The organism is Pseudodesulfovibrio profundus, assembly GCF_900217235.1.
Lineage (GTDB): Bacteria > Desulfobacterota > Desulfovibrionia > Desulfovibrionales > Desulfovibrionaceae > Pseudodesulfovibrio > Pseudodesulfovibrio profundus.
Genome location: NZ_LT907975.1, coordinates 1,696,720 through 2,158,092, shown reverse-complemented (window position 1 = coordinate 2,158,092; position 461,373 = coordinate 1,696,720). Strand labels below are relative to the sequence as shown.

Below are 461,373 nucleotides of genomic sequence, written 5' to 3'. Positions count from 1 at the left end.
TTTTCCTGGAAGATATTCTTTGATTTTATCCCACTGATCGTCGCGTAGAGCGTGTCTTTTTTGCACTGCCAACCTCCTGCCAAGAAGTATAGCAAATCTCAGAATGATTGTCGACACGCCCTAGCAATAATCGCGAGATTTTCTAGATTTTCGGGGTTTCGTACAATAGTGCCTGTGGAAATCTCTGTAAAACTTGGGAATAAATGATACAAGTTTAAACGGAAATCGGCCTCAAAATACCCCCAAAAGGGAAATTTTGCCCCTGAAAATCAGATAAAACGACGTCAGAAGGTCGGGAATTCTAATGCACGGGAGGAGTATCCAATCGGGCCAGCACAGCCGTCATGTCGTCCATCTCCACAGGCTTGGCGATGTAGTCGCTCATTCCGCTGGAAAGGAACAAATCACGATCTCCGGCCATGGCGTGAGCAGTCATGGCAATGATGGGGATTGTCGGGTCGATGAAAGAATCGGGCTTGGCTTCACGGATCCTTCTCGTGGTCTCAATCCCGTCCATCCCGGACATCTGAATATCCATGAAAACAGCATCATACCGAGTTGATTCAAGCTTCTCCAGCGCCTCCAGACCATCCTCGGCCACATCCACTTCATGACCAAGCTTGTTCAACATCCGTGCAGCCATCAGTCGATTGACCCGATTATCTTCTACCACCAGTAGTTTCAAGCCCTTAGGCACTGTGAGTGCATCTTCGGCAAGCACATTTTCCGCATGCAGAGCCGGATCGTATTCAAAGGACAGGGTTATGTAGATACTGGTCCCCTCACCTTCGATGGTATCCACTTCCAGCGAACCGTTCATCAACGACACCAATCGTTTGACAATCCCCAGTCCGAGACCTGTTCCCTGGTGTTGTCGAACATACGATCCATCAACCTGAGTAAATGGCTCAAAAATAAGATTTATTTTATCCTGTGGAATACCAATTCCAGTATCTTCAACAATCAACAACAACCGGACCTTCTTCTTCTCTGGATCAATTTGAAGTGGGGATAGAGAAACCCTGACGCTTCCTGATTCCGTAAACTTGACGCTGTTACCCACCAAGTTGAACAGAATCTGCCGAAGCCGTCCTTTTCCGCCAACGACAATTTCGGGAGTATCCGAATCCACCTCGCCGGAGAGACTGACATGCTTACCTTTGGCATCGCCACGAAACGTGGCAAGCACCCCGTTGACAAGCTGTCTGGGCGAAAACGGTTCCACAGCCACTTCCAGCTTGCCAGCCTCGATCTTGGAGAAGTCCAGAATGTCATTAATGATCGAGAGCAGGCTGCGACCCGACATGAGAGCCGTATCCACATAGTCACGCTGTTCTTCGGTCAGGTCTGTTGTCTGTGCCAATTGCAACATGCCAAGCACACCATTGAGGGGCGTGCGCACCTCATGGCTCATGTTCGCAAGAAATTCATTTTTGGAATGGTTGGCGGCCTCTGCCTGCTCCTTGGCTTTCAGCAGGTTCTGATCGGCTTGTTTGCGACCAATGGCGAGCGCAATCTGCTCCGATACCGATACCAGGAGGTCCACGTCGCGCATGGAGTACTGCTCCGGGTTGGTGTACGACTGCACCGCCATGACGCCCATGACGGAACCGCCGACCTTGAGCGGCACACCCAGCCAGACTTTTGACTGGGAACCGGCCATAACCGACTCAGTCAGCCCATGAAGGCGCATGAAGTCTTCGCGCAACATGAATGTCGCGTCTGCCAGATGCTCATTGTTTTTCCCTGAGACCTGTTCGGCACGAATCATCAGGGGTTTGCCCGATCGGATAACCTCCACGGAAAGGCTGGCGACATTCGGATCCTTGGTGTCGAAGGTCACGCCCTTGTTATTATCTTTTTCATCCTCGAAATACGTGAACGTCATGTAACGGCGGGTTTCATCCAGCAAGCCAACAAAGAAATTGGTGGCATTCATGTTCTCACCAAGGACGGCATGAATGCGCTGATACAGTTCATCCAAATCCGAAGTAACACTGACTGCCGTTGAGATCTGATACAACATAGTGGCAACAGTTTCATTGTACTTACGGTCGGTTATGTCAGACAGGGTCCAGATGACCTCACTGAAAGGCAATGCCCTGTTCATTGTCTTTGCAAACAGGCTCACCCAGATCAGTGAACCATCAACACGTTGCAATTGCCACTCCCCTTCATACCCTCCACGTTGTCGCAAATCGCGCTCACACTCCTTGCGGAGTTTCAGGTATTCCTTCTGAGAGCGGAAAAGGGAAGACGGTTTGATGCCCGACATGGCTTCAGAAGTATAGCCGAGCATTTCCGCACCCCGCTTGTTGACACGCGAGATTACTTCTTTCTGCGTCAGCCCGATCCCGAAAATCGTGTTTTCCTGTAGCGCATTGACTTCATTCAGGGTTTTCCGAAGCCGATGTTCCACGCGCTTCTGTTTGGTAATATCCACAAGCGAGACAATGGCCTGATCCGTACCGGGAAGGCGGGTGACCTGAACATAAACATGGCGAATCTTGCCGCCTCCGGTCACAAGGACGAACTCATATGAAACAACGACACCCGGCCGCGCTTCCAGACAAGATTCAAATTTTAGACGGGCATATTCCTGATCCTTTTTCGATACGAAGCTCAACCAGTGCGCCGCTCCTTCGACCTCTTCCCGCTTGGCCTCGACCAAATCCAGGAACCGCTGGTTCGCCTTGGAGATCGTGCCATTTCCGTACACCAGAAGGCTGGCAGCACCTGAAGCCTCGAAAAGAATCCTGTAGCGCCGTTCTGAATCAAGGCGCTCTGCTTCCGCCTTGAGGCGTGGCCCGATATCGCGAACCATGGCCACATACCCGCCCGAATCACCCTCTGCCGTATCTGGCATGGTGGATATGGACATGTCCGTGATTATCCGTTTGCCCATGTAATCCACGAAACGCCACTCTCCAACCCATGCTCCGGCTCCCTGAAGCGTTGGAAGAACCACATCCTTGAACCGCTCGTAAAACACATCCGACTCATGGAATGCACGGAGTTCCTTTCCAACTATCGCCCCTTTGCTGAACCCGAACTTGGCAATGGCAGCCGTGTTCATGTCTGTGAGTCGGAGTTGACTGTCCAAGAGCAGAATCGGATCGATGGAACTTTCAAAAATAGCCCGAAAATGTTCACGACTTTCCAGCAACCTGGCATGGGCCATGGTCTGATCGGTTATGTCGCGCGTGATGGTTGCAACATGAGTAACCCGTCCATCCTTGTTCATATACGGGTACATGGAAACATCGTAGTGTCTCTCTTCCTTGCCGGTAAATGCAAACCAGGACTTGTAGTTGACGGATTCTCCTTTGAAACACCGTTGCACACGCTTGTGTATTTCCCTTTCAAATATCTTTTTGCCCCAGATTTCGGCCATGCTTCGGCCCAGGATATGTTCCTTGCTCACGGCGTGATGTTCCAGATACGCCGTGTTCACCGCTTCATACACACAGTCCCTGTTACACAGACTCATTATCTCGTGTGATGCGTTGGCAATGAATTCGAATTTTCTGAGCGCCTCTAGCAACTGCTTGTTCTCGTCGATATCAGTGACGGTCAGCAGGCAGACCTCCCTGCCATCCCACTCAAAGAGCACCGCCGAAACCTGTGCCCAGAAACTGGTTCCGTCCAGACGCAGCAACTCGACCTCAAGTTTGGAAAGAAACCCTTTCTCCTTGATTCTGTGGGGAATATTTCGATGAACAGCCTGTTCCGTATGAAAATTGGAAACAGACATCCCGATCATATTTTCGCTATCGACACCAAACTGCTCGCCACTGCTTTTGTTCGCATACACACAAAGGCCGTCATCCATGCGAACTATAAGGATAGGCAAAGGGGAAAAATCCAGCAGAGAGCGAAATCGGGCCTCGCTTGCTCGTAATTCCTTTTCCAAACGGCTGGAATCACTGATATCCGTAACAACGCCTACCAGTCCTCGTTTCCCGTTGGGATGATGGTACTGTGCCTTTCGCACGCGTATGGTGCGTTCCCTGTTGTTGAAGTGGGTTGTCCGCTCGTATTCCTGCACGCCTCCCTCGTCCATGAGGGTTGCATCCTTATCTTCGTAATATTCCTGTTCCTCGGACGAAACCAGACTATCAACCCGCTTGTTGATGATCTGCTCCTTTGGGATACCGATGTATTCCTCGAACGCCTTGTTGCATCCCAGGTACACACCGTTTTCGTCCTTGTAGAATATACTGTCGGGGACGGCATCGATAATGGTCTGTAAAAAAAGAACTTGTGTTTGCAGTTCGGATTCGGTTTCCTGGCGTTCACGGATTTCCTTTTCAAGAAAACACCGATGCTCTTTCTGCCCATCATACCGCTTGAGGCATCGCTCAATAGCCTGTCCGACCTCGGACACCACATCACTTCCTTTGACGACATAATCCCAGGCGCCGGAACGCATGGAACGAACCACGTCATCAACATCCCCTTTGCCGGATAAAACAATGACGGGGATTTCGCATGACAATTCACTCAAAGCAGCAATAACGGAATGCCCATCCATTTCCGGCATCCATAAGTCGACCAGGACGACATCCGGCTTTTCAGTCCAGAAAACGGCAACCCCTGCAGAGCCGTTCGCCGCCTGTAAAACCTCGTACCCCTTTTTTACCAACCCGGTGGCTACCAAAGAGCGAAAGTCTTTGTTGTCATCTATAATCAATACGCGCCGCAATGACCGAACCTCTTTTCCCGCTATTACAATTCAGTTCATTTACGCATATATCAAAAAACACGTTAGTAATATTATATCATTACAATACGCTAATACGGGTCTTTGCTTGTTTCCCAAGCAATAACAATATATAATCCGTTGATTACATTCCATTTAAGGAGAATCTCATGCGAATCGTATTTATCCTGACACTTCTCACAGCCATTCTTTGCACCTCCCCGGCCCTGGCTAGGAATGTGCTCATCGTGGCCAATAGCGACTTTGCCCCCTATTCAATGGAACAAAACGGAATTCCTGCAGGAATAGATGTGGATGTGATAAAAAAAGCCGCAGCGCATTCAGGTATAAACATCGACGTGATTTTTCGCCCCTGGGATGAAATGGAAGCCATGGTTGTGAACGGTGAGTGCGATGGCGCCATCTCTTTCTTTCAGACACCGGCTCGGGAGAAGAAGTTCACCTTCATGAAAAAGGCCCCCATCCACTTCAGCGACTATGTCCTTTTCACCAAAGTCGGCGACAAGTTTTCATTCCGCTCCTATGACGACCTGGCCGACCGTATCATCGGCAGGGTGAAGCAGACCGATCTCGGCACTGAATTCAAGTCAGCAATGGAATCCGGGGTTGTCCAGGTGAAGGAATACCCGGATCAGGCAGCAGCCATTAAAGGCCTTGTTCTGGGCGAGATTGATGCCTTTGCAGGCAACATCGATGTGACATATTACCGCCTCAAGGACATGGGTATGACCAGTTCCATCGTGTATCTTCCCAAGAAGATCATCGCCAAGAAGCCCGCCTACCTGGTCATGTCCCGTTCCTCGGCCCTTGAGAACAAAGAGCAGATCTTCCGTCAGTTGGAGACTTCCATCAGCCGCATGTGGAAAGACGGGTCGTACAACACCATTGCAAGAAAGTACCTGCTTCGCTTCTAGCGCTGGTCAGGACACCATACATCTTATTCGCAAAAAAAGCGGGCCGTCATGTGACGGCCCGCTTTTTTCATTCATGCTCAGGCATCCGGCAAATCAAGGATGAACACTGTTCCTCGCGGATCATTGGCCTCGACCCTGACCTGCCCCCGGTGGTCGGATACAATGGATCGGACAATGGTCAATCCCAATCCGGTACCCCCCTTCTTTTCGGTGTAGTAGGGTTCGAAAAGTCGTGATGAATCCTTGGGGAGCCCTGCACCGTTATCAGCCACGGCAATGGTCACCGTGCCAGCCCCCGTGTCATGAACGGCTGTGATATCGACCTGAGCATCATAGACACCCTTGAGTGCCTCTGCCGCGTTGGTCAGCAGGTTAATAAGCACCTTGCGGATGGCTTCCCTGTCAAAGGGAAATGTCTCGATGGTTGAATGAAAAACAAGTCGCCAGTTGATATCGCGATACGTATTCTCAAACATGCCGACGACCTCTTCCAGCACCGGAGCCAGAAGATCGGGCCGGGGCTGCACCTCGGGCAGCTTGGCGTAGGCAGAAAACTCCGTAACCATATTCTGCAACCGCTCGACCTGCTTGACGATGAGTTCGGTACAATCATCAAAAACCGGCTCACCTACCTGCTCGCCATATTTGCGCTGCAGACGTTGGGCCGACAACTTGATGGGGGTCAACGGGTTCTTGATCTCATGGGCGATGCGTCGAGCGACCTCCCGCCACGCAGCCAGTCGCTGGATTTTCTCCAGCTCGGTAATATCCTCGAACACAGCCACATGCCCGGCCTGACGCCCTCCCACGGTCCGGAGCGACACGACGTTGATCAGCACCTTGATGATCTTGTTTCGTACGGGAAGATCCAGTTGTCGCTGCCACAAGGTACCGGGATTGGCCGAAACCTGCGCCAATGCGTCTTCCATCATGACGGAAAACTCACCGGAAAGCAGCTCAAAGGGCTTCTTGCCTATGATCATTGCCCCCGGCACGCCAAGGATATCTTCGGCGGCCGTATTGACCGTACCTATTCGACCCTCACCATCCATGGAGATGACGCCGGAAGTAATATTGTTGAGCACGGCCTCAATGTACTGACCGCGACGCTCCAGCTCCTGATTCTGCTGGGCAAGGCGCTCATTGGCCTGCTGAACGGATTCCTGCGACTGCTCAAGGTCCTCGGCCATGCGGTTGAAGGACTGCACCAGAAAACCGAGCTCATCGTCGGACCGATCCTCCAGTCGAACGGAAAGATCACCCCGACCGATGCGTTCCGTACCCATGGCAAGGGCCTGTACCGGCGCAGAAAGTTCCTTGGCGAGTCGGAAGCCGAACCAGATGGCCCCGAGGATGATCAGCAGAGCCATCACTCCGAGGGTCAGATAAAGGTTCATCTTCCAGGGATATTTGCGATCTTTGAGCTTCTTGTACTCATCCAGCCCGCGAACGATCTGATCCAGACGATGGAGCAGCCCCTGCCCCACGGTCTCCCCCAGTACGAGATACCCGGTTTTCCCCTCGTCAACAGGGGTTACGCCGAGCACCAGATCACTTCCGGGCTTGGGAATGATCGTTGTCCACGGACGGGGGTCCGCCTTGAGCGACTGCCAGTCGATTTTGTCCTTGATCTCGGGCCACGCCTTGCTCCACTGGGGGGAGGCGTGGGTGTTCTGTTCCTTGCCTTCGGTGTTGATGACACCGACGAGACTGAGATCATATTCTCCGAATTTCTTGTTCAGATAATTGTCCATCCCCTTGCCGCCCCAGGCGTATTCGGACTTGACGATCTCATTGAGCATGACCGTTCCACGCCGCTCCAGACGATCCTGTGCCGAACCGTAAAAGGCCCGTCCCAGCTCCAGCGCCTGCTCCATGGATTCCTCAACCTGTCCTTTGAACCAGTAGTCCACCGAGGTCTGCACGAATTTCACGGAAACAAGATAAATGAGGACTGTGGGGATAAGAGAAAGGGAAATAAAGGCGAGGACCAGTCGAGTACGCAGCTTTGATCCGAGCACGCGACGGCGACGCTCAAGCACGAGGCGAACGGCGTTACGAGCCACATAAAAGAGCATGCCCAGCAACAGCACGACATTGAGAATCAGCAGGTTCAAAATGAGATAGTAGTCGCCGCTGAGATACTTGAGCTCAGCCCAGGTCAGTCCGCCAAGCAGCAGGAACATGACAAAGGCCAGGATATATTCCCATTTCCTTCTGCGCTTTTCCCCGTGGGTGGAGGAAGAAATTCGGATGGGATCAGGCGCCATGGGAGCCTCTAGAAAGTGAAGTTGAGATGAAAGGTGTTGTCCGAACCGGCATCCCACGACCAGAAGTAGACGAATCGGTAGAAGCCGTCAGGGGCGTCCGCCTCGTTCATTGTGGTGATAAGACGCAGACTGTACTCCGTTCCCCTTTCCAGGGATTCCCAAGCACCCAGACGGGCCTGAATACGTCCCCACCCTTCTTCAAGCAATGCTTTAAGATCAGCGTTGTGTATGGGCTGTGACCGTCCCGGAACCACCATCAGAAATTCCTTGGTCAATGGATCGTATTTGATGGAAGACTCGAAATTGTCGGAGCCGATATTGGAATCGAGCCAGTAGTGACGGACCTTGACCAGCTCAACGGAACACTTGAGGACCAGCTCGACGCCGTCCTCCAGTTCCCCTTTAAGAATGGGAAGCTCCATGACTTTCACGCCGAACTGGGCCACGATATTGCCATTGCTGTTGGAGATAGCCGGCGCTTTCAGGCTCAGGGTGCGTGCATGCGCGCCGCCTGCCAATAGCAGGACAGCGATCATGGCGCCCAGCACCAGACGCAGGAAGTGGCTTTTTCGCTCGTTATCAGTCATATACAAAGATTATGTATCAGCAGCGGTTCCAAAGAACAAGCAGTGCCGCACAGTTGTCATCAGACCACGATTTGGCGTACCATTCGCCTATTCCAAGGAGTATCCATGCAGAAAGAACTATTGCTTGCCATCAGTGATGACCGCGCCGCCTCATACAACTTGCGCTTCCTCAAGGAAGTGTTCAATGATTTCTGTGATCTCAAATTGACCCTTTTTTATGTGACCCCCAAAAAGGCCAGCTGGGATATCGACAAAGATCAGTTTGTCCCGCGTGGACAGGGTTTTGATGAATTCCAAAAGCATCGCAACACTCAGGGCAAACGCGCGCTCGACGATGCAGCCAAGTGGATCAAGGACGTCATGGGATGCTCCGGCGACAATGTTCGCATCAAGGCCGTCCAGTCCCAACGCGGCACCGTACTCGAGATGGTGAACGAGGCACACAAGGGAATGTACGACGCCCTGCTGCTCGGCAGAAAAGGCTTTTCATGGTTTGAGCACTTCTTCGAAAACTCCGTCAGCCATGAACTGCTCTGGAGTGATATTAATTTTCCGGTATGGATCTGCAAGCGGCCCCCGGAAAACCCACGCCAGGACGTTCTGCTCTGCATGGACGGTTCCAAGGCATCACTGCGGATGATCGACCATGCCGCCTACATGCTTGCCAACGAACCAAGCCATACATTCACCCTCTTTCACGTGGCGCAGAAGGGGTATTCTTCCGGCAGGTCCGGACGCATATTCGATGAAGGACTGGCCATCCTCGATGAGCACAATGTGGACGAGGAGCGCATTGAGTTGAAGATGGCGACCTCCAGGAATGTGGTCAAAACCATCATCAAGGAAGCGCTAGAAGGAAACTACTGTGCGGTGGGTGTCGGTAAGCACGGCGAGAACGAAGGGAGCAACATGCGTGGTCTCTTCCCCAGTTCCGTCGCAATAAACCTCATGCGCCAACTGGAGCACACCGCACTGTGGGTCAGTCGTTAATGCCACGCAAAACAGAATGAACGTTACGTCAACCACGTAACAGCATAGCATACCAGAACAAAAAAACCGCATTTCCGCGGTTTTTTTGTGCCCAATTCAACATTTATTCCTCAAAAACATCCTTTTTTACACAAAAGTTCTGCCAAAATACGCCTGGGTCGACAATTTGTGGGATATTGATTATCCCTTTGCACCTGTCTGGCCGTCGGTCATGCGGCGATCAGACTATCCCCCGCTTGGTTGGAGCTATCTTTATTATCTTTTACAAGGATTTATCATGAAAAAGCATATTGTATTCACTTTAACCTGCCTCATGGCCCTGGCCTTCACGGTCGCACCGGCGCTGGCAGCGGACTCGTCCAAGGGAGCTGGCAACGCTGAAATATTCGGCCTCCTGACCCTGATTCCGCCGCTACTTGCCATCATCCTCGCTTTTATCAGCAAAAACGTTGTTCTCTCACTATTCGCCGGTGTTTTCTCCGGCTGCTTCATGTTGGACCTGAAAGGATTCGACGTTTACTCTGCCGTTATCGACGGCTTTCTGCGCCTTTCCAGCGAAATCCTCTACTCCCTGGCCGATACATGGAACGCCGGTATCGTGCTGCAGGTTCTCGCCATCGGTGGCCTGATCGCCCTTGTCTCCAAAATGGGTGGAGCGCAAGCCATTGCTGAAGCACTGTCAAAATGGGCCAGAACCCCGCGTTCTTCACAGTTTGCCACCTGGGTCATGGGCCTGTTCATCTTCTTCGACGACTATGCCAACTCCCTGACAGTTGGCCCCATCATGCGCCCTGTCACCGACAAAATGCGCATCTCCCGTGAGAAACTCGCATTCATCATTGATGCAACGGCAGCTCCCATCGCCGGTATCGCGCTCATCTCCACATGGGTAGCGTACGAGGTCGGTCTCATCCGCGACGGGTATCAGGCCATCGGCGTGGAAGCCAACGCATACGGCATTTTCGTCGAGACCATCCCCTACCGCTTCTACAATATCTTCATTCTCGCTTTCATCATCTTCACCATCTGGATGATGCGCGAGTTCGGTCCCATGCGCAAAGCCGAACTGCGTGCCCGCAGGGAAGGCAAAGTCCTGGCCGACAACGCAACCCCCATGGCAGCAGAGGAAAGCTCTTCACTCAAGCCCGCGGATCACGTTGTACCCTCTGTCTGGTCGGCCATTCTGCCCATCGGCACGCTCATCGTGACCGCATTTCTCGGCTTCTACTTCAACGGTTACAATGCCATCGACGATCCGGCACTGCTGGCAACCATTGATGCCTCCCCATTGAGCTTCACTGCCATGCGTGAATGCTTCGGTGCGTCGGATGCATCCGTGGTCCTGTTCCAGGCAGCACTCATCGCGGCCCTTGTCGCCATCATCATGGCCGTGGTCAAAAAGGTGATGCCCGTCAAGGACGCCATCGAAACCTTTGTCACCGGCGTCAAATCCATGAACATCACCGCAGTCATCCTGCTGTTGGCATGGTCCCTGTCCGGTGTCATGAAAGAACTCGGCACAGCAATCTATCTGGTCAGCGTGCTCTCTGATGCACTGCCGCCGTTCCTGCTGCCCACGATCATCTTCATACTCGGTTCCATCATCTCCTTTGCGACGGGTACGTCCTACGGCACCATGGGTATCCTGATGCCGCTGGCTATCCCGCTCTCCTTCGCCCTCAACCCGGACCCCAACTTCGTGGTCCTCAACGTGGGCTCCGTCCTGACCGGCGCCATCTTCGGTGATCACTGCTCGCCCATCTCGGATACGACCATCCTGTCGTCCATGGGGTCGGCCTGTGACCACATCGATCACGTTCGGACGCAGCTGTTCTATGCCGTCACCGTGGCACTGGTTGCCATTTTCGCCGGATACATCCCGGCCGGACTCGGCATGCCCATCTACTTGACGCTGCCCGCAGGGTTCATCATCACGGCACTGATCGTCCGCTTCGTCGGCCAGCCTGTTGACGCCTAGACTCAGCACAAACAGAAACATCAGCCCCGGTCAGGTTACCCCTGACCGGGGCTTTTTTATTATCGATCACTAATAGGTAGCTGACCACGGTTACGCGGGGTTACTTGCCGTCCCCCCTACGACAAACGACTTCTCCACGCCGCTACCAAACCCCACAAAAAAACGCCTCCGATCGAAACCGGAGGCGTTGCTTTTCCATAAGTAGAATGAATTAATCATCCGCAGGGCGAACCTTGGCCTGCCCCTTGGAGTAGGTCAATCGATACGGCTCCTCTCGGATAACCGTTTCCAACAAACGATTCATGTGCGTGTAGCTGGTGATGGCGCCACCGTTTGAGGTGATGGTCACAAAGACCTTATGACCGCGTTTGGGTTTGAAATAGACCATGTCCTCGGACCGGGTCTGCCAGCGCTGCTCATACACGGTGCAGCCGCCAACGAATTGTTTCGGCGTGTAGGGTGTGATGGAGTAGATTTTCTTGAATGTCACATGCATGAACGACCCGTTTTTACCGCCGCTCATCCGCCGCACATTCGTCACCTCGGCAATCGCCTTGATCTCCGACTCTTCAGCCATCATTGACAGATAGTCCTGCTCTTGTGCGATCGCCGTTGTCGGCGCATACACAGCCGAAAGCACAAGCAGACAAGTCACATATAGTATTATTCGTAATTTCATATGGTTATATATCCCTAACGGGCTGTTATTCATGAAGCGAAAGCACAGTATACCACCCTCAACCGTTTCGCAACTGACACACTACTCTTGTGCGAAACCGTCCTCAAATATCATCCACTTGCCATGATCGGGAAAAATCCTTACTAGTTTAGTCAGATTTAACAAATCAAGCTCCGTGGAGTTTGGAGGTACCAATGGGAACCGTACAAGCAGTCAATATAAGCGACAAAAAAGGCGAGAAGAAACACGAAGTGGAAGAAATTCTTCTTGTTGAAGATTTTGGTGTGCAGGACGATGCCCATGGCGGCAGTGAACGTCAGGTCAGCCTGCTTGCCTTCGAGCGTATCGAGGACATGAAAAAAGACCTTGCAACGCTCAAGGTGGGCGATTTTGCCGAGAACATCACCACCACCGGCATAGCCGCATCCCAGCTCAAGCCCGGAATGCGAGTGGCCATTGGCAACTCCCTGCTGGAAATCACGCAGATCGGCAAGACCTGCCATCACGGCTGCTCCATCCGCAAGGAAGTCGGGTACTGCATCATGCCCAAGGAAGGCGTCTTCGGAAAAGTCCTGCAGGGCGGCAAAGTCCGCAAGGGCGACCGAATCGCCGTGCTCAATTCGTAGCTCAGGCATCGCTTTTCATACTCAGATTGATACGCCCTCGCTGTAGGTCGAGACCGATAACCGACACTTCGACTTCTCGTCCGGCAGCCACGACTTCAGCGGGGTCGCGTATGTATCTGTCCGCCAACTGGCTGATGTGGACCAAGCCGTCCCGATGAACGCCTATATCAACGAATGCGCCAAATTTGGTGACATTGGTGACAATGCCGGGGAGTCGCATCCCTTCGCGCAGGTCCTTGATATCGTTGATACCCTCGGCAAATGAGAACGGTGAAAATTCCTCACGCGGATCACGCCCGGGCTTTGCCAGTTCAGCCATGATGTCACGCAGGGTCGGCAATCCGACCTCCTCGGTGACATACTCCTCAATGCGAATTCGATCACGGGCCTCGGCGCTATTGACCAGATCGGCCACGGAACAACCGGCGTCCTTGGCCATTTGCCGGACCAGCCCATACCGCTCCGGGTGGACGGCACTGGCGTCCAGCACTTCCTTACCCTGTACGCGCAAGAATCCGGCTGCCTGCTCATACGCTTTGGGACCGAGCCGCTTCACCTTGAGCAGCTCCCGTCTGGAGCCGAATGGACCATTGGCATCCCGGTGCGCGACAATATTTTCTGCCAGCACAGGACCAAGGCCCGATACATGGGAGAGCAGTTCGGAGCTGGCCGTATTCAGATCAACACCAACGCCGTTGACGCAGCTTTCGACCACATCATCCAGGCTCTTCTTGAGTGCGGCCTGATCCACGTCATGCTGATACTGCCCCACGCCAATGGACTTGGGGTCAATCTTGACCAGTTCTGCCAGCGGGTCCATCAAACGACGCCCGATGGAGACTGAGCCGCGCACGGTCAGATCGTGATCGGGAAATTCCTTGCGAGCCACTTCCGAGGCCGAGTAGATGGACGCCCCGGACTCGTTGACGAGCACGGCAGGAATACCGAGTTGCAGCGACCCGACAAACGCTTCGGTCTCGCGCCCAGCAGTACCATTGCCGATGGCTATGGCCTCGATGTCGTAACGCTCGCAAAGGGAGCGAAGCTTCAAGGCCGCCTCAGCCTGCTGTTTATCCGATCCCACCGGAAAGATGGTCGTGTATTCCTTCAGCGCCCCTTGTGCGTCGAGCACTGTCAGTTTGGCGCCAGTCCGAAATCCCGGGTCCAGAGCAAGGACCCGCTTCTGACCAAGCGGTGCGGCAAGCAGCAGTTCACGGAGGTTGGCAGCAAAAACCTTGATAGCCTCGTCATCGGCCCGCTTTTTCACTTCCGCCCGAACTTCGTTTTCCAGCGAAGGCCCCAGCAACCGCTTGTAGCAGTCCTCAAGGGCAATTGAGACCTGCTGCCCATCCTTCTTGTTGTTTCGGACAACAGAACGTGTGAGCAGACCAACAGCCTCGGATTCCGGCGGCCGAAGGGAAAGTTTGAGCACCTTCTCCTTTTCTCCACGGAACATGGCAAGGGCGCGGTGACTGGGGATACGGACCAACGGCTCATCCCACTCGAACCAGTCCCGATAGGTACTCCCTTCCTCTTCCTTGCCTTTGGCTACTTTCGAGGTGAAACGGCCCCGCTTGACGAATAAAGCGCGCATGGCGGAACGAGCCTTGGGATTCTCGCTGATCCTCTCGGCGATGATATCCCGTGCTCCGGCAAGGGCGGCAGCCACATCCGGCACTTCTTTGTCAGGAGCGACAAAAGCTTTGGCTTCAGCTTTCGGATCAACGCCTTTCTGGGCCATCAAAATATTGGCAAGAGGCTCCAGCCCCCGCTCCCGGGCCATGGTGCCGCGTGTCCGACGTTTGGGACGATGTGGCAGATAGATATCTTCCAGTCGGGCCTTGTCCCCGGCCGCTTCCAGCGCCTTCTTCAATTCCGGGGTCAGCAGATCGCGTTCCTGCAGGGAGCCGAGAATGGCCTCGCGGCGCTTGTCCAGCTCGCTCAACTCGGTCAACCGGTCGCGAATGGCGGCAACAGCGACCTCATCCAGTGAGCCAGTCGCCTCTTTGCGGTAGCGGGAAATGAATGGAACCGTGGCACCATCATCAAGCAGTGCGGCAACCGCATCCACCTGACGGGGCTTTACGTTCAGCTCGGACGATATGGTCTGAATATGGAGTGTGTTCGACGTCATTACGGTGTTGTATCCCTCTCCCGAATCCAGTCAAGATGAAGTAACATTTTGCACTCTTCCCATAATGCCAAGCGCCTGCCCCGTGCATTGGCAACACGAAGCAGGCGCAGCAGATATCGAGTGAGTTTATGTATCAGGGATTGGGGTCGGTTTCTTCGGAAGGTTCAAGACGGATCAGCTTGCCATCGGATTCGTCGGTCAGCAGGTAGATGAATCCATCCGGTCCCTGCTGGACGTCGCGAACACGCTGGCCCACCCGGATTATTTCCTCGCCCAGCACACGCCCGGACTGATCCAGAACAACCCGGCGAATACTCTGGTCCTTGAGACCACCGGCAAAGAGATCACCACGCCACTTCGGGAACTTGTCCCCAGTATAGAGCAGCAATCCTGACGGCGCGATGCCAGATAACCACACCAGTTCAGGATCGGTCATTCCCGGCAGGGTCGTATGCTCGGAGATGTCTCGCGCCCCGAGGTATTCCTTGCTGAATGTCGCCTTGGGCCAGCCGTAGTTATTACCGCCCGTGATACGGTTCAATTCATCACCACCCAATGCGCCATGCTCGGAAGCCCACACCGTATTGCGGATCGGGTCCACGGCAAGGCCCTGAATGTTGCGATGGCCCATGGAATAAATCTCGGGAAGGATATCCGATTGTCCACCAAATGAACCGCCAGCCACTGGCATTCCAGCGTCGGTGAGTCGAAGAATCTTGCCGAGGTGACTTTGCCCGTCCTGCGCCAGAGTTCGGCTCAGCACATCGCCTATACGAACCGGCGGATTACCGCCGTCGCCCACCGACATGAGCAGTGTTCTGTCCTCAAGCCAGATCATGCGCGATCCGAAGTGCTGCCCCCCTGACTTTGCCTGAGACACACGAAACAGCTCCTCAAGCTTGGAGAACTTCTTACCATCGAAATACGCTCTCGCCAGGGTGGTACGGTTCGAGTGGCGCGTGCCGGTGGCAAGGGTGAAATAGACCAGTCCGTTCTCGGCAAAATTCGGATGCAGGGATATATCCAACAACCCACCCTGCCCTACTACGACCACTGCAGGGCCGCCCGGGACCTTGTAGGTACGCGTCGTGCCATCCTCATTGAGATGGCGTACCCGACCCGGCCGCTCGGTGACCAGCATGGAGCCGTCAGGCAACCACGCCACCCCCCAGGGATGGGACAACCCATCAGCAATCACCTTCTTGTGAAATCCCCTGGCGGACGGGACTGACTCCGGCGACATGAACGGCTCAGCCCACGCGACCTGACTCAGCAACAAGCAAAGAAACACAGTGGCAACATATCGCATATCAACTCCTTTAGAGCATGGATTATTACCTATAAGGTATGGCTGAAAGAAGTGCGTGTGGCAAGTATTGGTGAAGGTAAAGACAAGGAGGAATGTTGCCCCTCAAAACAAAAAGCCCTATATCATGGTACATTAACCACAACACAAGGCTTATCTGGTTTGGAAATGGTTCTGCTAGTAAGACAACACGAGAGTATCGGCAGTGGTCGCAGCTTCAAGCCCCATTCCTGGCGATGCTGAAACACCTGCCAGAAGATCACCATTGGACATGCCGCCGACATTCTTCATACACATCGGACACCCAATGACCACCCCGCCATCATCCATAAACGCCTGCAGCATTTCAGCGATGGATTGGCCAGTCGGATAGATTGGTGAAGGCTTTGTCTTGTCTATCAGCGCCACACCATACACATTGAAAAACAAGGTGGCCTCAACCCCCTTCTTTTTCATTATGCTATGGGTAAAATTAATAGCCATGGCAGCCTTGTTCACATCAGCGGTCGTCACGTTAGTAAATACCTTGGAATATCCGGCAGGCCCGGCATTCGCCGTAGCAACACCTAAAACAAAAACAAGAAGGGCAAAGCACAACAGTCTTTTCATAATTCCTCCAGTTTTTAGATATTAGGTTTTTGTATGCATGAAAGTATGATCAAAGACAAGCAGGATGGTAGTTCTTATAACTCAGCTCACCGAGGAAGACTCAGAGCCAGCCGACAAGAAGTGAGAAAGGCATTAGCCGATGGCAGACAACTTGAATTTACATTGCTTTTATGGTTTGTACGAAAGTCTGGTCATTTAGTATGAAACCACAAGCCAACCATTCATTGAACCCTTTGCAAGCATGACCAACTACTTGCAAAGGCCAGGGTATCCGAGAGGGCAAACAATGAACAACGAACAAATTGCCGACTACATCGCCAAGGGGATGCAGAGAAATGATGTATTTTCTTTGATTCCTGAACGAGCAAATCGAATTCTCGACATCGGCTATGGTGACGGCACATTGCTCCTTCGTTTAAAGCACCAAAAAAACTGTTCAGAACTCTATGGCATAGAGACAAATCCTGGCTATTTCAAACGCATGGAAGGACTCTTTGACGGCAATTGGAACATGCATTTGGGCGAAGGCGACAACCATCTTCCAGACGAATTTCACAACTACTTCAATCACATAATAATGCACGACGTCCTGGAGCATATATATGATCCATGGATGTTTCTGTCATATATTCGCCGCTATTTGTCAGACGCAGGCCGCCTCGTGCTGGTTTGTCCCAATGCGCAATACTGGCAGACAATATTCTCCCTGCTGCACGGCGACTTCCCCTACGGACTGGATGGGCATTACAATGAAGATCACATTCGGTGGTTCACCCCCAAATCAATGATCGAAATGGCGATGCTGGCAGGGCTGAACGTAAAAGAGTGCCACCTGCTACTGACATCGAAGATCAACCAACAACTGGCCGATTTCATCAACAATAACCATAAAGGGAAAGTACTTCCCATGCCGCCGGAAGGAATAGATCACCATCAATACATCAACTATTTCCCACCATTGGTTGATGACCTGTCCCAAAACGCAAAGGTGGACGTTCTCTTTGGCAACGGCGGCACCAATATGAATTTATCATTCTATGCAGTGAAAATACTATTGGTCTGCTCCGTCGCACACATGGAAGAAGAGCTTACAGAACTGACAGTAGGGGGAATGAAGAAAAGAAGAGCCCTCTTTATGGAAAAACATAAAGACACCTATCAACGACTCCTGCCGGATGAATGGAAATCCTACATCTGGCACCCAGGCTAAGCCCGTCGGCCTGTTACGGGTGATAATGTATGCAGCAAGCACATCTCTTCATTCATCAATGAGCTCGCTGCATCCCACTTTTGTTTTCAATGTCTCGACAAAACCGCTAATCCACTCAAGTAATGTACAGAAGTGGCCTCGGAAAACTGGACCACTCGATAAGGTGGACATAAACTGCCCGAAGGAGGCAATTCATGTCCAAGACGAGAAAACGTTTCAGCGCGGAATTCAAAGCCCGAGTCGCCCTGGATGCCCTGTCCGGGGAACACACCCTGTCGGAACTCGCCAGCAAGTACGGCGTACACCCCAATCAGGTTTCCCAGTGGAAGAAGCAGGCCAAGGAAGGGATCGTGGCGTCCTTTTCAGGCAAGGCCGTCGGCCGTCAGGATAACGGGGCCCAGATCAAGGAGCTTCACGCCAAGATTGGCCAGCTCACGGTGGAGAAGGATTTTTTGCAACAAGCCTTCGCCAAAATTTGAGCTGTGAGCGAAGGCGAGAGGTGGTCGACAAGACTCACCCCGAGCTCAGTATCCGGCGGCAATGCCGAATTCTCAAGCTGTACCGATCGACGTACTACTACGAACCGATCGGCGAATCTCCGGCCAACCTGGCCCTTATGCGCCGAATCGATGAGTTGTTTATGGAGCTGCCGTTTTTCGGTTCCAGACAGATGCGTAATACCCTACGAGACGAAGGGCAAAGGGTCGGTCGTGAACGGGTACGACGTCTGATGCGTAAAATGGGCCTGATGGCGATTTACCAAAAGCCAAAGACAAGCCATCCGCATCCGCAACATAAGACGTATCCGTATTTGCTGCGGCACAAGGCGATTACGAAGCCCAATCAGGTTTGGTGTGCCGACATCACGTATATCCCCATGACACGCGGCTTCTTATACCTTGTGGCGGTCATGGACTGGCACAGTCGGGCCGTCCTGTCGTGGAGGCTCTCAAACACGATGGATGCTGATTTCTGCGTGTCTGCCTTGGAAGAAGCCCTGAATCGTTATGGGGTGCCGGAAATCTTCAACACCGACCAGGGATCACAGTTCACCAGCTACGAGTTCACACGGACGCTCAGAGAGGCTGGAATTCGTATCTCCATGGACGGTCGAGGCCGATGGATGGATAATGTGATGATCGAGCGTCTGTGGCGTTCGTTGAAATATGAATGTGCTTACCTGCGTGAGATGGGAACCGGAAGCGAACTGCGGCAAGCCTTGGCTTGGTGGTTCGATTTCTACAACAATCGACGTCCGCATTTTGCTTTTGACGGCAAGAAGCCGATGGAGATATATCAGAACCGTTCCAGGCCAGAGGGGGTACCCCCTCTGGCCTGGAACGAAAGAGCGGCGTAGCTCGTAAACGTGTCCACCTTAAAATCGTCGCTCAGTGGTCCGAAGAACCGAGGCCACTTCTGTACAGAGTGAGGATAAAAAGCCACAAAAGAAAAAGCTCTTGCGTCGCGATTGACGTAAGGGCTTGATCTTCAATGGAGCAATCGATTTTAGAACGTATCGAAGTCCGACATTTAGCGAATTTTTATTAGCGACTTATGAGTCTTTGGTGTGAAGACGTTCGACATGGGATACGCAAATAACGGTACATTTTTGAGATGCGACAAGTAGTTTATAAAGTTATGCAGAGAATTTAACGAGGCGAAGGACGAACAAAGAAGAATTACTGTCTCAAACCGTGATTCCTTGAACGAGTCTTTCCAAGAATAATCAGCACTTGGTTGAAACCACCCATCAAAGTAGTACACAGTACGGAAAGCCTCGTCCTTCAAGGGAGGAGAATCCGATGTCATTATGCTCATGTTGGCAGGAGAGATATCTATAGCCTCAATAAGGTCTTCCAGTATGAGCATTGGGCCGGATCGAATGACAAGCGTATTTTCGTCTGCCAGCTCTCTTAAGAGCACTCTTTCGGAATAGGGAAACAGCTCTTGAAGAAATCGAACACCGTTATGGTGTGGCTCCAGAATACTCTTTTTTAGTCCCCTCACCTCTTGTAACGGTTTTTCCAAACCAAAAGAATATGTAGCAATGTATTCATTGGCCATAGCTACACTTTTTGTTTTACTTATGATGTCTTCAACCACATCAAGGCACTTCTTACTTTCACCACTTTTCCTGTAGACCAAAGAAAGCAGAGATGTAGACAAGGGTGTGTCAGGGAAAAGGTCATGGTGTTTTTCCGCAAGCTCAATGGCTATTCCCTTTTGCTGCGCATAAGGCGAATTGATCAGGATTGCAGCCAACGTCGTTGCTTCGTATGCAACAAATGAATCTGCCCGACATGAAGGGTAAGAGCACCAGTCCATATAGATACCGTAAACTGCATCAAATCGATATTTACTGTCTAGCGTATTGGGATTCAACCTTACCTGCTCACCAGCCACATAGCACTGGATAGACTCATCAAATATCGCATCACTTATGTTGATGTTCAATTTGGATACAAAGGATATGAGTCTGCTTTTTTCTTTCAAATCCGGCACACTTTTTATGGCAGAGTCAAAATCATAATTTGATAAATCTTTTGGTGTCCCTTGAGTAATAGATTCAAACCAGCCTGCTACCACTTCATTTTGCTTATCCATGATTTTAGCCGACCTTTTTGCAGTCGGTAGGGAAGGCTTTATTTCAACAAAGCGGTTTTTGTAATGATTGAAAAGCTCATAATCACATGACTTTTGGGAAAAGTAAGACTTCAAAGGATCCATGCTCTTACACTTTTCCTTGTGATCCGTTTTGTTGTTATGGGGGATGTCTCGAAACTCTTTCCCTAGAAACAGACCCAATTGGTAAACCGACGAACTCATGGACTCTGTAAAACCTATGAATCCATATCCATCCAGGCGGACCATGGCTAAATCAAGAGTTCCACCGAGGTGATTAGTAAAGTTAGCCAATTGGTTATCGTACAAATAATCAATAAATGAACCACCCAGAACGCTCTTGAGATTCTTATTGTAGGAAAAGAAGGAATAGGCGACCTGGAGAGGGTCTCTTAAGAATGTAAAATACTGACTTTCATACTTAGATCCGACCACTTCGTGTATTCCATATACATGGTGACCTCCACAAATGTGTATATCACCTTCGGCCGATTCCAATTCAATTGCGTAGTTTCTGGTTTCTGTAGCGCTGTTTAGATGTCTGTATTGTGGGAAATGCTCCTTCAGTAAAGCATGCAACGACATCCCGGCACATTTTGGAATATGATCAAAAATGAACAGCTGTTTTGGCTTTGCACTGACACCGTCCATATCTTTCGCTTTCAATTTTGACATAAATACCTTTTTATTCTTGGCACATTGGTAGGCGTTAGGGTTCTATATTAGAGGCAAATTATCTATGCTACTTCAACGTTGATGTTCGTATTTAGACGAGTTTGGCGCCCGGATTGCCTTTATTGAGTCTGTGAAAGGAGAAAGCAATGAAACGATATGATGTTGTTATTTATGGAGCTACTGCGGGAGGTGTCATTGCAAGCATCGCAGCAGCCCGTCATTCCTTACGAGTCTTGTTGATTAGCAATAACAATCACTTGGGGGGCATGACAACATCGGGACTTTCTGCCTCGGACTTAAATTTACCAAATTCTATCGGGGGCATAGCAAGGGAATTTTATCATAACATCTTCATGTACTACAAATCAAAAAAGGCATGGAGAAACGAATCTCGGCAAGATTTTTTTGAACGCCTGGGGAACCGTGCATATGGAGGCAAAGACGACCAGCGGAAAATGCAATGGGTTTTTGAACCGCATGTTGCCTGCAAAGTCTTTTTGGAAATGCTTGAAGCAGAACGCGTCGACGTCGCATTTAATGCCCCAATAACTTCATACACTCAAGTTGAAGTGAAAGAAGGCAAAATCAATGCATTGTCGTTCCCTGATGGTCGGAGGTTCGAAGCTGATGTTTTCATTGATACCGACTACGATGGCGATTTGTCTTTTTATTCAGGGATAGAAAGCGTCGGTGGAAGGGAGGCATCCAAGGAGTATGACGAACTGCTTGCAGGTGTTTTTTATTCCGCCATTTATGGTTCGGGTAAGACGTCAATTTCGCCCTATATAAATACACAGCCCTGCCCTGGCCTAAGCACCCATTGCCCCCCGCCGGGAACAGCCAGCCCGAAGATTCAGGCTTATGGGTTCAGGCTGACTCTCTCCAAAGAAAAGGGGGAGAAAGTACCCTTCACTAAACCAGAAGACTATGAACCCAAGCTATACGAACACCTGTTACGAAAGATTCAAGCTTGTTCACATCATGCTATTGATGATGTTTTGTGCTTCAACTCTTTACCCAACAAAAAAGTCGACTTGAATGGTCTCGACTTTGTCGGAGGCAACCATCTTTGGGTGCATCAGTCCTTTTACGAAAGAGAGGTCTCCAAGGCAGAGCATGAAAGTTACACGAAAGGCCTGTTGTACTTTCTGTCGGAGGACGAAAGACTTCCACTATCCATGCGAAATGGTATGAAGCAATGGGGGTACGCAAAAGACGAGTTCATTGACAACGACAACTTCCCTCCTTGCTTGTACATTCGGGCATCACGAAGGATGTTAGGTGACTATATTCTGACGGAGAAAAATATATTTGGATTAAATAAAGTCAATGACCCTGTAGCCGTCGGGTCATACTCAATTGACTCTCATGTGGTAGATCGCGTCATCAGCAGCCGGGGGGAGGTCATTGATGAGGGAGCAATATACATTAAGGTACCGCCATACGACATATCATACAGGTCAATGTTGCCCCCAGTCGATTCCGTGAGCAACCTTATTGTCGCAGTCGCACTCTCCGCATCATATATCGCTTATTCTTCTCTACGAATGGAGCCAACATTCATGACTATCGGGCATGCAGCAGGTACAGCAGCAGCCCTTTGTGTATCATGTAACAAAAACACTCATGAACTAGACTACACAACATTAAAAAACACCCTTCTGAAGGAAGGACAGGTTATTTCCATTGATGGTATGTCATAGTATGCTTGACTGATTTTGATATATCAAAAATACACTCAGAACATTTTTAGATTAATGCTTTAAGGTAAATGTATGATTTCTACTTTTTTTCTTTCTATCCACGAATTACCCAAAAATGAAAGAATCCTTATCTATGGAGCTAGCGAATCTGGACTATCCGCATTAAATACAATCAAAAGAGAAAGAAAAGATATTGATGTGCTCTTCTTTTTAGACACATACAAAGAAGGTACTTTCTCAGGGCTTGCTGTGCATAAGCCCAATCACATATTCACACATGATATTCACTATGATCGTATCCTTGTTGCGTCTGTCTACTGGTATGAAATAGTCCATGGACTAAAAAAGAACGTGCCCATGAGCATGATTTCGGTGTTGCCATAGAAAGGTTCGGGGAAAACCGGAGTCTGTTTTCAGTAGGAGACAATGTGGGGACAAAACACCACAAAAGAAAAAGCCCTTGCGTCGCGATTGACGTAAGGGCTTGATCTTCAATGGTGCTCAGGGACGGAATTGAACCGCCGACACGGGGATTTTCAGTCGATTATTAATGATTTCCCGATTTATCCCAAGTTGTCCCGAATCGCATTATTTGCTCTTATCCACTTGACTAAAAACAATTTTTTGCTAGTTTTCATTTCACAGGGCGACACGAGTCATCCCGTCCTGCCTTGGCCTATTCTAGTACTAGGCTAGTACAACCTTGGAGGTCGTGTTGATGAGCATGAAATGGAAACCACTCAAAAATGCCGATGGAAAAGGTGGCGTCAGATACCGGGAGCACTCCACGCGCAGGCATGGAGCCGTACCGGACAAATATTACTCGCTGCAATACTGGTGGCAGGGCAAGACCATCAACGAAGGTCTTGGCTGGGCTTCGGATGGCTGGACTCCTGGTAAGTGCTTCGACGAGCTCAAAAGGCTCAAGAAGAACCAAAGTCAAGGTCTTGGACCATGTACAATGAACGAAGTCCGAGAGCTGCACCTGCATGAGAAGGAACAACAACGCATCGCTTTGGAGGCTGAAAACGCCCGTCGGATTTCCATGCCTCAATTCTTTGAAGACTACTTTCTTCCTGAAGCCACTGTTCGCTGGAAATCCACCACCACGGACAAAGCAGTCAGCCACATGAAGTGTTGGATCAAACCCGTGGTTGGAGACACTCCTATTTGCGACCTTGAATTGGCACATGTGCAGCGCATCAAGATGAATATGCTCAACGCCAAGCGCGCTCCTCGCACCGTCCAATATGCCATGCGCAATTTCACCATGATCTGGAACGCGGCCAAGGACCACGGCCTCACGGACAAGGAGTGTCCAACCAAGGCCAGCTCGTTCCGGCTTCCAAAGGTGGACAACGAACGCATGCGCACTCTGACACTAGATGAGGAGAAGGATTTACTGGATGCAGTCCAGAAACGGAGTGAACAGGCGTACCACATGACCCTCGTGGCAATTGATACGGGTATGCGGTTTGGCGAAATAGCGTCTCTCAGGTGGGGAAACGTTGACCTGGCAGGTGGCATCATTCTGGTGGTGAACACCAAGACAGGAAGAGACCGCTCTGTCCCAATGACGCAACGGCTGAAGAGCCTTTTTTTTACCTTTGATGCTGGCAAGCCCAACAAACTCGTCTTCCCAAACGTCAAAGGTGAACGTCATCTACAAATACCGAGCTTATTCAAGCGGGCTGTAGTTGATGCCAAGCTCAATGAGGACGTGGACGATCCCAAGATGAAGTTCAGCTTTCACAGCCTGAGGCATACCGCAGGAACTCGCTACTATCGCGCCAACAAGGATCTGTATTTAACCCAGCGATTCCTAGGCCACTCCACTCCGGTCATGACGACCCGGTACGCCAAGGTTGCCGATGAAGATCTGCGCAGAGGTATTGAGGCCATGGAGTCGGCTCACCAGAGGAAGGAACACGACGAGGCCTATGCTCCAGAAAGCCCGGACAACTCGTCGATTTGTTATCAATAGATTTGCTTGGTAGTAAGCGTTGACAATATACCAACCAATGGTACAAGGTGAAGACATGGACTGGACGGTAAAGTTCACCGGCAAAGCGAAAAAGCAAAAAGAAAAGCTACCGGAACGGTTCCAGGACGCGCTTGATTTTTTGGTCGCTGACATTGAACAAAGCGGCCCTGTTGTCCCGACCTGGCCCAACTATGGAAAACTGAAAGGAAAACCTGACTACTACCACTGTCACCTTAACAAGGGAAAGCCTCGATATGTGGCGGTGTGGAAGTTGACGGACAAATCCATACAACTGGTGGAGATTCGATATGTTGGAACTCACGAAAAAGCAGACTACGGGAAGATACGCTGAGATATGCATCCGCGTCCCGATCAAGCAGGCTGGCAAGATCGCAGAAGCCACCAAGAGCTTCCTGCGCCTCGCTGGACATGAGGTACGCGAGATCAACGACGAAGGTGAAGAGCTCTTTTCAGTAGAAGAAGTGTTTCCTAACAGGCATCCAGGAAAGCTGTTGCGAGGAGCTCGCGTGCGAGAAAATCTGACGCAAGCACAGCTTGCAGACAAAACAGGGCTCAAGCCACACCACATCTCTGAGATGGAAAATCGCAAACGACCAATAGGCAAGGACGTCGCCAAACGGCTAGCGGAAGCCTTAAATATGGACTATCGAATCCTGCTGTAACCATTCAAAAAAGAGCCGCTAACATGTGCCAGCGGCTCTCCTTTTTTATGTCCCTCGGACGATCAACCTCCCATCATTATCGGTATCCTCTTCGGTCTCTTCCTCCATTCCGTCCACCTCGCCCTCATCATATTCAATGGGGATCGTTTTCCCATCCTTTTCCAGCGCGTAAACACCAGTAGCAGCCAGGATACCAACGGCCACACCGCTGATAAATGCCCAAAAATCTCGCATAGGTTTCTCCTTAGGTTATGCTTCAAATACGTAGCCGCACCGATTGCAGCGGTATTCACAGATGATATGCCGATCAACGTGCTCGCCGACCTGGTTGCCAACAGCAGCTCCAGTGAAAAAACCAGTAATGGCACCAAGCACTCCACCACCGATGGCTCCAACAGCTGTGCCGACAATTGGAATGACAGAGCCGATGGCAGCGCCAGCAGCAGCTCCAGAAGATGCTCCAGCGTAGCCAGCAGCTGCACCTACGGTTCCACCGACAGCGGTTCCGACTTTCTTACCAGTATTCGACAACACGACATGAACCGAACTTTCACAGTTCGGACAAATTGGGACCTCTATATCCATGTTTTCCTCGTGATTATGGTTGGTTATTTGATCAACGCACTACGAAGCATTCCAAACATGGCGGGAGCCAATTCGGATAACTCGTTGATAGTACGACTATGATTAGGAAGGATTTTTGTGATGGCTTCAGACATGATGCCCAGGCCGTAGATCTCGACGCCAAAGCGCCTACCTTCCTCAATGGCATCAAGTGCCACTTTCAAGGAATCGGGATCTCCATCCGTTAGGATAAGGACAACCTTTCTGGATTCGGAGAGCGGCACTACCTGCTGTAAAGTCCACCAAAGAGCCTCGCCAAGCGGGGTGCAGCCGGTGGCACTTACGGCGAAGTTGGTGTGTATCCGTTCTCCATGACCCATGACGGGACAAACCGTAGGACAATAATCATTCCGATTGCCTCCGTCTGTTGGTGTACCAGCGGGGAATGCCGTCACTCCCACGTTGATTCCGTCGATAGCATCCAAAGCAGCAGCTACAGCATAGCAGACCTGCGTCGTCAGCTTTATTCGCCGTCGCATGGAGCCAGAGCAATCCAGCAAGATGTGCACGGCGGTATTGATCCCGACACGTTGACCATCCCGTTTGAAGACTCGAGCATCTGCCACCGATAATCGATGCAATTGCCGTGCATCCAATCGGCCATGACGACCAACCTTGCTTCGTGTAAACACCGACGACTGAAGCAGCCCTTGAAGCTGCGTTCGCAAGGCATTTGATGCTCTTTTTATAGCAGCAACATCTTCAGCATCGATAGGTTTCGTCGCCTTCATGCCGACTCGTGCCACCCGCAACGACTCATTCAAATCAGGCGGCGTTTCCCTATTTAAGCTGTCGGCCAATCTGTCGCCAAGATCGAACGGCAGTTCATTTCCATCGACATTCAGCAGGTTTTCCAGCATCCGCCTTGAGACCTCTGAAGGGAATCCATCAGGCTTACCGTTTTTCGTCGATCTTTCTGTCTTCGAGTCCCCATTTTGCGGGGGTTTTGGAGCCGCTTTGTCCTTAAGGATGGAAACGACCTCTCTTGCGTACAAAATGCAATCCTGGGTTGAATCGCAGTACATACGGACCTTTTTCAGAACATGGTTCAATCGTGCGACCAAACCGGGATAATGGGCTTCGACGAATGCGCCTACCTGGTCACGCTGGTCATTCAATGCAGGTACATCCCAAGCACGGACTGACAACAGCAGCCAATTGAGGACGGCCATTGCCGGATCAGTTCTCTGCTCGCTGTCATTGCCGAACAGATGTTGAATAAGCCAGTTGAAGTTCTGCCTACATCCAGGGAACAGCCGAGCTAACCGATGCTCAACGCGCCAATCTTCAAAGGTGTTCCAGACGTGCATCTCCAGCGGAGTCAGATTCGCCAGACGCAACCAATCGAACCGAGTTTCGCGTATATGCGCGGCTTATATGGATAGGTAATCCTTTGAAGTTATCTCCAGATTTTCCCCCCATTCACACCGTGCATGCGGCTTTCACCGCACACGGCGTTCCATCGATTCATGTTTTCTGTGTCACACATGACATGTAATACAAAGATAGTGTTTAGAGGATTTGCGAGAGATTTAGCTTCTCCCGCAATCTGTTCACTTTCGCAATCATAGGCTTTTCCAATGCCAACAAACGAAGGTAATCAGCAAGAGTCTCCGCTGCCGAGGCGTGAATCAGTCTATGCACATCATCGCTTACGATAACGAGATTTGCGTAGTCATCACTCCCGCCAAGACTCAACTCCTGAGAGACAGCCTGTTTTTGCGAATCGAGAGACTGAGAAAGGCGATTTCTGAGAAGTCCATACTGCACATGGTCGCGCAGCTGTAATAGCTATGCACTCCAATGACATAGGAATTGTAATCGTGAACGAAAACAGGCCCGTCATCTTCTTGCGAGTGCTGTAGCCCCTTCACATATTGACGCACTCTGTCGACAATTCGTTGCTTGGCCTTGTCGGCTAATCGCGATTTGGCGACATAACGCGTTTTTTTAACGCCTTTTACGCTCCTACTTCCTTTGGGTCTGACTTTGAACTTGATACCAAGAAAATCAGAATAACTTTTTCTGAGATTCGTTATCCTTGATTTTGCAGGGCTTATCTCTAAACCCAGCCGCTCAGAAAGCCACAACTGCACTGCTGAAAACACCCTGCGGGCGTGGTTATGGTTACGGCAGAAGAGCTTAAAGTCGTCAGCATAGCGAACTATGTTAACCTCTTTTAACTCAGTCTTTTTCAAGGCTTCGTACATATGCCCCATACTTCCGTCCCGCTTATCAGGCTGGTACGGATATCGGGTTTTGTGCCTTTCCCATTGGCTGGCAATCCACCAGTCCAATTCATTCAAGACCACATTGGCAAGGAGGGGAGACAATATCCCGCCCTGCGGTGTTCCCTTGTGAGGAATGCCAATGCCTTCTATTTCTGCCTTGAGCATTTTCGATATCACCTTCAAGAGGGATTTATCTCTGATGCCCAACGTCCATAACTGTTTCAGCAATTTTCCGTGATCGATATTGTCAAAGAATCCCTTGATATCAATGTCGACTACGTAATGCAGGTGAGCTACCTGTGTGAGGAAGTGCGCTCTGGCAACGGCATGGTGTGCCGATCGTAATGGCCGGAATCCATAGCTGTGCTTAAAGAACTTCGCTTCACATATCGGTTCCAGAATTTGTAGAATGCATTGCTGCACCATCCTGTCTCCAATAGTCGGAATACCCAAGGGACGCTTTCGTCCATCAGGCTTTGGTATCTCTACTCGTCTTATACTTTGGGGAAAGTAGTTGCTCAGTTTCTTACGAATACAATGCACGAGTTCCTTGGGGTGCATCGAAGCCAACGATTGAATCGTGCGCCCGTCTGTGCCCTTGGTATGACTCCCCTTGTTGCTCTTGATGTTGCGGTATGCGAGCAGGATGTTTTCTTCTTGCTGAATTGAATCCATCAAGTGACGAAAACACCTGCCGTTACAGCTTTCCGCGTACAAATCATCAAGAGTTCTCTGGAAGTCATAATACTCATGATTCCGCAACCTTTGCCTCTTTAACACTTCTTTCCTTTACTCAGAGTCGGCTTCCTCCTGTGTGGATTTCGCCTCTTTTAGTCATACTCGAACCTCTGAACTGTCATGAGTTTTACATACTTACATTAACCGACTAGAGGCTATTGCTCCTCTGCCATTACAGCAGAATCAACGCTTGTGCCTCCACTCTCACCCGGATAAAATGCCCTTAATACCGAAGTTTTATACGGCATACCGCTTCGCAGTGTGTTATCACTCCACGCCCCGAGCTTTCCTTGTTCCAATAACCTTATCTGTGCATGAGACCTTAGGCGCTTCCTATAAGCCTGTGAGTTGGATGCTGCCTGTAACAGCATATGGATTTTCGTAACCACGATTTCTACTCATCCACGCTCACTCCTCAAATTGAGGCATAGGCATTTCTGCCTATTCCGTCGTATAGACCCGTACATTCGGAAGTTCGTCAGTCTCCATTGAGACATTCTCGCCATAGCCTTTTATAGCCCCCCGGCCTATCAGATACTCGACCACCTCTGGTTCGCAATTCCTCGCCACAACGCGCTAGGGTATCCTCTCAGCCGACTTCACCGGGCTTCACACCGCTGGCATATAACACTGCCAACCGCATGCCGGAGTATCAGGGACGACATTTCAGGGCGTTACTCCTTCATTCTATCGTTTCAGGTTATTAGTTCGTAGCCGTATACAGCTACGGCTGACCTTTTCAGTCAGCAACAAGTCACACCATGATCCAGGAAACCTCTGGCCATGCCGATGAGTGTCTTACTGCATTCCAAAGGAAGTGCAGGTAGATGAATGGTGTTGCCATCAGTATATGCTCCTTTTCCACCTATTATAACCTTCACACCGTACTTGCGGCCCAGGACTGAGGCTACCATCGGGAGCGACTTCATAATGTGTTTATCATTCATAGCGATCACCAGAGCCCATGGCTGTCGATCTGATGCTGATGAATCGGCTCAGGAACGAAGTCAGTTTTTGGTGTAGACTCAGTCTCCGGTAATGCAGGAATCGTATCCGCAACCAAACCCGCTAAGATATCGTTGGCCTCATTGCCATCGAGAATCTTCTGCCCATGAGCTACCAAGGTTGCCGGATCTCGAAGCAACGACACAACTCCCTGAAGCATGACCAATGCGCTGCCATGGATGTATCCACGAGTAGGCACACGGGTGAATGCCGTATCTAACAAATCTACAACCGGCACGACTCGTGGCTCTACGAAGCTCAGGCCTGCCAGCTTGGTGTGGATGGAGCGTAAGGGAGATAAGGCTTTGTGTGTCACCTTGTCTTTTCCTTCAAAGCATCTCTTCCATGTATCCGTAGCGGCTTTAGCCACCTCATTGAAGAGAGTCCCACCAAGGTCTTTGACTTCATCCTGCAACCCCTGGTGTACGGCATCATCCGTTGGAGGTAACAGCTTGAACAACTGCCACTTGAAGCCGATACGACTGCGCACGTAATCCGCACTGACCGTGGAGCTGCCAATCAAACTCTCCCAACCAGGATGTTGCGAGATCCAGTCTCGTACAGCTTCATCATACCGGTAGAGGAACTGCTCTTTTGCAGCCAGGAAGTCGTCACGGATCGCGGTCAATTCCGACACAATGTCATCGGCTTTGTCCTCAGGAATAGCCCATCCACCGAGAAAGCGAATACCTATTCTATCCAGCAAATTCACAGCACGGGCTTTCAGCGTCCCGAAGATACGCAGTTCCTGAGGGTTACATATTTTCTTACTGCCAAGCGAAGCAAGCTCTTCAGGAGGCAGGCTTGCACCACCAAAATCTGCCGGTGTCAGCTTTTTGCGAGCTGTCCAGATGTTTACGTCCAGGTTCAGGGCCATCAAATTGTCGAGCGCAGTAATATCTGTATGGGTATCCATAATTACTCCTTGTTTTCTTGTGGAAAGAAGCGTTGAGCCAGTTCATGCAGCACTGTCCGTGTCTCAGGTGTGGCTCGGTAGCCAAGAGCACGATCAAGCGCGTAGGTCACAGGCTGGATGCCTTGCCTTGCAAGAGGTTGGAAACGGACAGTGAGATCTGCCCAGCGAATGAGGGTACGGGTCGAGAAGGTCACTTCGATAGTGTCGCGGTAATTCCCGTCAGCTTCACCCATGAAAAGCTTGCGAACCTCATTGGCGTATTCCACCATTTTGGTCCGCACTTCCTTCGGCAGTCTAGAAGCCTTTCGATGCAGCAGTTCTCTTTCATCCTTGGGCTTTGGATAGCCAATTTCACAGAGCCAAAAGCGGTCCATGAAAGCCAGGTTTTGCCGAAGTGTCCCTTGATAGAGACCGGTCTCATCACTAGTGCCATTCGTGTTGGCTGTTGCAGCAAACCTAAACAGCGGATGTGGCTTGATTACTTCCCCACCGTTCTCGGGAATACACAACGGATCGCCGTCCAGAATGCCATTCAAACCGGCTGCGGTCGCTGGGTCGAGCAGGTCGATTTCGTTCAGCAGAAAGAGCCCTCCGAACTTCATCGCAAGTGCCAATGGCCCGTACTGGAAGGACATATTCGAGTCTTCAACTGTAAGGTGACCAACCATATCTGGAAACTCCAAACGTCCGTGTCCGGTAATGTCGAATACGGGATAATTGAGCTTCGCCGCGAGCTGTTTGATCAGGCTGGTTTTGCCACTCCCTGCGGGACCGAAGACATAGAGCGGATCAGATGAGTCCATGAACCAGACCACAGCATCACGACTGGAGTCGTGGAACAAGTACTCTGGACTTGGCTCCGGGGTGAACGAAGAAGCGGATGCAAATCCCCGCACTGTGCGCTTGGACTTTTTGCCGCTGAAGACTTCACCGGCATCGTGGTCTGCGGGTTGCAGAGCTTGTAGTTCTTTCAGAATTTCACTCATGTGTTTCTCCTTTGGAAACGAAAAACCCCGGTCCTGCTTTCGCAGAACCGGGGTTTGGTCTTAGTGTTTTTCTTTATAGTTATCGTGATTCTTTCGAGTGCCAGAATCGCAGGATATACACTACCTCTTCTTTCACGTGGTAGCGCACAATATATCGCCCAAAGACGAACTCTCGGACACCTTCAATCTCTTCAAGCGGATGCCCTATGTGGGGCATCTCAGCAAAACGATTAATCGCGGCCTTCAGGTTGAGAACAGTGGTACGGGCGACTTCTGGATCATGTTGAGCCAGAAAATCGTGAAGACGCTTCAAGTCTTGAACAGACTCAGGGGAAAACCTTATTTGCATTCAGGAACGTCCATTTCCGTTTCAGTCCCCCAGCTATCCATCCAGGCAAAGACCTCGTCGCCTTCGACGAACCGGCCAGCCTCTATACTTTCGATCGCCAGCAGTGTTTCGTCATGTCGTTTGACCTGTTCTTCATGCCTGGCGACAAAGTCAGCCATAAACTCCCGCAGGAGATGGCTGGAATTTTTCCCTTCACGCTTGGCTATTGCCTCGAACTTGTTCTTAAGGGCGGTATCAACACGCGCCCGTATGATTTCCTGCATGGGACCTCCATTTACTGTAGCTACAGTATGCCACACACTGTGAAATGTAAACCGTTTTCACTCAAGCCGCTGATTTCAGCATTTTGTTGATCTTGCTGACATAGAGGCGTTCAAACGGTTTCCCGGATTTTTCACACTGTTCCAAAGCCGTTTGGGCCTTGAGTTCATCACCGATCAGCGAGGTCAGCTTGTCCAACATCTGGGAGCGGTCAAGCGTCTTTCTACCCGCTATAGTTGTAACACGGAAACGATGGTCCTTCGTCGAGATCCAATCCTTCGCACCTATCAAACTGTATGTTTGCCGGATGCGTTCTTCGGACTCGGCGATACGTTTCTCTAGGGTCGCCTTTCGTTCCTTAAGCATGGCGAGTTCTTCCAGTTCCAGTCCGCAAGCGGAATCTGAGGGGATGTTCACGGCCTGAAACTTTGGGCAGTCTGCGTTGACATCGCACCAATCGCACAGGGGATGAAAGCCTCGGCAATAGTCAAGGTCGTTCAAATCCAGGCTTCCAGAACGAACATCTTCCGTAGTCCGCCAGATACCCACCGCCGCTTGCAGACAGGCTTCCAGCATACCCATATCCGCCAAGTACGGCCCGAATGATTTCACCTCTGATCTGGAGATGGAAAGCACCCAGCTCTCAATATCCACGCCATCTGGCAACTTGGGCAAAGCCACGTTGAAAATGGACTGTATTGCCTGAGGAAACGTGACCGATTGCACTTCAGTTTGTGGAACTGAAAAGCACGGCTGTGCCCAGCAGGACTTAAGCAGTCCAACCTGGCCATAGAGCTGCGCTTCGTACGACGCATAAAGCGACGCCGGGATACGCTCATTGCTTTTAAGTTCCAGAATTCTCACTGCTGGTCGTTTCCCGCCCCAAACCAGGGTGAAGTCCAGATGTGCTTTGATGGGTACCCCATTGTGCTCAATGGAGATCTCAAGCTGCGGAACCAGCTTCACGCCGGTAGCTGTGAGAGCCTTCTCAATGCCATACTCCTGCCAGTGACCGCGTTGCAGGATGATCTGTCGCCCAAGAACACGGCCCAGCTCCTCATGGGCAAACTCACCCACGGCGGTTGCGGCGGGAATGGCGGACAAACCCAGTTTGCTCGCTACGGCTGCCCTCATACATTCCATGCCTTTGCCGATGTCCGACATGCCGATGTACTGGCTCCGATCCCCAAGCTCATTGGCAGTCTTCTGCTCGCCATGAGCCAGGAGGCCTTGAGTCAGAAGACGAAGCAGCCCTTGTGCTTTGATTGTATCAGGCTGCATCTGCATACCTCCACCAGACCTTGCGCGTGCCATCCCAGCGGAATCCAGCCTTACGCAGGAATTCTTTCTTGGAATGAGTATCTCCGGTTGCGAGTACACATTGCTTGCCGTCATTGGCTGTACCATTTCGATACTGGACGCCATCAAGCCGGGGCAGACTGGCCATGCCAGTACCACTACCCTTGGGAGCCGCTTTTGGCTGTGACGCGGTAAAATTCATCCCGTTATTCCGGGGTGAAAAACCAGAGTTGTGCGGTTCTCTCTGATGCGAGGCCAATTCTCCGTCATCGTCTTTTTCAGTCACGATCCCTATCAAAGCAGACAATCCGTATCGACGTGCATAGGTCATGGCAGAACCATATCCTTGGGGGTCATTCTTCGGCAGCGACATAGTTAAAAGCGACGCCTGCCATTGGCCTGTTTCAGCGTGGACGATCTTGGTTACAAGACCGAGTTGATTAGCCTCGACCGATACCGGATACTGTGTGAGCCAAATACCGTGCTCAATCAACGCATCTCGGCACGCATTCATGACCGAATGAAGTGTTGCGTACCGACTGTTGGTAAAAGTGTTCTCTGCATCCTTCAGTGCTGGTGAAAGAGTCTGCTGCACCTGGATCATGGCCTCTGCCAATTCCGTGATTTCCGGGGAATTCAATTGTGGTTCCATCATTACCTCCTTAGAAAAGAGAAAACCCCAGTGCTGCACGATGCCGCACTGGATTAGTTGGGCAATCCGAAGCTAAAAAGATCTAGCTCTCACAAAGGTAATATATATCTGAATATTACTGAAAAGCGGAACGCTCCTCGATGTAGCGATTTGTCATCGTCTCAAACTGTGATTGATTAGATTAAAGAGGAGAAGTAAAATGAGAAAACTTCAGCTTCAACTGTTCACGACCTCAATCTTCCTTCCTCTGTATGAGCTGAAGTTGCCATGCTCTATTGGGGGATACGCACCTCTCTAGGACCTAAAACATCTTTATCCCAAAATGTTTACTACTATTCTGTTTTTTGAAATGAATCGGAGCTAAACACATTTGCTGCGAATAAGCTCATCGCTTAGCCATATAAGAATACTAGGAGATATGATTATGGATTTCCTAAACATGGGGTTATCTGATATCAAGATTTGTAACTAAAGGCGGTGTCGCTTTTGACTACTCAATCTCACCAGCGGGAGCCCTACGTGCCGTCCAAAAAAAACCAACATGCGAAACCAACTCAGAAGGCTGTGACGCTCTTCTGTCAACTCATGTATACTGGCAAGCGTCACTACCTGATCGATCTTGCCAGAGAACTGGATTGCTCGAAACAGACCATCATTCGGATGATGGAAGACATTGACCGCAGTTATTCGGTAAGGGTGAAGAAGGGCAAAGACGGTAAGCGGTCATGGTATCAAATACAGACTCCCAAAAGTCGACCGAAAGTCGCTTTGTCGGAAGAAGAGATCAACCATCTACTGCTTTGTAAAGAAATGGTGCGCCACCTGCTACCTAAAGAGCTTTCCAAAGAAGTTGATGAGACAATCCACAAGACTGCGGCCATGCTGCCGGATTTAGATAAAAGGGCTGGGGCCTTTGAATCGTTGGCTAGAAGTGGGTTCAGGAAACTGGACCACGAGCTAAGGTGGACGTAAGAAGCCCAAAGGAGGCTTTTGATGTCCAGGAAAAGAAGGAACTTTACCGCCGAATTCAAGACCCGTGTCGCGTTGGATGCCTTGTCCGGCGAACACACCCTGTCCGAGCTCGCCAGCAGGTACGGCGTGCATCCCAACCAGGTTTCCCAGTGGAAGAAGCAGGCCAAGGAGCAGATCGTAGCTGGCTTTGCGGGCAAGGCCCAAAAGACCCAACAAAGCGATGAGGCCCGGATAAAAGAGCTTCACGCCAAGATCGGCCAGCTCACGGTGGAGAAGGATTTTTTGCAACAAGCCTTCGCAAAGATATGAGCTGCGAGCGAAGGCGAGACATCGTCGACAAGGGGCATCCGATGCTCAGTGTTCGACGGCAGTGCGAAATCCTCAAGCTGCACCGCTCAACGTACTATTACCAGCCGATCGGCGAGTCCGCGTCCAACTTGGCGCTCATGAAGCGCATCGACGAGTTGTTCCTGGAGTTGCCGTTCTTCGGCTCCCGGCAGATGCGCAACATCCTGCGCGATGAGGGCCATCAACTCGGGCGCAATCGCGTCCGGCGGCTCATGCGCAAGATGGGGTTGATGGCGGTCTATCAGAAGCCGCGAACCAGCCAGCCTCATCCGCAGCACAAGACGTATCCGTATCTGCTGCGCGGCAAGGCGATCACGAGGCCGAACCAGGTGTGGTGCGCCGACATCACGTACATCCCGATGAAGCGGGGCTTCCTGTACCTCGTGGCGATCATGGACTGGCACAGCCGCGCGGTGCTCTCCTGGCGGCTGTCGAACACCATGGAAGCGGACTTCTGCGTGTCCGCCCTGGAGGAGGCCCTGAACCGCTACGGCGTGCCCGAAATCTTCAACACGGACCAAGGCTCGCAGTTTACGAGCTACGAGTTCACACGGACGCTCCGGGAAGCCGGAGCCCGCATCTCCATGGACGGCCGCGGCCGCTGGATGGACAACGTCATGATCGAACGCCTGTGGCGATCACTGAAATACGAATGCGTGTATCTGCGGGAATTGGAAACGGGAAGCGAGTTGCGGCAGGCCCTGGCCTGGTGGATCGATTTCTACAACAACCGCCGCCCACACAAGGCGTTTGACGGCAGAAAGCCGATGGAGATATATCAGGAAGGCCCCAAGCCAGAGGGGGTACCCCCTCTGGCTTGGCCCCACAAGGCGGCGTAGCCTATGAAACTGTCCACCTTAAATTCGCCGCTGACTGGTCCAAGGAAGTGAACCCACTTCTGCTGACGTCATTCTAAAAGGCAGCATCGACTACACGCCACAGGAGCAAATCCTCACCACTCTGCTTAATGCTATCGCAGCCAAAGACGTGTGCGAGATCAAATACAAGAGGCTGGGGCGAAAAGAAGAAAAGCTCCATTATTTCGCTCCTCTTAAAATCAAATCATACCGTGAAGCATTGTATGCTACTGGCTGGAAAGTGGATATCCGCTCGAAAGAAGCAGAGCCAATTCACGAAATGCATCTCCCCATTCATCGCTTCACTGCCGCTGAGCCAATTAGGAAAAAGCATTCAATCATTGATGATGAGAAGCCACACTACTTCGGCTTCCCGGAATGCGAACCGTTCCGAGTAAAAGTACGTTTTTCCCCTGAAGCCGGAACGTATATCAAGGAGCGGCAGTGGAGTTCAGATCAGGCGATAACAGATTTGGCCGATGGCCAATGTGAGCTTGAAGTTACGGCGCAGAGTGAGACTGAGGTGCTGTCTTGGGTACTGGGATTTGGTGCGAATGCCGAAGTTGTTGAACCGGCTTCGCTTCGGCAGGCTGTGGAGGCCGAATTAATCTCGATGACAAAGACATATAACAGCTAGCTCAGAGAGCATGAGGTTCTCCTGATCGAAGGCAACACAATAGGTTAGTCTACCAACTTACATTTAAGATACCGGCTGTCGCTATAAAGGGAGTCTGTACATTTATCCAACCAAGTAATATCGGCCTCTGAAAGCTCGCCGACTGGGATATCCGACTTAACATAGGACCAACTATCATCCCAGGGGCTTACTCTAATTAGGCTTACAGTTGAATGTCCTGAATCGATAAGTTTTTTCTTTAGATCCTCTAAATCCTCCGCAGTAGTAGAGGAGTACACCTTAAACCCGCTTGACCATGCCATTGAAACACTAATCATTATACAATTTCCCTGTTTATGGTAAATATTTCAAAAAATGTGTCTTGAACAATACTCTTTAGGAACATGATTATTCAATTGGTAGCTTCCACAGCGGGGACTTTTCGGGCCCTGCCATCCTGTAAAGTGCTCTTATAAGTTTCTGGCTCCTCGAACGAGTAAGCTTGTAGTGCAAGCATTTCGTGACCTGAATTGGCACTCTCAATATCATTTCCCGAAAGAATTGCAGGGCTCCTTGCCTTTGTTATTTGCATAGGAACTGGTCAACTAAATTAGTTAATTCAATACTCTTAGTAATTGATTCATTTATTTTTTTGAAATGAATGATGTCATCAAAAGAAAGTGACATCCCTTTTCTTGATTTCAGCCATTTTTGTACAGGGTGATAGCCGCCTAGGCGATATTCCCATACCTGCAAGGGTATACCATCGAAGTATTGATCCTCGTTAATCCACACACGCCCAAGTAAATCGTCCCGGCTAGTAATTTCAAAATCCTTGGCACAAATTTTAGTTCTTATAGTGTTGTCCCCACTAACAGGAAAACCGCATAAAGAGGAATTGTTGTTGGTTTCAAAGTTCAACAAATGCACCTCTCTAAGCATTTTGCCGATGCTTTGTAATTCAGAAAATGCAGTAATAGAACTTGGATATGGCACCCTAGGATAGCCTGACTTGAGGAACTCGTTAAACCTTTTTCTATACGCTGAAGAGTGTAGGTATGCATATACATAATCAAACACATCCGATGGGCCAAATGAATTAACCAAATCCCCACCTTCTTCATCGAACGTCATTTTAACTTTACTTGAAAAAATATCTAAAATATCTAAATTCAGATTTGAAACACGACAGTTCTCGCCATTGGAATTTTTCTTATATATATACAATGGTAAATTCATTGCATTTGATCCTGTTGTGCTCGACAGAAAGATAGCTTCAGAAACACTATCTGTAACAAAAACATGGTTAAATTGAGCGTCTTTGGTTGACTTACTAACAAGTAGGCCTATGTTTTTTTTGTCTATGTAATTAGACATTATCTCATACACGGGCCACCCAACAAACCCACGAGCTCTTCCTGTGTAATAAATATAACGGGAGTCATAAGGTCTATAATTGATTCTCCTAACATTTTTTTTGTTACACCCACTATCCATAATGTCTTTACGAGCCCAATCATACTTCCAATCGCGGACATCTTTTGGAAGACCATATTTAAGATAAAAACCATCCTTATCCATGTTGCAGATATCATATGCAGCATCATAAGCCTTTGATTCTGTGAATTGAACACATAGCTTATCGCGTTTGGTGATGATTCCATTCCCATTAACATGGAACAAATCTGCAACAGAAAAACCTTTGTCATACTTTTTCTTTAGTTCATAATCACGAGGCACAAAATAATATTCTGGCCCAACATTTTTAATTGAAGAGAAAGAGATGTCCTTCAATGAATTTTTCCATAAAAAATCATACTTCTTCTTCCTATCTCCATACACGTCAACATGGTGCACTTGCGCCAGTGTATTTGCTTTTTTGCTCTTCGATCGAACAAAAATATTAATTGAAACACCTTGCTTAATGTCAAAAATATTTTTATCGGGAGATCCATCTGGAGCTTTTTCTTTTTTATTAGAGTTCCCGTGTAAATCAATAATATATATCTTCTCAAAAGATTTGAGTAAACTCCATCGCATACCTCGAAATGTTGGGTTGTCTAAAAAACCGTGAGGATTAATAAATGCAAGAATCCCTTCTCCATTTTTTTGCACAAGGCTTTGACTATAGCGTATGAATTTGACGTGATCATCGTTTATCCATTTAGAATTTTTCTCTTTTAGACGAGACCGGCTCCCTGGTTCTTTTTTATAGTCAAGCATTAACCTCTCGATCCACTCATAGTTGCTACCTTTATTTTCGCTCTCTCCTTTATAGGGTGGATTACCCAAAATGCACATAACAGGGCAGTCCCGCTTAATTCCATCAGCCTCTTGCGACTCATGACTAAGCCATCCAGCAAGAGCAAGTAGTGACCCCGCATATGGTTGATACTCTTCAAGGGTATTCGTCAGGTATACCTTGAATCTTTGTTCATTGATTGGCTTGTAGCCCGTTTCTCGTAACAATAAGTCAAGTTTCAAATGCGCCATTGCATATGAAGCCATCAAAATTTCAAAACCATTGACCCTAGGTATCAAATCCTGTTCAACATACTGACTCCAAGCCCCTTTCATATTTACAAATTGATTGTCAAATATATGCTTTACGACCTGGGCAAGAAAAGTACCAGTTCCAGCTGCGGGATCGAGCACTTGAACTTTGTGAACTTCTTTAGTGACATATTTTTTTTGTCTATTGTCTTTCACCTTTATTTCAGTTTTAGCTGTGTCAGATATCCCACCCTTTAATCCAAAATCTGACTTGAGGATGTCATCGGTAGCTCTTACAATAAAATCCACAACAGCTTCTGGTGTATACCAAACCCCTCTGGCTTTTCTCAAATTTGGACTATATTCAGATAGAAACGTTTCGTAAAAATGAATAATGGGATCTTTTCTATTTCTCTTAGTGCCAAACTTTTTCAAAAGAGCGTCTATATCTGTAGCTCGAAAAACATCTGCAAGGTTATCTAAAGGGCGTTCAATACGACTATCGATGTCGTATGTGGCTATATATTGGAAAAGTTTTCTCAAAAACGGGTTGGTTTTGGGTATTAGATCCGCTGCTTCAAATCGGCTAAAATCATCTAGTGTTTTGTCATTTAACCGTGCTGCAAAAAGGCCGTAAGCCAAAGTTTGAGCATAAATATCGGCAAACTCTTTAGGAGTGAGGCTGTGCAGAAGAACCTCTTTGAATGCAGCATATTGTTGCTTCAGCTCAGTATTATCTTGGCTTTCGTCATCAGACGACAAAGCATTGTCTAAAATATGTTCAAAAAGTCTTGCTTTCCCCGCCATGAGTTTAGCAAGTGTCTTTGGAGAACTAATCGTCTGTCCAACAAATGCACTAAAATCTCGTATTAAAGATTTGAATTCTTCAAAATTATCTTTTTTAGGGACAATCCGGCCTTCGACAATATGGGCGATTTCTATTTCGGACGTTAAGAATCCTTGTCTATAAAACTGAAAGGTAATGTAGTCAGTGATTATTAAATTATCGAGAGCCTTTTTATATCTATCAAACTGCTCTTTATATTGGTTTGAATTTAAATTTTTACCAATGTCTTTAGCTTCAATGTACCCAACAGGGGTTTTATTTTTAATTAAAACATAGTCTGGATTGCCACAATCCGTTACATTTGCAGGCTCATTGATAACTGTAACATCAGCAAGATTTGCGATTAATTTTTCTAAATCGGACCTATAAGCATGCTCTCTAGAAATTCCAGAGTTGTATTTTTTACTTAGTCCCTCAATGTATTCAGAAATCATATTTCCATATCCTTCTTAGAGATGGGATAAACTTGTCCCCCCTAAACATAACTCTTTACATAAATGCTACAGCAAGTTTCGCAATTGTTAAAATAGAATAATCTTTTATGTGCCATTCACGCTTTCTGCGCCTCCCCCCATCCTTTGGACCACTGATCGGTCTTTTTAAGGTGGAGCCCGGCGTCCGAGTTTGTGCCTCCGAGGAGGCGGGTCGCCATAGCCGTTGTGGAGCGTAGCCCGTCCCCGTAGGGGCGGCCCGAAGGGCCGAGGGCGGAGCGGAGCAACGGCTACGAGCCAAGTCAATGAACATTCAAGTTGCCCCTGTATACGTCAGCGGGAGTTCTTTTGTCCAACGACGAATGACCGCGCTCCTCGTTGTAGTACCGAAAATAGCGCGTAAGCCCATGGTATAGCTCGATCCCATCACAGTACGCCCTGGGGTAAATATCCTCATATTTCACCGTCCACCACAGCCGCTCAATGAAGACGTTGTCGATTGCGCGACCTTTGCCGTCCATGCTGATTGCAATTCCCTTGCTCTGCAGAACTCCGGTAAATTCACGACTCGTGAACTGCGCTCCCTGGTCCGTGTTGAACACCTCCGGCGTAGAGATGCGCAAAGCCTTGTTGAGCGCATCCACGCAGAAAGAACTATCCATCGAGTTCGATAGCTCCCAAGCCAGCACGAAGCGGCTCCACCAGTCTATCACTGCCACCAGGTACAGAAAGCCGCGCTGCATGGGGATGTAGGTGATATCAGCGCTCCAGACTTGATTTTTTCGTTCAATGGCAACTCCTTTCAGCAGATAAGGAAACACGGGATGCTCCGGGTTGGGGACACTCGTATGCGGCCCTGGAGTAATGGCCTGCAAGCCCATCATCTGCATCAGTCGCTCAACCCGCTTGTGGTTGACCTGATGCCCTTGTGTCCTCAGCCAATCTGTCATGCGCGGCGAGCCGTAATCAGGCTGACGCAGGTACTGCTCGTCGATCAGACGCATCAGGGCCAAATTTTCATCGGATTCGGCTACAGGCTTGTAGTAAAATCCCGAACGGGAAATGCCTGCCAACTTGCATTGCCGCCGGATGGAATACTCCCGATCTGGTTTGATCCACTGGCGGCGCACCTCAAGCGGCAGGCTTACAACTTTTTTTCAAGCCACTTGATGTCCATCTTGAGCCGACCGATCTCCTCAAATAACGGTGCGGTTATCTCCTCCTGGCTTTTGGCTTTCTTGCCACTGGAAAAGATGTCATCGACATTCTCAAGGAGCTGCCGCTTCCACGTGGAAATCTGATTGGGGTGCACTTTGTACTCCGCAGCCAGTTGCGCAAGCGTCTTCACGCCACGAATCGCCTCAAGTGCGACCTTGGCCTTAAACTTGTCCGAATGTTTCCGTCTTTTGCTGCTCTTTGTCATGCGTCCTTCCTTATCGGTTTAAGGACGCTGACTCCACCTTAACCGGTGGTCCGAATTTCGGGGGAAAGCGCATTCCTACGCGTTAAGATCTGCTCCAGCCAAAAAACTAAATGGAATCGTTTATCTTTAGGGTAATTCAAATTCAATTTATTTTCACCATCAATCCAGCCAACGCAAAATGCAGCCACATTCCCTGGTTTGATTTTCTAGTAGCCGTTTCAAGAGCCTCGCAATAGGTAGCCAGCTGCCCAGCATAGCCCATTGCTTTTTTCTCCAACTGAGCTTTGTCACCCAAGGATGTCTTGTGATCGATAATAACATCACCATCCGGCTGTCGTGAAAGCATGTCTATCCAACCACTTCCTTTTTGGAGCCCTCGCTTGAGATGAATCGGCCACTCCGTGAGGATTTCGCTAGAGCCTGTCGGGTCAATTGTCTTCGTGATGAAGGCTTGCAAGCGATGATGAATTTCAAACAGCATGTCTGCATTCAGGTCTTTAAGGCCCAGGCTACTGACAATCCTTTCTCCTCTTGCTTTGAGAACAGCATCATCTTGATCCGGCGTTGCCACAGCTAGGAAAGCATGAACGGCATCACCCTGAGCTACGCGAGAGTCCGTTGTCTTGGTAAGCAAAGGCGATCCAAGTTCAAAGAACTCAACGGATACCTTTTCTTCATCTATTGTATCGCTACTTGGTACGAATCGTGCCAAAGGATGATGTGTTGTTTTATCGGGAAGCACTGGGGCATAGCTTTGAGTGATTGCCGCTTGTTCCCCTTCCTCGGTTGGTGTGAGGCACACGGTTTCGATAGGAAAGGATTGCTTGCCCACTTCTATCTGACTCACTCCGGGTATCTCAGGCAAAGACATGATTTGGTTGCCGCCCGCATTTTCATAACCATCCAGCCAAGCTGTTGGTGAGCCTTTGCCTTCCTCTCGGGCTGCAAGAATCATGTAGTCTCTGGCTCGTGTCATGCCGACGTAGAGCAGACGCAACCGCTCCCGCCGCTCCTGTTCAAATGCTTCCTTGGCGATATCGCTTTCATCAACTGCATCAGAGAAGTCCGCTATCTTTTTCTGTGCACCAAAAGGCCAGGGCCAGTAACGGAGCCATCGTCCAGCCAATGGATTGTCGAGGTCAAATTGGGCATCAGAGGACTGAATACTCAAACCAAACGGATTCTTACGCCCCTTGGAATCAAGCCTGGTCAAGATGACAACAGGCCATTCAAGCCCTTTGGACTTGTGATAGGTCAAAACCTGCACTGCATCGTCACCAACACCAACAGCCTGGTCGTCTGACTCATTTTTCTCCAATTGGTGGAAGTGGTGAACAAGCCCGGCAGGTGTACAAGCGCATCGACGAGACTTACAGGTCGACTCATATGCCAAAGCGTGACCACGCAGAGCGTCCAGATTTGCCAGCCTGAGAGCCGGATTATCCCAGCCTAATGCCATACGGTTTGCTTCAGAAAGATCAATAGCCAAGTCCAACACCTCAGATGGTGTCAGCGAAGCGAGTTCCTGTCGCGCATCATCCAGCCGAGCGAACATGGGATGCAAATCCTTGACGGCTCCCATTCCTTTTCCCAAAGCAACTGTGAACCAATCCTCCAATCCGAAGATTTTGGCCAACTCAGCCACGGCTAAAGTATCTTCAGCACTAAGAAGGCAACGATAGGCAGCCATGACAAGAACGACCTCAGGGCGTAGCATAAGTCCGATTCGTGGAATGGCCGAACGGATACCATGCTCTTCCAGTACAGAAGCAACATCACGACAATCCGCATTGGTCATGCAGAGGACCGCGATATCACCAGCCTTAAGTGTGCGCTCTTTCCGTGTGATTTTATCGAGAACCACATACTCGGACGCGTTGTCGAGCAAGGATTGAATACCACCGACAAGACAGAGTGTGTCGTTGGTTTTGTTTTTCGACTCAAATCGCCAGCATTTCAGATGCGGATGCTTCGGCTTGGTCGCCGTAACTTTGGAGGTCAAGCGCACCCTCTTTTCTGGAAGCCCGAACTGTCCAAAAGCAGCCGCGAAATATTCACTGGCAAAATCAACCAGAGCAGGCTGTGAACGCCAACTGTTTGGAAGAGTCTCCGGTTCGCCCAAAGCTTCGATGACAGCATCCATCAGAGCCGGGTCCGACCCTCGGAATCCATAAATTGACTGTTTCTGGTCGCCAACCCAAATCGATTGTTTCACGAGCTTGGATAACTTGAGAAACAACGCCAACTGGATAGGGCTGGTATCCTGAAACTCATCGACCATCACCATGTCCAACCGTTCCTGCAATTGGCTGGCTACGGCTTTGTCTTCGACCATTTGCAGGGCCAAAGCTTCCTGGTCGGTGAAGTCAATAAGTCCCAAAACTCGTTTGTATTGTTGATACAGACCTGCCGCTTCGGAGGCACAATCGAAAAGCAATGTGATGAATTGGCGAACTTCCTTATGGAACCGAGGGTGCGCTAAGAATTGGCCTGCCAATTCGTGGAGCGTTTCTACTTCATGCGCACTCTTTTTTGTCGGAGAAATTTTGGAGAGCTTAGACCATGTGGACCAATGAGGCACGCCACCACGATACAATGTACGTCGAATAGCTTGAAGTTCTTTTTTTGCCTTCAGAGTACCTTTGGTCGTATCTCCGTCTGCCGGAAGAGCAGCAATGGCTCGCTCCAATTCCCGCACAATTTCGGAATCAAGCTTTTCGCCTTCGGCTTCAGGAATTGGCTCAGGTAGTAACTTCTGGAGTGATTCCCAGGAACATCTGCCACTTTCCAACATCATTTTACGATCAATGGCATTCGACCTAGCCTTGTCGATAATGTCTTTGACGATGTCTTCCCAGCCTTCAATTTCCAACGAACGGACAAGCGGAACGATCCTTTTAGCTCGCAAACCAATTATTTGGGAGACAGCAACGCGAAAAACGGCTCCATCCTCCCCATCAGGAAGTACCTCGACTGTCGGGGATTGCCCGACTTCAAATGCATAATCTTTGAGCAATGCACCGCAGACAGAGTTGACAGTGCCAATGTAGCCACCAAATACACGCTGGGCTTCTTCCGTCCGATTCAATTCAAAAAGCTTTGAGCGAAAACGGCTGCCGATTTCTTGAGCGGCCTTCTTGGTAAAAGTCGTAGCGACAACACCCTCAGGGCGGACGCCCTTATCAATGTTGTTCACAAATAGTTCTGTCAGAGAATACGTCTTACCGGAACCGGCACTTGCGCTTATCAATTTGATGTTTTTACTCATAGCCCACTCCGCATACCATTGCGTAATCACAGAAGAAGCAGCCTGTGCCGAAATCGAATTCCTTTTCCTCATCATCGCTGGACGCAATGGCCTCCACGTCTCCCGCCATCAGTCGGTCGATGATAGCGTCATACCGCTCACGCACCATTTCCCATGTGGCTTTCAAGTCAGAATCAACAACGTCTTCTGGGGGCAACCATGGAGCCTGTGAAGATATCAGTTCAGTCTGGGCGAGCATGTAGTATGCTCCAAAGGCTGGGAGATCGTCCTTGTCGAGCATCCAGCAATAGGCCGCGAGTTGCAGAGCTATTCCCTTTTCAAGCTCTTCACGGCGATATTTGCTTTTGTTCGTCCACTTCATATCCCACACAACTGGATTGCCCTTGTCGTCTTCGAGACTGATATCGACAAAACCGCGATATGTCTGACCACCTGCGTCAGTCCGTTCAACTTCCTTTTCGCTTTCAACTACTGACAACCCTGCGCCTTCTATACGTTCGAACAAATCGGACACGGCCCGACGGAGTCTAGATCTTAAAAACTCCCGCTCAGTTTCCATACCGGGTAGCAGATACGTTGCGGCCATTTCCTTCAGACGGGAGTCGAATAGGGTTGTGGCTCTAGATACGGCTTCGTCGGGTTTCCAGTTGTGAGACTCGTTGATCAAATCCTCGACTATGGAGTGACAGAATGAACCGACAAGCTGACTTCCTTCGGAAAGCGTAGGGCTACCGGTAGCGTAGATCTTAAGCACGTGGCTTAACACCCAGGCCAACGGACATTTGATGAGTTTCGACATGCCGGACGGAGATTCTTTTTCTCGTCGTTCAATGACACCTTTAGGGGCCTGCCACGTGTCCTGAAATGCCAGAGCTGCATTTTCTGGCACGACCTCAAGCGGTATATCCATGTCCATCAGATTACTTTCACCGCGACGCAATTGTGATGCTGAAACCGTTATAGCAGGGATATCTGTCTCCTCAGAGAGCCCCATTGCGGCAACAATATTTTCCCAGAATGGATGCGGTGCCAAAGGCTCGCCGCCGTCCTGTTCAGGCATGACAAGAATCAGCTTCTTGGTGGCATTACATGCTGTTTGTTGCCAGCCAGAAAGCTCCAAATCTCGTTGCAAGTCGATATCCTCAATTTGAACGTCGGCACGCTTCAAGGCTTCCGCTTCGGCATTTGTCCAAGGCGACCGACCTAAGGGTAATCCCGCCATAATGAAATTCCACCAAACAACTGTATCAACATTACCGCCGAGTTGTCCGGGGTGGAACAGGACCGTCCAAGGCGCAGCTTCGGCTCTATCGGCGATTGAAGCTCCACCGCCTATAACGGAATCAAGCATTCGATCCAGCTGAGGCTTGGGAATAGCATGTCGACCAGTTTCACTTACGGCTTCAGCAAGCTCCTGTGCCATGCCAGACACGGCACTCATCAGCTTTCCTTCATGAGCCAAGGTCCCTTTGGCGGCCCAGTCACTCAGGCGCAAACATATGTCGCGCACGATTTCAGCACCCAACCCAGTCTGGGGAGGGACTCGCTTCACTTCAGTCCAGAACCGCAAATCATCCAAAAGCTCGTCGCTATTCTCCTGCTTTCGCGCCCATCCCTCGCTCTTAGAAATGGCCTTGAGCCACTCTTTTCCACCCAAGCCTGGCGACTTCTCAAGGGCACGCACAAGACGGCTCGCCATAACAGGGTGGAGGGGGCATATTGGAGCAGTCAAAAATTCCAAATAACGCTGAGGATCAAATGGTGCCCAATGAATGCCCAATCCAAGTGGAAGCAACTGCAACGCTGCTCGCCATTGGGATCGACTTCCTCCACCTGGGCGGGGTAAACCGTATCGCCGCATGGAAGCATCTAAAATTTCGGTTTCAGATTCTGCAATTATGGCTACTGAATCTTCATGACACTCTTGAACGGCAAGCCATGCTCCCAAAGCATCTGCCGCTTCCATAGCCGTAGAAGCAGTCAAACAAGTCAGTGAGCCGTCTGGTTGGAAACGATTGTCGCATCCTTTCTGAGCAAAAAGAGACTCGTGTAGCAGGTCGAGGTTCGTAGAATTACTAGTGGAGAAGGCTGGCTGGCTCACACTGATACTGACACCTACCGACTCCAGCGAGGCAAAAAGTTTACGCCAACAGGACGGCCATTTCTCCTGTTCATGCATATGCAGAGAAATTTCTGAAATTCCTGAGATGCTGAATTGAGTAATGGAGTCAAGAATATCCTCAATTCGCTCTGCAAGCCCCGGCAACATGTCTGCCTTCGATTCAAGCATGGCCATATCTGTCAAACGTGCCGAGGCCCCAAGGTCGCTTCCGTCCCACCCTGACAAACGAAGTTGATCTCGTAATGCAAGGAGGCTTCTTGCCGATGACCAACCGTCAGCCTCAAAGGATTCTTTGTAGAAGGGAGCACCTGCCCTACAAAGGGCATCCATTGCCGCAAGATAGCGGGCAATACGAACAGGTTGTCCGCTGTGATTTCCAACTAAACCCAATCGAGTTTCAAGGATGCTGACAAGGCCAAGCGGGCCTGTTATTTTTACGCCTTCCGCTGCTTCTACAGCTCTCAATTCGTCGGGAAAGCTTCCGCCATCAAAATGATATCCAACTTGTATTTTCATTAAGCATGTTTTCCTTTCGCGTTCTGCAATCTTTCAGGCTAGATAAGCGCATTGTTATTCCAGAATGCGGAACAACAGTCACGATATCTTCTTGCCATTGACGTAGTTGATAAACAAAAGGACCGGTACATAACCCTTGTACTGACTGGCATCCATTCCACCACGAAGTTCATCGCAGGATTGCCAGAGGGACGAATAGAGTTCGGATTTCTTGAGAGTCATAAAGTAACAACTTCCTGATTTGTTATCGCAATTTATATCTACCAAGACAGCATAATTGCTGCATGGTTTATGACGCTAAACAGCACGCGAGATCATGCACCTGAAAGTGAGAAATTTCAAAGTGTTTATTGAGGAGTGAGTAAAGGTGTATTGAAGAAGACATCTTTCTGACTTTCCATATTTCTGCCGCCAAACTGTCCACCCGGCCTAAACCACCACTGTACCTACAACCGAGATTTTGAACGTTCACTTATACGTTGAGTTTTCTCCTTAATTTTAAATGCTTATTCTAAATACCCTGAGGTTTAATCTAGGTTATTACAGTTTCTTCCGTGTTTATTACCGGTTTTATTCTGCCTAAAACTCCGTCAGAAAATCATAAAGGCGAGAAGTAGTAATTACCTCTCGCCCTGGTTTGAATATTCTCAACAAATGCAGCCTACGCGACGACATCTCGAAAAGGTGCAGTCTCATAGTACGGAGTTTTTCTAAATAGAACAGGAGTGCCATCAGTCAAAACTAAACCAACATCGTCAGGAAGTTGGCACAGCCCTTCTGGTGAAAGCACATCACGCATCCCTTGATACGGCGCGTCAGCATTCCAAGTATTCGTGCTACCAAGCTTTCCATTTCCCGTAGACAACCCACTCAATTCCTCAAATTGCCTAAGTTTACCAAGCTTCTCAGAAAAGTACTGAGCTGTCTCATTATCCATTACTTTCAGCAAAAGGAGAGTGCCACTGTTGCCAATGAAATTCTGCCAATCTTGCGGATAGTCACGCTTAAGCTGCCCAAGAGTTTGGAAGAATGTCCAAATCCTAAGTCCATAGCTTCGCATCACTCCTACGGCTTGCGAAAGCATAGGTAGCGTTCCTATGGTTCCGGCTTCGTCTATATACAGGTCCGTTGATGTGTTCTTTACCCCGCCAGCCCGTGAAAATTCAGCGATTACCTGCGAAATCAACAGACGCTGGAAGCGATTATGAGATTCTAATTTTTCAGGTGGCAAAGTAATAAACACCGCCAGTTTTGCGTGTGGATTGAGTAACTCCTCAAACCTAAAAGTTCCATAAGACAGGGTCTTGCGGATAGGGTCACTATCCATGAATTGCAACTGGGTAAGAAGAGTTGAAAGGATGCTTTGAGCCTCTCGGTTTTCAGGATTGTACTCCGCATACCGACCAAGCTTTCGCCATGCCAACGACTCAGTATCGCCTATGCTCAATAGTCCCTTTGCAATTTTAGAGACAACACTAATCCCACCTTGGAGAATATCATGGGCTCGGGCGAGGCTACTCACTTCATTCTTGTTCTCAACCACATAGGCTATTACTCCAGCCAACAGATTCCGAGCTGCATTTACCCAATGAGGCTCACCACTGACCGGAGGGACTAGCAAAGCATCTACAATTTGATTAACCTTATCTGCGAACTCTGGGTCACTAGGAATGAGTAACACAATAGGGTCATAGGTAGCGGAAGGAAAACCTCCAACTTGGTACGGGTCAAAAATCACAATTTCAAATCCGCAGCTACGCAGATATGGGCCTACGACTTTTGCAATTTCTCCTTTAGGATCAACAGCAACAAAAGACCCCTGTTTCCATAAAATGTTGGGGATGATGCCCGCTGTTGTTTTATGCGAACCGGTACTGCCAATGACGACAGGATGAGCATTGTTTTCCGCAATCATATGGAGCGAAGGCAACCTGTAATCAGGCAGACTCGCACCGATGAAGATATGACTTCCATTGTTGTCTTGCTCATCGAATGCTGCAAAATCAGTATCTGCGAGTTGACGATCAAGATCATATTTGTTCATTTCATAATAATTCATGGAGTTACCTCCAGTTTATTAATTATCTGCTACGTTCACTAAAAACCCTGCCGCCAGCATTAACTGTTGTTCGCGCTGAAGCTTTTTCAAGCGTGGAGGCAATGTCTATGGCATCAAGATGCCATTCTTTCGTTTTTTTAGGGGTGTACTGTGGCCCTTTATATTTGCTTGCTTCCTTATCAATTCCTCGTTTTTTATAACTTTTCATTTTCACACGAGCCTCAAAGCCTTTTTCTACGAGATAACCATTGGCGACAGCTTCCCAGTTTTCTCGCCATTGTGGAACTAACCTGTTCCAAGCTCTGACTTTCTTGCCAAAGCCATCCGGTTGAATTTCTCGCATGGTCAGCAAAATATGAGCATGAATATTTCTCTGGTCTCCTTTGTCAGTTGGTTTATGTATTACAAGATTTGCGACCATGCCTTGGTCAACAAAAGCGGTCTGAACAAATGCCGTTGCCAATTCTATATTTTGACGACCACTCAGTTCATGAGGAAGGCCAATGGTGACCTCCCGCATGTACTGCGCGTCTTTACGCGTTTCTCCTCCTTCAATGTATGAGAAAAATTCTTCGTAATTGTTGGATAACTCAAGAAGCCACCCAGGGGCCTCTTCAGGTGCAAGCATTACCGAATGAAGAAGCTCCCCTTTGCTCTTGTGGTAATGCTTGCTGCCAGTGTTAAGACTACGAAGATTTGCTCTATTGTTGTATGCTCCCTTAGCAACGATACTTTGGCCGTTGCTTTTTTTGATAACCTTTACACCGAAGTGCGTTAATTCCTTCTTTGCAGACATGAACCAACGCCCCCTTATAGTTCTGCATCCAGGTCGGTGAGTTGGATGGTGTCTTTGTCAAAAAGAAGCTCATATTCTTCTGCCTTAGGTCTACCCCCTTTTTTACTAATGTCTGGCGTGGTTGGCAGCTCTTTCAAAAGACCTTTGCGAACCAACTGTTCAAGAAAATATTTTATTTCCTGAGCCTTCATTTTGTTTTTCAAGGCTCGTGTTAGATCACTCCTACAAAACTCCGCACCATCAAGTTCAATGATTGCACTAAGGACAATTTTCACGTCAGCAGTTAACCCTTTCACTCTCTGCAAAACTTGCATTTGAGGTAAGAGTCCATCACACTCCTTGCCAGCATCAAGACACCAAGCATCTGTTATAGTTGGCAATTTAACAACACCCAGCTTCAACCTCTTATTCTTGCGAATTTTCCAGTCGTCTATTGCCGGTGTTATTTCACCTCCTTGGTTACATTCCGGCACATAGCTATCCGAGCTTGGGCTGTAGTGCATGGCTACAGCCTGCTGACTATCAACAACTTCTACAACCCGATTATTGACTTCTTTCTCCTCCTGATAGCTGCGAGCTAAAGGCCTAGGTGTAAAGTCCCCTTTCATAGGGCCAGTTAACGGTAGAGACTCCCGGCAGTTTTCGGGGGGTTGCCCAGAGGGTAGGGGGTACCCCCTGCCCTTTGGGCAGCAAAATTTATCGGCGACATATTCCCCAGGGATTCATGAGGACGTTCCTCGTTGTACTCACGGATAAAGTCCTCCGTAATGGCCCGAACTTCGCTCAGGCTGTTGAACACGTACAAATCAAGCACTTCTTCTCTGTAGGTTCGGTTGAACCGCTCGATGTATGAGTTCTGGGTGGGTTTGCCAGGCTGAATGAACTCCAGATTCACGCCATGCGATTCGGCCCAGGCCGCCATGACAGTCCCCGAGAACTCTGGACCATTGTCCATTCGCAACCTCTCGGGATAGCCGCCACGCTCTTCGGCTACCCGATCCAGCACCCTTACCACTCGTCCTGCTGGCATATTGGTATCGATCTCCACGGCCAAGGCCTCACGGTTGTAATCATCTACAGCGTTGAAAGTCCTGAAGACGCGACCGCTGTAAAGCGTGTCCCGCATGAAATCTATCGACCAGCAATAGTTTGGCGCAAGCGGTTGGGCCACTGCCGTCCGAGAGGCTTGCGGAAGCCGCTTCTTGGCCTTGCGCTTCAGGTTCATTTTCAAGAGGCAGTAAACCCTCCAGACCTTCTTGTGGTTCCAGGGCTTGTCCTGCTGTCGAAGGACGTTGAAAAGCTTACTGAAGCCCCATGTAGGCTTTTTCTCGGCCAGTTCAGTCAAGGCTGCGATGACATCGCTGTCGTCCCGCGGATGCGGCTTGTAGGCGTAGTAGCTCCTACTGATGCCCATGGCCGCGCATGCCTTGCGCAAGCTCAACTCAAACGCGTTGACCATGTGCATGACAAATTCCTTGCGTTGAACTGGCCTCAGAGTTTTTTTTCGATCACATCCTTGAGCGCCATGTTTTCCAGGCTGAGGTCGGCGAACATCTGCTTGAGCTTACGGTTCTCCGTTTCGAGATCCTTCATCCGTTGGATATCGGATGCCTCCATGCCGCCATACTTTGACTTCCACTTGTAGTACGTGGCGCTGCTCACGCCGTGCTCGCGGCAGACATCGACGACAGTTCGTCCGCCTTCCACTGCCTTCAGGATCTTGACGATCTGGTACTCGCTGAACTTCGATTTACGCATGCAAAACTCCTGTCCCATTTTGGGCCAGAAGTCTCTACTTGGCAATGGACCTACTTTACGGGGACTTTACATAGGGACAATAAACCCTACTACTTCCTTCACATGCTGTGTTCCGGGAGCAGCTTGTTCGGCTGCTTCCCATAGATCCCTAGACATCTCCTCTACCTCAGTGGCAGGCGAGTAGTAACTTTATAGACCACGATAGGCTCAACCGTAACTTCAATTGCCTCGACCAGCTCCCCTGCATTGCTGGGTGCTGTTGCCAATTGCTCAGCCACATTTTCTGCAATGGACTGAGCTAGATCCACGACATCGGGCTGCTTGATGTTGCTTTCCTCAATGTCATTGTCTTCAACAGTAATAATTTCTGGTTCCTTTACTTTACTCATCGAATTTACTCCTTTTGCTATCTCCAAACGAGGTGTAGCGAATTACAACTACTTATAACGACTAGGATGATGAATCTAATTCCGACATCTTGACTTGAGCCACTTCATGAATGGCCGCTTTTGATAGACTGCTTTACCTCCGATGATCCGTTTGCCGTTGTTGCAATTGGGATCTGCCGACTCGACATTTGCCAACGTTTTCGGGGACCAGAGTCCCGGCACAAGCTCACAAAAAAACTGCCTGGTAAAATACTCTGGAAGTCTTCCTTCAAGAGTCTCAAAAAATGTGTCGTCCATATTGGACCTCCTTTCTTTTGACTCATTATTTTTCAGAGAGTCTCAAAAGCGTCAGGGGGAGTTCGGCTTGTGCACGAACTCCCCCTGAAATGGAATATAAATATATTTTCGACTATTTTGCGTTTTCTACTTCACCACTGGAAATACAGCGTGTAGCCCACTTGTAATAGCCTTCAAGGACATCTAGTGACGGGCCGTCCTCAATAATGCCCGATCGATTCTTATATCTTTCTGGGAATTGGGACTGACAGTCATAAGCGGTATCTTCAAGAGTCCCTCCGGTTTTCCTTTTGTTATCCCACATCCAAAGTCCTAAAAAGCGACCGAGTAATCCCTTAAGATCAACCTTTGGCTCTTCTGCTCTCTTCTGAAGCCATTGAAAACACTTCTTCTCAAACGATGTATGGGAAATGTTTGTCCCTTCTTGGTGTTCATATTGAAAGCCAGCAATTTGCACCAACAACTGCTCGGCAAATCTTTCAGCGTCAAAATTATCAGCGCATGGCTGGACTGTGATAGTTAGACCATTTGTATCCTTTTCTATTTGAAAGGGATCTTCTTCCTGTTTAGGGAAAAGAAGGTAGCATTTGGGATAAGTTGCAAGAAGATGAGTTACCCCATCAACATCATCGTCTAGCCAATCCAAGTCTTCCTCACTAAATTCTATCTGAAATGACTCCGGTTCTTTGCGAAACTTCAGATAATTCTTGAGTGCTTCAATGTAACCATCCATAGGCTCTTCTCTAGTAAGGGCAATCGCGTCATAGAAATAATCGCAAGAGAAAGAGTGGATGCCCTCTATTTGCGCCTTAAATTCATTCGAGAAGATTAATTTGCAAATCTTGGCTCTATAGGCTGTATAATCGACATTGTAATCATACATCGCAAGAAACGACTTTTCGCCTTCCCAGCCATAATGAGAAATCTCAACTATGAGTTCCTCAAAAATTTCACGATCAATCTTCACAGCATCTTCTAAAGCACTGATAGCTTCCTTGACTTTGGCAAAGCGTTGAGGTTCATCTTGCTTTGCCTTTCTTTGAAGATAACAGTTATGTACGAAGTACTTCGATTGAATGTCATCGAATATATATTCTGTCTTCATAGGCTGTTTCTTTGCAGTCATCCTAACGGACCTCGATAATTTGATAAAGCGGTTATATCTGAAGGGATCAAGAGGACTTCAAGCATTCAGTTGATCCGGAGACTGTCTTCTTCAAAACTAGTACTATCCTAGTACAAAACGCCAAAAAAGAAAAAGCCCTTTCGTCGCGATTGACGTAAGGGCTTGATCTTCAATGGTGCTCAGGGACGGAATTGAACCGCCGACACGGGGATTTTCAGTCCCCTGCTCTACCGACTGAGCTACCTGAGCGCCGGTGAGGAGTTGTGTTTAGCGAAACCCCGTGGGCTTTGCAAGTGTTTTTTATTATTAATTGCGTTTTTTATTCTTCTTCCTTCTCTGGAGCACCCATTTCGAGGATTCGGGCGGCGTATCCTGTGCGCAGTGCTTCAAGGTATTCCGTATCGATTGGGCCCTTCCATGTGGTGATTTCCGTGAATCGTTTCGGAATCTTCACTGCACGGGGATCGTAGCCCATGCCGATACGCAATCGCCAGCGCAGTCGTTGCACACGATCACCGATTTCGGCCATTTTGCCATTGAGTCCGCCGTAACCGACGGCATCCATGGCCTCGGCCAGTAATTCATCCTTGTAGACGCCACGGGAGAAGAGACAGCCGACCATGCAGTTGAGCACGATTCGTTCACGGGCATCATCCACAAGGAAGTCTAATGCCCTCTTCACATCCTTGTCTTCATGCTTCTGGTCGTAGGCGTAGCCGCCGGAATCCAGATGCGAATGACGGAACCCGAGTCCTTCGGATACGAAGAAGACCTCGCCAGTGGCATATCCGGCCATTTCCTGACCAAGGACACAGGCAAAGTCCTCACCGCCGAACTCGGCAGCGCATTTCAAGGCGCCCTGAGCCAACAGGCGGTAGAATTCATTGGTGGGCCTACCGATCATCTCCACGGCCTGCATGTAGGTTTCTGCATCGCCCCACTGCAGTTTAACCTTGGTCTGCTCTTCGGAGATCACGCCCTTTTCCAGCGCCTCCGTAGCCCAAGCCAAGGCAACACCCGTGGACATGCAGTCCAGCCCTTCCTTCTCGATCACGTCGAGGATGCGCAACACTTCGCTCGCCTCGGTGACCTCCAGCATTCCGCCGCAGGAGAAGATAGGCTCGTAGTCATAGCCCACCTGTCGATACAGATACTGATTATTGGCCTGGAACTGCTCACGCACGAAGCCGACATGAATACATCCTACCGGGCAACCCGCACAGGCGGCATTGCGAAGCAGCGTATCGTCGGCAAAGGTTTCACCGGATATCTTGTCCGCTTCGGGGCTGGATGTCTGCTGGAGGTTCTTCCAGGGCAGACTCTTCAGGCCATTGAGTGGCTTGATATTCACGGCTGTTCCGAGACCATGGTATTTGGCCATCATCTCGGTGGTGGTCAGTTGCTTGAATATATGCTTGTAGAGCTTGGGGTATTCCTTGTTGTCCGGCAGATCAAATCCACGGTCACCAAGAATGCAGATGGCCTTGAGGTTCTTGTCTCCCATGACACCACCGCCGCCCATCCGACCGAAATGGCGGAAGGTATCAACGTTAATGCAGGCGTAAGCGGATCGATTTTCACCGGCAGGCCCGATACGCAGGATAGAACGACGACCAGACCCCGGAAAGACCTTGCGCAGCACGCGACCGGTCTGCAGAGCGTCAAAACCACGCATGTATTCCACATCGCGGGTCTCGACACGGCGCGAACCGACACACAGCGCAGTGAGTCGCTTGGCCTTGCCGATGATGACCAGAGCATCGAGATCGGCAAAGCGGAGGGACAACGCGGACTTACCACCTGCGTAGCTCTCCGAATATTCATTATGGTACGGCGAACGGAACGCGCAGCACGTTTTGGACATCAGCGGATAATAGCCGGTGAGCGGCCCGATGGCGAAAATCAGGGGCTGCTCGGGATCATCCCAATCCTTGTCCATATGGCCGAACTCCTGAAAGAGCCTGGCAGCAAGGCCGGTACCGCCCAAAAACTCGCTTCGTCCGTCCCGCTCAACGATATTTGTCTTGCCCGTGGTCAGATTGACCACCATGACGCGGAAGAAATCTCTAATCATCGCGTTCCTCCTCGTCGGTTGCGGTTTTCGGAAGATCAACCATCTCCAGGCAATCGTGCGGGCAGAACTCCACGCAGCGACCACAGTGAATGCAGATGTACGGATTCACGAGATGATCCAGGAAGATCGCATCCACCGGACACGCCGTGGCACATTCACCACAGCGAATGCACAGCTTCTTTTTCTGTATGATGCCGCCGTCGCGGCGCTGGGAAAGGGCTCCGGTCGGGCAGGCCTTGGCGCATGGGGCCGGACTGCACGCCAGGCACAACCGCGCCTCAAAGCCGGTGGACAGACCTCCGGCCGAAGAAATACGTATCCCTGCCTTATTCCAGGACAACACTTTGTGTACCTGTCTTGAACAGGCCAGTGAGCACGAATGGCAGCCAATGCAGCGCTCCATCCGAGCCGCTCTCAGAGCTTTCATAAATACCTCCGGCAATGGAAAAACAGTGACAACTGCTTCCCCAGGCCTTTTTCCCTTTGCTCCCATCCCCTGAATAAAACAGGTGAGCGAGGCCAAAGCCTCACTCTAGAGATGAAAACAGGAGGGTTCTGGTTTTCGATTACGGTACGCGCTCCAGTATGTCATGTTTGAGCGACCACATTATATGATTTTTAGCTGTGGTCGCATCAACTTCGGGCGCTATGGCGATAAGTTTGCGTATCAGGGAATCGCTGTCAACGGATTTACGAGCCAGAAAAACCAATTTCTTGGCAAGTTCCGGGTCAATGGTCAGCGTCATTCCTGAATACAGGGTCGGATAATCCTGTCCCCTGTAAAAGGCTTCACCGGTTCTTCCGGCCTTCAGACGCATGGCCGGGTCCAGTTGTTTCGTTGTGTAATGACCGAACAGATCGGCGTAGGGCATCGTTTGCGGATGGGCAACATCACGCAACGCATCCCGGTCAACCGGACGTGCGCACAAATCATCCCACAGTTCGTGATACTGCCTGATGACTTCCTGCCATGAATAGTGCTCCACCACCCGCTTTCTGGCGGCTTCACCCATAGCGCGACGCTCATCCGGCGAAGCAATCAGGCGATAAAGCGCCTGGGCAAGGGCCGGTATCTCCACGGCTGTGCGCTGGGCAAGCAGCAGGTGGTACTGGTTGCCATAAGTCAAGGGTGCCAGAATATCGGCATCACTGGTGTCGTCCGGGCCGATGGTCGGCACCAGCAGGCCGGTTTCGCCATGGCGGATGATGTCGCGGTATCCATCATACTCAGAAACCACGGACGGCAATCCGAACGCTCCGGCTTCGGCCACGGTAATGCCGAAGGTCTCCTGCGGGTTGTCCGCAATGGAAATGAAAATGTCAGACGATTGATAGAGCCGACGCTTTTCCGCTTCGGTCGGGCGCAGCGAAACAGAAAGCGGAATCCCCACATTCTTCACGTAGTCCTTGAGGGTCGGCAGGAAATCGTCATTGTCATCGGCCCAACCCGCCAGCACGAGTTCAATGCTCTTTGGGTCAAGCCCTTCCGAAACCAATCGATGCAGAGCGCGGACCAGCGGCAACAGGTCCATCTTTGAATGATGGGATATGCGACCGAAAACCAGCAGACGAACCGGCCCATCGTCAGATCGTTGCCCTTGGGGGTGCAGGTCCGCCACATCAACGCCCAACGGAATGAGCGGCAATTGCGGAGCCGATGCTACGGCCTCCTGCATATCGTAGGAAGAACGCAGCCAGCCGAAAAAGTGTTCCACGGCCTGACGCCCCGGTGCAGAGGTGCAGACAATGGCATCCCGCTCGGTTGTCCCAGCCCACAGGTGTCGGAGAAACGGACCGCAGAACTCGGCATAACTCAAGGAATGAATGGTGCCGGTGATCGGGAATATCGTCCGGCTGTAGCGGTTACGGAGTCGAGCCAGATGCGGCTGGGTCGTGATGCAGTCCGACAGGTGAAAACAGTGGTAACCGGTCTGCGCGACCTGAACAGGAAGCTCCCTTCGATCAAAGGTGCGCAATCGCCCACTGTCCAGAAGGTCGGGCGCAATCTTGGCGATATGCCCCCGCAACGAGTCAGCCACGCCCTGATCGCCGAGGAAAAAGTGGTACTCATCAAATCGGTCTTCTGCCAGCAGCGCACGCAAAAAACCGATATTTGCCACCTTTCGACCAAGAACCGGCCCCGGCTCATAGAAAGGATCAAGTGTTCCCCATATTCGCTTTGATTCCGACATATGGGGATGAAAACCGTATCCAGCCAATTTGTCAAAGGGTTTGACGGATATATGGCGGCACTTTTTTCCTGCATGCGGACAATGCTCCTATACACAGTGTAAATAATAATCCTTGCTGAACAGCGACTTAAGAAAAATAAAAACAAATATTGGACCTTGATTATACCATCCTGCCCCATTTGGCCCCCATTTTGCTCAGTACCCTGTGCAGACGCAGGGAAGCGTCAGTATTTTGACTTTATTGCAGGAGCAATGAATATGCGAAAGAAAACCATACAACGGGGCAAGCGGCCCGAACTCATGTGGGGCCTCGGCTTGAACGAACAACTCAAGCGGCAGGTTGAAATGGGTGTCGGCCCCGGTTTTTACGTCCGAAATTTTCCCCTGGGATCACTTCCGTGGTCCAGGGACATGAGCGGCAGGGAAAAGCCTTCCGCCGCCTGGATTCCCTGGTCCGTATGGTCCGATATGCCGGAGAGCAGAAAAGAGGAATATCGCAGCCAGGAATCCACCCAGCGCATCCTCATCCAAGATAAGGATGACGAGCAGATCGAAATGGATCAGGTACTGTCCGAAGGTTTTCTGACAGTAGTCCGAACTCCCCTGACCCGCCCCAAGGTGCAGGATGCCGTCTTCCGGGCCAAGGAAGTCACATCCATGTACTCGGACATCTACCGGATGACGGAAGAGATCATGCTGGAGAGGGAACTGCTCTCCCGCAAGACCGATCAGCTCATGTTCCTGAACAAGATTCTCGCATCTGCAACCGAGAGCCTCGACCCGGCGTCCATCCTGCTGAACGCCAAGGAAACATTGAGCCTCGTCGTACCCATCAAGATGATTCACGCGGCATTCTGGACGCAACAGCCGGAATCCGAAGTGACTGATGTCGAGATTTTCCTCAATGGAACCATGCCGCCGGAAACCGAATCCCGGTGGGTGGAAGAGATCATGGCTGCTGCCAACAACATGGGCAGCGGCTCGGTCAACGGTTTCCAGATCATCCACGCTGAATCCGCCCGCAGGCAGGAATTTTCACTGACGCCCGACGACGGTCGCCTTGCCATCATGCCGCTGACCGCCGGTCAACAGACCTTCGGTTGCCTCATGCTGCTGTGCGAGCCGGACTACCGGCTGGGCAAGGATCAGGTGGAGACATTCCGCTCGGCTGTCACTCACCTCGGCCTGGCCCTGCGTAACGCATTGATGTTCAAGGAAGTGAAGCTCCGTGCCGACAAGGACGCCCTGACCCGTATCTACAACCGCCACTCCTTCGAGGAGCGGCTTGTTTACGAGATCAAGCGCCGTCGTCGTTACAATCACGACCTTTCCCTGCTCATGTTCGACCTCGACCACTTCAAGCTGGTCAATGACACATACGGCCACAAGGCAGGCGACATGGTACTGCGCAAGGTCGGCGAGATTCTGACCGACACCTTCCGCACCACCGACCTTGCCGCCCGCTATGGTGGCGAAGAGTTCGTTGTTCTGCTGCCGCACACATCGGAAGAAGACGCCTGGAAGCTGGCCGAACGCGTACGCGAAGCAATCCAGTCGTGCGACTTCCATTTCGACGGCCAGGATTTCAAGGTTACAGCCTCCATCGGGGTCGCTTCCATCGAGGCAGGCGCCCTGACCAAGGACGACGACCTCATCCTCAAGGCGGACAAGGCCCTGTATGAGGCCAAGAACAACGGCCGCAACAAGGTTGTTATCTCCAAGCCACCCATCATGCAGGCAGCCATGCTGTAGCAGACGATTCTTTAGAAAACACACAGCCGCCTTCGGGCGGCTTTTTTATTGCCCCCAAACAGACTGTCTCAAAAACAAAAGCCCTGCCCGGCGAACCGGACAGGGCTGATTGTCATGCGTTATGTCTCTACTAACCGAGGATTTCCTTCAGGTCGGCTTCGGGAGTGGAGATGGGAGCAATATTGTAGTTTTCGACCAGGAAGTTCAGCACATTGGGAGTGATGAACGCCGGGAGGGTCGGTCCGAGCTTGATGTTCTTGATACCAAGAGCCAGCAGGGAGAGCAGAATGGCAACAGCCTTCTGTTCGTACCAGGAAAGGACCAGAGACAGAGGCAGATCGTTGACTTCGCAGTCAAAGGCATCTGCCAGAGCCAGGGCAATCTGTACTGCGGAGTAGGCATCGTTGCACTGTCCGACATCCAGAAGACGCGGAATGCCGCCGATGTCGCCCAGTTGCTTGTCAAAGAAGCGGAACTTGCCGCAGGCCAGGGTCAGGACAACGGTGTCCGCAGGGGTCTGCTCGACAAACTCGGTGTAGTAGTTACGACCAGGCTTTGCGCCGTCGCAACCGCCCACGAGGAAGAAGTGCTTGATATTTCCGGCCTTGACCGCATCGATGACGGTACCGGCAACGGACATGACGGCGTTGCGGGCAAAACCGGTCATGACGGAGCCCTTGTCTTCATCGGCAGCGAAACCGTCCATGGACAGTGCTTTTTCGATGACAGGCGTGAAGTCTTCATTGCCGACATGTACGGCGCCGGGCCAGCCAACAAGGCCGGTGGTGAAGATGGCGTCCATGTAATTGGTCGGCTTCTGGATGCAGTTGGTGGTCATCAGGATCGCACCGGGGAACTGGGCGAATTCCTTCTGCTGGTTCTGCCAGGCAGTGCCGTAGTGACCGGCGAGATGCGGGTACTTTTTCAGTTCGGGGTAACCGTGACAGGGAAGCATCTCACCGTGGGTGTAGATGTTGATACCCTTGCCTTCGGTCTGCTTGAGCAGTGTCTCAAGGTCCTTGAGATCGTGACCGGAAACCAGGATGGCCTTGCCTGCGGTGGGTCCGAGCTTGACTTCGGTCGGCTCGGGGTGACCGTAGGTGGAGGTATTGGCGTCATCCAGCAGTTCCATGGCGCGGATATTGATGCGACCGCACTCAAGAGCAGCTTCAACGCACTGCTCAAGGGTCAGATCGGTAGACAGGGTGGCAGCCAGCAGGTCCTGCATTTTGGCATACAGTTCGTTGTCTTCCTTGCCAAGGATGGCAGCGTGGTCAGCGTAAGCGGCCACACCCTTGATGCCGTAGGCCAGCGTATGCTTGAGAGACTTGAGGTCTTCGTTGGGTTCCGGGTCGTTTTCGATACCCACTTCCTTACCCTGCGCGACCATACCGGCCAGATCACCTGCCGGAACCATGGTGGCGGGACCATCAAACTCAACGCCGGAGACCTTGGCTTTCAGTGCGTCACGCTTGGCAACACATTCGTTGATCAGCTTGACAAACCGATCGTCGTCAAAGTTGACATTGGTCAACGTGGAGAAAATTGCTTTGGCTGTGAAGCGGTTGACCTCAACATCCTCGATTCCCTGCTTGCGGGCAGCGGAAGCCACCTGGGAAAGGCCTTTGGTCAGATGCAGAAGCAGATCCTGGAGGGTTGCGGTGCTGTCAGATTTGCCACATACGCCGATCTTGGTGCAGCCGCCTTTTGCAGCCTGTTCACATTGATAACAAAACATACAGATACTCCTTGCTGTTTTGGTGTTTTCCGTTTGGAGAGTACGGTCTACGACACAAAGCCTTTCCATTGTATGACTTGAGTCAAAAAAAGCCAAAACAATATTATTTTTTGCTGATAATGGCAGTATTACTCACTGAAAAACGGCAAAACAGAGGAGAAAATCAGTCTTTTGGCGGCAACCACCCTGGTGCCCATTGATGGTAGATGGCATCGATAGTGCCGTCCTTGCGCATGGAATCAAATGCCGAACGCAATGCGGAAACAGTTTCTTTCGATGTTTCTTTGGATACGGCGAAATACAGTTTGACGGTGTTGAACTTGAAAGCGGTGACCATCTTGGATGAATCATACCCGTGCTCTGCTGGCCAGTTATCTGTCACGCCAGGAGACCCCACCATGAGATCAATCCGTCCTTCATACAGTTTTTTCAAATTGGTGATATTATCCAGCACCGAAACCAGATTATTGAATCCGTGGTTCTTCAGCCACACTTCCTTGCTGTCCTGTGCATAAGTGCCAATGGACTTTACCGCTTTCGCTTCTTCGAGTGAATTGACGCTGATGCCGGAGTCCGCATGAGCGAAGAAGGCCCACTCCACTTCAAGGATGGGACCGATCCAGTGGAAAAGAGGTTCGCGTTCTTTGGTAAAGGTTGTGGGGAACAACGCAACATCGGCCCGTATCAGCGCTTCGGCATATCCCCGTTTCCATGAAACAGTCTCAATTTGCGTATCGAAGCCCGCTCGGCGCAACAACTCCCACACCTGCTCATAAATAAGCCTGCCCCCGTAAAGGTCGCTATCCTTGGGGGCGGGGTATTCACAATATACACTCAGCTCTCTTGCATGAGCAGGAGGAACAATGGCAATGATCATAAAGCAAAGGAATACAACGAGGCTATGGCGCATAATGCAACTATTCCCGCCATTGTCCCTGGAGTCAAGATGATGATAATTGCATTGTCAGCGGATGGTACAAGTCCCGTCTTTATTTACCAGCCATGATTTGCTATGGATGAACACGATTCTAAATCAGCGGAATATGAATGATATCAAACGGACATAGCAACGCGATCCTGCGCATACTGGGCTTTGCCTGCATTGCTGCCGTATGCATTCTCCTATCACCTTCCTCTGGTCGGGCGATGGAGGTGCAGCGCAAGCAGATTCTGCTGCTCAATTCCTATCATCACAACTTCATCTGGACAGAAGAAATTTTTCAGGGACTGACGGATGTTCTGCGCCCCAAGGAGACCGGTATCGACCTCCATGTGGAGAACATGGACACCAAGCGGGTCGAATTCAACGAACACTACATCCAGCAGTTGCGAAGCGTCTACGAACACAAGTTCAAAGACTTGAAGTTTGATCTGGTCATGGTGACCGACAACAACGCCTTTGACTTTGTCAGACGGTATCACGACGAGCTTTTCCCCGGCATTCCCGTGGTTTTTTGCGGGGTAAACGCCTTCCATGATGACTTGATAAAAGATCTCCCCCTCTTCTCCGGAGTGGCTGAAAACGTCGATGCCAAAGGCACTCTCTGGTGGGCACTCAACCAGCACCCTCAGACCGAGACCATCTACATTATCAATGACCATACCCCGACAGGTCAGGCGATAACCGACACCATCAATAGCGAACTGGCTGAATTTCCGCCGGAAATATCCATACGTTATTCGGATAATCTCGACCTGCAGGAGCTGTTGAAAGACGTCCGCAGTCTTCCTGGCAAATCCCTCATCTTGTACGGGTTGTATTTCCGAGATAAAAACGGGCGCTTTTACGATACCTCCGAAGTGCTGAAGGCCGTTCGCAACGAGACTCAGATTCCCATATACGGTGTTCTTGATTTCGATCTTGGCAACGGCATTGTCGGCGGCATGTTGTCCAGTGGGCATTTTCAGGGACAGACCATGGCCCAAATCGCCCTGCACGTGCTCGCCGGGCGCTCACCGGGAGACATCCCCGTAATCACCGAGGGCGTTTCCCTGCCCATGTTTGATTACGAACAGTTGAAAAAGCATCGCATACGGATCGATTCGCTGCCCGACAACAGCAAAATCATCAACCGTCCAAGCTCCATCTATTCTGAAAACGCCGAAATCATCTGGACAGGCGTTGCCTTCACCTTCATCCAGATGATCATCATCCTTGTCCTCGTGTTCAACACCACCCGCAGACGCCAGGCAGAAAAGGAACTGCGCAGCGCCCATCAGATGCTGGAGGAACGAGTACGGGAGCGCACCAGCGAGGTCAAAGAGTCAGAAGAAGCGTTGCGTACCGTCTTTGATGCCTCCCACGACGCCATCTTCATTCATAATGCTTCCGGAGCCATCCTTGACGCCAACGAACGCATGCTGAAGATGTACAATATCTCTCGCGACGACCTGGGAGACCTGTCCATTGCCAGAGACATTTCCAGTCGTAACAATGCAGTGTACCGCCTCTCTTCGTTATGGCGCTCGGTGATCAACGGCGACCCCCAATATTTTGAATGGAAGGCCAGACGCCCCCATGACGGCACGGAATTCGATGTCGAGGTATACCTCAACCGCATCGCCTTTCGCGGTCAGGAGGCGATCCTCGCCAACGTGCGCGATATCACCGTTCGCAAGGAATCGGAAAATCGTATCCGTCAATCCCTGTCCAAATTCGAAGCCATCCTCGAAAACTCGCTCATGGGCATCGCCATGTCCCGTGGCCGTGTGTTCGCCACCATCAACCGTCGTGGCGCTGAAATTTTCGGTTACACTCCGGATGAACTGATAGGCAGCGAGCTTTCCTTCCTGCTGAGCGACCCTGATGCAGTGGAAGACTTTGTGGAGAATTCCAAGATATCCCTGCTGGAGCGAGGTGAGTTCAACACGGAGCAGGCCTTCCGCAACAAACAGGGAGGCACTGTCTGGTGTCGCATGTACGCCAAGGCCATTGATCAGGACAGCCTGGACAAAGGCGTTATCTGGGCATGGGATGACATCACGGACCACCGACGAGACCAGGAAGATCTGGTGCGCACACGTGAAGCCGCCGAAGCCGCCAACCGCGCAAAAAGCGAATTTCTTGCCGCCATGAGCCATGAGATTCGAACCCCCATGAATGCCATCGTCGGCATGACCGACATCCTGCTGCAAACGACGCTGGAAGAAGAGCAGCGCGACTATCTCAAGACAGTCATGGATTCGGCCCGGCACCTCATATCGATCATTAACGACATCCTTGATCTCGCTAAGATCGAAGCCAAGAAGCTGGTCCTCGACCGAATCGACTTCGATCTTCCCTTCCATGTAGAAACAACGGTCAAAGGACTCGAATTACAGGGCAAACAGAAAGGGTTGAATGTCACTCTGGAAATCAGTGAGGATGTTCCCAGGTGCGTGAAGGGCGATCCGTTATCCCTCCGACAGGTCATAATGAATCTGGTCGGCAACGCCATCAAATTCACCCACAAGGGATCTATCGTCATACGACTGCGCAGCGCCTTGCAGGACCCCCATCGCGATCCTTCCGATCCGCGAAACATCGGCATATCCATTGAAGTCGAGGATACCGGCATCGGCATTCCCGAAGAGTTCATCGACACCATATTCCAGTCGTTCTCGCAGAACACTCGCGCGTTCGGCGGCACCGGACTGGGGCTGTCCATCTGCAAAGAACTTCTCGCGCTCATGGATGGTGACATCTGCGTGGAAAGCCAGGTCGGCAAGGGAAGCACATTCCGATTCACCGCATGGCTGGAGCCGGGTCATTCCTGCCCAACCAGAACCGACGACCTCTCAAACCACGTGGAACCCCTCGACCGTCCGCTGCATGTTCTGGTGGCCGAAGATAACGATGTGAATGTCATGGTCACGACTTTGCGTCTTGAAGATATGGGTTACACCTTCTCCGTGGCCGGCAACGGGTTGGAAGTCCTTGATCTGCTCAAACGGGAACCGTTCGACCTCGTCCTCATGGACATTGAGATGCCTGTTCTGGACGGCATCTCCGCTACCCGAGCCATTCGGTCTTCCACACCCGGCGGCGACATCCCTGATCCGGATATCCCCATTATCGGTGTCACAGCCCATGCGCTCAAAGAATTTCGTGAAAAAAGCCTTGATGCAGGCATGAACGATTATGTCTCAAAACCTGTTGATTTCAATGAGCTTTCCATCATCAACCGTCTCATGGCCAATGCACCCGACAAGACATTCAACATTGTCACGGCTGCTCCTTCCATTGAGTCGCCAGAAGAGCAGGCTCAACCAGTGTCAACAACCGCTCAGGAACCGACCATGCGGGATGAGCTGCCTCTATGGTCGCCGGACAAGGCCATGGAAGACCTCGGCATAGACGAAACCATGTTCAAGGACTTTGTTGCCACGGCACGAGATGAGATGGAAAGGCGTCTTGTGACCCTCCAGGGGGCGCTTGATGATAATGACCTTTCCGAGGCTGCAACCCAGGCAAACATCATCAAATCGATCTGCCTGACCATAGGTGCCCACGTAGCTGCCTTAAGTGCCGCGGAGGTGGAAAACCAGTGCCTGCAGGAAACGCCAACAGCTCTCGCCATGAATGATTTGACGAATGAGACTCAACGCTTGCTGAAACTCATCGATGGAAGCTAAGATATTATTTCAACTTATAATTACCCATTGTATCCAACAGTGATAACTAGCAGGATCAGGCACAGTTCAGCACTCTCCTAGGAACAGGAGGAATACATGGCCCAAGTCGATCTCATGAAACTACGGAAGTTCGTAGCGCCCGAATTCATTTTCGGTCCCGGCGCTGCGCAACTGACCGGACAGTATGCAGCCAATCTTTCCATCAAAAAGGCGTTGGTCGTTTCCGGTCCTGTCCTTGAGGAAATCGGAACGCTGGGACAAGTCATCGACAGCCTTCGAGAGGAAGGTGTCCAAGCCGTACCGTACACAGGAGTCACACCCAACCCGCGTGACGGCGAAGTCATGGCCGGTGCAGAGCTCTACCGGCAGACCGGATGCGACGCCATTGTCGCTGTGGGCGGCGGTAGCCCCATGGACTGCGCCAAGGCCATTGGCATTGTTTGCACCAATGACCAGCATGTGCTCGAATTTGAAGGCGTAGATAGAGTCGGGCATCCCGGCCCTCCATTGATCTGCATCCCCACGACAGCAGGCACCGCGGCCGACATCTCCCAGTTTTGCATTATCAACGCCATAGAGCGTAAAGTGAAAATAGCCATTGTCTCCAAGACGATGATTCCTGATGTCGCCCTCATCGACCCGATGTTGACGGCAACCATGAGCAGAGAGTTGACTGCTCACACCGGACTGGACGCCCTGACTCACGCCACGGAAGCCTTCGTATCCAATGCCAGCTCCGCAGTCACCGATCTCCACGCAATCGAGGCCGTGCGGCTGATCAATATCCACCTTCTCCGAGCCATAGAGCAACCAGATAACATCGAAGCCCGCACCGGCATGATGCTGGCCTCCACCTATGCCGGGCTTGCCTTTTCCAATGCGATACTCGGAGCTGTTCACGCCATGGCCCATAGCCTGGGTGGTCTGCTGGATGCCCCCCACGGGTTGTGCAATGCCATCCTTTTGGACCATGTCGTCGATTACAATTTCGAGGCCGAACCGGACAAATACCGTCAACTTGGCAACGCTCTCGGGCAGAATATGCCGGCAGATGCGCCCTTGGACGAGGTACGGGATGCCACCCTTTTGGCTTTCCGTGAGTTGAAGCGAAAATCGGATGTAACAGTACGGCTCAACACATTAGGCGTTACCCCCGAGGCGCTGCCCCAGCTCGCCGAGAATGCATTGGCCGATGCCTGCATGCTCACCAATCCCAAGCAACCAACACAGGAAGAGGTCATCAGCATTTATGAAAAAGCCTGCTGACAACCAACCGATTGACCAGATCGGTGAGCGCGAAAAGCTCATCGGACTTGGCAAGCGGTCTATCAGCAAGAGCTATTACCCGGAGCTCAAATCTCGCCTTGATGAACTTGAGCTTTTCCGTGCATTGCTCGACAGTGTTTCCGATTCGATACTTGTTGTTGATACCGAATCAGGGACCATACTCGACGCCTCCGGCTCCACCGAGGCAATGCTCGGCTGCCCTGCGCAATCATTGACAGGCAAACCGTTCAAAGACCTTCTGCCCGAACACATTGCCCGCTACGCAAACAACCTGCTCCACTCCAGCCAGAGTCTCAGCCTCGAAACCGAATTCCGCTGTCCGACATGCTCAGGCTGCGACTCCAAGCCAGTGGAAATTTCCCTCAGAACAGCTGAACATCAGGGCAAAAACCGAACGGTGATCGTTGCTCGCGACATATCCGAACGCAAGCGGACTGAAGAAGCGCTGCGTCAAAGCCATGATGAATTGGAAATCAGGGTTCGCGAACGGACAAGAGAACTGGACAACGCCAATCAAGTCAAAACCGAATTTCTATCCATGGTTTCACATGAGCTACGGACCCCGCTGACGTCCGTACTCGGTTTTGCCAAGATCATCCGCAAGAAACTACAAGGTTCCATAGAGCCTGCACTGGAAAAGCTCTCCGATCCCAAATCGGATAAAGACCTTGCTGATATTTTCAAGAATATCAACATTATCATATCTGAGGGCGAGCGACTGACAGCCCTCATCAACGATGTCCTTGATCTCGCCAAGATGGAAGCAAACAAGGTGGACTACAACAAAAGCCCTGTATCCCCCAACGACTTCATCCAGCGATCCATTGAGGTATCGAGCGGTCTGTTCATGGACTCCGGGCTGCCCCTGCTGGCGGAGATCGAACCCGATATGCCCATGATAGTGGCAGACGAAAACCGGCTCGTTCAAGTCATGGTCAATCTTTTTTCCAACGCTGTGAAGTTCACGGAATCCGGCACGGTTACTTGCCGAGCCCGCCGTGTGGCCGACCATATCAGAGTCAGTGTAACCGATACCGGCATGGGCATCCCCGAAGACATGCGCTCTTCCATTTTCGACAAGTTCACGCAAGTGGAAACAACGCTCTCGGACCGCCCCAGAGGAACCGGCCTGGGGCTCCCCATCTCCCGCAACATCATTGAAGACCACTTTGGTCATATTTGGGTCGAGGCCCCTCTGGGCAAGGGAAGCAAGTTCATTTTCACCCTGCCCATAAATACTCAGTAAGACCTGGTCGGCAGGGAGGTCTCTTCACCTGTATTGTTTTCAATCCTGATGAACCATAGGATGGAGCCATGAAGAAACTCGTCTGGAGCAGTCAGCTGAATCTCGGTGTCAAACCAATCGACGAACAACACAAGTGGCTTGTGCATTTGACGAACAACCTGCGCTCAGCCATCGCATCAGGTGTCCATAATGATCTGCTTCTGGAAGTATGCCAGGAACTCGTCGATTACACTGATTACCATTTCCGAGATGAAGAACTGCTCATGGAAGAATATGAATATGACGGGTTGGACTCTCAACGCAAATCGCACCAATACATCCGCGATCAAATACATGATTTCCTGAAGCGTCTTGAAAGCGGGGAAACCGTGGCTGCCGAGAGCCTCTTGGAAACACTGAGGAAATGGCTGGTCAATCATGTGGCCCACAGCGACATGAAGTTGGCACAGCACATCCGCTCACAGGACCAAGAGCCCACCTCTTAGCTCGTGTCAGCGCTGAACCGGGCCGACTGCAACCAAGTACAACAACACCTGCCCAGGTGGTAGCGACAAGAGCCCCGCAGCCTCGTCATCAAAGAATGCCCCTATGCCACAGGCTCCCAGCCCTTTCGCTTGTGCTGCCACATAAATCCGCTGTCCGAGCCTGCCAGCCTGAAGCTGGGCATAACGATAGGCCCGCGGTCCGCAGTGCTTGTTCAGGCTTTCAATATCCGCTGTAAAAACAAAGTGTGCGGCGGCATTGCTCAACCACTGCTGATCAAGACACACCCTGGCTGATTCTGCCATATAATTGCCCGATTGAACGAGATGGTAGGAGCTACTCGGTCGATGGATGCGGTATTGCCCAGGCGCAAACTCGCTGTGCTCGGCAGCCAGAAACCCCACACGAACGGCATCCATGCATACCGGCGGGACATCGAGGCACAGAAAGGAAACGATATCCTTGAGAGGAGCCGCGGGAATAGAGCGGGGAACGAAGTTGCGGCTTGATCGACGCTCAAGGATAGCGGTGGTCGCCCGCTTGTCGATTACAGGCGGCTTGAGGCTGATCCCGCCCTCTGGAGCGGGAGCAGGTGGCCTGACCGGACACCGGGCAAAGCTCGATGTCAAACGATGCGCTTCGAGCAATTCGCTGGGAGCTTTGGCAACAGGGGCCGATCGACTGAACTGTCTTATATCATCACCTGTCTGCACGATGGATTCATCTACCTCTGTCGCGGCACTGCACCCCACAAAGTGAACCATGGCCAGGCACGCTTCATATTGCGCATCCAGACAAAGGTAGTCGTTGACCTTTCTGTCGTTGAAATCAAGATCGGCCTTGGATGGCAGACCAAACAGTCGGCCCGCCAGTATGCTGTTCTCCAGCAGATGACCGGCATCAAGCAGGCAGTAGCGATAGGCCCGCTGCCCATACTTCCAACTGCTCCGATGGTATATGGAAGAAATGTAACCGCGGATAATCGGATCGTTCCCACGAAGAATGCTGAAGGCATAACCGCGACGCAACTGGGTCAAAGCATGGACATGCGGTGAATAGTGATACAGGCCATCCTCGATTCCACGTATGTTTTGCAGGGCCAGATACAGCTCGGCAGGATACAGGCCGCCGGCGGAAGCAACGGTCCTGTAATGAAACACGGTGCCGTCTGCGTATGTGCGTGTTCGACTTACCCCGCAGGAAAGACGACAAATGGATGAAACGATGTTGATGTCACATTTCGAGGACTGCACTCCGGGCTGCAACGCCAAGTCCAGATGCTTGCGTGGCATACGTGGCTGCTCAGGCAGAGAGAACACAGGAAGGCCTTGATACTTCTTGAAAGGGACCGGGAATTCGGACCTGTCCAGCTTTCGTCCGAACAGTTTCCCCCGCTGGTGTGAAGTTTCAGCATGGTAGTCGGTTATGCGTCCAAGAACATTTCCCATTCCCGCATCTCCCTGTGAAGATAAAGTTAGCACTGTACGAAATTATCACGACGAACCGGATCGATGGCAGGCGCATATTGATTTTTCCCGTCATTTGGGCAATTACTACTGGTAATAACGGAGAAAGATATGCCCGACGATCGAGAGAGCCCCAAAGACAAAGCCCCGGTTTTGACGATATTACGCAATATCGACGAAATCAATAACCTCAATGATGTTGACAGTATCCTTGACAAAATACTGCTTGATTCCCGGGAATTCGCCAATGCCGATGCAGGCTCGATTTTTCTGGTCGAAGATAATCATCTGACATTCAGCTATGTTCAGAATGACACACTGTTTGATGAACAGACATCACAAACGGCTCTCTATCAGAATTTCACCCTTCCTATCAGCGAACAATCCATCGTGGGCTATGTGGCAAAGACCAAGAAGAGCCTCAGCATTCCAGATGCGTACGACATCTCCCCCACCCTGCCGTACGCCTTCAACAAGGATTTTGACAACAAATCGGGCTACAGAACAACGTCTTTGCTGACCATCCCCCTGCTGGCACAGGAAAGCCGTCTGGTCGGTGTCATGCAGCTCATCAACGCTCGTGACGACTCAGGAAAGACAGTCCCCTTTTCCAATGATGACACGACCTATGTTCCCCTTTTCTGCAACAATGCCGCAGTAGCCATCGAACGAGGCATCATGAACAGGGAGCTGATCCTGCGAATGATGCGCATGGCAGAATTGCGTGATCCGATGGAAACCGGAGCCCATGTACAACGGGTCGGGGCATTCTGTGCCGAGATGTATGGAGCCTGGGCGGCGCGTCGTGGACACAAGCCCAAGGAAATCAAACGCCAACGGGACAATATCCGGCTCGCCGCCATGCTACACGACATCGGCAAGGTTGGCATTCCTGACGCCATTCTCAAAAAACCCGCCAAACTCACACCGGAAGAGTATGCCGTCATGCAGCAGCACACCCTTTTGGGCGCTCGCCTTTTCAATAACGAGAGAAGCAACTTGGACGCCATGAGCAAGGAGATCATCCTCGGACATCACGAACGATGGGACGGGGCAGGATACCCTGGCCGGCCTGCTGCCCCTGCCACACCAGACAACAAGCCCATCATGGGCGAGGAAATCCCCCTCAGCGCCCGAATTTGCGCTGTAGCGGATGTTTTCGACGCACTCGCCAGTGCCAGGTCCTACAAGGAAGCCTACCCGGAAGAGAAGTGCTTGAGAATTCTCGAAGAAAAAGCCGGTTCCCACTTCGACCCTGAAATAGTGGAAATCTTCTTTGAGATTTTTGACGTCATTAAAGCCATTCAGCGCCGCTTTCAGGACACCTAAAAAGCCACAGACAGGATTCACCATGAACGACAAAAAACTCTACGATTTCGTCGACCCCACAGACGCTGAATGCGTTATCCGTGACATAGAGATATCTCTGTCCCTGTTTCTTCCCGATTTTCAGGATCCCCTGTTTCGACTCGTCTTTACTGATGTCAGGAATCTCTTTTGTGGCGAATATCCCGGATACAAGGCAAGCAATACCAAATACCACGACTTCGAACACACGTGCGCCGTGACTCTGGCCACAGGCCGCCTTATTTGCGGTGCAATGGCCGAAGGACATGCATTCGACCGGCTCACGGTACTCAAGGGACTGTTGGCGGCCATCTTTCATGATGTCGGACTCATTCAGACAGCTGACGATGAGGGCGGGACCGGTGCAAAACACATGGTCGGTCACGAGGAACGATCCATACAGTTCATGTTAAGCAACCTTGGCGACAGCCTTCCGGAGGAAGACCTTGAGGACATCGCCCAGTGCATCCATTGCACGTCCCTTGACTGCCAAGTAAACACAGTGCCTTTTCGCTCCCCTGAAATGCGCATGATAGGGCAATGCGTCGGCGCCGGAGACCTGCTGGCACAGCTGGCCGATCGATACTATCTTGAGAAATTGATCCTGCTCTTTCAGGAGTTCGAGGAAGCCGGCATCCCAGGCTACGACACCCCCTATGATTTGCTGCAGAAAACGACGACTTTTTATCGCGACGTCGCACAAAAGCGACTGAAGGAAGCACTGGGACAGGCGGATATGTTCATGATTTCCTATTTCCGCTCCCGGTGGTCGGTCGAAAAGGATTTCTACCGAGAAGCCATAGACAGGAATCTCGAGTTTCTGGAAACCATCCTCAACAGTTGTGGTGATGATATAGACTGTTTCACCAACGCGTTACGGCGTAACAACCTCAGCGCATATACAGAGTAGTATTCGATAGGAACACGACTCCAACCACATGTTATTATCATTTTCATACAGCAGTTTTTATACTACTGTATATTAATGGAAACTCCTTCTCATTATCAGACGCTTTTTGTTGCAAGACAGCCTGTACTTCGCCCAGATGAAATCATTTGGGGATATGAATTGCTTTTCCGGAGCAGCGACAAGAATTTCGCCGACATAATTGATGATTCCGAAGCGACCTCGTCCATAATAGCCGATGGCATGACACTGGCCATGGAAAGCATGCACGGAATAAAGCGTGTCCTTATCAACTTTCCCGAAAAAATGCTTCTGGACGGTACGGCCTATGCCCTACCCAAAAACAACTGCATTATAGAAATTCTCGAGGATGTCCGCCCCAGCCCCGAGATCCTTGAAGCCCTGCGAAACCTCAAGGAATCGGGATATATTCTTGCTGTGGATGATTATTTCGGGCAACCGGAGCTGCAACCATTTCTCGACCTGGCTGATATCGTAAAAGTCGATATCCTCGAATTTGATGGAAATTTGGAGCGAATAGCACAAACCATCGACCCGCTCAGAAAAGCCAAAAAACACCTTTTGGCTGAAAAAGTGGAAAACAAGGCGGTCTTCAACGACCTCAAGGATCTGGGGTTTTCTCTGTATCAGGGGTTTTTCTTTGCCCAGCCGGAAATTATCCCCGGACGGAAGCTGTCCTCCAACGAAACCTCAAAGCTCCGGCTGCTGAGTGAGTTATCCAACAAGGAATTTGAGCCCAAACGCCTTTCGGAAATACTTCAGTCCGACCCGCATCTCAGTTATCGTCTGCTTCGATACATCAACTCTGTCGGAATTGGATTGCAAAACAAAATCACATCCCTGAAGCGCGCCATCGACCTGATGGGCCTGCTGCAAACAAAGCAATGGCTGCGCACAGCACTGATGGCGGACCTCAGCACATCGGGAAACACCAGTGAACTGGCCTTCAGAGCCGTACATCGAGCCAAATTTCTCGAGTCCATCTGCTCCATCAAGACACAGGGAGAGTGCAAGCCCGACATATTGTTCACCACCGGCCTCTTTTCCATGCTGGACGCCATGCTGGGCATTGAAATGACTGATGTGCTCCAACAGCTTCCCCTCGACAAGGATATCATCGAAGCCCTGACCGGCGAAGGCGAGATACGGGACTTCCTTATGCTATCGCTATGCTACGAGAAAGGTACAGACAACGAGAAGGCGCTATTGGCGGAACAGGCGGGGCTTCCGGTCATGCAGCTCGATGAATTGTACGCAAAAGCCATGTACTGGACCCAAAAGATGTTTCACATTCACACATCGACTCCACGGGAAACAACTCAAGAGAATGTCTAAAGCCATGTATTTCAGTTTAGACTTTTTCATGAAAATATGTTGACTTCCGACTCCAGAGGATATCGATCCCCGTAAGGAGTTATAACCATGTCTGAAAACATTTCACTTCCCATCGGAATGTTCGATTCCGGTGTCGGTGGCCTGACCGTTCTGAAAGCACTGAGAGAGCGACTGCCTTGCGAGGATGTCCTCTACCTCGGCGACACGGCGCGCCTTCCTTACGGGACAAAATCCTCTCAAACAGTCTCCAGATATGCAGTGCAGTGTAGTGCGGAACTGGTCAAACGAGGAATCAAGCTTCTGGTGGTGGCGTGCAACACAGCATCGGCCGTAGCAGTGCAGGCTCTCTCCGATGCCTACCCGCACATTCCGGTCATTGGTGTGGTCCAGCCCGGAGCGCAGGCAGCATGCAATGCCACCTCCAACCAGGCTATTGCGGTCATTGCCACGGAATCCACCATTGCAGGCGGCGCCTACCAGCGAGCCATCCATTCCATCAATCCGCAGGCACGCATTATCGGGCACCCCTGCCCTCTTTTCGTATCACTGGCCGAAGAAGGATGGGTGGATGGCCCCATCACCGAAGCAGTGGCCGCACGGTACCTCGATCCCATCTTCAAGCCCGCCTCCGGCGTGGCAGAACCGGTCATCCCCGACACGCTGGTCCTCGGCTGCACCCATTTCCCCCTGCTGGCCCCGGCCATACGCAATGTCGTCAATCATGACACGACCATCGTGGACTCCGCAGCAACCACCGCCGAAACCGTCTACAACAAACTCCAACAACAGAATTTGCAACAAGCTGAAGGTGAATGCGGATCAGCTCATTATCTGACAACAGACGATGCCGCTCGATTCGCCCGAACCGGCACACGTTTTCTCGGCACAGCCATCAGTGAGAGTGAAGTGGAATTGGTGGATCTGTAGCCACCTTCCCACTCAATGCTTCGTGGTTTGAACAAAAAAACGCCCGAACCGGCACAGGCCGATTCGGGCGAACTTGTATCTGTTGCCGCTGGGGGGTTAGTCCCAGGTGCGCTTGTCCTCGATGGGACGGATTTGCGGCGGCAGGGTTCCGGGAGCCAGAACCTTGAGCACGGGGCGCAGCTTGATCTTCTCACGGAAGAGGTGCAGCAGTTCGTCTTCCTGGCTGAACTGACCGGCCTCGATGGAGAGGATCATCTCGTCGATGCCGCCGGGGTTGGTGACTTCGATCTGCCAGCGCTTGATTTCCTCGAAACGGGCCATGACCTGCTCGACCTGATGCGGGTACACGAACATACCCTTGATGCGAGCGGTGGTGTCCACGCGTCCGACGATGCCGCCAAGGCGCGGGGAGGTACGGCCGCAGGAGCAGGGAGAGCGATCCAGGTAGCCCAGATCACCGGTTGCCAGGCGAATGAGCGGGTACGTCTTGTTAAAAGCCGTCACAACGATTTCACCGACTTCGCCGTCCTTGAGGGGGATACCGGTGTCAGGGTGGCAGATTTCGACAAAAGCGCGGTTGGACAGGTGCAGGCCGTCCTTGTGGAAGCACTCGTAACCGATGCAACCGACGTCGGCTGTACCGTAGCCCTGACGCATGATGCAGTCGAACTTCTTTTCCAGCGTGGAGCGCATCTTCTCGGAGAATTTTTCGCCGGTGACGAAGAGCACCTCAAGGAAGAGGTCCTTACGCAGGGACAGGCCCATTTCCTCGGCCTTCTGCGCGAGGTGCATCAGATAGCTGGGGGTACCGACATAGCCGGTGACGCGCAGCTTCTGCATGATCTCGATCTGGGAGTTGGTGTTGCCCGGTCCGGCCGGAACCACGGCACAAGCCAGGTTACGGAGCGGCTCTTCGAACATCAGACCTGCCGGAGCGAGGTGATAGTTGAAGGTGATCTGCGCCAGATCGCCGGAACGGAATCCGGCGGCGTAGAAGCCTTCGGTCCAGCCCCAGTAATCCTCGGTACGATCTTCGGGATCGAAAATCGGTCCGGGAGAAAGGAAGACACGCTGCAGCTCACCAAGGTCCTTGGTCAGCAGCCCGCCAAGACGGGGCCCCATGGACTGCAGGAAGATGAGTTCCTTCTTTTTAATGATAGGGATATGTTTGAGGTCGTTCAACGTGCGGAATTTGTCCACATTGAACTGAGCGCGGTCAAAGCGCTTTTTTACGTCCTCAGAATACCGATACGCATAAGAGAGCAGCTCTTTCAACTGAAGCTGGCAATACTGTCTGCGTTCGGACTCATCAAGAACTTCGCGACGGGAGTAAATCCCCTCTGTGCGATCTTTTCTGGTCATATGTATGCTCCTTGAAGGATTTTTTGCCGTTTTCGACAGGGTCGGGACTATACCATTTCTGTACATTTTTGCAAGAAATATTTTAAATATCATGTTAAATCAAAGGTTTGCGCTAAAAAACTTTTATTACTTTGTTTGTAATTTGTGCTTGACAGCAAAAGCCCAAATAGATAGACATACCTTCCTCAGACGGCGGGTCGTTAACTCAGTTGGTAGAGTATCTGCCTTTTAAGCAGAGAGTCACTGGTTCGAGCCCAGTACGACCCACCACTTCTGTCCCCATCGTCTAGTGGCCTAGGACTCCGGCCTCTCACGCCGGCAACAGGGGTTCAAACCCCCTTGGGGACGCCACGGAATTTCTAAGGGCTACATCGAAAGATGTAGCCCTCTTTTTTTGTGATTCGCCTCACCTCCTGCCTGCATTTAAGAAGCTCATTTACTGCCTGGGCCAGTAAGGAGCCTGCTTAGGCTTTAGAAGGCAGTTCCTTTACACTTCGCTTGTGTATGGAGGGGCTGGATCGTACTGAAGGATTTTCCTGACTAATCGTGCGTGATCTGGAGTGTGAATCTCGCCTACCAGCCATAGGGCCATGTCGATGCCTGCAGATATCCCCTGCGAAGTTACGATATTACCGTCGCGGACATAACGCATGTCGGGCAGTTCCTGAACCTCAGGGTCTTTGGCCAGAGAATCCATAAGCATCCAATGCGTGGTGGCTTTACGTCCTTTAAGCAAGCCCGCCTTTTGTAATATAAGGCCGCCTGTGCACACTCCAGTCATCCAATTAACTTTCTCATACTGCTCACGCACCCAGTCGATAGCCTTGTCATTGCCAAGAGCGTACTCATTAATTTCGGCGGTCCCCGGCAAGAGCAGAACATCGAGTTTGGGAGCATCCTCAAAGCTGTAATCAGGGATCATCTGCAAGCCTCCAACCCCTCTAAGGGGTTTCGTATCCTGCCCGATAGTCACTACCCGACCACCTTTCATCAGTTGGTTTGAGACATCGAAAACCTGGAGCGGCCCAACGAAGTCCAATTCTGCGACCTGATCATAAATGAATATCCCGTATGTAAGACCTGTGGTCATATTATTCTCCTGTTTTAAAATGGGCTCTGTATTGAGCTGGACTGATGCCGAGCCTTCTTTGAAAGGCTCGACGCAACCGCTCCTCACGGCCAAAACCGGATTCGCGTGCAACCAGTTCAAGCCCTTCTGCGCCTGATTCGAGCAGTTCGCGCGCGCGATCAATTCGCAACTGCTCGATGAATCGGCCTGGGCTCATTCCTGTTTCCGACCGAAAAATTCGTGCAAAAGTGCGTGGACTCATGTGTGCCTTTTCAGCCAACTGGTCCACTGTGAGTTTTTGATCCAGGTGGGTTTCAAGCCAATCGATAAGGGGCTTGAAGCGCTTGCTTGCCTTAGCCTGCAAATCAAGCATGGCACTGAACTGGCTCTGATTCCCGGGTCGCTTTCTGTAAAGAAGCAGCAGTCTCGCCACTTCAATAGCTAATGCCGGGCCATAATCGTCCTCCACCATCGCAAGGGCGAGGTCAATCCCAGCTGTGACCCCTGCGCTGGTCGCTACACTGCCGTCCTGTACATAGATGGCATCAGGTTCCAAGTGGATATCTGGGTAGAGTTCTGCCAAACGATCAGTCACCAACCAATGGGTGGTGGCTTTTCGCCCATCCAGAATCCCAGCCGCAGCCAGTAGGAAAGCACCACTGCAAACAGACACTATCCGCTTTGCCCTTCGGGCGGCCCTTCGTATAGCCAAAACATTTGCTGGATCAGTGGATGCTGTTTCGGCGACCATCCCTCCAGGCACCAACAACGTATCGACTTCTTGCATTCCTGGAAGAGCATCAGCATAAAAATTCAACCCAGATAAAGTGGGCACCAGACCAATCTCACTGGCAGAAAATATCAGTTCGTACCCCTCCTGCTCTTTACCATTGCGCGATAGCAATTCGTCAGCAGCGTTAAAGACGTCGAGGGGACCGGTAACATCAAGAGCCACCATGCCTTGATAGAAATAGAATTCCATGCGCTTTTTCATGATGACAAGATAGGAAGGATAACGCCTGGCGGCAATGACAAAAAACACGCATTTTCCGCCAAGGTTGAACTTCAGACCACCGGAGAGACCAGCCAACCGGGATAATGCTGTCTGATAGACTCACCCTCCTTTTGTGCCTTTAGCTCCTAACAGTAAAATCTTACATTCATTGGCAATAGCGGATATAGTCGTTAGAAGGTAATCAATCTTTGGCGAGAATGGGGGCAATGGCAATTAACGCGACCGCCCACATTCTGAAGCTATTTCTCTTTGAAATTTTGTGAAGGACCAACCTCAAAATAAGGGCAAAAAACTAGTCTATTCATGAGTAAAAAAAGTGAGCCAAACAGAAACAAGATCCCACCAATCGGCTGGGTGGAATTAATCGCTGGAGCAATGCTAGTCCTATTTGGAGCAAGCTTGATTAATGACCCTGTAGTGTCATTTAAGGGCGGTGTTGAAGCAGATATCAGTCCATTCAATGTGCCTGCTGCCGCAGTATCCATAGGGATAGGTCTCTACCTGTTGTGGAACTCCATGTCGAAAACTGTTCCCGACGAGACGACTTGTCCGAAGTGCGGAGAAGTTTTTAGTTCGGATGACACATCTGTTGGGAACTGCCCCTCATGCGGTTCGAAACTCAGGAAGTAAATCAAGTCCCATAATGATGTATTAATATGAAATACCCCGAAGACAAACATCATCGGGGTGTTCATATTTGACCGCAAAAGCTGACAGTCTCACCTCAGATCAAGCCGGAAAGCATCCCTGATATAATTGAGGAGCATACTCATTCTTCTTCAATTGGCGGGCGGTTATCCTCAACTTCGTGCAATTTCAACGTGTCGAAATCTTTTGGTCTCAAAAATTGTCTTGAGCTTCTTGGGTTTGTGCGCAGCTTGAAAGAATTTTATCAAGCATCTCAGATTGTTTGATAAAGTGTTTAATCCGGCCGATCACTCTCACGCGGGCAACATGGGTTCAACCCCCTTTGGGGACGCCAGATATTTCAACGGTTACAGTTAGTACTGCAGCCTGTTGTTCTTTTGCGTGTAAAGTTGCGTATAAATTGATGCTAGAAAGCCCCGGAGATTGGTGTTTCCGGGGCTTTTTATCATTTGTCATTGGCTTGGTTTCGGGAGCGAAAGAAGCAAGCGAGTATGGGTATTGCAATTCCCAAAACTAAAATTAGATACGAAACCCATGGATAAACAGGATGTCCCCTGATCTCGTAGTTCTTGGTCCAAATCATGTAGCACCCAATCAGCGTGAACATGATCCCAATTAACCACTCCCAAAACTTTACTCTCATCTACGCTTTCTCCATTCATCATAGGCATAATCGGTCACAGTCCTAGTTGTAAACCCACCGACTCCTGCGCCGGACATTGTTGGTGCGGCTGGAGCGGCAAATGCGGCTCCGGCCGCAGCGGTAGCAGCAGCCCGCCACCCCGGCAAAACTGTTGCTGGAACAGACTTAGTTTATAGTTTTTTTGACCCTGGTCCGCCACCGCAGACCCCTGCTGGAGTGGTTGGAAGCGGAGCCCAAAAAGGCTATGAAGAGCTTGAGGAACAATGGAGGAAACGACGTTGAAAAGAGTTAAATCCTGGGAACTGCTAATGGGTCTTCTCTTCATCTTTATCGGACTGTCTGGAATTGACAGTGACGAGATGTATCGATGGGGAGTGCAAATACTCTATCCGAGACTGTTTGGTGCCGTACTCGTAGCCGTAGGCTTTGGCATTCCCATTGCTGCTTGGTTCCTTAGATCTCCATCTCGCAAGAATAAGGAATAACAGCATGAATAGCCGCTTAGTCACATTGACAAAGCGGCTACCTCATAAGGGCGACAGACCACCCCAGACCCCATGGGCGATGCGGGCGGTGACCCGGATTGGTACGGGTATTGTCTGGATGATCCGGTGAACGGAACTGATCCGTTGGGATTGTTCGGATTTGGGAAGCGGAATGCGTAAAGCATATGGTGGGTATAACGACTGGAGAAAAAGAAGAGAATGCGAATCAAAGTGTCGGAATTGGGCCTAGGTCTAGCGCTCATTGCAGCAGGAATATTTGGTTTGTTAAATGGGACTATGCACCATTACGATGTGCCAATCATATACCCGACATTCTTTGCTTGGGTTCTAATCCTGGCAGGAATAGCCATACCAACTTTAGCTTGGATTCTCCGCTCTCCCTCTCGCAATCGCAAGGAATGACAACCCAATAAATTATCTATAATTTCATGAATATAGACGCCAAGCTATGACCTTTTATGTGATCGAATTTATGGCGACTCTGGTGATGCTGAAGACGGGCAAATGAAGGTGCTGAATGAGTAAGAATGGAATTAAAATAAAATGGATGGCAGTATTGGCCGGGGTTTCCGTAATGCTTTTAAGCATATTCACCCCTCCGGGAACCCCAGCTTATGGAGAACTGCCCGTTTCTGAACATGAAAATTGGGTGTGGGGTGGTTTGGCCTTTTTGCTTATATGGTATGGCATATGGGGACACCGGCTGCGCTATCATGCAAGAAAGGGCCTCAAAATATGCCCGTCATGTCAAAAGCAGTATCCTGAAGCCAGTAATGCCCTCTGCCCATCATGTAATGCCTCTCTTGAGCCCCTGAAGGGGTTTTATGAACGACATCCCGAAATAAAAGATTAGCCTGAAAGAATAATAGCCCCTCCCCTCCGCACGTCCTAAATATGATTTACCTTTTCAGCGCCGGACGGAAATTGTATAAATATCGCCAACATTCTTCATGATCGAACAATGAATCGGTCGTAAACCAGAGCGAGAGCAATGAAATTCATACCTTCCCAGTTGCTGTACTTTTTTCATGACCGTCGTGCGCAACGCAATCTGAATACCCTCATCAGGTTTGTCCTGATTCTGTCATTTTTCATCGCCCTCTACAGCTTCCTGTTCCATGTGATAATGGAAATGGAAGGACAATATTATTCCTGGATTACAGGTTTTTATTGGACGCTGACGGTCATGTCCACGCTCGGCTTCGGCGATATCACCTTCACCTCCGATCTGGGCAAGCTCTTCTCGCTCTGTGTACTCATGTCAGGCATTGTCTTTTTGCTGGTGATGCTGCCGTTCACCTTCATTCAATTTTTCTACGCGCCCTTCCTTGAGGCCCAGAGCAAATCGAGGGCTGCCAGAGAGCTGCCCAAGGATACGACGGGCCACCTGATCATCACCGGCTCCGACAGGATCGCACTCAGCCTTGCGTCGCGAGTCAGGCAGTTCAACTATCAGTATTGCATTCTGGTCGATGAAGTGAACCACGCCCTGGAGCTGGTTGACCAAGGATATAAAGCGGTGGTGGGCGATGCCGACAATCCCGAGACATATTCCCTGCTACGCGCCGATCAGGCGGCCATGGTTGTGCTTTTGAGCGATGACATGAAGAACACCAACGCCGCCTTCACCCTTCGCGAGGTAGCTGCGGATGTGCAGGTCGTGGCCAACGCCGACTCCGAGGAATCCGTCGACATCCTGCAACTGGCAGGGGCAAGCCACGTGCTCCAATTCATGAACATGCTCGGCGAGATGCTTGCACGGCGAACACTGGGAACCGGCACCCGCAGCAACATCATCGGCACCATCAGCCAGCTCAACATAGCCGAAGCGCCTGCTCTGGATACCCCGCTGGTAGGTAAAACAGTCAAGAACTGCGGACTGCGCGACGCCACCGGCATGAATATCGTCGGCCTGTGGGAGCATGGGCATCTGGTCCCTGCCCGCCCCGACACTGTCATCAGCTCAAAAGCCATTATGATTCTGGCTGGAACCGAACAACAGCTGAAGACCTATGACAAGTTTGTTGGCGAGGCACCACCCATGGAAGCCCCTGTGCTCATTCTCGGTGGGGGGCGTGTAGGCCAAGCCGCGGCGGCAGTGCTCGAACAGCGTAATATCGACTACAAGATCGTGGAGAAGAACCCCAAACTCATTTACGACGACATACACTACATTCATGGCAGCGCCTCGGATCTCGACGTGCTGAAGGCCGCCGGCATCGATAGCGCCCCCTCTGTATTCGTCACCACGCACAACGACGATCTGAACATCTACCTGACAATTTACTGCAGGCGGCTTAGGCCGGACATCCAGATCATCAGCCGGGCGACGTTCGACAGAAACATCACCGTCCTGCACAAAGCCGGGGCCGATCTGGTCATGTCGTACGCCACCATGGCCGCCAATACGATCATCAACCTGCTGAGCCCGGGCAAGGTCATGACACTGACCGAGGGGCTGAATATCTTCCGTGTTGAGGTAGGACCTTCCCTTGCAGGCAAAACGCTGCTTGGAAGCAATATTCGCGACGATACAGGCTGCAACGTGATCGCTCTGTCGCGCGGAGAAGAGATGGAGATCAACCCGGACCCAAATGTCAAGCTGACCGAAGGCACCTCGCTGCTTGTCATTGGTGCAGCTGAAGATGAGCGCCGTTTTCTGGATAAATATCAGGCGTAAGGAATACGGTATTCCAGCACTGACTAGGGGGACGAATTGACATATCAACTCATGGCCGCATGACCCCATTCAGTAACCGCTAACAATAAACCGCCTTGCCAATCCGGTAAGGCGGTTCTTTATTTTTCCTTTTCTTGATTGCGTTTGGGTGAACGGAGAAACCAAGCCAGGGGAATTATGGATATGCCCACCCCAGCGCATGTACTAAGTTAGGTATTACAGTAATTTACACAGCTACCCTTTACCTGCCTGCTCCTGGCTTTCTTTAACCGAAACCATCCTTTTACACCTTGAACACCAATAATTGTACCGAGGTTTCGATATTACGAGCAGCACGCCTGGCACGATGAACAAAATAAACCAGAGATACAGAGATCCGGCAAATTTGAAGGACAGCGTCGGGCTTAACTGCAGGCCTGAGAACACTCCAATGATGATGCATAACCATCCGGCGATTCTTTTATCGTGCTTACGCACCTTACTGCTACATTTATCACAGACCATATTATTCCTCATTAGCGCTTCGCATAGCCCGACACGATAGTTTAGACGCGGCACTGCACCTGCACCATCTCTTGGGCAGATGTTTATTGTTTATCTTCTTGATTGCGTTTGGGTGAACGGAGAAACCAGGCCAGAACAGGAATTCCAATTCCCACAAGCAATATCATATATGGAACCCATGGATAAACAGGATGCCCCTTAATTTTGTAATATTCTGTCAGAATCATCGCACTCCCATTGAAAATGAACAGGAGGCTTACCAATAGTTCTCCGATCTTAATCCTCACATTATCTCCCAAATCTATCTTTATGCCGATCGAGTCCAGTCTTAACAGCATATCCTCCTACACCAGCCCAAGACGTAGGCGGTGGCCCAGGATCGAGAGCCCCCGGTAACAAAATCAGCTGTCACCCTTGAACCAACGGCTATTTTCTCAGGATGCTGCATTGCACCCGCCACTGCTCCGGGAGCAGCCTTAACTGCACCGGCTGTACCTGCCGCGCCGACAATACCCGAGTTGATTCCAATCACCTTGCCCATGGCGTCATGAACTCCTTCTGTGGCCGTGGGCTTGTCTTTGCCGTAGTCTTTGTCGGTTTTCTGCCCAACCCAGTCAGCAGCTTTAGCCGCTGTATATGCTCCAGTGCCGCCGATTGCAGTTGCTCCTGCCATGCCTGCAGCAGAGGGGAGAAGAAAAGCAAACAGACCGTTGGGAACATTGGCATTCACCGGCTGCAAAAAAGGGTTCTTAGAAAGCGTCCTTAAGAATCTCTTTGATAAGGATGGGGAATAGCGAAAAGGCAAAAGCTTCGTTTCTCTGATTTCTATCTAATCTGAGACCTCTGCACGGCAAATCCCACACTTTTACTCTTTAACTATTTGATTTATTATGCTATTATTTCTCCATCCAAAGGAGGAAGGCATGGCTATTCGGCAGAAAGGACCTCGGTTGGGTGATTACTTCCTGGGGCACCGCAGAACCAAGACCACATTTCTGGATGAGATCAACGAACTCATCGACTGGCAGCCCATCAACGCCTTTCTGTGCAAGAAGATCAGGCGCAAGGCCAACGCCGTGGGCAATCCCGCCTATCCGCCTCTGGCGATGTTCAAGATTCTGCTCTTGCAGCGTTGGTACAACCTGAGTGATCCGGGCGTGGAGCAGGCGCTGCTCGACCGGCTCTCCTTTGTCAGATTTACCGGTTTTTCCATCGAGGACGACGTGCCGGACGAGACCACCATATGCCGTTTCCGTAACGGTTTGATCCGCCTGAAGGTGCTGGACTCCTTGCTCGACATGCTTAACCGCCAGCTTGAAGGACAAGGGCTTCTTGTCCGTGAGGGAGCCGTGGTGGACGCCTCGGTAGTCGAGTCGCAGCGGCGGCCGCGCAAGGTTATCGACGTGATGCCTGAGGACCGTTCCGAGGACGCCGAAGAACAGGATGGGCCGGTGGACTGCCGGGTCAGCTATTCGGATGACGAGGAGGCGGCCTGGCTCCGCAAGAGAAATCGGGCCTATTACGGCTACAAGCTCCATGCCGCGACGGACAGTCGAGACGGGTTTCTGCTCTGTGGTCACATCACTCCCGCGAACCATTCGGACACGGGCGAATTCGAGCGGCTCGTGAATGGCGTCGGCCTTGATCCCGGCGCACGGGTTTATGCGGACAAGGGCTATTGCAGCGGGAAGAACCGGGACATTCTGTTTGATCGCGATTTGGAGGACGGAACCATGGACAAGACGCCTCGTGGCGGCAGGCTGACAGACTTCGAAAAGACCCGCAACCGTGACATCAGCAGCATTCGGCAAATAGTCGAGCGGGCCTTCGGCACACTCAAACGTGGCTACGCATTCTTTCGGTCCCGATACGTGGGTCGTGAGAAGGTGGAGGGAGAGTTCCACATCCTCGCCATGGCGTTCAATTTGAAAAAAGCTGTTCGACTGGCGCGAGCCTGAAGGGAGAGGTGCGTCCAAAATCCGGCATTTCGGCCAGAAATGGCAGGAAAAGGCCGGGAATGAGCCCAAGCTGGGGTGCGGTCAGAACATCAAATTGGGTGCGGAGCGCAAGGCACGGACGCGAAAAGGGGATGCGCAGAGGTCTCAATCTTTATTGCGTTTTCTTGATCGGATAATGGCGGGTCCCACAAGCCACATAATTCCAACAGTGAAGCAAAGTGTACTGAAAATATCTGGAAATGGAATAGGAACATCATAATGGAATAGTTCCTTTTCTTCCATGCCCATTATTCCTATTCCAATAAAAGTGACTCCCATCACAATTTCTGCCAGTTTGATCTTCATTGATTGTCTTACTTTCGTTGTTTTTGTTTATTATACATCCATTTAAAACTGCGCCTCCCCCCATCCTTTGGACCACTGATCGGCCATTTTAAGGTGGAGTCCTGCGTCCGAGTTTGTGCCTCCGTGGAGGCGGTTCGCCGCAGCCGTTGTGGAGCGTAGCCCGTCCCCGCAGGGGCGGCCCGAAGGGCCGAGGGCGGAGCGGAGCAACGGCTGCGAGCCAAGTCAATGAACATTCAGGTTGCCTCTGTATACGGCAGCGGGAGTTCTTTTGTCCAACGACGAATGTCCGCGCTCTTCGTTGTAATACCGAAAATAGCGCGTAAGCCCATGGTATAGCTCGATTCCATCAGAATACGCCTTGGGGTAAACATCCTCGTATTTCACCGTCCACCACAACCGCTCGATAAATACGTTGTCGATTGCACGGCCTTTGCCGTCCATGCTGATTGCAATGCCCTTGCTCTGCAAAACGCCGGTAAATTCACGGCTCGTGAATTGCGCTCCCTGGTCCGTATTGAACATCTCTGGCGTGGAGATGCGCAATGCCTTGCTCAGTGCGTCCACGCAAAACGAACTGTCCATGGAATTTGACAGTTCCCAAGCCAATACGAATCGGCTCCACCAGTCAATCACTGCCACCAGATACAGAAAGCCGCGCTGCATGGGGATGTAGGTGATGTCAGCACTCCAGACTTGATTCTTTCGCTCAATGGCAACTCCTTTCAGCAGATAAGGAAACACGGGATGCTCCGGGTTGGGGACACTCGTATGCGGCCCTGGAGTAATCGCTTGCAAGCCCATCAGCTGCATCAGTCGCTCAACTCGCTTGTGGTTGATCTGATGGCCTTGTGTCTTCAGCCAATCCGTCATGCGCGGCGAGCCGTAATCCGGCTGACGCAGATACTGCTCGTCGATGAGACGCATCAAGGCCAAGTTCTCATCGGACTCGGCTGCAGGTTTGTAGTAAAACCCCGAGCGGGAAATGCCTGCCAACTTGCATTGCCGCCGGATGGAATACTCCCGATCCGGTTTGATCCACTGGCGGCGTACCTCAAGCGGCAGGCTTACAACTTTTTTTCAAGCCACTTGATATCCATCTTGAGCCGACCGATCTCCTCGAACAAAGGTGCGGTGACCTCCTCCTGGCTCTTGGCTTTCTTGCCACCGGAAAAGATTCCTTCGGCATTTTCAAGGAGCTGCCTTTTCCAGGTGGATATCTGGTTGGGATGCACTTTGTACTCCGCAGCCAACTGCGCCAACGTTTTCACGCCACGGATAGCTTCCAGCGCGACCTTGGCCTTGAACTTATCCGAATGCTTCCGTCTTTTGTTGCTCTTTGTCATACGTCCTTCCTTATCGGTTTAAGGACGCAGATTCCACTTTAACCGGTGGTCCGAATTTCGGGGGAAAGCGCAAACCACTTCCAGCATATCCTGAGAATGAGTTGGAGGGCGGACCTGGATCAAACCAGCCTGAGGCAAAGTCTGCAAACGCCTTCGAGCCTGCCGCAAGCTTTTCAGGATGCTGCATTGCACCCGCCACTGCTCCGGGAGCAGCCTTAGCCGCACCGGCTGTACCTGCCGCGCCGACAATACCCGAATTGACTCCAATCACCTTGCCCATGGCGTCATGAACTCCTTCTGTGGCCGTGGGCTTGTCTTTGCCGTAGTCTTTATCGGCTTTCTGCCCAACCCAGTCAGCAGCTTATTATACTATTCAGGCTCTATTATGCTGCACATGTTATTGGGTAATCCTCATCTTTCCCTCATAGCATCCGCCTCTGTCTGCACTATAGTTGGGTCTAATGCTGCACCTTATTTTGCCTTGGAACTCATTGAGAAAGGTCATGGGGGTGTCCACAGTCAACTCAAGCGACAAGTCTTCTTCAGATCCGGGAAAAGGGAGATCAAAAACCAGGATGGTTATCAAAGACACCCCTCGATAAAGGGTGAAGTTTTTTCGCTCCGCTGGAAACGTCAGCCCCTCCGCGAGAACTTGGCCTTCAGAAATGAATTTATACTTCAGGGCTCCGGGGCCAACAGGTGTATTGTGGTAAAGGTTCTTCTCGGGAACTGCCACATTCAGCTCATAGCAAGTACTAAATTTGTGGTTGAGTGGAATAGAAAGAGTCTCTCCTTTCTTAGTTACATCGAACGGCACATCAACTATGTTTTCGTAAAAACGTTCGTATAAAAAAAAGGATTGAAACCAGTTGGTATTATAAAAATATACGCCTGCGAGGACTATACAAATGAGAATTATTTTGAAATTTTTCATGTATATCTTTTCCAGCCAGGGAAAGGTCTCTCCTGGCTGGGTGTATAGAGTTAATGTTTTTCCGCATTGCGTATAAATCGATAACGTTCACGCAGAGCATCGGCATAATCTTGACAATTATTGGACTCGCCTCCTCCTTTGATCAATTTATACTTTCCCGGATCAAGGCTCTTTTCTGCCTGTCTCATGCGCTTGTCGTCAAAGTGTGTTTCGTCAAGTTTGTATTTTGAGATATCTTGATCTCGTTGAATACCATCCTTAAACAGCCCCACATTATCGTCACTCCCATCTTCGTAGAAGCCATGTTCATGCTTCAATTCGTAATTGCCTTTGTCGGCAGTCGAGCCATCAGTACCTATCCAGTGCCAACTATCAGGCAAGAAATCCAACGGGCGTTTTCCAAACCGGAACAACCCCAACGGGTCAACCCCGTTCACCGGATCATCCAGACAATACCCGTACCAGTCCGGGTCACCGCCTGCGTCGCCCATGGGGTCTGGCGCGGTCCAGCGGCTGGTGAAGGTGTCGTAGTCCCGCCAGCCGAAACGGACAAAACCGAGGTCATGGCTACACAACATGCCCCTTCCTTACATGGTGCTCATGAAGCAGCCACCTTGACTTATTGACAAGGTGGCTGCCTCGTATTGTCATCTTTTTTTATTTCTAGAGGGAGAGCGGAGAATCCAAGCCAATATAGGTATGGCAATTCCCACAAGCAATATCAAAAGAAGTGGCCTCGGAAAACTGGACCACTCGATAAGGTGGACATAAACTGCCCGAAGGAGGCAATTCATGTCCAAGACGAGAAAACGTTTCAGCGCGGAATTCAAAGCCCGAGTCGCCCTGGATGCCCTGTCCGGGGAACACACCCTGTCGGAACTCGCCAGCAAGTACGGCGTACACCCCAATCAGGTTTCCCAGTGGAAGAAGCAGGCCAAGGAAGGGATCGTGGCGTCCTTTTCAGGCAAGGCCGTCGGCCGTCAGGATAACGGGGCCCAGATCAAGGAGCTTCACGCCAAGATTGGCCAGCTCACGGTGGAGAAGGATTTTTTGCAACAAGCCTTCGCCAAAATTTGAGCTGTGAGCGAAGGCGAGAGGTGGTCGACAAGACTCACCCCGAGCTCAGTATCCGGCGGCAATGCCGAATTCTCAAGCTGTACCGATCGACGTACTACTACGAACCGATCGGCGAATCTCCGGCCAACCTGGCCCTTATGCGCCGAATCGATGAGTTGTTTATGGAGCTGCCGTTTTTCGGTTCCAGACAGATGCGTAATACCCTACGAGACGAAGGGCAAAGGGTCGGTCGTGAACGGGTACGACGTCTGATGCGTAAAATGGGCCTGATGGCGATTTACCAAAAGCCAAAGACAAGCCATCCGCATCCGCAACATAAGACGTATCCGTATTTGCTGCGGCACAAGGCGATTACGAAGCCCAATCAGGTTTGGTGTGCCGACATCACGTATATCCCCATGACACGCGGCTTCTTATACCTTGTGGCGGTCATGGACTGGCACAGTCGGGCCGTCCTGTCGTGGAGGCTCTCAAACACGATGGATGCTGATTTCTGCGTGTCTGCCTTGGAAGAAGCCCTGAATCGTTATGGGGTGCCGGAAATCTTCAACACCGACCAGGGATCACAGTTCACCAGCTACGAGTTCACACGGACGCTCAGAGAGGCTGGAATTCGTATCTCCATGGACGGTCGAGGCCGATGGATGGATAATGTGATGATCGAGCGTCTGTGGCGTTCGTTGAAATATGAATGTGCTTACCTGCGTGAGATGGGAACCGGAAGCGAACTGCGGCAAGCCTTGGCTTGGTGGTTCGATTTCTACAACAATCGACGTCCGCATTTTGCTTTTGACGGCAAGAAGCCGATGGAGATATATCAGAACCGTTCCAGGCCAGAGGGGGTACCCCCTCTGGCCTGGAACGAAAGAGCGGCGTAGCTCGTAAACGTGTCCACCTTAAAATCGTCGCTCAGTGGTCCGAAGAACCGAGGCCACTTCTCAAATATGGAACCCATGGATAAACAGGATGCCCCCTAATCTTGTAATATTCTGTCAGAATCATCGCACTCCCATTGAAAATGAACAGGAGGCTTACCAATAGTTCTCCGATCTTAATCCTCACATTATCTCCCAAATCTATCTTTGTGCCAATCGAGTCCAGTCTTAACAGCATATCCTCCTGCACCAGCCCAAGACGTAGGCGGTGGCCCAGGATCGAGAGCCCCGGTAACGAAATCAGCTGTCACCCTTGAACCAACGGCTATTTTCTCAGGATGCTGCATTGCACCCGCCACTGCTCCGGGAGCAGCCTTAGCCGCACCGGCTGTACCTGCCGCGCCGACAATACCCGAGTTGATTCCAATCACCTTGCCCATGGCGTCATGGACTCCTTCTGTGGCCGTGGGCTTGTCTTTGCCGTAGTCTTTGTCGGTTTTCTGCCCAACCCAGTCAGCAGCTTTAGCCGCTGTATATGCTCCAGTGCCTACGATTGCAGTTGCAACCTCGTGTGAAGCGTTACTTGGGCCAATAGGCGGGGGCTACTTCGCATCGAATATTCTGATAGCTAGACAGCTTCAGTATTGGCTCTTCGATGCTCACCTTGTAAAGTCCCCGTAAAGTAGGTCCATTGCCAAGTAGAGACTTCTGGCCCAAAATGGGACAGGAGTTTTGCATGCGTAAATCGAAGTTCAGCGAGTACCAGATCGTCAAGATCCTGAAGGCAGTGGAAGGCGGACGAACTGTCGTCGATGTCTGCCGCGAGCACGGCGTGAGCAGCGCCACGTACTACAAGTGGAAGTCAAAGTATGGCGGCATGGAGGCATCCGATATCCAACGGATGAAGGATCTCGAAACGGAGAACCGTAAGCTCAAGCAGATGTTCGCCGACCTCAGCCTGGAAAACATGGCGCTCAAGGATGTGATCGAAAAAAAACTCTGAGGCCAGTTCAACGCAAGGAATTTGTCATGCACATGGTCAACGCGTTTGAGTTGAGCTTGCGCAAGGCATGCGCGGCCATGGGCATCAGTAGGAGCTACTACGCCTACAAGCCGCATCCGCGGGACGACAGCGATGTCATCGCAGCCTTGACTGAACTGGCCGAGAAAAAGCCTACATGGGGCTTCAGTAAGCTTTTCAACGTCCTTCGACAGCAGGACAAGCCCTGGAACCACAAGAAGGTCTGGAGGGTTTACTGCCTCTTGAAAATGAACCTGAAGCGCAAGGCCAAGAAGCGGCTTCCGCAAGCCTCTCGGACGGCAGTGGCCCAACCGCTTGCGCCAAACTATTGCTGGTCGATAGATTTCATGCGGGACACGCTTTACAGCGGTCGCGTCTTCAGGACTTTCAACGCTGTAGATGATTACAACCGTGAGGCCTTGGCCGTGGAGATCGATACCAATATGCCAGCAGGACGAGTGGTAAGGGTGCTGGATCGGGTAGCCGAAGAGCGTGGCGGCTATCCCGAGAGGTTGCGAATGGACAATGGTCCAGAGTTCTCGGGGACTGTCATGGCGGCCTGGGCCGAATCGCATGGCGTGAATCTGGAGTTCATTCAGCCTGGCAAACCCACCCAGAACTCATACATCGAGCGGTTCAACCGAACCTACAGAGAAGAAGTGCTTGATTTGTACGTGTTCAACAGCCTGAGCGAAGTTCGGGCCATTACGGAGGACTTTATCCGTGAGTACAACGAGGAACGTCCTCATGAATCCCTGGGGAATATGTCGCCGATAAATTTTGCTGCCCAAAGGGCAGGGGGTACCCCCTACCCTCTGGGCAACCCCCCGAAAACTGCCGGGAGTCTCTACCGTTAACTGGCCCTATGAAAGGGGACTTTACAACCTCAAGTGTTACTATTTCGTGTCCTTTGTAAGGAAGTTCAAAAGTAAACAGAACAATCTCGCACCCATTTTTTTCCAAAATACTTATCGGGTGCGAGGGAATTTGTATTGTACGAGACACTAACTTGATACCCTTGGATTCAATTGTGTATCGAATAGAGCCATCCAAATTGGCAAAGTTGTCTAGAGGTATACTTTCACATGGAAAGCTCAGATGAAATCCGTGTTCAACTTCATACGCAGGTGTTAGTTCGGCGCGGACCACAGTCCCCGGTTGAGACACGTCAAAACTACTGGAATAAATTGGCTTATAAAACGAATCACTATTAAACCAAACTGCAAGCTCATTTCTGTGTGAATTAGCCCCAAAAAAAGCAACCAGTATCACGGCTATCAACAAGCCAGCCTTTTTCATTTTTCACCCATGTGGTGGAGCTAAACGCCCCTCTTATCATTTGTACTTGCCCGTTATTGTGGATGGAATATCTATCCAGTCCAAACCAGCGCAAGCCAATCCCATCATATCGAGATTATTTTACAATTCGTTTTCTCTTCAAGATCAGTGGCCAAATCGTTTTCTATGTCGCATACACCTATATAAAAATTCCAGAAATGTGGCCCAAAGAACGCAAAAAGCCGTAGTTTTAGTTTACGATTACTCTTAAATCTTCCACCTGAACTCAAAAACAACAAACGAATCTTGGAAGGATAAACCCGTGACTGTCTCCAAAGATGATGGAAGGTTATCAAGCCACCTTTTCGGGCAACAGGAACAACCACTGCATCGGATAATACCAACACAATAAATGAGAATGATGCCCTTATAAAAAAGAGTTGACCATCCGCATTATATGCATCGTATGCAAAAATAGCCCATATCACTCCTAAAAATAGATACCCAAATTTGTAGAAATAAAAGTCAAAGTAGGAGCTGCCAGTGTTATGAATGTAGTTTTTGTCCATTTATGATCCTGATAAGCCGAAGGACATTAGTCCTTCGGCTGTGTTGTTTTTTTACCAAAGATCTGGGTCATATTCCCGCTGTATTTTAGGCACACGAATTATCTTCGTGTTTTCGTGTTTAATACTCCCGGACCCGACCTTAGTTGGGATATCTGCGCTTTCCCCCGAAATTCGGACCACCGGTTAAGGTGGAGTCAGCGTCCTTAAACCGATAAGGAAGGACGCATGACAAAGAGCAGCAAAAGACGGAAACATTCGGACAAGTTTAAGGCCAAGGTCGCACTTGAGGCGATTCGTGGCGTGAAGACGCTTGCGCAACTGGCTGCGGAGTACAAAGTGCACCCCAATCAGATTTCCACGTGGAAGCGGCAGCTCCTTGAGAATGTCGATGACATCTTTTCCAGTGGCAAGAAAGCCAAAAGCCAGGAGGAGATAACCGCACCGTTATTTGAGGAGATCGGTCGGCTCAAGATGGACATCAAGTGGCTTGAAAAAAAGTTGTAAGCCTGCCGCTTGAGGTGCGCCGCCAGTGGATCAAACCAGATCGGGAGTATTCCATCCGGCGGCAATGCAAGTTGGCAGGCATTTCCCGTTCGGGATTTTACTACAAGCCTGTAGCCGAATCCGATGAAAATTTGGCCCTGATGCGTCTGATCGACGAGCAGTACCTGCGTCAGCCTGATTACGGCTCGCCGCGCATGACAGATTGGCTGAGGACACAAGGGCATCAGGTCAACCACAAGCGGGTTGAGCGACTGATGCAGATGATGGGCTTGCAGGCCATTACTCCAGGGCCGCATACGAGTGTCCCCAACCCGGAGCATCCCGTGTTTCCTTATCTGCTGAAAGGAGTTGCCATTGAACGAAAAAATCAAGTCTGGAGCGCTGATATCACCTACATCCCCATGCAGCGCGGCTTTCTGTACCTGGTGGCAGTGATAGACTGGTGGAGCCGCTTCGTGCTGGCTTGGGAGCTATCGAACTCGATGGATAGTTCTTTCTGCGTGGATGCGCTCAACAAGGCTTTGCGCATCTCTACGCCGGAGGTGTTCAACACGGACCAGGGAGCGCAGTTCACGAGTCGTGAATTTACCGGAGTTCTGCAGAGCAAGGGAATTGCAATCAGCATGGACGGCAAAGGTCGCGCAATCGACAACGTCTTCATTGAGCGGCTGTGGTGGACGGTGAAATATGAGGATATTTACCCCAGGGCGTACTGTGATGGGATCGAGCTATACCATGGGCTTACGCGCTATTTTCGGTACTACAACGAGGAGCGCGGTCATTCGTCGTTGGACAAAAGAACTCCCGCTGACGTATACAGGGGCAACTTGAATGTTCATTGACTTGGCTCGTAGCCGTTGCTCCGCTCCGCCCTCGGCCCTTCGGGCCGCCCCTACGGGGACGGGCTACGCTCCACAACGGCTATGGCGACCCGCCTCCTCGGAGGCACAAACTCGGACGCCGGGCTCCACCTTAAAAAGACCGATCAGTGGTCCAAAGGATGGGGGGAGGCGCAATCTATTTGTTTAAATTTGGGGGAGAATGAAATGTTCATATTTTTCCCCTCATACCCTTTCCCTTTAATATCCTCTAGCCCTCCGCCTACTGAACCAATTGGGGTAGGGATGTTGATGGATCCGCCGATTTTGGTTGATTTGCCGCTCAATTGATCCACGTTCTCAGCGTTGGTTTTTTGATATGTCGCGGTGCCACTCAACCCAAAGTCATTTGTAGTGCCATATTCAGTACTATATTCTATAACACGCTCGCCATTTGCATCTTCCGACAACATAAAGCTACCGCCCCCCGTTAGTCCAAGGCCGGACAGATTAAGCCCCAAGCCTAAACCTCGGGTCTCCAACCCCAACGGGTCAACCCCGTTAACCGGATCATCCAGACAATACCCATACCAGTCCGGGTCACCGCCTGCGTCGCCCATGGGGTCGGGGGCGGTCCAGCGGCTGGTGAAGGTGTCATAGTCCCGCCAGCCGAAACGGACAAAACCGAGGTCCCGGTCGTGCAGCCCACCGGCAAAACCAATGGGGATACGCAAATCCGGATTTGTATCCCTGATAATACCGCCAAACGGGTCGTACAGGATTTCCTTTATCACATTGCCGGACTCGTCTGCAACAGCGCGCAGGGAGCCAATTTGGTCATAATGAAGATACGCTAATGGACCATCTTCACCCTTCAGGGCATATGGTGTGCGTTCGTCACCGTTGTACACAAACGAATACCCTGTTTCACCGTCGTGAAACCCTGCCAGGCGTATCGCATCGAGCCATTGGTATGCCTCTACCGGCGTATTATTGCGGTATTTGGTTTTTCTCTGACCGTTTTCATCATGGTCGAAGGTGAAGATGATTCCGTCATTCTCCTGCTCAGCCTTCAACAGACGGTAGTCCGGTGCATACTGATATGTGGTGTATTGGCCCTTGTGATTCCAGATTGTCCGGAATCCGTTTGCATCGTGCGTATACCCATTGTTGCCAGCCTGCTGGAGTCTGTTGTCCACGGTGTAACCATAGTTTCGCACTTCGCTTCCATGCGTGGCAGGAAAGCTGTCCTGGCTTCGCCTGCCCTGCTTGTCGTACAGGCATCGGCAAACCAGCCGATTATCCAGATGCGCTTCGTGCAACCGCCCTTTCTTGTCGTACCGATACGTCCATTTGACAGCCTTGCCTTTGACTGTTTCGACTTTCTCCACGATTCGACCGGTCCGGTCATGCCTGAGTTGATATGCGTATACCGAGTTCAAAAGAACCTCCCGTTTTTCGTTCCCGGGACAATCCCGGAGAATCCGCACGAGCATAGCTCCGGTTTTCTGCCGAAAATGAATCAGGGCGTTTCAGGGACAAGAACAGGCAAAAAAGGAACAACATATCCTGTTGACATGGTGCCATAAGCACACAGTGAGACTTTGCCTCCCCAACATTGAGCACAAGAAAAGGGCCTGGATGCAAACCCAGGCCCTTCATTACTGTAAAGCGGTTTTATTCTGGCGAAATCCCTATCCACTCACCGGCGAGACAAAGCCGTCCGGCTTGATGGCGAGGATGGAGTTGTCAAGATTGGCCACGATCTTTTCGGCCGTGTTACCAACCAGCAGTCCGGGAATCCCAGTTCGAGCGACACTGCCCATGACCACAACATCCATCTTCTGCTCGGCAGCGTACCGGGGAATAACCTGGGCCGGGCTGCCATGAATGATTTTGGTTTTGGCTGTATCCGGGACGCCTTCGGCTTTGACCAGTGCAGCAAGCTCCTGCTCTGTCTGCTTCTGTTCAAAATCAAGATAGTCGACCTTCTCCTGTTCGCTGAACCGGGGGCTGGACAAAACAGACTCCATATAGCCGGACCAACAGGATATAATGTGCAAATGCCCACGGAGGATGTTGTTAACGTGCATGCCGTGGCGAATGATCTTGGCATTGAGGCGGCGATTCTCGTCCGAGGTGTCCGAAGTATTGACCGCAGCCAGCACCCGCACAGCCCCCTTCCACAGGTCGCCTCGATGAATCCATACCGGACACGGGCTCTTGCGCATGAGATGCATAGCCGTGCTGTCCGGGGGACCGGCGTTTTCCTGTGAAGCGGATATCAGCAGGTCAAATTTTCTTTCATGAACCAGCTTGATGGCTTCGATGAAGTCCTTGCCCCACCGGACCTCTCGGGTGAACGCCTGTGCATCCAACCCGCTGTCACTCAGGGCGTTATCCAGCTGTTCGCCGTAGTTTTCGAGAATGATATTTTGAAGATCCTTGTGATGCGCAGAGAAATAACTGGAAACCGATCTGGACGGTTCTTCAAACACATTCAGAACCGTCAGCTCGGCGTCGGCCTTGCGGCAGAAATCAGCCACATGAGCGACCAGACGCCCATCCACGGTAGACCCAAGATCCAACAATACGTTTTTAAACATCATCACTCCGTTGGGGAAACGTCGTTCCCGCAGTTATGAGTCCTTATCAGGCAAATCACACGGTTCCGCGATGATTCCGACGTCATCACCGCCCTTTGATTCATAGTGTCCCACGAGCCAGTAGCAGATGCCAAGCGCAATGATGACCGCGCCAAGGGCAAAGCCTATCTCATAGTCGTCCACCTTGAAATCCAGCACGATGACCTTTCGTGCCGCAGCCATCAAGGCCGTTGATATGACCAGCTTGAGGTGTATCATCCTGTATTCGAGATATATCACGATGTTCGCAAATATTTCTATGGCAATCAGAACCGCCATGAACGCCCCGAAAGTCGCCAGGATGTCGTTGATATTGAGCAGCATGTAGGGTGCGGTCGTGACGCGCTGGTACAACACCCAGATCACATCAAGAATGCCCCAGACAATGACAAGGGTCATCAACACCGCCAACACGCGGACAGAAAGACGTATCAATGCCCACAGCCGTCTGATCAGGGGGTCGTCCAGAGGCTCTTTGCATAACTTTTTATCAAAGAAAAACATACGCCTTCCAGTTTGGCAGATGGTTGAAAAGATATGACAATACTTACTATAAAGGTATGTCACCCGGACAGATTGTTGTCAATTGAAAGAAGGGACAGCTATTATGACATGTCTTGATCCTTCTTCTGTGGTATGTGTATGATTCCAGTTCACCCAACAAATTTTGTTCGAGAGGATACACACATGGAGACTTTGCTTGATAAGCATTGGCATCAAATAGAAAGTGATGAGGTTTGCAAGCTGCTGAGCGTGCAACCCGATAAAGGCCTTGATGATTTCGAGATAGATCGACGGCAGAAGAACTTCGGTGCGAACGTCATCACCGGCAAAAAAGGAAAGACCGATCTTGAGCGGTTCCTGCTGCAGTTCCACCAACCGCTGGTGTACATTCTCATTGTCGCTGGTATAGTCACCGGCTTCCTGGGCGAATGGGTCGATTCCGGTGTCATCATGGCCGTTGTTCTGGTCAACGCCGTCGTCGGCTATATTCAGGAATCCAAGGCGGTCAAAGCACTTGATTCCCTGTCCGCCAGCATGGGCACCGAAGCCATGGTGCTCCGCTCCGGGCAAAAAATCAGAATCCCGGCGGCAGAGATCGTACCGGGTGATATCGTTCTGCTCCGTTCAGGAGACAAGGTCCCGGCCGACCTCCGTATCGTGTCGGGCAAGGAGCTGCGAATCGACGAATCCACCCTGACCGGCGAATCCCTTCCGGTAGCCAAAAACGAACAGGCCGTGAACCGGGAAACCGTACTTGCGGAGCGTAAAGGCATGGCCTTTGCCGGTACGCTGGTCAGCTACGGGCAGGGCAAGGGCGTTGTTGTCTCCATAGGCAACAAGACGGAGATCGGTCGCATATCGGGCATGATCGATTCAGCCGACGAACTCGACACGCCCCTCACCAAAAAAATTACCCGCTTCAGCCACATGCTCCTGATTGCGATTATGGTGCTGGCCGGTGCCTCCTTTGTTCTCGGCCTGATGCGCTCCGAACCCATCAGCGAGATTTTCATGGCCGCAGTCGCGCTGGCTGTGGGCGCCATCCCCGAAGGCCTCCCGGCAGCCGTGACCATCATTCTGGCGCTGGGTGTTTCCCGCATGGCCGAACGCAAGGCGATCATCCGCAAACTGCCCGCCGTGGAAACCCTTGGCGGCACCACTGTCATTTGTTCGGACAAGACAGGCACCCTCACGGAAAACCAGATGACGGTTCAGGAAATCCGTAGCGGCGGGCATTCGTATATTGTCTCCGGCACCGGTTACAGCAGCGAAGGAAGCGTCACACCGGCTGACGGCAGTCAGGGCGACAACAAGGCGCTCGATGAGTGCCTCCGTGCTGGCCTTCTGTGCAATGACGCAAAGATTTACATGAAAGACGGACGCCCCATGGTGGAAGGCGACCCAACCGAAGGCGCGCTCATTGTCTCGGCTGAAAAGTATGGTTTTAAACATCAGCAGGAGCATGAAGCATTCAAGCGGGTGGATGAACTCCCCTTCGAGTCTGAGTGGCAGTATATGTCCACGCTACATGAGCTGGAAGAAGGCCGGATTGCCTACGTGAAAGGCGCGGTGGAAAAGGTCCTCGGCTGCTGCAAGGAGATGATGCTCCCTTCGGGTGAAGTCGTCGAACTGGACCGTGACACCATCATCGCTGCCCAGCACGAAATGGCCTCCAAGGGATTGAGAGTGCTCGCCTTTGCCAGAAAGAAAGTGCGGGCCAACGAGCAGCTTATCCGTGCCGATGCCTGCATGGGCATGGAATTTGTCGGCTTGCAGGGCATGATCGATCCGCCTCGCGAAGAGGCAAAGGCCGCCATTGCCGCCTGTCAGAATGCCGGAGTCAGGGTCAAGATGATCACCGGCGACCACGCCCTGACAGCAGAAGCCATTGGGCTTCGCCTCGGACTACGGGCCCCCGGCTGTGATATCGGCAAGGACTGCCCGGTAATGACAGGCCGCGAGATAGCGGAACTGAGCGACAAGGAGCTCACCGAAAAAGTATCTGACATTCCCGTCTTCGCTCGCGTATCGCCCGAGCAGAAGCTACGCCTTGTCATGGCCATGCAGAAGAACGGCGATGTCTGCGCCATGACCGGTGACGGCGTCAACGATGCCCCGGCCCTCAAGCAGGCGGATATTGGCGTTGCCATGGGCATCACCGGAACCGAAGTGGCCAAGGAAGCTGCCGACATGGTTCTCACCGACGACAACTTCGCCACCATTCAGGCCGCTGTCGAGGAAGGACGCGGGGTCTTTGCCAACCTCGTGAAGTTCATTGCATGGACGCTACCCACCAACGCGGGTGAAGGACTGGTCATCCTCACGGCCATCCTGTTCGGCGCAACACTGCCCATCCTGCCGGTCCAGATTCTCTGGATCAACATGACAACAGCCGCCTGCCTGGGAATGATGCTCGCCTTTGAACCAAAAGAACCGGGCATCATGGATAGAGATCCACGCGACCCGGACAGGCCCATTCTGGACAAGACCATCCTGCGCCGAATCGGCATCGTCAGTCTCCTGCTGCTGGTCTGCGCATTCGGGTTGTTCAAGTGGGAGCTGATCAACGGTGCGACAGTGGAGAAGGCCCGGACCATGGCCGTGAACGTCTTTGTGGTGCTCGAAGCCTTCTACCTGTTCAACTCACGCTCTTTCAAGCGCTCACCGTTCGAGCTTGGCTTTACCACTAACAAGTGGATACTGGGCGGCTTCACCACCATGATGGTGCTCCAGTTGATATTCACCTATGCCCCGTTCATGAACACCCTCTTTTCCAGCGCGCCCATCAATCTGCTGGACTGGATAAAGATACTGGCGTGCGGACTGGCCGTGTACTTCATCGTCGAATTCGACAAGAAGCGGACATCGTCCGACATATAACAGCAAAACGTCATAGACTTGCCACCATTGTACTCCTGCCCTCGCACCACTAAGTGATGAGGGCGGGAGTACTTCTGACTGAGCGCACGCAGGGGATTTACCCTTACCCCCCTTGCGTAACCGATGGGAGTTTGTCATTACCCGATTATGAGACACGGAAAACGATCATCCATCATCGCATGCCGAACCATTCCTCTCTTCACGTTGAAAGGTATGACATGCTTCCTGATCGCCATGCTCCTCTCTCTTACCATTACCCACTCTGCCCTGTCCCGCTCCCTCCACCTTGTCACCGAACCCTGGGAGCCATTCGTCTATGTCGAGGACGGGCAACCCACCGGAGTGGATTTTGAGGTCGTCCGATCCGTATTCGAGCAAATGGGTATCGATATCCATGTCGAGTTTCTGCCGTGGAAACGCTGCCTCAACATGATCAAGGAAGGTGAAGCTGACGCCCTGCTCGACGTTTCGATAACCACCGACAGGCTGGCCTACATCCTCTTTCCAGAGGAACCCCTTTCAAACAGTAATTCCAACATCTTTTACCTGAATAACAAACCGCTCACCTACCATTCCCTGGCCGACCTTTCCGGCATGACCATAGGGACCCAGTTCGGGTATTCGTATTCAGCCGATTTCGACAAGGCAGACAATTTCACCAAAGAACCGGTCAGCGACATAGCCTTCAACATACGCAAACTGATGGCTGGAAGAATCGATGCGTTCATTGCCAATCGAGTCTTCGGTGAACAGGCCGTTCGCGCAAAAGGACTGCAAAACGTCATTTCCTTCGCCCCAACCCCGATCAGCGGAGGCAACCTATTCATAGGTTTCTCCAGAAAACGCGCCACAGCGGACTTTGTGCGTCAGTTCGACCATGCACTGCAGGAGTTTAAGAAAACGTCGGGATATGCCGCCATACGCGAACGATACAGTCTTCCTGTGGAGTGCCCCTCATCCAAATAGAAAGGCAGCCCCATGTGTTAAGGACTGCCTACGCATTACTCCACCATCACGATGATTGTTACTGTGGAGGTGAGCTGACGGCCACAGCGGCAGCAGTTCCGTGGGCCGCCTGAGCCGACATGCCCTCATTTTCCAGCAATGGCTTTGCACCGCTCCGACAGCGGGGACAAATGGTTTCGTGGATCAATTCGTCCCAAGGGCCTTTCCAGTCGCAATTGACGCACTGATAATGCATTTCTTCCTCCTGGTTGAGCATGTGAAGAGACCCCGCCTGACGGCAGGGTCTCATTTTCATATTGGTAATTGACTACTGGGCAGAAGTGCTTTCTACCGCGATTTTACGGGCATTCCCTTCAACAACTTTGGTTCTCGGCATGGTGATGCACAATACGCCCTTGTCGAGCTTGGCGTTGATGTTGTCCCGATCAGCATCCTTGGGAACATTGAGCACCCTGCGGAAAGAGCCATAGGAACGCTCCACCCGATAGTACCCTTTGTCTTCGGTTTTTTCCTCATGCTGCTTCTGGGCGGAAAGGACGAGCATGTCGTCACGCAGTTCAACGCTGAGGTCTTTTTCGTCCACGCCGGGCAGGTCGACCTCCACCACGTACTCCTTGTCCGTACCGTACACATCCACGCTGGGCTTGATCGCAGCTTTACTCAGGCCGCTGCCAGGCCACTGATGCATGCGTCCCGGCGACGGAAGGCCGAAGCCCGAAAACACGGAATCAACCATACGATCAAATTCTGCATGGAACTGGTCCAGCGGAGAATGGGTCCTCTGTGCCATCTCCCCGGTTTGGGTGACCGGAAGATTTTGCTCTTGTTCGTTTTCTTTTTTGAACCAATTCCAAGGGTTCAACTTTGCAATAGTCATAGCATCCTCCAAGGAAGTTAAAGGTTAACTGAGTACGCATTGAATAAAGCAGACACGTCGCAAGTCAAGATTTTACAAAGCCTATTACTAAAAAATTTTAACCAATTTTTCCTGAATGTTAGAAACACAACTTTCAAAATCCTAGTTGCATTGGATACATCGACCATCCGACCGCAAAAAGACCCCTCCTCTAGATGCATCCTGTACATTTTCCATGACGCATCCGAAACCCGACTGCATTCTTAAAGTTGAAACCAATTTCACTATTCTAGTTGAGATATGGCTGATTTTTGCTACGCTGGTGCGGAAAATCTTTAACGGATTGATTTAACCGTTCAGTAGGCAACCTTTAATTCGATGTATAATCCGAGATAAGGAGTCATTCGATGGTAAAAGGATCAAAAGTTACAACCAATGATGCAGGAATCCCCGTTTCAAGTGATGAGTTTTCATTGAGCGTCGGAGCCGACGGCCCGATTGTTCTCCATGATCACTACCTCATGGAGCAGATGGCCAACTTCAATCGCGAGATGATACCGGACCGTCAGCCACATGCCAAAGGATCCGGGGCATTCGGCCACTTTGAAGTAACCCACGACGTCAGCGCCTACACCCGGGCAGCGCTCTTCCAGCCCGGCACCAAAACCGATGTGCTCACCCGATTCTCCACTGTTGCCGGTGAAAGCGGCAGCCCTGACACATGGCGTGATGTGCGCGGGTTCGCAGTGAAGTTTTACACCAGTGAAGGCAACTACGACATGGTCGGCAACAATACGCCGGTCTTCTTCATCCGTGATCCCATGAAATTCCACCACTTCATCCATTCACAAAAGCGTCGCGCCGACAGTGGACTCCGAGATGCCGACATGCAGTGGGATTTCTGGACACTCTCCCCTGAGTCCGCCCATCAGGTCACCATTCTCATGAGTGATCGCGGTATTCCAAAAAGCTATCGTCACATGAACGGCTACACGAGCCACACCTACATGTGGGTCAACGCCAAAGGAGAAAAGTTCTGGGTCAAATACCACTTCAAGACCGATCAGGGCATTGAAACCCTCACCCAGGAAGAAGGCGACCGTATCGCCGGTGACGATGCCGATTATCACCGCCGTGATCTCTTCGATGCGATCAGCAAGGGTGACTTCCCCAGTTGGACATTAAAAGTCCAGATCATGCCTTTTGAGGACGCCAAGACCTATCGATTCAACCCGTTTGATCTGACAAAGGTCTGGCCCCATGAAGACTATCCGCTGCACGAGGTTGGAAAACTGACTCTCGATCGCAACCCAACCGACTTCCATTCGGAAATCGAACAGGCCGCTTTTGAGCCGAACAGCATGCCCCCCGGGATCGGACCCAGCCCGGACAAAATGCTACTGGCCCGCCTGATCTCCTACGCGGACGCCCACCGCGCACGCCTCGGCGTCAACTACAAGCAGATCCCGGTAAACAAGCCCATTGTACCGGTCAACAACTACAGCAAGGGCGGGACCATGCGTATCGACAAGGTCTCCGACCCTGTCTACGCCCCCAACTCCAAGGGCGGTCCGGTTCCTGACGCTGAGAAGTACCCGGAACAGACCGGCTGGGATGCCAGCGGCGAATTTATTCGGGCAGCGTACACGCTCCGTAAGGATGACGATGATTTCGGCCAGCCCGGAACGCTGGTACGCGAAGTGATGAACGACGCACAACGCGAAGCACTGGTGAACAACGTCATCGGCAGTCTGGGCGGTGTCAGCAAGCCGGTCCTGGAACGAGTCTATGAATACTGGACCAATATTGACGCTGAAATCGGCAAACGCATCAAGGAAGGTAACGAGGCCAAGTAACACCCCTCTGCCACTTAAAGGGTGCCAGTTGCTAGACACTGGCCGAATACCAACAAAAAAGCCCCGGGGGGGACATCCCCCGGGGCATACTTTCGCATTCGCCAAACGGATTGCTTATTGGGCGGCCTTGCGGGCAGCCTCAAGCCATCCATTCCATTTTTCCTGATTGTCGGCAATCCACTCATCCACATGCTTGGCAATGTGCTTGTCGGTCTTCTCGCCTTCATTCATGCGGGTATTCTGCGCGTTGATGTCGATTAACGGCAGCTCAAACACTTCCATGAAGCGCTTGGCAGCCGGATTGGCTTCCATGAACTTCTTGTTGGCGACAAGACGGATATCGGAAACCACAAATCCCAGCTTGATAGGATCGGATACCGCACCATCGATGCCGGAAACAGTCATCCGCTCCTTGGCCGGAGCCTGCGCTTCGGTGGGAACTATTTCCGGGACACCGATCCACATGACATCCTTGCCGGGCTTCAGCTTGAAGATCGTCCAGTTGGGAGCCCAGGTATAGAAGAAGACCGGCTCGCCAGCCTTGAAGGAGCCGAGGGCATCAGCCATGCCCGCTTCATAGGAGGCTTTGACCGGGTTGATGTGGTCATCAAGGTCATACTCCTTCATGTGGTGGGTAATGATATTTTCACATCCCCAACCCGGAGGGCAGGCGGTCAGGTCGGCCTTGCCGTCACCATTTTTATCGAACGCCTTCTTCACTTCATCGCGCTTGAAATCATCAAGGGTCTTGATGTTGTACTTTTCCACATGTTCCTTGCTGACAAGGTATCCCTGAAGACCACCGGCCTTGACCACATAGCCTACCGTGTCAGCCTTTTCGTAGAAGTCTTTGGGCAACTGGCTGTTGTGATTGGGAAACCAGCCATTAGTCCAGTAATCCACATCACCCAGCGCTACGGTCTTGTAGAAAATGGGGTTCTGCAGGTCTTTTGGCTTATCCACTTCATATCCAAGTTCTTCCAGTCCACGACGGAACAGTGCTTCCTGAAAGAAGCCGGTGTTCCAGGTGGCACGAGCGGGCTGAACCGTAACCCCTTTTCCGGGTTTCAGATCCATGGCCATGGCGCTGGAAGCCATGATGGTAATACAAAGTACGGCAAGCAAAAAACGACGCATACACTCTCCTTGGTTATGATTAGTCATATTCCCGCTGCCAATTGGGTATGGCGACGGGCAACGGTCCAACTTTCAAGCGTCAGACCGATAAAAAAGGGAGCGCATTTCTGCGCCCCCCTTGTTCATTTATGTAGTGTGGGAGCTACTTGGCAGCCTTGCGAGCGGCTTCGAGCCAGCCCTGCCAGGTGTCCTGGTTGGCTGCGATCCATTCATCCACATGCTTGGCGATATCCTTCTGGGATTTTTCGCCTTCGTTCATGCGGGTGTTCTGGGCTGCGATATCCACCAACTCGAGCTTGAAGTTCTTGAGGAAGGTGGCTGCTGCGGGATTGTCCGCGAGGAATTTCTTGTTGGCGACGACCATGATGTCGGCAACAACAAAACCCGGGCTCAGGGTTTCGGTGACAGCACCGGTAACACCGGTTGCGACCATGCGATCTTCACTGCCCTTCTGGTCTTCAGTGGGGATGATCTTGGGGACATTGATCCACATGACATCCTTGCCGGGCTGGAACTTGAAGACGGTCCAGTTGGGGGTCCAGGTGTAGAAGAAGACAGGCTTGCCGGCCTTGTACTCACCCAGAGCTGCGGCCATGCCAGCTTCGTAGGAAGCCTTGACCGGATTGATGTGATCACGCAGGTCATACGCGTCGAGGTGATGTTTGATGGTCTTTTCGCAACCCCAACCCGGAGGGCAGGCGGTCAGATCGGCTTTGCCATCACCATTGGAATCAAATGCTTTTTTAACTTCGGGTCGTTTGAAATCATCAAGGGATTTGATGCCGAACTTTTCCACTTCTTTTTTGGAAACCAGGTAACCCTGCAGACCACCGGCCTTGACGACGTAGCCCACTTTCTCGGCCTTTTCGTCAAAATCCTTGGGGGTCTGAGAATCATGCATGGGGAACCAACCGTTCACCCAGTAGTCCACATCACCAAGGGCGACGGACTTGTAAAAAATCGGGTTTTGCAGATCCTTGGGTTTATCAACGGTATATCCCAGTTCCTCCAGACCACGACGGGCCAGAGCTTCCTGGAAGAAGCCGGTGTTCCAGGTGGCGCGACCGGGTTTCAGGGTCACACCTTTTCCAGGTTTCATGTCCATGGCCATGGCGCTGGACGCCATGACAGCGATACAAAGTACGGCAAACAAAAAACGACGCATACACTCTCCTTGGTTACTATTTACCCACATCCTGTGCCTCCTCAACGAAGCACAGAATCAGTCAATAGCCCTTATGGCTACGACAGGCTAAAAAAAGGGAGCGCATAAATGCGCTCCCTTGTCCTTATTTCATCTTGGAAGCTACTTGGCCGCCGCCTTGCGAGCAGCATCAAGCCAAGCATTCCACTTGTCCTGATTCTTGGCGATCCAGTCATCCACATGCTTGGCGATGTCCTTGTCGGACTTTTCACCTTCGTTCATGCGGGTGTTCTGCTCACTGACATCCGACAGCGGCAGGGTGAAGTTCTCCAGGAAGGTGGCAGCAGCCGGGTTCTTGGCAAGGAACTTCTTGTTGGCAACGACGGTGATGTCATACACGACAAAACCGGGACGAAGGGGATCGGAAACAGCACCTTCGATACCGGAAACAGTACCTTCGGTGTCGCCCTCTTCAGGCACGTTGATCCACATGACATCCTTACCGGGCTTCAGCTTGTACACGGTCCAGTTCGGGGTCCAGGTGTAGAAGAAAGCCGGCTTGCCGGACTTGTATGCACCCAGGGCGGAAGCCATGCCGGCTTCGTAGGAAGCCTTGATCGGCTTGACGTAATCCTTGAGGTCATACACTTCCATGTGCTTGGAAATAACCTTTTCACAACCCCAGCCCGGAGGGCACGCGGTCAGATCGGCCTTGCCGTCGCCATTGAGGTCAAACGCCTTGATAACTTCCGGGCGCTTGAAGTCTTCGAGAGACTTGATGCCGAACTTTTCCACTTCCTTCTTGGAAACGAGGTATCCCTGCATGCCACCGGCCTTGATGATCGGGCTCAAAATGGAAGCCTTCTCATGGAAGTTCTTGGGCAGCTGAGGGTTGTGCAGCGGGAAGTTGCCGTTGCACCAGTAGTCGATGTCGCCCAGGGTGATGGTCTTGTAGGCGATGGGGTTTGTCAGGTCTTTGGGCTTCTTGACATCATAGCCAAGCTCTTCAAGACCACGACGGGCAAGGGCTTCCTGGAAGAAACCGGTGTTCCAGGTGGCGCGTGCAGGACGCAGGGTAACGCCGTCGCCGGGCTTCATATCCATGGCCATGGCAGTGGACGCGATCATGATCGCGCACAGAGCCGCCAGGATGATTTTGGTGAATTTCATGTATCCTCCTAGGATTACTGTTTGAGTTATTTTCTCTGCGCCATGGACTGGGTGATGCGGTCAAGCACGATAGCCATGAGAACGATGCCCACGCCACCGACAACAGCACGCCCGATATCAAGGGTATTCAACCCGAGAATAACAGGGGAACCCAACCCACCGGCACCAATGAGCGCGGCGATGACGACCATGGAAAGGGCCATCATGATAGTCTGGTTCAGGCCGGCCAGAATGGTCGGCAGAGCCAAGGGGATTTGTACTTTCATCAGAACCTGCCAACGGGTTGCGCCGAAGGCCTGGGCCGCTTCGACCAGCTCGGGGTGAACCCCGCGGATACCGAGGCTTGTAAGCCTGATGATAGGGGGCAAGGCAAAAATGATCGTGGCAAAAACACCGGCGACGTTACCCACGGAGAAGAGCATGACAATGGGAACGAGGTAGACGAATGCCGGGGTGGTCTGCATGGCGTCCAGAATGGGACGCAGAGTCATTTCAAATCGATCGCTGCGCCCGGCCATGATGCCGAGAGGCACACCGAACAGGGTACAAATGACAACCGAGGAAAGGACCATGGCCAAGGTGATCATGGTGTCTTCCCAAAGGCCGAGAAGGCCGACAAAAAACATGGCGGCTGCCGAGAAGATGGCCAATCGCTTGCCGGAAAACTTCCATGCGGCAAAACAGACAACGGCGATGATGATAAGCGGATGAATGGCGTTCAGCCCATGCTCGAAGCCGTTGAGCAACTGCTCGACAGGCCATTTGAGCATCTGGAAGACATCACGGTAGTTGTCCACCAACCATTCAACAAAAACCGAAACCCATTGGTCTAGGGGGATTACTACGTCTTCAAACATGTTTAGTTATCTCCTTCGGTATGAATGGCTTCTTCGGTCCGGTGCAATGTCCGCAGGAAGCGGTTCTTCGAGACAACGCCCTTGAAGACATTGTCCTCATTCACGACCGGAATGGGCCAGGTTCCATCAGCAAGCTGGGGCAGGATTTCCTGCATGGACTCATCAGCCTTAACTGCGCTTGCTTCGCTCAGGAAGACCTGCTTGAGGGATTTATCCGGCAGATCGGCTTCCAATGCGTTTCTGATACCTTCGGAGGAAACGACACCGAGGAAACGGTGACGGGCATCCAGTACAAAGCCGTGCTCACGTTCGCTACCGCTGAGAATTTCGTGGGCAGCGCGCAGGCTTCCTTCCTTCTTGACAACGATTGTCGGGTGCGTATCACGCACGATGTCGCCAGCGCTGATAACGTTGGTCGGATCGACTCCGCGGAAGAATGCGCGGACATAATCGTTGGCGGGGTTCTGTAAAATCTCGTCCGGTGTACCGACCTGAACGACCTGGCCGCCTTCCATGATGGCGATACGGTCGCCGATGCGCAATGCTTCGTCGAGGTCATGAGAGATGAATACGATGGTACGTTCGTCTTCTTCCTGCAACTTGAGCAGCTCATCCTGCATTTCGGTACGGATGAGTGGATCGAGTGCCGAGAAGGCTTCGTCCATAAGAAGAATTTCCGGGTCGACGGCAAGCCCGCGGGCTAAACCGACACGCTGCTGCATACCGCCACTGAGCTGGCTGGGGTATTGATCTTCCCAACCTTTCAAGCCGACCTGTTCCAAGGCCTGCATGGCGCGTTCATAACGCTTTTCTTTTTCCACTCCAGCCAATTCCAGGCCGAAGGATGCGTTATCAAGTACAGTCTGGTGCGGCATCAGCGCAAAAGACTGAAAGACCATGCTCATGTTGTGCAGGCGGAAACGGACCAGTTCATCCTGATCCATAGCTGTAACGTCTTGCCCGTCAACCAGAACACGCCCCGAGGTCGGTTCGATCAGCCGATTAAGCATTCGTACAATGGTCGACTTGCCCGAACCGGACAGTCCCATGATAACGAATATTTCTCCGGCTTCGATGGTGAAGGACGCATTGTCTACGCCAACAGTCATACCGGTTTTGTCAAGAACGGACTGCTTGTCATGACCATCCTTGAGCATTCCAAGAGCCTTATTCGGCTTGTTGCCGAATATTTTGTATAAATTTTCTACGCGGATTTTACCCATAGTTACTCCGTTTAAAGAAACGACAGACCCATCGCCGTCCGGCGATCGGGCCACCCCTGTAGATGAGATATTATGACAACGCTAAAGGAACCCGGTCACGAAGTCCGCATGGGATCGTGACCAAGGACTTCCCATAGGCAGGTGAGTCCTCAGATTGTGTATTGCACTCTGTATGATTTGGCATGTCACTAACAGTAATAGTAGAGCCGGTTGTTGATTTTCAACTGTCGTAGAGTCAATCTGATGATAATTTGAAATAGTACATTGATATGGATATGCAATAAATCAAACAACAGTGTATGTTGTAGCAGCATCCAAAGGGCGCCTGAAAAACACTGCCAGACCATGATTAAGCAAATGTCCTAGGGTGTGTCGACAATCACTTCAGCCACAGCCACATTGCTCCTACGTACACGAAAGCAAGATAGGACGTCGCCAGCTTGTCGTATCGTGTTGCAATCCTTCGAAACTGTTTTAAATTTCCAAACATACACTCTATAGCACTTCGCTCCTTATAGAGATGTTTGTCATATGTTCGCCTTGTCTTTCTGTGAGAGCGAGGAGGGACAACCGGATTGGCATTCATGGCTTCAATTGCCATTACAATTTCATCTGAATCATAGCCCTTATCAGCAAGGACATGCTCGGCAGCCTGTCCTTCAATAAGCGGAATCGCCATACTGCAATCCGCTGTATTTCCAGGTGTTAATATGAATTTAGTTGGACATCCGAGAGCATCTGTGGCAGCATGGACTTTCGTTGAAAACCCTCCTCTAGATTTCCCCACCGACTGCTGGAGGTGCCCCCTTTCCGCCAGCCGAATGCTGATGAGCTCGCACTATTGTGCTGTCAATCATGAGCCATTCAGTATCAGCGTCTACCGCAAGCGTGTTGAAGATCATTTGCCATACACCTTTCTTGGCCCAGCGGATAAATCTCTTATGGACCGAAGACCACTTGCCATAGCTTTCTGGCAAATCTCGCCAAGGCGCCCCTGTCTTGCCAATCCACATGACTGCATCAATGAATAGCCTGTTATCTTTTGCAGTTACACCGCAGTCACTTTGTTTTCCTGGAAGATATTCTTTGATTTTATCCCACTGATCGTCGCGTAGAGCGTGTCTTTTTTGCACTGCCAACCTCCTGCCAAGAAGTATAGCAAATCTCAGAATGATTGTCGACACGCCCTAAGTTTTACCCTACAAGAATATATCAGATATGTCAAAAATAGACATTTTGTAGTTAGTCAGGGGGTAAAATATAACATTGATCGACGCGCCACTCTTAACGATAAATAAAAGATCAGCCACGTCAACCTTTCGGTCCCGACGCCTCCGATAATCAGCCGTATTTTGTCCAAGAATTTCAAACTCAGACTATTGATTTATATGCATAAACAATTTTTTTGAAAAAAAATTACAATACACGTTTTTCCGGGCGCTCAAACTGCCCCCACCACCATTCCTACGCACACTCCTCCGCCCACTCAGCATGCGCATCTCCTTGCCCACTGGCAGGGCGTTAACCACATGGATGTTTCAGGGAAAGGCAAAATGCTTTTCCCTGAAAATCACAAGGGCGAACAAGCTGGGTTTCATAGCCCAGCCTGCCCGCCCTTTGCCATTGGTACGAACTTTTGAACGGAACGATGTCCCGTCACCCTACAGCAACCCGTCAGTGCTTATGGGATGCACAATGCGAACACATTCCCTCCAAGTGGAGATCAACACGCTGAACCGACATGGGTACTGCATTGACGACTGCATCTTGGTTGAAATGTAGTGTTACATTGTCGACACACTGTACAACACCACATGAAGTACAATGAAAATGACTGTGATCATGACCGACACAATACAAATGCCCCTGCTCTCCAGACGATATCCTGTTGATCAAATCATTCTCGAACAGCAGATCAAGGATGCGGTACACTGTTACCCGATTCATCCTCCGGCGTAGCACAACCGCCTCCAAGACCTCTCGTGCTGAAACAGCATGTCCACTCTCCATTATAACAGCCAGAACGACCACGCGATTGGCTATGGGTCTCAACGAGGCCGACTCAAGCCTTTGTCGGGCCTCGCGCTCCACGGACAGGGAAATACCTGATACCAATTCTTCAGACATCATCACTGTGCACCCGCCACAAAAGCATCGGCAGCCTTACGCAGATTGCTCTCCCAATCCTCTGCCAAAGGATCAAGCGGGACAACATGACCACCAATCTCCGAAGCGATCACCTCGGCACTGCGCTGTGAAAACTGCGGCTGCACAAAGACAACTCGTATCCCCATCTCGCGGCAGCGCCTGATTACCTTGGCCAGATGCGCTGGACTGGGCTCGTTCCCGCCTTCTTCCACAGCGATCTGGGTCAAGCCATATCGATCAGCAAAGTATCCCCACGAAGGATGAAAGACCAAAAAGACTCTGTTGGCAGAAGGGAGGACGGTCAACCGATCCTGCACTGCTGCATGCAGTGCATCAGCTTCCACAACAAACGTATCCAGATTTCTCTTGTAGGTGGCTTCATTGCCCGGATCGACCAATACCAGCCCATTGTAAATGTTCACAGCCATATCCTTGACGCGAAGCGGATCGAGCCAGATATGCGGGTCTGCCATGCCACCCTCTGCACCATGAGAATCGTGACCGTGGGAATCATGATCGTCCTCTCCATGCTTGTGGGTTGCATGATCATTCTCGTGATCGTGAACCGCGTGGTCATGACCAGAGTGATCATGAGTTGCGTGCTCGTGGCCTGCATGCCCTTCATGGGCTTCGTGCCCATGCCCATGCTCGTGCTCGTGCGCCTCTATGGAAAGCTTCTCGATGCCGGCATCGGTATGAATCACAACCAGATCACTATTCGTGCCCTTGATGCGAGGCAGCCAGGAATCCTCCAATGTCACACCCACGGCAAAATACACCTTGGCTCTGGTCAGTGCCGCCATCTGCTTTGGCGTCGGCTCATACATATGAGGATTGGCTCCGGGCTGCACAAGCACGTGCACATCAACCAGATCACCCCCAATCCGCTCGATAAAGTACTTTTGCGGCAGAATGGTGGCATACACCTCCATTGCTGCGGCAACTCCCGGCATCGCCGCGAAGAACAATACCAACACCCCTGAAACAACTATTCTAGTTAACTGCATAATGCGCATCCTCGTTTTAAAAGAGATGGAACATACATAATGCAACAGAGTTGCTTTTTTTTGTCAACCATTGAGAATTCGCTGTTCTCGGACCATCTCAATGAAACAGGTACACAAATTCAAATATATGATATAAACTTGTTGATTTATTTTATTCATAAAACTATAACGTGTTCATGTTACGGAGCATTCACTTCATAGTTAAATCTATTGTGGGGGCGATTAGCGTATACAGCGCGGGTTTTATAATCATCCAGGCCATCAAAGGCGGTTTCGATGCTGCCCATAAGGCAATGGAGATGCCAGTCTTAACACTCTCCCCATATGCCATTGGGGGCTTGCTCATCTCATTGAGCACCCTGCTGTTCTACGGCAGCAACCAATTCAAAAAACGAATGCTCAAGCTCACATCCGGAAGAAGAACCATCCATAACATGCTCGACTTCATCCGGCTGACCGTAGCGGCTGTCATTCTTTGGTTGGGGATCAAGTATGCCGTACTGGCACACAATGTCTCGGAATGGTGGTTTCCGCTGTGCTTCACTCTTTTTTGCCTTTTGTCGTTCTGGTTCGAAGCCGCTGAAAGCGACCTTCCCTGGGAACAGCGCAATCCCGGCTATATCGGCAAACTGTCTGGCGCGTTTCTGATCGGAATCATCGAAATCATCATCTAACCAAAAGCGAGGCACGCAATGAAAGTCTGTATGATCGGCACCGGTGGTTCCGGGAAAACCGCTTATCTCTACCTGATGCTCAAGCGCATTATTATCGGCCCGGAAAACTGCACGATTGATCCAGGTGATTCGTATGTTCATCAGGAAATCGACATGAATCGTTGGCCCCTCAAAACCGACTATTTGCAAGACGACGGTACTTTCAAACCGAGCATTCTGAGAATCAACAGAACAACACGCAAGGGACCTTGCAGCGTCAACATTCCCGACATTTCCGGGGCAGTTTTTGAAGACCTTGATGAGATGCTGAAAGAAATCAACAAGGGTAATCGGAAAATAGGCCCCTCGCTTTTCAATAATGACCCCATGCATAAAGACCAACACAACATCCTGCGGTATATTGAAGGCTGTGGAGGAATCATCCTCCTCATTGATCTTCAACTCGAAAGAGAAAACAAAGACGAAGAATGGCGAAGGCACCTCTTTCAGACAGCCCAGGTCCTCAACCTGATACGTAAGCAAGTATTTCTTCCCGATTCTCCTTCAAAATATCGCCGCCCTCTCATGATCGTTCTTTCAAAGTCCGACCTGCTCAAAGACGACAGGAGTACGCCGGGCATGTTCGACGCCGGGGAAAAAGTACACGATTATCTAGTGAAAATTGGCGGTCAGCCAGTCATCGCTGCAGCAAATAATCTTTATGAAGAGGATTGCATCATCTACGCGATGCACTCAAGTGTGGTTGAAACCAAGCCCGACAGCAATAATGAGAAGCCTATTCCCAATTATCAGGCCTGCTTCAACTACCCTTACGATGAATACACAAAACAGTTCATGCTGTTCCTGGAGCGGCTCAATGATAAGTGAGCTCATCATCGGCACAGACAAAACATTGCGCAGGTGGGACGGGATTCCATTCATGGATATCCGTGGGCAGTTCCACCTGCTCAACTTGAAAGGGGATAGGCCGGCATATGTGTACCGGTCACAACCCATGGATGGCATGAGCGGCAGACCTGGAGAATTGACGGTAAAATGCTCTCTTTCAAAAGACCTTAAAGGTACAGCCCTTCCTGCCCTCTTCTTCATTCACCATGTGTTGAACTACCTTCGAGGGAAGAAGACGTACTTAACGGACCAGGACGTGGCTTCCTTTAATGCATCCGAAGAACTGGAACAGATGGTGACCGCATTCAACAATGGCGAATCATTCACTGCGGCTCCCTGGGGTGTTGGCTCTGAATCACCGGAACTCCCCGGTCTTTTGGATTCCTACGAGTATACCAAGTGCGATTATGGCCGATACACCGCCATACAACCCCGACAATCATGCGGTCACGGAGGACTGCTGGCCCTGATGATCGGCACAGCAGAAGAAGGGAAGGTATCCATAGCTCCTACGGGAATTGATTCCGCTGCCTTCGCACAAGCCCTTGCCAGAACAGGAGACATTCTCACACTCGGCCCCCGCTCAAGAAAGGTTATGGAAAATCATCTAGCCCCAAAGGGTTTCCTTGGACAATTGTTTGCCAGGAGAAGACAGGAAGAAGATCACACACTACGATTGCCCGAAGACCTCGCACTACCGGACTTCATCCGCCCTATCCCCTTTCACATCGCCCACAGGCTCCATGCAATGAACATCACACACAAGGAGTGGGCTCAAACCGCCGAAGACTACTCCATAGAACAACTGAAGGTGGAGGGGCTCAACGAGTTTGCTTCGCGGTCACTGACCGGAGTGGTGATCAGTCTGATCACCGTATTCAACACCATGGCTCAAGTCGGCATTGTCGAGTGGGATTCAAAAAAAAGCAGCCGTCTACTCATCAAATCTTCCGACAATAGCCCGATCCTCTCCCTGGGAGAGAAGTGCTTGACCACAGAGCTGCCGGGGATGACCGGAGGGGATAGAATGCACACCTTTATCGAGGCATCTTCAATGCTTGCCGACCATCTGGTTAAAACCCACGAAACGCATGAGGATAATACGGAATGTATAGTTACCTGTCCCATATAGATTGGATCGTCTTTCGTGAGAATTTAAAAACATCAATGATGACAGTCGCGATGCTCCTTTGTGCCGGAGTTTCCGCTTATGCCACCTATATTGGATTCTCCGTACAGATAGAAAAGCACCTGGCCATCATGTTTGCCATTGCCAGTTGCATCGTCATGTTGTTTGCGGCGTACCTTGCAGGATGGACCGTTCAAAGCAAGTACGTAAAAAAAATAAAGGCACTCATACTTCTTATTGTCATGGGCGCGGTTTTTTCCTTTTCAACATTGTGGTCGATTGTCGGCATGGCAAAAAACGAGGTGTTTCGAATCGACAGCGCGCAAAACATCAACGCGTTCGTGGCCGCGTATTCCAATACAGGCTACCCACAGCAATACGCGTCAGCCGTAACAGCCGTCGACCAAACAGAAAAGAGTATTCGACGCGTCGCCAACAACTCCAGCAAAGGTATGTACACAGGCGCTTCCGGCAAAGGGACATTGTATCACAGCATGGTTCTTGTTGCCGACAAACTGGGACAGGCAAAAGTTATACTCAGAGATTCCCAGAAACTCGTAGCTGAATATAATACGGCCATCAGATCAAACCTCAGTACAATCCAGGACAATCTGGAAGTAATTGATCGCAAGCAGTTTTCCCAGCGCGTCACTTCCATCAACGAAGCACTGGCGTCACTGAAGCAGGTCGAAGGCAGTGCCATCCTGACGGAATCCATTGTGGCACTCGATTCCATAATTTCCACTATGACCTCGATCAAGGAAGAGCAGGCTGCTCGCGGTAGAAAGACAGCTCTCCTTGAGGCGGAGCTTCAATCACTGACATCAAACCGAGATCGCATGGAAAATCTGGCAAATACGGTCAAGGTATCCATTGACGGGTTGAGCTTCTCCCCTGTGACCGAGCCGCCGATCATCCAGTGCTTCCGTCACTTCAAATACACCTTCCACTGGTGGGCGCTGAGCATCGCCTTGGATATCGTACCGGTTTGGCTCATGGTGGCATTGATGCAGGTCGCGAAAAGAAATCAGCGCATCTTCTGAATATGACAGTCACCATGCGAGACATCTTGGCCGGACCTTCCCATACGGATGGTCCGGCCTTTTAGGCTTGAAAAACTTTTTTCATTCACAAAGCGATCAATTTGCACCATATTTGCAAAACCCTGTGCCTAATGTAATTTTTTTGACGACAGGAGCTTTGCAGGATGCCAACATTGAACCCTTCATATACGGGGGAGATGACAGCTGATCAGTGGGAAAATCAATTGGTTATCGCTTTTGGCGACACCAGGATAGACCCTGCCATTCCACCGAATTCCGTGTGGCGCATTCCCGTACCCTCTCAGCTCCAGGCCCAAGAGATGCAGCAATATCTGCAGCCCGAGCGTATGCTGGGCGGACTTTCCTTTGTTTTGCCGGAACACCTTTCCGCTCAGGATGCAGTGGTCGTTAACGAGCTACAGAAGCTGCTGATCTATCTTCACTACAAATTCGTCGTGTTCCCCAAACGGTCACTCTCCACAGTGGACACTATCGGTGTGCGGGAAGAACCGCTGCCAGACGTGATACGGGAGATCAACCAGCTCCGAAATTATCCGTGGCTTCTATCCTCCCCGCTGACCGACAAACTCGCTGCCGAGCGGGTTGGCATGCCTGTATTTCTGGTGCTGCCCGGCCCTTCAAGTCAGGAGATTTACCCCCACCTGAAAGAAATCAGCAAACACAGCCTGGTGGCCTGTCTCGGCCGGACAATCAATGATTGCATGGCCGTAGGGGTGGAGCCGGACATCGTCATTCAACTGGACACCTATCAGGTGCAGCGCCATTTTTACGATGAGCTGCCGCCCATGCCGAATACGCTCCTCGTACCGCTCTCCATCTGCCCGTTCTACCCGTACGCCAACAAATTCCGCGGCGTGGTCATGATGGACAGCTTCAACCTGGATTTGCTGCCCAACCCGTCACGACTCCGTGAATCCTACGTCAGTTCCATCACGGCCTGCCTCGGGTTGGCCGAAGTGCTGCACGCCCCGCACGCATTCATATCCGGGGCCAATCTTTCTTCACCATCCCGCCTCAAAGAGCACCCGTATAAAGGAGACAATCAGGGGCCACCGCCCATTGTCGCTGTCCAGGACAACTACTACCTCAATGCACGAAACGGTGAACTGGTTGAAGCGCTTGAGTATTTCATCGCCACAGCCAAAGAAGTGGACCAAATGGCCGAAGCCATCGCCCAGACCTCGGGCACGAAATTTTACAGCACCACCGACACAACACTCCTTTCGTCCCAGTGGTTTCCGCATATTGACCTGAACGCAATCATGGATCTCCCCCCCGTGAACCGGGAAGCATTTCTTGAAACAGTTGACCGGGTTCTGACGGCAAAAGAGCCGGTTGATCTTATGAAAACCCGTATGGCCGTGCTGAAAATGTTCAAGCAGCTGTCGGTGATCGAACAGATGTACCGTGAGGACAGCTCCACATCCGAATTGAAGGGGAATCACCAGATCACCAAGGCTGTGCGCAAGATGCGTAACCCTGAGGTGCCAGCACCCGTTGACGCTGTTGGTGTGGCAGCCCGTCTTGCCACACGGTGGAGGCGCTCCCTCAATGATTCCCGCCTGCTGTTGCAGGCCATGACCAATGCCGGACGGGGCAAGCAGATCCCCATGCTCTGCTTTGAGGATGAAGTTCAGGATTTGTCGGATATGATGCAGCGACTGATTCCAAAGAAGAGCTGGGAGTACATTTCAATAGTAACGGCTCCCTACCCCCACCTTCCATCCGGGCGATCCCTGCATCCCAACGCTGTTCTGCCGTGGCTTGCTGAACAGCAGGTGGTCTGCGCTTCCCCTAAAATGATGCGCTACTTTGATTACATTCTGGAATACGCACCCGAAGACAATGTGTACGATCTCAGCAACGTGATCGGCAAGTGAGGAACTATAGATGAGTAACCGCAAACGATACTGCATCCTTCTGGCCGCAGGCTCCGGCAATCGGATGAAATTTCCCACCCCCAAGCAGTTTTTGAAACTGGCAGGGAGAACCATCATCGAGCACACCCTCGACATGGTCGATGGACATCCAGAAGTGGATGAAATATTCATTGTCATGGACAAGGATTACCGGTCGTTCATGGAAGAAATCCTCCTGCGTAACAGCTATACCAAGGTCACCAAAGTACTGAACGGGGGGGCGTCCCGCCGGGAAAGCTCGGCGTCAGGCATCTTTGCCGTAGAAGAGGATGATGCACTGGTTCTTCTGCACGATGCGGTACGGCCGTTCCTCAGCCATCGCATTGTTTCCGACTGCTATAAAGCGCTGGAACAGCATGCTTCTGTGGATGTCGCCATCCCGGCGGTCGATACGATCATCAAGGTCGACGAACAGGACTGCATCCAGTCGATACCGGACAGATCCGCTTTGCGACGAGGCCAAACGCCGCAGGGGTTCCGTGCCGATGTGCTAAAAAGGGCACACCATCTCGCCATGGAAGACCCGGAAGTAAAGGTAACCGACGACTGTGGCCTGATCCTGCGGTATGGGCTGGGTGATGTACACGTGGTGCAGGGCGAAGAGCGAAACATCAAGATCACCTACCCTGAAGACCTTTATCTGGCAGACAAAATTTTCCAACTCAACACTGTCGATGTTGAACACCTGCGCTCGGGCGAACCGCTTGAGGGCAAGCACATCGTGGTATTCGGCTCCAGTCGGGGCATCGGTGAGCATGTCATGCGCATGGGAACCGATCAGGGCGCGATCATGCACGGTTTTTCCCGTACAAACGGTGTGGACGTTCGCGATTACAAGGCCGTGAAAGAAGCTCTTGATAGTGTCCAGGCTCAAACGGGACGCATCGACGGCGTGGTCAACACGGCAGCAATTCTTCGCTCCGGCACCTTGCTTTCCCGCGATATCGACGACATCAACCTCGAAATCGATATCAACTATACCGGTTCCATCAATGTGGTGAAAGCAGCTCTGCCTCACCTGAAGGAGTCGCGAGGATCTGTTGCCCTGTTCACCTCCAGCTCATACACCCGTGGTCGCTCACTTTACACGATCTATTCCTCGACCAAGGCTGCGGTGGTCAACCTCACACAGGGGCTGGCCGAAGAGCTGCACGCAGATGGGGTCCGCATCAACGCCATCAACCCCGAACGCACCAACACCCCCATGCGCCGCGAGAACTTCGGCGTGGAACCGGAGAACACCCTGCTCTCTGCCGAGGCCGTGGCCCAGGCCACACTCGACACCCTGCTTGCCCACTTTTCCGGCATGGTGGTAGACGTCCGCAGAAACGATTAGGAGATACACCCCATGTCCAATGAAGCACTGATAGCCAGCTTTGCCGAGCTGGCTGAAACCACGCCCAAAAGGCCTCAACGATACGTGTTCATGGGGGAAAACAACGGCTCGTTCACCGGGAATACCAAGCACCTGTTCCTTTATTTCGCGAAGAACCGCCCGGATGTGGAGAGCTGCTATTTCACCGGCAATCCCGACACGAAAAGAATGCTTAAGGACGCAGGACTGCCTGTCGCCTTCTTTCCGGACGTTGATTCTGTGGACACACTGGTCCAGGCTTCCACGGTAGTCGTAGACTCCTTTGACTACAAATTTCACATCTACCGCCCACTGACCCATGGGGCCCGTATCATTCAGTTATGGCACGGAGTCGGATTCAAGAAGATTGGCCTCATTGAAAAGGAATCGGAAACCACCGCCAAATACAACAAGTTGGACCTTGAATTTCTGTACTCCGGCTACGACACAGTGATTACGACTTCAGACTTCTACAACAAAGAGGTGTTCAAACCTTCCTTCAATGCCAAAGAATACAAAGTCCTCGGATACCCAAGAAATGACGCACTGTTACAGCGTCCGACCAAAGAATCGATGCTCAACTGTGACCACGAGTGTTTTCGCAAGACTACAACGGTCCGCAAAGAAGGCCGCAAGACCATCCTCTACGCCCCGACTTTCCGGGATCAAACAGGGTCACCGGTATCCGGTCTGGACTTTCAGCGGCTCCACGACTTTCTGGACCGAGAAGGGTTACACCTTGTCATGAAAGCCCACCGCCTGACACAGATTCAGGCAGGCTCCAACCTCCCGTACCTTTCGTTCTACACGAACACCTGCGACGTTTATCCGTTCATACCGCTGGTAGATATGATGGTCACCGATTATTCATCCATTTACATGGATTATCTGCTCCTTGATCGACCGGTGATCTTCTACTGCCCCGACTATGAAGAATACGTTACATGCAACCGTGAATTCCAGTTCCCGTACGATGACATGACGCCCGGTCCCAAGTGCCGCAATCAGGACGAATTCCACGCGGCTCTCAAAAAAGCGGCAACAGGAGATGACGGCTACTCTAAACAACGGCAGGAGCTTCGCAACAAGGCATTCAATCACTGCGACGGCCATTCATCCGAGCGGATTGCCGAATATCTCACAGGTTCGCCTGCCCAAAACAGGAAGTAATCACGCCTTTTACACGCCAACCGTAAACCTCTCGTCGAAAACAGCCGAAAGAACAGAGAACTTTCAGCCATTTTCACGAGAGGATCATGAAACAGCCCTTTTTCTTCCTGCATATTCCCAAGACCGCCGGGACAACCATGAACGCGGTTCTGGACGACAACTTTGATCAATCCCGGATATTCGATCTCTACACGGATGATCAGCGGGAAAAGCTGCGTGAAACTACCTACGAAGATCTGGCGCAGTATGACCTGGTGCGCGGGCATGTGTTCATCGTCAACTTCGAAGACATCCTCGACGGCCCCATCCCGTTCAATATGTTCACGTTCCTGCGTGATCCGGTCAAGCGGGTCATTTCCGAGTACCATTTCCTCAAAAGCTGGCCCAAATCACATTTGTACCGGTTCCTCAACGACAACGACATCTCCCTGACCGAGTATGTGACCAGTAACCGGCCCGAACTACGTATGCGGGGTCGCAATTCCATGGTCAACTCCCTGTCCGGCGTCGGTCATGCAACCATCGAAGACGGGCTGGAGGCAGCGTTGCACCACCTCAAGGACCGTTTCTTCTGCTTCGGTATACTTGAGCGCTTTGACGAGTCCCTGCTCATGCTCAACAACTACCTCAAATTTGATCGCTGCTTTTACGAGCGGCAGAATGTGCACGCCAAGCGCGCCCACTACCCGGTATCACCTGCCGAAGTCGCGCTCATTGAGGAACACAATCAGGCGGATATCGCGCTGTATGATCGGGCTTGCATCGAGTTCGACCGACGGGTCAAGCTGCTTGGCAAGGGGTTCCAGTCCGAATTGCGCCTGTTCCAGAAAGTAAACCAGCGATTCCAGAATGTTTCCCGCCTGATCATGGAGCGCGAGGGAATGGAAACCGGGGATTTCCTCAACGCAAAATAACATCCGCGATTTGACATCATGCCGCCCATGCCGCACAACGCTTAGTGAACCTATCAGCAGCATCGGAGGATGGCATGGCAGACGTACGCATCGAATCGGACAGCCTCGGCAAAGTGGAAGTACCCTCGGACAAGCTCTGGGGAGCACAGACCCAACGCGCCTTGAACCTCTTCGCCATCGGGCGCGACCGGATGCCGCCGGAAATGATCGAGGCGTATGCCGTGCTCAAGAAAGCCTGTGCCCTCGCCAACAATGAGGCTGGGAAGCTGCGTGACGGCACCACAAAACTCATTGTCGATGCCTGTAATGAAATCCTTGAAGGACAACATGATGCCATGTTTCCGCTCCCGGTCTGGATTTCCGGCAGCGGTACCCAGTTCAACATGAACGTCAACGAGGTCATTGCCAACCGATGCTCGCAAATGACCGGTCACGATCTTGGTTCCAAACAGCCGGTGCATCCCAATGATCACGTCAATCAGTCCCAGTCCACCAACGACAACTTCCCTTCCGCCATGTACATGGCCGCAGCCATCGGGGTCACACGCAAGCTGATACCGGCCGCCAAGCAGTTTGCGGCCTCTCTCGCCAGCCACGCCAACAACTGGCAGACCATCGTCAAGATAGGAAGGACCCACATGCAGGACGCCACCCCGCTGACACTGGGGCAGGAATTTTCCGGGTATGCCGGTCTGATAGACCAGAATGTGACACGTCTCGAAACCGCCCTTGCTGACGTGTATGCCCTGCCGCTGGGTGGTACAGCAGTCGGAACCGGCATCAACACCCACCCGGATTTTGACAAGGATGCCGTTGGTCACATTGCCCAACTCACCGGCCTCCCCTTCACCACGGCAGACAATAAATTCACGGTGCAGGGGTCCCATGACGCCCTGGTACAACTTTCAGGATGTCTGAAAACACTGGCCGGCTCACTGTACAAGATTGCCTGTGATATCCGGTTGCTTGCCTGCGGTCCCCGTGCCGGTCTGGGAGAACTGATCCTTCCGGCCAACGAGCCGGGGTCATCCATCATGCCAGGGAAGGTCAATCCGACCCAGTGCGAAGCCCTGACCATGGTCGCCATGCAGGCCATGGCCAATGATCAGGCCGTCACCCTAGGCGGGTCAGGCGGCATCCTTGAAATGAACACCTACAAACCGCTGATGATCCACAACATCATGCAGTCCATCCGCACTCTGTCCGACGCCATGAATTCGTTCAGGGAGCACCTGCTGGACGGGTTGAATGCTGATAACGAACGCATCCGCGAACTGCTCAACCGCTCACTCATGCTGGTAACGGCACTGAATCCGGCCATAGGCTATGAGAATGCCGCCAAAATCGCGCTCCATGCGCATCGGAGCGGCTCCACCCTCAAGGAAGCCGCACTGGAGCTTGAACTCGTCACTGAGGAAGAGTTCGACCGGATCGTTGTGCCGGAAAAAATGGTGGAACCCCATCGTTGATACCAAAGGAATTTCTCACATTATGCATGAGGAGTATCCAAAAACAAGGCATACATGGTTGCGCCGACCATAAGCGCCACCAGCACGGAATTGACCATCAATCGCAGCCTATTTGATTTCAGTGAGTGATACAGCACAACACCACCCCAGCCCCACAAGCTGTGAAACGAAATCTGAAAAACAGTAAACGTCAGCACGTAAACGGCGACCTGTAGCGGAAGCGACATCTCCGGTGTGGCAATCTGACTGAACCCGACAACCGCCATGGCCCAGCTTTTGGGATTGGTGGGATGCACGAATACCCCTTCCCAAAAGGAAAGCGGCCCTTTCGTACGGGCTGCATCAGGCCGCATGGACAGGATTTTCCACCCCAGATAGAGAATATACCCCATTCCACCGATCTTCATGGCCCATGCCAGTTCCGGCGTAGCCAGCAGCACGCCGCCCACCCCAAATCCCACGAGGGTATCAAGGAAGATGGCCCCTACCGTTGTTCCGGCGAGAAACGGGAGTGAGGATCGGAAACCGGATGTCTGGCCGATAGCCATCATAGTCAGATTGCCGACTCCGGGCGTCCCCGTCATGACGATGACGAACAACAAAAAGGCCGTATAAGTTTCCCAGGTCATATATTTGCTCCGTGTGAGAGGGATTTTTGATGTTCGTCTTCTACGATTGACTTTGTATGGCGTCAATGAAAGTATTGTATGCATGACAATATACGCTCCGAACATGGCCAAAGACGGCAAGGCGCTCTACAAGGCTCTGGCCGATGCAATTGAACGGGATATCAGCGACGGCAAACTGGTCCCGGGGGAACGGCTACCCACACACCGGGACATGGCTGAAATGATTGGTATCAATGTCTCCACTGTCACCAAGGGGTATCAGGAGGCGGAACGGCGCGGACTGCTGTCCGGGACAGTCGGGCGCGGCACATTCGTGGCTTCGGATGCGTTGACGGCCACGGCCATGGTCGCCTTTGAACCGGCGGCTCCCGGCTCGCTGGAGATGGGGCTGATTTCTCCCTTCTATCATCTGGACCCGGACCTGACTGACGGATTTCGTAAGATTGCCCGAAGAAAGGACCCTTCCGTGTTCATGCGGTACACCGATCCGCGCGGTCTGCCCGAACACCGGGAAGCAGGTGCCAAATGGGCATCCCGGTACGGCATGCCTGCCGAAGCGGAAGACATCATCGTCTGCGCCGGTTCACAGAATGCCCTGACCTGCACCCTCAGCGGCCTGTTCACCCCCGGTGACCGGATCGCAACCGATGCCCTGACCTATCCCGGCCTGAAAACACTGGCTGCCATGCTCGGCATTCGACTGGTGCCCATTGCCATGGATGAACAGGGCATGGTCCCGGAAGCACTGGAGACTGCTTGCAGACGCAATGATATTCGCGGTGTTTATCTCATGCCGAGCGTACACAATCCAACCACCGCAACCATGTCTTCCCCTCGCAGGGACAGCATCGCACGGGTGGCCCAGTCCCATGATCTGATCGTGATCGAAGACGACGCCTATGCCCTGACCGACCCGACCCTCTTGCCACCTGTCGCCAGCCGAATCCCGCATCGCTCCGTATATATCGCCGGAGTATCCAAAAACATGGCCGCCGGTCTTCGAATCGCTTTTCTGGTCACTCCCAAGCCTTACCGCCAGCCCCTGGCGCAGGCCATGCTCAACACGATCTGGATGGCCCCTCCACTCAATGCCGAGCTGACTGCCATGTGGATCAATGACGGAACCGCTGACGCCGTGGTTGAGGCCAAACGACAGGCAACGGCCAAGCGGTACATGCTCGCCTGCGATGTACTGGAGGATTTCAGGTTCCGCGGCAAGCCGACCGGATTCTTCATCTGGCTGGAGCTTCCCGAACCCTGGACCGGCACCATGCTTGAGAAAGCTGCTTCCAAGGAAAACGTGAATGTCTTTGGCGCGGAGAAGTTCACCGTGGGTGACAGCCCTGCACCGGCAGCGGCCCGTATCTCGCTGACCGGTGCCGAGACCATGGAAGAATTCTGTCGCGGGCTGTGGATCATCAGGAATATTCTGACAAACGAGTAACCCCGAAGACAAAAAAAGGGAGCAGCCTTTCAGCTACTCCCTTCGTAATCTTTGTTGCTATGGCCCTATTCCAGGGTCTGGATAAAGGCGTCGGCCTCGGCAATGGACTTTTCCATTTCCTTGATCAGGGCGTCCACATCACTGCGGATGGTACCCAGTTCGCCCTCCAGAGCGGCAATGGCCTTGGCGTTGAGATTGTGCTTCAGGAACAGCACCTGATCCTTGAATGCGGCCAGGACCGGATCCATTTTCGAGCTTGCGCGCTTCATGGCCTTGATCAGCTTGGCATAACGAGCCTTGGTGGCAGAGAGCTTCTGCTGGCTGGAACGGCGCAGTTTGGCGCTGGAGTACTGAGTGATTTCCTCTGCCCACTCATCAAACAGCGCGTCGGCAACGTCTTCCACCGAATCGATACGGTCACGTACCTCCTGTGCCTGCTCTTCACTGGATTCGTACTCAGCGTTCAAAATGTCGTATTTTTCTTCCAGTGCACCGCCGTCAAAATCGACAACGGACTTGTATCGCTCAAGGGCGTTGGCAAACTGTTCCTTGGCGTCCTGCTGGGATTCACGGGCGTTCTCCACGCGATCAGACAATATTTCGCGCTTGTCGTATCCGACCTTTTCCATGGCAGAATAGTACGCTTTAGAGCAGCCGCCAGCAAAGAGCAGCGAGAAGAGGACCAAAGGCAATATGATGCGGTGCATGGGATTCTCCTTGATAGGGATTACTGTTTCATTGATTGCAGAAAGTAAAGCAAAGAGCGTGTACGGGCAACGATTAAGCGTACTTGCCCAACTCTCGACGAGCGCCGGATATCAATGCCTCACTGAATGATCGCAGAACCGCGGACTCCAGATTCCAGCAATGCCAGTGCAGTCGCACCGTATACACATGCCCGGGCAGCATATTCACCAGCTCGCCGCGCTCCACGTATTCGCGAGCCTGCTGAAAGGGGATCATGCCGCAGACACGCCCGCTTGCAACAGTGGGAGCGAACTGTTCGGATGCCGGAAGGTAAAAACCATTGAAATCCTTTGGCAGATCACCAAGCACCGTACGGATATGCTCTTCATGCATCCGGTCTCGACGGTTGAATATCAACATAGGCGCCTTTTGGATTGCCTCCAACGTCACGCCGTCATTGAACCATTTCGCCTTGTACTGCGGTGTACCGTACAGACGGTATGACTGGTCGCCGAGAGACTCCACTCGGCACCCCTGAAACGGCTCGCTCCTGTCGCTGATACAGCCAAGCACCTCCCCGTCCCTGAGCAACTGGTGGGTCTGGGCCTGATCATCCACAGCCAGATCAAGAAGAACATCATGGGTATCGAGGTAATCGCTTACAGCCGGAAAAAACCATGTTGCAAGAGAGTCGGCATTGATGCCGACCGGTAACGTAGCAAACCCTTTCTGCTGCTGGCCGAGTCCGGCCCACAAATCGTCTTCGAGCCTGACCACCTGCTTGAAATGCTTGAGCATCTCGCGACCGGCAGTGGTTGCTTCGGGCGGCGTAGAACGCACCAGCAGAATGCACCCCACCTGCTCCTCCAGCAGTTTGATCCGCTGGGAAACCGCCCCCTGGGTCACATGCAGCACCCGCGCTGCCTTTTCAAAACCCCCTTCCGCAATGACCGAGGCAAACGCCTCGACTAATTTGTAATCGAGCATGAACCATCATTAGCAACACTAATCAGTCATGAAAAGTATTAGTTTTACTCTTGCTGGCACCCGCGATACCCATGGACTCAACGAAACCAAGGGCAAAAAACGGCCTTTCAACACCAATCAAGCGAACGTGTTTACCATGACTTCATTCATACAGGGATTCGGACTCGGCGGGGGGCTCATCGTCGCCATTGGCGCACAGAATGCGTTTGTACTGACGCAGGGGGTGCGCCGCAATCACCATCTGGCGGTGGCGGCGCTGTGCATTCTGTGCGACGGGCTGCTTATCGGGCTGGGAGTAACCGGTGTCGGAGCAATGGTGTCCTCGAACGCGCTGCTCGGGCAGGTCGCCGCCTGGGGCGGTGCCGCTTTTCTACTGTGGTACGGATTCAATGCCTTCCGTTCGGCATTGAAAGGAGGGGCGCTCAATGATGACGAGACCGCGACCAAATCACTGAAACAAACACTGATGCTGACGCTTGGTGTCACGCTGCTCAATCCCCACGTATACCTTGATACGCTGGTCTTGATGGGGTCCATCTCCGGGCAGTATCCCCTGCCCGAGCGGTATGTTTTCGGATTTGGGGCGTTCAGCGCATCCATTGTCTGGTTCATCCTGCTCAGCCTCGGGGGGCAGTTGCTCGCTCCGGCCTTCAAGCGCGACATAACCTGGCGGATGCTGGATGGCGCCGTCTGCCTTACCATGTGGGGCATTGCCGCCTCGCTCATCCACGGCGCAATCACGACCTAGAGTTTTGCAATCAATCATTGGAAATCATTACTGATCGCCATCCTCATCCTGCCCGCTCATGGCAAAGAGTTTTTCCCAGTTGAGCGGGATCAGGCTCCGGGCGTTTTTCCATTGCAGGAATTCCCACCCCTCGGCAGGGATGTTGCGCACCGCAATCTTGTTGACGAACTGCTTGCCGTCGTCACCGCAACACTTGCAGGCCCAGCCGCAAATGTCGCAGGTACACCCGCCTGTCTTCATCATTTCCTTGGCCGTGCCCGAGTTATCGCAGCAGGCATCGCACAGCATAAGGTATCCGGGGTCATTCGTATTGCTCATTCAACAGAGATAGGGACGGAAAGAATGCAGGTCAACACAGGGCGGCTTCAATTTCTGCCCCAAGTGGAGTATGTATAGGCAGGAGGCTTCATGTTCACCCATGCGCACCATACCTGCAACGTCCCCCTATATCTGAAGGAGCACCAACCCCCTGCTCCATCCGATATTGAGGAGACTGATGCGAACTCCACAGCGACAACCGGCGACAAAGGCCCTGCGTTGGTCTGCAAGCTGTGCCGAACGGTGATCACTCGCAAGGATCTGGGAATGACCGTAGACGGCAAGCACCGTCACGTTTTCTTCAATCCGCACGGGCTGGTGTTCGAGATAGGTTGCTTTGCTTCGGCCCGTCATCTGTCCGTGGCCAGTCCGAAGTCCGAGGAATTCTCATGGTTCCCTGACTATGCATGGGAATCCATGGTCTGCAGCGAATGCTTCACCCATATGGGATGGCGATTCACAGGTCAGGACGGCGGTTTTTATGGGCTGATTCTTGCCAATCTGGTGGAAGAGGAAGGGCGCAAGGCGTAAGCCGCCGAACAAGCCTACTGACGGGAGCCTGCCTCCTTCTGCCCCTGCAAAAGATCAAGCCGTTGCTTTCGATCCTTTCCAGGCTCCTTCACACATTCGCCCAGCGCCCAAGAAATGTCTCTCCTGCTTCTTTTACGTCAATCTCGTTGCCCTTGACCGGTTCAGCCGACGCGGGATACTTTGACGCCATGTCAGATCGCTATCTCATTCCGTCCGCCACCCACCGCGTGACGGATACCATCAAGAAAAGCCAGTTCATCACCACCCTTGCCCACACGCCTGATATCGAATCGGCCAGGGAGTTTGTTGCCAGCATAAAAGAAGAATTTCCCGACGCCACCCACAACTGCTGGGCCTTTGCCGCCGGCCCCCCCGGAGACACGGCAGCCGTGGGCATGAGCGATGACGGCGAGCCCCACGGAACAGCGGGCAAGCCCATGCTCACCACCCTGCTCCACAGCTCGGTGGGCGAAGTTTCCGCCGTGGTGACCCGTTATTTTGGCGGAACCAAGCTCGGCACCGGCGGTTTGGTCAGGGCGTATTCCGGCATGGTTAATCTGGGATTGGAAAGCCTGCCCACCAAGGAAAAGGTTGATACCACCACCATCACCGCGACCATCCCCTATCCTGCCGTCACCTTGTTCAAGCGTATGCTCCCGGAATTCGAGGCAGAAGTGGAGGAAGAACGCTTCACCGACGAAGCGGCCTTTGTGCTGGTTATTCCAAACGAACACCTCGCATCGTTCACGGATAAGCTGGCCGAATTGACCGATGGGGTCGGGCGAGTGGAGATTTGATTACCGAATATGTTGCATTGCGTCGTAAAAGTAGGCTAGCCTTTACGCATTAGTATCAATCAGCAAAACGAACACAAGGTCTATGTCTACACACAAGCTCCGCGCCATCTACAAGCAACTCAATGATAAGATAGACGAAGCTCGGGAAGCCGCACTGTTCGAGATCAAAGAGCTCAAAACCGACCTCAACGAACTGCAACGACATTATTCCGGGCGAAAAAAAGTCACAGACATCCAACCCGACGACGTGCTTCGCTCGGCGTACGAAATTGCGCACAGGATGCGTGATATCACCAAACGTCAGGAGATACTGACCGAGTTGGAGGACGTTGCCGAAGAAGCGGAAGCCCTGCAATACCTTGAATCCCGGGGCGCGAAGCTGCTGAACAGACCGTCCGGGTGGCATTTCCAGACCTCAAAGGAGCGCTTCCTGCTCCATGAGGAAGACCCGGTCCAGGCAGCCGCCAAACTGCGCAAGCTGCTGGCTTCGGGAAAGCGGTTGAAGAAACCGAAAAAACGTAAAAACAATGCGTAAAATGACACGGCCCGCCTTGACTTTCTCATGGCGGGCCACATTCTATGCACTATCATGAACCCCCAACCCAACCTTATGGAAACAACAATGATCAAACGTATTTCTCTTGCTTGCATTGCTATCTTGATGACTATGTCTCTGGCCGGTTGCGGCTACAACTCCATGCAACAGCAGGAAGAAGAAGTCTTTGCCGCATGGGGCAACCTCGAAGCCTCCCTGCAGCGCCGTGCTGACCTCATCCCCAATCTCGTGGAGACCGTGAAAGCGGCTGCTTCCCACGAACGGGAAACCCTCGAAGCCGTGGTTGAAGCCCGCGCCAAGGCAACCCAGACCAAGATTTCCCCTGACATGCTCGGTGACAAGGAAGCCCTTGCCCGTTTTCAGGCAGCCCAGGGCGGCCTTTCCTCGGCCCTCTCCCGACTCATGGTCGTGGTTGAGCGCTACCCGGATCTGAAGGCCAACCAGAACTACCTGGCCCTGCAGCATCAGCTCGAAGGAACCGAGAACCGGATCAACGTCGCACGCCAGCGCTACAACGAAGCCGTGAAGATGTTCAACTCCTCCATCCGTTCCTTCCCGAACTCCCTGACCAACTCGGTCCTGCTCAACCTGGAGCGCAAGGAGTTCTTCCAGGCCGACCCCGGCGCCAAGGCTGTCCCGACTGTTGACTTCGGCAACAAGTCCTAGCGGGAGCTATTTGTGCGCACAATCAAGCTAATCGCACTCAGCGTGACCGCCGTCCTCGTGATGGTGGTCAGCGCCTTTGCGCTGGAGGTCCCGGCATACAAGGGATACGTCAACGACTATGCCGACATGCTCTCTCCAGCCGCAGAAAAAGCGCTTGAGGCCCGACTCACCGATCTCGAACGCACCGACTCCACACAGGTGGCCGTTCTGACCATCCCTTCCCTTGAAGGCGATGACATGAACGAATTCTCCATTCGCGTCGTCGATGCATGGAAAGTCGGTCAGGCGGACAAGGATAACGGCGTCCTGCTCCTCGTGAGCCAGGGCGACCGCAAGGTCCGCATTGAAGTCGGATACGGTCTCGAAGGCGTCCTCACCGATGTCCTGGCCGGTCAGATCATCACCAACGTCATTGGTCCACGCTTCCAGAAAGGTGATTTCGATGGTGGATTCATTGACGGAATCGGCGCCATTTCCGGCGCTGTACGTGGTGAATACACGGCTGCTCAGGCCAAAAAGAACCAGGGCAGCAGACGCGGCGTCCTGCCCCTGATCATCATCCCCATGATCGCGTTCATCGCATTCACCGAAATATTCGGTCGGCGCAGACGACGCGGCCATATTACCGGCGACAAGACCGTTACAGACCGTCGACACGGTTCCGGTCTCGGCTCTGCCGCATCAACCCTCTTCTTCCTTTCCATGCTCGGTGGCGGGCGCGGAGGCGGTGGCGGATTCGGTGATGGCGGTGGATTCGGCGGATTTGGTGGCGGTGGATTTGGCGGCGGCGGCGCCGGTGGTGACTGGTAGGCATAAGGACAGACAATGAAAACACTCGCACATACGTTTCTTTCAAAGGAAGAACAGGACCAGCTTGTCAAATGCGTCAAGGACGTGGAACTGAAAACTTCCGGTGAAATCGTCCCCGTTATTGCCTCATCAAGCTATGACTACCCTCGCGCTTCACACCTTGGCGGATTGCTGCTCGGCATCCTGGCCGCCATCTGCATCGCCATGCTGCTGGACCGTGAAGACATGTGGGTATTCCTCGCCCTGTTCCTCGGCTCATACGTTCTCTTTTCCCGCCTGTTGGCGGCTATCCCTGAACTGAAGATGCCGTTCATCACCAAACGGGAAATGCACGAAGAGGTGGAGGAAGCGGCACTGACCAACTTCTTCATCCACGGCCTGCACCGTACCCGTGATCTGACCGGTATCATCATTTATGTCTCGGTCTACGAGCGATCCGTCCAGATACTGGCGGACAAGGGCATCAACGACAAAGTCGACCCCAAGGTGTGGGATGACGTGGTTGCAGAAATCACCAAAGGCATCAAGGCTGGCCGATCCGGTGAGGCCTTGTGTGACGGGGTGAAGCGCTGCGGCCAGATCATCACCGAGCACTTCCCGATCAAGTCCGACGACACCGATGAACTGCCCAACCTGATCATCGACGGCGAAGCACTGTAATATCCAAGACGACCTAGTCAAAAAGGGAATCGGCTTTGTCCGGTTCCCTTTTTTCATGCAATTCGAGCATGGTTTCGACACGCTGTTCCTACCCAAAACCACCACAACCAACCCACGTTCTTCACGATACCCCTTGGCGCAGCATGTAATCCGGTATATAGTCACAAAACTGTGATTCACTATTTACGAGAAAAACGCTGGTTCTTCATCACCCTGATCATACAGGCTGCAATGCTGTTCGGCCCTGTGCCCGACGGTGTTACACCCGAGGGTTGGCGCGTGCTCGTCATGACCGTGGGCGCAACCATTCTCTTCATCACGGAGCCGATTCCCCTCCCGGCCGTGGCATTGCTGATCATTCTCGGACAGGTGTTCCTGCTCAGCATCGACTCCTCTGTGGTGGCAAAATCACTGATGAAGGATTCCGTTCTTTTCATCATGGGTTCGCTGATGCTCGCGGTGGCGCTGGTCAAACAGAAACTCGACAAGCGGCTCGCCCTGCTTATTGTCAGTGTTACGGGATCGAATACATATCGTATTGCGTTTGGTATTTCGGTCTTCTCCGGCATCCTGGCCTCATTCATCGGTGAACACACGGTTGCCGCCATGATGTTGCCGGTGGCGCTATCCCTGTTACAACTTGCTACAGACGACGAGAACAAGCGTAAATCACTGGCCATCCTGTTTCTCTTTTCGATCTCCTATGCCTGCGCCATGGCCGGTATCGGTACCCCCTCAGGCGGGGCGCGAAACGCGATCATGATCGACTATCTTCGAGACTTCTTCTATGCCTCGGATGATCCGGCCACCTATCCCTACAGTGTCAGCTACCTGCAATGGATGATCTATGCCTACCCGGTCTTTCTCGTGCAGTTACCGCTGATGCACTTCATCCTGCGACATACCTTCAAGACCGATATTACGGACATGAGCCTTGCCGTGACCAAGCTCCGCGAGCAGGTCGGCGAGGAAGGGTCTTTGAGCGGACGTCATTATTTAGCCATCCTTCTTTTTTTACTGACTCTTATCGGATGGGTCGGATTCTCTTCCACCTACGGTATGGGAACCATAGCCATTCTCGGTGCCGTTCTTTTCCTTGTCACCGGTCTGGTCCGCTGGAACGACCTCAACTCCGGCGTCAACTGGGGTGTTGTCTGGCTGTACGCGGCTGCCATCTCGCTGGGTGGACAAATGCGGGCCACGGGTGCTGCCGCCTGGGTCGCCGACATGTTCATGTCCACCCTCGCACTCGTCGGACTCGATCACGGACTGGGACTGCTGGCAGCAGTCATGGCCCTGACCACATTCATCACCAATACCATGAGCAACGGCGCTGCTGTTGCCGTGCTCGGCCCCATCGTGCTGACCATTGCCACCGCCACGGAAACCAACCCGTTGGCTGTAGGTATGGTCACGGCCATATCCAGTGCATTCGCCTATTTCACGGTCATCGGAACCCCCGCTTCGACCATTGTCTATTCATCCGGTTACCTGCGTCCGCCCGACTTCATGAAGGTTGGCTGGCGCATGGCTATCATGTCATTTGTGGTGCTCATGCTGGCATCAAAATTCTATTGGCCCCTTATTGGGCTGTAAGGAGTTGTCCATGGACAGGGACGACCAGAACCTGCGCATATTACTCTGTATCGGCGGTGGCCCGGAAGCGTTCACCGGCCTGAAGTTCGTCCACAGGCTCACTGAAACAGGCTGTGCAGACATTGTGCTGCTCTATGTTCGACCCGTAGACAGCGGGCTCAAATCCGGCGGCATGGAAGTCCGTGTTGCAAGGGAAAACCTGCTGGACTGGGGAATAGAGCTTCCCGGCATGGCCTATCTGCGTCAGGCCCGGGACATCCTGTCGGAACTGGGCGGAATACAGGAAGAGGTACACGAGGAGTGGCGCCACAAGGAGCTTTCCGGTGATCCGGCCGGGGAGTTTGTCCGTGATTACATCAATCCATGTGGCGGGATCGTGTCCCTTCGCCTGCGGACAGCATCGGATATCACCACCACTGTTGTGGATGAAGCCAAGCGATTCAAGGCAGATTTTGTCATCGTCGGCGGCTCGCCCGAACCGGTGGAAGGACTTCGGCGGTATCTCACCCCACAGCAGCTTGCACTCAAAATAGCGGCGCATACCCACTGCTCCATCATTGTTGCACGCCATCTGGAGCCGGGACACGGCCTGCTGGTCTGCGTACAGGATTCTGACACCTCACGCGAGATGCTCCCGGAAGCCATCCGGTACAGCCGCGCCTGCGACTGTCCGGTATCCCTTCTCTCTGTTGCAGCCGAGCCTGAAGAAGAACCAAGAGCAAGAAAGGCGGTGGAAGAAGCAGACGCCCTATTCCACGCCAATGGCGTCACTCCGACGGAAATGCTGGTGGAGACCGGTGATCCGGCTGAAGTCATCGCAGAACTCGGGTATGATTTTTCCCTGATCATCATGGCGGAATCCGAAAAGCCATGGTTTGCAAGGGTTTTCAGCGTATCACACGATGTAGTGGCCCGAGCGCGCAATTCGGTCATGATCGTCAAATAGCTCTTGTGATCGGGTTACGGTCCTGAAAAACCCTTTTCACGGACTTTTCTTTCCGTGTCGCATCAGCTATGTCCGCTACGTAAGGCACCAGCCGCACTCGCCAAACGCAACCAAGGAGCGCATTGTGAAACGCACCCTGTCCGCACTCGCCAAGAATCAACCCGGTGTGTTGGCCGAACTGGCCAGCGAATTCGGAAAATCCGGGGCCAACATACTCTCGCTTGCCGCAGGCGAAACCGAAAACCCCGAAGTTTCGCGGATCGTCCTCCGAATCGAAGGGGACGACACTGCCATCGATGCCGCTGAACGGTACCTGGACGGGCTCGATGCCATCATCCAGATCGATGACCTGTCACGAAAGGATTTCGTTGACCGCGAACTGGTCATGGTCAAAGTCGCCATGTCCCCGGGCAACACCAGTCAGCTCATGCAGATTTTCGAAGTATTCCGGGCCAATGTCATTGGCATGGGGCAGGAATCCATCACCGTGGAACTTTCCGGGGACCAGGAACGCATCGACGGACTCATCCAGATGCTCGTTCCCTATGGCATCAAATCCATGTGTCGATCCGGCATGATCGCCCTGAAACGAGGGGATGAGTAGCTCATGACCTCCCATGCTCCCGTTACCAGTCTCGACGGCCTTGTTCGTGCCGTCCTGGAGCACACCGCCGGTGGCCCGCTTCCCAAGGTCGCCATTGCCCGATCTGCGGAAGGACACGTGCTGCAAGCCGGCGTGGAAGCCTTTGAACGCGGTGTAGCGGAACCCATTCTCATTGGTGACATAGATGAAACCAAACGCATAGCAGAGGCAGGGAATCTCGATATTTCGGCTTTTCGCACCATTGAAATGACTGACGATCAGCAGGCGGTCGATGAAGCTGTGCGCCTGTTTCGTGAAGGCGAAGCCCAGTTCATCATGAAAGGGCTGGTCTCCACCGCTCAGTTGCTCAAGGGCGTACTCAACAAAAAGACCGGCGTCCCCAACCCCGGCAGTATTCTGAGTCACGTGGCTGCATTCGAGTCCCCTGTGGATGGCCGCCTGATGCTCATCACCGATCCCGGCGTGAACATCGCCCCGTCCATGCAGCGCAAGGCTGAAATCCTCAAGAACAGCCTGGATGTGGCCCGGAAGCTGGGCATGACCCGTCCCAAGGCCGCCATCCTCGCTGCAACGGAAAAAATCAATTATCCCGCCATGCCAGCAACGCTCGATGGAGACATTCTGACCAAGATGTCCCGTCAGGGTGAGTTCGGTGATGCCGAGGTGCTCGGCCCCCTCTCCCTTGATCTGGCCATGTCTCGTGAAGTCGCGGCCTGCAAGCGCTTCGACAACCCGGTGGCAGGATGTGCCGACATTCTGGTCACACCGAATATTGAAGCAGGCAATATTTTGTACAAGGCCCTGTCCACGCTCTGCGGCCGGACCATGGCTGCCGTTGTGGTCGGCAGTCAGGTACCCGTGGTTGTTCCCTCTCGTGGTGACACGGACGCATCAAAGTTTCACTCCATTGCACTGGCCAGTCTTCTGGCTCAAAGGAGCCAATAATGAGGGTTTTCGTAATCAACCCCGGTTCTACCTCCACCAAACTCGCCCTCTATGAAGGCGAGCACCAGTTGATCTCCCGTGAATACCGGCATGACAAGACCCGCATGGCCCAGTTCTCCTCTGTGATAGATCAACTGGATTTTCGTATGACCGCCATTCGCGAAACACTGAAGGAGGCTGGCATCGATACGGCATCCATAAACGGAGTTGCCGGACGCGGCGGGCTGCTTCACCCCCTCGAGGGCGGGGTCTATGAAGTAAATGAAACCATGCTTTCCGATCTCAGTGAGGCGCGGTACGGTGAGCATCCGTGCAACCTCGGCGCCATCCTCGCCAACGAACTCGCCCTGGAATGGGGGGTATCGGCATTCATCGTCGATCCTGTCGTCACGGATGAAATGATGGATATCGCACGGTTGACCGGGTTACCCGGTGTCCGTAGACGCAGCCTGTTCCATGCCCTGAACCAGCGTGGCGCAGCGCGAACCGTGGCGGCACGGCTGGGAAAACCCTATGACAAGCTCAACTGCATAGTCTGCCATATGGGCGGTGGCACCTCCATCGGCGCCCATTGTCAGGGCAAGGTGGTGGATGTCATCAATGCGCTGGACGGTGAAGGTCCGTTCACCCCTGAGCGCACAGGCGGAATGCCCCTGCTCCCCATGCTCGACATGATCGACCGAGGCGACCTTTCCACTGAACGGCTCCGGGAGATCATTCAGCGCGAAGGCGGGGTATACGCCCACCTCGGCACCAACGACATGATGGACATTGAAAACCGAGTCAAAGCCGGAGAACCAGAAGCGTCTGAAATTTTTGAGGCAATGGCGTACGGCATCGCCCGCTATGCCAGCTCGCTGGTCCCTGCTTTTGCGGCTTCGGGCAAAGCCCGGCGTGTCGATGCGATCGTCCTCACCGGTGGGCTGGCACGGTGCAACCCGCTTGTGGATAGGGTTGCCGACCTCACGCAGACCATCGCTCCGGTGGAAGCGGTAACAGGCGACGAGGAGATGGCGGCGCTGGCCGCTGGGGCACGTCGAGTCCTGCTCAAGGAAGAAGAAGCCAAGACGTATACATCGGCCCCATAAGCCATGGGGAAACCGGATTGTCATGCAATCTATTATTGGAAACCGGATTTGTGGTGAAAATATCATTGAGATTTCAAAGCTTAGTCGCTACAACTCATAATTGATACGCCTTTCCTGTTCCTGCAGAGTACAAATAAATGAAGGACGAAAATAAGGAAAAATGTAGATGGGCTCTCTTTTCTCTAAATCAGTAAGCCTCCGAAAGGGCCTGCAAATCAGCGACGATGAATTTATTCAGCTGCGTGATTTCATCTACGAAAAAACCGGCATTTTCGTTGATATCAAACGAAAATATCTCTTTGAAAGCCGTTTTTCCAAGCGTATTGAGCAATTGGGTCTCACCAGTTTCGCCGATTACGTCACCTACCTCAAGTTCGATACCAATAAGAATCGCGAGTTAAACAAGCTGTTTGAGCTGGTAACCACTAATGAGACCAGCTTTTATCGTGACGTCAAGCAGTTGGAAGCCTTCACCAAAAACGTTCTCAAGCAGAAGCTTGATGAACAGCGCAAGGCCGGCAAGCTCGAACTGAATATCTGGTCCGCCGGTTGTTCTTCGGGAGAAGAGCCCTACACGCTGGCCATGCTCATTCTTGAAACCCTCCGCCTGGAGACCCCCAAATGGCGGATCAAGATCACGGCTGTCGACCTCTCGCAGGCCATGATCGACAAGGCCAAAAACGGTCTCTATCAGGAGTACGCATTCAAAACCACTCCTGACGACATCCGACAAAGGTACTTCTCCAAGGAGGCCGATGGGTGGCGAATCAAACCGGCTGTATCCCGCCTTGTCACGTTCCAGCAGATGAATCTCAATGACCGGATCGCCCTCAAGCGGATACCGCGGTCGCACATCGTATTCTGCCGCAACGTCATCATATATTTCGATCAGGATATGAAGAAGCGGGTTGTCAGCGCATTTTATGACAACCTGCTGCCCAACGGGTTTCTCATGCTCGGACACTCGGAGACACTCCACAAGATCTCCCAGACGTTCAAGCCTATCTACCACCCGGGAACTATCGCATATCAAAAAGAAGGCTAACGAGGATAACGAACTCCACAGACGGAGGAGAGTGTTTTGGCTGTCAAACGATTGGATGAGATTGCGCTGGGCATGGTTCTGGCTTCAGACCTCAAGGCTGAAGACGGAAGACTGTTGTTCGCCGCCGGCACCACGCTGGAGGAACGACATCTCACGCTGCTTGAGCGAATCGGTTGCACCGAAATCGACGTTGAAGAAACAGCGGCTCTCACCCCTGAAGACCAACGCGAGGTCGAGGAGTACGTTCGTGAGTTCTTCCTGTATGCCAACCCGGATTTAGCACCCGTGGTGGCATTGTTTCACCAGACACTCGAAGAGACAGGCATGGCAGTAGCCAAAGGATGGGAACTGCCGGATGCCGACACGCGTCGCGCCACCAATGTCGAGCACATGGAAGACCTGTTCCTGCGCGGCATGGGCTCACCCGAGACCATCGTCAAGCACGAAACCGAACTGAGCAGTTTTCCTGACATTTATTTCCGCATCAAGGAAGTGCTGGATGACGACAGCGCCTCGGCGGACAAGATCGCCAAGGTTGTCTCCACTGACATGAGCCTTGCTGCCAAGCTGCTCAAGCTCGTCAACTCGCCTCTTTACGGATTCTCCCAGACCATCGACTCCGTCAGCAGAGCGGTCACGCTGGTCGGGGCAAAAGAACTTTCCACCCTGGCGCTGGGCATCTCAGCCATCAACTATTTCAAGGATATTCCGCCGGAATTGGTGGATATGAAGTCCTTCTGGCGTCATTCGATCACCTGCGGCATCTTTGCCAAGATCATTGGCGACTCCCAGCCTTCCGTTGCTTCCGAGCGTTGCTTTATCGCCGGACTGCTTCATGACGTGGGACGGCTGATCCTCTTCAAAAAGCTCCCCTACGCGGCCACCGAGGCCATGCTTTTTGCCCGTGAAAACGCCATCCCCCTGGTCGAAGCCGAACGGTCGGTCATGGACTTCTGCCACACCGATATCAGCAGACCGCTACTAACAGCATGGAAGTTCCCGCAGAAGTTATCGGACATGATCAACCACCACCACACCCCAATGGAGGCGGAAGACCAGCTCGAAGCCGCCATTGTGCACGTGGCCGACAATCTGGCCAATGCAGCCGATGTGGCGGAAGGCAACATGTACGTGCTTCCCGGCATTGATAAGGAAGCGTGGGATATTCTCGGACTGGATGCTGAACCGTTTATCGAAGAAGCCTTTACCCAGTACCGGCAGCAAATTGCTATAATCCTCGGCGCTTTCTTCTAACGCCTCTGACAAACATTTATCGCAACCGTCACAAGATCTCTATAGTCATGGCATAAAGCGTTGTCGAAAATTTATCGATACCACCCGGGAAAAAAACCTTACATTGTCACTTACGGATGCCTCAACTGGAGGCAGAAAGATTACCGGGATGCGGTTGGATCAAACATTCGACTGATGTACTTTCATCTTCTTCACCGCCCAGGACGTCCTCCATCAGCGAAGCAAGCGTCGACGCATTGGGACTGGATGGACGAGAAAATCGAAACATGGTTCCCGCAATTAGCAGGAACAACAGAAACAGACTGACGGGTATGGCTGTGCACATAGAGTACTCCTCTCCATACACTCAACCATGATTCTGTCACAAATGCATGATAGCTCTGTGACGCCTTGGTAAAGCTATCGTCGGCCTAATCCTGGCGCCCTTTTTCCGCACGAACACTGGCTTTCAGCGCATCGGCAAGTTCACGGATACACCCGTGTCCACCGGTCGCTTCGGTGACATAGTCCGCCATTGCCAGTATGGAAGGATGTGAATCGGCAGGTGCAGCCCTGAACCCGCAGACTCCCATGGCACCGGCATCGTTGACATCGTTGCCCATGAAAAGAACATCGCTCAGCGCCAGCCCTTTGGAAGCGGCCAGTTGGATAACGAGAGAAGACTTATCAGCTACCCCGTGGGCGGCTTCGATGCCGATCTTCTTGGCCCGGGCCTGTACGACATCATTGCGCTCGGTGGAAACAATACACTGCTCCATCCCCAAGCGGCGGATCATGCCGATTCCCATGCCGTCCCCCCGATGGGCAGCCACGGTCTCAACCCCCTTCTGGTCGACGAACACGCGGTTATCGGTCATCACCCCGTCAAAATCGTAAATGACCAACCGAATTCTGGACGCACCCGGGATGCCACGAGCAGAGAGGCGTATCAACTCCCCATTCAATCCCGTATACATTTCCTGACCTGCGAGCGCCCCTTCACACTTGGTGCCGCCATGGGCCACAATAGCTTCTGCCGCAGTCTGAACATCCGGCACCTGCACGTTGAGCGCTACCCCGCCTCCCTTCACATCCTCAGACATCCCCAGAGACACCTCCAGAAGGCGCAAGGATTGCCCGTAAGGCCCCAGAAGCAGGGAATCCCACACCAGGTCGTAGCCAAGACTTTTCTCGTAGAATTCAGCCGTTTTTTCGACATTTCGGACCAACAGGGTCACTTGTGGGTGGATGCTCATTCAAACTCCTCGCTAGACAGTGTTCTTAATCACTACCGTTCCGAAATGATTTGCGCAATATCGACAGTCGGTTCCCTACAGTCCGGCATCAGCCTGATCCAGGCCGAGCTTTTTGGCCCGCTTCGCCTCTTTGCGCTCCTTGTGTCGCATGAGCAGATCCCACTCGATGGGCATGATGAACAAGGTCAACGTCGTTGCCACACACAAGCCGGTCACAAAGGTCGTAGCCATGGTTCCCCAAACGAGCGAGTAATAGGGAATACCAAGCGCCATGGGAAGAAGGCCGAGGGTCGTGGTCAACGTGGTCAGCAGAATAGGCCGCAACCGGATGCGCACACCTTCCCGTATGGCCTCGGTCCGACTCAAACCGGAAGCGTACAGCCGATTGATAAAGTCCAGCAAGACAAGGGAATCGTTAACAACGACACCGGTCACGCCCACCGTGGCCACAAAGCTGTTAACCGTGAACAGTGAACGGGTCAGGAACGTCCCGAACACAACACCGGTCAGGGCAAAGGCCACTGCCGAAAGAATGATGACCGGCTGTGCATAGGACTGGAACTGACACGCGAGAATCGTATAAATTATCAATATTGCTATTAAAAAAGCGTACATCAACGAGGTAAACGAACGCCCTGTGGACTCGAATTCACCGGCAAAGCTGATGGTTGCACCGGGGTACTTGTCCTGAATGGTTTCATAGTACGCCTGCACATCATGAACCACCGTCGGCGCCGTAATCGGCGACCCCGCCCGGATATTCGCCGTCAGCGTCACGGCACGCTGCCCCTGGAATCGGTTGAGCTGCCCCGGCTCCCGGTAGCTTTCCACTTCCACGAGATCGCCCACACGCACCGGACCTTCGTGGTCCTCCAGCACCGGTATGTCGAGCGCATCTTCCGGCTGGCTCAGGTACGCCTTGTCGATCTTCATGCGCAGATCGATGTCTTCATCGGCAGCCCGGAATTTACCGACAAACCGCCCGTCCAGGATTCCCCCGGCAAGGGCGATAACCTGAGCCGGAGTCAAACCGTATTCCGACACCAGACTCGGAACCGGGCTGAAGCGAAATACACGGTTGTCCGAACCGGTGTCCGGCGCAAAGTCGAGGAGGTACGGGGCAATGCTTTCGTTACCCATCACCCAGTTCTGCACATCCTCCTGCAAGGCGTATACAGAGTCCTGATCCGGTCCAAGCACACGGATGTTCACATCCTTACCGGCGGGCGGTCCACCCTTCTCCGGCCAAATGCGCATGGTCCACCCACCAGTCTCCAATTTTCTGGTCTTTTCACGCACGGTATCAAGCAGCAACTGCGGGTCGTTCGATGGATTATCGATAAACTCCTGATGCTCTTTTGCCGGTAGCTCAACGATGACGATAGCCCTGTTTGCTCCGAAAACCGTTTCATAGTCGTCGTTGATATCCATGCCTGCGAAAGCGGATGCTGTCTTGGTGGTTCCCGGTCCGAATCCGGTCATCATCCGCGACACCTCTTTGGCCTTTTCCGAAGATGTGTAGACATCCGTTCCAACCGGGCCTTCCATGGAGACATAAAAGAGGCTGTACTCGTCGGGGAAGAACTTGATGCGTAGCAGCGGCATGACACCGGAGACTGATACCCCCAGCATGACAACGGCTAGAATAAAGCAGCCGAAAACGACCGTCAGCGACTTCCACTGGTGCCGGAGAAAAACCTGCACCACCCTGTCGGTCGTGTGACGCAACCAGACAAGGAACTTCGGGTCAGCCCCGTGGTGCGCTTTGGCTTCGGCCTTGAGCTTATCGGCCCCGGGCCAGTCAAGGAAGTGCAGCGGCAGGATGAACAGGCACTCGATGATGGAGGCGGCGATGGCAAATGATACTGCCTTGGGCACCAGAGCAAAGAATTCGCCGGTGGAACCGCTCATGATCAACATGGGCAGGAAGGCGGCCACCGTGGTCGACGTGGCGGCAATGACCGGCAGGAACACCTCGGATGTCCCGGCCACAACCGCTTCCTTGAGCGGTTTGCCTTCCTGAACATGCCGGTAGATATTCTCCACAACGACGATGGCGTCGTCCACAATGATACCGGAAACAAGAACAAAGGAAAAAAGCGTGATCTCATTAAGGGAGTTGTTGGTCAGCCACATGATGATCATGGTCACGAGAAACGCGAACGGCACGCCAACCGTTGTCAGCATGGCATTACGAAATCCCATGACGATCCAGATGCAGATGCAGACAAGAACGATACCGACCAGTAGGTTGGAACCCAATGTGTTGATATTCTCGTTGATATATGTGCGCTGATCCTGTGTCAGGACCGGTTCCACTCCCTCTTTTTCGAGGACAGGCCGAAACGCTTCAACGACCTTCTCCACTTCCGCCCCGATATCAAGGGCATTGCCTTCCGGTGTCTTGATGATCTTGATGGCCACGGAGTCCTTGCCGTTGACCGAAGACACAACGAACGGATCACGGTAATCCATGCCCGCGCTGCTCATGACATCACCCACCGTGACAAAGGAACCGTCCAGGTCGCTGCGGATTATGGTCTTTGCAATGGCATCCCTGGCCCGGAATTTCTCATCGACAACAATGACATATTCACCGGAATCACTGACAAAATCACCAGCAGGTACTGAAAAATTCGCCCCCTCCAGCGCCTTGCCCACTTCATCGAAGGTAACTCCCAGGCGCATGAGGCGTTGTGGATCAAGGGAGACATGGAACTCGCGCTCGAACTCACCCTCAATCTCCACTTCCTTGACCCCGGCGATACGCTGCAACGGGATTTTCATCTCCTCGGCCATCAACGTCAGGGAACGATTGGAGCGATCACCGGTTAGATTCACCGAGATGGCAGGCAGCCATTCACTCATGCTGATGACAGTAAAGGCGGGCGGGTCCATATCATCAGGCAGGTCATTCTGAATGGACAACACTCTGAAACGCAATTCGTCATACAGAGCGTCATAATCTGTATCATCAAGGAACTTGACCAGCACCGATGCCCGCTGTCGAAACGACCGGGAACGGATGAACTCGACATTTTCCAGGTCTTCCAGTGATTCCTCTATCTTGCGGGTAACCAGGGTTTCTACTTCATCGGGACTTGCCCCGGGCAGAAAGCCACTGATGATGACCTTGCCCATACGGACATCCGGGTATCGCTCAACAGATAAATCAAAGACGCAGAACGTCCCCACAACCATCATCAAAATGAACAGCAGATTGACGAACACCTTCTGCGCAAGCGTGAACCGCACCAGCTCTCTTACCATCTTCTATGCTCCAAAGGATGATACCCTGTCATGACCATGACTACTGAACAGGATGCAGTTTGAACTCGTCACCAGCGTGTACATTCTCACCAGTCACCCGCCGCATGTGATCCCTTGTTCCGCCGAGATAAACGACACCAACACGGTCCCCTTCAGGGGTGATCAGAAAGTACTCTTCATAGGCTTTCACAAGGGCCGATGCCGGGACCATGACCGCTCCGTTGGGATCGGGAAGATCAAGCACCAGCTCGGTTCGCAAGCCCCCGCGGAAGGCAAAATCACCTTCTACTATCTCCAAATCCACCGGGATTTTACGCGTCTGATTGTCGAACCCGGGCGAAACCCGCGCCACTCGAGCCTGTACGGTAATCCCAAGGTCGGTGAGTCTCAGTTCGATAGGGTCGTTCTTGTCCTTGAGCAGGGAGTATTCCGAACTGGTCAAAGCATACGGAACAAGCAGGACATCATATTGCCCTAGCTCTGCGACCTTTTCGCCTTTGGTCACCCATTCACCGGGTTCAATGTATCGCGTGATAACCTGCCACCCCTGTGGCCCCTGCAGGGTGAATCGCTCCATGCGCTCCATGAGGACCCGCTCTTCAACCTGCTTGGCCCGTAACTGCTGCAAGGCGGCCTGATGCGCCCGGACATTGGAATCCAGTGTGGACTGTGCGGCATTCTTGGTCTTTACCAGCCGACGATACCGCTCCATTTCCTTGCGATAGTAGTCATAGTCACTCTTCAGGCGCTGCTGGTCCGCCCTGTTACCGACAAGGTCCAATTCAATGAATGTCGTATCGAGCACAGCAAACAGCCCGTCTTCACCGAGCGTATCCCCCACATCGGCAACGACTTTTTCCACTCGGCCGGACTCCTCCGAAACCAGCGTCATCGATCGTCGCGCCCTCGTGAACCCGGTGAGGGTCGATCTCCTGAATGCAGGCTGCGCCCTGAAAGTTTCCGGTGCTGTCTGTTCGCCAACAACCACAGCCCCCTGCTCTTTGGATGAAGCCCAACAGACATCCCCTGCAACAATAGCCACCGTTGAAGACAGGATCAGTGCCAACAGCCCTGACAACAATAATCGTCCCATTGATTCCACCTAAATAATTGCCGAATTTGATACTATTGCACGAATAAAAAGACTCTTCTCGTGGAGAAAAACAAAGCAAACAGTACAAAGTACAGCGTTAGTACCAATCTCGTACGATTTTGTACACAGTCGACTGTACTTGATTTGGTGTGTTCATACCCATGCCCTATAAGGCACAACTGACAGAAGAATCTTGATAAATAACGACAAAAAAACCGGATATGTTTCCATATCCGGTTTCAAATCTTTCTTTTCACAGTAAATCAGGTTGTTATGCATTCAAAAAGCATGTCGATTTGTGGCTCGATAAAGTCCCAGACTCCATCAGCGTCAAATTCCTCCGATCGCAAGCCGATCACGACAACACCCGTAAGATAGTGGGAAAGAATCGATCGAGTTATGATGTTCTCATCCATGGACTGCCTGAAAAGCCCGTCCCTGACCCCTTTATGGATCAAAGTCAGCAGCTCGATGGACAGATCCCAGATTACCTTGTCCAGCAACTTGGACCAGGGTTGGTGCCCAGAGAGTCCTTCACGAAAGAAGAGGTACATCCGCTCATGATTGTCCGCCACAAAATTGAGCCTTGTGCGCAATATGTACTTGATGACCTTGTCGGGCGTGGCATCGGGCATACTGGATAAGTAGGCCTGCTTCATCCGTTTCATGTCCCGAGCCTGTATGGTCAGAGCCAACTGATTCTTTGTCTTGAACTCTTTCTTAATTTGTCGAGCATCACAACCCGATATGGCTGCGATATCCGCATACGTAGTCCGGCGTACCGTTTTTTTGCTGAAACACTCAGCCGCAGCATCCATGATGGCTTGACGGGCGTTCTCCGGGCATACATTGTCATTCATAACTCCCCCCTTGGCCGACAAATCGCTCAAATCCCCATCCTGTTCAACTAAAAGCAGATCATGGCCACCAGGGACCAGATCCACTGCGATTCGTTGTTATCTTTAGTAGGAATCTATGCGCAAATGACCTGATAAGCCATTATAACCAGTAAAGGAATTATCGCTTCAACACGTCAAGAATCTCGATATTGGCGGCCTGCCAGGCAGGATACGCCCCCGCTGCAATACCTAACACGCATGAACCGACCATGGTCAGCAGCAGACTGCCCGGATCGATGATAATTGGTAACCCCGCGATCTTACAACCGACAACCACAAGCACCACGGTGACACACACTCCCAACACACCGCCGATGGAGGCCATCAGGCCGGATTCAAAGAGAAATTGGGGCACAATGTCACGCCGCTTCCCGCCAACGGCACGCCGGATTCCGATCTCCACCCTTCGAGATCGAACCACCAGAATCATGATGGAAAGGATACCCATGCCGCCAACACCAAAGGAAATGGTGGAAGTGATGCCCCCCAGTGTCGACATCAGGTCCAGGGCCTGCCGTTGCAGGCGTACGGCATCACGAGGAGACAGGGTGCTGAAATCGTCATCCTGACCCGGTCGGATATTGTGGCGATGACGCATGATGGACTTGGCTGATTCGGATACGATCTCCAGACTGGCCTCCTTTGAGAGCCGAAGGAAAACACCGTTGATCCAGTCCTGGTTGGCAGCACGCCGCATATAGGTCGTGACCGGCATGAACATGTATTCATCCTGGTCTTCACCTGACACATCCCTTCCCTTGCTTTCCATTACGCCGATGACTCGAAAACTCGCACGAAAGAGATAAACAATCTCGCCTACGGCTTTTTGCGGATCACCAAACAATCGCTCGGCAATCTTGCGACCCAGCACGCAGACCTTGGATCGCTCGTCCACCTCCTGCCAATTGAAAAACCGCCCTATATCCGCATTAAAGCTACGTATTTCTTCAAAATTCGGCCAGGTAGCCATGATCTTGGCAGTTACAGCCGTCCCATTGCCGCGCAGTTGCATGGTGGCATTGACGAAGGGGGTTCCATCCAGAACAGAAGGCACGCCTTTCATGATTGCATCGGCATCAGCCAGGGTAAAATTCTGCGAATCCTGCGTTACGCGCACACTGCCACTTCGCCTGAAACGCGTCTTGCCTGCCATGACGACATACAGGTTCGGGCCGAGCTTTTCGGTTTCGATCTCTGCCTGCCGGACCATGATTTCCGAAACATGCTGCACACCTGTGAATGCGAGTGCACCCAGAAAGACACCAAGCATGGCCAGGATAGCGCGCCACTTGTGAGCCTTGAGCGATGAGATCGCTATACGCAGATTTAACGGCATATTCATTTCATGTCCTCGTACGCGTCGTTACGCTTTGATCTGACTGGGATACGCTGATCTGTTCCAAGCTGTATTGCCATTGAAAATGTGCTGCCACAGCCGCTCGAAAGCGTGCCCGGTATTATTGCTGTCTTCGGGATCGGCTTCAAGCAGGCTCAAGGCATATTCATAAAACGCTTTGGGCCTGGTACGAATACGCTCGCCGGTCACAGCAAAGACCCCGGCAGGAGCACGCACCACCAGTTGGTTCGGGAAATCGGCAGGAAAGAGCTGTTCAAACACATCACCCAGCGGGATATCTTTTCCCCAACCAGCCCAACGCCCACGGTTTTTTTCTTCTTTCAAGTCATGCGGACGGCCTAGACGGTCGCATCGCAGCTTGAACCAGGCAAAACCCTTGAACGGTATACGGCGATCCACCACTTCCTCAATGGCTTTCTGCAAATCCACAACAGAGGCACTCCCCTGATCGCTCAAATGATCAAAAGGATTTCCCTGCAAAAAAACATTCACAGGGTTCAGGGAGTCATAATTACGGACTATATGGGTCAAATAGGTGTGACTTTCTCTGCCTATATTCTCCAAATTAATAGCATTCGGTAGAGGATGCGGGCTCTTGTCATACACAGTGTACTCATAGCCCAACTCATCGCACCAACTGATATTCTCAGTGTACTTTGCTATGATCACATGAACCTGATCACGCATCATTTGGGGCCCTCTCAGGCAGCTCTACTTCAATTTCCTGCAATACAAACGCCCTTACATATGTAGGCTGCTCATCAGAGGAACGGCCACCAGATCCGTAACCTACCCCTTTCACCGTTCCCATCGGCATTGAACCGCAACGCTCAACAACGGCTCGCAGCAAAGCCAGACCGGTGGGCGTTGAACGCTCCATGCCACACGGAGATCCAAAGGTAACCAACCCCTTGGCAAGTTCAGCACAAGCAGGCGCAGGAACTGGCATTTTTCCGTGCGCACACTCAATGAAACCGGACCCGAGATCTACCGGTGAAACAACCACCTTCCCAGCAGAAAGACGATCAAGAAGCACAACGGTTCCCACAATATCCACAATGGTATCTACAGCACCTATTTCATGAAAATGCACTCTTTCCAGATCAACGCCATGAACCTTGGCTTCTGCCTCTCCAAGCATTCGCAAGGCGTCATGAGCCCATCCGGCAGCACGTCCTTTCAAACCACAACCATCAATCAGTGTGGCCAAATCCGAATAAGTCCTGAGCGGTTGATCCTTGGTTTGAATGACATCGACATGATTCGTCATGATCCCAGCTATGTTTTTTTGCGACCACTCCAGTTGATACCCTTCTATGTTAAGGGGAGTGAGCGCCTTTTCAAGCACCGCCAGATCACTACTCTGCTCCACCTCACACACAGCATGAGTCAGCGCCGCAAGCAACATATCGCCACTTACTCCAGTAGAACAGTCCAAATATATTGTATACATAGATCCCATTTCGATTCTCGTAATCCTTATATCCACTCTCAATCAGCGTCAGGTTCATTCCAAATTTTGTAGGTGAATGAGCGCAATCCCAATCTGGTGATCAGCGCCATGAAATTATCACGGTTTTTCTCCATAATATCAGCGTACTCTGGCTTAAAAGTCACGGTTGCCATCAGATTGTCATGGTACGCACGTAAGGTGTCGACCCCACGCTCATGAAAGAAATTCTCCATCAAGCGCACCCGCTCCACCCCCTCTGCATCCAATGGTGTGCCCACAGGCAATCTGGTGGCAAGGCAGCTTTCCGATGGTGTATCCCAATTTGGCAGTCCCACAAACCGAGCTAACTGACGCACTTTTTTTTTCGTCAAACCCGCTTTTTCCAGCGGAGAAAAAACACCAAACTCGCGTAGTGCCTTGCGTCCCGGACGCTCCGGATCATCATCCGCATTGGTGCCATCCATAAACAAGCAGTGATCACCATACTCGAATCGCATCATCCTAAAAATGGCACGTTTGCAATGAAAGCATCGTTCACTGTCATTTCGACGGACATTCTCATCTTCCAGCATGCGCATGATCAGCGGATGATGTTCTATCCCTATAAGCTCAGATATCTCAACGGCTCTGGTAAAATCCCGTGGCGTCGTAAATTCACTTTGCATCGTTACAGCCAAACACCTGTCTCCCAGGGCAGCATGAGCGGCGTGAGCCACAAGAGCGCTATCTACTCCACCGGATAGAGCGACAACTCCCAATGTCGTCGTGTCGAAACGATCCTTTATTATCTCGACGAGCGAGTCATACAAGGATTTGTGATTCTGAATCTCTTCACTTTCCGTCATAAGCGATTTGTTCAAGGCTTGCCTTGGTAAATGCACTGCGCCAGTCATCGTTGGAGAGACTGTCGTAATCGGTTCGCCAATTGGCTGATATTTCGAGCGGATTGCAATACTGGGGGATGATCGGATCACCGGCAATAATCAATCCAGGTGTACAACACAATTCAAGAACACTATCCGCAACCAGGTCAGCTTTCTGCAACGCCTCCATAAACATGTCAGGCCCGAGTTTTTCTTCCAGCTCCGGCTGCCAGAAATAATCCGGGATTTGGACAGGCGTGGCCTCTCTATCAAACATGCTGCAAATATTACTGAACTTATTCTTCAAACCCTGTACATGCAGTCTGGAGATTTCCGCGCACTCCTCCGGTTTCCTCAACCATGGAATATCGTATCGTTCCGCAAGCATACCTGCCATGCGAGTCAACGATGGCCACGCATGCACATGCTTATGGCTCGACAAATGCGTGGGCTTGATACCAAGGTCCAGTACCCGCTCGATTTGTGCCGCCCACTCCTGCTCCACATGCATATGGTCGATTTTACCGGCAGCGTATCGTTCAAAGAGTTTCACAGGTTCACACAGGAATGATCCATTTTCATCCACAACCGAAGCGATGTGTTGCCAATGACTTATCGGCCGGCCGCGCAAGATATCCAGATGAACGCCAATACTTACGCCATGTAACTTCGCAGCTTCCTCAACATGTTCACCAGTTGCGACGATCGAGGTAGAAGTAACAATTCCAGCTTCCGCCAGGAGTTCCACAGCCCTGTTAACCGCAGGGTGAATCCCTGCATCATCTGCATTCACTATGATTTTCATATTCACACCGTATCCGCACAACACAAGCTCGTAAAGCCCATTGCACAACTACTACTCGCTGATTTACCAATTTTCTGCCTTTCGACGTTCATCACAGAATGTTGCTTTCTACAATTAACTTTAACCATCTACAGCACATTCCGCTCAACCCTGATTTGTCACCTTCAAAAATACACGGCATATACTATTTAACTCGACTTCCTATCGCATCACAATCCTTGATCTTTTACCAAGTTAGAACATTAAGACACCAAAATAACAGTATTTGTCTGCAAATGTATCATTCCTTCATTCAAGACTTTTCAATGACTTTCTCTAGAAGAATATTGTAAATAGTGATCGATTTTTTTCTACATCCTGATAGTATATTTTTTTAATTTAAACGACATTCCACAAGGGCAACTGCAAACAATTTCAAACTACTGGTTTAGTTGTCGATTCATAAGCGTGTTTGGATTTTATGCACAGACAAGGACTTCTTTGTACTTTGTTGACATTCTTTGACTCATTATGTCAAAGAATGAACATCGCAACTCAGCCTTTGACGTTATGGACATGTACGATACATCCAAGCCCCCCACGCTGCTGACGGTGCGCGAAGTGGCTGAAGTGCTGCGAGTGCACCAGAGGACTGCGTATCGCCTAATTACAGGCGGGAGTATCAAGGCTATTAAAATTGGCAGTCAATGGCGTGTCCCTGAAAGTGCGCTTATGGATTTCATCAATCAGCGTTGGCAGGAGTCTGCTTCCAGCGGCAAAAAGAAGCCTGACTCACAGCAATATAAACTTCCTTTGGACTAGGAGATGAGCATGTCGAAAAAATCGATCGGCGGACACAATTCGGCAGACCCCATTCTGAACGTCAACCTCCCCAATGATCTGGGTCAGGATCAAAGCGTCACTGGCCAGCTTCTTGGTGAGGAAATGTATTTTGACGACAAATCCGGCATGCTGACTATGGAGAAGCTGTATCGTGATGAAGACGGCAAACTTGCCTATGGCATCATTTCCGCCATTGGGCATGCTCGGGAGCGTCGCGCCTACAAGATTGAAGAGAAGGAAGAAAGCTGCATCGTGACCAACGGCACCCTCTCACTTGAATTCTCTTACGATGAACTTTTCGAATTGCTCGCCGTTGCACTCCAGTCCGAACAGGAAAGTGTCAGCCGCCAGGTTAATGAGCAGGTTCGCCGCCGACTTGCCGCCAACGAATAGCCGCCGCATATTTACCAATTAAAAAAGGGCCTCACTTGAGGCCCTTTTTTTGTGCATACTGACGAGTAATGGCTGCTCTCTTTTCTTGAAAGCAGTAAACTAGGGGGTGAAATAACTTTTCTGTCCGGTCGACTCCATGACAGTACACCAGTAGTCGGAGTGAACATTCAATGTACGCCGTTTGCTGGTCACCAATTCCAAAGGCAGATGGACCATAGTCGATTTGAGGTGTGTTACGACCATCCCGGTTTTGCCGCTCATCGCAGCGTGTAGAGCTTGTTGTCCAAGAAAACTACAATACACCCTGTCTGCGGCGTTAGCTGGGACTGATCGAATTATATAACTGGGATCAATGAATTTAATATTACATTCCAGATTCTGCTCACTGAAATGTCGAGTTATCTCTTTCCGCAACAATCCACAAATATCTCCAAGCTTGGGGTTTCCTGACTCATCACGCTTGGTAGGTTGGCCCATAAGGTTCTGCCCTGCCCCTTCAGCACAGACGATCAGAGCATGATTTCTTTGTAAAAGGCGACGCTCAAGGGCTTTCAGCAGTCCATTTTCCCCTTCCAGTGTGAACGGGTCTTCCGGGACCAGCAGAAAGTTCACTTCCTGCATTGCAAGTGTGGCCTGGGATGCAATAAAGCCTGCCTCTCTACCCATCAGCTTTACGAGGCCAATCCCCATATCCACACCAGTTGCTTCGACATGGGCGCACTGAATGGCTTCGGTAGCCTTCTCAACCGCTGTATCAAAACCAAATGATCTGGTTATGAAATTGATATCATTATCGATTGTTTTGGGGATACCAATGACCGAAATTTTCTTTCTACGTTTGGAAATCTCATTGACGATCTCCTGAGCAGCCCGCATGGAGCCGTCACCTCCGATAACGAGCAGCACATTGATGTTCAGCCGCTCCAGCGAGTCAACGATAACGGTTGCATCCTGAATCCCTCGGGATGAGCCGAGTATGGTGCCTCCAAGATGGTGGATGTCTGCGACTCGATCCAGAGTCAAATCAACGAGATCATACCCATACTCCGGGATAAAACCCCTGAATCCATTACGAATCCCAATGACTGATCGAATGCCGTAGTTGTGATGAGCTTCCATGACCAACGCCCTGATCACGTCATTGACCCCAGGGCAAATCCCCCCGCAGGTAACAACAGCGCACTTGGTCTTGGACGGATCAAAGAACAGCTTTTGCCTAGGGCCAGCTTTTTCAAACTGCATGGGAACAACTTCATCTGCGAGTTCGCTCAACTCTTCAGAAGTCATCATCAATCGTTGCGGTACCTTATCATCAACAAAACGGGGATTTCGAAGAGGAGTATCAATCTTGGCGGCCCCAAGATTCATTATCCCCGTATCAATCTCAAATTGTTTCTTTTTTGGCATGGCTCCTCCACAACATTATACTTGGCCCAATCAGCTCCTTGGCAACGTTATCACAATCTGATCATGAGTACATCGTGAAGAACATTTTTACCAACTGGTAACCCTTGGTTCAGGCAATTCATCTACCACTTCGGTCAAATCAGGGATGGATGCCGTAGCTGCGCCCACTTGGGCTACCACTACACCAGCAGCATAATTCGCAAGAGTACAAGCTGTTAACAGCTGCGCACCCGAAGCCAATGCGAGTGCGACGGTAGCAATGACGGTGTCACCAGCTCCGGTTACATCAAAGACCTTTCGTGCAAATGTCGGGATATGGCGGATAGTATCGCGTCCTTCAAAAAGCGCCATTCCGTCACCACCCATAGTGATGAGCAGATTATGACAATCCAATCGGTCGAACAACGCATTACCACCGCGAATGACAGACTCTTTATCAGTTACCGGGAACCCTGCCCCCTCGCCGGCTTCCTTCGTATTTGGTGTAAGAAGGTCAACGCCCTTGTACAGGTCATAATTAACGGTCTTGGGATCAACCAAAACCAAGGGGCGCTTTTCACGTTGATCCAGCATAGCCATGAACCTGTCCATAAACGATCGAGAAATGACCCCTTTCCCGTAGTCAGACAGGATGATCACCGGAAATTCATCAATGATCTCTTCAAGAAAATTGAAAAGAACAAGTGATTCATCCTCACCCAAAGGAACATTCAGCTCTTGATCAACACGAACCACCTGCTGATTACTGGCGATTATCCGGGTCTTTTTAGTTGTAGGACGATTAGGATCACGAATAATTTTAGTCCGAATCCGTGATTCATTACACAGCTCTTCCAACAGATCACCATCAGGGTCTTTACCAGCCGCGGTAACCAGCAAGGCATCGCCACCGAGCGAGGTGATGTTGCGGGCCACATTACCGGCACCGCCAAGTAATGAGGTTTCCCTGTCAACCCGAACAACAGGTACGGGTGCTTCCGGAGAAATACGATCGACACTGCCGATCATATAATGATCAAGCATCAAGTCACCGATGATCATGACCTTATGCCCTTTCAAAGCATCAATGGCCGCATGAATATTTGCTAATGTCATTGTTCAACCGTCATTCAAAACGTTTATTATCCAGCTAGTACTGCTCTACTCTGTATCCAAACAAAATGGGATTATACTCGGCTAACTTCCCAAAGCATCCACAATGTTCCGCAAGCTATCTTCATCATCATAAGCTATCGTAACTTTGCCTTTATTAAGAGAACCACTGACCTTTACTTTAACGTTCAGCAATTCATTCAACTTCGCCTGAATCTCTTCGAGTTCTGGCGAAAGGGGCTTGGAAACAGCCTTGGAGGCTTTGCCTGATGTAGTGCTTTGTCCAACTTCATCAGCGCCGGGAAGGCGCCCATGCTGCTTCCAGAATGACGCCTGAGCTTCTGCCTGACGAACCGTCATGCCGGTATTATTGATACGCTGTTGCAGCTCAGACTGAATATCCGAGTCAGTGACTGCCATAATCGCTCGGCCATGCCCTGCCGACATGCTCCCCTGCTGAATTTCACTTTGAACAGACTCAGGGAGATTCAACAACCGCAAGGCATTGGCTACGGCAGAGCGGCTTTTACCCACCTGTCGTGCAAGCTCATCCTGACTCAAACCAAACTGCTGCTGCAACTGCTGGTACCCAAGAGCCTCTTCAACGGGATTCAAATCTTCGCGCTGCAGGTTTTCGATCAATGCAATTGCCAGGCTTTCCTGATCTGACATTTCCCGAAGTAACGTCGGAATCTCTGTCAGACCGGCCAACTTGGAGGCGCGAAGCCTCCGCTCGCCAGCAACGAGTTCGTATTTTCCCCTTGAAAGAGGACGAATCAATACAGGCTGAAGCACCCCACGCGTCTTGATGGATGCACAAAGATCCTTCAAAGCCTCTTCGGAAAACTCTCTACGTGGCTGATGCGGATTGGGCGTAATCGCTTCGATCGGGATCAAGCGAACTTCAGCGGCATCCGAAGTGATCGTTTCATCCTCTTTAACGCCGCCAAGTAACGCATCCAGTCCACGGCCAAGCCCTTTATTACCCATTGCCATATGTATATCTCCTATTGCTCAGTACATGCTGCTTGCCTGTCCTAACGGAAGTGCCTATAAACCCGTTACAGACAACCTGCATCCACGGAGTATTCATGTCAGAACATATCAACGAACTTTTCGACAAAGACGGCAACCTTATCGGCTGCCTCCTCTCAGCTGAAGCATGGAATCACATCAAAAATGATGTATCCGACAAACTCGGAATCCAGCCAACTGAACCTGAACCAATCATTTCAGAACCCATCCACGAGTGGGAAACCCTCAAAGAGTACTGGGATTTCGACTACCCTGTCGATATGGATGTTCACTGTTCTGAGTGTGGTAGCAATACCGAAGACTGGTCTGCGGATGAACCCCGTCGGTTCTATCTGACCTCAGCCAACCTCGCCGGCCTTGTTTCTTTTAACTGTGTACAGTGCAAATCAAAAATTCTTAAAAAACATTTCAAAGACGAGATAGTCACTGAGTGTACCCCTTACCAGGAAAGCAAAGACAAAAACAAAGAAGCCCGGTACTAACTATCACGCTTTCACCATGTTGATCACCCCTGTTTCGGCAGGGGTTTTTTTATGCCTTGGAGACCTCTTTTGTCTTCGAGGTAGAGTTTTTGACCACTTCCTGGGCCAATGCCATATATGCTTCAGCACCCCGTGATTTTATATCGTAATTGATCACAGGTTTTCCAAAGCTGGGAGCTTCGGAGAGCCGAACATTTCGTGGGATAATGGTTTCGAAGAGATGTTGAGGAAACGCTTTCCGGACTTCATGCTTGACCTGCCAGGACAACCTGTTTCTCGAATCGTACATGGTCAGAACAACTCCAAGTATTTCCAACTCGGTGTTCAACCGCTTACGCACCAACTCGTACGTCATAAGAAGCTGCGCAATACCTTCCAAAGCGTAATACTCGCACTGGAGGGGGACCAACATTTCGTTGGCCGCACACAACGCATTGACGGTTAGCAACCCAAGCGATGGTGGACAGTCGATGATAACAAAATCATAATCCTGATCAATGGTATCCAGGAGTTCACGAAGATAGTATTCCCGGCCAAATTTATCGACCAGTTCAATCTCCGCCCCTACCAGATCCTGTGTACCAGGCAGCAAATCAAGAAACGGGATATCCGTCTCACAGATTGCCTTGGTGATTTTTTTAGGCTCAAAAAGGACAGAATAAATATTTTCTCTCTGATCAACCGGATAGAAACCCAATCCACTGGATGCATTACCCTGCGGGTCACAATCAACCAATAGAACCTTCTTTTCCATCACAGCCAAAGAAGCGGCCAGATTTACTGATGTGGTTGTCTTGCCCACACCGCCCTTCTGATTTGCTACAACGATTTTTCTCGCCACAGAACCCTCTCTTACACGCTGATTTTGTGATCATCACATGTTTCACGTGAAACACAACCGCTTTTTCTTGAATGTTTCACGTGAAACATTTTCTAAAGCGTTCACCTGTTCGTAGGCTGAAATGGATTTGATAGCAAGGAGTGGTGGCAAAAAAAGCGAAAAAAAGGTGAGCTGAAACTCAGCTCACCTTTTGATGGGTCATTACATTATATATAGTCGCCTCCCTAAACCTCGTAATAGGAACGGTACCAATCAATGAAATTCTTGATACCAACTTCAATGCTGGTGTCAGGCTTGAACCCTACATCATTGATAAGATCATCAACATTGGCTTCAGTTGCTGGTACATCACCAGGCTGCATCGGCATATAGTTGCAGATGGCTTTCTTGCCAACCACTTCCTCAATTACCTCAATGTAACGCGACAGTTCAACGATGGCATTATTACCGATGTTGTACACGCGGTACGGCTTCGGGCTGGTGCACGGATCCGGATTGTTTCCGTCCCAGTTCTCATTGGGAGTGGCAGTATTTTTGGTAACACGAACGACACCCTCTACGATGTCGTCAATGTAGGTGAAGTCGCGACGCATTTTACCGTAATTGAATACGTTGATGGGTTTCTCTTCAATGATGTTCTTGGTGAAGAGGAACAGCGCCATATCCGGTCTACCCCATGGGCCATACACAGTGAAGAAGCGCAGCCCGGTTGTGGGAAGGTCATAGAGATTGCTGTAGGAGTGAGCCATCATCTCATTAGACTTCTTGGTCGCAGCATACAAGCTCATGGGATGATCAACACCCTCATGCGGGCTCAACGGCATTTTTGTATTCATACCGTACACGGAACTACTGGAAGCATAGACCAGATGCTCTACCCCGTTGTGGCGACACCCTTCCAAAATGTTGGCGAATCCAACAAGGTTGGTATTCACATAGGCCATGGGATTTTCGATGGAGTAACGCACACCGGCCTGAGCTGCCAGGTTGACTACGTGGGTCGGTTTTTCCTGCTTGAAAAGATCGGCAACCGGACCACTATCCTGCATGTTGATATTCACATGTTTGAACAGGGGGCTTTGTCCGAGTATTGCCAATCGGGCCTTCTTGAGGTTCACATCATAATAGGGATCGAGATTATCCAACCCGACAACTTCGTGCCCTTCCTCTGTCAGACGCTTGGAAAGATGAAAACCAATGAAACCGGCAGCACCGGTAATAAGAACTTTCATATTGCTGAAATCCTTTTATTGAAGATGAAGTTCACTGAAGAGGTTCACACATCCATTTAGATGAATGAAGGTTTCCTCAATGTGAATTAACGTTGTTTTGAAAATTTGGTGTACTCCAGTGATAATGATTACGCAATAATGAGAATTTTCCATTTTAACGGACTAAAAAACGTAAAAAAGAGATAATCACATCATTTCAGCAAGATAACCACGCAACCGAATCACTCAAAATAAGCAAATATTAAATTAAAAATGACCCACAGGTGCCAAACGAACAAAAAATCGCGCATTGGCGAAATATGGGCGTTTTACGCTGGGGTGACTCAATTTAGGCAATTCGAATAGAGGTTAATTGCTCCAGCGCTAACTGCTGCTCGTGAGGAAGAAGACCAACCAGTTCTTTCAACGATGGAACAACATGAATTATCGTGTGTTCCAACATATAGGTCGTTCCGCCAGGTTGAGCATCAGGGAGAATGATCTGCAGCGACTCATTGCCGAAACAGACAATGTATGGAGTCTTCCACAACTCCCACCCTTTCCAGAACATGGAACCATTCGGTTGCAGTGCTCCATTCACAAGACCAGCGGTTGGCCAAAAAGCAGCTGTCCCTGCAGGCCACTTCAAATGATGCGTCAGTGTATTTCGTAAAACTGCTCGACGCTTTGGATCAGCCTGGCCCCCAAGATCTAGACCAAGCTCCATATAGGTACAAACCACTTTGGGATTGGTCACCGAAATTTTCTTCAAATACGAATTCCACGGCTCAGGAAAACGTACTTTGGATGCAGGTGCAGATTGTGTTGGTGGAGACACTTGCTGCTGCGGCTGGCTGGGTTGAGCCGGCTGAGAAGCTTGTGGTCTTGGGGTCGGTTGTTGAGCCTGCTGTGGTTGAGCTGGAACTTGCGGTCGTGAAACCTGCTGCTGGGGAGCCTGCTGGCCCATGGGCGCAGCTTGATCACCCTGCTGCCAACCGCCAGCATGCTGCTGCGAATTAACCGCAGGTTGAGAAACCGCCTGTGCGGCATCTGACGCACCAGGACGGAAAATATACTGTAGCCCGGAATTAACCCACGGACGAAACTGCTCAGCAGTCTTTAATCGAGAAGAAGGTGATCCCATAATCGCCACGCTACTTCGGTTTTTGGCAGTTGAGGCCAGGTCTCTTTGCGGCCATTTTTATCGAGCACAAACATGGCATTGGTGGAAACACCAAAACCACTTCCCTCCTGGGTGATATCATTGGCAGCTATCAAGTCGAGATTCTTTCGTTGCATCTTCCCTTGGGCAGCTTCCTGAATACTGTTTGTCTCGGCAGCAAATCCGATCAACCGTTGATCTGTCCGTTTGGATTGGCCCATGGAATACAGGATATCCTTGTTAGGCTTGAAGGTAATAGTCAGATCATCGGCATCCGCTTTCTTGAATTTCTGGTCTCCATATGGAACAGGATGAAAATCCGCAACAGCAGCAGTGGCACACCCAATATCCATTCCCGGCCACTCTTCCATGCAGGCATCGTACATTTGCGCAGCGGTCGTTACCGGGACTACCGATATACCGGACGGAAAATCGAGGCTGGTCGGCCCGGCTATCACTGTCACATCAGCACCGCGAAGATACGCGGCCATCGCCATGCAGGCGCCCATTGTTCCACTTGATGGATTGGACCAGAAACGAACACCATCCCATGGCTCTCGAGTCGGTCCAAGCGTAACCACTACCTTCTGACCGGCCAAGTCCTGCGGACTGATCGCTTTCAATGTAGCAACAAGTATTTCTTCAAGGGCTGGAAAACGCCCCTGCCCTTTATCGCCGCACGCGACATCACCGCAATCAGGCCAGACACGGATGAACCCAAGTTCACCCAATGTGTTCCAGTTACGCTGGGTAGCCGGATTTGCCCACATACGCGGGTTCATGGCCGGTGCGATGATCTTTGGTCCATCGAATGCCAACGCCTGACAGGAAAGCATATCGTCAGCCATGCCATTGGCGAGCTTGGACATGGTATTGGCAGAAGCCGGAGCTATGACCATGGCATCGGCTACCTGTCCTGGCTCAAGGTGGTCAAAGGCGGTATCACCGGCATGGTTCTCATTGAACATGCTTGTGTATACCGGTGACGCACCAAGGGCTTCAAAGCTTAGAGGCTGTACAAAACGACAGCACGACTCAGTCAATGTAGCCGATACGATACAATCTGCACTGAGATACAAACGCAACAGGTCCAGTGCGCGAAAAGCGGCAATGGACCCGGTGACGCCAAGGTGTACATGTTTGCCCATGTACCCTGCAAAAGCATAATGCGGTTGCATACTACTTATCCTTGAGGGAAGTGCCCCCCTTTACCTCAACGGCAAAGATGGTGGTCTTGGCTGTGGCGAACGAGTCGTCGACCTGAATGACACAACTCTTGTTGTACTTTTCAAAGGTCATGACATGGACAGTGGAAGCCTTGTTGTTGGAAACCAGCGTCCAGTTGTCTTTGGCCATATTATTAAGGAAGTAGTTGATCAGTTCCATGACCTGCACGCGTCCTGTAAAACGCATGATGGCGGCACGGAACTTGGAGTTGTCGAGCTTGTAGGAGTTGTCGGCATCATAGTTGATTTCCTTGGGAATCATGATGTCGTCAAAATCCATGTAATAGTCAGGTTCCTGATAGGTTGCCTGACGGTTTTCCGCAGGTTCCTGCGCGGTGGAAGTAGTGTTTCTGGCAGTACAACCGGCGAAAACAAAGAGGAGTGTCAGTATGATACAAAATTTGGTGAAAGAACGCATGATGCCCTCCTGTACGTTCTTGATGTTGCGTCGATTCCGCTGTCCGTTTATCAAGTGACGGACCGAAAGGAAAGTCTATGATGCAGCGTCTTTAAGACGGTCGATTTTATCCTGTAGAAATTTTTCCATTTCCCGTCTGTCTTTACGCAAACGAACAAGTTCAGATTCAAGGATCTGCAGTTTGGCCTTGATGTCGGACGTATCAAAAGTCAGCTTGAGTGCCATTTCCTCGATTTCCGCATCTTTTTCTTCAAGGGCCTGTGTCTGCGCAAGAATTTCTTCAGGAAGCCCTTCACTGCCGGACGGGAGTTCCTTGAGTCGCTTTTGACTGCGAGCTAAAAGAACAAAGGCGGTTTTGAGCTTCTGAATATCTTCCTGCTGGCGATCAATGACCTGTTTCTGGTTGGCTATGATTTCCATACTGGATGCGACCTTGGAGATCACATCGTTGAACGAGTCAGCCAACTCGGCATATGATTCGGTCGAGTGAGCAGGTAATCTGGTGGTGGTTGTCACATCGATCGTACGGGGAAATTCGGAACGCAAGGCATCCTCGATCTCGGCCGTCACCTTCCCCTCGCCATACAAACGCGAAATGCGCTCGAAGACCGTGAGGGACTCTTCGGGATACTTTGTGACACGCCCCATCTTTCGTCCTCCAAGGAAATCCTTGAACAGCGAAGCGTACCGACGAGCCGTCGGTGCGGGGATGCGAGTAAGTTTGGCTATCTCAGCCACGGAAAGCCAATTCATAAGTTAATGAAATACCACGTATGCCATCAATATCAAGTCTAAAGCATTCAGATACTGCATATAATTATATTTAACTGTAATTATTGAATAAAAAAAACATATCCCCGAAATGGAAGGTATTGTACAACCAATTTCAACACTTTGAACGGATGATTATGATGGACATACCCGCTGATTTTTTACTTGAAAGCTACAATTTTGACCTTCCTGAGGACCAGATTGCGCAGGAACCAGCCCAAAAAAGGGACGGCTCCAGATTGCTTGTGGTCAACCGATCACAGGAATCCATGGAGCCAACGGATTTCAAGAAGCTGATCGATCACCTTCCGAAAAACGCCCTGCTGGTGGCCAACAACTCACGGGTTATTCCGGCACGGATATTCGGCATGAAGCCCACAGGCGGCAAGGTCGAATTTCTTTTACTCACCCCACTCCCGCTCATTGAGCCTACAGTGGAAGACGGCTGGAACATCGCAAGGGCCGAAGGATTGCTGCGCGCTTCCAAAACACCCAAGGAAGGCACGGTCATCACGTTCACGGATACCTTTCGTTTGATCGCACGTGAAGCGGGTCATTTCGGACGCTGGCAGGTGGAGTTACAATGGAAGGACGACCTGACCGAGCACTTTAAGGATAATGGGCACCTTCCGCTTCCTCCCTACATCAAGCGGCCAGATTCTGATTCGGATAAGGAACGGTATCAAACCACCTATTCGGATGCTTCCAAAACAGGGTCGGTTGCTGCACCAACAGCTGGTCTACATTTTACGCCCCAGTATCGTGAGCAGCTCAAGGAGCGTGGATTCGAGTGGGCGGAGGTCACGCTGTACGTGGGCTATGGCACATTCAGTCCGGTGCGCTGCAAGGACATTCGCCAACATCAGATGCACGCCGAATATATCGAAGTGCCAGATAAAACAGCCCGCGCAATCCAAAAGGCGAAATCCGAGGGCAGACCGGTCATAGCTATTGGCACGACCAGCGCCCGAACCTTGGAAGGTATGTACCGTGAATGCGGTAACATATCAGAATTCAAGGGAGAAACAGATATATTCATATCACCCGGCTACGAGTTCAACGTCATCGACGGCATTTTAACCAACTTCCATTTGCCAGAATCGTCGCTCATCATTATGATCTCTGCTCTTGCCGGACGTGAAACCATCCTTTCGGCATATGAATTCGCACTGGCGCACAAGTTTCGCTTCTTCAGTTATGGAGATGCGATGTTAATCATATAGCTATAGTCAACTACAGACATCATCAACAAAACTGGAGTGATACATGTCTCGAATTGAGGTCCAGGAAGATCGCTGCAAAGGATGCCTCCTTTGTACCACGGTCTGTCCTGTGGATATCATCGTCCAGTCGGATCGTTTCAATGTCAGCGGTTATAAAGTCGCCGAGATTCCCGAAGCCGACAAGGACAAATGTATCGGATGCGCTTCCTGCGCATTGATCTGCCCGGATGTGGCAATCAAAGTTTACAAAACCCCCAAAAAGAAAGGGGGCAAATAGTATGAGCAAGCAACCGGAACGTATATTCGTCAAAGGAAATGAAGCCATTTCCCGCGGTGCATTGGCTGCCAAATGCAAATGCTTCTTCGGCTATCCCATTACCCCACAGAACGACATCCCCGAGTTCATGTCCTCCGAGCTGATCAAGGCGGGCGGCGATTTCGTACAGGCTGAATCCGAAGTGGCCGCGGCAAACATGCTGCTGGGCGCCGGAGCTGCCGGTATTCGCGCCATGACCTCCTCCTCTTCTCCGGGCATGTCCCTGAAGCAGGAAGCCATTTCCTATATGGCCGGCTCTGAAGTTCCTGCGGTCATCGTCAATATCAACCGCGGTGGCCCCGGTCTGGGCGACATCGGCCCTGCACAGGGTGACTATTACCAGTCCACCCGCGGCGGCGGACACGGCGACTACCGTCACTTCACCCTCGCTCCTGGCAATGTTCAGGAAGCATATGACCTGACCATCCGCGCTTTTGACATCGCCTTTGCAGAGCGCACCCCGGTCCTTATCCTGGGTGATGCGATCATGGGACAGATGAAAGAACCGATCATCCCCTGGGAACCTGAGAACATCGATGAAGAAGCCGGTCGCGACTGGTGTATCGATGGTCATAAGGACAAGCGTGAAAAGCGCCTCATCAAGTCGCTCTTCCTGCAGGAAGGCGAACTGGCCGGTCAGAACAAGCACCTCCAGGCAAAGTATGATGCATGGCAGGATATGGCCGAAGCCGAGAAATTCGAAGTGGAAGATGCCGATCTGGTCATCTGCGCTTACGGTTCAATCGGCCGCATTGCCAAATCCGCGGTTCGCAAGTTCCGCAAGGAAGGCAAGAAAGTCGGTCTGTTCCGCCCCATCACGCTGTACCCGTTCCCGAACAAGGAACTGCTGGAACTGGCCGAGCAAGGCAAGCGGTTCCTGACTATCGAACATAACCTGGGTCAGATGCTGGACGATGTCCGCCTCGCCATCCGCACGGTTGCCGATTCGGATTTCTACCCCATCTACCCCGGCAACCTGCCCACCCCGGACGAACTGGAGGAGCCAATCCTCAACAGCCTGGAGGGTAAATAGATGTCAGATATGAATGAAAAACTCGTATTCGATCGACCGGAATCCGTCATCGACAGACCCACGCACTACTGCCCGGGCTGTCATCACGGTATAGCTCACCGGCTCATCGGTGAACTCATGGATGAAATGGACCTGGGCGGCAAGACCCTCATGACCACATCCATCGGTTGTTCCGTATTCCTGTATAATTACCTGAATGCCGATGCCGTTGAAGCACCGCACGGCCGTGCTCCTGCTGTCGCCACCGGCGTCAAGCGTGCCCGCCCGGATCACTTTGTCTTCACCTATCAGGGTGACGGCGATCTGGCTTCCATCGGCATGGCCGAGATCATGCACGCCGCCAACCGCGGTGAAAAGATCTCCGTCGTGTTCGTGAACAACACCGTATACGGCATGACCGGCGGCCAGATGGCTCCGACTACCATGGTCGGCCAGAAGACCACTACCACGCCTGCCGGACGTTGCCAGACACACGAAGGCGCGCCCATCCGCATGACCGAAATCATCGCCTCCCTTGGTGGCGTTGCCTACGCGGCACGTGGTTCTCTGGACAATGTGAAGAACATTCGCACTGCCAAGAAATACTTGAAAAAAGCCTTCGAATTCCAGACCAAGGAAATTGGTTTCGGCTTCGTTGAGCTGCTCTCCGGATGCCCGACCAACTGGAAGATGACTGCATTGCAGGCCAACGAACGTATTCAGAACGAAATGATCCCGTACTTCCCTCTGGGCGTGTACAAGGATATTTCCGATGAAGGAGGTATCTGCTAATGCGCTACATCGATTCCATCATCGCCGGTTTCGGCGGTCAGGGCGTCATGCTCATCGGCAACCTGCTGGCCTACGCCGGAATGAAAGACGGCCTGAACGTCACCTACATCCCTGTTTATGGCCCGGAAATGCGTGGCGGTACCGCCAACTGTACCGTGGTTTTGTCTGAAGAGGATATCGGCTCTCCGATCATCCACAAACCCAAATCCCTCATCGCCATGAACCGCCCTTCCCTGGACAAGTTCCAGTCCCGCGTTGAGGATGGGGGTATTCACATCATCAACTCATCACTGGTTGATATGGAACTGGCAGATCAGGACCGCCTGAAATGCTATGCAGTCCCCTGCAACGACATTGCCGACAAGCTGGGTAATACCCGCATGGCCAACATGGTCGCCATCGGCGCCTTTGTCGAAGCATCCAAGATCATCTCCATCGATGCTGTCATCGGTTCGCTCGAAAATGTCATTTCCGAGCGGTACCACAAGCTCATTCCGGCCAACACCGAAGCCATCAAGGCCGGTGCGGAAACCGTCAGCTAAACAGCTTCCCCGTACTATCAAACAGCCCGGTTCAGGATCACCTGAGCCGGGCTGTTTTTGTTTTGTCACCCACCACTGGCCAGATAAAATAGTATTTACACGCCGTAACAAACCACCTACCCCCCTACATCACAATTCATTTTTCAAGACTGTTTTCCACAAAAGTTCATATCCATATCAACTATACTGAGATCAGTTTGAAATTGATTAAGTGAGGATACGACACGCTGTTGCTGATTACTTTTTCATACCTGCAAACAATAGCCACATATAAACCACACAATTTACTCATACAGAGCACACAAAAAAGCCTGCCGCAGTGTGCGACAGGCTTTTATCAATCTATAAATAGTCTATTTTAAATACTTGTAATATCGTCGACTTTTTCTGTGAGCAGGAAATCACCATTTTCGATCCACTTCTTGAGTTCATCTGCGACCTCAAGGGACATGGAATAGCTGGTAAGCGGAACCGTGCTGGTCTCCTTGCCGTTGACGGTGATGGTGCCGGATTTGAGATCTTCAAAGGTAGCACGACCGAGCTCACGAGGAATACCGTTGGGGTAGTCGTAACCGTAATCCTTGACCGGCATGGTGATGTCGGAATCGGAGACACCGGTGAATTCGGCCATATCCTCGTTGAGCATGGGAATGGGAATACCAACACCCAGTGCCAGGGATGGACCGTAGCCAATGATGGATTGTGCGCGGACATAGCGCGCCTTCATCTGCTTGAAGTCACCCTTGAGCATGAGCGTGCCCGAGGGATTCTCGGGGATACCCTTCTCGTTGCGCTGCGGCTTGTGAACATGCTGTGTTCCTTCGCCGATGACATACCCGATGCCACCGCCCAGGAAGATACGTGTTCCCATGCCGATGGTCCGGTAATACGGATCATTGAACAGGGGAGAAAGCTGGCCGGAAGTGGCATAGTTGGCATTGGAGCAGTTGGATTTGAGCGGGCCCATGTACGTGTAGATAGTCCGGCTGGTCAGGTTCACTGCACAGTTGTAGTTCTGGTAGCAGTTGCGCGGATTGAGCATGACGGCGTTGGGCAGGTCAGCCAGAGTGATGTCTTTTTCCAGCTCGGTGCGCGGGTAACAGTCGGTTCCATACCCTTCTGCGCGAAGGTGAACAGCTTTGCCCCGAAGCAAATCTTCCATTACATGCCCGCCTCCGTACGCAAAGCGTCCGGGATGGACCTTGTTAAGGGGATCGTCCTCGGAAGGCTCTGTGCACCCCAAATACGCGTCTACAGCGGCAAGCCCTGAGTAACAGGGAACGTTGTTCAGCCACATGCGTGAAACTTTCATGACCGGAGGCTGCTGCCCGATATTGATCAGCAGGCCAGATGAACACATGGGAGAAAAGGTTCCGGTGGTGACGACATCGACTTCACGAGCCGCGTTGACCTTACCTTCCTTGCGGACGATCTCAACCATTTCCTCGGCGTTGACGACAACGCCCTTGCCTTTGCGGATCCGGTCGTTGATCTCTTTAATCGTCTTGTTCACCTGATGCTGTGCCATGTATCCTCCGTCGCTTGATATTGAGCGTATTGGTCTTGTTTTTTCAAAGAAACGAATCATGTCGCAATTACCCGCCAAAATCAACGGCTTTTGTATGTCTCGACAGGCTGAACACCCTTGGCATTAGGTATATTTTAATGTATATGGACGAGGTGCTTTCGTGATAATTTTTAGACTAATTTGAATTTTTTTTTTAAATAATAAAATCAAACGGATAATAGGAATTATTCCAATACGGTCAAACAACGTGAAACAGTCCCTTCGCAAACATCTTCTCCAGACCAATTCTGAGAGCGACCTCAAACGTTGGTTCGATCCGCTTCACTTCGAATACGAAGAAGAAGAAAAGCGGGTGACCGTCGGATTTCCCCATTCCTTTTTCGCCAAATGGTTCGAAAGCGAAATACAGGATAAGTTCGAGGCGCAACTGAATCTTTTCCTTGGTAACGGCTACCTTGTATCCTACCGTGAAAACGGACAAAACGACACAAACGGTACCCCTTCTGTCACGACGGTCGTCAAACGGATCGATTTCCCCTTCGGTCAGGAATTCACGTTTGACACCTTCCTGATCAACAAGAAAAACTACTTCCCCATCGCTTCTGCCAAGGAAGTGGCCAAGCAATCCGCCTCCCTGTTCAACCCGTTCATCATCTGCGGCCCGGGCGGGTCAGGTAAAACCCACCTGATGAAATCCGTGGCCAATGCGATTTCCAAGAACATCGACTACTCGACGATCTTCATGGGAACCATGGACGATTTGAACACCCTGTATACGATCCAGTTCAAAGGGGACCCGTTCCGAGCCAGAAATCACCTGTTCTATTACGATTTCCTGTTCATCGACGATTTTCATAAAGTGCGTGAATACCCCCATTTCCAATCGGAACTGGTGAATATTTTCAACCACTTTTACGACAATAAGAAGCAGATGGTCATTGCCTGTCGCGACAAGGTGACCAGCTATGATTTTCTTGACGATTCACTCCAGTCCCGCCTCGGTTGGGGATTGATCGTTACGCTCAAGGAACCGGATCTGGAAATCAGGGTGGGCTATATCCAACGTCAGTGCCAGATGAAACGACTCTCCTTGAGCAAGGAACAGATTTTGACCCTGGCACAGCGTTTCACGGACTTTCGGTACCTTCAGGGCATCCTGCTCAAGCTGTTCGCTTTCAAGGAGCTGGTGCGCAAGGAATTGACGGAAAAGGACTTCCAGCACATCCTCTCCAATACCGAAGAGAAAGCGACTGACGATCTGACCCCGCGCAAGATCATGGGTGTCGTCAGTGAACATTTCAATGTTCGGGTGAGTGACCTTACCGGCACGAAACGACACCAACATATAGCACAGGCCCGTCAGGTTGCGATGTTCCTATGTCGTCAGATGCTGAATACATCCTACCCCTCCCTTGGTCGTTCCTTTGGTGGAAAAGACCACTCAACGGTGCTATATTCGGTTAAAAAAATCAAACAAATGCAAGAAGATGACTACGATTTGAAACAACTGTTGAAAACCCTGAAGAATAAATGTCGCATGACATGATCATAAAGTAAAAATGGTGTTTCCGGTTCAAAGAGTTCCAAATCAGCAACAATCAGTGTGCTTACTTTTTCAAGTTATTTCTTGAGCTTAAGTTAATTAGGAACAAAGGAACCGAGACAATAAATCTCAATAAAGGAGAATTTATTTATGTTTCTGAAAGTGAATAGAGATGAGATCATTGAAGGACTCCAGAAGTCGGCCAATATTATCCCGGCCAAAACCGGAGCTGCGTTTCTCCGTACCATCTGGCTCCAGTGCGAGAATGGAAACCTCAATGTGATGTCCACGGATTCCAATCTGGAATTTCGAGGCGCCTATCCTGCCTCCATTGAAGGCGAAGGTCTGGCCGGTGTTCAGGGCCGTGCTTTTTATGATCTGGTCAAGCAGCTCCGTTCCAAGCAGGGTGAATTGACCATCCGCACGGACGACGATTCTGCCAACGTCGTAGTTGAGCAGGGAGCCAGAAAATACAAATTCCCGGTGAATGATCCTGAATGGTTTCAGAAATTTTCCACGTTCCCTGAGAATGGAACCGTTTTCTGGTCAGGTGATTTCCTCCATGAAATCATCGAAAAGATCGCGTTCTGCATTTCCGACGAAGATTCCATGGAAGCTATCGCCTGCATCTACATCGCTCCCCGTGAAGTGGCCGGTGACAAGAAAGTCGAAGTCTGCGGTCTCAACGGCCATCAGTTCGCCATGTTCAATTTCGTCAACGACGATATCTACAACATGCTGCCCGAAGATGGTGTGCTGATTCAGAAGAAGTATCTCTCCGAGCTGAAGAAGTGGCTCACTGCCGATGAGATCGAGCTGGCCATTTCCGACAAGCGTCTGTTCTTCAGAACCGGTGATCAGCGCGAAACATTCACCCTGCCGCTGTCGTACTACCAGTACCCCAACTATCAGAACTTCCTGGCCAAGCTGAACGATCCCGATGTTTCCAAGCTGGAAGTCAATCGTCTGGAAATGGTGGATGCCCTTTCCCGTGTCTCTCTGTTCAACACCGATTCCAACCGCTGCGCATACTTCACTTTCGACGGGAGCGAAGTTTTGGTGTCCGCCCAAGGCCAGGAGACAGGAACCGCGAGAGAATCCCTTGATGCCACCTTCAGCGGCGATATGAAGCGTATTGCGTTCCCTACCCGGAACCTGATCGACATACTGAATCACTTTAATTCCGACACTGTCACTTTCACGCTCACCGGTACCGAAGCGCCATGCGGTGTTTCCGGCCCCGATGACAAGGATTACCAGGTTATCGTCATGCCCATGATGATCCAGGAAGAGACTTACTACACAGAGGAAAATGCGTAGATGAGCGAGAACAACAACTATAGCGCCGAGTCAATTACGGTACTCGAGGGGCTTGAGGCGGTTCGCAAACGGCCTGCCATGTATATCGGTTCCACCGATATCCGCGGTCTGCACCATCTGGTTTACGAAGTCATCGACAACTCGATCGATGAAGCGATGGCCGGTTATTGCGACAGGATCAAGATCACCCTCCACATGGACAACTCCTGCACAGTCACGGATAACGGCCGTGGTATTCCGGTTGAAATCCACCCGAAGGAAGGGGTTCCGGCTGTTCAGCTGGCTATGACTACCCTGCACGCCGGTGGTAAATTCGACTCCGATACCTACAAGGTTTCCGGTGGTCTGCACGGTGTTGGTGTGTCATGCGTCAACGCCTTGTCCGAATTCATGGAAACAACGGTCAAAAGAAACGGTGTCACCTATCGGATGAAATTCGAGCGTGGCAACGTGGTCAACGAACTGGAAGAGATCGGTCCGGCCAACTCTACCGGTACCAGCCAGCGTTTCCGTCCTGATGAAGAAATCTTCGAGGTCAATCAGTTCGATTATGAAGTGCTCAAGAAGCGTTTCAAGGAGCTGGCCTACCTCAACTCCGGTCTTGCCATCGAGTTCAAGGACGAGCGCAACCCGGACACTGAAACCGAAGTGTTCAAATTCGAGGGTGGTATCAGACAGTACGTCAATGATATCAACCAGAACCTGAACACCATCGGCGAGATCGTCTACGGCGAAGGTCAGTCCGAAGACATGATCGTCGAGTTCGCACTGCAGTACACGTCTTCCTACAAGGAAAACACCTACACCTTTGCGAACAACATCCGCACCATCGAAGGTGGTACCCACCTGGCCGGTTACAAGACCGCCCTGACCCGTGCCATCAACAACTACGTCCAGAACGCCGATCTGCCCAAGAAGCTGGTCAAGAAACTGACCGGTGATGATGTCCGTGAAGGCTTGACCTCGGTCATTTCGGTCAAATTGGGCGATCCGCAGTTCGAGGGACAGACCAAAACCAAGCTGGGTAACTCCGAAGCGACGGGGCTCGTTTCCGGTATCATCTACGAAAAACTGAACATGTTTTTCGAGGAGAACCCCAAGGAAGCGCGCTTCATCATTGAGAAGGTCGTTGATGCGGCCCGGGCACGTGAAGCGGCCCGCAAAGCGCGTGACCTGGTTCGTCGTAAAGGCGCACTCTCCGACAACGCCCTGCCCGGCAAGCTCGCCGACTGCCAGTCCAAGAAGCCCGAGGAATCCGAAATATTCATTGTTGAGGGTGACTCTGCAGGCGGCTCTGCCAAACAGGGCAGAGACCCGAAACATCAGGCTATTCTCCCACTGCGCGGTAAGATTCTCAACGTTGAGAAGACCCGCATGGACAAGATGCTCGGCAACAAGGAAATCCGGGCACTCATCACTGCTCTGGGCATCGGTATCGGTCAGGATGAGGAAGAAAAGGATTTCAACAAGCTGCGCTATCACAAGGTTGTGATCATGACAGATGCTGACGTCGACGGCTCGCACATTCGGACCCTGCTGTTGACGTTCTTCTTCCGTCAGTACGAAGAGTTGATCAATCGCGGTCATCTCTACATCGCCCAGCCGCCGCTGTTCCGCGCCCACAAGGGTAAGTTCGAGCGGTTCATCAAGGATGAAATCGAATTGGACAATTTCCTGCTCGATCGTGTGGGTGGCGACGTTGTGGTCAAGACGCCTACCGGTGACCAGTATGCCGAGGGTGACCTCATGTCGATCATGGAGAAAATCCGCTTCCTGCGTACAAAATACAGCGAAGCCGAAACCACCGGTGTTGAATGGGAGCTGTATCAGGCACTCCTGACCTACCCGCAACGGATTTCCTTCACCCACTTTGAAGAGAACGACCCGGAACAGTTCAAAAAGGACTTCGAAGCCCTTGGATTCAAGGTCTACATTGATGTTGAGCGCGACCATGAATTGGACAAGGACCGTACCTACGTCACCTTTGAGAACGGAAATGGACACCGCATGCGTCTGGCCATGGAATTCTTCCATTCCAAGCTCTACAAACAGGGCTACAATGTCTTCAAGGAACTTCAGGAAGCCTGTGGCGGATTTGAGTTCGTGATCGACATCAAGGATGGCGAGAAAGTGGTCAACGGTTTGTTCAATCTGTACGACGGCGTCATTGAGGAAGCCCATAAGGGTTGGCAGATCCAGCGCTATAAGGGTCTGGGTGAAATGAACCCGGATCAGCTGTGGGAAACCACCATGGACCAGGAAAAACGGACCATGCTGCAGGTGACCATTGAAGACGCTGCCGCAGCCAATGACATTTTCATGGACCTGATGGGCGACAATGTCGAGCCCCGTCGCGAGTTCATCGAGAAGAACGCGTTGGCTGTTCAGGATCTGGATATTTAGTGAAAAGAATTCCGGAAATAACAACTCGGAATTGATTGACTATTTATATTAGCCCCGCCGCATTGAAAGCAAGGTGGCATTGCTGCCTGAAAGCGGCGTAACACAACGTTTGGGAGAACATAGGGACCCGTCATGGGTCGCACCGTCAAAGTTCACAATAGAGGCTCTGACGTTCTCCTAGGAGGCAATTTGATGAAAGATACGATTACTATCGAAAGTGAGCTTAAGAAGAGTTACCTTGAGTACTCTCTTTCGGTCATTATCGGGCGTGCAATCCCGGATGTGCGCGACGGGCTGAAACCCGTTCACAGGCGTATTCTGTACGCCATGCATGATCTGGGTAACTATCACAACAGGGCATACAAGAAATCAGCCCGTGTTGTTGGTGACGTTATCGGTAAATACCACCCGCATGGTGACTCCGCCGTTTACGACGCACTTGTTCGTATGGCGCAGGATTTCTCCATGCGGGACATGCTGGTTGATGGTCAGGGTAACTTCGGTTCCATCGATGGCGATGCCGCGGCAGCCATGCGTTATACAGAAGTTCGCATGGCCCGTTTGTGCGGTGAATTCCTCGGTGATATCGAAAAGAAGACCGTCGATTTTCGTGCGAACTACGATAACACCATGCAGGAGCCGTCGGTTCTGCCGACCAAGGTTCCGAACCTGCTGCTCAACGGTACCACCGGTATTGCGGTCGGTATGGCTACCAATATTCCTCCTCATAACCTGGGCGAATTGATCGATGGTACCGTCCACCTGCTGGACAATCCCGATTGTTCCATCGAATCCATGATGGAACATGTCAAAGGTCCGGACTTCCCGACCGGCGGCATGATTTTCGGCGGTCAGGGATTGATCGACGCCTACAAAGGTGGCCGTGGTTCAATCAAAATCCGTGGTAAGGTCGAGGTTGAAGAAGCCAAGAAAGGCAAAAAAGAATGCATCGTAATCAAAGAGATTCCGTATGCGCTCAACAAGTCTTCGCTGGTGGAAAAAATAGCCGGCCTGGTCCATGAAAAGAAGATCGAAGGCGTTTCCGACCTGCGCGACGAATCAGACCGTACCGGTATTCGTATCGTGCTGGATCTCAAGCGCGGCGCCATCGCTGATATCATCATCAACTCCCTCTACAAATTCACACCGCTGGAAACCAGCTTCGGCATCAACATGATGGCTGTTGTTGGTAAGCGGCCCATGTTGCTGAATTTGAAGGAAGTTCTGAGTCACTTCCTGGATCACCGCCGCGAAGTCATTATTCGCCGCACCAAGTTTGATCTCGATAAATGCGAAAAGCGCGTCCACGTTCTGGAAGGACTTCGCATTGCCCTCGACAATATCGACGAAGTGGTCAAATTGATCCGTGCTTCAAAATCGCCTGAAGAGGCGCGCATCGGACTGATGGAACGCTTTGAGCTTTCCGAGATTCAGGCCAAGGCCATCCTTGATATGCGCCTGCAGAAGCTGACCGGTCTCGAACATGACAAGCTGCTCGAAGAACTGGCCGAGTTGATGAAGAAGATCGAGTATTTCAAATCCATCCTCGAGAATGAAGAAGTCCTCAAGGGCGTCATTCGCGACGAACTGGTTGAAATCAAGGAAAATTACGCCACCCCGCGTCGTTCCGATCTGCTCATGGCTGATCCTGACTCCATCGACATCGAAGACCTTATTCCCGATGAAGAGACTGTGGTTACCCTGTCTCAGCGCGGGTATATCAAGCGTACCCCGCTGTCCAACTACACGGCCCAGCGCCGCGGTGGAAAGGGTATTGCCGGTGTGCAGACAGGTGATGGTGACTTCATTCACACCTTCATGCTCACCACCAACCACCAGCATCTGGTGCTGTTTACCAACCAGGGCAAGATGTTCAAGATAAAGGCGCATCAGGTACCGGAAGGTTCCCGCTACGCCAAGGGTGGTCACGTCAACAATCTGTTGCCTTTGGACAAGGATGAGTATATCGCAACCGCACTCTCGCTGCGGGAGTTCGATGATGACCGCTTCTTCCTGTTCGTCACGAAGAAAGGCATGGTCAAGCGCTCCTCCATCGGTCTGTACGGCAACTGCCGCACAACTGGTATCCGTGCGGTTAATCTGCGCGATGGTGACGAGTTGATGATGGTCCGTGAGATCGAGCCGGATGTGGATTGCATCCTCGCCACACGCGATGGATCGGCTATCCGCTTCAATATCAACGATGCCCGTCCGCTGGGACGCGCCACCGCCGGTGTCAAGGGTGTAGCCCTCCGCGGCGACGATGAGGTTGTCTCCTGTGTCGTCACCGGTGATCCGGAACGAAGCCAGCTGCTGACAGTCTCTGAAGGCGGCTACGGCAAGCGTACCTCCATCGACCAGTACAGAGTACAGTCTCGCGGCGGTAAGGGTATCCTGAACATGCGACTGACCAACAAGACCGGCAAGGTCATTGGCGCCTGCATGGTCAACGAGAGTGACGACGTCATTCTGCTCACCTCGCAGAACAAGATCATCCGCATGTCCGTGGGTGAGGTCAGCCTGACCCGTGGCCGAGCCACACAGGGTGTCCGACTTGTCCGCATGGACGAAAAGAACCGTGTTGTCGGTTTCGACTTTGTTCGTGACGATGACGATGAGTTGAAGAAGAACTCGATTCAGAAAGACGAAGAATAATCATCCGGGGCGGATACAATCTGTGTCCGCCCCGTTTATAACACCCTACAATCATCTCCTTGTCATGGCATGGGAAGGATGTCAGATGGGAAATGCATGTATAGAGGGAGTATGCGGCGGTTTTTACTACTCTTGATCCTGGTTGTCGTTATGGGGATGACGGCAGCGTGCAAATCAGGCACTTCCCCAGGTCACGAGGATATAGAAAATGCCCGGGATGCCTATTCCAAAGGTCTCTATCTGGAGGCCGAGAAAGGCTATGAGCGCTATCTGCAGGTAGAACCGCAGGGGACGTTCCGCAAAGAGGCTTGGGATCGCCTCAGCGAGATTGCTATTTCTGTGAAGGGCGATTTTGATCGGGCGGTGGTGCTCCTTGAAGCAATGTATCTGGAGCTGGGAACAGATCCTGATGTGGCATGGTCTATCATGTTCCAGATGGGTGATGTGTATGCACAACTGGGTAACTACAGCAAAGCCATAGAATCATACGAAAAATGCCTTGTACATGCGGTGAATTCGCCGGAGAACACATTCAAGACCCAATTACGTATGGCTCGGTTGTACCGCTCCATGGGCGATTATGAAATGGTTGCAGCGACCCTTGTAAATTGCGCTGATTCCACCAATGACAATGAAGCGAAAGCAGAGTGTATGTACGAGCTGGCCCAGAGTTATTCGTTCATCACTAATTGGAACCAGTCCAGGCGCGTACTCGAATCCCTTTTGGAGCTGGATGGCGTGTCTGAAGAGCGAAGAGCCTTGGCCATATTTCTGCTTGCTGATATTTACGAAAACGAAAGGGATTACGCCAAGACAAAGGAATTGTTGGAATCGATTCTGACCACGTATCCCAATCCGAAAGTCATTGAATCCCGATTGAGTAATCTGCCGTATATTGCACCCAAGGAGATTCCTGCTGTTCCGCCGGCTCAGTAACGCGCTCTGAATAATGGTGATTTAGCGAATATATATAATAGCTTTTGTTTCAAATTCTCTGCATGGTGTATTTCCAATCGGGGAATCTCATGCATTTGCGATAGTCGCAGGGAGCTTGCAGCAGTGAGTCGGCACCATTACCTTGGGTTGATACTACTCGTTTTTGTCGTCAGTCTTTTCGTTCCCGCGAAAAGCGACGGGCAACTTGTGCGCCGGGTTCTCCTTCTCAATTCCTATAATCGTGACATGTTGTGGACGGATAGCATCACCCGTGGTGTTTCCGACGTTCTGAGCAAGGATTCCACATCCTACAAAATGTATGTGGAACACATGGACACGAAGAACTATTTCAGTCCTGAATACCTTGAATTACTCAAGGAACAGTATCGCTTCAAGTACAGTGATGTCGCATTTGATGCGGTTATCGTTTCCGATGATAATGCCGTTAATTTTGCTGTAAACAATCGGTCGCTTTTCAATAATGCGCCGATTGTATTTTGTGGCGTCAACGATCTGGATTTTCATAACACACACGATATGTCCAATATGACGGGTGTGTTGGAATTCACTGATATACGCCTGACCATTGAAGCAGCTTTGCGCCTCCAGCCGGATCTGAAGCGGATGTATGTGGTGGTGGATGATACCACCACGGGCATGATCAGCCGTAAACTGATTCAGGATATACTTCCGGATTACCGTGGCCGTCTGGATTTTGCCTGGATAGACAAGATGAGCATGGCTGAGGTGAAGAAGACCATTTCCAATCTGGCCAAGGGAAGTGCTGTCTTGTTGGCGTCATTCAACAGAGATGGACTGGGTAACTGGTATACCTATACTGAATCTATCACACAGCTTCGCAGCGTAACCAGTGTCCCCATATATGGGATGTGGGATTTCTATCTGGGGAGAGGCATAGTTGGGGGGATGATTACCTCGGGGTACAGACATGGTGTCATGGCGGCTGAAATAGCCCTGGACATTATGAATGGAATGAAACCTTCGGATATCGAGGTTGTCACACAGGACTCCAATCAATACATGTTCGATTACAACGAGCTGGAATCGTTTGATATCAATCCAAGGCTGATCCCGAAAAACAGTGTTGTAATAAACAAGCCGATCAATTTGTATGAACGGTATCGGTCACAGATACTGATTGCTGCATTACTCGTTCTGACGATGATTCTGTTCATATTCAAGCTCCTTGCCAGTAACAGGGCCAAACGCCTCGTTGAAAACGAGCTTGAGGAAATGAACAAGTATCAGGAATCACTCATAGAGCAACGTACGGAAGAACTGGTCCAGCGATCTCGTGAATTGGAAATGGCCAATCACGAATTGAAGAAAGTGGACAATCTCAAAACAGCGGTGGTGAATACCGTTTCTCACGATCTGCGCACTCCGCTCACGTCGGTTCTCGGTTTCTGTAAAATAATAGAAAGAGATTTTATTAAATATTTCGTGCCATTGTGTTCAGAATATGCAGACCTTGGTGAACGAAGTGAACGGATTCGTAAAAATCTCGGTATCATTGAAAGCGAAGGGGAACGCCTGACCAGGTTGATCAACGACTTTCTCGACCTGTCAAAGATCGATGCAGGTGAAATAGCCTGGAACGATGTGTCTATCGACACCAATGAGTTGTTTGTTCAGGCGCTTCCTATTTTAGAAGGGTATTTCACGGGTACTGCCGTAAAATTTCATATGGAAGTCGATGACAATTTACCGGGTGTAGTCGCTGATCCGGACAGGTTGCTTCAGGTGCTCAACAATCTGGTCGGCAATGCCGCAAAATTCACGTTCCATGGTTCGGTCAACCTGCGGGTGACAACCACAGAGGGCGGATGGCTCAAGGCAACTGTCAGCGATACGGGAATGGGAATTCCCAAAGAGGAATTGGCAAATATCTTCGATAAATTCTATCAGGTGACCCAGAGCACCATCAATACCAATATCGCCCGCGGAAGCGGTATGGGGTTGGCTATTTCAAAAAGAATAGTCGAGCATTATGGTGGAATGATATCCGCTGAAAGTGAACATGAGTATGGGTCATCATTCACTTTTACCATACCGACTACAGCTAAATAGGTAGATTTGTGCGGCGGCAGTGCTAGAATTGTCCTGCACAGATCGTATCAACACATCCTGCGTCTAATCACACTTTCCACAAGTTGCGAACGACTTTGATGAGAGCGGCAATGGCCGGATCTTCGGCCTGTGATTTTCGGTAAACGAAATTCAGCTCCACCGGATGCCTTCCAAGAGAGGAACAGACTGCGCCTGTCCCGTCTTCCAGCAACTGCTTGGCTTCATCATCACGCACAATGGCCAGTGCTTTGCCTTCGACAACCAGTGGGCGGATGACTTCTTCTGAATCAGCGCCAATGGTCCTTGCCGGAGCTATGGCGTGTTCCTTGAATATGTTGAGCTGTAATTCTCGAAACGGACAATGGCTTGTGGGCATGACCCATGTGAACTGGGACAGCTCGGCAGCAGAAGCGTTCTCCAACTGTTCTTTCCACTTGGCAGCTCCCATGATCGAGTACTGCGGTTCAGCCAGCTTGATGGCTTTTACGTCGCCGTAAGGGTTACCTGAGAAAACGAATCCGGCATCAATATTCTTGGAGCGCAGTTCGGAGATAACAACTCCCGACGGGGATTGCACCAGCTTGAGATTCAGTTTCGGGAACTGCTCATTCATGCTTTCCAGCAATTCGGTGACGTTGAGATACCGTGGATCGGTACACAGCCCAATGGCCAGATTACCGGTGATTTCTCCATGAAGGGTGACTGCTCTGGCCTGCATTTTTTCTGCGGCCGCCAGTACCTCGATGGCATCACCGATGAGTTCGGTTCCGGCTACGGTCAGCTCAACACCCCGGGGAGTACGATCAAACAGACGTACGCCCAACTCCTCTTCCAACGCTTTTATATGGGCGGAAACTGCTGGTTGCGTTGCGTGTACCCGTTTACCCGCACGGGTAAAGTTGCCTTCTTCTGCTACGGCCAATAACGTTCTAAGCTGATATAATTCCATGTAATTACCTTACTGAAAAAACGATTTTGAGCGATAGCATTTTGTTATGACAGCCCTCACGCTTTGTTATTGGACCAAGGGCGTCCTAATTCGTATTAAACTGCCGTATTGCAGGGCGGGTAACCGAAACGTCCGCAACCACTGTTCGAGGTGATTGTATCGTTTTCGGGCTGAGGACTCAACAACTCCCGTACGGTTCTGCATGATGTGATACAAATCGACGCTATTGTTATGGTAATATGATATTGTTCGATTGATATATTTATTCCGACAGTGATAGAACGTTCGGCCCTCTCCCCAGTTTGTCGGGCGTTCAAAAAAAGCGGCACGTTTCCTCTCCCTTTTGAAACGTGCCGGTTTTTTTTGTCTTTTGCAGTGGAATTGGCGTTGTCTATTGATAATACGTCGTCATAGCCAGCACTGTAGAAGCGGTCCGTTAAAACAGGCTTCCCTTGCCCCGTTACGCGTATTCGCGTATTTGAGTTTGATGGTGGCAGAACAATCCCCCAATGAATACCAGCAGAAGGCATCGAAACGATTCATCCGTGATTTCGTGTGGGTAGCTATTATCTGCGGTTTGATTCTCGCTGGACAGGGTGTCCGTTATTACCACAACTGGGCGCAATTGAAGCAGATAGAGGATGCCACTCGTGACCTGTATGTTTCAGTGCTTGGTGAGGATATCGGCGGTTCCCCGTTTGGTCGTCTGCAATTTGAGCAGGGGAAACTGGCGGCCAATGTCCGTATCGGACTGGATCCGGTCAGCGTGCTGGCCTCATTGAGTCGTCCGGCGGTACCGAGTCTGCGGATAGAGACAGTATCCCTGAAGGGGATGCAGGGGCGTATCAGCGGGTTTTTCGGTCCCAATGTGGGCAAATTCGACCAGTATATGAATCAACTGACAGACGATGACATGTATTATTTCACGTTGGAAAAACGTGAAACCGTGTTTGGCGGTCTGGAATTCACATTGTTGGTGGAGCCGAAATAATGCCTGACACCAAACAATATTTCTGGAGTTCATGGCCGCAGATTTCGCAGGACAAGTTTTTCCGGAATGTGCTGGTCGGGATGATCATCCTGACCCTGGCGGTAACCGTCGGTTTACGGCTTTTTGCCACCAGTATCACTGAGGAAATCGCCTCACAGCGAGAGATGTATGGTAATGTCGCCGTCATTGTGGAGGATATCAAGTCGTTGCGGGCGCAGCAGGGTGGGCTTGCTCATCTCTCCGTCAATGATGCTGTGTGGTTCATTATCGACGATATACAGATTGAGACAAAGCTGATTTCCATTCGCGAGACCACCGTCAACAGGGCGACCGAAGGTCTTCAGGTCACATTTGAGGGACTGTCTCTCACGGAATTGATGGGGTTTTTGACCGCTCTGCGAGATAAGGCCAGTCTGCAGACCCCGAGTTGCATGATGACTCGAAATACGAATGATCCGCGATTGGCCGATGTTCACCTGATAGTGGCGCGTTGAGGATGAATGATGACATCACCCTTTGATAAAACATATTCCTCACTGCCAGGGCGCATTATCGCCAGATTTTTCCTTGTCCTCCTGGGATTTACCATCGGTATTGCCCTGTTTACACCATGGAACAAGATTTGGGCGTCCGCATTGGTCTCCCTTGATGAGCGGCTGCCGACCATTGGTTTGCGCTGGGAAGGGATCGACCGTGACGGACCCATCGGATTTCGCGTCCGCGGCTTGGAGATAACCGTTGCCGACACGCCGGGAAGCCTGAAGTTCAACTGGGCGTATGTCACCATGGGATTCTCGCCCATGGCCTATGTCCGCCTCGATACAGGCGGTTCCGAGTGCGAACTGGAGTTATTCGGCAATGGCACGATGGCCTTTGAAGGGGATGTGGATATCACTGCACTGCTTGGCGGGGCGGATATCAAGGGTCAGATGCGGGTAGCAGGAAGTTTCTTCCTTCCGCCTGGTGCAAAACTGCCGAAAAAAGGGTGGTTGGACATGCGATCCCAGCAGTTGATTCTACCGGGTGAGCGCTTTGTTGAAGATATCGCTTTCATGACCGAGATTAAGGAAAGAGAGCTATCGGTGCGCGACTTCTCCATGGGCAGTCCCCTGAAAATCAAAACATCAGGCACTGGTATTATCGGCGAGGGAAATCTTTTTCTGACGACCTTTGAACTGACGGGCGAAAAAACCGTTGGCAAGGAAATCGTTCCCTACTCGGTTGAAGGGAGCCTGGGCGACGCCATCTGGTAGCCGGGCTACTTCGTATAACCCATGATTTGCTTCTCACGCTCAAGTAGCGCCTGTTTTCGCTCTATTCCCCAGTGGTACCCGCCCAGACCGCCATCCTTGCGCATCACGCGATGACAGGGGATGATTACAGCCAGCCTGTTTCTGCCGCAGGCCGAAGCCACCGCACGGAAAGCCTCCGGCATACCCATATCCTGCGCTACTTCGGAATAAGTCCGAGTCTGACCGACCGGGATTGTACGCAACACTTCCCATACGTGCTGCTGAAAAGCGGTTCCCACGCTATCGATCGACATGCGTAGTTCTTTGGACGGATCATTGATATATTGAACTATCTCACTAAGTTCAGCACGGAGTTCCTTTTCACCGGACCGGATGTCCGCTGCGGGAAACCTGTCTGCAAGTGACTGTATGAGGGCGTCCTTTGATTCACCGAATTCGATGGAGCATACACCGTTGCACGTGAAACTTGCGAGGATGGGACCAAAGTCTGTTTGGGCGTAAATGTGTCGCAGGAGCATGGTTGCGTCTCCCTGGCATGCAAAGACGTGGCTCGTACGGATAGGTCGCACAAGCCACGTTGTTGATTATTTGGTGGCTGCCTCGATGATGGCCCGGCAAAAGGCAGGCAGGTCGTCGGGCTTGCGCGCTGAAATCTGATTGCGATCGACCACGACCTCTTCATCTACCCATGTTGCTCCGGCATTGATGAGATCATCCTTGATGCCGGGGGTGGAAGTACAGGTAAAGCCCTTCATGATACCGGCTGAAATGGGAATCCAGCCGCCATGGCAGATGTGGGCCATTACCTTTCCGGCTTCAAATATTTCGCGTGTCAGGGAGAGCACTTTGGGATCCCTTCTGAGCTTGTCCGGGGCAAAACCACCGGCAATGACGATCAGATCGAAGTCATCAGCCTGCTGATCGGCTATGGCTGCGTTGGACTTGAATGGATACCCGTTTTTTCCGGTATACACGGCTCCTGCCTCGGGACCGGCGACAACCACTTCAGCGCCTTCCTCGATCAATCGATAGTAGGGGTACAACAGCTCCATATCTTCGAAGATATTATCCACAAACATCAACACGCGTTGACCTTTCATTTTCATCGAAACCTCCATTTATTCTGATTCAGACTGGATCGTATCACATAATTGAACACATTGCCGAGGGGAAGTGATGCTCCCTGCAATTCAAAAACAGGCGCAGACTTCCTGTTCGGAAACAAAAACTGGCAGATGCTTAATCAGGCAAATCGTCTTCTCAGTTTGAGTCGCCCATCGATGAGCGCAGCGGCCAGGCAGATGATGACCATGCCGGTGGCCAGTCGCCAGGTGAACGGCTCATTGAGAAAGGTTATACCCAGCCCGGATGCCGAGACAGGGATGAGCAGGGTGACAAGGCTGATATTGGTGGCGCCGGACGAGGTGAGTATCCGAAAAAAGATGAGATAGGCCAAGGTGGAGCAGACAAGGCCGAGCCCTATTACGGCGAAAATGGCATCACTGCCGGGCATGGGCAGGGTCCATGGGCGGCAGATGAAAAACATGACCGGGGTCATGACCAGTGATGATCCGGCCAACTGGCCGCAGGCTATCACCATCGGGGGAATACCGGTCATTCGACGGGCATAGGTTGACCCGAAGGCGTAAGAGCATGCTGCGCCCATGATGGCGAGCTGCCCGAGCACATGATCGCCGAATCCGGTCAGGGCATCGGTACCGATAAGCGTGGCAACACCACCCAACCCGATGATCGCACCGGAAAATTTGCGCATGGAAGCGGATTCGTCATTGGTCACGAAATGGGCGACAAGAATGGTAAAGGCCGGGGTCGTCGCGTTAATGACTGCGGCAAGCCCGCTATCAATATACTGTTGACCCCAGACGATGAGGTTGAAGGGGATGAATGTGTTGAGTATTCCCAGAGTCAGAAACTGCCGCCAGCGATGGAGGTGCGACCGGACATTCTGATTGGTCAGGGCAACAATGGCAGTCAGCCCGAGAAATCCGATGAACACGCGTCCCCACACCACGACCAGCGGTGGAAAGTCGCGCAGGGCCACTGCATTGAAGAAGAATGAGCCACCCCATATGATGGAAAGGGTAGTCAAAAGCAGCCATTCGGTCAGGCCCATTCGTTTGATTGTCGCAGTGGTCATGTTTCCTCCATGTATTTTACGGGCAATTACCCGTGACGCCTTCTAAACCATCCGGTTCCTGCGGGGCAATTGAAAATATCGGTTTCAGCCCTGAGCGGCATGATTCAATCGGAGACAGGTGGCGTCCTCTCTTTACCTGTGAACGGGAACGCGGTATCCCAAGGGTCCTATGAACAGCGTTATGGGTATTTCATCCTCCAGGAATCGTCTTTCAGCCGTTCCCCTTGCCGCAGCGTATGTTGCCGTACCAATGGGCATGGCAATGGTTCGACTGGTGGATGGGCAAGGTGCTTACCTGGAAAACCTCCCATGGCTGCTGTTGGCAGGACTGGGTGTCCTGATAGGCCTGCATCGGCCCTCGCCTGACGCGCCGCGTTCAACCGGTTTTACTTCCAAGACGCTCCTCTTCCTCTGCCTTGTGGCCGGACTCGCTCTGTACACATCGGATATCAGAATCCTTTTGGAAACAGTCTTTCCATATATCAGGGAATTCGCGCCCGTTGCCTACGCCCTGTTTGCCCTGCTGTGGGCGGGAACCTGCGGTATGGCGGATCGATACGATTTTCAACGATTCGGTGCGTTGCTCTCTGTCATCTGCATAGTGAATTTGGTATTTGAAGTATTCATGTACGGCACGGTTCCGACCATTCGCTGGATTGGCAACGCCGATATTCTGGCCGGGCTGCTCCTTATCTCCCTGTGTGCCGGCCTGAAACCCGGCCTCAATGAAGGAGGGCGGGTTGAACCGGATCAGGGCAATACGTGGTGGCGTGTACTGGTCTTAATCGGGCTGCTGACCTGTTTTTCCCGAACCGGATATTTCGCCGCCGGTTGGATAGTTCTCTGTTTCGGTCGCGGCCGACTGCTCATGCGCAGCCTGTATGCCCTGGTATGTGCGCTCCTGCTGGTGGTGACCTTCCTTCTGCCGCCCACGGCATCGGAATCCATTCGGTATGTGGATTACTGGCTCTGGGTGGAAGCTCTGCGATTGTTCTCTGAAACGCCTTCTCTGTTGTTGACGGGCTACCCGCTGAACATCGGATTACCGGTGACGTTTCCTCCGGGAATGACAGCCATTTGGGAAACGGCAACGGGTCAGCCGACCATCATGGGCGTCTATCTGACACAGGTCCCGTCTTTCTGGCTCCGCTTGCTGTACGGGTGGGGCGCGACAGTGCCTGCCGCGCTTCTGGTGTTCGTTTTCACGCTGCTTTTCAAGAATCTGAGTCGCATGGGCGCGGGATTGACTGCGGCCCTGTTTGCCCAGGGAATGACTACGCCTCTGTTGTTTGATCCGGCCATGGCCGTACCTATTGTCATGGGGTATATGGTGGCGCTCTCTTCGCCCGCAGATCAGGCCAACGCAAAGGTGGACGAACCCGATGGAAGCAAGGTACAGCCTCTCGACCCTGCCGCAGAATGGAACATGCGGCCCCTTTAACCACGAGAAATGATCATGTCCGTATTCGAGAAACAATCCGCCATACTTGTCACCTGTCCCAAAGGTTTGCCGGAATACCTGCAATCCGAACTCAAGGAATTGGGATTTGACCAGACACACGTCATGGACGCCGGTGTCATGGTTCGCGGCACACTGCACGACTGTATGCGCTTGAATCTGCATATCCGCACCGGACACCGTGTACTGTTCGAGCTCAAGCGGTTTGAAGCGTTCGGACCGGATGATCTCTATCGCACCATCCGTAATCTCCCGTGGGAAGAATACATGGATACCGATAGCTATTTCCGTGTTGATGCGGTCATACGGGATACGGGTGTGAACGACTCGCGTTTTGCGGGCCTCAAGGTGAAGGATGCCGTGGCAGACAGGTTCATGGACCGTTTCGGGTCCCGCCCCGATTCCGGGCCGGAAACCAAGGGCGTCTGCCTGTTTCTGCATTGGCGTGGCCGTGAAGCGACCATCTATCTCGACACCACCGGCGAACCGCTGCCCAAGCGCGGCTACCGGAAGCGTCCACACAAGGCGCCCATGCAGGAGACACTTGCTGCCGCATGTATTCTTTCCGCTGATTGGCCGAGAATTGCCAAGGAAGGGGGACATTTCATCGCGCCCATGTGCGGAGCCGGAACCCTCGCCATCGAGGCAGCGTTAATGGCCATGAACGGCGCGCCAGGACTGCTTCGCGACAATTTCGCATTCATGCATTTGAAAGGATATGATGAAGAGCGCTGGAACGGCCTGATCGATGCTGCTGAAGATGCGGAGAATCCCGAGATCAAGGGCCGTATCATTGCCACTGATCACGATCCCGATGCTATTGAGGCGGCCAAGGACAACGCCCGAATCGCCGGAGTGGGCGATTTCATCGAGTTTGGGTTGTGTGATTTTCGGGAAACCGAAATTCCGGAGGGACCGGGGCTGGTCTTTCTGAATCCTGAATACGGCGAACGGCTCGGTGAGGTTCGTGAGTTGGAAGATGTGTACAAGGGCATCGGCGACTTCTTCAAACAGTCGTGTGGTGGCAAGACCGGATTTATCTTTACCGGGAACAGTACTCTCGCCAAAAGAGTGGGCCTGCGAACCAAAAGCCGCAAGATTTTCTTCAGCGCAAAGATCGAATGCCGCCTGCTCGAATACGAACTGTATTCAGGCACGCGCAAGCAGAAGTAGACGAACGGGCTCAACTGGTGGTGTGAGTCTGCCTAGGTACGCCACAGTTTGACCACGTGATTGATGACGGCCTGCATGACAGGGTCCTGATCTCGTCGCTGCAGACAAACGAAGTGCAGATCGATGGCGAGCTGATCAAAGGGCATGGCGTGGACCTTGCCGATTCTGTTCGCCAGAGTCAGCTCGTTTTCCCGCATGAAGGACAATCCTCTGCCTGCGGCCACCAGAACGCGAATAACCTCATCGCCATCCACTTCCAGTGTGTTTCGCGGCCGAATGCCCATTGATTCGAAGAACGGCGTTGTCAGCTTCTGCACGGGGTTGTCGCTTGGGTCGAGTATCCACGGCAGATCGGCCAGTGCTTCCATTCCCATTTCCATTCGGTCGCGATAGACATCCGGTACAGCAACAAAAAACCGCGTGGTTTCCAAGTGAACCGCGTGGATATCCTTGTGTCGAGGCGCGCCGAAGATGAATCCGCAATCGAGCTTCCCCTTGCGGATGGCCCCTTGAACCGAGGTACTCCCGCTTTGCTGGATGAGCAGGGTGACTTTGGGGTGCTCTTCACCCAGTGATTTGAGCAACGGAACGATTTGCAGGTATTCGGCATCGGTGTTCAGGCCCATGGAAATGTCGCCCACCAACTCATCACCCATATTTCGCGCTTCAAGCCGCAGTTCCCGTGCTGCATTAAGGACGTTCTGTGCTTTCATCAACAGACGTTCTCCAGCCTCGGTAAGCTGCATGCCTTTTGGAGTTCGGATGAACAGCCTGGTCTCCAACTCTTCTTCCAGGCTCTTGATATGAGCGGAAACCGTGGGCTGGCTGGCATGCAACCGTTCGGCTGCCCGAGTGAGATGCCCCTCTTCGGCGACTATTACAAAAGTGTTAAGTTGATAAAGCTCCATAACTGCCTCGTTTCATATAAAATACGTTTTGTGATTATCATATCTGATGAAGAACTCTATCACCATCAGGAAAACTGAACAAGTGCATCGAATTAAACAATTGGATTGATGATCCGTCCTTCCGTAGATGTTCAGTCATGGAAATGCGTCCAAACACGGACCAAGTACATACAACCCGTTTGGTGACAAGGTAAGGAGATAATCATGAGCATGGAATGCGATACCCGACTTTCGATGATGGCTCTGCGTGACAACAACCGTCCGCAAATCGCCCCGCGCAAGACCCGCAGGCGCCCGTTCCGCGCCATTTCTGCCGCTTCTGCTGCAATGGCTTCTTTCACCTTGCTGCTGTTCACTCGCGGCGTCTAAATTTTTCAGGGAGCACACGCTCCCCGATCAAGCGGGTTAGAGCCGCCCTTACCCGGATACGTCATCCTTTCCGTCCGGGTAGGGGCGACTCTTTTTTTTGTCTCTGATTCAGTGTTTCCCCATTTATGATGGAGGCTCGGGCTCCATGTTATTAATCAATGGCATTCATTTCGATGCAATGCTATTTCCTTATATACATTAACAGGCTTAAATGTTTGTTTGATTAGTTACTGATAATTCAAGTAATTATAGAAAAGTAGTAATTATTATCATTTTTTGCTTGAATCTAACGCCCTGTTTCGATACAAATTATCCCGAACAGACCAACAACCCCTATTTTCAGGAGAAAGAAAATGAGCAAGACATTAGACAATCTGAAAGCAGCCTTTGCCGGTGAATCCCAGGCCAACCGTAAGTACCTCGCATTTGCCGAGAAAGCCGAAAAAGAAGGCAAACCCGGTGTTGCCAAACTGTTCCGCGCCGCTGCCGCTGCCGAGACCATTCATGCCCATGCTCATCTGCGCCTCATGAAAGGTATCGGTTCCACTGAGGAAAACCTCAAAGCCGCCATCTCCGGCGAGACCTACGAATTCGAGAAAATGTACCCCGAGATGATGGACGACGCCAAGGAAGAGGGCGAAAACGCCATCCTCCGTTACTTCGGTTTTGCCAACGAGGCGGAAAAAATCCACGCCCAGCTCTACACTGAAGCTCTGGAAGCTGACGACGACAAATTCGCCGAAGCCGACTTTTACATCTGCTCCGTCTGCGGTCACACCCAGGATGGAGAAGCCACTGAAAAATGTCCTATCTGTGGCGCAGCCCCCAGCGCGTACCACAAGGTCGACTAAGAGTTTACGCTGATCGTACAAAGCGCCCGGTCCATCACGGATCGGGCGCTTTTTTATGTCGTCTGGTCATCAACCGGCGGATAACACCGTCGCAATAGTGCTTTTGGGTGTTGGTGTTCCTCATAAGAAAAGCCGCTCCAGATGGAACGGCTTTGTCGTTGTCGGTCGTTGTAGCGGAGCTAGACGGCCATGCTCGTCAGTTGCGGCTCTACAGGGACATATGCGTCGTTGTAGGCATTGGCTGCGGCCTGCTGGGTCAGCTGCTCGGGGTTGATCTGTGCTTCGATCTTGGATGTCAGGTCCTGCAATTGCGCAGTTTCATCCAATTGCTTTTGCAATTCTTCCAGCAATTGCTGGGTCGGATCGATAATCTCGCCATCCGAGGCTTCCTGAACAGCATGGCTGAAGAATCGGGCGCTCAGGTTCTGCGTTTGAGATGCTTCGCCGGTTTCAGCGGGAGAAACTGCATAGAACAGCTCGCTCTGACCATTCTCGAAATAGCCGTTCAGGGAGTCGTTCAGCGAACCATTGAACTGGGCAATGGCACTATCTCCGGCTGCAAAGCCGAAATTGCGATCAATGAATTGCAGGGTGTTGAGCAGTCCGTCGCTCAGGGAGTCCTCGGTGACGCCCGATGCGGTGGACTGAAGGATCATGCCCGCGGCAGCGGATGCTGTTTCATCGCCGAACCGCTCGCGAATCCAGTCCATGGTCTGACCAAGTGACTGGCGGAGATCATCGGAATTCTTGGGCTGCCCTTCACTATCGAGGGGGGCACCGTCAGCGCCTTCCAGCCGTCGAATCACTTCATTGGCAAAGACGGTTCCAAGGGTGAGCTGTTCCCCGTCAACTATGCCCAGCTTGTCCTGTTGTCCCGGTGCCTTGGCAAGGGCTTCGGCAGCAGGTGTGAGTCCGGCATGGGCGGGGTCCATATCGAAATTCTTGGCTATCTGGCCCAAACGCATTCCAGGCTTTTCCTGCAATAATGCCTCGGCAGACCCGAGGTCCTGCCCCTGGTCCTTGCGCGATTGCAACTTTTGCATGAACGCATGGTTCATATGACTGCCTTGAATAATCATGCTGCTCTTATCGTCTGTCTACCGGGGAACTTTAGGTTGTTTTGAGCAAAAAAAGGAACAAGAGGCATGCATCTTGAAAACCCCGTCATACACGGCAAAGATCGCCACATCATGAATCAGGGGGATTTCAAGTGAAAAGAAATCGTTGCAACGAATGCCAACAGGAAATCGACAGACATGATTTCTTCATGGAAACCAAGAAGGGAAAAATATGCAGTGACTGCCTCGTGGAGTCCGGTCCTGTGGAACCGGATACCGCGCATTTGTTCACAGCGCAGAAAACACGGCATGACAAGCAGGATGGCAGTGGCGTTTTGCTGACACTGCCGCTCAAGGAAGCGTTGTAATAAAAAGGGCAGCCAATGGGCTGCCCTTTTTCATTCTTATTCGACTACTTCAAAGCCGATTCGGTGAATGGCTTCCTTGATGGCGTTGGGACTGATGGGTTGATCTTCTTCGTAGGACACTTCGCCGGAGAGCAGGTCCACGGTCACATTGGTGGCCCCGATCTTTTCCATGGCTTCAGTTACGGATTTGACACAATGCTGGCAGCTCATTCCTTTCACTTTGATGGCAGGCATATGGTTCTCCTTATTTAGTTGGTACGGACCAAGTCCGCACATGACTCTATCCCTTGAAAAAACGCAGTCGCAGGGCGTTGGACACCACGGTCACGGAACTCATGGCCATGGCTGTACCCGCCAGCATCGGATTGAGGGTCGGGCCGCCAAAAGCGAAGAGCAGTCCGGCCGCCACCGGGATGCCGATGGTATTGAAGGCAAAGGCCCAGAAAAGGTTCTGCTTGATATTGGTCATGGTCGCCTGTGACAGCCGCAGTCCGGTGAGCAGGGCGCGCAGATCAGACTTCATCAGTACCATGTCGCCGGATTCCACGGCCACGTCGATTCCCGAGCCCATGGCAATGCCGATATCCGCCTTGGCAAGGGCCGGAGCATCGTTGATACCATCACCGATCATGGCGACCTTGCGTCCTTCTGATTGCAGGCGATCGACCTCTTCGGCCTTCTTGTCAGGCAGAACTCCGGCGATAACGGTCTCGATCCCGGCCTTGTCAGCCACCACTCGGGCGGTGTCCTTGTTGTCGCCGGTGAGCATGATTGGTGTCAGGCCGTTCTTCTTGAGTTCAGCCACGACCTCGGGGGTCTCGTCACGCATTTCATCGCTGATGGCGAACAGTGCGTTCAGCTTATTCTCACTGGCGAAATAGACCACTGTAGCGCCCTGGCTTTCGTAATGAGGTACGGCGGCCTCTGCCAGGCTGTCATCATCAAATCCGAAGCCGTACTCATCCATGAGCGCCTTGTTGCCGATGATCACTTCGCGGTAGCCGATGGTTGCCTTGATCCCCTTGCCGGGAATGGCTTCAAAGGAATCAGGCTGGGGATATTCAAGTCCCAGACGTTCGGCTCGGCGAACCATGGCCTGCGCCAGCGGATGCTCGGATTGGCTTTCCGCAGCAGCAGCAAGATAAATGGCCTCGGTCTGGGCCATGGTACCACGAACCATGGTGATGTCCGCCACTTCGGGTCGACCGTGGGTCAGGGTCCCGGTTTTGTCAAAGATCACGGTATCGAGGTCTCCGGCTTCCTGTAGGGCTCGGCCCGACTTGATGAGCACACCGAGCTGGGCGCCGCGACCGGTTCCGACCATGATCGAGACCGGCGTAGCCAATCCCATGGCGCAGGGACAGGCAATGACCATGACGGCCACGAAGATGCGGAGCGCAAACGGGAAGCCCGCGCCACTCATATACCAGGCGATGCCGGCAATGAGCGCGATGGCCATGACCGCCGGGACAAAATAGAAACTGATCGTGTCGGCGAGGTTGGCGATGGGTGCCTTGGACCCCTGCGCTTCCTGCACCAAGCGGATGATGCGCGCCAGAACCGTGTCCTGCCCCACACGCTCAGCAGTGATGGTCAGGGAGCCGTGGGTGTTGAGCGTACCACCGGCCACGGTGTCGCCGATATCCTTGCTGACAGGCATGGGTTCGCCGGTGAGCATGGATTCATCCACAGAGGATTGCCCCTTGGCGATCTTGCCGTCCACGGGAATCCGTTCGCCCGGCTTGACCAGCAGGGTATCCCCGGCTTCCACTTCATCGATGGAAATAGTCTGCTGGGTGCCATCCTTGATGATGGTGGCGGTTTCGGGTGCCAGCTCCATGAGGGCGCGGATGGCGTCAGATGTCTTGATCTTGGAGCGGGCTTCAAAATATTTACCCAGTGAGATCATGGCGATAAGCACGGCAGCGGACTCGTAATACAGATCCATTGCCAGCATGATCGTTTCGGTCGAATGCGGATCGCCCATACCGATGGCAATGGTGTTCCACAGGGAGTAGATGAATGCCGCACCGGTACCCATGGCAACGAGTGAGTCCATGTTGGGACCACCACGCAGCAGGGCTGGGATGCCCTGTGTGTAGAAATGGCGACCGGTCCAGATGACAGGCAGGGTCAGTGCAAGCTGTGCCAGGGCAAAATTGAGCGGCACAAGTTCCGGGTTCAGGGCATCGGGCAGCGGCATGCCCCACATGTGGCCCATGGAAATGATCAGCAGCGGCAGGGCAAAGACAAAGGCAGGGATGAGTTCCCGTTTCTGGGCAGCCAGTTGGGCTTCTGCTTCCCGGCGTTTTTCCTCGAAGAGGTTGGTTGACCCGGACTGCACCGAAGAGGTGAACCCTGCGTTGCTGATGGCGTCCCGGATGTCGCGTCGGGAGACCAGCGAGGGATCGAAGACGAACGTGCCGGAATTGGCGGCCAGATTGACCGAAGCGGAATCAACGCCCTCCAGACTGCCGGTTACCCGCTCGATGCGAGTTGAACACGCTGCGCAGTGCATGCCTCCAAGCTCCAGATTCAGCTCTTCAAGACCTGAACTCGCCTGAAAGATTGCCTCGAAACCCAAATCCTTGATTCGTTGGGCCACGTCTTCGGTAGTGACCACTTCAGGATCGTGGGTCAATTGCATTGTCTCGGCGGCAAGATTGACGGATACCGTTTCCACACCGTCCATGGCGCCGACGGTTCGTTCAATGCGCCCGGAACAGGCGGCGCAGTGCATGCCTTTGATCTGTGCTTGTATTGTCTGCATAGTTGAAAATCCTTATCAATGAATGAAAATCCATAGTGCGCATAAAAAGGATGTTTGGCAAGGGGTGTGAAAAAAATGACATTATGCACCGCTGCCATAAGAGGGAATGGCCGGAATCGGTGTAATGGGAAGTCGTAAAAAGGTCGGATCAGGCTGCTTTAGCCAGAGCCAGACGAATACCCAGTCCGATGAACAGGGTTCCGGCTACGCGCTTGATCCAGACGGAGAACCGGCCGCTTCCCTTGAGCAGGCGAGCGGCGCGGGCGGCGAACCATGCCCACCCGAGATTGACCATGGTGCCATTGATGGTGAACAGCACACCAAGCAGCAGAAAAGCCAGCGGTTTGGTCGTTGAGTCGGCGGACACGAATTGCGGCAGAAATGCCAGAAAGAACAGGGCAACCTTGGGGTTGAGCGCATTGGTAAGGAAGCCCTGTGTGAATATTCGATGCAGGGAGGGGCGCTGAGCAAGGCATGTTTCCTTGACGTTACCGTTGCTGCCGCGCCACATGGTCAGGCCTATCCAGATCAGATATCCGGCACCGGCCAGCTTGACCACGGTAAAAGCGGTAGCCGAAGTGGCGAGCAGGGCGGACAGCCCCAGCGAAGCGGCAAAGACATGGACGAAACAGCCGGTACCCACGCCCAGCGCGGCAATGGCACCGCCGCGCCAGCCAAGACCGGCACCGCGACTCACGATATACGCCACATCCTGACCCGGCGTGATGTTCAGCAACAGGCCGGATACGATGAACAGCGCGATATCGTGAATCCCGAACATCGTGTTCCCCTAGCTTTCCACAACAGTCGGTGTTTCAGGCACCGGGAAGACGCGGTCGTACGCCCAGTTGAAAACATAGGCATAGACCAGGAAAAACAGCACGAATCCCAGGTCGGTGACAAACGCCTGCCACAACCCCATATCCAGCCACCAGGCGACCATGGGCACGGTGAACAGGAGAAGGGATGCTTCGAACAGCACGGCGTGGATTACCCGGAGCATGGGGGGTCTGTCACGCAGGGAGCGCCCCATGCGGACCAGGGCATGGTCGAAGGCAAGGTTGAATATATAGTTGCAGACCATGGCCGTCAGCGAGATGGCCAGGGACATGCTGCCTATCTTGAGCAGTTCTTTGTCCAGCAGCCACGAGGCAAGAGGCGTGCAGGTCAGCAGGCCGATTATTTCGAACATCATGGTGTGTCGAAGTCTATCTGATTGAGTACGCATGGGCGAAGCTCTACACCTCGTTTCTGATCATGTCCATGATCGTTTCCGGAATAAAAAATAACATGGTTGAGCCAATCAATGCTGTAGTGCTACAATTGTACAATCTATAAAAATAACCGGTCTGGTTTTGCATCCAAGGGGGATCTATGGGCATCATAGGGAAAGGGCTGGACACGCACTTCGCCGCTCCGGAACGAGGTGATTACAAATCCGTCAAGAAGATATCCGAAGAACTGAAGAACGAGTTTCTCCTGCCCTGGTTTGATGCTGTCCCTGCATGCGTCATGGTTCTCAATATGCACCGCCAGATCGTTTACTGTAACGAAGCGTTCAAAAAACTCTCACTGAAACAACACATTGAAGATGTCATCGGCAAACGTCCGGGCGAGGCATTGGACTGTGTCAACGCGGCCCTGATGGAAGCGGGATGCGGTTGTTCCCTCGATTGCCGCTCATGTGGGGCTGCCAGAGCAATTGTCAAGAGCCTGCAAGGAGAAGAAGATTGTCAGAATTGCCGCATGACCCGCGTGGTGGATCACAATGAGGTGCCGCTCGATTTGCAGGTCTTTACCCGGCCGACCACGTTTCGGGGTGAGAATTTCATTTTCCTGTTCGCCCTCGACATCAGCCATGAACTGCGACTTCGCTATCTGAATCGTACTTTTTACCATGGGCTGATCAATACTGTGGGCAGCATCACTTCCCTGGCAGAGCTCATCGAAGCCGAACCGGAAGATGTGACCCTGTTCCCGATGCTCCTGAATACGTCCCGAAGAATCCTCCGCGACGTGATGTATCATCGCGATTTGTACGCCGCGGAGCAGGGCGCCATGGTCTCCGAGAAACAGAATATAACTCCCATGCCGTTCATCAGTGACCTTGTGAACGAAGAATGTCGGATTCGCAACGTGCAGCCCAATATGGTTGACTACGATATCATGTGCGGGACCCTGTATAGCGATCCTAAAATTTTGCGTCATGTGCTCCGCAATATCTTCGTCAATGCACTTGAAGCACGAGAGACTGCTGGTGGTCGTATCTGTATTCAATGTCGCCGATCCGGTGATGGAACTACATCGCTCAGCATAACCAATGACGGGGATGTCCCGGTTGAGATCCAGGGCCAGATTTTTGGCCGCTATGTTTCCACCAAGTCACCTGATCGGGGACTGGGTACTTATGTCGCCAAACTGTTCACCGAAAAGTACCTCGGGGGCAGCATCGCCTGTTCCACGGGTAATGGTGAAACAACCTTCACTCTTTTTCTCAGTTGATACCGTGAGATGAACCAATCCGAGCGGTTCTTGTCGCTCGGGATTGCTGCCCATTGGCTCTTTTTTTCTTGGTAATCGAGAAGAAAAGAGCTTTTTTGTGGTCTTTCGTGTTTCTTAACATGCTGAATTATCGTATATAAAAAACAAACATGGGAAAAAGTAATGAGCATATGCTCATTTTTTCTTGACGAGAAAACGTATGAGCGTATCGTCATATGACGAATCGTTCACATAAGGTGAGGTCCATGGGAAGGAAGAAGATACGACGGATGATTCAACGGGAGCCGGGGGCGACCTTTTACAAGCCCCAAGGCATACCCATGCGTCTGTTGGAGGATATCACGCTGACCCACGAGGGTTTCGAGGCGATACGGCTGGCGGACGGGGAAGGGTTGTCTCAGGAAGAGGCAGCCCGGCAAATGGGAGTTTCCCGCCCCACGTTCGGCAGAATTCTCGCCACTGCACGCAAGGCGGTGGCGCAGGCCCTGACCCGCGGATGGGCCATCCGCATCGATGGCGGCCACTTTAAGTTGGCCAAGGGATGCTGCAAAGCGACCAAAACCGACACGGACGCTTGAACCGGACATTGAGTCCAAAGGAGGCAGTCATGCCAGGAATGAACAGATCAGGATCAGGCGGACCGGGAAGTGGTCGTCGTTGTCAGGGTGGTCAAGGCCGTGGAATGGGCCAGGGCCAGGGAAAAGGGCAAGGTCGTGGAAATGGTCGCGGTTCGGGACAGGGCCGTGGTCAGGGAATGAACAACCGTCGTCGGGCCGCTGGTCCGATGAAAGCGGAGGGCAATGCCATGGAGGCGAAGAAAGTAGCGGTGTCCAGTGAAGGTCCGACTTTGGGAGACCGCGTGGACCCTCGGTTTGGCCGCGCAGGCGGCTTCGCAGTGGTGGATTTGGAAACCATGGAAGTGGAGTACGTGGACAACGGAACATCACAAACCATGGCCCAGGGCGCAGGAATTCAGGCTGCCGAGAACGTGGCCAACGCCGGAGCGCAGGTTCTGCTTTCGGGCTATGTCGGCCCCAAGGCCTTCGCGGCACTCGAAGCAGCAGGGATAGCCGTGGGTCAGGATGTCGACGGCATGACCGTTGGCGAGGCTGTGCAGAAATTCCGCAACGGAGAAATCCCGATGGCGGAAGGGCCTAACAGGCAAGCCGGAGGCAGAGCGTGATTTTCGCCATAGCCAGCGGCAAGGGGGGAACGGGGAAGACTACGGTTTCCGCCTCCCTTGCCTCCCTTTGGGAAGATGTTCTCGCCGTGGATCTGGATGTGGAGGAGCCCAATCTCCACCTGTTTCTGCATCCCGAATTCACCAATACTGAAATCGCCTATCTCGAAGTGCCGGAACTCGTGGAGGACAGGTGCTCCAAGTGCGGCGCCTGCCGGGATATCTGCCAGTTCAAGGCCATCACGCTCATGGCCGGACATGTGCTCGTCTTCAACGAAATGTGCCACGGCTGCGGCGGATGTCTGGCCGTGTGTCCGGAAAAGGCGCTCTTCCCAAGTCGTCGTGAGCTGGGAGAAGTGCTCTCGGGTCAAGCAGGAGACATCCGGTTCCTGATGGGTCGCTCCCGCATAGGCGAAGCCATGAGCCCACCGCTCATGCGTCAGGTCAAGGATCGGCTCGGCATGATGGGGATTGCGGGCGATGTCATCATTGATGCGCCTCCGGGTGTCAGTTGTCCTGCCGTCAGCGCGGTCATGGATGCGGATGTGATCGTTCTGGTCACGGAGCCGACACCGTTCGGCCTGCATGATTTTCGTCTGGCGCACGAGGCGTTCACTCCACTGGGCAAACCCATGGGCGTCGTCATCAACCGTGCCGGTATCGGCGACAAGTCCGTATACGCCTACTGTGAAGAACACGGTCTGCCCATCTGGGCGGAAATCCCCTACGACCGGGCAGTGGCAGAGGCTTACTCCCACGGTCATATCATTGTCGATGCCGTTCCCACGTTGCGCGAGACCTTTGTCTCCCTCAGGCGCAACATGCTCGAAGCCGCAGGCGTACCGGAGGTCTCCCATGCGTGAGATAGTTGTCATCAGCGGCAAGGGCGGTGCAGGTAAAACCACCATCATGGCGGCATTCTCCCATCTCGCAGGAGAGGCTGTTCTCTGTGATCTGGATGTGGACGCACCTGATCTCCATCTTTTGCTCAACCCGAAAATTCAGGAAGAAAACGCTTTTCGTTCGGGCCATGAGGCAGTCATCAATCCCGAAAAATGCGTCATGTGCGGAACATGTCGGAACATGTGCCGTTTCGATGCCATTGAATTGTCTCTGATCGGCTACTCCATCAAGCCCTTTCACTGCGAAGGGTGCAAGGTCTGCGTGGAGTTCTGTCCTTCGGAAGCCATCGATTTTCCCGAAAAGCACTGCGGCAACTGGTATGTTTCCGATACCCGTTTTTCCCCCATGGTCCATGCACAGCTGTTTCCCGGTGAGGAGAATTCCGGGCGACTGGTCACCCTGCTCAAACAACGGGCGCGGGAAATGGCGGAGATCGCCGGTGTTGATCTCGTGCTGTGCGACGGAGCACCGGGCATAGGGTGTCCGGTGATCAGCTCGCTGGCCGGGACCGATGTCGCCATTGTGGTCACCGAACCGACGCCTTCGGGCATTCATGATCTGGAGCGGGTGGCTGATCTGTGTGTCGGATTCCGAACCAAGGTGGCCGTATTGATCAACAAGTGGGATATCAATCCGCCCCTTGCGGAATCAATAGAGTCCTATTGCAGGGAAAAGGGATTTTCGCTGGTCGGTCGACTCGCCCATGACCCGGGCGTGGTCAATGCCATGATTCAGCGACAGGTTTTGACCGAATACGATCCATCTGGACTGGGTAGCGTGCTGCACGGCGCCTGGGAGAAGGTCCTCGGTCTGTTGGAAGATGACAAGGCAACAAGTTGATTGTTCGATAACCAACACAAGGAGTTATGAAATGAATACCGTTATTGCCATTCCTTCTGCCGGTCCCGAGGGACTGGATGCGTCCATTGATGCCCATTTCGGCCATTGCGCCATGTACACCCTCGTCGAGGTCAAGGACGGCAAGGTCGAAAAGGTCGACTCTGTTCCCAGTTGCCCGCATGAGCAGGGCGGCTGCCTGGCGCCGGTGAATTATCTCGCCGAGAAGAACGTCACCAAACTGATTTCCGGTGGCATGGGCTTCCGTCCGCTCATGGGCTTCAATCAGGCCGGAATCGAAGTCTACCATGGCAGCGGCGCACCGACGGTCAGGCAGGCTGTTGATGCATTGCTCAAAGATTCGCTGCCGGTCTTCACCCCGGATCAGACCTGTGGCGGCGGCCAGCACTAACAAGGAAGGGAACGATGTCTACTTCCTGCATTATCGTCACACCGCGGTCAGATGACCTGCAGTCGTTCTCTGAAGGACTGAAGGAACAGGGGGTCTCGGTGACAATGAAACCGGATGCTGAAACCCTTCTGGAATCAATCAGGCAAACTCCGGTGAATCTGGTCGTTGTAGATCAGGAACTGCCGGGGGCGGACCCTGTTCGTCTGGTAATGGATATTCTCACAGTGGATGCCACCATACAGACGGCAGTCATCACTCCCCTTTCGGAAGAGGATTTCCATGAAGCCAGTGAAGGGCTCGGGGTTCTCAAGGGGCTGCCGATACAGCCTCAAGCCCTGGACGGAAAGGCGCTTGGAGAACAAATTAAAACAATGACGGTTGGGTAACTCCTTCCGACATCCTCCCCAATTGGTTGAACGCGGTGCACGTCGCGTTCAACCATACTTTTTTGTCACTTGCATCTAGTCCGGGTTCTCGACTACATTATTCACCAGACCAAATGATCAGGACCTGAAATCAAGTGAATAGTATTACTTTATATAGTCGCCCCTTCTTCATGGTGGGCCTGCTGTTTTTGTTGTTTGCCACCAATGTCCATGCCAAAAATCTCGAATGGTATCGTGAAAACGGAGTCAGCATTGTCAGTGGCATCGGCTCTGCCCCCATGTCTTATGAAGGGGTAAACGGCAACGAGAAAGGGTTCATCATCGATTACTGGCGTCTGTGGTCGCTCAAAACGGGCATCCCCGTGAAATTCACGCTTGGCACCTGGTCTGAAACGTTGCGCTGGGTTGCCACGGGACAGAGTGATATCCACGGTGGTATTTTTCAAAATGCCGAGCGGGAACGGTTGTTCGAGTTTTCCGAACCATTCCATAGCCTTCAGGCGGCACTTGTGGTCAGAGAATCCCGGAATGGCAGTGTTGATACCATTTACAAGCAGTATCGTCTGGGGGTGTTGGCCGGTGGGTATGGTGAAGCGTACATGCTGGAGAACCATCCTGAATCGACCATTGTCGGCTATCCGAGCGTCGCAAAACTGGCCTCGGCGCTGATGGATGATGAAGTGTTGGGCGTTGTGGGCGATCACCCTATCGTTGGGTTCGAGGTCGGCAGACTGGGGAGCACCAAGGATCTGCTGATCAAAGAAGTTCTCTACGAGGAGCAGTTGCGGGCCGCGGTTCGCAAGAGCGACCTGGAGTTGATGGAAATCGTCAAATGGGGAATGGCCCAAATCAGCGAGGAAGAGATCGATGTCATCCGCGGGCGCTGGTTTGTGGAAGACTCCAGCACAACCGTGTGGATATGGGACACGCTGATGATTGTTGGCCCTCTTCTGCTGGCGTTGTTCGTGCTCTTTTTCGTTGATTGGCGTCGGATCGGCCTGGGCGGCGGGTCCGGTTAATCAGCCCTGTCGGTCCATGGAACGGTAGTTGATGGCTTCGGCTAGGTGACCCGTTTCTATGGCGGGTGCCCCTTCCAGGTCTGCGATGGTCCGGGATATGCGCAATATCCGTGTATAGGCGCGGGCCGACAGTCCCAGTGTTTGTACCGCCTGTTTGAGGAATCCGTGTTCCTCCTCGCCGATGGAGCAATATTTTTCAAGGGCTGCGCCTTCCAGTTCGGCATTGGTCAGAATAGGCATGTCAGCGTATCGCTTTTCCTGAATGGCCCGTGCATCAATGATGCGTTGGCGCATGGTTGCCGAATCGATATCTCCCCGCGCCTTTTTTAAATCCTCATACGGGACAGCCGGTACCTCCACCTGCAGATCAATCCGATCCAGCATGGGGCCGGAAATACGGGACCGGTAACGCCCCACAGCCAGCGGCGTGCATTCGCACGGGTGGGTATCATCGCTCAAATAGCCGCAGGGGCAGGGACTTGTTTTCATTTGGACAACAGATTATCATGATGTTCATGTCAAAAGCAAACAACAAAAAAACTAAGGCATATAGCTATATTAGGATGTCTTCAAAGAAACAGCTTCATGGCGACAGCTTACGAAGACAACTTGAGGCGACCCAGAAATACGCTGAGGCAAATGGACTTATCCTCGATGATACCCTGCGAGATTTAGGGGTTTCGGCGTACACGGCGGCGAACGTCACTGAAGGAGCCTTGGGCCAGTTTTTGTCCCTTGTCCGGGAACGGCAAATACCGAGTGGCTCTGTACTGATCGTAGAGTCGCTAGATAGAATTTCACGAGCCAAGGTTTTAGATGCATTTGACATCTTTCGCGAAATCGTTCGCGCTGGAATACAAATCCATACGCTTGAGAATGGGAAAACATACACACATAAGAACATCAATGACAATTTTAGCGACCTATTGATTTGTTTGGGTATCATGGCGAGGGCAAACGAAGAATCCGAAAGAAAATCAGAACGACTCGGAGCTATGTGGGATCAAAAACACCATCTAGCACAGAAGGGTGTCCCGATTGGCGGTCTGAAACCTGCGTGGATTGAGTACTCGGAAAGCGAGGATAAATATTTCCTAATCCCGGAGCGATCCGCACTGATCAAACGGATGTTCGCTGAAACCATTACTGGTTACGGCAGACGTATGATCGCAATGCGTTTTAACGCAGAGAAAATCCCAACCTGGGGCCGGTCCAAAAATGGCTGGTCGGCTTCGTACATTGGTAAAATCCTTGATGGCAGATCGGTTCTTGGTGAATACCAGCCATACACAGGCGGGCAACGCCAGAATGGAAAACGAATCGCATTTGGGGAGCCGGCAAAAGACTACTGGCCAAAGGTGATCGACGAGGAGACTTGGTTGCGGGCAAGGGCTGCTTCGAAACGGCGCAAACTGAAACCGGACACTGGCGGGAAGGGTAGGAAGGGATATGTCACAAACATCTTCCGCAAGATTGCCCGTTGCGGACTGTGCGGGTGTGCCATGCGCCTGCGCACAGCCCGGGCGAGAGACAAATATCTCGTTTGTGACGGCCGGAGTCGCGGGACGAACTGCGAACACACATCATTCCACCAGTACGCCCGAATTGAACAAGCGCTTCTTGATGGCCTCTTGCAAGAAATCGACCTGGACTCAATCGGCGAGGAAAAGACTATCAAAAAACCGGACCTTCAGGAGGAACTGAAAAAGGCGAAAATCGAACTGGCGGAAAGCACGAGGACCTTGGACAAGTTGGTCGAGTCTTTCAGGGCCGACTCCATCCCGCAAGTCGCGCAACGCATCCGGGAAATACACGAGGACGTCAGGGGCTATAAGGAAAAAATCCTGGACCTTGAAGATCGACTTGCGGAAAGCCAGGTAAAGCCGTCCATCAAAAAAAGACAGTCCAACATCACGGCCTTGGCCGAAAAGCTGAAAAATGCAGATGATGAAGAAGCGTCAAGGCTCCGCGGGGAGTTGACCGCCGAGTTGCGCCGGGTTGTCCGCAAAATTACTTTTTTCCCGGATCGGGTAGCTGTTTTTGAAATCGGTGGCGAACATACAGATATGCCTGATAGGACCCTATATTATGCATGCTTCTGTCCACCGCCACGAAGAGTAAATGAAAAGGTCGTCTGGCAAAGATTCCTTTATAAAAAACCCGTACCGCCTGAATCCATTGTAGCAGGTGGTCCATTTGTTAAGCTAGATGGAACTCCCGCTCCACCGGAGCAGACACACTATGACTGGGAGCTTGAGGACTTGCAAAAGTGGATCGCTACTCGATCAAAGCAACTGTAAAAACCGGCTACATTTTCCGCAGAAAGGCCCTTGGGGCGTAATCCTCCTTGCCCTGTGCTGGATGGTTTTTTTGGCCTTCTCTGGGCAATTCAGGAGGTAGCTGCATGGTAACCGCCACTCCTCACTCCAAGCTGCCCTTGCCGAACACGACCTCAACCAGCCTCTCGGCCTCGGCTTCCTTAAAGACATATTCCGTGAACCCGTCGGGCATCTCAAGGAGGAGTGCCTCGAATTCGCGGCGTTTCATCTTGGCCTGCTTCCACGGGGCGCTGGCCAGGTAGCGTGATTTTGAGCAGTTGAGCACATCCCATGGCCGACGTTCGTTGGTCTTGCAAAATTTCTTCTTCATGCTCGTCCCCGCACAATCCTATACCGAGACCTCTGCACGGCAAATCCCACACTTTTACTCTTTAACTATTTGATTTATTATGCTATTATTTCTCCATCCAAAGGAGGAAGGCATGGCTATTCGGCAGAAAGGACCTCGGTTGGGTGATTACTTCCTGGGGCACCGCAGAACCAAGACCACATTTCTGGATGAGATCAACGAACTCATCGACTGGCAGCCCATCAACGCCTTTCTGTGCAAGAAGATCAGGCGCAAGGCCAACGCCGTGGGCAATCCCGCCTATCCGCCTCTGGCGATGTTCAAGATTCTGCTCTTGCAGCGTTGGTACAACCTGAGTGATCCGGGCGTGGAGCAGGCGCTGCTCGACCGGCTCTCCTTTGTCAGATTTACCGGTTTTTCCATCGAGGACGACGTGCCGGACGAGACCACCATATGCCGTTTCCGTAACGGTTTGATCCGCCTGAAGGTGCTGGACTCCTTGCTCGACATGCTTAACCGCCAGCTTGAAGGACAAGGGCTTCTTGTCCGTGAGGGAGCCGTGGTGGACGCCTCGGTAGTCGAGTCGCAGCGGCGGCCGCGCAAGGTTATCGACGTGATGCCTGAGGACCGTTCCGAGGACGCCGAAGAACAGGATGGGCCGGTGGACTGCCGGGTCAGCTATTCGGATGACGAGGAGGCGGCCTGGCTCCGCAAGAGAAATCGGGCCTATTACGGCTACAAGCTCCATGCCGCGACGGACAGTCGAGACGGGTTTCTGCTCTGTGGTCACATCACTCCCGCGAACCATTCGGACACGGGCGAATTCGAGCGGCTCGTGAATGGCGTCGGCCTTGATCCCGGCGCACGGGTTTATGCGGACAAGGGCTATTGCAGCGGGAAGAACCGGGACATTCTGTTTGATCGCGATTTGGAGGACGGAACCATGGACAAGACGCCTCGTGGCGGCAGGCTGACAGACTTCGAAAAGACCCGCAACCGTGACATCAGCAGCATTCGGCAAATAGTCGAGCGGGCCTTCGGCACACTCAAACGTGGCTACGCATTCTTTCGGTCCCGATACGTGGGTCGTGAGAAGGTGGAGGGAGAGTTCCACATCCTCGCCATGGCGTTCAATTTGAAAAAAGCTGTTCGACTGGCGCGAGCCTGAAGGGAGAGGTGCGTCCAAAATCCGGCATTTCGGCCAGAAATGGCAGGAAAAGGCCGGGAATGAGCCCAAGCTGGGGTGCGGTCAGAACATCAAATTGGGTGCGGAGCGCAAGGCACGGACGCGAAAAGGGGATGCGCAGAGGTCTCATCTTGTGGTGACATTGCAGTCCGGTAATTGTCTGAACTATCCGTTCACCAGCGCTCATATCGCCCGTACTCGTTTAGCAGTTTGTTATGACTTGACCCCGAACGAGAGTGAGCCGACGCTCTCTATCTTTTGCGTCCACGATAGCAGAGGCCCCATCAGCCCGATAGCCAAGTCTTCCAGACCAAAGCTGTTGGGTGTACGTTCACCGCCGTCAAATAGGAGGTGGGGCAGATCGGTGCTTCCCGGACGATTAAACCAACCCGAATGCCCCGGTGACGAGTCTGTGCTGATAAATCAGTTCGACGCGCCAGCTTTCGGGCTTTTCCAGAAGATGACCGACGCCTTGCAGTTTTCCTGTACAAGACCGTCCGATGCGCCGGCCATGACGTTCTCCTCGATCATCCGTTCCACGCTGTCGGTGAGTTGTGTATACTTGGTGTAGAAGAGCTTTTGTTGGTGAATTTTACTCTCTACGGATCGTTTCGTGGAGTAGTCGACAATGCGCACTTCCGGATTACGGCCCATGGCATAGAGCAGATTGAACGCGAGGGGGAACTCCGAATACCCGGGCTGGGGGACGTCACCCATGATGGCGTTCCACATCCCGTCACTGTGCCCGCTGGTTTCGCCGCCTGCTCCACCGACGACGCAGCAGAGATCGCGGGAGACCGTCTCAAGACGCTCCAGCTGAATCCGAAGGTCGCGGAACATCCACATGGTAATGGCGGAAAGCGCCAGATCGAAGCGTCCGCTGAGGCTCTCCGTGTCCACATCCTGCCAGATGGACGGCATGACGTCATAGTCTTCTATTCCGGCGGCTTCGGCATTGGCCCGTAGTTGCCGGATCATCTCTTCGGCTGGTTCCACAGCCGTGACGCGACATCCTGCCTGCCCCATGGGTACGAGGATACTGCCGGGGCCGCACCCCACGTCAAGAACTTCGGCTCCGGCCGGAAGAAACGGCGTAAGGACACCGGTGATTTTGCGTCCAAAATCATAATCGCATGCCTTGCGGCCAACAGAGAAATCCTCGGCCCGGGCCTGCCAGTAACCCATGTGCGCGCTGCCGACATACAGGCTTTCTCGGGTGTCCCAGCGCTGTTCCCACAGTCCGTCCCAGTGTGCCACGCTCAGTCTCTCGTCCATCTCATACTCCTTTGCGTTGTCCGTCCGGCGCATTTAGGCCTTCCACCACATCATGGTCATTGTCGCCGGCACTTCGTACACACCGTCCGTGCTCCGGGTTGCAATATGCTCGTCGATCATCTCGGTGTCCTGCTCCGAAACCGTGCGATACTTGGAGACGAGGTTTGTCCACATGGACCGCGCGGAGTCCTCGGAGCGTCGCATCACATAGCTGACGTTGGAGAGGCTGGCAGGTCTGCCGAGCTCATTCAGAACATTATAGAGGTAGAACGGGCGGTCCACCTCGGGGGCGTTGATGCCCAACTTTTTCTGCATTGCGAGGTTTTCCGGGTCGCCTTGCCCCATGGTATCCGCGAGACAGCAATAGCCTGAAGAGAGCCTGCTCATTTCTTCAATCAGCCATGTCGCGTCCGGAAACTGCCAGGCCGCGTGGCAGAGAAAGGCGAGGTCGAAAGCGTTGCCCTGCGTTTGTGCTGCAAAAGATGCAAAATCAGTTACTTCCGGGCTGACGTTGTTGATATTAGCTGCAGAGGCATTCTCTTCCAGCAGGTCAGCCATGGCTTGGGCAGGCTCCACGGCAGTGACGCTGGCTGCCCGGCGGGCCAGCGGAAGCGTGACCGCACCCACGCCGGAAGCGATTTCCAGCACGTTGGAGTCGGCCCCCAGCATCGTGTTCGAATGCAGGATTTCGGCCATCCGTTCCCCGTACTCAAAACTGCTCGATACTATGAAATTGTTGTAATCTTCGGCTCTTCGATTCCAGTATTGCGTATCGCTGCGCGCTGCCATGTCTTCCATCTGAATGCGCCAGCGGTCTTGCCAGGAAACAGTATCTGCTTCGTTCATTTTCACCCCTTTGCTTGTGATTCCAAAATAGGTATGCCGCCCGATATTTCAGTTCTGAATTTAATGCTTGATTCGTGCCACCCAATTAACTAACGTGTCAACAAATTAATCACCGTGGAGGAATCATGTTACTGAAAATTCGTCCGGCTCTTAGAATCCTCATGCTGAGCCTGAGTCTTCTTATTGCAATGGCAGGCTATGCCACTGCTTCGGAAACGGTTTTGAACGTCGCGGGACCGTGGGGGCCGAAGACGCTCGACATCCAGAAAGCAGGCTATGTTTTCAAACGCCTTGGCGTGACCGAATGCCTGATCGAAGTGAATCAGGATCTTGAGCTGAAGCCGGGTCTGGCCGAGTCCTGGTCTTTGTCGGACGACAGGAAAACGTGGACGCTCAATCTGCGTGAAGGCGTTCTCTTTCATGACGGAACACCGCTCGTTGCAGGGACAGTCAAGGCCGTTCTTGAGCGGCTTCAGGAGAAAGGGTCCCTGTTCAAGGCTGTGCCGCTGGAGTCTATAGCCGCTCCTGACGATCAAACCCTTGTGCTGAAAACCTCCGAACCGTTTGCTCCGCTGGCTGCCTATCTGTCCATGGGCGAAACCGCGCCTGTTGCCGAATCCTCCTTTGATGCCAGCGGTGAGATGATCAGACCGGTGGGCACCGGCCCCTTTGTTTTTGAAGATTGGAAGGTGAAAGACAGCGTCACCGTCACTCGCAACGACGCGTACTGGGGCGAAAAGGCCAAGGTTGACAAGGTGTTCTACCGCGGTGTGCCCAACGCCGTGACCCGTCTGGCCATGCTTCGGGCCGGAGAACTGGACATCGCCCAGATTCTGCCGCCCGAGGCGATTCGCTCTCTCGAACAGTCGGGCAAGTTCGAGATTCACCGCACGTCCATAGGCCGCTGCCGCATGATGGGTCTCAACATGGCCGAAGGGCCTTTCACGGATATTCTTGTCCGCAAGGCCGCAAACATGGCCGTGAACCGTGACGACCTTGTTCGCTATGTGCTGGAAGGAGTGGGGGAATCGGCCACGACGCTGTATCCGCCCATGGTCTATTGGGCAAACAAGGAAGTGAAGGGCTACAAATTTGATCAGGCCGGGGCAAAAGAGATGCTGGAAAAGGCCGGGTGGAAGGATTCCGACGGTGATGGGATCAGGGAGAAGAACGGTACGCCGCTGAAGATCAAGCTCGTGACTTACCCCGAGCGCGCAGCACTGCCGCCGACCGCCGAGGTCGTGCAGGCGCAGCTCAAGGATGTCGGGTTTGATGCGGAGCTTGTTGTGACGCAGGTGGACGCCGCTCACTCAATACGAGACAGCGGCGACTTCGACATGTTCTTGGTGGGCCGCGGCCTGCTTTTCGTGCCCGATCCGGACTACAACCTCATGAAGGATTACTACTCCGAAAACACGGTTGCGAGCGGCTGGGGTGCATATCACTACAGCAACCCGAAAGTTGACGAACTGCTGCTGAAGGGCAGGAGTGTTTTCGACCAATCGAAGCGCAAGGCCATCTATGACGAGGTTCAGGCCATCCTCATGAAAGAGGCTCCCATGATGTATCTGAACTATTACGTTAACGTGGACGCCGTGGCCAAAGACATTGACGGGTACACCATGCATCCGACCGAAAGCAGCTATCATCTGGAAACCGTCAGCGTGAACAGGTAGTCGTGCTTCCCTTTATCCTCAAACGAATCGCCGCGCTGGCTCCGGTCCTGTTCGGAGTCAGCGTTGCGGCGTTTCTGTCCCTCTCGTTCAGTCCCGGAAACCCTGCGGAAATCGCCCTTCGAGCGCTCACTGCGGCTGAAACACCGCCGAAGGCCGCGGTCGTGGAGCTGGAGAAGGAGATGGGGCTGGACCGCCCGCTTTACGTCCAATACTGGCGCTGGCTCGGAAGAACCCTCAAGGGCGATCTGGGCCATTCCTACCAGACGGGACAGAGTGTCGTGTCCGCCATCGGGCAGGCGTTGGGACCATCGGCTCTGCTTGCCGGAGCGTCCATCCTGCTCGCGCTTGTCATCATTCTGCCCTTTGGAGCGCTCTCGGCCGCCATGCCGGGATCATGGGTGGACAGAGCGGCCATGACCGGCTCCATGATAGCGGTCTCCACGCCGGATTTCTGTGTCGGGGTGGTGTTGTTTCTGGTCCTGTCGGTGCAGATGGACCTGCTCCCGGTTGCGGGGTACGGCTCCTTTTCCAATCTCGTGCTTCCGGCCGTGACGCTGGCGGTAGCCAGCTCCGGGATAACCACCCGGCTGATGCGTACCTGCATGATCCAGTCGCTGGAGGAAAAATACGTGATTACGGCCCGGTCCAAGGGCATGAGCGAGTGGCGCGTGACCGGACTGCACGCCATGAAGAACGCGCTTCCGCCCGTGCTGACGTACCTCGGCGCACAAATGGGCTACCTGTTCGGTGGGGCTGTTGTGGTTGAATCCATCTTTCTCTGGCCGGGGCTTGGCAGCCTGCTCGTGGACGCGGTCAGGGCTCGGGACATGTACGTGGTGCAGGGGTGCATTCTGGTCATCGCCTGCGTTTACGTGCTGATAAATCTTGCTGTGGATATGCTTCAGGTCTGGCTGGACCCGAGGGTTCGGGAGGGCGCTTATGAAGGATAGATGGAAAAGCCCGGGCATGCTCCTCGGCATGGTCCTCTGTTCGATTCTCGTGTTCTTTGCCGTGTTCGCCCCGCAGATGGCCCCGCACGATCCTGACAGACAGCACCTTGCCCATCGGCTTGAAGGGCCGAGCGCCGAGTTTCCTCTGGGTGCGGACAAGCTGGGACGCTGTGTTGCTAGCCGAATCATGTACGGCCTCAGGCCGTCCCTCGGGTTGGCGGTCACCATCACCGCGCTGGCTGGCTTCATCGGTACGTCGCTCGGGATATTCGCCGCGTATTTCAAAGCGCTCGACGCCCTGCTCATGCGCATAACGGACTGCTTTTTCGCCTTTCCCGGCATTGTCATGGCGCTCATCGCCATCAGCATACTGGGCCCGGGCGAGACCAGCCTCATGATCGCGCTGGCCCTGCCGGGGTGGCCGAAATACGCCCGCGTTGCGCGCTCCAAGGCGCTGTCCATTCGCGAGTGCGGCTACGTGGAGGCCAGCCGCGCCATCGGGGCCGGGCCGTTCTACATTTTGCGACACTGCATCCTGCCCGGCGTTCTTCCTTCTGTCGTGACCATCTCCACGCTGGGCATCGGCGGCAAGATCATTCACATCGCCGGGCTTGGGTTCCTCGGCCTCGGGGTGCAGCCGCCGGTTCCGGAATGGGGGACCATGCTCATCAAGGGACTGCCCGTCATAGAGGTCGCGCCGCACGTATCCCTTTCTGCCATGGCGGCAATTTCTCTTAGCGTGCTCGCTTTCACGATGCTCGGCGAGGGGCTTCGGGACGTGCTCGACCCGCGCAGCAACCTTTCGGACTGGCGAAAACTGCAGTTTGCCTCATGAGGAGGATCGCATGAAAAGTCAGCAGAATTCATCGTTGCTTCAGGTACGAAATATCAAGGTTCAATTCGACTCGCCCGCTGGCATGGTTCGCGCCGTGGACGACGTGAGCTTCGATCTCGGATGCGGCGAGAAGGCCTGTCTTGTGGGCGAGTCCGGGTGCGGCAAGACCATTCTGGCGTTGTCGCTGCTGCGTCTTCTGCCGCCGGGCGCAAAGATTTCCGGGCAGGTGCTTTTTCGCGGCGACGATCTTCTTGCGCTCAGCGAGCGGAAGATGCGCCGCGTTCGCCGCCGCGGCATGGGCATGATTTTCGAGCAGCCTTCGGCCTACCTCAATCCGCTTTTTCCCGTAGGCTGGCAGATCGCCGAAGCGGTCCGGCTCAGCCGGGGATGCGGCAGGCACGAGGCCAATCTGCGAGCCTTGCGGCTTCTGGACATGGCCCGAATCCCGGAAGCGAAGAAGCGGTTCCGCCAGTTCCCGCACCAGCTTTCCGGAGGCATGCGCCAACGGGTGATGGTCGCCATGGCGCTGGCCAAGGACCCCGTGCTGCTCGTGGCCGACGAGCCGACTACCGCGCTCGACCCCACTGTGCGCCGGAGCGTGCTGGGGTTGTTGCTTGACTGTCTTGAGGAGACAGGGGCGGCGCTTTTGTGCATCACCCATGACTGGAACGCGGCCCGCCGCCTCTGCCAGACCGCCGCAGTCATGTATGCCGGGCAGATTCTTGAGCTGGGACCGGCCGCGCAGGTTCTGAACAGACCGCGGCACCCGTATGCCTCGGCCCTGCACAGGTCCATGGACGGTTCCTGTCCGGAGCCGATCCCCGGCAGCCCCCCGGCCCTGACGGATCTGCCTTGTGGCTGCCGGTTCCAGCCCCGGTGCAGCAACTCCTGCGAGACCTGCTGTTCCATTGTGCCCGAGTTCAACGGAGGCGTTCGGTGTCACAACCTGCAGTGATTCATCTGGAAAGGATGAGCAAGACGTTCGAGTCCGGGTTTTTCTTCAAACGGAGGAACGTCGCTGTTCGCGACGTGACGTTTTCCATCGCTCCGGGCAGGACGCTAGCGGTGGTGGGCGAGTCCGGCTGCGGCAAGACGACACTTGCACGGATGGCGGCGGGGCTGCTCAAGCCGGATTCAGGGCTGGTCTCCTTTGCGGGGCGCCCGCTGCCGACATGGGACGACAGGAGCTTGCGGCAGCGTCTACAGATGGTTTTTCAGGATGCCGACGGGTCGCTGAATCCCAATTTCAAGGCCCGCGACCTGCTTCTTGAGCCGCTGCGGCTGCATGGCCTGCTGCATGGCGATGCGGAAGCGCAACTTGAGCGTCTGTTGTCCATGGTGGGCCTCGTGCCGGACCTGCTGGACCGGTATCCGCACGAGATGTCCGGCGGACAGCGCCAGCGTATCGGTATAGCGCGAGCCATGTCCCTCGCGCCCGATCTGGTGATTGCAGACGAGCCGGTATCCTCGCTTGACCGCTCGATTCAGGCGCAGATTCTCAGCCTTTTGCGTTCTTTTCAGGAGCGCGACAACGTGGCGTACATGTATATTTCGCACGATCTCGAATCCGTTCGGGCCATCGCGCACGATGTCGCGGTCATGCTCGGAGGGGTATTCGTTGAAACGGGGCCTGTTGATGAAATATTTACCAACCCGATGCACCCGTACACGCGGCTTCTCTTCGAGGACGCGATAGAATCCTGCGACGCAAGGGCTGCCAGCGACTATGACATGGAGTGGTGTCAGGCCAGTGTGGACGGCTGTGCATTTGCGCCGCTCTGTCCCCATGCCGTGGCTGCATGTTCAAGCAGTCTGCCAGTGCTCATCGAGCCGACTCCCGGGCGATACGTCCGATGTGCCTTGGCTGCTGATACCAATGAAATCGCGGCCTGAGGCTGCAAACGTTTTCTCGTCTGGGCCGGGAGAAAAACTCCCGGCCCATGTTTTTTACATGTGCCGGAAAGGGGCCATGACCCGTTCAAGGACTCCCTGCGTCTTGGAAATCGCGATTCCATAGTTCGTCACCGGGACCCCGCGCCTGCGGCATTCCCGGATGCGGCGGAGAATCTCGCGGCGGTTGGTCATGCATCCCCCGCAGTGAACAGCAAGGGCGTATTGCTCAAGGTCTTCGGGGAAGTCGTGTCCTGCGTAGACGTCGAACTCGAGCGCGCGGCCCGTGTACTGTCGCATCCAGCGGGGAAGCTTGACCCGTCCTATGTCGTCCGCCACTGGATGATGTGAACAGGATTCACAGATGAGCACCCTGTCGCCGTCCTGAAGCGAGTCCATGCGTACCGCTCCTGCGGCCAGCTCGCCGAGGTCGCCCTTGTAGCGGGCAAAGAGCGTGGAGAACGTGGTCAGCGGGATGCCTTCCGGGACATCGCCGGCAACACTCGTGATGGCCTGTGAGTCGGTGATGACAAGGGCTGGGGGCTTTGCGAGGTTTTCCAGAGCGGCCTGTACCTCGCACTCCTTGACCGTCACGGCGATGGCGTCCCGGTCCAGAATGTCACGCAGGACCTGAACCTGCGGAAGAATCAGCCGTCCCTTGGGCGCGGCGAGGTCGATGGGCACGACGCAGACAACCCAGTCGCCTTTCTGAATCAGGTCTCCGGCGAGTACCGGGTCCTCCCGCATCTCGGGCGGGGCCGATTCGATAATCAGCCTTTTGAGTTCATCCACGCCGACGCCGTTGGATGCCGAAACCACAACGTACGGAATGCCTTTTTTCTGGTTCATCCGGCTAAAGCGTACTTCGCTTCGTGAATTCCCATGATCCTGAGCTTGAAGAACTCGGTATCCCGATATCCGTAGGCTTGTCGTTTCAGCGTCTTGATCTTGTTGTTGGTTCCCTCGATTGGGCCTGATGAGATGGGATGGTCGTAATAGGCAAGAATGCCGAAACGATACGAGGCAAGCGTCCTCGCCATGATCTGCAAAGGGCGTATCTCCGAGGCTTCGGCTCTGGCGATCCAGTCGTTGATGACTTTCTCTGCCGTCGCCTTGTTCGGCTGGGACCAGAGTTGCCGCAAATCCTCTTTCAGATAGTAGGCTGTCGCCAGAGGTTTGTTCAGCCGCAACGCTTCATCCAAGCGCTCCTTTTCATCACGGCTTTCATCCAGATTTTCGGGGTTTTTCAGAAGAATCCATCGAGTTCCTTTGACCGCTTTCCTTTCAAGTGGCGAGGTGAGTTCCCGAAAGAGCTGGCGGCGGATCTGCGTGATTTTCTCGTTCATCAGCTTGACCACATGAAACCGGTCAAACACGATAGCCGCATTCGGCAAGTTCTCCATGACAGCGCTGATGTAGCCTGCGTTCATGTCCGTCGCCACAGCCGCAATCTTGGCTTTTGTCTTCTTGAGACGTTCCCAAAACGGGGTAAGCGTTTCTCGACTTCGTCCTTCACCAACAAAGACGACTGCGCCACTTTCGAGGTCCATGACCAGCGTGAGGTACTTTTGCCCTTTACGGACGCTGATTTCGTCGATGGCGATATACTTGATCTTTCCCAGGCTGGGACTTGAGAAACGGCGAAACAGATAGCGCTTGAAGATTGATTTGATGGTGTCCCAACCGACGCCCAGCAGATCGGCAACATCCTGAATCGTCATCTTTTTTGCCAAGGCGAGAGCATATCGCTCAAAGGCTTTCGTATACCAGCGCCTGGACTCGGCGATCTGAATGTCGATCAAACGAATGACGCCGCAATTGCGACATCCTACCCGTTGGACGGGAATGACCAGCCAGACGGGCTTGAAACCGATGGGCACAGTCTGAACCCATCTTTCGGCAAAGCCGTGGCGAATGATGTTTCTGGAATGGCAGCAAGGACAACGAATCAAGTCATCCTTGGGCTGCACTTTCAGGATGATGTTGCCTGCGATGAAATCCTGCCGAACGTAGTCGTAGCCTCGCAGGCCGAACGCGTGGTAGATGAAACTCGTGGACATGGTGATTACTCCTCCCGCTGGTTGGTGATGCTTCCAACGGTTGGACGCCATGTCCTTTCATTTTGTCAAAAGTACGCTTTAGCCGGATGAACCGCTATTGTAGCCAAAGTACCTATGATCGCTGTGGCAATTCCGACCGTCTTGTTATTGTTTAATAAAACAATTGACAGGAAAATGAAAAAGCCACCACACAAATAGTCAAACCTGAATCCTTTGTATGACTTATCAAGGTTTGAGATGAGTTCCTCTCTTGATTTTGATGTCAATTCCTGTGAGCTTGCAGAATTAAACTGAACAGCATCAGGATGAGAAGAATGAACAATTTCTGTTTCCCTTGGGGGCGTGGCGTCATTTGTAGGAGCAGAATCTCCTCCTCCTAGGGTGTGTCGACAATCACTTCAGCCACAGCCACATTGCTCCTACGTACACGAAAGCAAGATAGGACGTCGCCAGCTTGTCGTATCGTGTTGCAATCCTTCGAAACTGTTTTAAATTTCCAAACATACACTCTATAGCACTTCGCTCCTTATAGAGATGTTTGTCATATGTTCGCCTTGTCTTTCTGTGAGAGCGAGGAGGGACAACCGGATTGGCATTCATGGCTTCAATTGCCATTACAATTTCATCTGAATCATAGCCCTTATCAGCAAGGACATGCTCGGCAGCCTGTCCTTCAATAAGCGGAATCGCCATACTGCAATCCGCTGTATTTCCAGGTGTTAATATGAATTTAGTTGGACATCCGAGAGCATCTGTGGCAGCATGGACTTTCGTTGAAAACCCTCCTCTAGATTTCCCCACCGACTGCTGGAGGTGCCCCCTTTCCGCCAGCCGAATGCTGATGAGCTCGCACTATTGTGCTGTCAATCATGAGCCATTCAGTATCAGCGTCTACCGCAAGCGTGTTGAAGATCATTTGCCATACACCTTTCTTGGCCCAGCGGATAAATCTCTTATGGACCGAAGACCACTTGCCATAGCTTTCTGGCAAATCTCGCCAAGGCGCCCCTGTCTTGCCAATCCACATGACTGCATCAATGAATAGCCTGTTATCTTTTGCAGTTACACCGCAGTCACTTTGTTTTCCTGGAAGATATTCTTTGATTTTATCCCACTGATCGTCGCGTAGAGCGTGTCTTTTTTGCACTGCCAACCTCCTGCCAAGAAGTATAGCAAATCTCAGAATGATTGTCGACACGCCCTAATTCCTGACGATAATAAAGCCCATATCTGCCTGCATGTAGATAGCTTTTCCCATTGGGACGGACACCTACTCTAAACCCTTTAACGCCAACCGATGCGCCAATACCACTCTTGGACAAGTTAAATCTTACTGGCCCAAGCCGTACAGATTTTCTTAGATAAAATGCCATTTCATCATCCTAGTTGTGACTAATTTATCTAGCGCATGAAATACGTTGAGAGGCAATTGCCGAGGTACTCATTAACCTTCTGCGAGAGCCGCTTAACCCCCAGGATATCCGCCAAGTCCCGGACTCGGTCTTTGCTCATCACAAGTTCAGGATGGTCAGCTATAAGCCCGAATAGTTCGTGGCGCGAGATGTCTGTGACGGCTCTGCTTTCGATGGGCCTATAAGGGACCTTTTCCTGATAAGTTCCAGGTGACCAGATAAAAGTCGCCTTACCTTCCTTGCGGAGTTCATTTTTTCCGAGACAGGTATCGATTTGCTGCCTGATATTGGCCCCAGTCCTTTTCCAGCCATGGGCTTTGCAAATGGTCCGGGCAAGTCGGTCGGCCTCGATGGGACCCTCTATCTCTACCAGATAGTCGATCAGTTGACAGAGAATCGGTGTGTACCCGGCATCGAAGAAACGATCCGCATCCGGTTGGACGGGCCATTCGATGGATGAGACGTTACTTGATGCCGCCGAGTCATCCACACCGGTTGATTTGGCATATTTTGAGCTTTGATCTGGTGGTTCCGGATCAGAATACGGAAGCTCAAGTTCATTGCTTACATTGGGAAGCTTGACTTGTCTTGAAGTCCGAGGCTGCAAAACATGCTCTTCTTCCGGTTGCGATTTTATTGTTTCCGCAACAAGCTCTTCAGGCACCTCTCTCCATTCTTCATTTTGCTCGGCTTGTTCTTTGGCCTGGGCTTCTATTTCTTTCTCCTTTTGGCGGGAGTTTTCGAGAAGCTCCTCCAGTTCTGTATGAACCCGTTTGAGCGCTTCCGCAGGATTCATGAACCAGTCTGTTGACCATATGCGGATGATGTTCCACCCGAGGTTGCACAGGACCGCCTCACGGATTTTGTCTCGATCCCGTGCGCTTGCGGAACTGTGGTAGGTTGCGCCGTCACACTCAACGCCCGCCAGGTAGGCCCCTGCGTGATCGGGATGGACCACGCCCAGGTCGATTCGGTAATCGGAAACACCAATTTGAGGCCGTATCTCCCAGCCCTTGTCCTGAAGAGCGGACATGACGGCTTCTTCAAACGGACTCTCCGCATCACCAACGGAATCACCCCTACCCGCACCGCACGGGAGCGCTATCGGGCCGCGCTTGGCGTAGTCAAGAAAGGTCTTGAGATGGGCCACGCCAAGGGCCTTGGTCCGCGATGTGTCGATGTCATCGGCCTCAATTGATGAGAAGACATGCATTTCGGATCGGGCGCGCGTCACGGCGACGTTCAGTCGTCGTTCTCCACCATCTCGGTTGAGTGCCCCGAAGAACATGGACATTTTGCCCCCATTGTCCCGCCCGAAGGTAATGGAGAAGCACATGATGTCCCGCTCGTCCCCTTGGATATTTTCCAGGTTTTTGACGATGACCGGTTCTTCCCGATTTTCGCTGAAGAACCATTCAAGCTTCGGATTGGAACGCCGGGCCTCGTCGAAAAGGTTGAGGATCAATTCCTGTTGCTGGATGTTGAACGTGATGACGCCAAGGGTCGGTCTGGATTCCTTGGGGAGTTGCAGCCAGTGTTCCAGTCGTGACCTGGCAAACTGGACGATTTCTCTCGCTTCCGTGATGTTGGTACGGCCCGTGCCTCTCGCATACGCGCCGTCGTTTTTGTGAAAGACAAGGGCGTCCGACTCGGTTTTGGGAGAAGGGAAGGTGATGAGCCTGCCACCATAATAGTGATGGTTCGAGAACGAGATCAACGATTCATCTCGGCTGCGATAATGCCAGTTCAACTGGACTTCCGGTAGGCCCGCCGCACTGGCTTCTTCGAGAATACTGGGCAGGTCTTTTTCATATTCGGCGAGGTCTTCCTCGTCCTCGTCGTCGGTGCGGCCGAAAAAGTTGGTGGGGGGTAACTGTTTCGGGTCGCCCACGATGATGGATTGTTCGGCCCTGGCAATAGCCCCGACCGCATCCCATGTCGTGATTTGAGAGGCTTCGTCGAAAATAACCACATCGAATTGTGTCTGGTTAGCGGGAAGGTATTGAGCCACTGATAGCGGCGACATAAGCATACACGGAGCCAGCTTGGTGAAAACGGTGGGGGTGCTTTCGAGCAATCTGCGGATGGAGAGGCTCGGCCGTTGCAAAGTTAGTTGGTGTCTCAGTGCCCCCAACTCCGAGCGGCGAGGGACGCTATCCCTGGTGGGAAGTCCATGCGCGGTCTTAATCAATACCTAGTCCGTGGCCATTTTTTGGACGGCTTCGTCCCTCTTTCGAAACTCTCGTATCAAATCTTCATGGGACCAGTGGCGGAAGCCGCGAAGCTCAGAACTGGCGTCTATGACGAGAGGCAGCCACCAATGGAAATATGCCACCCGGAAATCCAACTTGGCGTTTTCGATTTGCCCGGTTCGCAGTGCCTTCAGAAATGGATCAAGACCCAGTGCTCGTGCTTCCTCTCTGACCGCCACCCAACGGACCCAATCCGCAAGTTGAGTCTTGTGGGCGATCAAATGTCGCAGGTCCGTTTCAAGGGACTCTATCGACTGGATATGCAGCTTTCCCTTGGAGTGGACGGCGTAGGCTTCACTGGCCGATTTGAATTCCCTGAGCGCTGAGTGAAATGCCGTTGCCATGCGTTCGGCGTCAGGTTGTTGCTGCCCGTGGTTGAGCAGGGAGTCCAATGCGGCTCCAAATCGCTGGGCATCAGAGGCATGACGCCGAACATCGGCAAGCGCTTGTTGCAACTCTTCAGCACCTTTCAGGTATTCCAAAACGTTGGAATGGTCAGTCTCTTCGTTTTGAAATACCGGAAGCCCTGCCAACTCGCTCTGGTCGATGGTTTCAATGTTGTTTTGGATTTCCCGCAGGGGAACTATTTCCGAAGCGACATCCACCTTGCCGTCCGCCGCATAGCTCTGGAGAAGTTTGCCGATTCGTCTGCGCTCGAAGGCCGAAAATGGCCACATTTTGGCATTTGCCTCTCGCCATTGGCGGTCGATGTCGTCCACGGGGATGCGTTTCAGTTCGGCGTTTTCATAGCTGGCCGTAAGGTTCGACCGGGCCTGGCGAATGACGGTGATGGCGGCGTCGAGAGATGCCGCAGCTTCTTCCAGACGGCCCAATTCCGCATCTACGACCTTGCTGTAGTCCTGCCCGGAAGCGATCCGGCAGACTTCATGGAATCGATTGAGTTGCTTTATGCGCTCAAGATTTGTTTCTTCAGCGTCCGGTAGCCCTATCTTATGCACCAAGGCGTCGGCTGTTTCCTTGAGTTGGGGAATAGTGGCCAAAATTGATTCGGCGTGTTCAATCAGGCTGTTTTGCCAAGAAAACGTCCAGTCCTCAGCGTCGATGCTGTCGAATCCCTTGCAGTCGTGGACAATGGTGTGAATCCTGTCCGCACGTATTGCGGTCTCCTCAAGCCTGGCGAACATGCCCGGATCGTGCGCATTGAGATTGTCGAACGTGAGAGTGAACCGTGGGCGATGTCCGGTGACAATGCCGATGGCTTGGAAAACACTGAAGCCATGGCTGCCGGGTGCGTGAAGTTGTTCCACATACCTGTTGAGCTCGTCCCTTGCCTCTTCCAGTCTGCTGGTTGCACGGGTCCATGAATCTGCAGCGTATGTCTCGCTACGTTCCCAAGCGGCTCCCAGTTGGGCCAGAACACGTTTCCTGTCGGATTTATTGGAGTGGAGTTCAAGGCAGACGTCGCCAAGCCCGTATGCCTTTAATCGGCGGTAACCCACGTCCAGCGCCGCTGATTTCTCCGCCACAAAAAGGACGCGTTTCCCTACGGATAGGCACTGGGCGATCATGTTGGCGATTGTCTGGCTTTTTCCTGTGCCGGGAGGGCCGATGACGACGAAGTCGTGCCCGTTCATGGCCGCAACAACGGCAGCCAGTTGGGAGCTGTCGGCGGGAAGCGGAGTGAGCAGGTCATGCAGGGGGATCTTTTTATCGATCTCGTTGGGCAGGGGAAGACAGGGGCCGTCACACGCTTGGACAAAAGGAGTTTCGGGCGAGTCGATGAGATGTTTGACAAGCCGGTTGTTTCTCAGGTCCTCGGTTCGGTCGACCAGATCCTTCCACATGAGATACTTGGCAAAGGAAAACGTGGAAAACGCCGCCTCCTCAACAACCTCGAATCCTGGGATGTCCCGCACGGCCTGGCGCATGAGCGAGAAGACCAAAGGGACGTCGATACCTGATTCGTCTTTTGGGAGCTCTCCTTCCAAGGACGGAACCCTGAGTCCGAAATCCCGTTGCAAGAATTGAAGGAGGGTCGAGTTGATGCGGATGTCGTCCTCATGGTGTGCAAGATAAAAATCCGATTTCGCCGAACGACGTTTCAGGGAAACCGGGAGCAGGAGGATGGGGGCCCGATACAGCGTCGGGTCGTTTTCCGTTTTCTTCCACCTGAGGAAGCCCACCGCCATATACAGGGTATTGGCACCGCCTTCGGCAAGCTCGCTGTTGGCCTTGCGGAAGAGCGTGATCAGCCGGTTGCGCATCTCGGTTCCTGAAAGGTCGATGCAGAGTTGCTTGCGCTCCAGGGCGTCCTTGGCAAACTCTTCATGGATGTCCTTTCCGTATTGCTGTTGATACAGCTCCGGGTCTCTCGCGCCGACAGGGTTCTCATCCTTCAAAGAAATGACTCGAAGGCGTTTCCCGTCAGCCAGCATGTCCTCCAGTCCCGGAAGATCAGGACACAAGACCGGGATGGTCTGCTTGGTGTCCTTGAAGTTGAGGAGGCGATTCCGAAGAGTCAGATCGAGAAGCTTTCGTTGCCAGCGGTCAATTCTGTCCTGAGGTGTCTGGGGAGTTTCGTCGATGACTTCGCCCGGCAGCATGCCGAAATCCGGTTCCGGCGGGAGAGCCGCAGGGGCAACATCCTCTGCGGCTTCTTTTGATGATTCCTCAACATGATGGGCAGCAAGGGGAGTGACACCTGCAAAACGAGCCCTACGGATGTCCACGGCACGCTCGAAGTCGACTTCGTTTTTTTCGTTGAGTTTCACCCTGGCGTTTTGAACCGCTTGGGTGAAGTCCGCTACGGGGCGATTCGTTACCAAGGTTGTTTCGAAGGCCACGAATTCCCGTGCCGCGATGGCTTTGCGGAGTTCGACGACATCCGGTTCTTCAATGGAGGGCAGGGTCTTGTCCGCAAGCCAGACGCCTGTAAAGGCGTGTCCCTTGGTAAAGATAATGACAGGGTTGAGCCCCGCCGCTTCAAGCGCACCAGCAAATAGCAGCGAGCTGTCGAGGCAGGTGACCAACCCCTCGTCGTGTATCCGCCGCGGCCCTCTGACCTTCTGCCCTCTGGATTCAAAAGAGGCGGGAGGCTGTGCATAGCTCAGTGCCTTTTCGGTGATGGCCGACCATATGCCGGCAGCAAGCATGTAAGCCCGTTTGGGGTCTTGATCCTGGTACCCGTTGAGCGCTCCGTTGTGACCACCCTTTTCCAGGAGTATACTTGCCCGTTTGCAAACTTTTGCGACAACGGGATCGTTTGGCGAGACAAACGCGGCGAGAATGCTGGCCATCTCGCCCAAGCCGCCCCATTCGTCTCGCGCCAGAAGCCTGATGGGCAGAATCTGTTCGCCCAAGGGCGCCTCGTTCCGGCGAAGCCGGAAGGTCAGTTGTCCACGCTCAGCTTCGTTGAGCCCATCGAAAAAAGCGAAGTCGTATTCCAACCTCAAGTCGGAGAGGGATATGTCGCTATTGGCATGTATTCTGTCTATGGTCCAAGTCTTGTTCCGGCAAAACGGAGGGTGAGGAGTGAGCTCCAGGGTGATATTCTCAACAGGCACATCCGAGGTGTTGCGGATTTGGATGCTTCGCAGGATGGGAACCGAATTTTGCGCGGAGGCAAAATTGATGCATTCGGCTGCGAATATTACCAAAGTGAGCGTGCTGTCCGTATTCATGTCACTGCCTCGAACTCATCAAGATACGTTTGAATTTTCGTTTTCCGTTGAAGTTAATCAATACACATTATAGAAAGGGTTGAAAAGGTGCTGAAGGTCAAGATTTAATTCGATCTTACCTAGGCAATGGAATTTCTTGAGCGTGACTTGGAGACGTTGTGAATAGGTTAGACCATTGTATCGAAGTGTTGTCCGTAGAGAAACGGAAGTTGAACCTTCGCGAAATTGCCCAAATTCTCGTCGCAAGGTATCCCGCTGTTTATGGTGGCCTGGATTTGGAGGATTTGGGGAAGAAGGTCGGCCAATCCATCAGCAATCATATTCGTAGCGCCAAAAGAAAAGCCAAGATTTCCAAAGTTCCCAATGGCAAAGGCGGGCACCTCTCCGGCGTGTACAAAGCAAAGCAGAAACGGAAAAAGACAGCATCAGAAAAATTTCCACAGGTTTCGAATTTATATACCGGTAAGGCTGGAGAGTATGGGTTGTTAAGCGAACTCCTGTTTCGAGGGTACAACGCTTCAATCATGACGGTTGATGAAGGAATTGACGTCGTTGCATCCAAGGGAAACAAGTATTTTCATATCCAGGTGAAGACGGCAAATTGCAACAAACACGGAAAGTTTCAATTCACAATCCAAGCAAAGAGCTACAAATCGAATAATGCCTCAACAACATTTTATGTATTTATTACTAGGCGACTCATCGTCGGGGCGTGGAGAAGCGACTATATAGTATTTCAAAGTGGAGAGATCGCAAAACTTATTGCAACTGGTGTTGTCGCATCCGGCAAGCAACATTCGTTTTTGGTGCAGTATGATGGCAGCAAGTGTTTATTGAATAACGGAAAGGACATAACATATCATTTGAATAATTTTGACCCCATGAAATAGTTGTGTGGAGAGCCTGTTAGCATAATCCCAATCCGTTTCGAGATATCTTGACTTAACGGTTGGCAGCCTCTAAAAAATGTCTGTAGAAAATGAATTCTCGGGAATGAAAATTTAACCGATTGAGGACCGATATGCAGAAGAAGAATGATGACCACATGGAAAAATTCGGGTTTGCCATCGTTTCCGACGAAGACGGCATGGACAGCGTCGCCTACACGGCCTCCTGTTCCGGCAGCCGCTCCGATTGCTGCACCAGGACCTGCTCTGCGGATGCGAATTTCGTGGAGAACACCGAGGCCTGGGAACAGTATCTGGCGGTCAAGGGCGGTCAGGTTCAATATTAGCAGGCGAAGCCCCAATGACACAGCTGTCGGAAGCCTCCGCCCCGGAACTGCGAGACGGGGTGGAGGTTTTTCTTTATCCTCAAAAGGAAGGGATCTGCCCAGTTCTCTTCCTTTTTTTGTCCAACCGGAGGCGGTTGCGCATTGAGTGTAAACCCGCCTTTGCGGCCCTGCTCAAGGAATTGTCCAAGCCGCAGCCCTTGACGGATTCCCTGAGCCATTCCGGGCTGGTCATGGACGAAGAAACCGAGGCCTTTCTCTCCTTTCTTGATACTGAAGGAATCGTGACCTTGTCCGATCCGCTCGAAACCGACCTGTTGCCGGTCGAGTATGTGGAACAATACAAGCGCCAGTTGTATTTCCTGCTGGATATCCTCAAGTCGCCGCAGAAGGCTCATGAAGTCCAAAAACGGATTTTCGACGCCCGGATAACGGTTTTCGGCCTGGGGGCCATGGGCAGCGGCATCCTGCAGCAACTCAGCATGATGGGGTTCAGGCGTTTCACCCTCATCGACTATGTCGATGTCGAGGAGAGCGACATTGCCCGGACGCCGTATCGGATCGCCACACAGGTCGGCATCCCCAAGACGGAGGCCGCTAAGGCGCTGGTTGAGGATTTTGCCTTTGAACCCCAAGTCGAGTTGCGCAATGCCACCCTCAGGACGCACACCGATCTCGACGAGTTGGTCCGGGGAACCTCGCTCATCGTCAACACCACCGATCAACCCTACGTCGGCTACACCAATATCAAGCTTTCGCGGTATGCCCTGCAGCATGACATACCCGTGTTGGCGGCCGGAGGGTTCGATGCCCATCTCGCCTCCCTGGGCGAGTTGCTGATCCCCCATGTGACGCCGTGCGCGGATTGCTACGCCACGTTTTTTCATGAGAGCCTGAAGGATTGGAAGCCCATTCCCCATCCGGTCAAGGAGCGCGAAGGCTGGTTCGGCGGGTTGGGCGGCCTGTCCACGTTCAGCGCCTCCACGGCAGCGCTGGATATCCTGGGCTACTTCATGAACCCGGAAGACCGAAAGGCGGCTCCCGGCGGGCGGGGCGAATTCCTTTTCCATGACTACAGCCTCGACACCTTCGTCGTCGAAAGGGACAAGGAGTGCCAGTCCTGCGGGGAGGGGCGCAAATGAGCCGCTACAGCGAGGAGCGCTTCCGCCTCCGCCCATCGGTTTCGTTCGTGCCCATGCCGCAGGAGAGGACGTACCAGTTTTTTGTCTCGGACATCCGGCAGAGTTTCAACTTGGCCTTTGCCGATGAGGATTACGTCAGGATTCTTTCCAATCTGGATGGGAGCCTGCCGTATGACAAGCTGGCGGGAACCTACGCCCTCACTGACCGGCAGTGTGTCGGGCTGGAGCGGCTTTTCGACGTCCTGATCGAGCGTTGCGCCCTGGAAGATGTGCAGGTAGTGGCGTCCCGCGAATCCGACCCGTTCCGGAGGGTGAAGACGTTCATCGGTTCCTATGTCCCGTATTACGATGTGGAATCCGCCTGGCAGCGGTTAACGGAAAGCCAGGCGGTGGTGATCGGGGCCGGGGGCGTGGGGAGCTGGGTCGTCTCCCTACTGGCCCAGATGGGGATCAAGCACTTCACGTTGCTCGATGACGACGTGGTGAAGCCGCACAACCTGAACCGCTCCCTGTTCACCAAGGGAGATGTGGGCAGCCTCAAGACCCTGGCTCTCGAAGGGATGCTCAACTCGCGCCGGGAGGAGTATTACACGGTCCGGGCCATTGAAGAGAAGCTGGAGAGTTCGGAACGGCTGATCGCGTTGTTGAAGGACGGCTTGAGGTCGCAGACGGTCCTGATCAACTGCGCGGATTTTCCTTCGGTGGGCCACACCTCGGCGATCATCAATGAGGCGGCCTTTGCGCTCGATCTGCCCTACATCATTGCCGGCGGCTACAACATGCACCTCAGCCTGGTGGGGCCGACGATCATCCCCGGCAAGACGCCGTGCTTCCACTGCATCTCGCACGGCATGGACCAGCTTAAGGTGGCTGAGATCGAAGGTGCGGAGCGCATCGTCAAGGAGCACCGCAACCTCGGCAACCTGGCCCCGCTTGCGGCGATCTCCGCATCTTTTGTGGCCAACGAGTGTCTGAAGCTGTTGCTGGGGCTGCCGAACCTGAAGCCGACCATGATCGGCAAACGCGGCGAATTCAATTTTTTTACGAAGAAGTTGGTGCTGGAAGAGTATTGCGTGTGGGATGAGTGTCCATATTGCAGCGGGAGGAACCTATCGTGAGATTTATATGGAATTGTATCGTTGCGATCGTGAGATTTTTAGGCTGGGTGATAGCCGCCCTCTCTGTATTGGGATTCGTATACCTTCTTATGGTTACTTTGCGCGGACAATCTTGCAGCATTTTGCATGAAATAATTGGGATTGCACCTGTTGCGCCAGTGATGGCTGATACTGCAAAAGACTCTTTTGGGTTATATAGAGATTTTGTGACTACGGTTACAGGGATGCTTGCTTTGGTTGTAGGTGCCATCGGTGTTGGATCATATATTTCGAGACCTCTGCACGGCAAACCCCACACTTTTACTCTTTAACTATTTGATTTATTATGCTATTATTTCTCCATCCAAAGGAGGAAGGCATGGCTATTCGGCAGAAAGGACCTCGGTTGGGTGATTACTTCCTGGGGCACCGCAGAACCAAGACCACATTTCTGGATGAGATCAACGAACTCATCGACTGGCAGCCCATCAACGCCTTTCTGTGCAAGAAGATCAGGCGCAAGGCCAACGCCGTGGGCAATCCCGCCTATCCGCCTCTGGCGATGTTCAAGATTCTGCTCTTGCAGCGTTGGTACAACCTGAGTGATCCGGGCGTGGAGCAGGCGCTGCTCGACCGGCTCTCCTTTGTCAGATTTACCGGTTTTTCCATCGAGGACGACGTGCCGGACGAGACCACCATATGCCGTTTCCGTAACGGTTTGATCCGCCTGAAGGTGCTGGACTCCTTGCTCGACATGCTTAACCGCCAGCTTGAAGGACAAGGGCTTCTTGTCCGTGAGGGAGCCGTGGTGGACGCCTCGGTAGTCGAGTCGCAGCGGCGGCCGCGCAAGGTTATCGACGTGATGCCTGAGGACCGTTCCGAGGACGCCGAAGAACAGGATGGGCCGGTGGACTGCCGGGTCAGCTATTCGGATGACGAGGAGGCGGCCTGGCTCCGCAAGAGAAATCGGGCCTATTACGGCTACAAGCTCCATGCCGCGACGGACAGTCGAGACGGGTTTCTGCTCTGTGGTCACATCACTCCCGCGAACCATTCGGACACGGGCGAATTCGAGCGGCTCGTGAATGGCGTCGGCCTTGATCCCGGCGCACGGGTTTATGCGGACAAGGGCTATTGCAGCGGGAAGAACCGGGACATTCTGTTTGATCGCGATTTGGAGGACGGAACCATGGACAAGACGCCTCGTGGCGGCAGGCTGACAGACTTCGAAAAGACCCGCAACCGTGACATCAGCAGCATTCGGCAAATAGTCGAGCGGGCCTTCGGCACACTCAAACGTGGCTACGCATTCTTTCGGTCCCGATACGTGGGTCGTGAGAAGGTGGAGGGAGAGTTCCACATCCTCGCCATGGCGTTCAATTTGAAAAAAGCTGTTCGACTGGCGCGAGCCTGAAGGGAGAGGTGCGTCCAAAATCCGGCATTTCGGCCAGAAATGGCAGGAAAAGGCCGGGAATGAGCCCAAGCTGGGGTGCGGTCAGAACATCAAATTGGGTGCGGAGCGCAAGGCACGGACGCGAAAAGGGGATGCGCAGAGGTCTCTCTTTAGTGCCGATTTTTGAAATTAGAGATAAGGATATGTCAGCCTTTTTGTCCCAAATGTTTTTACCAATTCTTTTGGCGTGGCTGAGTAAGTTCTGTTTCTCGTCTGAAGATGTTGTTGAATCGCTATCTTCGAGGTCTATGATCTCAGCACAGAAATCTATAAATGGGTCTTTGCTGTAATCTGCCTTCCAAGCATTGTAATAGATTGAAGGGTAATCTTCGCCTAGCTCTGAGATGCACTGATTGACAAAAGTTGTTTTGCCTGTCCCCCAAGGCGAGTTGAGGGCAATGACAAATGAATGGGATAATCCTTTGACGAATGGGATGAATATATCAAGAGTCTCAGATCGTTTGATCTCTTCTTTGTCAGAGATAATAACCTTTAATGGTGCTTCAGACATCTTGTCTCCTTAGTTTTTTGTGGTCTAATGCAATAGAATTCTAGTGCAAATTAACAGCACTTTGCATTTGTGTCTACTAATCTATATAGAATCAAAACTTGAGAGAGCTTCAGTCAGAGTAGCGGGGATTGAACAATGCTGTTTCTCTAGAGTTATAAAAACCACTTCTACTGATTTGCGTCTGGTCAAGGGAACCATTCATGCTCAAGAACTTCCTTCGCGCCGTGACACCATCAAAAAACAAAGGCGTCAGAGAAGTTACCCTGACGCCTTTAATTGTAGTCCCTAATCCGAAAGACTTGATCTCAAGCACAGCATTCATTGCATGCCATGTTTACGTTAAAGGAACAGTCCTACGTATCGTTCTTGTGGTACCGTGTTTGCTTGTCCTCGTCCGCATCGCACTCCCTTCGCGAGAGCCTTTGGGAGTTGTTCGGGAGAGAAGTGCCGTAAAACTCCTTGGGGAAGGGTGGTTTGCTGTCCTTTTTGGGAGGCCCGACAAAGGGCTTCATTAATTCTTGTAATTCGTGTCTTTTCATATCCTGTCCTGTTGGAATCATTGGCAACGAGACTCATTGATGTGGTTTTTCGGCAGGCGTATCGCTTAGGGCTTACGGGCGACACGTAAGTAGGATTTGACTGAGCGGACTCCCTTCACGGACTTGGCGTGAACAATGGACTTGCTTATCTGTGCCTGGGAGCCGACAAGGCCAAGCAGTACGACGTTGCATTGGACAACCTTAACCTCAACATTGGTCGACCATATCTCGTCGTCGCTGATCAGCGCTTTCTTGATGTTGGCGAGAATGCCCAGGCTGTCGGAGGTTCCACAGGTTGGGTCTTCCTTGGCAGGCATAAGGTGTGTAGTGATCCCTGTTACGCCTTCCACGCTTTTGGCTATTGAAACCGCTTTGGAGCGTTGGACAGAGGTTTCGTACTCGCCCACAAGGTAGACATGCCCGATGAATGTATATGGCTCAATGCTCAACACGGACATGTCGTCGTCATCAAGATACCGTTTCATGATGGTGCCGGAAATATTGGCATCTGCGGTTTGCTGGCTCAGGCTCCTCTCATCCATTGCGGCTTTGTAGATTGTCCCACATCCAGCCATTACCATGGCCAATAGGGTCATCAACAACACTTTGCTTACGAATCGAGACATGCTGTCCTCCTGGTTGAAAATGCATATGCCAAAAGCAAATGAGTTTTCGATTGATTTCTGCCTGCACTGTTTTAAAAGCATGGATTCCAAATTAAACTGTAGATGGCGGATTGCAGTGCGTCAATACGTCCATGAACAATGATGCGGTCCCTGAAGTGAATTGCCATAGCTTGTGGAAGCGACCAAAGGCGAAGTAAACGGTTTTATACATCACCGGGAATGTGATAGGGTGTATACATTCAATGGTACTATCTGTTTGTGACTATGCAGGCAGTTTGGTTTTGAATGGCGGTAAAAAAGGATCAACTTGTATGAAAAGAGTATTCGTGTGTTTTCTTGTCGCATGTTTTTGTTTGGGACTTGTTGGCTGTGCCAATCTGCAAACGAATGAGGAACGAGGCACGGCATATGGCGCCGGGGCAGGAGCGGCAACAGGCGCTGTTCTTGGGCAGGCCATCGGGAAAAATACGCAGTCTACACTGATCGGAGCCGGAATCGGTGCGCTCATAGGCGGACTCGCCGGTAACCAGATCGGTCAATATATGGATAGGCAGGAGCAGGAACTCCGACAGGCACTTGCTGCTTCTGAAGCCGCAAGCATCAGAAGGGAAGAAGATATACTGCGCGCCACCTTCAAGGGCGAGGCCTACTTCGATTTTGACAAAAGTGATCTCAAGCCTGCGGCGGTCATGGAATTGCGGAGAATCTCGGAGATCCTGAACAAGTATCCCCACACCATCATGGAAGTAGCCGGGCACACCGACACACAAGGATCGGCCGAATACAATCAGCGTCTTTCCGAAAGAAGGGCGGAGGCCGTCAAGGCCGAGCTTATTCGTAATGGGGTGATGCCTCAGAGGATTACTGCCGTCGGATATGGCGAGTCGCGCCCCATCTCCTCGTCGGATTCCATGAACAGGCGTGTGGAGATCATTATTCTTCCAATACGAAATGGATGATGAACACATCAGTATAAGCAAAGCCACCTACAACAGTAGGTGGCTTTTTGTGTTTAGCTAATTGGTTGCTGATGGCGCTCTCTAGGTCAATAGATGGAACACTTTGGTAGGTGGCAAAAAGCCATGCAGTGTCAAAGTGTTGTAAAGTAGGAAAACAACTGCTTGTTTTTTGAGCTGCATGCAACTATAGGGATGATACGTATTAAAAGAATCCGATGCAGGCGGATATATGAAGATTATATTCTTGTTAGCGAACAGGCTGACTTTAAGTATTCTATGTGGGTTTGTTCTTTTGTTTGGCGCCTCAGCCCATGCGCATGATGTAAATATCAAGAAGGTCGTCACCACCAGTCCCTCCTGGGATACGTTCACCAATCGGGATGGCACCGGTCTCTACCATGAAATAATGCAAAAAGTGTTTTCCCTCCACGGGATAACCGTTGAACACCTGTACTCGAAATCCGGCCGGTCGGAAAAGTTGGTTGCCGACAATCAGGCCGACATCATGATGTGTGATGACAAGCCGTATCCTTCCCTGGTTATGGGGCGATACCCCATGTACCAGAACGATTTTTATGTCTTTTACAAAAAAGAACGCATTGGTCCCTGGCGTGGCGTGGAAACGCTGCGGGACAGGGAAGTGCTGAGTCAGGCCACGTATTACGATCATGAGAATTTTAATGTCCCCGTGACTGTGAAGGATGTTCAGACAGGGGAGCAGGCATTGAAGATAATTGTCTGGGATCGGTCGGATTTTTACGTTGATGACATGACGCTCATCAGGCAGTCCATGAAGAGTAGTACAATATCATTTCAGCCAGAAGAGTACGCTATCAACAAGGTGGGCAGTCGCTCTTACTTCCCTTTGTTCAATACTTCTGCTCGGGGCAAGCGCCTGCAGGAAGTGTATGCTAAAGGCATATACACCCTTCACAAACGAGGGGAGCTCAAGCCCATCTACGATAAGTGGGGGTACAAATATCCCGACTTTGAAGCTTTTTGATTTTTACGATACATGGTGGCCCTGATCGTTGATTTGTAGTAGTATATCATTAATAGCTGTAAGAAATTGAAGGATGATTAGATGAAATTCTGGAAAAAAATATTGGTAGTTTCCTGCCTGTTGGCCATGATGCTTCCTGCTTTTGGTTGTCAGGAAGAAGGCCCCATGGAAAAGGCTGGCAAACAAATTGATGAAGCTGCTGAAGAAGCAACTGATGCAGCCAAGAAAATGTTCAATTAATGAACAGCATACAATCGCATCGCAATCGCAAGACCTGCCACTCGGCAGGTCTTTTTTTTATCGTTACAACATCTTTTTCCTGATGAAATAAATGAACATGGAAATTCCGAGCACTGCCATGACCGCTATGCAGATGAAGTAGCCGTATCGCCATTGCAACTCGGGCATGTATTGGAAGTTCATGCCATATATGCCGGCTATGAAGGTCAGTGGAATGAATATGGTCGCTATGATGGTGAGAAACTGCATCACGCTGTTGGTACGGATGCCGATCAGCGAAATCTGATAGTCGATCATGGATTTGAGTATGTCATGCAGGGCCACAGTGCCTTCTACGGCCTGCATATGATGGTCTGCGACATCTCGGAGATACGCCAGAGTTATCTCGTTTGTTTCCGATTCTTCCGCCAATAACTTTTTGAAGATGTCCTGCACGGGGACGAGTGTGTTGCGGAGCAGAATGGTTTCGCGTTTGATTCGGTACAACTGGTTGAGCAGGTCGTCGGTTGTCTTTTCCAGAAGGTCGGCTTCGAGTCGCTCGGCAGCCTCTCCGAGTTTACCAAGTGCTGAAAGATGCTTGTCGACTATGGCATCAAGAATGGCTGTCACCAGATAGGTGGTGCCGCCTTTGCGGATGCGTCCTTTGCCTTTGCGTATACGGCTGAGAATGCCATCGAACATGTCTGTCTGATTTTCCGAAAAGACAATGACAAAATCATCACGCCAGAACAGGCTTACCTGCTCATTGTGAAGTTCATCGTCTTCGATACTCACGTTCTTGACCACGATAAAACCGGTTTCGTCATCCAGCCAGTCCTGCTTGGGGCGCTGGCCGGTATTCATGACATCCTCCAGTGCAAGGGGAGGGAACTGGAATGCGTGTCCGAACTCCTTGATCAAGGCCGGTTTATGCACGCCCTGCACGTGGATAAAGAGCGTTCGTCCTGGCTGGGTCTCGATATCTTCCGTATTTTCTATCGACAGTTCCACCATACCCTGCTCATCATAGGCATAGCCGGATATACTTGGAGAAAAGTTTTTTTCCTCTCCAGCATATATCAATGTTCCCGGAGGAACGTCCCGTTTGAAACCTGTCCATTGTAGAAAGTCGAACATGGCTACCTTCCGTATTTTGGAATAACTTCTTGATTCAAAATCAAAATATATTGATGATATCATCTTGTCCACGCAAGAATCTCCGGAGTGACCATGCAAGAACTACTGGCTAATCCATATTTTGTTAAAGCGTTGAAGAGCGTCATCGTCGTGGTGATCGTTTTCTTGCTCAGTCGAGTGGCCATGCTGCTTACCCGTAAAAGGGGAAAGCGGACTTCCGAAGCGCCTTTCATCATCAAATATACCGGTTTTTTCCTTTTCGGCGTTTCCATGATCATCATCTGGCTGGAAGGGATCGGGCCGATGTTGACGGCCTTGACCATTGTCGCGGCTGCCCTGACCATTGTTTCCAAAGAGATGATTCTGAATTTCCTTGGTTCGTTTGTCATTTTCTGGCGTGAACTGTTTGCCATTGGCGACAGGGTGCAGATGAACGATCACACTGGAGATGTGATTGATAAGGGATTGTTTTATTTCACGCTCCTTGAGTCGGGGAGTGCCGCTTCCACCGGGCACAGCACCGGAAGGCTCATCAAAATACCCAACTCCCTTGTCATGACGGTGCCTATCATCAATGCCACGCGCGGGTCTGGTTACGTCTGGAACGAGGTAAAATTCCTGGTGACGCGCAAGTCCGACTGGGAAAAGGGCAGGGAACGCCTGCTGGCAATCGTTGAAGAGTACCTCGAAAGCAGCCGTGTCGATCTTGAGCGGGTAAAGGCCACGTTTGAGCAGAAAAACGTGTATTTTACCACTCTCCGCCCCAAGGTGTATATAGGTGTCGAATCAGGAAATATTCTTCTGACCGTTCGATACATCTGCCGTTCACGCCTCATACGCGAGAGTGAAGACTATATCACTGTGCGTTTCCTTCGTTGTCACGAGGAAGGCATTATCCAGTTGGCCGATACAATCGCATAGAAAATAATCGTCAATCATGCGCTGACAATGTGTAATGATTTCGATACAGTGGTCCCCGTTTTGACCAACGCAGGAAGGATAGGCTGGGCGTTGTCCGAAAGAGTACGGACAGTTGGCGCCGTTTCGGTGACAGTATAGTAGCCAAAGGGTACACTATGAATATTGGTATGGACTTGGACCTGATTTTTTATGTCATCGGCATTTCCGCTGTCGCTCTGTTCGCTTTTTGGTGGCTCTATCACCGCGTTTCTTCCTTGAAAAGTCAGCGTGTTGACCGCATAAAAAACATGTTCCACGATCCGGAAACCATGGCGGCCATGCCGACGGATGTTCTGACCGCATCTGAGGAACGACAAGAGAAAAAGAAAATAGTGAAAGGGGTCAAAACCCGATTCACCATCATTCAGCGTACACTGTTCTTCTGCATTCTCTTCATCTGGTTGTTTGCCATAACCGCACCCTTCATTGGCAGCATTCCAAGCACCATGCTTTCGATTCTGATCGCCATTACCACTGCGGTCGTTGGTATTGCTGCGCGACCTCTTGTCGAGAACATGATCTCCGGCATCGTCATCAGCTTCTCAAAACAACTGCGCGTCGGTGATACCCTCTCCATGGATCAGCAGTATGGGACTGTCGAGGATATTTCCATTACCCATACAAAGATCAAAACCTGGGACTGGAAACGGTATGTCATCCCCAACAGTCGAATGCTCAACAAGGAGTTCGTCAACCTGACGCTCAATGACTCCCTGCTGTGGGCCTACCTGGAATTTCATGTTTCCTACGATGCGGACCTCGATGAGGTGATGGAAGTGGCGCTGGAAGTAGCCGAGACCAGCGAGTACCGCATCAATCAGGAACCGGCACAGTTCTGGGTCATGCGTATGGAAAAAGAGAGTGTTGTCTGCTGGCTTGCAGCTTGGGCGGAATCTCCGGCCGAGGCGTGGAACCTGAAAAGCGATATGGCTATCAGCCTCATAAAGATGCTTCGCGAGCGGGGCATACCTGCCCACACCTCCTACGTTGACCTGAAAGGAAAGCTGTCTTCTTCGCCTGTTTGATCAGGGGGTGGGTGACGTCGTCGTGATGTAGGGGGTGATGATGGCCTCAATCGTGCCGTCGGCCCACATCCTGCCGAGTTCCTTGTCGAGGCGTTCAAGCATATTTTGCAATGCCGGAGTCACTTCCCTTGAGCGAGGAATTGCAAGGTAGGCGCCCCTGTTGGCCCGAACCAGAAGCGGACTGCTTCTGATTTGGTCCAGAACCCCTCTTTTACGCGCATAGTACAGCACGGAAACCCTGTTGCTGATCAGATATCCATTCGGGGATTCCAACAGCCGTGACAGGCCGTCCTCTGTGTCTCGAGCGTACGTTGGCCTGATCCTGTTTGTCTTCACAGCCTCGTCAAATGCATCACTGATGGAAAAACCCGCTGCAATGAATACGGTTTGGCCGAACAAGTCATCCAACTGGTTGTAGTTCTTGAGGGATGATCGGTTCATGAAAACAGCCAGGTCGCTGATATGAACCGGGTTGCTGGAGAACAGGGCATAGGCTTCTCGTTCCTCATTGCGGAAGACGGAAAACGTACCGTCTGTCTCCCCATTGCTCAACATCATCATGGCCCGCTTCCACGGGTAGGCTTCAATGACAACATTGATTCCGGCACGTGTGGCTGCCTCGCGGATGATATCAATATCAATTCCCTGAACTTCGTCATTGATCAGTTCACTATAAGGAGGGAAGTTTGCATCTGTGCTCAGATGGAACGGTTCTTCGGCCAGCGCATAAGTAACGCTTAGCAGTATGGCTATAATGGCCAGGACAGTCCGCATGAAAGCCTCCCCGTGATCTGAGTCGAAACGTGCTTCCAACATACCTCAAAAAAGCGCTTGGGTCATGTTTTTCGTTTTTACTCGATACAAATGGTTTTTTTCGCTGGAAGAGAGGGGGCGTAAAGTTATTGTAAAATAACTATTTCGAGCAGTTGTAATTTGTGAAATCAAGGCGTACCTAACAACAATGAAGAATCATCAGAACACATCGTCGATTTGTGTATATAGCATGTCCCTTTTGTTCTTGGCGCTACTTCTTGTGGGGTGCACAGAACAGGAATCGGGAGTCTTCCAGGGGTATGTGGAAGGCGAATATGTACACGTTTCTTCTCCTGTTGGCGGGACGTTGATGTCGTTGTCGGTCGAGAGAGGGCAGGTTGTGGCGGCTGGCAGTCCTCTGTTCACTTTGGAGCGGGAACTGGAACGTGCCGTTGTGTCCGAAGCAGAACATGGGTTGCAGCAGGCGCAGGATAATCTCGCCAATCTGGAAAAAGGGCAGCGCCCTTCCGAGATAGCATCCATACTCGCCCGGTTGCGACAGGCCACTGCTTCGTCCAATCTGGCCAAAGTGGAATTCCAGCGTCGTCAACGGCTCATTGCAGAGCAGACTATTTCCCAGGAAGAACTGGACCGGGCCGAGACTGATTACGATCAGAAACGGCAGCGGGTGAAGGAAATCCGGGCCGAGTTGGAAACGGCCAGACTGGGTGCGCGCAGTGACGAGGTTCAGGCTGCCATGGCCGCAGTTCGTCAGGCCTCAGCCAAGCTGGAGCAGGCTTTGTGGAGTTTTGACCAGAAAAAATGTTCGGCTCCAGTAGATGCCCTGGTTTTCGATACCATGTACCGCGAAGGCGAGTGGGTCTCGACCGGCAGTCCCGTAGTCTCCCTCCTGCCGCCGAGTCAGGTCGAGGTCCGGTTCTATGTCCCACAGACGAAAGTCGCCCGCATTCGTCAGGGGCAAAAGGCGGAAGTATTTTTCGACGGCATAGATCGTCCGGTGGAAATCACGGTCTCTTATGTCTCGCCCGAGGCAGAGTATACACCGCCGGTTATCTACTCAAGCGAGAGCAGGGCCAAGCTGGTGTTCATGGTCAAGGGACGTCCATCTCTGGAGCAGGCCCGACTTCTGCATCCGGGACAGCCGGTGGATGTCTCCATTCCTGAACTCTCAGACCAAGAGTGAGTTGCCCAGTGACTGAAGATACCATCATCGACGTTCAGGGACTCACTAAAGTTTTTGGCAAGAAGACAGTGGTGAACGGCTTGGACATGCGTATCCGTCGCGGTGAAATCTTTGGTTTTCTTGGGCCGAATGGGTCAGGGAAAACCACTTCCATTCGCATGTTGTGCGGCTTGCTCAAACCGGACGGCGGCTCTGGTACGTGTCTGGGATATGATGTGGTCAAGGAGTCGGCCCTCATCAAACCGCATGTGGGGTACATGACCCAGAAATTCAGCCTGTATGAAGATCTCACTGTCAGGGAAAACATCGAGTTCACTGCCCGTGTTTTCGGATTGAAGGATGCCTCGAAAAAAGTCGATGAATGTATTGAGCGCATGGGCCTTGGGCCGTTTGCAAAGCAACTGGCCGGAAGCCTTTCGGGTGGTTGGAAACAGCGCTTGTCGCTGGGAGTCAGCACGTTGCACTCCCCGCGATTGCTGTTGCTCGATGAGCCCACGGCCGGTGTGGACCCGGGAGCACGGCGCGATTTTTGGGACCAGGTGCATCTGTTGGCATCGCAAGGGGTGACGGCGCTCATCAGCACGCATTACATGGACGAAGCCGAACGGTGTCACCGGCTCGCCTACATTGCCTATGGTAAATTGCTGGCTTCGGGGACGGCTGATGCCATGATCAGGGATTCGGCTTTGGCTACCTGGAAAGTCTCGCCTGGCGGCGGTTCCGAAGGACTGCACGCATTGTCCGAAGAGATGAAGCCCCTTGCCGGTGTGGATCAGGTGGTCGCCTTCGGCAACACCCTTCATGTGAGCGGGCGGGACCATGAGGCACTTGAGCGGAGCATTGGTCCGTACCGGGATACGTATGACTGGCGGCAGATAGATACCTCTCTCGAAGAAGTGTTCATCGATCTCATGCAGCAAAGCCGGGGAGCGCTCAAATGAAACTGTTTTCTTTCCGGCGATTCAGCGCAATGGTCAGCAAGGAATTCGTACAGATGCGGCGGGATCGCCTTACCTTTGCCATGATGATAGGTATTCCGCTGATTCAGTTGATACTTTTTGGATACGCTATCAACTCTGACCCCAGAAATCTTCCCACGGCCGTTCTTTCCGGCGACAATTCCCCGTATTCCCGATCCATCACCGCAGCGATGCAGGCCAGTACATTTTTTTCGATCACCCACCATGTGGAAAGCCGGAGCGAGGCCAAGCGGCTGTTGCGGGAAGGAGAGGTCCAGTTTGTTGTCACGTTCCCGGAGCAGTTCGGGCGATCTCTCTTACGCGGAGACAGACCGGTACTGTTGTTGGAGGCAGATGCCACCGATCCCATGGCAACGGGAAATGCCGCCGGTTCATTTCCGGAGATTGTCCGACGCGCCCTGGTCCGTGAACTGGATGGCCCCTATGCCAATCTCAATACAGCAGGCATGCCGGTGGATATCCGTATTCACAACGACTACAACCCTGAAGCCGAAACACAGTATAATATTGTACCGGGACTCATGGGTGTCATCCTGACCATGACGCTGGTCATGATAACCTCCCTTGCCATTACTCGTGAGTCGGAACGCGGGACAATGGAGCACCTTCTTTCTACACCGGTTCGTCCCCTTGAGGTCATGCTGGGAAAAATCGTTCCATATATTCTGGTAGGATATATTCAGATAGCCCTCATCGTGGGCGCTGCATGGTTCCTGTTCGGGGTACCCATGCACGGCAGTGTCCTGTTGGTTTTTGCCCTTTCTCTCGTTTTTATCGCGGCCAATCTGTCGGTTGGTGTCACGGTTTCCACCATAGTCAGGAATCAGTTGCAGGCCGTGCAGATGTCCATGTTCTTCTTCCTTCCATCGCTGTTGCTGTCCGGCTTCATGTTTCCCTTCAGAGGTATGCCCGAGTGGGCGCAAACACTGGGGTCTGTCCTGCCGCTGACACACTATCTCCGACTTATCAGGGGGATTCTACTGAAGGGGAACGGCATTGCAGAGTCCCTTCATCATGTATGGCCTATAGCCGTGTTCTGGCTGCTTATCGTGTTGGTGGGATTGAAGCGATACCGGCGGACTCTTGATTAATTCGGGATAGAATCGCAGTCTGACGCGTTAATGTTGGATTGTTCATCATTTCTGCTGATGAAATGTGATTGGAGGAGGCGGGGCGAGGCGAGTGATACTAGTCGGTATCGGGGTGAATCGAATGGAAGGCCGCAAACTCATTGGCGACCATATTGCCACAATCAGAGCAGTAGCAGTAATGGTCTACCGAAAGGGCGCAATCGCACTGCGGGCACAGAAGGGCAGTACACCCCTGACAGGTTACCCCTTTGAGCAATAGGTTTTCACCGCATTTTTGGCAGATGAATGGTGATTCTCCCGAGTCCATCGAGCTTTCCTTGTTTCTCTTTGGAAATATTAGTGCATTATGCATCCTTAAAATAGCTGTTTCTAGCAGGTGTGTGAAATGGTGAACCTTTGCACGTGGTTTCACACCGGCTACAAACTATAGCCAGTATGCATACTTTTACACCTATTGTCGAATGACAATTTGTTTATCGGTTTCACTTTCTTTTCAGAAACCAAGAAATCACACTGAGTGTGGACGGAAATGACATGCAGATTGTCACTGATGATTGGAAATGGGTTATTATCTTGGCGATAATCTAGATATAAAGGTATGGATGGTTTAATGAATATATAATTGAATTTAGCTCCCTGCTCTGTATGGATGTACGAATATTCAGTTTGTTGAGGTGTTTAGATAGAGGTGGATATTCATGAAGGGTGATCTCATTCTGGGTTCAATCCGAAAGAAGTTGGTATATCTTGTTTTGCTGGCCACGTTGCCTGTTTTTCTCGTGCTCCTTTTCAATGAGTTCGAGAAGCGGCGCTCTGAGGTTGCGGCTGCCCAGAATAATGCATCAATTTTCCTTCGTGGTTTCAGTGAGGTGCAACAGCGAATTACTGAATCGACTCGAACATTGCTGCGAACGGTTTCTCAGCTTCCGGAAGTGAAATCCGGAAATCCGGAAGTGGTCCAGCAGGTACTGGCCACCTTGCTGAGGGCCAATCCGATGTACACCAATGTCATCATGGTCGACCTGGAGGGCAATGTCGTCGCCATGGGACGGGGGAAGGACAATGGGTTCAACTTTTCAGATCGCAAACAATTCAGAGATGCCATTGCTTTCAAGCGCTTTTCCTATGGTGAGTTTGTTGTAGGCAAACAAAGCAAAAAGTTCATTTTCCCTTTTGGTATCCCCGTTCTGGATGAAAATGGTGAGCCGGTTTCTGCCATAATCATCGGAGTTGAGCTCAACCATTACCAACGCCACTTTGACAAATCCAAATTCCCGGCGGGAACGTTTTTCGGAATGTGTGATCACAATGGCTACCGGATTTTCCGGTACCCCAATCATTCGGAACTCGAGATAGGGAAACCCATCAAGCAGGACGTCTATCAGGTGGCCAGCAATTCAGGCCAGCCCGGTATCATAGAAACAGCGACAAGCAATGGACGAGATACAATCATTGCCTATGAGCCCCTGCGTATCGATGGTGACAATGAGCCGTACATGTACATGTTCATGGGGCTTGATAAGGAAAAGGTCCTTGAGAGCGCCAATGACAACCTGTTGCAAGGTGGAATCGTCAGCTTCTTCTCTTTGTGCATTGCCCTGACGTTTGCCTGGTTGCTGGGGCGTCAGACCATTGCCTCGAAAATCGATCAGTTGACGCTGGCTGCCCAGAAGATCGGTCAAGGGGATAGGGCTGTTTCAAGCGGGCTCGACTATAACGACGGTGAATTGGGTCAACTGGCTGAGTCCTTTGATACGATGTCTGTTCTTTTGAAAAAACGAGAGGAAGACCTCAGCGAGGCAAAGGAAACAGCCGAGTCAGCCAATATTGCCAAGGATGAGTTTCTTGCCAATATCAGTCATGAGGTGCGCACGCCCCTCAATGGCGTTATGGGCATGCTACAATTGCTGGATGAAACCGACATGAACCAGGAGCAGCACGTATTTGTGGACACGGCACTGCAGTCGTCGAGAAATCTCCTACGGGTGCTGAATGACCTTTTGGACTTCATAAAAATGGGGTCGGGCAAATTGGAATTATACGAAGAGCCCTTTGAACTGGAAGAGTTGGTTGAGGAAAGCACCAGTCTCTTCAAATTACAGCTTGAGCAGAAAGGGATCGTGGTGGAATCGCATGTCGATGAGAACGCCAAAGGGTTGTTTGTCGCCGACATCGGGCGGATACGTCAGGTTGTTTTCAATCTGCTTGGCAATGCCATCAAATTCACTCATGAGGGGAAAATTTTACTTGAGGTGTTTACGTTGCCTCACCCGAAAAAGGATAAGGACCGCCTGTTCTTTTTAATTGAAGACACTGGTGTCGGGATTCCCAGCAACAAGTTGGAGTACGTGTTTGATGCCTTTACCCAGGTGGACGGTTCGCTATCGCGTGAATATCAGGGGGCTGGACTCGGGCTTCCCATCGTGAAAAAGCTGGTTCACCTGATGAATGGCAATTGCGTTATCGAGAGTGAAGTCGGAGTGGGAACCACCGTGTTGTTCTGCGTTGAAGTTTCCCGCATAGAAAAGCCCGTTGAGACCAGAGACCATGTGGAGAGTACTGGCAGTATGCAGGCTCTCGATATTTTGCTGGTGGAGGATGAGCGGGTAAACAGGATCATGGCCGAACGCCTGCTCAAGAAAATGGGGCATACTGTTTACAGTGCGGTCAACGGCAGTGACTGCTTGTCAAAGCTGCGTACTGTTGATGTGGATGTGATCCTGATGGATGTTCAGATGCCTGTTCTGGATGGGCTGGCTGCTACACGAATCATCCGTACCAATTCTGACTATGCCGAATTCTCGAATATCCCCATCATTGGTCTTTCCGCCCACGCTGCAGAGCAGAGCAGGCAGGAAGCGTTATCTGCCGGGATGGATTTGTACGTAGCCAAGCCATTCACCAAAGAGGATCTGGAAAAGGCGTTCGTCGCTATTGGCGATCGTTGATTTCACCTGTTGCGATTAGAATGTGCAGGCGACATTTTGCTGGCGAGCAATGGGCAGTGTGAAGCAGAACGTGCTTCCTTCGCCAGGAGTCGATTCCACCCAGATGGACCCATCATAGTGTTCGACTATTTCGCGGCAGATGGCCAACCCCAATCCGGTCCCCTTGTCGTCCTGAGTAATGGTGTCGCCAATTCTGGTTTTATGGAATTTCTCAAAAATCGAATGCTGCTCTTCTTTTGAAATGCCGGGGCCGGTGTCGGCGACACAAATGGTCACGGTGTCCTGGGTGTGGCTTATGGATACCGAGACAGTGCCTTGACGCGTAAACTTCCAGGCGTTGTTCAGCAGGTTTGATAGTATCTGCTGCAGTTTGTCCGGATCAGCATATACCGTGGGCACTTCTTTGGGCAGATCGGCTATCAGTCTGATGCCCGGTTTGGATTCAAAAGCGCCCGACAGGGCAAAGACGGCCTGCTGCACGGTTTCGCAGGGATTGATAAACGAGTCATTCCAGGAGGCCATGCCCGACTCAATACGGTTGATGTCCAGGAAGTCGTTGATCAAGCGAGTCAGCCGTTCCCCCTCGTTCTCGATGATTCCCAGGTTTCTGAGTAAACGATCTCCCTTGGCGGTCAGGCAACTGTCGTTTGTCAACGACTTGAAGTGGCGCTGGAAGTCTTTCCCGGCCAGTTTGGCAAATCCCCTGATGGAAGTGAGCGGTGTTCGCAGTTCGTGCGAGATCGAAGAAACCAGCGCCGATTTGATTTTGTCCAGTTCCTTGAGCCGCTTGTTCGCCCTTTCGAGTTCCAGTGCTTTGGTTTCCAGTTCTGCTGTCCGGTTGCAGACTTTCACTTCCAATTGTTCGTTGAGTTGCGTGAGCTGCTCCTCGCTTTGCTTGCGTTCAATGGCAAGCGCGACCTGTTCGGATGCAGCTTCAAGCAGAGCGGCATCGGAGCGGCGGTAATGCAAGGGGTTGTGGTAATCCTGAATGGCCATCACACCGATTACTTTCCCCTTGGATTTCAGCGGAACGCCCAGCCACACTTTAGAGGAGGAGCCAATAAAGCCGATCTTTTTTTCCAGCTCTTTGAGGTGTGGATCTGCATGGGAGATGAACAGCGGTTCTCCTGTCCGCAACACGTGAATGGTCAGTCCCTTTTTCGTTGTGGTGCTTAATTCGCAGAGTTCGTAATAATCGTCTTTTTCATCGACCCAGAAGGGGAAGTGCAGGATGTCTTTCTTCTCATCAACCAGGGCTATGTAGAAATTTCGGGCTCCGATGAGGTCATCCAGAATGGCATAAATCTGTTTATACAGCTGGGGTAAATCCTTGGTGGTGCTGACTGCTTCGGATATCGCATACCGCGCAAGAGTTGTTCGTTCCTGAATCTTCCTTGCAGTCGTGTCGGTATGCGTTCCGGCAAGGCGGTAGGTTACGCCTTGCCGGTTTTTCGCACTGGCACCGCGGCCAAGAATCCATCGATACGTCCCATCCTTGTGGAGCATCCTGTATTCCACTTCAAACTGATCCACTTTGCCATTGATGCATTCCATGTTGGCAGCAATGACATAATCGAGGTCATCGGGGTGAACATGGTTTTTCCATGAATCGGCCATGTTGGGAAACTCATGATCCTCATACCCGAGGATGGCCTTGTAGCGCGGAGAAAAATAGACCTTGTCACTTTCGAGGTCCCAGTCCCATATGCCGTCATTGGCTCCACGAACAACAAGTTGATAGCGCTCTTCACTGAGCCTGAGCGCTTCTTCGGTCTGTTTGCGATCTGTGATGTCGATCAGGGAACAGACACGTTCCATGGAATCCGGCAGACACTGAAGAAAAACGTGGATTTTCCGCTTTCTCCCTTTACGATTGATAAAGGTGAATTCGTAGTCACTTGGGGCGCAGCCGCCGTCATCATTGCGAACATTGTGGTACTGGATCATGGTCGGAAGATCTTCTTCGTAAACGAAGTCTCTCCAACTCATTTTGCCGAGTATTTCTTCTTTGGGACAGGCACAAAGACGGGCGAAATGATCATTACATCGTATTATGATGCCCTGACTGTCGAACAGAACCATGGCTGTACCGGTATTGTCGAACAACGCCTTGTAATGGTTTTCGCTTTGTCTGAGAGCAAACTCAACATCACGGAAGTCGCTGATATCAATGACAGTACCACGGATGCCGATGGTTTTGCCGTTATGGCGGAGAGGTTGCGAATAAATTTTGATGGGAAACTCGACCCCATCCTTTCGAGAGGCTATGTACTCTTCACCATAGGGGCCATGTCCGCGAAGGATGTTCCTGATGTTACCGTCAACACGGGGGGCTTCTTTCTCCGGAAAGATGTCCATGGCCCAGACGCCATTGTCCAGATCTGCCTGAGTGTAGCCAAATGTCTCAAGTCCCAGTTTGTTGACGTACGTGAACTTCCCGTCCATCCCCAGTTCAAAAACGACCTGTGGCAAGTTGTCGAGAATGGTCCGGCAATCTTCAGGAATACCAGTAGATAAATCACTGGAACCCGCTTTTATGCGTTCCAATTCATCTCGCAGATCGTTCAGTTCTGCTATCAGTTCTTTTTTGGACTTGGCATCATCACTCATCATCTATATCTCCAGTTGGATTTCTATAACAACCTTTTGTAAAGGGCGCCAGTCGTATAAGCATGTATTTGCAGTGTTTATTAATTAATAATTCTAATTGTTTTACTGAGGACTCCATAGTACGCAGCAAAGTGGTGGGCTTGTTATAACAATATTTTTCCAGGAGGAGAGGGGTATGCTTAGAAAAGTAACGATCAGTATAAGAATGATCGCCCTGATTGTTCTTTTTTTTCTATTCACATTAGGTATAACCATTGCTTTTTTCAATGGTATTACCCGAATCAAGGATGTAGGTGTTGAACGCTCTGCCAGTGCCATGCTCGAGGGTGAAAGACGGAAAATTGCCGTTGCAACACACTCCATGGCAGTCAGCATCAGTGAAGCCATCAAGGACATTGACGATCCTGACCAAAAAATCGAAATGATTCGCAAACTCGTGCAGGAGATTCGTTTTGAGGATGATAAGTCAGGGTATTTCTTCGTCTATAACAAGACCGTCAACGTCGCCTTGCCGCCTAGTCCTGCAACCCAAGGCAAGGACCTCAAGGATACCAAGGACAAGAATGGTATCTATCTCGTCCGTGAGTTGTATAAGTTGTCACAGAACGGTGGTGGATTCCTGACGTACGTCTGGCCCAAACCGGGCAAAGGAGATCAGGACAAACTCTCCTATGCGATGATGATTCCCGGCACCGACATGTGGATCGGTACTGGGGTTTATCTCGATAATATTCAGGAACAGGAAGCGGCGATAACCGAGGAAATCGAAAGTATTGAAGACAACTATCTTTGGTGGATCGGCGGTGTCATCTTCTGTTCATTCATGTTCCTCGTCCTGCCTCTATGTCTGCTCATCGTTCGTTCGATCGCCGGGCCGATTCGGGAGGCTGTCGAGTTTGCCGAAGTCGTTGCTGGCGGCGACCTGACCAGAAACCTTACCTCCGAATATAACGATGAACCGGGCCGCTTGATTGCAACACTGGGCAACATGATTGTGCGTTTGCGCAAGATTGTCGGCGAAGCCAAGCTCGGTGCCAATGAAGTTGCCTCCGGTAGTGTTGAGGTAACCAATTCTGCGCAGACTCTTGCGGACGGCGCCAACAGGCAGGCCGCATCCGTTGAAGAGGTTTCCTCTTCCATGGAAGAGATGATTTCGCAGATCAGTCGCAATACCGATAATGCGCAGCAAACCGAAAAGATGGCCATCCAAACCGCTGAAGACGCCCAAAAGGGTGGCGACACCGTGCTGGAAGCCGTTGATTCCATCAAGAACATCGCTGAAAAGATTTCCATTATTGAGGAAATTGCCCGTCAGACCAACCTGCTCGCTTTGAATGCGGCCATCGAAGCAGCCCGGGCCGGTGAGGCTGGCAAGGGTTTTGCCGTTGTTGCCAGTGAAGTTCGCAAGCTTGCGGAACGAAGCGGTAGCGCTGCAGCAGAGATCGGTGATTTGTCATCGTCCACTCTGGCCAAGGCCGACCTAGCCGGTAGCATGCTGACGAAGATGGTTCCGAATATTCGGGAAACGGCTGAACTGGTTAAGGAGATTACTTCGGCAAGCATGGAGCAGAACTCCGGTGCTCAGGAAATCAACAAGGCGATTCAGGAACTGGATTCGGTCATTCAGCAGAATGCCGCCTCCTCTGAAGAGCTTGCGTCCACTGCGGAAGAATTCACCAGCCATGCAACCTCGCTCCAGCACTCCATGGAGTTCTTTGATACTGGCAGCGAAGGCCGGAGCCAGGCCAAGACGGTTCGAACTCAGGTAGTGAAGTCACCGCCCAAGAAGGTCACTCATTCTGCCAAGCCCCAGCCTATTACCGCGGCTTCTTCCAGCGGCAGCGGTGTGGATCTGGATATGGATGATGATGAGTTTGAAAAGTTCTAACCGGCTCTTCATAAGTTAATAGAAAGCCCCGCAGATGCGGGGCTTTTTTTATGGCCTGTCCCTTGGTTTTTTGCCTCAGGTCAAGGACAGGTATAAGGCTGTGGGGTAAGTGGTGTCCATTGGTGTTGCAATCCAAAGCGATATCCGTATTCTTTCACCTCACGACAAACAAGGAGCTTCGGAAGATGAGCAAGGATATATTGTTTTTGTTGCAGGGTGATTTCATGCGTGGACTGGAAGGTCCATTCTATTGTCCCGACTGTATCGCGCTGGAAGGGCTGCTGTCCTATTTCCCCCGTTTGCGGGAGGAGTTGGATGTTGTGCACATGGATTTTGAGCGGCCGCGAAAACCCATCGTCGATGTCCTGGGCGAAGACCATCAGGAAAGTCCGGCCATTGTGTTGGCTGATCCGGATAAGGCCCGGTCCTACGATTTGCCGGTCAAAGAAGCGAACGGCAGGGCGTTTCTGGATGATGAGCAATCAATTCTTTTATATTTGAGCTATGCGTATGGGGTCAGTCGTTCCCCGCGTTAGCAGTATGAGGTCATGACGCACTATCCTTCCAAATTGTACGTGGAGACAACCACTCGTTGCAATCTCCGCTGTTCCATGTGTGTGAAATACGCCGAGGGCGCCTGTATTCCGGAAAAGGATATGTCGCTAGACGTTTTCAAACAATTGGAGCCGGCGTTTCCTACTTTGGATACCTTGCTTCTCAACGGTATTGGTGAACCTTTGATGACGCCGAGGTTCCCGGAGATGATTCGTTTTGCTCGGGAGCACATGCGCCCCGAGGCTTCCATCCGTTTTCAGACCAATGGGATGCTGATCACCGAGTCGCGAGCCGTGGAACTGGTAGAAAGCGGCGTGGATACCGTGTGCCTGTCTGTGGACATGGTAAGCGAGGACGGGATTTTTCACGGTGGCGAATCCGTTGACCGGATATCCCACGTCTTTGAGTATTTTCAGCGTGCTGCGAAGTCTGCAGGTCGTTCTGTGACCATTGGAGTCGAGTTCGTTCTCATGCGGGAGAATGCGCAGTCCCTTCCGCGTTCCATTGCGTGGGCTGCCGAGCATGGAGCGCAATTTGTTTTGGTCACGCATATGCTCCCTTACACGGAAACGACCGTGGATCAGGAGTTGTTCAATTCCAATACCGAGATCTCCATGGCCGAGTTCATGCGTTGGCAGGCCGAGGCTGATGCTGCGGGATTCGATCTGTCCGAATTCTTCGGGCTGGGTTGGAAATTTCATAAGACACCCGAGCAGCGGGAGCTGGTTCGGTTTGTCACTTCACGGCAGCAGGCCGCACTTGCCAAGAATATTCCCATCAATCTGAAGAGCCTGCTGTTGTGGGCATCCCCTGAGAAGCAGGCCGAACAGCAGTGGCTTGCAAGCATTCTCGCAAAGGCACAGCAGATTGCAAAGGATATGGGTGTCGATATCACACTGCCTCCTGTTGCGGCCACCTATGACCGCACCTGTGATTTTGTGGAACAGGGAGTGGCCCACATCACCCCCGACGGTGATGTGCGCCCATGCTATTTTCTGTGGCATGAATATTCCTGCTATATGGATGGTGGGGAAAAGCGCATAACGCCCAAAACGTTCGGCAATATTATGGAATCGTCTATCGTTGATATATGGAACAGTGCGGCGTACCGAACATTTCGTCAGGAAGTGCTTGAGTATGACTATCCATATTGCTCCAATTGTTCCGTGGTTCCCTGTTCGGACGTAACCGGCTCCGGCAATCCTTTCCAGCAGGATTGTTATGGATTGACAATACCTTGTGGGCATTGCCTTTGGTGCATGGGGGGTGTCCGGTGTCTGCTTTGATATGGTTCTGACCGAGATTGGCTTCCCTTTCTTTACTGCATCTCCTTCATGCCGAAAAAACGGCAAAAATTGTCTAGTGACATAAAAAAACACGTTCGCATTGCTACAAACACTGATTTTCGTGTATGTGCGATAGAATATGCGACGTTTTTTCGATCGTTACTATTGATGACAGCAAAGGAGAAGCCATGAAAGCCATAACCTTCATGCAATTAAAATGTGCTGAACTTGTTGAATATCTTGATAAAGCTACCGGAGTTTTGGTGGATACCCTGCCACCTGAACACTTTGAGGCTCGGCATATACCCGGAGCTGTGAACGCCTGTGTGTATGAAGTGACCTTCCTCGATTCCATGGCGGAACTGGTCAAGGACAAGGCTACCCCGATTGTGCTCTATGGGGCCGGAACAGAATCCTACGACTGTTTTTGCGCGGCTGAAAAACTCAAGCGAGCTGGATATACCGACCTCGCGGTCTTCCCGGGCGGGCTCACTGAATGGTTGGAGCACGGTCGGGCATTGGATGGAGTGGCGGCCGATTCAATGGAAGCCCCGCATCCGATGCTGCATCTTGAGAAACGTGTTTACAAGCTGCTGCGCGAGGATTCAGTTATTCGGTGGACCGGGCGTAACAATAACGGCGGACACAGAGGCACCCTTTGTTTCTCCGCAGGAGAGGTCGATGCTACTGCCGGGTTGAGTGGGGATTTCACGCTGGACATGAACTCCATCCGCAACGTGGACCTGGAAGGTGACCCGTTACATGCGGTTTTGGAAAGTCACCTCAAATCGGACGACTTTTTCTTTGTAAAGATGTTCCCGGAGGCCCGTTTCACTGCTCGTGAAATCCGGCTGACCGATGATGCTCAGGCCACCCGTCCCAATGCCATGATACAGGGGACGTTGGCCATGCGCGGAGTCCACAATGAAATAGCGTTTCCCGCTCATGTTAGAAATCTGGACGAAGAGCGCATAGTGGTGATGGGGAATCTCGATTTCGACCGGACGCAGTGGGGCATCATTTACGGCTCATCGCGTTTCTTCCAATACCTGAGCTACCATCTGGTATTTGATTTCATCTCAATCGATTTCCGGATTGTACTGAAATAGAGAGCGGTAACACTGCATGTTGAAATGAAAACCGCCCCGGCGCTGGAAAGCGCGGGGGCGGTTTTTCATTTAGTCAGACTTGGGTTTATAGCTTTTCTTTTTGAACGGGCGCTTCCCTCTGGGAGGTCCGCCTTTTTTGAAATCGCGACGGTAGGGCGGTTTCTTCTTGGGTTCACCTACTGTGACCAGCGGATTGCCCTCGCGAGAGTAAACTCGCTTGATGACCTTCTCGGCTTCAGCACCAGGGACGGTGAAGGTCGTCCGGTTGGCCTGAACCCGAACGTGCTGGATGGACCACGGCTTGAGCTGTGCGGTTTTCGCGATGAAATCCACAAAGGCCTTGGGATGCATACCCTGGGATCGTCCCAGAGCACACACCAGATCGGCGCGACCGCGAGTGGCTTGCGTAACCGTGTCGATTTCGCGGTAGCTGGACTCGATCAGTTCATCGCCGAAGGTGTGTCGCAGCAAGGCGGCGACAACATCGGTCGGGTCTTTTTCATCCACGAGGTCGCGGGCCATGGAGGTGTAGGCGTCATGCCCATCATCTTCTATAAGGGCTTCCAGGCGCGCAATCATGCGGCTCTTCTTGGAGTAGATCACATCCTGAATTCGCGGCAGTTTCTGCTTGGTGATTTCCGTACCCGTGGACTTGGTGATGTACATGAGCTTGCGGAACTCGCCGGGGGCGATCAGGGTGATGGCTATACCTTCCTTGCCAGCTCGACCGGTGCGGCCTGTACGGTGCACGAATGTCGGCGGATCCTGCGGCAGGGCGTAGTTCACGACATGGGTGAGGTCGGGAACGTCAATGCCGCGAGCGGCAACGTCGGTGGCCACAAGAATGGTTGCCCGGCGTCTGCGGAAGCGGTTCAGGATATCTTCGCGACGAGACTGCGAGAGGTCGCCGTGAATCGGCTCGGCAGGGTAGCCTCGTTCGTTCAGGCGCTCAGCCACTCTGTCTGCGTCGGCGCGTGTTCTGGTGAAGACCAGCCCGTAGAAACCGGAGTGGGCATCAATGACACGGCACAGCGCTTCAAAGCGATCCGAGTCGGCCATCTCATGAAAGATGTGACGAATAAGCGGGATGTCCTGCTTCTGGGTTTCGACCTTGATGGTTTCGTAATCGCCCATGAACTCTTTGGCGATACGCATGACCTCGCGGGGCATGGTGGCGGAAAAGAGCAGGGTGCGGCGGTCGGTGTTGGCAGAAGCCAGAATTTCGCGGACATCATCTACAAAGCCCATGTTGCACATCTCGTCTGCTTCATCGAGAACGAAGAAGTCGAGATTGTCGATGTGCAGGGTGCCGCGCTGGAGGTGGTCCATGATGCGGCCCGGAGTACCGACAACGACATCAACGCCACGGCGAAGTGCCTTGAACTGCATGTGAATGGCCTGACCACCGTAGACGGGCAGAACGCGCAGGTTTTTTTGTCCTTTGAGCGAATTGATCTCATCTGCGACCTGGATTGCCAGCTCTCTGGTGGGAGTGAGGATCAGTGCCTGTACCCGCTTTTCTTTTTCTTGGGCGCATTCGATAATAGGGAGACCGAACGCGGCGGTTTTGCCGGTTCCGGTCTGCGCTTGTCCCACGATGTCAATGTTACCCTCGATAAGTAGAGGGATGGTGCGCTCCTGAATCGGGGTTGGAGCGTTGAACCCCTTGGCTTCCAGTGCAGCAAGAGTGCGCTCGGACAGCCCAAGGTCCTTAAATGTGGTCATACGTAATCTCTTTGAAAAAACTGTTTATATGCTTTTGCCAATAGCAAAAGCATGTGTTGCCGATTTCGCCTGAAGACAAAATGCGGGGCGAGAGTTGGAAATCGGAGAAGGAAGTAGTCTGGGGGGAAAGGGAAAGAAGGGGGATCCATTAATCAGGTGTCCCTCACTCCCCTTCCCCCCAGCCGAAGGCGATAGTCTAGCGGGGACGGAAGGTGATGCGTCCGCGAGTGAGGTCGTACGGAGAGAGTTCGACGGTGACAGTATCGCCGGGCATGACACGGATGCGGAATTTACGCATTTTGCCGGAAATATGTGCGAGGACGGTGTGTCCATTTTCGAGTTCAACGCGGAACATTGCGTTTGGCAGAGCTTCCTCAACGGTGCCCTGAACTGTAATTCCTTCTTCTTTTGCCATAAATATTATATTCCTATTTTAATGAGACATGAAAAGCCCACCCTCGCAAGGGCGGGCTTGGTTTCCCTATATAGCGGGCGGGTGGTCTACCAGCGGGGACGCTCGGGGCGCGGGCGGGCTTCGTTGACCTTGATGTTACGGCCGCCGAAGTCGGTGCCGTCCAGGTTCTCAATGGCTTCGAGAGCGCCCTGGTCTTCCATTTCCACAAAGCCGAAGCCGCGGGGGCGTCCGGTTTCACGATCGTTGATCAGTTTGACAGAGTAGACTTCACCGTAGTTTTCGAAAGCAGTGCGGACTTCTTCTTCCGAGCAGCTCCAGGGCAGATTGCCCACATAGATGTTCTTGGCCATTCCTAAAAATCTCCAAATGATAGATGAATGATCGGCGATTAATCGCCAGGTGAAACAAAGAGGAGGAGGAAACAGACGCGAACAAGCTTCTAACCAAACTACTATTTGCCCACCAATTGTCAGCGCTCACCGGTGGTTAACCGGCTTGGTCCCCGTGGACTTCGCCGACTACTGTATTAGACGCCTTACCTGTGCCGCGTAAATGCGTCAAGAGAAAAGTGGGGTTGATACAGGATTTTTATTCAAGGACAAACTCCATATCATTGAAAATCTTGTCTGGATCATACAGTCCGGGGTGAGTATTCTCCAGTTGTTCCATAGTCTTGAAGTACTCATCCCATCCTTTGGCTTCGGCTACTTTTTTTTTGTCCACGAAAATCTTGAATGTCGTGCCTTTAGGGCATTTCGTCATGTTCAGTTCCAGTACGCCTTCAGATGTCATTTCAGTCCAGAAGGCCGACCATGATGATCGATCGCCCTCTGTCTTTTTGTACTTTTCAAAATAGGCCTCGAAAATGCGTTCAATATCAGTTCGTTCCATACTACCTCCTTTCTTCAAGTATGCAGTAAAATATTGATAAGGCCAAGGGGGTGTCTTGAAAATGTCACTTCGAACGTTTACGCTGCTTTGGCGCAATCAACAACGGAGGCAGGCGTGAACGATTCAGACAAAGTGCTTGGTGTGTATTCCCATAGCACCAAGTATGAGTACAGAACCGGTGAAAATGAGTCACAGTACCGTAATGGTACGTTCTGGTTCGTGTGCGAGCAGGATGATGACACGTTCGAGGTTCGGCCTCTGGATGGTCGGCATATTCCGGGTCGGGTGCGTAAAACCATCTCCAGGGCTGAGTTCCTCAAGGATTATACGCCGGAACTTCAGTACTATCAGGACAAGCAGTTGCCGTTTCTGGAGTCGTTGCAGGAAAAAGTCCGCATGGGACGGCGTTTTTTCAGTTTCGAGCATCTCGATAGCCAGGAGCAGGCTTTTTGTGAAGCGGTTCTTGAATCCCCCGAGAAGGTTGATGAAGATGGCGGGTTGAAGCAGGTTTATGCCGACCAGCAACGGTACACCCAGCTACGAATGATTCTGGATAAACTGTTGAACGTTGATGCGGACTTTAGGGAAGAGCAGCGGCACAAGTTCAACGAGTTCGGAATCAATTTGCGCAAGGGAGAGCAGTTTAATGACGCCATTCGTTATTATTCGAAGGCGCTGGAAGTGAACGAGGACGATGAGAATCTTCACTTCAACATTGCTCGCGCCTATTACGGTGTTGGAAAAAACGAGCAGTGCCGTAAGCATCTGAATCGGGCTTTGCAACTGCACCCGGAAATGCGTGAGGCCAAGGGCTTTCTCAGGGCTCTGGATCGTGAGGAGTCAGGAGACTCGCGTCCTCACAACAGACGTAGAAGCTCGCTCGATTCAAAACCGATCAAACTCGATGTTTGATACGCCCAGCCTTTAGCCGAAATCCTTCCGATAAAACCGGGTTCCCATCACATGGGAAGAGAAGAGGGGTGAATAGCCTTCTTCCGTCCCTCCACCATGGTGGTAGGCGCAGAAAAACGACCCGTCTTTCAGTTCAGTCCAGCCCGAGTAGCCGAAATCCGGGGCTGCGGCATGCCGATCATTCTGCAATTCCAGTATATTGTCCTGCATCCACTGGTCGGGGTATCCGTCCTTGTGGTCCCAGTTCCAGCTATACGAGCGGTCAAGACGCGGCTCTTCTATTTGGAGTGAAACACGTTTCCATATGCAGCGAACCCTGTTGTTCTCAAAGGGGTAGGGTGCGCCAAACAGTATGGGGCGGGTGTTGGCATGGTCCGCGTCAACGGTCACGCTGCCGTGCTTCTCTTCATTAATAAAGAGAGTCACCACGCCGCGCTGGTACTCAAGACGAATGGTGTTGAAATCGTCTTTGGGCAGCGGGTATGTGGTGTCCCCATCTTCTGGAGTGACTCCTTCGGGAGTGATTCGCCACCAGCAGCCAAGACGCAAGGCGCAGCCGTTTTCATCTGCTGCGTCCACACGGATTTCCGCTTCCAGCGTGGCCGTGGCCGAGCGCGGATCGGTCATGGGGCGGAGCGCGTAGCGGACAACGTTGTCCTCCCCGGCTTCATTCTCCACAAGAAGCCCTTTATCCGTGAGTGTCGGGTTGTTTGCTTCGGCATGGCGTCCGTGGGGTTGAAAGCCCTGTAGCAGTTCTTCCAACGATCCGAGCCATGCGCAGGTTCCCATGTCCGGGGCGACATTTCGATATGTCACAAGCAAATCATCACCGGTGAAACCAATGGTGGGTCGATGGCCAATCAAGGGTGTGGGGATGGGGTCGGACCACGTGCCGCCATCATCTTCACTCAGGCAGGCGTACATGGGTTCGTAGACAAAGCTGTTTTCCCGCATCAGCGCAAGCAGACTGCCGTCAGGCAATTGGACAACGGACGCTTCACACAACACAAGGTTTCGCTCGCGTGCGATCACCGACAACGGTTGCCAGGTTATGCCCCGATCCTCGGAGCGGTACATCATCTGCTCTGCCGGTGCCTGTCTGATGGCGGGATGCGGATACGTGCCTCGGTGCCCATGGCCGGTGCAGAGCCAGCCTCCTTCCCCAAGGTCGATGATCCGGTCCAGCATGTCGTGGGCAATACCCCTGGTCTTATGTGTGTCCCAGGTTTTTCCGTTGTCCTGACTGAAATGACAATAGGCGGTACAGGAAGTCATGAAGAGTTCGCCGCCCTGCAGCAGGTTCAGGCGCGGGCAATGACTGGAGATACCAATACGGTTTATTTCACCCCATGTTTGTCCATTGTCTGAACTTCGACGCACCAACAATACACGTCTGGACGGTGTCACGTGCTGGTCAGCTTCGTTGTAGGCGACCACAAGCGCACCATCCGCAGCGCGAATGACATCCGGGAAACAGATGTATTCATTGTCACGACGATCAATGATCGTGTGCCTGTCCGCAAGGTGCGTCAGGGTGGGCATGGTTACTCTTCGCCTCGTTCGTCCTGAACGCGCTTTGTCTTGGCAAAGCTGCGCGGCAGTTCGCCGGGGCCGAGTATGCGTACATCGCTCCGAACAAGGATATGTTTGCGGATTTCGTTGGCCACCGCATTGGCCAGATTGCCGCAGGTGTCTTCATCAGCACCGTGTGCGTGCTCCACACGAACAGCCATGTGATCCAGACCGTCGCGGCGGGTAAGGGAAATCTGGTACTCTGCCGACAGCTCGGGGAATCCTTCGAGTACGGTACCGATCTGGCCGGGGTAGATATTAACGCCGCGGAAAATGAACATGTCATCACTGCGCCCGAGAATCTTGTCGATACGGGGCATGGTGACACCGCATGAACAGGTGCCGGGCAGGATGCGTGTCAGGTCTCGCGTGCGGTAGCGGATGAGCGGGGAGCCTTCCTTTTGCAGGGATGTCACCACCATCTCGCCGACTTCGCCCGGAGCAACCGGTTCCAGCGTTTCGGGATCGAGAATTTCCATGATGTAGAGATCGGACCAGTAGTGGATGCCCTCGTGGGCCATGCATTCCAGGCCAGTACCGGGACCGTACAACTCGGTCATGCCGATGATGTCGAAGGAGTGCTCCAGACCGAGGGCTTCCTCGAACTGTTTGCGCATCTTGGGCGTATGTGTCTCGGCGCCGAAAATGGCTTTCTTGAGCGCGATTTTGTCGGCCAGTCCCTGTTTCTGCACTTCTTCACCCATGAGGAGCGCCATGGAAGCCGTGGAGCAGAGACAGGTGGACTTGAGATCGGTGAGCATCTGGAGCTGAATCTCCAGCAGGCCCGGGCCGACAGGCAGTGCCATGGCGCCGAACCGCTCGCAGCCGAGCTGGAAACCGGCACCGGCAGTCCATAAGCCGTATCCCACACAAATCTGGACCCTGTCCTCGACAGTCAGTCCGGCCAGCTCGTAACAGCGGGCGAACATGTCCTTCCAAAGGTCGATGTCGTTTTGCGTGTAGGCAAGAATTTTTCGTTTACCCGTGGTGCCGCTGGAGCCGTGGATGCGCACGACATCGGCTTCGGGTACGGAGAGCAGGGGCATGGGATACCCCTCCTTGAGATGGTCCGCCGTGGTGAACGGGAGCTTGCGGATGTCGTCCAGTGTTTTGATATCTTCCGGACGCACGCCGTGCCTGTCCATGCGTTCGCGGTAGAACGGACTGCCTTTGTATGCGTGTCCGGCAGTCCATTGAAGCCCTGCCAGTTGTTTGGCGGCGATCTGTTCTTCTGTCAGTTTGGGTATGAATCGATGGTCCATCTCTGCTCCTTTTTCGTTGGCGCGGCAGCCCCCTTGTGTCGGCACGTCAAATCCGTTAGCTCTGAAGGGGGTCGCCTACGCGGTATTCATGCAGGAAAACCGCTCAATCTTCAAGTGTGAAGGGCTTTTCATGGACGTATTCCCTTTGTGGGCTTTTTATTTTGGTGCAGCCGTGCTCGGTTTGGAACTGGGCGGACTTTCAACCATCTTCATCCAGCGCTGGATCGACGAACTTCCCATCCTCAAACCATGGCGGTCGCGCTGTCCTGCGTGCGAAACGGAATTGCGCCTGCTGGATACCATCCCGCTGCTTTCGTACCTGCTGCTCAAGGGGCGATGCAGGCACTGCGATGCACGCATCGGCGGTCAGTATATGGTGGTCGAGATTTCCTGTCTGGCGTGGGCGCTGGCTTCTGCGCACCACTTTGGCCCCACCGTGGACTGGGCCGTCTATCTCGTGCTCGGTGTCATGCTGATTACGGGCAGCTTCATCGATTTTGAGACCTTTCTGCTTCCCAACCGCATCACTCTCGGTGGGGCGGCCATTGCCTTGGTCGCCTGCTTTTTTCTTGAGGAACCGGGATGGCAGGATGGCATTCTGGGAGCCGTGGTCGGTGCCGGGCTTTTCTGGGTACTCCAGCAGGGGTATCGTCTGTGGCGCAAAAAGGAAGGGATGGGAACCGGTGACGTCAAGCTCATGCTATGCATCGGCGCCATGGTCGGCTTTTCGGGCCTGCCGTTTACCATTCTCGCCGCCTCAGCCGCATCCGTGGTGGGCATGGTCATTTTCATGATGCGTAGTGATGGAGATGGCTTGAAAACCCGGATACCCTTTGGCCCCTTTCTCAGCTTGGGCTGCATGTTGTACCTTCTCTATGGCGAACAGGCCATGCGCTGGTACATGTCCTTGTAGCTTCTATCTTATCCATGAGAAAAGCCGCCCCGGGGGAGGAACGGCTTTAATTGAGAGAAGGCAACACACTGTCGTCTTCCGGGAGGTTAGAGTCCAAGAACCCGACCGTGGATCACTTCCGGCGGCTTGGGCCGGTTTTCCGCCATCGACTTGGGTTCCTGTTTGAGAGGTTCTTTGGCCTTCACCACCAATGGTTTGGGCTTTTGCTTGCGCTTGCGCTTCTTGACGACGGGCTTGGGTGCCGGGGGTGACTTCTTCGGTTCCGTCGACAGCTTTGCCGTCATGACCCGTGGCTTGGGACCGGCTATTTCCTGATGATAGAGATAGGGGATGACCCGGTTGTTTTCTGCGGCTGATTGAGCGTGTGCAATGATCCTGTCCCGTTCTTCCTTGTCCGAGATCACACCGAGCAAAATGATGTCTCCCTGCACGACTTCCACTGTCAGCGATGAACTGGTGACCTGATAGTCGGCGAGCAGTTGTGCTTCGATCTCGGCTGCCGTGGCTTGTTCTTCAAGAAAGTCCGAGGCCGCCATATCCTTTTTCAGATACAGTTGGCTGATGACGGCCTTCTTTCCGTCCACCTTTTCCACGCATTCATATATGGTTTTGAGTTGAGCCTGCGATTCGTATTCGCCCACGAGATAGAGCTTACCGAAATATGCGTGGGCTGAAATCAACCTCGGCTCGATGTCCTTGTGTTTGTAAAGCTCGGCCTGTGCATGACCGGCAATAATGGCATCCAGCATCTGTTGTTGTGTGGTTCGTTCATCCATGGCCGTTGTGTAGGCAGTCTGCCCATTGCCGATGACCGATGATATATATGCTGGCGCCCCCGGAATGAGCCCGATGCCAAAAGGCACCGCGGCACATCCGGGTAAAAGGAAGACGACGCTTAGGGCGTGTCGACAATCATTCTGAGATTTGCTATACTTCTTGGCAGGAGGTTGGCAGTGCAAAAAAGACACGCTCTACGCGACGATCAGTGGGATAAAATCAAAGAATATCTTCCAGGAAAACAAAGTGACTGCGGTGTAACTGCAAAAGATAACAGGCTATTCATTGATGCAGTCATGTGGATTGGCAAGACAGGGGCGCCTTGGCGAGATTTGCCAGAAAGCTATGGCAAGTGGTCTTCGGTCCATAAGAGATTTATCCGCTGGGCCAAGAAAGGTGTATGGCAAATGATCTTCAACACGCTTGCGGTAGACGCTGATACTGAATGGCTCATGATTGACAGCACAATAGTGCGAGCTCATCAGCATTCGGCTGGCGGAAAGGGGGCACCTCCAGCAGTCGGTGGGGAAATCTAGAGGAGGGTTTTCAACGAAAGTCCATGCTGCCACAGATGCTCTCGGATGTCCAACTAAATTCATATTAACACCTGGAAATACAGCGGATTGCAGTATGGCGATTCCGCTTATTGAAGGACAGGCTGCCGAGCATGTCCTTGCTGATAAGGGCTATGATTCAGATGAAATTGTAATGGCAATTGAAGCCATGAATGCCAATCCGGTTGTCCCTCCTCGCTCTCACAGAAAGACAAGGCGAACATATGACAAACATCTCTATAAGGAGCGAAGTGCTATAGAGTGTATGTTTGGAAATTTAAAACAGTTTCGAAGGATTGCAACACGATACGACAAGCTGGCGACGTCCTATCTTGCTTTCGTGTACGTAGGAGCAATGTGGCTGTGGCTGAAGTGATTGTCGACACACCCTAGTATGAAAATAATGTGTATTTTTCGCATTGATTGCACCTCCTCAACAATGCGGTTGAGGTCTCATCCATTGTAGGTAGAGCAAAAATCCTGCCATACTCCGTCGATCGGGAATTCAATGAATACAGTGGTTTGATTGTTCTGGTGGGTGTATAAAAAAAGAGCGCTGATCCATAAAATATGGATCAGCGCTCTTTTCGAGTGGTTTTATCTAGTAAAACTGGATTGTCTAGTAGCGTCCGGATTCTTCAAATAACCATTCCCCCTTATATCCCTTGCAGATATGAATGGTGAATTTGCGAGCGGGTTCTCCGTTGAAGGTTCCGGTGAAGTGAATCGGAGGCGATACATACTCAAACAACTCGCGAGCGAGCTTGGGAGCCTGAGAATTCTGGTGGCGTTTGCGGACCATGATCGCTCCCCACCCTTTTTGTTCTGCACCGGGGCCGGGCCAGATGTCATACTGGTTCATACGGCGGTCGTTGGTCCACAGGCAGTAGGTAATAGGTTGGCCGGGAGTGTAGAAGGCCAACTCCGAGGTGATATCGTATTTGTCGCTGAAGAGGAAAACCTGTTTGGAATTTTCAAATTCGGTTTGGGCGAGGCGGTGCATCTCCTGACCAAGGCTATCCCAGCCTTTGAGTCGGTGCGTGATGTTGAGATTGTCGGGCAGGGGGATGACGGGGGAGACAAATACAACGGCGGTAAACAAAATGGCCGTTCCCGCGAGCAGAGCTCTTCCCCTGTTGGTGCGGTGTGGTTTTTCCCACCAGCGCATAAGGGCTATGCCGCCGACAATGGCCGCGCCCATGAAGGAAACAGCGGTCCAGTTGGCTTCGGTGCGCGCCTTGAGCGACCAGAAAGTGATGGCAAGCCAGAGGGGCCAGAAAAAGAGGGCTGCCTGCAACAGGTGGCGGTACTTTTCGTCAAAGGCGCCAATGGGGCCGATGACAGATTTTTTCACGCTGCGCCAGCCGCCGCAGATGATGAACGGGAACCACCACGGCGCCAACAGGCCGATCTGTGCTCCGAGCATTTCAAGAAATGGAAGGAAGCGAATGGTAAACGGCTTGTCCTTGCCAGTGGAAAGCTTGGCGACATGCTTGAATCCGACCCAGTCGTTCTGCATGTTCCAGATAATGATCGGCAACAGGCCGACAATGGTACCGGCAAGGGAGGCGATGAGGTAACGACCCCAGAACCGCTCGGGCAGTTGGCCGCGGAAGTGGAGCACCAGGGCGTAGAACGTACCCAGCCCCAAAAACGCGATCATCATGTATTTTGCAAGGATGCCAACGGCGATGCACACACCCATGATGATAAACGGCAGGTTGCCGGGGGTGTAGTCGGGCTTGTTCCGTGTGGCGGCGGACAGGGCGAAAAAGGCCACGGTCCAGCAGAATATGAGCGGATTGTCCGTGGTCATGAGGATGCCGAGGCCATTGAGCAGCGGCAGGGTGGCTGCGATGAGCAGCGCATAGACGGCAAGGCGATACTCACGCCAAACACGGGAAATACCGATATAGAGCGCCGCCTGAATGCCGGTCATGCCGATAATCGCGCCAAAGCGAACTCCCAGCTCAGTGGAGCCGAACACCTGACACCATGTGGTGATGACCCAGGCGATGAGTGGCCCTTTGGAGTAGTAGGAAAGCTGCGGTCGTCGTATCCAGTCCCAATACTGGGCTTCGTCCTGAACCAGATTGAGCTGGCCCGAATCGACGAACCAGTATCGCACGGCAAAGGACAGGGCGATGATCACAAAAGCGATGACATCCAGACGCGGGGTGTATTTTTCGTTGGCAATGCTCATGACGTGGGGATGGGTATATTATATGTAGTACCTTTGGCAAGCGTCGGTTTTCGGCAACACGAAAAAGCAGCCCGACTCCATCGTTACTATTTAGTTGGCAGTTTATAGCATGGAATCACCAGACTGCACCAGCGGTGGATGGTAGGCTGACGTGGATTTCTCAACGATGGTTTCGCCGAAGGAGAGAACTGGATTCCAAAGGGTTACAGCCCTTTGGCCGCCGGAGGCGAAGTCACCTGACAACCCCGCCGAAGGCGGTCTTCCTTCCTGGTTCCAATATGTATAAAAAAGCCCGGCGTGAACCGGGCTTTCCTTTTAATCAATCTCAATCAGTACATCAGTCCGGGCAGGAACAGGATGATCTGCGGGAAGATGAACAGCAGGGCGATGCCGATGATGATGGAGAGCATGAAGGGGAGGATGCCCTTGAATACTTCTTCCAGCGTCACATCGGGCGCTATCTTTTGGCACATGCCGTACACGACATATACATTGATGCCGACCGGTGGCGTGATAACCCCCATTTCCGTGACCAGTACGATGATGATACCGAACCAGATGGGGTCGTAGCCCATGCTGGTCACTACCGGGAAAAACACCGGGATGGTCAGCATGATTAGGGCCAGCGAATCCATGAAACAGCCGCCGATGAAGTAGATCAGAATGATCGCGCCCATGATGGCGAACGGGGGTAGGTCAAATGCCGAGACCCAGCTCGCGATATCAAAGGGAATCCGGGTCACGGCAAGGAATTTGCCGAATACCACGGCTCCGGCGATGAGCACGAGCACCATGCAGGAGGTTCGCAGGGTTTCATACAGTGAGTTGACGAAACCCTCCCAGCTCAACTGCCGCTTGACGGCCGCCAGCACCAGTACGCCGATGACGCCGATGGAGGCTGCTTCGGTGGGGGTGAACCAGCCGAGGAAAAGACCACCGATGACCAGTGAAAAGATGAGGATGGTATCGATCAGGTTGACCAGCGAGCGGAGCTTTTCCTTCATGGTGAAGGAGTCACCCTTGGGGCCGAGGGCCGGGTTGGCCTTACACTGAAGGTAGATACCGATGACGAACAGCACGGTCAGCAGGATGGCTGGCAGAATACCGGACACGAACAGCGCGCCGATGGACTGCTCGGTGAGCACGCCGTAAATGATCAGGACAACGGACGGGGGCATGATCATGCCAAGCCCGCCACCGGATGCCACGGAAGCTGCGGACAGCGAGTTGGCGTAGCCGTACCGTTTCATTTCGGGAATGCCGACAGTGGACATGGTAGCTGCCGTGGCCGGACTGGAGCCGCACACAGCACCAAAGGCGGTGCAGGCGGATACCGTGGCCATGGCGAGGCCGCCACGAACATTGCCGAGAAAATGGTAGGCCGTGTTGTACAGCCGCTTGGAAATCCCGCTGTTGAATGCGATTTGTCCCATGAGGATGAAAAGCGGAATGGTGGACAACTCATATGAAGCGAATGCGTCATAGATGTTGCGGGACATGAGGTTGAGTCCGCCTTTCCACGAGGTGAGCAGGGAAAAGCCCACGAATCCTACGAGCATCATGACGAACGCCACGGGCATCCGGGTCATGAAAAGCAGGACCATAACGATGATGCCGATGATACCGGCCATTGTCGGGTCCATGCTATCCCTCGCTCTTTTTGAAAAATTTGATCACGTCCACGGCAAGGCAGATCGTGTAAACAAGGAATCCAGCAGCGAGTATGTAGATGACCATGTACTCGGGCAATTCGAGGTTCATGGAAACTTCACCGGTCTCGGCCTGGGAAGCGGCATACAGGAACATGCGCCATGTGAGTATCCCAATCAGGATCAGTGTGGCCGTATTGGTGATGAGGCCGACAGCGGATCGGGTCCTGCGCGAGAGGCGTCGGACAAGAATTTCGACACCGATGTGCGAGCGCTGGGAGTGCGCATACGGCAGGGCAAAACCCACGACGATGATGCCCAGAATCGCTACGATTTCCTCACTGCCGAAAATGGGCTGGTTGAACACGCCGCGCATCAGGACATCTGCCCCGGTAACGAGCGCCATGCCTATCAGGCTGGCTGCGGCGAGATTGCGCATGAGCTTTTCAATGCGTTTGAGAACGGTTGGTCTCGTTTCTTCCATGTTCCTTAGCTTCCTTTGTGCATGAAAAAGCAGGACGGGCACATCACCCGTCCTGCTTGGACTGCGGATGATTATTTGATGGTCGACTTGGTGAACTCAAGGATGACGCGTCCCTCAAGCCCTTTGCCGTTGGTCTCTTCAACGTAGTTGTCCAGAACCGGTTGGGCCGCTTTGACCCACTTGGCGGATTCTTCGGGAGTCAACTGGACTACCTCGCCACCCTTATCAATAAGGAATTGTCGGCCTTCGACATCGGCAGCGTCCCATGCCTCAGCATGACGGGTTGCCCATTCCTTGTTGATTTCGCGTATGATGGCCTGATGCTCCGGCGCAATCTCGCCCCATTTGGACTTGTTCATGACAATGAAAAAGACCGTGGTATAGGCAACGTCGAAGTTGTCAGTTCCGAACTTGCAAACCTCGCCCAGTTTGAAGGACTTGTTGGACTCGATGGGGTGCATGGAGCCGTCAACAACACCTTTTTGCAGCAACTGGTAATTCTCGGACATGGATTTGGCCACCGGAGTGCCGCCCAGGGCTTTGACCAGTTTGGCCGAGTTGCCGGTGGAGCGAATCTTGAGACCCTGCATGTCCTCAAGTGTTCTGACACCCTTTTCCGTGGTGAAAAGCAGTCCCGGCCCATGACCATGAAAGTACATGACTTCCACATCATCAAGTTCTTCGGGAGTGAACTTTTCATACACTGCATTGGCTGTAGTCGTGGCCTGAGCCGCGCTCTTGTATCCAAGGGGAAGGTCCACGGCTGCCATGACCGGGAAGCGCCCGCGGGAATAGGCCAGAACGGAAAAGCCGATGTCGGAAATACCCTCGACAACGCCGTCATAACACTGGGGCGCCTTAGTCAGGGTTTGCCCGGGGTAGAAGTCGATAACCACTTCTCCGTTGGTCCGTTTTTCCACTTCCTCGCACCACTGTGCAGCCAGTTTGGCCTGATGGTTTGCGGGCGGGAAAAACGTCGAGTAGGTCAGTCGCGTCTGCGCCGAGCCGGTCGCAGGCAGCGCCATGCAGAGCAAGGCAGCGGCCAGCAGGGTTGTAAAAAGGTTTCTCATCTCTCTCTCCAGAGTTGGCAAAAGGTCCGAGGAGGGAAAGCCCCTCCCTTGTATATCGAAACCGCCCGTTCAAGCGGGGTGAATGGCTATTGAGCCAATTCTTTGAGGATGAAGTCGATGACCTTCTGTCCGTCGATCTTCTTTTTGGCTACATCGCTCTGGTATTCTTTGATGACCGGCAGTGCGGCTTCGACCCAGCGGTCGGCTTCACCTTCTGCCAGAGGTACAAAAGTACCGCCCTTTTGCAGGAAGAACTGCTTGCCTGCTTCATCGGCTGCGTCCCAGGCTTCGCCATGCTTGACGGCCCATTCCTTGTTGATCTCGGTAATGATGCGCTGGGTGTCGGCATCCAGCTCGTTCCATTTGTCCTTGTTCATGACCACGAAGAATGTGGTGGTGTAGGCCACGGGGTAGGACTCGGTGCCGAATTTGACCACTTCGGCCAGCTTCCAGCCCTTGTTGGATTCGATGGGGTGCATGGAGCCATCCACTACACCTTTTTGCAGGGACTGATAGGTGGCGGGCATGGACTGGGCAACAGCCGTGCCGCCCAGTGCGTTGACGAGCTTGGCGGAGTTGCCGGTGGCGCGGATTTTCAGGCCCTGGATGTCTTCGAGTTTTGCAACAGGACGGGGCGTATCGAACAGCAGTCCCGGGCCGTGAGCATGGAAGTACATGGGCTGGACATCACGCAATTCGCGAGGAGAGAACTCGTTGAACACGGCATTGGCAACCGCGGTAGCCTGGGTGCCAGTGGTGTAGCCAAGAGGCAGGTCCACTGCGGCCATGACCGGGAAACGGCCACGGGAGTAAGCCAGGGCGGAAAGGGCGATGTCGGTGATGCCGTCGACCGTGCCGTCGTAAGCCTGCTTGGCATCGGTCAGGGTACCGCCGGGGTAGTAGTTGATCTTGATTTTGCCGTTGGTGCGGGCTTCCACTTCGCGACACCACTCTTCAGCCAGTTGCGACTGAACATGGGTGGGCGGGAAGAAGTTGGAGTAGCTCAGTGTCATCTCGGCTGCTGCGTGTGAAACGAACGCCAGTGTCACGAGGGCCATTGTGCAGATAACTTTCAGGGATTTCATCATTCTTCAACCTTTGAAATTATGGGTTTCGGCGTATGACGCCGTTCATTGCTTAGTGCCGTTTCGCAGGGCCATCTGGATGGCGTTCTGGCGAACATCCTCGAAGGTGATAACCTCGGTCCCCAGTGTGTGCTGAATGAGGTACCCCTCGAACAGGGCGGTATTCAGCGCACCGAGCTTTTCGGGCGGGAAGTCGGTTTCTACATGGTCGCGAACGAGTTCCGCGAAGATTTCATTGGAAAGACGGTACACGGACTGGTTCATCAGCTTCCGCAGGTTTTCGTTGGTTGCGGAGTAGATGGTGAATTCAAGAAAAATGGAAGACCAGTTGCGATCATCGACAATGGTTTTCAGGAAATCCCATATGACGTTCATGGCGTCTTCAAGGTTTTCGGCATTCCGCACCCGTTTGTGCCGGGATGCGCGGTACCGTTTGAACTTCTGCTCGACAATGGACAGGAAGAGTTCGTCCTTGCTGTTCCAGTGTCGGTAGAAGCTGCCCTTGGCATACCCTGCATGATCGGTGATCTCTGCCACGGATGTTTGCGCAAAACCATTGGTGCCGAACAACTCAAAGGCCGAAGCCATGAGCTCGTTCATGGTTTGAAGGGATTTTTCCTGTTGTTTTTTTGCCATGTTGTCGTCTTTGTCCTGCTGGTTTGTCAGCGCTGGTGACTGCTGGTCGCTTTGTGACCAAAGGTCAAAAAATGACCGCTAGTCACTTTTCGTGTTTTTCTGGTAGCAAGCTGATCACGGCAGTGTCAAGAGAGTATTGTATTTCAGAGGTTTTTTGGTGGCTGTCAGCGAAGTGGAATGACCGTCGAAGTCCAAGGTTTTCAGCAGATATTGGTAAATATATGCGAAGCCCTGATCCATACTAGTCTTAGGTATTCATAGCTTTTAGGCTGATAGCTCAACAGATGTCCAAATTAATAGATAGATTTCGTCGAAGACGGGAGTGGGATTCCAAAGGGTTACACCCTTTGGCCGCCGGAGGCGAAATCACCCGACAGTTCCGCCGAAGGCGGTTTCCCCTTCTGTTTTCAAACTTTACGAAAAATATCTCGATTGAAAGCGGGCGTTGTGACTGCAATCGAGTTGTCCGATAATTGAATCTGACCAATGTCATCCAGTGCTCCGCTACCAAAAACGGCCCGCCGATCAGATGATCGACGGGCCGTGATGCGTATCGGATTCAGTGACTATTTTTTCCAGTAGGGGTGGCTCAGGTCTTCAAAGGCGCTCATGGCCGCGATGGACCCTTCACCAATGGCTGTGACAATTTGTTGCAGCCCGCCGGTGATGTCACCGGCAGCATAGACTCTCGGGATATTGGTGCGCATGGTTGTGTCCACCTCCACATATCCGTCTTCCTTGATGGTCACACCCATTTCCTTTGCCAGGTCCGTGGTGGGTACCTGCCCGATGGCGATGAATGCGCCGTCTACGGATAGGTTGGTCATGGTGCCGTCTTTGATATTGCGAAGTTGCAGATTGTTCACGCGCATCTCGTCGCCCTGAATTTCTTCGACGACGGTATTCCAGAGAACGGGAATCCCTTCGTGTTCGATGGAATCCTGCAATGATTGCTGGGCGCGGAACGTATCCCGGCGGTGGATGATGGTGACATCCACACCAAGGTTCTTCAGGTGGAGGGCATCGGTCAGTGCGGTATTACCGCCGCCGATGATGGCGACCTTCTTGCCCTTGTACAGATAGCCGTCGCAGGAGGCGCAGTAGTTGATGCCGCGCCCGAAGTAGCGGGTTTCGCCCGGGGCACCAAGCTGGCGGTACACGGCACCGGTGGAAAGGATGATTCCCTTGGTGGTGTATTGGCCGCGATTGGTGGTGATGATCATGGGCTCATCCTTTTCCGGGTCGCCCATTTGGATGGACTCAACACCTTCGCCTTCATGAACAGGGGTGTACTCGCGGGCGTGCTCGCTCATGATATCCATGAGCTGCTTGCCGGGGACATTGGCAAATCCGGGATAGTTTTCGACCACGGGGGTCAACGCCACCTGACCGCCGACAATGTTCTTCTCAAGAACCACGGCCGTCAATCCCGCTCGGATGGCGTATATCCCGGCCGTCAGTCCGGCGGGGCCGGCTCCGATGATCACGAGATCCACTTCACCCGGTTCAATGTTCCCGTACTGGGATGGGATATGTTTGCCGTCCATGCCGGGCAGCGCGCCTTCAGCGAGCAATTCCTCTGCATCCTTGAGATAGATCATTTCGACAATGAAACGCTCCTCGGGCATCAGCCCCAACGCGCTGTGTGCGCCGTCATTGATGATGGTATGCGGAACCGACCCGACATTGTACCGCTTGGTCAGTTCCGGGTTTTCGTTCATTTCCACGATCTCGGCCTTGATCAGTCCCGGCTTGGCAATGGCGCCCTTGATGGCGCTCATGGATTGACCGGGGCAGTACGGGCAGGTCGGGCTGACGAAAACCTGCACCATCCGCTCTTCGTTCAGTTGTTCAAGCAACGGCCCGGAAACGTCGGACAACCCATGCATACCGAGCGACACAAGGACAATGGCGGTGATGAACGCCTTGCCTTCTTCCCCCACCGGGGCGCCGAGAAAACGAATATAGTAGTCGTCCGGATTGATGCAGAGGGTCGGAGATGCGGTCACGCCCAACTCTTCGGCGCGAGCCGACGGAATCTCGTGTTCCCTGACAACTATCTTGTCGGTGAGTTTTGCCAGATCACGGCAGAATTTGTTCATGTATTCGGCGAACTCGTCATTTTCGCCGGGTTGGGCGAATGTTTCGAGCACGACGGTGTTCTTGAGGCTGTCAAAGGTCTTGAGCAACTGCTTGCGAACGTCTTCCGGGAGAAACCAGTCGTCATTGGACTTGCTGAAAAGGGGGCTCATATACTCCTCACTTGCTTGAAAACAATGGTTTGATTCAAGTTTCAATACTATGGTGAGGGACGAATTGCGTCAAGGGGTCACTCGGTTTCGACTCGATTGCGCCCATTTTCCTTGGCCTTGTACAGGGCCTTGTCTGCTCGTCGCATGAGATCGTCGAGAGAGTCGTCATCGTCGCGCAAGGTGGATATGCCTATGCTGACGGTATAGTCGATGATACCTGCATCGGTATTCACTGGGGTGCTGGCTACGGCCTTTCGTACGCGCTCCGCCGTGACGATTGCTTCCGGAATCTGGGTTTCCGGGAGGATGGCTGCGAATTCTTCACCGCCCATACGTGCGAAGACATCGGTGAATCGCAGTGTTTCCTGACAAACGTTAACCAGCGACTTGAGCACCTCCTCTCCGGCAGGGTGACCGTACGTGTCGTTCACCCGCTTGAAGTGGTCTATGTCGAGTGTGAGCAAGGCGAGGGGAATGCCGTGCCGGTGACTGCGCGCCACTTCCGAATGTGCTCTTTCCATGAAGCTTCGTCGGTTGTGAGCACAGGTCAGGGAATCGGTGGTGGCCAGGCGTTGCAACTCTTCCTGCAACTTGCGTGTCTTCGTAATATCCCAGTTGACCCCGGTCATGGAACGCGGTCTTTCACTTGGATCGTTCAATTGCGCTGCAGACTTGATGTGACGTTCTTCTCCATCGGGCCTGGTAATGCGAAAGTCGCAGGAGAACTGGGAATTGTTCTTCAGCGCCCCTTGCAGGGCTTTCTCCGCCTTGGCCAGATCATCCTTGTGGACGAAGGAGTGCCATACCTCATAGGTGGGCGTATCGTCTGACGCCTTGAGACCATAAAGGCGACGCATCATGTCGTCCCAGAACACTTCGTTGGTTTCAATGTTCAATTCCCATATGCCGATTTCCCCGGCGTTGGTGGCAATGGCGAGTCGTTCGGAGAAGGTACGAAGATTCTGCTCCTGCTCCTTGAGCTCCGTAATGTCTCTGGAGACTATCGAAACATAATCGATAGTGCCGTCTGCCCGGGGTACGGGGTTGTATGTGACCGTAAAGAAACGATCTTCGCCGGACAACTGCACCCTGTGTTCCGTATTGCAGGCTTCCCCCTTGAAAGCACGTTCCAGGTATGGCTTGATGTGTTGGTCGAAAATGGGTTGTCCCATCAGTTGCTGCAACGGCTTTCCGATCACATCGCTCTTCTTGAGCTTGAATGTGGACAGATATGAATCATTGACCATGGTGCACCGGTAGTCACGATCCACGAGAGAGTAGAGATCGGTGGCCGTGGCGATGATGCGTCGGTACTGTTCGAGCTTTTCTTCGGCCTCGCGTCGCTCCGTGATGTCATGAACAATGGAGTAGAGTATGCGTCCCGAAATGGAAGTGATGGGGCCGCTGAATACCTCCACATCACGAATGTCCCCATTGGCAAGTCGATGCTTGAAAAAGAAGTGATTGCGCTTTTCCTGCTCGGCGTTCTTTACTTCCTGCAGAATCTCTTCGTCATCAAGGGTGTTGATGTGGGCTATGTTGAGCGTCTTGATTTCGCGCAATGAATATCCATAGAATTCGACTGCGGCAGGGTTGGCGTCGAGAATGGCTCCGCTATCGGGGTCGATGATGAGCATCACCGCGTGATTGTTCTCGAAAATTGATCGGAACTGTTGCTCGCTTTCCTGCAGGGACTTGCGGGCTGTCTGGTGTTCCACATCGCGCTTGATGAGCTTGTGGTTGAGGGCGCCAAGATTGTAATTGGCATTCTCAAGGTCTGCGGTTCGTTCTTTGATGAGTTGTTCCACATCGGAATAGACGGAGTTCAACTCGGATTGCAGTTCCTTGAGGGGGGTTATGTCAATGAATGAGAGGAGAACTGCCTGCTTGCTTCCGTACTCGACAGGCGTGATGTCCATATCGACCCATATTCGTTCCCCATCCTTACGTCGCATGCTTATTCGGTTGTCATTGATGTTTTGGGGAACATGGGTGGAGGTCTTGAGGAGTGTCTTGCACTTTTCATCAATGCAGAGTCTATCGATTGGCAACCCGTCCATTTCGCTGACGGTGTATCCGAGTATGTCTGCTCCTACCTTGTTGCATGCCAGAAAAATTCCTTCCGATGACAGTATCGCCATCCCGCCCGGCGCACTTTCAAATGCCACCTCCTCAAGTGGGGTGTTATTTGAAGATTCCTGCTTGGCAAGTTCTTCTTCAAGCTCCTTTATCCGCCTCCTGGCAGTTTCCAAAGCCTGTTGTAACGTGTGGCTCTCTGTCATGTATATTCTCTGGTGCTATGGTATTCCATCCTATTTATCATTTTTCATAATGTATCGGAGATTGTCAATTTAATTGATCAATCCAATCAGTTGTTTTGTTGGTATCAAATATAGAATGAGTGGTATTCAGAGGGGGGAGAATGGAGGGTAAGCACATGATCGTGCACTTGGGAGAGCCAGCTTTCAGAAGCACTTTTTCACGGGAGAAAAGCAAAGTTTGACCAAGGTTGCCGTTTTCATTTTCTAGACATTCGCGTTGGATCATGTATTGTAAAAACTGATATCCTTTTATGGAGTGTGAGTACGCATGAAGACAGATCATAAGACATACTGGTCCACAACGGCTCTGGTGACACTACACGCGTTGCTGTGTGCTGTTTCCCTGTGCATCACACTGTTTCGTTACCCACCGGAATCCGCTTTGGTCCATTGGTGGATATCGCCTCCCGACATTGTTGCATTGATCGTTCTGACGCCACTGCTTTTCTTTGTCGGTACTTCGGGCGTGGCCCTGATTCTTCAAATGGTATTGTGCTCACTGCAGGTGCTTGCCCTGTCTCTCTACACCCTTCAAAATATGGATACACTGGTGTGGACCGGTTCTGTGGTCGCTCTGGTGGCCGTGCGCCTAGTGGTCGGCTTCAAGGTCGTGCGTAACAGGCCTTTTCCCCCGTATGAGAGGCGATGTATATCATGATGTTGTCCTCACGTAGAAGATTGCAGGGCCGTATGCTGCTTCTTTTGGTAGCTGTGGTTGCTGTTTCTTTCGGAGCATGGCTTCCTTGGGAATATCCGTCATCCTCTATGCTCTACAAGTTCGGAATCGACAGGGATATTCTGACACTGGGAAAGTCTGCGGGGGTTGCAGCGATCGTATTGATGGGCCTCCAGATACTTTTCATAGCCCGTTTCACCATGATTGAGCGGCTGGTGGGGTATGACCGCATGGTGCGAATCCATCGGATGGTCGGCATCACCATCGTTGCGTTGGCCGTCATGCATCCGCTGTTGGTTTTTTCCATCGATGATGTGGCCACAATCCCCGTGAAGTGGGAGTACTGGCCCGAAATTCTCGGGGGCGGCTTGCTCATATCGCTGTCAATATATGCAGCCATCGCATATGGGCGCTCCTTCTCAAGAATTCCCTACCACTACTGGAAGTGGATGCATCAGGCCGGGGCCATTGTTCTGGTGGTGACTTCGCTGGTCCATGTCTACTATGTCACCGACAGTTATCACTCCGGCGTGCCACTTGTGTTTTTGGTTTGCGTTGGGATCGTGGTCGTCGTGTGCTGGGGGTGGATATTGTTTCGGCCATTCATGGATGGGGAGAAGCATGAGGTTGTTTCGCTGACACGGGTCGGACCTGCCGCTCGTGAGCTTCGGTTGCGTCCGTTGGGCAATCCAATCCGCCATGCACCTGGACAATTTGCGTACATCAATGTGACTGACGGCCCAATACCGTCGGAGCCGCATCCGTTCACCATTTCGTCTTCACCGGGGGCCGATACTCTCCGGTTTGTCATACGCTGTTGCGGCGACTGGACGAATCGTGTCGGTCAACTCCGGGTTGGGGATACCGTCCAGGTCAGTGGTCCCTATGGTATGTTCAGTCCTGAAGCATATGGTTGCGAAGCTGGTTATGTGTGCATTGCAGGCGGTGTCGGGATTACCCCCATGCTGTCGATGATCGAGAATATGGATGAACTTTCACCTCCATTGCACCTGGTGTGGAGTAACCGGACAGTGGAGGATGCCTTTGCCCGTGAGGAGTTGAAGGAGCATGCCCTTCGCTTGCACCAGCTTGATGTGACACATGTCTTCAGCCGGGATGCCACGAGTGTGGATAACGAATATACGGGCAGGGTCAATCACGATCTGCTTGACCGTGTCCTGGCCGAGGTCCCTTTGTCCGACTCTCTTTTTTTCGTGTGCGGACCACAACCGTTTATGGAAAGTGTTCAGCGCACCCTGAGTGAAATGGGGGTTCCGCCCTCACAGATAGTTACGGAAGAATTTGGTTTTTGAAACCTTTTAGAAACAGGAGCTCAACATGCGTATCAAGAGTTTGGTTTCCGTTGCACTTCTACTGTTCGCGATACTCGCTCAATCCGCATTTGCAGCGGATTGGAATGTGGATAAGGCCCATTCCTATGTGTATTTTGATGTGAAGCACATACTGTCCACGGTTCGTGGCAGCTTCACGGAGTTCGATGTCAACATCTCCCTTGATCCTGACAAGCCGGAGCAGGGCAAGGTGATGATGACCATCAAGACGGCTTCCATCAACACAGGAATCACCAAGCGGGACAATCACCTCCGTTCTGGGGATTTCTTTGATGCCAATGCATACCCGGAGATGACTTTTGTCAGTACGGGCATAAAGCGAACTGATGAGACCATGCTGCTCGTAACCGGTGACCTGACTATCAAGGGAAAGACACACGCTGTAACGATCCCCATGGAGATTACCGGCGTTGTGGACAACCCGTTGAAGGAAGGCCAGTCCGTTGCCGGCTTTGACAGCCGATTCACCATTGATCGTCTGGCTTACGGAGTAGGGACAGGAAAGTTCTATGAGCTTGGCGTCGTTGGAAAGGAAGTCGAGGTCTTTGTAACGATAGAGGCTCTCTCTGATTAGAACCGATAATCGCAGCACATTTCAAAAGGCGCATCCCGAAGGATGCGCCTTTTGTTTTGGTGGTGTATAAAAAAAGGTGCCTGAAGTGATTGCGATTTCAGGCGTCCCCTTGCCGCTAAAATTTGCATGGTCCAATCCATACCAAAACTTGCTTCCTATATGCACGTTATGGGCCATAAGAAAATGAATAATGATATTGGTGTACTGGGTTAGTCCGGTTCCATTGGATTCGGCAAAGTGTATGAGGTTCCTTACAGTCGGTTGTAAAGATTGTTGACGGATACAGGAAGCGTTGGTCGGTTGGCTGTCCTTTATGGACAGGTGGAGCAAACCAGGTGCCTGATGGTCGCGTGTTCCCTACCGGTCCCGGCGGCGATAGAGTGGCGAACGGATGCGAATCTTTATGCGAAAAAAGTAAGGGGCGCCGGAGCGCCCCCTTTGATGTTCGTGTTGTCGAGCCCCTATTGCTTGCCGAATATTTCGACCGGACGCGTGGTATCGCCGCCGGTATTCGGGAAGTCCGGGTACCTGTAGGCCTTGGTGTTGGTTTCGATGAGATGGCGTGCTTCTTCCATGAAGTGGTTGAAGCGGTGCTTGCACTCATAGAAGCCATGCCACCAGGCATAGTCCGGTGCCATCATGGCTGCACCCATGCGGGCGCGGCGTCCTTCATGGTGCCAGAGTTCATAGTATTGTACTTCCAGGTTCTCATCGAAGAACTTGGACTTGTCGAGCAGACCCTTTTCATAAAGCTGGTCGAGTATGGCCTTTGCGGGCTTGAAGTAAGCCTCGTTGTATTCTTCGACTGCCTTGTCGAACTGCGTGTAATGGTCGTCGACCCAGGCATTGCCGTGACACTGCTTGCAGATGTCGCGCATCTTGTCGCGTTCCACCTGCCAGTCGGTGCCTGATGGGAACGGCTTGAAGTCCTGAGGACGGACGGTCAGCGGTGCCTGTGTTTCCCATGACAGACGTTCGGTCACATCGTGGGTGGTCGGCTGCTTGCCTGAACCGGACATATGGCACGAGGCACAGGTCGGAGCACGATAATCGACACCTGGGGTCCATGCGCCGGGAGCGGAGTCGAAATTGTATTCCTGCTTGAACGCATGGTAGATGTCGCCATGCTTGGATTCGTTATAGATTTCGATTTGCGGATGGTCGGGGCCAAGGTGGCACTGTCCACAGGTTTCGGGTTTGCGCGCTTCCATTACCGAGAAGCGGTGACGGGTATGACAGCTTGTACAGCTACCCAGTGATCCATCAAGGTTGAGGCGGCCGACGCCGACATTAGGCCATGTGGCCGGGTCGAGCTTGCCGTCTTTCATTTTGAGCACAGTACCGTGACAGTAGAAACAGCCGGTTTTGCGCTCGTTGTCGGAGTTCATGCCCTGATTGAGCCACGGGTCTATTTTCCACATGATCTCGATGGTGTTGGCATGTTTACTCTTCGAGTATTGCTTTGCTTCGTCGGGATGACAGCGGGAACAGTCCTTCGGCGTCACGGGGGCGGCGATGGGCACGAAGTACTGTTTTTCGCCCATGGGCATGTCACCCATGGAGTAGTATTTTTCATGTTCCACGGCGATATCCTTGTCGCCGGGTTGCGCCTGGTGGCAATCCAGACAGGTAATGCCTGCGGATGCGTGTCGGCTCATGGCCCAGTCAGCAAAAATACCGGGGGTTTCCTGTCTATGGCATTCGATACAGGCCACTCCTTGAGGAGGAGTCTGACGATCCATGCGGAGTTCACGTACCTTGGGGTAGTTTTGCGCACCGGCGGTGGCCGATAGCAGGATGACGGTTACAAGAGCAGCTAGAGACAGTATCCATTTTTTGTGCATACAAACCCTCCTTTAGATGCCCAGATCTCGCAGTCCGCTGGCCTGATACGGGGCGTTGAACTGCTTGTAGTCGTAAAACTGTCGATTGTTGTGGACGAGGTCCCTGTGGCAATCGGTGCACCTGTACTCGTTGTCTCCGGCATAGAGTACGCGCCGATGCGCCATCATGGCCCCTCGCTTGGCTGGCATGTGCAGCAGGTTGCGATGGCATTTCATGCACTGGTCATTTTTCATGGTTGCCCAGATGCGCTCTTTCATGACCTGTCGATCATAGCTTTCGGCTCCGCCCGTGAAGTGGGCGAAAACATCTTTGATGCCGTGCGCTGTTTTGGTGAAAAAGAAATCAACCGTGTCGTGAGGAGCGGGGAGGTGGCAATCCATGCAGTCAGCCACGAAACCCTGCGCGTTGTTGACATGTGTCGATGTCTTCCAGGCCATGACAGCGGGACGAATCTCATGACATGAGCCGCAGAACTCCGGTGTCGAAGTCCTGACCATGGTGTAATAGGTCATGCTGAAGAGGGGAAATGCGATCACGATACCGAACACGACCAGTAAAGCCGACTTGGTTGTTCGCTTCATACCTCCTCCTGGTAGCAGTGCTCTGCCGTTTGCCCTTTTCCCCGGACAGATGACAGAGAGATACTTCCCCCTTATCAACTTTTTCGCGTTTATGCACCACGACGGAGTTATTTTATTGCTTGGTCCCGCTGATGGACTCCAGGCAATGCTCCTTGATTGGCTGGTGGTGGGGTGTCGGAATTGGTTACACATTGTCAGTTTTTCCAGAAAATCTAGAAAAAATTGAGAATATTCATTGATATCAATTGCGTAGGCTTACCGCGGTGGTCTGAATGTTGCTTGGGCGCAGCGGGGGTGAGAGGACATAATTAGGAGGTAGTGCGCTTTCCCCCGAAATTCGGACCACCGGTTAAAGTGGAATCTGCGTCCTTAAACCGATAAGGAAGGACGTATGACAAAGAGCAACAAAAGACGGAAGCATTCGGATAAGTTCAAGGCCAAGGTCGCGCTGGAAGCTATCCGTGGCGTGAAAACGTTGGCGCAGTTGGCTGCGGAGTACAAAGTGCATCCCAACCAGATATCCACCTGGAAAAGGCAGCTCCTTGAAAATGCCGAAGGAATCTTTTCCGGTGGCAAGAAAGCCAAGAGCCAGGAGGAGGTCACCGCACCTTTGTTCGAGGAGATCGGTCGGCTCAAGATGGATATCAAGTGGCTTGAAAAAAAGTTGTAAGCCTGCCGCTTGAGGTACGCCGCCAGTGGATCAAACCGGATCGGGAGTATTCCATCCGGCGGCAATGCAAGTTGGCAGGCATTTCCCGCTCGGGGTTTTACTACAAACCTGCAGCCGAGTCCGATGAGAACTTGGCCTTGATGCGTCTCATCGACGAGCAGTATCTGCGTCAGCCGGATTACGGCTCGCCGCGCATGACGGATTGGCTGAAGACACAAGGCCATCAGATCAACCACAAGCGAGTTGAGCGACTGATGCAGCTGATGGGCTTGCAAGCGATTACTCCAGGGCCGCATACGAGTGTCCCCAACCCGGAGCATCCCGTGTTTCCTTATCTGCTGAAAGGAGTTGCCATTGAGCGAAAGAATCAAGTCTGGAGTGCTGACATCACCTACATCCCCATGCAGCGCGGCTTTCTGTATCTGGTGGCAGTGATTGACTGGTGGAGCCGATTCGTATTGGCTTGGGAACTGTCAAATTCCATGGACAGTTCGTTTTGCGTGGACGCACTGAGCAAGGCATTGCGCATCTCCACGCCAGAGATGTTCAATACGGACCAGGGAGCGCAATTCACGAGCCGTGAATTTACCGGCGTTTTGCAGAGCAAGGGCATTGCAATCAGCATGGACGGCAAAGGCCGTGCAATCGACAACGTATTTATCGAGCGGTTGTGGTGGACGGTGAAATACGAGGATGTTTACCCCAAGGCGTATTCTGATGGAATCGAGCTATACCATGGGCTTACGCGCTATTTTCGGTATTACAACGAAGAGCGCGGACATTCGTCGTTGGACAAAAGAACTCCCGCTGCCGTATACAGAGGCAACCTGAATGTTCATTGACTTGGCTCGCAGCCGTTGCTCCGCTCCGCCCTCGGCCCTTCGGGCCGCCCCTGCGGGGACGGGCTACGCTCCACAACGGCTGCGGCGAACCGCCTCCACGGAGGCACAAACTCGGACGCAGGACTCCACCTTAAAATGGCCGATCAGTGGTCCAAAGGATGGGGGGAGGCGCAGTAGTATGAAAAAGGTTTTCGCTACTCTGGTTTTGGTCTTCGGCGTATTGTTTGCTGTCAACGCTTCAGCAGGATTTTTGAATATCGAGGTCACTCCGGGAGGCGACGGGATGGCCGGGAAGGATCGCTGGGGCTACAGCGCCTGGGATGATTCCGGTTTTGAGAACGGCTCTTCGGTCGTTGGAGCATACGACTGGTATGAGTATGGGGATGGAGGTTGGCGAAACGCTTATCTGCAATATGACCTTGGCGAATTCACCGGTATTGTGGATGATATCGTTTCCGTTACCTTCAATTACAATCTGTTATCCACAAGAAGTCGTGGGTGGAATTATTATGATGTAGCAGGCAAGCTGTATCATGCCGAAGATTCATCCTCGGCCACAGGCAATGCGAGTGACAAGATTTCAGGGAATCAGTGGCTCGAGACCATCATGGTCGGCGCTACGCTGGGCTGGCATTCTCTGGATGTTACCGAGTATATCGTCAATGACCTGACCATGGGATATGCATGGTCCGCCTTTGAGTTCAAGGAGCAGGGGTACGCCGAAATGTATCTGGCGGCAGGTGAAAGCGAAACCCCTTCCTATCTCCGATTTGAAACAGCATCATCTTCTTCCGTCGTTCCCGTCACTACCCCAGAACCTTCCACCTTCGCTCTGTTGAGCGTGGGGATTCTGGGAGTGATGTACTTACACAGAAGAAAGAGAAGCCTGGAGTGATCGTAATAAATCTCTCGCCCCAAATGGAAAGCGGCACACTCGATGTGAGTGCGCCGCTTGGTTGTTTTGAATGGGAATACATCATCCCTTGCCGGTAATGACAAATCCTTGTGGGGCAAGGCCTGTGGCTGACGACGTGCCTGCTATGCGTGAAAGGTAGGAGTCGCCGAGGCTTTCGATGTGGTCCTTGATGGCGTCGAAATAGTTGAAATGCGCCTGTTCATCATCAATGATTTCCTCGAAAAGTTTGACGCTCACGGAATCACCATTCTCGCGGCATACAAGGAGGAACTGGTTGTAGGCATCAATGGCGTTATCCTCTTCCTCGGCGTCGTAGACAAATATCTTGTCGATGGGTTGCCTTTTTTCGATGGGACCGGCCTTTGATGTTGTCGGTTCTCCACCCAACTCCTTGATGCGCTCGGCAAAGTCTTCGGCGTGACGCATTTCATCGATGGCAATGAGTTTCATCTTTGCAGCCAGCTCACCATAATCCATGTCATCCAGGCTGTAATGATGGTTCATGTACTGGTGAATGGCCTGAAGCTCCATTGCTCGTGCCTTGTTCAACACTTCGATGACGTTGGCTCTGCGTTTTTCCTTGTCAGACATGAAAACCTCCTGTGGCAAATGGTATTGACGGATGATTGTTACTTTCCTGAACAGATTATTGTTCAGGAACGATTGCATATGTTGTGTGCGACAAATGAACCTTGATGTCAGGTTGATCAGTTAAGGGTCTCACCCAAAAAGCGAATCAGACGTGCCCACGATTGCCTGTCGGCCTCGGGATGGTAGCGAGTGCTGACGATAACCGTGAAGGCATGAGGTGCACCGCTGTACGTGGTCATCTCGTGAGCGACTCCTGCCTCCTCCATTTCCACGGCCAGATTGGCAAAATCCTGCATGGTGACCGCAGTATCCGCTGTGCCGTGCAGCACCAGAACAAACCCGTTTGTATCAGCGTACCCTTGGCCTTCCGGTGTGGTCAGCCCGCCATGAAAGGAAACAAATCCTTTCATGGGCATACCGGATCGTGCCAGCTCGAGCACGGAGGCACCGCCAAAGCAGTATCCTATGGCAACCGCGTTGGCAGTGTCAGCCCCGAGTTTGTCAGCGACTTTCAATGCGCCATACATCAATGTGCGCATTCTCTCCCGGTTGGTGTAGAGAGCCTGCGTCTGACTGCGTTTGTCTTCGGTTTTTGTGGGGCGAACACCGGCCCCATACAGGTCGGCGGCAAAAGCGGCGTATCCAAGCTCATGGAGCATGTTCGCCCGGGTGATTTCATAATCGGTCAGGCCGTCCCAGTCGTGAATGATGACGACGAGCGGTGCGTTATCGGCTGGTGAGGTGAAGTACCCCTCGAAAGCCTCTCCGTTGATGGTGTAGTTGACCATGCTTCCTGCCGTGGCTGGCAGTGCGCAGGAGAGCATCAGTACAAAGGCGATGATGAGTCTTTTCATTGATAGATTCCTTTGCGGCAGGTCCGCTGCTGGCGTTGGTTGGCAAGCACATAGTTTTGCGTACCAGCATAGCACACGTCAGCGGTGAATCACAATGAAAGCTCTGGCGGGAGCATTAGTTGATGATGGTTACAGGGATGTCTCGCGATTTCAGCGCCTTCGGAAAGCTGGTACGCCATTTGACACGAGAATTGGGGGTGCCGACAAGAACTGTGTGGGGTTGGTACTGGGATATGAGTGCTACCGCAGCCTGCTCTGGATCGACATTCTCCAGAATGCGCAGACTCCAACTGACATTGGCAGCCCGGCATCGCATCAGACCGTGATTGAGCTTGCGGAACAGGTTTCCTTTGAATCGCTGGGCATGCCCGCTGGGCAGGTTGTTCGGAACAATGCTGACGAACAGGAACATGGAGGGGTGCTGCACGGCCATGTCCAAAGCTACATCGAATAACGACACCGACTGATGGTCGTCGTTGATGAACACCATGATTCGATTGGCGGCCCCATGCCGTTGAGGGGGCTCGATGGAGTGAAGTGGCTCTGGTGAAAATCCGCTGCTGTAGATTTTCAGCTTGTCAGCAACATCCTGCATGGTTGGCCGGTCTTCCGGTCGGCTGGCAAGACAGGCTTCGATCAGTTCATAGACAACGGCGGGCAATGCCTCGTTCCTGGGAGGTCTGATCGGTCTGAGTCTGAACGGCAGGCAATGATACGCCAGACAATGACGGCGTGTGTATGGCTGAATGCCGGTTGTCAGAATCTGCATTATGGCACCAAAGGCATGGATGTCGATGGCGAAAGGTGGTTCCGTTTCCCACGGCATCGGTGGGCAAGCCCAGGCATTTGCACGCGGTTTATACAGGGTGTCTGTCCACAGATCGTCCCATACGTTGGTCACGGCAGATCCGAAGTCCGTAAGGACAATGTTCTTGCCATCTATGAGGATAGTATTAAGCGAGAGGTCTCGATGGGCAACCCCACTGGCATGGAGTGTGGCGAGGTGCAAAGCGAGGTTTGCAGTCGCTTCGAGGCGGTGGCGAATGGGCGGAGTGCGCTCGTCTATCCAGCGCTTGAGCGTGATGCCGGTTGCTCTGGGGATGACAACGCCTCCACGCCACTCCTCTGTTGGCCAGTTGACGTTTGGCGTTTGAGGGACTGTGATGAAGCGTGATTCGTTCTGGCGACGAAGAAAGGCGTCGGTATCAAGTGAGTAGAACTGTTTGAGCAGATATGGACGGGATCGGCGGCTGCCAAGGTGAAACAGGTTATGCCCTACAACTGGAAACTGGCCGGCGACCAGTATTCCATTGATGGATTCTCCCGGTTGCAATGGCGGCGGGAGAGACTCTCTGAGGGCCATATTTTCCAGAGCGCTCCACATTGACGTTCTCCTGATCGATAAGAAAAGAGGAGAAAACAGACACCGCGAAGGGCTACCAATCTCTTGGTATCACCTGATTGTAGTATAAAATATGATGATGCCTCTGCCAAGCGACAGATACATGAAAAACACCCGAGGTCGGGGGCGATGACCTCGGGTGTTGCGCTAGAAGCCGGATTGGCTTTGGATGTCCGGTTCTCTGTATTCACCGAAATCGTTGCGCTTGACGGCGGCATAAATGCCCGCAAGCAACGTGGTGATGCAAAAGGTGCCAAGCAGCACAGGGGATGTCCAATCGATGTCCAGCCACCAATCTCCGGAGGCTTCGCGCATCACGGTAAGGAATACTCCCGGCCAGTCATTGATGACGCCGAGGTATTGGTAGAGCAGGGTGAAACCCAGGGTGAGATAGGTTATTGCACCCAGTCCAACGAAAAAGTGCCTAAACATGTTCTTGTAAATTTTGGATTCTGCCATGATCAACTCCGTTTATGCTCCGTAGTAGAACCAGCCGACGCCCAGAATGAGAATGAGCAGGCATTCGAGGATGGTCAGTTTGAACATGAAACCGCAGATACGACGCTGGGTGGGATTCATCGTCAGGATGATCTTGTCCATGAAGAAACGCCAGGCGCGGTGCTTGAGCGAGTTGCTTTCATGGAGTCGGTAGTATTCCCGAAGCGAAGGCAGCCAGTATTGCATGGTGCGTCCCGCATCTTCCTTGGTGAATGAAGCACCTTTGGGCGCATCAATGGAGTAAGACAGAGCGGTATTGGTTCCGTCTTCAGTGGAGCGTGCGGAAAGCGTCAGGCCAATTTCAGAGAAATGGGCCGAGAACGTCTTTTCATCACGATTGAACTCCGGGTCGGTGTTGAACTCGGATTCCACCAGCACATCTTCTACCGGATAGGCGCCGTCTTTGGGCTTTTCAATATGCCAGTGCGGGTTGAGACGCATGAGCGTTTTACGGTTGAGCTTCTGCCAGAACGATTCGTTCCAGGGAAGCGTTGTCTCCATCCACGTGTTGGGACGGGGCAGCTCGTCGGCCTCGGCCTGAGCGCGTTCTCTACGGTCTATGAGATCAGAAGTGCTTGTCATGGTGCCACCACCAGCGGGCAGGGCATCTGCGGGTGCAGACGCTTGTTTTCTAAACGGTCCTTGAAGCCGGGAGCCTGTACTTTCTGCCAGGCACCCATAATCGCCACATCGGCGCCGACCTTTTCGGCCGCTTCAGCCAATACATCTTCGAGTTTGCCGCCCTTGCTCAGGAAATCGATTTCAATTCCATCGAAATCCTTGCGAACGCGATCCCAGACTCCTTCGATTTCCTTGGCGATTTCTCCCGCCACATAGGATCCGAAGTTGTTGCGTGTCGTTGATGTGTTGAGCCAGTCGTCGCAGGTCATGTCGCCCCAGGCCTCATTGATGATGGACAGGACGGTGACCTTTGCGCCGTATTGATAAGCCCACTGCCGGGCAAGGATTTCGGCCTTGCGTGCTCCGGGAGTTCCGTGGGTGGCGAGTAATATATGCTTCATGACGAGTATTGTTTTTTTGTTTGCTCTCCGTGCCGAGAGGGACCATGTGGTCCCTCTCGGAAACGGAGAGGATGTCGGTTATTTACTTACTAGGCAAGCCATTTGGTGAACAGGAGTACGAGGAAGGTAACTACCATGACCAGCGCGAGGGCGGTCAGGTCTTCGTTCTTCTCGGATTCGAAGACGGACAGTGCGCGTTCTTCGTTCTCTTCCTGATCGGACTTATTGATATCGCATTTGACATCGGGTTGTGCCATTTTCATTTCTCCTTTTAGTGAAGGACTACGTCCTTAACGAAGTACATGACAACGATGAAGGACAGGGTTGCCTTGGCTACGCCGGAGATACCACCCATAATGAGCGGCCAGCCACCGGCCTGAGCAAGAGACTTCTTGGTGATCTGCATGCCGAGACCGATAAGGCCGTAGGCGAAGAACCAGATCATGGCGTCAGTCAGGGTAACAACAGTCTTGGATGCCTTCTTAACCTGCTTGAGAGCATGCTTTACAGCGTCCTTGACTTCTGCTGTCAGGGTGATTTCTCCACCCTTGTCGCGAGCGATCATGGATTCGAGGCCAGACATACGACCACGAGCAGTTTCGTCGAACTTGGATTTGTTTTCGCGGTCTTCGAAGTTACCGGCGATCTGGTGCTGCTTGACCAGGTCTGCAAAAGCTTCCTGTTCCTGAGCGTTCAGGCCGGCGATACCGGTATCAAGGGCTTTCTTCAGGGTGGTCAGCTCTTCAGGGGTGACTTCGGTGCGCTGGTTGTAGCTGAAGTCGAGGTACTTACCCTTGTAGTGGCCCGGAGGGGAGAAGAGACCCAGGGAGGACATCAGGAAGAGCAGCAGGAAGCCGAGAATGAAGATGGGGAACTTGTCGATGACAACTTCCTTGAAGGAGAGCTTCGTGCCGGACTGCTTGCCGAACCAGGTGGCGAGCACCAGGACGATGATGGGCAGGAACAGAACACGGGTGATGTTGAAGATCTCACCGACTTTCAGGGTCTTAATGTCAACGGCGTTAAATGCGAGACAGGCAGCAGCAACCTGAGCGGAGTTCAGGATACCGGTACCGGCCCATGCACCGAACTGGGTTGCGTTCATGCCAGCCAGCTTACCGATGGTCGGGAAGGCGAACATGCAGAGGATACCGAAGCCGAGGATGGTACCGATGGTGTAAGCCATCTCGGAGCACTTGGCCTTGACGACCGGAGCACAAGCAACAGTTGCGGATACACCGCAAACACCCATACCAGCGGAGAGTACGCCAGTCATGGACTTGGGCTGTTTGAAGATTTTACCGAGGAAGAGCACGAAGAATACGGTACCGAGGACGAAGAAACCGATCATCCAGACGGAAACCATACCCAGCTTGGCAAGCTCGGCGAAAGAGTAACGGGCACCCAGGAGGATAACACCCATCTTCAGTACGAAGCGAGCGGTCTTAACACCGGATGCAGCGAAACGGGGAATGCCCCAGGTGTTGGTAATGATAATACCAACGATAATACCGAGGACAACGTAGTTCAGGTTCAGGACCTTGTAGATCTTGAAGCCGAGTACGGGGACCAGGGCGGAGGACATCATCTTGACAGTGGGCTCGGCCAACCAACGGATGCCCATGGCCAGTGCCAGGATGAACAGAACGCCCGGGATGGTCTCCAGAACGAACGTGTCAAAATTTGTCATGGGCTTGCCCATGCGGGTTTGACGCAGCAGTGCGGTTGCGACACCAAGGCCACCACCGACGAATGACAGAGTTTCCATCATGCCAATTGCTTTGTGAACCTTGAACGTGGTCAACAGACCGGTCAGTGCTCCGGAGGCGACCAGAGCACCATAGATCAACAGCATGCCGCTGAGGATCCACAATGGAGTATTGTCGGGACGTCCGACGTCTACTTTAGCCATACCTAACCTCTCCTTTGGGTTATCTAAATAATGAACAGTCACTCTCTTATAGGCAAGGTACGTGCCAAACGTGAAAAAAGAGATAAGTGTCCTTTTTTATTAGATTTAGTAAAAAATGAAAATTCACATATTGCTAACTCTGGTTTACAGGTGGTAACCTCCGGTTGGCATAAGTATGACAATTCGTCTTCTCGTTGTACCAAGACGGCAAAGTACGATAGGGTCACGTGCCTTCAGCGCAGGCTGGGGAGTCAATTTACAACCGAGGGGGGCGGTGCCCCCGGAGTGAATCATGGCGTATCTGGGTCCGAAAAAACTCCAGGCCAAATTTTTGTTTGGCTTGGGGACCATTGTTCTATTTCTCGGGGTGTTCTTCGCTTCGGGAATGTATTTTCATTTAAGCTCGCTGCTTGATGCACAGGTGCGCGACAGGGCCGATCTCGTTTTTGGATCGGTGTCCAGTGTGCAGTCCTATGTACGTGAAGTGCTGCGTCCCAAGATGTTTCAGACATTGCCGGAAGATGAATTCATCATCGAAGCCATGTCATCCTCATATATATCCCGGGCAATCATGGATCGACTTGATCTGAGCGACACGGCCTACCACTATCGGCGTGTGGCAGAGAACGCCCGTAATCCGCTTTTTGAGATCAACAGCCAGGAAGCAGACCTGCTGCAGTATTTTCGCACCAATGAGGGCAAGCACTATTGGGAAGGCTATCGCGAGATCAACGGCAAGGATTATTACATCAAGGCGCGTCCGGTCATATTCAAGGAATCGTGCCTGACATGTCACGGAACACCGTCCGATGCTCCGCCGGTGTTGCTTGATCGATATGGTGCCGAGCGTGGATTTGATCATGAGGAAGACGCTACTGACGGCCTTGTGGTTGTAGGCGTGCCCGTAGACGGAGCCGTTGCCAAGATTCGTGAGGCTACCATGGGGTATGCAGCCCTGTACGGTGGCGGCATGTTGATCTTCTTTGGTCTGGTGCAGATGTTCTTCAACCGATTGATCATGACCAACCTCAGACGTCTTATTCAGAAATTCCGCAATCTTTTCGATGTGGAGCCTGAGTTGGGAGTGACCCAGAAGCTCGAACAGGAAGATGAAATCGAGGAAGTCATGCAAGGGCTGGAGGAGCTGGGCGATCACCTGCACAGCGTCCACCATCAGTTGCGTGAACACTCGGTCAACCTGGAACAGATGGTTGAAGTCAGAACCCATGAGCTGCGTGATGAAGCTGACGAGCGTCGGTCGGACGTGGGACTCTTTGTCCAGTTGCTGGATGGCCTTAACAAGAGCCACTCGCGGCGTGACATGTGGAAATATTCCCTTCCGCTCATCGTTCGTCGATTCAAGGCGGTGCAGGGCGGCTTTGTCTGCATGTTCGCCTCTCGGAGCTACTATACGTGGCCGGAAGGATTGCAACGGCCGGAGCTTCCCGGCAACTGGAAGGAAATCCTCGTTGAGGTCAAGCCTTTCTATGAGGATAATAAGGCATATATTCCGGTCGGCGCATCCGACGAGTATTCCGAAGGCATTCTTTGCCTGGAGTGGGAAGAAGGCAAAGGGCTCAAGGAACAGGACCGAGATGTGCTCCGGGCGCTCGGACACCAGCTTGGCATTGCTATGGAAAACCTGTCCGCACTGAACAACCTCCTTCGCCAGAAAGGAATGCTGCAGGCTATTGTCGAAGGCATCGGTGATCCGTTGCTGCTCATGGACTCCAGCCGAAGCGTTGTTCTGGCAAACCAGGCCGCTCGTGAGCTGGCAACCTCATTTGGTGGTGCCTTGTCTGACGATGCCTGTGGGCGATTGTTCCATGACGGTGGCGTGTTCGGTGAATGTCCGTTCCCGGCTTCTTTGCGACAGGGAGAACCCATGTCGCAGGTGGTGGAAACCGATGACGGCCGCAACTTTGCCCTCAACGTCTTCCCCGTGACCGGGGGCGCTGCCGGTGAGCGGCAGGGAGTTATCTACGTTCGCGATATCACACAGGAACGGCGGATGCTCGAAACCATGCAGCAGAGCGAGAAGCTGGCCACGGTCGGTCAGCTTGCCGCTGGACTGGCGCATGAGATGAACAACCCGCTGGGTGTCATCAAGTGCTATGCCGAGTTGCTCAAGGGAGCGGAGCCTGGACAGGAGATCGGTTCTGATGCCGAGGTCATCCTGAAACACGCCACACAGGCGCAGAACGTCTTGCAGGATCTGCTCAACTTTGCTCGCCCGAAACAGGCGGAGCTTGTCGAGCTGGATATCGGCACCGTCGTATCCAACTCCATGAGCGTGTTCCGGCTTCAGGCCCAGCAGCAAGGGGTCACATTGCGCAAGGACTTTGCTCCCAACCTGCCTTCGGTGGTTGCCAACGAGCAGTCTGTCGAGCAGATTCTCGCCAACCTTCTCAAGAATGGCCTTGATGCCGTTGACCCGGGGACTGGTGTCATCACGGTGCTCATATCGCATGACATTCGGACGGATATGATCCTGCTGCGGGTCCGCGACAACGGACCGGGCGTATCCGATAAAAATATCAAGTCGTTGTTCGATCCCTTCTTCTCCACCAAGGAAGTGGGCAAGGGGACCGGACTGGGCTTGGCGGTGGTATATGGCCTTGTGCAGGAAATGCATGGAACCATTGATGTGAAGAATGACGATGGAGCAGTTTTCTCCATCCGTTTGCCCCGCGCAAGCGGTGATAAGGAGTAAGGGGGATATATAATGGAATCCGTAGGCGTTTTGCTGGTGGATGATGAAAAGGATTTTGCGCGGGGGCTCGCGCGTCTCCTTGAGCGCAAGTATCCGGACGAGAGTTTCCTGACAGCCCATAGCGGTGAGGAGGCTCTTGGCATACTCGAGCGGGAGCCGGTGGGCCTTATGTTGACCGACCTCAACATGCCCGGCATGGATGGTGTGGAGTTGCTCCGCACGGCCAAGGAGACCTATCCTGATTTGAGTGTTGTCATGCTCACTGCATATGGAACGGTATCCACGGCGGTGGAGGCGCTCAAAAAGGGAGCCTATGACTTTCTGACCAAACCGGTGGAGTCGGACACCCTGTTTCAGGTGGTTCAACGTGGTCTGGAGCGCAGTCGCTTGCTGGCGGAAAATGCACGACTGCAGGAGATGGTGGCGAAACAATGCGGCGGCAACGAGCTTGTTGGCGTCAGCAGTCCCATTCGTCGTCTCAAGGAAGGGGTCGCTGCCGTGGCGGAATCCGACTACACGGTACTCATCCGAGGTGAGTCGGGAACCGGTAAGGAACTGGTTGCCAGAACCATCCACAAGCTGAGTCGGCGCAGGAACAAACCGTTATTGACGGTCAATTGTCCGGCCATCCCGGATCAACTGTTGGAAAGCGAACTCTTCGGCCATGTAAAGGGCGCGTTTACCGGTGCGGACCGCGATCGCAAGGGTATCTTCATTTCCGCCAACGGCGGGACGCTGCTGCTGGATGAAATCGGGGATATTTCTCCCGGTATCCAGACCAAATTGCTTCGCGCCCTTCAGGAAGGGGAAGTTCGGCCCGTTGGTGCCAGCAAAACCCTTCCCGTTGATGTGCGCATTCTCGCATCCACCAACCAGCCCCTTGAGGAAAAGATCAAGGACGGTTCCTTCCGCGAAGACCTGTACTATCGTCTCAATGTGTTGAGCCTCAATGTCCCGGCTCTGCGAGACAGGTCCGAGGATATAGCTCTTCTCGCACGGCATTTCCTGTTGCTCTCCTGTGATGAGATGAAGGTGCCGCAAAAGAACTTCTCGCCGGAAGCACTGGCATATCTTGCCACCAAGCAGTGGCCCGGTAATGTTCGCGAGTTACAGAACTTCATTCGTCGACTGGCGGTGTTCTCTTCCGGCGAAGCGCTGGAGCTGAGCCACGTTCGTCTGGTGGAAGGGTTGAATGGTCAAGCGCCTGAACGGGAGTCGCAGTTGGCTCCATACAAGGACGCAAAGGAGAAGGTCGTCGACGACTTTACCCGGACCTATGTGGAAGAGTTGCTCGCCAAATCATCGGGTAACGTGTCGGAAGCAGCCAGAAAGAGTGGGCTGTCCCGAGTCGCCCTGCAGAAGATCATCAAACGACTCGATATTGATGTGGCTTCGTTCAAACAATAGGCTTTAGCCAATCGATCGATACAATAAAACCGCCGCCGATCCTCATTTTGGGATCAGCGGCGGTTATTCTTGCTTTCTCGGAATGCTATTTATCCACGAGTATGGCGACCACATCCATAACATTGGTACGCGTGGGGCCGGTCTTCAAGAGCGTGTCCGTATTGGTGAAGAACTCGTAGGCATTGTTATCGGCCAGCGCCTGCCGTGCAAGGGCGGACTGCTCGTCCGAACGGGCGACCGTGTCGGGGAAGACCAGTGCTCCGGCTGCGTCGGTGGGGCCGTCCGTGCCGTCCGTGCCCAGACTCATGACGCAAAGCCGTTCGCGATGCTCCTGCAACTCGGAAATTTCAATGGCTGCTGCCAGTGCAAACTCCTGATTGCGCCCGCCTTTTCCGTTGCCTTTGATAGTCACGGTTGTTTCGCCACCGGCCAACAGACAGACCGGAGGGGCGATGTCGTGCTTGTTCTCACAGTACTCAGCAGCCAGTCGCACCATCCTGGCAGCAACGTCCCGGGCTTCGCCTTCCATTGCGTAATCCACCACAACAGGCGTGTACCCAAGCTCGCGGGCGGCCTCGGCTGCACCGTCAACGGCCATTGAGTTGCCGGCGATGATCACATTGTTGACCTGCTTGAAACAGGCATCACCTACCTTGCATGTCTCGGGCGCCTCGCCAGCGCATCCTTCGGCAATGACCTGTGTCACTTCTTCGGGGATGGCGCTGCACAGGGCATACTTGTCGAGGATGGCCTGACAGTCGAGATAGGTGGAGGCGTCCGGCGCTGTCGGGCCGGAACCGATGACGTCGAGGTGGTCGCCGACAACATCCGAGATGATCAGGGTGACAACGGTGGACGGTTCCAGCGCCTTGGCCAACTGGCCTCCCTTGAATTCCGAGAGGTGCTTGCGGATAGCGTTGATCTCATTGATCGTGGCCCCGCATTCGAGCAGCTTTCGTGTCATCGCCTGTTTGATTTCGAGAGTCACGGGGTGACGGGGGGCAGGGACAATGGCACTTGCGCCGCCCGAGAGCAGGCAGAAGACCAGATCGTTCTCGGTGACACCCTTGGCGATGGACAGCAGTTCCTTGGCCGCGCGTTCTCCGGCCAGATCCGGTACCGGGTGATTGGATTCGAGTACCTGTGTTTTTTTCAGGTTGAGAGCATGCTCGTATTTGGTGGCGACGATACCGCCGTGCAGCAGATCGCCAAGCATGTCTTCCAGAGTTTCGGCCATGGCAGCGGATGCTTTGCCCGCTCCGATGACAAAGATACGTTCGTAACTGGTCAGGTCATACTCATTGCGGCCGACGATCAGCTTTGTTCCGTCCAGTTGCAACGCTTTGCGCATTGCAGGGGCCGGGGAAACAGCCTGCAGGGTGCGGTCTGCAATATGAAGCAGGTTCTTTTTCTTCTCAATATATGCGGTCATGTTTCTTGCTTGTTGAATGTTCTTGCGTGAAGCGGCGGTTAATCGAACAGCTCGGGGTTGAGACAGGTCTCGGGCTTTTTACCGCGCAGCATGGCGATGAGATTGCGGGCGGCAAGCGTGGACATGTTGGTACGGGAGCTGACGGTTGCCGAGCCGATGTGCGGCAGGACCACGGCATTGTCCAGCCCGGCCAGACCGGGAGCCATGGCCGGTTCTTTTTCGTATACATCCAGCCCGGCTCCGGCGATCTGGCCCGTTTTGAGGGCCGTCACCAGATCAGCCTCGTTGATGACCGGTCCGCGAGCCGTATTCACGATGTAGGCCGTGTCTTTCATCAGCGAAAAAGCGGAGCTGTCGAACAAATGCTTGGTGTCCGGGGTCAGCGGCGTATGCAGCGAGATGAAATCCGAGCGTTTGAGCAGTTCTTCAAAGGGAACAAGTTCTGCGTGCAGTTCTGCGTCCAATACGCCGTTTCTGCGGCCGGAGGAACTGGTGTAGATGACCTTCATGCCGAATCCGCGGGACATCAGCGCCATGGCTGTTCCGATTCTTCCGGCACCGACAATACCCAGCGTTTTGCCCATGATGTCGCCGCCGATGAACTGCATCGGGCCCCATCCGTCCCATTTGCCGGAGCGCATGACCTTGTCCGACTCCACCACGCGACGGGCTACTGCAAAAATGAGTGCCCAGGCACATTCCGCCGTAGCATCGGTCAGAACACCTGGGGTATTGGACACCGGTACCTTGCGTCTGGTGGCTTCGGCCACATCAATATTATCAAATCCTACAGCATAGTTGGCGTACCCTTTGAGATTGGTCCCCGCTTCGAAAAATTCCGAGTCGATCTTGTCGGTCAACAGACCAATGATGCCGTCATATTTGGCGGCGGCCTCAAGGAGTTTCGACTTGGGCAATGGGGCGTCCACCGGATTCACATCCACGTCGGCCACGCGCTGCAGCAGGTCAATGCCTTCCTGAGGGATTTGTCTGGTGATAAAAACTTTGGGTCGTTCCATGGTTTCCTCGTTAGCTATAGATCAATTATCGTTGTGTGGGATGATTCCTTCACACGAACAAAAGATAAAATACAGGAAGGATGGCTTATGAATCAACCTTGAATGAGAGATAGAATCGCTCTTTGTCAGGGAAGTGATTGATGGCGCGTTGTTATGTCCTGAAAAAGTAACAGGAACACAAAGCGGCAGTTCATCATTATACTTGAAGACAGACGCTTCATGGCAAAGGAATGAACTTGACTCACGACGGTTTTTTGTTCATGTAACAACCCGCTTGAAGGTATAGCGCTCTATTTATGCTCGCCATTTCGTTGGTCCGTTGATCAGTTTTTCGTTTTGATCCCATAAGTAATAGCATCCATTCCAGCCGAACCTGTCAAAGGTTCATTTTGCATTTGTATGCAGCAGCTACCATCTGCTGTCTGTTCTGCTGTTGTCTTTCAGGCATCAGCTTCATCTGAAGTTTCAAAGGATTGTTTGTGGAATCTAACCACTCTATTGTCCCTGCCTCCAAGGGCAGTGTTCAGGCTGATATTTTTTCCGGTATCACCGTCGCCCTGGCTCTCGTTCCCGAAGCCGTCGCTTTTTCTTTTGTCGCAGGCGTTTCTCCCATGGTGGGCTTGTTCGGCGCATTCATGATGTGTTTCATTACCGCAGTGCTGGGCGGTCGCCCCGGAATGATCTCCGGTGCCACGGGCGCCATGGCGGTGGTCATGGTCAGCCTTGTCATGGAAGGAAATGCCATGGGCGGACCGCAGGCAGGGGTGCAGTACCTCTTCTTTACACTGCTGCTTGTGGGCATCTTTCAGGCCCTTGCCGGTATCTTCAAGCTGGGCAAGTTCATTCGCATGGTGCCACGATCCGTCATGATGGGCTTTGTGAACGGCCTTGCCATCGTTATTTTTCTTTCCCAGCTCAAGATGTTCAAGGCCAACGGCGAATGGATGCAGGGCGAGCCGCTGTGGATCATGCTGGGGCTGGTGGCTCTGACCATGGGCATACTCACCATTGTCCCCAAAATTTACAGCAAGGCACCTGGAGCGCTCATCGCCATTGTCGCTGTCTCTGCTCTGGTCATCGGGTTCAACATCGAGACCTCAACGGTCCTTTCTTTTATTCAGGGTAATGGTGGGACAGGTATTGAATCCGGCCTGCCTTCCTTTGCTATCCCGCAGGTTCCCTTCACCTGGGAAACGCTGGTTTTTGTCACTCCCTACGCGATAATTCTGGCGGCCATCGGCCTGATCGAATCCCTCATGACCCTCTCGCTGATCGATGAGCTGACGGATACGCACGGCCATGGCAACAGGGAGTGCGTTGCACAGGGAATCGGTAATTTCACCAATGGCCTGTTCGGCGGCATGGGCGGATGCGCCATGATCGGGCAGAGCATCATCAATATCTCCTCCGGCGGACGCGGGCGACTGTCCGGCATCGTTGCAGCAGGCGCATTGCTGTTCTTCATTCTCTTCACCTCGACCTACATCGAAATGGTGCCCATCGCCGCACTGGTCGGTGTCATGTTCATTGTGGTAATCAAGACATTCGCCTGGAGTACGTTCAACATCATGAACAAGATTCCCAAGTCGGATGTCATTGTTATCGTATTGGTCACGGTCCTGACTGTGAAGTACGACCTCGCCATTGCCGTACTGTGTGGCGTGATCATCTCGGCCCTGATCTTCGCATGGGAGAATGCACTCCGAATTCGCGCCCGCAAGGTGGTGGATGAGCACGGTATCAAACACTATCAGATATACGGCCCTCTCTTCTTTGCCTCGACCACACTCTTCATGAGCAAATTCGACGTGGAAAACGATCCCGACGAGGTCATCATCGACTTTCAGGAATCGCGCATCATGGACCAGTCCGCCATTGAAACGGTCAACAAACTGACCGCCATGTACGAGCGGGCTGGCAAGTCCATCCACCTCATGCACCTCAGCAAAGACAGCGTTCGCCTCATTCGCAAGGCCGAAAAAATATGCGTGGTCAACGTCGTCGAAGACCCGGACTACTTTGTCTGCATCGACAACTACCGGCAGTACCGCGAGAACCTGGAGTTCGAGTCGCTGTAAGCACTCATTGATTAATAATAAAAGGCCCCCATCTGAGCAGATGGGGGCCTTTTATTTTTCGATTCTGTGGTTCAGAATGTCCGGTGTGTTTTTCCTGAAATGCCTTGTTTTCCTGTTAGTGCAAAGTTAATTGAAGGATGAGTTTGTCTCCATATAATTTGCAAACAACATCATAATTAACACACCAATATCCTATGAAAACTATCATCTTGATTCCACCGTCCGAGGGTAAGGCTGATGGGGGGAATGATACGCCGTTGCAGTCTGTGTCAGGCATTACTGCGGATTTGATTGAAGCCATTAAAGGGGCTGATCCCAAGAAGTTGTACGGGCTGAAGGAGAAGGCGCTTGAGAAGGCTGTTGCTGTCAACGAGGCTGTTTTAAGCTCTCAAACAATGCCTGCAATTGAGCGGTATACCGGTGTAGTTTATGACGCCATCGACTATCCCAGCTTGAAAAACAAATCTGATTTTGATGAAAAAGTGCGCATTGTTTCCGGGCTGTTTGGCCTTGTCAGGCCGACTGATCTGATTCCCAATTACCGCTTGAAGATTGATAAATTGAAAGCTGCAAAGTTGTGGATGGATACCAATTCGGAGCAATTGAAAAATATATTCGTTATTGATCTTTTGCCGCAAGCCCACAAGAAGGCGGTGAGGTATGACAACGGAATCGAGGTCGAATTTGTCTTGAAAAAAGCAGGGAAAAAGATGCCTGCGGGGCATCAGGGAAAGCACATCAAAGGCCGATTTGTTCGGTGGCTTATAGAAAACAATGTCACTGACCCAACGGACTTCCCTCGTTTTGAGGAAGAGGGCTACAAATGGACGGGTGAAGTTTTCTTAAAGGAAGTCTAGTCCGTTACAATAATATATCAACCGATCAGGGGATGGCTTCTGCTGCTTGGTGGACGGCAGACTCATGTATTATCGTCATGAAAAAAGCCGAGGGCGTTCATACACCCTCGGCTTTGTTATGTCTTCCGAACGAGTCGGCCTATGTGACAATAGGCGGGAGCAAATGCAGCACTCTTTAGACTTGTATCGGTATAGGGTCAGATCACAGTGCGATTAGTACGCAACTGTTATTGTCGAAGAAACGCGTTTGGCTTTCTCCACAGCATCCTCAACGTCGTCAGCAAGGGCCAGAGCAACACCAAGGCGACGGACTCCAGCGCATTCGCCTTTCCCGAAAATCAAGACCTTGGTGTCTGCCTCGCGAAGGGCTGCATCGACGCCTTCAAAGGCGGGCTTGTCAGAGGTGCCATCAGATAAAATGACGCTTGAAGCAGCGGCTCCATAAAGGCGAATGCCCGGAATCGGCAAGCCCAGCACGGCTCGAACATGGAGCGCAAATTCGCTCAAATCCTGGGACATGACCGTCACGAGCCCTGTGTCGTGAGGGCGAGGGGAGACTTCACTAAAGATGACGTCATCACCTTTAACAAAGAGTTCAACCCCGAAAAGGCCGCGTCCGCCCAAGGCATCAGTGATCTTGCGTGCGTACTCCTGCGCTTTGGCAAGGGCTGCCTCGCTCATGGGTTGCGGCTGCCAGGATTCGCGGTAATCGCCATCTTCCTGACGGTGCCCGATCGGCTCGCAAAAGGTCGTTCCATCAACATGACGAACGGTCAAAAAGGTGATCTCGTAATCAAAAGGAACGAATTTTTCGATGATGATGCGTCCCTCTCCTGTACGGCCGCCGGACTGAGAGTAATCCCAGGCTTTTTGGATGTCGGCTTCGCTTTTTACCGTGGATTGGCCTTTGCCGGAAGAACTCATGACAGGCTTGATCACGCAGGGGATGCCGATTTCAGCTACTGCCGCACGGTATTCTTCTTCTGTGTCGGCGAAGCGGTAGGGCGAGGTGGTCAGGCCGACTTCTTCAGCGGCAAGGCGGCGGATACCTTCGCGATCCATTGTCAGCTTGGTCGCATTGGCAGTGGGGACAACATTGAATCCCTCTTTTCCCAGCTCGACCAGAGTCGCCGTGGCAATGGCCTCAATCTCAGGCACAATGTAGTCGGGCTTTTCTTCCGTAATGACTCGACGAAGCGCGTCACCATCCAACATGGACATGGTGTAGGAGCGGTGCGCCACCTGCATGGCCGGAGTGTCCTCATAGCGATCAACCACAATGACTTCAACGCCGAGACGCTGCGCTTCAATCACCACTTCCTTACCCAGTTCGCCACCACCAAGCAGCATCATCTTTTTTGCCGATGCCGTTTTGGCTGTACCTAATGTCGTCATATTCCATCCCTTTGAATTAATGAAAATCGTGCCTTTTATGGGAGGACTCTATGCCAAATTTCTCCCTAAATTGAAAGGAGTTCCCTTTTCAATTTCAGGGTGGATACGACCTGTATTGGGGTAATATTCGGTTAATGGCAGTGTGTAATGAATTGAAATATAAACACTGTTATGAAAACAGCTCCAATACGATTTTATCGTGGGCAGTTTTAGGGGCCAGAACGCAAAAAAAGAATTGGAAAAGGCATTCGCCAGATAAAACGAAAGCCCCCAAAACGAGTTGGTTTTGGGGGCTTCTCTTTTGGCTTACACACCGTTGATACTTTTCGACTCCTATATTCATTGAATTGAGTCGACTAAAGGTTATTCGTCATCGTCTCTTGTCTGTTCCTGTTTTTTGATAAATGCAGTCCATACGCTGTAAATACCAAGCCCAAGTAAAACAAACCCCAAAGGAGCTTTGAACGGGGTTAAATCTATAGGATAACCAACTTTTGTGATCAATCCAGGATTCGAACTACAAAGGACGTCGATCCCAAAGAATAACAAACAACCTCCAAAAAACAGGAAGGGAATGTTTACGTAAAACTCATCGTTGTTTTGAGGCATTTGTTCCTTGTTGTTGAGGTTTCTGAGTTGTCCTATCTTCCATATCCGTTATACGAGCCTCCACGGGCTCCGATATTACCAGAGGGGCCGCTTCGACCACTATGACCGCCATTTTTCCCATATCCAGATCTTTCTCTTCTCGCCTTCCCGGCACTGTAACTCGCTGCTATATCGCGGAAGTTCGACATGTCACCAGATGAAGGCGTTTATTGATTCGGGTAACTATTAACTCGTGCCTCTTGAAGAACGAGCCGAGATCGAAGCAGCCGAGGCTGATGCCCGACCACTATACAAAGATGCGCGTGGCGTTCCTATGTACGGCAAGTAAAATTTCGGCGTCGAGGACTGGTACTCTGTTCGGCGTTTTGGGATGCACAAGCGGGGGAGGTGGACGGTTTTAAGCTGTACCGAGTTTTCTTTTGAACTGGTTTAATCGGTGGATGATTGCGCTTTCCCCCGAAATTCGGACCACCGGTTAAAGTGGAATCTGCGTCCTTAAACCGATAAGGAAGGACGTATGACAAAGAGCAACAAAAGACGGAAGCATTCGGATAAGTTCAAGGCCAAGGTCGCGCTGGAAGCTATCCGTGGCGTGAAAACGTTGGCGCAGTTGGCTGCGGAGTACAAAGTGCATCCCAACCAGATATCCACCTGGAAAAGGCAGCTCCTTGAAAATGCCGAAGGAATCTTTTCCGGTGGCAAGAAAGCCAAGAGCCAGGAGGAGGTCACCGCACCTTTGTTCGAGGAGATCGGTCGGCTCAAGATGGATATCAAGTGGCTTGAAAAAAAGTTGTAAGCCTGCCGCTTGAGGTACGCCGCCAGTGGATCAAACCGGATCGGGAGTATTCCATCCGGCGGCAATGCAAGTTGGCAGGCATTTCCCGCTCGGGGTTTTACTACAAACCTGCAGCCGAGTCCGATGAGAACTTGGCCTTGATGCGTCTCATCGACGAGCAGTATCTGCGTCAGCCGGATTACGGCTCGCCGCGCATGACGGATTGGCTGAAGACACAAGGCCATCAGATCAACCACAAGCGAGTTGAGCGACTGATGCAGCTGATGGGCTTGCAAGCGATTACTCCAGGGCCGCATACGAGTGTCCCCAACCCGGAGCATCCCGTGTTTCCTTATCTGCTGAAAGGAGTTGCCATTGAGCGAAAGAATCAAGTCTGGAGTGCTGACATCACCTACATCCCCATGCAGCGCGGCTTTCTGTATCTGGTGGCAGTGATTGACTGGTGGAGCCGATTCGTATTGGCTTGGGAACTGTCAAATTCCATGGACAGTTCGTTTTGCGTGGACGCACTGAGCAAGGCATTGCGCATCTCCACGCCAGAGATGTTCAATACGGACCAGGGAGCGCAATTCACGAGCCGTGAATTTACCGGCGTTTTGCAGAGCAAGGGCATTGCAATCAGCATGGACGGCAAAGGCCGTGCAATCGACAACGTATTTATCGAGCGGTTGTGGTGGACGGTGAAATACGAGGATGTTTACCCCAAGGCGTATTCTGATGGAATCGAGCTATACCATGGGCTTACGCGCTATTTTCGGTATTACAACGAAGAGCGCGGACATTCGTCGTTGGACAAAAGAACTCCCGCTGCCGTATACAGAGGCAACCTGAATGTTCATTGACTTGGCTCGCAGCCGTTGCTCCGCTCCGCCCTCGGCCCTTCGGGCCGCCCCTGCGGGGACGGGCTACGCTCCACAACGGCTGCGGCGAACCGCCTCCACGGAGGCACAAACTCGGACGCAGGACTCCACCTTAAAATGGCCGATCAGTGGTCCAAAGGATGGGGGGAGGCGCAGATTTCGGTTTTACACCGTCGTAAATCATCTCTACATCCTTTAGTTTTCCTTTATACCAATCAGGGAAATTGGAAGTTGTTTCTGCTTTTTGTAGTGTAAATTTATTGGCAGTAAATAGCTTAGAAAATTGCTCTGCTGTTCCTAACTCTGGATAGCCAATATTGGTTGTCGGTAAAGAACCATTGACGAATAGTGCATCTTCTTCTGATGCCAAATCTCTTATAGATAAGAAATTAATGGCATGAAGATTGTGATGAAGGATCACAGAAGATTCATAACAACTATTATATTTTAAGGTTCATCCGGCTCAAGAGTACTTTTGGCAAAATGAAAGGACATTCATGAGTCGAAGTACGCTTTAGCTGGATGATCATAAAAATTTAGAAACAACTAGGCGGTGGCATTATTCCCTTACTGTGGTAATCAGGTCACATGTTCGGAACTATCCTTCTGACTGCGGCTGCCCTAATGGTTGGGTACATCTTCTGGCGCATGGGGGGCCTCCCCCTGTTCGACCGCATTTCCTGGCCGATACGCTTGGGCCTCTGTGTCCTGTCCTGGGTCTCCGTCTGGTTGGGCAGAGCGTTTTGTCATGGCCGCGATGAACAATGGGCTTCGGTCATTGAACTTGCTGGAATGAACCTGTTAGTCGTCATTTTTCTCACGTTCGTCCTGCTGCTGTTCGTAGACATCATCACCGGATTCGGTTTTTTCATGCCACGCATGACACCCAAGCTGCGGGGGGCGGCGTTCTTGGCCGGACTGCTCCTGTCGGGATTGGCCATGGTGCAAGGGCTACGTTCGCCTGTAATCACGGAGTACGAGGTAGCCCTGCCCGAATTACCGCTCGACATCGACGGTATGGTCATTGCCGGACTGTCGGACCTTCATATCGGCTCCCAACAGGACACGGACTGGCTCAAAGCTCGCATAGAGCAAACCATGTCCATGCAGCCGGACATGATCGTGCTGCTCGGGGACATCTTCGAGGGACACAGCCTAAACTATGACGGATTGCTGCCCGTGCTACGCACCCTTCGCGCACCGTTTGGTGTCTTTGCGGTTCAGGGCAACCACGAGCAATATGGCCGTGAGGGGAATCCCATGCAGCTCATGGCTGATGCCGGATTCAATGTGCTGCTCAACAAGTGGGAGTCCCCGGCATCGGGGCTGATCATAGCCGGAGTGGAGGATCTAACCATCCACTCACGCATGGCAGCAACCGCAGACCCCATAACCGAAACATTGTCAGACCGTCCTGCCGGGTCCACCGTTCTGCTGTCGCACACCCCACTACGCACCGCAGAGGCGGCTGCACAAGGCGTCGGACTGATGCTAAGCGGCCATACCCACGCAGGGCAAGTTTGGCCTTTCGGTTATCTGGTGCGGCTGCGCTACCCACTGCTGGAAGGACGTCACGAGGTCGACTCGATGACAGTCATCATCTGCCGGGGAACCGGCATTTGGGGGCCGCGCATGCGTCTGTGGAGGCCAAGCGAAATCCTGCGGGTCACCTTACGGTCGAAATAACATCACCAAAAGATAAGCAAAAAAACTCTCGCCCTTTAACCTCAAATTCTTTGGATCATTCTCGTGGTATGCTTACCTCGTCGTCGTCAAACACTCCGACATCAGCACGCTTGTGACATGCAATACAGTTTGAAAGACCACCAATAGATGTTCTTGAAAACACTGAGGCACTCAACTCATGATGTTCTTTTCTTATTTCAGGAATTTCGGTGATGCGCTTTACAATCCGATTCCCCAAATCCCGGGAAATATCCCTAGCTAATTCTCCTTGAACGTTTTCAGATGCCCCTGATGTAAGATAGGTTTCGAGCTCTTCGGCATCCTTGGTGTCTAAACTAAGATCTTCGCCGAAATGCTCACTCGCCCCCTGAATCAAAGCAGCCCACGAGGCCGAATTTAGCAACCCCGGCGGATAGGCCATGTGGCATGAACCGCAAACCGATAGGTAGAGCTCATTTTTAGGGCTGGGCACGGCATCTTCTACCTCCTCTCGATCGTGGTGGTCTTTACGGTGTTTACGACGATCATTATGGTCATCTGCCAAGGCAACAATACTCGATAGAAAACAAGTAATCATTATGAGTCCCACCAAGAGCTTTGACTTACACATGGTTTTCCCTTTTTTTTCATCAAGCAACATACTGATTTTATTCAAACACTTAGCGCTGAGGATAGTATTTTGAATACCATACCTCTAGGGGATAAAAAAGTCCACAAAAAGAAACAAACATCATAAATCACCCCGTCAGGATAAACCGGGACTCATGGATGCCCATGATTCTGAGTTTAAAGAACTCCTTGTCCCGGTAGCCGTAGGCCTGCCGTTTCATGGTTTTGATCTTGTTATTGGAGCCTTCCATCGGGCCTGACGAAATGGGATGATCATACCAAGCCAGAATGCCGAACCTGAATTTTACCATGGTATTGCCCATCTTCACCAGTGGGCCGATCCCTGACGTAGTTGCACGGGCAATCCAGTCGTCCAGGAAAACAAAGGCTTTTGCTTTGTCCGATTGACTCCAAATTTGCCGCAGATCTTCCTTCATATAATAGGCCGTGGCCAATGGCTCATTGAATCGCAGAGCTTCTTTCAATCGTTCCGGTTCATTGCGTTTCTTATTCAGATTTTCTGGATTTTTCAATAGAATCCAGCGACTTCCTTTGAGAACTTCCCGCCCTGGCATGTTTTCCAACTCCTGGAAAATCTTGCGTCGAATCTCTGTCAGTTTGTCGTTCATGAGCTTCACCACGTGGAAATGATCGAACACCAGTGGGACACCTGGAAGGTGGGTCATAACTGCGCTGATGTATGCTATACTCAGATCTGTAGCGACCGCTTGAACCATTGCGCTTGAACGCTTCAGCCGCTTCCAGAATGGATCCAGTGCCTCCGCGCCCTTGCCGTCTCCCACAAATACGATTGCGCCACTTTCAAGGTCCATAACTAGGGTCAAATATTTGTGCCCTTTGCGGACGCTGATTTCATCGATGGCGATATACTTGAGGCCGGACAGAGACGGATTGCCGAAACGACGCTGGAGGTGACGTTTAAAGATGGACTTGATTCCGTCCCACCCGATACCGAGTAAGGCAGATGCATCAAGCATGGTCATCATCTTGGTGAGTGCCAATGCGAATCGCTCAAAAGCCCTTGTGTACCAACGCCTCGGCTCGGCAATCTTCAGGTCGATTCGTCGAACACAGCCACACTTCCGACATTCTACTCGCGGAGCCTCCACACACAGCCAAACAGGTTTGAAGCCGATGGGAACGGTCCTGAGCCACCTCTCAAATGACCCACGTCGAACGACCTCTTGGCTTTTACATTCCGGACATCTGACCAGTTTCGGCTTGGGCCGGACATCAAAGATAATGTTCCCGGCCACAAACGACTGCCGAACATAGTCGAAGCCGGTCAGACCGAAGGCGTGATACATCAAACTCGTGGACATGGTGGTTCTTCCTCCCGATGGTTGGTGGTACTTCCATCGGTTGGACGCCATGTCCTTTCATTTTGTCAAAAGTACTCTTGAGCCGGATGAACCTATTTTAACGCTTCTAAGATGATTGAATGTTCATCATTGTTGCCTTTTTCTATTATTTTTTGGGGCTGTACCAGATAACTAGCCCATATGTCTTCTAACCCACTGTTTCAGTTGTTTAAACTGGCTTCGCGGATTGCTGTTATTAAAACGCCACTCGCATTCCTTTAAAAACAGAGAAAAATGCTTGGTTGGAATGCCGTTGAATTTCCTCATATGGCGTTTGGCCTGGTTCCAAAAATTCTCGATTCCATTGATGTGGTTGTGGCTATCTGCAAACAGCTTCGAGTGGTTGATTCGGAAGTGTTTGAACGCTGACACATCAAGGACATTGTAGCCATACCAGCAGTCCGAGTAAACCACACTGTCTGGCTGGATTCTTTCCTGAATAATGGGAAGCAAGGTTTTACCTTTCGCATCAGGAATCACCTGTGTATAGACCTTCCCGCCCCTTTTAAGGATTCCAAAAACAGGAACCTTACCAGCCGCCCCACGTCCTCTTTTGCCCTTTCGCTTGCCACCGAAGTAGCTCTCATCGACCTCAAATTCGCCAAAATCCATCCCTTCACAGGACTCTTCTACCGCTATGATTTCCCGGAGCCGGTGAAAGTAATAGGCGGCTGTTTTGACGTTCACACCAACCAGATCGGCAGCGCAACGAGCTGTCGTGCCAGCCACAAAATGTTCGATTAAACGAAGCTGCTTGTCCTTGCTCAAACGACTTTTTCGCATTGCCATACCGATAACCCAAAGGAGTTATCTGGTACAGCCCCTATTTTTTTATCTAAGGAGACGATTACGTCGTCATAATAGTGAATATCTCTAGTATCTTCAACTTTAACGGCAAAGTTGTTTCTAAAATATTCTTTCTCCTTTTCACGCTGGGTTGGGTATCTGGAAAAACTCTTAGTTGAGACCTCTGCGCATCCCCTTTTCGCGTCCGTGCCTTGCGCTCCGCACCCAATTTGATGTTCTGACCGCACCCCAGCTTGGGCTCATTCCCGGCCTTTTCCTGCCATTTCTGGCCGAAATGCCGGATTTTGGACGCACCTCTCCCTTCAGGCTCGCGCCAGTCGAACAGCTTTTTTCAAATTGAACGCCATGGCGAGGATGTGGAACTCTCCCTCCACCTTCTCACGACCCACGTATCGGGACCGAAAGAATGCGTAGCCACGTTTGAGTGTGCCGAAGGCCCGCTCGACTATTTGCCGAATGCTGCTGATGTCACGGTTGCGGGTCTTTTCGAAGTCTGTCAGCCTGCCGCCACGAGGCGTCTTGTCCATGGTTCCGTCCTCCAAATCGCGATCAAACAGAATGTCCCGGTTCTTCCCGCTGCAATAGCCCTTGTCCGCATAAACCCGTGCGCCGGGATCAAGGCCGACGCCATTCACGAGCCGCTCGAATTCGCCCGTGTCCGAATGGTTCGCGGGAGTGATGTGACCACAGAGCAGAAACCCGTCTCGACTGTCCGTCGCGGCATGGAGCTTGTAGCCGTAATAGGCCCGATTTCTCTTGCGGAGCCAGGCCGCCTCCTCGTCATCCGAATAGCTGACCCGGCAGTCCACCGGCCCATCCTGTTCTTCGGCGTCCTCGGAACGGTCCTCAGGCATCACGTCGATAACCTTGCGCGGCCGCCGCTGCGACTCGACTACCGAGGCGTCCACCACGGCTCCCTCACGGACAAGAAGCCCTTGTCCTTCAAGCTGGCGGTTAAGCATGTCGAGCAAGGAGTCCAGCACCTTCAGGCGGATCAAACCGTTACGGAAACGGCATATGGTGGTCTCGTCCGGCACGTCGTCCTCGATGGAAAAACCGGTAAATCTGACAAAGGAGAGCCGGTCGAGCAGCGCCTGCTCCACGCCCGGATCACTCAGGTTGTACCAACGCTGCAAGAGCAGAATCTTGAACATCGCCAGAGGCGGATAGGCGGGATTGCCCACGGCGTTGGCCTTGCGCCTGATCTTCTTGCACAGAAAGGCGTTGATGGGCTGCCAGTCGATGAGTTCGTTGATCTCATCCAGAAATGTGGTCTTGGTTCTGCGGTGCCCCAGGAAGTAATCACCCAACCGAGGTCCTTTCTGCCGAATAGCCATGCCTTCCTCCTTTGGATGGAGAAATAATAGCATAATAAATCAAATAGTTAAAGAGTAAAAGTGTGGGATTTGCCGTGCAGAGGTCTCCATGTAGAAAATTGCCCGTATCAATGGACACAACGCGAAAACCCTGCTATGGAGCGAAATAAAGTCTTAAAGAGAAAGCCATTTGTTTTTTCTATCCTTCGAGATGTGTTGTTTCAGCGATAATAATTGATCACTTCTGTTGCTCAAAATATCGTTTTGTCTAATGTTTAAAAGGAGTGTTCGTATGGGTATCCGAACCAAACTTCTTGCTTCACTGCTATCAGTTGCCCTGGTGCTGATGGTTGGTGGTGCCGCAGTCATATTCTTCCAGTTTGGCAATTTGGAGCGATCATTTGTCAACATGGTCATCGAGTCCAAGGTGGATGGTGTCAGGCAATCCATTGATGCCATGTCTGATAGTGCATTGAATCAGGCAGCCCTGTTCAGTCGTGACTCTGCCGTGGTCAAAGCGTTCGAGCTGGCCAATACGGGCGACATGAATGATGCCGTAGACCCAACCCTGCAACAGGCGCGAGAGCAACTTCGGGCATCTCTTGGGCCAACGCTCAAAGGGTACAAAGAGGTTGTCGGCAGCAGCTTTCGAGCACACTTCCACTTGCCTACCGCACGGAGCCTTGTTCGCGTCTGGCGTGAAAAGCAGGCTCGTAAAAAAGGGCAGTGGGTGGATATCTCCGATGATCTTTCCAGCTTCCGCAATACCGTCATCGACGTGAATGCCACGAAGCAGCCGATCAAAGGCATCGAGCCGGGACGAGGCGGGTTCACCATTCGCGGTCTGGCGCCCATCACCGGGCCGGACGGCACGCACCTCGGTTCGGTCGAGGTGCTTATCGGGTTTGACGGAGTGCTGAAGTCTCTGGAAGCCGGTGGCGACATGGAGGCATTGCTCTATATGGATGCCGGCCTGCTCCCCATCACGACGCGCCTTCAGGACCCCACCAAGAATCCGGTGCGCGATGACAAGTACGTGCTCGTGTATGGCCAGGACAGCAGCACCACCCAGGATCTTATCGATGGTGAACTGCTGGCAAAAGGTTTCACTGATACGACGGTCACCCAGGAAGGGGATCGTGCTCTGGGTGCGTTTCCGGTCAAGGATTACCGAGGCAAGGTCATCGGGACCATTGTCATGTCCATGGATATTTCTGCTCAACAGGCCATGATCACCACGGCCATGTGGACGATCCTCGGGATCATGTTTTTGTTTATCGCCATTCCCATCGGCATCGTCCTGTGGGTGATCAATCATTCCATCATGCGCCCCATGCGGCATTGTGCCCAGATTGCCGCCAAGATTTCCCAGGGTGACCTGCGGGATATCTGCGTGGAAGAGCGCAAGGATGAAATGGGTGTGATTCTGTCTGCCATGCAGACCATGAGCGAGAAGCTTACAGGCACGCTGAGCAGTGTGCAGACGATTACGTCCGATGTGACCGAGGGGTGCGATCACCTTGCTTCGGCCAGCGATGTGTTGTCTCAGGGAGCCACGGAACAGGCAGCCGCCCTGGAGGAAGTGACGGCCAGCATGACAGAGATGTCGTCATCCATTCAGGAGGCAGCGGAAATAGCCCGTGAGACCGAAGGGATCGCCAACAAGGCGGCCGGTGATGCCGAAGTCGGTGGTCAGGCCGTTGATCGAACCCTTGAGGCCATGAAGAAGATCGCGGATGAGATTTCCATCATTGAGGACATCGCCCGCCAGACCAATCTCCTTGCGCTCAATGCAGCTATCGAAGCTGCCAGGGCCGGAGAGGCGGGTAAGGGATTTGCCGTGGTCGCTGCTGAAGTCCGCAAGCTGGCCGAACGTTCGGGTGTGGCCGCAGCAGGAATCAGCGAGCTGTCCGTATCGAGCGTAGCCCAGGCACAGGAGGCCGGTGATATGCTCAAGCAGATTGTGCCTGACATCAAGCAGACCGCCGCCCGAATTCAGGACATCTCCGCAGCAACAGCCTCCCAGAGCACGGGAGTAAAGGAAGTGACCCGCGGGTTGCAGGGGTCGGAAACGGTGGTTCAGCAGAATGCCGCCACCGCAGAGCAGGTCGCAGCCACGGCTGGCAAGCTCTCCACGCGCTCGCAGGATCTGCAGGAGCACATCAGCTTCTTCAAGATCAGCGATATGACTTGTGCCGGTGACCCGTACGATGCTGATGCACCGCCGCATGTTGTCACCGCCCGAACCAACCGCATCCCTCTTGAATCCGATCAGGATGACGGGTTCGAAAAGTTCTAGATACAGTCTGTCCATATGCGCCCCGACATCGTTTGGTGTCGGGGCGTTTCTTTTGCGGTTTCCATCCGCCAGGACCTCCTTTCCATGCTGGATTCCACGCCGGTTACCTGATAGGGAGTGAGCTATAGCCAATTCATTTTCGGAGGATGCAATGCGCGCCGTTTCTGTAGTCTTGATGCTTCTTGTTCTTATCGCCGGATGTGCCGGTAAATCTGATCAGCCGATGAATGGCGATGATCAGACCGCTGCCGGCGAAACCGTGACCGGCGAGACAGCCGATGCTGCGGTGGAGTCGAATGCGACTTCCTACGAGACCCTGTTCACTCCAGTCGGCAATCTGTACTTGCTGGATGGGTCCACCGTCGAGATCACGGACATAAAGCGTCTTGGAAATTTTCTCATATATATCAATGGTGAACTGAACGGAAGAACACCGACCGTCATGAGCATCACCCGCCAGGATGACCTGTGGAACTGGAAGGTGCTGATATTTGAAGAGGACGGATCGTTGACCATCCGTACCCGTGCCAACAAGCAGTTGCGCTTTACTGATGCCCATGTCTACCTGGGCTCGGCAGACCACCAGGAGTACACGTTCTTGCGCCGCAATCCCATCAATCTGGAACTGGAAGAAGTCAGCGTGGACAAGTCCAAGGTCAAAGCCATCGCGTTCAATAAACCGGAGGATGTGGAATAATCATGAAACAATATCATCTGGCGATCAATGTGCTGGTTTGCGCGGTCCTGCTGTCCGTATCCGCAGGGTGCGCATTTGTGGTCGGTGGCAGTGCGGTTGCTGCCGGAACCTATGTCTACATCGAGGGGCAGACCCTTGGCACCTACGAGACCGATGTGCCCAACGCCTTCCGTGCGTCTGTGGCTGCATGTGAGGAACTCGGCATCCCTGTTATCAAGGAACGGAAAGCCGAAACCGACGGAGAAGTGCAGGGGAAATACAACGGCGAACGCGTCGTGATCACCATGAAGCAGGTCACCGATACCCAGACCGAGATATCCGTTCGCGTGGGGCTGATAGGCAATGAAGCATCGGCTCGACGCATCCACGGTGTTATTCAGAATAAGCTGTAACCACCTGCTGTTAAAACATTATTTATAAAAATTGTGACACGACTCACCGTGGATTGATCCGACGTGGAGACAGAAGAGATTCCCGTACCCCTGCTTGACCTCTAGATGTTTTCTAGATATTTATGATGCATGGACCATCGCCATGCCCTGTCCGGGTGACTGTGGGTGACGATGGGTGACGATTCAAGCAAGGAGGCGCGTGTGATTCGGCTTGCTGGCAGCTCCATGCCCACGAAGGTGATCGTCCGACTCGGCGGAAAGCTTGATCTTGTCAACAGGGTCTCCCGGCCTCTGCGTCAGGTGTCCTGCATCTGGGATTCCCGGCTCAAGTCCCGCCCCCGACAGTTACGGCTGTCCACGCGAAATTCCTCCCTCAACCGTTTACGCATGAGAAATTACCATGGCAGAGACCTACACTCATAAGGATCTGGCGAAGCTTTGTTCGGTCTCCGAGACCACCATCAAGAGCTATCGTCGTAAATTTCCCGGCTTCATTCCCGTACTGACACGGGGCAAGCCCATCCGTTTCAAAAAAGAGGCGGCTGATGTCTGTCTGAAGATCAGGGACTGCTTCGAGAAAGGCATGTCCGTTCGCGAAACGGGCAAGATCCTCAAGGAACACTTCAAGGAAGACCCCAAGTCCAAACCTGTCCCCCAGTCCACTGGGCAGGCAGGCGGAGGTAGCGGTGTGGTCTCCGAGGAGTACCTTGATCAGTTCTTTTCCACGGCAGGGCAGATGATGCAGGGTATGGCCTCTCTGGCCACGGCACAGGCCAAGACCGGCCAGCGGCTGGAAAAGCTGGAGAATGCCGTCAACGCCCTTCTTGAGGCTGAAACCCGCAATGCGGAAATGTTCGGTCAGCTCATGGGCAGCATGAAAGAGGCTCCGGCAAAGCCCGCCGCAGACAAGACGCCAACACCAGAGGCGGCTCCTGCTCCTCCTAAAAGCCCCGAGAAGAGCCGTACCCGCAAGGTTGTGGTCACGGACCGGGAAGGTTCGGTAAAGTCCTATACGCTGCAAAAAGAGGAAAAAGCACCCGAATCCGCGCCCAAGCGCCCTTCCGATGCATTTCTCAACACCCCCATCGTCATTTTGAATGAGCAGGGTGAGTTCCTCGGCGTACCCGGCAGATTGCCGCTGGCAGGATTCATGGAGATACTGCTCCGCGAGGCGGACGAGGCGGCCATGGCCCATGCCAACTGGCGGCAGGTCGATGATAACTGGGTCTTCACCATGAAGGTCCCGGGCGGCGATTCTCACGAACTTTATTTCAAGTCCACGACAACGCCGAGAGGCAACCTCGTGGTTCTGCTCGATCGGCTGGATGTCAACAGCAAGCAGACGAGCGCTAACTTCCTGCAGGAGTTTTTCCGGCAGGTGAAAGACAAAATTCAGGATTCCTAAAAGAAGCGGGAAGAGGACAACCTCTTCCCGCTTTTCTTATTTTGAGATCAATTCTTCCAGAATGCGAGCGCTGGTTTCGCCGCCATCCAGGTTCAGCCCGTGGGGTGTGGGCGTCCGTTCCAGTCCGGCCGCCATGTGCTTGGCCAGCACGTCGGGTTGCAGATCATCATCAAGCAGCATTTTCACGATATCCCGCTGTTCAAGGCGCTCGGTGCGCATCCGCTGTTCGCGGTTCTGCAGGAATGGATACATCAATCCATAGGTCCCGGTGGCAAGCAGGTTCATGGTGGTGTTGTAGCCACCCAATGAAACGGAAAGGTCTGCTGCATCAAGGTAGTCCGGGAACCGCTTGGTGAATCGCTTGACTGTGATCCAGTCGCAGTCGTCGGTTATGGCTTGGTAGTTGGCAAATGCCTCGTCCGTGGCATAGGGACCGGTGAAAACGCACAACCGGTGGGGATGGCTCTCGGCCAGCAGCTTGGAGGCGCTCAGGGTGCCTTCCAGCAGGTTGGAGCCGATGTGTCCGCCACCAACGGAAAGAACGATCAGGGGAGTGTCTCCCATGTTCAACTCTTTACGCAGCGCTGCTCCTGCGCCAGGGGCCGGTTTGCGGGCCACGTAGCCGGTGTAATGTACAGAGGGGACGATGCCGTCCACGCCGGGAAATGTTTCGTCCAGTTTGACGAGCTTGGGATCAGAGTGGACCAGCACGGCGTCGAAATTGGGATTGAGCATGGCGTGAACCCGCTGCACCTGTCGCTGCATGTCGTCCTTTTCCACCAGAATATCGCGAACCGAGCAGACCGCCTTGCACGGTCCCCAGGTGTCGTACCCGACGTATTCGAGAATGGGCAGCAGCTCGAACCGGAACTTCTTGCGTCCAAAGGGGAACAGTTCCACCAGAAAAACATCTGGCCGGTATTCGCGCATGATCTCCTTGAACTGGGCAAGGCGGCGCGTCAGCACATCCTCAACATCGGTCACTCCCTCCTCAAGGGGAATGAACTCCTTGAAGTCCGGGGTCATCATCAGCCCGGGCAACTGGATGTGGGTCATGTTTGGCGGCGGATCGAATTCCACCTCAGCACCGCCTGTGACCATGATCACCTCATGGTCCTTGAGCCCCTTGACGATTTCCAGGCTGCGGAAAACATGGCCGACGCCCAGCACATGCTGGCAGTAGAAGACGATACGCATTACAGCTCCATGTTGATTTCACCAAGGGCGAGTTCGTTCTCGAAGCACTCGATCCGGTGGATGTGGTAGGGCTTGATGGGGCTTTTCTCGTGAGGCAGGAACTCCAGCCCGGACAAGGCGTAGGTCAGGCATTTGAGAACGCCGTTATGCGTGATCACCAGTACGGAGTCCTCGGGGCAGTCTTCGGAGAACTCCAGCAGAGCGTCACAGGTACGCATGAGAACTTCGTCCCGGCTTTCCCCGTTGGGCGGTTGGAATTCGAAGCCGCGTTTTTCCTGCTTCTTGACCTGATTGCGAATGTCGGCCAGCTCAGCGGCGGTCTTGCCGGTCCATTGTCCCCAATCCTGTTCCTGAAGCCCCACCGCAATATGGTGCGGGATGCCGCCCAGGTACTCGTTGATGATCTCCGCCGTCTGAACAGCACGACACAGACCGCTCGAAAGGATGCAGTCGAAATGGTTGTCGGCCAGTGATTTGCCCCACTGGTGAGCCATTTCGCGCCCCTTGTCATTCAGTTCGGTGTCGGTCTGGCCCTGTATGCGCTTGTCCTGATTCCAGTCCGTCTGTCCATGTCGCATGCAGAAAAAGGTGGTCATGATAATTTCCCTTGCAGCACGATCCGCTCCATGGTGCGTGCCATTGCTTGATAATTTATTGAGGCCGAATGGTTGCGGCGTACATATTCCATGGCTTGTCGGCCCATGGTCTGCCGCAGAACAGTATCCGATAACAGTGTGCCTACGGCTTCGGTAAATTCGTTTTTGTCCACCGGGGTAATCAGCCCGGAAACATTGTGTTGCACAACATGTGGCGCGCCTTCATCGTCCGTTGCCACAACGGGCAGGCCGCATTGCTGAGCCTCCAGATAGACCATGCCCACGGATTCCTCAAGGCCGGGGAAGGCAAAGATGTCCCCTGCACTGAAAACGCCGCCCAGGTCCGTCCGGTCAACCATGCCCAGAAAGCGAACCCGGTCACCGAGCGCTTCACGGGCTTCGGCTTCGATGGCCTGCCGCTGGGGGCCGTCACCGGCAATCACCAGTTGCAGCTCCTGCCCGCGCTCAACCTGTGCCGCACAGGATTCGATAACCCATCGAAGTCCCTCTGCCTTTACGCCGTGGCGCATCATGGCCGCGGTCATGACAACCGGTACATCGTCCACTCCCCATTCCTGACGCAGTCGTTCTCGCTCCTGTGTGTCACGGGCAAACAGTCCGTCCGGCACTCCGGGCCGAACATACGTGTAGTCGTCATCCGGCAACAGCTTGGCGCAACCGCGCATGTCGTTCATGCGGTTGCAGAAAATGTGATCCGCCATGAGCATGGCCCGCCGATTCAGCCGGTATCCCGGCCATGTGCCGAGCCGCTTGCCGCGATTGACGGCATAGGATGCCTGAAACAGAAAGTACGGCATCTCCAGTTTGGTCGTCGCCAACGGTCCGAACACATCCGGCACCTTGTAGTAGGAACCATAGGTGAGCCAGCAGTCAGCGCCTTCAGCCTGCTCGATCATTTTTCTGGCAGCCAGTCCGGCTCGCGCCCACCTGGAGGGGTGCCAATAAATCTCCTTGGCAGGATAGTGATCCAGCCGGATCATCGTATGTCCCAGGGTTTCCAGCGTCTGGTACAGGTCGCGAGCAATGGTCACGTCGCCGGAGACATTGGGGTGATCGATGGGTTTGAAGGGTGTGCAAAAGGCTATTTTCAAAGAAAAGCTCGTGGTTGGAGGTTGCTTGCCACTGTGTACCTGAAAGACCGGGTTAGGAAAAGCCGTGACATTCCCGCGCACGCTCCCATGAAATGCCACAGGATGCAACCGGCGTATGGGTGGGGATGAAACGATACAACGCCCTGTTGCGGTAAAGCGTCAGGGCGTTGTGATCTTAATGTAAATATATTGGCTGGTTAATCGTCGTCGTCCATTCCCGTCAGATCGCCGATCTCGAGGCCCAGTTCTTCTGCCTTGAGCACGCGGCGCATGATCTTGCCGGATCGGGTTTTGGGGAATTTCTTTCTGAACTCGATGGACTTGATGACAGCCACGGGCCCAAGCTCATTGCGAATGGTCTTCTTGAGATCCTTGATGAGTTCGTCATCCGGCTCGAATCCGTGATTGAGCAGCACAAATGCTTTGGCAGCCTCGCCCTTGATCTTGTCGGGAACCCCGATGACCGCGCATTCGGATACGGCGCGGTGTGCACCAAAGGCCGCTTCCAGCTCTGCCGAACCGATGCGGTGTCCGGCGATGTTGATGACATCATCGGCACGGCCCTGAATCCAGATGTAGCCGTCCTCGTCCTTGCGGGCTACGTCACCGGCATAGTAGACGCCGGGAATTTTCTCCCAGTATTCCTTGTACCGTTCCTCGTCGTTCCACAGGCCGGTCATCATGGACGGCCATGGCTTTGTTACGACCAGCAGACCGCCCTTGCCCGGAGGAACCGGGTTGCCTTCCTTGTCGACCACGTCCGCTTCCACGCCAGGGAGCGGTTTGGTGACCGATCCCGGTTTGAGCAGGCTGATGGGCAGCGGCGAGATCATAAACATGCCGGTTTCGGTCTGCCACCACGTATCAAGGACCGGACACTCGGACCGACCAATGTTCTTGTAGAGCCAGATCCACGCTTCCGGGGAAATGGGTTCGCCCACCGAACCGAGCAGGCGCAGGCTGGAGAGATCGTGGGGCTTGGGATACTGGGTGCCGAATCGCATCAGCATGCGGATCATGGTCGGGGCAGTATAGAAAATCGTGACGCCATATTTGGCGACAATGGACCAGAGCCGGTCGGCCTGCGGATAGTTGGGATGCCCTTCGTACATGACCGATGTGGTACCGGCCATGAGCGGCCCGTACACAACTGCCGAGTGGCCGGTTACCCAACCGGCGTCGGCAGTGCACCAGAAAATATCGGTCGGCTTGATGTCAAAGACCGTGGTCAGGGTGCGGTTGACGCCCACCATGTATCCGGCATGGGAATGGACAATGCCCTTGGGCTTGCCCGTGGTACCCGAGGTGTAGAGCAGGAAGAGCGGATCGTCAGCCTCCATCACTTCCGTGGGCGCTTCGTTGCGCTCCTGACGGATCAGGTCTTCATAATGGAAGTCGCGTCCATCGGTCATTTCCACGCCGATATTGCAGCGGCGAACCATGACCATGGATTCCACGCAGTCGGCACAGGCGCCCATCAGGGCTTCGTCTGCGGTTTCCTTGAGGTTGATGACCTGACCGTTGCGGTAGAAACCGTCTGCCGTGATCAGCAGCTTGGCCTGGGCGTCATTGATACGCTGGCGCAGGGCCTTGGCCGAGAAACCTGCGAAGACCACGGAGTGAATGGCGCCGATCTTGGCCGTGGCGAGCATGGCGATGACCGTTTCCGGCAGGGGCGGCATATAGACCACCACCCGGTCGCCCTTGCGGATACCCAGTGAGCGCAGGGCGTTGGCAAAGCGGTTCACTTCGCGGTAAAGTTCAAAATAGGTGTATTTGCGGGTGTCGCCGGGTTCGCCTTCCCAGATGAGTGCGAGCTTGTTCTTGTTGGCGGTTTCGATGTGACGATCAAGGGCGTTGTAGACGATGTTGCAGCGTGCGCCCACGAACCATTTGTAAAACGGTGCGTCCTTGTCATCAAAGACCTGATCCCACTTCTTGAACCAATCCAGTTCGTCGGCAGCTTCCTCCCAGTAGCCCTGGTGGTCCATGCGCGCAAACTTCCGCGCCCCTTCCAGTTCCTGGGGGTTGACGTTGGCTTCTATGACCAGCTGCGGTAGCGGGCGAAATACCCGTTCTTCCTGCAGCAGATTATCCACGGTTCCGAACTGATCCATTTTTCCTCCTCGCATCATCCAACCGGCCGGAAAGCCGGTTCAGCGAGTCTCATTGATAACAACATTTCGCCGCAACTCCCGCCATATTCGGTCAGCGGTTGCCGGGGCGGGGTAAACGGTCACAGGCCGATGATTTTTTTCAATTCAGCTATGCGGCGACGGCTGATGGGCAGCTCGATACGGGTGCGGCCCGCTGTTCGCAGCATGAAGTTGGACCCCGGCATGGAGGCGATCTCCGTAACCATGTCCAGATTCACAAGGTACTTGCGATGCACTCGGAAGAACCGGTGCGGTCCCAGCCGGTCTTCAAGGTTCTTGAGCCGGTAGGACGAGAGAAATTTCTGATTGGCCGTGTGAACATAGGAGTAATCCTCGAACGCCTCGACAAAGATGATCTGGTCGTAGGGGATGAGGATGGTCCGTCCGTCCTGGGTCACGGCGAGCTTGTCGATCTCGGGCCGACGATTGGCGGTCTGCTCCCATGCGGATTTGAGCGCTGCCAGAAATGTGTCCTGTTCCTCTTCGGGCAGGGGTAGCTTCACGGTCTGCTCGTCGTCATGATCTGCGTCGTCGGGTTCGGCAGAGTAGCTCTCCGGCGTAGGCACTTCGCGGAAGCGTTGCTTGAAATTCTGCAACCGGTCCACGGTGCGGGCCATACGCCCGGGGGCAGGCGGCCACAGAAGGTAGTCGGTGGCACCCAGTTCAAAGGCCGCATACGCCTTGTTTTCGGAATTGGAGATGAAAACCAGTGCCGGTTTGTGCTTGCGCCCTGCAAACATCTGGGCCAGCTCGATGCCTGTTGCATCGCCGGGCAGGTCGGTACCCAGAAAGAAGACGCCGTAGGGAATGGCTTCCAGCAGTTCCATGGCTTCAAAGGCTGTGACCGCTTCGCCCAGCACCTGCACAAAGGACACATCCTCCAGCGCATCACGAAGGGCGGAGCGAACCTCCGGATCGGGATGTATGAGAAGGGTCTTGAGTTTGGGCATGGCGACTCGGGTTGCGGTTCCTCGGTAGGGCCAAAGACGGAAGCTCTATTCTTTCATACTCTTAGCGGGATTTGATCTCGGGCGCAAGTTTGTCGTCGATTGTTCGGCGAATCAGGGTGGGTATGCAATGTGGCGGGAGATCAGACCACAGAGGCGAGCATATTGCCTGGCAGGGGCAATGGATTATCCGATGTGCGCAAATACGCGGCGATGCCGTTGCGGAGTTGGTATTCCGCCGGGCGGCTGGAGAAGTCCGTGGCTGTGGTTCCGGCGGTTTCGCGGTAGTGGGCGCCTTCGGCGCCGATCTTGGCGCGTAGGGTTTCCACATCACGTTCGGCTTCAAAGGCCCGGGCCTTCTGGCGCTTTTCACGAACATCGCGGGAAAGAGAAGGGTCGAGTCGGGTATCCTGGGACTGGAAATCAACACCGAACTTGCCCAGTCGGAAGCCGAACGAGGTCGTCTTCACGCTGGCCTGCGGCTCAGTGCGTGCGTCAACGCGCGGTCGTTCGACCACGGCGTTTCTGCGATATTGTTCCGATGCGTGGGAGTTGATTCTCACGCGTCCCTCCTACGATGAAGCTGCCGCCCTTTTTTGCATAAAAAAGGGTTCATCCGGCTAAAGCGTACTTCGCTTCGTGAATTCCCATGATCCTGAGCTTGAAGAACTCGGTATCCCGATATCCGTAGGCTTGTCGTTTCAGCGTCTTGATCTTGTTGTTGGTTCCCTCGATTGGGCCTGATGAGATGGGATGGTCGTAATAGGCAAGAATGCCGAAACGATACGAGGCAAGCGTCCTCGCCATGATCTGCAAAGGGCGTATCTCCGAGGCTTCGGCTCTGGCGATCCAGTCGTTGATGACTTTCTCTGCCGTCGCCTTGTTCGGCTGGGACCAGAGTTGCCGCAAATCCTCTTTCAGATAGTAGGCTGTCGCCAGAGGTTTGTTCAGCCGCAACGCTTCATCCAAGCGCTCCTTTTCATCACGGCTTTCATCCAGATTTTCGGGGTTTTTCAGAAGAATCCATCGAGTTCCTTTGACCGCTTTCCTTTCAAGTGGCGAGGTGAGTTCCCGAAAGAGCTGGCGGCGGATCTGCGTGATTTTCTCGTTCATCAGCTTGACCACATGAAACCGGTCAAACACGATAGCCGCATTCGGCAAGTTCTCCATGACAGCGCTGATGTAGCCTGCGTTCATGTCCGTCGCCACAGCCGCAATCTTGGCTTTTGTCTTCTTGAGACGTTCCCAAAACGGGGTAAGCGTTTCTCGACTTCGTCCTTCACCAACAAAGACGACTGCGCCACTTTCGAGGTCCATGACCAGCGTGAGGTACTTTTGCCCTTTACGGACGCTGATTTCGTCGATGGCGATATACTTGATCTTTCCCAGGCTGGGACTTGAGAAACGGCGAAACAGATAGCGCTTGAAGATTGATTTGATGGTGTCCCAACCGACGCCCAGCAGATCGGCAACATCCTGAATCGTCATCTTTTTTGCCAAGGCGAGAGCATATCGCTCAAAGGCTTTCGTATACCAGCGCCTGGACTCGGCGATCTGAATGTCGATCAAACGAATGACGCCGCAATTGCGACATCCTACCCGTTGGACGGGAATGACCAGCCAGACGGGCTTGAAACCGATGGGCACAGTCTGAACCCATCTTTCGGCAAAGCCGTGGCGAATGATGTTTCTGGAATGGCAGCAAGGACAACGAATCAAGTCATCCTTGGGCTGCACTTTCAGGATGATGTTGCCTGCGATGAAATCCTGCCGAACGTAGTCGTAGCCTCGCAGGCCGAACGCGTGGTAGATGAAACTCGTGGACATGGTGATTACTCCTCCCGCTGGTTGGTGATGCTTCCAACGGTTGGACGCCATGTCCTTTCATTTTGTCAAAAGTACGCTTTAGCCGGATGAACCTAAAAAAGGGCCTAGGCGCGTACAATCGCAGCCCGGCCGTCCCTGTGGCTTTCGCCACGCTCAATCCTGAGGGACCCGTGGTTTTCCGCTTCCCTTCCGTGGGAATTGGCTAATCCGAATCTTATTCGATGTAGACGACTATACAACCAGACAGAGCTTTTGACAACCCTGCGCCCGAGAGGGTACTACCAAGGTCCAGAATGCCGAATTACCTTCGGTTTTCTATATTTACGCGAGAATCTATTTTTTGGAAGGTATCCATGGGTTACAAGATCGTACGAAAGGAAGAGTTGATCCCGGGCCAGACGACCATGATGGTCATCGACGCGCCGCAGATCGCCAAGAAAGCCAAACCCGGCAATTTTGTCATGATCCGAACAAGCGAGCACGGGGAACGCATCCCCCTGACCATTGCGGATTGCGACAAGGAAAACGGCACCATTACGATCGTGTATCTCGTCGTGGGCAAGACCACTGCCGAGCTGAACAAGCTGCAACAGGATTGTGAACTGCTGGACGTATGCGGTCCACTGGGCAAGCCCACGCATATCGAGAATTCCGGCACCGTGGTCTGCGTTGGCGGCGGTACCGGCATCGCGGCCATGCATCATATCGCCAAGGGCCATGTGGAAGCGGGCAATCGCGTCATCGCCATCGTTGGTGCCCGTTCAAAGAATCTGCTGCTCTTCTGCACCGAACTTTCTTCGTTCTGCCCCGAGCTGCGCATTGCCACGGATGACGGGTCCGAAGGTCACAAGGGATTTGTCACCGAAGTCCTTAAGGACATCCTCGAAACCGAGGATGAGGTGGCCGAAGTCGTTGCCATTGGACCGGTGCCGATGATGGAAGCTGTTTGCAAGGTGACCGAGCCATTCGGAACGAAAACCACTGTCTCTCTGAATTCGATCATGGTGGATGGCATCGGCATGTGCGGAGCCTGTCGTTGCACGGTCGGCGGCAAGACCCTGTTCGCCTGTGTGGATGGGCCGGAATTTGACGGCCACAAGGTCGATTTCGCCGAACTCAAGACCCGACTGTGGCAATTTAAGAAGCAGGAAGAGGAATCCATGGAGCTGTTCAGCAAGGAGTGTCAGTGCAATGGCTGATAAAAAGAAGAAAGCAATTCGCGGCCGGACGCCCATGCCCCATCAGGATGCCATGGAGCGCGGCTCTAACTTCAGTGAAGTCGCACTTGGTTACACCCGTGAGCAGGCCATACTGGAAGCTGATCGCTGCCTGCAATGCAAGAAGCCGCTTTGCCAGGACGGGTGTCCCGTCAACATCGACATCAAAAGTTTCATTGCCTGCCTGTGTGATGATGATCTGACCGGAGCGTACAACGTCATTCGCAAGACCAACTCTCTGCCCGCGGTCTGCGGGCGTGTCTGTCCGCAGGAGACCCAGTGTGAGGGCAAGTGCATTCTGGGCAAGAAGCACGAGCCTGTGGCCATCGGACGGCTGGAGCGGTACGTGGCCGATACCTTTGCCGCGCAAACCGCCTGTGAAGAGGTTACCGATCTGCCGTCCTGCGCCATGGAGCGCGACGATCTTAAGGTAGCGTGTATCGGGGCCGGGCCGTCTTCCCTTACCGTTGCCGGGTATCTTTCCGGGCGCGGCATCAAGGTCGACGTTTTCGAGGCTCTGCATGAACCCGGCGGCGTGCTTGTCTACGGCATCCCCGAATTTCGTCTGCCCAAAACCGTTGTCAGCCGGGAGCTTGAAGGGCTCAAGGAGCTGGGTGTGACCTTCCGCACCAACTGGGTGGGTGGACAGACCGTTACCATTCAGGATCTGCTCGATGACGGATACAACGCCGTCTTTATCGGTGTCGGAGCCGGTTTGTCCCGGTTCCTCAATATTCCCGGCGAGAATCTGGTGGGGGTTTTCTCTGCCAACGAGTACCTGACCCGCGTCAATCTCGGTCGAGCCTATGATTTCCCCAACTACGACACTCCCGCCTACAGGGCGCGGCGCGTGGTCGTTATCGGGGCCGGAAACGTGGCAATGGACGCTGCCCGCACCGCCCTGCGCATGGGGGCCGATGAGGTTTCCATCGTTTATCGCCGTTCCGAGGATGAGATGCCCGCCCGTCGCGAGGAAATCGAACACGCCGTGGAAGAGGGTATTCGGATTCGCTGTCTGTGCGGTCCCATGACCTTCCATGGCGATAATCAGGGACGGCTCAAGGCCATGACCGTGCAGAAAATGGAGTTGGGTGAGCCGGACGATTCCGGTCGGTGTTCTCCGGTCTGTCTGGAGGGCGAGACCGAACAGATCGCCTGCGATATGGTGATCATCGCCGTGGGTACGCGTCCCAATCCCATTTTGTTGGACGCCACGCCCGATCTCGAACTGAACAAGTGGGGATACATCGAGGCCGATCCGGAGACTGGCGAGACCTCCATGCCCAACGTCTTTGCCGGAGGCGATATCGTCACCGGAGCGGCAACGGTCATCTCCGCCATGGGCGCGGGACGGCGGGCCGCCAAGGAAATAGCCGACAGGTTGCTGTAAGCATCAGAATCAACGAAGCGCCGATCGTTAAGGTCGGCGCTTTTTTTGTGGGAAATCAGTATGGGAAGCCGCCTTCGGCGGGATTTGTCAGGTGATTTCGCCTCCGGCGGGCAAGGACTACCGCCCTTGCATCCCCAGTCTGGCTCCTGTGGAGCCATGGGTCACCTATAGTTATTCACTGACTTTCCTTAAGCCCCACCCTCGCCGAAGGCGCACTAGGATTCCAAAGGGGCCCGCCCTTTGGCCGCCGGAGGCAAAGTCTTTCCGATATATCGACGCAACGGGGCGTTCTTCAATGAAAATCAGGATAGGAAGCCGCCTTCGGCGGGATTGTCGGGTGATTTCGCCTCCGGCGGGCAAGGACTGCCGCCCTTGCATCCCCAGTCTGGCTCCTATGGAGCCATGGGTCACCTATAGTTATTCACTGACTTTACTTAAGCCCCGCCCTCGCCGAAGGCGCACTGGGATTCCAAAGGGGCTCGCCCTTTGGCCGCCGGAGGCAAGCCTTACGACATTTCGACGCGAAGCGGCGCTCCTATTCTGTCCTCCAAAAAAACGCCCCATCCATACGGACGGGGCGTTTCATACTGATCTGCTTTGGCTTTTTTACAAGCTGGCGGCAGCCTTTTCCACGGACTCGACGAATCCCTGACGGGCGTCACGAATACGCTGTGCCAACTCTTCGTCCTGCAGGGCAAGAATCTGAGCGGCGAGCCATGCGGCGTTCTTGGCGCCGACCTTGTCCAGGGCCACGGTACCGACCGGGAAGCCCGGAGGCATCTGCACGGTAGCCATCATGGCATCCATGCCGCCGAAGGCGGACGCGGTCAGCGGTACACCGAGCACCGGCTTGATGGTTTTGGCAGCAACGGCACCAGCCAGATGAGCGGCGAGACCGGCTGCACAGATGAATACCTGGCATCCGTCTTCCTCGTACTCCTTGACCAGACGAGCGGTACGCTCGGGCGTGCGGTGCGCCGAAGAAATGGTGAAAACGTGATCAATCCCCAATTCGTTGAAGAGGTCCGAACACGGACGCATTTTTTCTTCATCGGAAATGGAACCCATAAAAATAACAACTTGAGGCATAACTCTCTCCTGTGCATTGCCTCCGGCGGTCGGAAGAATATGGCTGAAGCCTCTTTGTGAGGTACTTTCGGCCTTATTGCTCCCAGTCCCCCATCCCCTTTCCCTTCACATCGATTGATGCATCTAAGGGAAAAATTTCGGGCCAGAGCGTGACACCATGTCCGCCCGTGGTTGGTCCGGAGAATTTGTTATTTCAATATATTATATAAAAGGCGACCATATCGGGCCGATCGATCAACAGCGAACAACGTCGCGTAACCGAAGCCGTTCTGACTGCCATTCATACTTACTTAAGGCGTTTCAATCCCTTGTCAGCGATGTCGCGTCGATAGAAACTCTTGTCGAAATGGACCTTATCCACCGCTTCGTAGGCCCGCTTCTGAGCAGCTCCAAGGTCGTCACCCAGAGCGGTGACGCACAGTACGCGCCCGCCAGAGGTGACGATTTTACCGTCCTTCATGGCGGTTCCGGCCTGAAAGACCTTGACCCCTTCCATGGCATCGGCTTCGTCGAGTCCGGTCACTTCCATACCCTTGGGGTAGGAGCCGGGATACCCCTCGGCAGCCACGACAACACCGCAGGCGGTCTGCTGGGTCGAGACAACATCAATTTCATCCAGTCGGCCTTCGATACAGGCAAACATGATATCGAGCAGGTCGGTCTCCAGACGCATGAGCAGCGGCTGGCACTCGGGATCGCCGAAACGAACATTATATTCGAGGACGGACGGCCCCTCATCCGTGTACATGAGACCAGCGTACAGCACGCCCTTGAACGGCTCGCCTTTGGCGGCCAGATATTTCAGGATCGGGCGGATGCACATCTCGGCGGTCTCAGCATATTTTTCCTTGGGCAGGATCGGAGCAGGGGAGTAGGCACCCATGCCGCCGGTGTTCGGACCGGTATCGCCTTCATAGGCTGCCTTGTGATCCTGGCTGGACGGGAGCAGCGCATAATTTCGGCCGTCACAAAAAGCGAGGAAGGAAGCTTCTTCGCCCTTGAGGGTTTCCTCGATGACCACGCGATCTCCGGCAGAACCGAACACCTTCTTGACCATCATCTCTTCAACGGCCTCGATGGCTTCTTCTTCGGTGGTAGCTACGACGACACCCTTACCTGCGGCAAGACCATCGGCCTTGACCACGATGGGTGCGCCCTTTTCGCGGATGAAGGCCACAGCGGGTTCAAATTCATCAAACACCCTGAACGGGGCGGTCGGCACACCGGCATCAGCCATGACATTCTTGGAGAACGCCTTGGAGCCTTCGAGGTTGGCTGCGTAGGCATTGGGGCCAAAGCAGGGGATGTTTTCCTGCTCCAAAGCATTGGACAGGCCAAGCACCAGAGGCACTTCGGGACCGGCCACAACCAGATCAACCGCTTCCTCTTTAGCCAGAGCAACCAGTGCCGGGATGTCGTCATCCTTGACCGGAACGTTTTTGCCGACCTGAGCGGTGCCGCCGTTGCCCGGCGCGCACAGGATCTCTTCAACCTTGGGATTCTGTGACAATTTCCAGCACAACGCGTGCTCACGTCCTCCGCTACCGACAACCAATATCTTCATGAAAGCCCCCTTGAGTGTTTTGGGATGCTCACTCGTTTAAGGAAAAAAAGCCTGTTTATCAAGACAAACAAAGGGAATCGTCACGCTTTGGACAAACAGTAATTCCTGTTGAAAGGCGTGCCCGCCTCCATTAAGTATGGGACCGGGGAGACCATGCGCATTTTACTCATCGACAATAATGACAGCTTTACCCGCAATCTGGAGCACCTGCTGGCCACCGCCATCAAGGATGCACGAATTGCCGTGGTTTCCTATGATAAGTTCAATCTGCCGGAGCCGAACCACTATGATCTGGTGGTGATTTCCCCCGGTCCCGGCACGCCCGCAGACTATCCGGGGTACGAACATATTATCGATTCTGGACGGCCGGTTCTCGGCATCTGTCTTGGCATGCAGCTACTCAACGAACACTTTGGCGGCGAAACCGCTCGTCTGGAGGGGTGCGTTCACGGGAAAACCGATTCCATTCTCTGGAACGGCAAGCAGGAAACCGTGGCCCGCTATCACTCCCTCCATGTCTCCCGTGTGGGTGATGGGCTGGAAGTGCTGTGCCAAAACGGTTCCGGCGTACCCATGGCCCTGGGCAACAAGGCGAATCGCGTGATGGGATATCAATTTCATCCCGAGTCATTCATGACGGAAAACGGAGGGACATTCATTGTCGATGCTCTTGCATACCTGGGACTGTAGCCCCCTTCGCTTCCGGGAAATCGCCGCCCATCTGGCCCGAACCGAACAGGCCGATCTCGTGCTCTCGGCTCCCGGGTACCCAGCGGAGACCACGCCTATCATCGGCATCCGCCCTATTGCCGAATTGGTTTTCGATGGCGACACCACGCCGGATGACGTCAGGGAATTCTGTTTCGGCTCTCCCGGTCTCTCCATGGGATATGTCAGTTATGATTACGGCATGATTCTGCGCAACATACCATCCGGCAAGCCCCGGCATATGTCCCTCGGACATCTGAAAAAGTACGCGGCAACCATTGAGTATAAGGCTTCAACCGGTCAGGCAGTCCTGAGTTGCGTTGATTCGGGTATTCTCGACTCGGTGACAGGCGTGATCGAGCAACCCGTGTCCATCGCCGCCATATTTGACGCCATGCCGTGCACGCCGCCAGACATTTCTCTCGACCAAGCCGCCTATGAGCAGGGGGTCCGTCAAACCCTTGAGCACATCCGATCCGGGCTTACGTACCAGCTCAATCTCTCCACCCGCCTGACATGGTATTGTCCGGGCCTTGATCCGCTCAGCCTGTTCCTGCATCTGGAGCATCGTCATCCCGCGCCGTTTTACGCCTGGTACAATTCAGGGTGTCACCGGATACTTTCCACATCGCCCGAGCGGTTCATTCAGGTTGTCGATGGCCTTGTTCTGTCTCAGCCCATCAAAGGCACCCTGCGTAGCGAGGACGATTCACCGGAAACCATCAGGCGGTTGACCGAGTCTCCCAAGGAGCGGGCCGAGCTTTCCATGATCGTGGACCTGATTCGCAACGATATCAGCGCCAATTGTGAGTACGGTTCCGTGCGTGTGGACAACCATCTATCCGTGTTTCGCGTGGACAACCTGCTTCAGATGTATTCCGACGTCACCGGGCGGCTTCGCTCTGACCGGGATTGTCTCGATCTCTTTTTCGATGCGTTCCCCGGCGGGTCCATCACCGGTTGTCCCAAGCGGAGTTCCATGGCCATCATCGAGGAACTGGAACCGCACGCCCGCGGTATCTACTGCGGCTCCATGGTCGTCATTCGCGACCGGCTCAATATGGACTCTTCCATCGCCATCCGCACCGCAGTTTTCGACACCGTAAGCAACACACTCGATACCTATGCCGGAAGCGGTATCGTGGTGGACTCGACACCGACATCCGAGTATGAGGAGACCATGGCAAAAGCGGAAAAATTTTTCAGGACGGCTCCCCAGTGATTCATTATTCCAACGGCAAGCTTCGCTCCAAGGCGTTGGCGGTCAATCCCACAGCGCCCGGATTTCGCTACGGCACCGGTTTTTTCGAGACCATCTACTACAACGGGAACAACCTCTGTCATCTGGATCTGCATCTGGATCGACTGTTCCACTCCCTGCGAGCCCATGACATTGCCTATGACACCATCGATTTCGAGCGGGTCGTCAACATCCTTCTCGACAGGAACGAGCTTTCAGGAAGCACGGCACGGGTCAATATCGTCTATTCCGCCGGCACGCCCCGCAGTCATCCTGTAGTGCTGGTCGCGCCGTTCGAGCCAAGGCCCTACAAAGCCTATCGGCTGTGTCTGTGCGAAGAGCGGCACGTTTCGCACCTCAATGCGCACAAGACCAACAGCTATATGTTTTTTCATCTGGCCCACAAGCAGGCCAATGCTGCCGGATTTGATGATTCCGCGCTGTTCGATTTCGACAACAATCTGCTCGAAGCGACCACCGGTGCCATTCTGTTCAAAAAGAATGGTTCACTGTATGAGCCACAGTCGGACTTCAAGTTGCCATCCACGACGCTGGCGCAGGCCAAGACCATTCACGACATCACCACCCGCCCCATCAACCGCGATGAGTTAGGTGAGTTCCGTCACGCCTATCTGCTCAACTCGCTCATCGGCATGCGTCCCATCGTCGGCATAGGTGAGTACGCGTTCGCCCCGGACGAAGGGCCGTGCGAGCCGGTGACCAGTCTCGTTCTCGGTTGTTGAGACTGAAGAAAGATCAGAAGGGGAGCGCCGCGTAGCGGCGATATGTCGGAAAGACTTTGCCTCCGGCGGCCAAAGGGCGGGCCCCTTTGGAATCCTATTGCGCCTTCGGCGAGGGTGGGGCTTAAGTAAAATCAGCGATTACCTATATGCACCCCATGGCTCCACAGGAGCCAGACTGGGGATGCAAGGGCGGCAGTCCTTGCCCGCCGGAGGCGAAATCACCCGACAAATCCCGCCAAAGGCGGCTTCCTATCACAAATACTCTCTGGATCAGAAAGGTCTAGTCAGTCACTTCTTTTACCCGCAGCTCGATATCATCAAGAATCTCACCTGGCTCAATGGGCATGTTGCACTTCTGCGCGACCAGATGTGAAGCATACTTCTGTCCCCAGTCGAACAGGTTTTCGAGAGTCGGAATCAGCGTCTGCCCCAATGGGGTGAGCGAATACTCCACCTTGGGCGGTACTTGCTTGTACACTTCCCGATGGACTATCTGGTCAGCGGCAAGCTCCTTGAGCTGTTGGATGAGTACCTTTTCGGATATCCCGTAGATTGCGTCACGCAACTCGCCGAAACGCATGACCGAATTCTGGCTGAGATAGAATAGGATCTTGAATTTCCACTTCCCGCCGATCACCTGCTGTGAGAGCTCGAAAAAGCACCGGAAATCACGGTCACCGGCTCGCTTGAGATCACAGGATATACCTACTTTCATGCTATCCTCCAGCATAGGGCTTGATGCTTGCTTTTTAGAAGGTACTCACAGTGAAGTAGGTACCTGCCCAAAGTATAGGGCGTTTCAAAATACTGGTAAAGCGGAAGCGGCCAATGAACCCGGCTACTGGTCAAAAAAAGTAACTCACTTAACATCCTGAACTAAAGTGCAACTTACCTCCAAGTAAGTACCCGACTTTTTTGTCGGTACTTGTCATGGTCGGCAAATAGGCTATTCTTACTCAATAGCTCAGGAATGAATGAACCGCGTGAGCAGTGCGGTCAATCCCTAACAATATGAGGAATATATGATGAGCGACTTACAAAAACAATTGGAAGCGATGTCGCAAAGCGCCAAGGAAAACATCCCTGCCGACAAGATGGCTACAATGGCAAGTGAGACCGAAGCACTCAAGGCGTCGGGCATTGAAGGCAAAGCGGTTCAAAGCGGCGAAACGGCCCCGGATTTCACCCTTCCCAACCACCTGGGCAAGGAGATGAATCTCGGTGCCATGCTTTCGGAGGGACCGGTTGTCGTCAGTTTTTACCGGGGCGGCTGGTGACCTTACTGCAATCTGGAGCTGGCAGCTCTGCAACGTCGTCTTTCTGAAATCGAGTCCATGGGTGCAACCCTTGTCTGCATCAGTCCTGAAACCCCTGACAACTCGTTGTCTACCAAAGAAAAGAATGAACTCACATTCGAAGTCCTTTATGATGCAGGAAACAAGGTGGCCGAGTCCTACGGGCTGGTGTTCACAGTAAGTGACTCCCTCAAGGGTATATATAAACAGTTCGGCATTGACCTTGAAGCGTCCAATGGCGACGGCACATGGTCCCTGCCCGTGACAGCTACGTATGTCATCAAACAGGATGGAACCGTGGCGTATCATTTCGCCGATGCCGATTATACCAAGCGCCTCGAGCCTGACGAAGTGGTTAACGCATTGAAGGAATTGTAAGAGGTTTCCGCCATGAAGAACATTTTCATTATTAACGGACATGAACCGTACTCTTTTTCAGAGGGCAATCTGAACAGAGCGCTCGTTGCAATGGCTGAAGAGCATCTCAAGGCCAAGGGGTGTGAAGTTCAGATCACCACCATGCAGGATGAATGGGATGTGGACGCCGAAGTTGAAAAACACCGATGGGCGGATGCGATCATCCTCCAGACTCCGGTCAACTGGATGGGCGTTGCCTGGTCCTGCAAGAAGTACATGGACATGGTCTACACCAACGGCATGGATGGTCGCCTTTGCGACGGTGATGGCCGAACCCGCTCCGACCCGTCAAAGCAGTACGGCACTGGTGGTACATTATGCGGTAAAAAGTACATGCTTTCGCTGACGTTCAATGCGCCAGGTGTTGCCTTCGGAGACCCTGCCCAGACGTTTTTTGAAGGCCGGTCCATCGATGATCTGTTCTGGCCCATGCATCTCAACTTCCGCTTCTTCGGCATGGAACCGCTCAAGTCGTTTGCGTGTTTCGATGTGCTCAAGAACCCGGAGGTGGAGTCCGACTTCAAGCGGTTTGAAAAGCATCTGGCGGAAGTGTTTTAGGTAAAGACGAAAGCTGATGCCATGTGATGATTAAAAGAGCATCAGAATGTGCTGAGAAGTTTCCCCCTGCCATAATTGCAATATGACAGGGGGATTTTTTTAAAGTGGCAGCCCCTTTCTCTTCAAGTATGAAACGAGGTGAGTTGAAAAAAAGAGATTCCGGGCTATTTTACGGCAACCCAACTGCTGATCATGCAGACAAAGGTCACTGCGCCGACGAGTGCCGCCAGTTGCTGGAACGGCGGGAATTGTATCTGGAGCATGAATGGCGCGAAATTGAGAACGTCTGCGGTAAAGTGATGGACCAGGGCGAGAAATCCGATGCCGGACAGGGAGCCGATGATTCCCTGCAGGAAGCCGCCGGTGAGCAGCGGCCAGCGGATATAGCTGGGGCGTGCGCCGACCAGTGACAGGATTTCCACTTCATCCATGCGGGTCATGAGTGAGAGTTTGATGGTGTTGTGGACCACCAGCGAAACGATCAGGGCAAGGAAGCCCAGCACCGGCCAGATGACAGCGTGGGTGATGGTCATCCACCCCTGCGCGAGGTCGGCCTGAAAGGGCGTGTAGCTGACGGAATCCACACCCGGAAGGGACTGGAGGCGGGCAAGGAGCTTGGCTGTCCACCCTTCTTCCTGCGCTTCGGGCGGCACCTTGAAGGCGGCCAGTCCCGAGTAAGGCAGCGGGTTGCTGTCGGCCAGCCAGGAGAAGTCGCCGGATTCGCCAAGAGAGGTGCCCAGTTCCTGCAAGGCGTCGCTGGGAGTATAGGTCTTGAATTGATCAAGGTGTTGCATGCCCTTGATGGTTTTCCAGTCCTTGAGCACGGCTTCGGTTTGCAGATCGACCTTCCAGTAAATCTGGTACTCCACATCGCCACGCGACTTGAGTATTTCCTGATTGACGTTGTGCAGCCCCATGAGGATCAATCCGGTGAGGAGCGTCACCATGGTCACGGCCACCAGCGTCAGCAGTTGCGCTACGGGATGCAGGGCGAAGTCGGCAATGCCGCGCCAGGTCAGTCGGGCGAGTTGTCCTATCATGCGAACTCCTCCCCGTATGGGATGTCCTCGTCGTCTGCGCCCTCGGTGACGATGCGTCCGTCCTCAAGGTGGAGGATGCGCGCTTCGGGAACGCAATCCAGCACTTCACGGCTGTGGGTCGCCATGATGACGGTGGTCCCATAGGTGTTAAACTGCTTGAAGATATCCATGAGATGCATGGTCAGGTCGAAATCGAGGTTACCTGTGGGTTCGTCGGCCAGAATCAACTCGGGGTTGGCGACCATGGATCGCGCAATGGCGACCCGTTGCTGCTCGCCGCCGGAAAGACGCTCGCACTGGGAGTAGCTTTTACTCTCCAGACCCATGGCACGGACAATGGCGCGAACTCGCCGCTCAAGATGCGTACGGGGCATTCCCCGGACTTCGAGAGCCATGGCCACATTGTCGAAGACCGTGCGCTTGGGCAGAATCTTGAAATCCTGAAAAACCACGCCGACCTTGCGTCGCAGCATGGGGACATGGCGTTTCTTGAGCCTGTTGAGCTGCATCCCGGCCACCTGAACACGGCCGCGCTTGACGGGCAGTGCACCATACAGCAGCCGGAGCAGGGTGGTCTTTCCCGCGCCGGAATGACCGGTCAAAAAGAGAAACTCCCCTTTATCCAGAGAGAAGGAGATATCCTTGAGCGCCCAGTAGGAACCGAAATTATACGAAAGGTGGTCGACTTTCACCATCATGGGATCAGGTGTAACCGGACAACGGTTTTTTGTACAGAGTGTGCAAACAGTTGCTGCATCATTGGTCGTTATCTTCCCTGCATCAACTGTTTCCAGCGCTGCGCATCCTCCCAGTTGAATCCCCCGGGGACGCACGGCCAGATGGAATTGTTCTGGAAGAGCGGTTCGTCGGCGATGGGGTGCGGGCTGGCGGCAACGGCCTTGTGAAACATGGGACTGCCGGGGATCGGCGTGTAGTGGGCGAGGTGCGGACGGAATCCAAAGGCCCGGACATGGTCGATGGCTTGCTCCACGTTGTCGAGGTTCTGGTTGGGCAGCCCGAACAGTATGTAGACGCCGATGTCGTCCAGATCGAATCCCGCCTCAAGCAGATTGCGTGCGCCATCTTCCCACTCCCGGCGCGTGAGTTTAACATCATGCCGGTTGTCGAAATCTGTGGTCTCCAGTCCCAGTCGGACCGTATGCAACCCGGCCTCCCGGAGCCGTCCGCAGACTTCCTTGTTCAGCCGACGCACATGCATGGCGTTGGGCGTGTGCAGTCTGAGGTCAAGACCGTCGTGCACGATGCGGTCGAGCACGGGCCAGAGCCAGCGATCGGGGGTGACCAGCAGTGCGTCATCGTAAAAGGCGAAGTCGCGCACGCCGCGGTCGTACTCCTGCCTGATGGAGGCGTACACCGCATCGGGCGAGCCTTGGGTAAAATTGGGATACAGGGCGTGGCTGGCGCAGTAGTCGCAGGTGAATGGACAGCCGCGTGAGCCGAGTATGGGCGCGTATCGTGGCTCGGAGTAGAGGTCGAGGGCCAATCCGAGTCCGGCGTTTTCCGGCAAGGGTGGAACCGGTTGACCGAGGACGTTCCACACGCTGGCCCAGTTGGCTTCGGTCTCCATGGTTCCCTGCATGATGGCATCGGCCCGGGCATGTTCGCGGGCATGGTCGGTACACAGGGTGGCATAGTTGCCGCCGAGCATTCGGGGAACGTCCGGCCACACTTCCGCTGCCAGTTCGAGTGCGTCCAGTGCGCCGGGATACCAGTAGGTCATGATGGACGAGACCATGATCAGTTCCGGGGCCGGGTTTAGGGCGCCCAGCGCTTCCTTGACCTGTTCGCGAGGCAGTCCGTAGCGGGAGTAGCGCCTGTCCATGAAGAAAAGCTCGTCCGGCAGCGGCAGTTCTTCCTTGGGGTAGTGTCCGGTGCCGTATTTCCCGGCCTTGGGCCACGGGACGTCACTCCAGGTGCGGTCAAGGCAATCCATGAGCGCAACGGACGCACCGGCTGCCCGCAGCATATCGAGGCAGGCGAGCAGCCCCACGGGGCGCGACCAGACATTGAAGGCCGCAAAGTCGAAAATCCACGGGTTGATACCCAGTATTCGCGGACCTTCGCCGGACCACTGTATATTCGGAAACACCGGGCGCGTCATGGGAACTCTATCGGGTGATGAAGTTGGACAGTATGGACAGGGCGAGCATCACGATGAGAATGCCCAGCAGTATGTTGGTCCATCGATCGCGATTGGCCTGTCGCTTGGCCTTGGATTTGGTGAACTGGCTGATGATGAGGAAGATCAGTCCCAGTACGATGATCAGTTTGAGTAGCATGCCCATGGAGAACGTGTATCGGATTTGTTCGTGAATGTCTTGCTTTGCGGCACATCGGACGGATGTTCAGGCCTGTTACGGCTTGATCCAGATGATCCCTGCCTGACGGCCGGTGTCTCTCACCGGCGAGGCGCACGCCTTGCGGTAGGAGAAAAAGGTCTCGTCCATACCCATGGTGCAGAGATCGATGCCGAATATCTGCTTTTCGGGGACACCTGCGTCCATCAACTGGTCGCGGGTCATCTGCCACAGGTCGGCGCGGTTGGCTTCGGCGTTGAAATAGGCTTCAAACCCCGGGCCGAAGTCGCTTTCAAAATTGACGAATTCGGCAGCCGCAGGGCTCAGTGATGGTCCACGGACCGCAAAGACATCTTCGGGCTTCAGGTCGTAGGCGTCGCAAAAGGCGCGCACGCCGGAGCCGGGGAAATTGATCTTGTTGCCGCGCCATCCGGCGTGAAGCCCTGCCACATAGCGGCCGGACCGGTGGGCCAGCATGATCGGCTGGCAGTCGGCGGTCTTGACGATCAAGCCGTGTCCCGGGGTGGCTGTTGCCATGCCGTCGCCTTCTAGCGTGGCCGGTTCACTTGTGGAAATGGGGGACGGGTCCACGTGGAGGATGTCGCCGTGCACCTGCTTGCATTCGCACCAGCCTGTGAGTCCGAAGCGGTCGTTGATGTACCGGCGGTTCTCGGCCACCTTGGCGGGATCGTCGTTCACATCGAATGAAAGGTTGGCCGAATCGTGGGGCGGTTCGGAAACACCGCCCCGCCGGGAGGTAAAAGCGATGCCTACGTTGTGGATGCCGACGAATTCAAATGGGAAAAACGCTATGGACGCCATAGTTCCTCTTCAGTGCAGATGATATCCACGGGCATGTCCCACGGTTGCTGGGGAAGCTCCGGCACCAATTGGAACGTATAACTCATACCGATCTTGAGAGTCTTGGCCATGCTGTTTGTGGCCAACAGGCGATCGTAATAGCCGCCGCCAAATCCGAGGCGGTATCCCAGTCTGTCGAAACAGACGCCGGGGATGAAGGCAATATCGGGTCGGCAGTCGGTCACGGGCGGGCACTTGTCGGCGTCGGGTTCCATGATGGAAAACGGGCCGGGTACCAGTTCGTCCTCACAGGTTGCACAGGCGATGTCCATTTCGCCGTAGGCATCAGGACGGCATCGTGGCATCAGTACCGTGCAGCCGCGCTGCCACAGTTCGGTCACAAGCGGTCGCACATCCAGTTCGCCGCGGATGGGCCAATATATGAGGACTTCCTGCGCGTTTTTCCATTCGGCCAACGTGCGGATCATCTCAAGAGCGCACTCGCTCGCCTCCAGAATCTCTTCCTTGGGCAGCGCCTGCCGTTTTGCCAGCATTTCTTCTCGTAATATTTGCTTATCAGTTTCCATGCTCTCTCAATAGCACGTCAGCCGGTGGCAATCCAGTTCCGGCTCGATAAATAATCCGGTGACCATGGTCCCCTGATCCTCAGTCCATATGGGTAGTCGCGACTGCGGGCAACATCACTGCTTGGGTTTCAGCCCGTCTTGTTGTATCCTCCCGGACGGTCAGGCGCCCCACGCGCCTTGCATACCATACAAACCAAGGCTGGAACATATGCCCGCGAATATATTGATTCTCGACGACGAGAAAAACTACCTGCTCATTCTGGAATCCATTCTGGAGGACGAAGGGTACAACGTGACGACCCTTTCCGACCCGGAAATGGGACTGGCCTATCTCGAAGATTCCGAGGTGGATATCGTCCTGACCGACATGAAGATGCCCAAGCTCACCGGGCAGGATGTGTTGGCGCACTGCAAGAAGAACTATCCGCATATCCCTGTGTTGATCATGACCGCGTTCGGCTCCATTGAAGCGGCGGTCGAGGCCATGCGTATCGGGGCGTTTGACTACATTACCAAGCCCTTTGCCAACGAAGAGCTGCTTCTTTCCATTTCCAAGGCAAAGCAGTACGCCGCCACCCAGCAGGAAAATATTCGCCTGAAACAGGAAATCCGCGACCGCTACTCCAAGGGCAACATCATTGCCCGGGGCAAGGGCATGCAGCAGGTCATGGATATGGTGGACCGTGCCGCTCCGTCCAAATCCACGGTGCTCGTTCTCGGTGAATCCGGAACAGGTAAGGAGCTTATTGCCCGGGCGATCCATAATGCCTCGCCCCGACGCGACGAGCCGTTCGTGACGGTCAACTGCATGGCGCTGAATCCCGGTGTGCTCGAATCCGAACTGTTCGGTCATGAAAAAGGCTCGTTCACCGGTGCCACGGCCATGCGCAAGGGACGCTTTGAACAGGCCAACAAAGGCACGCTCTTTCTCGACGAGATCGGCGAGCTGACCCCGGAATTGCAGGTCAAGCTGCTGCGCGTGTTGCAGGAGCACCAGATCGAGCGCGTGGGTGGAGCCGAGACCTTTGATGTGGATATCCGTATCGTGGCCGCCACCAACAAGAATCTTCAGGAGGCCGTGAGCAAGGGCGAGTTCCGCGAAGACCTGTTCTACCGCCTCAATGTTGTCTCCATCTTCATGCCGCCACTGCGGGAACGGCGCGAGGACATCCCGCTGCTGGCCGCCCACTTTCTCGATAAGTATTCGCGAGAGAACCAGGTGGAAATATCCGGCTTTTCCTCTTCAGCCATGGACTACCTCACCGCCTATGAGTGGCCGGGTAATGTCCGTCAGCTCGAAAATGTCGTGGAGCGGTGTACCGTTTTGACTCGGGGTGATATCATCAAGGCCGATGACCTGCCTCCCGAGATCAAGGACGAGGAAGCACAGTTCAAGTCTGCCGTCGACCTGCTCCCATCCAAGCTCAATCTTGCCGAGACCATGGACAAGATCGAAGGGGCGCTGGTCAAGCGGGCTTTGGTCCAGTCCGAGTTCGTGCAGGTCAAGGCGGCTGAAATGCTGGGACTTTCCAAGTCCAACCTTCAGTATAAATTGAAAAAATATGAACTGGCAGGGAAGGCAAAGTAATGTTTCTGCTCGACGCACCCTATGTTTCCGATCTGATGCTCAAGACCGTTGAACGGCTCAAGCAGCCTGTTCTGGATATCCCCGGCGCCCGTAAATTCACCGAGGGAAGGGATATCGAACTTGTCGATAATATCGAGTTTGCCGCCCGTCTGGCCGTGGGGCAGCGGGTGCTTTCCAATTCGGAAAACGCCCTGGCCCATATCTTTGATTGTGGCTGTTACGACGAGCTGGTGAAGCAGATCGACATCTGCAAGGACAAGGCGTTGTTCCGCGAGACCGTTACCGACCTCCACCCCGAGTATGCTTTCAAGCGTGTTCGCCCCGAAGATATGGATACCATTGATATCAGCGACATGCCGGTGCCTTTCGTGGTCAAACCGGCGCGTGGCTTTTTCAGCCTCGGGGTGCATGTGGTCAACGACCATGCCCAGTGGCCGGAGGTCGTGCAGACCATTCGTGACGAGCGGGAAAAGATGAACGCCGAGTACCCCGAGGCCGTGGTCAATGCGGGCGAGTTCCTGATCGAAGAAGGGATTGAGGGCGACGAGTACGCCATTGATGTCTACTACGATGAGAACGGCGAGCCGGTGATCACCAATATCCTCTTCCACCACTTTGTGAGTGACGATGATATCTCGGACCGCCTGTACTATACGTCCACACGCATCATCCGTAACTGGCTGGAGCCGTTCACCGAATATACGGCGCAACTGGTCAAGGTCTGCGGATTCCGCAACTTCCCCATGCACCTTGAAGTGCGCGTAGACGAGCAGGGGCATATCCAGCCCATCGAAGCCAATCCGCTGCGCTTTGCCGGTTGGTGCGTGGCCGATATCACCATCCACGCCTGGGGCTTCAATCCGTATGAATATTTCTTTGAGAACAAACGCCCGGACTGGTCCACTCTGCTGGCCGAGCACAAGGGGGAAGTGACCGTCATGGTTATCGGTGACGTTCCTCCGGGTATGGACAAGTCGTCCATTGCCTCGGTTGATTACGATGGATTCCAATCGATGTTTTCCAACGTGTTGGAATTGCGTAAGATTGATTATTCTGAGTATCCGGTGTTCGGTTTTGCCTTTGCCCGGATGGATCAGGATTCGCTGCAGGAATTGAAGCAGACACTGACCACGGACTTCGCACGCTTCCTGACCACGAAATAGTCGCAGTCCTCAAGCGGAGAACCGGCGTCAGACCGTTGTGCCAAATGGGCTGTCGGGGCTTGGGTCCGGATCAACCGGCCTGCATGTGCGCCTGCTGTCTGCGCAGCCATTCCTTGGCCCGGTCAGCGGCTTCATCCCGTTGATCCTGCGTCATGAGCGGCGAGACCTGCCCTAACAGGTAGTTGCCCTTGGGGTGCCCCTGGCTCCCGGCAATGGCGAACCACTTGCACGCTTCCACGATATCCGGCTCGCGCCCGAGGCCGTTCAGGAGAATCTCGCCCAGCGTCACCTGTGCGTCGAGAAACCCGCCGTTGGCAGCGAGCTTCAACCAGTACATCCCTTCACCGGCATTTTGCGGCATGAATTTGCCGGTCAGGTTGGCTACGGCCAGATTGAACTGACTCATGGCATCCCCGTTGCTGGCAGCGCGGCGCATCCAGTAGAGGAAGAGTTGTGTGTCGGGCTGGACGCCGATGCCCTTGCCGTAAGCCATGGACATCACACCCTGGGCTTCGGCCAGTTCCTGCTCTGCGGCAGAACGGACCATGGCAAGGCCTTTGTCCATATCCTGCGGCACCTCCTGCCCGCCCATGAGCATGAGGCCATAGGTTAGTTGGGCGTATGGGTTGCCGCTATTGGCCGATTCCATCATCCAGTGGATACCCTGATCCGTGCTCTGTTCGACTCCATCACCTTCAAAATACATGCGGGCCAGCTCGTACTGGGCATCCGCATCACCGGCGTGGGCATCGTGTCGGAGTGCCGCGCCCAGCTCGGGCAGGGCAAAGGCGACGCAAAGAACCGGAACAGTCAGGAGAAAGACAACAGCGGCGAAGGATCGGGAGATGGACATCGGTTGTGCCTCCGGTGGTTAGTGCATGCCAACGGCAGGCAGGGCGAGACCGATGGAAAGGATCATGATGGAAAGAGGGAAAACAACGGCGAAAAATGAACGGGCAATAGTCATGCGTAACGTCTCCTCCGAGCTGGTTTATCCTGTTACCACTCTATGGGCAGCTTGACCTTCTGTCCTGCTTTGTTGGTGAAGAAGACGTGGCCGTGTTCCCGGCCATACAGGTAGACATCACGCGTGACCTCCACATCCTGACGACAATACTCGGTGATGAGATCGAGTCGTCCTTCCTTCCACCACTTCAGCGCCTGCAACCCATCTGCGGATTTTCCCACATCGAGTGTAGCCTGAGCTATATTATCCAGCTTAAGACGGTACCCCAAGCGGTTGTTTACTTCAACCAGCAGATCCAGATTGGGCAGTCCCCGGAAATTGAAAGGGTGCAGACCGCCCAGTACGGCATAGTCGAATTTGACATGATTGAATCCGATGACCAGATCGAACCGTTGCAGATGCGCGACCAGATCATCCATCTGATCCTGTTCGTAATCGTGCATGGTCCCGTCTTCGGAATCATACAGGCAGGCAATGGAAACGCCCATTCTGTCGGCCCGATTCCAACCGCCGACTTCATCTGCGGAGTAGCGGGTTTCGATGTCCAGCACCCCGTAACGCTTCGGGGCGGGCCTGCGCATGTCTATACCGGGAAGATTCACGTCAATATCCTTTGGTTCGATGGATTTGGGGTCGCCGCTGACAATGGCTTCCAACACGAATTGGGCGGCCCGCTTGTCAATGGGGCGGTTGCCGGACCCGCACTTGGGCGAATGGACGCATGACGGGCATCCGAATTCGCACTCGCACACTTCAATAGTTCGCAGTGTGGTCTTGACCAGCTCATCGGCCTTGTCAAAAGCCTGGCGGGTCAACCCTGCGCCGCCGGGCATGCCATCGTAAATGAAAACAGCGGGTCCATCCACCTGCGGATGCATGGGAGTGGATATGCCGCCCAGATCGTTGCGGTCGGTCATGACCAGCAGCGGCAGCATGCCGATGGCCGCATGTTCGAAGGCGTGGATACCGCCCATGAAGTGCATGAATTCATCTTCGCAGCGCCGCCGTACATCATGCCCGATTTCAAACCAGACGCCCTCGGTCTCAAAGACCAGCGGGGGGAGGTCCAGCGGCGTGATGCCCAGCAGTTTGCCGCCGCGCACCGAGCGTTTTTCATAGCCGGTGATCTGTTCGGTGACCTTGAGCCGGCCGAAATAGACCCGCGTGCCGAAGCACGTCTTTTGCCCGAGAACTTCGAGGATGTCGGTGTTCTTGTTGGCGCGGGGTTTGGTGTAATAGCCCACCCGCTGCTTCTGGCTCCGAACCGTCTTGCTGCCAAGATCAAGATCGGTGACCACGTACGTCTGGCCCCGGTGCAGATAAACGGCTCCGGGATGCGCTTCGCGAAAGGCGCGGTGTTCATCGATGGTGCCGATGACCGGTGCCTTGTCAGCGCCATTGGTGTTGTCTTCGATGTGCATGGATTGACCGGCGCCGCGCAGGTCCACGTCGCGGTGTGGCCGCTTGCGGTGGGAAACGATCTCCGTGGGATGGCCGGGCAGTTCGTTGACGACCTCAAAGAGATGGCCCAACCCGACCAGCTCTTCCACCCGGTGGGATACCGCTTCCTCCTGAAGAAATGTCTCGTTGCGTCGAAGGGTCAACTCGGCTGCCGCACAAATAAGATGGCGATCCATGATCACAGGGTTATGCGGATTGAGCATGGCCGATTCGGGCGGACGGGAAAAAAAATCGTCGGGATTGCGCATGAAATATTGGTCCAGCGCATCTTCCTGGGCAATGAGCGCGACCACCGATTCCTGCTGGCTGCGCCCCACGCGACCGCCCCGTTGCTGCGTGGCCATGACCGAGCCGGGGTAGCCGACCATGATGCAGACATCGAGGCCGCCGATATCGATACCCAGCTCCAGTGCGGAGGTGGAGATGACCGCGAGCAACTCGCCGTCCGCCATCTTCATTTCGATTTCCCGCCGTTCCTCCGGCAGAAATCCGGCACGGTATGCGGAGATTTTCGACTTGAACTGGCCGCTGCGCTCGGTGGCCCACATGGCAATGAGTTCGGTCAGCTTACGGGACTGGCAATAGACGATGGTTCGCAGGTTTCGGGCCAGCGCTGCCTGTAGCAACTGTATGGCTGCCTGAGCCGGTGATCCCTCGGGATTAAGAAAGACCATGTGCCGCCCGCCACGGGCTGCCCCGGATTCCAATATGGGGTGGACCTCAAGCCCGGTGAGCATGTGGCACAGCTCCACGGGGTTGCCGATGGTGGCCGAGCAGAAGATGAACGTGGGGCGTGCACCGTAATATTCGCACAGCCGGAGCAGACGTCGGAAAACCATGGCCATGTGCGATCCCATGACACCGCGGTATGTGTGTACTTCATCCACAACGATGTGTGTCAGCCCGGACAGAAATTCAGCCCACGAGGCATGGTGGGGCAGCATGGAAAGGTGCACCATCTCCGGGTTGGACATGATCACATTGGGCGGTGAATTGCGGATTTTCTTGCGGAAATGGGGGGTGGTGTCGCCGTCATAGATGGCAGCGGTGGGACGTCGCTCCTCCGGCAGCAGGGCGGCAAGCTCCTTGAACCCTTTAAGCTGATCCTGGGCCAGCGCTTTGAGCGGGAACAGATAGAGCGCCTTGGCCTCGGGGTCGGCCAGGCAGTGTTCCATGACCGGCAGGTTGTACGTGTACGTCTTGCCGCTGGCCGTGGGGGTTGCCACCACCACATGTCGACCTGCACGGATATAATCGGCTGCTTCGGCCTGATGGGCGTAGAGCGTTTCGACACCCATGAGCGACAGGGCGCCCGAAAGGGCGGCAGGCCATGGGCGACGGGGTTCGCCGAACCGGGAGTCGGCACCCTCAATAAGACGATGATGGGCCACCTGACGGCCCATGGTTTCGCTTTCGAGCAGGGCGTTTACGTATTGATCAACGGGATTGTCCACAGCGAGGCATGGTAGTACGGCGGCTTCCGGTAGGCAATATAATTGTCTTGTATGAAATCCACCCGCTATGTAAGGGGCAGGGAGAGACATAACCAAACAGGCAATCTCCGCATTGCAGAGAAAAATGGAAAAAAGACCGCATATACTTGTCGTAGATGACTCCAAATCCGTTCGGTTCGCATTGCAGACCCATCTGACCGAGGCCGGTTTCGACGTGACTTTGGCCGTTGATGGTGAAGACGGCATGTCCCGTGCCATTGATGACGACTTTGATCTGGTCATCACAGACATTGATATGCCGAAGATGGACGGCTTCGAGCTGTGCTCCCGACTCAAGAAGGAGTATAAAACAGCGGGTGTCCCCATCATCATTCTCTCTTCCAGGGATTCGGATGAAAGCGTTGAGCAGGGTTTTCGCGTCGGGGCTGATGCCTATCTGGCCAAAGGCGGGGACATAAAGGGCAATATTGAGCGCATCAAGGACATCCTCAATGCGCGCTCCTTCCTCACCGGAAGCCGGGTTCTTGTGGTGGACGATTCCTCCAGTGTACGCCTGTTCCTTTCATCAGGGCTGACCGAGGAAGGGTTCGTGGTCCGTACGGCCAATGATGGACAGGAAGCCCTTGCGATGGTCGAGGAGTTCGAGCCCCACCTGATCATCTCCGATCTGATGATGCCGAACATGGACGGAGCCGAGCTCTGCCGTCGGCTCAAGAAGGATGATCAGCACAAGAAGATCCCGATCATCATCATGTCATCACTGGGCGACAAGCCAATCATGCGGCGGTTGATACGTGAAGGTGCAGCCACTTTTCTGATCAAGCCGTTTACGGTGACGCAGCTTTCCATAGTTATTGAGGAAATATTTTCCTCTAATTTCCGCCTGCTCATGGAAGAGCAGGAACGGTTGCGCATGGAGCACCAGTTGACGCTGGCTGCAATCGCCAGTCTGGTGCAGGCATTGGAAGCTCGTGATCCGGTTACTCGCGGACACTCCGAGCGTGTGGCGCAGGTCGCTGTCGGCATTGGCGAGGAAATGGGCTTCGAGCCGAGTGAACTGGAAAGATTGCTACTTGTCGGCCGACTGCATGATCTCGGAAAGATCGGCGTGCGTGATGATGTGCTGCTCAAAAAAGGGTCGCTCGACGATGTGGAATACGCACACGTGAAGCTGCATTCCAATGTGGTGGCTGATATCCTGCGCCCAATCAAGAGCCTGCATGATGTTCTGGAAGTGATCTTGTTCCACCACGAGCGGTGGGACGGCAAAGGGTATCCGAAGGGACTCAAGGGCGAGGACATCCCACTCAAGGCCCGGATTGTCGCTGTTGCCGACGTCTATGAAGCCGTTACCTCCGAGCGCCCCTATCGGGACTCCGTACCCAGAGGCGTGGCCGTCGACATCATCACCGAGGAGCGCGGCCGCCAGTTGTGCCCGACCTGCGTGGATGCATTCCTGAAGTGGTTTGAGCGGACCGGCGGCGAGATCGTAGTCCCCGAGGAGTATCAGCAACGCCCCAGTGCGTAGTCACCCTCTATTGTTTACCGGATGAGGCAAAATAAGGCGTATGTCTGCTTGCGCAGGTATACCCCTTCCGATATCCTGTCCGGTATGCGTATACTCAAGTTCTTCAAATCCCACCATACCATGTCGTTTTTCATCTATGGCGGCGCGGCCTGTCTGCTGGCTGCGGCGCTCTGGCTTGCTTACCAATACGTGGAGCCAGCGCCGCCGAGCAAGGTGACCATCGCATCAGGTGGACCAACTGGCGCGTATTATGGATATGCTCGAGAATACGCCGCTTTTTTTGCCAAGCACGGCATCGAGCTTGAGGTGGTCGAGAGCAAAGGGTCCATAGACAACCTTGATCTATTGGCCGACCCGGACAATCCGGTGGATGCGGCGTTCGTTCAGGGTGGTGTCAGCACGCCGGAACAGTATCCTGACCTGCGCAGTCTCGGCTCGCTCTATTATGAGCCGCTGTGGATTTTCCATCGGAGCAATGTTTCCTTTACAATGCTCAATGACCTCAAAGGAATGCGGGTCGCCATCGGCGCAGAGGGAAGCGGCACCAACCATGTGGTCAAGAAGCTGCTGGCCCAGAACGGTATCACTGAAGACAACGCGACACTCATCGAAAAAGGGGCTGGCAGCGCGGTATCCGACATGCTCAACGATCAGGTGGATGTGGTCTTCTTTTTCTCCGGGGTGGGGTCCGGGGTTATCGATTCCCTGCGTGACTCCGGCGGGGTGATTCGGCTGTTCTCGGTGGAGCGAAGCCCAGCGTATGTTCGGTCCCACCGCTACTTGCAGCATCTGGTACTCCCTGAAGGAGCATTGGATATCGCCACCAATCTGCCGGATCGTGACGTGAACATGCTCGCGCCTTCGGCCAACCTCGTGGTGAACAAGGACCTCCATCCCGCCATCAGCTACCTGTTCTTGTTGGCTGCGAAGGAAATCCATAATGATGGTGATATCTTTGCCATGCCCGGCACTCAGCCGAACAATAAAAGCACCATCTTCCCGCTGACGGAAGAGGCCGAGAACTATTACAAGTCCGGGCCGCCGCTGCTCATGCGCTACATGCCGTACACCTGGGCCGTGAATTTTGAGCGCCTCAAGATCATGCTTATCCCGCTGCTGACCCTGCTGTTCCCGCTCTTCAAAATCACGCCCCCGGCGTATCGCTGGCAGATTCGCCGCCGCATCTTCAAGTGGTACAAGGACCTTAAGGAGTTTGACCTGAAAGCCTATGACATCGAGACAGCCGAGGAAGCGCTGGCCATGCGCGAGGAGCTTGATGAATTGGGCCGGGCGGTCATGGATACATCCGTTCCCCTCTCCTATCTCGATTACATCTACTCGCTGAAAATCCACATCAGGATGATTCAGGATCGGCTGGATGAAGTGATCAAGGCGCAGCTCCCATTGGAGCGTGCTGTCGGTGATTCGGTTTCCGAAACGAAGAGCAGCGCGTCCTAAGTTTTCCCCTACTGACCAGAACAGAAAAACGGCCCGTGCAATTGCTGCACGGGCCGTTCTTTTGTGATCGTTTGTGGTGGCTTAGATCTTGTTCTTGGTCACGTAATCCTTGACGAAAGTCTCGGCTTCGTCGAGGTCGTTGACCGAACCGGCAATCTGCGCCTTGAGCAACTCGTCGCGGATCATGCCGATAACCGGACCCGGCTTGAGCTGGGTCAGCTCCATGATCTGGTTGCCGTCGAGCAGTGGTTCGATTTCGTTGTCCGGGATGTTGGCGCGTTCAGCCATCTTGAGGTTGTGATTGAACTCACGCCAGGAGCCGTCGCGGGCCTTGATATCCGCTTTGACCATTTCCATGATGCGCGGGTACTCGTCCAGGGAGCGCAACCGGCGGATGCCCTTGTCGGTGAGCATGAAGTGCGGGCGCATGTGGTTCTGGACCAGTTCGCAGATCAGGTCGATATCCTGCTCCTCGAAGCGCAGACGCTTGAGGATGCGGCGTGTGGCTTTGGCGCCAACACGGTGGTGCTGCAGGAAGTTCCACTTGCCATCGTAATATTCGGCGGTGAGGAGCTTGCCGACATCGTGGAGCAGACAGGCGACGGTGCCTTTCCAGTCGTAGGGTAGCTCTTCAGGGTAGGCCTTCATGACGTCGAGGGTGTGCTGGAACACGGTCTCCTCTTCGTTGGTCTCGGGATTCTTGATCTGCTTGACCCGTGACAGCGCGGCAACCTCGGGGATGAGGCCGTGCAGCAGCATGGAGTCGAACAGCAGTTCAAAGAAGCGGTACATTGCTTCGGCCTCGACCTTGTGCCACTCGTCGAGAAATTCGGCCATGGGAACGAATTCCAGAATGTGACCGGCATTGCGAACAATGGCGGCCCAGGAGTTGGCGTCGATTTCCTTGTCGAAGTTGGCGGAAAAGCGCATGGCGCGGTAGGCGAGGGAGTAGTCTTTCTTGAGGGCCTGGTCCGGGTCGCCCTTGAAGCGGATCTTGCCTTCGGCGAAATCCGAGAAATCAGCGTAGGTTTCTTTTGCCTTGGGGATGAACGGGCAGACCGACGACAGCGGGATGTCGCCGCGCAGCTCAAGGCGTTTGAGCAGGCGGGGCGTCATGGTGGATACGGCTTCCGAAATGTAGGAGGCATCGTCCACATCGGCCGCATAGAAGTAGAAGGTGGTGCCGCTTTCGACCAGTGTGCCGATGGTACCCTTGTCGTTGGATGGTTCAAGGTTGGGGAAGTACTTCTGCAACTCGGTAAGACCGGCGTCCGTGCAGATATCAAGTTCCTTTTCATCACCGGATTCGTCCAACGTCAAAGCCTGAAGCCGGACATTGACCACGTAGGCGTCAAAGCCGTTTCGCATGATGGTTTTACAAAAACCGACAGCGTCTTTAAAGGGCTGGCTCATATCTCTCCTTAACTCTATGTAATACTAGCGCGATTGTTTTTATTCACATGCCGAGGCTCCCCCGGCACTGCAATGCCCGCTCTTATACAATCTTTTTCCCCTGAATGAAATGGGTTTTTACCCGTCCTTTCAGGTTGGAACCCTTGAGCGGGGTGTTTTTTCCCTTGGAGTGCATGGACTCCGAGCATACGGTCCACTCCTCGGACTCGTCAAACAGGAAGAAGTCGGCGGGATCGCCCGGCTGGAATGTGTTCACCGGCAGATTGAAAATCGAGCACGGCGCTGTGGTCCAGGCGCGGGTGAAGGCTTCCTTTTTCAGCTTGCCGTCGCGAACCAACTGCCATGTGACGGAAAGGGCGGTGTCCAGCCCGGAAATGCCGCAGGGAGCCACATCGAACTCTGTTTCCTTCTCGAATGCGGCGTGCGGGGCGTGGTCGGTGGCAAAGCAATCCATGGTCCCGTCATTGAGGGCGTCCAGCAGCGCCTGCTGATCGTCAGGGGTTCGCAGGGGCGGATTGACCTTGGCGTTGGTATCGTACTCGGTGGCCTCGTTTTCGAGGTAGTCTTCGGTCAGAATCAGATAGTGTGGCGCGGTTTCAGCCGTAACCTTGACGCCACGCTCCTTGGCGGCGCGGATGAAGTCCACGGACTTTCTGCATGAAATGTGGGCCAGATGGATGGGGATGTCGAGATATTCGGCCAGAAGGACATCGCGTGCCACCTGCAGTGCTTCGGCCATGTCGGGCTGGGCAGGAAGTCCCAGTCGGCTGGAAACAGCGCCCTCGTTCACTCCGGCAGCCACTCCCATGTAGGGGTCTTCGCAGTGGTCGATGACAACGCGATCCCAGTCGGAGGCGTACTCCATGGCGCGGCGGAACAGCTCGGTTGATTTGACCGGCACACCGTCGTTGGAAAAGGCGGCGCATCCGGCTTCGGCCAGCTCGGCCATGGGGGCCAGTTCTTCGCCTTTCAATCCCTTGGTCAGGGCGCCGATGGGGAAAAGACGGGGGCCGTCGGGCCAGAACTTCTCGGCCTGTTCGAGCATCAGTCGGGTCACGGCCGTGTCGTCATTGACCGGCTTGGTGTTGGCCATGCACAGGATATTGGAAAATCCGCCCCAGGCGGCAGCCCGCAGACCGGATTCCACATCTTCCTTGTACTCGAATCCCGGTTCGCGCAGATGAACGTGAACATCGGTCATGGAGGCCATCACGGTCAGCCCGAAAGCTTCTTCAACGGTGGCATCTCCTGCGTCCAGTTCCTTGGCGGCGGGTTTTACTTCTGCGATTTTTCCATCAGCAACGAAGATATCCACTTCCTTGCCGTCCAACTGTGCTCTGCGAACTATCAAATCCATCTTCGCCATGGTTTCCTCCATGTGTGGCCTTGGGCCATATTACGCCTTTGCTTGTGCATGGTGCCGGTTACGGGCGGGCGTGATTGTCAATGAGTAGTGTAACCCGGATGCGCTTGCGTCTTTATGATTTTTCGATCGTCAACGAAGTTATTCGTCGCCCTTCCGCGTCATGTACAGGAAGAGCAATGCCATACGGACGACAACGCCGCTGGCTACCTGATCGAGCACCAGCGAATCGGCGCAGTCGGCCAGATCGGACGAGATTTCCACGCCGCGGTTCATGGGACCGGGGTGCATGATCTTAACGTCGGGATTGGCAAGGTCGATATGGCGCGGGCCAAGTCCGTAAGTCCGTGCGTATTCGCGAAGATCCGGCAGCAGGCCGTCTTTTTGCCGCTCAAGCTGCAGGCGCAGACACATGATGGCGTCAACCCCTTTTGAGGCTTCGTTCAGGTCGGAGTAGACTTCGACCGGCCAGGTTTTGACACCGTGGGGCAGCAGGGTACGCGGTGCGCACAGGCGGACCTTGGCCCCGAGTTTGTTCAGCAGGATGACGTTGGAGCGGGCCACGCGGGAGTGGGCCACGTCGCCGAGAATGAGGATGGTCTTTCCGGCCAGATCGCCCCATTCCTGATGCAGGGTGAAGGAATCGAGAAGGGCCTGCGTGGGGTGAGCGTGGCGGCCGTCACCGGCGTTGATGATGGAACAGTCCAGTCGATCGGCAAGGAAGCGGGCTGCACCGGAACACCAATGGCGGATGACGATGGCATCCGGGGCCATGGCCTGGAGAGTCAGGGCCGTGTCCTTGAGCGTTTCCCCTTTGGTCAGGCTGGAGGAGCTTTTCGCCAGTGAAAAGGTGTCGGCCGAAAGCCGTTTTCCTGCAACGTCGAAACTCGTTTTCGTGCGCGTGCTCGGCTCGGCGAAAAAGAGGATGACGCTGCGTCCCTTGAGGGTTGGTACTTTTTTGACGGGGCGTTCCTGCAACTCCTGAAACCGTCCGGCAGTCTCGAAGATTGCCATAACCTCGGACTGGGAGAGCTGGGAAACGTCCAGCAAATCTTTGTGTAGCCATTTCATGTTGATGCTTCCTCCAACAAACTAGAAAAGCTGGGATATTGTATCAGGAACCGTGGCGAAAACAGCTCGCTTCCCCGGTTCCAGTGTGCCTAGATATTGCCCTGCGCCCAGAATGTTGGCCGGGTTTCGGGTCACCATGGCGAGCAGTTGCTCAAATGAAAGCTCGCCATCAAAATTCTTTTTAAGATACACCGCCTCGTTCCACAGGTCGAGGTCGTAGTTGGATGCCAGTGAGTCGGTGCCCAGACACAGGGGAGTGCCGGAGGCAAGCCACTTTTCCCAGGGCGCCCGTCCTACGCCGATGTATTCGTTGGAGCGCGGACAGAGGCAGACCGTGGCACCGGAGTCGCGCACGGTTTGAATGTCTTCATCCGTGACCTTCACGCAGTGGACGGCAAGGGTTGTTTCGTCGAGCAGCCCGAGTTCGGCTGCCTGCTCCACCGGCCGTTTTTGTGGGGCGACAAAGTCCAGCAGTCTGCCGCGGGCCTGTAGGAGGTCGAGAAACTCGCTTTCCCTGTCGGCCATGATCGCGACTTCTTCGTCATGTTCGGCAAGGTGGATGGAGAAGGGGATGGAGCGCTGGGTCGCCTCGGCCTTTGCAGCGCGCAGTACATCGCGGTGGGTCGTATACAGTGAATGCCCTGCAACTGAGAGCAGGCCGTTTTCATATTCACCTTTGGGGATGAATGTCTTTTTCGGGATGGTTTCGCCGATGGCCTCCACAAAGACCGCGAAAAAAAGGCCGGAAGCTTCAAGCACTCCGGCCATCTGTTTGGCGAATCGGGTGGCTATATCGCCAACCATTACGGTCCCGCTTCGTTTCAGCTCATCGACTGCCTTGTCCAACTCATCCTCGTCGAGATCAAAGATGGGTTGCTGGAGCAAATTCTCCACCCAGGTGACAAAGCCTGCCCCTTGGGGGCATTTGCCGCGTAGGTGAGCCAGTTCGAGGTGGGAGTGGGCGTTGATCAACCCCGGAGTGAGGGTGATATCGCCAAGGTCGGTGATGGTGCCGGAAAAAGAGGGGGCGAGGTCGCGGTAGGTGCCGACCTCCCGGATAATGCCCTGATGGGCGATGATGGCTGCGTCTTCGATAACGGGCGCATCGGGGGTCATGGTCGCGGCTTTGGCCGCACGAAACAATTCAGGCATTCGCTGTTCTCTGCTTCTCTCGTAGGAGACATATTTAGAGGTAACGTGTCCGCGCACGGACTGAGAGTGGTAAATAGCGGTTTTTCGGGTCACGGTCCAGCCCTTTTCCGGGGCAGAAAGAGGGGAAGCGACCACCATTGCTCGAAATGATGATCGCTTCCACATGGTTGGGGAGGAGTGTTGTTTTCAATTAATAGTCGCTTCCTGCCGGGAGGGCTTTGGGAGCTGCACAATCCATGGAGTTGAGTGAGTCACCGCAATTGAAGAACGCCATCATCTGATTCAGCGATTCGGCTTGGGCTGCCAATTCTTCTGATGTGGATGCGACTTCCTCTGAGGCCGACGCCGTGGTCTGCGTTGCGGTTTCCACCTGGGAAACGGCACTGCCGATCTGTTTGATGGCAATATCCTGTTCTTCGCACGTGGCGTTGATGGAATCGATCAGTTCCGAGGTCTTTTCTATTTCGAGACCTCTGCACGGCAAATCCCACACTTTTACTCTTTAACTATTTGATTTATTATGCTATTATTTCTCCATCCAAAGGAGGAAGGCATGGCTATTCGGCAGAAAGGACCTCGGTTGGGTGATTACTTCCTGGGGCACCGCAGAACCAAGACCACATTTCTGGATGAGATCAACGAACTCATCGACTGGCAGCCCATCAACGCCTTTCTGTGCAAGAAGATCAGGCGCAAGGCCAACGCCGTGGGCAATCCCGCCTATCCGCCTCTGGCGATGTTCAAGATTCTGCTCTTGCAGCGTTGGTACAACCTGAGTGATCCGGGCGTGGAGCAGGCGCTGCTCGACCGGCTCTCCTTTGTCAGATTTACCGGTTTTTCCATCGAGGACGACGTGCCGGACGAGACCACCATATGCCGTTTCCGTAACGGTTTGATCCGCCTGAAGGTGCTGGACTCCTTGCTCGACATGCTTAACCGCCAGCTTGAAGGACAAGGGCTTCTTGTCCGTGAGGGAGCCGTGGTGGACGCCTCGGTAGTCGAGTCGCAGCGGCGGCCGCGCAAGGTTATCGACGTGATGCCTGAGGACCGTTCCGAGGACGCCGAAGAACAGGATGGGCCGGTGGACTGCCGGGTCAGCTATTCGGATGACGAGGAGGCGGCCTGGCTCCGCAAGAGAAATCGGGCCTATTACGGCTACAAGCTCCATGCCGCGACGGACAGTCGAGACGGGTTTCTGCTCTGTGGTCACATCACTCCCGCGAACCATTCGGACACGGGCGAATTCGAGCGGCTCGTGAATGGCGTCGGCCTTGATCCCGGCGCACGGGTTTATGCGGACAAGGGCTATTGCAGCGGGAAGAACCGGGACATTCTGTTTGATCGCGATTTGGAGGACGGAACCATGGACAAGACGCCTCGTGGCGGCAGGCTGACAGACTTCGAAAAGACCCGCAACCGTGACATCAGCAGCATTCGGCAAATAGTCGAGCGGGCCTTCGGCACACTCAAACGTGGCTACGCATTCTTTCGGTCCCGATACGTGGGTCGTGAGAAGGTGGAGGGAGAGTTCCACATCCTCGCCATGGCGTTCAATTTGAAAAAAGCTGTTCGACTGGCGCGAGCCTGAAGGGAGAGGTGCGTCCAAAATCCGGCATTTCGGCCAGAAATGGCAGGAAAAGGCCGGGAATGAGCCCAAGCTGGGGTGCGGTCAGAACATCAAATTGGGTGCGGAGCGCAAGGCACGGACGCGAAAAGGGGATGCGCAGAGGTCTCATTTCAGGTACCAGCTCGTCGAGCATGGTCACTGCCCGGTCGGCCACGGTGACGGTGGAGGTGGAAAGCTCGCTGATCTCTGCTGCGGCTGTTCCGCTTCGTTCCGCCAGCTTGCGAACTTCGGCGGCGACAACGGCAAATCCCTTACCATGTTCTCCGGCACGAGCGGCTTCGATGGCTGCGTTCAGTGCCAGCAGGTTGGTCTGCCGTGCGATTTCTTCGATGATCGTGATCCTGTCGGCAATTTCCTTCATGGCACCCACGGCTTCGGTGACCGCCTTGCCACTGTCACTGGCCTTGCCGGCCACACCATTGGCGATATTGGCGGTTTCCTGCGAACTGTCGGCGTTGCGGGCAATGGAAGAGGTCACCTGCACGATGGAAGCTGAAAGCTCCTCAATGGATGCAGCCTGCTCGGTGGCCCCTTGCGAAAGGGATTCTGCCGATCCGGAAAGCTGTTCACTGCCCGAGGCAACATTGTCGATGACCCCGTTGATATTGAACACGACCTCGCGCAAGCGCAGGATCATCTCGCTCATGGCACCGAGCATCCTGCCTGTCTCATCGCTGCCCGGGCTGTCGATGTCTGAGCTGAGATCGCCGTCAGCCAGCTTGCGGGAAGCCTGTACGGCAACGTTGAGGGGCTTGGTTATGATCTTGGAAAGGAAAACGCCGATGACCAGAGCCAGAACAAGGGCAATACCAATGCTTGCATATAAAGCAATTCGTGACTGCTCCTTCATGGTGTTCATGTTTTCTCTGGCTGCCATTTCCACAGTCGTGATCCGATCTCCCAGCTCTCTGCCGCCTTCCTTGGTCTCGTTGTCGTTCACTTCGACTCGGTTCATGACATCTATATAGTTGCGGTGGGCCTTCATCACCCCGGAAGCACCGGTCTGGAATATCTCGTCGTGGGTGTCGTCGAGTCGTGTCATCAACTCCCGCAGTTCAGGGACATTGAGCGGCTGTACGACTTCGCTTTGAAACATGCCGCCCTTGTCCAGAGTTGTTATGATTTCATCGAACTCCTTGACGGTAGCGAGATAGCGTTCCTCCACTGCATCAGCGGTATCCATCGATTCTGCCTGGACGAACTCTTCGAGGGCAATGCGTGCCCGGTTGATGTTGAACCGGATATTGTTGACCATGTCGATCCAGGAAACTTCGACAGAAAGAATATCGAATGCATCCTCGCCGTTGTTGAGGCGCGTATCCATGCGTTGGTTGGTGGCTTCGTTGAATTCTTCCGTCAGGTTGATGACCGTCCTGAAGGCCTCTTCCATCGTTTGCATAGCTGATTCACGGTTCTTTTCAGACTCAAATGATTCCAGCTTGAGTTCGTGGACTCGACGAACCAATGCTTCGAAATCCGTTCCGTAGAACTTGTTTATTTCGGGAATGTCTTTTCGGATTGCCGGGTCTTCCGTTGCCACGATAGTTTTTTTATCATCGCTGAATCCGTTCATGATGGCGTCGGCCAGCATATCGAATTCTTTCACGGAACGAGCATGTTTAGCCCAGCCCTGATCTAGCTGATCTTTGTCTTCAGCTTCGGAAAGTTCGGTCACATACTGCATGTCTTTTCGCACGGACATGCCCATGTCCAATGCCGCTTCAACGACGGAAGAACTCCCCGACATCTTTCTTAGAGACAGGTCCACAAAGAAACCGGCAGCCAGAAAAATGATAATGATCAAGGCGAATCCGCTGACTATTTTGACTCCAATTGGAATGTCTGCCAATCGCATGGAAAATCCTCCCAGCAAAGTTGAAATACAGATTGCTTATAGTGGAAGGAAATATAGCTCCATTGAACTGTTACCTATATTATAATAATCAGATTCTGTAAGCGTATTGAGTTCCAGGCAGAAAACGTAAGAGGGTTGACTCTGGTTTGCGGCTGGACAAATGGGATATGGGGTGCCACCGTTTTGAGTCGGAGCCATGCCGCTGAGGACGTGGATGGCTTGGGTGGACAGGGTGATCCGATGTCGGATCAATGCTCTTTACGGAGTAAAAATCGTTCTGTTTCCACATAACGAATGCTTTGTCTGGTGATGCCCATTGCCGCGTAGGACGCCTTCAGTTCACCTGCATTACCAAATAATTCACCCTGATACCTGCGGGGTACTTCCATGTATCCAGGTGCGCCCCCTAAACAATCCAACTGGCTGCGGATGATTGACTGGAGCGCCAATGCGCGCGCGGATTGGCCGAGGGCCGGGTGCTGAGGACCGGCCAGAACATGTTCGGACAGGGCAGGCTCCGGTGGAAGTCCCAATCGGATGACCCGAACATGGTGCCCCCAGAAAGTGAGAAGCGCCTCGGCAAGCTCCTCCTTGGTTCTCTCCAGTTCCCATGGCGTGAAATCACCTCGTCGCCACATGGTTGCCAGCGGGGTGCCGTCGATGACCTGACAAGGGTAGACACGGGCTATTTCGGGTTTGAGGGTCGCAGCGATGTGCGCATCCTCTTGAAACACCCCTTCACGATCGCCCGGCAGTCCGGGCAGAAGCTGAATGCCGAGGGCCATGTTACCGGCCTTGACCAGTTCACATCCTTTGCGGGCCGTTTCGCCCGAATATCCCCGGCCGGAAGCCTGCAGTACAGCATCGTCAAATGACTGGACGCCCAGTTCGATCATGTCGAGACCGGCTTTTCGTAACGTGTGGATGGTCTTTTCGTCGATGCAGTCAGGCCGCGTGGAGCAGCGAACACGGGTGATCAGGCCGATGTTGCGGAAATGTGTGGCCGCCTCAAGAAAACGCATGGCCCACGGAGCAGGCAGGGCTGTGAATGTGCCACCGTAGAAGGCGAGTTCATATGGTCCCTTCCCTTGTTCCGCGGCCTCGGCCAGTTCGCGGTTCATGGACTCCAGCATCGCGCCAAGCTCTGTTTCCATCTGTCCGGTCTGCTTGTCCTGCGCACAAAAAACACAACGATACGGACATCCGGCAAACGGCAGGAAAACCGGCCAGATGCGAGTGGTCGCGGGTTTTGGCTCCGGGTGATGGAAAGTAACAGTATCGTGCATGGGCTCCTCGGGCGCTTGATGGAGTACATTTACCCCAAGGTCGCATTGTCGCCAAGTTCCGTTTGTTGTCGGTGCCAATCCTCAACTGGATTCTGCTTTACGTGAATAACGAGTGGAGAAACGAGTTGGTTAAATTAGTCCAAAGCGTGAGCCGGTATTATGTTCGCTCCATGTGACGTATCGTCTGCTCCGAACGTGCTAGTGCTTCCAGAAAGTTCGTGCACATCCTTTGAAGTTGCTCAAAGTAGTATCGATATCCCGCAGCCTGTTGGAGCGGATCGTCGGAGAATGCCATGGCGTGGAAGTGGTCATTACGAAATATTCTGGATCGCTCCAACAGGAAGGTGGTGTTGTTGGCATCCAGTTTTTCTCGGATTGCGGCCCCTTTGAGGGCCAGCCCCACGGTTTCATCCTGCAACAATTCCTTTGCGAAATGGTTGAGTCCAGCCCAGTGGGCGATTCCCTTTTTCACATAATCATCCACTGTGGTTCGATCGATACGGGGTGGTTCCGATTGGAACAGCGAGGCGATGACCTGATTGACCGGTTCGCCGTTGATGGCTGGTTTCGGGTCGTAGGTTATGCCTCTGCCGTAAAGGATGCTTTTCTTGGAAGTGTTGATGCATTCGATTCCCGACAGGCGTATCTCTTCGGTTAGCCACAGCGCTGCATCGCGGAAATTCAGGGTGGTATAGAGCGTGTGTCCGTGAGGAGTGGAGACAGGATACAGTTGCGGGCTTTTATGGATAAGAGGGCGGTTGCAGATGGAATCCGTGTGGTTAGTGGTTCCCTTGGCGTAAGCTAGTCTCCATGGGTCACGGGAGGCGAGCTGGGCTCCCACGATGACACAACACGTACACCCCATGTGTCGGGCCAGTGAAAAAGCCGTGGAGATCACGGAGCCATGGTTGTCCAGAGTGGGACGTTCGCCAAAAGTGTCGGGCTTGTGGTCGTCCATGATAAACTTCTTGCCAAAGAGTCCGCGCCCGAGGTCGGACAGGCAGTGTCCCACGAGGATGGTACCTGGAAGGGGCGGGACATGCTGGAAAACGTTCCCAGAATCGAGTGACGTATCATTGATGACCGTGAAGTGCGGGCGAATACCCGCTTCAGCCAGTGGCTTGAGGGCGTTGTTCACACAGATGACCACCGCCCGACTCCGGTTGGCGCGGATATAGTCGAATGCGTCGGGAAGCTCTGGTCCGGCTGCGACAAGGATGGCCGTTTGTCCGTCAAAGACGTTTTCCAGTGCCGAAATGTCAGGACTGGTGAGATAATCTGGGATATTTTCGTAAAGGTGCAACTGCTGGTCGTACGTCAGCCCCCGCTTGATGGTCCGTAAGGGGCGCGAGAAGAGGTACTTTTGGCCGCAGATGGGGTGGACTGCATGCCGAAAGTGAAGAATTTCGAGGTATTCTGTTAGTGATGTGGCCCACTGATCGTAGTGCGTGGCAATGCGTTTGGTCTGGAAAACAGCGGGTGGTCCCTGCTTGAACATGTTCGCAGGGAGGCTGTCCTGAAGGGAGGGGGAGAGAGTGAATGGATCACCGGAAAAAATGAACCCACTGTGTGCAGCCAGAAGAGCTGGTGGTACGGTCTCCAGAAATTTTGCCAGCACGACCTCGTCAGGTTCGAAGATCAGTGTGATCGTTTCTGGATTTTCAAGGCTGCGTCGAAGTTGCGGTGTATCTGAAGCGCCGAGCAGACAGATGCATCGGGTGCGGCCCATGGCTTCTTCCATGGTCATGGATTCAGGCAGCAACTCGTATGCGGGCAGGGTGCGGTCGGCAAATGGGTACTGGAAGTTGTGATTCTGGTACCGGAGAAGTTGGTGATGGGTCCGGTAGTCATGGGAGTCCGTAGTGGTGGCGCCGTCCGTTGATGCGGGGATGGAGTCACCCCGGCACAGGAGTCCGAGTTCGACCAGGGTGGAGAGTTTGCTGTTATCCATGTGGTTGTGTGGTGTTGGTTGCTCGATTGACGCCCGGGTTCGGAGGACTGTTCGTGAAAATGGCCTTCAACAACACGATTGTCAAGGTGGGCTGGGTAAATCCCGTTGTTTGGAGGTTGCCGGGGGGGCGGTATTGTCGTATTGAGACGCCATGAAAATCGGTGTTTTGCAACTCAACCCCACAGTGGGAGATCTCACAGGCAATGCGGCACGCATCCGGGCTGCCTATGAAGAGGCCGTGGATGGTGGTGCCGAGCTATGCGTCACCTCGGAACTGGCCCTGACAGGGTATCCGCCCAGAGACCTTCTGCTCTATGCGGGATTCGTGGAAAAGGCTGCCGAGACAGCAAAGGAACTGGCCGCATCCGTCGGTGATGTCCCGCTGCTGCTGGGCGGTGTGGTAAAAAATGAGACTGGCCACGGTAAGCCGGTTTTCAACTGCGCCTTTCTCTGTCGCAAAGGTGCAGTGGATCAGATCATACGAAAAAGCCTGCTGCCGACTTACGATGTCTTTGACGAAGCGCGATACTTTGAACCGGCTCCTGCGGGTGCTGCTGACACCAACCTCATCAAGGTGGGTGACAGGAAAATCGGAGTAACCATCTGCGAGGACGCCTGGAACGACAAGGACTATTGGGATACACGGGCGTATACGCACGATCCCCTTGAAGCCATTGCGGCACACAAACCGGATTATATCGTCAATTTGTCGGCTTCACCTCTTTTTCTGGGAAAACAGGGGTTGCGCGAGGACATGCTCGGTGCTGTAGCCAGAAAATATTCGACCCCGCTGGTGTACGTCAACCAGATGGGCGGTAACGATGACCTCGTCTTTGATGGGCGCTCCTGCGCTTTCGATTCTCGTGGTCAACTGACGGCCCGCGCCCCGGGATTTGACGAGGCGGTTGTGGTGGTCGATTGTGAAAGTCGCAATTCCGTGGCTGACGATGATTTTTCCCGCGAAGCGGAAACATGGCGGGCATTGGTGGTCGGTACCCGTGATTATGTCCACAAGTCGGGCTTTGAGAAAGCTGTCATCGGCTTGTCCGGCGGCATCGACTCGGCACTCACCGCTGTTGTCGCAGTGGAAGCGCTGGGGGCCGACAATGTGACCTGCGTGCTCATGCCTTCTCCGTATTCAAGTCAGGGGTCCATCGATGATTCCCTGCAACTGACGGAAAACCTTGGCATTGAAGCGATCACCCTGCCCATCGGGCCGATCATGGAGCAATTTTTCGAGACCTTGGCCGAGCCGTTTGCCGGTCTGGCCCCGGACACCACCGAGGAAAACATCCAGTCCCGTATTCGGGGCAATCTGCTCATGGCGCTTTCCAACAAGACCCGGGCCCTGCTGCTGACAACAGGGAACAAGAGTGAACTGGCCGTGGGGTATTGCACCATTTATGGTGACATGTCCGGTGGTTTTGCCGTGATTTCCGATGTTGACAAGACCGGCGTTTTTGCCCTGTCCCGCTGGTACAACGAGCATGTCGGGCCGAATATTCCCGAGGCGATCATCACCAAGCCGCCATCTGCTGAATTGCGTCCGGATCAGAAGGACGAGGATTCCCTGCCGCCGTACGAGGTGCTGGATGGCATCCTTGCCCTGCATATCGAGCGGCACATGTCCCAGCGCGAGATCGTGGCTGCCGGATATGACGCATCCACAGTGGAGTATGTGCTGGGACTGGTCCGGTTTGCCGAATTCAAGCGCCGTCAGGCCGCACCGGGCATCAAACTGACCCCCCGTTCCTTCGGCACTGGCTGGCGCATGCCCCTTGCCTGCAAACGAGACCTGTAGTCGCCGGTCATCAGACAAACAAGAAGAGAAGAATGAAAGCAAAGAACAGACGGCAGCAGGAAGTGGTGAAGAACATTGTCATCATCCTCATGGCCGTGGTCGTGGTTGTTATTTTTTTCAATCTCGATTTCATCCAGAAAGGTGAGTCGGTTTTCAGCCAAAAGGCCCAGAACAAAGTCTATTTTGAAGGGGCGCTCAAGAGTACCGAGTTTGAAGAGAAAGAAGTCGACCGACTCATTGACACGATCAGAAAACACAACGATTTGTTGGAGAAAGTTGTCATTATCACTTCTGTTGATGATGAATACCGCAAGGTCATCGGGAGTACGCAGGTGGTCTTTGAGGTGTTGATGACGGTGAAGAACAACGGAACGATCTCGACGCCCGGCAAGCGGGTGACGCGGGATCGTTTGGTTGATGCGGTTCTCTACAAGATGAACAAGGATATCAAAGTGTATCGGCGACTCAAGAAGGAAGGCAAAGATTTCAACTCGCTGATAAACTCCTAGGGGATATCCGCACGTTACGTCAAAAGGCGTGCTGTATTTTTCTTGCCCATGACAGTTGCTCCGGTGTACGAGATTCGTTCCATTGGAGAGATGCTATGTTAAGTGAACATGATGTCATTATTGTAGGTTGTGGCCCGGCCGGAACAGCCGCTGCTGTCACTCTGGCTCGTCGCGGGCTGGACGTTGTCATGGTTGATCGTGCCTGTTTTCCGCGCAAGAAGCTCTGTGGCGGACTGTTGACCTGGAAAGCAGTCAAGCTGCTGGAGGTCGCGTTTCAGGAGAGCGCTACGAGTCTGACCGAACAGGGTATCATCAATTACGCGTCCGACCTATACGCAATCAAATCATTTGATACCGTCCTTGCCGAAGGCGAATTGCCGTATCCGTTCCATTTTGTGGATCGCTCGGCCTTTGACGCCCATCTGCTGAAACTGGCCGAACAGGCTGGAGCCAAATCCATTCTCGGTACTGCTGTTACTGCTTGTGATCCCGAGGCGGGGGAGGTTGTTCTGAGCAATGGGGACACCCTGCGTGGCAAGCATGTAATCGGCGCTGATGGCGCCAATTCCACTTTGCGGGCATCGCATCCACGGCATGATAGAAAGCGCTTCAGAGAGGGGATGGCCCCGGCCATTGAGGTTGCTCTGCCAAAGGACGCCTTCCCTCGCGAGGTCTCGTTCCCCGAGTTGTATGTGGGATTTCTCGATGCCGGATACGGTTGGGTCTTCCCCAACAAGGACCGTGTGATTGTCGGAATTTGCGGGTTGCGTCGCAACAAGGAAAATTTTTCAGTCCTCTTCGAGGACTACTTAGCCAAACTTGGCGTAGATCGATCGCTTGTAGGAACGTTGCATGGGCATCCACTGCCGTATGGCAACTACATAAGTGACCCTGTCCACAAACGACTGATGCTGGCCGGTGATGCAGGCGGGTTTGTGGAGCCCCTGTTTGGTGAGGGCATATTTTTCGCCCTGTGCACCGGACTGTTCGCCGGAGAGAGTATTCTTGAGGCCGAAGCCAAGCGTATATCGCCTGGTCCTTTGTATTCCCGCCGCCTGCACAGGGAGATCGTCCCCGAACTCAAGGCGTCGGATCGCCTGCGCTGGGCCTTGTTTCTTTCCATGCGCTATACCGGAACCGCTGCCCTCGGGTGCTTTGTCAGGACCGGGGCCTCGCCTCTTGCCGAGATGGTCCATGGCATGCGGTCTTACTCGCTCCTTCGTCGCAAAGAGTGGGATTTTCTGCCGCAGCCCTCGGGCTAGATGTTCTTTCTTTTGTATACCCGATAGATCGACTTGTAGGTGGCGTAGTACATCTGCACGTTGGCGACGTACGTGGGTGTCTCTGCACCGATATCCCGGTACGCAGCCCATTCAACATTGTCGAACCACTGGTTCGGATCAAGCTGCATCCGTTTGGCCTTGTCGCGAAGGCGCTTTACCCGGTTGGGTCCGGCATTGTAGGCGGCCAGGGCAAAGTCGATACGGTTTTCCTCGGGTACATCCTGAAAATAGGTGTCCATGAGGTGACGCAGGTACTTGGTGCCTGCATGGATATTGCCCTCAAGGGTTTCATAATCTTTGACATTGACGTTCTTGCCGAGGGCCGTGGAGGGGCGGACCTGCATGATGCCCACGGCACCGGCATGGCTGCGCTGGTTCATGTCCAGTCTCGACTCCTGATAGGCAAGGGCTGCCAGCTTGAGCCAGTCAATGTTGTATTTCTTCCCGTATTTCATGAAGAGTTCGCGCAGCTCGAGCAGGCGCTCCATGTCCTGCTGATTGTTGGGATGCTTCACCCAGTCGGAATTCTTGTAATAACGGTTGAAAACCATATTGCCCAGCAAGGTGCCTTGGCGAACCGTGGCGGCAAAGCGGCTCAGGCTGCGATTGAACTCGGTATTGCCGGGACGAACACCCCACGCAAGGTTGCCTCGTGTGTGGATGGGAGCGGCCTTGTAGAGCTTGATATTGGGCAGGGCGGTTTTCCAAATGTCGGCAAGATGATCCTCAGCCGCCGTATAGGAGATATATCCACGCTCCGCCATTTCCAGTAGTTCTTCCGTGACAAGGTACGGATCGGCATCCATGATGCGGATGGGCTTCATGTCCCGGCTGCGCAGATTGTCGCTGATGCGCTTCAAGTGGGGAGCGTAGCTTGAGCCCGCCATGACATGAACGGTCTTTCCGGCAAGGTCGGCAATGCTGCGAATGGGTGGCGCCATCTGGGAACCGACGATAATTTCTGTCACCCCTTTTCTGTACGGAGCAGAAAAGTCGATTTGTTCTTTGCGCTTCTTGGTAACGGTCAGTCCGGCGGCAATGATGTCGCCCTTGCCTGCAAGCAGGCTGGGGATCAGCTCTTCAAAGGGGACGGCTACGTAAGCAATCAGGATGCGTTTGCCCGGATTTTCCTGGCGGAGATGTTTGCCGTAGGCTTCCATCAGTTCATATTCGAGACCGCGACGGGCACCGTCCACAAGAAAGAAATTGGTGCGGTTGTAGCTGACCAGAACGCGGATGGGGCGACCCTTTTTTATCAACTCGTCGAGGTCCCCTTTCCATGGATTTGAAAGGCGTTCCAGGCTGTTGGGTTGCGCCATGGCAGGCATCGAGGACAACAGTAGCACCAAAAGAATCAGAACCGCACGAGCAAGGGGCATTCTACCTCCGAAGTTTTCATTATGATAACGCAAACTATTGTGAAAACACAACCTCTCGAAATCACAATGATTCGAAGCCGTACTTGATGACAACCAGCGTGATGTCGTCGTCAGGTCGTGCGAACCCGGAATAGAGTTGGACGGCCTCGAAAACCGCATCAAGGATCTCCTGGGCTGTGCCGTGCGCATGCTTTCTGACAATGGCCTTGAACCGGTTCTTGCCGAACATCTCGCCATCGGGGTTGCGTGTTTCCCAAATGCCGTCCGTGCCGATGGCAATGATCTGTCCCGGGTGCAGTTCGTTCATTTCCTCAGAGTACTGGGACTCCCGAGTTACCCCGAGAGGAAGACCGGTCTCTTCGCCGCCCAGTTCCGTGAATGCATCGTGCACCGGACAATAAATCATGGCCGGGTCATGGCCTGCCCGAACCCAGTGCGCCAAATTCTCGCTCGGGTCGAGCTTGAGGTAGAAAAGGGTCATGAATCGCCCGGACCCATCCAGATCATCGGAGAGGTGGCGGTTCATCTCGGTGACAATTTGTGCGGGCGTTCCGGGTTGCGCCGCACGCATCCGCAAAAATGCTCTGGCCGTGGTCATGAGCAGGGCCGCGTCCACGCCGTGTCCGGAAATGTCGCCTACGGCCACGGCAACAGAGGGCTGCTCCCTATCGAATCCTTCAAGGTAATCGAAATAATCACCGCCGGCGATTTCACTCGCCAGGGAAGCGCCTGCCATGTCCAGCCCCGGGATTCGGGGGGGCGTGTCGGGTAGGAGGCTCTTCTGGACCTCTCCGGCCAGCATCACCGCCTTCTTCTGCTCGGTAATATCGGCAATGAAAGCCACGTTGCCGAGGACGTTTCCGTCACGATCCCGCAGAGTGTTGGCATTGACCAGAATGGGGATGACATGCCCATCCTTGTGATGGATGGACCCTTCGAATCGGCGATAATCCTTCTTGAGCAGGCTATCCATGTTGGAAAGAAGGAAACGTCGGTAGGCTGGCGTTGCCAGGTCCATGGGATTCTTGCCGAGCAATTCCTCCGCTGTATAGCCGGTCATGCGGCAATATGCTTCGTTGACTTCCACGATCCGCATTTCGTCATTAAGCAGAAAATAGCCTTCACCTGCGGTTTCAATGATGCGACGGAACTTGAACTCACTGGCAGCCAGGGCTTGATCCGCCTTCTTCCTGTCGGTGATATCCATGAGAACACCCTGATTGTACAGGCGGTTGCCCTCTTCATCGCGCAACACCGATGTTTCATCCGATATCCAGCGGACATCGCCGTCAGCGGTTCGGATGCGGTACTCCTGAGCGTATCCCCCGGCGTCCTTGTCGCGGTAGTCGTCTATCTCCTGAGAAAGTCGTTCCTGGTCGTCCTTTTCAACGATATCGGCAAACGAAAGCTCCTGACTGATGAACTGTTCAGGCGTATAGCCCCATTGCCGAATGTTGTCAGAAACATACACGAGCTTGGCTTCTTCGGTCGCTTCCCGGCGAAACAGTATGGCGGGTGAATTCTCCACGATGAGATTGGCAAGCCCCATGGTCTCGCGAGCCTGACGCAATTGTTCCACTTCATTCAGGCATTCAGCGGCACCTTGCCGGGCCTGTTGCTTGAAATCGTGAAGATCCTGCGCCTGCTTGTCCCTGTCTCTTCGTAGTCGAGCGATTTCGGCCAGAAGGGCTTCATATGACGGCTGTTCGTTTGTGGGCATGCCTTTCTCTGTATGGTCCTTGTCCTTAGGCGTGTGCCACGAAAAGGACGGGTTGAGCGGATTGATTTACTGCTGCAAATCTATTTTCCTCCATCATATAATGCCGTGAGCGAAAAATACAATTGAATGGAAATCATTTTTATGCATTTTTTTGTTGACCATATTCTTGATTTAGTATTGAATACTATTATCAATCAAGCACAATGTACATACACGAGGAAGAAATGAAAGATAGTGTTCTTAAAACGATGAAAGAAGCAGGTAAACCTGTCCGCCCCGGTGATGTAGCCAAAGCACTTGGCGTAGAGAGCAAGGACGTGTCCAAAGCGATCAAGGCACTGAGGGAAGAGGGTAAAGTCATCTCCCCCAAGCGGTGCTATTACGAACCGGCATAAAATTTTTTGCAAGACAACAGAGCCATAACACATCATACCTTCCAACCTCCAAGCCCTAGCAGCCCCGATCTCACGCCCCCTGAGATCGGGGCTTTGCTTTTTAGAAGTATCAACTTTCTCCATATGACTTGATCAGGCCGGAAAAGAAGAAAGGGCCAACCGACAACGTCGGCTGGCCCTTTGCTGATGAATAGTGCTCTTTCGCTACTTCATTGCGTAGCGTTCGATTTTGCTCTTGTAGGCCATGATGCCTTCAGTCAGACCGAGGGCAAGGTAATCCAGGTATTTGTCGCTCTTCAGTCGGCCGGCTTCGGTCTTGTTGGTGATGTAGCCAAGCTCGACGAGAACGGAAGGCATCTTGGCTCCCATCAGCACGTAAAACGGTGCTTCGCGGGTTCCCATGCTTTTGAGTTGCCAACGCTTGCTGACGCGCGAGATCGTGCTGGACTGGACATCATTTGCCAGGTCCCTGCTTTCCTTGATCTTGGAGTTGACCATCAGGTCGGTCAGGATGAATTGCAGGTCGGAAATAGAGCGCGGGTCAACGGCGTTTTCCCGAGCCGCGATGCGAACGGCATCCTTGGATTTCGCCAGGTTCAGGCTGTAGGTTTCCAGTCCGTGTACACGGCTGCTCCGGTTTGCGTTGCAGTGAACGGAGATGAAAAGGTCGGCTTTTTTGACATTGGCCATGGCCGTTCGTTGCTCAAGCGGGATGAAAACGTCTGTGGTTCGGGTGTAATGGACGTTGAATCCTTTGGCTTTGAGTTTCTGGCCGAGCATCTTGGCAAACCGCAGGTTGATATCCTTTTCTCGCAGGCCGTTGGCCACAGCGCCGGGGTCTTTGCCTCCATGGCCGGGATCGATCATGACCGTTCGTACGGTCAGTCCGAGCTGCTCAAGCAGTTCTCCTGCGTGGGATTTGCTCGCTTTGGGCGGGCGGTACTTGCTGTTTGCCGGTGTGCTTGCGGCAGCCGCTTTGGCTGCGGTCACCGTGGCCGGATCAGGAGAATAGACATCGATGACGATGCGGTAGGGGTTTTCCAGGGGGAAAACCTTGTACTCCTGCATTGCCAGAAAATCGAGGACCACGCGGGTGGTGTCCTTGTCGTATTGTCCGGTTCGGATGGACCGGAGGATACCGTCTGAAACCGTGGTGGCGGGGGTCACGTCGTGACCGAGGCGCGCACCGTTCAGGTCGATATACAAGCGATGGGGGCGATTGACTTTGGGGTTGGGGTCCAGAACCTGATACCGGTACTTTACACGGCTATCAAGTTCCAGCACCACACGGGTGTAGTTGTCGCTGGAGCGGTAGCGGACCATGTCCAGGTGGGCAAGGCCGGATGGGTCTTTGGCCGAGGTGCGTTTCACCTTGGGCGGTTGCTTCTTTTCCACCTGACGAGCAATGGCTTTGCGTGTGTCGCCCCCAGTGCTCTTCTGTTTGGCTTCCGCGATGAACTGATTGTATTTCCCCAGTGCCTTCAACCGGGACTTGGCCTTGGATCGCATGTCCGCCCGAGGGTAGTCGACAATGATCTTGGCAAGATCCCGGCGGGCGTTGTTGTATTCACGGAGTCGTTTGGAATAGATGTTTGCCCTGTGAAACAGGCAATCGTCGGTCCAGCCGTGACGAGGGTAACGACTGATGACGCGCCCGTAGTAATCCACAGCGCGGCGAAAGTCGGATTTGAGTCCGCTCTGGTTGCCCAGTTCTTCATTGACGCGGGCAATGTAGTAGAGAGCTTTGGGAGCGTAGGGTCCGTTCGGGTCCTGTTTCAGACTGCGAACAAATCGTTTTTCGATTTTTTCCCAATTGGAGCGGTATTTACGTTTTTTCTTGTCTTTGAGGAGGGAATGGAACTCGGAATGCCCTATAATAAAATAGGATTTGGCGTTCTGGGCCATACTTTCGCCCGTCCAGCCCAGAAAGAAGACCAGCGTGAGTAATACCAGGATAGTTGTATTGCAGCGTGCAATGATAGGCAATGATTTCATGGCTATATAGCTATGGTGCTCCCTTTGTCCGCAAGTCGTTGTCGCGTCGAACGGTGGTTATGGCACTGGTGTCGTTTCGAATGATTTGGGCCATCATCGGAAAAAATCTAAAAAAAGTCCAGAGAAGAGTGCAAGAAACAACGGGACATTGGCTTGCCCCCCTTGATCCTGCGGGTTCAGGACTGATTGCTGACGACTGTGGACAGCATGGTATAGAGGTCACTTCTGCGGACCGGTTTGGTCATGTACTCGTCACAGCCGCTGGCAAGGCATCGGGCCTTTTCTCCAATCATGGAATTGGCGGTCAGCGAGATGATCTTCATGGGGGGCCATTCGTTGGTGCGCTCCAGGTCGCGGATACGGGGTGTGGTCTCATATCCGTCCATCAGCGGCATCTGCATGTCCATGATGATTGCATCGTATCGCTGTTCCTCAACAGCGGCCAAGGCTTCGCGCCCATTGTTGGCAAAAGTGAGCGACAGGGGCGTGTCTTCGAGGAACAACTGCATCAGCATGCGGTTGCTTTCGTCGTCTTCAACGATAAGGACGTCGAGTGGCGGAAGCTTGTCAGGCTCGATGACTGGCTCTGTAGCCGGAACATACGCTTCGTATGTCGGATTAATGGACGGCTCTGCCTGAGATGGTTTGATGTCATGTCCACTGTGGACGGTCATGGGGAGCCGCAGCATGAAGGTCGACCCTTTGCCCAGGTCACTTTCAAGCTCAATGCTGCCGCCCATCAGCCGGGCCAGACTGTTGGCTATGGTCAGTCCAAGACCGCTCCCCTGTCCGACGCGGGAAGTAGAAGCGTCCGCCTGCACGAATCGCTCGAAAATGTTCTGCTGATCCTCTTTGTCGATTCCGACTCCCGTATCCTGAATGATGAAATCCATGTGCACGGTATTGTCGTGTTCGTACCGTTTGGCAATCCGCAAGGAGACCTCGCCTTCAGGCGTGTATTTGATGGCGTTGGCCAGCAGGTTGATGAGTATCTGCCGCAACCGCCTGGCGTCGCCGAAAACCTGTCCTGGCATGTCCGGTGGCAGGTTGATGTTGAAGTTCAGGCTTTTTTGCTCTGCTTCCACACGCATCATGCGGCCGACATCCATTACGGTCTGGTGGAGATCATACGGTTTATACTCAAGCTTGATGATGCCTGTTTCTATTTTGGAGATATCGATAATGTCGCTTATGAGATCAAGCAGGCGCAGGCCCGAAGTCTCCAGCAGGTTGACGCACTGCTGCTGTATGCTCGTCAGGTTGGTTTCCTGCAGGACCTGACCGATGCCGAGCATGACATTGATCGGCGTGCGGATTTCGTGGCTCATGTTGGTCAGAAATTCGGATTTTGCCACGTTTGCGTCTTCTGCTTCGATACACGCCTTGGCCAGGGCTGCCGTTCGTTCTTCCACATGGTTTTCCAGTTCCCTGTTGATCTGGGCCAGTTCGTGTTCCGCCTGTTTCTGTTCGGTGATGTCGAAAACGATGCCGTTTGAGTAGGCGCAGTGTCCCGCCTGCTGGCAGATTGCCCCCCAGGCTCGAACATGCAGCCAGCGCAGCCCCTTGATGGGATGCAGCAGGCGGAAGGTGGCACCGAAGTTGATCTCTTCGGCGTAGCATTGGGTATTGCTGTTCTGAACCAGCTCTTCCAGATCGTCGGGGTGTACGTTCTTGAAGTAACTGTCAAAGTCCATCTTGTCTTCAATGCCCACCAGATCGCATATGGAATCGCTGGCCATGACAACACGGGCATTGTGCAACTGGTCGGGTGCCACCTGCAATCGATACACACCGAAATCCTTCACAGAATAGAGCGCCAGCGAGTACTCGCCCAGATTCTTCAGTTCCGACAGCTCGTGCTGAAGACTGTCTTTGGCGCTCCGGAGGGAGTCCATGGTTTTTTGCAGATCCCGTATCTCGGCGCGAAGTGATTCTGTGGAGTCGGAATGTTCAGGCATGCTGCACCATGCTTGTTATATGGTGGTAATGGGTCAGCGATACATTAGCTCAGATTGTCCGCTCCCACAATGGTGTCGCTCACGATTGAGCGGTACCTGTCTTGAGCCACTCGGCCCAGTCTTCACGCCCGTTTTGTCGAGCCTGCGCCGCTGCCGCCTCCCAGTCATAAGCCACATCAATCCATTCAATATGCCACTCCCTTTCAGCGGGCGAGACAATGCAATATCGTGCGTGGGGCGAACCGGCTGCCATGGCGTGGGGTGGTGTGTCGTCCGCATAGGCCGGCAGACCAACACTGCCTGGATTGACGATGGTCCTGTCGCTGCATCGAGCCTGTCCCGGAAAGTGGCTGTGGCCGGTGAGAATGAGGGAACATTCCGTCGGAACGTCCTGCAGGTCCTGGTCGATGTCCGTGCATGGGCGGCGTTGTGGTGAACCGGAGGATACATCTTCCAACAGATAGGCTGTGTCGTCGTGCGGGGTGCCGTGGCAAAGGAAGGCGTTGCCCAGTGCCAGGGTGGTCGGAAGAGAACCAAGCCAGTGGAGGCCTTCTTCTCCGATGGCATCACGGACGGCAAGAATATGACTGCTGGCATCCGGACCGGCTTCCAGCAGAATGCGATCCTGATTGCCGAGAATGGTCGGCATGGGGTGCGAGCGCAGGATGTCCCATGTCCCCTTGGGGTCAAGGGGGCCGTAAAAGATATCGCCAAGGTTCAGGCATTGCTGAATACCGCGATCCGAGGCGTCCTTGAGCACGGCTTCGAGCGCAAGGGTGTTGCCGTGGATGTCGGTCAGTATGGCTGTTGGAGCGTCTATTCTTTTCATCATTTGCCGAGTATTTTACAAACAGAGCTATTTGGCAAGCACGACCTGCGACAGGTGGCGCAACTCCTGTCAGGTTTTGCTGTGTCATTTATAAATGGGTTGGCAAGGAGGTAGAGCGTCATGTAGTGATACAAGTGGCCTGAATTCCTTTTTCGAGTCGCCTGCAGGTGGAGCGCGAATGCATCAAATAGTTGTCAATATATCGGATATGAAGATGTCCACCAAGCCCGAAGACGTCATAGTGACGTACTCGCTTGGTTCCTGCCTGGGAGTGACGGCATATGATCCGAAAGCAGGGGTCGGCGGCATGGTCCACTGCCTGTTGCCATCGGCTGCTGCTGCCAGGGAAAAGGCCAAGATGAACCCGTACATGTTCGTCAGTACCGGCGTGGCTTCCATGGTCCGCTGTCTTATTGAGGCGGGAGCAGAAAGAAAGCGGTTGATATTCAAGGCCGCAGGCTGCGCCAACATGCGAAACGACACTCTTTTCAGCACAGGTAAACGTAACTTTGAAGCGTTGCAGACGCTGCTGGACAAAAACAACGTACAACTCACATCGTACGAAGTTGGGGGAACCATCCCGCGAACCCTGTTTCTTTATATGGATACAGGGCGTGTGGTGGTCCGCTCTTTTGGGGAGGAGACGGAATTATGACCATCCGTAATGATATACTGGATAAACTGTCACACGTTGTGGCCATCCCGTCTTGTGCTCACAAGGCAGCGGCCATGCTGGACGATCCTGATGCCGATTTTGATGAGTTGGCCCGGTTGATCGAATTCGATCCGGGGCTGACAGCCAACTTGCTCAAGGTGGTCAATGCGTCATTTTTCAGCTCGAAACGGCCCATACTCACGGCCACCGAGGCCATTGGCAAGCTGGGCGATACGCAGATGCTGCAATTCGTCATTTCCACAGGTGTTGCTCCCACCTTTGTCCAGAAAGTGGAAGGGTACGATCTATCTCCTCTCGACCACTTGCAGCATTCGGTCACCGTGGCGCTGCTCTCGCAGGAGCTGGGCAATGTGCTGGGCATTGATTACCCCGACTATACCTTTACGGCCGGACTGCTTGCCGGCATCGGCAAAATCGTTCTCGGTCATTATGTGGCCGTCAATGTCCAGCCAATGCTTGATCTGGCAAGCCGCAAGGGGTTGAGTTTCGATCAGGCCGAAGACGAAGTGCTCGGCATCAATCATGCCGAGGTCGCCGGGATACTCCTTGATTCATGGGGCTTGCCCAAGCCTTTGGTGGATGTGGTCCGTCACCATCTGCGCCCGGATGAATTCGAGGGCCGGGACGTTGCTCTTGATCTGGTCCACTTCGGCAATGTCATGGCCAAGATGGTCGGTGTGGGACTTGGCGTCGATGGATTGAACTACATTCCCTCGCAAAAGGTGGCGGAACGCCTCGGCCTGGGGCCGGAACACCTTGATTTGACTTCTGCCAACGTGGTTTTTGAACTGCAAAGTGTCCGGGACATCTATATGGAATGTGTCCTGTAGTTCCTATGAAAACAGTAAACCGCCGGTAACACAGTGTGCTGCCGGCGGTTTTTTTGTTGATTTGTTGCCAATAATCTAGTTGGCGAGATAGGCGCGCTTGAGGATCACGGTCTGTTTGGGAACATCTTCAAACATTCCCCTGCGTGAGGTGGGGACCTTGTTGATCTCCTCCACGACCTGCATGCCGCGAATGACCTTGCCGAACACCGCGTAGCCGTGGCGTTGAATCTTGTTTCCGTAGCCCGCTTTCACAGCATCCAGCGCCAGGTTGTCCTTGACGTTGAAGAAGAACTGGCTCGTGGCCGAGTTGGGATTGCCGGTTCGGGCCATGGCGATGGTCCCCTCAACATTGCTGAGTCCGTTGGTGTCTTCGATCTTGATGGGCGGAGCCAGTGCGCGCTTGTTCTGCATGGGTGGGGCAAAGCCGCCTCCCTGGACAATGTTCATTCCCTGCTTGGAGCGGATGACCCGATGGAAGATGGTATTGTCGTAAAACCCGGCCTTCACATAGGTCAGGAAGTTGGTCACGGAAATCGGTGCGGCCTTGGCGTCCAGCATCACGAAAATGGTGCCTTTGGTGGTTTCCATGATCACGACGGGGTTGGTCGGAGCAGCCGAAGCTGTCGTCGCATTCAGTCCACCCACGGTCAGCAGGCAGCCCAGTATCAGGAGACAAAGAGAGCGGCTTATGATTTGTTTCATGATCTTTATTCTCACGATTGACGGTGGTTAATTGCGCAGGGCGTCCAGCAGAAGCTGGCGTGCTGCGGTTGGGTTCATATCCTGCCCGGTCCAGAGCTTGAACTGTGCCAGTCCCTGATGGAGGAACATCTCAAGACCGGAAATGGTCGAGCATCCGGCTTCTTCGGCTTCGGAAAGAAAGCGCGTTCGGAGCGGGTTGTATACGATGTCGTACGCCACGCACTCTTCTGGGAAACGGCTGGCATCCCAAGGCGTATGTGATTGAAAATCACCGGACATGCCAAGTGGCGTGGTGTTGCAAATCAACTGGGGCGATTCGTCCATGCGCTTTTCCCAGGGAATGACCTTGACCGAGAACTCGTCGGCCAGTGCTGCGGCCTTGGCTTCCGTTCGGTTGGAAATGCAAATACGGGGTATCCCCAGTTCCTTGAATCCGGCCAGCGCAGCACGAGCCGCACCGCCAGCACCCAGTACCATGGCGGATTGCGGCAGATCGGCAAGGTCGTTGAGCGGGGCGATAATACCGATGACGTCGGTATTCTCACCGCACAGCATGTCGCCGTCCCAGTACAGGGTGTTGACCGCTCCCACGGCCTGCGCCCGATCGGTGATGTGATCGAGGTATGCCATGACAGTCTGCTTGTGCGGGATGGTGACCGACAATCCCTGAATGGGAGTTGAACGGACGGTCTCCATGAATGACGCTAGACCTGTCGGTTCAACCGGATACGGCTGATATTTGCCGTCGATACCCAACTGGTTGAATCCCCAATTGTGCAGGGTCGGACTCATGGTGTGGCCCAGCGGCCAGCCTATGATGCCGTAGCTATCCATAGTTTATGCGCTCTGCGCCTGTTCGTAATTGCCCACGGCACTCCCGCTCCAATCATCGCCAGAAGACTTGAGATTGGGCTTGAGCATTTTGAACAGCACGCCCTTGGGACCGACTTCGGTGAATGAACGGATACCAGTTCCGTACATGGCCTGCATGGTCTGAATCCAGAGAACCGAAGAGGTCATCTGGCGCTGCATGATCTGCATGGTGCTTGCTGCATCCGGCTCGGGCAGGGCCGTGGCATTGTGGAAAATGGGGAAGGCCGGCGCATTCCACTTCAGTGCGCCAAGGAAAGTGGCAAACTCGTTGGCAGCCTCCTGGATGAGAGGGCTGTGAAACGCGCCGGATACGGCCAGAGGAATGGCGCGGCCCTTGGCGGCCTTGACCGCTTCGGATGCGATATCGAGGGCGTCTTTTTCTCCGCTGATCACGAACTGAGCCGGAGTGTTGTAGTTGGCGATCTTGAGTTCCTTGGCTGCGGACTGGGCGGCATCTTCCACGATGGATTCCACCTTGTCCTGGGCCATTTTTACGATGGCGGCCATGCCGTGGCCTTCCTGGCCGGCTTCGGCCATCAGTTTGCCGCGAAGGGTCACGGCCTTGATGGTGTCTTCGATGCTCAAGGCACCGGCTGCGGCCAGAGAGGCGAACTCACCCAGGCTGTGTCCGGCGGTTGCGGCCGGTTGGACTTTGTCCTTAACGGCCAGCCACAGGGAAAGATTGGTCACGGTCAGGGCGGGCTGAAGGGCGCGAGTGTCGGCCATGTCTTCGGCTTCGCCGTCCCAGTATATTTCGCGCAAAGGGAGTCCGGCTTCGTGTTCAGCCAGTTTCCAGAGGGCAAGTGCCTCGGGCATGGCCTCGGCCACGTCCCTGCCCATGCCTTTTTCCTGGGACCCTTGCCCCGGGAAGAGAATCGCGAGTTTTGTCATTGTGTGCTCCTTGATATGAGAGTGGCGTTGTTTAAAACGCGCTCGGAAGGTACCGCGTATCCGCCTCCCGCGCAAGGGAACCGGTGTCGCATGGCGTCTGAGTGACCGGGGCTGGACATGTCCGTGTATAGTCCCTATAAGCCGACGAAATAATGTGATTTTTGAAAAAGTGAAAATTTCTCATTCGGGAGTAGGGTGACCAACTCCCCGATTTTCAAGAATCTTTCTAGAGTTTTTCTTTTGGCGGCAAATGTGAATAATCAATAAAAATTGTCCAACTGACTTGATTTAACTGGATTTCCCGGTTATCTATGTCGGTAATGGTCGAAAAGCTGTTGCTTGTTCGGCCTGAATGCAAGTGGGTAAAACCACTTTGTATTCAGTCAATAAGTATGAGGAGTTTTCTGTGATGAAACCCAAGGATCCGGATTGTATCTTCTGCAAGATCGTGGATGGGGAAATCCCCTCTGCCAAGGTCTATGAATCAGATTCAGTCCTGGCCTTTCTCGACATTGCCCCGGTGAATCAGGGTCACGCCCTGGTCCTTCCGAAAGGTCACTATCCAACGATGATGGATATCCCTTCGGAGCTGGGAGTGGAGTTGATGGAAGCCCTGTCCAAGGTTGGCAAGGCGGTGATGGAAGCAACTGGTGCTGATGGTCTCAACCTCATGCAGAACAACTATGAGGCAGCCGGACAGTTGGTTCACCATGTGCATTTTCACTTGATTCCGAGGCATTCGGACGACGGACTGAAGTTGTGGCCCCAGTCGGGCTACGACAACCCTGAAGAGATGAGCGAACTGGCGAGTACCATCGCCGGTCTGTTGAAATAACGACAAGTATTTCCCCAGGTTTTGAACACCTGATTCGGTAACCCAAAGTGGAGGCGATCAATGAGCACCCTCACCAAAGCTGGTATTGTGGATTACATCTACGAGCGCACTGACAAAAACCGCGCTGAAATCAAGGATCTGGTAGAAAGCATTCTTGATATCATGAAAACCGCCGTCAAAAAGGATCATGCCCTTCTGATCAGTGGTTTCGGTAAGTTCGAAGCGTACGACAAGCGCGCCCGCAAAGGCCGCAATCCCCAGACAAGCCAGACCATTACCCTGCCCCCGCGCAAGGTGGTCGTCTTCCGCCTGTCTCGCAAGTTCCGCGCTGAACTGAATCCTTCCTAGGAAGGAAGAGCCTCCTCCCTTCCCATTGCTTTTGCACTGCCTTTGCAGTGTGAATGACGATGGGGTGTGAACGAGACAATCCTCATCGCCGCACGCACCACGCGTGCGGCGAGTGTGGGATTGTGTCGTGTCTACTTGCATCCACACATTCACATGGGTCGAAATACCTCGACCCTTTTTTTGTGCCGTAGTTTCCGGATTATATTTTCTTACGGTTGCATAGTGTTACTTATTGTGATTAAGTAACAACTATTGCATCATAATCTCGAACTAGTATCTATTGAGGGTGTGCGAATGTATTCTTTGATCTGGTCTTGCGTGTTGTTGCTGTTTCTTGTCCTGTCCGCTCCCATAGGCGCAGAGGCTCGGGAAGTAGTGGATTCATCACAGCGTTCCGTTGATGTGCCTGAGAGTGTCGAGCAGGTTATTTGTTCCGGGTCGGGCTGCCTGCGACTTTTAACGTACCTTCAGGCACACCCCATGGCTGTGGCCGTTGACGACATTGAATCGCGCAGGCGGAAGTTTGATGCGAGGCCGTACGCAATTGCCAATCCTCAGTTCAAGTGCATGCCGATTTTTGGCGAATTTCGGGGCCATGACAACCCGGAGCTGATACTGACCCTTGAACCGCAGCCGCAGGTCATCCTGAAGACATACTCATCAAGCATGGGATATGACCCTGTCGAATTGCAGGAGAAAACCGGCATCCCGGTGGTGGTGCTCAATTATGGTGATCTCGCCAGGTTGAAACCGGAACTCTACAAGTCACTGCGCATCATGGGCGAGGTCGTGGGCAAGCAGCAGCGGGCTGAGGATGTCATCACCTTCATCGAAGCACAAATCAATGACCTCAAGCAACGCACGGCCGATATTCCAGCACAGGACCGCCCTTCGGTTTTTGTCGGTGGCGTAGCGTTCAAAGGGCCGCACGGGTATCAATCGACTGAGCCGACCTATCCGCCTTTTTCTTTCGTCAATGCCAACAATCTGGCGTACGATACCGCTCTTTCCGGCAAGGAACTCCGTCACTCCAACGTGTCCAAGGAAAAAATCGTGGAGTGGAACCCTGATTACCTGTTCCTTGATCTGTCTTCCCTGCAACTGGGAGACAAGGCTGGCGGCCTTTTCGAGTTGCGCAGTGACCCTGCCTACCGGACGCTGACCGCGGTGAAAGAGGGCAGGGTGTATGGTTTGCTGCCATACAATTGGTACACCAAGAACTATGGTTCCATCCTTGCCAATGCCTATTTCATAGGCAAGGTCCTATATCCTGAGCGGTTTGCCGATGTTGATCCGGCAGCCAAGGCTGATGAAATCTACCGTTTTCTCGTGGGCAAGCCGGTGTTCAAGGATATGAATGCCATATTTGACGGTCTTGCCTACCAGCCTGTTTCGGTCAATTAGCATGCACTTCTCCGACGGACAGGTGCCTGACGAGTACAGGCGATACATCGGTTGGAAGGTGACGCTGATCTGCGTTGTAGCTGCAGCCTTGGTCCTGACTCTTGTGGTTGCCATTTCCATGGGCGCGGCACGCATTCCTTTCACGGATGTCGTTAGCAGCCTGATAGGCGGGGCGGTCTCCAAGCGTTTCGAGATTATTGTCTGGAATATCAGGCTTCCCCAGGCACTCACTGCCATCGTGGCAGGTGCCGGTCTGGCCGTGGCCGGAACAGCCATGCAATCCATTTTGCGCAATCCGCTGGGTTCCCCCTTCACGCTGGGCATCTCCCACGCGGCCGCCTTTGGTGCAGCGCTCTCTGTCATGGTGCTGGATGGCGGGATCATGACTTCCAGCCAGGCAGATACCGTGAACATCACAAGTCCGTATGTGACCACCGGGATCGCTTTTGTCTTCAGTCTGGCCGCTGCCGGAGTGATTGTTGCCGTATCGCGCCTGCGGGGGAGTACGCCCGAGATCATGGTCCTCACCGGTGTTGCCCTTGGCGCACTCTTCACGGCCGGGACCATGTTTCTCCAATTCTTTGCCGACGATGTACAACTGGCTGCCATGGTCTTCTGGACCTTTGGCGATACGGCCCGGGCATCATGGTCGGAGCTTGGCGTGGTGTCGGTTGTTACCGTGATATGCTCGGCTTACTTTTTTGCCAATGGCTGGAATTACAATGCCATCGATGCGGGTGACGAGACCGCCAAAGGGCTGGGCGTTCGTGTGGAGCGGGTCCGCATGATCGGGATGCTGCTCGCCTCCATGCTGACAGCGGTGATCATCGCTTTTCTTGGCATCATCGGATTTGTCGGGCTGGTGGTGCCACACATGGCCCGTCGGGTCATCGGTTCGGACCATCGTTTCCTGCTTCCCGCATCGATTCTTTCCGGCGGGTTGCTGTTGCTGGTCTCGGATACGGCGGCTCGGCTGATTCTGGCGCCGCATGTCCTGCCGGTCTCGGTCCTCACCGCCTTCATGGGAGCGCCGGTGTTCATTTATCTCATTATCAGGGGGCAACGCCGATGATTCTATCAGTCTCTGATCTCGATTTTACCTACGGCGGTCATTCCGTGCTTTCCGATGTGGAGTTCAACCTCCGGGGCGGAGAGCTTCTAGCAATTCTCGGCCCCAACGGTGTCGGAAAGACAACCCTTCTCAAGTGTATCAATGCCATTCATTCGCCATCATCAGGCAAGGTCATGGTCGAGGATCGGGATGTGCTCGCAATGACGCCCGACGAGATCGCACTGGGGATCGGGTACGTTGCCCAGAAGTGCGAAGCGGCGCGACTCACTGTCTTTGATGCCGTGCTCATGGGGCGCAAGCCCCACATCAGATGGCGCGTTGGTGAACACGACCTCAAGATAGTGGAGTCAGCCATCAGGCGACTGCATCTGGATTCGCTCTCATTGCGGTATATCGACCAGCTCAGTGGTGGAGAGCTGCAAAAGGTCGCCATTGCCCGTGCCATGGTTCAGGAGCCCAAACTGATGCTGCTTGATGAACCAACCAGTTCCCTTGATCTCAAAAACCAGATCGACATCCTTACCATGCTCAGGCGCGTGGTGGACGAGCACAGAATCAGCGCTGTCATGACCATGCATGATCTGAACACCGCGTTACGTTACGCGGATAAGGTACTTTTTCTCAAAAATGGACGGATTCATTCTGCAGGCCCAGCCTGTAGCGTGACGCCCACGATGGTCGAGGAGGTCTATGGATTGCCCGTGCATATCCATACCGTACAGGGACATCCCATAGTTGTCCCCATGGCTTGAAATCAATAAAGGAGAATACTCTATGTCCTGCAATATCCCTAAAGAATTGATCGACCAGACCATAGCTTTTCACGGCCACAGTTGCCCGGGGCTGGCCATTGGCATTCGAGCCGCCGAACTCGCCATGCGTGAGCTGGGCAGTCCTGCGGAAGTTGACATGGTGGCCATTTCCGAAACCGATATGTGCGGTGTCGACGCCATTCAGTTCCTGACGGACTGCACCTACGGCAAGGGCAATTTTCTACATCGTGACTACGGTAAGAAGGCCTTTTCCTTTTTTGACAGGAAAACAGGCAAGGGATTTCGTGCCGTGCTCAGCCAGGACGTTTTCTCCGGAGTCGATCAAGGGCAACGAGAAATGATGCTTGAGCTGTTCATGACCCTTGATCTCGACGATATGTTTTCCATTACCAGGCTGGAGTGCGACCCGCCCAGGCCGGCCAAAATTCTCGAAAGCCTGACCTGCGAGCAGTGCGGCGAATACGTAATGGAATCGCGCACCCGTCGGTTTGCAGGCAAGACATATTGCATCCCCTGCTTCGGAGATGTTGAGCAAAAAATCTGATGACGGCTGTTGAGCCGTGCCCGATGGCGAAGCTCGAAGGGATGACGAGTTTCATTGTCGATGGTCAATGGCATGTTGCCAAGGGGTGCCGTGTGCCCTGCTTGCACCATAATCACGCTTTTGGCAGATAAAAAAGGGCCTTCCGATTATCGGAAGGCCCTTTTGGATAGGTTCATATTCGTCGTTTATTGTGCCGGTGCTTTCAGAATGAATGCCTTGGGGAACATGTCCTGCATGGCTTCCACAGCGGTTTCAGCCTCTGGTGTGCCGGAGAACGTTCCGGCCTGTACCTTGAATAATCCTCCAGCGGATTCCACGATGCGGGATTCGTCGTAACCACGGGCGACAAGGTCAGCCAGCACATTCTCGGCGTTGGATTGCTCGGAAAAAGCGCCCACCTGCACGTAGTAGACATCACCTATCGGTGCGGGAGTATTATTGGCAGGGTCCACGGTCTCCATCGGTTCGGAAAGCTTTTCGGCAGGTGCTTCGACTACAGGTTCCGCAGCCGGGGCTGTTGTGGCCACTTCCGGTGCAGCAGGCTCGGGGGCCGGGGTTGCTGCCGTATCCACTGCTTCCGGTTCGGGAAGCGGTTCTTCGCCCAGGTCAGTCTCGCCCACCTCATTGGTGATAGCTTCCTTCTTGGGCGCATTGATTTCGTATGTCTCTTCAATGACCATCGGCTCTTCCTCGATCTGCTTCACCTCGGGCTTGGGCTCGGGAGCCGCGGTCGTGGTGGTCGTGCGTGTCGGAGCCTTGGAAGGTGGCGTCGAAACGATGTGTTTGCGAAAACAGCCGGCTGTTACGAGCGTGCTCATCAGCAGGAGCAACGCCAGCAGCGTGGAAATAGAAAACCGTTTTGTCATTGAAATATCCCCCTTGCGATCATTTCATGGGTGGCAGTGGAGGTACCACGCATGGGACTGCAAAGTCTAGAGTTAATCTAAAGTACAGGAGGTTGCGACCGTTTGGCAAGAGGCGGTGAAGTGTCCTGTTCACATCTGCTCGATGAGCGCCATTTTTTCAAGGATATCCTTCTCCAACAGCGCCAGTTCATTGTGCATGGCAACTCGCAGTTCTTCCCGTGTGTGCATAGTCTGCATCTTGTACTTGTTGCCCAGCGCATTGCCCTCTTCCTGACTTGAAGTATGCGACGCCGTGCCGGTGCGTTTCCTGTGCCGGATGGTCAGATGCCCCTGATAGACCGGAAAGCGATCACTCAGACACAAACGCAGATCGTGCTCCATGTCATCATATTGGGTGGGCGAGAGATGGATGGCGAAATCGCCTGAGTCGAGAAGCGTGTTGGTTCGGAAAAGGTGACAACACCCGGTAACCGATGCGCAGGGGCGCACAAAGTCGAATTGGCCCTGATCCGTTGTCTGGATGTGGAGGTCGGAAAGCTTGAACGGATTGGGCGTCGGGCTCGAGAGGTCCGGTGAAAGCGGCTCATCCGGAACCATGAGGTGATTGTCCCCGCTTTGGATCAGAATGGGGTTGTGGTGATCAACGACCTTGCATCCCCACACACCGGCTTCGGGATAGCGGTGCACGGCTGCGCCCAGTCGATGCAGCCAGTCAGCAGGCATGATCACGTCATCGTCCAGATAACAGATGAAATCATGGGCCGACACCCGCTCGTCGTGCATGAGCCAGTTGCGGGCAGCCGGAGCACCGATATTGACGGGCAGGGTGATGACGGTGAAGCGATTGTGTCCCAGTCGATTCTCAAATCGCGTCTGCCACGACTCCAGCACTGAGGCGGTGGAGTCTGTTGAGCCGTTATCAAGAACAACGATGGAAGCGCCGGTTAGATTGGAATCGAAGAGGGAGCGAAGGGTGGCGTCAATCTCTATATCCTTGTTCCAGGTATAGAGCAGTATTGCCACGGAACCGTCCAGCGGCCGGGCTTCCCGGTTGCGCCCCGTGAGAGAGTCGTGCAGGCCAAGCAACAGGTTGGCGTTCCAGGGCGACTGCCCAAGACAGTCGATCAGAAGCAGATTGCCTGCGGCGTGGTCTCCCTGACGGATCAGGGAAAGGCCGGACTGCATGGCGGGAAAGACCGGACCAAAGCCGGGGCCGAGTGACTGGAAATGACGAACAGCGGTATCGTGGTCGCCAGCCATTACGGCTATGCGGCCCTGAATTATCGTGTTTGCCTCGTCCGGTAGCGCATCCGATTGGATCGAAAGAACGGACGCAACCCATGCGGGGTCGTTGTCGATAAGTCCGTAGGTGACCGCCTGTTGCGCCCAGAATAGATTATCGGGTTCTTTTTCAGCGGAGCCGGTCAGGTACCGTTTGAGCTTATCCATGTCGCGCTGGGCCAGCAACCGTTCCAGATAGCCGGTATTCGCCGGTTGGGTCCATGAGGAGGCAACCGCATGCATAAGGGTGACAGTAGGGGCAGGCAGGATGCCTCGAATGACGTCGTGGCTCAACAGTTCCCTGAGCATCTCGCCATCGAGGGGGTTCTCAGCAAAGGCTGTCAGGAGTGCGTCCGTAGCGATGGGCACCAGACCATTGTTGCCGGACCCCAGACACCACCCAGCTATATCAAGCAGGTGCCGCTTGCCGGTAAAGCCAAGCAGCAGGCGCTCACGAAGTTCTTTGGGAAGCTGTGTCCACAGGGCGGTCAGCGTATCAGTCGGGCGATCCTTCATAGGGGTTCTCCGGCAGGTCCAGTGTGTCGGTCAGTTGTGCCACGGGCAGCGGTTCGTTGAGTTGCTCTCCCATGTAAACGCGCATCAGGTTGCGTCCCTTGAGCGCTGGAGTGAGCAGATTGCGGACCACGGCGCGGCCCACCAGACCCATGGTGTACCGTTTTTCGGGATCGTCGGCCAGCAGACGCATTTTTTCGGCCAGGCAGTCGGCGTCCTCGCTGGCACACAGGTAGCCGTTCAGCCCATCGTGCAACACTTCGGGGATGCCGCCTACATCGGTGCACAGTCCCGGCAGACCGAGATTGAACCCTTCGGTCAGGGTGTTGGGGAAGCTTTCCAGCCGCGAGGTCACGCAAATGACATCGCTGAACCGCATCTCCTCCAGCACATCGGCATGGGGGATGACGTCGGTCAGGTGCAGTCGCTGCTCCACTTCAGGAGTCAGCACGTCCTTGAAGCGATTCATGTAGCGTTTTTCAACGCCCACACCCACAAACTCCACATCCTGTGCAGAGCCGGATTCACAGAAACGGGCTGCCGCCTTGAGGAAAACATCGAACCCTTTGATCTGGGCGGCATTGCCGACATAAATGAACCGGACGCCCCGTTTCTTGCGCGGTTTCGGGTCGCCGAAATCCGGGCCGTTGTAGGCGTTGTAGACCACGTTCAGCCGTTTTTCGCTGACCCGGTGCTTGCGAAGCACATCGGCGCACTGCATGGAGTTGCAGATCACCCCGTTGGACAGGGCGGTCCACAGGAAGAAAATATCGTTGGGCCGGGAGATGACGCCGCGGTTGATGAACAGTTTGAACCCGCCGCCCATGAGTCGGGCGATGACGCCCATCTTGTAGGCACGATTGTGGAAAGTATGGACCACGTCCACATGGGTCTCCCGGGCGATCTTCTTGAGGAATCGTCCGGCGGCCATATATTTTTTGAACCGGTCAAAGGTATGTACGGTGACACCCAGAGCTTCCAGTTCTGCCACCAGAGGCGACTCGGGGTGGAGAATGGCCGAGCAGCGGATGCCCATATCCGTCAAGGCGTGGGCGTTGTTGATGAGCTGGCGACTGCCGCCTGAGCCTTTTTTGGAATCCGTGGCGAGCAGAACGTGCTTCACTTCCGGTTTTTTCCGGTAAAATTTAAAGAAAACGCGGGCAGTGGGATCGTAGCCGTACATGCGCAGACGCGATTGCACCCACTTACCACTTTTGCTTCTGGCAACACCAACGCGGTTGAGTCGGTAGGGATCGGTTCCCTTGGTGTTCACCCAGCGCTCCAGCGTGAATGCCCCGGCAAATCCGGCCTTCTTGAGTTCTCCTTCGGCATCATTGTCGAATTGTCCCCAGGGCCAGCAAAAGAGTTGCTCGTCATAGCCGTTGAGGTCACGTATCCACTCGAAGCTCTTGCGGAAATCCTCCCGGCAGAAGCGGATTCGCTCTTCGGGCGAGCGGGTGACGAAATTGAGAGCGCCGTCTTCGGAAATACGGGGCCAGAATCCGTCATGAACATAGGCGCTGCCCGCTTTGAACGTGGGCCAGGGCTTGCTTTGATCAGGGTAGACGGTGTGTGAGACCCAGTGAGCCCAGTGGGGCGAAAGATCGACAAAGGTCCCCTGATGACGGCCCCCGTGGGAGAATATTTCCATGCCCTTGTCGAGCATGGCCCTCAGTTCCGATTCATTGATGAATTGACTATAGTCCCCATCGTGGGCGGCACGGAATACATCCGGCATGATGCGCATTCCCGGTGCGTCATCCCATGTACGGATGGCCCCGGGTACCGTGAAGTCGGTGAGCGCGAAAAAGGTGCCGGTCATATCCCGTTTTTCCAGTTCAGGTACGACCGTGAGCCAGTTGGAGATATGGCAGTCGTCAAAGGTGAGAACCACGGCCTTGCGGGGGGCTTTCATTTCGCCACGAACCACCGAGAGCAGTTCGCGGGATGATATGGTGCGGTATCCGGCGTCCTGAATGGCGTCGAGATGCTCACGGAACAGATCGGGCGAGTGGCTGTCCACCTCGCTGACGTTGTGGTAGCAGAAAACGGGAATTGCGTTGCGTATCATGATAGTGTTGTTGACCTCAGCCTTTGAGAAATAGCAGACGGCTCAGGGTAGGGCAAGAAAAGCAACGATTAAAGAAACGATTTGAAACAGTATATATATTGGGAGGTTATTTGCTGTTATCTATTCCAAAGTATGACGCGGAACTGTGTCGATATCGACTGTGTACGGCTCCAGACCCGGTAAATCCACGGTCAGGAGAGCGTAAACGACACAAAAGAGCGAACCCCTTGTAAACATCTCAACTTACCGGTAATAGGGATGAATCATGTCGGCTCAAACAGTACTCTTCATCGCGGAACCACAATCCGTCACCGCCATCTTCCCTACTCTCAAGGAGGCAGGGTTGCAGGCGGGCTTGGCCGACAATCTGACCGGTGCCCTTGGTTTTATCAAGAAATCAAACCCTTGCATTGTCTTTTGCCGACCAAAGTTACAGGGTTTTGATGCCCGGGCGTTACTGGAGCAGGCCCAGACCATTGAAGGATTTCCCCCGATAGTTGTCTTTTCCGCCACAGGAAGCGCAGAAGAAGCCACGCAGTTTCTGGAGTTGGGCGCTCGCGATTTCTGGCTCGAACCGCTGGTCTGGGATAAAATCAAGCTCATTTTGCCTGAGCCGCAGCCGGAACCGGCACCGGAACCCGAGCCGGCAGCCAAGCCTGTTGCCCAGGCTGTTCCTTCCTCCATGACAACGCCGGGCGCTGCCTCTAAATTTCAGATAATTGGTCGGCACCCCGCCGTACTTCGGGTGCTCGCCCTTGCCAAACAGGTGGCCAAATCCAAGGCCACGGTACTTATCTCCGGAGAGTCCGGTACGGGTAAGGAAATGTTTGCCCGGTACCTGCACCACAATTCGGATCGTGCAGACAAGGCGTTTGTCGCCATCAACTGCGCCGCTCTGCCTGAGCATCTGCTGGAATCGGAACTGTTCGGCCATGAAAAAGGGGCGTTCACCGGTGCCATCAATCGCAAGCTCGGCAAATTCGAGCTGGCCGATGGCGGCACCATCCTGCTCGATGAAATAACCGAGATGGATCTCGGCCTCCAGGCCAAGCTCTTGCGCGTGTTGCAGGAGTCAGAATTCGACCGCGTGGGCGGAGTGGAGACCGTCAATGTGGATGTGCGCGTGCTCGCCACCACCAACCGCGACATTGAAGGCACGGTCAACGAAGGCAAGTTCCGTCAGGATCTGTTCTACCGCCTTAACGTCATCCCGCTGAAGCTGCCTGCTCTCAAGGAACGTGGTGAAGATGTGGTGCTGCTGGCCGATTTTTTTGTTGCCAAGTTTTCGGCGACCTATGGGCTCGGACAGCTCGCTTTCACTGCTGAAGCCAAAAAATGGCTCATGTCCTACGAGTGGCCCGGAAACGTGCGCGAATTGCAGAACCTCATGGAGCGCGCTGTCCTCCTTGCCGGAGCCGGCCCCATCCAGCCCAGGCACTTTCTCATGGGCGATGAGCAGTGGACGCCTGACGATCTGGCCTCGGTTGATGCGGATCAGCAGGCTGCCAGTGCTGCACCGCCGCCCTCCACTCCGGCCGAAGCCATGTCGGTCATGCCCATCCATGAAATGGAGAAGCGGCTTATCCTCAAGAGCCTGCAGGAGACCACAGGCAACCGTACTCGCGCCGCCGAACTCCTCGGTATTTCGGTTCGCACCCTGCGCAACAAGCTCAATGAGTACAAGAAGCAGGGCGTTGAGGTTTAGGTCTGCCCTGTCTGCCGAATGGCTGATCTTTAGTCCTTTCTCCCGCGTATCGTCGTTATTATCCGTACCCGCCTTTGACAAATGAACCACGTGTGTGGAAGATGGTGCCATGTTCAACTATTCTCAGATTGTTGCCGAGGACCACATCCGAAGGGCCATCAAAGAGGGAAAACTCGACGACTATGAAGGCAAGGGCGAGCCGCTCAAGCCAGACGGTACAGAAAATCTCCCGGCTGAATTGCGCATGGCCTATCGCATCCTCAAGAATTCCGGCTATATCCCGGCGGAGATTGCCGAAGAGCGGGAAATCGTCCGAGCTATTGATCTGCTGGAACACATGGAGTCCGAGAAGGAACGGTATCAGCAGATGCGCAAGCTCGACGTCATGATACTGAAGATGAATGAACGGCGGAAAAGACCGGTGAATCTTGATCCCACGGATGAGTATTACCGGCTGATTGTCGAGAAGGTCCGGCTGGCTGAAGAGCGATTCGGACAGAGTGAAAGCAAGGATGAAACGGTCAGATGATCGTTGGTAAATACGGGCTAGAGGCAGCAGTGGTGTTGCCTTTTGTCGCAAAGGGGGCTAGGCGTTGCGTCGCGGTCCCGCAGGACCGTCCAATTATCGGGGTACGCCCCACAAGCGAGGCATAATATGCACAAATTCGGAACCGTCGCGCTCATCGGCCCGCCCAATGCGGGCAAGAGCACGCTCATGAATCAATATATCGGACAGAAGGTGGCCATTGTCTCCCCTCGTCCGCAGACAACGCGAAATCGCATCAGTGGTATCTACACCGATGATGAATCGCAGATCGTTTTTCTTGATACCCCGGGCATTCACCAGTTGCGCGGCAAGATGAACCGCTTTCTGCTGGAGTCCGCATGGAATGCCCTGGCCTCGGCCGATGCCGTGGTCGTGCTGATTGATGCTGCCCTCTACGCAGCCAAGCCGCACCTCCTGGACAAGGAAATCAAGCCGCTGGTTAAGCCGGTAAAAGAAACGGGCCGTCCCGTGCTGGTGGCCGTGAACAAGGTCGATCGGGTCAAGGACAAGCCGACCATGCTGCCCGTCATGGCCAAGCTGGGCGAGCTGTGGCCCGAGGCCGAGTTCATCCCCATTTCCGCCCTGCGCGGACAGGGAACCGATGAACTCAAGGCCAAGATTCTGGACATCATCCCCGAGGGACCGCCCATGTTCCCCGAGGACCAGATCTCAACCGCGCCCGTACGGTTCATGGCTTCCGAGATCATTCGCGAGAAACTGTTCTACTCCCTTCGTCAGGAACTGCCCTATACCACCGCTGTTGAGATCGAAGTGTGGGATGAGGAGTCCCGACCGGACATGATTCTGGTCAATGCGGTCATCTACACGGCTCAGAAAAACCACAAGGGCATGATCATCGGCAAGCAGGGCGCCAACCTGAAGAAGGTCGGTTCCGAGGCGCGCAAGGAAATCTCGGAACTGCTGGATTCCAAGGTGCACCTGGAATTATGGGTGAAGGTCCGCTCCGGCTGGACCGAGGACCCGGGATTCCTGCGGGCCATGGGCCTTGGCGAGTAAGCTGTAATTATTGTTTATAGACGCAAAAAAGCGGTGCCTTGGTTCAAGGCACCGCTTTTTCTGTGGACCGCTGAAAGGCTCGCTTTATGCGTCGCCTTCCTCAAAACCCTTACCGGCCTTGAATTCTTCCCATTCCTCATGGGTGACGTCACCATCTTCGTTACCGTCGGCTTCGTCGAAGAGCCCCATGTCGCCATCAGAGAAGGCTATGAGAAATTCGCTTTTTGAAATGGAGCCGTTCCCGTCGATATCAAGGGAGCTGAAGCAAACGTCGTAGTTGGTGTCCGCCATTGCAGGCATGGCCAAGGCTGCCATCAGGCAGATGGTCATCAGTAGGTGTTTCATATTCTATATCCGTTGTGGTCTGCTGATAGTTTCCTATCCGTCAAGGAATCCGGTCAGGACCTTGATGAATTTTTCGAGGGACTCATCGTGGGATTCGCCGTTTTCCAGCGAATCGGCGTGGCACTTCAGAAGATAGCGCTTCAGGATGAGTTTGTTGGCCGATTGCAGGGCCGAGCGAACAGCCCGAACCTGAACAAGGATATCTTCGCATTCCTTGCCGCTTTCGATCATGCCCTGGATGCCACGAACCTGCCCTTCAATGCGCTTCATGCGCGAGAGCACGTTTTTCTTTATCGCTTCCTGTTCCATTTTACTCGCTGCAGTGTTCATCGCCATCTCCTCACAGCTATGGCATGTTGCGGGCGGTATAGTGTTGCCGAAAACATGGCTTTACCGTACCCTCGCAGGGTATTAATATCAGAGGACAAAGGAGGCATCCCATGCCCGTCAATCAACTCGTCGATCGCGACAAGCGGCTCTATATACTCAATGTCATCGAACTGTTGGCCGCCATATTCCGTGGTCCTGATTCCAGCGGATGGACAATGCTGTCCGAAAAGGCGGTTCCCGAACTGGCCGCACGGCCTCCGAAAACCACCGGGCACCTTACGGCTCATATTGAAAAACTGCAAGCCGCTATTTTGCCCATGTCTGATTCGCCTGAAATCATTGAGGATGTTCAGTCCGAGTACGTTCGCCTTTTCGTCGCAGGCCGGGGCGGCGTTGTCGCACCGCTTTATGAATCCTGTTACGAAGGCGATACTCCGGCCGTCATGGGCGACGCAGCCCTTGCCATGCAGCATCGTCTAAGCGAGGCCGGACTCGAAGTGGACCTTCCGTCCAACGAACCGCCGGATCACCTCTCCCTTGAGCTGGAATATCTCTACCATCTCCTCGCCCATGGTTGGGCGGAAGACCGTTCCGATCTGGAAGCGCAGGGCCGAGTCTTCGCAGGCGATATGCTAGCCTGGGTGCGCCGTTTCGATGCCAGACTTGCCGACGGTCATCCCCATGCGGTCTTTGCGGCTGCCACGCGGTGCATGGTCGCCGTCCTTGAGACCGTCAGGACTTAATCGGCGGTTATCGGCGTTTCAATGGCGCCCCGCAGCGTATCAAGGAACGTGTCGTCCGGTTCGAAGTATCCTCGTTTCACCAATTCAATGATCCATGTGCCATCGCCCTGGGATCGCACCAGATAGGCCAGGGGCAGTTCTGCCTGTCCGAGGCATTCGAATATCTGTCCGTGACTGTCCGAAAAGAGCGGATACAGTACGTTATAGTGTTTCTTGAAGCGCACCACATCCCGGTTGGTGTCGTACACGCCGAGGCCGATGATTTTGAGATTGTCAGCCAGAAACGCGTCAGCCTGCACCTTGCGGAAGAAGCGGGTGAGCATTTTTGTTTCGGCCACACAGTCGCTGCACAGGGTGTTGTAGAGTTGGATAAGAACAAACTTTGCCTTGAGGTCCGAGAGAGACAGCCAGCGTGTTCCCGGCGGCAGGCCGAGATATTCTCGGTCATCCTCGCCGTTGAGCACCGCCACTCGACAGTCGGGGAACAGATCGCCCACTGCCAGAACCTTCTTGGCTGAATCATCACCTACCACCTGTTCGGGATGCGTTTCCTGCCAGCGGTGAAACCCGCCGGGATACCGATAGACTTCGGTGTATCCGAGACGCACTGCCCAGTGCGCCGCAATGCTGGAGCGCAGTCACCTGAAGCTCCGGCAGTAGATGATCACCCGACGCTGTTTGTCGCCACCTATCAACTCCGTGAAAGCGGTTCGCTTCTCGTCGGAAAGTCCCATCCGGTCACCGAGGTCGAACTCCATATTCTCGGCATCGGGGATGTGGCCGGCCATGAATTCATAATCCGCACGTACATCAACAATGATGGCGGTGGAGTCTGAATCGAGAATTTCGGCCAGTTCCTTGGTGTTGATGAGCTTGTACCCTTCTTTATCGGCTTCCTCCCGCGCCGATTCCCACCATATCTCTTCGTCCGCACATCGGGCTGCATTCGGAAGAAAAAGACACAGGACAAGAAGCACAACTACAATGGAGGAAGTAGTTTTCATCATGCGTGCTCCTTGCCCTGTCTTGTGCAACAGGATGCGGGATCGGAGGGTGGGAGATGAACCGGAGTCCGACCTCCAATCCCGCGGTTAATGGTCAATCCCTACTTGTTGGGATGTACTTCATAGGTATTGTCTTCGTTGAAGTCGTTGGTGGCTTCAAGGTAGTAGACGTTCTTGGCATCAGGCACCAGATCCATGAACAGGTAGTAGGCTTCGCCAGCTCGTGCACCGGTGGCGCAGGAGAAGACGATGGGCTTGTCCGTGGGGATTTCCTTGGCCTTCTTTTCCACCATGTCGACAGGCATGTTGATGGCGGACGGGAAGTGACCGGCTGCGTATTCTTCCGGGTCGCGAACGTCGATCAATGTGATGGCGTCCGGGTTGCTCTTGATGGTTGCCAGGAACCACTCGGTATCCACGGCTCCTTCCATTGCGCCAGCCTTGACCTGCACGGCGTCAGCACCGCCGAACATTTCCTTCCAGCCGGGGTAGCCGGCTTCGGCGACCATGACCTTCTTGTAGCCAAGGTAGCGGGCCTTGATGGCGGACTTGTGGGACAGAGCGCACTTGTAACCGCCGCAGTAGTAGACCAGTGCGGTTCCGGCCTTGTCCACGGGCAGCATGCCGCGCTTGTCGGCAAATTCGCGCTCGGGAATACCGATGGCGGACGGGATGGCACCGGACAGATACTTTTTGTACGGACGAGCGTCGACCAGTGCGTACTGATCACCGTTGGCGATCATGTCGTTAAGGGTCTCCAGACCGATGGAGTAGTACGGATGATGCTTCTTGAAATCCGGGAAACCGGCGGCGTAAACCTTGACGTTGGTGTAGCCGAGCTTCTCTGCTTTCCATGCCGCCTTGTGGGAGAGAGCGCACTTGAAACCGCCGCAATAGAAGATGAGCAGGTCATCCTTGTTTGCGGGCAGCAGGTCGGTCATCTTGTCAAACTGGCTGGTCGGAATGGACACGGCAGTCGGGATGTAACCGGCAACGAATTTCGGTTTGTAGGGGCGCGAGTCAACGATCATGACCCCGTTGGGCTTTGGCATCTTGGCGTATTTCGCCACGTATTTGTAGTCAACGATGGAATGGAATTCCTTGAACGTCGGCTGTTTGCCTTCTTCAGCCGCGGCCGCCCCGGCCATGACTGTCATTGTCAGTGCCATCATCATGAAGACGGCAAGTAATCGCTTGTGCATAACACACTCCCTTCCTAAGATTGTTGCTGTTTTTCACGGCCAGCCCCTCGCCGCCGCTCAAAACCCATTCAATAGAACCATATTTCTCCGGTGGGCTACTTGCCCCCGGCTTTGACCTTGTTCCACCACAGGCGGTGGTGATGCTTGGCATAATCGTCCGGCACGACACCGGTGAACATGGACTTGAATCCAGGGCGTTCCTCCTTGGATATGGCAGCCATGTAGACGTGTACCAGCAGACCGGCAAAGACCAGCCCCACTGCGATGAAGTGGATGAATATGGACCAACTGACCAGACCGGTGGCTTCCGTCCCGAAAGAGCGGTCGGACAGGTACATGATCACGCCGGTAACAGCGATAACCACACCACCGACCACACTGGCCTGGGCAAAGGCTTTCTGTCCCATGTTGTAAAATCCCTGATCCGGCAGTTCCGGGTCCACGCCCATCTTCTTGAGGACGTTGGGCCCCAGTGTCATCAGGACCATCTTCTTGAACATCCAGGTCATGTCCCGTCCGATGGAGACAGGAAAGACCTCGGAAAGAAAGAACATGGCGCCCTTGAAGTTGATGATCAGATAGATGATGAACCCGGCGATCCAGGCCAGGCCGATGCCCTCATGGATGCGTAGCAGGTTGCCCCCGCCGCCGACCATGTTGCGCAATGCCTCGGGATAGCCGGACCCGAACGGGTCGATGGCCTGGTGCTGGATAAGCCCCACGCCGGTGACCAGCAGGAGAATCCAGCAAACCGCGTTGTACCAGTGGATGAAGATATCTGACTTGTCGTGTCGTTTGTGCATGATTTTAGGCATCGGAGTCCTCCTTGCCGCTCGTTTCTTCAGGCGAATCGACGAACAGTTGGCGGGCCAGCATGGCCAGAACACCAAGGCCCGAAAGGCCGACGATACCCTTGATGAACGGCGCGCTCTCCTTCATGGCGAGCATGGAAGCGGGCATGACCGCTTCGCCAGCCCAGTCCGTCACGCCGGGATCACCGAGGTAGTACATGTTGGGCATGGTCTCGGTTTTGGCGATGATACGCTTCAGGCTGTCCTTGTTTTTTTGATACAGACGTCCGGCTTCGCTCTCCGGGTCGTTGATGTCGCCGAATACCCGTGCCTTGGTCGGGCAGGTGTCTACGCATGCCGGAGGGATGCCCTGTGCGCGGCGTTCCGGGCAGTAGTTGCACTTGTCGGCTTTGCGCTTCTGCTCATTGCGGAAGCGCGCCCCGTATGGGCAGGCCGGAATGCAGTTGCCGCAGCCGATGCACAGGTCCTCGTTGATGATGACTTCGCCGGTGTCGATATTCTTGTAGGTTGCGCCGGTCGGACAGGCGTCAACGCAGGACGGAATATCGCAATGCATGCAGGCTCCGGGCTGGAAGCGTGCCTTGCGCTTGGGAAGGAGGCCTGGAGCCGGTATGGTTTCGTCCACCTTGATCCAGTTGCGCCACTGCCCTTCGGGTACGTCGTTTGCCACCTTGCAGGCGGCGACGCATCCCTTGCAGTCGATGCATTTGGTCGCATCGATGACCATTGCCAGTTGATGTGCCATTACGCCACCTTCCTTGTTACGGTGACAAACGTGGTGTGCATGGAGGCGTTGCCCGTCACGGTGTCATAGTCATCGACCAGAAGCTCGTTGATGGACGCCCCGTTGCCGTGAGCGAGATGTTGCATGGTGGACAGGGTGTTGTAGCCGGTGAGCATGTAGACGGCATCCTCGCGGATACGGTCCGTGACCTCGGCCTGCAGCTCCTGCGTTCCCACCGGGCTGGAAACAACCACGGTTTCGCCATTGGCGATGCCCAGTTGCTGGGCCTTGGCCGTGTTGATCCACAGCGTGTTGGTGGGGTTGAACTCGTTGAGCAGTGAATTGTTGGCCGTGGACGACTGCGTCGTCATGGCGTCGCGGCCGATGATCAGCCGGAACTGGTTTTTCGGGACCTTGACCGGCGGTGTGTAGCTCGGCAGCGGGTCGATGCCCATCTTCTCGTATCGCTGGTTGTACAGCTCGATCTTCTTGGACAGGGTCTTGTACACCTTGCCCTCATAGATGCCGTAGACCTTGGACGGGTTGTAGTAGACGCCGTCGCGGTCGAGAATTTCCTCGGCGTGCGGCAGTTCTTCCAATTGCTTCTCACGGTACTCGGGGATGGTGAAGTCGAAGTATTCGCCAAGCTCCATCCGGTTGGCCAGGTCTTTCATGATATCAAAACAGGGCCGCGATTCGTACAGCGGATCGACAACGGGGTCGCGTTTGACCACGCAGGCGCAGGCGCTTGAGCCCTGCAATCCCGAACAGGGATCGTAGCGCTCCAGATAGGACTGGGACGGCAGCACGAGATCGGCAAACCATGCCGTGTCGGACATGGCGATATCGATGACCGTGATGAAGTCCATTTTGTTCATCATCTCGATGGTTTTCTGCCGGTTGGGGGCCGTACCCATGGGGTTGGTCTTGTAGACCAGCCAGCCGCGGATTTCGTACGGATCGTCGGCGAGAATGGCGTCACGGGTGATGAGGAACGAGCCTTCATGCTCGAACATCATGGGTACCTTGTTGCCGTCCACGCGCTCGAAATGGTTGTCGTCATACCAGGGGGCATCATAGGGAACGCCCTTGAGTCCCACTGCTCGGGCGGCCAGCAGGCCACCGGGACGGTCCCAGTTGCCGAGCAGGCCGTTGACGATGGCAAAAGCGCGCCTGATCTGGGTGGAGTCTTCGTAGTCGGAGCTGCGTCGACCCGGGTAGATCATGGCCGACGGTGCCGCGGCCGCCAATTCTCTGGCGATGCGGGCGATATCTTCCGCCGGAATATTGCATTCTTCCGCGGCAAATTGCGGGGTGTACTGTTTGACGTGTTCGGCAAGCTGCTCGATGCCGTAGGTCTTTTCCGCAATCCACTGCGGGTCATACAGCTTCTCATGGATGATGACGTGGGCCAGGGCGAGCATGAAGGCCATGTCGGTTCCCGGCTTGATGGGATGCCATTCATCGGACAGGGCCGCGGTCTTGGTGTAACGCGGATCAAGGGTGACCAGCTTGCAGCCGTGCTCGCGCATGGCGGTCATCAGGTCCATGGAGTCCGGTGTGACCAACGCTTCAAAGCGGTTGGCACCACACATGATGACGTATTTCGAATGGAGCACGTCGGCAAAGGGCACCTCGCCGAATGTGTCGAGGAAGGCGCGGTTGTTGGAGACCAGACACAGGGATTCGTGGGATGTCACATTGAATGAGCCGTATACTTCGGCGAAGCGGCCCACGAACTGTGTATGGAGGTCGGTTCCGGCAGAGAACAGATGGCCGCAGGGGAGGTACTTTTCGCGTACTTCCTGCATCTTTTGCGCAGCCATATCCAGGGCTTCGTCCCATGGAATGCGCTGCCATTTGCCTTCACCCCGGGCACCTTTTCGGAGCATGGGGTATTTCAGGCGGTCCGGGTCATAGACCTGACGGATGCCCGCATTGCCGCGGGCGCATAACATGCCGCGTGATTTGAGGAACTTCGGATTCGGGTCAAGTTTCTTGACCACCCCGTCTTCCACGCGGGCGATGAGACCGCATTTGTTGAAGCACATATCACAGGCGGAAAACCTGGATTCCCAGGGGGCAGCCTGTACAGGAGCCGCCTGTGCTTTTTTCAGGCCACCCAGCACTGCCGGGCCACCTACGGCTGAAGCCGCAAAAAGACTCGAAGCCTTGAAGAAGTCGCGGCGGGAAATTTTGTGATCGGACACTGTTTGCCTCCGGCGTTCAAAAGTCTCGAAGGTGATCCTTTTGAGAATAGCCAGACCGGTGCGGCAGCATATCGTCCTGCGATGGGAGTATTCTTCTCCCGGCGATATGGAGAGTCGTGCCTGTTGGTCTGGTTATGGTTTGGTGAGTTGCTATTGCTGGCGGCAACTCTTCGCTGTTGCTCCTTCCTCTGGACAGTTCAGTCAGACGCTGCCGATGGGAAGGTGGTCAAATACCGGGAGAGACCCACAACAGACTCTCCCGGCATCAGGCCGATGGTTAGCTGCACTTGGCCGGGGACGGAGAGTCCGAAGCGTAGTCGTGCAGGTAGGTGAAGATGTCGTTGAGATCCTGTTCGGAAATGGTCCAGTCGCCGGAACACTGAATCTTGCCTGTGTCGGCGAAGGTGGCGGTCCACTGGGCCTGTGTCTTGGAAGAGGGGCTGAGGTCGGAAGCGCTGGTTCCGTGGCAGGAACGACAGTTCTTCCGGTACAGGAACTTACCCTTGCGGGCGTTGCCGCCGCCCATGGCAAAGGCTGCGGAAAAAGCGAAAATGGAAATAAGCAGGGTCGATACGATCAGCATCAGTTTGCGTGACATGGTTTCCTCCATTGATGGTTATTCCTTGTGGGTGCGGCTTCCTAACCGTGAAGTGCACATCCACTTGTTGCCAATATACCGATACGGGGTATCCGCATAAGTGAGTCAACAATACCTATAGGGGGTATTCGTGTCAACGGAGGTATCGAAAATTCTAATCCTTCGCTCGCAATGCGATAGATTGAGTAAAAACAGGTATAAAGTGCATATTCCCTACCTTTATGGTCGGAATCATGCGTTATTATTTTTGAAGCGATGGGGAATTTTGAGCTGAAAACAGGTGAACTCGATGCGTTTGAATTACAGCCCACAAAGAGAATAAAGGGAGGAGAACAGAACCAGAATATACCCCCGTATGGTATATGGCGCTGTGGCCTTTTTCGCTGCCTACCAGAGGCGGTCGGCAAAACCCCGGTGCAGACCGCAAGCGAGAATACGGTCTACGGTTTTCTGGATATCGTACTGAATGAAACGCACAGTCAGCTTCAGGGTCTCGGTGTCGAACAGGACATACTTGGCAGCGTTATTGCCATCCCTGGGCTGCCCCACTGCGCCGACGTTGACGAGATGACGCAGGGTTGGGTCGAGTTGCAGTTCGCCTTCGGGCAAAGGCAGGCGCTCCGAGCATACCCCCTTGCCGTACGTGAAGCGCATCAGGTCGTGGGTGTGTCCCACAAAACAAACCTGTTCGGGGTATGTGGGGAAGACCTGCTCCAGACTATGCTCATGTTTCCAAAGGTATTCGGTCACGGAATCCGGCGGCAATCCGTGGACGAACCGGCAGCCGTATCGAACCAGCGATTTGGGGTGGGATACCAGCCAGGTGTATGTTTCGTCCGAGATCATGGCCCGGGTTTTGCGCAGGGCATCCTTGGCTGGCTGGTTGAAGCCTTGCAGGTGGTAGATGTTGATCAACCCCTGCTCATGGTTGCCTTGCAGTACGGTAATTTCCCGTTCACGGGCCAGATCGCAGCATTCCTGGGGTTGTGGGCCGTATCCGATGAGGTCGCCGGTGCAGATGATTTCATCAACGGAGTGATCCTCGATATCGTCGAGGACCCGTATCAGGGCCTCAAGGTTGGCGTGCGGGTCGGAAATAATGGCTATTTTGGACATAGTGTGAAGATATACCGTTGGGATACCAAGGGCAACCGTGCTCTCTACAGCGCCCGGACGAGCAATGAAATGCCCAGCCAGACGCCCGAGGATGCCACGCCGATCCAGGCAAACCGTGCCCACGGGGGCGAAAGCCACCGCTTCTGCACGATGAGGCCGACGAAGATGACGTGAAGGGGGACGGGAAGGGCCAGAAGTAGCCCGGCAAAATGGAATCCCGGTGTGGGCTCTTTATCAGGAAAAAAACGAGTGGCGAGATCGCCGGCCATCCAGTCGACAACAGTGCTCACCAGTATCAGGCAGCCGACAATCGATACGGCAGAGGCGATCAGGCGGAAGAAATTCACGGGCATTGCAGCAGTCCGGGTTACGAGGTTGAACGGTCACAATGCCCCAAATCGTGGGACGTGGCAACGGGATTGCTTGACCACCCGACCACACTCTGTCATCAAATTGGTATGACGCCATGAAAACATCAGGAGGATGGATATGAGCAGGAAAGTGCGCTCCGTGCGTGTGCCAAGGGAACTGGAAACCCTGAATATCTCCGGCTTGATTCATGAATGTGAAAAGCATCTGCGCGACATCGAGTCTGCCACGCTGCTCAAGCAGCAGGGCAATGTCGAAGCAGCCGAAGCCCTCATCCGCGCCCGACAGGGAGACCTGGGCAGGAAGGTCGGCAAACTGGTGTGGGAAGCGCGCGTCGAATATGGAAAGCATAAGGGAGAATAACGTGGAACCGAAATCCGCCAAGGAATCCGAAGTGATCATGACCCATCTGGTGTTGCCCCAGGATGCCAATCCTGCAGGGAACCTCCACGGTGGCGTGATCCTCAAACATATTGATACAGCCGGCGGCGTTGTTGCCAAGAAACACTGCCGCATGAATATCGTCACCGCCTCCATTGACCGGATGGCCTTCAAGCTGCCTGCCTACATGGGAGAACTGCTGACCTTCAAGGCGTCGCTGAACCATGTGGGTAAAACATCCATGGAAGTCGGTGTTCGCGTTGAGGCCGAAGACCTCAAGACGGGCGAAATCCGCCATACCAACTCGGCCTATCTGACATTCGTGGCACTGGATGACGATGGACGTCCGGCCCAGGTGCCGCCACTGCTGCTGGAGACCGAAACCGCCAGACGTCGATACAAGGAAGCGGAACTGCGCCGCTCTCTCAGACAAAAAGAGCGTGCACTGGAAGAAGGGCAGACCGTCTGCCTCGGCAAGGAGAGTTAGGGGATATTTGATGGTTAAATATACCGGCATCAACCATCTCGCCATGGTCACGGGCGATATGGATACGACAATTCGGTTTTGGCGTGACCTGCTGGGGATGCGCATGGTCGTGGGACTTGGTCACCCCGGGTACCGCCATTATTTTTTTGAGATCGCAGAGCACGACATGATCGCCTTTTTCGAGTGGCCGGGTGTGGAGCCTCTGGATGAAAAGGACCACGGTTTCCCGGTCAAAGGCAAGGCTGCCTTCGATCACTTGTCGTTCGAGGTCTCCTGCGAACAGGATTTGTGGGAACTGAAGGACAAGTTCGAAGCTGCGGACATCTGGTGCTCCGAGGTGGTGGATCATGGATTCATTCACTCCATTTACACCTTTGACCCCAACAATATCGCCATCGAGTTCAGCGCGCCCGTTCCCGGTGTTGATATCCGCAAGACCCCGGTCATGACGGATTCATCTCCCTGTGAGGAAGCGCAAAAGGGACCCGAACCACAGCCGGGCGTCTGGCCCGAAGTGACGGAGCCGACCCCTATTGAGGACAGGGCTGTCTATGACGGGGAAGGCGAAAAGATTCTCGAAGCGGTTCGGGAAAAGGAAAAAGCAAAGTAGCTAGGGGGCAGTTCTGACTGCCCCTACTCCATTTGTCCGAAGAAAGCGGTCATCACGTCGTGGGCCTGTCGCTCGGCCTTGCGGGTAATGGGCTTGATGGCGCTTTCGGGAAGACCAAGCTGCATCCATGCCTCGGCGTTGAGAACCGGGACCAGTGAGCATCCGCTGGAACCGATGCCGATGCCGTGGGTGATGAAATCCGCCACGTGGATCACTGCCGCTTCTCTTGGGGTGGAGGAAGCCATGGGCGAATGGTGGTTGGCGACCATGGCCTGAAGCCGGACAGGAAGACGCCACGACTGGAGCAGCTTCCCTGCGATGTCGGCGTGTGTGCAGCCCCATATGGTTCGTTCCACTTCCACCAGTGCACGGCGGCCGGTCTTTGCCGGACGAAGGACATTGGTAGATGCCTCCGGGTGATTCTTGAGCATGACCAGTCGTCCGATGTCGTGCAGCAGGCCTCCCACAAAGAATGTTTCCCCTCCTTCCAGGCCGGCTTCATCAGCCAGCAGGCGGGCCACGATTCCGCAGGTGATCGAGTGCAGCCAGAACTCCTTGAGCGTGAAAAATTCTTCAGGAATGTCCGCAAAGGAATTGATGACAGAGATACCGAGAGCAAGATTGGTCAGTTGGCGGGTGCCGACGATGGTCACGGCACGAGAGAGGGTGTCGATCTTGCTGGCAAAGCCGTAGAACGGGGTGTTGACCACCTTGAGCAGCTTGGCGGAGAGGGCGACGTCGCGGCTGATGATTTCTGAAATGTAGGCGGCTGAACTGCTGGGGTTGTCGATGTTCTCGACGATTTTGGTGACGACATCGGGCAGGGTGGCGAGTTTAAGCTCTTCCTTGACGACTTCATCAGGGCGAATTCTGACGCGCTCTTCTTCTTCCTCACCATAGAATGCGAACGAATCGTCATGGGGCGTTGCCGTGAGCATCCAGCGGGCCTGATCGGCATCCAGCCCGCGTGATTGATGGAGCACATACAGCTTGGCCATTTGCTTGACCGCCGGATGGGTCGAGGGGTTCAGCACGAAACGTTGGGCAGCCATGATCTTGCATGCGTCGAGCACTTCGGGGTCGATCTGGTCGAATGAATCGGGATACCCGTCATTCTCCTCTTCTTCTCCCTGAATGACAGCATCGGGGATTCCCCAGACACGGCATGTTCGAATGTGCCCACTGGTGAGCATGGCTCCTCTGGGTAGCAGCAGGCGTCCTTCTTCCGTGGTCAGGTCTTCGCCGAGGATCATTCCCGGCTCAAGTTTATCTATGGCAATTCTTTGCATGACATACCTCTACATACTTTTCGGCTGAATCATAGTATTATTCGATATTTTGATCGGCGGCAACCGTAATACGTCTTGATAAACCGGTTGAATGGTGCCAAAGCAGTTTGGAACAGCCCACCTACAGGAGCAGAAGTGCCAAAATCCACATGTATGATTCCCTTTCACGATCGGTGTCGGGAAGCCGCTTTCATTCGCCGCTACAAGCGGTTTACCGTCGAAGCCACAGCGCTGGACGGTGACGACAAGGGCGAGGTTCTGCTGGCCCATACCAACAACACCGGCTCCATGCTCGGGCTGCTCCGTGCCGGTTCCACGGCTCTCCTTTCTCCTGCGGCCAATCCCAATCGCAAGCTCAAGTATACACTGGAAGCGTTGTCTCTTGACGATGGCTTTGTGGGGGTGAACACGCTGACGCCCAACAGGATGCTCTACAAGGCATGGGAAACGGGCGCTCTCCCGGAACTGGCCGGGTACGATCATTTCAAAAAGGAAGCCAAGGTCGGCAACAGCCGGCTGGATGCCTACCTGTCCGGTGAGCGGGGCGAGCTGTGGGTGGAGTGTAAGAACGTGACCATGGTCGAGGATGATGTGGCCTGTTTCCCCGATGCCGTCACCGAGCGGGGGCAGAAGCATTTGCGAGAGCTCATGGAGCTGGCTGATACCGGCGTACGGGTGGCCCTGTTCTTTCTGGTGCAGCGACCGGACGGGCGGTGTTTCGGTCCGGCGGATGTCGTTGATCCCGTGTATGCGGAACTGTTCTATCAGGCGCTGGAGTGTGGCGTGGAGGCGTGGCCGTATGTGGCCCATACCGATCACACCGGTATTACGCTGGGCGAGCGCCTTTCGGTGGTAGGATCATGACCGGATTCATCATAGGGGCCGTGATCATCAGCTTTTCGTCGGTGATGGTCATGCTGGCCGATGTGCCGCCGGATGTGGTCGGGTTCTATCGACTGGTCATCGGTGGGCTGGGGATGTTCGTCATTTTGTGGCGACTCGGCAAGCTGCGCCATATGACCCTGCACATCTGGAAGTGGTCGTTTCTGGGCGCGCTGTTTTTTGCTGCGGATTTCTTTTTCTGGCATCGCTCCATCGGCGCCATCGGGCCGGGCATGTCTACCATGCTCGCCAATTTCCAGGTCATCATTCTGGCAAGTGTTTCTATCCTATTTCTCAAGGAGCGGGTAACCCGCCTTTTCCTGTTGGCTATCCCGTTGGCCCTGAGCGGGCTGTACTGCATGGTCGGTGTGGGCTGGGCATCCTTTACACCGGAATTTCAGGTCGGGGTTGCCTTTGGTCTGCTGACGGCGCTGGCATACGCTTTGTACCTTTTGGCTCTCAAATATTCCTTGAGTAAGGCTGAGGCCGACCCGTTGGCCATGGCTTGTGCCGTGGCTCTGCAAACCGGTCTCATTCTTGGCGGTCTGGCCCTTGTCCAACAGGAGTCGTTCGTCATTCCGAACACCCAATCTCTGCTGGCGCTCGGAACCCTTGCCCTCGTCTGTCACGCGGGCGGCTGGTATCTGATCACCCGTGGCATCCAGCAGGTGCGTACCTCACTGGTCGGACTGATCCTGCTGCTCCAGCCCACGCTCTCCTATGTCTGGGACATTCTGTTTTTCGACAAGCCCACCACGCCGGTGGAACTACTGGGAGTCGGCATGGCCCTGGTTGGCATTTACCTCGGGTCGTTACCGGACAAACCGAAAAAGGTGCGGAAGGTTTTGGCAGAAGGTGAGTAGGGAAGGTGTTTCATGAAGAGAAGGAATGGGACCTTGTTTTGGTTTCTATAAAATAAAGGCCGCCTGATGCAGGCGGCCTTTATCGGTTAGTTAAGACTCATCTTCTTCTTTATCCTCGATGGGACGGGTGTAGCCGCAGCCCTTCTTGGGGCAGGCGATGTGCTCGCCCTTGTCCTTGGTGGTCTTGCGCGTGAGTATCGGGTGCTCGCATTTGGGACACGCCTCGGCGATGGGCCAGTTCCAGACCGCGTAATCGCACTTGGGGTACGTGGAGCAGGAGTAGAACAGCTTGCCGCGGCGCGATGATTTCTCGACCAGTTCGCCTTCGCATCCTTCCTTCGGGCAGGCGACGCCAGTGGAAAACGGTTGGGCAAAGGTGCAGTCCGGGTAGTTGGAACAGGCAATGAACCGTGAGCCGGTGCGGGCCTTCTTGAGCAGCAGTTCGCCGCCGCATTCAGGGCAGGTGCCGACAACTTTGGGCTTCTCGGATTCGATGACCTTGATCTTGCCGTTCTCATCCCGCTCGAAATTGACGATGCTCTTGCAGTCCGGGTAGCCTGTGCAGCCGAGGAATTCGCCTCGTCTGGACTGTTTGATAGCCATGGGGCGTCCGCACTTCTCGCATTTGACGCCTGTTTCCTCGGGCTTTTCCCGTTCCAGAACCTGAATGTTGCCCTGCTCGTCGCGGGTGAAGTTCTTGATGGTCCGGCAGGAGGGGAACCCGGTGCAGCCCAGGAACTCGCCGGTCTTGCCGAATTTGATGGCCATGGGCTTGCCGCAGTTCTCGCAGACAATGTCAGTCACCTGCTGGGAGCGCGCCATTTCGGTCCGTGCCTTGTCCAGCGTGGGATAGAAATCGCCACCAAAGTCGTTGAGCAGGCGGACCCAGTCCTGATTGCCTGCTGCGACATCATCAAGCAGGTTCTCCATCTGCGCGGTGAATCCGACATCCATCAGTGCCTGGAAGTGCTCGGAAAGTTGATCCGAAACAGTGAAGCCCAGTTCCGTGGGAATGAAACGCTTCTCTTCCTGTCGAGCGTATTCGCGATCGAGCAGGGTGGAAATAATGGCGGCGTAAGTGGACGGACGACCGATACCCAGCTCTTCCAGCGTCTTGACAAGGGATGCTTCCGAATAACGCGGCGGCGGCTGGGTGAACTTCTGTTCCTTTTTCAGTTCATTGAGCTGCAACACCTCACCTTCGGCCAGCTTGGGCAGTTCGGTGTCGCCGTCGCTCTTGGCCTTGTCCATGGCGGCAAGGAAGCCCGGGAAGAGCAAACGCTCGCCTTTGGCGCGCCACTGGGTGCGCGGCGCTTTGACTAGAACCGTGGTGTCCCAGAACGTTGCCGGGGCCATCTGCGAGGCCACAAAGCGCTGCCAGATCAGCCGGTACAGCTTGTACTGTTCGGATGGCAGGTAGGACTTGATGTCTTCCGGGGTGATGGAAACGTCAACAGGGCGGATCGCTTCGTGCGCATCCTGAGCCCCGCCCTTGGTCTTGAAATTACGGGTCTTGGATGGGTAGTAATCGCCGCCGAACTTATCGAGGATCAGCTTCTTGGCGGCCTGCTGCGCATCCTTGGCGATACGGACGGAGTCGGTACGCATATAGGTGATCAGCGCCGTGGTTCCCTGCTTGCCGAGCTCGACACCCTCGTAGAGGCGCTGGGCAACGGACATGGTCCGTTTGGCCGAATATCCCATGCGACGGTTGGCGTCCTGCTGCAGGGTCGAGGTGATGTACGGCGGCAAGGGAGAACGCTTGCGCTGTTTCTCCTGCACCGAATCAACAACGAATTCGCCGTTTTCCAGTGCTTCATGCAAGGCCGCGGCATCTTCCCCGTTGGAAATGTGATTGACGCCGGGTTTGACCGCTTTCTCTTCCAGCTTGTGTAAATCCATCCAGAAAGGAGGCGGATTTTCTCCGGCGAGCAGTACCTTGAATGGCCAGTACTCATCAGGGCGGAATGCGCGGCGTTCTTTTTCCCGTTCCACAAGAATCTTCAGTGCAACGGACTGGACACGGCCAGCGGAGATGCCCCGCTTTACGTTTTTCCAGAGAATGGGAGAAATCTTGTACCCCACCAGACGGTCGAGGATGCGGCGCGCCTGTTGTGAGTCGAAGAGGTCTTCGTTGAGTTCCTGCGCCTCTTCCAGTGCGTTCTTGACGGCTTTGGCCGTAATTTCGTTGAACTGGATGCGGCGGATATTGTCGTTGACCGGACGGATGAGTTCGGCAACGTGCCATGCAATGGCCTCTCCCTCGCGGTCGGGGTCAGGTGCGAGGAAGACAGTTTGTGCCTTCTTTGCTGCGGCTTTCAGGCGTTTGACCACGTCTTCCTTGCCCTTGATCACCTCGTATTGCGGGGCGAAGTCGTTTTCTTCGTCCACGCCGAGATCACGGGTGGGCAGGTCGCGGACGTGACCTACGGAAGCGTCCACGATGTAGTCCTTTCCAAGAAACTTGGAAATGGTTTTCACTTTGGCAGGGGACTCAACAATGATGAGATCTTTCGGCATAGTGTACTCTGGGCCGCGCTGTTGGGGGGAACACAACCGCCTCAGCGACCGCTTTGTTGTAGCTCATACTCCTGAAGATCGGCGTATGACGCGGGGTTTGAGGGGGACGTATGCACGTTTAGCGTCCATGTAGTCAACCCTCTATATATAGATTATGGGTGAAATATTACTTTTTATCACGCGGAATCAAGAAAAAATCGTCTGGCTCCTTGGTTTCATCCAGTGGCAGTCATGTTTTTGCCCATTGTGCGCAGTGGTGCTCTGGTTTCGGTGCTCGATGACCAGATGGATAAGGGCATTGCGTACCGCGACGCCGTGTGTTCTGATATCCAATGCAAAAAGCGGGCGCGTGCTTGCTGTCACGATGTTGCACAGAACTGAAGGGGGACCAGCAAGAAAGACTAGATTCTTTCTAGACTTAATAATCTGAAAAAATTGCCGTTTTTCAGTCTTTGTTCTTTTTCCGCAAAATCGGGTAGTTACAACGGTGTTGGTCGTGATATACGTGGTGTCGTGTGTTATTGCGACGCTTTTTTTCATTAATTCATTAAACTAAATATAAAACAGGCCGATAATGCAATTGTAGATTAAGGCCTGAACTTGTTTGATTATTATGAGCAATAGAAAGAACGAACTGGCTGAACGCACACAACAGGTCAAGGAAGCTCTGGCTGAAGCGGCTCGTGCCGCGGGTCGAAAAACCGAGGATGTCTCCCTTGTGGCGGTATCCAAGCTGCATCCGGCAAGTGATATCCGGGCGTTGGCAGAGACCGGTCAGGTGGATTTTGGCGAAAACTATGTGCAGGAAGCCGTGGGCAAGCAGGAAGAACTGGCCGATCTGGATGTGCGATGGCACTTCATCGGCGGCCTGCAATCCAACAAGGCGAAGTTCGTGGCGGGCAATTTTGCGCTGGTCCACAGCGTCGATTCCCGCAAGCTGGCGAACACATTGAGCAACAAGGCCCTTGCGCGGGATGCCGTGCAGGATATTCTTCTTCAGGTGAACATAGCCGGAGAGGAACAAAAGTCGGGTATTTCGGTGGAGAATCTGCCTGAGCTGGCGGACGCGGTCATGGAAATGGACGGAGTTCGACTGCGCGGGCTGATGACAATGCCGCCGTTTTTTGATGAACCGGAGCGGGCGCGACCCGTTTTTGCCAGACTGCGCCAGCTCAGGGACGAGCTGGAAGGACAGTTGGGAATATCCCTGCCTCATCTATCCATGGGCATGACCGGTGACTTTGTACCGGCCGTGGAAGAAGGGGCAACGCTGGTTCGAATCGGAACAAGGATTTTCGGGGCGCGGCCCCCAAGAGCATAAACGCCGAAAGCACTACTGACGCAAGGAAGCGATAGGTATGGATCTCGGAACCGTAATTGGCATAGTTCTCTCTTTCGGACTGGTATTGGCAGCTATTCTGACCGGCTCCAGTCTGATCATTTTTATTTCTGTCCCTTCATTCCTGATCGTTGTCGGTGGAACCCTTGGCGCAGCCATGGTCAACTATCCTGTCAGCTATGTCATCGGGGTCATCGGGGTTATCAAGAATACGTTCTTTTCCAACCTGGAATCCCCTGTGGACGTCATCGAGCGTTTCAAGGACTACGCCAACCGCGCTCGTCGTGAAGGTATTCTCTCTCTGGAACCGCTGATCAAGGATATCGATGACGAATACATGCGCAAAGGGTTGCAGTTGACGGTCGACGGCCTGGAGCCCCAGACCATTCAGGAGATTCTGGAGACCGAGATTTCCTATCTGTCCGAACGGCATCAGACCGGCGCTGACGTTGTCGCGGTGCTTGGCACCCTGGCTCCGGCCATGGGCATGATCGGTACGGTTGTCGGGCTGGTTCAGATGCTCCAGACCATGTCCGATCCTTCGACCATTGGTCCGGCCATGGCGGTGGCGTTGCTGACGACCCTGTACGGGGCGATCCTCGCCAACCTCGTGTTCAACCCCATGTCGGGTAAGCTCAAGGCGCGAAGCAAAGAGGAAATCCTGCTCCGTGAAATGATCATGGAAGGGATACTGTCCATTTCCAAAGGGGAGAACCCGCGTATTATCGAGGAGAAGCTGAACAGTTACCTGCCGCCCAAGGACAGGGTCGTTTCCGAGTAACGCTCAACCCTCTTCCCGGGGGAAGTCATGGCGAAAAAAGAGAAAAAGCAGATATGTGATGAGATGCCGCCGTGGATGATCACGTTCTCGGACGTCATGACACTGATGCTGACTTTTTTCGTCCTGCTGGTGTCCATGTCGCAGATCGATGCGCGTCGAAAACTGGTCGCTCTCGGGTCCATCATCGGTACGTTCGGCTTCAATCAGGCCAGCTACGAGGTGTTTTCCAAGAAGGACACCCGGCGCACTGTCGAGCCCGGTCCCATTGATACCGGCGACCTGGAGCCGCTCAAGGAACTCAAATGGGAGAACGTGGACGACGATATCAACTTCCGGTCCAACCGCTTCGTCCAGATCCTGTCCATCAATTCGTCCCTGTTGTTCGGTCCTGACGGCACCACGTTGTCTCAGGAAGGTGAAGCCACGCTGGATCGTTTCATGCCGGTACTGATCCAGGTTCAATATCCGTTGCTTCTGGCCGGACACACGGCTGAACTTCGGGATGAACTTGGGCTGAACTATCAGCCGGGTGACGATGAACAAAACCCTGATATTTCGTGGAAGATTTCACTTGGACGGTCGCTGGCGGTCTATCGCTTCCTGCTGGATCGCGGTATGCGGCCGGATCAACTTCGGGTAGAAGCGTTCGGCAAATTCATGCCGTACTATCCCCAGAATACTGCCGAAAATCGGGCGAAAAACCGTCGCGTGGATATCGTGCTCGATAAGCGGAACACCGACGCCACCGAACGCATCCGCGAGCTGACACCGTCCATTCGCCAGCCGGTGGAGACTCTTGATGTCAATGGGTTCGAGTTCCGAATCGGTCCTACCGACGGGGAGCAGTAGCCATGGCCAGAAAGAAGAAAGAACGATGTCCACCTCTCGCGTTGTGGTTGGTCACCTTTTCCGATCTGGTGACCCTGCTGCTGACATTTTTTGTTCTGTTGCTGACCATGTCGTCCATGGATAACGCCATTTTGACGAAGGTGACGCTGCACACCGCTGATCTCGGGCTGCTGGACAAGCGCGGTTCCGGGCGGGTGAACGTGAAGGAACGGCTGATAGTGGAACTGATCGAAAAGCCGTGGGAAGTGCTAGACAAGAAACAGCGCATCAAGGACCTGCTTTTCCCTGATGACACGCTGCCCGAGGAAATGGAAAAATCAGAATTGGACAAAAATATCGAGGTGCTGCAAAAGGAGAATGGCGTGGCACTGGTGTTTACGGACAATCTGCTCTTTGCTCCGGGGGCTAGTGAATTGTCGACTCGCGGACAGTTCCTCATGGACAGGCTGATTCCCATGATGACGCAGACCGATGCCCCCATCAATGTGGCGGGCTACACGGACGTTGCCGAGGATGTTCAGGACCCGCTTGCGTTGTCGGGCGATCGTGCCTTGTCTGTGCTGACCTATCTGGTAGGGGAAGGGGTGCCCAACAAGCGCTTTTCCCTGTCAGCGTATGGCGGCGATTTTCCGGTTCTCGATGAAATGGGGCGCCCTGTGGATTCGGATATGAATCGCCGGGTCGAAATTTATCTCAAGACCGCTCGTCCCATCGGCGGGTATCAATAGGCGGCTCGTGGGCGGTCGCAACTGAAAAGCAGCAGCCGGCAAGCAAGGCGCTGTCTAAACTTTGTCTGGAAAACCCGAGCGAATCGGGCTATGGATATAAAAGTAAACAACAAAGAAGGTATTCGCCATGGCTGACGAAGATCTTGGACAAGAAGAAAAGAAAAAAGGCGGAATCCTCAAATGGATCATCATTCTGGTGGTCCTGATCGCTCTGGGTGTGGGCGGTTATTTCGCGTATACAATGTTTTTCGCTGCACCAGAGGATGGGGCGGCCACTGAAGAAGTGGTCGATGGAGAACAGGAGGCACTGGAGTCCCTTGAGGGAACGCTGGTTCCTCTGCCTGTGTTTCTCGTCAACCTCGCTGATCCGCTGGGTCGACGCTACCTGAAGCTCGGCCTTGAGGTCGAGGTCCGTGATGCCGACGTTGTGGCAGCCATGACCAAGTATGAAGCCAGGATCAAGGATTCCTTGCTGCTCTATCTGTCGAGCCTGACATACGATTCGCTGGCGACCATGCAGGCCAAGATGGAACTCAAGCAGGAGGTGGCTGACCGGCTGACCCAGATACTGGGCAGAGGCAGCGTCCTTCGTGTGTACATTACGGAAATGGTCATCCAGTAGCACGCATCTTGCACTGCTTCGGGCAAACCGTCCTTTTTTTGGCGGTGAATGCTTGAAACAACGTTTTTTACGAGGGAAACGATTATGGCCGATGATCAAGATAAACTGGCGCAGGAATGGGCCGATGCCCTGTTGGATGGCGGTGGTGACAACGACGATCCCCTGGGGGGACTCGACGACGTGACCGATCCGGCTGACGCAGGCAGTGCCGATATCTCCGACGATGAAGCGCTGGCTGATGAGTGGGCCGCTGCACTGGCCGACACCGAGCAGGACGAGGTCAAGCACGAGAAGGAACAGGCGTTCCTCTCCACCCAGACCCACGATTACGATCTGGCCGACATGGGTGCCGATGCCAAGGCCGGTTCATCCAGCGGTAAGCGCGATCTCGACTTTATTCTGGATATCCCCCTTGAGGTGTCCGCTGAACTCGGACGCACCAAGCTGCTCATCAACGAGTTGCTCCAGTTGGGTCAGGGATCGGTTGTCGAGCTGAACAAGCTGGCTGGCGAGCCCATGGAAATTTATGTCAACGGCAAGCTGGTGGCACGTGGTGAAGCGGTTGTCATCAACGAGAAATTCGGTATCCGCCTGACGGATATCATCAGTCCCATTGAGCGGGTGAAACAGCTTGGATAGCAAGGCGGCACAGGATGTGGCTGCGACCATGCAGCTTCCGGCGGTGGATACGGGCAGTACCATACTCGTCACCCTCGGATACCTGTGTCTGTTGCTCGGGGTCATTTTTTTCGCGTACTGGCTGCTCAAGCGGCTTGGTTTCGGCGGCATGGGAGTGCATCGCGGTAAGGGCGCTCCACAGCTTCTGACCCGATTGATGCTCGGGAACAGACAGTCCGTGGCCGTCATTCGTTACCGTGATAAAGACATGGTGTTGGGCGTGACTGAAGACAATATCACACTGCTCAAGGAATTTGAGGCCGATGATGACGATCTGGAAGCGGATACGTCCAGCGGCTTTGCGGCGATGCTGAAGAGGAATAGGGAAAATGAAGGGTAACGGACGTCTTGTCGCGATACTTTTGTGCGCATTGACCGCCATCCTTCTGTTGCCTGCGCTTGCGTCGGCACAGTCTCCGACCATTCCCAAGCTGAGCATGGAGTTGGCCGCCGGTCAGGCCGAGCCAGGTGATGTCTCCACCCTGCTTGAAATTCTCTTTCTATTCACTGTGCTCAGCATGGCCCCGGCCATTTTGCTGACCATGACGTCATTCACCCGTATCATCATTGTATTTCACTTTCTTCGTCAGGCCATGGGCACTCAGCAGATGCCGCCTAACCAGATACTGGCATCGTTGGCGATTTTCATGACACTGGTCATCATGTACCCTGTTGGCAAAGCCGTCAACGACACGGCCTTCCAGCCCTATATCAATGAGGAAATCCGTTTTGAGGAGGCGTTGGATCGAGCACAGGTACCGATTCGCGAGTTCATGTTCAAACATACCCGCGAAAAGGATTTGTCCATATTCTACTCGATCACCAAGGAAGAACGTCCAAAAAACTGGGACGAGGTCAACACCCTGATGCTGGTGGCGGCCTTTGCCATTTCCGAGCTTAAAACCGGTTTCACCATCGGCTTCCTGATCTACATTCCGTTCCTGATTCTTGATATGGTGGTTGCCTCCATCCTGCTGGCCATGGGTATGATGATGCTGCCGCCGGTCATGATTTCGTTGCCGTTCAAAATTTTGCTGTTTATTCTTATTGACGGGTGGAACCTGCTGATCGGTTCACTGGTCAATACATTCCAGTGACGCGGCAAACAGTGTTACCCAGGGAGAAGTGCGTACAGTGACCCCCGAATTTGTCGTAGGATTTGCCAGACAGGCTATTGAGATGACCCTGGTCATCGCTTTGCCCATGCTTGCGGTGGGCATGGTGGTGGGTATTTTTATCTCCATCCTTCAGGCAGCTACCCAGATTCAGGAGATGACGCTGACCATGGTCCCCAAGATCGTGGCCATATTCGTTGCGCTACTATTGGCGTTTCCATGGATTATGGACAAGATGATTACGTATACGACTAATCTTTTTCTCAATCTTCCCAATTACATACGATAGTATTTGTCTCTTCTTGCGTTCAATGTCTTCCGGATGGGTGTCACCATCTTGCTGACAAGTGCGCAGAAAACCCCTATCTTTCCTCTACGGTGATCGTGCCGCTAATATTTTGCCTCTGATGAGTTGTTGATGACCAAGACTGCTGTTCATATGACCAAGGCCCTCCCCGCGAGCAAGTTGCGCGCTACCCTTGACCCTGATCGTATCCCCTATGAGGACAGTTCGGCTATCCCGAACCGCAATGTGTATCCCAAGTTTCAGCCGCGAGCCATTCAGGCTCTGTCTCTGGCCCTTGAGATCAAGGGAAATGAGCACAACGTCTATGTTTCGGGCGAGCCGAACATGGGGCGGACCTATTTTGTCAAATCGTTCCTCAAGCCGGCCGCAGCCAAGGCAACCGTGCCATGTGACTGGATTTACCTGTACAATTTCGAGGACCACGACAAACCCATCAGTGTTTCGCTTCCTGCCGGGCAGGGGCGCAAGCTCAAACAGGTCCAGCATAAGGCCATGAGCCATGTCAAAGTGGAAATTCCAGCTCGTCTTGAAAAGGACGCATTCCAGAAGAAACATGAAGCCATGGTCAAAAAGTACAATGCCAAACGAGAGGAGCTTTTCTCTCAGATGGATGCCACGGCAGAGAAGGAAAACTTCTCTCTGAGCCTTGATGAAGACGGCGTGCTGACACTTTCTCCCATCGTGGATGGCGAAGTCGTTTCCGACAAGGATTTCGACAAGTTCAAACCTGCAGAGCGAAAAAAGCTCAAGGCGAAGGGTGAGGAATTGTTGACGCGGGTTTCCTCGCTGCTGCGACGCCTCAATCAGAACGAAACAGACATGCGCGAGTCCGAAACCGCCCTGTATCAGGAAACGGCTAAAACCGTGATCGAGGAATCCTTTGCGCCGGTCGTCGAGAAGTTCGGACACGAGGAAGTGCTGGATGAATATTTCAAGGCGCTGCATGACGAGGTGGTGGAGAACGTCGAGCAGTTCATGCCCAAGGATTCGACGTTTGCCGGACTGATTCCCGACGGCCTGCCCACGGGCGAGGACTACTTCAACCGTTTCGAGGTCAACCTGTTCGTGGACAACGGCAAGACAAAGGGTGCACCGGTCATCCTCGAAGGCCACCCCACGGCATTCAATCTCCTCGGCTCCATTGAGCGTGAGGCGGAAATGGGCGCCTTGTACACGGATTTCATGTTGATCAAGGCCGGAGCCATTCATGTGGCCAACGGCGGCTTTCTGATTCTGAACATCGAAGACCTGCTGTCCAATCCCAACTCCTGGGAAGGGCTGCTGCGCGCATTGCGTTCAGGGCAGTCCCAGATAGAAGACCCGGTGGACCCGGATCAGGTTCGGGCCAGGACACTGCAGCCCGCCCCCATTGATCTCGATATCAAGATCATCCTCATTGGCACGGACGAGCATTATGAAATGCTGCTGTACAATGACGATCGATTTGAAAAGTATTTCAAGCTCAAAGCTCACTTGCAGCATGCTGCCGAGCGCAACGCCGCAAATATCAAGACCTACCTGTCCGTCATCGGGCAGACAGCACGTGCAGCCGATACCCTGCCCTTTACCCGAAAGGCCATAGCCGGACTGGTGGATTTCGCTTCTCGTCTGGTTGAGGATCAGAAACGGCTCTCCCTGTATATCCCGCTGATTCGCGAGCGCATGATCGAGGCCTCGGCCATGGCGCGCATGGCCGGAAAAACCAAGGTTGGACTGGCAGAGCTGGGCGAAGCCGTGGCTGCCAAGGATTACCGGGTCAACCTGTATGAACAGGAGTTCATGACCGATTACGACCGGCAGGTTATCAAGGTGGAGACATCGGGCGAAGCCATCGGTCGGGCCAACGGGTTGTCCGTTACCCAATTCGGCGATTACGAGTTCGGTCTGCCCCATCAGATTTCGTGTACCGTGGGTGTCGGCCACGGCGGGATTCTCGATTTGGAGCGTGAGGCGCAACTCGGCGGGCCCATCCACACCAAGGGCATGATGATCATCAAGTCCTATCTGGTGCGACTGTTTGCCCAGGACAAACCCATCGTGTTGACCGGTTCCCTCTGCTTTGAGCAGTCCTACGCGGGCATTGAAGGCGATTCCGCCTCCGGTGCAGAGCTGGCGTCGTTGCTTTCGGCTCTGTCCGGCGTGCCGATCAATCTTTCCTACGCCTTTACCGGGGCTGTGTCCCAGACCGGTGCGGTCATGGCTGTGGGCGGCGTCAATCGCAAGATCGAAGGCTTTTTCGAGGTTTGCCGTCGCCGCAAACTGACCGGCAAGCAGGGCGTGATCCTGCCTGCGGACAACGTGGTCAATCTGATGCTCAAGGATGATGTTGTGCAGGCCGTGGAAGATGGCTTGTTTAATATCTATCCGGTCAAGACCATTGAAGAAGCCATGTTCATACTCACGGGAATGCGCTGCGGCAGGCTTGGCAAAAACGGGAAATTCCCGACCGATTCCCTGTACCACCGTGTCAATTCACGACTGGCAGAGCTGGCTCGTCTGGCCAAGCTCATGGGCTGTGACAGCAAGTAGGGTTTGACGGTCAACCGGAGGGGCGGGCAGTCCTGATACGGGCTGTTAGGTCATCTCCGGTTGCGACTTCCAGGCAAAGAGCGGGTTCATGGGCTTCATGTTCACGAAGTCCACGCGAACCGCGGTGAATGCCCCGATGAACGGCGGGCAGAGGCAGCAGTTGATATGGCGACTGACGCCGGTCTGCTTCCATGTTTTCATGGGACCGGGCAGCACCGAGCGGGCCAGTGTCGGACGAAAATCCGTGGCATCCTTGACCAGATCCTGCATCTCGCACCAGGTGAACCACTGTGCCTTGTCCAGCCTGGAGTTGGTCCCCCGGACATTCATGGAATAATAGAGCGAATTCTTGTTCAGGAAGCCGATGAGGATACCCTTCTCCGCCACACGCGCCGCCTCGCGCAGCATGGCCTCGGGATTTTCCGTAAATTCGAGCACCGACCAGAGCAGGGCATAGTCGAATTCATTGTCGGAATATGGGGAGAGTTCGGCGTCGCCAAGGTGCAGGTCGGCGCGGTTTTCTATGCGCTGACGAGCGGCAAGAATCATCTCCGGGCTGGAGTCGATACCGGTGATGTCAAAGCCCATCTGGTAAAGGATTTCCAAAAACAGACCGGTGCCGCACCCTATGTCCAGCAGCTTGTGTCCACGCCGCGGCCAGCCGGCCAGCACGGCTTGCAGCAACTGGATTTCACGATCCAGCGCAAACTGTCCTTCCGGGGAGTTGAACCACCGTTCATATTGATCCGGGTCCCAACCCATGTCTGCCTCCGTAGCTGGGGCGTGTTTCACCCCTTTGGGGAAGTATGACTATCTTGCTTCTCGCTGTAAATAGCCAATTGCTAAAGACTGCCTTCGTATCCGGTTACAGAAAGAAGGGGCGTAGCAACCGACTGTGCTGATTCGTGCTAATCTGTCTGAATTTTATATGCTTTCAGCTTGCGGTACAGGGAACTTCGCTCCAGCCCGATGGCCTTGGCAAGTTGGGTGATGTTGCCATCAAACTCGCTCAGCTTGGCCTCAAGGAAACGGGCTTCAAAGTCGGCCCGTGCCTGTTTCAGATCGTTGGGGCCACCGGCTATCAGAGCGCCGAAATCCACACCTTCGCTGCTTTCCCCATTGGCTTCGGTATTGACTGACGGGCGGGCCGGAGTGGCTGTTTTTTTGAATTCCGGCGGCAATTTGTCTGGAGAGACCGCATCTCCGGCGTACATGATGAACATGCGCTCCACGAAATTCTTGAGTTCGCGGACGTTGCCGGGCCACGGGTAGGCCTGAAGAATATCCATGGACGCCGGGGTGAAGGAAATGGGCTTGAATCCGTGCTGCTTGATAAGCGAATCCATGAAGTCACTGATCAAAAGCGGGATATCCTCAATACGTTCACGCAGGGGCGGCAGTTCCAGTGGGAAAACCTTGAGCCGATAGTAGAGATCCTCTCGAAAATTCCCGGCTTCGATTTCGTGCAGCAGATTCTTGTTGGTGGCAGCAACCACGCGCACATCAACGGTGATGGTTTTGCGACCGCCAACGTGTTCGAACGATTGCTCCTGCAAAATACGTAAAATCTTTGCCTGTGTTTTCAGGCTCATGTCACCAATTTCATCAAGGAAGAGAATGCCGCCGTCAGCCAGCTCAAATTTACCTTCCTGCGCTTTTTCCGCACCGGTGAAGGCCCCTTTCTCATGACCGAACAGTTCGGATTCGATCAGTTCCTCGGGAATGGCTGCACAGTTCACGGCCACCAGTGGTTTGTCGCTGCGATTGGAATGATTATGGATGGAGCGGGCCACGATTTCCTTACCGGTGCCGTTCTCGCCGGTAATCAGGACCCATGCGTCTGTGGGGGCAACGCGGCAGATGACATCGTTGAGATTGCGGATGGACTCGGACTGGCCGGTCAGCGATGTGGGCTGCTCGGAATTGATCCGCGTTTTGAGGGCCATGTTCTCCTGGCGCAGTCGGGAAAACTCCAGCGCATTGCGGGTGGCGACCACGACCTTTTCCAGTGAGAGAGGTTTTTCGATGAAATCGAAGGCCCCGCGTTTGAGCGCCTGAACAGCGGTCTCGATGGTACCATGCCCGGAGATCATGATCACCGGCAATTCCTTGTGCTGCTTGGCAATGGCGTCGAGTACCTCAAGGCCATCAATCCCCGGCAGCCAGATATCGAGAAAGACCATGTCCGGGATGTCGGTGCCGATCAGCTCCAGCCCCTCTTCGCCACTCTCGGCTTCAACTACATTATGCCCCTCGTCTTCCAGAATGCCGCGCAGGGAAAAGCGGATGTCCTCTTCGTCGTCTATGATCAGAATATGTCCGGCCATGGGTCTTCCAGGTTGCAGTTGTTCACGGTTCGGTGTCCGCCGATGGATTGCTTACTCATAAATGACGGAAGCATGGGATTCAAGTGGGTTAGCCCAAAATATCCTTGAGCGCGTCTTCCAGGGTGGCGAACCGGAATTCATAGCCCGCTTCCTGCAACCGTTTGGGTAATGCCAGTTGGCCGCTGAGCAAGACTTCATCAGCCATTTCGCCGAACAGGAGCCGCAATGCGAATGGCGGAACCTTGAGCTTGTAGGGCCGGTCCAGTGTTTCGCCGAGGATGCGGGAAAACTTGCGCATGCGAACCGGCGTCGGTGCAGTGAGGTTGAACGCGCCGCTGGCAGCCGTGTTTTCCATGAGGAACCGGATGGCGCCGACTTCATCTGCCATGTGAATCCATGACGCGCCCTGAAATCCATCTCCGGGAGGGCCGCCCAGATAATTGCGAAATGGCGGGAGCATCTTTTCCAGTGCGCCACCATCCCCAAGGACCATGCCCGTGCGGATCACGCAGCGTCGCACGCCCATGCTCTTCAGTTCCTGTGTGGACGCCTCCCACTGTCGGCAGACTTCGGCCAGAAAACCACTCCCTGAAGGAGTTGATTCATCGATGAGCTTGTCGCCGTGCGGACCGTAGTAACCGACGGCTGAAGCCTGAATGAGGGCGGCAGGGGTGACCCCGGATTGCTTGACCACTTCAACCAGCCGCTGTCCGGCCTTGATGCGACTGGTGAGGATGCGCTCCTTTTTGCTGGCGGTCCAGCGTCCGTCAGCGATGTTCTCTCCGGCAAGGTTGACCACTACGGTTTCTGGGCCGAGCATGTCGGGCCAATCGCCGTTGTCCCAGCGCATGCCGATGACACCGCTGTCGAAGATGTCGGCCACTTTGCCGGGCGATCTGGACAAGACCACGATCTCCCAGTCGCTTCCCTTGAGGTTATCAACCAGATTCTTGCCAATGAAGCCGGTCCCGCCGGCAATTATCGCACGCATGGAATCCTCGTTTGCTGTGTGTATCCTGATAGTTGACCCGAGAATACCACGGTCAATGGGAATAGGCCAGATGGTCGTTCGTTTTTGTCGTGTCTATAAAGGGAAAATCACGCGCCATAGCTCCTGTCTCGGAAAGAAGCAGGAGCAGAGTGTGAATGACGGCAGGACGAAATAGTGACACTCGTCCCCGGCTGAGGGCTACATGCCGGAAATGGCGTCTGTTCTATTGGGGTAAAGCGGGAAAATCTTGTCGTAGCCGGACACTTCAAAGACTTCCTGAATGTAGTCCTTGATTCCGCAGATGGCCACGCTGCCCTGATTTTTCTTGAGGCGCTGGTAAGCCAATACCAGAACGCGAAGCCCCGAGCTGTTGATGTAGTCGAGGTCCGAGAAATCAAACAACAGCGAGCGCTCACCGTTTTCCAACAGACCAATGACCCGTTCTTCCATGTCCTGTGTACCTTCGGCATCCAGGTTGCCGTTCACGGTGATGATGGTGATGCCGTTTTCTTTGGTTTCGTTGAGAGCCATGCTTTTCCCCTATTTTTTGCTGTCGATGCAGCATTTCTTACTGAGGTCCTTGATCAGTGTCAGTATGTTTTTGTCGTCTTTTCGTTCGTATTGGACAAGGTGGACCATGGACTTCACCAGATGGACCCCCATGCCGCCCACAGGTCGGACCCGTTCATCCAGCGGGATATCCAGTTCAGGCGGTGGGGCTGTCAGAATATTGAAGGGCTTGCCGTCATCCTCGATACGGATGGTGACGACCGTTCCTTCAAGGGAGAGGGAAACGTCGATGGGATGGATGTTGAAATCGGCGTACCCGTAACTGATGATATTGGTGACAAGTTCATCGATGACCAGAGAGAGGTGGAAAATGACCTTGTCCGGCAGACCGTGCTGTTCTCCGAACGTTACCAGCAGGGGCCGGAAACGCCTGAAGCAGTTTTCCTTGTTGGTCATGCGGAAGGATACGGTGTTCTCAGTCACGATTGAACCCTCTTGATGACGACGACGGCGATATCATCTTCCTGTCCGTTGCCTTGAAACTCTTCAACGGCCTGAACTATCGCCTTTCGTACAGTTTCAATGGAATTGTGCGCATTCTCCCTGATTATGGCAAGCATTCTTTCTTTGCCAAACATTTCGCCCTCTTGGTTGCGTGCTTCCCATACCCCATCCGTGGCAAGCAGCAGGATTTCTCCGGCGTGAAGCTTGGTGCTGTATTCTTCGAAGGTATATTCTTCGAGCACGCCAAGGGGCAGCCCTTCACCGCTGAGTTGTGAAAACTCGTCGGTTTCCGGATTGTAGCGGATGGCCGGATCGTGTCCCGCTCGTACCCATATTACCTCGGAATCATTGGCACACAGTCGCAGGTAAAAGAGAGTGAGGAACCGGCCGGTCCCGTCGAGGTCGCGGCTCAACACGGTGTTGATGGCCTGAATGCGCCGACAGGGACGAAGGGGAGCCTTGGACAGGGAGTGCAGTTGTCCTCTGACCGTCGCCATCATCAGTGCCGAGGGTACGCCGTGCCCGGAAACATCGCCCAGCACGACGCCAAGACATCGTGTGTCACCCTGGGTCATGGGAATGAAGTCGTAATAGTCGCCGCCGGTCTCGTCACAGAATTCGATGCCGCCGGATATCTCCCAGCCTTCGAGGGCCGGAACGTCTGCGGGAAGCAGCAGTTGCTGGACCTGTTGGGCCAGTTCCATGTCGCGACGCAGGTGAAGGTGCTCCTGCAGCTTCGGTCCCATTTCATTGAATGCGTTGATGAGCTGATCGCGCTCGTCACCGGTGTGCATGTCGATACGGGTCGAGAAGTCGCCACGGGCCAACCGTTTGGCAGCCGAGGCCATTTGGAGCAAGGGTTTGGTGACCTTGCGGGAACCGAACCATGCGATGAGGCCGACCACCACGAAGACCAACCCGGAAACATACAGCGAGATAGTGCGGATGCGCTCGAAAATCGACGTGATCGATCCAGCCACCTGATCGGGCAACTGGGTAGCCACGGCTTCGGGGATGATCAGCAGGAAACTGAAGTCCTTGTTGGATGCATAAGCCCAGACGCAATCTTCGCCTTTGTAGGGCAGGCGGATGACACCGCTCTTCGATTCCGTCATGGCCTGAATCAGGCGAGTCGTGTTTTCGCCGTCATCTGCCACCATGTATTCGGCCTCGATGCCGGACATCCATGATCGGCGGTTGGTATCATCATATGCTTGCTGCGCAAGTATGAGCAGGTAGCCGTCTTCGGGTTTGTCTCCAGGGTGGAGCTTGACCAGAAAAGACTGGATTTTATCGCTCCAGCGCGATTTGAGGCTGGCTTCTTCCAGAATGCTGGAGAGCGGGATATCCATGCCAACGGCACCGACGAAGTTGCCCTCGGGGTCGTGAATGGCCGTTGAGAGTGAGGTGATGGCGAGCCGGGTGACCGGGTCGATCTCGGGCATGGTCCAGGCGACCTTGTTCTTGTGTCCCTTGAAGGAGTGGTACCAGGCTTGATCGCGATGATCCCAACGCATGGGGTACTGGCCGTGGCCGGGGTAGGTCATGAAGAGGCCGGAATTCAGGCCCACGTTATACCAGTAGGGACCAAAACCGTGCTCGCGGTGAATGTCCTTGATGGTTTCGACCACGCTGTTGAGACGATACATGGTCTCATCCGCGTCAGTAACGGCTTCGTGCATGGGCAGTTTGAAAGCGGCATGGTCCATGCTGACGCGCACGGGCTTGATCTCGCCTCGACGTACCTTTCGCAGGTAGACCGGTGAGTCGACCTGATCGGCGGGACCCTGGTCGCTCTTGCCGAATGATGTGGTCATGTAGGTCGGGAGGTCGTGCACGGGACGTTCCCAGAACAAGGCGTGTTCGACTGATTTTGCCAACAACTGAACACCTATGGAGAACATTTGTCCGCGAGCCTCCAGATACTGCATGAGGCTGACAGCATTGGTTTCCAGTTCGGCATTGATGATCTGGTGCATCTCCTGCCGCGTCGTGCTTGCCATTTCCTGGGCGGCCTGAGTGGCCTCCCTGCCCATGAGCGTACGGGAAAACAGCATCGGCCCCAGACTGAAGGCGATGAGAATGATGAAGAATTTTATGCGAATGGACATTTTCATGAGACTGCCTCGGGGCGATAAGAGCATAATCCAGACGAAAATGCCAGACTACCGGTAAAAAACATAATAAACTTGGAAAACAGAGGCGTTCCGTTTATGTATCAGGGAGCACCGCCATCTATGGAGAGGAACGAGACAGATTATGCCGCATCCCAATGAAACCAAACGAGTGACGAAAACATCATTATATTCCTGGGTGCTATTCAGGAATCTTCACTTGCAGCTGCTTGTTGTGGGAGTCATTGTCATCACCGTGGTCATGCGTGTCCTTCCACTGGAGATGCAGAAGCGGATCATCAACGAGGCCATTGGTTTGCGCGATCTGAATGCCTTGTACCTGTACTGCGGCCTGTATATAGGTGCCGTGACTCTGGCTGGCATACTGAAATTCATCATCAACCTGCTACAGGTCTACATCGGGGAGCGAACACTCAGGACTGTCCGTGAGCGACTCTACGAACATCTGCTCTCCCTGCCCATTCAGTTCTATCGCCGTACTTCTCCCGGCAACGTCATTTCCTACATCATCACCGAATTCATCCCGGTTGCCACATTCATCGGACAGGCTGTTGCCGTGCCTGCGGTCAACATCCTGACGTTCTTTGCCATGGCCGGTTACATGATCTATCTGAATCCGACCATCGGACTCATTTCCATTTCCATCTATCCCATCGAGTTGTTCGTGCTGCCGCGGCTCCAGAAGCGGTTCCGCCGAGCCAATCGACGGCGTATGAAACACACGCAGAAACTGTCCGGTCTGGTGGGCGAGGCCGTGTCAGGTGTGCACGAGGTACACTCCAACGCATCGATCCCGCTTGAATCCCGCCGGTTCAAATCGGTACTTGATGAGTTGTATAAGGCCACGGTTCTGCAAAACGGGCTCAAGTTCGCCATCAAGTTCGTCAACAATTTTTTCATGAGCCTCGGGCCGTTCATCCTGTTCCTGATCGGTGGTTACTATGCCATTCAGGGTCGCTTCGACGTTGGTGCCATCGTGGCGTTTCTTTCCGCCTACGAAAAGCTGTATGATCCGTGGAAGGAGCTCATGGAGTTTTGGCAGGTCTACCAGGACAGCTCTGTCCGCTACAAGCAGATCATGCGTGCCTTTGACCAGAGCCCGGAATTTCTCCAGGCCGTGGAAGGCCGTTCCCCGTATGCTCTCGACAATGATCTGGAAGTCAAAGACCTCACCTTTGTTGTCGGTGGCAACATCAAGCTGCTGGATCGTATTTCCCTCAAGGTCAAAGGGGGCGAACATGTGGCGCTGGTCGGCTTTTCCGGTTCAGGTAAATCCACATTGGCGCTCTGTGTGGCCCAGCTGTACAAGTATACCGGTGGGTCGGTGCTCATCGGCGGCAGGGAAGTCAGTGAACTGACCAAGCAGGATATGAGTTACAATCTGGGCATGGTCGCCCAGCATCCGTTCATTTTTGACGGGACCGTCAAGGAGAACCTTCTGTACTCCTGCAAGTCGCTGACCATGCAGGGTGGCTCCTGTACGTCCAGAGGCGACGAGCCTGACCTCGACACACTGATCAAGGTTACCCAACAGGTCGGGCTCTATACCGATGTACTCGCTTTTGCCCTGCGCGCCCGCCTTGAGCCCGGAGCGCATATCCAGTTGCGCGATGATATCGTCGAGGTTCGTCGCGACTTCCAGGAAGGTGAAGAGGGCATGTATGCAGATGTGGCTGAATCCATTGAGTTCTTTGATATGGAACACTACTCCCGTTACATGACCGTTGCCGAAAACATTGCTTTCGGCTCGGCCGTGGACGAAAAGTATGACCAGGAGCATCTGCATCTCCATCCGCGGTTCCTCGAATTTCTGGAGAGTCATGGACTCATGGCGCATCTGACCGTGCTTGGTGAAACACTGGCCCGTGTTGTCACGGATGAGCTGGGTCCCGAACCCGAGCCGCAGATGTTTGAAAACAGTCCCATCCCCGAAGAGCTGTACGGCGAATATCAGAAGGTGGCCAACCGACTCGATTCAGGCAACCCCCTCAGTGAAGAGGAAACCGCGTTGGTCCACAAGCTGGCATTGGCGTTTATCCCCGGTATCCATCGTCAGGTGGACCTGGACAGAGGCTTTGCCAACCGCGTGGTCAATTCTCGCCAGGACTTCATGAAGATGGTCGAAGAAGAGTTCCCGGGAGCCTTCGCCTTCTTTATCGGCGATCACTATATCGATTCCATCAATATCAAGGATAATATCCTGTTCGGCCGTGTTCGTTCGGATGATCCGGATGCCGAAGACGAGATCAACCATCGCATCATGCAGGCCCTGATCATGCAAGGCGCACTGGAGCCGGTCATTGAGATCGGGCTTGAATTTGAGGTCGGTTCCATGGGAGATCGTCTTTCCGGTGGACAGCGACAGAAAATCGCCCTTGCCCGGACATTCCTCAAGAATCCGCCCATCCTCATTCTGGATGAAGCAACGGCTGCGCTGGATAACAAGTCGCAGGCCCGGGTGCAGAATATCATTACTTCCAATCTGAAAGGACGCTCCACTGTGTTGGCGGTCATTCATCGCCTGGATATGCTGCCGCATTACGACAAGGTCGTGGTGCTCAAGGCGGGTAAAATCGTGGAACAGGGTGGCTACGAGGAATTGATCGAGCGCAAGGGAGCGCTCTACACGTTGGTTCGCGGCACTCAGGATTAACAGCTTAGCCCTGAAGAAAAGGATGGAAACCAGCGTGATAAGCCGTCTTTTGTGTCATTTTTTTGCGGATGTGCAAAAAAATGTTCACAAAAGAAAGAAAAATAACATTGTTTTTTCGCTTTACACGCTATTTTTTTGCATGTAGGCCTGATTTACCCAAATCGGGACTCTCTCTCTCATAGGGCTTCGGCCTCGGGGTTCGCTCCGGGGCCGAAGACCAGTCTTCCTTCCCCAAGCCACCAGTTCCAATAGAGTTGAAAAAAACGCAATTGATGCGTAGTTTCCTGTGGATTCAAAGGAAACGCATGGCACATGGTGCCGACACATATTTCAAGGAGACAAATATGGAACCCGCAGAGAAAGCAACGGAACTCTTCCGTCAGATGAACAAAAACCGTCGCGATGTGTTCAAAGCATATCAGAGCTTCACCTCATCCATCAAAAAGGGCAGCTCCATCGAGGACAAATACCAGTCGCTGATCCTCATCGCCTGTTCCATTCTCTCGCAGTGCGACATGTGTATTTCCCTGCATGTCCAGAACGCGGCAACCCACGGTGCAACCAAGGATGAAATCATCGATGCCGGTCTTTTGGCTGTTGCCATGGGTGGCTCCCCGCGCATGATGTATATGCGCCACATTTACGAAGAAGTGGACAAACTCTTCGATTAGAACGAATTGAAACCGATAGAAAAGGCCGTACAAGCATGCTTGTACGGCCTTTTTTGTGGCTTCTGGCGATGAAGTCTTCAGAGGAGTCGATTCTACAGGCCGAGTTCCTGATCAATGAGCACGACCCGGATTCGTCCTTCGGGCCAGCTCTTTTCCATGATCGTCCACACATTGCAGATGCGCTCCGGGCTTTTGCACTGCTGGCATTTGCCGGTCTTGGCGCATGGAGTCGCCGTGTTGTGACGTTTGGCATTGAGCGGGGCTGCCTGTTCACGGATGCGCTTTACCGCTTCATCCGTGTTCTTGACGATCTTGTTGGTTCCCACGGTCACGATGACGTCGGTGGGACCGAAGACCAGTCCGGCCACGCGATTGCCGACCATGTCGAGATTCACGAGCTTGCCGTCCATGGTCAGGGCGTTGGTTCCGGTCAGGAACAGGTCGGCAAGCAGCGCCTCCCGCCGTCGTTGCAGAATGGTGGCTCGATCCACCCCCGGCTCAAAGGTGTCGATGAACCGAATGGCGGGATCGTGTCTGAAAGTTTCCAGCACACCGGTTTCCATGAGGGTCATCGAGTCGCCGTAAGAGACCACTCCGGGCGCCAGTTCCGGGATGATCTCGGAAAGGATTATTTCGGCAGCGTGGGACGTGTCATCCGCCAGATAGGGGAGGAATCGGTTCGTTTCAAGGGCGGCGAGTGTCTGTTCGATGCGTTTGGACATGGCAGCTTCCGGGTTGGTGTGAATGATGGTCGACCCTACCCATGTCTGCCATTCCCGGCAACCGGCTAGGCGAGATGCGCCCGTATGTCGGCAACTATCTTATCCGCACCATCTCCCATCCCGACCAGGTCGATACGGGACGGGTCACTGATCCCCACGCCCAACTCGGCAGCACGCTTGATCTGCTCCTGATCTGCCACCGAGCCTCGCATCACCTCCCGGGTGGTGCCGAATGTACGCAGGATGGCAACGCCCACGCTGTCCACGGCTACCGGGTCGGTGCCTGCTATGATTACGCCCGGATATACTTCCTTGCCTGTGTGCGGACCGCCGGAGACAAACGCCTTGAGTCCGTCCATGATGATGAGGTCATTACGGAACGCCAGCCCGATCTCGGCAATGAGCGACCGCTGTCGCGAGGAGGAGTGTAGTTCGCGCATGTAGTTGTACCCGTCGTTGGGGTCATACTTTGCAATGGCTCCCACCACATTCTTGAGGGACATGGTAAAATGGCCGCCGTACTGATGGGTCTTGAGGCAACACGTCTGGATGACCTTGTCTGCCTCCTCAAAGGGACGGGCCAGCAGGAATCCGCGCTTCCAGTGGGACCGCTTGGGTGAATGGGGTACATAGCCGTCCGCATCCAGGTCATCCATGATCACCACTTCCGCCCCGTGTTCTTCGCAGATGGTGTTAACACCCATGGTTTGCAGGACCGAAGCGGTGTCGCCCATGCCGCTTCGTTCCGGCAGGGTGATGGATCGGGCGCCTGCATCCCGCAGAGTCTGAATGATGGCTTCCAGTGTGTCCGGGTGTGTCGAGGCCGGGAACGGATCGGCGCTGTTGTAATTCGCCTTGAGCGCGACGCGGCTGCCATCAATGCCGTGCAGCCCGAAATACTCCATGGCAGCCCGGACTCCCTTCTTTCTGTCATCTGTGGCAATAACGACGACAGTGGTGGTTGTGTTCATTGCTCGTGCCTTCCGTGGGAATCCGGCTCCCGACAAAATCCCTGCGCCAAGAAACAGTAAAGTTCGCAGGCATCGACGCCGTCCCATGGATGTCTGATGTGCTCTGGTCATGCTTTTCCCTCCATTATGCATACTACGGGGAAGCATGACACATGTAAAGTGATGGCAGGAGCGGCCTTCTTCGGTTTCTGTTTTCAAAGGTCCATGCTTTTGGTAGGGATCAGCCGAACGTCATACACAAGGATGCACATGCCATGAGAATTGTTGTCGCCGGCGGGTATGCCCCGTCCCTGCTTTCACTGCGCGGTCCCCTCCTGAAGCGATTGGTCGCGTTGGGCCATGAGGTACACGCACTGGCTCCGCTGCACACCCCGGATGTCGGGCCGCAATTGGAAGCGCTGGGAGTGGAATATTCCATCATTCCCCTTGCGCCGGGTGTGTTCAATCCCTTTGCCGACATCAGCTCGCTGCTGCACTTCAAGCAGATCATGCACCGCATCAATCCTGATCTGGTCTTTTCCTACTCCTTCAAACCAGTGGTCTTCGGGGCTCTTTCGGCACGGATGGCGTGGGTCGCTCATAAGAAGCGCGTCTACGGCATGGTGACTGGGCTGGGCTATGATTTCCTTCGTGACAGCGGGCTTCTGCGCAGCGTTCGGTTCGCCGTGACCAAAAGCATGTACCGCTCCGGCCTGCGAGCCTGTGACGGAGTGATTTTTCAAAAGGACGAGGATGAATCTCTGTTCCGGACATTGAACCTGCTGCCCGACCATGCCGAAACCACCGTGATCAACGGAACGGGCGTGGATCTGGAAGAGTATGATGTGGCACCACTGCCGGAAGCGCCTTCCTTCCTGTGCCGTTCCGAACTGCGCGCTTCCATGGGCGTGCGCGAATACGCAGCCGCTGCATTGCGTCTGAAAAAGCAGTACCCGGATATTTCCTTTCGCCTGCTCGGTCTGCTGACCGACAAGGATGACGCCATCCCTGAGAGCGAGGTCAATTCCTGGCGTGAGGGCGGTCTGGACATCGTCGGCGCGACAGAGGACGAGCGGGCCGAGATCGCCCGTTCCTCGGTCTTTGTCTGGCCGAGCCACCGTGAATCCGCTCCCCAGCCCGTGCTCCGGGCCATGGCCATGGGCCGCGCGGTCGTTGCTGCGGACTCCCCCGGGTGTCGTGAAGCGGTCGAATTCGGGAGAAATGGCTTGCTTGTACCGTTTGGCGACGAGCAGGGGCTGGTCGACGCCATGCAAACCCTGATCAATGATCCGTCGCAGGTTGCGGCAATGGGAGCCAGCGGCAGGGCGCTTGTCGAGGACCGCTTCGACGCACAGGCGCACAACGACGCGCTTCTCTCCTTCATGGGCCTCATCTGATCGAACATTTACTCGGGACCTCTGGCATTAAGCGTGTTGATGAGGTATAATGGGACCAAATTGTCCGGTCTCCGCTCGCGCCCGTTCGGGTGCGGACGGATCGGCCCAACTTCTGGAGGTCCTGAATGAATGTGAACAGAATTCTCCTGCCCGTCGACGGCTCCGGTCCCTCGGACGCCGCTGCAGACATGGCCATCGGTATGGCCCTGGATAACAACGCCACCATCGTGCTCCTGCATGTGCGCAGACCCGTTCCCACAGGACTCGGTCAACCCAATGCGGATGACCTGCTCGATATCCTTACCAAGGGAGCCGAGGCGGTCATGGATCACTACCGCGAAAAGCTCGAAGATGCCGATGTGGATTATACTGATCTGGTCATCGGCGGCGATGTGGCTGAAGTGGTGGATAACGTGGTCCGTGTGGAAAAGTGCGATATGGTCGTCATGGGCTCCAAGGGCAAGTCCGATCTCGAAGGACTGATTCTCGGCTCGGCGACCCACAAGGTCCTGCATATGGTTTCTGTCCCGGTGCTGGTGGTCAAGTAACGCTCGCCATAATGTGTGACATGTCGCTGTCTCGCTATGAAAAGACCCCATGGTGGACTGCCGGAGGAAGCTGGTGATCGCCGGATATGTGAAACTGTATCGCTCCGAACGCCTTGAGCAACGTGTTGCCGAGGCGCTCGGGCGATTGAAAAAATGCCGCCTATGCCCGCGCAACTGCGGAGTCGATCGCCTCAGTGGCGAAACCGGCTTCTGCGGCAGCGGGCGACGGGCGGTGGTCAGCAGTTACAACGCCCACTTCGGGGAGGAAGCTCCTCTGGTGGGCGAACATGGTTCCGGCACCATCTTCTTTGCGGGATGCAATCTCGGCTGCACCTTCTGCCAGAATTACGACATCAGCCGTGATGCCGATTTTGGTCTCGAGGCCGACCCGGAAGAACTGGCCGGGGTGATGCTGGAGTTGCAGAAGCAGGGTTGTCACAACATCAATTTCGTCACCCCCAGCCATGTGGTCCCGCAGATTCTGGAGGCGCTGCCCATTGCGGCTGCCCATGGTCTGTCCATCCCGCTCGTGTACAACACCAGCGGCTATGATGCGCTGAAAACCCTTCGCCTGCTCGACGGGGTCATCGACATCTACATGCCGGATGTGAAGATATGGGAGCCTGCCCATGCAGCCACCCTGCTTGGTGCGGGCGACTACCCCGAGCGGGCGCGGCTGGCGGTTCGGGAGATGCATCGACAGGTGGGCGACCTGCAACTGGATCATCAGGACAGGGCGTTGCGCGGCCTGCTGGTGCGGCATCTGGTCATGCCGGATGGTATTGCCGGGAGCGACCAGTGGATGGAGTTCATAGCCGACCTTTCGCGGGAGACCTTCGTCAACATCATGGATCAATACCGCCCGTGCGGTGAGGTCGAAGCCACCGGTCTGGCCGATCGAATGATTACCCGCGAAGAATATGATTCGGCGCGAAAGGCGGCCAGGTCCAACGGTTTGCAGCGTTTTGAAGTGCGCAGTGACCGGTTTTTTGCCCGGATACTGCGCTAAGGTACATTTTTGTCATCGTTTTTGCTTTTGATTCCTATTTGTTGCATGACCCGTTGACAAAAGTGTGTATGATACTGGTAAATAGGCGTTTATTTTTGCTAAATTTGTTAAAAAACGGCTTCTTTTTTGTTCTTTCTCTTGTGGGGTGACGGGCAAGTCGTGTACATTGCTCATGTTTCCCATGCTGGCATGGAGATTGTTACGGCTACGCCGTACCCCTTACGCCATGAACCATTTTTCATTCGGAGGAGATCTATGGATATTCCTGTTTTCAACTGCAAGAACGCTGACGACGTGATGAAAGCCGTCAAGGATTACAATGTCAGCTTCATTCAGTATTGGTTTCTTGACATTCTGGGCACGCTGAAGAGCTTCCAGATCACCCCGAGCGAGTTGGAAGCATCTTTTGAGGAAGGCATGGGCTTTGATGGCTCTTCCATCCTCGGTTTCTGCCGCATCGATGAATCCGACATGGTCGCCATGCCCGACCCGACCACCTTCCAGATCTGCTCCTGGCGTCCCAGCGACAAGCCGGTTGCAAGGATGTTCTGCGATGTGGTCAACCCTGACGGCACCCCCTTCGAGGCCGACTCCCGCTATGTCCTGAAAAAGGTCATGGGTCAGGCTGCGGAAAAGGGCTACACCTTCTATGTCGGCCCCGAGCTGGAATTTTTCCTCTTCGCCGATGATCAGGACACCGAAGTGCTCGACTCCGGCGGATACTTTGATGCGCCGCCCCTTGATCTCGGTAACAATATCCGTCGCGATATCATCTTTGCGCTCGATGCCATGGGTATTCAGGTGGAGTACTCGCACCACGAGGTCGCCCCGTCCCAGCACGAAATCGACCTGCGCTTCCAGGAAGGCATGCGCATGGCCGACACCGCCATGACCTATCGCGTGGTGGTCAAGGAAACCGCCCGCAAGCACGGCTGTTACGCCACCTTCATGCCCAAGCCGATTTTCGGTGAAAACGGCTCCGGCATGCATGTCCACCAGTCGCTTTTCAAGAACGGGAAGAACGTCTTTTATGATGCTTCCGATGAGTACCACCTGTCCGAAGAAGGCAAGTCCTACATCGCGGGTATTCTGAAACACGCCCCGGAATTCGTGGCCATCACCAACCAGTGGGTCAACTCCTACAAGCGTCTGGTGCCGGGCTACGAAGCGCCGGTGTACATTGCCTGGGCGCGTCGCAACCGCTCCGCCCTTGTCCGTGTGCCCATGTACAAACCCGGTAAGGAAAACGCCACCCGCATGGAACTGCGTTGCCCGGACCCGGCAGCCAACCCCTATCTGTGCTTCGCTGTCCAGTTGGCCGCAGGACTCCGTGGCATGGAAGAAGGATACGAACTGGCTGATCCGGTCGAGGATGATATCTTCTCCATGAATGAGCGTCAGCTCAAGCGCAACAAGATCAAGGCGCTGCCCGGCTCGCTGTACGAAGCCGCCGTGTCCCTGCGCAAGTCCAAGTTCATGAAAGAAGTGCTGGGTGAACACCTGCACAACGCCCTCGTGGAAAACAAGCTCGCCGAGTGGGACGAATACCGCACCCAGGTCACCGAGTACGAATTGGACAAGTACCTGCCCATTCTCTAGACCATTCGCCATTGCCATTTGCCATCAATAAAGAAAGGCCCTCCAAGTGGAGGGCCTTTCTTTATTGTATAGGTGTTACTAAAAAATGTATTCAATGTCGGATATTATCCCGTTCTCAGGTGTTGTAACAATTTTCTTAATTAACCGATAAGAAACAGTGCCCTACCCGAGAATGTTGTCTGATGCTTGCGCTATTTCCTCTAAAGGCTTATCGATATCAAATATTTTTATCTGCAAGTCTTTTGTGTTAATGAGACCTCTGCACGGCAAATCCCACACTTTTACTCTTTAACTATTTGATTTATTATGCTATTATTTCTCCATCCAAAGGAGGAAGGCATGGCTATTCGGCAGAAAGGACCTCGGTTGGGTGATTACTTCCTGGGGCACCGCAGAACCAAGACCACATTTCTGGATGAGATCAACGAACTCATCGACTGGCAGCCCATCAACGCCTTTCTGTGCAAGAAGATCAGGCGCAAGGCCAACGCCGTGGGCAATCCCGCCTATCCGCCTCTGGCGATGTTCAAGATTCTGCTCTTGCAGCGTTGGTACAACCTGAGTGATCCGGGCGTGGAGCAGGCGCTGCTCGACCGGCTCTCCTTTGTCAGATTTACCGGTTTTTCCATCGAGGACGACGTGCCGGACGAGACCACCATATGCCGTTTCCGTAACGGTTTGATCCGCCTGAAGGTGCTGGACTCCTTGCTCGACATGCTTAACCGCCAGCTTGAAGGACAAGGGCTTCTTGTCCGTGAGGGAGCCGTGGTGGACGCCTCGGTAGTCGAGTCGCAGCGGCGGCCGCGCAAGGTTATCGACGTGATGCCTGAGGACCGTTCCGAGGACGCCGAAGAACAGGATGGGCCGGTGGACTGCCGGGTCAGCTATTCGGATGACGAGGAGGCGGCCTGGCTCCGCAAGAGAAATCGGGCCTATTACGGCTACAAGCTCCATGCCGCGACGGACAGTCGAGACGGGTTTCTGCTCTGTGGTCACATCACTCCCGCGAACCATTCGGACACGGGCGAATTCGAGCGGCTCGTGAATGGCGTCGGCCTTGATCCCGGCGCACGGGTTTATGCGGACAAGGGCTATTGCAGCGGGAAGAACCGGGACATTCTGTTTGATCGCGATTTGGAGGACGGAACCATGGACAAGACGCCTCGTGGCGGCAGGCTGACAGACTTCGAAAAGACCCGCAACCGTGACATCAGCAGCATTCGGCAAATAGTCGAGCGGGCCTTCGGCACACTCAAACGTGGCTACGCATTCTTTCGGTCCCGATACGTGGGTCGTGAGAAGGTGGAGGGAGAGTTCCACATCCTCGCCATGGCGTTCAATTTGAAAAAAGCTGTTCGACTGGCGCGAGCCTGAAGGGAGAGGTGCGTCCAAAATCCGGCATTTCGGCCAGAAATGGCAGGAAAAGGCCGGGAATGAGCCCAAGCTGGGGTGCGGTCAGAACATCAAATTGGGTGCGGAGCGCAAGGCACGGACGCGAAAAGGGGATGCGCAGAGGTCTCGTTAATAGGATTAATACTACGAGAGGTGGGCATGGGAGTATGTATTTTTTGTGGTGGCAAAGCGGGACTATTCAGAAAAGAGCACCGCGAGTGTCGAGCACGATACAACGAAGGCAAGAGCCAAATAGTTGATATCGTTTCTTCATCTGTAGGGGGTGACACCGACTATGCTAGGATAACATCAGATATTCAGGAAATAGCCAGTGAGTGTTGTATCAGTGAAGACCAAATCGATCAGCTTATCAAAAATGGTGGCAACAAAGCCGTTGATGCTGCGTTTGAAGATGATTTTTTGTCAAAACAAGAAGAAGAGGATTTGATCCGATTTATGGATCACTTTTCCCTGAAACAAGACAATTTTAATGGGTTCACACGTATTGTAAAGGGAGCAATATTACGTGAGGTGATGGAAGGCACACTGCCTAATAGAATGAAATTCGTTGATATTCCATTTAATTTAATGAAATCAGAACAATTGGTGTATGCCTTTAATGATGTAGACTATTATGAGCAAAAGACAAAACGTGAGTACGTAGGTGGTAGCAAGGGGGTTAGTGTTCGAGTTGCTAAAGGAGTATATTTTAGGACTAGTAGCTTTCGTGGGCATCCAATTGAACGTACTGAAACGATACATACAGATACAGGGGTCATGGGTATTACGAACAAGCACATATACTTTTTTGGACCACACAAACAGTTCCGAGTTAAATATGATAAAATTATAGCTTTCACTCCGTATACTGATGGCATTGGGCTCCAGCGAGATGCTGCAACAGCAAAGCCACAAACCTTTTCTACTGGTGACGGCTGGTTCACATATAATTTGATCGTTAATCTTTCGCAGATGTAAAAAAACTCCCTTAGCCTAAAAGCTAAGGGAGTTTTTACCGTTATATTTGATGTAATAGCCTTACACTCTCAGCCGCGCTCAGCACAGCCTAACTGATTGACGAAATCTTCCGATTAAAAGCTGCGGACCTTCTCCAGGAAGCCGGTGGTGGAATATCCTTCGAGCAGGGGGAGGCTCAGGACCTGACCGCCGGCCTTGGTGACAATGTCGCCGCCGACGATGTCTTCCACGGGCCAGTCACCGCCTTTGACCAGCACCTGCGGGCGGGCGGCCTTGATCAGCTCCAGCGGGGTGGATTCGTGAAAAATCACGATGTAATCCACACACTCCAGACCGGCGAGCACGAAGGCGCGTTCATCCTGCGAGTTGAGCGGGCGATCCGCGCCCTTGCCCAGCATCTTGACGGATTCGTCGGAGTTGAGACCGAGCAGCAGGGAATCGCCCTGTGCGCGGGCACGGGTCAGCAGATCCACGTGGCCGGGATGCAGCACATCGAAACAGCCATTGGTGAAGACCAGCTTGTGGCCGGGCATGAATTCCGCTTTCCGTTTCAGGAACGTGCGGATGGACATCAGCTTGGAGTTTTCGGGCAGGGACATGACGCGCCTCCTATTTTTGGCAGGGCGTACGCCCGGGAACGTTTTTGGGTTGCAGCTTGGTGGTATCGTGGAACAGCATCAGCTCGAACCAGTCCATGGCAAAGGAGAGACAGACAAACTCATCGTTGAGGATGGCCTGCTGGCGCTTTTCGTCCACATCCACCCGCTCGAAAAGACGCATTTTCTCGATGAAACGCTGGAACTCGTCGACCTTGTACAGGGCAAGGGTCGCCATGTGGCTCATCTTGTCCGATACCGGGCGGCCACCTTCCTTGATGCGGGCGAGAATATTCATGTAGCGATCATTGCTCGCGGTATATTCCTGGAAACCCTGATCTTCCTTCCAGCTCTGGCCGGTCCATTCGTCCGGCTCCTGAAAGCCTTTGCAGTGATCTTCCTGGACAATGAAGAACTGTTCCTTGATGCCGCCGTCGCCGTCAGGGCGTGTGGCACGACCCAGCGGATACATGCGGCAGGCGCCGGGGCGGTCCTGATACACGGCACATCCCTGATCACTGACAAAGTGACAGGTGCGGGCCTTGTTGTCGGACATGCGGAGTTTGAAAACAGGGAAATTCGTATCGGAGGCGCGGTGTCCTACGGTGTACACGCGGAGAAAATCGATGGAGTTTTTACCCAGGGACTTACGCATGCGCAGGATATCGTAGGGGGTCAGCGGCAGGTCGAGATCGCTACAGCAGGCGTTGAAGCAGGATATGCCGGGATAACATTTGAAGTTGTATGTCTTGCCTTCTTCAAGTTCCGGCAGGGAGGCCAGAAATTCTTTGGTTTCATCTGTACTCATGATCATTCTCCGGGGCGGTGGCCCTCGTGTGTTTTCGGCAGGTCGGATTTCCCCGCTGCCGGAGGCCGTGGTAGCACGACTTGGCCTGATGGCAAAGTCCCGTTTTTCGGCTAGTCCTCGGACTCCTGAGCCGCTTCGTCGGCTTCGGCCTGGGCAACGCCCTCCGATGTGATGAGGGAAGCGTAGGCATCCTTGAAGATCAGCTTGGTGGCCAGTTCATCGGCCTGCTCGCCCAGCTCCATGAGTCGTTCGAGAAAGTCGAGAATCAGCAAGCGGCGCTCTTCCTCACCGTGCTCGAATTCGAATTTGCAGTCGCCGCTCTCAAAGTAGTGGGCAACGCGTTCCAGATATTCCACGTCCAGCATATTGGTCTCCTAATCGTGATGGTAGGGCATGTTTTTATGAATGGTTCCGGCTCGGTACAACTGCTCAAGCAGGAGCAGGCGCGCCAGCTCGTGAGGCAGGGTCATGTCGCTGAGCCGGATGGAATAGCGGGCGGCCGCCTTGACTTCGTCGGACAGTCCGAAAGGACCGCCAATGACGAAAACGGGCCGCTGGTTGGGGGCGTCCGTCCATTTGCGCAGTCGTTTCGCCAACTGCCGTGAGGTCAATCGGTCGCCGTGTTCGTCCAGAATGACGAGCACATCACCTTTCTTCATCTTGGCGAGTATTCCCTCGCCTTCCTTCCTGTTGCGATCGTCATTGGGCAACTTGCTGGGGCCGTCCTTGACCATGGACTCTTCCAGCTTGAAAAATCGGGAAAGTTTCTTCCAGTAATGCGCGCACCCCTCCTGGGCGAAGGATTCCTTGAGCTTGCCGACCCAGATAAAACTGATTTTGCTCATCGAATGCTCTCTAGCTCCAGGGACAGGCTGCCGCCCTCCCAGTCGATGCGCACGTACCCGCCATGGGCCAGCATGCCGGGGTTGATTACTGGCGTGCTGCCGATGTGGTCGATGCCGCTGGATTCATGAATGTGGCCGGTGAGCACGGCGGCAGGCTGTACGCGCTCGATGAATGCGCGGACGCCGGGGCTGCCCACATGGTCGCCGGAACCGATGCGGTCCACCGTGCTGCCGTGGGGCGGCTCATGGATGGCTATGATGAGCTGGTCGAAGTCGGCGGCCTTGGCGTAGGTCTCATCAAGCCATTGTGTCAGGGTGGCTTCGGGCACCTCGCCGGGGGTTGCGAACGGGGTCGGCGTAGACAGCCCGACTCCCATCAGGCCCAAACCGGGAGCCAGCGTGCGGACGCGAAGATGGATATCCATATCCAGCTCCACCAGAAAAGCCTGTACCGCGTCGGTATCCATGTTGCCCGGCTGGGCAAGGATGCGCGGATTCATGCCCTGAAGCGTGCTGATGACTTCCTGGGCGGCTTCGCGGCTGCCGCGATTGGTGATGTCGCCGGTGATGATCACAGCCTCGGCCGTATCCAGCTCGGGGATGAAGCGGGCCGTGCCCGTGGATTCGTGTATGTCGCCGAATGCGATCCAATGCATGTGGCTTCTCCGTGAGTTGATCCTGTTTGGCCGGGAACGGTAGTCCACCGGCCCCAGCTCGTCAACGAATCGGCGCGGTGGTGTCCCGTGTCGATTAATCCAGTTTCATGTCCAGCAGGATGATCTCCGAGTAGGCCAGATCCACGTTGCGCGGACGAACGCTGTTCGTCTTGTAGAAACGGGGCGACTTGATGGTTTCCACCTCGGCTTCGGGCGCGTCCTTCTCCACAAAACGACGATCTGCGGCCAGAACCACATCGCCATCGGGCAGCAGCGCCTGGGCAATGTCGGGTGCGCGGTCCGTGAACAGGCCGGGATTGCTGCGGTAGAGCACATCGTAATAGACCCGGCCGCCTTTCTTTTTGGCGACGGAAAGCAGCAGCAGGCACTGGGTGCACTTGGTGGATACGAGCAGCGGCGTGATCGGCAATCCCTCATGGTCGTTGAGCACAATGACTTCGTCGGGATTGGCGCGCATGGCGATCACTTCAGGATCGTTGATCAACTCAAGATTCTCGTATTCGTGCCCTTCCTTGCGCCACAACAGGCGCTCGGTGTCGAGCACATCCATGCCGAGGGTCTTGAAATAATCGATGCGCTTGGGCGAAAGCGAGCAGACCACATAGGTCGTGTTGGGATCGGAGATGGCCATTTCAAGCATCTTCCGGCCCAGGCCCTGTCCGCGGTATTCCTTGAGGATGTACCAGGAGGAAAAGTTGACGAAGCGCTCCTGGCGGGTGCCTACGGTGCGGTGCGAGCAGACGTGGCCGTGGAAACCGACGATGCGGTCACCGTCCACCGCGACAATGCCCATGTCCGGGTTGTCGATGCACCACTGCGGTTCAAAAAGTCGTCTCCAGCGTTCCACCGAGAACTCGGGGTTCATGTGGGTGTGGAGCAGGTCGCAAATAGCGTCAATGTCACCGGGTTTGACCCGGCGGAGTTTGGCTGTAGCTGTCATGGTAATCCCTCAAAACAGTCAGTTGGCAGGCCATATGTCAACAGGGGAAATCCAGCCCGAAGCGGGATGTCCACTGATTACGGACAATAAAGAGTCCATGAAATCCCAGGCCGCGTCATCCATCTCCAGATGATGCGTCAGTGCGCAGGTCGGTTCGCGCTCATCCGCGTGACCGGTGCGCTTGTTTTTCAAGTGGTCGACAAGGTGGCCGATGCACTTCTCTTCACCGGCGAAACGCGCTCCGTGCGCCTTGTCTTTCCATGAGAGCAGATCGCAGTGGGCATCTGCCATGCGGAGTCCCTCTGGCGGAATCGGTCGGCTGGATTTGTAGCTGGCCGAAGCGCCCCGGTATCCCATGCCCGGAAGCGAAGGGAGCAGGGCCGCGTCCATCTTGTTCCACGGCGGGACCACCACGGGCACGAAACGCTCGCCGAACAGTCGGGAAAGAATCCGCATGCCGTCGCACAATTCACTCAGAACAACGCTCTCGGGCCGGTGCAAACCCAATTCCCACGCCCCGTTGCCTTTGGGTGCATGGTTAACGTGCGCATAGCCGTGCTGGAGCACCCACAGGTGGGAAGACTCCGCTACGACTCGCCCCAGAGCTTCGCCGGTGCGGGTCGGCACGGTTGCCAGACCACACGGTGCTGCGTGGCGCTCGCTCAGTTCAATGAGTCGATCCAATTCCACGCACGGTTCGGCAGCGTCATCGTCACGCCACCAGAACTCGGCTGTTTTTGCTGATTGCGTCCAGAGGTTCAGTTCGTTCAGCAGGGGATTGAATCTGTCATCGATCATGGATGCGTTCCTATTATCAGAGGATATACCCAAAAGACAACCTGTGGTCTGGCGTTTTCCCGGGATACGTGGCAGGGAAGAGCGGATAAGGAGATGGTTCATGAGCGAACAGGTGAACAGTTTGATATGGAACATGACGCGAAAGTGTAATTTCCGTTGTGAATACTGTTATTTCCCCCACGACAATACCCCGGTTACCGAAACCCTGCCCATCGAGCGGGTGCGGCAGTTTCTGGATGGCACCGGCCGTGTCTGGTCTGTTCGCATGACCGGAGGGGAGCCGTTCATCTACCCCGGCATCAATGATATCTGCGCCACGCTGGCTGAAAAGCACATCATCGGCATCGACACCAACCTGTCGGTTTCGTCGAAAATCAAAGAGTTCGCCGAGCGCATCGATCCCAGCCGCGTGGAGAATTTCTATGCCGCGCTACATATCGAGGAGCGGGAGCGGGTCAAGGGAGTCGACGCCTTCATTCGCAATGCGCGGTTGCTCATGGACAAGGGATTTAGGGTCATCGTCAATTACGTGGTCCACCCCACGCTGGAGCATCGCTTCCACGACGATACGAAATTTTTCGCCGATCATGGCGTGCCGATTACGCCGCGTCCATTTCGTGGTGTTCATGAAGGGCGGCGCTACCCCGAAGCCTACGGTGATCGAGCGCAGGCCATTTTTGCGGACCATCCCGAGCAGGGCAAAAAGATCGCCTTCAATTTTCAGGGCATTCCCTGCACAGCCGGACAGACGCTGCTGCGCATGGAGCCGGACGGCACCGTGTTCCGTTGTCCCGGCGACAAGACCGTGCTCGGCAACGTGCTGGACAGTGTGAAAGTTGCTGACGGCGCAGCGCCCTGCATCAAGGGCCGGTGTCCGTGTCGGGGATTGGATCATGTCCATTTGACCGATGCCCAGAAAGCCATGGTGGACGGCGTCCAGTTCGCCGTGGTCGGTGACAACCGCGCATCAGCCGATGCCTTTGGTCGGGCAGCAGCGGCCCAGCCCGAACATCCCTGCGTGGAGAACAATCTGGGCGTGCTCGCATGGCGCAGCGGTGACCGTGACGGTGCCATCCGTCATTTTCGCAATGCACGGACAGCGCGACAGGAGCGCTCTCTCTACGAAACCAATCTGACTCGGGCGGAGCAGGGAGAGACTTTTGACCCTGAAATCTGTCTGGATGTGAATTTCCCCCATGGAAACAACGCGTAGAAATCCATGGTGTGCCAGTACCGGCAAACAATTGTTTGTTTCGATTTCTGGACATAATACCGTGATCGAGTTATTGTTCTCGCCGTGCCGGGATACTGGAATGTTGCCCGGCTGTTTTTTTTCCCAATCATGAGCTTATGGAATCGAAATCATACAATATATTGATGTACTCCCATGACACGTACGGTCTGGGACACATTCGACGGACCATGGCCATTGCGCGCAATCTGGTTCGTCCCGGAGTCAACATCCTTATCGTGACCGGCTCCCCCATCGTAGGCCGGTATACCATGCCAAGCGGCGTCGACTTTGTGCGAATGCCCGGCATGATCAAGAAAACCAACACGATATACGTTCCGCACTCCATCAAGGTCGATCCGAAGATCGCCATCACCATCCGCAAAAATATCATTCTTTCCACAGCCAAAGCCTTCAAACCAGACCTCTTCATTGTCGATAAGGTCCCTTCGGGATTGAAGAACGAAGTCCTGCCGACTCTCAAGTGGATAAAAAAGCACCTGCCCTGCACCCGTTCCGTGCTGGGATTGCGCGACATCCTCGACGATGCAGAGTCCACGCGAGCCGACTGGAAGCGCAAGAAATTCCCGCAGATTCTTCGCGACCTGTATTCCGAGATATGGGTGTACGGCGAACAGAATCTGTACGACCCCATCGAGGAGTATGGCTTCCCCGAGGATATCGCGGAGAAGACCGTCTTCACCGGCTATATTCCCCGTCGTGTTCCCAAGGTTCGCAAGACCCGCCGGAAGCAGAAACAGGTGGTCGTGACTATCGGTGGCGGTGGGGATGGGTATGTCGTGCTCGACAACTATCTGAAAATGCTCGAATCCAACGGAACGGTAGATTTCAAAACACTCATGATCACCGGGCCGTTCCTCGATCCAAGGCGGTTGGATGAACTGGCGGACCGTGCCCGGGCGCTCAAAGTGCAGATCAAGCCGTTCGTCAAGAATCTGGAAAAGCGGATGGCGTGCGCCGACCTCGTGGTCACCATGGGCGGTTACAACACGTTGTGCGAAATTTTGTCTTTGAAAAAACCCGCGTTGGTCATTCCCCGTGACAATCCCCGCCAGGAGCAGCTCCTGCGCGCAACAGTGTTCAAGAAACGCGGGTTGTGCGATTTCATCAAATGGGGTGATGTTTCGCCCGAACTGCTCCGTGAGAAGATCAACGACCTCATGACCAACCCGGTCAATTATGTCGAGCAGTTGGAAACATTCCAAATGACCGGTCTGGACGTCATGTGTGACCGTCTGACCTACTTCCGAGAGAATTGCAGTGAATAAGACCGCCCCCAAAGGGAAAACCCTTGGCATGGTGCTCAAGGGATACCCCCGTATTTCCGAGACATTCATATCCAACGAAATAAAGCTGCTGGAGGAGATGGGGTTCACCATCCACATCTATTCCATGCGCGCTCCCCGCGAGAGCTTCAGCCATGATTCCATCAAGGATATCAAGGCCAAGGTGACCTACCTTCCCTCATCCATGATTTTGGGGCTGCCCGCGTTGCTCTGGCACAATATCCGGCTGTTCCTGCGGATGCCCAAGCGTTATCTCAAGTGCCTTGAGTTGATGAAGACCCGCTTCAAGCTCGCGCCCAAAAAGCACACCTGGATCAAGCACATGCTTCAGGGCGGTTACATCATGCAGAAGTCGGTGATCGACGATGGCGTGGATATCGGCCACTTGCACGGGCATTTCGCGCATACACCGACCACCGTGACGATGTACGCGGCTGAACTGGCCGATGTGCCGTTCTCCTTCACTGCCCATGCCAAGGATATTTACACCCAGGACCCGCGCCGGTTTCAGGACAAGATCGACCGGGCCGAGTTCGTGGTCACCTGCACCAAGTACAATGAGCGCTACCTGTCCAAGGTGTCGCCCAACGGCAAGCCGATCCATTGCGTGTACCATGGCATCAACCTCGATCTCTTTTCACCCAATGGGCGTTCCACTGAGGCCAAGCCACCGTACAACATTCTGACCGTGGCCCGTTTCGTGGAGAAGAAGGGCCTCGATACGGTGCTGTACGCGCTGGCCAAACTGCGTGATGAGGGTATTCCCTTTACGTATACACTGGTGGGCGAGGGCAAAGCCAAGTTCAATCGAAAGATCGAACAGCTCATCAAGGAGCTGCATCTGGAAGATGTTGTGACCATGCCCGGAACCATCACCCACGACGAGGTGATCCGACTTCTGGGCGAGGCCGATTGTTTCACCCTTGGATGCCGTGAGGCAGAAGACGGTGATCGTGACGGCATCCCCAACGTGGTGGCCGAAGCCATGGCTACCGGGGTGCCGGTTGTGGCAACGGATGTCTCGGGCGTGCCCGAACTGGTGGAGCATGGCGAAACCGGCCTGCTGTGCCCGTCCAATGACGCCGGGGCGCTGGCCGACCGGCTCAAGCGCATGCTCACCCATCAGGATCTGCGCGCCAAGATCATTCCGGCGGCACGGGCCAAGGTTCATGAGGTATTCGACAACAAGAAACTCATCCATGAACTGGGCGAAATCTACATCTCCCATGGGGTTCCCTGCGGAAAGTAGAACGCACCTTGCCACGTTGCTGGCAGGATTCCATACGATCAATAATTCGCGCCCCGACAGTCTCGACTGCCGGGGCGCTTTTTTTGTATTATGAATGGAGTACCGTTATCCGAACTGTTCCTTGACAACACTCTCCAGAGTCGGCGCTGAATTATCTTTGTATCCGTACTTCACCCGGACCAACGGCTTGTTCACGGATAGCAGGCCGGTGATGTCGATGGGGGTGGCGGAGATGACCACATCGCAATCCGTGGCGTTGATGGTCGCTTCAAGGTCGCGAACCTGCTGCGCGCTGTAGCCCATGGCCGGGAGCAGGGTACCGATATCCGGGTAAGTGGCGAATGTCTCCTTAAGCGTCCCTACCAGATACGGGCGCGGGTCGACCATTTCGGCGGCACCCAGTCGTTCGGCAGCGATAACGCCTGCGCCGTATGCCATCTCGCCATGGGTCAGGGTCGGACCATCCTCCACAACGAGCACCCGCTTGCCGCTGATCAGCTCGGGCTTGTCTGCGGTCACTTCCGAGTCCGCCTCGATGATCAAGGCATTGGGGTTGGTGGTGGTAATGTTCTTCCGAACCTCTGCCACCTGTTCGCTCGTGGCGCTGTCCACTTTATTGATGATAGCCACATCGCACATGCGCATGTTGGTTTCGCCGGGGTGATAGGTCATCTCGTGTCCGGCCCGGTGCGGATCGAAGACGACGATGTTCAGGTCCGGCTTGTAGAACGGGGTGTCGTTGTTGCCACCGTCCCAGACGATGACGTCGGCTTCGGCCTCGGCTGCTTCGAGGATTCTGCCGTAATCCACTCCGGCGTAAATGACGGCTCCCATGTCTATGACCGGTTCATATTCTTCCCGTTCCTCGATGGTGCATTGGTGCTCGTCAAAATCCTCGTATTTGGCAAATCGCTGGACCGCCTGCTTGACCAAGTCGCCATAAGGCATGGGGTGTCGCACGGTGACCACCCGTTTGCCCATGTCCTGCAGGACACGAACGACCTCGCGACTGGTCTGGGATTTGCCGCAACCGGTGCGCACGGCGCAGACGGAGATGACCGGCTTGTTGGACTCGATCATCGTATAGGGCGCACCCACGATCATGAAATCTGCCCCGGCAGCCGTGACAGCGGACGCCTTGTGCATGACTTCATTGTGCGTGATGTCCGAGTAGGAGAAGACCACGAGGTCCACGCCTTTTTCCCGGATTAATCCTTCCAGATCGTCGTCCGGGTGGATGGGGATGCCGTCGGGATACTTGGTGCCGCAGAGTTCCGGTGGATACACGCGACCGTGGATATCGGGTATCTGCGTGGCCGTGAACCCCACGACGTCATAGCGTTCGTTATCGCGAAAATAGACGTTGAAGTTATGAAAATCCCTTCCGGCTGCTCCCATGATAATGACTTTTTCGATCATTTGACGAACCTCCGAGCCTGTTGCCCTTTGTTGCAGTGATTCCCTTTGCGTGCCTCAACAGCCGGTGTCGCTACTCACTGAGGATAGGCGTGATGCGCTCCAGCGCCCAGTCGATGTCTTCCTTGGTGATGACCAGAGGCGGGGCGAACCGGATGATGGTCTCATGGGTCTCCTTGCAAAGCAGTCCCGCTTCCTTGAGCTTTTCGCAATACTGACGGGCACCGCCTGCTTCGGGGTGGAATTCCACGCCGATGAGCATGCCGCGGCCGCGTACTTCCTTGATTTTGGGATTGTCGATGGCGCGCAGTCCCTGCGTGAAGTACTCGCCGAGTGTGGCGGCGTTGTCGATGAGGCCGTCGTCGCGCAATACCCGGAGAGCGGTTCGGGCGATGGCGCAGGCCAGTGGATTGCCACCGAAGGTGGAGCCGTGTTCGCCGGGCTTGAGTACGCCAAGGACCTCAGTGTTGGAGAGGACTGCTGACACGGGATAGAACCCGCCGGAAAGCGCCTTGCCGATGAGTGTCAGATCAGCCTCGACCCCTTCATGTTCCTCGGCCAGCATCTTGCCGGTCCGTCCCAGACCGGTCTGGATTTCATCGAAAATGAGCACGACTTCGTTCTCATCGCAGATACGGCGAACATCGCGCAGGTAGCCGTCGGGCGGGATGATGACCCCGGCTTCGCCCTGTATGGGCTCGACCATGAAAGCCACGGTGTTCTCGGTTATGGCGTCTTCCAGCGCCTGCGCATCACCGAAATCCACCACCTTGAAGCCGGGCGTGAACGGCCCGAAGCCATTGGTGGATGTCGGATCGGTGGAGAAGGAAATGATGGTGATGGTCCGCCCGTGGAAGTTGTTGCGGCAGACGATGATTTCGGCCTTGTCCTCGGGGACGCCCTTGATCTGATATCCCCATTTGCGAACGGCCTTGATGGCGGTTTCCACGGCTTCGGCACCGGAGTTCATGGGCAGCACCTTGTGCGAGTTGGTCAGGTCGCACAGCTCCTTGTAAAGCGGGCCGAGCTGGTCGTTGCGGAAGGCGCGAGAGGTCAGGGTCAGCTTCTTGGCCTGATCAAACATGGCCTGCATGATCTTGGGGTTGCAGTGGCCCTGGTTCACGGCAGAATAGGCGGAGAGGCAATCGAGATACTTTTTCCCGTCAACGTCCCACACCCAGATGCCCTCGCCTCGCTCGATGACCACATCCAGCGGCTTGTAGTTGTGGGCTCCGAATTCATCTTCCAGCAGAATGTATTCCTGAGATTTCATCATGTTGCTCCTTTGGCCGCGTTCATTCGGCCGTGAAATTTTCGTACGTGTTCCATTGCCCGCTGTCGGGCATCCTCGACATCGCCCCGGGTCACGGCTGCGACCAGATCGCGAAGGTCTTCGAGGTTGTCATGGAGATTCCTGTTGCCGGTAAGGGCGTATGTTTCCGAAGTTCCCAGCACCTGCTCGTGTACCATCTTGAGTACGGCCGTGAGGAGCGGGTTGCCGGTAAGCTCTGCAATGGCGACATGAACAGCCACATCGCCCTCCAGAAACGCCGTTGGGTTGTTGTCGTGTATTGCCTGTTCCGCCTGATTGAAGCAGGCGGTTATCCGTTCTATTCCTGCCTGCGAGATGCGCCCGGCTGCCAATGCCGCGGCAATGGGCTCCACAGCCTCGCGGAACTCCCGAATATGCCCCGGCGCTATGGACTGGGCCTGTACAAGCAGGTCGAGGTGCTCGGTGAGCTTGGCCGTATCGGCGTGGGTGACAAAGGCGCCTCCTGTGGCTCCGGCCCGGATGGAGACAAGCCCCTTTTCCTCAAGCACTCGAAGGGCTTCGCGTATGGTGCCGCGCCCAGTGCCGAACATGTTCTTGAGTTCCAGTTCGGGCGGCAGTTGATCCCCAGGCTTTAGTTTTCCATTGAGAATTGCCGTTTCAATCTCATCAACCACTTGCTGGAATCGTCTGCTTGGTTTGATTTTTTTGACTGTGAAGATCATGGCCCGCTTTGGATGTGCTAAAATGTCTAATTGTCCTACAATTACCTGTATGCGCGTGGGGCCAAAAAAAGTCAACACAGGAATGGATGATGGAAAAAGGCGGAGTAGAGCCAATTTATACGAGTGTTTTCTGGGAAAAGAGTGTACACAGAGGTGAATTTTTTCCGTGTTGAAAAGGCGAATATGAAAGACGATACAGAAGTTATGAAATCCAGCTCCGTTAGTAAGTCTCCGGTTTCGGAGGAACATTCTCTTCGGGGGCTTGTATTTGAGGATGCTCCGCTTCCTTATCAGTGCCTTGATGAAGAAGGGCGTATCCTGTTCGTGAATCAGGAATGGCTGAAGATGCTCGGTTACAAAAAGCGGGATGTCATCGGTTCCTGGTTCGGGAACTACCTGACATCGGAATCCGTTGAAATCTTTCGGCACCGGTTCAATGTCTTTCTCAACACCGGCCAGGTGAGCGATGGCGAATTCACCATGATCTGCCGGGACGGTTCCCGCATCAAGGTTGTCGTCAATGGCCGCATCAGCCGCAATGAGCAGGGAGAATTCCTGCAGACCCACTGCATCCTGCATAATATCAGCGAAAAAAAACGGACCAGGGACGAACTCCTCTCAAGCGAGCGGCGCTTTCGCGGCCTGTTTGAGTCCAGCCTGGACGGTATTGCATTCGTGGACATGGAGGCCACCATCCTCAATGTCAATCCCGCCCTGTGCGCCATGGTAGGAAGGAGCGAGGACGAACTGCTCGGCAAGAATGCCCGTGATCTGGCTCCGGTAGAGTCGTTTGATACGGCGTGGGCGGCATACAAGAAAGCCCTGATCAACCGGGAGGACATGCCGGAAATCGCCCAGGAGTTGATCCATGCCGAGGGCCACAGGGTTCGGACATCCATCCGCTTTTGGGTGATCAGCGATGACGGCAAAGCGCCGACCGGCGTATGGATCAACGTCAAGGACCTGTCGCGAGTCGTTCAGGCCGAAGAAGCCCTGCGGCATACCGAGAGCCAGTACAAGCGCATTGTCGAGACCGCCAATGAAGGGATCATCGGACTGGATGCGGGGAAATGCATTGTTTTTTCCAATCAGGTCCTGGCCGATTTCGTCGGATACGACAGGATTGAACTGCTCGGACAACCTGTATCGAAAATTTTTCCCCCATCAGACTCAGAAGACTGGGCCGAACGTATCTCCCTTTCCAGTCTGGATGCCGAAGAACGGTACGAAAGCCCGTTCATTCGCAAGGATGGGACCACCGTATGGGGGTTGATATCAGCTTCCCGGCTCATGTCGGAATCCGGTGAACAGACCGGGTCCTTTGCCATGATCGCCGACATTACCAAGCGGAAACGGTTCGAAGCCGACCTGCGGGAAAGTGAGCGAAAGTACCGGCATATTTATGAGCACGCCATGGAGGGTCTGTATCAGACCTCGCCGGATGGCCGTTTCCTGAGTGCCAATCCAACCATGGCGCGTATCCTTGGCTATGATTCGCCGGAAGAGCTGGTCTATGCGATTTCAGATGTGCGGCATCAGTTGTATGTCAATCCCGTTGATCGCGACATCCTGATTCAGGAGATGGAGCAGCATGGCCGGTTGAACACTCGGGAGTGTCAGTTCCTCCGCCGGGACGGTTCTGTCTTCTGGGGGCTGCAGAACTCCAGAATTGTCCGCGATGAACGGGGACGAGTGATGATGTTCGAGGCCAGTCTGGTGGATATCTCCGAACGCAAGGAAGCGGAAAAGGCCCTTGAGCGGAGTCAGGAGCTGCTCAATGAGGTCCAGCGAATCAGCATGACCGGCGGCTGGGAAGTGGATTTGCAGTCCGGTGAGATCAGTTGGACCGATGGGCAGATCGATCTTTTTGGCGAGAAACGCGAACAGATGCCCAATCGTTTGGCGGACCTGCTGCGGCGTTATGTACATGTTGAAGATCAGCCCATGTTCCGATCCAATTGGGACAGGATGCTGCAGAAGAGGGAGCCGTTTGAGCTGGAGTTCCGGATCGTCAAAGGGGATGGGAAGGAAGCGGTCCTGCTTTTCAAGGGTGTGCCTGAAATAAACGCCTACGGCGACATTCGCCGTGTGTTCGGAGCAACACTTGATGTGACCAAGGAACGCATGGCCGCTCGGGAGCTGGCCCAGTCGCATCAACGTATGCTGACCATCCTCGACGGTATCGATGCCGATATTTATGTTTCCGAAATCGACAGTTACGAAGTGCTTTTCATGAACGATCACATGCGCAATTCGTTTGGAAGCACCCATGGTAATATCTGCTACAAGGCGTTTCGTAAAAAGGACGAACCCTGTGGTTTCTGCCCGAAACTCGACCTGCTGGATGAAAACGGCGATCCCGTGGAAACCATCATCTCCGAACGGCACAATCCCATAACCAACAGATGGTACCTCAACCATGATCGGGCTATTCTCTGGCTGGAAGGAAAGCTGGTTCACATGCACATGGCGGCTGATATCACCGCCCTCAAGGAGATGGAAAAGGACCTCAAGGAAGCCATGTCCAGGGCCGAGGAAGCCAGTACCGCGAAAAATGAATTTCTGGCTAACATGAGTCATGAAATACGTACGCCGCTCAATGGTCTGCTCGGCATGCTCCAGATACTGCAGATGGGTAAATTGAAGGATCATCAGCGGGAGCATCTGGAAACTGCCCTTGAGTCCGGGCGCAACCTCCTGCAAATCCTCAATGATATTCTTGATCTCTCCAAGATTGAGTCCGGTATGCTCGATTTCGATGAGCAGGAAACGGAGCTTGGCGAGGTGCTGGAGTCTGTTGTTTCGGTTTTCCGGCATACTGCAGCGAATCGGGGCGTGACTGTGGAGTGGCGCATCGATGAAAGGCTTCCTTCCACCTATTTGCTGGATAACGGGCGACTGCGCCAGATCCTCTTCAATCTTGTAGGCAATGCCACGAAATTTACGGAACAGGGGATGGTGACGGTGGAAGCGTATCCGCTTCCCGTGCCGCTCAAGGATGGTCGGATGCGGGTTTTCTTCTCGGTTACGGATACCGGCATAGGGATTCCAGCCAATAAGATCAGCGAAATCTTCGACCCGTTTACCCAGGTTGATGGTTCGGTCACCAGAAAGTATCAGGGAACCGGTCTGGGTCTTGGCATCGTCCATCGACTCGTGACGCTCATGAACGGGACAATCACCGTGGACAGCAGATTGAGCAAAGGGACGACCATTGCCTTTACTGTCGCGGCCCAGCCAATGCAGGCTTCAGCTCGCAGTATCAAGAAGGCCTTGGAGAATGGTTCCAACATGGAATTGAATATTCTTGTGGCCGAAGATGAGCACGTCAATCGTGTGGTGGTCGAACGGCTCCTCGCCAAACTCGGCCATAAAAGCGTGTGTGTGGAGAATGGCGAACAGGCCGTGGAAATGCTCATGGAGCGCCAGTTCGACTGCCTGTTGACGGATATCCAGATGCCGGGGATGGACGGCGTGGAAACCACACGGGTCATCCGTAACAAGCTGGGTCTGAAAATCCCCATCGTGGCCCTCACGGCACATGCCATGAAAGGGGATCGTCAGCGGTTTATGGAGTCCGGCATGAACGGGTATGTTGCCAAGCCGTTTGACATGAGCGACCTTCAGGCCGAGTTGAGCCGTGTCATGCAGGAAGCCGAAAATTAATCCGAACTATATGAGATAGAGCGGCGTTTCACCGTCTTTGCGTGCGCGTGCCGAGCCGATATGTGCGGCCATGTCGCCTGCCGCTTCGAGCTGATTTATGGCTGCCTCCAGCTTGTCCGGTGGCACGGCCAGAATCAGGCCGCCCGAAGTCTGGGCGTCAAAGACCAGATCGCGCAGGAATTCATCAGCAGCGTCGGCCACGGTGGTGCGCGGCAGATAGTGATTGCGGTTGCAGACCGAGCCTGCCGGGAGCATGCCCATGGAAACCATCTCCAGCGCACCGGGAATGAGTGGAACATCCTGCATGCGAATTTCCACCGTCACATTGCTGGCATCTGCCAGTTCGATGAGGTGACCACCCAGACCGAAACCGGTGATGTCCGTGGCGCCGATGAGTTTCAAATCCCTGATGACTTCACCACCCGCCTTGTTCAATCGCCCGCATACTTCAAAGAGAATATCCTCCATGGCGTCGGCATCGGGCATTTCCCCTTTCACCGCTGTGGCTATGACACCGGTGCCGATGGGCTTGGTGAGCAGCAACTGGTCACCGGGACGTACGCCTCTGTTGGAGGCAAATCCATCCGGGTCGACCAGTCCGGTCACAGCCAAGCCGTATTTGAGTTCGTCGTCTTCGACGCTGTGACCGCCGGACGGAACGGCTCCGGCTTCAATGACTGCATCCATACCGCCACGGAGTACTTCGGTCAGAATCGAGCCGGGAAGCTGTTTCATGGGGAAGCAGACAATGTTCATTGTCGACCACGGCGTACCGCCCATGGCGTACACATCCGAGAGGGCATTAGCTGCGGCGATGCGCCCGAAACGGTACGGATCATTGACCACGGGCGTGAAGAAATCCACGGTCTGAACCAATGCCTTGCCGTCGGGAAAAGACAACACCACAGCATCCTCGTTGTCGCCGGGACCTCCGGCCAACACGCGGTCGTCACTGTGGGCGCCCAGCCCCGATAATGCCTGCTCCAGGTCCCCCGGAGCGATCTTGGCGGCTCAACCAGCCGCTTTGACCGTGGATACCAGCTTCAGCTTGGTCATGGTGTCTCCTTCTTCGGGTTTCGTAGCAAAGTGCGCATGGAAAGCAAAGGCGTTTGGTGCGTCGGGCTATATTGTATTACTATAGTAATATGTCGTCTTCTATCCAAGCCTGCGGGCGAATTCGGATACGAGAACAGCACCAGCCTGAGCCACGTTCAGTGAGTCGAACTCGCGCATGAACGGGATGTGCAGACTGTGGTGTCCGTACTTGGCCACGCCCGGGCGGATGCCCTTTTCCTCGTTGCCGAGGACCAGCACGGCCGGGGTATCCAGCTCTGCGGTGTAAATATTCTGAGAGTCCGATGTCATCCGGGCGCAGTACACGGTGAAGTCGTAGTTCACGAAATCCTTCATGGCGTTTGCCAGGTTGCCGACCTTGGAAACCGGCAGCTTGTTCAATGCACCGGCACTGGAGCGCATGGCCCCGGCGCCGAGATAGGCACCGTGGTGCTGGCAGACAACCAGACCGGCACCGCCAAGTGCGTAGAGCGTACGGGCAAGCACGCCGACGTTGCCGGTATCCTGTACCTGATCGAGAACAACGACGAGAGGCAGCGGGGCCTCCTCTGCGTTTTCGAGGAGTTCAGTCAGCGGCGTGTAGGAAAGGGCAGCACATCGAGCGGCCACTCCCTGATGGTTGCCGCGGTACATGAAATCCAGATCCTTGGCCGAAACCGACTTGAAAGGAACATTTTTTTCTTTGCACAAGGCGAGAATTTCTTCCATCGCCTTGTCACTGCGCCCTTTTCGGAAGGCGACGAAATCCACCCTTGATGGATCGTCCATCATCAATTCTTTGACTGGCTTGTTGCCAACTACGTAGATTTTACCGTCTTTTTTGCCAGGGCCGTTCTTTTGCATATGATTATCCTTTAGGGGGCGTGCAACTATCCATTGCACAAGCTTGCGTTCGTTACCGCGAATCTGTAGTGGTTTTACCGCGCTATTGCAAACCCTAGCAAGGTGGGATAGCAGATGTATAAAGCATTCTCATGTAGTTAAGACTTTTTCTAGACTTCCATTGTTCCAATAAATTTGATAATGGAATGCAGGAAGCCGGAGGAAAATTTGCAGATTTCCAAATTGATACGGTTACTTTTGATTGCCCTCCTGATCGCAGGCGTGGGCTATGGTTGTGCTCCCAAGAAGGCGCCCGAGGTGGAGGTGGCCGCACCGGCCCCCGAACCAGAGGAGGCCGTCAGCGAGGTGCCGGTGGATGCGGATCCGCTGGAACCCGAGGTTGAGGCAGCACCGGATGTTGAAGGTGATCTGACCGAAACGGAACAGGCGGTTCTGAACTCCCGTTTCGGGCTGTTGTTCGACTTTGAACTTCACCAGACCAAAGATGTTGAAAACTATTTCAACTACTTCAACCACAAAGCACGCAAGACCTTGGTGCGCTGGCTCAAGCGCTCCGAACCATACCTTCCATACGTCCGTCGGGTCTTCACCCAATACGGTTTGCCGCAGGATCTGGTTCTGCTGCCCTTTGTCGAGTCCGGATATAATGTCCGGGCCTATTCCTGGGCCGGAGCCGGTGGTATGTGGCAGTTCATGCGTGGTACGGGTCGTCTGTACGGCCTGCAATCCGACTGGTGGATCGACGAACGTCGTGACCCCTACAAAGCCACTGATGCTGCCGCCCGTCACCTCCGCGATCTCTACGATCGGTTCGGTGACTGGTATCTCGCACTGGCAGCGTACAACGCCGGCACAGGAAAAATCTCCCGTGCGCTGAAACAGGCTGGCTGTAACGACTTTTTCGAGTTGTCGGAAAAGAACCGCCGCCTTTCCCGCAGAGTCCGCCTCAAACGGGAAACCAAACATTATGTTCCAAAATTCATCGCTATTTCAAAAATATTCCAGAACCTGGATACCCTCGGCTTCGAGCCGGTTTCCTGGGACAAGGAAGTTGAAGTGGTTCCCGTCAAGCTCCCCGGCGGCACCGACCTGCTGGCTCTGGCCCGCTCCGGTGGCATGAGCTGGGACGAGTTCCACAAGTACAACCCGGCATTCAGACGTCAGGTCAGCCCGCCGCACATGGAGGCAGCAGCCTATCTGCCTGTGGCCAAGGCCGACAAGATGATGGCCTACCTCTCGGACCCCAGTTCGAGGCCGTACGCAGGGTATACACGCTACAGAGTGCGCTCCGGTGATTCCTGGTGGCGTATCTCCCGTCGATACGGTGTGCCTATTTCGGTCCTGAAAAAGGTGAACAATACCCGTTCCAACACCTTGCGCCCCGGCCAGCATGTCATGGTTCCCGGTAGCGGTTCCGGCCGTGCCGTGGCCTCTTCCAGCTCGTCAAAGACCCGGGCCATCGCTGCCAAGCGCGGCAATTATGTGGTTCGCTCCGGTGATACCCTGTGGTCCATCTCGCAAAAGTTCGGAACAACGGTCAACACCGTCAAACGTTCCAACGGCCTGCGTTCCAGCCGTCTCAAAGTCGGTCAGAAATTGTACATCCCCAACAACTCGGCTCCGGCCACCAAGCAGGCTGTCAAGCAGGCTGGCAAGGTGAAGACCCAGTTGGTCAAGTACAAGGTCCGACGCGGCGACAACCTGTGGACCATCGCCCGCAAGTTTGGCGTCAAGGTCTCAGACCTGCGCCACTGGAACTCGCTGAACAGCCGCGGTACCATCTATGCCGGTCAGCGCCTCAAGGTGTATGTCCAGTAGGATAACGCGATAATGAATTCAAACGCCCTGCACGATTTTTCGAGCAGGGCGTTTTTCTTTGCTTTTTACCTTGCTTCATGGCGTTATACACGGTGCCTTGCTTCCATTGCGTGAAGGGGAAAAATGCGACTTGGCACCAAACTTGATAAATCCGGGGGAATGGAAAGAACTTCCTATTGAACACAACATGAGGATTACCCCATGAAGACAAAATATCTGATCATTGGCGCAGGTCCCACCGGACTGGGCGCAGCCAACCGGCTCCGTGAGCTGGGCATGGAAGAATTCATCATCCTTGAGCGCAACAACTACGCCGGTGGACTTGCCACCAGTTTCAAGGACGATGCCGGATTCACCTGGGATATCGGCGGGCACGTGGTCTTCTCCCACTACGATTACTTCGACAACCTTATGGACTCACTGCTGGGCGATGAACGCCTTGAACACCAGCGGGAATCCTGGGTTCGGTCCAACTCGACCTGGGTGCCGTATCCGTTCCAGAACAACATTCGCCACCTGCCGCCCGAAGCACGCTGGGAATGCGTAAAGGGATTGCTGCCCGGCCATCGAAATGAAGAGACCCCCACCAACTTTGCCGAGTGGTTCGATCATATCTTCGGTGCCGGAATCGCCAAGCACTTCATGCAGCCGTACAATTTCAAGGTATGGGCAACGCCGCCCGAGCTGATGCAGTTCAACTGGATCGGCGAGCGGGTCAGTGTGGTGGACCTCAAGAAGGTGCTCAAGAACATTATCCTCGAACAGGATGACGTTGCCTGGGGACCGAACAATACCTTCAAGTTCCCCCTGTACGGCGGTACCGGCGAAATATTCCGTCGGCTGGGCGAGCGGCTCAAGGATCGCACCGAGTTCGGTCAGTCCGTGGTCGCCATTGATCCAGATGCCAAAAAGGTGACCACTGACTCGGGATTGACCATTGAGTACGAAGTGCTTCTGAACACCGCGCCGGTGGATATCCTGGCCGGTAAGTGGCTCTCCAACCGGGATGCCGCTTTGATCGATGCCGCTGGCGACCTGACGCACAATTCGGTGTACGTGGGTGGTGTCGGACTGGATATTCGGGATGAATCCGAGCGTAACTCCCGCTGCTGGATGTACTACCCGGAATCAGATTCGCCGTTTTATCGCGTGACCAATTTCCACAACTATTCGCCCAACAACGTGGCCCGCCCCGGCGAGCAGCTTGCCTTCATGTGCGAGTCGTCCTTTTCCGAGCACAAGCCCGAGAAGGTGGATGAGCTGATGGATCGGACCATCGAAGGGCTGGTCAATACCGACATGATGGATCCTGCCCGCGTGAAGGACATCTGCACCAAGTGGGAGATCGCCGTGGACTACGGCTATCCCGTGCCCACTCTCAAGCGCGACGGTGCACTGCGCACCATCCAGCCCCGGCTCGAAGAAAAGGACATATACTCCCGCGGTCGCTTCGGTGGCTGGAAGTACGAGGTGTCCAACATGGACCACTCGGTCATGCAGGGCGTGGAGTGGGTCGAGCGCATGCTCAAGGGAACGCCGGAGACCACCTACTCCTGGGAGTAGACACTTCTCCTTGGCGGCCCATGCCGATCAGTGATACAGAAACCGGACCCGTGGATGAAAGCGGGTCCGGTTTTTTTACAGCCACTCCCATGCCGGGGTGAAATACAAGGAACACAATGAACACCACAATATTTGAAAAACGTCGCGAGAATCTCAAGCGGCTTCTGACGAAAAAGAAGATCCCTGCCCTGCTCGTTTCCCACGCTGCCAACCGCTATTACCTGAGCGGCTTCGAGCTGCACGATCCGCAGTGCAACGAGTCCTCCGGCTGGCTGGTTGTCACGGCAAGCGGCGACGACTACCTGTTCACCGATCCTCGGTATTACGACGCAGCCAAACAGGTGTGGGATGAGGACAAGCTCTTCATCTATGCCGCCAACAAGCACGCGCTGGTCGGGGAAACCCTGAAGGGCAACGGCATCAAGGCGTTGGCAATTGAGCCGAAGGCCATGCATCTGTTCGACTACGAAAAGCTCAACGAGCTGTTCACGCTCACTGCTGTCGATAATCTGGTGGAAGAGCTGCGGATCATCAAGGATGAGGATGAAATTCGCCGCATGGATGCATCCATCGAGCTGAACCACAAGCTGTTCAAGTACATCGAAGGGCAACTGGTTCCGGGCAAGACTGAAGAGCAGGTCGCCTGGGAAGTGGAGAAATTCTTCCGTGAAAACGGAGCTGAGGAGCTGGCGTTTTCCACCATCGTCGGTGTTGGTCCCAATGCCGCACTGCCGCATGCCATTCCGGGCGAGACCGTGGTTCGCGAAAACGACATGGTGCTGATCGATACCGGTTGCCGTTTGGAGGATTACAGTTCCGACCAGACCCGGACCTTCTGGGTGGGCGATACACCGTCCGATCGTTTCAAGGAGACCATGGATCTGGTGCAGGCCTCCCAGCAGGCCGCCATCGATGTCATCCGCCCAGGCCTGACATACTTTGAAGCGTATCAGGTTGCCTACTCAGTATTCGAGCAGGCGGGCGTGGAAAAGCTGTTCACCCATGGACTGGGGCACGGTATCGGACTGGAGACCCACGAGCCGCCGAGCCTGAGCAAGGCTGCCAAGGGCGAACTCAAGGCCGGTATGGTCGTCACCGTGGAGCCGGGCCTCTATGATCCCAAATGGGGCGGTATCCGCTGGGAGTACCAGGTGCTAGTCACCGAAGACGGCTGCCGCATCATGTAGTCGTTGGCATATGAAATGATAAAAGCCCTTCGGCATGTGCCGAAGGGCTTTTTTATTTGTGTAAGTGCGTTGTTTACAGGACCTGTTTGATTTCAAGGTCCATGTCCGCGTTTTCCATGGCGGCCTCATCGCCGAGCACGCAGATGTCTCCATGCTCGGTGTTGACGCGGATCACATCGGCAAATGCGCGGAAGTCGGCTTCCGTGGTTGCCAGCGCTTCTTCTCGCAATGTTTGCAGGAAGTCATCGTCCTGATTGGTCAGGTGGCGAACCAGTGCGGTGAATCCCTTGGCGTCGGGCAACTGGTAGGTGTCGATTTCGCCGATGGCACCGATGATCGACTTCTCCAGTTCATCCTTGTTGATATCGACCTTTTCCAGATAGTCGGCGGTGGCGTCGAACGCCTTGACCGTGGCTGCCAGATTGGGGTCACGGTAGGAGACCATGGACAGGCCGTTTGCCATGCGGTCCACGATGCAGAATGCACCGTAGGCGCCGCCCTGCACACGGACTTTTTCCCACAGGTAGCCGGTGCGGATCAGCTTGTTGATCACCTGTGCCGAACCGTTGAGGGTGACGCCGTGCTGCGCCAGTCCCACGCCCTTGCCAACGTAGTTGACCTGAGCCGGAATGCCGAGGCCTTCCCGTCGGGGCAGGTCCAGGGCATTGTAGGTTGCGGTCTCTGCATCGGTTTGCGGGAGCGCCGAGATGATGGAGGCGATTTCCGGCTCCACCTGAGCGAAGAGTTCCTCGTCCATGGTGGCGTTGCAGATCACGCGGTTGGAGGAGATGAGCAGGGTGCGGATACGCTCCAAATCCTTGGCGACACCGCGGAAATCGTCTTCGATGCGCTGCTCAAGGTTGCGCAGGAATTCGAGGTTGGTCAGCCCGGACATGATCTCTTCCATGGCGTGACCGCGGTGCGTTCTGGCGCGTAGACGGGTGGCAACCACCTGATGGCCGGCCGGTACGAGCCGCTGCTCGGCGCGGGCGCGGGACTCGGCAACGATGCGGCCGAACCGCTCCTTGTTGTCGAGTTTGGCCGAGGTCAGGATTTCGGTGATGATAGCGCTGGTCTCTGCGATCTTCTCGCCTGTGGCCTTGGCACGTACGAACAACCGGGAGGCGGCCTCTTTCGAGTCGCGCACCGGTGCGGCGTAGGGCTGCGCCCAGATGCCGCCGGAGGTCCGGGCGATCCACTGGGAAAGGCCCACGAAATCGTGTTTGTCTGTGCCGGATTCTGTCAGGGCGCGACCGAATACGCCAGCGTAGGGCAACAGCTCGTCGGGAAGAACGGACAGGTCGAATCCGAGGTCCACGTAAGCAATGCCGTTGGTGGCAAGGTCGTGGTAGAGCAGGGGCGCTCCGCCAACCTCACGCTTCTCGGTCGGGATGATCCGGTTCTCACGCGGCAGGTCTTCAACGGCCAGACGCGGGATCGAGGCCAGGGCTTCGGGCGCGTCAGGCGCGGCCTGCTGTTCGGCAAGGCGCTTGGCATCGTCCATGATCTTCTGGAGCTGGTCGTCGTTGAGGGAATCCTTGACCTTTTTCAGTCGGGACGCCTCCCGCTTGGCGAGGTTCATGGACATCTTGTGGTCCGGCTCCAGCAGGACAGTGGTCCGGTGGGGATTGTGCAGGAACAACCGGGCAAGGAGTTCCTCGAAAATCTTGTCGCCGTTGGCAACCCAGCCCTTGATGTTGTTGAGCGGTTCCTCGAAAGGCAGCAGGGCCAGCGGATCGCCTTCGACATCGGTGTCATCGTAAAGCCATGTGGACAGGGCCTGGAACATCAGGGATAGACCACGGGGGTAGGAGCCGGTGTTGTTCTCGCGCAGTCCAAACTCAACCGAGTTGATGGCCGCTTCGATGTCTTCGGCGTCGATACCGTTGTCCACCAACTCCTTGATGGTGTGGAAAATGACAGATTCGGCTTTGATGGCGTTGGAGGGGTGTATGCCCTTGAGCCCCACCGAAAAGAACATCTGGCGCATGTCGGCTTCCAGGCCCACACCGGCCAGATCATCACCCAGACCGGAGTCGGTGAGCGCCTTTTTCAGCGGCGAGGAAGGCAGCCCGATGAGGATGTGCTCCAGAACGTGCAGGGCGAGGTTCAGGTTGGCGTCGCTGGTTTCAGCCAGCAGCCAGTTGACCGTGAACATGCCTTTGGCCAGTCGCTCGGAGGCCGGGTAGCCCTTGCGCACCTGACGTGCTTCGGTGAATCGCTCCTGGAGCGGTACCTGGCTCTTGGCCACGTCGATCTTCTCGTATTCGGAAAAGACCTTGTCGAGAATTTCCAGACGCTTTTCCGGGTCGTCGTCACCGTAGAAATACGCGTAGGCATTGGACGGATGATAGTGGTCGCGATGGAAGGCCATGAACTGGTCAAAAGTCAGGTCCGGGATGACGGACGGATCACCACCGGAGTCGATGCCGTAGGTGGTATCCGGGAAGAGCGACTGCTGGGTGTGCTCGTAGAGCAGCGAGTCGGGGGAAGAATATGCGCCCTTCATTTCATTGTAGACAACCCCCTTGTAGGTGATGGGCTTGTCCTTGCCTTCCAGCTCGTAATGCCATCCCTCCTGCTTGAGTGTGTCCGGTGTCAGGCGCGGATGGAACACGGCATCGAGATAGACATCGATGAGATTGTAGAAATCCTGCGTGTTGGCGCTGGCAACGGGATAGCAGGTCTTGTCCGGGAAGGTCAGTGCATTGAGGAATGTCTGGAGCGATCCCTTGAGCAGCTCCACGAACGGCTCCTTCACGGGGTATTTGTCCGATCCGCAAAGGACCGAGTGTTCCAGAATATGGGCCACGCCTGTAGAGTCTTCAGGCGGGGTGCGGAAGGAGATACCGAACACCTTGTTCTCATCATCGTTGACAACGGACAGAACGCGGGCGCCGGTTTTGTCGTGTCGGTAAACATGGGCGACAGACGCCAGTTCCTTGATTTCCTCTTCCTTGATCTTGGTAAAACCGTGACTCATGTATATCTCGCTTTGTTATGTGGTCGAGTTGATCCCATCAGGGTAAGAATCACAACCCCGAATGGCAAGTCTCATCGTATACACGAGTCGTCTTCGCATTCCTAGACGCGAAAATGCATTTTCCTCTTGACGGGAATACGAGACATGATTAAATCACTTGAGAACGGGAATCATTCCTAAATAAAAAAGATAACAACTGACTCAACACAAGGAGTACATAATGAGCTGCGAACACAATCACGAGGAACTGTTGCCTGAATTTGCCAAAGTAGGACAGAAGGTCCCTGAGTTCAGCCTTGAAGTATATGACCCGACCGAAGGCGGTTTCGGCGTAGTGGACCTTGGAACCCTGCGCAAGGAAGGCAAGTGGACCATCCTCTTCTTCTATCCTGCGGACTTCACCTTTGTCTGCCCCACCGAGCTGGCCGATCTCGCTGCCAAGCACAAGGAGCTGGTCGATCTGGGTGCCGAGGTTATCTCCGTATCCACGGATACCAAGTTCACCCATCTGGCCTGGAAGAACGACGAACGTCTGCTGGCCGATGTGAAGTTCAAGATGGCGGCCGATCCCACAGGTGAAGTGTCCCGCTTCTTTGATGTATGGGATTACGACAGCGGTCTGGCCCTGCGCGGTACCTTCATCATCAGCCCCGAGGGTGTTCTGGCCTCCTCCGAAGTCAACTTCTTCAATGTGGGCCGCAATGCCGATGAACTGGTCCGCAAGATGAAGGCCAATCACTACCTCAAGGATCACCCTGAGGAAGCCTGCCCCGCCAAGTGGAATCCGGGCGACAAGACTTTGACCCCCGGCGAAGACCTCGTCGGCAAGGTTTACGAAGCACTTAACGACTAACGAAGAGACTGTCACACTCTCACTCGTTCTGTTGCATGAAACGCCCCCGGCAGCCAGTCTGTCGGGGGCGTCCTTTTGTGTTCATTGGCGAGTATAAATAAATATTGTTGGATTCTGTTCAATCGGCATTGAACAATGCGTATGAAAGTAAAAGGCACTGGCTATCATTCACCTTTGTGGAATGATAATGCTAATTATCTGAATGAAATAGAGAATTTATTGCGCGGGTTTGAGAAACTGGTATTGCTCTGGTTTCAGGTGATTGCCGGACGGGATACACCGTGTATAGGGGCTACATAACTGGCTTGCCCTTTGCCATTACATATGTAAAGGGAGTCTCCTTGCCGCTGAAAATGGCGGTTACATATATACAAGGAGCAATATATGGCCACCAATGTGGATGAAATCACCATCAATTATTCCGAGGACAACCAGCTCATCGTCAAAGAGCTGGACAAGGTCATCCTGTCCAAGGGTGCCTGGACCACCATTATTTTCCGCTATCAGGAACTCAACCGCGCCAAGGGTGAATACGGCCCGGAAAAGTACACCATTCGCCGTTACCAGAAAGTGGATGGAACCTACCGTCCCAAGTCCAAGTTCAATATTTCGAGCCAGGCGCAGGCTCAGAAGATCGTTGAAGCCCTCAACGGCTGGGTCTCCTAGTAGCCTGACCGGATAAGCCGACACGCTGAACGAAATAAAGGGCACGATAGCCGTCATGCTCTTGAAATACTGTTGGCGTAACCGAACAGCCTGCGATTTTTCGCGGGCTGTTTGATTATGAGAGGAGCTGCCCATGTTCATCGGTGCCCACATGTCCATTGCCGGAGGTCTGCACATGGCCTTCGATCATATCCGCACGGTGGACGGAACCGCCCTGCAGATTTTTACTCGCAACCAGCGCCAGTGGAAGATTCCGCCCCTGACAAAGGTCGATATCGATCTTTTTGGCATGGCCTGGGAGGAGTGGGGCGAGTATCCCGTAGCCGCTCACGATTCCTATCTGATCAATCTCGCTTCGCCCAAGGAAGAACAGGTGACCAAGTCGCGTATCGGTTTTGCCGAAGAGCTGCGACGCATCGAAATGCTCAAGGTGCCATACCTTGTCACCCATCCCGGCTCTCACCTCGGCGAAGGAGTGGATGCCGGAATTGAACGGTACGTAGCGAACCTGGACTGCGCCATTGAGGATTCGGGCACGGAAAGCGGAATGGTCCTGCTGGAGACCACCGCGGGCCAGGGTACGAACCTGGGAGCGACCTTCGAGGAACTGGGAGCCATGATTTCACTCTCGAAACACCCCCATCGCCTCGGCGTCTGTTACGACACCTGCCATACATTTTCTGCCGGGTACGACATACGAACTCCCGAAGCCTATGCCGCCACGTTTGATGCGTTTGATGCGGCCATTGGTCTGGACCGACTCAAATTTTTCCATCTCAATGACACCAAGCACGACCTTGGAGCACGCAAGGACCGGCACGAGCACATAGGCAAAGGTGGGATCGGTCTGGACGGATTCCGTCTGCTTATGCGCGATGAACGGTTCACCGATGTGCCCAAGACGTTGGAAACACCCAAGGATACGGACTTGCAGGACGACATCCGCAATCTGGAAATCCTGCGGGGACTTGCCAGCGGAGCCTAGCCTTTCAAATTAACTGGCGGATTCCGGTTTGTTTGATTGAAGGAGGGCGATGCTTGGGGTATATAGAGCACTCGACCCTGAAACCGGTTGATACTGTTGATGGAAGTGCCAATGGAGGAAGCTTGAACAAGCTTGAAGCGATCATATTCGATTTAGATGGGACACTGGCTGATGTGTCTCTCGATTTCGATTTGATGAAGACCAAAATTGCCGCTTTGGGTGAAGTGTTCCTCGACGAGCGTCCCACTCCCGGCGAGACACCGGCCCTGGAGTGGCTGGAAGAGCTCGTGCAGCAGACCATGTTGCGGGACAGGGACGAGGCCATGGAGTTTCGTACCCGGGGGCGTCTTGTCATTACGGCCATGGAGTTGGATGCTGCCCGGGATGGCAGGCTGTTCGATTTCACCAGGCCTGCGTTGGAGACACTCTCCCGGCGCGGTGTGGCTTCCGGCATCATTACCCGCAATATTTCCGCTGCCGTCCGTACGGTTTTCCCGGAGATCGAGAGCATGGTGCAGGCGTTTATCCCGCGCGAGATTGCCGTGCGGCTCAAGCCGGCACCGGAACATCTCTTTCAGGCTTTGGACGTGTTGGGTGTCCAGGCGTCCAGTTCGTTGATGGTTGGGGACCATCCCATGGACGTGATGACCGCAAAAAATGCCGGAGCCATATCGGCTGCGGTAACCAGTGGCAGTGTAGGAGCGGATGAATTCAAGGCATTGTCGCCCGATTTCATTGCATCCGATGTGGAAGAACTAATGGATCAGTTGATCCGAAACGGGCTCGTATAGCCCCTTGCAGGCGGTGCAGACGATGGTAACGGTTTTCTAACGATCAACGTGAAATACGTGGTGACCAGATGAGTAAGAGCAGTGGCAAGACCATGACCGCCGACGAGGCGCGTCAGGCCATGATGAAAGACCCTTCGCATCTTCGGGGCACAACGCCTGTGGAGGAACAGGAATTTTCGGCGACCTCCATACGTGAGGAATTGCGCACGGCAGACAAACTCTACACCGAGGCTGTGGACTATGCGCGATCCTTCATGGACGACGCCAAGGAAGGCCGGTCCTTTGATTTCAACGATGCCACACCGCTGGTCAACGACCTGATCGATCTGGTCTTTCGCAACGATTCCGCTGCTGCCGCCATCAGCAAACTCAAAGCTTTCGACGAATACACATACACTCACTGCATTAATGTTTCCGTCCTTTCCATTGTTCTCGGCAAGCGACTCGGTTACTCCCGCGAGCAACTGGAATTGATAGGCAAGGCAGGAATGTTTCACGATGTCGGCAAATCCGCCATCCCTTCCTGCATACTCAACAAGCCGGGCAAGCTGAACGAGCGCGAGATGAACATCATGCGCACCCACCCCATCCGCGGTTTCCAGATGCTCAAAGACCAACGGGACATTCCCGAGGAAGTCCTGCGCGGGGCATTGGAGCATCACGAAAAGCATGATGGAAGCGGCTACCCTCGTGGATTGAAGGGCGAATCCATCAGCGAAGTTGCCAAGCTGTTGGCCGTGGTTGATGTCTACGACGCCTTGACCAGTAAGCGCGTGTACAAGGACCCCATGCCACCCAGCAAGGTGCTCGGCATGATGTACCAGTGGCGCGTCACCGATTTTTATCCGAATATTGTCGAGCAGTTCATAAAAAGTCTCGGCGTCTACCCCATCGGCAGCTTTGTGCAGCTCTCAACGGGCGAGCGAGGCGTTGTCATCAATCACACCCCTGACGATCCCCTTAATCCATTGGTCAAGATAGTCTATGACCGACGGTTCCGCCAAATCCCCGCACGCGAAGTCGACCTGACCAGCAGACAGAGCCTTCACATCAAAGATGTAATTAATCCTGATGATTATGGGATAGACGTTTATCGACTTTTGCAGTAGGCGTTCTTGATAGAGTCATTTCTATAATAGGTCAGTTGTAAAAGGTGTCGTAACAGTAATGTAGCACTTTCGTCACTTGGGCAGGGTGGTTTGTGAAAGTGGTGCAGGTACGGTGCACTCTCTTATTAAGGATTACAATCGGGGGAAATCGTATGGTTCGTTTCAAGGACTGGAGTCTTCGACTCAAATTGTTGTTGCCGACATCCATCATTATCGCAGTCGTGATGGGTGCCAGTACGGTCATGATGACCGTGAAAGCACAGGATATGGCCACTGAGCAGGCCGAGGCAACGGCAAGGAACATGGCCAAGGGCTTCAGCCAGGAAGTGGCCAACACCATGGATCTGGCCATGACCGTCACCCGGACCATGGGAGCCGTTTTCGAGAAGGCCGCCAACTATGAGACCATTCCTGACCGTGAACTGCTGGACAGCATGCTTATCGAGGTGCTGGAGCGTCACGACGAATTGGCCGGAGCATGGTGTACCTTCCCCGGCGGTCGGTTCGACGATCGCGAAGAAGAATATTTCGACACATACAAAGGCGCATACCGCAACTGGTATTACCGCAAGGACAACTCCATAGCCGCCAGTTACGTAGGGGAGGCCAACCTTGAGGGCGAGGCGTGGTTCGAGACTCCCATGGCAGGCAACAGTGAAACGATCACCGAGCCGTACCCGTGGGATGTGAACGGCACGACATATTGGATTGCCTCCACCGGGATGCCTGTTAAAAAGAACGGGAGCAATATCGGCGTGGTCGGTGTTGATTTCTACCTCAACGATCTTCAGGAAACCATCAAGCAGATCAAGCCGTTTGGTGTCGGGTATGCTTTTTTGATGACCCATGAAGGCGTTCTTGTGGCCCACCCCGACGACCAGTTTCAAGGGAAGCAGGTCAGTGAGTATCTGGGTGCGGAAAACGGGCGCAAGGTTCGTGATGCCATCTCCGGCAAGCAGCGCATGACCTTCACCAGCGAACTCGATGGCAGTGAACTGTTTTATGCGGTGGAGCCGGTCTCCATCGGTCGGACCTCCACGCCATGGAGCCTTGCCATCGTCATTCCCATGGAAACCGTTCGAGCGCAGGGCAACTCCTTTGCCATTGTGTCCGGGACCGTTGCAGTCGTTGCCATTCTCATCCTTGTGGGTGTGCTCTGGACCATTGCCCGTCTGGCTATTGCGCCTGTCATCGAGAGTATTTCTCTGGCCGAAAGCCTTGCCCATGGTGATCTGACAAAGACGATTAAGGTCGACCAGAAAGACGAAGTCGGTCGTCTTGCAGCCGCTTTGAAGAGCATGAGCGATCAGTTGCGCCGGGTCATTGGTGAAGTCAGTGCTTCCACCGAAAACGTGGCTTCCGGCGGCGAAGAACTGGCCGCGTCCTCTCAGTCGTTGGCCGAGGGTGCCACAGAACAGGCCGCCAGCGTGGAAGAGGTCTCCTCGTCTATGGAAGAGATGGCCTCCAACATTCAAGGGAATGCGGAAAACGCAGTAGAGACTGAAAAGATCGCTTCCAAGGCTGCACTCAATGCCGAGGAGTCGGGCAAAGCCGTGGCCCAGGCAGTCTCCGCCATGACCGAGATTGCGGAAAAGATTTCGGTCATTGAAGAGATCGCACGCCAGACCAACCTCCTTGCCTTGAACGCGGCAATCGAAGCGGCCAGAGCGGGTGAGCATGGCAAGGGTTTTGCCGTTGTCGCTGCCGAAGTGCGCAAGCTGGCAGAGCGTTCCGGGGTCGCTGCTGCGGAAATCAGCGAACTGTCCTCCACCACCGTCGGCGTTGCCGAAAAGGCAGGCGGCATGTTGGAGGAATTGGTCCCGGATATCCAGAAGACCGCGACACTCATTCAGGATATTGCAGCGGCATCCAACGAGCAGAACGCGGGCGTGGATCAGATTAACGCCGCCATTCAGCAACTGGACCGCGTCATTCAGCAGAACGCCTCGTCGTCCGAGGAAGTCGCTTCCACGTCCGAGGCCCTGTCTCAGGAAGGCGCTCGTCTGCAGCAGGTCATCAGCTTCTTTAATCTGGGTGGTATGGCCGCAGGAACCGGGGCGCGACGCACGGTCTCGGTTCGTCGCCCAAGTCCGAAAAAGTTGGCTGCCCCCAAGCCGAAAAGCACGAAGAACTCGTCACCTGACCGTGGATTCACCATGGACATGGACGATGACGACTTTGAACGGTTCTAATCCGAAAGTATAAACGAAAAAAGGCGAGCGCCATTGGTGCTCGCCTTTTTTATTTGTCTGGAGGGAGTGTCTGCTAGAGCGAAATGAGGTTGTAGTCGCGGCTGCCAAGCCCTAGCGCTTCGGCGTAATCCAGCCCGAAACTTTCAGGAACATGGGTGTGAATGGCGGCAAATTTCGACTGTCCCGGCATGACGCCAAAGGGCAACTGGCTCGGATAGAGGGGCGGGGCGTCGTCAACGAGGTCCATGGATGCCTGATCCACGGCCACGGGGTCGAGGCTGGCAACAATCCCGATATCCGGGCAGATGGGTGCATCGGTGAAGCCGACACAGTCACAGTCGGGAACCACGTCCATGACGAAATTGACATGGAGACACGGCTTTCTCTTGGTCCTGAGAACGCCCACGGTGTACTCCATCATCCGTTCCAAAAATTCCTGCACGCCGATCTTCCAGTTGACCTCAAGGGCCTTGAATCGACAGGCCACAAAGCAACCGCCGCAGCCCACACACCGTTCGGGATTGAGGGCGATGGTGCCGGTCTCCTCGTCGATGTAGAGCGCCTTGGTCTTGCAGACGCTGATGCACGCCTCGCATCCCTGACAGTTTTCGGGTTTGACGACAGGGCCGGTGGAAAAGTGCTGCTGCATCTTTCCCTTCTTGCTGGCGCAGCCCATGCCGAGATTCTTGAGCGCACCACCGTATCCGGCCAGCTCATGCCCTTTGAAGTGGTTGACGGAAATGAGCAGGTCCGCCTCGGCAATGGCGCTGCCGATGAAGGCGTCGTCGATATGCCTGCCACCCACAGGGACAGCGATTTCGTCCGATCCTTTCAGCCCGTCGGCAATGATGACCGGGGCTTCCATGACCATGGGGTCCCAGCCGTGCCGTGCCGCGCACATGTGATGGGAAACGGCTTCGCCGCGCTGCCCCACATAGAGGGTCGAGGCGTCCGTCAGGAACGGCTTTGCTCCGGCTTCGGCGTAAAAGTCGGTGATGGCCTTGACCCAGAGCGGGCGAAGAAATCCAGTAACCCCCTGCTCGCCGAAGTGGATTTTGACCGCCGCCAGATCACCGCTTTCGATGTGTTTGTGTGCGCCGGTCGCCTTGAGCAGGCTGCGCATCCGTTTGTGAAAGGGAGCCTTGAGCGATGCCCGTAAATTCCAGAAATACACGTCCGATGCCATGGTTTTGTCCTCCATCTTGCTCTGATTGTCCCCTTGTATCACGGTGGAGGGGGACAGATAAAGCGCATTATCATTTGCCTGGGGTGAATGATGCTTTTATGATGGCCGCATACACAAGGAGGAAATTATGCTTCTCGAAGGAAAGAAGGCGCTTATATTCGGTGTGGTCAATGACCGCAGCATCGCGTACGGCATTGCGCGGCAATTCAAGGAACACGGCGCTCGGCTGGCATTCAGCTATGCGGTTGATCCCATCAAACGTCGACTCGATCCCATTTGTGAGGAACTCGGCGGCGAGTTCATGTTCAAATGCGACGTGACCAGCGACGAGGAAATCGAGGCCGGGGCCGATCTGGTCAGCGAAAAGTGGGGGGATGTCGATATCATCGTCCACTCCATCGCCTACGCCAACCGCGAAGACCTCAAGGGGCGGTTCATCGACACCAGTCGTGAAGGATACGGGGTGGCCCTTGATGTTTCATCCTACTCGCTGGTGGCCCTTTCTCGCGCGTACGAAACGCATCTGAATTGCGGCGGTTCCGTGCTGACGCTTTCCTACTATGGCGCAGGAAAGGTTGTTGCCAACTACAACGCCATGGGTGTTGCAAAGGCCGCGCTGGAAGCGTGTGTCCGGTATCTTGCCGTTGATCTTGGCGAGCGACAGGTTCGTATCAACGCCATCTCCGCCGGTCCGGTCAAGACCATGGCCGCCAAGGGCATCTCCGGTTTTTCCACCATCCTCGATCGCATTGAGGAAAAAGCGCCCCTGCATCGCAATATCACCATCGACGATGTGGGCAAGGCAGCCCTGTTCCTTGCATCCGACCTTTCCACCGGAACCACCGGCGAGGTCATGTTCGTGGATTCCGGGTACAACATCATGGGAGTGTAATGCTGTCGTGATCAACAGCGGAAAACGGTTAACCATCCTGATTGTGCAGCAGGAGGACTATGAGCGTCAGGCCATGGTCTCCCTGCTGGACAAGGGAAAGCTCAAGGTGCTCGCAGCCAGGGATGGAAGTGAGGCGCTGACCGTCATGCAGCATGCCGAACCGGATATCCTGGTGACGGATATGGTTCTCGACGGCATCAATGGCATTCAGCTCATTGACGAGGCCCGCCGTTTTCTGCCGGATATCAAGGTGGTTGTGGCGTATTCTCCCTACAGCCCGCGTCTGCTGATGCAGGCGGTGGAGGTCGGGGTGGACGGCTTCGTACAACTGCCTGCCGACGGGCGAAAGCTGCGTCGAGCGGTCATGCGTTGCGTGAAGGATATTGCTGCGGCCCGGCGCATGGCTGAAGCTGACTACTCCCTGCATCGACTGCTGGATTTTTTCCCCACCCCTGCGGTGCTCATGGACGGCATGCGCATCACCTACATCAACCGACGACTGGCCTCGTTCCTCGGCTACGACAATCACGCCACCATGAGCGAGGTCGATATGGGGCTGGAGGATTTCATCGTTCAAGTGGGGGATGAACCGTATGACGGTGATCCTGCAAAGTGGATTCATGCCATAGTGAATGATCCGCTGGACCGCGACCATGTCCTGCACATCGAGAACCCCCGGCACCCTGACGGCAAACCCAATGTGTTCAGCGTGACCTTCAACCAGTTTCCCGGCTCGGATTTGCGACTGTTCACCTTTCAGGATGTTTCCGTGCTTGAGGATGAACTCGCTCACCTTGAGGATGAAGCCTCAACCGACCCGCTGACAAAGGCGCTGAACCGCCGGAGCTTCCTGCGTATTCTGGGCCAGAGCGCCGCCATGGGCGAGCCGTTCGCTCTGGTCATGTTCGATATTGATCACTTCAAATCCATCAACGACACCTATGGACACGATGTGGGCGATGCCGTGTTGCGCGAGATAGCACAGCTCGTCCGCGACAACATTCGGGAGAACGACATCCTTGCCCGCTGGGGCGGCGAGGAGTTCATGGTGCTGTCACCGGGGTCGGACAAGGGGCGGGCGCGACAGGTGGCCGAGCGACTGCGGTGTGCCGTGGCAGGTTTCCAGTTTACCGGGGTCCCCCGTCAGGTGACGTCCAGTTTCGGCGCGACAGTCCATGCCTCGGGCGAGTCCGGGGATGCAATGGTCAAGCGGGCCGATATGGCGCTGTACAGGGCAAAGGAAACCGGCAGGAACAAAGTGATCGTCGAATAATCAGTATTTTTTTTGGGGTGTTGCGCCCTTCAGTCAGCGAAGTCCACTATCTACCCGAGGCGGGTCCCGTCAAAATCGAACACAGCGTATCGGACGTTGCAAAGCCCGTTTGAGAATGTGCGCGCATGCATCGTCGCCTTATCGATAAGTAGCTGAATCAGGGCGGGGCGTGCCGGATCAGATTGGAGCAGTTCGAGCACCTGCCTGGCCGTATTGGCCGTGCGGATTGCCGGGAGGAAGTCCGTTGAGCAGCCAGCCTCTTTGCACCATCCAGCCAGTTTGGAAAAGTCCACCGGGTGCGTCTTGGCATGGGTATACTCAAGGCCCTGTGCCTGCTTGACCAGTTTGCCGAAAAACAGGGACCAGCAAACGTTGGATATGTCCCGCTCTGCTGCAGCTTTCATGGAGAACTTGAAGAAATCAGCGGCCTGAACGAGCGCCAGCTCCGGCGTGTCGGGGTACGTTTCCAGATAGAGTCGTTCCGAACGCCTGCCCGTGGTGAAAATTGCGGTATCAATGGACTGAGCGCGCAGGACGTCCAATCCTTCGGCAATGGTCGCCTTCCACGAGTCGTGGGAGTACGGCTTGACGATGCCCTGTGTGCCGAGGATGGAGATGCCGCCTATAATGCCCAGCCGCGGGTTCATGGTCTTGCGGGCGATGGCCTCGCCTGCCGGTACTTCAATCCGAACCGATATGGTTCCGGTAAACTCGGCGGCGGCCTGTCGGACGCCATGCGCTATCTGCCTGCGTGGTTCAGGGTTGATGGCTGCCTCGCCCACCGGAACCGGCAGCCCCGGGAGAGTGACCCGCCCGACGCCGATGCCGCCATCAAGAGCTATGTCCAGCGATGGGGTAGATGATGGATGAAGACTCACCACCGCCTGAATATCATGGCCGTGGGTCACGTCCGGATCATCGCCGCCATCCTTGATGACGGTGACACGTACACTGTCGCCTTCCGGTTCATATCGTTCGATGGGAACGGACAGAGTGCCGCCCGGAGGCAGTGGGACTGCCACTTCTGTCGGACGCTCGCCGCCGACCATGCAAATCACTCCGGCCATGGCCGCAGCCGTGGCGCAGGAGCCGGTTGTTCGACCGGAACGAAGAGCGCGGGTCATGACTTGTTCTTCACCCGCCGAGGCGGTTCATAAAGATGGGTCCCGGCCTGCTTTGATATGTTCTCGATCATGTTGGAGAACAGGATCACGTGGAAGGGGTACATGGCGTACCAGTAGGTCAGTCCAAAAAGCCCCTTGGGCAGGAACTTGGCCGTCATGGTGATATCCACGGCGTTTTCCCACTGGGTGCGCAGCTTGAATTCCAGCAGTGCTTCGCCGGGAAGGCGCATTTCGGCCTTGAGCAGAAGACGTTCTCCTTCGTCACTGGCAATGATCCGCCAGAAATCCAGGGCATCGCCCACACGAGGCGTTTCGCCGTGGGGTCTGCCGCGAGACATTCCCGGTCCGGCCAGTATACGGTCGATCAGCCCGCGCAGTCGCCACAAAGGATCGCCGTAATACCATCCCTGCTGGCCGCCGATGCGCTGCACCGTGTCCCACACCTTTTGGGGATCGCCTTGCAGTCGTGCGGTGTAGCCCATCTCGAACCGGCTGCCACCGGCATAGGCGGGGTCGGTGGACCCGGCCCATTCAGGCATGCAGGCACTCCCTACGTCAAAGAGACATGTCTCGACCATCTGCTGGTCGGTCTTCTCCAGGGCGCGTCGAATCGCTTCGCGGCAGGAGAGTAGCTCCTGCGGTACCAGTTCGCGAATGGTGTCGTTGCGGCAGATAACCTCATTGCGCAGGCCGTCGATAAGTGATCGAACCAGTGTCATCGGCACAGGCGTAATCATGGAAACCCAGAACGACGACAGCTTGGGTGAGAGAATGGGAAGGGCCAAAACCCGTCGTCGAGGCAGCCCGGCAACCTCTGTGTACAGGTCGAACAGCTCGGTGTAGGTCATGACATCCGGTCCGCCGATATCAAGCGTCATATCCGCGGTTTTGTCGTTTTCAAGGCATCCGGCCAGGTAGCCCAGCACATTGCGAATGGCGATGGGCTGGGTTTTGGTGCGTACCCACTTGGGGGTGATCATGACGGGCAGACGGTCGGCCAGATACCGGATCATTTCAAAGGATGAAGAGCCGGACCCGATGATCTGGGCCGCGCGAAGGGTGGTCACCTTGGCATTGCCCAGAGTGAGGATGCGCCCTACTTCGGCCCGGGAGCGGAGATGTTTGGAGAGCGGTAGGTCGTCGTAGTCTTCGCCCAGACCGCCGAGGTAGATGATGCGTTCCAGGCCGGCGTAGTCGGATGCCTGGATCATGTTGTACGCGGCATCACGTTCCATTTCGGCGAAGTCGCGGTTGGGGCGACCCATGGAGTGGACCAGATAGAAAGCGGCTCGGCACCCCTGTGCGGCAGCCTGCAGGGAGCCGAGGTCGTGCATGTCTGCCTGCACGGCTTCCACGTTGGGGTTGGTTCCCCATGGACGGGCAAGGATTTTTTCCACACTGCGACCGGCAGCACGCACTTTGTGGCCGCGTTCAAGGAGAAGCGGCACCAGTCTGCCGCCGACATAGCCGGTGGAGCCGAGTACGAGTACGGGCCTGTTGTCCATGGTCTCTCTCTTCGCTTTGGAAATGATTGGGTTAGTCGCCGAAGGACATGCCGTCGCCTCGTTCGCGCTTGGTCCAGCCCTTGTCCTGCATGCACTTTTCAAAGACGGGCAATTGCTTGTTCTTGCTGAGCGGGAACTCTTCGCTTGCTACGATGTTGCAATCTGTGGCGTCCTTGTCCAGATGGAATTCGGCCTGTTTGCGTTTGGGGTAATCAGGGTGAACCCATGGGCTGGCGCAGGCTGTCAGCAATCCGGCGGCACATATGAGCATGAGGGGTAATAGTAGTCTGCGCATGGCATTCTCCGTGGTTATTCGTCTTTCAGTTCCCTGTTCATGAGGTCTTCCACCGCACGAGCCGGGTCTTTGCCTTTATATAGTATCTTATACACCTGTTCGGTTATGGGCAACACGACATCGAGTCTTTGTGAAAGATCATACAGCGACTGGGTTGTTTTGACTCCTTCGGCCACGGCGTTCATCTCGCCGATGATGTCGTCGAGGGAGCGTCCCTGCCCGAGCTTGAGACCGACCTGTCGGTTGCGGGACAGGTCGCCGGTGCAGGTCAGGACGAGATCGCCTATGCCCGAAAGACCCATGAATGTCCGCTGCTGACCGCCCATGGCAAGGCCCAGTCGACTCATCTCCGCCAAGCCGCGAGTGATGATGGCGGCGCGAGCGTCGTGGCCGAATTCGAGACCATCGGCGATACCTGCGGCAATGGCCATGACGTTCTTGACGGCTCCGCCCAGCTCCACGCCCCGGAAATCGGGGGTGAAGTAGACCCGGAAAAACTGTGTCGAGAGGGCGGATTGCAGCTCGCGTCCCAGCTCATGGTCTTCGCAGCCCAGCGATACTGAAGTGGGCAGCTTGCGGCTGACCTCGGCAGCAAATGACGGGCCGGAGAGCATGGCGTACCGGGGGCGCTTGCCCTCAAGGGCTTCGCTCACCACTTTGCTCAGGGGTTTGAGTGTCCCGAGCTCAATACCTTTGGAAGCACAGACAATGATCGGATTATCCGGGAGCAGATCACGGAATTCCTCCAGTGCCGATCGGATATGCTGGCTGGGAATGACAAGCAGATGGCACTGGGCGCCATCCAGCGCGGTTTCAATGTCGGTTTCCGCTTTGAGTCGGTCAGAGAGATTGACTCCGGGCAGATAGCGGCTGTTCAGCCTGTTTTCTCGTATGTCGTCGAC

General features: G+C 53.6%; 417 protein-coding genes, 4 tRNA genes and 1 pseudogene (2 of these 422 cut by a window edge). 202 read left to right on the top strand and 220 right to left on the bottom strand.

The window, feature by feature from the left end; genetic code table 11:
• Both DPRO_RS10210 and DPRO_RS10205 read right to left on the bottom strand, forming a co-directional pair.
• Positions 1–66, bottom strand: a protein-coding gene (locus DPRO_RS10210; RefSeq protein ID WP_097010290.1) for an IS5 family transposase; it reaches 688 nt to the left of the window's first position. Within the gene, positions 1–66 belong to an annotated coding region that runs on past the window's edge; the region does not span the whole gene.
• Between the two features lie 235 nt (positions 67–301).
• Entirely contained in the window at positions 302–4,693 is a 4,392-nt protein-coding gene (locus DPRO_RS10205; RefSeq protein WP_162291172.1) for a PAS domain S-box protein, read from the bottom strand.
• Positions 4,694–4,872: 179 nt separating this feature from the next.
• Between DPRO_RS10205 and DPRO_RS10200 the strand changes: the two genes are divergently transcribed.
• Positions 4,873–5,637, top strand: a complete 765-nt coding sequence (locus DPRO_RS10200) for a substrate-binding periplasmic protein (RefSeq protein ID WP_097011943.1) — start codon at positions 4,873–4,875, stop codon at positions 5,635–5,637.
• A gap of 77 nt (positions 5,638–5,714) precedes the next feature.
• On the opposite strand, the gene DPRO_RS10195 is transcribed toward DPRO_RS10200, so the two are convergent.
• Positions 5,715–7,907: a sensor histidine kinase gene (locus tag DPRO_RS10195; RefSeq protein ID WP_097011942.1), complete on the bottom strand. Its 2,193-nt coding sequence runs from the start codon at positions 7,905–7,907 to the stop codon at positions 5,715–5,717.
• Positions 7,908–7,915: 8 nt separating this feature from the next.
• On the bottom strand, positions 7,916–8,494 hold the full coding sequence (locus DPRO_RS10190) for a DUF4390 domain-containing protein (RefSeq protein WP_097011941.1): 579 nt from the start codon (positions 8,492–8,494) through the stop codon (positions 7,916–7,918).
• A gap of 105 nt (positions 8,495–8,599) precedes the next feature.
• Here DPRO_RS10190 and DPRO_RS10185 point away from each other — a divergent pair, with 105 nt between their 5' ends.
• Positions 8,600–9,484 carry a universal stress protein gene (locus tag DPRO_RS10185; RefSeq protein ID WP_097011940.1) on the top strand — a complete coding sequence of 295 codons (885 nt, stop codon included), beginning with the start codon at positions 8,600–8,602 and terminating at the stop codon, positions 9,482–9,484.
• Positions 9,485–9,761: 277 nt separating this feature from the next.
• Positions 9,762–11,462, top strand: a complete 1,701-nt coding sequence (locus DPRO_RS10180) for a Na+/H+ antiporter NhaC family protein (RefSeq protein ID WP_097011939.1) — start codon at positions 9,762–9,764, stop codon at positions 11,460–11,462.
• 211 nt (positions 11,463–11,673) lie between these two features.
• Here the strand turns inward: DPRO_RS10180 and DPRO_RS10175 are convergent, their stop codons facing one another.
• On the bottom strand, positions 11,674–12,141 hold the full coding sequence (locus DPRO_RS10175; RefSeq protein ID WP_097011938.1) for a hypothetical protein: 468 nt from the start codon (positions 12,139–12,141) through the stop codon (positions 11,674–11,676).
• Between the two features lie 194 nt (positions 12,142–12,335).
• Between DPRO_RS10175 and DPRO_RS10170 the strand changes: the two genes are divergently transcribed.
• Complete coding sequence (locus DPRO_RS10170; protein WP_097011937.1) at positions 12,336–12,767, top strand: MOSC domain-containing protein; 432 nt, start codon at positions 12,336–12,338, stop codon at positions 12,765–12,767.
• Between the two features lies 1 nt (position 12,768).
• Here the strand turns inward: DPRO_RS10170 and DPRO_RS10165 are convergent, their stop codons facing one another.
• From DPRO_RS10165 to DPRO_RS10155, 3 genes are all read right to left on the bottom strand, one after another.
• Entirely contained in the window at positions 12,769–14,901 is a 2,133-nt protein-coding gene (locus tag DPRO_RS10165; protein WP_097011936.1) for a Tex family protein, read from the bottom strand.
• Positions 14,902–15,034: 133 nt separating this feature from the next.
• Positions 15,035–16,210, bottom strand: a complete 1,176-nt coding sequence (locus DPRO_RS10160) for a PQQ-dependent sugar dehydrogenase (protein ID WP_097011935.1) — start codon at positions 16,208–16,210, stop codon at positions 15,035–15,037.
• Between the two features lie 174 nt (positions 16,211–16,384).
• Positions 16,385–16,816, bottom strand: coding sequence for a DsrE family protein (locus tag DPRO_RS10155; protein ID WP_097011934.1), 432 nt, complete (start codon positions 16,814–16,816; stop codon positions 16,385–16,387).
• Positions 16,817–17,102: 286 nt separating this feature from the next.
• Between DPRO_RS10155 and DPRO_RS10150 the strand changes: the two genes are divergently transcribed.
• Together DPRO_RS10150 and DPRO_RS10145 are read left to right on the top strand one after the other, a co-directional pair.
• On the top strand, positions 17,103–18,026 hold the full coding sequence (locus DPRO_RS10150; RefSeq protein ID WP_157917442.1) for a class I SAM-dependent methyltransferase: 924 nt from the start codon (positions 17,103–17,105) through the stop codon (positions 18,024–18,026).
• A 194-nt stretch (positions 18,027–18,220) separates the two neighbouring features.
• Positions 18,221–19,383 (top strand): IS3 family transposase gene (locus DPRO_RS10145; protein WP_097010279.1). Its coding sequence is split into 2 segments (ribosomal slippage): positions 18,221–18,493 and positions 18,496–19,383, totalling 1,161 coding nucleotides; the frame shifts between segments, so codons are not numbered across the junction.
• Positions 19,384–19,556: 173 nt separating this feature from the next.
• Here the strand turns inward: DPRO_RS10145 and DPRO_RS10140 are convergent.
• The gene (locus DPRO_RS10140) at positions 19,557–21,323 is read right to left on the bottom strand and encodes a hypothetical protein (protein WP_157917441.1); all 1,767 of its coding nucleotides are present in this window, start codon (positions 21,321–21,323) and stop codon (positions 19,557–19,559) included.
• A 146-nt stretch (positions 21,324–21,469) separates the two neighbouring features.
• On the opposite strand from DPRO_RS10140, the gene DPRO_RS10135 reads away from it, so the two are divergent.
• Positions 21,470–23,026, top strand: coding sequence for an FAD-dependent oxidoreductase (locus DPRO_RS10135; protein WP_097011931.1), 1,557 nt, complete (start codon positions 21,470–21,472; stop codon positions 23,024–23,026).
• Positions 23,027–23,098: 72 nt separating this feature from the next.
• Entirely contained in the window at positions 23,099–23,410 is a 312-nt protein-coding gene (locus DPRO_RS10130) for a hypothetical protein (protein WP_097011930.1), read from the top strand.
• 111 nt (positions 23,411–23,521) lie between these two features.
• Here DPRO_RS10130 and DPRO_RS20020 read toward each other — a convergent pair.
• A tRNA-Phe gene (locus DPRO_RS20020) sits at positions 23,522–23,595 on the bottom strand.
• 149 nt (positions 23,596–23,744) lie between these two features.
• Between DPRO_RS20020 and DPRO_RS10125 the strand changes: the two genes are divergently transcribed.
• From DPRO_RS10125 to DPRO_RS10115, 3 genes are read left to right on the top strand one after another with little or no spacing between them, the layout of a single operon-like run.
• Entirely contained in the window at positions 23,745–25,010 is a 1,266-nt protein-coding gene (locus tag DPRO_RS10125) for a tyrosine-type recombinase/integrase (RefSeq protein WP_097011929.1), read from the top strand.
• Positions 25,011–25,065: 55 nt separating this feature from the next.
• The gene (locus tag DPRO_RS10120) at positions 25,066–25,362 is read left to right on the top strand and encodes a cytotoxic translational repressor of toxin-antitoxin stability system (protein WP_097011928.1); all 297 of its coding nucleotides are present in this window, start codon (positions 25,066–25,068) and stop codon (positions 25,360–25,362) included.
• On the top strand, positions 25,319–25,693 hold the full coding sequence (locus DPRO_RS10115) for a helix-turn-helix domain-containing protein (protein ID WP_097011927.1): 375 nt from the start codon (positions 25,319–25,321) through the stop codon (positions 25,691–25,693). Before DPRO_RS10120 ends, DPRO_RS10115 begins: the two co-directional genes overlap by 44 nt.
• Before the next feature lie 45 nt (positions 25,694–25,738).
• Here the strand turns inward: DPRO_RS10115 and DPRO_RS10110 are convergent, their stop codons facing one another.
• The 10 genes from DPRO_RS10110 to DPRO_RS10065 all read right to left on the bottom strand — a co-directional run bounded on the left by DPRO_RS10110 (position 25,739) and on the right by DPRO_RS10065 (position 34,757).
• A complete protein-coding gene (locus DPRO_RS10110; protein ID WP_097011926.1) occupies positions 25,739–25,927 on the bottom strand; it encodes a hypothetical protein in 189 nt (62 codons plus the stop codon).
• Positions 25,928–25,942: 15 nt separating this feature from the next.
• A complete protein-coding gene (locus tag DPRO_RS10105; protein ID WP_097011925.1) occupies positions 25,943–26,278 on the bottom strand; it encodes a hypothetical protein in 336 nt (111 codons plus the stop codon).
• A gap of 23 nt (positions 26,279–26,301) precedes the next feature.
• Complete coding sequence (locus DPRO_RS10100; RefSeq protein WP_097011924.1) at positions 26,302–27,627, bottom strand: cobaltochelatase CobT-related protein; 1,326 nt, start codon at positions 27,625–27,627, stop codon at positions 26,302–26,304.
• A 384-nt stretch (positions 27,628–28,011) separates the two neighbouring features.
• Positions 28,012–29,223: a group II intron reverse transcriptase/maturase gene (gene ltrA / locus DPRO_RS10095; protein WP_232005548.1), complete on the bottom strand. Its 1,212-nt coding sequence runs from the start codon at positions 29,221–29,223 to the stop codon at positions 28,012–28,014.
• A 1,015-nt stretch (positions 29,224–30,238) separates the two neighbouring features.
• A complete protein-coding gene (locus DPRO_RS10090) occupies positions 30,239–31,207 on the bottom strand; it encodes a DUF3150 domain-containing protein (RefSeq protein WP_097011923.1) in 969 nt (322 codons plus the stop codon).
• Between the two features lie 2 nt (positions 31,208–31,209).
• Entirely contained in the window at positions 31,210–32,193 is a 984-nt protein-coding gene (locus DPRO_RS10085; protein ID WP_097011922.1) for an AAA family ATPase, read from the bottom strand.
• Positions 32,194–32,272: 79 nt separating this feature from the next.
• Positions 32,273–32,542 carry a type II toxin-antitoxin system RelE/ParE family toxin gene (locus tag DPRO_RS10080; RefSeq protein WP_097011921.1) on the bottom strand — a complete coding sequence of 90 codons (270 nt, stop codon included), beginning with the start codon at positions 32,540–32,542 and terminating at the stop codon, positions 32,273–32,275.
• Complete coding sequence (locus DPRO_RS10075) at positions 32,533–32,805, bottom strand: CopG family ribbon-helix-helix protein (protein ID WP_097011920.1); 273 nt, start codon at positions 32,803–32,805, stop codon at positions 32,533–32,535. The genes DPRO_RS10080 and DPRO_RS10075 overlap by 10 nt, the downstream gene beginning before the upstream one ends.
• Before the next feature lie 61 nt (positions 32,806–32,866).
• Positions 32,867–34,084 (bottom strand): hypothetical protein, encoded by a 1,218-nt coding sequence (locus DPRO_RS10070; protein WP_097011919.1) that lies wholly within the window; start codon positions 34,082–34,084, stop codon positions 32,867–32,869.
• Positions 34,074–34,757, bottom strand: coding sequence for an ERF family protein (locus tag DPRO_RS10065; protein WP_232005547.1), 684 nt, complete (start codon positions 34,755–34,757; stop codon positions 34,074–34,076). The genes DPRO_RS10070 and DPRO_RS10065 overlap by 11 nt, the downstream gene beginning before the upstream one ends.
• A gap of 516 nt (positions 34,758–35,273) precedes the next feature.
• Between DPRO_RS10065 and DPRO_RS10060 the strand changes: the two genes are divergently transcribed.
• From DPRO_RS10060 to DPRO_RS10050, 3 genes are all read left to right on the top strand, one after another.
• Entirely contained in the window at positions 35,274–35,726 is a 453-nt protein-coding gene (locus DPRO_RS10060; protein ID WP_157917439.1) for a hypothetical protein, read from the top strand.
• A 21-nt stretch (positions 35,727–35,747) separates the two neighbouring features.
• A protein-coding gene (locus tag DPRO_RS10055; protein ID WP_097010545.1) for an IS3 family transposase occupies positions 35,748–36,913 on the top strand; the annotation gives its coding sequence in 2 pieces (ribosomal slippage) (positions 35,748–36,023 and positions 36,026–36,913; 1,164 coding nt in all).
• A gap of 34 nt (positions 36,914–36,947) precedes the next feature.
• A complete protein-coding gene (locus DPRO_RS10050) occupies positions 36,948–37,568 on the top strand; it encodes a WYL domain-containing protein (RefSeq protein ID WP_097011916.1) in 621 nt (206 codons plus the stop codon).
• A gap of 561 nt (positions 37,569–38,129) precedes the next feature.
• Here the strand turns inward: DPRO_RS10050 and DPRO_RS10040 are convergent.
• The 15 genes from DPRO_RS10040 to DPRO_RS09965 all read right to left on the bottom strand — a co-directional run bounded on the left by DPRO_RS10040 (position 38,130) and on the right by DPRO_RS09965 (position 59,338).
• On the bottom strand, positions 38,130–41,321 hold the full coding sequence (locus tag DPRO_RS10040) for a type ISP restriction/modification enzyme (RefSeq protein WP_097011914.1): 3,192 nt from the start codon (positions 41,319–41,321) through the stop codon (positions 38,130–38,132).
• 299 nt (positions 41,322–41,620) lie between these two features.
• Positions 41,621–42,741, bottom strand: a protein-coding gene (locus DPRO_RS10035) for an IS3 family transposase (protein ID WP_407681385.1) whose coding sequence is annotated in 2 segments (ribosomal slippage) — positions 41,621–42,463 and positions 42,466–42,741 — 1,119 coding nt in all. Because the reading frame shifts where the segments join, the coding sequence is not laid out codon by codon here.
• Positions 42,742–42,883: 142 nt separating this feature from the next.
• Positions 42,884–46,009, bottom strand: coding sequence for a UvrD-helicase domain-containing protein (locus DPRO_RS10030; protein WP_162291171.1), 3,126 nt, complete (start codon positions 46,007–46,009; stop codon positions 42,884–42,886).
• Positions 46,002–48,647 carry a RecB family exonuclease gene (locus DPRO_RS10025; RefSeq protein ID WP_097011912.1) on the bottom strand — a complete coding sequence of 882 codons (2,646 nt, stop codon included), beginning with the start codon at positions 48,645–48,647 and terminating at the stop codon, positions 46,002–46,004. The genes DPRO_RS10030 and DPRO_RS10025 overlap by 8 nt, the downstream gene beginning before the upstream one ends.
• 78 nt (positions 48,648–48,725) lie before the next feature.
• Positions 48,726–48,869 carry a type I restriction-modification system subunit M N-terminal domain-containing protein gene (locus DPRO_RS10020; protein ID WP_197706467.1) on the bottom strand — a complete coding sequence of 48 codons (144 nt, stop codon included), beginning with the start codon at positions 48,867–48,869 and terminating at the stop codon, positions 48,726–48,728.
• A gap of 439 nt (positions 48,870–49,308) precedes the next feature.
• Positions 49,309–50,493 (bottom strand): type IV secretory system conjugative DNA transfer family protein, encoded by a 1,185-nt coding sequence (locus tag DPRO_RS10015; protein ID WP_407681407.1) that lies wholly within the window; start codon positions 50,491–50,493, stop codon positions 49,309–49,311.
• Between the two features lie 235 nt (positions 50,494–50,728).
• Positions 50,729–51,502: a MobA/MobL family protein gene (locus DPRO_RS10010; RefSeq protein ID WP_097011910.1), complete on the bottom strand. Its 774-nt coding sequence runs from the start codon at positions 51,500–51,502 to the stop codon at positions 50,729–50,731.
• Between the two features lie 14 nt (positions 51,503–51,516).
• Complete coding sequence (locus DPRO_RS10005; RefSeq protein ID WP_097011909.1) at positions 51,517–52,110, bottom strand: hypothetical protein; 594 nt, start codon at positions 52,108–52,110, stop codon at positions 51,517–51,519.
• Between the two features lie 8 nt (positions 52,111–52,118).
• Positions 52,119–53,260, bottom strand: a protein-coding gene (locus DPRO_RS10000; RefSeq protein ID WP_097010305.1) for an IS3 family transposase whose coding sequence is annotated in 2 segments (ribosomal slippage) — positions 52,119–52,999 and positions 52,999–53,260 — 1,143 coding nt in all. Because the reading frame shifts where the segments join, the coding sequence is not laid out codon by codon here.
• A 161-nt stretch (positions 53,261–53,421) separates the two neighbouring features.
• The gene (locus tag DPRO_RS09995; protein WP_097011908.1) at positions 53,422–53,649 is read right to left on the bottom strand and encodes a hypothetical protein; all 228 of its coding nucleotides are present in this window, start codon (positions 53,647–53,649) and stop codon (positions 53,422–53,424) included.
• Positions 53,650–54,058: 409 nt separating this feature from the next.
• Positions 54,059–55,072: a hypothetical protein gene (locus DPRO_RS09985; RefSeq protein WP_157917437.1), complete on the bottom strand. Its 1,014-nt coding sequence runs from the start codon at positions 55,070–55,072 to the stop codon at positions 54,059–54,061.
• A 173-nt stretch (positions 55,073–55,245) separates the two neighbouring features.
• Positions 55,246–55,321: transfer RNA gene (locus DPRO_RS09980), tRNA-Phe, on the bottom strand.
• A gap of 70 nt (positions 55,322–55,391) precedes the next feature.
• Positions 55,392–57,146, bottom strand: a complete 1,755-nt coding sequence (locus DPRO_RS09975) for an aldehyde ferredoxin oxidoreductase N-terminal domain-containing protein (protein WP_097011905.1) — start codon at positions 57,144–57,146, stop codon at positions 55,392–55,394.
• On the bottom strand, positions 57,139–57,573 hold the full coding sequence (locus DPRO_RS09970; RefSeq protein ID WP_097011904.1) for a 4Fe-4S binding protein: 435 nt from the start codon (positions 57,571–57,573) through the stop codon (positions 57,139–57,141). The genes DPRO_RS09975 and DPRO_RS09970 overlap by 8 nt, the downstream gene beginning before the upstream one ends.
• 139 nt (positions 57,574–57,712) lie before the next feature.
• A complete protein-coding gene (locus tag DPRO_RS09965; RefSeq protein WP_097011903.1) occupies positions 57,713–59,338 on the bottom strand; it encodes a glycosyltransferase family 4 protein in 1,626 nt (541 codons plus the stop codon).
• Between the two features lie 258 nt (positions 59,339–59,596).
• Here DPRO_RS09965 and DPRO_RS09960 point away from each other — a divergent pair, with 258 nt between their 5' ends.
• On the top strand, positions 59,597–61,090 hold the full coding sequence (locus tag DPRO_RS09960; RefSeq protein WP_097011902.1) for a GGDEF domain-containing protein: 1,494 nt from the start codon (positions 59,597–59,599) through the stop codon (positions 61,088–61,090).
• Between the two features lie 130 nt (positions 61,091–61,220).
• On the opposite strand, the gene hcp is transcribed toward DPRO_RS09960, so the two are convergent.
• Both hcp and DPRO_RS09950 read right to left on the bottom strand, forming a co-directional pair.
• Positions 61,221–62,828 carry a hydroxylamine reductase gene (hcp, locus tag DPRO_RS09955; RefSeq protein WP_097011901.1) on the bottom strand — a complete coding sequence of 536 codons (1,608 nt, stop codon included), beginning with the start codon at positions 62,826–62,828 and terminating at the stop codon, positions 61,221–61,223.
• A 163-nt stretch (positions 62,829–62,991) separates the two neighbouring features.
• Positions 62,992–63,585, bottom strand: a complete 594-nt coding sequence (locus DPRO_RS09950; RefSeq protein WP_157917436.1) for a substrate-binding periplasmic protein — start codon at positions 63,583–63,585, stop codon at positions 62,992–62,994.
• A 290-nt stretch (positions 63,586–63,875) separates the two neighbouring features.
• Between DPRO_RS09950 and DPRO_RS09945 the strand changes: the two genes are divergently transcribed.
• The 4 genes from DPRO_RS09945 to DPRO_RS09930 all read left to right on the top strand — a co-directional run bounded on the left by DPRO_RS09945 (position 63,876) and on the right by DPRO_RS09930 (position 70,460).
• Positions 63,876–67,442 carry a PAS domain S-box protein gene (locus DPRO_RS09945; protein ID WP_097011899.1) on the top strand — a complete coding sequence of 1,189 codons (3,567 nt, stop codon included), beginning with the start codon at positions 63,876–63,878 and terminating at the stop codon, positions 67,440–67,442.
• A gap of 96 nt (positions 67,443–67,538) precedes the next feature.
• Entirely contained in the window at positions 67,539–68,708 is a 1,170-nt protein-coding gene (gene ercA / locus DPRO_RS09940) for an alcohol dehydrogenase-like regulatory protein ErcA (RefSeq protein ID WP_097011898.1), read from the top strand.
• On the top strand, positions 68,692–69,975 hold the full coding sequence (locus DPRO_RS09935) for a PAS domain-containing sensor histidine kinase (RefSeq protein WP_097011897.1): 1,284 nt from the start codon (positions 68,692–68,694) through the stop codon (positions 69,973–69,975). The genes ercA and DPRO_RS09935 overlap by 17 nt, the downstream gene beginning before the upstream one ends.
• Positions 69,976–70,043: 68 nt before the next feature.
• Positions 70,044–70,460 carry a bacteriohemerythrin gene (locus DPRO_RS09930; RefSeq protein ID WP_097011896.1) on the top strand — a complete coding sequence of 139 codons (417 nt, stop codon included), beginning with the start codon at positions 70,044–70,046 and terminating at the stop codon, positions 70,458–70,460.
• Positions 70,461–70,466: 6 nt separating this feature from the next.
• On the opposite strand, the gene DPRO_RS09925 is transcribed toward DPRO_RS09930, so the two are convergent.
• Entirely contained in the window at positions 70,467–71,906 is a 1,440-nt protein-coding gene (locus tag DPRO_RS09925; protein WP_097011895.1) for a SagB/ThcOx family dehydrogenase, read from the bottom strand.
• A 129-nt stretch (positions 71,907–72,035) separates the two neighbouring features.
• Between DPRO_RS09925 and DPRO_RS09920 the strand changes: the two genes are divergently transcribed.
• The 4 genes from DPRO_RS09920 (at position 72,036) to murI (ending at position 76,461) form a co-directional block, all read left to right on the top strand.
• Entirely contained in the window at positions 72,036–73,253 is a 1,218-nt protein-coding gene (locus DPRO_RS09920) for a GAF and HD-GYP domain-containing protein (protein ID WP_097011894.1), read from the top strand.
• Between the two features lie 22 nt (positions 73,254–73,275).
• Positions 73,276–74,181, top strand: coding sequence for an HD domain-containing protein (locus DPRO_RS09915; RefSeq protein ID WP_097011893.1), 906 nt, complete (start codon positions 73,276–73,278; stop codon positions 74,179–74,181).
• 75 nt (positions 74,182–74,256) lie between these two features.
• On the top strand, positions 74,257–75,534 hold the full coding sequence (locus DPRO_RS09910) for an EAL and HDOD domain-containing protein (RefSeq protein ID WP_097011892.1): 1,278 nt from the start codon (positions 74,257–74,259) through the stop codon (positions 75,532–75,534).
• Between the two features lie 87 nt (positions 75,535–75,621).
• Positions 75,622–76,461 carry a glutamate racemase gene (gene murI / locus DPRO_RS09905; protein WP_097011891.1) on the top strand — a complete coding sequence of 280 codons (840 nt, stop codon included), beginning with the start codon at positions 75,622–75,624 and terminating at the stop codon, positions 76,459–76,461.
• 96 nt (positions 76,462–76,557) lie between these two features.
• Here the strand turns inward: murI and DPRO_RS09900 are convergent, their stop codons facing one another.
• Positions 76,558–77,823: a phenylacetate--CoA ligase family protein gene (locus DPRO_RS09900; protein ID WP_097011890.1), complete on the bottom strand. Its 1,266-nt coding sequence runs from the start codon at positions 77,821–77,823 to the stop codon at positions 76,558–76,560.
• Between the two features lie 194 nt (positions 77,824–78,017).
• Here DPRO_RS09900 and DPRO_RS09895 point away from each other — a divergent pair.
• Positions 78,018–78,093, top strand: a tRNA-Lys gene (locus tag DPRO_RS09895).
• 5 nt (positions 78,094–78,098) lie between these two features.
• Positions 78,099–78,174 (top strand) — tRNA-Glu (locus DPRO_RS09890).
• A gap of 136 nt (positions 78,175–78,310) precedes the next feature.
• Here the strand turns inward: DPRO_RS09890 and DPRO_RS09885 are convergent.
• The gene (locus DPRO_RS09885; RefSeq protein ID WP_097011889.1) at positions 78,311–78,913 is read right to left on the bottom strand and encodes a DJ-1/PfpI family protein; all 603 of its coding nucleotides are present in this window, start codon (positions 78,911–78,913) and stop codon (positions 78,311–78,313) included.
• Position 78,914: 1 nt separating this feature from the next.
• Positions 78,915–79,934, bottom strand: coding sequence for a GlxA family transcriptional regulator (locus tag DPRO_RS09880; RefSeq protein ID WP_232005775.1), 1,020 nt, complete (start codon positions 79,932–79,934; stop codon positions 78,915–78,917).
• A gap of 276 nt (positions 79,935–80,210) precedes the next feature.
• On the opposite strand from DPRO_RS09880, the gene DPRO_RS20015 reads away from it, so the two are divergent.
• From DPRO_RS20015 to DPRO_RS09865, 3 genes are all read left to right on the top strand, one after another.
• Complete coding sequence (locus tag DPRO_RS20015) at positions 80,211–80,537, top strand: zinc ribbon domain-containing protein (protein WP_157917435.1); 327 nt, start codon at positions 80,211–80,213, stop codon at positions 80,535–80,537.
• Between the two features lie 1,684 nt (positions 80,538–82,221).
• Positions 82,222–82,557, top strand: coding sequence for a hypothetical protein (locus DPRO_RS20010; RefSeq protein WP_157917434.1), 336 nt, complete (start codon positions 82,222–82,224; stop codon positions 82,555–82,557).
• 138 nt (positions 82,558–82,695) lie between these two features.
• Positions 82,696–84,384 (top strand): potassium channel family protein, encoded by a 1,689-nt coding sequence (locus DPRO_RS09865; protein WP_097011886.1) that lies wholly within the window; start codon positions 82,696–82,698, stop codon positions 84,382–84,384.
• A 587-nt stretch (positions 84,385–84,971) separates the two neighbouring features.
• On the opposite strand, the gene DPRO_RS20245 is transcribed toward DPRO_RS09865, so the two are convergent.
• Complete coding sequence (locus DPRO_RS20245) at positions 84,972–85,226, bottom strand: hypothetical protein (RefSeq protein ID WP_097011884.1); 255 nt, start codon at positions 85,224–85,226, stop codon at positions 84,972–84,974.
• Positions 85,217–85,618: a hypothetical protein gene (locus tag DPRO_RS09850; RefSeq protein WP_157917433.1), complete on the bottom strand. Its 402-nt coding sequence runs from the start codon at positions 85,616–85,618 to the stop codon at positions 85,217–85,219. Before DPRO_RS09850 ends, DPRO_RS20245 begins: the two co-directional genes overlap by 10 nt.
• Positions 85,619–85,778: 160 nt before the next feature.
• On the opposite strand from DPRO_RS09850, the gene DPRO_RS09845 reads away from it, so the two are divergent.
• Positions 85,779–86,846 (top strand): IS5 family transposase, encoded by a 1,068-nt coding sequence (locus DPRO_RS09845; protein ID WP_097010253.1) that lies wholly within the window; start codon positions 85,779–85,781, stop codon positions 86,844–86,846.
• Positions 86,847–86,990: 144 nt separating this feature from the next.
• Here DPRO_RS09845 and DPRO_RS09840 read toward each other — a convergent pair whose 3' ends face one another.
• The 5 genes from DPRO_RS09840 to DPRO_RS09820 all read right to left on the bottom strand — a co-directional run bounded on the left by DPRO_RS09840 (position 86,991) and on the right by DPRO_RS09820 (position 90,046).
• Positions 86,991–87,191 carry a hypothetical protein gene (locus DPRO_RS09840; protein WP_097011882.1) on the bottom strand — a complete coding sequence of 67 codons (201 nt, stop codon included), beginning with the start codon at positions 87,189–87,191 and terminating at the stop codon, positions 86,991–86,993.
• 222 nt (positions 87,192–87,413) lie between these two features.
• Positions 87,414–88,534 (bottom strand): IS3 family transposase gene (locus tag DPRO_RS09835; protein ID WP_456154009.1). Its coding sequence is split into 2 segments (ribosomal slippage): positions 87,414–88,256 and positions 88,259–88,534, totalling 1,119 coding nucleotides; the frame shifts between segments, so codons are not numbered across the junction.
• A gap of 10 nt (positions 88,535–88,544) precedes the next feature.
• Entirely contained in the window at positions 88,545–88,814 is a 270-nt protein-coding gene (locus DPRO_RS09830) for a hypothetical protein (RefSeq protein WP_197706507.1), read from the bottom strand.
• Positions 88,815–88,931: 117 nt separating this feature from the next.
• On the bottom strand, positions 88,932–89,468 hold the full coding sequence (locus tag DPRO_RS09825; RefSeq protein ID WP_097011881.1) for a hypothetical protein: 537 nt from the start codon (positions 89,466–89,468) through the stop codon (positions 88,932–88,934).
• A 50-nt stretch (positions 89,469–89,518) separates the two neighbouring features.
• Positions 89,519–90,046 carry an RHS repeat domain-containing protein gene (locus DPRO_RS09820; protein ID WP_232005774.1) on the bottom strand — a complete coding sequence of 176 codons (528 nt, stop codon included), beginning with the start codon at positions 90,044–90,046 and terminating at the stop codon, positions 89,519–89,521.
• A gap of 214 nt (positions 90,047–90,260) precedes the next feature.
• On the opposite strand from DPRO_RS09820, the gene DPRO_RS09815 reads away from it, so the two are divergent.
• A protein-coding gene (locus DPRO_RS09815) for an IS3 family transposase (protein WP_097010279.1) occupies positions 90,261–91,423 on the top strand; the annotation gives its coding sequence in 2 pieces (ribosomal slippage) (positions 90,261–90,533 and positions 90,536–91,423; 1,161 coding nt in all).
• 185 nt (positions 91,424–91,608) lie between these two features.
• Here the strand turns inward: DPRO_RS09815 and DPRO_RS09810 are convergent.
• The gene (locus tag DPRO_RS09810) at positions 91,609–91,860 is read right to left on the bottom strand and encodes a hypothetical protein (protein ID WP_197706506.1); all 252 of its coding nucleotides are present in this window, start codon (positions 91,858–91,860) and stop codon (positions 91,609–91,611) included.
• 296 nt (positions 91,861–92,156) lie between these two features.
• Between DPRO_RS09810 and DPRO_RS09805 the strand changes: the two genes are divergently transcribed.
• A protein-coding gene (locus DPRO_RS09805) for an IS3 family transposase (protein WP_097010305.1) occupies positions 92,157–93,298 on the top strand; the annotation gives its coding sequence in 2 pieces (ribosomal slippage) (positions 92,157–92,418 and positions 92,418–93,298; 1,143 coding nt in all).
• A gap of 546 nt (positions 93,299–93,844) precedes the next feature.
• On the opposite strand, the gene DPRO_RS09800 is transcribed toward DPRO_RS09805, so the two are convergent.
• Entirely contained in the window at positions 93,845–94,288 is a 444-nt protein-coding gene (locus DPRO_RS09800; protein WP_097011880.1) for a hypothetical protein, read from the bottom strand.
• Between the two features lie 225 nt (positions 94,289–94,513).
• Here DPRO_RS09800 and DPRO_RS09795 point away from each other — a divergent pair.
• Positions 94,514–95,634 (top strand): IS3 family transposase gene (locus DPRO_RS09795; protein WP_407681385.1). Its coding sequence is split into 2 segments (ribosomal slippage): positions 94,514–94,789 and positions 94,792–95,634, totalling 1,119 coding nucleotides; the frame shifts between segments, so codons are not numbered across the junction.
• Positions 95,635–95,777: 143 nt separating this feature from the next.
• On the opposite strand, the gene DPRO_RS09790 is transcribed toward DPRO_RS09795, so the two are convergent.
• From DPRO_RS09790 to DPRO_RS09780, 3 genes are all read right to left on the bottom strand, one after another.
• Positions 95,778–97,106, bottom strand: coding sequence for an RHS repeat-associated core domain-containing protein (locus DPRO_RS09790; protein WP_097011879.1), 1,329 nt, complete (start codon positions 97,104–97,106; stop codon positions 95,778–95,780).
• Positions 97,107–97,304: 198 nt separating this feature from the next.
• Complete coding sequence (locus DPRO_RS09785; RefSeq protein WP_097011878.1) at positions 97,305–98,219, bottom strand: universal stress protein; 915 nt, start codon at positions 98,217–98,219, stop codon at positions 97,305–97,307.
• Positions 98,220–98,249: 30 nt separating this feature from the next.
• Positions 98,250–98,759 carry a phosphate-starvation-inducible PsiE family protein gene (locus DPRO_RS09780; protein WP_097011877.1) on the bottom strand — a complete coding sequence of 170 codons (510 nt, stop codon included), beginning with the start codon at positions 98,757–98,759 and terminating at the stop codon, positions 98,250–98,252.
• A 183-nt stretch (positions 98,760–98,942) separates the two neighbouring features.
• Between DPRO_RS09780 and DPRO_RS09775 the strand changes: the two genes are divergently transcribed.
• Positions 98,943–101,639, top strand: a complete 2,697-nt coding sequence (locus DPRO_RS09775; RefSeq protein WP_097011876.1) for a cation-transporting P-type ATPase — start codon at positions 98,943–98,945, stop codon at positions 101,637–101,639.
• Between the two features lie 147 nt (positions 101,640–101,786).
• On the top strand, positions 101,787–102,605 hold the full coding sequence (locus DPRO_RS09770) for a substrate-binding periplasmic protein (protein ID WP_157917431.1): 819 nt from the start codon (positions 101,787–101,789) through the stop codon (positions 102,603–102,605).
• Positions 102,606–102,663: 58 nt separating this feature from the next.
• Here DPRO_RS09770 and DPRO_RS09765 read toward each other — a convergent pair whose 3' ends face one another.
• Positions 102,664–102,840, bottom strand: a complete 177-nt coding sequence (locus DPRO_RS09765; protein WP_157917430.1) for a hypothetical protein — start codon at positions 102,838–102,840, stop codon at positions 102,664–102,666.
• Positions 102,841–102,912: 72 nt separating this feature from the next.
• Complete coding sequence (locus DPRO_RS09760; protein ID WP_097011873.1) at positions 102,913–103,482, bottom strand: Hsp20/alpha crystallin family protein; 570 nt, start codon at positions 103,480–103,482, stop codon at positions 102,913–102,915.
• A gap of 386 nt (positions 103,483–103,868) precedes the next feature.
• Between DPRO_RS09760 and DPRO_RS09755 the strand changes: the two genes are divergently transcribed.
• The gene (locus DPRO_RS09755) at positions 103,869–105,317 is read left to right on the top strand and encodes a catalase (protein ID WP_097011872.1); all 1,449 of its coding nucleotides are present in this window, start codon (positions 103,869–103,871) and stop codon (positions 105,315–105,317) included.
• A 114-nt stretch (positions 105,318–105,431) separates the two neighbouring features.
• Here DPRO_RS09755 and proX (DPRO_RS09750) read toward each other — a convergent pair whose 3' ends face one another.
• The 8 genes from proX (DPRO_RS09750) to DPRO_RS09715 form a co-directional block, all read right to left on the bottom strand.
• On the bottom strand, positions 105,432–106,454 hold the full coding sequence (proX, locus tag DPRO_RS09750) for a glycine betaine/L-proline ABC transporter substrate-binding protein ProX (protein WP_097011871.1): 1,023 nt from the start codon (positions 106,452–106,454) through the stop codon (positions 105,432–105,434).
• Between the two features lie 142 nt (positions 106,455–106,596).
• Positions 106,597–107,619, bottom strand: a complete 1,023-nt coding sequence (proX, locus tag DPRO_RS09745; protein WP_097011870.1) for a glycine betaine/L-proline ABC transporter substrate-binding protein ProX — start codon at positions 107,617–107,619, stop codon at positions 106,597–106,599.
• A gap of 141 nt (positions 107,620–107,760) precedes the next feature.
• Positions 107,761–108,768, bottom strand: a complete 1,008-nt coding sequence (gene proX / locus DPRO_RS09740) for a glycine betaine/L-proline ABC transporter substrate-binding protein ProX (protein WP_097011869.1) — start codon at positions 108,766–108,768, stop codon at positions 107,761–107,763.
• Positions 108,769–108,794: 26 nt separating this feature from the next.
• Complete coding sequence (locus tag DPRO_RS09735) at positions 108,795–109,625, bottom strand: ABC transporter permease (protein WP_097011868.1); 831 nt, start codon at positions 109,623–109,625, stop codon at positions 108,795–108,797.
• Positions 109,626–109,627: 2 nt separating this feature from the next.
• Positions 109,628–110,848: a glycine betaine/L-proline ABC transporter ATP-binding protein ProV gene (gene proV, locus DPRO_RS09730; RefSeq protein WP_097011867.1), complete on the bottom strand. Its 1,221-nt coding sequence runs from the start codon at positions 110,846–110,848 to the stop codon at positions 109,628–109,630.
• Positions 110,849–111,227: 379 nt separating this feature from the next.
• Positions 111,228–111,981, bottom strand: a protein-coding gene (locus tag DPRO_RS09725) for an IS5 family transposase (RefSeq protein ID WP_097010290.1) whose coding sequence is annotated in 2 segments (ribosomal slippage) — positions 111,228–111,645 and positions 111,644–111,981 — 756 coding nt in all. Because the reading frame shifts where the segments join, the coding sequence is not laid out codon by codon here.
• A 541-nt stretch (positions 111,982–112,522) separates the two neighbouring features.
• A complete protein-coding gene (locus tag DPRO_RS09720) occupies positions 112,523–112,858 on the bottom strand; it encodes a Fur family transcriptional regulator (RefSeq protein WP_232005789.1) in 336 nt (111 codons plus the stop codon).
• Between the two features lie 119 nt (positions 112,859–112,977).
• Positions 112,978–114,003, bottom strand: coding sequence for a metal ABC transporter solute-binding protein, Zn/Mn family (locus tag DPRO_RS09715; RefSeq protein ID WP_232005771.1), 1,026 nt, complete (start codon positions 114,001–114,003; stop codon positions 112,978–112,980).
• Between the two features lie 299 nt (positions 114,004–114,302).
• Here DPRO_RS09715 and DPRO_RS09710 point away from each other — a divergent pair, with 299 nt between their 5' ends.
• From DPRO_RS09710 to fumC, 9 genes are all read left to right on the top strand, one after another.
• Positions 114,303–114,677 (top strand): hypothetical protein, encoded by a 375-nt coding sequence (locus tag DPRO_RS09710; RefSeq protein ID WP_157917429.1) that lies wholly within the window; start codon positions 114,303–114,305, stop codon positions 114,675–114,677.
• An 18-nt stretch (positions 114,678–114,695) separates the two neighbouring features.
• Positions 114,696–115,544 carry a Rab family GTPase gene (locus DPRO_RS09705; RefSeq protein ID WP_157917428.1) on the top strand — a complete coding sequence of 283 codons (849 nt, stop codon included), beginning with the start codon at positions 114,696–114,698 and terminating at the stop codon, positions 115,542–115,544.
• Complete coding sequence (locus tag DPRO_RS09700) at positions 115,534–116,697, top strand: hypothetical protein (protein ID WP_097011863.1); 1,164 nt, start codon at positions 115,534–115,536, stop codon at positions 116,695–116,697. Before DPRO_RS09705 ends, DPRO_RS09700 begins: the two co-directional genes overlap by 11 nt.
• Positions 116,698–116,732: 35 nt before the next feature.
• Positions 116,733–117,737: a hypothetical protein gene (locus DPRO_RS09695; RefSeq protein WP_157917427.1), complete on the top strand. Its 1,005-nt coding sequence runs from the start codon at positions 116,733–116,735 to the stop codon at positions 117,735–117,737.
• 197 nt (positions 117,738–117,934) lie between these two features.
• Complete coding sequence (locus tag DPRO_RS09690; RefSeq protein WP_157917426.1) at positions 117,935–119,638, top strand: 6-hydroxymethylpterin diphosphokinase MptE-like protein; 1,704 nt, start codon at positions 117,935–117,937, stop codon at positions 119,636–119,638.
• A 10-nt stretch (positions 119,639–119,648) separates the two neighbouring features.
• Positions 119,649–121,013, top strand: a complete 1,365-nt coding sequence (gene ispD, locus DPRO_RS09685) for a 2-C-methyl-D-erythritol 4-phosphate cytidylyltransferase (RefSeq protein WP_097011860.1) — start codon at positions 119,649–119,651, stop codon at positions 121,011–121,013.
• 12 nt (positions 121,014–121,025) lie between these two features.
• The gene (locus DPRO_RS09680; protein ID WP_097011859.1) at positions 121,026–122,201 is read left to right on the top strand and encodes a CDP-glycerol glycerophosphotransferase family protein; all 1,176 of its coding nucleotides are present in this window, start codon (positions 121,026–121,028) and stop codon (positions 122,199–122,201) included.
• An 86-nt stretch (positions 122,202–122,287) separates the two neighbouring features.
• Positions 122,288–123,115, top strand: a complete 828-nt coding sequence (locus tag DPRO_RS09675) for a sulfotransferase family 2 domain-containing protein (RefSeq protein ID WP_097011858.1) — start codon at positions 122,288–122,290, stop codon at positions 123,113–123,115.
• Positions 123,116–123,189: 74 nt separating this feature from the next.
• Positions 123,190–124,584, top strand: coding sequence for a class II fumarate hydratase (fumC, locus tag DPRO_RS09670; RefSeq protein ID WP_097011857.1), 1,395 nt, complete (start codon positions 123,190–123,192; stop codon positions 124,582–124,584).
• A 20-nt stretch (positions 124,585–124,604) separates the two neighbouring features.
• Here fumC and DPRO_RS09665 read toward each other — a convergent pair whose 3' ends face one another.
• Positions 124,605–125,213 carry a LysE family translocator gene (locus DPRO_RS09665; protein ID WP_097011856.1) on the bottom strand — a complete coding sequence of 203 codons (609 nt, stop codon included), beginning with the start codon at positions 125,211–125,213 and terminating at the stop codon, positions 124,605–124,607.
• An 82-nt stretch (positions 125,214–125,295) separates the two neighbouring features.
• Here DPRO_RS09665 and DPRO_RS09660 point away from each other — a divergent pair, with 82 nt between their 5' ends.
• Positions 125,296–126,657, top strand: coding sequence for an aminotransferase-like domain-containing protein (locus tag DPRO_RS09660; protein WP_097011855.1), 1,362 nt, complete (start codon positions 125,296–125,298; stop codon positions 126,655–126,657).
• A gap of 65 nt (positions 126,658–126,722) precedes the next feature.
• Here DPRO_RS09660 and DPRO_RS09655 read toward each other — a convergent pair whose 3' ends face one another.
• Positions 126,723–127,364, bottom strand: coding sequence for a DUF2959 domain-containing protein (locus tag DPRO_RS09655; RefSeq protein ID WP_097011854.1), 642 nt, complete (start codon positions 127,362–127,364; stop codon positions 126,723–126,725).
• Positions 127,365–127,437: 73 nt separating this feature from the next.
• Positions 127,438–128,331, bottom strand: a complete 894-nt coding sequence (locus tag DPRO_RS09650; RefSeq protein ID WP_097011853.1) for a LysR family transcriptional regulator ArgP — start codon at positions 128,329–128,331, stop codon at positions 127,438–127,440.
• A 136-nt stretch (positions 128,332–128,467) separates the two neighbouring features.
• Between DPRO_RS09650 and DPRO_RS09645 the strand changes: the two genes are divergently transcribed.
• Entirely contained in the window at positions 128,468–129,079 is a 612-nt protein-coding gene (locus DPRO_RS09645; protein WP_097013708.1) for a LysE/ArgO family amino acid transporter, read from the top strand.
• Positions 129,080–129,106: 27 nt separating this feature from the next.
• Here DPRO_RS09645 and DPRO_RS09640 read toward each other — a convergent pair whose 3' ends face one another.
• A complete protein-coding gene (locus DPRO_RS09640; RefSeq protein ID WP_157917425.1) occupies positions 129,107–129,397 on the bottom strand; it encodes a hypothetical protein in 291 nt (96 codons plus the stop codon).
• A 90-nt stretch (positions 129,398–129,487) separates the two neighbouring features.
• Here DPRO_RS09640 and DPRO_RS09635 point away from each other — a divergent pair, with 90 nt between their 5' ends.
• From DPRO_RS09635 to DPRO_RS09575, 13 genes are all read left to right on the top strand, one after another.
• Positions 129,488–129,928, top strand: coding sequence for a cereblon family protein (locus DPRO_RS09635; RefSeq protein WP_097011851.1), 441 nt, complete (start codon positions 129,488–129,490; stop codon positions 129,926–129,928).
• 146 nt (positions 129,929–130,074) lie between these two features.
• The gene (locus tag DPRO_RS09630) at positions 130,075–130,725 is read left to right on the top strand and encodes a YigZ family protein (protein ID WP_407681401.1); all 651 of its coding nucleotides are present in this window, start codon (positions 130,075–130,077) and stop codon (positions 130,723–130,725) included.
• 82 nt (positions 130,726–130,807) lie between these two features.
• Positions 130,808–131,260, top strand: coding sequence for a hypothetical protein (locus tag DPRO_RS09625; RefSeq protein ID WP_097011850.1), 453 nt, complete (start codon positions 130,808–130,810; stop codon positions 131,258–131,260).
• A 126-nt stretch (positions 131,261–131,386) separates the two neighbouring features.
• Complete coding sequence (locus DPRO_RS09620; RefSeq protein ID WP_407681400.1) at positions 131,387–131,947, top strand: LemA family protein; 561 nt, start codon at positions 131,387–131,389, stop codon at positions 131,945–131,947.
• 12 nt (positions 131,948–131,959) lie between these two features.
• The gene (locus DPRO_RS09615; protein WP_232005770.1) at positions 131,960–132,757 is read left to right on the top strand and encodes a TPM domain-containing protein; all 798 of its coding nucleotides are present in this window, start codon (positions 131,960–131,962) and stop codon (positions 132,755–132,757) included.
• A gap of 15 nt (positions 132,758–132,772) precedes the next feature.
• Positions 132,773–133,417, top strand: coding sequence for a TPM domain-containing protein (locus DPRO_RS09610; protein WP_097011848.1), 645 nt, complete (start codon positions 132,773–132,775; stop codon positions 133,415–133,417).
• A 171-nt stretch (positions 133,418–133,588) separates the two neighbouring features.
• The gene (locus DPRO_RS09605; protein ID WP_097011847.1) at positions 133,589–135,013 is read left to right on the top strand and encodes an SLC13 family permease; all 1,425 of its coding nucleotides are present in this window, start codon (positions 133,589–133,591) and stop codon (positions 135,011–135,013) included.
• Between the two features lie 10 nt (positions 135,014–135,023).
• Entirely contained in the window at positions 135,024–135,959 is a 936-nt protein-coding gene (locus DPRO_RS09600; protein ID WP_097011846.1) for a universal stress protein, read from the top strand.
• A 124-nt stretch (positions 135,960–136,083) separates the two neighbouring features.
• Complete coding sequence (ilvN, locus tag DPRO_RS09595; protein ID WP_097011845.1) at positions 136,084–136,563, top strand: acetolactate synthase small subunit; 480 nt, start codon at positions 136,084–136,086, stop codon at positions 136,561–136,563.
• A gap of 3 nt (positions 136,564–136,566) precedes the next feature.
• The gene (locus tag DPRO_RS09590; RefSeq protein WP_097011844.1) at positions 136,567–137,508 is read left to right on the top strand and encodes a phosphate acyltransferase; all 942 of its coding nucleotides are present in this window, start codon (positions 136,567–136,569) and stop codon (positions 137,506–137,508) included.
• Positions 137,508–138,596: a butyrate kinase gene (gene buk, locus DPRO_RS09585; protein WP_097011843.1), complete on the top strand. Its 1,089-nt coding sequence runs from the start codon at positions 137,508–137,510 to the stop codon at positions 138,594–138,596. The genes DPRO_RS09590 and buk overlap by 1 nt, the downstream gene beginning before the upstream one ends.
• Positions 138,597–138,762: 166 nt before the next feature.
• The gene (locus DPRO_RS09580; protein WP_097011842.1) at positions 138,763–139,641 is read left to right on the top strand and encodes a CheR family methyltransferase; all 879 of its coding nucleotides are present in this window, start codon (positions 138,763–138,765) and stop codon (positions 139,639–139,641) included.
• 36 nt (positions 139,642–139,677) lie between these two features.
• On the top strand, positions 139,678–140,895 hold the full coding sequence (locus DPRO_RS09575) for an HDOD domain-containing protein (protein WP_097011841.1): 1,218 nt from the start codon (positions 139,678–139,680) through the stop codon (positions 140,893–140,895).
• Between the two features lie 121 nt (positions 140,896–141,016).
• Here DPRO_RS09575 and DPRO_RS09570 read toward each other — a convergent pair whose 3' ends face one another.
• The 10 genes from DPRO_RS09570 to DPRO_RS09525 all read right to left on the bottom strand — a co-directional run bounded on the left by DPRO_RS09570 (position 141,017) and on the right by DPRO_RS09525 (position 151,870).
• Positions 141,017–141,220, bottom strand: a complete 204-nt coding sequence (locus DPRO_RS09570; protein WP_097011840.1) for a hypothetical protein — start codon at positions 141,218–141,220, stop codon at positions 141,017–141,019.
• Positions 141,221–141,305: 85 nt separating this feature from the next.
• Positions 141,306–142,130 (bottom strand): HAD hydrolase family protein, encoded by an 825-nt coding sequence (locus DPRO_RS20005; protein ID WP_157917424.1) that lies wholly within the window; start codon positions 142,128–142,130, stop codon positions 141,306–141,308.
• A 75-nt stretch (positions 142,131–142,205) separates the two neighbouring features.
• On the bottom strand, positions 142,206–145,400 hold the full coding sequence (locus tag DPRO_RS09560) for an efflux RND transporter permease subunit (protein WP_097011839.1): 3,195 nt from the start codon (positions 145,398–145,400) through the stop codon (positions 142,206–142,208).
• A gap of 40 nt (positions 145,401–145,440) precedes the next feature.
• A complete protein-coding gene (locus DPRO_RS09555; protein ID WP_097011838.1) occupies positions 145,441–146,493 on the bottom strand; it encodes an efflux RND transporter periplasmic adaptor subunit in 1,053 nt (350 codons plus the stop codon).
• 263 nt (positions 146,494–146,756) lie between these two features.
• Positions 146,757–147,353 carry a TetR/AcrR family transcriptional regulator gene (locus DPRO_RS09550; RefSeq protein ID WP_097011837.1) on the bottom strand — a complete coding sequence of 199 codons (597 nt, stop codon included), beginning with the start codon at positions 147,351–147,353 and terminating at the stop codon, positions 146,757–146,759.
• 157 nt (positions 147,354–147,510) lie between these two features.
• Positions 147,511–148,734, bottom strand: coding sequence for an ABC transporter permease (locus DPRO_RS09545; protein ID WP_097011836.1), 1,224 nt, complete (start codon positions 148,732–148,734; stop codon positions 147,511–147,513).
• 21 nt (positions 148,735–148,755) lie between these two features.
• On the bottom strand, positions 148,756–149,436 hold the full coding sequence (locus DPRO_RS09540) for a DUF3431 domain-containing protein (protein ID WP_097013704.1): 681 nt from the start codon (positions 149,434–149,436) through the stop codon (positions 148,756–148,758).
• Positions 149,429–150,238 (bottom strand): nickel pincer cofactor biosynthesis protein LarC, encoded by an 810-nt coding sequence (gene larC, locus DPRO_RS09535; RefSeq protein WP_232005769.1) that lies wholly within the window; start codon positions 150,236–150,238, stop codon positions 149,429–149,431. Before larC ends, DPRO_RS09540 begins: the two co-directional genes overlap by 8 nt.
• A gap of 2 nt (positions 150,239–150,240) precedes the next feature.
• Positions 150,241–151,047, bottom strand: coding sequence for an asparagine synthase-related protein (locus DPRO_RS09530; RefSeq protein WP_157917423.1), 807 nt, complete (start codon positions 151,045–151,047; stop codon positions 150,241–150,243).
• The gene (locus tag DPRO_RS09525; RefSeq protein WP_097011834.1) at positions 151,034–151,870 is read right to left on the bottom strand and encodes a ChbG/HpnK family deacetylase; all 837 of its coding nucleotides are present in this window, start codon (positions 151,868–151,870) and stop codon (positions 151,034–151,036) included. The genes DPRO_RS09530 and DPRO_RS09525 overlap by 14 nt, the downstream gene beginning before the upstream one ends.
• Positions 151,871–152,380: 510 nt before the next feature.
• On the opposite strand from DPRO_RS09525, the gene DPRO_RS09520 reads away from it, so the two are divergent.
• Positions 152,381–152,671 (top strand): helix-turn-helix domain-containing protein, encoded by a 291-nt coding sequence (locus DPRO_RS09520; RefSeq protein WP_232005768.1) that lies wholly within the window; start codon positions 152,381–152,383, stop codon positions 152,669–152,671.
• Between the two features lie 9 nt (positions 152,672–152,680).
• Positions 152,681–153,085 (top strand): hypothetical protein, encoded by a 405-nt coding sequence (locus tag DPRO_RS09515; RefSeq protein ID WP_097011833.1) that lies wholly within the window; start codon positions 152,681–152,683, stop codon positions 153,083–153,085.
• Between the two features lie 99 nt (positions 153,086–153,184).
• Here the strand turns inward: DPRO_RS09515 and DPRO_RS09510 are convergent, their stop codons facing one another.
• From DPRO_RS09510 to DPRO_RS09500, 3 genes are all read right to left on the bottom strand, one after another.
• Complete coding sequence (locus tag DPRO_RS09510) at positions 153,185–154,492, bottom strand: ATP-dependent 6-phosphofructokinase (protein ID WP_097011832.1); 1,308 nt, start codon at positions 154,490–154,492, stop codon at positions 153,185–153,187.
• Positions 154,493–154,579: 87 nt separating this feature from the next.
• Positions 154,580–155,587, bottom strand: a complete 1,008-nt coding sequence (gene rfaE1, locus DPRO_RS09505; RefSeq protein ID WP_097011831.1) for a D-glycero-beta-D-manno-heptose-7-phosphate kinase — start codon at positions 155,585–155,587, stop codon at positions 154,580–154,582.
• A gap of 81 nt (positions 155,588–155,668) precedes the next feature.
• Positions 155,669–156,580, bottom strand: coding sequence for a ParB/RepB/Spo0J family partition protein (locus tag DPRO_RS09500; protein ID WP_097011830.1), 912 nt, complete (start codon positions 156,578–156,580; stop codon positions 155,669–155,671).
• Between the two features lie 95 nt (positions 156,581–156,675).
• Between DPRO_RS09500 and DPRO_RS09495 the strand changes: the two genes are divergently transcribed.
• Positions 156,676–157,101: a hypothetical protein gene (locus tag DPRO_RS09495; RefSeq protein WP_097011829.1), complete on the top strand. Its 426-nt coding sequence runs from the start codon at positions 156,676–156,678 to the stop codon at positions 157,099–157,101.
• A 49-nt stretch (positions 157,102–157,150) separates the two neighbouring features.
• Here the strand turns inward: DPRO_RS09495 and DPRO_RS09490 are convergent, their stop codons facing one another.
• The 6 genes from DPRO_RS09490 to DPRO_RS09460 form a co-directional block, all read right to left on the bottom strand.
• A complete protein-coding gene (locus DPRO_RS09490) occupies positions 157,151–157,942 on the bottom strand; it encodes a ParA family protein (RefSeq protein ID WP_097011828.1) in 792 nt (263 codons plus the stop codon).
• 224 nt (positions 157,943–158,166) lie between these two features.
• The gene (locus DPRO_RS09485) at positions 158,167–159,174 is read right to left on the bottom strand and encodes an NAD-dependent epimerase (RefSeq protein ID WP_097011827.1); all 1,008 of its coding nucleotides are present in this window, start codon (positions 159,172–159,174) and stop codon (positions 158,167–158,169) included.
• Positions 159,175–159,502: 328 nt separating this feature from the next.
• Positions 159,503–160,306, bottom strand: a complete 804-nt coding sequence (locus DPRO_RS20240) for a hypothetical protein (protein ID WP_162291170.1) — start codon at positions 160,304–160,306, stop codon at positions 159,503–159,505.
• On the bottom strand, positions 160,273–161,493 hold the full coding sequence (gene coaBC, locus DPRO_RS09470) for a bifunctional phosphopantothenoylcysteine decarboxylase/phosphopantothenate--cysteine ligase CoaBC (protein ID WP_097011824.1): 1,221 nt from the start codon (positions 161,491–161,493) through the stop codon (positions 160,273–160,275). The genes DPRO_RS20240 and coaBC overlap by 34 nt, the downstream gene beginning before the upstream one ends.
• A gap of 1 nt (position 161,494) precedes the next feature.
• On the bottom strand, positions 161,495–161,959 hold the full coding sequence (locus DPRO_RS09465; protein WP_097011823.1) for a hypothetical protein: 465 nt from the start codon (positions 161,957–161,959) through the stop codon (positions 161,495–161,497).
• A 75-nt stretch (positions 161,960–162,034) separates the two neighbouring features.
• The gene (locus DPRO_RS09460; RefSeq protein ID WP_097011822.1) at positions 162,035–162,712 is read right to left on the bottom strand and encodes a hypothetical protein; all 678 of its coding nucleotides are present in this window, start codon (positions 162,710–162,712) and stop codon (positions 162,035–162,037) included.
• A 155-nt stretch (positions 162,713–162,867) separates the two neighbouring features.
• Here DPRO_RS09460 and queA point away from each other — a divergent pair, with 155 nt between their 5' ends.
• Genes queA through DPRO_RS09435 form a run of 5 tightly spaced genes read left to right on the top strand, consistent with a single transcriptional unit; the run spans position 162,868 to position 166,615 of the window.
• Entirely contained in the window at positions 162,868–163,953 is a 1,086-nt protein-coding gene (queA, locus tag DPRO_RS09455) for a tRNA preQ1(34) S-adenosylmethionine ribosyltransferase-isomerase QueA (RefSeq protein ID WP_232005767.1), read from the top strand.
• 43 nt (positions 163,954–163,996) lie between these two features.
• Positions 163,997–164,230 carry an indolepyruvate ferredoxin oxidoreductase subunit alpha gene (locus DPRO_RS09450; RefSeq protein ID WP_097011820.1) on the top strand — a complete coding sequence of 78 codons (234 nt, stop codon included), beginning with the start codon at positions 163,997–163,999 and terminating at the stop codon, positions 164,228–164,230.
• A 1-nt stretch (position 164,231) separates the two neighbouring features.
• Positions 164,232–165,302 (top strand): 3-methyl-2-oxobutanoate dehydrogenase subunit VorB, encoded by a 1,071-nt coding sequence (locus tag DPRO_RS09445; protein WP_097011819.1) that lies wholly within the window; start codon positions 164,232–164,234, stop codon positions 165,300–165,302.
• The gene (locus tag DPRO_RS09440) at positions 165,303–166,073 is read left to right on the top strand and encodes a thiamine pyrophosphate-dependent enzyme (RefSeq protein ID WP_097011818.1); all 771 of its coding nucleotides are present in this window, start codon (positions 165,303–165,305) and stop codon (positions 166,071–166,073) included.
• Complete coding sequence (locus DPRO_RS09435; RefSeq protein ID WP_097011817.1) at positions 166,073–166,615, top strand: 2-oxoacid:acceptor oxidoreductase family protein; 543 nt, start codon at positions 166,073–166,075, stop codon at positions 166,613–166,615. Before DPRO_RS09440 ends, DPRO_RS09435 begins: the two co-directional genes overlap by 1 nt.
• A gap of 358 nt (positions 166,616–166,973) precedes the next feature.
• Here the strand turns inward: DPRO_RS09435 and DPRO_RS09430 are convergent, their stop codons facing one another.
• Entirely contained in the window at positions 166,974–168,143 is a 1,170-nt protein-coding gene (locus tag DPRO_RS09430; RefSeq protein WP_097011816.1) for a homocysteine biosynthesis protein, read from the bottom strand.
• Between the two features lie 247 nt (positions 168,144–168,390).
• Here DPRO_RS09430 and DPRO_RS09425 point away from each other — a divergent pair, with 247 nt between their 5' ends.
• The 6 genes from DPRO_RS09425 (at position 168,391) to DPRO_RS09400 (ending at position 179,091) form a co-directional block, all read left to right on the top strand.
• On the top strand, positions 168,391–169,689 hold the full coding sequence (locus DPRO_RS09425) for a DnaA ATPase domain-containing protein (protein WP_097011815.1): 1,299 nt from the start codon (positions 168,391–168,393) through the stop codon (positions 169,687–169,689).
• A 147-nt stretch (positions 169,690–169,836) separates the two neighbouring features.
• The gene (gene dnaN / locus DPRO_RS09420) at positions 169,837–171,006 is read left to right on the top strand and encodes a DNA polymerase III subunit beta (RefSeq protein ID WP_097011814.1); all 1,170 of its coding nucleotides are present in this window, start codon (positions 169,837–169,839) and stop codon (positions 171,004–171,006) included.
• Positions 171,007–173,409 (top strand): DNA topoisomerase (ATP-hydrolyzing) subunit B, encoded by a 2,403-nt coding sequence (gene gyrB, locus DPRO_RS09415; protein WP_097011813.1) that lies wholly within the window; start codon positions 171,007–171,009, stop codon positions 173,407–173,409.
• A gap of 192 nt (positions 173,410–173,601) precedes the next feature.
• The gene (gyrA, locus tag DPRO_RS09410) at positions 173,602–176,064 is read left to right on the top strand and encodes a DNA gyrase subunit A (protein WP_097011812.1); all 2,463 of its coding nucleotides are present in this window, start codon (positions 173,602–173,604) and stop codon (positions 176,062–176,064) included.
• A 111-nt stretch (positions 176,065–176,175) separates the two neighbouring features.
• The gene (locus tag DPRO_RS09405; RefSeq protein WP_097011811.1) at positions 176,176–177,000 is read left to right on the top strand and encodes a tetratricopeptide repeat protein; all 825 of its coding nucleotides are present in this window, start codon (positions 176,176–176,178) and stop codon (positions 176,998–177,000) included.
• Positions 177,001–177,246: 246 nt separating this feature from the next.
• A complete protein-coding gene (locus DPRO_RS09400; RefSeq protein ID WP_162291169.1) occupies positions 177,247–179,091 on the top strand; it encodes a sensor histidine kinase in 1,845 nt (614 codons plus the stop codon).
• A 67-nt stretch (positions 179,092–179,158) separates the two neighbouring features.
• On the opposite strand, the gene DPRO_RS09395 is transcribed toward DPRO_RS09400, so the two are convergent.
• Entirely contained in the window at positions 179,159–180,040 is an 882-nt protein-coding gene (locus DPRO_RS09395) for a LysR family transcriptional regulator (protein ID WP_097011809.1), read from the bottom strand.
• 487 nt (positions 180,041–180,527) lie between these two features.
• On the opposite strand from DPRO_RS09395, the gene DPRO_RS09390 reads away from it, so the two are divergent.
• The 3 genes from DPRO_RS09390 to DPRO_RS09380 are packed head-to-tail and all read left to right on the top strand — an operon-like array spanning position 180,528 to position 182,284.
• Positions 180,528–181,031 carry a hypothetical protein gene (locus DPRO_RS09390; RefSeq protein ID WP_097011808.1) on the top strand — a complete coding sequence of 168 codons (504 nt, stop codon included), beginning with the start codon at positions 180,528–180,530 and terminating at the stop codon, positions 181,029–181,031.
• Positions 181,031–181,525: a hypothetical protein gene (locus DPRO_RS09385; protein WP_097011807.1), complete on the top strand. Its 495-nt coding sequence runs from the start codon at positions 181,031–181,033 to the stop codon at positions 181,523–181,525. Before DPRO_RS09390 ends, DPRO_RS09385 begins: the two co-directional genes overlap by 1 nt.
• Positions 181,526–181,531: 6 nt before the next feature.
• The gene (locus DPRO_RS09380; protein ID WP_232005766.1) at positions 181,532–182,284 is read left to right on the top strand and encodes a hypothetical protein; all 753 of its coding nucleotides are present in this window, start codon (positions 181,532–181,534) and stop codon (positions 182,282–182,284) included.
• Between the two features lie 5 nt (positions 182,285–182,289).
• Here the strand turns inward: DPRO_RS09380 and DPRO_RS09375 are convergent, their stop codons facing one another.
• The 3 genes from DPRO_RS09375 to DPRO_RS09365 form a co-directional block, all read right to left on the bottom strand.
• Positions 182,290–182,802 carry a methylated-DNA--[protein]-cysteine S-methyltransferase gene (locus DPRO_RS09375; protein WP_097011805.1) on the bottom strand — a complete coding sequence of 171 codons (513 nt, stop codon included), beginning with the start codon at positions 182,800–182,802 and terminating at the stop codon, positions 182,290–182,292.
• A 66-nt stretch (positions 182,803–182,868) separates the two neighbouring features.
• Entirely contained in the window at positions 182,869–183,390 is a 522-nt protein-coding gene (locus DPRO_RS09370; protein WP_097011804.1) for a type 1 glutamine amidotransferase domain-containing protein, read from the bottom strand.
• Between the two features lie 137 nt (positions 183,391–183,527).
• The gene (locus DPRO_RS09365) at positions 183,528–184,442 is read right to left on the bottom strand and encodes a DMT family transporter (protein WP_097011803.1); all 915 of its coding nucleotides are present in this window, start codon (positions 184,440–184,442) and stop codon (positions 183,528–183,530) included.
• Between the two features lie 181 nt (positions 184,443–184,623).
• Between DPRO_RS09365 and DPRO_RS09360 the strand changes: the two genes are divergently transcribed.
• Both DPRO_RS09360 and DPRO_RS09355 read left to right on the top strand, forming a co-directional pair.
• Entirely contained in the window at positions 184,624–185,883 is a 1,260-nt protein-coding gene (locus DPRO_RS09360; protein WP_097011802.1) for a hypothetical protein, read from the top strand.
• 15 nt (positions 185,884–185,898) lie between these two features.
• Positions 185,899–187,074, top strand: a complete 1,176-nt coding sequence (locus tag DPRO_RS09355; protein WP_097011801.1) for a THUMP domain-containing class I SAM-dependent RNA methyltransferase — start codon at positions 185,899–185,901, stop codon at positions 187,072–187,074.
• Between the two features lie 32 nt (positions 187,075–187,106).
• Here the strand turns inward: DPRO_RS09355 and DPRO_RS09350 are convergent, their stop codons facing one another.
• Complete coding sequence (locus DPRO_RS09350; protein ID WP_097011800.1) at positions 187,107–187,982, bottom strand: LysR family transcriptional regulator; 876 nt, start codon at positions 187,980–187,982, stop codon at positions 187,107–187,109.
• 204 nt (positions 187,983–188,186) lie between these two features.
• Between DPRO_RS09350 and DPRO_RS20000 the strand changes: the two genes are divergently transcribed.
• Positions 188,187–188,351: a hypothetical protein gene (locus DPRO_RS20000; protein WP_157917419.1), complete on the top strand. Its 165-nt coding sequence runs from the start codon at positions 188,187–188,189 to the stop codon at positions 188,349–188,351.
• Positions 188,352–188,704: 353 nt separating this feature from the next.
• Positions 188,705–189,202 (top strand): rubrerythrin family protein, encoded by a 498-nt coding sequence (locus DPRO_RS09345; protein ID WP_097011799.1) that lies wholly within the window; start codon positions 188,705–188,707, stop codon positions 189,200–189,202.
• Positions 189,203–189,381: 179 nt separating this feature from the next.
• Here the strand turns inward: DPRO_RS09345 and DPRO_RS09340 are convergent, their stop codons facing one another.
• Positions 189,382–190,245 carry a hypothetical protein gene (locus DPRO_RS09340; RefSeq protein ID WP_162291168.1) on the bottom strand — a complete coding sequence of 288 codons (864 nt, stop codon included), beginning with the start codon at positions 190,243–190,245 and terminating at the stop codon, positions 189,382–189,384.
• A 167-nt stretch (positions 190,246–190,412) separates the two neighbouring features.
• Between DPRO_RS09340 and DPRO_RS09335 the strand changes: the two genes are divergently transcribed.
• Positions 190,413–190,628, top strand: coding sequence for a hypothetical protein (locus DPRO_RS09335; RefSeq protein WP_097011797.1), 216 nt, complete (start codon positions 190,413–190,415; stop codon positions 190,626–190,628).
• A 36-nt stretch (positions 190,629–190,664) separates the two neighbouring features.
• Here the strand turns inward: DPRO_RS09335 and DPRO_RS09330 are convergent, their stop codons facing one another.
• The 4 genes from DPRO_RS09330 to DPRO_RS09315 all read right to left on the bottom strand — a co-directional run bounded on the left by DPRO_RS09330 (position 190,665) and on the right by DPRO_RS09315 (position 194,626).
• Positions 190,665–190,862, bottom strand: a complete 198-nt coding sequence (locus DPRO_RS09330; RefSeq protein ID WP_097011796.1) for a heavy-metal-associated domain-containing protein — start codon at positions 190,860–190,862, stop codon at positions 190,665–190,667.
• 46 nt (positions 190,863–190,908) lie between these two features.
• Complete coding sequence (locus DPRO_RS09325) at positions 190,909–193,398, bottom strand: heavy metal translocating P-type ATPase (protein ID WP_097011795.1); 2,490 nt, start codon at positions 193,396–193,398, stop codon at positions 190,909–190,911.
• Positions 193,399–193,546: 148 nt separating this feature from the next.
• On the bottom strand, positions 193,547–194,179 hold the full coding sequence (locus DPRO_RS09320; RefSeq protein WP_097011794.1) for a LysE family translocator: 633 nt from the start codon (positions 194,177–194,179) through the stop codon (positions 193,547–193,549).
• Between the two features lie 9 nt (positions 194,180–194,188).
• The gene (locus tag DPRO_RS09315) at positions 194,189–194,626 is read right to left on the bottom strand and encodes a PACE efflux transporter (protein ID WP_097011793.1); all 438 of its coding nucleotides are present in this window, start codon (positions 194,624–194,626) and stop codon (positions 194,189–194,191) included.
• Positions 194,627–194,772: 146 nt separating this feature from the next.
• On the opposite strand from DPRO_RS09315, the gene DPRO_RS09310 reads away from it, so the two are divergent.
• From DPRO_RS09310 to DPRO_RS09280, 8 genes are all read left to right on the top strand, one after another.
• Positions 194,773–195,900 (top strand): PAS domain-containing sensor histidine kinase, encoded by a 1,128-nt coding sequence (locus tag DPRO_RS09310; RefSeq protein ID WP_097011792.1) that lies wholly within the window; start codon positions 194,773–194,775, stop codon positions 195,898–195,900.
• Positions 195,901–196,145: 245 nt separating this feature from the next.
• Entirely contained in the window at positions 196,146–196,478 is a 333-nt protein-coding gene (locus DPRO_RS19995) for a DUF134 domain-containing protein (protein ID WP_157917417.1), read from the top strand.
• A 29-nt stretch (positions 196,479–196,507) separates the two neighbouring features.
• On the top strand, positions 196,508–197,083 hold the full coding sequence (locus tag DPRO_RS20320; protein ID WP_232005765.1) for a NifB/NifX family molybdenum-iron cluster-binding protein: 576 nt from the start codon (positions 196,508–196,510) through the stop codon (positions 197,081–197,083).
• Positions 197,080–197,943, top strand: coding sequence for a nucleotide-binding protein (locus tag DPRO_RS09300; protein ID WP_097011791.1), 864 nt, complete (start codon positions 197,080–197,082; stop codon positions 197,941–197,943). The genes DPRO_RS20320 and DPRO_RS09300 overlap by 4 nt, the downstream gene beginning before the upstream one ends.
• Positions 197,936–198,823, top strand: a complete 888-nt coding sequence (locus tag DPRO_RS09295) for an ATP-binding protein (RefSeq protein WP_097011790.1) — start codon at positions 197,936–197,938, stop codon at positions 198,821–198,823. The genes DPRO_RS09300 and DPRO_RS09295 overlap by 8 nt, the downstream gene beginning before the upstream one ends.
• 31 nt (positions 198,824–198,854) lie before the next feature.
• Positions 198,855–199,232: a NifB/NifX family molybdenum-iron cluster-binding protein gene (locus DPRO_RS09290; protein WP_097011789.1), complete on the top strand. Its 378-nt coding sequence runs from the start codon at positions 198,855–198,857 to the stop codon at positions 199,230–199,232.
• A 14-nt stretch (positions 199,233–199,246) separates the two neighbouring features.
• Positions 199,247–199,618 carry a DNA-binding transcriptional response regulator gene (locus DPRO_RS09285; RefSeq protein ID WP_097011788.1) on the top strand — a complete coding sequence of 124 codons (372 nt, stop codon included), beginning with the start codon at positions 199,247–199,249 and terminating at the stop codon, positions 199,616–199,618.
• A gap of 134 nt (positions 199,619–199,752) precedes the next feature.
• Complete coding sequence (locus DPRO_RS09280) at positions 199,753–200,637, top strand: transporter substrate-binding domain-containing protein (protein ID WP_157917416.1); 885 nt, start codon at positions 199,753–199,755, stop codon at positions 200,635–200,637.
• On the opposite strand, the gene DPRO_RS09275 is transcribed toward DPRO_RS09280, so the two are convergent.
• A complete protein-coding gene (locus DPRO_RS09275) occupies positions 200,638–201,126 on the bottom strand; it encodes a magnesium chelatase subunit ChlI family protein (RefSeq protein ID WP_097011786.1) in 489 nt (162 codons plus the stop codon).
• On the opposite strand from DPRO_RS09275, the gene DPRO_RS09270 reads away from it, so the two are divergent.
• Positions 201,117–202,937: a recombinase family protein gene (locus DPRO_RS09270; RefSeq protein ID WP_157917415.1), complete on the top strand. Its 1,821-nt coding sequence runs from the start codon at positions 201,117–201,119 to the stop codon at positions 202,935–202,937. The two genes, DPRO_RS09275 and DPRO_RS09270, sit on opposite strands and share 10 nt — an antisense overlap.
• Before the next feature lie 121 nt (positions 202,938–203,058).
• On the opposite strand, the gene DPRO_RS09265 is transcribed toward DPRO_RS09270, so the two are convergent.
• Complete coding sequence (locus DPRO_RS09265) at positions 203,059–203,286, bottom strand: hypothetical protein (RefSeq protein WP_097011784.1); 228 nt, start codon at positions 203,284–203,286, stop codon at positions 203,059–203,061.
• A gap of 79 nt (positions 203,287–203,365) precedes the next feature.
• Here DPRO_RS09265 and DPRO_RS09260 point away from each other — a divergent pair, with 79 nt between their 5' ends.
• Positions 203,366–204,433 (top strand): IS5 family transposase, encoded by a 1,068-nt coding sequence (locus tag DPRO_RS09260; protein ID WP_097010253.1) that lies wholly within the window; start codon positions 203,366–203,368, stop codon positions 204,431–204,433.
• A gap of 441 nt (positions 204,434–204,874) precedes the next feature.
• Here the strand turns inward: DPRO_RS09260 and DPRO_RS09255 are convergent, their stop codons facing one another.
• Together DPRO_RS09255 and DPRO_RS09250 are read right to left on the bottom strand one after the other, a co-directional pair.
• A complete protein-coding gene (locus tag DPRO_RS09255; protein ID WP_157917414.1) occupies positions 204,875–205,726 on the bottom strand; it encodes a class I SAM-dependent methyltransferase in 852 nt (283 codons plus the stop codon).
• A 33-nt stretch (positions 205,727–205,759) separates the two neighbouring features.
• Entirely contained in the window at positions 205,760–206,572 is an 813-nt protein-coding gene (locus DPRO_RS09250; RefSeq protein ID WP_097011782.1) for a class I SAM-dependent methyltransferase, read from the bottom strand.
• A gap of 125 nt (positions 206,573–206,697) precedes the next feature.
• Here DPRO_RS09250 and DPRO_RS09245 point away from each other — a divergent pair, with 125 nt between their 5' ends.
• The 5 genes from DPRO_RS09245 to DPRO_RS09225 are packed head-to-tail and all read left to right on the top strand — an operon-like array spanning position 206,698 to position 211,926.
• On the top strand, positions 206,698–208,248 hold the full coding sequence (locus DPRO_RS09245) for an ABC transporter substrate-binding protein (protein ID WP_097011781.1): 1,551 nt from the start codon (positions 206,698–206,700) through the stop codon (positions 208,246–208,248).
• 2 nt (positions 208,249–208,250) lie between these two features.
• The gene (locus DPRO_RS09240; RefSeq protein WP_097011780.1) at positions 208,251–209,198 is read left to right on the top strand and encodes an ABC transporter permease; all 948 of its coding nucleotides are present in this window, start codon (positions 208,251–208,253) and stop codon (positions 209,196–209,198) included.
• Positions 209,188–210,033, top strand: coding sequence for an ABC transporter permease (locus DPRO_RS09235; RefSeq protein WP_097011779.1), 846 nt, complete (start codon positions 209,188–209,190; stop codon positions 210,031–210,033). Before DPRO_RS09240 ends, DPRO_RS09235 begins: the two co-directional genes overlap by 11 nt.
• Positions 210,034–210,043: 10 nt before the next feature.
• Positions 210,044–210,988 carry an ABC transporter ATP-binding protein gene (locus DPRO_RS09230; protein WP_097011778.1) on the top strand — a complete coding sequence of 315 codons (945 nt, stop codon included), beginning with the start codon at positions 210,044–210,046 and terminating at the stop codon, positions 210,986–210,988.
• Positions 210,970–211,926: an oligopeptide/dipeptide ABC transporter ATP-binding protein gene (locus DPRO_RS09225; protein ID WP_157917413.1), complete on the top strand. Its 957-nt coding sequence runs from the start codon at positions 210,970–210,972 to the stop codon at positions 211,924–211,926. Before DPRO_RS09230 ends, DPRO_RS09225 begins: the two co-directional genes overlap by 19 nt.
• Positions 211,927–211,980: 54 nt before the next feature.
• Here the strand turns inward: DPRO_RS09225 and hydF are convergent.
• The 6 genes and pseudogenes from hydF to DPRO_RS20475 all read right to left on the bottom strand — a co-directional run.
• Positions 211,981–212,862 (bottom strand): annotated as a pseudogene (hydF, locus tag DPRO_RS09220) ([FeFe] hydrogenase H-cluster maturation GTPase HydF); the annotation flags it as partial.
• Positions 212,769–213,983 carry an ISL3 family transposase gene (locus DPRO_RS09215; protein ID WP_097010316.1) on the bottom strand — a complete coding sequence of 405 codons (1,215 nt, stop codon included), beginning with the start codon at positions 213,981–213,983 and terminating at the stop codon, positions 212,769–212,771. The pseudogene hydF and the gene DPRO_RS09215, both read right to left, overlap by 94 nt.
• Before the next feature lie 393 nt (positions 213,984–214,376).
• A protein-coding gene (locus DPRO_RS09210; RefSeq protein ID WP_097010290.1) for an IS5 family transposase occupies positions 214,377–215,130 on the bottom strand; the annotation gives its coding sequence in 2 pieces (ribosomal slippage) (positions 214,377–214,794 and positions 214,793–215,130; 756 coding nt in all).
• Positions 215,090–215,356, bottom strand: coding sequence for a DUF4236 domain-containing protein (locus DPRO_RS20735; RefSeq protein ID WP_097011774.1), 267 nt, complete (start codon positions 215,354–215,356; stop codon positions 215,090–215,092). The genes DPRO_RS09210 and DPRO_RS20735 overlap by 41 nt, the downstream gene beginning before the upstream one ends.
• Positions 215,357–215,384: 28 nt before the next feature.
• A complete protein-coding gene (locus DPRO_RS20480; RefSeq protein ID WP_232005764.1) occupies positions 215,385–217,421 on the bottom strand; it encodes a DUF3320 domain-containing protein in 2,037 nt (678 codons plus the stop codon).
• A 168-nt stretch (positions 217,422–217,589) separates the two neighbouring features.
• A complete protein-coding gene (locus tag DPRO_RS20475) occupies positions 217,590–221,288 on the bottom strand; it encodes a DUF4011 domain-containing protein (RefSeq protein WP_232005763.1) in 3,699 nt (1,232 codons plus the stop codon).
• 158 nt (positions 221,289–221,446) lie between these two features.
• Between DPRO_RS20475 and DPRO_RS09195 the strand changes: the two genes are divergently transcribed.
• The 6 genes from DPRO_RS09195 to DPRO_RS09170 all read left to right on the top strand — a co-directional run bounded on the left by DPRO_RS09195 (position 221,447) and on the right by DPRO_RS09170 (position 226,172).
• Positions 221,447–222,178, top strand: coding sequence for a hypothetical protein (locus DPRO_RS09195; RefSeq protein ID WP_097011773.1), 732 nt, complete (start codon positions 221,447–221,449; stop codon positions 222,176–222,178).
• Positions 222,179–222,309: 131 nt separating this feature from the next.
• Positions 222,310–222,522, top strand: a complete 213-nt coding sequence (locus DPRO_RS09190) for a hypothetical protein (RefSeq protein ID WP_197706505.1) — start codon at positions 222,310–222,312, stop codon at positions 222,520–222,522.
• 134 nt (positions 222,523–222,656) lie between these two features.
• Positions 222,657–223,661: a ThiF family adenylyltransferase gene (locus DPRO_RS09185; RefSeq protein ID WP_157917412.1), complete on the top strand. Its 1,005-nt coding sequence runs from the start codon at positions 222,657–222,659 to the stop codon at positions 223,659–223,661.
• Entirely contained in the window at positions 223,658–224,779 is a 1,122-nt protein-coding gene (locus DPRO_RS09180) for a HesA/MoeB/ThiF family protein (protein WP_097011771.1), read from the top strand. Before DPRO_RS09185 ends, DPRO_RS09180 begins: the two co-directional genes overlap by 4 nt.
• Positions 224,776–225,090 (top strand): hypothetical protein, encoded by a 315-nt coding sequence (locus tag DPRO_RS09175; protein ID WP_097011770.1) that lies wholly within the window; start codon positions 224,776–224,778, stop codon positions 225,088–225,090. The genes DPRO_RS09180 and DPRO_RS09175 overlap by 4 nt, the downstream gene beginning before the upstream one ends.
• A gap of 14 nt (positions 225,091–225,104) precedes the next feature.
• Entirely contained in the window at positions 225,105–226,172 is a 1,068-nt protein-coding gene (locus DPRO_RS09170) for an IS5 family transposase (protein ID WP_097010253.1), read from the top strand.
• Here DPRO_RS09170 and DPRO_RS09165 read toward each other — a convergent pair.
• On the bottom strand, positions 226,135–226,722 hold the full coding sequence (locus tag DPRO_RS09165) for a P-loop NTPase fold protein (protein WP_097011769.1): 588 nt from the start codon (positions 226,720–226,722) through the stop codon (positions 226,135–226,137). The genes DPRO_RS09170 and DPRO_RS09165 overlap by 38 nt on opposite strands.
• A 604-nt stretch (positions 226,723–227,326) precedes the next feature.
• Positions 227,327–227,887, bottom strand: coding sequence for a BON domain-containing protein (locus DPRO_RS09155; protein ID WP_097011767.1), 561 nt, complete (start codon positions 227,885–227,887; stop codon positions 227,327–227,329).
• A 311-nt stretch (positions 227,888–228,198) separates the two neighbouring features.
• On the opposite strand from DPRO_RS09155, the gene DPRO_RS09150 reads away from it, so the two are divergent.
• The 3 genes from DPRO_RS09150 (at position 228,199) to DPRO_RS20315 (ending at position 230,089) form a co-directional block, all read left to right on the top strand.
• Positions 228,199–228,846 carry an OmpA family protein gene (locus DPRO_RS09150; RefSeq protein WP_097011766.1) on the top strand — a complete coding sequence of 216 codons (648 nt, stop codon included), beginning with the start codon at positions 228,199–228,201 and terminating at the stop codon, positions 228,844–228,846.
• 229 nt (positions 228,847–229,075) lie between these two features.
• The gene (locus DPRO_RS09145; protein ID WP_157917411.1) at positions 229,076–229,849 is read left to right on the top strand and encodes an ABC transporter substrate-binding protein; all 774 of its coding nucleotides are present in this window, start codon (positions 229,076–229,078) and stop codon (positions 229,847–229,849) included.
• 81 nt (positions 229,850–229,930) lie between these two features.
• Positions 229,931–230,089 carry a hypothetical protein gene (locus DPRO_RS20315; protein ID WP_173806776.1) on the top strand — a complete coding sequence of 53 codons (159 nt, stop codon included), beginning with the start codon at positions 229,931–229,933 and terminating at the stop codon, positions 230,087–230,089.
• A 63-nt stretch (positions 230,090–230,152) separates the two neighbouring features.
• Here the strand turns inward: DPRO_RS20315 and corA are convergent, their stop codons facing one another.
• Entirely contained in the window at positions 230,153–231,205 is a 1,053-nt protein-coding gene (gene corA / locus DPRO_RS09140) for a magnesium/cobalt transporter CorA (protein WP_097013699.1), read from the bottom strand.
• Positions 231,206–231,298: 93 nt separating this feature from the next.
• Between corA and DPRO_RS09135 the strand changes: the two genes are divergently transcribed.
• Together DPRO_RS09135 and DPRO_RS09130 are read left to right on the top strand one after the other, a co-directional pair.
• Positions 231,299–232,126 carry a mechanosensitive ion channel family protein gene (locus tag DPRO_RS09135; protein ID WP_097011764.1) on the top strand — a complete coding sequence of 276 codons (828 nt, stop codon included), beginning with the start codon at positions 231,299–231,301 and terminating at the stop codon, positions 232,124–232,126.
• 155 nt (positions 232,127–232,281) lie between these two features.
• Positions 232,282–233,190, top strand: coding sequence for a mechanosensitive ion channel family protein (locus DPRO_RS09130; RefSeq protein ID WP_232005762.1), 909 nt, complete (start codon positions 232,282–232,284; stop codon positions 233,188–233,190).
• Here the strand turns inward: DPRO_RS09130 and DPRO_RS09125 are convergent, their stop codons facing one another.
• Positions 233,191–233,964 carry a substrate-binding periplasmic protein gene (locus DPRO_RS09125; RefSeq protein ID WP_157917410.1) on the bottom strand — a complete coding sequence of 258 codons (774 nt, stop codon included), beginning with the start codon at positions 233,962–233,964 and terminating at the stop codon, positions 233,191–233,193.
• Between the two features lie 229 nt (positions 233,965–234,193).
• Here DPRO_RS09125 and DPRO_RS09120 point away from each other — a divergent pair, with 229 nt between their 5' ends.
• From DPRO_RS09120 to DPRO_RS09105, 4 genes are all read left to right on the top strand, one after another.
• Positions 234,194–235,147, top strand: a complete 954-nt coding sequence (locus DPRO_RS09120) for an HlyD family secretion protein (protein ID WP_232005761.1) — start codon at positions 234,194–234,196, stop codon at positions 235,145–235,147.
• Between the two features lie 8 nt (positions 235,148–235,155).
• A complete protein-coding gene (locus DPRO_RS09115; RefSeq protein WP_232005760.1) occupies positions 235,156–236,088 on the top strand; it encodes an ABC transporter ATP-binding protein in 933 nt (310 codons plus the stop codon).
• Complete coding sequence (locus DPRO_RS09110; RefSeq protein WP_097011761.1) at positions 236,085–237,218, top strand: ABC transporter permease; 1,134 nt, start codon at positions 236,085–236,087, stop codon at positions 237,216–237,218. The genes DPRO_RS09115 and DPRO_RS09110 overlap by 4 nt, the downstream gene beginning before the upstream one ends.
• Before the next feature lie 698 nt (positions 237,219–237,916).
• Complete coding sequence (locus tag DPRO_RS09105; RefSeq protein ID WP_097011760.1) at positions 237,917–240,166, top strand: hybrid sensor histidine kinase/response regulator; 2,250 nt, start codon at positions 237,917–237,919, stop codon at positions 240,164–240,166.
• A 15-nt stretch (positions 240,167–240,181) separates the two neighbouring features.
• On the opposite strand, the gene DPRO_RS09100 is transcribed toward DPRO_RS09105, so the two are convergent.
• Positions 240,182–242,779, bottom strand: a complete 2,598-nt coding sequence (locus DPRO_RS09100) for a PAS domain S-box protein (RefSeq protein ID WP_232005759.1) — start codon at positions 242,777–242,779, stop codon at positions 240,182–240,184.
• Positions 242,780–242,951: 172 nt separating this feature from the next.
• On the opposite strand from DPRO_RS09100, the gene DPRO_RS09095 reads away from it, so the two are divergent.
• From DPRO_RS09095 to DPRO_RS09080, 4 genes are all read left to right on the top strand, one after another.
• Positions 242,952–244,664 carry a methyl-accepting chemotaxis protein gene (locus DPRO_RS09095; RefSeq protein ID WP_097011759.1) on the top strand — a complete coding sequence of 571 codons (1,713 nt, stop codon included), beginning with the start codon at positions 242,952–242,954 and terminating at the stop codon, positions 244,662–244,664.
• Between the two features lie 185 nt (positions 244,665–244,849).
• Entirely contained in the window at positions 244,850–245,200 is a 351-nt protein-coding gene (locus tag DPRO_RS09090) for a DUF3088 family protein (protein ID WP_157917409.1), read from the top strand.
• A gap of 12 nt (positions 245,201–245,212) precedes the next feature.
• The gene (locus tag DPRO_RS09085) at positions 245,213–246,505 is read left to right on the top strand and encodes a radical SAM/SPASM family putative metalloenzyme maturase (RefSeq protein ID WP_097011757.1); all 1,293 of its coding nucleotides are present in this window, start codon (positions 245,213–245,215) and stop codon (positions 246,503–246,505) included.
• 188 nt (positions 246,506–246,693) lie between these two features.
• Positions 246,694–247,614 (top strand): YceI family protein, encoded by a 921-nt coding sequence (locus tag DPRO_RS09080; RefSeq protein WP_097011756.1) that lies wholly within the window; start codon positions 246,694–246,696, stop codon positions 247,612–247,614.
• A 69-nt stretch (positions 247,615–247,683) separates the two neighbouring features.
• Here the strand turns inward: DPRO_RS09080 and DPRO_RS09075 are convergent, their stop codons facing one another.
• From DPRO_RS09075 to DPRO_RS09060, 4 genes are all read right to left on the bottom strand, one after another.
• Complete coding sequence (locus tag DPRO_RS09075; RefSeq protein WP_097011755.1) at positions 247,684–249,339, bottom strand: DEAD/DEAH box helicase; 1,656 nt, start codon at positions 249,337–249,339, stop codon at positions 247,684–247,686.
• Between the two features lie 196 nt (positions 249,340–249,535).
• Complete coding sequence (infA, locus tag DPRO_RS09070; protein ID WP_097011754.1) at positions 249,536–249,754, bottom strand: translation initiation factor IF-1; 219 nt, start codon at positions 249,752–249,754, stop codon at positions 249,536–249,538.
• An 86-nt stretch (positions 249,755–249,840) separates the two neighbouring features.
• Entirely contained in the window at positions 249,841–250,104 is a 264-nt protein-coding gene (locus DPRO_RS09065) for an RNA recognition motif domain-containing protein (protein WP_097011753.1), read from the bottom strand.
• A 238-nt stretch (positions 250,105–250,342) separates the two neighbouring features.
• Positions 250,343–250,645 (bottom strand): hypothetical protein, encoded by a 303-nt coding sequence (locus DPRO_RS09060; RefSeq protein WP_097011752.1) that lies wholly within the window; start codon positions 250,643–250,645, stop codon positions 250,343–250,345.
• 114 nt (positions 250,646–250,759) lie between these two features.
• On the opposite strand from DPRO_RS09060, the gene DPRO_RS09055 reads away from it, so the two are divergent.
• A complete protein-coding gene (locus DPRO_RS09055; protein ID WP_157917408.1) occupies positions 250,760–251,557 on the top strand; it encodes a tetratricopeptide repeat protein in 798 nt (265 codons plus the stop codon).
• Positions 251,558–251,569: 12 nt separating this feature from the next.
• Here the strand turns inward: DPRO_RS09055 and DPRO_RS09050 are convergent, their stop codons facing one another.
• Positions 251,570–253,099: a sialidase family protein gene (locus DPRO_RS09050; RefSeq protein WP_097011751.1), complete on the bottom strand. Its 1,530-nt coding sequence runs from the start codon at positions 253,097–253,099 to the stop codon at positions 251,570–251,572.
• 2 nt (positions 253,100–253,101) lie between these two features.
• A complete protein-coding gene (locus DPRO_RS09045) occupies positions 253,102–254,391 on the bottom strand; it encodes a phenylacetate--CoA ligase family protein (RefSeq protein WP_097011750.1) in 1,290 nt (429 codons plus the stop codon).
• Between DPRO_RS09045 and DPRO_RS09040 the strand changes: the two genes are divergently transcribed.
• A complete protein-coding gene (locus tag DPRO_RS09040) occupies positions 254,375–255,304 on the top strand; it encodes a prepilin peptidase (RefSeq protein ID WP_232005758.1) in 930 nt (309 codons plus the stop codon). The two genes, DPRO_RS09045 and DPRO_RS09040, sit on opposite strands and share 17 nt — an antisense overlap.
• Positions 255,305–255,390: 86 nt before the next feature.
• Here the strand turns inward: DPRO_RS09040 and DPRO_RS09035 are convergent, their stop codons facing one another.
• Positions 255,391–256,167: a BON domain-containing protein gene (locus DPRO_RS09035; protein ID WP_232005757.1), complete on the bottom strand. Its 777-nt coding sequence runs from the start codon at positions 256,165–256,167 to the stop codon at positions 255,391–255,393.
• Between the two features lie 90 nt (positions 256,168–256,257).
• Here DPRO_RS09035 and DPRO_RS09030 point away from each other — a divergent pair.
• Positions 256,258–257,011 (top strand): IS5 family transposase gene (locus tag DPRO_RS09030; RefSeq protein WP_097010290.1). Its coding sequence is split into 2 segments (ribosomal slippage): positions 256,258–256,595 and positions 256,594–257,011, totalling 756 coding nucleotides; the frame shifts between segments, so codons are not numbered across the junction.
• Between the two features lie 243 nt (positions 257,012–257,254).
• On the opposite strand, the gene DPRO_RS09025 is transcribed toward DPRO_RS09030, so the two are convergent.
• The 8 genes from DPRO_RS09025 to DPRO_RS08990 all read right to left on the bottom strand — a co-directional run bounded on the left by DPRO_RS09025 (position 257,255) and on the right by DPRO_RS08990 (position 268,296).
• Positions 257,255–258,838 carry an ArnT family glycosyltransferase gene (locus tag DPRO_RS09025; RefSeq protein ID WP_097011748.1) on the bottom strand — a complete coding sequence of 528 codons (1,584 nt, stop codon included), beginning with the start codon at positions 258,836–258,838 and terminating at the stop codon, positions 257,255–257,257.
• Between the two features lie 329 nt (positions 258,839–259,167).
• Positions 259,168–260,481, bottom strand: a complete 1,314-nt coding sequence (locus tag DPRO_RS09020) for a TRAP transporter large permease (protein ID WP_097011747.1) — start codon at positions 260,479–260,481, stop codon at positions 259,168–259,170.
• Between the two features lies 1 nt (position 260,482).
• Entirely contained in the window at positions 260,483–260,971 is a 489-nt protein-coding gene (locus DPRO_RS09015; RefSeq protein WP_097011746.1) for a TRAP transporter small permease, read from the bottom strand.
• Positions 260,972–261,042: 71 nt separating this feature from the next.
• Positions 261,043–262,041 (bottom strand): TRAP transporter substrate-binding protein, encoded by a 999-nt coding sequence (locus tag DPRO_RS09010; protein ID WP_097011745.1) that lies wholly within the window; start codon positions 262,039–262,041, stop codon positions 261,043–261,045.
• Positions 262,042–262,127: 86 nt separating this feature from the next.
• The gene (locus tag DPRO_RS09005) at positions 262,128–263,129 is read right to left on the bottom strand and encodes a TRAP transporter substrate-binding protein (protein WP_097011744.1); all 1,002 of its coding nucleotides are present in this window, start codon (positions 263,127–263,129) and stop codon (positions 262,128–262,130) included.
• A 42-nt stretch (positions 263,130–263,171) separates the two neighbouring features.
• Positions 263,172–263,762 carry a TetR/AcrR family transcriptional regulator gene (locus DPRO_RS09000; protein WP_097011743.1) on the bottom strand — a complete coding sequence of 197 codons (591 nt, stop codon included), beginning with the start codon at positions 263,760–263,762 and terminating at the stop codon, positions 263,172–263,174.
• A gap of 566 nt (positions 263,763–264,328) precedes the next feature.
• On the bottom strand, positions 264,329–266,014 hold the full coding sequence (locus tag DPRO_RS08995) for an FAD-dependent oxidoreductase (protein WP_097011742.1): 1,686 nt from the start codon (positions 266,012–266,014) through the stop codon (positions 264,329–264,331).
• Positions 266,015–266,091: 77 nt separating this feature from the next.
• On the bottom strand, positions 266,092–268,296 hold the full coding sequence (locus tag DPRO_RS08990) for a PAS domain S-box protein (RefSeq protein WP_097011741.1): 2,205 nt from the start codon (positions 268,294–268,296) through the stop codon (positions 266,092–266,094).
• 307 nt (positions 268,297–268,603) lie between these two features.
• On the opposite strand from DPRO_RS08990, the gene DPRO_RS08985 reads away from it, so the two are divergent.
• The 3 genes from DPRO_RS08985 to DPRO_RS08975 are packed head-to-tail and all read left to right on the top strand — an operon-like array spanning position 268,604 to position 270,937.
• Positions 268,604–268,993, top strand: coding sequence for a hypothetical protein (locus DPRO_RS08985; protein ID WP_097011740.1), 390 nt, complete (start codon positions 268,604–268,606; stop codon positions 268,991–268,993).
• Between the two features lie 32 nt (positions 268,994–269,025).
• Positions 269,026–270,324: a ferredoxin reductase family protein gene (locus DPRO_RS08980; RefSeq protein WP_162291167.1), complete on the top strand. Its 1,299-nt coding sequence runs from the start codon at positions 269,026–269,028 to the stop codon at positions 270,322–270,324.
• A 25-nt stretch (positions 270,325–270,349) separates the two neighbouring features.
• Positions 270,350–270,937 (top strand): YceI family protein, encoded by a 588-nt coding sequence (locus DPRO_RS08975; RefSeq protein ID WP_097011738.1) that lies wholly within the window; start codon positions 270,350–270,352, stop codon positions 270,935–270,937.
• A 461-nt stretch (positions 270,938–271,398) separates the two neighbouring features.
• Here the strand turns inward: DPRO_RS08975 and DPRO_RS08970 are convergent, their stop codons facing one another.
• On the bottom strand, positions 271,399–272,781 hold the full coding sequence (locus DPRO_RS08970) for a multiheme c-type cytochrome (RefSeq protein WP_097011737.1): 1,383 nt from the start codon (positions 272,779–272,781) through the stop codon (positions 271,399–271,401).
• Between the two features lie 12 nt (positions 272,782–272,793).
• Complete coding sequence (locus DPRO_RS08965) at positions 272,794–273,363, bottom strand: NapC/NirT family cytochrome c (RefSeq protein WP_097011736.1); 570 nt, start codon at positions 273,361–273,363, stop codon at positions 272,794–272,796.
• A 391-nt stretch (positions 273,364–273,754) separates the two neighbouring features.
• On the opposite strand from DPRO_RS08965, the gene DPRO_RS08960 reads away from it, so the two are divergent.
• A protein-coding gene (locus DPRO_RS08960) for an IS3 family transposase (protein ID WP_097010299.1) occupies positions 273,755–274,875 on the top strand; the annotation gives its coding sequence in 2 pieces (ribosomal slippage) (positions 273,755–274,031 and positions 274,031–274,875; 1,122 coding nt in all).
• Positions 274,876–275,053: 178 nt separating this feature from the next.
• Positions 275,054–275,770 carry a PEP-CTERM sorting domain-containing protein gene (locus DPRO_RS08955; RefSeq protein ID WP_157917407.1) on the top strand — a complete coding sequence of 239 codons (717 nt, stop codon included), beginning with the start codon at positions 275,054–275,056 and terminating at the stop codon, positions 275,768–275,770.
• Positions 275,771–275,851: 81 nt separating this feature from the next.
• Here the strand turns inward: DPRO_RS08955 and DPRO_RS08950 are convergent, their stop codons facing one another.
• The 8 genes from DPRO_RS08950 to DPRO_RS08920 all read right to left on the bottom strand — a co-directional run bounded on the left by DPRO_RS08950 (position 275,852) and on the right by DPRO_RS08920 (position 282,070).
• On the bottom strand, positions 275,852–276,382 hold the full coding sequence (locus DPRO_RS08950) for a bacterioferritin (RefSeq protein ID WP_097011734.1): 531 nt from the start codon (positions 276,380–276,382) through the stop codon (positions 275,852–275,854).
• A 116-nt stretch (positions 276,383–276,498) separates the two neighbouring features.
• On the bottom strand, positions 276,499–277,236 hold the full coding sequence (locus tag DPRO_RS08945; RefSeq protein ID WP_097011733.1) for a dienelactone hydrolase family protein: 738 nt from the start codon (positions 277,234–277,236) through the stop codon (positions 276,499–276,501).
• Between the two features lie 115 nt (positions 277,237–277,351).
• Entirely contained in the window at positions 277,352–278,620 is a 1,269-nt protein-coding gene (locus DPRO_RS08940; RefSeq protein ID WP_097011732.1) for a protein kinase, read from the bottom strand.
• Between the two features lie 165 nt (positions 278,621–278,785).
• On the bottom strand, positions 278,786–279,097 hold the full coding sequence (locus DPRO_RS08935; RefSeq protein WP_232005756.1) for a hypothetical protein: 312 nt from the start codon (positions 279,095–279,097) through the stop codon (positions 278,786–278,788).
• 12 nt (positions 279,098–279,109) lie between these two features.
• Complete coding sequence (locus tag DPRO_RS08930) at positions 279,110–279,718, bottom strand: hypothetical protein (RefSeq protein ID WP_097011731.1); 609 nt, start codon at positions 279,716–279,718, stop codon at positions 279,110–279,112.
• Positions 279,715–280,158, bottom strand: coding sequence for a universal stress protein (locus DPRO_RS08925; protein ID WP_097011730.1), 444 nt, complete (start codon positions 280,156–280,158; stop codon positions 279,715–279,717). Before DPRO_RS08925 ends, DPRO_RS08930 begins: the two co-directional genes overlap by 4 nt.
• Before the next feature lie 89 nt (positions 280,159–280,247).
• Complete coding sequence (locus DPRO_RS20310; protein ID WP_173806774.1) at positions 280,248–280,415, bottom strand: hypothetical protein; 168 nt, start codon at positions 280,413–280,415, stop codon at positions 280,248–280,250.
• Positions 280,416–280,429: 14 nt separating this feature from the next.
• Positions 280,430–282,070, bottom strand: coding sequence for a YeiH family protein (locus DPRO_RS08920; protein WP_097011729.1), 1,641 nt, complete (start codon positions 282,068–282,070; stop codon positions 280,430–280,432).
• 292 nt (positions 282,071–282,362) lie between these two features.
• Here DPRO_RS08920 and DPRO_RS08915 point away from each other — a divergent pair, with 292 nt between their 5' ends.
• Both DPRO_RS08915 and DPRO_RS08910 read left to right on the top strand, forming a co-directional pair.
• Complete coding sequence (locus DPRO_RS08915; RefSeq protein WP_097011728.1) at positions 282,363–284,783, top strand: c-type heme family protein; 2,421 nt, start codon at positions 282,363–282,365, stop codon at positions 284,781–284,783.
• Positions 284,784–284,795: 12 nt separating this feature from the next.
• Complete coding sequence (locus DPRO_RS08910; RefSeq protein ID WP_097011727.1) at positions 284,796–286,190, top strand: sigma-54-dependent transcriptional regulator; 1,395 nt, start codon at positions 284,796–284,798, stop codon at positions 286,188–286,190.
• Between the two features lie 85 nt (positions 286,191–286,275).
• Here the strand turns inward: DPRO_RS08910 and DPRO_RS08905 are convergent, their stop codons facing one another.
• Together DPRO_RS08905 and DPRO_RS08900 are read right to left on the bottom strand one after the other, a co-directional pair.
• Entirely contained in the window at positions 286,276–287,622 is a 1,347-nt protein-coding gene (locus DPRO_RS08905) for a glycerate kinase type-2 family protein (RefSeq protein ID WP_097011726.1), read from the bottom strand.
• Positions 287,623–287,660: 38 nt separating this feature from the next.
• A complete protein-coding gene (locus DPRO_RS08900; RefSeq protein WP_097011725.1) occupies positions 287,661–288,641 on the bottom strand; it encodes a 2-hydroxyacid dehydrogenase in 981 nt (326 codons plus the stop codon).
• Between the two features lie 479 nt (positions 288,642–289,120).
• Between DPRO_RS08900 and DPRO_RS08895 the strand changes: the two genes are divergently transcribed.
• The gene (locus DPRO_RS08895) at positions 289,121–290,719 is read left to right on the top strand and encodes a SulP family inorganic anion transporter (RefSeq protein WP_097011724.1); all 1,599 of its coding nucleotides are present in this window, start codon (positions 289,121–289,123) and stop codon (positions 290,717–290,719) included.
• A 194-nt stretch (positions 290,720–290,913) separates the two neighbouring features.
• Positions 290,914–291,576: a YaaA family protein gene (locus tag DPRO_RS08890; protein WP_097011723.1), complete on the top strand. Its 663-nt coding sequence runs from the start codon at positions 290,914–290,916 to the stop codon at positions 291,574–291,576.
• Positions 291,577–291,789: 213 nt separating this feature from the next.
• On the opposite strand, the gene purT is transcribed toward DPRO_RS08890, so the two are convergent.
• Positions 291,790–292,971, bottom strand: a complete 1,182-nt coding sequence (gene purT, locus DPRO_RS08885) for a formate-dependent phosphoribosylglycinamide formyltransferase (protein WP_097011722.1) — start codon at positions 292,969–292,971, stop codon at positions 291,790–291,792.
• 1,126 nt (positions 292,972–294,097) lie between these two features.
• Between purT and DPRO_RS08875 the strand changes: the two genes are divergently transcribed.
• Positions 294,098–295,218, top strand: a protein-coding gene (locus DPRO_RS08875; protein WP_097010299.1) for an IS3 family transposase whose coding sequence is annotated in 2 segments (ribosomal slippage) — positions 294,098–294,374 and positions 294,374–295,218 — 1,122 coding nt in all. Because the reading frame shifts where the segments join, the coding sequence is not laid out codon by codon here.
• A gap of 130 nt (positions 295,219–295,348) precedes the next feature.
• Here the strand turns inward: DPRO_RS08875 and DPRO_RS19990 are convergent.
• The gene (locus DPRO_RS19990) at positions 295,349–295,657 is read right to left on the bottom strand and encodes a hypothetical protein (RefSeq protein ID WP_157917406.1); all 309 of its coding nucleotides are present in this window, start codon (positions 295,655–295,657) and stop codon (positions 295,349–295,351) included.
• Between the two features lie 167 nt (positions 295,658–295,824).
• On the opposite strand from DPRO_RS19990, the gene DPRO_RS08870 reads away from it, so the two are divergent.
• A complete protein-coding gene (locus DPRO_RS08870; protein WP_013513350.1) occupies positions 295,825–296,922 on the top strand; it encodes a metallophosphoesterase in 1,098 nt (365 codons plus the stop codon).
• Between the two features lie 55 nt (positions 296,923–296,977).
• On the opposite strand, the gene DPRO_RS08865 is transcribed toward DPRO_RS08870, so the two are convergent.
• The 4 genes from DPRO_RS08865 to DPRO_RS08850 form a co-directional block, all read right to left on the bottom strand.
• Complete coding sequence (locus DPRO_RS08865; RefSeq protein WP_097010594.1) at positions 296,978–297,562, bottom strand: diheme cytochrome c; 585 nt, start codon at positions 297,560–297,562, stop codon at positions 296,978–296,980.
• 97 nt (positions 297,563–297,659) lie between these two features.
• Positions 297,660–298,874 carry an ISL3 family transposase gene (locus tag DPRO_RS08860; RefSeq protein ID WP_097010593.1) on the bottom strand — a complete coding sequence of 405 codons (1,215 nt, stop codon included), beginning with the start codon at positions 298,872–298,874 and terminating at the stop codon, positions 297,660–297,662.
• 171 nt (positions 298,875–299,045) lie between these two features.
• The gene (locus DPRO_RS08855; RefSeq protein WP_097012874.1) at positions 299,046–299,696 is read right to left on the bottom strand and encodes an IS1595 family transposase; all 651 of its coding nucleotides are present in this window, start codon (positions 299,694–299,696) and stop codon (positions 299,046–299,048) included.
• A gap of 326 nt (positions 299,697–300,022) precedes the next feature.
• Entirely contained in the window at positions 300,023–301,090 is a 1,068-nt protein-coding gene (locus DPRO_RS08850; RefSeq protein WP_097010253.1) for an IS5 family transposase, read from the bottom strand.
• 238 nt (positions 301,091–301,328) lie between these two features.
• On the opposite strand from DPRO_RS08850, the gene DPRO_RS08845 reads away from it, so the two are divergent.
• From DPRO_RS08845 to DPRO_RS08830, 4 genes are all read left to right on the top strand, one after another.
• Entirely contained in the window at positions 301,329–303,335 is a 2,007-nt protein-coding gene (locus tag DPRO_RS08845; RefSeq protein WP_097011720.1) for a methyl-accepting chemotaxis protein, read from the top strand.
• Between the two features lie 151 nt (positions 303,336–303,486).
• Complete coding sequence (locus DPRO_RS08840; protein ID WP_097011719.1) at positions 303,487–304,032, top strand: hypothetical protein; 546 nt, start codon at positions 303,487–303,489, stop codon at positions 304,030–304,032.
• 2 nt (positions 304,033–304,034) lie between these two features.
• Positions 304,035–304,424 carry a DUF3568 family protein gene (locus DPRO_RS08835; protein ID WP_097011718.1) on the top strand — a complete coding sequence of 130 codons (390 nt, stop codon included), beginning with the start codon at positions 304,035–304,037 and terminating at the stop codon, positions 304,422–304,424.
• 400 nt (positions 304,425–304,824) lie between these two features.
• Positions 304,825–305,829: a MerR family transcriptional regulator gene (locus DPRO_RS08830; RefSeq protein ID WP_097011717.1), complete on the top strand. Its 1,005-nt coding sequence runs from the start codon at positions 304,825–304,827 to the stop codon at positions 305,827–305,829.
• A 36-nt stretch (positions 305,830–305,865) separates the two neighbouring features.
• Here the strand turns inward: DPRO_RS08830 and DPRO_RS08825 are convergent, their stop codons facing one another.
• From DPRO_RS08825 to DPRO_RS08795, 7 genes are all read right to left on the bottom strand, one after another.
• Complete coding sequence (locus DPRO_RS08825; RefSeq protein ID WP_097011716.1) at positions 305,866–307,026, bottom strand: glycosyltransferase family protein; 1,161 nt, start codon at positions 307,024–307,026, stop codon at positions 305,866–305,868.
• Entirely contained in the window at positions 307,026–307,622 is a 597-nt protein-coding gene (locus DPRO_RS08820; RefSeq protein ID WP_097011715.1) for a histidine phosphatase family protein, read from the bottom strand. Before DPRO_RS08820 ends, DPRO_RS08825 begins: the two co-directional genes overlap by 1 nt.
• Positions 307,619–308,734: a glycosyltransferase family 4 protein gene (locus tag DPRO_RS08815; RefSeq protein WP_097011714.1), complete on the bottom strand. Its 1,116-nt coding sequence runs from the start codon at positions 308,732–308,734 to the stop codon at positions 307,619–307,621. Before DPRO_RS08815 ends, DPRO_RS08820 begins: the two co-directional genes overlap by 4 nt.
• A gap of 197 nt (positions 308,735–308,931) precedes the next feature.
• Complete coding sequence (gene acs / locus DPRO_RS08810) at positions 308,932–310,851, bottom strand: acetate--CoA ligase (protein WP_097011713.1); 1,920 nt, start codon at positions 310,849–310,851, stop codon at positions 308,932–308,934.
• Positions 310,852–310,970: 119 nt separating this feature from the next.
• A complete protein-coding gene (locus DPRO_RS08805) occupies positions 310,971–311,840 on the bottom strand; it encodes a LytR/AlgR family response regulator transcription factor (RefSeq protein ID WP_097011712.1) in 870 nt (289 codons plus the stop codon).
• A 140-nt stretch (positions 311,841–311,980) separates the two neighbouring features.
• On the bottom strand, positions 311,981–312,400 hold the full coding sequence (locus tag DPRO_RS08800) for a hypothetical protein (RefSeq protein ID WP_097011711.1): 420 nt from the start codon (positions 312,398–312,400) through the stop codon (positions 311,981–311,983).
• Positions 312,401–312,449: 49 nt separating this feature from the next.
• Positions 312,450–313,664: an ISL3 family transposase gene (locus DPRO_RS08795; RefSeq protein ID WP_097010316.1), complete on the bottom strand. Its 1,215-nt coding sequence runs from the start codon at positions 313,662–313,664 to the stop codon at positions 312,450–312,452.
• A 353-nt stretch (positions 313,665–314,017) separates the two neighbouring features.
• Between DPRO_RS08795 and DPRO_RS08790 the strand changes: the two genes are divergently transcribed.
• Entirely contained in the window at positions 314,018–314,863 is an 846-nt protein-coding gene (locus DPRO_RS08790; RefSeq protein ID WP_097011710.1) for a sulfide/dihydroorotate dehydrogenase-like FAD/NAD-binding protein, read from the top strand.
• Positions 314,856–316,271 carry an NADPH-dependent glutamate synthase gene (gene gltA, locus DPRO_RS08785; RefSeq protein WP_097011709.1) on the top strand — a complete coding sequence of 472 codons (1,416 nt, stop codon included), beginning with the start codon at positions 314,856–314,858 and terminating at the stop codon, positions 316,269–316,271. The genes DPRO_RS08790 and gltA overlap by 8 nt, the downstream gene beginning before the upstream one ends.
• Before the next feature lie 606 nt (positions 316,272–316,877).
• On the opposite strand, the gene purE is transcribed toward gltA, so the two are convergent.
• Complete coding sequence (purE, locus tag DPRO_RS08780) at positions 316,878–317,360, bottom strand: 5-(carboxyamino)imidazole ribonucleotide mutase (protein WP_097011708.1); 483 nt, start codon at positions 317,358–317,360, stop codon at positions 316,878–316,880.
• A 286-nt stretch (positions 317,361–317,646) separates the two neighbouring features.
• Positions 317,647–318,924, bottom strand: a complete 1,278-nt coding sequence (purD, locus tag DPRO_RS08775; protein ID WP_097011707.1) for a phosphoribosylamine--glycine ligase — start codon at positions 318,922–318,924, stop codon at positions 317,647–317,649.
• A gap of 153 nt (positions 318,925–319,077) precedes the next feature.
• Between purD and DPRO_RS08770 the strand changes: the two genes are divergently transcribed.
• Genes DPRO_RS08770 through DPRO_RS08760 form a run of 3 tightly spaced genes read left to right on the top strand, consistent with a single transcriptional unit; the run spans position 319,078 to position 321,615 of the window.
• Positions 319,078–319,614 (top strand): aminodeoxychorismate/anthranilate synthase component II, encoded by a 537-nt coding sequence (locus tag DPRO_RS08770; RefSeq protein WP_097011706.1) that lies wholly within the window; start codon positions 319,078–319,080, stop codon positions 319,612–319,614.
• On the top strand, positions 319,589–320,854 hold the full coding sequence (locus tag DPRO_RS08765) for an anthranilate synthase component I family protein (RefSeq protein ID WP_097011705.1): 1,266 nt from the start codon (positions 319,589–319,591) through the stop codon (positions 320,852–320,854). Before DPRO_RS08770 ends, DPRO_RS08765 begins: the two co-directional genes overlap by 26 nt.
• The gene (locus tag DPRO_RS08760; RefSeq protein ID WP_097011704.1) at positions 320,851–321,615 is read left to right on the top strand and encodes an aminotransferase class IV; all 765 of its coding nucleotides are present in this window, start codon (positions 320,851–320,853) and stop codon (positions 321,613–321,615) included. The genes DPRO_RS08765 and DPRO_RS08760 overlap by 4 nt, the downstream gene beginning before the upstream one ends.
• A gap of 280 nt (positions 321,616–321,895) precedes the next feature.
• On the opposite strand, the gene DPRO_RS08755 is transcribed toward DPRO_RS08760, so the two are convergent.
• The gene (locus DPRO_RS08755) at positions 321,896–322,330 is read right to left on the bottom strand and encodes a winged helix-turn-helix transcriptional regulator (RefSeq protein ID WP_097011703.1); all 435 of its coding nucleotides are present in this window, start codon (positions 322,328–322,330) and stop codon (positions 321,896–321,898) included.
• Between the two features lie 307 nt (positions 322,331–322,637).
• On the opposite strand from DPRO_RS08755, the gene DPRO_RS20670 reads away from it, so the two are divergent.
• From DPRO_RS20670 to DPRO_RS08745, 3 genes are read left to right on the top strand one after another with little or no spacing between them, the layout of a single operon-like run.
• Positions 322,638–322,892, top strand: a complete 255-nt coding sequence (locus tag DPRO_RS20670) for a thioredoxin domain-containing protein (RefSeq protein WP_197706504.1) — start codon at positions 322,638–322,640, stop codon at positions 322,890–322,892.
• Between the two features lie 12 nt (positions 322,893–322,904).
• Positions 322,905–323,288 (top strand): peroxiredoxin-like family protein, encoded by a 384-nt coding sequence (locus DPRO_RS20385; protein ID WP_197706510.1) that lies wholly within the window; start codon positions 322,905–322,907, stop codon positions 323,286–323,288.
• A 12-nt stretch (positions 323,289–323,300) separates the two neighbouring features.
• A complete protein-coding gene (locus DPRO_RS08745; protein ID WP_097011702.1) occupies positions 323,301–323,885 on the top strand; it encodes an NAD(P)H-dependent oxidoreductase in 585 nt (194 codons plus the stop codon).
• 164 nt (positions 323,886–324,049) lie between these two features.
• On the opposite strand, the gene DPRO_RS08740 is transcribed toward DPRO_RS08745, so the two are convergent.
• The 6 genes from DPRO_RS08740 to DPRO_RS08720 all read right to left on the bottom strand — a co-directional run bounded on the left by DPRO_RS08740 (position 324,050) and on the right by DPRO_RS08720 (position 328,631).
• A complete protein-coding gene (locus DPRO_RS08740) occupies positions 324,050–324,925 on the bottom strand; it encodes a cell division protein FtsX (protein WP_097011701.1) in 876 nt (291 codons plus the stop codon).
• Positions 324,922–325,620, bottom strand: coding sequence for a cell division ATP-binding protein FtsE (gene ftsE / locus DPRO_RS08735; protein WP_097011700.1), 699 nt, complete (start codon positions 325,618–325,620; stop codon positions 324,922–324,924). Before ftsE ends, DPRO_RS08740 begins: the two co-directional genes overlap by 4 nt.
• Positions 325,621–325,691: 71 nt before the next feature.
• Entirely contained in the window at positions 325,692–327,047 is a 1,356-nt protein-coding gene (locus DPRO_RS08730) for a B12-binding domain-containing radical SAM protein (RefSeq protein WP_097011699.1), read from the bottom strand.
• A gap of 7 nt (positions 327,048–327,054) precedes the next feature.
• The gene (locus DPRO_RS20235) at positions 327,055–327,225 is read right to left on the bottom strand and encodes a hypothetical protein (protein WP_162291135.1); all 171 of its coding nucleotides are present in this window, start codon (positions 327,223–327,225) and stop codon (positions 327,055–327,057) included.
• A gap of 75 nt (positions 327,226–327,300) precedes the next feature.
• Positions 327,301–328,065 (bottom strand): polyphenol oxidase family protein, encoded by a 765-nt coding sequence (locus DPRO_RS08725; RefSeq protein WP_097011698.1) that lies wholly within the window; start codon positions 328,063–328,065, stop codon positions 327,301–327,303.
• Positions 328,053–328,631, bottom strand: coding sequence for a 5-formyltetrahydrofolate cyclo-ligase (locus DPRO_RS08720; RefSeq protein ID WP_097011697.1), 579 nt, complete (start codon positions 328,629–328,631; stop codon positions 328,053–328,055). The genes DPRO_RS08725 and DPRO_RS08720 overlap by 13 nt, the downstream gene beginning before the upstream one ends.
• A gap of 208 nt (positions 328,632–328,839) precedes the next feature.
• Here DPRO_RS08720 and DPRO_RS08715 point away from each other — a divergent pair, with 208 nt between their 5' ends.
• Both DPRO_RS08715 and DPRO_RS08710 read left to right on the top strand, forming a co-directional pair.
• Positions 328,840–330,219, top strand: a complete 1,380-nt coding sequence (locus DPRO_RS08715) for a sigma-54-dependent transcriptional regulator (RefSeq protein WP_097011696.1) — start codon at positions 328,840–328,842, stop codon at positions 330,217–330,219.
• Positions 330,219–331,382 carry an ATP-grasp domain-containing protein gene (locus tag DPRO_RS08710; protein WP_097011695.1) on the top strand — a complete coding sequence of 388 codons (1,164 nt, stop codon included), beginning with the start codon at positions 330,219–330,221 and terminating at the stop codon, positions 331,380–331,382. Before DPRO_RS08715 ends, DPRO_RS08710 begins: the two co-directional genes overlap by 1 nt.
• A 70-nt stretch (positions 331,383–331,452) precedes the next feature.
• On the opposite strand, the gene DPRO_RS08705 is transcribed toward DPRO_RS08710, so the two are convergent.
• Together DPRO_RS08705 and DPRO_RS08700 are read right to left on the bottom strand one after the other, a co-directional pair.
• Positions 331,453–332,235, bottom strand: a complete 783-nt coding sequence (locus tag DPRO_RS08705) for a tetratricopeptide repeat protein (RefSeq protein WP_097011694.1) — start codon at positions 332,233–332,235, stop codon at positions 331,453–331,455.
• A 146-nt stretch (positions 332,236–332,381) separates the two neighbouring features.
• Positions 332,382–335,213, bottom strand: a complete 2,832-nt coding sequence (locus DPRO_RS08700; protein WP_407681406.1) for a DEAD/DEAH box helicase — start codon at positions 335,211–335,213, stop codon at positions 332,382–332,384.
• A gap of 175 nt (positions 335,214–335,388) precedes the next feature.
• On the opposite strand from DPRO_RS08700, the gene DPRO_RS08695 reads away from it, so the two are divergent.
• On the top strand, positions 335,389–336,792 hold the full coding sequence (locus DPRO_RS08695) for a response regulator (protein ID WP_097011692.1): 1,404 nt from the start codon (positions 335,389–335,391) through the stop codon (positions 336,790–336,792).
• Positions 336,793–336,876: 84 nt separating this feature from the next.
• Positions 336,877–338,250 (top strand): TAXI family TRAP transporter solute-binding subunit, encoded by a 1,374-nt coding sequence (locus tag DPRO_RS08690; RefSeq protein ID WP_162291166.1) that lies wholly within the window; start codon positions 336,877–336,879, stop codon positions 338,248–338,250.
• Positions 338,251–338,331: 81 nt separating this feature from the next.
• On the opposite strand, the gene DPRO_RS08685 is transcribed toward DPRO_RS08690, so the two are convergent.
• The 5 genes from DPRO_RS08685 to DPRO_RS08665 all read right to left on the bottom strand — a co-directional run bounded on the left by DPRO_RS08685 (position 338,332) and on the right by DPRO_RS08665 (position 343,742).
• A complete protein-coding gene (locus tag DPRO_RS08685) occupies positions 338,332–339,663 on the bottom strand; it encodes an HD domain-containing protein (protein WP_097011690.1) in 1,332 nt (443 codons plus the stop codon).
• Positions 339,664–339,745: 82 nt separating this feature from the next.
• Positions 339,746–341,029, bottom strand: a complete 1,284-nt coding sequence (locus DPRO_RS08680; RefSeq protein ID WP_097011689.1) for a dihydroorotase — start codon at positions 341,027–341,029, stop codon at positions 339,746–339,748.
• A gap of 138 nt (positions 341,030–341,167) precedes the next feature.
• Entirely contained in the window at positions 341,168–342,097 is a 930-nt protein-coding gene (locus DPRO_RS08675; RefSeq protein ID WP_097011688.1) for an aspartate carbamoyltransferase catalytic subunit, read from the bottom strand.
• A gap of 21 nt (positions 342,098–342,118) precedes the next feature.
• Positions 342,119–343,414, bottom strand: coding sequence for an amidohydrolase family protein (locus DPRO_RS08670; protein WP_232005755.1), 1,296 nt, complete (start codon positions 343,412–343,414; stop codon positions 342,119–342,121).
• A 25-nt stretch (positions 343,415–343,439) separates the two neighbouring features.
• Positions 343,440–343,742: a hypothetical protein gene (locus tag DPRO_RS08665; protein ID WP_097011686.1), complete on the bottom strand. Its 303-nt coding sequence runs from the start codon at positions 343,740–343,742 to the stop codon at positions 343,440–343,442.
• Positions 343,743–343,769: 27 nt separating this feature from the next.
• On the opposite strand from DPRO_RS08665, the gene DPRO_RS08660 reads away from it, so the two are divergent.
• Positions 343,770–344,837 (top strand): IS5 family transposase, encoded by a 1,068-nt coding sequence (locus DPRO_RS08660; RefSeq protein WP_097010253.1) that lies wholly within the window; start codon positions 343,770–343,772, stop codon positions 344,835–344,837.
• On the opposite strand, the gene DPRO_RS20625 is transcribed toward DPRO_RS08660, so the two are convergent.
• The 3 genes from DPRO_RS20625 to DPRO_RS08645 form a co-directional block, all read right to left on the bottom strand.
• Entirely contained in the window at positions 344,800–346,731 is a 1,932-nt protein-coding gene (locus tag DPRO_RS20625) for a methyl-accepting chemotaxis protein (protein WP_269459710.1), read from the bottom strand. The genes DPRO_RS08660 and DPRO_RS20625 overlap by 38 nt on opposite strands.
• A gap of 248 nt (positions 346,732–346,979) precedes the next feature.
• Positions 346,980–348,017 (bottom strand): elongator complex protein 3, encoded by a 1,038-nt coding sequence (locus DPRO_RS08650; protein ID WP_097011685.1) that lies wholly within the window; start codon positions 348,015–348,017, stop codon positions 346,980–346,982.
• 157 nt (positions 348,018–348,174) lie between these two features.
• Positions 348,175–349,968 (bottom strand): 6-hydroxymethylpterin diphosphokinase MptE-like protein, encoded by a 1,794-nt coding sequence (locus DPRO_RS08645; RefSeq protein ID WP_097011684.1) that lies wholly within the window; start codon positions 349,966–349,968, stop codon positions 348,175–348,177.
• A 151-nt stretch (positions 349,969–350,119) separates the two neighbouring features.
• On the opposite strand from DPRO_RS08645, the gene DPRO_RS08640 reads away from it, so the two are divergent.
• From DPRO_RS08640 to DPRO_RS08630, 3 genes are all read left to right on the top strand, one after another.
• Positions 350,120–351,769 carry an NAD+ synthase gene (locus tag DPRO_RS08640; RefSeq protein ID WP_097011683.1) on the top strand — a complete coding sequence of 550 codons (1,650 nt, stop codon included), beginning with the start codon at positions 350,120–350,122 and terminating at the stop codon, positions 351,767–351,769.
• A gap of 32 nt (positions 351,770–351,801) precedes the next feature.
• Positions 351,802–352,278, top strand: a complete 477-nt coding sequence (locus tag DPRO_RS08635) for a hypothetical protein (protein ID WP_097011682.1) — start codon at positions 351,802–351,804, stop codon at positions 352,276–352,278.
• A gap of 95 nt (positions 352,279–352,373) precedes the next feature.
• Positions 352,374–353,540, top strand: coding sequence for a geranylgeranyl reductase family protein (locus DPRO_RS08630; RefSeq protein ID WP_097011681.1), 1,167 nt, complete (start codon positions 352,374–352,376; stop codon positions 353,538–353,540).
• Here the strand turns inward: DPRO_RS08630 and DPRO_RS08625 are convergent.
• A complete protein-coding gene (locus DPRO_RS08625; RefSeq protein WP_162291165.1) occupies positions 353,537–354,940 on the bottom strand; it encodes an MltF family protein in 1,404 nt (467 codons plus the stop codon). The two genes, DPRO_RS08630 and DPRO_RS08625, sit on opposite strands and share 4 nt — an antisense overlap.
• Positions 354,941–355,001: 61 nt before the next feature.
• Entirely contained in the window at positions 355,002–356,660 is a 1,659-nt protein-coding gene (locus tag DPRO_RS08620) for a PP2C family protein-serine/threonine phosphatase (RefSeq protein ID WP_097011679.1), read from the bottom strand.
• Positions 356,661–356,884: 224 nt separating this feature from the next.
• Between DPRO_RS08620 and DPRO_RS08615 the strand changes: the two genes are divergently transcribed.
• Positions 356,885–357,055 (top strand): helix-turn-helix domain-containing protein, encoded by a 171-nt coding sequence (locus DPRO_RS08615; protein WP_097011678.1) that lies wholly within the window; start codon positions 356,885–356,887, stop codon positions 357,053–357,055.
• A gap of 204 nt (positions 357,056–357,259) precedes the next feature.
• On the opposite strand, the gene DPRO_RS08610 is transcribed toward DPRO_RS08615, so the two are convergent.
• The 3 genes from DPRO_RS08610 to DPRO_RS08600 all read right to left on the bottom strand — a co-directional run bounded on the left by DPRO_RS08610 (position 357,260) and on the right by DPRO_RS08600 (position 361,840).
• Positions 357,260–359,050, bottom strand: a complete 1,791-nt coding sequence (locus DPRO_RS08610; protein ID WP_097011677.1) for an N-acetylmuramoyl-L-alanine amidase — start codon at positions 359,048–359,050, stop codon at positions 357,260–357,262.
• A 176-nt stretch (positions 359,051–359,226) separates the two neighbouring features.
• On the bottom strand, positions 359,227–361,008 hold the full coding sequence (locus tag DPRO_RS08605; protein ID WP_097011676.1) for an ATP-binding protein: 1,782 nt from the start codon (positions 361,006–361,008) through the stop codon (positions 359,227–359,229).
• 79 nt (positions 361,009–361,087) lie between these two features.
• Positions 361,088–361,840: a metallophosphoesterase family protein gene (locus tag DPRO_RS08600; protein WP_097011675.1), complete on the bottom strand. Its 753-nt coding sequence runs from the start codon at positions 361,838–361,840 to the stop codon at positions 361,088–361,090.
• Between the two features lie 175 nt (positions 361,841–362,015).
• On the opposite strand from DPRO_RS08600, the gene DPRO_RS08595 reads away from it, so the two are divergent.
• Together DPRO_RS08595 and DPRO_RS08590 are read left to right on the top strand one after the other, a co-directional pair.
• Positions 362,016–362,492, top strand: coding sequence for a chemotaxis protein CheD (locus DPRO_RS08595; protein WP_097011674.1), 477 nt, complete (start codon positions 362,016–362,018; stop codon positions 362,490–362,492).
• Positions 362,489–363,343 (top strand): HDOD domain-containing protein, encoded by an 855-nt coding sequence (locus tag DPRO_RS08590; RefSeq protein ID WP_097011673.1) that lies wholly within the window; start codon positions 362,489–362,491, stop codon positions 363,341–363,343. The genes DPRO_RS08595 and DPRO_RS08590 overlap by 4 nt, the downstream gene beginning before the upstream one ends.
• A 75-nt stretch (positions 363,344–363,418) precedes the next feature.
• On the opposite strand, the gene DPRO_RS08585 is transcribed toward DPRO_RS08590, so the two are convergent.
• The 3 genes from DPRO_RS08585 to DPRO_RS08575 are packed head-to-tail and all read right to left on the bottom strand — an operon-like array spanning position 363,419 to position 365,809.
• The gene (locus DPRO_RS08585) at positions 363,419–364,045 is read right to left on the bottom strand and encodes a peptidylprolyl isomerase (protein ID WP_097011672.1); all 627 of its coding nucleotides are present in this window, start codon (positions 364,043–364,045) and stop codon (positions 363,419–363,421) included.
• A gap of 27 nt (positions 364,046–364,072) precedes the next feature.
• Entirely contained in the window at positions 364,073–364,879 is an 807-nt protein-coding gene (gene aroE, locus DPRO_RS08580; RefSeq protein ID WP_097011671.1) for a shikimate dehydrogenase, read from the bottom strand.
• A gap of 3 nt (positions 364,880–364,882) precedes the next feature.
• Entirely contained in the window at positions 364,883–365,809 is a 927-nt protein-coding gene (locus DPRO_RS08575) for an ACP S-malonyltransferase (protein ID WP_097011670.1), read from the bottom strand.
• Between the two features lie 409 nt (positions 365,810–366,218).
• Here DPRO_RS08575 and DPRO_RS08570 point away from each other — a divergent pair, with 409 nt between their 5' ends.
• The 6 genes from DPRO_RS08570 (at position 366,219) to DPRO_RS08545 (ending at position 370,785) form a co-directional block, all read left to right on the top strand.
• Positions 366,219–366,644: an HIT family protein gene (locus DPRO_RS08570; protein ID WP_097011669.1), complete on the top strand. Its 426-nt coding sequence runs from the start codon at positions 366,219–366,221 to the stop codon at positions 366,642–366,644.
• A gap of 60 nt (positions 366,645–366,704) precedes the next feature.
• Positions 366,705–366,992, top strand: a complete 288-nt coding sequence (locus DPRO_RS08565; RefSeq protein ID WP_097011668.1) for an integration host factor subunit alpha — start codon at positions 366,705–366,707, stop codon at positions 366,990–366,992.
• 294 nt (positions 366,993–367,286) lie between these two features.
• A complete protein-coding gene (locus tag DPRO_RS08560; protein ID WP_097011667.1) occupies positions 367,287–368,396 on the top strand; it encodes an iron ABC transporter substrate-binding protein in 1,110 nt (369 codons plus the stop codon).
• Between the two features lies 1 nt (position 368,397).
• Complete coding sequence (locus tag DPRO_RS08555; protein ID WP_097011666.1) at positions 368,398–369,468, top strand: FecCD family ABC transporter permease; 1,071 nt, start codon at positions 368,398–368,400, stop codon at positions 369,466–369,468.
• Positions 369,465–370,220 carry an ABC transporter ATP-binding protein gene (locus DPRO_RS08550; RefSeq protein WP_097011665.1) on the top strand — a complete coding sequence of 252 codons (756 nt, stop codon included), beginning with the start codon at positions 369,465–369,467 and terminating at the stop codon, positions 370,218–370,220. The genes DPRO_RS08555 and DPRO_RS08550 overlap by 4 nt, the downstream gene beginning before the upstream one ends.
• A gap of 22 nt (positions 370,221–370,242) precedes the next feature.
• A complete protein-coding gene (locus tag DPRO_RS08545) occupies positions 370,243–370,785 on the top strand; it encodes an FmdE family protein (RefSeq protein WP_097011664.1) in 543 nt (180 codons plus the stop codon).
• Between the two features lie 185 nt (positions 370,786–370,970).
• Here the strand turns inward: DPRO_RS08545 and DPRO_RS08540 are convergent, their stop codons facing one another.
• The 3 genes from DPRO_RS08540 to DPRO_RS08530 all read right to left on the bottom strand — a co-directional run bounded on the left by DPRO_RS08540 (position 370,971) and on the right by DPRO_RS08530 (position 375,516).
• Entirely contained in the window at positions 370,971–371,651 is a 681-nt protein-coding gene (locus tag DPRO_RS08540; RefSeq protein WP_097011663.1) for an SPOR domain-containing protein, read from the bottom strand.
• 129 nt (positions 371,652–371,780) lie between these two features.
• Positions 371,781–373,448, bottom strand: a complete 1,668-nt coding sequence (locus DPRO_RS08535; protein ID WP_097011662.1) for a glycosyltransferase — start codon at positions 373,446–373,448, stop codon at positions 371,781–371,783.
• Complete coding sequence (locus DPRO_RS08530) at positions 373,429–375,516, bottom strand: glycosyltransferase (protein ID WP_097011661.1); 2,088 nt, start codon at positions 375,514–375,516, stop codon at positions 373,429–373,431. The genes DPRO_RS08535 and DPRO_RS08530 overlap by 20 nt, the downstream gene beginning before the upstream one ends.
• Positions 375,517–375,781: 265 nt before the next feature.
• Between DPRO_RS08530 and DPRO_RS08525 the strand changes: the two genes are divergently transcribed.
• The 3 genes from DPRO_RS08525 to era all read left to right on the top strand — a co-directional run bounded on the left by DPRO_RS08525 (position 375,782) and on the right by era (position 378,785).
• On the top strand, positions 375,782–377,221 hold the full coding sequence (locus tag DPRO_RS08525; RefSeq protein WP_097011660.1) for a sigma-54 dependent transcriptional regulator: 1,440 nt from the start codon (positions 375,782–375,784) through the stop codon (positions 377,219–377,221).
• A gap of 109 nt (positions 377,222–377,330) precedes the next feature.
• Complete coding sequence (locus DPRO_RS08520; RefSeq protein ID WP_097011659.1) at positions 377,331–377,750, top strand: DnaJ family domain-containing protein; 420 nt, start codon at positions 377,331–377,333, stop codon at positions 377,748–377,750.
• Positions 377,751–377,876: 126 nt separating this feature from the next.
• Positions 377,877–378,785: a GTPase Era gene (era, locus tag DPRO_RS08515; protein WP_097011658.1), complete on the top strand. Its 909-nt coding sequence runs from the start codon at positions 377,877–377,879 to the stop codon at positions 378,783–378,785.
• A gap of 84 nt (positions 378,786–378,869) precedes the next feature.
• Here era and DPRO_RS08510 read toward each other — a convergent pair whose 3' ends face one another.
• Both DPRO_RS08510 and DPRO_RS08505 read right to left on the bottom strand, forming a co-directional pair.
• Positions 378,870–379,130: an EF-hand domain-containing protein gene (locus DPRO_RS08510; RefSeq protein WP_097011657.1), complete on the bottom strand. Its 261-nt coding sequence runs from the start codon at positions 379,128–379,130 to the stop codon at positions 378,870–378,872.
• A 33-nt stretch (positions 379,131–379,163) separates the two neighbouring features.
• Positions 379,164–379,460, bottom strand: a complete 297-nt coding sequence (locus DPRO_RS08505; RefSeq protein WP_097011656.1) for a metal-sensitive transcriptional regulator — start codon at positions 379,458–379,460, stop codon at positions 379,164–379,166.
• 110 nt (positions 379,461–379,570) lie between these two features.
• On the opposite strand from DPRO_RS08505, the gene DPRO_RS08500 reads away from it, so the two are divergent.
• Complete coding sequence (locus DPRO_RS08500; RefSeq protein WP_097011655.1) at positions 379,571–380,203, top strand: TorD/DmsD family molecular chaperone; 633 nt, start codon at positions 379,571–379,573, stop codon at positions 380,201–380,203.
• Here DPRO_RS08500 and DPRO_RS20665 read toward each other — a convergent pair.
• The 8 genes from DPRO_RS20665 to DPRO_RS08455 all read right to left on the bottom strand — a co-directional run bounded on the left by DPRO_RS20665 (position 380,200) and on the right by DPRO_RS08455 (position 388,222).
• On the bottom strand, positions 380,200–381,210 hold the full coding sequence (locus DPRO_RS20665; protein WP_271121200.1) for a rhodanese-like domain-containing protein: 1,011 nt from the start codon (positions 381,208–381,210) through the stop codon (positions 380,200–380,202). The two genes, DPRO_RS08500 and DPRO_RS20665, sit on opposite strands and share 4 nt — an antisense overlap.
• Positions 381,211–381,308: 98 nt before the next feature.
• Positions 381,309–382,409: a rhodanese-like domain-containing protein gene (locus tag DPRO_RS08485; RefSeq protein WP_097011652.1), complete on the bottom strand. Its 1,101-nt coding sequence runs from the start codon at positions 382,407–382,409 to the stop codon at positions 381,309–381,311.
• A 95-nt stretch (positions 382,410–382,504) separates the two neighbouring features.
• Positions 382,505–383,224: a formate dehydrogenase subunit gamma gene (locus tag DPRO_RS08480; RefSeq protein WP_097011651.1), complete on the bottom strand. Its 720-nt coding sequence runs from the start codon at positions 383,222–383,224 to the stop codon at positions 382,505–382,507.
• A complete protein-coding gene (locus DPRO_RS08475) occupies positions 383,217–383,966 on the bottom strand; it encodes a 4Fe-4S dicluster domain-containing protein (RefSeq protein WP_097011650.1) in 750 nt (249 codons plus the stop codon). The genes DPRO_RS08480 and DPRO_RS08475 overlap by 8 nt, the downstream gene beginning before the upstream one ends.
• Complete coding sequence (locus tag DPRO_RS08470) at positions 383,966–386,155, bottom strand: molybdopterin-containing oxidoreductase family protein (RefSeq protein WP_173806772.1); 2,190 nt, start codon at positions 386,153–386,155, stop codon at positions 383,966–383,968. Before DPRO_RS08470 ends, DPRO_RS08475 begins: the two co-directional genes overlap by 1 nt.
• Before the next feature lie 277 nt (positions 386,156–386,432).
• A complete protein-coding gene (locus tag DPRO_RS08465) occupies positions 386,433–386,753 on the bottom strand; it encodes a c-type cytochrome (RefSeq protein ID WP_097013690.1) in 321 nt (106 codons plus the stop codon).
• A 387-nt stretch (positions 386,754–387,140) separates the two neighbouring features.
• Positions 387,141–387,869: a metallophosphoesterase family protein gene (locus DPRO_RS08460; protein ID WP_097011649.1), complete on the bottom strand. Its 729-nt coding sequence runs from the start codon at positions 387,867–387,869 to the stop codon at positions 387,141–387,143.
• Between the two features lie 44 nt (positions 387,870–387,913).
• Positions 387,914–388,222: a hypothetical protein gene (locus DPRO_RS08455; RefSeq protein ID WP_097011648.1), complete on the bottom strand. Its 309-nt coding sequence runs from the start codon at positions 388,220–388,222 to the stop codon at positions 387,914–387,916.
• A gap of 136 nt (positions 388,223–388,358) precedes the next feature.
• Between DPRO_RS08455 and DPRO_RS08450 the strand changes: the two genes are divergently transcribed.
• The 3 genes from DPRO_RS08450 to DPRO_RS08440 are packed head-to-tail and all read left to right on the top strand — an operon-like array spanning position 388,359 to position 389,716.
• Positions 388,359–388,601 (top strand): hypothetical protein, encoded by a 243-nt coding sequence (locus DPRO_RS08450; protein WP_097011647.1) that lies wholly within the window; start codon positions 388,359–388,361, stop codon positions 388,599–388,601.
• Between the two features lies 1 nt (position 388,602).
• Complete coding sequence (locus tag DPRO_RS08445; protein ID WP_097011646.1) at positions 388,603–389,106, top strand: acyl-CoA thioesterase; 504 nt, start codon at positions 388,603–388,605, stop codon at positions 389,104–389,106.
• Between the two features lie 10 nt (positions 389,107–389,116).
• Positions 389,117–389,716, top strand: a complete 600-nt coding sequence (locus DPRO_RS08440; RefSeq protein WP_097011645.1) for a VOC family protein — start codon at positions 389,117–389,119, stop codon at positions 389,714–389,716.
• Between the two features lie 23 nt (positions 389,717–389,739).
• Here the strand turns inward: DPRO_RS08440 and DPRO_RS08435 are convergent, their stop codons facing one another.
• Positions 389,740–391,005: an HDOD domain-containing protein gene (locus DPRO_RS08435; protein WP_097011644.1), complete on the bottom strand. Its 1,266-nt coding sequence runs from the start codon at positions 391,003–391,005 to the stop codon at positions 389,740–389,742.
• 153 nt (positions 391,006–391,158) lie between these two features.
• Between DPRO_RS08435 and sfsA the strand changes: the two genes are divergently transcribed.
• Positions 391,159–391,869, top strand: a complete 711-nt coding sequence (gene sfsA / locus DPRO_RS08430; RefSeq protein WP_097011643.1) for a DNA/RNA nuclease SfsA — start codon at positions 391,159–391,161, stop codon at positions 391,867–391,869.
• The gene (locus tag DPRO_RS08425; protein ID WP_097011642.1) at positions 391,866–392,750 is read left to right on the top strand and encodes a DMT family transporter; all 885 of its coding nucleotides are present in this window, start codon (positions 391,866–391,868) and stop codon (positions 392,748–392,750) included. The genes sfsA and DPRO_RS08425 overlap by 4 nt, the downstream gene beginning before the upstream one ends.
• Before the next feature lie 90 nt (positions 392,751–392,840).
• Here the strand turns inward: DPRO_RS08425 and topA are convergent, their stop codons facing one another.
• Entirely contained in the window at positions 392,841–395,270 is a 2,430-nt protein-coding gene (gene topA, locus DPRO_RS08420; RefSeq protein WP_097011641.1) for a type I DNA topoisomerase, read from the bottom strand.
• A 231-nt stretch (positions 395,271–395,501) separates the two neighbouring features.
• On the opposite strand from topA, the gene DPRO_RS19980 reads away from it, so the two are divergent.
• The 11 genes from DPRO_RS19980 to DPRO_RS08370 all read left to right on the top strand — a co-directional run bounded on the left by DPRO_RS19980 (position 395,502) and on the right by DPRO_RS08370 (position 404,218).
• Positions 395,502–395,651 carry a hypothetical protein gene (locus tag DPRO_RS19980; RefSeq protein WP_157917401.1) on the top strand — a complete coding sequence of 50 codons (150 nt, stop codon included), beginning with the start codon at positions 395,502–395,504 and terminating at the stop codon, positions 395,649–395,651.
• Positions 395,652–395,883: 232 nt separating this feature from the next.
• Positions 395,884–396,591, top strand: a complete 708-nt coding sequence (locus DPRO_RS08415; protein WP_097011640.1) for a YggS family pyridoxal phosphate-dependent enzyme — start codon at positions 395,884–395,886, stop codon at positions 396,589–396,591.
• 37 nt (positions 396,592–396,628) lie between these two features.
• On the top strand, positions 396,629–397,390 hold the full coding sequence (locus tag DPRO_RS08410; protein WP_097011639.1) for a motility protein A: 762 nt from the start codon (positions 396,629–396,631) through the stop codon (positions 397,388–397,390).
• Positions 397,391–397,417: 27 nt separating this feature from the next.
• Positions 397,418–398,239, top strand: coding sequence for an OmpA/MotB family protein (locus DPRO_RS08405; RefSeq protein ID WP_097011638.1), 822 nt, complete (start codon positions 397,418–397,420; stop codon positions 398,237–398,239).
• A 2-nt stretch (positions 398,240–398,241) separates the two neighbouring features.
• Entirely contained in the window at positions 398,242–398,967 is a 726-nt protein-coding gene (locus tag DPRO_RS08400; protein WP_097011637.1) for an OmpA/MotB family protein, read from the top strand.
• Between the two features lie 127 nt (positions 398,968–399,094).
• Positions 399,095–399,589: a flagellar basal body-associated FliL family protein gene (locus tag DPRO_RS08395; RefSeq protein WP_097011636.1), complete on the top strand. Its 495-nt coding sequence runs from the start codon at positions 399,095–399,097 to the stop codon at positions 399,587–399,589.
• Positions 399,590–399,673: 84 nt separating this feature from the next.
• Positions 399,674–400,228, top strand: coding sequence for a flagellar motor switch protein FliN (gene fliN, locus DPRO_RS08390; RefSeq protein WP_097011635.1), 555 nt, complete (start codon positions 399,674–399,676; stop codon positions 400,226–400,228).
• The gene (gene fliO / locus DPRO_RS08385) at positions 400,221–400,607 is read left to right on the top strand and encodes a flagellar biosynthetic protein FliO (RefSeq protein ID WP_232005754.1); all 387 of its coding nucleotides are present in this window, start codon (positions 400,221–400,223) and stop codon (positions 400,605–400,607) included. The genes fliN and fliO overlap by 8 nt, the downstream gene beginning before the upstream one ends.
• Positions 400,597–401,364, top strand: coding sequence for a flagellar type III secretion system pore protein FliP (gene fliP / locus DPRO_RS08380; RefSeq protein ID WP_097011634.1), 768 nt, complete (start codon positions 400,597–400,599; stop codon positions 401,362–401,364). The genes fliO and fliP overlap by 11 nt, the downstream gene beginning before the upstream one ends.
• A gap of 37 nt (positions 401,365–401,401) precedes the next feature.
• Positions 401,402–401,671: a flagellar biosynthesis protein FliQ gene (gene fliQ / locus DPRO_RS08375; protein ID WP_097011633.1), complete on the top strand. Its 270-nt coding sequence runs from the start codon at positions 401,402–401,404 to the stop codon at positions 401,669–401,671.
• A gap of 129 nt (positions 401,672–401,800) precedes the next feature.
• Entirely contained in the window at positions 401,801–404,218 is a 2,418-nt protein-coding gene (locus DPRO_RS08370) for a Lon protease family protein (RefSeq protein WP_232005753.1), read from the top strand.
• A gap of 45 nt (positions 404,219–404,263) precedes the next feature.
• Here the strand turns inward: DPRO_RS08370 and DPRO_RS08365 are convergent, their stop codons facing one another.
• The 6 genes from DPRO_RS08365 to DPRO_RS08340 form a co-directional block, all read right to left on the bottom strand.
• Complete coding sequence (locus tag DPRO_RS08365; RefSeq protein WP_097011632.1) at positions 404,264–404,980, bottom strand: class I SAM-dependent methyltransferase; 717 nt, start codon at positions 404,978–404,980, stop codon at positions 404,264–404,266.
• 146 nt (positions 404,981–405,126) lie between these two features.
• Positions 405,127–406,545 carry a sigma-54-dependent transcriptional regulator gene (locus tag DPRO_RS08360; protein ID WP_097011631.1) on the bottom strand — a complete coding sequence of 473 codons (1,419 nt, stop codon included), beginning with the start codon at positions 406,543–406,545 and terminating at the stop codon, positions 405,127–405,129.
• An 88-nt stretch (positions 406,546–406,633) separates the two neighbouring features.
• Positions 406,634–407,536: a TIGR01777 family oxidoreductase gene (locus DPRO_RS08355; RefSeq protein WP_097011630.1), complete on the bottom strand. Its 903-nt coding sequence runs from the start codon at positions 407,534–407,536 to the stop codon at positions 406,634–406,636.
• Positions 407,537–407,734: 198 nt separating this feature from the next.
• The gene (locus tag DPRO_RS08350; RefSeq protein ID WP_097011629.1) at positions 407,735–408,067 is read right to left on the bottom strand and encodes an STAS domain-containing protein; all 333 of its coding nucleotides are present in this window, start codon (positions 408,065–408,067) and stop codon (positions 407,735–407,737) included.
• Between the two features lie 9 nt (positions 408,068–408,076).
• Positions 408,077–408,529 (bottom strand): ATP-binding protein, encoded by a 453-nt coding sequence (locus DPRO_RS08345; RefSeq protein WP_097011628.1) that lies wholly within the window; start codon positions 408,527–408,529, stop codon positions 408,077–408,079.
• Positions 408,526–410,667, bottom strand: a complete 2,142-nt coding sequence (locus tag DPRO_RS08340; RefSeq protein WP_162291163.1) for a SpoIIE family protein phosphatase — start codon at positions 410,665–410,667, stop codon at positions 408,526–408,528. Before DPRO_RS08340 ends, DPRO_RS08345 begins: the two co-directional genes overlap by 4 nt.
• Positions 410,668–410,884: 217 nt before the next feature.
• Between DPRO_RS08340 and DPRO_RS08335 the strand changes: the two genes are divergently transcribed.
• Together DPRO_RS08335 and DPRO_RS08330 are read left to right on the top strand one after the other, a co-directional pair.
• Positions 410,885–413,338: an ABC transporter transmembrane domain-containing protein gene (locus DPRO_RS08335; RefSeq protein WP_232005752.1), complete on the top strand. Its 2,454-nt coding sequence runs from the start codon at positions 410,885–410,887 to the stop codon at positions 413,336–413,338.
• A 344-nt stretch (positions 413,339–413,682) separates the two neighbouring features.
• Positions 413,683–414,009 carry a carboxymuconolactone decarboxylase family protein gene (locus tag DPRO_RS08330; RefSeq protein WP_097013687.1) on the top strand — a complete coding sequence of 109 codons (327 nt, stop codon included), beginning with the start codon at positions 413,683–413,685 and terminating at the stop codon, positions 414,007–414,009.
• A gap of 92 nt (positions 414,010–414,101) precedes the next feature.
• Here DPRO_RS08330 and DPRO_RS08325 read toward each other — a convergent pair whose 3' ends face one another.
• Both DPRO_RS08325 and DPRO_RS08320 read right to left on the bottom strand, forming a co-directional pair.
• Entirely contained in the window at positions 414,102–414,731 is a 630-nt protein-coding gene (locus DPRO_RS08325; protein ID WP_097011625.1) for a lactate utilization protein, read from the bottom strand.
• A 65-nt stretch (positions 414,732–414,796) separates the two neighbouring features.
• A complete protein-coding gene (locus tag DPRO_RS08320; protein WP_097011624.1) occupies positions 414,797–415,813 on the bottom strand; it encodes a DUF362 domain-containing protein in 1,017 nt (338 codons plus the stop codon).
• A 143-nt stretch (positions 415,814–415,956) separates the two neighbouring features.
• Between DPRO_RS08320 and DPRO_RS08315 the strand changes: the two genes are divergently transcribed.
• From DPRO_RS08315 to DPRO_RS08290, 6 genes are all read left to right on the top strand, one after another.
• A complete protein-coding gene (locus tag DPRO_RS08315) occupies positions 415,957–417,078 on the top strand; it encodes a glycosyltransferase family 4 protein (protein ID WP_097011623.1) in 1,122 nt (373 codons plus the stop codon).
• Positions 417,079–417,203: 125 nt separating this feature from the next.
• Positions 417,204–417,626, top strand: a complete 423-nt coding sequence (locus tag DPRO_RS08310) for a universal stress protein (protein WP_097011622.1) — start codon at positions 417,204–417,206, stop codon at positions 417,624–417,626.
• Between the two features lie 73 nt (positions 417,627–417,699).
• Entirely contained in the window at positions 417,700–418,635 is a 936-nt protein-coding gene (locus DPRO_RS08305; protein ID WP_232005751.1) for a radical SAM protein, read from the top strand.
• 255 nt (positions 418,636–418,890) lie between these two features.
• Positions 418,891–420,234: a glutamine synthetase family protein gene (locus DPRO_RS08300; protein ID WP_097011621.1), complete on the top strand. Its 1,344-nt coding sequence runs from the start codon at positions 418,891–418,893 to the stop codon at positions 420,232–420,234.
• A 306-nt stretch (positions 420,235–420,540) separates the two neighbouring features.
• Positions 420,541–421,608, top strand: coding sequence for an IS5 family transposase (locus DPRO_RS08295; RefSeq protein ID WP_097010253.1), 1,068 nt, complete (start codon positions 420,541–420,543; stop codon positions 421,606–421,608).
• A gap of 177 nt (positions 421,609–421,785) precedes the next feature.
• On the top strand, positions 421,786–422,604 hold the full coding sequence (locus tag DPRO_RS08290) for a hypothetical protein (protein ID WP_097011620.1): 819 nt from the start codon (positions 421,786–421,788) through the stop codon (positions 422,602–422,604).
• A 113-nt stretch (positions 422,605–422,717) separates the two neighbouring features.
• Here the strand turns inward: DPRO_RS08290 and rfaE2 are convergent, their stop codons facing one another.
• From rfaE2 to DPRO_RS08255, 7 genes are all read right to left on the bottom strand, one after another.
• Complete coding sequence (gene rfaE2 / locus DPRO_RS08285) at positions 422,718–423,203, bottom strand: D-glycero-beta-D-manno-heptose 1-phosphate adenylyltransferase (RefSeq protein ID WP_097011619.1); 486 nt, start codon at positions 423,201–423,203, stop codon at positions 422,718–422,720.
• A gap of 10 nt (positions 423,204–423,213) precedes the next feature.
• Positions 423,214–424,008 carry a YkgJ family cysteine cluster protein gene (locus DPRO_RS08280; RefSeq protein ID WP_097011618.1) on the bottom strand — a complete coding sequence of 265 codons (795 nt, stop codon included), beginning with the start codon at positions 424,006–424,008 and terminating at the stop codon, positions 423,214–423,216.
• A 110-nt stretch (positions 424,009–424,118) separates the two neighbouring features.
• Positions 424,119–424,373, bottom strand: coding sequence for a hypothetical protein (locus DPRO_RS08275; RefSeq protein WP_097011617.1), 255 nt, complete (start codon positions 424,371–424,373; stop codon positions 424,119–424,121).
• A 9-nt stretch (positions 424,374–424,382) separates the two neighbouring features.
• Positions 424,383–424,853: a 23S rRNA (pseudouridine(1915)-N(3))-methyltransferase RlmH gene (locus tag DPRO_RS08270; protein WP_097011616.1), complete on the bottom strand. Its 471-nt coding sequence runs from the start codon at positions 424,851–424,853 to the stop codon at positions 424,383–424,385.
• Positions 424,850–425,509, bottom strand: coding sequence for a metallophosphoesterase family protein (locus tag DPRO_RS08265; protein ID WP_097011615.1), 660 nt, complete (start codon positions 425,507–425,509; stop codon positions 424,850–424,852). The genes DPRO_RS08270 and DPRO_RS08265 overlap by 4 nt, the downstream gene beginning before the upstream one ends.
• Before the next feature lie 94 nt (positions 425,510–425,603).
• Positions 425,604–426,470 (bottom strand): GNAT family N-acetyltransferase, encoded by an 867-nt coding sequence (locus tag DPRO_RS08260; protein WP_097011614.1) that lies wholly within the window; start codon positions 426,468–426,470, stop codon positions 425,604–425,606.
• An 18-nt stretch (positions 426,471–426,488) separates the two neighbouring features.
• A complete protein-coding gene (locus tag DPRO_RS08255; RefSeq protein ID WP_097011613.1) occupies positions 426,489–427,268 on the bottom strand; it encodes a polysaccharide deacetylase family protein in 780 nt (259 codons plus the stop codon).
• Positions 427,269–427,368: 100 nt separating this feature from the next.
• Between DPRO_RS08255 and DPRO_RS08250 the strand changes: the two genes are divergently transcribed.
• The 3 genes from DPRO_RS08250 to DPRO_RS08240 all read left to right on the top strand — a co-directional run bounded on the left by DPRO_RS08250 (position 427,369) and on the right by DPRO_RS08240 (position 431,055).
• Positions 427,369–428,481, top strand: coding sequence for a radical SAM protein (locus DPRO_RS08250; protein WP_097011612.1), 1,113 nt, complete (start codon positions 427,369–427,371; stop codon positions 428,479–428,481).
• Positions 428,482–428,618: 137 nt separating this feature from the next.
• On the top strand, positions 428,619–429,788 hold the full coding sequence (locus DPRO_RS08245; protein WP_097011611.1) for a glycosyltransferase family protein: 1,170 nt from the start codon (positions 428,619–428,621) through the stop codon (positions 429,786–429,788).
• 28 nt (positions 429,789–429,816) lie between these two features.
• Positions 429,817–431,055 (top strand): glycosyltransferase, encoded by a 1,239-nt coding sequence (locus DPRO_RS08240; protein WP_097013685.1) that lies wholly within the window; start codon positions 429,817–429,819, stop codon positions 431,053–431,055.
• 105 nt (positions 431,056–431,160) lie between these two features.
• Here the strand turns inward: DPRO_RS08240 and DPRO_RS08235 are convergent, their stop codons facing one another.
• From DPRO_RS08235 to DPRO_RS08225, 3 genes are all read right to left on the bottom strand, one after another.
• Positions 431,161–432,474: a cyclic 2,3-diphosphoglycerate synthase gene (locus tag DPRO_RS08235; protein WP_097011610.1), complete on the bottom strand. Its 1,314-nt coding sequence runs from the start codon at positions 432,472–432,474 to the stop codon at positions 431,161–431,163.
• 70 nt (positions 432,475–432,544) lie between these two features.
• On the bottom strand, positions 432,545–433,747 hold the full coding sequence (gene rocD / locus DPRO_RS08230) for an ornithine--oxo-acid transaminase (protein ID WP_173806769.1): 1,203 nt from the start codon (positions 433,745–433,747) through the stop codon (positions 432,545–432,547).
• Positions 433,744–434,466 carry a FadR/GntR family transcriptional regulator gene (locus tag DPRO_RS08225; RefSeq protein ID WP_162291162.1) on the bottom strand — a complete coding sequence of 241 codons (723 nt, stop codon included), beginning with the start codon at positions 434,464–434,466 and terminating at the stop codon, positions 433,744–433,746. The genes rocD and DPRO_RS08225 overlap by 4 nt, the downstream gene beginning before the upstream one ends.
• Positions 434,467–434,649: 183 nt before the next feature.
• Here DPRO_RS08225 and DPRO_RS08220 point away from each other — a divergent pair, with 183 nt between their 5' ends.
• Positions 434,650–438,132, top strand: a complete 3,483-nt coding sequence (locus DPRO_RS08220) for a PAS domain S-box protein (RefSeq protein WP_097011607.1) — start codon at positions 434,650–434,652, stop codon at positions 438,130–438,132.
• 6 nt (positions 438,133–438,138) lie between these two features.
• Here DPRO_RS08220 and selD read toward each other — a convergent pair whose 3' ends face one another.
• Positions 438,139–439,188 carry a selenide, water dikinase SelD gene (gene selD, locus DPRO_RS08215; RefSeq protein ID WP_097011606.1) on the bottom strand — a complete coding sequence of 350 codons (1,050 nt, stop codon included), beginning with the start codon at positions 439,186–439,188 and terminating at the stop codon, positions 438,139–438,141.
• Between the two features lie 99 nt (positions 439,189–439,287).
• The gene (locus DPRO_RS08210) at positions 439,288–440,049 is read right to left on the bottom strand and encodes a TrmH family RNA methyltransferase (RefSeq protein WP_097011605.1); all 762 of its coding nucleotides are present in this window, start codon (positions 440,047–440,049) and stop codon (positions 439,288–439,290) included.
• 180 nt (positions 440,050–440,229) lie between these two features.
• Between DPRO_RS08210 and DPRO_RS08205 the strand changes: the two genes are divergently transcribed.
• The 3 genes from DPRO_RS08205 (at position 440,230) to DPRO_RS08195 (ending at position 444,617) form a co-directional block, all read left to right on the top strand.
• The gene (locus DPRO_RS08205; RefSeq protein ID WP_173806767.1) at positions 440,230–441,867 is read left to right on the top strand and encodes a LysM peptidoglycan-binding domain-containing protein; all 1,638 of its coding nucleotides are present in this window, start codon (positions 440,230–440,232) and stop codon (positions 441,865–441,867) included.
• Between the two features lie 201 nt (positions 441,868–442,068).
• Positions 442,069–443,430, top strand: a complete 1,362-nt coding sequence (locus tag DPRO_RS08200; RefSeq protein WP_097011603.1) for a protoporphyrinogen/coproporphyrinogen oxidase — start codon at positions 442,069–442,071, stop codon at positions 443,428–443,430.
• 116 nt (positions 443,431–443,546) lie between these two features.
• Positions 443,547–444,617 carry a M24 family metallopeptidase gene (locus DPRO_RS08195; RefSeq protein WP_097011602.1) on the top strand — a complete coding sequence of 357 codons (1,071 nt, stop codon included), beginning with the start codon at positions 443,547–443,549 and terminating at the stop codon, positions 444,615–444,617.
• Positions 444,618–444,690: 73 nt separating this feature from the next.
• On the opposite strand, the gene DPRO_RS08190 is transcribed toward DPRO_RS08195, so the two are convergent.
• Positions 444,691–447,600 carry an insulinase family protein gene (locus DPRO_RS08190; RefSeq protein WP_097011601.1) on the bottom strand — a complete coding sequence of 970 codons (2,910 nt, stop codon included), beginning with the start codon at positions 447,598–447,600 and terminating at the stop codon, positions 444,691–444,693.
• Positions 447,601–447,820: 220 nt separating this feature from the next.
• Between DPRO_RS08190 and DPRO_RS08185 the strand changes: the two genes are divergently transcribed.
• The 7 genes from DPRO_RS08185 (at position 447,821) to DPRO_RS08160 (ending at position 454,196) form a co-directional block, all read left to right on the top strand.
• On the top strand, positions 447,821–448,453 hold the full coding sequence (locus tag DPRO_RS08185) for a peroxiredoxin (RefSeq protein WP_097011600.1): 633 nt from the start codon (positions 447,821–447,823) through the stop codon (positions 448,451–448,453).
• Positions 448,454–448,588: 135 nt separating this feature from the next.
• A complete protein-coding gene (locus DPRO_RS20230) occupies positions 448,589–448,753 on the top strand; it encodes a hypothetical protein (RefSeq protein WP_162291161.1) in 165 nt (54 codons plus the stop codon).
• A gap of 84 nt (positions 448,754–448,837) precedes the next feature.
• The gene (locus DPRO_RS08180; RefSeq protein ID WP_097011599.1) at positions 448,838–449,119 is read left to right on the top strand and encodes a hypothetical protein; all 282 of its coding nucleotides are present in this window, start codon (positions 448,838–448,840) and stop codon (positions 449,117–449,119) included.
• 133 nt (positions 449,120–449,252) lie between these two features.
• Positions 449,253–450,104 (top strand): deoxyribonuclease IV, encoded by an 852-nt coding sequence (locus tag DPRO_RS08175; RefSeq protein WP_097011598.1) that lies wholly within the window; start codon positions 449,253–449,255, stop codon positions 450,102–450,104.
• Positions 450,105–450,157: 53 nt separating this feature from the next.
• Positions 450,158–450,895, top strand: a complete 738-nt coding sequence (locus DPRO_RS08170; RefSeq protein WP_232005749.1) for an HAD family hydrolase — start codon at positions 450,158–450,160, stop codon at positions 450,893–450,895.
• 68 nt (positions 450,896–450,963) lie between these two features.
• On the top strand, positions 450,964–452,004 hold the full coding sequence (locus DPRO_RS08165; protein WP_097011597.1) for an HD-GYP domain-containing protein: 1,041 nt from the start codon (positions 450,964–450,966) through the stop codon (positions 452,002–452,004).
• 152 nt (positions 452,005–452,156) lie between these two features.
• Complete coding sequence (locus DPRO_RS08160) at positions 452,157–454,196, top strand: methyl-accepting chemotaxis protein (protein ID WP_232005748.1); 2,040 nt, start codon at positions 452,157–452,159, stop codon at positions 454,194–454,196.
• 73 nt (positions 454,197–454,269) lie between these two features.
• Here the strand turns inward: DPRO_RS08160 and DPRO_RS08155 are convergent, their stop codons facing one another.
• Positions 454,270–455,382, bottom strand: a complete 1,113-nt coding sequence (locus DPRO_RS08155; protein WP_097013682.1) for a DUF362 domain-containing protein — start codon at positions 455,380–455,382, stop codon at positions 454,270–454,272.
• Between the two features lie 127 nt (positions 455,383–455,509).
• Between DPRO_RS08155 and DPRO_RS08150 the strand changes: the two genes are divergently transcribed.
• Positions 455,510–456,274: an enoyl-ACP reductase FabI gene (locus DPRO_RS08150; RefSeq protein ID WP_097011596.1), complete on the top strand. Its 765-nt coding sequence runs from the start codon at positions 455,510–455,512 to the stop codon at positions 456,272–456,274.
• Between the two features lie 7 nt (positions 456,275–456,281).
• On the top strand, positions 456,282–457,547 hold the full coding sequence (locus DPRO_RS08145) for a sensor domain-containing diguanylate cyclase (RefSeq protein WP_162291160.1): 1,266 nt from the start codon (positions 456,282–456,284) through the stop codon (positions 457,545–457,547).
• Positions 457,548–457,597: 50 nt separating this feature from the next.
• On the opposite strand, the gene cbiD is transcribed toward DPRO_RS08145, so the two are convergent.
• The 4 genes in view from cbiD to DPRO_RS08125 are tightly spaced (at most 31 nt apart) and all read right to left on the bottom strand, a layout consistent with a single transcriptional unit that may run on beyond the window.
• A complete protein-coding gene (cbiD, locus tag DPRO_RS08140; protein WP_097011594.1) occupies positions 457,598–458,671 on the bottom strand; it encodes a cobalt-precorrin-5B (C(1))-methyltransferase CbiD in 1,074 nt (357 codons plus the stop codon).
• Positions 458,668–460,176 carry an SDR family oxidoreductase gene (locus tag DPRO_RS08135; protein WP_097011593.1) on the bottom strand — a complete coding sequence of 503 codons (1,509 nt, stop codon included), beginning with the start codon at positions 460,174–460,176 and terminating at the stop codon, positions 458,668–458,670. Before DPRO_RS08135 ends, cbiD begins: the two co-directional genes overlap by 4 nt.
• Positions 460,177–460,207: 31 nt before the next feature.
• Positions 460,208–460,471 (bottom strand): hypothetical protein, encoded by a 264-nt coding sequence (locus DPRO_RS08130; RefSeq protein ID WP_157917399.1) that lies wholly within the window; start codon positions 460,469–460,471, stop codon positions 460,208–460,210.
• Between the two features lie 14 nt (positions 460,472–460,485).
• Positions 460,486–461,373, bottom strand: partial view of an NAD(P)H-dependent glycerol-3-phosphate dehydrogenase gene (locus tag DPRO_RS08125; protein ID WP_097011591.1) — the 3' portion only. The gene runs 105 nt beyond the window's last position; the window shows 888 of its 993 coding nt (coding positions 106–993); its start codon lies off the right edge, out of view; its stop codon occupies positions 460,486–460,488.

Coding starts and splice junctions, on each gene's coding strand:
- DPRO_RS09790 (WP_097011879.1), bottom strand. CDS start 97,106: ATGCTCGTGCGGATTCTCCGGGATTGTCCCGGGAACGAAAAACGGGAG.
- DPRO_RS09635 (WP_097011851.1), top strand. CDS start 129,488: ATGTTCACCCATGCGCACCATACCTGCAACGTCCCCCTATATCTGAAG.
- DPRO_RS09695 (WP_157917427.1), top strand. CDS start 116,733: ATGATGACAGTCGCGATGCTCCTTTGTGCCGGAGTTTCCGCTTATGCC.
- DPRO_RS08980 (WP_162291167.1), top strand. CDS start 269,026: ATGCTGCTTCTTTTGGTAGCTGTGGTTGCTGTTTCTTTCGGAGCATGG.
- DPRO_RS09355 (WP_097011801.1), top strand. CDS start 185,899: ATGTCCGTATTCGAGAAACAATCCGCCATACTTGTCACCTGTCCCAAA.
- DPRO_RS09285 (WP_097011788.1), top strand. CDS start 199,247: ATGTCTACTTCCTGCATTATCGTCACACCGCGGTCAGATGACCTGCAG.
- DPRO_RS10175 (WP_097011938.1), bottom strand. CDS start 12,141: ATGAAATTACGAATAATACTATATGTGACTTGTCTGCTTGTGCTTTCG.
- DPRO_RS09555 (WP_097011838.1), bottom strand. CDS start 146,493: ATGGGACGATTATTGTTGTCAGGGCTGTTGGCACTGATCCTGTCTTCA.
- DPRO_RS08165 (WP_097011597.1), top strand. CDS start 450,964: ATGAGTAAGAGCAGTGGCAAGACCATGACCGCCGACGAGGCGCGTCAG.
- DPRO_RS09095 (WP_097011759.1), top strand. CDS start 242,952: ATGCTTAGAAAAGTAACGATCAGTATAAGAATGATCGCCCTGATTGTT.
- DPRO_RS09975 (WP_097011905.1), bottom strand. CDS start 57,146: ATGATTAGAGATTTCTTCCGCGTCATGGTGGTCAATCTGACCACGGGC.
- DPRO_RS09900 (WP_097011890.1), bottom strand. CDS start 77,823: ATGACCAGAAAAGATCGCACAGAGGGGATTTACTCCCGTCGCGAAGTT.
- DPRO_RS08475 (WP_097011650.1), bottom strand. CDS start 383,966: ATGGCACATCAACTGGCAATGGTCATCGATGCGACCAAATGCATCGAC.
- DPRO_RS09050 (WP_097011751.1), bottom strand. CDS start 253,099: ATGCCCACCCTGACGCACCTTGCGGACAGGCACACGATCATTGATCGT.
- DPRO_RS09945 (WP_097011899.1), top strand. CDS start 63,876: ATGATATCAAACGGACATAGCAACGCGATCCTGCGCATACTGGGCTTT.
- proX (WP_097011869.1), bottom strand. CDS start 108,768: ATGAAATTCACCAAAATCATCCTGGCGGCTCTGTGCGCGATCATGATC.
- aroE (WP_097011671.1), bottom strand. CDS start 364,879: ATGGATAGCTACGGCATCATAGGCTGGCCGCTGGGCCACACCATGAGT.
- DPRO_RS10190 (WP_097011941.1), bottom strand. CDS start 8,494: ATGACTGATAACGAGCGAAAAAGCCACTTCCTGCGTCTGGTGCTGGGC.
- DPRO_RS09715 (WP_232005771.1), bottom strand. CDS start 114,003: ATGCAGTTAACTAGAATAGTTGTTTCAGGGGTGTTGGTATTGTTCTTC.
- DPRO_RS08835 (WP_097011718.1), top strand. CDS start 304,035: ATGAAACAATATCATCTGGCGATCAATGTGCTGGTTTGCGCGGTCCTG.
- DPRO_RS10065 (WP_232005547.1), bottom strand. CDS start 34,757: ATGATGGAACCACAATTGAATTCCCCGGAAATCACGGAATTGGCAGAG.
- DPRO_RS08485 (WP_097011652.1), bottom strand. CDS start 382,409: ATGCACAAGCGATTACTTGCCGTCTTCATGATGATGGCACTGACAATG.
- DPRO_RS10040 (WP_097011914.1), bottom strand. CDS start 41,321: ATGATTTCTGAATACATTGAGGGACTAAGTAAAAAATACAACTCTGGA.
- DPRO_RS09005 (WP_097011744.1), bottom strand. CDS start 263,129: ATGATGAAATCCCTGAAAGTTATCTGCACAATGGCCCTCGTGACACTG.
- DPRO_RS10100 (WP_097011924.1), bottom strand. CDS start 27,627: ATGCACGTCTGGAACACCTTTGAAGATTGGCGCGTTGAGCATCGGTTA.
- DPRO_RS09915 (WP_097011893.1), top strand. CDS start 73,276: ATGAACGACAAAAAACTCTACGATTTCGTCGACCCCACAGACGCTGAA.
- DPRO_RS09545 (WP_097011836.1), bottom strand. CDS start 148,734: ATGAATATGCCGTTAAATCTGCGTATAGCGATCTCATCGCTCAAGGCT.
- DPRO_RS10160 (WP_097011935.1), bottom strand. CDS start 16,210: ATGCGATATGTTGCCACTGTGTTTCTTTGCTTGTTGCTGAGTCAGGTC.
- DPRO_RS08795 (WP_097010316.1), bottom strand. CDS start 313,664: ATGTCCACGAGTTTCATCTACCACGCGTTCGGCCTGCGAGGCTACGAC.
- DPRO_RS09025 (WP_097011748.1), bottom strand. CDS start 258,838: ATGAGCATTGCCAACGAAAAATACACCCCGCGTCTGGATGTCATCGCT.
- DPRO_RS09500 (WP_097011830.1), bottom strand. CDS start 156,580: ATGGCAATGGGTAATAAAGGGCTTGGCCGTGGACTGGATGCGTTACTT.
- DPRO_RS10120 (WP_097011928.1), top strand. CDS start 25,066: ATGGACTGGACGGTAAAGTTCACCGGCAAAGCGAAAAAGCAAAAAGAA.
- DPRO_RS09960 (WP_097011902.1), top strand. CDS start 59,597: ATGCGAAAGAAAACCATACAACGGGGCAAGCGGCCCGAACTCATGTGG.
- dnaN (WP_097011814.1), top strand. CDS start 169,837: ATGTTTCTGAAAGTGAATAGAGATGAGATCATTGAAGGACTCCAGAAG.
- DPRO_RS08725 (WP_097011698.1), bottom strand. CDS start 328,065: ATGGCGTCCATAGCGTTTTTCCCATTTGAATTCGTCGGCATCCACAAC.
- DPRO_RS08505 (WP_097011656.1), bottom strand. CDS start 379,460: ATGAACACTGCAGCGAGTAAAATGGAACAGGAAGCGATAAAGAAAAAC.
- DPRO_RS08805 (WP_097011712.1), bottom strand. CDS start 311,840: ATGCCCAAACTCAAGACCCTTCTCATACATCCCGATCCGGAGGTTCGC.
- DPRO_RS20735 (WP_097011774.1), bottom strand. CDS start 215,356: ATGGCATTTTATCTAAGAAAATCTGTACGGCTTGGGCCAGTAAGATTT.
- DPRO_RS08925 (WP_097011730.1), bottom strand. CDS start 280,158: ATGAAGCATATATTACTCGCCACCCACGGAACTCCCGGAGCACGCAAG.
- DPRO_RS20010 (WP_157917434.1), top strand. CDS start 82,222: ATGAGTAAGAATGGAATTAAAATAAAATGGATGGCAGTATTGGCCGGG.
- DPRO_RS09625 (WP_097011850.1), top strand. CDS start 130,808: ATGTCTACACACAAGCTCCGCGCCATCTACAAGCAACTCAATGATAAG.
- DPRO_RS08710 (WP_097011695.1), top strand. CDS start 330,219: ATGTTTCTGCTCGACGCACCCTATGTTTCCGATCTGATGCTCAAGACC.
- DPRO_RS09310 (WP_097011792.1), top strand. CDS start 194,773: ATGGGCATCATAGGGAAAGGGCTGGACACGCACTTCGCCGCTCCGGAA.
- DPRO_RS08990 (WP_097011741.1), bottom strand. CDS start 268,296: ATGACAGAGAGCCACACGTTACAACAGGCTTTGGAAACTGCCAGGAGG.
- DPRO_RS09345 (WP_097011799.1), top strand. CDS start 188,705: ATGAGCAAGACATTAGACAATCTGAAAGCAGCCTTTGCCGGTGAATCC.
- DPRO_RS08400 (WP_097011637.1), top strand. CDS start 398,242: ATGGCCAGAAAGAAGAAAGAACGATGTCCACCTCTCGCGTTGTGGTTG.
- DPRO_RS08870 (WP_013513350.1), top strand. CDS start 295,825: ATGTTCGGAACTATCCTTCTGACTGCGGCTGCCCTAATGGTTGGGTAC.
- DPRO_RS09130 (WP_232005762.1), top strand. CDS start 232,282: ATGAATATTGGTATGGACTTGGACCTGATTTTTTATGTCATCGGCATT.
- DPRO_RS09620 (WP_407681400.1), top strand. CDS start 131,387: ATGACTATGTCTCTGGCCGGTTGCGGCTACAACTCCATGCAACAGCAG.
- ltrA (WP_232005548.1), bottom strand. CDS start 29,223: ATGGATTCAATTCAGCAAGAAGAAAACATCCTGCTCGCATACCGCAAC.
- DPRO_RS08625 (WP_162291165.1), bottom strand. CDS start 354,940: ATGCCCCTTGCTCGTGCGGTTCTGATTCTTTTGGTGCTACTGTTGTCC.
- DPRO_RS09000 (WP_097011743.1), bottom strand. CDS start 263,762: ATGGCAAAAAAACAACAGGAAAAATCCCTTCAAACCATGAACGAGCTC.
- DPRO_RS09375 (WP_097011805.1), bottom strand. CDS start 182,802: ATGCTCCTGCGACACATTTACGCCCAAACAGACTTTGGTCCCATCCTC.
- DPRO_RS08565 (WP_097011668.1), top strand. CDS start 366,705: ATGAGCACCCTCACCAAAGCTGGTATTGTGGATTACATCTACGAGCGC.
- DPRO_RS08355 (WP_097011630.1), bottom strand. CDS start 407,536: ATGCGTGCGATAATTGCCGGCGGGACCGGCTTCATTGGCAAGAATCTG.
- DPRO_RS09560 (WP_097011839.1), bottom strand. CDS start 145,400: ATGGTAAGAGAGCTGGTGCGGTTCACGCTTGCGCAGAAGGTGTTCGTC.
- DPRO_RS09435 (WP_097011817.1), top strand. CDS start 166,073: ATGCGCTACATCGATTCCATCATCGCCGGTTTCGGCGGTCAGGGCGTC.
- DPRO_RS08610 (WP_097011677.1), bottom strand. CDS start 359,050: ATGAAATCATTGCCTATCATTGCACGCTGCAATACAACTATCCTGGTA.
- DPRO_RS08450 (WP_097011647.1), top strand. CDS start 388,359: ATGAGCAGGAAAGTGCGCTCCGTGCGTGTGCCAAGGGAACTGGAAACC.
- DPRO_RS19980 (WP_157917401.1), top strand. CDS start 395,502: ATGTTTTTGCCCATTGTGCGCAGTGGTGCTCTGGTTTCGGTGCTCGAT.
- DPRO_RS09245 (WP_097011781.1), top strand. CDS start 206,698: ATGTTACTGAAAATTCGTCCGGCTCTTAGAATCCTCATGCTGAGCCTG.
- DPRO_RS08350 (WP_097011629.1), bottom strand. CDS start 408,067: ATGGCTCTCAACGAAACCAAAGAAAACGGCATCACCATCATCACCGTG.
- DPRO_RS08595 (WP_097011674.1), top strand. CDS start 362,016: ATGCATCAAATAGTTGTCAATATATCGGATATGAAGATGTCCACCAAG.
- topA (WP_097011641.1), bottom strand. CDS start 395,270: ATGCCGAAAGATCTCATCATTGTTGAGTCCCCTGCCAAAGTGAAAACC.
- DPRO_RS20015 (WP_157917435.1), top strand. CDS start 80,211: ATGAGTAAAAAAAGTGAGCCAAACAGAAACAAGATCCCACCAATCGGC.
- DPRO_RS08555 (WP_097011666.1), top strand. CDS start 368,398: ATGCACTTCTCCGACGGACAGGTGCCTGACGAGTACAGGCGATACATC.
- DPRO_RS08575 (WP_097011670.1), bottom strand. CDS start 365,809: ATGACAAAACTCGCGATTCTCTTCCCGGGGCAAGGGTCCCAGGAAAAA.
- DPRO_RS08720 (WP_097011697.1), bottom strand. CDS start 328,631: ATGGAAACTGATAAGCAAATATTACGAGAAGAAATGCTGGCAAAACGG.
- DPRO_RS09340 (WP_162291168.1), bottom strand. CDS start 190,245: ATGCAAAAGTTGCAATCGCGCAAGGACCAGGGGCAGGACCTCGGGTCT.
- DPRO_RS10030 (WP_162291171.1), bottom strand. CDS start 46,009: ATGAGTAAAAACATCAAATTGATAAGCGCAAGTGCCGGTTCCGGTAAG.
- DPRO_RS08275 (WP_097011617.1), bottom strand. CDS start 424,373: ATGCTGGACGTGGAATATCTGGAACGCGTTGCCCACTACTTTGAGAGC.
- DPRO_RS08900 (WP_097011725.1), bottom strand. CDS start 288,641: ATGGAACGACCCAAAGTTTTTATCACCAGACAAATCCCTCAGGAAGGC.
- buk (WP_097011843.1), top strand. CDS start 137,508: ATGAGGGTTTTCGTAATCAACCCCGGTTCTACCTCCACCAAACTCGCC.
- DPRO_RS09650 (WP_097011853.1), bottom strand. CDS start 128,331: ATGCTCGATTACAAATTAGTCGAGGCGTTTGCCTCGGTCATTGCGGAA.
- DPRO_RS09350 (WP_097011800.1), bottom strand. CDS start 187,982: ATGGAGCTTTATCAACTTAACACTTTTGTAATAGTCGCCGAAGAGGGG.
- DPRO_RS10115 (WP_097011927.1), top strand. CDS start 25,319: ATGTTGGAACTCACGAAAAAGCAGACTACGGGAAGATACGCTGAGATA.
- DPRO_RS08910 (WP_097011727.1), top strand. CDS start 284,796: ATGGAATCCGTAGGCGTTTTGCTGGTGGATGATGAAAAGGATTTTGCG.
- DPRO_RS09510 (WP_097011832.1), bottom strand. CDS start 154,492: ATGCCAAAAAAGAAACAATTTGAGATTGATACGGGGATAATGAATCTT.
- DPRO_RS08995 (WP_097011742.1), bottom strand. CDS start 266,014: ATGAGCCCCCTTTTCAGCAAGTCCAATGACGACTGGTTTCTCCCGGAA.
- DPRO_RS08500 (WP_097011655.1), top strand. CDS start 379,571: ATGCCCGTCAATCAACTCGTCGATCGCGACAAGCGGCTCTATATACTC.
- DPRO_RS09295 (WP_097011790.1), top strand. CDS start 197,936: ATGCGTGAGATAGTTGTCATCAGCGGCAAGGGCGGTGCAGGTAAAACC.
- DPRO_RS09645 (WP_097013708.1), top strand. CDS start 128,468: ATGACTTCATTCATACAGGGATTCGGACTCGGCGGGGGGCTCATCGTC.
- DPRO_RS09590 (WP_097011844.1), top strand. CDS start 136,567: ATGACCTCCCATGCTCCCGTTACCAGTCTCGACGGCCTTGTTCGTGCC.
- gltA (WP_097011709.1), top strand. CDS start 314,856: ATGGCTGATAAAAAGAAGAAAGCAATTCGCGGCCGGACGCCCATGCCC.
- DPRO_RS09540 (WP_097013704.1), bottom strand. CDS start 149,436: ATGCGTGATCAGGTTCATGTGATCATAGCAAAGTACACTGAGAATATC.
- DPRO_RS09690 (WP_157917426.1), top strand. CDS start 117,935: ATGACAGCTGATCAGTGGGAAAATCAATTGGTTATCGCTTTTGGCGAC.
- DPRO_RS09680 (WP_097011859.1), top strand. CDS start 121,026: ATGTCCAATGAAGCACTGATAGCCAGCTTTGCCGAGCTGGCTGAAACC.
- DPRO_RS10125 (WP_097011929.1), top strand. CDS start 23,745: ATGAGCATGAAATGGAAACCACTCAAAAATGCCGATGGAAAAGGTGGC.
- DPRO_RS09920 (WP_097011894.1), top strand. CDS start 72,036: ATGCCCGACGATCGAGAGAGCCCCAAAGACAAAGCCCCGGTTTTGACG.
- DPRO_RS08600 (WP_097011675.1), bottom strand. CDS start 361,840: ATGATGAAAAGAATAGACGCTCCAACAGCCATACTGACCGACATCCAC.
- DPRO_RS20310 (WP_173806774.1), bottom strand. CDS start 280,415: ATGGCACAACCCGATGTCAAATGCGATATCAATAAGTCCGATCAGGAA.
- rfaE1 (WP_097011831.1), bottom strand. CDS start 155,587: ATGACATTAGCAAATATTCATGCGGCCATTGATGCTTTGAAAGGGCAT.
- DPRO_RS09580 (WP_097011842.1), top strand. CDS start 138,763: ATGGGCTCTCTTTTCTCTAAATCAGTAAGCCTCCGAAAGGGCCTGCAA.
- DPRO_RS09910 (WP_097011892.1), top strand. CDS start 74,257: ATGGAAACTCCTTCTCATTATCAGACGCTTTTTGTTGCAAGACAGCCT.
- DPRO_RS08365 (WP_097011632.1), bottom strand. CDS start 404,980: ATGGGTTGGGACCCGGATCAATATGAACGGTGGTTCAACTCCCCGGAA.
- DPRO_RS08130 (WP_157917399.1), bottom strand. CDS start 460,471: ATGCGCAGACTACTATTACCCCTCATGCTCATATGTGCCGCCGGATTG.
- DPRO_RS09760 (WP_097011873.1), bottom strand. CDS start 103,482: ATGACTATTGCAAAGTTGAACCCTTGGAATTGGTTCAAAAAAGAAAAC.
- DPRO_RS09260 (WP_097010253.1), top strand. CDS start 203,366: ATGCTATTATTTCTCCATCCAAAGGAGGAAGGCATGGCTATTCGGCAG.
- DPRO_RS09045 (WP_097011750.1), bottom strand. CDS start 254,391: ATGGACCATCGATTCATACCCAAACTGACAGAAGAACAGATCGCCGCC.
- cbiD (WP_097011594.1), bottom strand. CDS start 458,671: ATGACCCGCGCTCTTCGTTCCGGTCGAACAACCGGCTCCTGCGCCACG.
- DPRO_RS08825 (WP_097011716.1), bottom strand. CDS start 307,026: ATGCGTATCGTCTTCTACTGCCAGCATGTGCTGGGCGTCGGCCATGTT.
- DPRO_RS20625 (WP_269459710.1), bottom strand. CDS start 346,731: ATGCGATTGGCAGACATTCCAATTGGAGTCAAAATAGTCAGCGGATTC.
- DPRO_RS10130 (WP_097011930.1), top strand. CDS start 23,099: ATGATTTCTACTTTTTTTCTTTCTATCCACGAATTACCCAAAAATGAA.
- DPRO_RS08240 (WP_097013685.1), top strand. CDS start 429,817: ATGGTGCTCAAGGGATACCCCCGTATTTCCGAGACATTCATATCCAAC.
- DPRO_RS09800 (WP_097011880.1), bottom strand. CDS start 94,288: ATGGACAAAAACTACATTCATAACACTGGCAGCTCCTACTTTGACTTT.
- DPRO_RS09445 (WP_097011819.1), top strand. CDS start 164,232: ATGAGCAAGCAACCGGAACGTATATTCGTCAAAGGAAATGAAGCCATT.
- DPRO_RS09215 (WP_097010316.1), bottom strand. CDS start 213,983: ATGTCCACGAGTTTCATCTACCACGCGTTCGGCCTGCGAGGCTACGAC.
- DPRO_RS09885 (WP_097011889.1), bottom strand. CDS start 78,913: ATGACCACAGGTCTTACATACGGGATATTCATTTATGATCAGGTCGCA.
- DPRO_RS09600 (WP_097011846.1), top strand. CDS start 135,024: ATGGACAGGGACGACCAGAACCTGCGCATATTACTCTGTATCGGCGGT.
- DPRO_RS08220 (WP_097011607.1), top strand. CDS start 434,650: ATGAAAGACGATACAGAAGTTATGAAATCCAGCTCCGTTAGTAAGTCT.
- DPRO_RS09520 (WP_232005768.1), top strand. CDS start 152,381: ATGTCAAAGAATGAACATCGCAACTCAGCCTTTGACGTTATGGACATG.
- DPRO_RS09065 (WP_097011753.1), bottom strand. CDS start 250,104: ATGGCCAAGAACATCTATGTGGGCAATCTGCCCTGGAGCTGCTCGGAA.
- DPRO_RS09075 (WP_097011755.1), bottom strand. CDS start 249,339: ATGACCACATTTAAGGACCTTGGGCTGTCCGAGCGCACTCTTGCTGCA.
- DPRO_RS20480 (WP_232005764.1), bottom strand. CDS start 217,421: ATGTCGCCGCTATCAGTGGCTCAATACCTTCCCGCTAACCAGACACAA.
- DPRO_RS08560 (WP_097011667.1), top strand. CDS start 367,287: ATGTATTCTTTGATCTGGTCTTGCGTGTTGTTGCTGTTTCTTGTCCTG.
- DPRO_RS09120 (WP_232005761.1), top strand. CDS start 234,194: ATGTCCCTTTTGTTCTTGGCGCTACTTCTTGTGGGGTGCACAGAACAG.
- DPRO_RS10090 (WP_097011923.1), bottom strand. CDS start 31,207: ATGGATACCCATACAGATATTACTGCGCTCGACAATTTGATGGCCCTG.
- DPRO_RS09515 (WP_097011833.1), top strand. CDS start 152,681: ATGTCGAAAAAATCGATCGGCGGACACAATTCGGCAGACCCCATTCTG.
- DPRO_RS08970 (WP_097011737.1), bottom strand. CDS start 272,781: ATGCACAAAAAATGGATACTGTCTCTAGCTGCTCTTGTAACCGTCATC.
- proV (WP_097011867.1), bottom strand. CDS start 110,848: ATGGGTAAAATCCGCGTAGAAAATTTATACAAAATATTCGGCAACAAG.
- purT (WP_097011722.1), bottom strand. CDS start 292,971: ATGACGACATTAGGTACAGCCAAAACGGCATCGGCAAAAAAGATGATG.
- DPRO_RS09460 (WP_097011822.1), bottom strand. CDS start 162,712: ATGAATTGGCTTTCCGTGGCTGAGATAGCCAAACTTACTCGCATCCCC.
- DPRO_RS09780 (WP_097011877.1), bottom strand. CDS start 98,759: ATGTTTTTCTTTGATAAAAAGTTATGCAAAGAGCCTCTGGACGACCCC.
- DPRO_RS08930 (WP_097011731.1), bottom strand. CDS start 279,718: ATGACAAGCACTTCTGATCTCATAGACCGTAGAGAACGCGCTCAGGCC.
- DPRO_RS09290 (WP_097011789.1), top strand. CDS start 198,855: ATGAATACCGTTATTGCCATTCCTTCTGCCGGTCCCGAGGGACTGGAT.
- DPRO_RS08455 (WP_097011648.1), bottom strand. CDS start 388,222: ATGCCCGTGAATTTCTTCCGCCTGATCGCCTCTGCCGTATCGATTGTC.
- DPRO_RS08280 (WP_097011618.1), bottom strand. CDS start 424,008: ATGAGTACAGATGAAACCAAAGAATTTCTGGCCTCCCTGCCGGAACTT.
- DPRO_RS10080 (WP_097011921.1), bottom strand. CDS start 32,542: ATGCAAATAAGGTTTTCCCCTGAGTCTGTTCAAGACTTGAAGCGTCTT.
- DPRO_RS08615 (WP_097011678.1), top strand. CDS start 356,885: ATGAAAGATAGTGTTCTTAAAACGATGAAAGAAGCAGGTAAACCTGTC.
- DPRO_RS09180 (WP_097011771.1), top strand. CDS start 223,658: ATGAGCCGCTACAGCGAGGAGCGCTTCCGCCTCCGCCCATCGGTTTCG.
- DPRO_RS09235 (WP_097011779.1), top strand. CDS start 209,188: ATGAAGGATAGATGGAAAAGCCCGGGCATGCTCCTCGGCATGGTCCTC.
- DPRO_RS09145 (WP_157917411.1), top strand. CDS start 229,076: ATGAAGATTATATTCTTGTTAGCGAACAGGCTGACTTTAAGTATTCTA.
- DPRO_RS08855 (WP_097012874.1), bottom strand. CDS start 299,696: ATGCGAAAAAGTCGTTTGAGCAAGGACAAGCAGCTTCGTTTAATCGAA.
- DPRO_RS09530 (WP_157917423.1), bottom strand. CDS start 151,047: ATGACGGAAAGTGAAGAGATTCAGAATCACAAATCCTTGTATGACTCG.
- DPRO_RS09080 (WP_097011756.1), top strand. CDS start 246,694: ATGAAAGCCATAACCTTCATGCAATTAAAATGTGCTGAACTTGTTGAA.
- DPRO_RS10105 (WP_097011925.1), bottom strand. CDS start 26,278: ATGGATATAGAGGTCCCAATTTGTCCGAACTGTGAAAGTTCGGTTCAT.
- DPRO_RS09820 (WP_232005774.1), bottom strand. CDS start 90,046: ATGTTGTGTAGCCATGACCTCGGTTTTGTCCGTTTCGGCTGGCGGGAC.
- DPRO_RS19995 (WP_157917417.1), top strand. CDS start 196,146: ATGGGAAGGAAGAAGATACGACGGATGATTCAACGGGAGCCGGGGGCG.
- DPRO_RS08185 (WP_097011600.1), top strand. CDS start 447,821: ATGAGCTGCGAACACAATCACGAGGAACTGTTGCCTGAATTTGCCAAA.
- DPRO_RS09380 (WP_232005766.1), top strand. CDS start 181,532: ATGATGACATCACCCTTTGATAAAACATATTCCTCACTGCCAGGGCGC.
- infA (WP_097011754.1), bottom strand. CDS start 249,754: ATGGCAAAAGAAGAAGGAATTACAGTTCAGGGCACCGTTGAGGAAGCT.
- DPRO_RS09230 (WP_097011778.1), top strand. CDS start 210,044: ATGAAAAGTCAGCAGAATTCATCGTTGCTTCAGGTACGAAATATCAAG.
- DPRO_RS08935 (WP_232005756.1), bottom strand. CDS start 279,097: ATGGCAGAATCCAAAATTTACAAGAACATGTTTAGGCACTTTTTCGTT.
- DPRO_RS08535 (WP_097011662.1), bottom strand. CDS start 373,448: ATGAAGGATCGCCCGACTGATACGCTGACCGCCCTGTGGACACAGCTT.
- DPRO_RS08180 (WP_097011599.1), top strand. CDS start 448,838: ATGGCCACCAATGTGGATGAAATCACCATCAATTATTCCGAGGACAAC.
- DPRO_RS08820 (WP_097011715.1), bottom strand. CDS start 307,622: ATGACCACCTTTTTCTGCATGCGACATGGACAGACGGACTGGAATCAG.
- DPRO_RS08830 (WP_097011717.1), top strand. CDS start 304,825: ATGGCAGAGACCTACACTCATAAGGATCTGGCGAAGCTTTGTTCGGTC.
- DPRO_RS08570 (WP_097011669.1), top strand. CDS start 366,219: ATGAAACCCAAGGATCCGGATTGTATCTTCTGCAAGATCGTGGATGGG.
- DPRO_RS08460 (WP_097011649.1), bottom strand. CDS start 387,869: ATGTCCAAAATAGCCATTATTTCCGACCCGCACGCCAACCTTGAGGCC.
- era (WP_097011658.1), top strand. CDS start 377,877: ATGCACAAATTCGGAACCGTCGCGCTCATCGGCCCGCCCAATGCGGGC.
- DPRO_RS08465 (WP_097013690.1), bottom strand. CDS start 386,753: ATGTCACGCAAACTGATGCTGATCGTATCGACCCTGCTTATTTCCATT.
- DPRO_RS09440 (WP_097011818.1), top strand. CDS start 165,303: ATGTCAGATATGAATGAAAAACTCGTATTCGATCGACCGGAATCCGTC.
- DPRO_RS08700 (WP_407681406.1), bottom strand. CDS start 335,213: ATGGGCCGTCAGGTGGCCCATCATCGTCTTATTGAGGGTGCCGACTCC.
- DPRO_RS08435 (WP_097011644.1), bottom strand. CDS start 391,005: ATGCAAAGAATTGCCATAGATAAACTTGAGCCGGGAATGATCCTCGGC.
- DPRO_RS09675 (WP_097011858.1), top strand. CDS start 122,288: ATGAAACAGCCCTTTTTCTTCCTGCATATTCCCAAGACCGCCGGGACA.
- murI (WP_097011891.1), top strand. CDS start 75,622: ATGTCTGAAAACATTTCACTTCCCATCGGAATGTTCGATTCCGGTGTC.
- DPRO_RS09170 (WP_097010253.1), top strand. CDS start 225,105: ATGCTATTATTTCTCCATCCAAAGGAGGAAGGCATGGCTATTCGGCAG.
- DPRO_RS09360 (WP_097011802.1), top strand. CDS start 184,624: ATGGGTATTTCATCCTCCAGGAATCGTCTTTCAGCCGTTCCCCTTGCC.
- DPRO_RS09405 (WP_097011811.1), top strand. CDS start 176,176: ATGCGGCGGTTTTTACTACTCTTGATCCTGGTTGTCGTTATGGGGATG.
- DPRO_RS08205 (WP_173806767.1), top strand. CDS start 440,230: ATGGAATGCAGGAAGCCGGAGGAAAATTTGCAGATTTCCAAATTGATA.
- DPRO_RS08340 (WP_162291163.1), bottom strand. CDS start 410,667: ATGAAAATGTCCATTCGCATAAAATTCTTCATCATTCTCATCGCCTTC.
- fliP (WP_097011634.1), top strand. CDS start 400,597: ATGAAGGGTAACGGACGTCTTGTCGCGATACTTTTGTGCGCATTGACC.
- DPRO_RS09450 (WP_097011820.1), top strand. CDS start 163,997: ATGTCTCGAATTGAGGTCCAGGAAGATCGCTGCAAAGGATGCCTCCTT.
- DPRO_RS08270 (WP_097011616.1), bottom strand. CDS start 424,853: ATGAGCAAAATCAGTTTTATCTGGGTCGGCAAGCTCAAGGAATCCTTC.
- hcp (WP_097011901.1), bottom strand. CDS start 62,828: ATGTTTTGTTATCAATGTGAACAGGCTGCAAAAGGCGGCTGCACCAAG.
- DPRO_RS09970 (WP_097011904.1), bottom strand. CDS start 57,573: ATGAAAGCTCTGAGAGCGGCTCGGATGGAGCGCTGCATTGGCTGCCAT.
- DPRO_RS09720 (WP_232005789.1), bottom strand. CDS start 112,858: ATGGAGAGTGGACATGCTGTTTCAGCACGAGAGGTCTTGGAGGCGGTT.
- acs (WP_097011713.1), bottom strand. CDS start 310,851: ATGGATCAGTTCGGAACCGTGGATAATCTGCTGCAGGAAGAACGGGTA.
- DPRO_RS09190 (WP_197706505.1), top strand. CDS start 222,310: ATGCAGAAGAAGAATGATGACCACATGGAAAAATTCGGGTTTGCCATC.
- ercA (WP_097011898.1), top strand. CDS start 67,539: ATGGCCCAAGTCGATCTCATGAAACTACGGAAGTTCGTAGCGCCCGAA.
- purD (WP_097011707.1), bottom strand. CDS start 318,924: ATGAAGATATTGGTTGTCGGTAGCGGAGGACGTGAGCACGCGTTGTGC.
- DPRO_RS08520 (WP_097011659.1), top strand. CDS start 377,331: ATGTTCAACTATTCTCAGATTGTTGCCGAGGACCACATCCGAAGGGCC.
- DPRO_RS08745 (WP_097011702.1), top strand. CDS start 323,301: ATGAAGAACATTTTCATTATTAACGGACATGAACCGTACTCTTTTTCA.
- DPRO_RS09830 (WP_197706507.1), bottom strand. CDS start 88,814: ATGGGCAAGGTGATTGGAGTCAATTCGGGTATTGTCGGCGCGGCAGGT.
- DPRO_RS08250 (WP_097011612.1), top strand. CDS start 427,369: ATGAGCGAACAGGTGAACAGTTTGATATGGAACATGACGCGAAAGTGT.
- DPRO_RS08645 (WP_097011684.1), bottom strand. CDS start 349,968: ATGGATAACAGCAAACTCTCCACCCTGGTCGAACTCGGACTCCTGTGC.
- DPRO_RS08265 (WP_097011615.1), bottom strand. CDS start 425,509: ATGCATTGGATCGCATTCGGCGACATACACGAATCCACGGGCACGGCC.
- DPRO_RS09965 (WP_097011903.1), bottom strand. CDS start 59,338: ATGTCGGAATCAAAGCGAATATGGGGAACACTTGATCCTTTCTATGAG.
- DPRO_RS09105 (WP_097011760.1), top strand. CDS start 237,917: ATGAAGGGTGATCTCATTCTGGGTTCAATCCGAAAGAAGTTGGTATAT.
- ftsE (WP_097011700.1), bottom strand. CDS start 325,620: ATGGTGAAAGTCGACCACCTTTCGTATAATTTCGGTTCCTACTGGGCG.
- DPRO_RS08685 (WP_097011690.1), bottom strand. CDS start 339,663: ATGAGCCAGCCCTTTAAAGACGCTGTCGGTTTTTGTAAAACCATCATG.
- DPRO_RS08320 (WP_097011624.1), bottom strand. CDS start 415,813: ATGACCAGAGCACATCAGACATCCATGGGACGGCGTCGATGCCTGCGA.
- DPRO_RS10180 (WP_097011939.1), top strand. CDS start 9,762: ATGAAAAAGCATATTGTATTCACTTTAACCTGCCTCATGGCCCTGGCC.
- coaBC (WP_097011824.1), bottom strand. CDS start 161,493: ATGCAACCGCATTATGCTTTTGCAGGGTACATGGGCAAACATGTACAC.
- proX (WP_097011870.1), bottom strand. CDS start 107,619: ATGCGTCGTTTTTTGTTTGCCGTACTTTGTATCGCTGTCATGGCGTCC.
- DPRO_RS09110 (WP_097011761.1), top strand. CDS start 236,085: ATGAAACTGTTTTCTTTCCGGCGATTCAGCGCAATGGTCAGCAAGGAA.
- DPRO_RS08410 (WP_097011639.1), top strand. CDS start 396,629: ATGGATCTCGGAACCGTAATTGGCATAGTTCTCTCTTTCGGACTGGTA.
- DPRO_RS08370 (WP_232005753.1), top strand. CDS start 401,801: ATGACCAAGACTGCTGTTCATATGACCAAGGCCCTCCCCGCGAGCAAG.
- DPRO_RS08955 (WP_157917407.1), top strand. CDS start 275,054: ATGAAAAAGGTTTTCGCTACTCTGGTTTTGGTCTTCGGCGTATTGTTT.
- DPRO_RS08585 (WP_097011672.1), bottom strand. CDS start 364,045: ATGAAACAAATCATAAGCCGCTCTCTTTGTCTCCTGATACTGGGCTGC.
- DPRO_RS20670 (WP_197706504.1), top strand. CDS start 322,638: ATGATGAGCGACTTACAAAAACAATTGGAAGCGATGTCGCAAAGCGCC.
- DPRO_RS09735 (WP_097011868.1), bottom strand. CDS start 109,625: ATGTTTGAAGACGTAGTAATCCCCCTAGACCAATGGGTTTCGGTTTTT.
- DPRO_RS09250 (WP_097011782.1), bottom strand. CDS start 206,572: ATGAACGAAGCAGATACTGTTTCCTGGCAAGACCGCTGGCGCATTCAG.
- DPRO_RS09400 (WP_162291169.1), top strand. CDS start 177,247: ATGTTGTGGACGGATAGCATCACCCGTGGTGTTTCCGACGTTCTGAGC.
- DPRO_RS08705 (WP_097011694.1), bottom strand. CDS start 332,235: ATGTCCATCTCCCGATCCTTCGCCGCTGTTGTCTTTCTCCTGACTGTT.
- proX (WP_097011871.1), bottom strand. CDS start 106,454: ATGCGTCGTTTTTTGCTTGCCGTACTTTGTATTACCATCATGGCTTCC.
- DPRO_RS10070 (WP_097011919.1), bottom strand. CDS start 34,084: ATGCAGCCTGATACAATCAAAGCACAAGGGCTGCTTCGTCTTCTGACT.
- DPRO_RS08480 (WP_097011651.1), bottom strand. CDS start 383,224: ATGCCTAAAATCATGCACAAACGACACGACAAGTCAGATATCTTCATC.
- DPRO_RS08235 (WP_097011610.1), bottom strand. CDS start 432,474: ATGATCGAAAAAGTCATTATCATGGGAGCAGCCGGAAGGGATTTTCAT.
- DPRO_RS09020 (WP_097011747.1), bottom strand. CDS start 260,481: ATGGACCCGACAATGGCCGGTATCATCGGCATCATCGTTATGGTCCTG.
- DPRO_RS09265 (WP_097011784.1), bottom strand. CDS start 203,286: ATGAAGAAGAAATTTTGCAAGACCAACGAACGTCGGCCATGGGATGTG.
- DPRO_RS08680 (WP_097011689.1), bottom strand. CDS start 341,029: ATGGCGAAGATGGATTTGATAGTTCGCAGAGCACAGTTGGACGGCAAG.
- DPRO_RS08360 (WP_097011631.1), bottom strand. CDS start 406,545: ATGGCCGGACATATTCTGATCATAGACGACGAAGAGGACATCCGCTTT.
- gyrA (WP_097011812.1), top strand. CDS start 173,602: ATGAAAGATACGATTACTATCGAAAGTGAGCTTAAGAAGAGTTACCTT.
- DPRO_RS09390 (WP_097011808.1), top strand. CDS start 180,528: ATGGTGGCAGAACAATCCCCCAATGAATACCAGCAGAAGGCATCGAAA.
- DPRO_RS08915 (WP_097011728.1), top strand. CDS start 282,363: ATGGCGTATCTGGGTCCGAAAAAACTCCAGGCCAAATTTTTGTTTGGC.
- DPRO_RS20000 (WP_157917419.1), top strand. CDS start 188,187: ATGAGCATGGAATGCGATACCCGACTTTCGATGATGGCTCTGCGTGAC.
- DPRO_RS08195 (WP_097011602.1), top strand. CDS start 443,547: ATGAACACCACAATATTTGAAAAACGTCGCGAGAATCTCAAGCGGCTT.
- DPRO_RS09785 (WP_097011878.1), bottom strand. CDS start 98,219: ATGATGTTTAAAAACGTATTGTTGGATCTTGGGTCTACCGTGGATGGG.
- DPRO_RS09060 (WP_097011752.1), bottom strand. CDS start 250,645: ATGGAACGAACTGATATTGAACGCATTTTCGAGGCCTATTTTGAAAAG.
- DPRO_RS09710 (WP_157917429.1), top strand. CDS start 114,303: ATGCCAGTCTTAACACTCTCCCCATATGCCATTGGGGGCTTGCTCATC.
- sfsA (WP_097011643.1), top strand. CDS start 391,159: ATGATTCCCTTTCACGATCGGTGTCGGGAAGCCGCTTTCATTCGCCGC.
- DPRO_RS08845 (WP_097011720.1), top strand. CDS start 301,329: ATGGGTATCCGAACCAAACTTCTTGCTTCACTGCTATCAGTTGCCCTG.
- DPRO_RS09570 (WP_097011840.1), bottom strand. CDS start 141,220: ATGTGCACAGCCATACCCGTCAGTCTGTTTCTGTTGTTCCTGCTAATT.
- purE (WP_097011708.1), bottom strand. CDS start 317,360: ATGCCTCAAGTTGTTATTTTTATGGGTTCCATTTCCGATGAAGAAAAA.
- DPRO_RS08405 (WP_097011638.1), top strand. CDS start 397,418: ATGGCGAAAAAAGAGAAAAAGCAGATATGTGATGAGATGCCGCCGTGG.
- DPRO_RS08985 (WP_097011740.1), top strand. CDS start 268,604: ATGAAGACAGATCATAAGACATACTGGTCCACAACGGCTCTGGTGACA.
- DPRO_RS09395 (WP_097011809.1), bottom strand. CDS start 180,040: ATGGAATTATATCAGCTTAGAACGTTATTGGCCGTAGCAGAAGAAGGC.
- DPRO_RS08945 (WP_097011733.1), bottom strand. CDS start 277,236: ATGAAAAGACTCATCATCGCCTTTGTACTGATGCTCTCCTGCGCACTG.
- DPRO_RS08540 (WP_097011663.1), bottom strand. CDS start 371,651: ATGACAAAACGGTTTTCTATTTCCACGCTGCTGGCGTTGCTCCTGCTG.
- DPRO_RS08590 (WP_097011673.1), top strand. CDS start 362,489: ATGACCATCCGTAATGATATACTGGATAAACTGTCACACGTTGTGGCC.
- DPRO_RS10150 (WP_157917442.1), top strand. CDS start 17,103: ATGAACAACGAACAAATTGCCGACTACATCGCCAAGGGGATGCAGAGA.
- DPRO_RS08865 (WP_097010594.1), bottom strand. CDS start 297,562: ATGTTGCTTGATGAAAAAAAAGGGAAAACCATGTGTAAGTCAAAGCTC.
- DPRO_RS09150 (WP_097011766.1), top strand. CDS start 228,199: ATGAAAAGAGTATTCGTGTGTTTTCTTGTCGCATGTTTTTGTTTGGGA.
- DPRO_RS09315 (WP_097011793.1), bottom strand. CDS start 194,626: ATGCGTACTCAATCAGATAGACTTCGACACACCATGATGTTCGAAATA.
- DPRO_RS08755 (WP_097011703.1), bottom strand. CDS start 322,330: ATGAAAGTAGGTATATCCTGTGATCTCAAGCGAGCCGGTGACCGTGAT.
- DPRO_RS09465 (WP_097011823.1), bottom strand. CDS start 161,959: ATGCGTTCTTTCACCAAATTTTGTATCATACTGACACTCCTCTTTGTT.
- DPRO_RS08135 (WP_097011593.1), bottom strand. CDS start 460,176: ATGGACAACAGGCCCGTACTCGTACTCGGCTCCACCGGCTATGTCGGC.
- DPRO_RS10005 (WP_097011909.1), bottom strand. CDS start 52,110: ATGAAAGGGGACTTTACACCTAGGCCTTTAGCTCGCAGCTATCAGGAG.
- DPRO_RS08605 (WP_097011676.1), bottom strand. CDS start 361,008: ATGCCTGAACATTCCGACTCCACAGAATCACTTCGCGCCGAGATACGG.
- DPRO_RS09995 (WP_097011908.1), bottom strand. CDS start 53,649: ATGAGTAAAGTAAAGGAACCAGAAATTATTACTGTTGAAGACAATGAC.
- queA (WP_232005767.1), top strand. CDS start 162,868: ATGATGGACATACCCGCTGATTTTTTACTTGAAAGCTACAATTTTGAC.
- DPRO_RS08510 (WP_097011657.1), bottom strand. CDS start 379,130: ATGAAACACCTACTGATGACCATCTGCCTGATGGCAGCCTTGGCCATG.
- DPRO_RS08210 (WP_097011605.1), bottom strand. CDS start 440,049: ATGCAAAAGAACGGCCCTGGCAAAAAAGACGGTAAAATCTACGTAGTT.
- DPRO_RS09550 (WP_097011837.1), bottom strand. CDS start 147,353: ATGAATGACAATGTATGCCCGGAGAACGCCCGTCAAGCCATCATGGAT.
- DPRO_RS08525 (WP_097011660.1), top strand. CDS start 375,782: ATGTCGGCTCAAACAGTACTCTTCATCGCGGAACCACAATCCGTCACC.
- DPRO_RS08300 (WP_097011621.1), top strand. CDS start 418,891: ATGGATATTCCTGTTTTCAACTGCAAGAACGCTGACGACGTGATGAAA.
- DPRO_RS08975 (WP_097011738.1), top strand. CDS start 270,350: ATGCGTATCAAGAGTTTGGTTTCCGTTGCACTTCTACTGTTCGCGATA.
- DPRO_RS09610 (WP_097011848.1), top strand. CDS start 132,773: ATGAAAACACTCGCACATACGTTTCTTTCAAAGGAAGAACAGGACCAG.
- DPRO_RS08635 (WP_097011682.1), top strand. CDS start 351,802: ATGAAAGCAAAGAACAGACGGCAGCAGGAAGTGGTGAAGAACATTGTC.
- DPRO_RS08245 (WP_097011611.1), top strand. CDS start 428,619: ATGGAATCGAAATCATACAATATATTGATGTACTCCCATGACACGTAC.
- DPRO_RS09660 (WP_097011855.1), top strand. CDS start 125,296: ATGACAATATACGCTCCGAACATGGCCAAAGACGGCAAGGCGCTCTAC.
- corA (WP_097013699.1), bottom strand. CDS start 231,205: ATGTTCGACTTTCTACAATGGACAGGTTTCAAACGGGACGTTCCTCCG.
- DPRO_RS09845 (WP_097010253.1), top strand. CDS start 85,779: ATGCTATTATTTCTCCATCCAAAGGAGGAAGGCATGGCTATTCGGCAG.
- DPRO_RS08425 (WP_097011642.1), top strand. CDS start 391,866: ATGACCGGATTCATCATAGGGGCCGTGATCATCAGCTTTTCGTCGGTG.
- DPRO_RS09255 (WP_157917414.1), bottom strand. CDS start 205,726: ATGGACGAGAGACTGAGCGTGGCACACTGGGACGGACTGTGGGAACAG.
- DPRO_RS10135 (WP_097011931.1), top strand. CDS start 21,470: ATGAAACGATATGATGTTGTTATTTATGGAGCTACTGCGGGAGGTGTC.
- DPRO_RS10195 (WP_097011942.1), bottom strand. CDS start 7,907: ATGGCGCCTGATCCCATCCGAATTTCTTCCTCCACCCACGGGGAAAAG.
- DPRO_RS20320 (WP_232005765.1), top strand. CDS start 196,508: ATGCCAGGAATGAACAGATCAGGATCAGGCGGACCGGGAAGTGGTCGT.
- DPRO_RS09755 (WP_097011872.1), top strand. CDS start 103,869: ATGGTAAAAGGATCAAAAGTTACAACCAATGATGCAGGAATCCCCGTT.
- DPRO_RS08765 (WP_097011705.1), top strand. CDS start 319,589: ATGCTCTTGCATACCTGGGACTGTAGCCCCCTTCGCTTCCGGGAAATC.
- DPRO_RS20315 (WP_173806776.1), top strand. CDS start 229,931: ATGAAATTCTGGAAAAAAATATTGGTAGTTTCCTGCCTGTTGGCCATG.
- DPRO_RS08850 (WP_097010253.1), bottom strand. CDS start 301,090: ATGCTATTATTTCTCCATCCAAAGGAGGAAGGCATGGCTATTCGGCAG.
- DPRO_RS08670 (WP_232005755.1), bottom strand. CDS start 343,414: ATGTGGAAGCGATCATCATTTCGAGCAATGGTGGTCGCTTCCCCTCTT.
- rocD (WP_173806769.1), bottom strand. CDS start 433,747: ATGATGAAATCTCAGGAATACATTCTGCTGGAAGATGAATTCGGAGCC.
- DPRO_RS10155 (WP_097011934.1), bottom strand. CDS start 16,816: ATGAAAAGACTGTTGTGCTTTGCCCTTCTTGTTTTTGTTTTAGGTGTT.
- DPRO_RS20235 (WP_162291135.1), bottom strand. CDS start 327,225: ATGCTACTCAAACTGATCATCGTACTGGGACTGATCTTCCTCATCATC.
- DPRO_RS08695 (WP_097011692.1), top strand. CDS start 335,389: ATGGAAAAAAGACCGCATATACTTGTCGTAGATGACTCCAAATCCGTT.
- DPRO_RS10075 (WP_097011920.1), bottom strand. CDS start 32,805: ATGCAGGAAATCATACGGGCGCGTGTTGATACCGCCCTTAAGAACAAG.
- DPRO_RS09825 (WP_097011881.1), bottom strand. CDS start 89,468: ATGAAAAATTTCAAAATAATTCTCATTTGTATAGTCCTCGCAGGCGTA.
- ispD (WP_097011860.1), top strand. CDS start 119,649: ATGAGTAACCGCAAACGATACTGCATCCTTCTGGCCGCAGGCTCCGGC.
- DPRO_RS09135 (WP_097011764.1), top strand. CDS start 231,299: ATGCAAGAACTACTGGCTAATCCATATTTTGTTAAAGCGTTGAAGAGC.
- DPRO_RS08150 (WP_097011596.1), top strand. CDS start 455,510: ATGCTTCTCGAAGGAAAGAAGGCGCTTATATTCGGTGTGGTCAATGAC.
- DPRO_RS08330 (WP_097013687.1), top strand. CDS start 413,683: ATGGAACCCGCAGAGAAAGCAACGGAACTCTTCCGTCAGATGAACAAA.
- DPRO_RS09770 (WP_157917431.1), top strand. CDS start 101,787: ATGAGACACGGAAAACGATCATCCATCATCGCATGCCGAACCATTCCT.
- DPRO_RS08965 (WP_097011736.1), bottom strand. CDS start 273,363: ATGAAGCGAACAACCAAGTCGGCTTTACTGGTCGTGTTCGGTATCGTG.
- DPRO_RS10165 (WP_097011936.1), bottom strand. CDS start 14,901: ATGACGTCGAACACACTCCATATTCAGACCATATCGTCCGAGCTGAAC.
- DPRO_RS09330 (WP_097011796.1), bottom strand. CDS start 190,862: ATGCCTGCCATCAAAGTGAAAGGAATGAGCTGCCAGCATTGTGTCAAA.
- DPRO_RS08640 (WP_097011683.1), top strand. CDS start 350,120: ATGAAAATCGGTGTTTTGCAACTCAACCCCACAGTGGGAGATCTCACA.
- DPRO_RS10170 (WP_097011937.1), top strand. CDS start 12,336: ATGGGAACCGTACAAGCAGTCAATATAAGCGACAAAAAAGGCGAGAAG.
- DPRO_RS20230 (WP_162291161.1), top strand. CDS start 448,589: ATGCGTATGAAAGTAAAAGGCACTGGCTATCATTCACCTTTGTGGAAT.
- DPRO_RS08905 (WP_097011726.1), bottom strand. CDS start 287,622: ATGACCGCATATATTGAGAAGAAAAAGAACCTGCTTCATATTGCAGAC.
- DPRO_RS08325 (WP_097011625.1), bottom strand. CDS start 414,731: ATGTCCAAACGCATCGAACAGACACTCGCCGCCCTTGAAACGAACCGA.
- DPRO_RS09125 (WP_157917410.1), bottom strand. CDS start 233,964: ATGCGGACTGTCCTGGCCATTATAGCCATACTGCTAAGCGTTACTTAT.
- fliN (WP_097011635.1), top strand. CDS start 399,674: ATGGCCGATGATCAAGATAAACTGGCGCAGGAATGGGCCGATGCCCTG.
- DPRO_RS08310 (WP_097011622.1), top strand. CDS start 417,204: ATGAATGTGAACAGAATTCTCCTGCCCGTCGACGGCTCCGGTCCCTCG.
- DPRO_RS20475 (WP_232005763.1), bottom strand. CDS start 221,288: ATGAATACGGACAGCACGCTCACTTTGGTAATATTCGCAGCCGAATGC.
- DPRO_RS09810 (WP_197706506.1), bottom strand. CDS start 91,860: ATGGGCAAGGTGATTGGAATCAACTCGGGTATTGTCGGCGCGGCAGGT.
- rfaE2 (WP_097011619.1), bottom strand. CDS start 423,203: ATGTCCCTGCCCGAAAACTCCAAGCTGATGTCCATCCGCACGTTCCTG.
- DPRO_RS10025 (WP_097011912.1), bottom strand. CDS start 48,647: ATGAAAATACAAGTTGGATATCATTTTGATGGCGGAAGCTTTCCCGAC.
- DPRO_RS10020 (WP_197706467.1), bottom strand. CDS start 48,869: ATGACTCTCAAGAAATCCGAACTCTATTCGTCCCTCTGGCAATCCTGC.
- DPRO_RS09525 (WP_097011834.1), bottom strand. CDS start 151,870: ATGAAAATCATAGTGAATGCAGATGATGCAGGGATTCACCCTGCGGTT.
- DPRO_RS20245 (WP_097011884.1), bottom strand. CDS start 85,226: ATGCTGTTAAGACTGGACTCGATCGGCATAAAGATAGATTTGGGAGAT.
- DPRO_RS08730 (WP_097011699.1), bottom strand. CDS start 327,047: ATGACGCGCCCGGTGTTTCCGAATATACAGTGGTCCGGCGAAGGTCCG.
- DPRO_RS08225 (WP_162291162.1), bottom strand. CDS start 434,466: ATGATCTTCACAGTCAAAAAAATCAAACCAAGCAGACGATTCCAGCAA.
- DPRO_RS08175 (WP_097011598.1), top strand. CDS start 449,253: ATGTTCATCGGTGCCCACATGTCCATTGCCGGAGGTCTGCACATGGCC.
- DPRO_RS09935 (WP_097011897.1), top strand. CDS start 68,692: ATGAAAAAGCCTGCTGACAACCAACCGATTGACCAGATCGGTGAGCGC.
- DPRO_RS09325 (WP_097011795.1), bottom strand. CDS start 193,398: ATGCAGACAATACAAGCACAGATCAAAGGCATGCACTGCGCCGCCTGT.
- DPRO_RS09985 (WP_157917437.1), bottom strand. CDS start 55,072: ATGACTGCAAAGAAACAGCCTATGAAGACAGAATATATATTCGATGAC.
- DPRO_RS08295 (WP_097010253.1), top strand. CDS start 420,541: ATGCTATTATTTCTCCATCCAAAGGAGGAAGGCATGGCTATTCGGCAG.
- DPRO_RS08160 (WP_232005748.1), top strand. CDS start 452,157: ATGGTTCGTTTCAAGGACTGGAGTCTTCGACTCAAATTGTTGTTGCCG.
- DPRO_RS09765 (WP_157917430.1), bottom strand. CDS start 102,840: ATGCATTATCAGTGCGTCAATTGCGACTGGAAAGGCCCTTGGGACGAA.
- DPRO_RS09155 (WP_097011767.1), bottom strand. CDS start 227,887: ATGTCTCGATTCGTAAGCAAAGTGTTGTTGATGACCCTATTGGCCATG.
- DPRO_RS09665 (WP_097011856.1), bottom strand. CDS start 125,213: ATGACCTGGGAAACTTATACGGCCTTTTTGTTGTTCGTCATCGTCATG.
- DPRO_RS08620 (WP_097011679.1), bottom strand. CDS start 356,660: ATGCCCACAAACGAACAGCCGTCATATGAAGCCCTTCTGGCCGAAATC.
- DPRO_RS09365 (WP_097011803.1), bottom strand. CDS start 184,442: ATGACCACTGCGACAATCAAACGAATGGGCCTGACCGAATGGCTGCTT.
- DPRO_RS08550 (WP_097011665.1), top strand. CDS start 369,465: ATGATTCTATCAGTCTCTGATCTCGATTTTACCTACGGCGGTCATTCC.
- DPRO_RS08255 (WP_097011613.1), bottom strand. CDS start 427,268: ATGATCGATGACAGATTCAATCCCCTGCTGAACGAACTGAACCTCTGG.
- DPRO_RS08690 (WP_162291166.1), top strand. CDS start 336,877: ATGCGTATACTCAAGTTCTTCAAATCCCACCATACCATGTCGTTTTTC.
- DPRO_RS09640 (WP_157917425.1), bottom strand. CDS start 129,397: ATGAGCAATACGAATGACCCCGGATACCTTATGCTGTGCGATGCCTGC.
- gyrB (WP_097011813.1), top strand. CDS start 171,007: ATGAGCGAGAACAACAACTATAGCGCCGAGTCAATTACGGTACTCGAG.
- DPRO_RS09320 (WP_097011794.1), bottom strand. CDS start 194,179: ATGTTCGGGATTCACGATATCGCGCTGTTCATCGTATCCGGCCTGTTG.
- DPRO_RS09775 (WP_097011876.1), top strand. CDS start 98,943: ATGGAGACTTTGCTTGATAAGCATTGGCATCAAATAGAAAGTGATGAG.
- DPRO_RS09930 (WP_097011896.1), top strand. CDS start 70,044: ATGAAGAAACTCGTCTGGAGCAGTCAGCTGAATCTCGGTGTCAAACCA.
- DPRO_RS09840 (WP_097011882.1), bottom strand. CDS start 87,191: ATGAAGATCAAACTGGCAGAAATTGTGATGGGAGTCACTTTTATTGGA.
- DPRO_RS09430 (WP_097011816.1), bottom strand. CDS start 168,143: ATGGCACAGCATCAGGTGAACAAGACGATTAAAGAGATCAACGACCGG.
- DPRO_RS08940 (WP_097011732.1), bottom strand. CDS start 278,620: ATGTGGAGCGCTCTGGAAAATATGGCCCTCAGAGAGTCTCTCCCGCCG.
- DPRO_RS10010 (WP_097011910.1), bottom strand. CDS start 51,502: ATGTCTGCAAAGAAGGAATTAACGCACTTCGGTGTAAAGGTTATCAAA.
- DPRO_RS09865 (WP_097011886.1), top strand. CDS start 82,696: ATGAAATTCATACCTTCCCAGTTGCTGTACTTTTTTCATGACCGTCGT.
- DPRO_RS09925 (WP_097011895.1), bottom strand. CDS start 71,906: ATGGGAAATGTTCTTGGACGCATAACCGACTACCATGCTGAAACTTCA.
- DPRO_RS08715 (WP_097011696.1), top strand. CDS start 328,840: ATGCCCGCGAATATATTGATTCTCGACGACGAGAAAAACTACCTGCTC.
- DPRO_RS08545 (WP_097011664.1), top strand. CDS start 370,243: ATGTCCTGCAATATCCCTAAAGAATTGATCGACCAGACCATAGCTTTT.
- DPRO_RS08290 (WP_097011620.1), top strand. CDS start 421,786: ATGGGAGTATGTATTTTTTGTGGTGGCAAAGCGGGACTATTCAGAAAA.
- DPRO_RS20005 (WP_157917424.1), bottom strand. CDS start 142,130: ATGAGCATCCACCCACAAGTGACCCTGTTGGTCCGAAATGTCGAAAAA.
- DPRO_RS08890 (WP_097011723.1), top strand. CDS start 290,914: ATGAAAACTATCATCTTGATTCCACCGTCCGAGGGTAAGGCTGATGGG.
- DPRO_RS09495 (WP_097011829.1), top strand. CDS start 156,676: ATGTCAGAACATATCAACGAACTTTTCGACAAAGACGGCAACCTTATC.
- DPRO_RS10140 (WP_157917441.1), bottom strand. CDS start 21,323: ATGTCAAAATTGAAAGCGAAAGATATGGACGGTGTCAGTGCAAAGCCA.
- DPRO_RS10110 (WP_097011926.1), bottom strand. CDS start 25,927: ATGCGAGATTTTTGGGCATTTATCAGCGGTGTGGCCGTTGGTATCCTG.
- DPRO_RS08630 (WP_097011681.1), top strand. CDS start 352,374: ATGTTAAGTGAACATGATGTCATTATTGTAGGTTGTGGCCCGGCCGGA.
- DPRO_RS08415 (WP_097011640.1), top strand. CDS start 395,884: ATGAGCAATAGAAAGAACGAACTGGCTGAACGCACACAACAGGTCAAG.
- DPRO_RS08530 (WP_097011661.1), bottom strand. CDS start 375,516: ATGATACGCAACGCAATTCCCGTTTTCTGCTACCACAACGTCAGCGAG.
- DPRO_RS09700 (WP_097011863.1), top strand. CDS start 115,534: ATGATAAGTGAGCTCATCATCGGCACAGACAAAACATTGCGCAGGTGG.
- DPRO_RS09385 (WP_097011807.1), top strand. CDS start 181,031: ATGCCTGACACCAAACAATATTTCTGGAGTTCATGGCCGCAGATTTCG.
- DPRO_RS09100 (WP_232005759.1), bottom strand. CDS start 242,779: ATGATGAGTGATGATGCCAAGTCCAAAAAAGAACTGATAGCAGAACTG.
- DPRO_RS08260 (WP_097011614.1), bottom strand. CDS start 426,470: ATGACAGCTACAGCCAAACTCCGCCGGGTCAAACCCGGTGACATTGAC.
- DPRO_RS09010 (WP_097011745.1), bottom strand. CDS start 262,041: ATGAGAAACCTTTTTACAACCCTGCTGGCCGCTGCCTTGCTCTGCATG.
- DPRO_RS08840 (WP_097011719.1), top strand. CDS start 303,487: ATGCGCGCCGTTTCTGTAGTCTTGATGCTTCTTGTTCTTATCGCCGGA.
- DPRO_RS08440 (WP_097011645.1), top strand. CDS start 389,117: ATGGTTAAATATACCGGCATCAACCATCTCGCCATGGTCACGGGCGAT.
- DPRO_RS09085 (WP_097011757.1), top strand. CDS start 245,213: ATGACGCACTATCCTTCCAAATTGTACGTGGAGACAACCACTCGTTGC.
- DPRO_RS08660 (WP_097010253.1), top strand. CDS start 343,770: ATGCTATTATTTCTCCATCCAAAGGAGGAAGGCATGGCTATTCGGCAG.
- DPRO_RS08790 (WP_097011710.1), top strand. CDS start 314,018: ATGGGTTACAAGATCGTACGAAAGGAAGAGTTGATCCCGGGCCAGACG.
- DPRO_RS08860 (WP_097010593.1), bottom strand. CDS start 298,874: ATGTCCACGAGTTTGATGTATCACGCCTTCGGTCTGACCGGCTTCGAC.
- DPRO_RS08190 (WP_097011601.1), bottom strand. CDS start 447,600: ATGAGTCACGGTTTTACCAAGATCAAGGAAGAGGAAATCAAGGAACTG.
- DPRO_RS08950 (WP_097011734.1), bottom strand. CDS start 276,382: ATGTCTGACAAGGAAAAACGCAGAGCCAACGTCATCGAAGTGTTGAAC.
- DPRO_RS08650 (WP_097011685.1), bottom strand. CDS start 348,017: ATGCACGATACTGTTACTTTCCATCACCCGGAGCCAAAACCCGCGACC.
- DPRO_RS09655 (WP_097011854.1), bottom strand. CDS start 127,364: ATGCACCGCATCATATTGCCTTTGGTCCTCTTCTCGCTGCTCTTTGCT.
- DPRO_RS10085 (WP_097011922.1), bottom strand. CDS start 32,193: ATGAGTGAAATTCTGAAAGAACTACAAGCTCTGCAACCCGCAGACCAC.
- DPRO_RS08920 (WP_097011729.1), bottom strand. CDS start 282,070: ATGGCTAAAGTAGACGTCGGACGTCCCGACAATACTCCATTGTGGATC.
- DPRO_RS08155 (WP_097013682.1), bottom strand. CDS start 455,382: ATGGCATCGGACGTGTATTTCTGGAATTTACGGGCATCGCTCAAGGCT.
- DPRO_RS08770 (WP_097011706.1), top strand. CDS start 319,078: ATGCGCATTTTACTCATCGACAATAATGACAGCTTTACCCGCAATCTG.
- DPRO_RS09275 (WP_097011786.1), bottom strand. CDS start 201,126: ATGAAAACAAGTCCCTGCCCCTGCGGCTATTTGAGCGATGATACCCAC.
- DPRO_RS08315 (WP_097011623.1), top strand. CDS start 415,957: ATGAGAATTGTTGTCGCCGGCGGGTATGCCCCGTCCCTGCTTTCACTG.
- DPRO_RS09040 (WP_232005758.1), top strand. CDS start 254,375: ATGAATCGATGGTCCATCTCTGCTCCTTTTTCGTTGGCGCGGCAGCCC.
- DPRO_RS10185 (WP_097011940.1), top strand. CDS start 8,600: ATGCAGAAAGAACTATTGCTTGCCATCAGTGATGACCGCGCCGCCTCA.
- DPRO_RS09485 (WP_097011827.1), bottom strand. CDS start 159,174: ATGAAAGTTCTTATTACCGGTGCTGCCGGTTTCATTGGTTTTCATCTT.
- DPRO_RS08395 (WP_097011636.1), top strand. CDS start 399,095: ATGGCTGACGAAGATCTTGGACAAGAAGAAAAGAAAAAAGGCGGAATC.
- DPRO_RS09090 (WP_157917409.1), top strand. CDS start 244,850: ATGAGCAAGGATATATTGTTTTTGTTGCAGGGTGATTTCATGCGTGGA.
- DPRO_RS08675 (WP_097011688.1), bottom strand. CDS start 342,097: ATGAAATGGCTACACAAAGATTTGCTGGACGTTTCCCAGCTCTCCCAG.
- DPRO_RS09015 (WP_097011746.1), bottom strand. CDS start 260,971: ATGGAAGAAACGAGACCAACCGTTCTCAAACGCATTGAAAAGCTCATG.
- fumC (WP_097011857.1), top strand. CDS start 123,190: ATGGCAGACGTACGCATCGAATCGGACAGCCTCGGCAAAGTGGAAGTA.
- DPRO_RS10200 (WP_097011943.1), top strand. CDS start 4,873: ATGCGAATCGTATTTATCCTGACACTTCTCACAGCCATTCTTTGCACC.
- DPRO_RS09370 (WP_097011804.1), bottom strand. CDS start 183,390: ATGAAAATGAAAGGTCAACGCGTGTTGATGTTTGTGGATAATATCTTC.
- DPRO_RS09165 (WP_097011769.1), bottom strand. CDS start 226,722: ATGTCTGAAGCACCATTAAAGGTTATTATCTCTGACAAAGAAGAGATC.
- DPRO_RS09705 (WP_157917428.1), top strand. CDS start 114,696: ATGAAAGTCTGTATGATCGGCACCGGTGGTTCCGGGAAAACCGCTTAT.
- DPRO_RS08740 (WP_097011701.1), bottom strand. CDS start 324,925: ATGATAGGACAACTCGCCCGACTGACCTGGCGCGGCATTGCCGACTTC.
- DPRO_RS08200 (WP_097011603.1), top strand. CDS start 442,069: ATGAAGACAAAATATCTGATCATTGGCGCAGGTCCCACCGGACTGGGC.